Here is a 461373-nt window from a genome sequence, read left to right as displayed (position 1 = left end):
CGCCGTCCATGGGGCGGAAAAACAGATAGCGTCCAGCGCCGCCACCTGTGGCACATCCGCCAAGTGCATCCGGCGCAGAACATACAAGGGCGTCTCAACGGAGGTGGTCGCGCTCATTGGTGATTGCCATCACTTACTAGCATCAATAGATATATTGTGATTCCAAGTCGGCACGCAGCCGGCAGTAGCTGTCATGCCGCGCTGGATCAATCTTACCCGATTCAAGGGCAAGGCGCACGGCGCACCCAGGCTCGTGGACATGGGTGCAGTCGTTGAAGGCACAATTGGGGATGTATGGGCGAAATTCGGGAAAGTAAGCATCCAATTCGCCGGGTTCAACATCCCATGGAGCAAGGCTGCGCAGTCCGGGGGTATCCGCCACATAGCCGCCCCCTTCAAGGGGGAACATCTCAGCGTTGCGGGTGGTGTGTTTTCCTTTCGTCAGCCGCTCGCTCACCGCGCCGACTGCCTGCCCTAAGCCGCCTTGAATGGCGTTGAGCAAGCTGCTTTTGCCCACCCCAGAGGGTCCCGTGAACACGCTAATTTTCCCTTGCAGGCGCTTTCGCAAAGGCTCAATACCCACCCTGCTTAGGGCGCTGACATAATGAACAGGGTAGCCGATCCGCTCATAGATACCGAACAGTGACCGGGCGTGTGCCTCGCTGACGGCATCAATTTTGTTGAGAACAAGGGCAATGTCTGGAAGGGCAGCTTTTTCGGCGGCAACAAGGAAGCGATCTACCAAGCGGGTGTTTGGTTCGGGCTGCTGCGCGGCAAAAACAAAGACAGCCTGATCGGGGTTAGCGATGATGATCTGTTCGCGCTCGGTACTTTTCCCGGCATAGGCAGAGGGTTCAACACGGGAGAGAAGGCGTTCGCGGGGAAGGATGCGGGTGATCACCCCGCGTTGTTCCCCACTGAGCATATCCGTCTCGGTGAACTCAACGAGGACACGATCCCCAATGACACATAATTCGGTTTTTTTTGCTGCTTGTTTCAGCGTCCCCCGCAGATGGCACACAAGGCGAGTGCCACCCACCTGAACAGTGTAATAGCCACTGTGAGTCTTGACCACGAGTCCTGAAATATCACGCATAGGCAAGGTGTCCTTATAAGGATAGACGATCCGAGTCAACGGGCGAATGTTGCCGATAATTACTCACCTTAGGCACAGACCCTCACCCCCTACCCCCCTGGCGGGAGAGGGGGAATGCACTTTTTTGAGGGGGAAGCCCCCTCAAACTGCCCCTTTCGACGAATACGGGGTGAACAAACCCAACTGCGTAAGGTGAGTTACAGGGTAGCACCCCTTCTCATTGGAGTCAATCGCCCGCTTTCCCTTCCAACGATCTGACTCTTCACAGAGCGCCTCCCCTGTGCTACACTCACTGTTCATGGACGACGCGGGTTGGATGCGTCTGGCATTGGCGGAAGCCGCGCTTGCCTCCGAACATGGGGATGTCCCCGTCGGGGCGGTGGCGGTGCGTGAAGGGCAGGTCGTTGGGCGGGGGCATAACCGCCGCGAGATTGACCACGACCCCACCGCCCATGCCGAGATGATCGCCCTACGCCAAGCGGCAGCAGCGATCCAGCATTGGCGCTTGGACGGGGTGACGCTCTATGTGACGCTTGAACCGTGTGCGATGTGTGCTGGGGCGCTGGTTTTAGCGCGGTTGGAGCGTCTTGTTTATGGGGCAACCGACCCCAAAGCGGGCGCGTGCGGCGGCGCGTTGACGGTCTTGAATCACCAACGCTTGAACCACCGGATTGCGGTGACAGCGGGTGTCCTTGCCGATGACGGAGCAGCCCTGCTGGTGAGCTTTTTTGCTGAGCGGCGCGGGAAGAAAAAGCGTTCGTCCTGAACAACTATTGGAGGGGTGCCGGAGAGGCTGATCGGGGCGCTCTCGAAAAGCGTTATGTCTGAAAGGGCATCGTGGGTTCGAATCCCACCCCCTCCGCTACAGATGTGTCAGATGAAGTCAAGTGAATCAACGAGATAGGAAAGAGGGTTTTTCGTGGCGAACCATAAGTCAGCCATCAAACGTATTCGAATCAATGAGCGCCGCCGTTTGCGCAACCGTATCATTGTCAGCCGCACGCGGACGGAAGTTCGCAAGGCGCGGGAACTGCTTGCCGCCGCCAATCCTACGGAAGCAAAGCAAGCAACGCTGGACGCTATCCGCACGCTGGATAAGGCGGTGAGCAAAGGGGTTCTTCATAAGAACAATGCCGCACGGCGCAAGAGCCGCCTGATGAAGAAACTGAATGCCTTGAACGCGGCGAAGTAACACGCCCCGTCTAGATAATACGTAAAAATGAACGCAAAAGCACCCGCCGCAAGGCGGGTTTTTGTTGTGGGAGGAGTTGCTCCTTTGCCCTCATCCTCCGGGCGGTGTTGAGGTTGGCGGCGGGAGGATGATATTCACCCGCACGGTACAGGATGCCCGCATCGCTCCGGTGTTATCAAAAACTGCTAAGCGAAAGTCGTAATCTCCGGGCTGAAGGGAATTCAAGGGCAAAATGCCCAGTGTTCCAGTCACCGTGACCGGTGAGGTGCGTTCGCCAAGAATGGGGGCAAAGCCGCCGCCCGTCGAGGGTCCCGCCAGTTCTAGCTTGTAGAAGGCAAAGTTGGGGATGGTCGCCGTCCCCACCACCGTCACCGAGTCAAAGAGAAGCTGCCCCGGCGCAGGGATCAGCAGACGCGCTTGGTCGGTGGTGCAATCGGTGGGGGTGGGGTAGCCAGCCAGCAACGTCCCAACTGGCGTTGGCGAGGCAACGGCAGTGAGAATCAAACCGACGCTTGTCCCCACCGGAAGCGCCGCCGCCGTCTGATTCATGGAGGCAATATCTTCCCCCGTGCCGCCCGGGGTACTCGTCTCGAAGGGTCCTTCCGCCACCCCTCCGCCGCCAATCTCCCCAACAATGACACCCGAAAGAATATCTTGGCGGATGGTTGGCTCAACGACAAAATAAACGGCAACCACCGCCAGAGCGAGTTCGAGGATCAGGACGCTCCAGGTGATCGCCCGCGCTTGCTCTCCCTCCGCCAGTTCACGCTCTAGATCAAACTCGGCTATGGCAAGTTTACGGCGGGCAAGCATCAGCGCCCGCAGGCGTAAAAGCAGTGCCGCTGCGCAGATGAGCCAGATTCCCGGCGCAATTTGTTTGATCAGGTAAACAAGTGAGTTCATAGGCACGACTCTACACGAGGCACGGTTAGAAGGCAACGGGTGGCTTGTCTCATGAGGGTGTGTTTGCTCAGTTGCAAAGATAAACAGAGGAGAGGCAGCAGCTAACGGTGCAGGTTGTAGACGGGCGCCTTGAGCATGGGTTCACGACGTTGAAGCCGCCCTGAGCAGCACACCCAGCCCCACATCGGAGAGGACTCCCGCTGCGAACGCCTTTGCTCCGGTCAGGCGCAGTTGTATCCATCACCGTTGGTGCGGGATCGAGAGACGTAAATACCCCGTGCTGCGGGTTGTAGAACCACACCCGCAGGTTGATTAAGGCGAGGAGGGGCGGTTGCTCAGCGGAGAAGGCGAGGGTACGCCGATCTTTTTGCCCTCACCAGACCACAGCTACAGAATATCTGGCAATAAGCGGATCATTCGTGATGAGAATGAAGGACTCTCGCTGCACTTGTGCGATCAACAAACGATCAAACGGGTCTTTGTGGTGATCGGAGAGTAAGTCAAGCATGAGGATATGAGGCACTTCAATGGCTAAGAAAGAGAGTCCCGCCCACAGTGGCTGTGGGTCGATGGTGAATTGGGAGTAATTTACCTGAGAGGTGCGCGGCTTGTGAGCGTGCGCTAAGATATATGGGGTGCTTCGACCTGTCTGCGTGGAGAGAGACGATTCCTCGTCACCTGTGTTGACAAGTCGTTTAGCACTGCGAAATTCAAAAATGCCCAGAGGTTTTTACAAACATGGATTTTGAACTCAGTCAAGAACAACGTATGTTTCAACGTGCCGTCCGCGATTTCTGTGCGGGGGAATTGAAACCTTATGCCGCAGAGGTCGATCACAGAGGCGAAATGCGTTGGGAGGCGATCCAAAAAATGCCCGCCCTCGGTCTCACCGGGTTGTTCGTCCCCGAAGAATACGGTGGGATGGGCGGGGATACGGTCATGGCGTCCATCGCCGTAGAGGAATTGGGGCGCGTTTGCGGCTCAACGGCGCTCTCCATCTCTGCCCATAATGGCTTGTGCTGTGCGCCGTTGGTGAAGTGGGGGACGAAGGCGCAGAAGGAAAAATACCTTCCGGCGCTCACCAGTGGAAAGCACCTCGGCGCGTTGGCGCTGACCGAACCGAATGCCGGCTCTGATCTGGCGAACGCCCGCACCCACGCCGTGAAAGATGGCGATTCGTGGGTGATCAATGGGGCGAAAGCATGGATCACGAACCCGATCTTTGCGCCGGTGATCATCACCTTCACCCGCACCGACAAAGACGCCGGGACGCGAGGCTTTAGTATGCTGCTCGTTGAGCCAGGTATGGCAGGGTTGACGCTCCATACCCCGGAAAAGAAGATGGGCTTGAAGGGATCGCCCACCCAGATGCTCAGCTACGACAACGTGCGCGTCTCACACAGCGACCATCTCTTAGGCACAGAAGGGCGCGGCTTTCAACAGGTAATGGAAACGCTTGACGCTGGACGTATCAGCATTGGGGCGCTCTCTGTCGGCTTGGCACAGGGCGCGTTTGAAGAAGGCGTGAAGTACGCCAAACAGCGCCTCGCCTTTGGGCAGCCTATCGCACAGCATCAGGCGATTCAGTTCATGATTGCCGACGCCGGCTTAGAGATCGACGCAGCGCGACTCCTCGTTATGCGGGCGGCGTGGCTGAAAGATCAGGGGAAACCCTTCACCAAAGAGGCGGCAATGGCAAAGCTCTACGCCTCGGAAGTTGCCGAACGGGTCTGCTTCAACGCTATTCAGATTCACGGCAGCTATGGTTACAGCGCCGAATTCCCTGTTGAGCGTATGTACCGCGATCAACGTCTGATGAGCATTGGCGAGGGGACGAGTCAAATTCAACGAATGGTCATTGCCCGCCGTCTTTTGGCAGAGATGTAGGGATCGTGCCGCCAACCCGTCACCCGTTGATCGCCCTTCTCGCTATCGGCGTTGTCCTGCGTTTGCTGTTCGTCATGGTTATTGATCCCCGCCCTCGCTTGGAAGGTGGGGATGTCCGTTGGTATCTCGATAAGGGCTACAGCCTCGTCGCCGGAACACTCGATCACCCCGTCCAGACCGGTCCGGTGTTCCTCGTCTATGCCGGGGTGGTTCAGCACCTGTTTCGCGATCTCTTCATCGCCCTCCGCCCGCTGCAACCATTCTGGGCGCCACATCATGCGCCGCCCCTTCCGCTGACGACCACCGCCGCCCAAATGATCCGTCTCTTGAATGTGTTGTGGGGGGCGGTGTTGATCGCCGCAGTCTATCAGCTTGGGCTGCTCTATTTCACCCCACGTGTGGCAACCCTAGCGGGGCTTGTCTTAGCCCTGAGTCCGGCGTTTGTGATCGAAGCGGGCGCACCGCTGACGGAAAGCCTGTTCATGGCGCTTTTGTTTGCTGGCTTGGCGCTCCACGCCCGGCGGCAAGAGCGCCCCACGATGAGATCGCTCATCCTTTGCGGGGTGCTTTTCGGTGCGGCGGCGCTTACGCGGGTTGTCGTCCTACTCTTTCCCCTCGCCCTCATCGCCCACCTCATCCGCTTGCATGGGTGGCGGCGGGGGCTGCGCTTAGGGGCAGTCCTTGCCACTGCCTTTATGTTGACTGTCTCCCTCTGGACGGTTTACAACCTTGCCCGCTGGAATCGTTTCATCATTGGCGGTGAGGGGCTGACGGCGTTTGCCTACATCGGCGTCACGGGGATCACCGATCCGCGTTCGATTGACGCCAGCATTGGCGAGGACGCCGCAGCGGGGCAGCGCGATGCTGCCTTTGCCGCTGGTTTTTTCGATGCGATCTTGAACGATTTTCCCGGTTGGGTGCGGACGCGCCTCTCGAATCTTAGCGAGGCATACCTGCAACCACACAACACCGTTTACTATCCGGGTGAAAGCCTGAAAACGTTGGCACTTTCATGGCTGACGGCGGATCGCAGCCTCAGCGGATTGCTGCGCGTTGTGCGGGGGGATGCCTTTTTCCCCAAGTTGCTCTTGTATCTCGTTCATGGGTGGGCGTTGATCGGCGGCGCGGTGGGGATGTTCCTTACCTTGCGGCGGCGGGGGGCATTCTTCTTAGCCTTCCCTCTTTATGGGCTGATTGCTTACCTCACGGCGGTGCATGTCGTCATCTATGCCTTACCTCGTTATCTGTTCCCCCTGACCCCCGCCTTCTACCTTTTTGCAGCGGTGGCGGCGGGGAGTCTGTGGCGGGCAAAAAACCCCTCAACCAATCGCAGTTGAGGGGGAGGGTGTCCTCTACGGCTTCGGCGTCGAGGTCGGTTCGTAGGTTGGCGAGGGGAAGAAGAACATCGTCGGTGAAGGAATCGGCGTTGGCGCAACGGCATTCGTCGCCCCTGCCCATGCCCGAAAGGCTGTCTCCATATCAATGAAGTTCAACTGAGTCACTGTTTCAAGGGCATTTTTCCAGCCGCGCCCCTCGTCAATCAGCTTCCAAATCAGCTTGTGAGCGTCTACCCCATAGGTTTCCTCAACCCACAACCAAAAGGCATAGCCAATGTTATAGGCATCGAGGGCAAACCGACCTCGTGCGCTAGGACCGCCCGCTTGCAAGGACGGCAGTTCCCCTGAACGTGCCAGATCGCGCACGCGCTCTAACTTGGACGCCCCGCTCAAGAGTTCAAAGTAGGTGGCATTCCCTTCAAAGAACCAGAAATCTTGCCCTGTGCCGCCATTGGCATACTGATAGAGGTGCGCTACCTCATGAACGATAATGTCATCAGCAAGCGTTTCGGCGTCGTAGTAAGAAGGCAGCCAGACCTGCGCCGTACCACCCCAACTATCGCTCGTCTGTCCGGCGGTGACGACACCACCCACCGAAGTCCCTACCCCACGATTCCATTCCTCCCACGTGGCGTAATCAGCATAAATGATCGCGTGGGGGCGATAGCCCAGAGGCTTTGCCCACCGTTGGCGGTAGATGGGACGTGCTTTGTCCATCGCTTTCACCGCCAGTTCGCCAACTTTATCGGGGACGCCCTGCTGCCAGTAAATAACGAGGTCTTCGCTCTCCAAATGATTCCATACTCGTGTATTGTCCTCGTAGAGGGTGTCGCGGCGTTCGGTTTGATAGCTGTTGCCTTTTTCATCGGTCAGCACCCACCAATATGTCACCGCCACCCACTGCGGCACTTGCACACGGTCAGCCACTGCGATCACGCTTTTTCCGTCTGCGGCAACTTTGCCAGGGACGCGGTTGCGCAGCTTTGGCGAGTGCTGCCAAAAAACGGTTGCTCCGGTGATCCGTCCAGCGCTGCTTTCAGCGTTTAGGCTGATCGTGAACCCGCGTGGGTAGTTGCTCTCAAAAGACGGCTCCCCAATTGTCCACGTTGCCGTACCGCCGTTCCCTTCGGGGGTGGGGGGCTGTGTGGAGGTGGCGATATCCCCTTGTGCGGCATAACGGCTGCCCATCCCCGAAAGAGCTAAGGTCGCTACGAGGGCAAGGGCAAGAATGCCCGCCAAGAGAGGAATTCGTTTGTTGTGATCCATGGTCTCAACTATATCCTTGTTGTTCACTGGTCAACAGTTTGGGTAAGCATAGCACACCGTACCGTTGGTGTCAGAAAGAAGGTGATGAGAGAGCGTACAGAACGTTTGGTTTCCTCTTACGTTTCTGCTAGACTCTATATAGATTCCACTCTTGAAAACTCATGAAAGCCTTCACACAATGCCTGGTAAAGTATGGATTCGACTTTGTGCCCTTGAACAACTTCCTTCTGATAAAGCCGTGAATATTTTCGTCAATGGGCAGCGCTATGTGGTGATCCGGCAAGGCGAAAGCGCCTATATGGTACAAGGCTATTGCACCCATATGCTCTACCCGCTCAAAGATTCCAAAGTAGAAAACTGCGTTCTCACCTGCAACCTGCACGGCAGTAAATTCGATATTCGTGACGGGTCTGTACAGCATTGGCCCATGCCGATGGTCGATGATGTAAAACAAAAGAAGATGCTGCGCACCTTCGAGACGCGGGTAGAGGGTGGTGAGGTGTATGTGGCGTGGGAGACGGATGATCCATCGAAAGTTCGCGCTCGCTTTTAAGTGTGGTTGCCATGCCCGCTGACACCTTTGACTCGAATCTCGAAATTTGTTATGAAATTCTTCTCTACCTTGCGGCGCGGCTGGCGCGGCTGCGCTTTGGCGAGGTGTTTGAATATACAACAAGCGACCCCGATGCGCCGGAAAAAATTGCCGCATGGTGCGAAGTGCGCGGGTTTCCTTTGCTTCTATGCGAGTCTCTTTCCGACGGGCGCAGCCGGTTTTTGATTGAAAAAGCCTGACCCTTTATGACACCTTCACCGCCAATAAATACACCGCCTGCCCCACCAACTGTTGAGGGGGAAGGCAATAACGCCCCTGCTGAAGTCCCTTTTCGCGCCCGTTGGCTTCCCCTGCTTGGGATGCTCGTCGGTTTTTCGTTCGTTGGTATGCTGCTTATCCAGCGCATCGGCACGCCGCCCCCTAGCGTCCCACCGCCGCCCCCAACGGTGACCAGCCTCAGTTTCGTTGAACTCCCAACCCTTGGCGTTAGCCTGCTTGCCCCAGATAATTGGCAGCCGCCAGCCCTTCGCAGCGAGACGAGTTTTGTTCTCTCCCCCGATGGGGCAACAGACACAAGCACCACCGCCGGACCCTTTCTCTATGTCGTCGTAGACGCCTTAGATGTCTTTAGCCAACAGTTGACACTACGCACGGATTACGGCGAACCGGCTGCGCAGCTTGACGCCTTGATCGACGCCCTGAACCGAGACCGGGCGCGGTTTACGGCAGCAAAACCCTATCCCAATGTGGCGGGTACGGCTGCCTTTGTGGAAGGCATTGAACGCGGCAACGAACTACGCATCGTCTTAATCAAGACAGAAAGCGGGCGCTGGCTTTATGTGGGCGCGCAGGCGACACAAGCACAGTTTCCCTATTACGATGTGACTGTGTTCACTCCGGCGACAAAAGCGCTGCGCCTGACAAAGTAACTGATGGAATACCTTGCCCTCCTAGTGTTGGCGCACCCCTTGCCGCTTCGTTGGAGGATGTGCTGATGCACCTCCAACACCTTTCCCTGACCAATTTTCGGCTGTACTCGCGCCTTGAATTGACCCTTCCGACGGGTGCGATCCTTGTTTGTGGGGCGAACGCGCAAGGGAAAACCAGCCTGATCGAGTCCATTTATTACCTAGCGACAGCACGTTCGCCATGGACATCCTCAGATCGCCAACTGCTGAATTGGCGTGCCGAAAACGACCCTTTACCCCACAGCCGCATCACAGCAGATGTGTTGGGAAAGGGTAAGACAATCACGCGCATCGACATCACCATCTACCGTGATAGCACGGCAAAAGATGCTGATGGAAGCCCTCGCTTTCGGAAGGAAATCAAGGTGAACGGCGTGAAACGCCGCGTCGTTGATCTGATGGGATCCATCACTGTTGTCATGTTTCTGCCGCAAGACCTCGCCCTGATCGAAGGGTCGCCAACGGATCGCCGCCGCTATGTGAACATCACCCTTGCGCAGGTAGACTCCACCTATGCCGAGGCACTTCAAACCTTTGATAAAGCGCTCCAACAGCGCAACGCCCTCTTGCGGCGGATTGGGGAGCGCCAAGCCAGCGCCAGTGAACTTCCGTTTTGGGACGATAAATTGGTCGCGGCGGGGAGTATCATGATCAGTGGGCGACAGCGGCTGCTGCGTGAGCTTGAACTGCTTGCCCAACAGGTTCACCGCCAACTGACAGGCGGCGACGAAACACTCGAACTGATCTATCAGCCGAGTTTTCAGCCCACCGGAAAAGGCGACGGGCAGCTTTCCTTCAACGTGTTAGGGCTGGATATTCATCGCCAACTAACGCCCGCCGAGATTGCCCCCCAATACAAAGAGGCTTTGTCCAGTCTCCGCCGTGAAGAAATCCAGCGCGGCATGACCCTTGTCGGTCCACAACGGGACGAACTGCGCTTTATGGTCAATGGGCGCGATCTGGGGCTGTATGGCTCACGAGGGCAGGCACGCACGGCGGTTTTGGCGATCAAATTGGCAGAGATGGGCTGGATGGAACAGGTGACGGGAGAATGCCCCGTGCTGCTGCTGGATGAATTTATTGCCGAATTGGACGGACGCCGCCGCGCTTTCCTCTTAGAGCGAATCGACGGGGCGGGGCAGTCCATCCTGACGACGACAGAACCCGATATTTTTACAAAGGGGTTTTTGGCGAAGGCAACCGTCTGGACGGTGAACAGCGGGCAGATCGTCACACCGTGATGATCGGTGACTACCGGTTTAACCCCGCGCCCGCCCCTAAACGGGGACGGGCTAGGATGGATCACCCCGCCCTAAAGGGTTTGTCCGGGAACTAGTAGTCCGCCACAGTGATTTCTAAAAGAACCCCTTTCCCCGCACGCGGAGAAAGGGAAGAAATTCTGTGGGCGAGGGGGTGAGGGCTGTTTCTTTCTATGGGTACCTTCTTGATGGTCTACTAGGGAATGAGGAATTACCCCCACTACGATAGTTCCGCCCCAAACCACCGCGCCCATGATTCCCGCCCCAACGTGACGAGGGCAGCGGCAAGCAGCGCCTTCCCAAAATCAATAAAGACGAAGGGGATAACCCCCGCCATGAACGCCTTATCCGCCGCGCCCATAAGGGTGAACAACCCCAACCAACCAAAGGCAAAGATGACGACGACGGCGATCAGCCCAAAGCCAAGCGCATTGAAGAACCGCTGCCACCCTTTCGCCTGCCAACCAATCCCAGCGAGGAAGGCGGCGGGCATGAAGCCGATCAGGTAGCCCGCTGTGGGGCTGATCAGCGCCGCCGCGCCCAACCCGTTCGCATCCAGCGGGACTCCCCGCCAGATCAAGCCGACGTAGGCGATCACTGCCGCCGCACCCTTCACCGGACCCAAAATCATCCCCGTCAGCAAGACGGCGAGTGTTTGCATGGTGATGGGGATGGGCGTGCCGGGAATGGTTAAGCGAATTTTTGCGCTGATTGTTAATAAGGTGACAAACAAACCGATTTGCAGCCCGGTGATAACCCACCGGGGCATTGTCCGCGATTGAATTTGTGTGGTCAAAGTCCTCTTATCCTCGGAAAACGCTGGTAACACCGTTCAGAATGTCACGCACCCAATCGAGGGCAAAATTTCCCAAACGGGCAAGTTTCGTCCCTTTGATATTTGCCGGAACTACCTGCTCTTTTTTCGCCACATTCACGTTACGGTTTAAAACACTGATCCCAACGGCAAGTAACGCCGCCAAACTGACAATTGCGCCGATGATTACCCCGCCAAAGACAAGGAAGGTGATCAGCTTTTCCCCCGTCAGTTGGGTGGCGCTGGCTGCTGTGTTATAGGTCTGGGCGCGGGAGACAGGGACAATTGGGTTGAGCGCCACGAAGAAGATCGCTCCCGTAACGAGCGTGATCACGCCGAGGGTAATCACTATTGGGCGAATCATCGGCTGGACATGTGCCAAAATGTTGGGGAGCGCTTTTGTCACCTGTTCGCGCAGTTGGCGGACAGGGCGCGGTTTGGGCTGTTCCAATTCGGCAACAGCAGCGTAATAATTCGGTCCCTCATGGGCAGATGCCCCCGCGCTCACCGCACCAATCCCCCACAGGTAGCCAAAGGCAAGACCAAACCCGGCAAAGACCAAACTTGCCCCCACACTCACACCTGGCCCCCGCTGGTAAACAAGGGGAATGGCGGTGCTGATGAAACCGGGGGCGATCAACAGTGTGGCATAGCCGGGGACGATCACTGCCGCCGAGATGATCACGCCGAGGATTTTCTTCAGCACAAAGGCGTGGGCAAGGTAAATCGTTGGCACCGCCCCCACATACACGGCAAGGGTCAGCAGAATGTTCCCAAAGGGATCGCTCTGCTGCGCGATTGGAAAGTGCAGTAAGAAATAGGCGGGGACGAAAAATACCCCACCAATGAGCATCCCGCGCAGCCCCCCAAAAAGGAAGCCCTGCAACAGGAAAAACGCTGCGGCAATGGCGTAGTATTCACCTTGCGCAAAGGCACGGTAGACCATGCTGAATGCTGCGCCAAAGGCAGCCGCGCCAATGATGCTGCGCAAGAGTCCGGGTCGTAGAGAAAAGGGAAGTATCACGTCGAGAGTCCTTGTGCAAGAGGCAATGCTAAGTCACTTATGGGCAATGATACCCCTAGAAGACATAAATCACGAGGAAGAAAAATAGCCACATGGCGTCCACAAAATGCCAGAAAACAACAGCTCCTTCTGCCATGAAGTGGTTTGCGGCTGTGTAGCGCCCGCCTCCTGAACGGATAGTGACAATACCCAAAAGGGCAACCCCAACCAGCACATGAAGGGCGTGAAAGAGATTCATCGCCAGGATGATCGAACTGTACGCCCCGCTGTGGGGAATACGCGCTGTGACGATCACAATGCCGACGAAAAAGGCGACCCCCAACCCCACCGCGATCAACAGGTTTTGCCGCAGGGCGTTCTCGTCACCAGCGCGGATCGCCGCTAACCCCCGCGAGGCAAACACACCGCTGACGATCAGCGCAAGCGTGATCACAATGGGCAAGCCGATCTCCAAGCGAGGGATACCCGGTGGGGGCCAACTCGGTTGGACATTGCGCATCAGGAAGTTGGCAAAGACGAAAAAGGCAAAAACAAGCCCGTTGGTAATCCGCCAGAGCAGCAGTCCCGTGCGGGCATTGCGCAGCGCCTGTTCGCGCAGATAGATTTCTTCATACCCGACGGTGGGGCTGAATTGTGCCGACATGGAGCATCCTTTGTACCACTCACTGTCTACTTTTGTGTAGGCAGCATCCAGAAGGCTTGGCAAATACCCCCTAGATGCGCCCCGTGATCCCCCTGCGCTTAGTCCCCCGCAATAGGCGGCTCGTCGCTCCCCGCCGAAGATTTCGACGCTGCCTCCCCGTGACCATGCCCGCCCGCTGGGGCAATGGACAGCTTGCCCTCTCCGGCAAGGTAGGCGGCGGCTTCCGGCGTCCCGTACCCATATGGATCGGGGGCGGGGAAGATCACCCCCTCAAAATTCAGCTCTGGCGGTGGCGAGGAAGTCATCCATTCCAGCGTGAGCGCCCGCCAGGGGTTATTCCCGGCAGGTTTTCCGGCAATCATCGAGACGATGAGATTGATCAAGAACGGCACGACAGCAACCGCCATAATCAGCGCCCCAACGGTTGCCAGTTGGTTCAAGAGCGTGTATTTCGGATCGTAGGTGTAAATCCGGCGCGGCATCCCCTCCATCCCCAAAAAGTGCATCGGGAAAAAGGTGAGGAAGAACCCAATATAAGTCAATGCAAAGTGGAGTTTCCCCAAGCGCTCACTATACATCCGCCCAGACATTTTCGGAAACCAATGGTAAATCCCACCAAAGATTGCCAGAGCGCTTCCCCCAAAAAGGACGAAGTGGAAATGAGCAACGACGAAATAGGTATCATGGAGGTGGACATCCACCGGCACAGACCCCAAAAACACCCCGGTGATCCCGCCCATGACGAACATGGAGAGGAAGCCCAAACCAAAGAGCATGGGTGTGGTGAAGCGGATTTTCCCCCCCCACAGCGTCCCAATCCAACTAAACATTTTCACCCCAGTTGGCACGGCAATGATCATTGAGGTGATCATGAAGGGGATACGCGCCCATGGCGCCAGCGAAGTGAACATGTGGTGTCCCCAGACAAGAAAGCCCAATATGCCAATCGCCATGCTGGATACGGCGACAAAGCGATAGCCAAAGACGGATTTACGGGCATGTACCGATAAAATCTCCGAGAGGATGCCCATTGCCGGCAGCACCATGATGTAGACTGCTGGGTGGCTGTAGAACCAGAAGACGTTCTGCCATAGCAGTGGGTCGCCACCCGTCGCCGGACTGAAGAAACTTGTTCCGGCAAGACGATCAAAGAGCATCAATGTCAGCCCGCCCGCAAGGAACGGCGTTGCCCCCAGAATGATGATCGAGGTTGCCAGCATTGCCCAACAAAAGAGCGGCATTTGCCATATCGTCATTCCCGGCGGGCGCATATTCAAAATGGTGACGATGAAGTTGATCGCGCCGAGGATCGAAGATGCCCCCAAAAGATGCAGCGAAATTGCCCACAGAGTTTGCCCATCCAATGGGCTGTAAAGTGGGCCAGAGAGGGGAAAATAGCTCGTCCAACCAGCACCAGGAGGCCCCACCAGCCATCCGGCCAACATCAGCACACCTGCCGGAGGGATCAACCAGAAGGCGAAAGCATTCAGCCAAGGGAAGGCCATATCTTTTGCGCCAAGCATGAGCGGTACAAGGTAGTTGCCAAAGCCTGCCAAGATGGGGATCACGAAGAAAAAGAGCATGATCGTCCCATGCATCGTGAACAGCGTGTTGTACGCCCCGCCGTCCACCATCAGGCTGGCAGCCGGAGTGAACAACTCGATGCGGATCATCTCCGCCAACAGACCGCCGATCAGGAAAAACAGTAGACCGACGGCAATGTATTGAATCCCAATGACCTTGTGGTCGATACTCCACGTAAAGAACTTCAACGCCCCGCGTGGGCGTGCGGCGGCGCGTGGTGCCGTCCCAACCGATGTCGCCATAGGAAGACCTCTTTCTTAAACTGCCTTCGGTCTATTCTGCTTTCAGGGTCAACAGGTAGTTGATAATCGCTTCCAAGTCATCCTCGGACATGATCGTTGGGTCGCCGTAATTTTGCGGCATCAGTCCGGCGTCATAACCGCTGACAACGTAGGCGTTTGGTTTCACAAGCGAGCCGCGCAGGTAGGCAGCGGCATCCGTCCCCCCAAACAACCCTTCACTGGCGGCGGCGTGACCCTCTGCACGAGTGGCAACGCCATTCAAGGAGGGTCCAACAGCCCCCTTCAAGCCAAGCTCGCCAATGACATGGCACGTCCCACAGGGATATTTTTGTGCCACTAACTGTTTCCCTACCTCTGGGGCGCGGGGGTTGTTGGCGGTTTCTTTCGCTTGGGCATAAAGATCAGCCACGAATTTTTCATAGCTGCTTTCCTCTACAACAAAAATGCGGTTGATCTGCGACATCGCGGCATGACCAACCCCGCACAGTTCGGCGCACAGCACCCACGATTCAAGTGGTTTGATCGGCGTGAAGTACACATTCGTCGTGCGTCCGGGTACGGCGTCCTCTTTGATCCGAAATTCGGGGACGTAGAAAGCATGAATCACATCACGGGAGCTTAGCGCTGCCTGAATACGCCGCCCGACGGGGAGGTAAAGATCAGCGCTGACCATGTATTGGGCAATGCGCTCACGAAGTTCCGGTGTCACAGCGGGGTCGCTATCCGGCGGCATGTCGTAGAAGAATGTCCACTGGAACTGCTGCCCTTGCACGCGCACCGTCAGCATATCATCGGAAGGCGCTCGGGTGGCGGCAAAGACCTGATAGCTAACGATGGACAACACAAAGACGATAATTGCCGGAATCGTCGTCCAGGTGATCTCTAGCGCGGTGTTCCCATGCAGGGGGATCCCATCGGTTTCGTCACCGGCGCGGCGGCGAAACCGAAGGATCGAGTAGATGATTCCACCTTCCACGATCAAAAAGACGACGACGGCAATGGCGAGCATAAAATTGAAGAGCGCATCAACGCTGACCGATTCCGCCGAGGCTTGGACGGGAAAGACCCGCACCGTTAAGCCAACAAGGACGCCGATCACAACGAAGACCGCCCCCACCATGAGGAAGGGTATGACGCGACTAGTCTTCACAGGCAAGCACTCCGAACTTTTGAATAGAACCCGAAGCAGGGCGCATTTGTGAGAGTTTTCATTATATGAAAGCGATTATAACAAGGAGTTTCATTTTGGGGACGGGGAAAGGTGTGAGGAAGTGTCCATCGGTGAAATATGAGTAGCGGCGCAAGCATTGCGCCCTTACAGGGTGCGGGATCATAAGCGATCTCGCCTGTTGACGTGTTTGGTTCAGAACCCCTATCCCCCCCGGTTACTGCGCAGCAGTCGCCTTTCCCCGTACACAGGGAAAGGGGGAGAGAGTCCCCCTCTCTGTTTACGAGGTGGAGGGTAGGGTTTCCAAGCCCCGAAGGGGTGGCTGCTTTCAGCCCGCTGCTTTAGCGGCGGGTGTACTAGGGTTACAATGTCAACACACCCTAGTTCCCAGACAAGCCATTTTCGTGTCGAGGACAGGTAGCGTTCCTTACCATATCCCCCTTTTCAGTGGGGGTGTCCTCTGGTTACGTGTAAAGTGACTCAAACCGTTGAAAGAAATCGGGGAAGGTCTTTGCCGTACACTCTGGGTTGGCAATGGTGATTCCTTCCGCCCGCAAGCCAATGACGCTGAATGCCATCGCCATCCGATGATCGTCGTAGGTTTGCACTTCGGCAGGATGGACGACTGAGGGTTGGATAATCAACCCGTCGGAAAACTCCTCGGCATCGACGCCCAACCGCTTCAACTCGTTGACGGCAGCGTGAATACGATCCGTCTCCTTATGCCGAATATGACCAATGTTGCGGATGCGCACGGGCGAATCGGCAAAGGGGGCGATGGCGGCGAGGGTTTGTGCCGTATCGCTAATAGCGTTCATATCCACATCAACGCCGTGCAGTGTCCCCGTCCCCTGAACTTCGATGTACTCCGCCGTTTTCGTCACGGCACAGCCCATCTGTGCCAAGACATCGACAAAACCCACATCGCCTTGCAGCGAGAGCGCCGGAAGGTTCGGCACACGCACCCGCCCACCGCACAGCGCCGCCGCGGCAAAGAAATAGGTTGCATTGCTGGCGTCTGGCTCAATAATATAGCGCTGCGCTCGGTAACGCCCACCGGTACGGGTCATGAAAACGCCCTTCCCCATGCTCACCTGCACGCCGAACTGTGCCATCATACGGATGGTCATATCAATGTACGGCTCGGAGACGAGTTCCCCGGCAAGGCGAATGGTCACATCCCCCTCGGCGTAGGGCGCCGCCATAAGCAGTCCAGTCAGGTATTGGCTGCTGGCAGCCGCATCAAGGGTGGTTTCCCCGCCGCGCAAGCCCTCCCCATGAACGATCAAGGGGAAACAATCGGCGTCTGCCTCAAAACTAAAGCGCGTCCCCAAAGGGCGAAGGGCATCCAAGAGGGGGGCAATCGGGCGTTGGCGCATACGCGGCACGCCATCAAAGCGGTAATCGCCCCGCCCTAACGCCGCCGCCGCTACCATGAAACGGGCGGTTGTGCCGGAATTTCCAACAAAGCAATCTGCCGTTTTTTCGGGAAATGTCCCGCCTTCGCCGCGTACCGTCATCGTGGCATGGGCGGCATCTTCCCAAACGACAATCCCCATCCGCCGCAATGATTCAGAAAACCAGTGGGAATCCTCACTAAAGAGAGCGTTTTCAAGCACAGACTCACCGTTGGCAAGTGCCGCTAAAAGAAGCGCCCGATTGGTGATGCTTTTTGATCCCGGTACCGCAACATCGGCATCCACAGGGCGATTTAAGGGGCGGACGGTATAGGTTGTCATAGGCGTGTGTTTCCCGCTGTGCCTCGTCTGATCTCCATTGATCTCCGTCCCTGACAATACCGCGAATCAGCGGGAAAGTAAATTGATTAACTCACCTTACGCACAGACCCTCACCCCCTAACCCCCTCTCCCGCGTGGCGGGAGAGGGGGAATGCACTTTTTTGAGGGGGAAGCCCCCTCAAACTGCCCCTTTCGACGAATACAGGGTGAACAAACCCAACTGCGTAAGGTGAGTTGATTAACGCTATAATGTGTCCTTATGATGTTACGCTCACCCACCCAACGCCGCCGTGAATGGCTGATCCTTATCCTTAGTGCGGCTGTCGTTTTCCTTGCTGACCAAGCGGCGAAAGGGCTTATCCTGCGCACCTTGACGGTGGGAGAGATCATCACCCCACTGCCTTTTTTGGAGGACTTTTTCCGCCTTACCCTCAGTTATAATACAGGGGCGGCGTTCGGCTTGCTGCCGCAATTGGGCGATATATTTCTGATCATTGCTGTGGGAATGACGGTGGGGGTGATCCTCTACTATCGGCGTATTCCCCCTGGCTATTGGGCGGCGCGAATCGCCCTCGGCATGGTTTTGGGGGGGACGCTTGGCAATGCGCTGGATCGCCTCCGCTTTGGCTATGTCGTTGATTGGGTTGTCCTCCGCTTGCCCGGTGTGATCACGAATGTTTCTAATTTTGCCGATCATGCCATTGTCATTGGGATGGCGATCTTGTTCATCGTTTTGTGGCGCTATGAGGAACGCCAAAAACAGACTACCGATTCGCCAAAAAACCCATCATAGGGGTGTCTTCATGGGTTATAATTCCACCTACTTTCTTTTCCTTTCAATGGGGTCTCAGCGTGTCGGATCGCACAAACGAGGCATGGCTGGCTGATTTACGCAGCGATGGGGAGCGCCGAGAGCAGGCAATCGCTGATCTGCGCGTTCGTCTACAACGGGGCATTTACTACTACCTAAGCCATGAGCGCAGCGACCTTGCTGGGCGTGCCAGCGAAGAATTGCAGCACATGGCGGAAGATTTTGTTCAGGAAGGAACACTTCGCGTCCTTGACAACCTCGATTCCTTCCGAGGGGATAGCCAATTTACGACATGGGCGACAAAAGTTGCCGTGCGCATCGCCATCAGCGAGCTTCGGCGCAGTCGCTACCGCGATTTCAGCCTTGACGCGCTGACAGAAAATGGCGACCTCAAGGAACTGAGCCTTGCCAGCGTGAACAGCACCCCCCCTGACCGCCCTGAACAGGCGACAGAGAAGGGCGAAGTTCTGGAGCGCGTCCGAAACGCCTTCCGCGAGGTCTTAACACCGCGCCAGCGCACCGCAATGGAGGCAGTGATCATTGAGGGCATTCCATTGGAGGTCGTTGCTGAGCGGATGGGGACGAATCGCAACGCCCTCTACAAGCTGATCTTTGACGCCCGCCGAAAACTCCGCACAAGCCTGACCGATCAAGGGCTTTCGCCCGATTACATTTTGGAACTTTTTGAACAGTGACAATGACAACCAAACGCCCGTCCTTTATGGCACGCCTTCAAGCGGCGGAAGACCCACCTTTTTTTGCTCGTCCGGTGGCGCTGCTCATCCTCGCCGCCTATGGTGTCGTATGGATCGCCGCCCTCTCGGTGATCAGTGTCATCACTGGTGAAATTAACCGTGCTGTGCCAAGCCCTCGTGTCTTGGCGCTCAGCGGAATCGTGAGTGCCGCTGTGATCACCATCGGGATCGTCCAGTTTGCACGGCGGCGGATGGGCGCGGGGTGGGGAACTGCCTTACAGGTGACCCACCCCACCGGACGCAACACGCTGCTCTATATCTTCTTGATTGGGCTTGGCTTGGCGTGGTCGATTGATCTTTTAGGGGTGCTGCTGCGGTTGAAGGGTGGGCAAGTGATTCCCCCGGTGATGGACAGTCTGCGCGAGGGAAATGCTTTGGCATGGCTTGTCGCGGCGGTTTACGCGGTTTTCTTGCAACCACTTGCCGAATCCCTCGTCTTTGCCGGAATTGTTTACCCCACCACAGCGCGGGCAACAGGGGATACACGCTTTGGCATCTTCAGCACAGCCTTTTTATTTCTGGTTGTCAGCTTGATCATGAGTCCGGCGCCGGGGACGTGGTATGCCGCCGTCCAACCCTTCCTGATGATGATCGTCGTCCTCTGTTTCCGCGCTTACTACCAATCCACACGGGCGGCAGTTGTGGCGCGAGTCGCCTTTGGCGTATTTTTCATCTTAGCCGCCGCTTTCAGTGGGGGATTTGGTGGGTAAGGGTGAGGCGCGGTGCGGCACCAAACACGATGAATCACCGGACAAATCATTATGAGGATGGTATCTTTCGCCGCGATCCGCGCTTTCACAAACAGGTGACAGGCGAATCCCCCGCCCGCTTCTCAACCCTTTTAGGGGCGGTGGGGTTGATCCTCTATGGCTGTTACCTTATCACCTTTTACCGCCCCTCGGATGAGGCAGGTATTGCCAAATTCGGTGTGTGGGTGTTTTTCCTCGCGGCGATTGCCGTGTTCATCCTCGCGTGGATTCCCAGTCCGTTTTTGCGCCGCCTTCGCGATCAGGGGCGCATCCTTCCCGGTGTGATCGTTGATTGTCGGGGAATACGGACACGACGTGGGCAGGTGAGCATCCACCGGCTTACCTACCGCTTCACCACCCCTGATGGGCGCGAATATCAGCACACCCACGAGGTGGGAACGGCGGTTCTGGTGCTGGATTCGTTTCCCGATCTCGGTACACCTGTTGAAGTTGTCTATGTCGATGACGAAACCATCGTTTTGTTATAGCCAATCACTCCACCACAAAAGCTCCTACCGTCGCCGGAATCGGGGTTTCCCGCCCGATATACAGGCGAATCTCGTAATTTCCGGGGGTGAATCCCCCTTCCAACCCTACGAAATAATAGCGGCTGCTCGTCTCCGCCCCTACCCACAGCCCTTCCTCGGCGCTGAGCAAAATGCCCCCCCGCCAGAGTTCGCGCCGCCAGATCACCCCCCGCCGCATGTCCTCTGCCGAGACGAAATAATACAAGCGCCCTAACCCCGTTCGGAAGCGCGTGGTAGGGTTCAGCGGTGTGCCATCGGGGTTGATTTGGGTGGCGAAAGCGTAGAGCGTTAATTTTGCCGTTGCCGCCGGAGTGACGCTAGAAGCAAGGGTTGGTTCGCCGGCAACCGTCAGCGGGAGGAAGGTTGCCGTTGGCGTTGACGAGGGGGGGATCGTGGCGCTTGGCGTCGCCGTATTCGTGGGAAGTGCCGTTGGTGTAAAGGGTGTTGTGGCAGTAAACGTGGGTGTAAAGGTTGCCGTGAACGAAGGCGTAAAGGTTGCCGTCTGAGACGGGGTGTGCGTTGGAGTTGGGGTGCGCGTGGGACGAAGGGTATTCGTCGCCAAGAGTGAATCGGTGCGCGTTGGTGTTTTTTGGGCGGTGCTGTTCACCCCAATGGCATCCGGCTCAGCCGTTGTCGAAGCGGGCGGTGTGGGTGTCACTGTCGCCATGATTGGGCTTGGTGTCAGGGTGGGGCGGGGGGGGGATGTTGCCGAGGCGATCTCAACCAGGGGGCGGGGAGTGAGCGTTTCGGTGGGCGTGGTTGTCTCTGTCGCATTGGGAGAGGGGCTAAGCAGCGTCCCGCTGATGGGTGTTGCGCTGGGCATAACGGGCATGGGGAAAGGCGTTTCGGTGGGCGGTTCGGGCGTGGGCGTTCCCTCGCTGGTCGGTGTACTCGCCACCTCAACGGCAGCCCCCGTTGGCGTCTCTAGGGTTGGGGAAAGCGCCGTCTCATTGATCCTTTGGCGGGTGACAAGCTCAGCGCCAATGCTCACACCGCCGGCAAGGATGCCAGCAAAGAGGGCGGAACTGCCAATGAGGGCAAGGCGAAAGCCCTGCTGCCCCGCCGCCCGCCGCCGCCGCCAAAATGATTCCGTCCGGCTCAGGGTGAAAAAGCGGAACGCCAAAAGCCAGCACGCCGCACCCGCGACGAACAGGATGATCATGAACAGTGGGGCAGCCGTGCGTATGTGGACGAGGGTCTCTACCAAGAGTGATCCTTTCCCGAACCCGCCGACATTATAGCCGCCTCCCGCACTTTCCGCACAGCCGCTATAATTCATTCATGGAGAATTTATGAAGTCACTTACCTGTGATGTCTTGGTCATTGGCGGTGGGGCGACGGGTGCCGGCGTCCTTTTTGACCTTGCTGTGCGCGGGCTGAAGGTTATCCTTGCCGAACAAAACGACATTGGCACGGGGACAAGCGGGCGCTATCACGGCTTGCTGCACTCTGGGGCGCGGTATGTCGTCCGCGATCCGCTCTCGGCGCGGGAATGTATTGAAGAAAACCGCATCCTACGCAAGATTGCCCCCCATGTCTTAGAGGACACCGGAGGGTGGTTTGCCGCCTTTCCCCCTGATGATCCGGCGTATGTCCCGCTCTGGCTGCAAGGTTGTGCGGCGGTGGGCATTCCCACTGAACGGCTGACACCCGCCGAAGCGCTCCGCGCTGAACCACACCTAAATCCGGCTGTTCGTGAGGTTTACCGCGTCCCCGACGCCGCCTGTGATTCCTTTGAACTGACCCATTCCCTTGTGGAAGGGGCGGCAGCCTATAGCGGACAGACGTTGAATTATCACGTCGTCAGCGCGATTCATGTTGAGGGTGGACGGGTGCGCGGGGCAACATTGCGCCACCGCCGGACGAGAGAAGAAATCCGCGTCCATAGTGAGGTGATCGTTAATGCGGCGGGACCATGGGCGGGGGAGGTGGGCAAATTAGCCGGTGTTCAGATTGGGATGAGCCTGAGCAAGGGGATCATGATCGCCATAAACGTCCGGTGGGTCAACACGATCATCAACCGCCTGACAAAGCCCGGCGATGGCGACATTCTTGTTCCGGTGGGGACGGTGGCGGTGATCGGCACAACCTCAGTGACCGTTGAACGCCCCGACGATCTGAGCATCACCCCAAAGGAAGTCAGCGAAATGCTTGACGAGGGAGAGGTGATGATCCCCAACTTTCGGCGGGCGCGGGCGCTGCGGGCGTGGGCGGGGGTGCGCCCCCTTTATGACCCGGGCGGCACAGGGGGCGGCGAGGCGCATGACGAACACACCGCCGAGGAAGACGACGAGGGACGATTCATCACCCGCACCTTCACCACACTCGATCACAGCGCCGACGACGCAGCGGGGATGCTCTCTATCGTCGGCGGGAAGCTAACCACCTACCGCCAAATGGCAGAGAAAATCGGCGATCAGGTCTGCCAACTGTTAAACATAAAACGCCCCTGTACAACGGCGGGCATCCAACTACCGCTCCCCCGCTGGTCACGGGAACATGGCAACCGTTTCCATGCCCTAACAAACCGCCTTCAGGTCTTAGAGCGCAGCGAAACCCACAGCGGACTCATTTGCGAATGTGAACTGGTCACCCGCCCGCAGATTGAGGCGGCGATCAGCGTCTCTGGAGAAGGCGTAAGCCTTGACGATCTGCGCCGCGATCTGCGCGTGGGGATGGGTCCGTGTCAGGGGGGATTCTGTGCCTACCGAACGGCGGGCATCCTTGGTGAGATGCAGCACCTTCCCGCCCCTCAAACAGTGAGCGCCCTGCACGATTTTGTTGAAGAACGGTTTCGCGGCAACCGTCCCCTGTTATGGGGGCATCAACTCCGTCAGGCACTTCTTGATGAGATGATCTACCGCCGCGCATTGGGTCTGACCGCCAGCACTAGCGAAACACAGTCCCCACAAGAAAGCGCCACACATGGATGATGTGATCATTGTTGGGGCAGGATGGGCGGGGTTGGCAGCGGCGCTCTTTGCCCTTGAGCAAGGGAAAGCACGCGGGGCGAAAATCCGCTTAATCGCGCAAGGCATTGGTTCGCCCATTGTCACGCCCGGATGGATCAGCCTTCTGGATGCGGCGAATGGGGATGTGCGGCGCGGGTTGGTCGATCTCGTTCGCGCCCACCCCAATCATCCCTATGCTCTTGTGGGGGCAGAGGTGATCATGAAAGCGGTAGAATCGTTCCTCGCCATAAGCGCTGCGATTGGCTTGCCGTATACAGGCGAACGGGTGGGCAATCGGACGCTGCGCACAGCGCTTGGCGGGGTGGCAACTCCGGCGCTTGTCCCGCCGGGCTATGCCGCGTCTATGGGGGATACACCCCTTTTCGTTGGCTTCGCCGGCTGGCGCGATTACTATCCGGCGCTCTCTGGAAACGCCGTGTATGTGACGCTCCCCAACCAAGATCGGTTGTGGGACGCCCCGCCGACGGAGATCGCCCGTGAATTTGACGCAGCAGCTGTGCGTCAGGCAGCTGCCGAGCAGATTAAGGGGCATTTGAAAGGTATATCCGCTGTTGGCTTTCCGGCGGTTTTGGGGCTTGCCGATCCACAGGCTGCCATTGCTGATCTCACGGCGCTGTTGGGCGTCCCTGTTTTTGAAGTGCCAACCTTGCCGCCCTCTGTGCCGGGGACTCGCCTTTACAATGCGATTCGCCGTTACCTCTTGGATCACAAGGTGCGGATGCAGGTTGGGCATCCTGTTGGGCGGGGACTCATCGAACAGGGGCGCGTTGTTGGGGTGGAGGTCGAAGCGGTGGGAAAACCACAACCGTTTCGGGCGCGGGCGGTGATCCTTGCCACTGGAAACCTGTATGGCGGGGGGTTGTTCAGCGATGATCGGGGGCATATCTGGGAAGGTATTTTTAACCTTCCTGTCCAGTACCCCAAAGATCGCTCAGGGTGGTTTGCGGAGACAATGTTGGCGGCGGGCGGACACCCTATTCACCATGTGGGGATCAGGGTGGATGAGGCGATGCAGCCCCTCGATGAGGCGGGTGAACCGTTTGCCGAGGGGCTTTACGCCGCCGGGCATCTCATTGCCCACCCGTCTGGTGCGCCATCACCCTTAGAGACGAGCGAAGGGGTCGCCCTTGCCACCGCCTACAAAGCCGTTCAATCGGCGTTGGCTTAGGAGCGCTGACCCTTTCTCGTTTACGCGGCGGGGGAAGGAGATGAGCGCCGAGGGAGGCTACCCCGCAAACGCTCCATCTCCCACGCCGTGAAGGGACGCAGTACAGCAAACGCCGCGCCATAGACCGCTACCGAGACAATCCCTGCCAAGATCAACGAATGTGGGGCGATCAGCACAGCGGCGGCGATCATCATGCCCCCCGCCGCCGCCTGCCGCCACAGCAATCCCACCCAATCCACCGCCCCTGCCGCCCGCCGCAGCAGCCGCGCAAACATGACCAGCAGCACCAGTTCGGAAAAGATCGTCACAACGGCGGCGGCACGGTAGCTGTAGGTGGGGATCAAAATGAGGTTGGCGATGATGTTGAAACTGACCCCGGCAAAGAACGCCTCACGCATCTTCGTCTGTTGATCAAGGGCGATCAGGACGTAATTGGTTAGGCTGTTGATCCAGCCAATGAGCGCAAACCAGATCATCAGTTGGAGGGCGATTGCCCCGTCCGGCAAAAACTGTGTCCCGCCAAGCAGCCCAATCAGCGGGTAGGCGAGGAGTGTTGTCACCACCGCCACCGGAATCGCCACCATCAGAAGCAGCTTGACGCCGAACCCCCACGTCCGCAAGAGCGCCGCTTTATCCTCCACCGCCTGCCGCGAGAGCAGCGGCAGCAGCGCCATCGTGAACAGGGAGGGAATCACCCCAAGCGCATCGATCCACTTGTAGGCGGTGCTGTACGTTCCAACAACGCTTGCCCCTTTGAGCGCCTCCAAAAGGACAACATCGCTTTTGAAAAAAATTGTGGCGAGGAAGTGATTGAGCATCAGCGGGAAGCCCGCGCGGAGCATCCCGCCCATGAGCGCCCGATCCACGTTTGCCGTTTCCGCTGTCTCTACCGGAGGAAGCGAACGCGCCTGTGCCCCTAAAATGATCAGGGTGATCCCATTGAGGAGGATGCTCACCAGCGCCAAGCCGATCACCCCGCCGCCGCTGACGAGTGCCAGCAAGCCCACCCCTGCTTTTAGAATTGCCGTGACGCCCGCCGTGATCGCCGGAACTTCGGCGCGTTCAAAGGCGTAAAAGAGCGCCGTCAGCCCCGTGCTGATGCTGTTCGGGAGCAGCCCGACGTAAAACAGAAGGATCGCCGCAATCGCGATTCCATCCAGCGGCGGGGTGAGCGCCCCCCGAATGGCTAAAAAGCCGATCAAGAGCGGGATGCCCGCCCCCGCCAACCCCAAGCGCAAGAGGCTTGAATTGAGCAAATACCGTCCGGCACTCGCCCGATCCCGTGCTACTTCGCGAGTGAGGAGGGTGTTCAGTCCAAAATTGGTGAAAATATCGAACCAGCCAAAGATCACGATGGCGTAGTAATACGTTCCGGCGTTGGCGGGACCAAGCAGGCGAAGCATGATCAGGGCAAAGGCAAGGTCGATCCCTCGGTTGAATAGATTCAGTAGGATTGGCACGGCGGTGTTTTTGAAGATGCGCCCACCGCTGCTGAGCGCCTCCCCACCCGCCCGCAAGCGCCCCCACGCCATGATCATCCCCATCAGGATGAGTGTCATTACGGCGAGGAAGGACGTGAACGCCCCAATTTGGAAGGAGGGCGGGGAATAACGAAAACGCACCGTCCATGCGCCAGGGGGAATATCCACCCCTCGGAAGTTGCCAAACAGACGGCTTGGCGCGGGGGTGTCTGGCGAACCGTCACCATGCCTGTTGAGCGCCTCTTGTTCGGCGCTCTCTGGCGACCCTTCGGGGCGAAGATACACCCGCCAGCCAGAGGCATAGCTATCTGTCAAAAGCAAGCAGCCACCTTGCTCGCCTCCCTGAACGGTGACGATGACTTGATTGTTTTTCGCCTCGGTGAGCGCCGCCGGAACGCCCTGTATGCCCGTCTGTTCAACGAGAGATTCATCAAGCTGCCAACAGGTGCTAATCGCACCGCTGAAATTTGCCAAGCGGCTTGCCCCACCCTGAATCAGAACAGCGCGGGGAAATGTCTCTGTGTTTTCGTAGATGACCACCCCCTCATCGCGGCTGACGAGCCGATACTGGGGAAATGCGGCGAGTGGGAGTTCCCCTTCGGAGAGGAGGTAACGAACGCCCATCAAGGGCAGCCAGAAAGACTCCACCGCTTGGTGAAGGGTGTCTGGAAAAATTGGGGCGATGCGGTTGTAGAGAAGCTGCGTTTGCGGCTGGATGCGCGTCATATAGTCAACATAAGCGCGGGTGATGATGCTGTCGTAGCCGCGTATGTCTTGTAAGCCGTACCGCCAGGCAAGGTTTGCATTCAGCGTTGCTGTCTGCCCTTGAACGGCGGTGAGCCGCCATTCTTTGGGGTTTTGGCTCTGCAAAAAGGCAATGGAAGGCGGTGTGAAATCCAACCACGCTGGATCAGCCGCCGGATTGAACCCCGCCGAGGCGATCACCAGATCGGCAGCGATCAGCGTCACCGCTGCAAATGGGGCGATCTTCGGGCGGCGACGGAACAGAATCAAGACGATTCCCGCGCCAATCAGCATCAGGGCAAAAATCAACACATCGCGGAACTTCACGCTGTAAAAAATTTCTGCGGAGGGGTAGGCGTAGTCCGCGCCAGCTAACCCCTTGTAGAGCGCCTCCATAACCGTCTCCAAACGATCATAGAACAGCCGCGAGGCAACCAAGCCAGCGAGAATGACCCCACCGAGTGCGGCAGCGGCATAACCGAACCGCGCCGCCCACCGGCGCAGGCGGTCCCCATCCAGCCGCCGCAGTCCATCCACACCAAAGCCTGCTAATGCCGCCAAACAGAGCGTGAGCGGAAAAACCCACCGAAAAGGAGAATGAAGTTGATTGAACCCAGGCAGTCCATAATACAGGAGGGCATAGGTGATCGTCCCGAAGGTGAACGACCCCGCAGCGAGGGTAAGCAGGACGATCAGGCTGCGGTAGACGCCTCTCAAAGCGTCCATGTCTCCCTTACCGAGATCAGGGCGTGGCTGAGGGGCAGTTGCCCCTAACACGGCTAGGAACAGCGTCAAAATACCGACATACGCAGCGCCCTCGACATAGTTTTTCCCTCCGGGCATCATCGTATCGGTCAGGGTGGCGCCGTTGACCGTCCAGGCGACGGGGCGTGTCTCGCCCGCAAAGACATCAAAATAGGTGTGCTGCGTGGGGTTGCCAAAGAGGTTGGGCATCAGGTAGATGAGCGCATGGCGGGGGGGAAAGGCATAGCCGCGAATCTGCTCAAAGGTGCTGCGCCCCTCTCGGAAGCTGCCGCCCGCCAATTCCAAAAAGGGGAGGAACTGCACCGCGCCAATGCCAATGCCTAACCCAACAAGGGCAAGCAAGGTGATGCCCTTCTGCACCGCTTGAAGGAATGAGGTGCGGCGGCTGATCAGCAGGTGCAGCAAGCGCAAACCAGCCCAAAAGCCCATGACCAGCAGGACGTAGTAAACGAATTCGACATGCCCGGCGAGGATGGTCATCCCCAGACCCACCGCCCCACCCGCCACCCAGGGAATAACAGCGGGTTTGCCCGCGAAGGGTTCGCGGCGCAAGGTGAATTCGACCATCAACATCAGGAAGGGCAGCCACGCCGCCCCCGCAATGATCATCTGAAAGACGACGCTGATCAGGAAAAACCCGCTCAGTTGAAAGACGACTCCAGCAAAGACCGCCCCCCACCGTCCCACGCCCATGCCGCGCATGAAAAGGTACATGAACAGCCCCGCCAGCCACAGTTGGCTGACGGTAAACCAGCCATAGGCGGCGGGTAGGGGGAGGGCATAGTAAATGAGGCTGAAAGGGTAAAGCGCCGAGTGCTGCCCGGCGGCAAGGAAGGGGACACCCGTAAACAAGTAGGGATTCCACAGGGGAAGTTCCCCTCCGGCAAGGCTCTCACGGATGAACTGCTTCCAGACAATGTTTTCCAGCAGCAGATCGGAGACGAGCATATTGTGGGCAACGGGCGGGACACCAAGCGCCTCACGATAGGCGGCAAAAGGCTGAACTTGGTAGAGATTATCGGCGGGGATCAGGGTCTTTCCGCCGAGGGTGACTTGCCAGAAAAACGCCAAAGGGAGGAGGAAAAAGAACCCCGAAATGAGAACATCGGGGCGGCTGATGGTGGAGCGCAGGCGTCTGAGCAAGGTTAGCCCCCCATCGCCCGATCCGCCGGTGTCACCCGTCCATAATGCCGCCGCAGACGAAAAACCCCCACTGCTGCTTCGTACTGTACCTTGAAACCCATCTTCGACTCACCATAGCGGCGATCTTGAAAATAAATGGGGATTTCGCGGATGGTGTAGCCCAATTTCCGCGCCAAATAGGACATTTCCACCTGAAAAACGTAGCCATTTGAGCGAATCGTCGCCAAGTTCATGCCGATCAGGGTGTTGCGCCGCCATGCCCGAAAGCCCGCTGTGGCATCTTTGATGCGCGTTCCTAGAATAAAATCAACCCAAATGCGGTTTGCCCACCAACTGAGCAAGCGACGCTGGAAACTCCAGCGCTCATCAAGTTTGCCGCCCTTTGTATAACGCGAGCCGATCACCAAATCCGCCTCTGCCAGCCCCGCCAAAAGGCGCGGGACATCCTTCGGATCGTGCGAGAAATCGGCGTCCATCTGGACAATATAATCCGCCCCCTCGTTGATTGCCCAGATGAACCCTTCCGTGTACGCCGTTCCCAAGCCTTTTTTTCCTGTCCGGTGCATCACCTGGATATGCTCTGTTTGGGCGGTAAGTTCATCAGCAATGCGTCCCGTCCCATCGGGAGAATTATCATCCACAATGAGGATGGTCAGGTTGGGAATCGATAACCCTAAGAGCGCCTCGGTTAGGTTGGCAAGGTTCTCTTTTTCGTTATAGGTGGGGACGACAATGATTGTTTTGGGTGCGTCAGGCATCATGTTCACTGGTTTGGGTGGTTTGGTAAATATTCGTGAATCCTATCACGGATCGGGCGGGAGGGCTATTGAGAGTGGATAAAGGCAGCCATCCCCTGCGGCTTTTGATGGTCTCCCCTTTGCCCCACCGCACATCATTTTTATGATATCTCGCCAACGCAGCCCACCCGTAGGGGATTCGATGGCGCTGGCGATCTTGACGGCGAACGAGGCAGCAGCGCTGGATCGCACGGCATCGACAATGATCTATCTCAGCGGCGGGTCTTGCCTCCAAGATATTGCTCATACGTGGTCTCTTTCTCACCTTCCCCACAATGTGGGTAATGCCTAGCGCTGTAGCAGCTGAGGGGCGAGGGATTTTTTCTGGAAATCACGCCTACACGGGCATTTCCTCCCCACAGAGCATCATCTGCGCTAAGTCTATGAAGGCTTTCAGCGTGCGGGACTCCGATTTATCCTTGTGGATCATCATCTGCGTGTGAAGGTGAAAATCGCGCCGCGCCCAGGGTAAAACCACGAGCGTTCCGGCTGCCACCTCTGTTGCCACAACCACTTCGGGCAGCACGCTGACCCCCAAGCCGGCAATCACACACTGCTTGATGGCGTCCACTGTCATAAACTCAAATTGGGTGCGCGGGTAAACACCCACCTCTGCCAAGTCCTGTTCAAACATCGTCCGGTAGGAACACCCCTGTTCGGTGAAAAGAATCGTCTCTCCGGCGAGGTCAGCGGGGTAGACAACCGCTTGTTCTGCCAGCGGATGCCCGGCGGCGGCAATAAGGCAGATCGGCTCGTAAATCAGGGGGGTGATCACCAACGAATTCACCGGACGAAGGTGATCGAGGGCAAAAGCAATATCCAGCGCCCCATTTAAGACCTCAGAGCGCAGTTGCAGCCAGCGGAGCGGCTTGAACTGAAGGTTCACTTCCGGGTAGCGGGTGCGAAATTCCTTCAGCAGTGGGGGAATACGGTAGGTGCAAAGCGTCTCCGTTGCGCTGACAACAAGCGTCCCGCTGATGGTTTCCCCAACGTTGATCGATTCACGTGCCTCGTCAAGAAGGGCGAGAATCTTCTCGACATAAGACAAAAAACGCCGTCCAGCGTCGGTGAGGACAACCCGTTTTCCCAAGCGATCCAAAAGCGGTGTGCCTAACTCCACCTCTAGGGCTTGAATCTGCGCCGTAATGCTCGATTGGGCGTAGCTCAAATTGGCTGCCGTCTGCGTAAAGCTGAGCGTTCTAGCGAGGGTGCGAAAGGTCTGTAACTGCCGAATTTCCACGGATGGTCTCATTTGTTCATCATTTCTATCGATAGATTATATCAAATTTATTTGTTGGACTGAATGATTGTCTCATGAGATAATCTTCGTTGTCGGATGATGAGGAACACCAGACGATGAGTCAGTCAACATGGCGTTTTCAACTGCGCAACGGGGAAATTCTGAACACCCTAGACATTCCGCACAAGGCATTAACGGTACATATTCTCACTGGCGAGGCATGGGTCAGCCACAACGGACAAGATATTGTCTTGCACAGCGGGGAAAGTCTTGCTGTCAATCAGGATGAGGAAGCGGCGATCATTTCGACCCCTCATTTTGGCGATACACCCACCTTGACCACGCTCATTTTTGAGGTGGCTCGCTCCGCCTAAACGTTGGTCTGCATTGGACTGATCCACATCCAGAAAGCTGTGGCATACTGACTCCTGTTTCCCCGACGGATTCATAAGCCGTCTACCTAAATAGGAGTCACCATGCCGGAGTCACCACTCCTTCACCGCACGCCCCGCGCCGAATTTTGGGCGGGGTTTCGCGCCACCATCCCCCTTGTTATCGGGGCAATTCCCTTTGGGTTCATCTTCGGGGCAACGGCAGCGCTCAACAAAGTTTCCCCCACCGCAGCGATGGCAATGTCGCTTTTTGTCTTTGCCGGATCGTCGCAATTTATTGCCGCGCAGTTGGTGAACGGCGGGGCAACGGTGTTCGTCATTATCTTGACAACGTTCATCGTCAATGTGCGCCACGCCTTGTATTCGGCAACGCTTGCCAAGCATGTGAAGCACCTTCCCCAACGGTGGCTCTTGCCGCTTGGCTTCTGGCTGACGGACGAAACCTTTGTCACCGTGATCACCCGTTACAACGAGCCGGATGACTCCCCCAACAAGCATTGGTACTACCTCGGCTCGGCTGTCTTTATGTATACCAATTGGCAGGTGTGGACGGCTGTCGGGCTGCTCACAGTGGGGGCAGTCCCCACCGAGACTATCGCCCGACTGGGCTTAGAATTTGCCCTCGTCGCCACCTTCATTGGGATGTTGATCCCGCTGATCAAAAGCCGTCCGGCGTTCCTTGCGACGGTTTCGGCAGGGCTGGCGGCATTAGCCTTTAATAGCTTGCCCAACCGCTTGGGGTTGATCGCCGCCGCGCTGGTGGGGGTGGCGGTGGGGATGATTGCCGAGGGGCAACGCGCACCCATGAAAGGCGCAATGGAAGCAGTGGCAGTGGAGGCGGTTTCCCATGAATGAGATCAACGAGGTGGCGCTGGTGGCGGGGATGGTTGCCGTCACCTTTGTCTCGCGTTATCCGGTGCTGGCAATGGTCGGGCGGATGCCGCTCCCTATGTGGGCGCTGCGTGCCTTAAAGTTTGTCCCGCCCGCCGTTCTGACGGCGATCATCGTCCCCTTCATCACTCTGAAAAACGGGGATTTAGCGCTGCGGGTGGACAACAGCTATCTAATCGCCGGCGTGGTCGCCGCCCTGATCGCCTTTCGGACGAAAAACCTGCTGCTGACGATCATCGGCGGGATGATCACCTTGTGGGTATGGCGGCTGCTCTTGGGCGGGTTATGAAGGGAATCGCAGAGCGGCTGATCCCCTTTCATGGGTAGTCAGTGGTAAGATAGTCCTCATGTTGACCCAGTGAAGGACTCTGTGATGCGATCTCTATGCTGTCGGGGGCTTGTTTGCCTAGTTACCTTTTTCCTGATCGCCCTCCCGCTCGGCGTTCAGGCGCAGGGCGGCGTGGAGGTGACCACAGACACACTGGTGAACCTTCGGGCGGGACCCGGCACACGGCACGAGACACTAGCAAAAATACCCGCCGGAACACCCCTTCTCGCCTTTGCCCGTGACGAGAAAACGGGATGGGTGAAAGTCACCTTTGAGGATAAACAAGGGTGGTTGAGCGTCGCCTACCTCAGTTTCAAAGGGAACTTGTTCGCCCTCCCCGTTGGCGATGCCGCCCCGCCACCATCAAGCGGCGGGACGGCTGGCAATACCGGTGGCGAAAACCCCGTCGCGCCTCCCCCCGCCAACGGCGCGAATGGGCAGATTGAGTCGATGACGCTCTATGCCCAGACAGACCGCGTGGATTACTACCGGATCGTCTACTTCAGCGATGGTTTGCGCATTGCTGGATTCCTTGCCGAGCCGCGCTCACCGGGGAAGTATCCGGCGGTGATCTACAATCGCGGCGGGAATCGGGATACGGGCGCGTTGCAAGGCTATGAGTTTGCCTACTTTGCCGAGATGGGGTTTGTCGTCGCCGCCTCACAATATCGCGGCGGACCCGGCAGCGAAGGGGCTGATCAATTGGGCGGCGGCGATGTGAACGACGTGCTGAACCTGATCCCTGTCCTCACCTCCCGCCCCTACACCGACCCCGACCGCATCGGGATGTTCGGCTCCTCACGGGGGGCGCTGATGACCTACCTTGCTCTCAAAAAATTGGGCGAACACGGCAGCGGCGCAATCAAAGTTGCCGCCACCACCAGCGGGCTTGCCGATCTCTTTATGTGGGCAAAGCAAATTCCCGAACTGAACAGCGGCGCGTATCCCGATCTTGTGGGCGGCACAACGGGAAGCAACCCCGCCGCCTTCAAAGCACGCTCTGCCACCTATTGGGCGGGAAGCATCCGCGTCCCCCTTCTTCTTCAGCATGGCGACGCCGATACCGTTGTCTCGGTGGAGCAATCGAAGGCATTGGCAAAGGCGATGCAGCGGGCGGGGCGAACGGTGAAACTGATCGTACAGGCATATGGCGATCACGGGCTGTTCACCCACGATGAAGGCTACCCCGAAACGATGAAGTGGTTTCAAGCCTACTTGGGGCGCGATGGCGATAATTGGGATTACTGGTATTGGAAAGACGCCATTTACAACGCGATGGGCAAGCTGAGGACGAATTGGTGAATCAGGGCAGCCATCCCGCATCCGATATCCCTTTCCCCCTCCGGGAAGGGCGTCTTGAGGTGGCGCTGATCCTGATTGTTGGGATCAGCGGGGCAATCGTCGGGATCGCCCTTTATGGCTTGCTCTGGGAAACCCACCGCGCCTACAGCGACATTGCCACCGCCTATGCGCTGAACGCCCGCGCTGGACATGGGTTTGTCTTTAATGCGGGCGAAGTTGTTCTGCTGCTTCCGGCGCCCCTTTATCTTGCCCTGTTGGTGGTCATCCCGCCGCCGCTGCTCTTTGCGCTGAGTGCGGGGCTTGGCGGGGGGGCGGTGTTCGCCCTTGCCCGCCGCCAAACAGATCGGCTTATGGCGGGTCTTAGCGCGGCATTTTATGTAGGGGTGGTGTCCTTCGGGGCGGGTACGGCTGCTCCGGTGGGGCTTGGTGTAGCGCTATGCGCCTTCCTGCTCATGGCGCACAAACGGCACACCCCTGCCGCGCTCTGCTTTGCGCTGGCAACCCTAATCACCGTTGAGATAGGGCTTCTCGTGCTGGTGGGGATCGTTTGGGCAACCCTCGCCGGGCGGGGGGGAACCTTCATCCTTGCCTATGCCCTCCCTTTGGGGGTGGGGGGTGCCTTTCTGGTGTATGTCTATGGCGAGGGGTTGGTTGGGATTCTGATCAGCGGCATCCCCTCCGATACACTGCGGCTGATCATCGTGGTGGGCGCCGCCGCGCCAATCGTTTGGGTAGCGCGGCATCTCTCCTCCTCTCGCCGTTTTTTCGGGGTGATTCCCCCTCTTGCCTGTCTGATCGTCGTGAGTGGTGTTCTCGCTGCCGAAAAACGTTCTTCGACACCTCTGACCGCCCTTCCGCTCAACGCTGGCACGGTAGGTATCCCGCGTGCCGACGATTACGGGCAGTATGAACGCACCGCTAACCAAACCCTGATCGCCTTCGACGGACGGTTTCAGCCCGATGTGTTCTTTCTGCGCGAATTTGGGGATGATCGCTCTATCGTGATCAAGTATGCGCCGGATGTGATCGCCCTGAGCGCCGGATTTAACCCAAGCTCACGCTTTGGCACAGAAACGCTTGAGCGGCTTGGGTATGTCTCCGATGGAGCGTGGCTGCGCCGCACAAAACCGATTGGCGTGTTCAGGCTCTATGCCGCCTCCATCCTCTACACACCCGATCTCACCTTGCAGACCTACAGCCTTGACCGCGCAGAGGCGGCGGCGGGTGATATCCTCCGCATTGGGTTGGAGTGGGAGGTCAAACGCGCCGCCACGCAGCCCCTTAGCGTCACCTTGAGCGCCACCAACGAGGACGGGCAGCCCTTAACGACGATCACCGACGAGATCGCCGCCGAGATTCTACGGCGGGGGCTGCGCACGACGTATCACGCCCTCCCCCTTCCCCAGACCGCAGGGCGCGTGGTAATCACGCTCTCCCTAAAATTGAACAGCGGCACACTGACGGGCTACAGCAGCGGCAATCAATACATCGATATCACTTCGGTGGGGGATGTGCTGACGTTGGCTAGGATTGCGATCACCCCCTGACTGTGCTACAATGCCTTCCGTCTATTCATTGACCAGCGGGCGAGTGCGTTCTGCCCGCTCTGGTGACACCTTATACCCAATGGAGGAATGAACGCCATGCCCATGTCTACAAATGAAAAAAGTGACGTTTTCAAGGAATTTGGACGGCACGAAAAAGATACAGGTTCGCCGGAAGTTCAGATTGCGATGCTCACCACACGGATTCTCCAATTGACGGAGCATTTGAAGGTTCACAAGCACGACGAAACCTCACGGCGGGGTCTGCTCAAACTGGTTGGGCAGCGCCTGCGCCACCTTCGCTATCTTCACAAGACAAATCTCGCTGGCTACAAGGCACTCATTGAACGCTTGGGCTTGCGCGATTACATTGGGCGTTAGAGTCACCGCGACTCCCCCCGGCGCACCCCATACAACCCACGAATGAATACCACATCGGTGATTGCGACTCGAAAAGGGGGCAATCACCGATGTGGTCTGTCATACCGCATAGGCAAAGGTTAAGGAGCTAGGCAATATTTATGACGAACGGCGAGCAAGCACAGCAAGCACGACGCTTTACAGCCACACTCGGCAGCGAGACAATAACCATTGAGACGGGGAAGCTCGCACCCCAAGCCGGTGGCGCAGTGACAGTCCGCATGGGCGACACCGTGATCCTGGCGACAGTGGTCATGAGCCGCAATATCCGCGAGGGAATCGATTTTTTCCCCCTCACCGTTGAATATGAGGAGCGCCTCTACGCCGTCGGGCGTATTCCCGGGTCGTTTTTCCGCCGCGAGGGTCGCCCGGGCGAGCAGGCAATTCTGACCAGCCGCGTCACAGATCGCCCCCTTCGCCCTCTCTTTCCCAAAGACCTCCGCAACGATGTGCAAATTGTGATCAACGCCCTCGCCTTCGATCAAGAGCGTCCGCTGGACATGCTCTGCATTTTGGGCGCAAGCGCAGCGCTGACCATCTCCGATGTCCCCTTTGATGGCCCCGTTGGCGGGGTGCGCATCGCCCTTGTCGATGGCAAACTGATCGCTAACCCAACCTATGCCGAGATGGAAAAAAGCCTTCTCGATCTGCGCGTGGCAGGGACGAAAGATGCGATTAACATGGTGGAGTGCGGGGCGCTGGAAGTGAGCGAGGCGACCCTCGTTGATGCCCTCAAACTTGCCCAAGAATCGATGCAAGATATTTTCCGCGTTCAAGAAGAAATGCGGGCGGCAGTGGGCAAGCCAAAGGCTGATTACACCCCCGCCAAACCCAAGACCGATCTGATGGATAGAGTGCGGACACGCGCCGCCGGACAGATCGCCCAAATTATTGCTTTGCGTGGGAACACAGACGAACGCCAAGCCGAACTGTGGGACCTGCGCGACTCCCTTGTTGCCGAATACGGCAGCCCTGTTGAGGCGGCACGCGACGCAGCGGATAGCTATACCCCACAGCAGATTATGGCGGGCTTTGAGGATGTCGTCACCGAAGAAGTTCGCCGCCGCATCTTGAACGAAGGCATTCGCCCCGACGGGCGCGGACTGAAGGACATTCGCCCCCTGAGCGCAGAGGTGAGCATCCTCCCCCGTGTACATGGCTCAGGCTTGTTCCAGCGCGGGCGGACACAGGTCATGAGCGTTGTCACATTGGGCGTTCCGGCAGATAGCCAACAGTTGGATACCCTAGAGCCGGATACCTCCAAGCGGTACATGCATCATTACAACATGCCCCCCTTCGCCAGCGGGGAATCCTCCCCCCTGCGCGGACCGAAACGGCGCGAAATTGGTCACGGGGCGCTGGCGGAAACCGCTCTCCGCAACGTCATCCCCGACGAGTCTGTATTCCCCTACACGATTCGCGTCGTCAGCGAGGTGCTTTCTTCCAATGGAAGCACGAGCATGGCGAGCGTCTGCGGCAGCACATTGGCGTTGATGGATGCGGGTGTGCCGTTGAAAGCGCCCGTCGCCGGAATTGCTATGGGCTTGATCACCGACGGCGATAAATACGCTGTTCTCACCGATATTCAGGGCTTGGAAGACCACATCGGGGATATGGACTTCAAGGTTGCCGGAACACGCGACGGTGTGACGGCGCTCCAGATGGACTTGAAAATCAAGGGTGTCTCGTGGGCGGTCATGGGCGAGGCGCTGGAACAAGCGCACGCCGCACGGATGACGATCATGGATGTCATGCTGGCAACCATTCCCGAACCACGCCGCGCCCTCAGCCCAAACGCCCCCCGTTTGCTCACGGTGAAGATCGAAACGGAGAAAATTGGGGCGGTGATCGGACCCGGCGGCAAGACGGTGCGCGGGCTGCAAGAACAGCACGGCGTCACCATCGAAGTGCAGCAGGATGGAACGGTCTTTATTTCCTCGGTGAACGGGGCGGCGGCGGATAAGGTTGCTGAGATCATCACCGGTATGACCGAAGATGCGGTCATTGGGCGCATCTACACCGGCAAGGTGACGCGCATCGAACCTTACGGTGTGTTCGTGGAATTCCTCCCCGGACGCGATGGCTTGGTGCATATCAGTCAGCTTTCGGATCGGCGTATTGAGCGCATCGAAGACGAGATCAGCATGGGCGATGAATTGATGGTCATGGTCACCGATATTGCCGAGGGCAAGGTGCGCCTCAGCCGCAAAGCTGTCCTTGAAGACCTGACCCCCGAAGAAGCCCGCGAGCAAGATCGTCGTCCAAGCGGTGGTGGGCGCAGCGGTGGCGGGGATCGCGGTGGTGACCGGCGTGGCGGCGGCGGTGGTGGTGGCTATCGCGGCGGCAGCGGTGGTGGCGGTGGTGGCAATCGCAGCGGCGGCAGCGGCGGTGGTGGCAATCGCGGCGGATGGGGCAACCGAGACTAAGCCAAACTCCACTTTCCCCGCCCGTTCTCAACCAGAGCGGGCGGGGCGATGCGCAGGTCTAAACGAAACTCATGCCCACTCTCACCCTTCAGCTTCGTCCAGCACGCATCACTGATCGTCCCGACATTGAGGCGATCTCGGCGCTGACATGGGAAGGGACAGATTACCTTCCCCGCTATATTGAGGCGTGGCTTGCCGACCCAAACGGTGAGTTTTACGTTGCCGAGTCGCCAATGGGCGTCGTTGGCACGGGAAAACTGACGAAACTGGGCGCGGGCGAGTGGTGGTTAGAGGGTTTGCGCGTCCACCCCCACCACGCCGGACAAGGCATTGGACGCGCCCTGCACGAGTATGGCGTTGGGCGGGCGATGGTGCTGGCAAGCGGCGTCCTCCGTTTTTGCACAGAGTATGACAACCATGCCGTTCACAAAATGTCTATGGGGACGGGTTTCAGACAGACGGCACGCTTTTTGCGCTACACCGCTGAGCCAGATGATCGTTATAGGGGAGGTGAGGCGTTTCGCTTTCTTAAAGAAAGTGATCTCTCGAGCGTGTGGGGTTTCCTGCGCAAATCGCCCACCTTCGCCCTCGCCTCTGGGAGTACCTGTGAGATGCGCTGGCTGTGCCGCCTGATTACGGACGAACGCCTAATCTCATGGGCGGCGGCTGAGCAGATGCTTGGCTGGTATGGCGCACATGGGGAACTGGATGGGGTGATCATCGCCCTCACCGTTCCCCCCAAAACAGCCGAGGAAACGCCCACGCTCCATGTCAATTACCTTGATGCGGCGCGGGGCTGGTTAGCGCCGATGGCGGCGGCACTACGAGGGTGGGCAGCAGCGCAAGGGATAGGGGCGATTCGCCATATGCTGCCCGTTGCCCCCGAACGCTTGGTTGCCATTGAGCAAGCCGGATGGCGTCGTCCCGCCGATGGGGGTGGACGCGCCTGTTTATTTACAAAACATCTAGACACCGATCAGAACACACAAGAGGAATCGACTCATGCCACGTACAACGCTGAAGGATAAAGCCCGTAAGAACCGCATCCGGGCGCACGAATACAACAAGATGCGCCGTCAATTGATCCTCATCGAAGCGATCACCCCAGAGCAGATCAAAACGCTCCAAAAGGTGGAGTCGATCATGGAGAAGGGTGATTTTCCAACGGTGGCGCAAGTCCCCGGTTGGGAAGCGCTGCGCGAAATGGGCGTCATTCGCTTGGTAGAGGAAAAGGTGATCCTGACCTCGCTTGGCGGTGATGTGTTAGAAGCGGAAGAAGCCTAGAGGTCATTTCACCCCCCTTCGCCCCTCCCTGTAGGGACGCGCTGCGGCGCGTCCGCCCACCTCCCTTAGCTCAACGCTAAACAAGGGCAACACCCCGACAGAGAGGGCGACCTGTCTCCCCACACCCACTGTCACTCCTTCTACGCGGCAGCGCCATTTGCAAGCCAAACCGATTAACTCCCTGACTGTTAACCCTGATCTTCCTCCTGCTGTTGTGAATGCGGTTGAGCGCGTTTTGGCAAAAGAACCCGCAGAGCGCTATCCAACAGCAAGCGCCTTTGTTCATGCCTTGCGGCGGGGCTAGGGGGTGGGGTCGTTTCTGAGCGTAGGATGAGGGCAAAGCGCATTGTTTTGTGGCATACTGTTCCTACGCTGAAGTGTGTTAACGAGTGTTGCCATGAGTACATCCCGCGCCCCTCGTGATGTTCGCGTCACGCCACCACCGCCCCGCCGCCAACCTTACCAGAGCGGTGGGCTTGCCCCCTGGCTGATCCGTATTCCGCTGTTGGCGGCAACGGCACTGTTTCTGCTGCTGTTCCTCGGCATGATTTATGTCGCCTTGCTCCAAGTGCAGTATGACCGCTTGATCTATCCGGGCGTCTCTGCCTATGGCATTGACCTATCGGGAATGACCCGCGAACAGGCGATCAGTGCGCTCTCGGCACATTACACCTATGGGACAAACGCCGTGTTCACCTTCCGCGATGGTGAAAAGGCATGGCAGCGCACCGCTGAAGACCTCGGAGTGCGCTTTGACGCTGAAAAGACGGTAGACGCCGCCTACCAAATCGGGCGGGGGGCGGGGATCGTCGCCAACTTCATGGCGCAGGGCGAGGCATGGCTGAATGGGCGTGCCGTCGCCCCAATCATTGTTTTTGATGAGGCGAAAGCGGCGGCGATTCTTGAACAGATCGGAGGGGAAATTAACCGTCCGGTGTTGGACGCCACGCTGATGCTGCGGGGGACGGTGGTCACCAGCACGCCAGCACAGAATGGACGCCAGTTGGATGTGGCGGCGACGATGGTTGCCATTCGTCCGGTGGTGATGAACCTTGGCACCGGCGCGGAAGTCCCTCTTGTGATCCGCGAGAGCCAGCCGACAGTGCGCGATGTGGAGGCAGCGGCGGCTAAGCTGCGGGCGGCGGTGTCCTCACCGATCAAACTCTTTATTGAGGCGGCGACGACCAGCGACCCCGGACCGTGGCAGGCAACGCCCGATTTCATCGGTGGGCTGCTCTCCGTCACACGGGTGGAAAACGGGGATGGCACGGCACATTATGAGGTGGGGACGAACGTTGCCCCGCTGAAGGATTTTCTTGCCACACTTGCCGCTGATCTGACGGTGAATCCGGCAAATGCCCGCTTCATCTTCAATGATCAGGCGAAAGCGCTGGAGGTGATTCAGGAAAGCGTCAGCGGGCGAACGCTGAACATCAACGAGACGGCGGCGCTCTTTGAGGCGGCGATCTTCCGAGGCGAGAACCGCACTGTTCCCCTTCGCTTCGATGCGCTGATCCCGACGGCAAACAGCAAAGCAACCCCGCAAGAGCTAGGGATTACCGAACTCGTGGTGGAAGCGACCACCTTCTTCTATGGGTCTACCGATGAACGACGGACAAACATTCAGGTTGCTGCCTCGAAGTTTCATGGGTTAGTGATCAGTCCGGGCGAAGTATTCTCGTTCAATCGCTATCTGGGTGATGTTAGCCCAGAGACGGGCTATGAAACGGGGTTGGTCATCTTTGGGGATCGGACGATTCAGGGTGTTGGTGGCGGTGTTTGTCAAGTGTCGTCCACTGTTTTTCAGGCGGCGTTTTTCGGGGGCTACCCGATTGTCGAACGCTATGCACACGGCTACCGCGTCGGCTACTATGAAAGCGGGGCAGCGACGGCAAACGGGCAGAGTTTCAAGGCGGGTGTTGGCTTGGATGCGACGGTATACGCGCCGATTGTAGACCTGAAATGGAAGAACGACACACCCTACCACGTTTTGATGGAGGCGTATTTCAACCCGACGAAACAATCGCTGACGTTCAAGTTTTACAGCACGCGGATGGGGCGCACCGTTTACGTGGAGGGACCGAAACTTTCGGACACCGTTCCACACGGAAAGGCAAAATACACGGAATCAGCCAGCCTACGCCCCGGTGAGCGTCGCCAGATCGATTATGCGGTGAACGGGGTGGATGTCCGCGTGTGGCGGACGGTGAAGGAAGGCGACAGGGTGCTGGTGAATGGCGAGGAAATCTACAGCCATTACCTGCCCTGGTCGGATCAGTTTTTGGTTGCCCCTGGGTACGCGCCGAAGAATCAGTGAGGGTGAAAGGAAAAAGCGCGGGGTTGAAAGCCGCATAGAGGATGCGGCTTTTGCCTTTAAGCCCCGTAAGGGTGGTTGATCTCAGCCCGCTGCTAAAGCGGCGGGCGCTACACGGACGCCCAGGGGGGCGTCCCTACGGCGGCGTGGACGACCACGCAGGATTTAAGGGGTTACCGACAGCCGGAACAGATAGGTTGCCGTCCCGCCGCTCCAGGCGATCTCCACCGTCAGGAGGTATGTCCCTGGCAAGCTCGGCAGGACATACTGGATTTGTTCCCCAAACGCCAAGCGATCCGTTTGTTGGTTTGTCGTCCCATCGCCTGTAAATACGCTGATAAGGACTGTGCTGGGCGTCTCGGCAAAGGTAAACGTCCCCACGCTGCGGACGGGGATCACGGCACGCGGTTCACGGGCATCCAATGGACCTTCGGTGCAGGTGGTTGCGCCAGCCGCATCGATAACGCAGCCACGTACCGCCACCGGATCAAAGGTTTGGTCGCCAATTCCTAAGAGAAGGTTTGGCGCATTGGGGGTATCCGTGCCGATGGGCGGGGCAATGGTGGGAGCGCCAAAGGTTGGCTCAACGGTGGGGATGAAAATGGACGGGGTTGCCGTCATCGCAACGACAGGTGTGGCATTGGGGTCTCCCAATGGGACGATGGTCGGGATAAAGAGGGTCGGGGTGGGCGGTGGTGTTGCTGTCCCAGTCGCCATTGCGGTGGGCGGTGGGTCGAAATAATGGCGAACCTCTACCGGATCCGATATGGCTTCTCTTGCGGCATTTAAGGCGACAATTTCAATGCGATAAGCGCCAGCGCGACGCCCCAACAATGGAAAGGGAATTTCAATCCTATAATTAAAGCCGGTCATTGGGATAGTACCGTTAAAAACGGTTGTCAGATCATTCAAAAACACCTCATTAACACGGAACGCCTTGATTAAGTCGGCATTTTCGTCGATTCTCAGTGAAATTACCATGAGGTCGCCTTCTAGCCTTGGCGGCAGCGCCTCAAAACGTACCTTAGTTGGGGTGAAGGTGGGGGTTGGCGTCGCCTCAATGATGACGATCAACGGCGTCGGGGAGATGGGCAGCACCGTTGGCGGAAGGGATTCGGTGGGCGTCGCCGTCGGCGCGATGAGCGTTGAGGTTGGCTCTACGGTTGACACTGTTGTTGGCGCTGCCGTGACCTCAAGGGTAGCGCTAGGGGATACTTCAACGGTTGGCGCTGTTGTTGGCGCTGCCGTTGATTCAACGACTGCGGTTGGGGCAGTCGTAGCATCCGTCGTGGGGAGCGGCGTTGCCTCGACAGTAGCTTCCTCGGTGGGTTGAAGGGTGGCGAGGGGGATGGGTGTATCGGTTGCCCCAATGACGACAATGCTGATCGTTGGTTTGACTGTTGGTTCGGTGGTTGGTTCAGCGGTTGGTTCAGCGGTTGGTTCAGCGGTTGGAGCGAGGCTCGCCTCTGCTGTTGGTTGTGCCGTCGATTCGGCGGTGGGCGCAGTAGGCTCAGTGGTTGGGGCAGCGCTTTCGGTGGGAACAGCCGTTGAAGGTTGGGTGGCTGTCTCTGTAGCAGCCGCAGTGGCGACGGCAGTTGCCGCAGTGGTGGGCGCTTCGGTAGGTTCTGCGGTGGGGGTTTCGGTGGCGAGGGCAACCGCCTCGGAAATCGTCAGGCGAAAGGCATAGGTGACAAAATATTCGCCATCGCCCGCCGAATAGCTAGCGGTGACCGTCACGCGGACATCGCCCAAGCCCAAACCGTTCACCTTAAACTCGCCCGTCATCCCTAGTTCGCTTTCGGGGATTGTCCCATCAGTGGCGGGTCTGTCGGGAAGGGCAATCGTCAGAAAGAGCGGGGTTGGATCGGCGGGGGTGACCACAAAGGTGATCAAATCGCTCTCAGTGACGGCAATCGCCTCATCGGGCTGCGGATCATCAACAAAGGTGCAAAGCGGCGACCCATCGTCGGATTGCCAACAGGCAGAGCCAACCTCCCCTTCAAAGGACTGCTCACCATACATGACAGTGATGATAGGCGGTTCGGAAGGCAGCCCTCCTTGACCAGTCACGGTCAGAGCAACCATGCCGAGGCTAAGCGCTAAAACAACCACCATCGCGCTGGTGATGATCACACGTTTCATCACGATCTATTCCCCCTTTGGGTCGGTCTACTTACAACAGGCAACCACAACCTCAGACTGGGTAGTGTAGCATTTTATTGTGTTGCGAGGTAGTGTGGCGGCAAATCGGCGAAGAACCAACGGCACAGAGAGACACATCAGCCTTCTGTCGGACTTACGCCGTTGAATGTGTTTCCCTGTACTCATCGACGTATTCATCGAAGGGGGTAGGCTGCGAAGGCTTCCCCCTCAAAAGGGTGATTTATTCACCTCGTAACATGGTTAAAAGGCGCTCCAATTCCGGTGGGAGGGCAGCACGCACGGTCAGCACGGCGCCTGCCGGAGTGGTGAAGGTGAGCGCTTCAGCATGGAGGAAATGGCGGTGGAGCGCGATCCTCTGTTTACGCCGCCCATAGACCTTATCGCCAACAATGGGATGCCCAATAAAGGCACAGTGAACACGGATTTGGTGGGTGCGTCCCGTTTTGGGAAAGAATTCCAAAAGGGTGAATCCCTCAAAACGTTCGACAACTTGAAAACGGGAGATCGATTCCCGTCCGCCTCGGTTGGTGGGCATGACGGCAATCTGTTTGCGGTGATTCGGATCGCGCCCAAGCGGGGCGGTGATCTCCCCAGTCGTTGTGTCTGGCAGCCCTTCGACAAGGGCAAGGTAGCGTTTCTGCACCGTCCGTGCGGCGAACTGCTTCATCAAAAACAAACGGGCAGCCTCGCTGCGGGCGATCAGAATCACACCAGAGGTGTCTTTATCCAGCCGGTGGACGATTCCGGCGCGGTCTTCGCCGCCTACAAGGGCGGTTTCTGGGTAGCGGGCGAGGATGGCGTTCACCAGCGTCCCTCGCTCATGCCCAACGGCAGGGTGAACAACCATGCCAGCGGGTTTATCGACGGCGACGATCTGTTCATCTTCGTATAAAATGGTGAGCGGGATCGCCTCTGGGAGAATATGCGCGTTGGACTCTGGGGGGGCGATGATCGCCTCAAGGAGAGTCACCGTGATTGCCTCGCCGCCGTCAAGACGGTAGCTCGCCTTGACGGGTTTACCATCGACGCGCACGGCATCCTCTTTGATCAACTGCTGAACGCGCCCCCGCGAGAGCGCGTAGGTGCTGTTCAGCCAATCGGTGAGGACTTTATCCAGCCGTTCGCCGCTTGCCTCAATGCCGGGGGTAAAGGTGAGATCGTGTGTCATGCTCACGAAAGTGGACGCCGCCCCCGCAGGAGTAAGGTATCGGCAATGCCATAAACCCCCGCGCCGAACAAGCCCAAGCCCCACAACACACGCCCCTTCAGAAGGGAAACCATCCCCACGAGGAGGAACGCCCCGGACGCCGCCAGCCCAACCGTTTGGACAACCTCTGCGCCAAGACCTTCTTCGCCGGTGATGGCGGTGGCAAGCTGGTTGAGGATAACGCTCCCATCAAAAGAGGGCGTCGGGAGGGCAGAGACGAGCAAGTACAGCCCATTGGTCAGATACCACGTCCGCGCCAGAGTGCGCAAAATGGGAATGCGTTTGGCAATGCGGTAGATCAGGTTTCCCTCAAGGGTGAGCAGCGCTGAGGTAAGGATGCCCCCCGCCGCCCGCCCAACGTGCTGCACGGGGGTGACTGTCTCCTCGTAGTAGACGGTGACTTGCAAACCGAGGAAGAAATAGACTGCATTCACCGGCGCGTTCACGGCGCGGCTGCTGAAGATATGCCCAATGTTATGCAGGGTATCGCAGGCGTAGAAGGTGATAAACCAGATCATCCCAAGAAGCCAGCGCAGCGGTGCGGGTAAGCGTGGGTAGGCAATCTCTGTCAGCCGGATCATCAGGTACAACACCCCGCCAAGCAGGGGGATTTCACGAGGGCGAAGCAGAAACGGCACGCCCGCTACCTCGAAAACACGAATCGCTTGTGGCGCTAACATGGGTGGTTCGTTTTGAATTGACATACAGAGTATCCCTCTCAGGAAGGGATTATACTGTATCTCCTCTGGGAAACCGAACGCCGAGGTGTGGGCGCATCGAATGCGTATGCGCCCCGGCGAATGCCCTAAGTGTCTAACGGATAGGTTCTAATGTGCCGCCCTCCCATCAGGTCACTTCACGCCGACAAGGTAATCGGCAAGGAATGCTCCCGTGTGGCTGCAATCCGCCGCCGCCACAATATCTTCCGGCGTCCCACAAGCGATCACTTCGCCGCCGCGATCCCCGCCTTCCGGTCCCATATCGATCAGCCAATCGGCAATCTTGATGATGTCAAGGTTATGCTCAATGACCACAACGGTGTTCCCCTGATCGGTCAGCGTGTTCAAAACCTGAATCAGACGTTCTACATCGGCGGCGTGTAAGCCGACAGAGGGTTCATCCAAGACATAGAGCGTGCGCCCCGTGCCGCGTTTGCTCAGTTCGCGGCTCAGTTTGATCCGCTGCGCCTCCCCGCCAGAGAGCGTGGTTGCTGGCTGCCCAATGCGGATATAGCCCAAGCCTACCCCATCAAGCGTCTCCAAGGGGCGGCGAATGGTTTGGAAGTTCTCGAAGAACGCCAACCCCTCGGCAACCGTCATATCGAGTATCTCGGCAATGTTCTTGCCCTTGTACTTCACTTGGAGCGTCTCTTTGTTGTACCGCGCCCCATGACAGACATCACAGGGGACGAAAATATCGGGGAGAAACTGCATTTCAATTTGGAGAACACCCTGCCCTTCGCAGTTCTCGCAGCGCCCGCCCTTCACATTGAAACTAAAGCGCCCTTGTGTATAGCCGCGCACTTTGCTCTCTGGCATTTCGGCAAAGAGGGCGCGGATGTTATCGAACATTTTTGTGTAGGTGGCGGGGTTGCTGCGCGGTGTCCGCCCGATGGGGGTTTGGTCAATGTTGATGATCTTATCAATTGTCTCTAAGCCCTCAATCGAATCGTGATCGCCGGGGCGTTCCCGTGCGCCGTTCAACGTTTGGGCAAGCCGCTTGTAGAGGATTTCAATCAGCAGCGACGATTTCCCGCTGCCGCTGACGCCGGTGATGACGACGAGTTTCCCCAGCGGAATCGAAACATCCACCTGCTTCAGGTTGTTCTCTCGCGCCCCTTTGATGGTGATGTATTTTCCGCTTCCTTTGCGGCGCATGATAGGGACGTTAATCCGCCGCCGCCCAGAGAGGAACGCTCCGGTGATGCTCTCTGGATGGCTCATAATGTCCTCAAGTGTCCCCTCGGCAACAATCTGCCCGCCGTGTTCACCCGCGCCGGGACCCAGATCAAGAATCCAATCGGCGGAACGCATTGTCTCGTCGTCATGCTCAACAACGAGAAGGGTATTGCCCAAATCGCGCATCCGCTCTAAGGTTTTGATCAATCGGGCGTTGTCGCGCTGATGCAAGCCGATGGATGGCTCGTCAAGGACATACAAAACACCGGTCAGTTGGCTGCCGATCTGGGTGGCGAGGCGGATGCGCTGCGCTTCTCCACCGCTCAGGCTGCCCGACGCCCGCGACATGGAAAGGTAATCCAGTCCAACATCCTTCAGGAACGATACACGAGCGTCGATCTCTTTCAAAATCTGGTAGGCAATCGTGCGCTCTCGTTCGTTCAGAAGGGGGGGCGTGCCATTTGTCCCACGCAGCGACTCCACCCACTCTTTCAGCTTGATCACAGGCAGGTGACTGACATAATGAATACTCTGATCGGCAATCTTCACGGCGAGCGATTCCGGGCGCAGCCGCGCCCCCTCACAGGTGGGGCAAGGGCGTTCCGCCATGAGCGATTGATACTTCCAACGCATGTAATCGGAATCGGTCTGCTCATAGCGGCGCTGCACCATCGTGATGATGCCTTCCCAATTCATCGTCCATGAGCGCGGGCGTCCATCCGCGCCATTGAAGTGGATCGTGTATTTTTGTGTTCCCGTCCCGCTGAGGATAATCACCTTCTGCTCATCGCTAAGCGCCCGCCAAGGGGTATCTACGGGGATGTGATGCGCCTCACAGACGGTGAGCAGGATATTCATGCTGGCACTGTCCGTATCACGCGGGAAGGCGGTCTCGCTAATGACCCCCTCGTTGATCGTCAGATCGGGGTTGGGGATAACCAGTCCCGGATCAATCTCCAACTTGATTCCCAACCCCTGACAGGTGGGACATGCCCCGTGCGGGCTGTTGAAACTGAAGGTGCGCGGTTCAATCTCTGGGATTGAGCCATGCCCATGAACACAGGCGAGCTTTTCGCTGAGGAGCGTATCCGTCGGGTGCTTCGGATCGCTGATGTCATTGAGGATGATCAGCCCCTCGCCCATTTCCAATGCCGTTTCAACAGAATCCGTCAGACGGCTGCGGGCAGACTTGGCGTCGTCACTGTCGGGATCGTCATAGTGCTTGACAATGAGGCGATCCACAACCACTTCAATGGTGTGCATTTCATAACGGGCGAGCTTAATATCGTCCTCTAGGTCATGAACGTCCCCATCAACCCGCGCCCGCATAAACCCCCCTTTGCGGAGGTCATCAAACACTTTATCGTGCTTGCCCTTGCGATCTTTGATCACCGGAGCGAGCAGTTGCAGCCGTGTCCCCTCTGGCAGCCCTTCGATGATCTCGACCATTTGTTGGGCGCTTTGGGCAACGACGCGCTCCCCACAAACCGGACAATGAGGAATTCCCACCCGTGCATAAAGCAGCCGCATGTAGTCGTAAATTTCAGTGACCGTGCCGACGGTGGAACGGGGGTTCGCACTGACGCCTTTTTGGTCAATAGAGATCGCCGGAGAAAGCCCTTCGATCTGATCCACATCGGGTTTTTCCATCTGCCCGACGAACTGGCGGGCATAGGCAGAAAGAGATTCCACATAACGGCGCTGCCCTTCGGCAAAGATGGTGTCGAAGGCGAGGGAGGATTTCCCGCTGCCAGAAAGTCCGGTGATCACGACCAGTTTGTTGCGGGGGATGTCCACGTTAACGTTTTTTAGGTTGTGTTCGCGTGCGCCACGCACAATGATTTTATCTTGTGCCATAGGTGTTTTTGGGGTGTCCTTTGGGCGTCAATCAGGGAGGACGATAAAGAAAGATTGTACACTTGTTCGGGTTTTGTGGCAAGAGGAATGCGGGCAAGGAGTCTAACGCATGCGGTGAACTTGACTTTGCCGGGGCGTACCGATGTGTGCGCCCACCATCGTTCGATGGTCTTTCAAAAATTCCCCTGGTGGGGAACTAAGTACAAACACAATGAAAACGCGCGATAACGCATGATCCCGCCGCTAAAAGGCTTGTCCGGGAACTACGCTACGGTGTGTTGACAGTGTAATTCTCGTAGGGGCGCCAGGCATTGCGCCCATCGCCGTGCGTGAGCGCCCGCCGCCAAAGCAGCGGGCTAGGAGGTAACCACCCCTTCGGGGCTTTCCCCACCCCATAACAGCCAGAGGGAATCTCTCCCCCTTTCCCTGTGTGCGGGGAAAGGGGGCAGGGGGCGATAGGGGTTCTTTTCGAAATTTTTCTGATGGGCTACTCGTGAAAGTTCACGACAAGACTGTTATACGCCTTATAGCCTCAAAAAGCGTGTACAATAGAGAGTGTCTGTTTATGAATCTCTTAATTTAATTCATTTTAAATGCAATAACCATTCACAAGGGCGCTCATCATCAAGCGATCATTGCCCCCAAAGGAGAAGCGTTTTATGTCTCGTTTGGCAGCTCGTTTTATCCTTCTCATCAGCTTGATGAGCCTAGCCTTGTTTGGCTGCACGCCAAGCGCCGCTCCCACCCCAAGCCCTGACCCCACCGCCAAACCGCTGACCATTGCCCTCGTCATGAAAACGCTGACGAATCCCTTTTTTGTGGAGATGGAACGCGGCGCACGCCAAGCCGAAAAAGAGTTTGGCATTCGCTTGGTGGTTAAAACAGCCGCGCAGGAAACATCTATTGAACAGCAAATTAAGATTGTCGATGATCTGATTGTCGCTGGAGTCGATGCGATTGTCATTTCTCCAGGCGATTCTCAAAAATTGATCCCTGTCCTTAAGAAAGCACAAGACGCCGGCATCCTGGTGATAAACATCGATAACCAGCTTGACCCAGAAACGGCGGAGACGATTGGCTTGAAGAACGTTCCGTTCATCAGCGTGGATAATGAACAAGGGGCGTACCTCTCCGCACAAGAGTTGATCAAAGGGATTACCACCCCGACAAAGGTCGCCATTCTTGAAGGGATTCGGAGCGCCAAAAACGCCCAACAGCGGAAAGCGGGCGCCGAACGTGCTTTTAAGGAACATCCAAATATCACCATTGCTGCCTCGGAAACGGCAAATTGGAAAATCGATGAAGCCTATATGGTCATTAAGGCGATGTTTGAGAAAGACGCCGACATTGCCGCCGTATTTTGCTCGAACGATGTGATGGCTTTTGGCGTTATTGAGTACCTTCAGGAGATAAAGCGAACGGATGTTCGGGTTGTTGGTTTTGACGCTTTGGATGAGGCAAAAGCTGCCATTCGTGCCGGAACATTGATAGCGACAATTGACCAACAAGCGGCGAAACAAGGCTACATGGGCATTGAGTATGCGGTGAAGGGCTTGAAGGGAGACCCCTTATCTGGCACGATCTTGGTGGATGTTCTGGTGGTCACTGCCGAAACCCTGAAGTGATCGTGTTTCGGTAAGGAAAAGATCGCCAGAATCCCGACGGGAGGAATGATGCGCCAACCACGTCTAACACTGACCCAACGCGCTTTTTTGATGGTGATTCTGCTCAGCATTATCCCTGTCCTCTTGGTGGGTGGAATAACCTTTAGCCTTTCCTCGCAGCTTCTGGCGCGGGAGTCCAGCGCGTTTGCCGAGCGTATTCTGATTGAGGAGGAGGAAGAAATTCAGCTAAAAATCCACCAGATGGAAACGCTGATGACCGCCCTTTCTGGTTCAGAAGACATTCGCGCCCTGATCAAAAATGCCAGTTCCAGCACTTTTTCGCGCCTTTCTACAGAGGCGAACGTTGGGTATGTGCTGAACTCCTTCCTAAACATCTCCGGGTTGGTGGCGATCAATGTGTTCAGCCTTGATGGGCATCACTACCATGTGGGCGATACGCTGACCTCCCAGACCATCCGTCCCAATATACGAGACCGGCTGTACAGCGAAGCGCTCAGCAGTGATCGCCCTGTGTTGTGGACGGGTATTGAGGATAATGTCGTCGCTGATTCAACCTATCAAAAGGTGATTATGGGAGTCTCCTTGATCACCGAGATAGACGCCCAAACACTGCTCCCGACACCGCTTGGCTTCATCGCCCTTAGTTATGATCCCGCTGATCTCGCCAGCAGAAACAGCCTGTACGATGAGCGCCGCCCTACGGCAACCTTTTGGTTGATTGACGAGAAAGGGCGCTACATCTACCACCCCGATCCAAACACCCTCGGACAGCGCGTCCCGCTGGATCGTCTGCTCAAAATGAACAATAGTTCGGGCGAGGTGGAATACCCCCTTCCCGATGATCGGTTGATCTCCCGTTACCGAAAGGTGGAGCCTATTGGGTGGCTGATCGCCTATAACTTGCCGTATAGCGAGTTGGTCGCCCCCTCTCGACAGGTAGCGGAGGGGACGCTTGGGGTGATGATCGTCAGTGTGGGGGTCTTAGCCGGAGCAGCCTATTTTGTCAGCCGAACAGCGGTTGCTCCCATCCGCCAAGTCACTGCCCGCTTTCAGCAGCTTCAAGCCCATCCCGCGCAATTGCCCTCCCCACTCCCAGTGAATCGCCATGACGAGGTGGGCGATTTGGCACAGGGGTTCAACACCTTCTTAGAGACACTCAAACAGCGCCAGCAGATTGAACGAGAGCGGGAGCAGTTGATCGTGGATCTTCAGATTGCCAATGAAAAAGCAGAGCAAAGCTCGCGCTTAAAGTCGGAATTTCTCGCCACGATGTCCCACGAACTGCGCACCCCGCTGAACGCCATTGTGGGCTACACAGAAATTTTGCTGCATGGCTTCGGGGTGACCATTGAGCCAAAGGCAATCGGCATGTTAGAGCGGGTCAGCGCCAACAGCAGACGCCTTCTCGCTTTGATCAACGACTTGCTCGACCTCTCGCGGATTGAATCGGGGCGTTTTGACCTCAGTTATCGCCGTATTGTGCCAGCGGAACTGCTTGCCCGTTGGGTCAAAGAGATCAGCATTTTGGGGGAGACGAAGGGGCTTGTTTTAGAAACATGGCTTGATCCCAAACTGCCAGAGTCGCTTATTAGCGATGCGGAGGCGCTGACCAAGATTGTTGTCAATCTGCTCAGCAATGCGTTCAAATTTACCGTACGGGGTACGATATTTTTGAGTTGGGGCTTGGGGAAAACAGAGGAGGATTGGTTTATCGGCGTCCATGATACAGGAATTGGTGTTCCCCTTCACGCCCGCGAGTTCATTTTTGAAGAATTTCGCCAAGTCGATCAATCCTCCAAGCGAGAGCATGGCGGGACAGGCTTGGGCTTGGCAATTGTGAAACGGCTTGTCCTTGCCATGAAAGGACAGATTGCCTTAGAGAGCGAGATTGGGCAAGGCAGCACCTTCACTGTGACATTCCCCTACATCGGCGCTACGGATAAAGGCAGCAACCAACGTATTCCAGTTCGAGTACCTGTTGCTATCCTAAAAAAAGAGGATCACCATGACTGAAGGGGCAGTTTCGTTGCCACCCAATTTTTTAGCCGGGTGGATTGTCGTTGTCATTGACGATGAGGACGATAGTTTAGGGGTTATCCAACACCTGTTAACCTATTATGGGGCAGAAGTACACCCCGCCACGAACGGGCAAGAGGGTTTTGCCGCTGTGCTGCGGGTGCGCCCCCGTTTTGTAATCTGCGATCTCTCCATGCCCGTTATGGATGGGTGGGAATTTATGATCACCATGCAGAACACCCCACGAACGATGCACATTCCCGTGATTGCCCTCACCGCCCACGCCATGATGCGGGATCGAGAGCGGGCAATTCAGGCGGGGTTCTACAACTACCTAACCAAGCCATTCACGGTGAAAACCTTCATCCACGATTTGTTGGCAATTTTGACTACTGTCCCCGAATTAGCCGCCCTTCTTCCCGAAGGGCTGTAAGGGGCAGTTCAGAAGCGAGCAGTAGAAACGAGATATCCATGAGCAATCTTCTTCGGCGCGTGTTGGTGGTTGAAGATGATCCCGATTCGCAAGCCGTATTAGCCCATATATTAGCCCATTGGAATATCATTATTGATACCGTTTCCGACGCAGCCAACGCCCAAGCGATGTTGGCGGCGAATAGCTATCAGGCGGTGGTGATCGATCTCAAACTACCCGATAAAGATGGGTGGACGCTGCTGCGCGTGATTCGAGAAAGCCCCTTTACAGCAGACTTGTTTTGCGTAGCAATCACCGCCTATGATCGCTCCTATCTTGACGAAGATGCCTTGAATGCGGGGTTTGACGCCTACTTTGCTAAACCCGTTGATTTGGCAGGTCTGGGGCGGGTTCTTGAAGCGCGTTTAGCGCCACAGGGTGATTGACCTTAACGCCCCACTGATGCATCTTGAGCAAGCACTAGGACTTGCGCCCAACAGCATTTTCGGCTACGCTCAGGATGTGATTGTCCTCCCTATTCAACGTCATGATTCAGACGCTTTACGAGCGAATCATCAATGGGGAATCAACGCATGACAGAGCCTCCGCTGCCGCACTCCCTATCTGAACCGCTGCCCACCTCCCCCCCTTGGCGGGCAACGGGAACGCTTGCCCTTATCATCCTCGCCAGTCTCATCACGCTTGCCGCCCTTGTTTACGCTGTAGGGAATGCCCAAACGCTCACCGCTGATGCCCACCAACGGCAAGAAAACCGTGCCAAGGAACTGGCTCAGGTGTTAAGCGGGTATGCCTTACGGGCAGAGCAGTTGGCAGCTACCGTCGCCGCCCTTGTCGCGCCGCTGCGTGAAGATCGCGCCGAGGTGGAGACGATTCTAGGGCGTGTCCTTCTTTCCGCCCCGGCGGAAATCATTTATGGGATCGGGGCGTGGTATGAACCAGAGGCATTTCTCAGCGGGGAGCGCTATTTTGGTCCGTATGTGCATCAAACGAAAGGCGCGAACGAACCGATCACCCTAACCTACGAATGGACGACCCCCGCCTACAACTTTCACACCCAGCCCTGGTATGTGGCGGGGAAAGCCGGGAGCGGGAAAACCATTTTTACCACCCCTTATTTTGATACGGGGCTGATCTATATGAGCGCCACCCGCGCCTTTTTTGGGGGGGAGGGTGTGTTTCGCGGGGTGGTGACGGTGGATATGGTACTGCCCCTCGTTCGGGAGGTGATTCTGCGCCAAAACACGACAGACGGTGAAATCATCTATGTGACAACTGCCGATGGGTCAATTTTCGTCCATCCGCAGGAAGATGCCTTGCTTGCTTATGCCCGTCAAACCGGAAAAACGCCTATAAGTATTCTTGATCTCAAGGATGGGGACTACAAAGCCTATCTAAAGACACTATCTACGCCCGCCTATGACGAAGCGGAGGTGAGTGTTCCCGCTGTGAATTGGGTTCTTCATCTCGATACCAATCAAGGGCTGCTCTACGCCGAGGTCGGGCAGTTTCGTTCGGCGGTGTTCACCGCATTAGGACTGTTGTGGTTGGTGACAGGTGTGGCGGGGACGGTGATGTACCGTTCGGGGCGGCAGCTTGCCCAACAGAAGGCGGCGCAACGCCGTTTGGAATTGCTCATTGAGGCACGCCATCAGAGCGAAACAGCCCTCAAGGAGATGAATACCTTTCTGGAAGCAAGAGTGGCGGAGCGAACCGCCGAATTGAGCGCCGCCAAAAATGCTGCCGAAAAAGCCAATCAGGTGAAATCGATCTTTTTAGCAAGCATGTCTCATGAACTGCGGACACCGCTCAACGCGATACTCAACTTTGTGAAATTTGTGGGTTCGGGGATGATGGGTCCGATCAACGACAAGCAGACCAGCGCCCTGGATAAGGCGTTCAGCAGCGGTGAACACCTCTTGAGCCTGATCAACGATGTATTGGACATTTCCAAGATTGAATCCGGCGCGTTCCAGTTTTTTATCGAACCCGATGTGAACCTCCATGAGGAGCTAGGGCTTGTCGTTGCTGCTGGGGAAACCTACTTACGCGACAAGAAGAAGGACGTTCGCCTAGAGGTCGATATTCCTGAGGATTTGCCCCTCCTAACGGGTGATAAACAGCGCACGCGACAAATCCTCTATAACCTGGTGTCCAATGCCTGCAAATTCACCGAACAGGGGACGGTTAGCATCCGTGTGCAGCGCGATGGGGAGGGCGTGTTGTGCCGCGTTGCCGATACAGGGATGGGCATTGAAGACGAAGAACAAAAAACGATCTTTGAGATTTTTCGGCAAAGTCGGGCTGGCTTGAAATATGGGGGGACGGGGTTGGGGCTGCCCATTGCCAAGCGCCTTTCCGAAGGGCTAGGGGGGCGGCTTTGGGTGGAAAGCGAGATGGGCAAAGGAGCCACTTTTTACGTGTGGCTGCCCATTCAGTGTGCCGAGACAGCACGCACCCTTCAGAGCATCGGAACGGGGTAGGAAGGAACATCCAATGCCCTCAGCGATTATTTTGTATATTGAGGATGACACCCTCAGCCGAGAGGTTTTCGAGTTTTTTGTCGGCAATGTCTTAGGGTACACGCTTTACATGTTCCCAAACAGCGCCGATTTTATGGCACGTGTGCTGGCGCTGCCGATCACTCCAGATTTGATTTTACTGGATATCCACATGACTCCACTGGATGGGTTTGCCATGCTCAAACTGCTGCGGGCAAGCGAATCCTATGCCTCAGCGAGGGTGGTGGCACTCACTGCAAGTGTCATGAACGAGGAAATTGCCTTGCTAAAACAGGCGGGGTTTAATGGCTGTGTGGCAAAACCGATTGACCAGAGAACCTTCCCAGAGTTGCTCTTGCGCCTTTTGAAAGGGGAAGCGATCTGGCGTATTGTATGAAGGGGGTTCATTAGGCGGAAGCGAGTGTGTGCCATGTTGCTCCGAGACAAGCGTATTTTTATCGTGGAAGATAACCCCGAAAATCGTGTGATTGCGCAGATGCTGTTGGAGGCAAGCGGGGCGCAGGTGTTTGTTAGCCGCTCGGGGTACGATTTACTTTATCAGTTAGAGAATCTCGCCCCCATTCACCTGATCTTACTCGATCTGATCCTCCCCAACCACACCTCAGGCTATGATTTGTATGAGGCGATTCGGGCATCGCCTAACTACAGCCAAATTCCCATCCTTGCTATTTCCAGCACCGATCCCGCTGAAGGAATCGGCGAGGCGCGGCGGCGGGGCTTTAACGGCTACATCATGAAGCCGATCAATTTCTTCCGCTTTGCCGAACAGATCGCGGCGGCGCTGAACGGCAGCCCTGTTTGGGGTAATGGGTTATAGTAGGCGGCGAATACCGCTGCGACGGATTCCAAGCGGGCAAGCGGTTGGGGAAGCAGGGTGAAGGTGCGTGGCGTTCAAAAAAACAGCGGTGGTGGGCGCAAACGATGCGCCCTTGCAAAAGGTCGGCAGAGGGTTTTAAGTCCCACCACGCTCCCTAGATCAAGGTTGCCTGAACGCCTTTCCCATCTTTGATCTGCCGCGCCAACATAAGCAGATCGTGGGCGCTCTGTTTAGCGCTGACCGTCTCCGCGCCAAGCATCTCGGCAAGCTCGTTCACCCGCCCCTTGTCGTCAAGCAGCGTCACCGCCGTCACAGTACGGGTTCCCTTGACTGCCTTTGCCACCCTAAAATGGGCATCGGCAAAGCCCGCCAACTGTGCCAAGTGGGTTACGCACAAGACCTGATGTGCAGTGGAAAGTTTCCAGAGTTTTTGCCCCAACATGCTCCCCAAACGCCCGCCAATGCCCTGATCAATTTCATCGAAAATCAGCGTTGGCGTTTTGTCCTCTGTGCTAAGGACGGATTTGAGCGCCAGCATGATCCGCGCTGTCTCGCCACCAGAAGCAACCTTTGCCAGTGGGCGCAGCGGTTCACCCCGGTTGGCGGCGATCATGAATTCGACATGATCAATGCCCGTTGGGTCAAATTTCAGACGACGATCCCGAACATAACAGCCGTTGATGAGGTCTTCCTCTTGGCTGAGCGAAACGGTAAACCGCGCTCCCTCCATCTTTAAATCTTGAAGTTCATGTTCAATTTTTTGGCTCAGTTTGTTCGCCGTCACCAAACGGGCGTCGCTGAGCGAGAGGGCGGCTTTGCCAATCTTGTGCAGAAGGGCATCCTCGTTTTTACGGAGCGTTTGCAAGCGAACATCGCTGTTCGTGATCGCTTCCAGTTCCTTCGCCGCGCTCTCGGCGTGGGCAATCACCGCCTCCAACGTCCCGCCATATTTTTTCTTCAGCCGGTTGAGCAGATCAAGGCGTTCTTCCACCTCTGTGAGGCGCTGCGGGTTGCTCTCCACCCCTTCAAGGTAGAGGCGCATCGTCCGGGCAAGGTCAGCCGCCTGATCTGCCAATGTCACGGCAAGATCAGCGGCGGGTTGGAGCGTTGTATCCAACTTGACCAGTTTGAGCATGAGCGCCGAAATGTGATTCAAGACATCCACTGCGGAGGTCGGTTTAGCGCTGTCATGGTTCAAGCGGTGGGCGCTTTCAGCGGCAAGGGTGCGGATGGTTTCGGCATTGGCAAGGCGGCTTGATTCTTCCTCTAAGAGGGAGTCTTCCCCCACTTTGGGATCGACGCCTCGGATGTCCTCCACTTGAAATTTAAGCATGTCCAAGCGGCGGGCAAGGGTGGCTTCATCTTGTTCCAAGTGGGCGATCTCGGCACGCACGTCGCCTAATTCGGCAACGAGGGCGGCAAAGGCGCGGCGCTGCCCCTCTAAACTAGCGTAACCATCCAAAAGGTAGATATGAACTTTGGGACGGAGTAGGGAGAGGTGTTCGCTCTGCCCATGAATATCGACCATCCGCTGACCGATCTCGCGGTAAAAGGGCAAGCCAACCGTACTTCCGTTCAGGCGGCACAGCGTCCGCCCGTTGGCGCGGATTTCGCGGGTGAAGACGAGATCATCGCTGAACTCGATGCCTTGTTCCTCAAAGTGAGTGCGGAGGTCGTCAAGGCTGCCCGGGACAAGGCGAAATGTCCCTTCGATGACCGCCCGTTCCTGTCCAGCGCGGATCATGTCGGGGTCGGCACGCCCGCCAAGCAGCACGTCTACGGCGTCAATGATGATCGATTTTCCCGCGCCTGTTTCGCCGGTGATCACGTTGAATCCGGGTGAGAGCGTCACTTCGAGGGAATCAATGATGGCAAAATGATCAATGCGGATGTCCGTCAGCATAACCTATCCTGATTTCGTCCTACTTTACCCGTCCCACTGCCCCAACGGAAGCGATAATCGCAAACAAGCCAACGGGCAAGAGTGTATCCCGAAGGAAGATGCTCAGAAATTCGTTTTGGACTTGCTGCACCTGTCGGGCTGGCAGCCCGCTGGCACTTGCCGCTTGCGAAAAGTGAAGAAAATCGCTGATTGCCGGTACATTCGCGGCGATTGCTCCCACCAGAATTGCCCCCACAATGGCATGGGGGATGTATTTTCCGCGCCGCTTTTTCGTCACCCGCCAAACCGCCTCCCCAATGCCAATCCCTGCCGGAAAGGAGAGAATCAACACCCCGAACAAGAACAACTTCGGAAGGATAAATCCACCAAGCAGACCACCTACCAGCGCTACCGCAATCGCAAGGGCATAATCGATTGGGAGCGCCTTAAAAAAGCCCGCCTGCTGCTGATTCACGCATTGTTTGCAGCGGTAGCCAACGGGCGTGTAGACGGCGCATTTTGTACACATATAGCGCCCGCATTTATTGCATTTTAGCCCAGATTCTACCGTTGGATGAACGGCGCAATAGGTCTTTTCCTCATCGGCGTTGGTGGGTGATGGGGTGGCGGTGAATGTCATGAAGGCATGTCCTCTGCTAAGGCATCAAGGCGGGCGCGGCGCGGTTGATAGGGCTGACGGGCGCGGCGGGATGGCTCATGTGGTTCAAGCCGATCCAGCAGCGAACGGTAAAAGTAATGCCGCTCTCGCAAACGGACAAAACGAGCGCGGTGTTCGCTGCCCTGCACAACAATCGAATCGCCGGAGCGTAAGGGGTTCAGGTTTTCGCCATCGACGGTCAGCATCGCCTCGCTCATGGTCTCATCAGGGATGCGCAGTTCAACCACCGCCCCTTTCGCCAGTACCAGTGGACGATCCAAACTTAGGTGAGGGGCGACGGGAATAACCAAGATATTGGCAAGTTCCGGGGGCAAGATGGGACCGCCCACTGCTAGGGCATAGGCGGTGCTGCCTGTGGGGGTGGCAATGATTACACCGTCGGCGTTATAGGTTGTTGTCCAGCCGCCATCAATGTATGTCTCTACCAAAATTGAACGGGACGCTCCACCACGACTGACGACAACATCGTTCAGCGCGTTTTCAACAAGCAGGCGGCTGTCGTTTCGCCACGTCTCAGCACGGATCATCATCCGTGTTTCGATCCAATACATCCCGCTGAATAAGCGCTCTAACGCCTGATCCCACTCGCTCAGGCTGGACTCAGTGAGGAAGCCCAAATGCCCGGCGTTGATTCCAAATACAGGGACATCATACTGCGCCGCCAACCGCGCCGCCCGCAGCATCGAACCATCCCCACCAATGGCGATGATCAGATCGGATTCGGCAACCTGTGGACGGATTTCCGCCGCTCCCCATGTGGTATAGCACCACGCCTCTGCCCCCCGCTGGCGAACGGTCTGAGCCACTTCGGAACAGACCTCCGCTGTTATAGGGCGCAGCGGATGTCCCAATACCCCCACCCGTTTGAACATGAATTGTGATGCCTTTTCCCTTTGGGAGGGATTATACCGCCAGAAGTATAGCACGGGTGTTCTGAGGGGGCAAGAGAAGGTTCGGGTAGGCGATCTTATCTCGATAAGATTGCTTTACGCACAGACCCTCACCCCCCTCACGCTGCGCGAGGGGGTATGCACTTTTTTGAGGGGGAAGCCCCCTCAATCTGTCCCTTTCGATGAATATGGGGTGAACAAAGCCAACTGCGTAAGGTGAGTTCAATAAGATCGCCTGCTGACATCTATACTAAGTTAAAAAGCCGTGCCGCACGAGAAAGGCACGAAGGGTTGATTCGTCTGGCTCATGGAGCATCGCCCCACGATCTGTGTTCCGTAGGTGGGAGAAATCGACACCGGTAGGAGGGGTGATGGGCAGAACATCGCCCCATGCCGCAACAACCAGCGTGGGGATAGTGCGCGCCCCCAACCACGCATCAAGACGGAGGGCGACTTCCTCATCACGATCAAGTTGAAGTTGGCGATAGGGGACGTTCCAGGCGTGCAGCCAGCGGATGGTGTGGAGCAAATCGGGACAGAAGGTTGTCCGCCCATAGACGACCAAATCGTAGGGGGGACGAGGCGGAAGGGGGAGCGCGTCGCCGCCTGCCGCTAAGCGAAAGCCATCTGTTTTATCGGAATAATGCTGCGGGAAGTAGTAGCGCGTTGTCACACGGTGGGCAAATTTGCCATCCAGCCAGCTCCCTCCGCGCCGAACGCGCATCTCTGGGGCATAGCGATCTTCCCGCCCATCGTGAGCGTCATAGGGGTAAGGGCGGAAGGCAGAATTCATCCATTCGAAAACTTGCCCCAACATCTCGCCATGCCCCAAAGGGGCATCCCCCGCCGGACTAAACATCCCCACAGGGGTGGTCGTGCCAATGGTTGGATGTGTCTCGTCGCTATAGCCGCTGTTCAGTTTTGCGGCATCCCATGCGCCACCCCAGGGGTAAAACGAGCGTGTGTTTTCACCCCGCGCTGCCCATTCCCATTCGACCTCACTGGGTAAGCGCAGATTGTGTCCGGTTTGGAGCGACGCCCACCGGGCAAATGCCGTTGCCTCATACCAACTGACGCCAACCACTGGGCGATCTTCGCCAGCAAATTGAGGGGTGTTCCAATGGAGCGGCTGCGTCCGCTTTGTACGCAGCAGCCAAGCCCATCCATCAGGCGTCCAGAGGTCGGGGTTGGTATAACCGTCCTGCGCCATAAAAAGGGCATAGTGTCCGTTCGTGACGGCATAACGCATAAGGTGGAAGGGTGCGATAGTCACCTGATGAAAAGGCGCTTCTCGGCTGTAATAACTGTGCCAGTCAGGGCTATTTGCCTTCAAAAAGCGTTCAAGGGATTTTTCCTCTAGACCAATCGGAGCGCTGCCGCCGGGGACAGGTAAAAAACCAAGAGTATCCCAGAGCAAATCGACTGAGGTGAGAGGGGAGGTGAGGGTTTTCATATGGATTGACTGCTCCACAGCACAAAGAATTAAGAACGGGGATTCTGTTAACCTGTTTTATAGACGCGGTGTGATGGTTTTTGTTTTCGGCAGTTCGAGAATAAACCTAAAAACAAACACCAGCAACCTTTGGCTGCTGGTGTAAAGCTGCGGAGAGGGTGGGATTCGAACCCACGAGGGTGTTACCCCAACTCGCGTTCCAGGCGAGCGCACTAAACCACTATGCGACCTCTCCAGTGATTGTGCCATTATAGCGGAGGCACAGCATTGAGGTCAAGCCTAGCTTAGCCGATCTCAGCGGGGTGTGCGGGAACGCGCTACAATGTCTCCCCACAGAAGAAGCCACTCTTTCTATGGAGGCAACGATAGTGAGACCCTTACCGTTGATCGCTGCGCTCACCCGCCAACAGGTGCTGCGTGTTTTGATCGCCCTTTTTGTGTTCAGCGCCGCCGCGCTGCCCGCCAGCGCACAAGAGGGGGGACGCCCCAATGTGATCGCCCAGATTTTTACGGCGGATGGCAACAGCAGTATTCGCCTTTATACCCCAGAGGGAACAGAGGCGGGGGTGCTTGTGGAAAACCCCACCGTGCGCGTCATTATCTCGCCCGATTTACGTTGGCGGGTGAACGCTGGCTATGACGCTACGCGCCAAACGGAAGTCTTGGAGTTTTCCGCCCTAAATGGGACACCGATTGCCCTCCCTATCGAAACGGGGTTCAACCTCCTTGACGCCGGAATCAGCCGTGATTCCAAGTACCTTTTCTATACGATCACCAACTTAGAGCGGCGGGCGTGGGCGGTGGGCATTGTTGAATTTGAGAGCGGCAAAGCCACCCAATTCAACGCCCTTTTCGATGACTCCTCACCTGTTGGCGGGGGGCAGGTAGGAAGCGCTCTTGACTATGCCAATGGCGCGGTGCTGCTGACAGCATTTGTCCCTTACACCGATGGTAATTTCGGCGGTGTCTATCGTTTTGAGGCGCAGGCTGACCAGATCGGACTGGGGCAGCAGACGATGCCCCCGGCAGCACGGTTGTTCCCTGCGGGCGTAAACGCCAGCCTTGCCCTTTCCCCCGATGGATCACAGATCGCCTTTCTCTATGGCGATCCGGCAAACCCACCAGCGCAATACCAACCGCTTGGTCCGGGCTTCACCTTGAACACCCTAGCGGTGCTAACCCTCGCTACGGGGGAACTGCGTGTGATTGCCCAAGCGGGGGTTGGTCAGGCGTTGGAATCAATGTCGTGGACATCGGATGGGACGCAGATCATTTTCACCGGCGGCGGGTATCAAAACAGCTATTACATCGTCACCCCGACCTTGTTCACCGTGGATGTGGCGACGGGGCAGGTGAACGTCCTCACGGCGATGACGGCAGATCCCGCTGAAGTGATCGGCGGCTTGCGCGTCTGTGGCGATACATTGTTCTTTGATGCGACAAAGGCGATTGATCCGGCGACGGGCAGCGGCGGCAACGAGGCGACCTTGTTTGCTGCGCCATTGGCAGCGGCGGGGTCGCGGCAGGCAGTAGCAAAAGGGGCGTTAGTGGCAACGCTAGGCTGTGCCTCAGCGGGATAAGCCCAGTAATCTAGAACATATTTCAAAAACCCCTATCCCTTGCCCCCTTTTCATTTACGGGGAGGGGGTTTGGAATGGCTTGTCATGAGAACTTACGCCGTTGAACGTGTTTCCCCTGTATTCATCGAAAGGGGACGTTTGAGGGGGAAGCCCCCTCAAAAAATGGATTCCCCCTTCTCCCACTGGGAGAGCAGGTCTGCGCCGAAGGCGCCTCGCCGGGGGATGAGGGCGGCTGCCTAACGTCTACGAATGACAGTGTGAGCCTTTCTCTGGGGCGACCTTATCAGGTTGCCCACACACATCTTCTTGAGAAAACAATCTGGGTAAGCGTTAACACTACTCGCTTACATTTGAGCAAACTTTAACCCGTTTTTGCCTCGCCAAAATCAACCCCGACGCGGCGCACACCAGCCACCTGCGAAACAAGGGTGATAATCGCCTCGGCGGTGGCATGTTCGGGCAGTTTTCCGGTGAGCGCCACCGCTCCGAAAAGGACGCTGGCATGAACACCCGGCGGCAGCACGCCACCCACATCATAGCGCACCTGTTCATCATCAAAAAAGGCGCTGGCATCTACCTTTTGCACGCCCGTAATGCGTGGCGCATTGTCCAGCAGAACACGCCGCGCTTGGGGGTTGCGAACATTCCCTTGCACTGTGACAACGCCATTGGAGACCTGAAGGGTAAAATAAGGTTTTGAGGTTTTAAGTGGGGTGAAGGTATTGATGATTTGTTTGATATCTTCCTCAATATCCACATCCGGGCGATCTGTTGTCGGCTCCATACGAAAATGCCCTTTCAAAGCTGGTTGAAAAACTAACAGTCTATATCATCGGACTTTTCCGAATCGCTTCCATTATAATCCGATGTCGTTAAGAATGTGGTTGGTTTCAGTAGGTTTGACGAACGAGGTGCTGTGGTAAATGTTATAAGGCTACAAAAAAGATGTAAGGATGATCACAAGATTGTTCCATTTCCCTCCCCAAAACGCACTTTAGGATTGCAGCACAGCCGAAAAACCCTATTATTAAAAGATAAGAGTTACGCACTTGCCCTCATCCCCCTACCCCCTTCTCCCCTAGGGAGAAGGGGGAAAAGAGGTTTTGAGCGGGCTTCCTCCTCAATTTACCCCTTTCGATGAATACGGGGTAAACAGGTTCAACTGCGTAAGTCCTAAAAAGAACCAGACCCATTTGCCCGCTATGTTAAGGAACGGTCTATGGCAAACCGCATCCAAGCCGATTATGATTCCCTTTCCTCCATCAGGCAGATGTTTGCCCGTCACGCCGAAAAGACGAATGGCTTGCTGAATACCCTTCGCCACGTGACCGATACCTTTGCCGCGGGTGGTTGGGTGGGCAGTGGGGCAGATGCCTACCAGCGCGAGATGGCAGATCGCCTCTTTCCAGCGCTGAAAACCCTCATCGAGAGTTTGAATCATGCCGCACAGATGACGGAGAAGATTGCCAAACTATTGGGCGAGGCGGAAGCGGAAGCGGCGGCGCTCTTTGGCGGGGCAGCGGTGGGTGCGGGTTTGTTCAGCCAGTTGCAAGCGGGGGTCATGGGTGGTGGGATCAGCGATCTCATTAACAACCTCACCAAAGAGGCAGCTGCTCTTGGCACGAATACGGGGAGCCCGGTGGATGGTGTTCTCCCCACAGGGTTTGACAAAACAAAATATGGCTCGGATGTCATTTCCCTCATGAATTCGCTTGGCGAGGCGCTGGGCATGGAGACGGGCAAATTTGGGAAGTTTGCCAGCGGGTTTGGAATCTTCATGGATGCCTGGGAGCAGATGAACGCGGGGCGTGGGGTGGTCGATGCGGCTGGTGTTGCGGGGACAAAATTTGGTATTGAGTCGCTCTTGTTCAGCACACCGGTTGGGCGCGGCGTCCTCATTGTGAACGATCTGCTGCAAGTAACGGGGAAGGCTGTCATTATCTCCGACACGGCTACGATCAGCGGCAATACGGCGATTAATCCGGCACTGCGTGAGGCGTTTAGCGCCCAAGCCAAAGCAAACGCTGAAAACGTGGGCAAGATGGATGTCAAAAACGTCGTGCGCGATACAGCAGGGACAGCATGGGATTTGGGAAAATTTGCCTTTGGCGGGTTCAACCCCTTCAACACACCCGCCGATCACCTTGACAATGCCAAGCAAGTTTCAAACTCAGTGGGACAACTAGGGGAAACGGCTGGCAAATTTATTGGGGGCGTCTTGAGCTCCCCCCGTGAACTGATCGATTATCAAATTGCCCGTGATTTAGCCGCCTATGATGCTGAACTTGCCGGAAAAGGGTATTCTCCTAGTGAGCGAGCGACACAAGTAGAGTCGATGCGCTCTGCGCTTGATTGGCAGTACAACGGCTTGGTAACAGGGTATGCCTACGATGGGATGGCGGCAATAGGGGATGGGTTCGATTTCATCGGATCAGGGGTCAAAGACCTTTTGACCTGGAAATAACCATCGACCATAGACATATTGTTATAGCCATAGCCATCCCGATGCACTGCTCTAATACAAGGATGACGAAGCAATGCTTACGAGTTTAAATGAGAACCTTGTCCAGCTTGACCTTACCCGTGCGGAGGTCGTCTGGCTTTTACGGCTGCTCAATTTGCCGCCCTTACCAAGCGTAGGCACGATGTTGACCTTTGCCCAACCCGCCAACGAAACACAAGCGGGGGCGCTTTTGAACGCGATGCAATCCCTCCAAATTCGGCGGATTGCGGTGGCAAAAGGGGAAACGATTGAGATTGACCCGATAGTGGCGGGGATGTTGAGTGCCTGTGGCAATGCCCACCGCGTAATTCGCATTGGGCGTATTGCGCCGCCAGAAACCAGTGTCTATCACATTTTCGTCGCTGAAAAATTGTATGTTCTCATGGAACAACCGCTCCCTTTCACGAATAGTTTTTATGGCAGCACAGATCGCAATGAAATTGCCGCCCTTTTAGGGGAACGGCTGAAGATTCCTCCCTCAGAGGCGCTCCCCATCCCCGAACAAAACATTGATGGAGAGGAAGTAGAAAATGTGCGGACAGCCCTCCGCAAAGGGGGGCAAGAGGCGCTTGAGGCGCTGACAGCGGCGGGTTGGGAAATACCCATTGCCAATACCTTTACAGGGGCGCTTGCCCGTCCCCGCGCCTACATCGCCTGTGCCGTCTTTGATGGGGTAACACCCGAACCGAAACGGCTGAACGCCGTGGAATTGCTCGTTAGTGAGCGCGGCGTGGTCTATATGCAGGGAAATGCCCCGCTTGCTATCGGCAGCATCGATGGCTCAGCCGCCGTAGGGGCAATTTTAGGAATGGCAAGTTAAAGAGCCGGCGGCGAACCAACTCCCGCTATTTCAGCATCCTCGTTGATTGCGCTACAATCAGCCTTCTTGCCAGAAATAAGGCTGACCACTTTTGCCGCCGCCCAAGCATGGTTCAGCCTTCTTGAGCTATGTAGCAGGTCGCTTATCGTGCGTGTCGTTGCGCCTTCCGTTCCATCGCTGTGGTCGTTGAAAACGCCAGTTCCTCTACACACTCTCAGAATTTAGGTGGGACTCCCCATGCCCTGACGCCCATTTGTTATGTCGGAACATTCGCGTATACTAATCAAACAATCCTGCCTCATCCTTTGAAACCCTACCTGGAGCGGAAAACGGAATGTCATCGGAACTTCTCACGGTTCGCCTCGATAATGTCCATGCCGCCCTTGACAAAGGGCAGCCGGAAATCGCCCTTGATCTACTGAGAGAAATTCTCCAAACCGCGCAAACTGTTGAGGTCTACCGTTTGCGGCTAGATGTCCTTGTGGCGCTGATTCAAAAGGGTATTTTTGATGTCAATGCGCTGCACGAAACGTTGCAGTGGCTGAAGGAACATCACCCCGCACTTTATGGACAAGAGGCTATCCTCGCCCCCTTTGCCAAGATGATTCGCCATCATGTGGACAAGCTGTCTTTGCAGATTGAGACAGAGAATGTCGAGATGAGCGCGGAAACAATCAACACGATAGACAGCACACTTCAGCTTGCCGATCATTTCCCAGAGGTGGCTTACCTTCGCGTTATTTTCGAGGGGCAGTTATTCTTGCTTGCGCAGCGGGCGAAGGAGCTTGCCGGAAAATTCGCTACCTTGCGGCGGACGCTGGATATTCATCAAATTAACAGCAAGAACAAGAACCGCAAACGCAATTTTGAGACCCGAACGGAGGTGGCAGACCTTCTCCATAATTCAGAACAGGTCTTAGCACTCTTGCCCTCAGGCGATCCCTACCGTGCCTTTTTGTTTCGTTTGATGGGATTGCTCTGTGAGGCAAAGGAAGAGTGGATTCGACGGGCTTATGAAGCCTATCAAGAAGCCGCCGCCTGTGGGTTGGATGTAGAGGAGAACTTGAAGCGTCTGCTCCCTAAGGCATGGCACACCTATAGCAAGGACACCCTTTTCCAGATTGACACCCTGATCCAAGCGGGAAAGGCAGCGGAGGCTGCCAACATTGCCGAAGCGCTCTATGCCCTTGCGCCGCGGCCAGAAGGTTTGCTTGTCTGGGGGGATGCGTTGTTTGGCTTGGGGAACTACGCTGCGGCAGAAAAAAAATATACGAAAGCCTACCCTTATACAGCCAAAGCGTCAAACACGAAACACCTTCAAGAGATGATTGCCCTTCACCAAAAGGCAACACTGCTGGCAGCGGCAATAAAACAAGAAGGTGAAAAAGCTGACAAGGCTGGCGATCCCCACCCCCTTGCCCGACTCACCTTTGGGACGAAAGACCTTCAGCATCAAGCGTTGACGGGGCTGTACCGCACCTACCAAGCGCAGGGAAAGGTGGCTGAGGCACAAACAACGCTCAGCGCCCTTTTAAACGATCCTAAATTGCCTGAGGAGGTTAGCCCGCGGATCGTGCCTGTTGTGGAAAGGCTAGAACAAGAGGCATCGCGCAGCGAGGTTGAGGCACAGCGTGCTACCGCACTTGCCCACGCCGAGGCAAAAGCGTGGCACGCCGCCAGTGAGGGGTTTTACCGTTTAACGACGCAGCCTCTTGCCGAAGAACACGATTTTGCGTGGCTGGTCATTGCCCAATTTCACAGCGGCATGAAGATAGAGGGTATTGCTCACCTGATGGGGAAGATTACGCCCCAAACCCTGAAAAAATTTCCTGGAAAACTAACTCGCCCACTGATTGATGCCCTTGCCGCAGCGGAGCGTTGGCTGGTGGCAGATGCTTACGCGGCGGCGATCCCTGATGGGCGAGGATGGCGTGCCGCCTATGCGACGCGGCGTGCTGCCTACATTGATAGCTTGATCACAACGGCGAGTCAGGCGCTCGATCAGCACAACACGATGGAGGCGGAAACCCTTGCCAGACGCGCCCTTGAACTTGCCCCTGACCATGTGCAAGGGCGGTTGATCATCGGGCGGGTGTACGCCGGAACGAATCGCCTTGCCGACGGGCGACGCATCTTGGGGAGCATCCTTGCCGATCCGCTGTGGGGAGGAGCAGCAAGCATGGCGTTGGCAGAGATAGACCTTGCCACTGGAAAGGTGCAAGACGCCCGCGAACGCCTTGCCACTGTGCCGGAGGCAGCGGCAGGGGTCGATGTGGCGGCTATTCATGCCCTGCGCGTTGCGATTGTCAACCGCCTTCAGGAAGCCCCTTATATTCACCTTGAGCCGTTTGCGACGCGGGTTTCTCCCGACACACTGCGGCGCAAGGCAGCCACCGGCTATGCAGCGTACTTTGCGGTGAAAATCGTCAATGTGCGGGCAGCGCGTACCATCTTGCCTATTCGGGATCGCTGTGCTGAGCTTTTGACAGCGGTGAGCGTCTTCAACGGCGGCGCCGGCGCGGGCGTTGAACTTGATTTGGCCTGGCGCTACATTGGCGGTGGGGGGCGGCTGACGATTGCTCTGCTCTGTCGTGTGGATGCCCCCAATGAAAAGACGGCGCTCCACACTGCCCAAACGCTTTGGACAGTGATCAAGCCGATCCTTCCCTTGCAAGGCTTAGCCTATACCTATGAGCCGGTCTATGGGGCGGCGGAACTCGCCTACCTTCGGCAGCCCTTTCCCATTGAAAGTGCGGCGGAGATCACCCGCAAAGAAATCACCATACGGGGAAACAAGGCGGATGACGAGCTTTACCTTGTTTATCCCCTAAACAGCCATGATGACCCCCTCACACGGATGCTTTATGCCTTAAGTGAACAGCCGGAGCCAACGCTGCTGAACATTCACATCAAGCCCACCGAGGTGTTCCAGTGGGAACGCGAGATCATCACCCAGACAATACGCACACAGGGAACACCCGCCCTGGAAACCCTCCCCGATGTGATCGAAACAGGCGCTGAGGCAAAAGAGAACACACCTGATTTTCGCGCTGGTCTCATCCGCCAGTTTTATCCCTTCTTTTTAGACCGGACGCAGGCGATTGCCTTTGTTGTCCAACTTCAACTCGCCTCACAGGGGGCGCTGGATGCTGCCCTTCCGAACATCGTCAGCATGGGGTTGTTTGGCTTTGCCCGCTATGAGATTACGCCCGCACTCCATGAGGGCAATCTTGACGCCGTGCGCCGCAACCTTGGCACGATTGAAGCAGAACAGTGGGTCTACAGCGCAGCGCCGGGCGGCTTGGAACGCTGGCGGGGGTTGTTCACCCCCGATGAGACGCTCACCGCATCACGCCTTCCTCACCCCGGCGCCGGCGGGCTGCCCGGGATGCCCGTGTTGAAGATTCGCACGGTGCATCCGCCAGATTTGCTCCCCCGTGAAGGGGTTGTGATTGGTGAGAGCTTGGCAACGGAAGGTGGACGTCCTATGACTGTCCGCCTAACAGAGCAGGATCGGACACGGCACGCTTACGTTGTGGGGCGCACCGGATCGGGAAAATCTACGCTGCTGCTCAATATGGCACTGCAAGATATTGAAGCAGGGCGTGGTGTCGGCGTGATTGACCCTCACGGCGATTTGATCCGCCTCATTTTGGAACGTATCCCGGCGCACCGCCTTCACGACGTGATGATTTTTGATCCGGCGGACACCGAACGCCCCGTTGCCCTGAACATCCTTGATGTGGAGGATATGTTTGAGGGGAACATGGTCATTGCCGACTTTCTTGGCTTGATGCGGCGCATGTTTGACCCGCATGATCAGGGTATTGTTGGACCGCGCTTTGAGAACATCATCCGTAATGCGATGTTGGCGCTGCTGGAAGCCGTGCCGGGGACGACACTGATCGACGTTGTGCGGTTTTTGTCTGATAAAGACTTCCGCGAACACACGATCAAGAACGTGACGGATCCGGTTGTTCTCAATTACTGGAACAACATCGGCAAGGAATTGGATCGTTTTGGATGGGGCAGTGCGAAGGGCGAGGTCATTGACTGGCTGACGAGTAAGTTTGGGCGCTTTGTGGACGACAAAATGATGCGTAACATCATTGGGCAAAGCCAAAACACGCTTAACTTTCGGCAGATTATGGACGAGGGAAAAATCCTTCTCGTTGACCTTTCTAAGGGGCGAATGGGCTACCAAAGCAGCCAATTTTTAGGGCTTCTGCTCGTGCCGCGCTTGCTGGTAGCCGCGCTCACCCGCGCCCGCCAAGATATGAGCGTGCGCCGTCCGTTTTACCTCTACGTAGATGAATTCCAAAGTTTTGTCACACCTGCCTTCAGCGAGATGCTTTCCGAAGCACGCAAGTTCAAGGTGTCGCTGACGGTGGCGAACCAGTTCATCAGCCAATTGATGAATGAAATCCGCGAGGCAGTCTTTGGCAATGTGGGAAATTTCTTCGTCTTTCAGGTGGGCATCAAAGATGGGGCGTTCCTCGCCCCGGAGATGTATCCGGCAGAGTTGGAAGACCTTGTGAACCTGCCAAATTTTCACATGCTGGCGAAGATGCTGATCGAAGGAAACGCTACGCCGCCCTTCCCCGTGCGGACATTGCCCGACAGCCGCGCCCCCAACCCAGAGTTAGCGGCGAAAATCCGCGAATATAGCCGCCAACGCTATGGGCGAGATGCGTTCATTGTGACGCAGGAAATTCAACAGCGCTTCGCCAAAGTGTCTACGGAGGAGGGGAAATCAAAGGGCTTGTTCGATAAGTTGGTAAATGATTAGGCTCTGTTGGCAAGGTAATTCCCGTAGGGGCGCAATGCCTTGCGCCCATCGCCGTTGGTGAGCGCCCGCCGCGAAAGCAGCGGGCTGAAAGCAGCCACCCCGTAAACAGAGACGGGGACTCTCTCCACCCCCTTTCCCTGTGACCATCGTTTTGTGGGTGACTACACGGCGCATTGGCATCCCCCGTTTGCTGGTAAAATCCTTCTAATTCCCTTTGGGCGGTTGCTTCGAGCAATCCACTATGATAGGTTCTCATCGATATCACTTTATTCTTTCGTCAATTCTTTTGCCGTTGTACTTAGTCATAGCGGATCGCCATGCGCCGTAAGTTAGGGTAGGATCACACCCTTCGTAATCAATTTGCAATCAACCCTAAACCTAAAAACGGGCAGAAAATGCCCTGATAAGGTCATAAACCGTCATAAAAGGCTAAACGATGTTCTTTGAATGGCTTTCGCGTGAATTCAGCGCGATACTCAGTTGGTGGCTGCTTGTCACGCTGGCGGGTGTCGCCGTGTTTCCCTTTCTGTTTCGTTGGTTTGGGGCGCTCCCTAGTCGCGGCTACGCCCTTGCCCGCACTGCCGGTCTGCTGCTGATCGGCTTTTTCTATTGGATCGGCGGCGTCCTCGGTGTGCTGAAAAACACAGGGGGGGCGGTTGCCCTTGTGTGGGTGGGTGTTTTCAGCGCGGCGCTCTATGCCTATGCCACGCTCCGCCCCCGCCGCGATGCAGAGGATGGTGAACCACTTGGCGCATGGCTGCGGAAAAACCTCAGCCTTGTCCTGACCACCGAAGCGCTCTTTTTCGGGTTATTCTTCCTCTGGGCGGTGGTGCGGGCGCTAAATCCTGACCTGACGGGGACAGAAAAGCCGATGGAAATGGCATTTTTGAACGCCGTCCGCCGCGCCGATGCCTTTCCCCCGCCCGACCCTTGGATGTCTGGCTACGCGATCAGCTACTACCACTTTGGCTATATCCTGATGGGAACGCTGGCAAACCTGAGCGGCATAGGGAGCGGAATCGCCTTCAACCTTGCTGTTTGCCTCATTTTTGCGCTGGTTAGTCTTGGCGCGTTCGGCGTGGTCTACGATTTGGTCATGCTGCGGCGCGGCGACCCTGAGCCTATCGAGGCAGATGATCCACCGCCTGCCCGCCCGCACAAGCGTAATGCGCTTGCGGCGGGAGTCCTCGCTATCTTTTTCACGGCGATGATGGGTAACTTTGGGATGACGATGATCGAAATCCCCTTGCAGTTTGGCATTGTGGGCAACGACAACCTCCAATTTATGGACATTCTTCACCGCCCAAACACAGAGCGCTGCCCCGCCACCGGAACAACAGACGTTGATCAGTGGTGCTCTTATTGGTGGTGGGCTTATTCCCGCGTCGTCTATGACCGCAATCTTGACGGGACAGGAAACGAGATTATCACCGAGTTTCCACAGTTCAGTTTCATCCTTTCCGATTTGCATCCGCACGTCCTTTCTATGCCGTTTGTCATGCTGGTGATCGCGCTGGCGCTGAATCTCGTCATGCTCAAGCGGCGTCCAAAGGGATGGGAGATCGCCCTTTACACAATCTTTGTGGGGGGGATGGTGTTCCTCAACTCATGGGATGCCGTTTTTCTCGTCGTATTCATTGGGGTGGAGGCGCTCCGTCGGCTGATTTGGTCGGGGACGGGAAAACTAAGCGGGGATGATCTACTAGGGATTGGTTGGTTTGGGGTCAGGCTGTTCCTGCTGACGGGGGTGTTTTATGCGCCCTTCTTCCTGTTCTTCCGTTCACAGGCGGGGGGCTTTTTTCCCAACGTGATCTGGACGACTCGTGTGCAGCAGTACATCATGATGTTTGCGCCGTTCCTCCTTTTGCTCCCGGTCTATTTGCTTGTCGAGATTGGGCGGGTGCGGCGATCCTTCAATGAACGGTTCGCCATCCAAACAGCGTTTACAGGGATCATGGGCATGGCTGTAGTGGCGGTACTGCTTGGTGTCGTCGCCTATCTAAACGATGACATTCGGACATGGGTTTTCCGCATCGTTGATCAATCCGGCGGGATTGGTCAGGCATTGTCCGATGTCGCCAGCCGCCGCCTGCAAGGACTGCCCACCTTCTTGATCATTGGGACGATTTTGGTTGCGGTAGTGGGGCGCTTGTTCCCCCGCGAGCATCCTCAGGCACGGCGGATCATCACTTACAGTCCAGCGACGGGCGTTGCCTTGTTTTTGATCGGCGTTGGCGCGGCATTGACGCTCATCCCAGAATTCATCTACTTAAAAGATGGCTTTGGAACGCGCATCAACATGTTGTTTAAGTTTTACTATCAGGCATGGCTCGTGTGGAGCGTGGCTGCCGCGTATATTTGTTGGTCAGTGATCAGCGAACCCCATGTGGGAGGGCGAATCGTCCGCGTAGGTTTTGCGGGACTTTTGACATTTGTGATCGTCACCGGAGCGCTTTACCCCTACTTTGCCATTCAGACCCGCGCCCTGAAGGAAGGTGGGCATTTAGGCGGCTATGTGACGACGATGACCCTTGACGGGGCGCCGTCCCTTGCCTCGACGCCCGACGATTACGCGGTGATCCAATGCCTTGCGCAGGCGGCAACTTCTCCCAAAGATGTGGTGGCAGAGGCAACGAAGCGCGGCTTGGCATATAACAAAGAGTATGGGCGGGTGGCGGCACTCACCGGAATTCCAACCTTGCTAGGGTGGGATAACCACGAAAACCAATGGCGGGGATCAACCTTCGCCGCCGCAAACACGCTAACCTATACAGATGCTAATGGCGTTCCACAAATTGAGGATCGCTACACGGCAGTTGCCACGCTCTACAATACACCCGATGTAAAAACGGCGATGGATATTGTGAAACGCTATGGAATCACTTACATTTATGTGGGTCCGACGGAGCAGCGAGAATTCACGGCAGAGGGACTGGCGAAATTTGCCTCCCTACCACCCGTGTGTGCCAGTGGGCGGGTCGCTGTCTACAGCGCCGATGCACTGGGGGTGTTGTTGAAAACAGCGGGCAATTAGGAGTAACGTGGCTAAAACAACCGCCCTTGTGTCTCCACCCGCCGCCCACCAAGAAGGATGAAGGGGGCGGCTTGTTCAGGAGCGCGAATACCTAACTTCCGAAGGGCGCTCAGATCACGGATCGCGCCCTTTTCTCGTGCTGTAAGAATTGCCTCTGCGCCGCTCACCCCAATCCCCGGCACACGTAAGAGTGCCGCCCGATCTGCGGTCATAATCTCAACGGGGGCATGGGGAAGGTGTTCCTCTGCCCACGCCCGTTTCGGATCAACCTCCAAGCGCATGTTCCCATCCCCCTGAAAAGGAAGTTCCTCCACGTTCCAGCCGTAATCGCGCAGCAGGAAACTCGCCTGGTAGAGGCGGTGTGTGCGGAGGGGATCGGTGGGGGCGGTGGTTTCTAGCGGGGTTTGCCCCACCGGGCTAAACGCTGAGTAATAGACGCGGGTAAGGCTTGCCTGCGCGTAGAGATGATCGCTTAAGCCCAAGAGTTCGAGATCGGTATCCCCCACTGCCCCAACGACGAATTGCGTCACCGAGCGGGCAAGGCGCTGCCCAGGATGCTTGCGTCGAATGTCTTCTGCCCACAGCAGCATTTGGAGCAGTTCACGGTGAAATTCCTTCTTGGGAGCGAGGGCGCTCAGACGAGCATCCGTCGGCGCTTCAAGGTTCACCGAAATGCGATCTGCCAACTGCATTGCCTGATGAATCTGATCGTATTCCGCACCGGGCATGATCTTCAAGTGGATATAGCCCCGATAGCCATAGCGTTTGCGGAGAATGGTTGCCGCGTCGATCAGCTTGTCTTGGGTGGTGACGCTTCCTTTGATAATCCCTGAGGAGAGGAACAGTCCATCAACCTGTTTTGCCCGTTGCAGGGTATCAAACGCTGCGGCGAGTTCGTCAGGGGAGATCGTCACTCGCGTGGTGCGGCTGCGTCCGGCACGGAAGGGGCAGTAATAGCAGTTTCGCTCACACGCCGTCGTCAGCATCGTCTTGAGCATGGGCTTTGCCCCGCTTGGCGTGCTGACGTTCGAGATGCAGTCCGCCAAACTCCGCGCTTGAAATGGGGCGTCAGAGCTGCTTTTGCCAAGAGGCGCTGGCGTCCACGCGGCTTGCTTGTTGGGGGCAGCTTTTACCCCCTCTGTGCTTGGTTGGTCACCAGCGGGTTCATAGAGGGTGACATCGCCCATTTGGGTGATTTTTGTGAGGGGATCAGCGGCACTTTGGATCAACATGATCCAATTATACAGAACACAAGTACGTAAGTCAAATGTTCTAAGAGGGGCGCGTTCACCTCCGGCGGCAATGAACTTGCCGCCGGAGGTGTGGGGGAGTTATGCCCCGCCCTTTAGGTGGGCGTGAAAGAGGGCGTTGAATTCAGCAGGTTTTTCCAAATAGGGGGTATGCCCTGTCTCAGCAAGGACTGCCTCTTTGTAACGTCCGCCAGCGACGGCGTACTTTTCTAGCACGGTGCGGGTTTGGCTGACCATCGGCTGTGGGGGGTAGACCTCTGTGCCTGGATAATTGGGAATTGCCCCCAACATGCCAAGCGTCCCCATATCAAACAGGGAGTTATCAGAGACGATCTGATCATCGCTCCCGCGCACCCACAGGACAGGCGGTTTCGGGGTGATGTTGAATAAGCGGCTCACATCCCCTGTGTATTTAGGAGAAAGCGCATTGGCGGGACCCCACACACCGGGCGCAGCGAAGGGATAGTTTGGCGAGGGAATGCTGTCCCCTGGGTATTCCTGTTCGCCAACATGTTCAGCCAGCATCGAGGAGAGCAAATCTTCCTCACGCGGGGAGGCGAAGGGGGGTTTGAAGTAAAACGTGTTCATGACGATGCGCGGGGCGGTTTGGGGATTTTCTACGCCGCGATCCCCCGCCGCCATTCGTTGGGCAAAGACGGGATTCACAATCCCCCCACCCGATCCGGCAAAGTCCGGCTGACAGGGTGTCCCATCCAGCCCTTTGGTACCCCCAAAGCCATAAGGCGAGCCGGGGCAGGCGAGGGTGACGCTCAGCAGGCGGGCGGGGGCGTCCATCATCAGCCGCCAAATGACTGAGCCACCCATCGAATGACCAACAACATGCACCGCCGAGACGTTCAAATGATCCAAGAGGACGACGAGATCATCGCTGAAATCGCCCATGCCTCGCGTCGCATTGACTTTCTTCGTCCGTTCGGCGTCGCCATACCCGCGCAAATCAGGGGCGATCCCGCGAAAACCAGCGGGGAGTGCAACCATCACTTCTTCCCAAAAGGTTGCCGAGGAAGCATTGCCATGAACAAAGAGAACGGGAGTCCCGCCTTCTGCAGCGCTAAAAAGGACGCGAGTCGTCAGCCGTGCCGTTGTGATTGTTTGGGCAGTGATGCCAGAGATCGTAGGAATAGGCATAGAGAATATCCTTTTCTTAAGGGGTGCGGTTGGTCTCCAACCACGATCTTGTGATGGGTTATCCGCCGTAGAGATGCGCCAACAACTGTTTATCGACCTTGCCCGCTCCTGTTTGGGGCAGTTCATTGACAAACCGAATGGATTTGGGGACTTTATAACCCGCCAGACGTTCGCGCAAAAACTGAACCAGTTCGTCCACCGTCAGGGTGCGTCCCACTTCTAGGACAACGATTGCCCGCCCAACCTCTCCCCATGTGGGGTCTGGGATACCGATTAAGGCAGCGGCGGCAATGGCGGGATGGGCGAATAAGACGCTTTCCACCTCTGCTGGATAAATATTTTCCCCTCCGCTGATGATCATCTCTTTCAAACGCCCCACAATCGTATAGTAGCCCTCGCTATCGCACTTGGCGAGGTCGCCTGTGTGCAGCCAGCCCTCGCGGATTGCCTCAGCAGTGGCGGTGGGGTTGTTCCAATAGCCGGGCGTGACATGCGCACCGCGGATGATCAATTCACCGGGTTCATCCGCCGCACAATCTGACCCATCAGAACGGACAACACGAACATCGACGTGGATCAGCGGGCGTCCCACCGCGCCCGGTTTACGGCGGACATCCTCCGGCGGCAGCCAAAAGGTGTTCGGTCCCGCCTCGGTTAACCCATAGCCTGTTTTGAAATCGACCCCCTTTGCCCAGAAGCGCTCAAAAATGGGCATGGGGCAGGGCGCTCCCCCGCTGATCACAATCTTCAGACGGGAGAAATCAGCAGATTCCCAACGGGGGTGCTGCTGAAGCGCCAAAAACATGGTTGGGACGCCAAAAAAAACGGTGACGCCACCTGTTTCGATCAGATCAAAAATCTGGTTAGAGTCAAAGCGCTGGCAGAGGATGCTTTTTCCGCCAACATGGATCAGCGGCAAGGTAAAGACGTTCAACGCCCCTGTATGGAACAGCGGCGTGCTGATGATTCCGACATCGTTGGCATCCAACCCCCAACTGGTGACAGTATTCACGCTGTTCCATGTCATGTTTCCATGAGTCAACAGTGCCCCTTTGGGCAGTCCCGTCGTGCCGCCCGTGTAGCAGATAACCCATGTGTCATCGAGCGTCAGGGAGGGGCGATCCGGGGCGGTGGTGGGAAACGAGAGGCGTTTCTCGAAGGGCAGGGTGCGGTGATAGGGTGGATCAAAGGCGACGTATTCGCGCACGGTGGTCAGGGTGGGGCGAAGCGTTTCGATTTGCGCGGCGAATTCGCCTGAATACAGGATCACCGTTGGGGACGCATCTTTCAGCAAATGGTCTACTTCGGGAAGGGCAAGCCGCCAGTTCACATTTTGGAGGATTGCCCCTAATTTTCCGCAGGCGTGCCAGACCTCAAGGTATTCCGTCCGGTTTGTAGCATAGACGGCGACGCGATCCCCCTTGCGCACGCCCAGATCGCTGAGGAAATGGGCGGTTTGGTTCGTCACGGCGTTCCATGCAGAGTAGGTAAGATCACGCCCTATGAGCGTATCCTGAAGGGCGATCCGGTTTGGTGTTAGCGCGGCACGACGCTCCAACCAATCGGTAACATAGTGTGATGATTGCGGTGATGGTTGCAGCATCGTTATCCCCATCGAATGGCTAAAGCGCTCCATGTATAGCCGACACCCGCCCCCGCGAGGACGACGAGATCGCCCGGGCGAATCGTCCCCGCCTGCAAGCCTAACTGGAGCGCCAAAACTTGATCAGCACTTTGGACATGCCCATAGTCTTGAAGGTAGACAGATTGAGCGGGGGTTAGCCCCACCGCCGCCAGAATTTCCTCGTAAAAAGATCGTTTCATGTGGGTAATGCCTAAAAAGGCAATGTCCCCTAGACCCGCTCCGGCGCGAGAGGTGGCTTCCTCAATGACCCGCACAAAATTCCGCAGGGAGGTTTCGCCTAAGCGCTCGGTCATGTACTCTGGTTGGATGACATCGAGTTTTCCGCGCAGATCGGCGCTGACCTCTGGACGCTCTCCGGCAACCTCGCGGCTCTGGCTCAGGATGACCGCTTCGGCAAGGCTGCCATCGGTGAAGGCAGACATGCCAACAATATGATTGCGGGGGTAATCCCGCGCCAAGACCATTGCCCCTGCCCCCGCCCCAAAGTTCGTCATAAATCGTGTGCGTGGGTTGGATAGATTGACCAAATCGTGTTCGCGGCTGGCGGCAACCAACACAGCACACGCTAGGCTTGGGTTGGCGATCATCAGCCCTTGCGCCGCGCCAACGGCAATGGCTGCCCCTGCACAGAGGGCGTACACCTCAAAGGCGAAGGCATTCACCGCACCAAGATTGCCTTGAATCTTGGCAGCGGCGTTCCAGACAAGATGATCTTTATGTTCGCTCCCATGCGAAATAACCGCCCCTACCGCACTTGGGGGGATGCCGGCGTCTTCTAGCGCCCGCTGTGCTGCTATGGTCGCCATATGGCTAATGGTGTCTGTCTCGCCGGCAATATGGCGCTGGACAATGCCCATTTTTTGCTGGAGGATGCTTTCGGGAATCCCCGTCCGTTCAACGATCTCCGCCGCTGTTTCAATGTGCGGCGGGAAATACGTCCCAATACCAGCGATTCCGATGGTGGGTAAGCTCATAAGCGCTCTTTACGTTTAACAACCCGAAAACTATACCACCGGTCAGGGGAGGGTCAAACCCATTGCCTCGGCAAGAGGGCGATTCACCTCGACCTTTTTTCCATAGCGCGTCACCAAGCCGAAACTTCTATCGTATTCCCACATCGTCCAGCCAATGCCCTGCCCTTCCAATGCCTTCACCACGGCGCCGTGCCAGTTAGCGCGGTCTTGTGGCGGGGCATATTCGCTGTACACGCCAAACTCGGTACAGATGACGCGCACCCCGTACTTTTTTGCCCAGGCGCCCGCCTCGGCTAAGCGTTTGGTAATCCGTTCCGGCGTCCAGTTTTCTTCGGCGTAGGCTTGTGCCGCCCGCAGCGCGTCGGGGTCGTTGCGCTTCCGGTTGTAGAGGCGCGTCATGGCGGTTTCGTTGGGCGGGAAAGGGACTTCCCGCAAACGGGTGACTGGATTCTCACCGATCCATGTTGCGCCCTGATGGGTGAAGGCGAAGGGGTCGTAAAAATGGAATTCGTAGATCACGTTTGGATCAGCCAGTGGGGTGAGCCGCAGCAAGGTTTCCAATGATGACCACAGCGCTCCGGTGGCGATTAGGGTATGGTCAGGAGCGCCCTCGCGCAGCGTAGCGACGATCTCTGGCTGCATTGCCGCCCAACGGGAGGGATCTTGCTGAAAGGTAGGCTCGTTCATCGCCGCCAGAAAGAGCCGCTCAGGATCAAAGCGGCTGAGGTGCTTGGCAAAGGACAGCCAAAAGCGTTTGAATGTTGCCAGAAATTTGGGATCATTTTCCAACGCACCAGAATACTGCCCTGCTTGTGGCGTGGGGACAGCGTGCAGATCGATGATCACCGCCAGATCAGCGGCGAAAAGGCGTTCAATGGCGCGGTCAAGGGCGGCGAGGTGGTCGGCGTGCAGCAAATCAACGGCAGACTCATCGGCAATGAACGACCAATCAATAGGCAGCCGAACATGAGTCAACCCCATCGCCCGCAGCGCAGCGAATTCTTCATCGGTAAAGCGTGTTTCAAGCTGCTTTGCCTCAGCTGGTCCCATCCAGAACCAAAAGGGGAGGTTGACACCCTTGGCTAAACGGGCAAAGCGGGCATCGCTGACTCCCCCGCCTCCTCCTTGTGCGGCACTTCTGGGAGCGCTCTCAAAACTACCCAAAAGAAACGCACAGAAAATACATGCGGCAACCCACCGCAGGGAACGTAGAGACATGATCAAGACTCCTTTGCGGGATAGGTTTACCCCAAACTTCTTTAATGCAGGCGCCGAATGACGAGAATTGTTTCATCGTCATACGAGCCGCGTGCGCCGGAAAAGGTGGTGATCGCCGCCACAATCCGATCGATAATCACGGTGGCGCTTTTCCCTTCCGCCCTTTCCAGAAGCGCCTTCAAACGGTCTTCCCCGAACAGATCATCGTGAGGATCGGTTGCCTCGGTAATGCCATCCGTATAGAGTACCAGTACATCGCCAGCATGTATGTCTATTTGGCAAGGTTGGAAGGGGGCATCCTCGAACATGCCGGCAATCACACCCGGCACTTTGACATAAGCCGTTTCCCCACTGGCGCGGCGGATGAGCGGCGGGTTATGTCCGGCGGAGGCGCAGGCAAACGTGCCGTTGCTAAAATCCAGAAAGCCAACCAAGATGGAGAGGAACATCTGCGAATCACGGTTCATTGCCGCCAACGCCCGATTTAAGTTTCGCATCACCTCCACCGGCGGGAGATCAAGGGCAGTCACAAAGCGGAGCATCGCCGCTGAGACGCCCATAAACAGCGCTGCCGGAATACCTTTTCCCGATACATCCCCAATAGCCACCGACCAGCGCCCATCCTCTAAAGGTTGAAAATCGTAGAAGTCCCCCGCGACACGCCGCGCTGGACGCCAAAAAGCGGCGATCTCCCAATTGGGATGCTGCGGGATGACGGCTGGCAAAAGACTCTCTTGAATTCGCTTGGCAGCGGTCAGTTCTTGGTTTAGCAGTTCTTGCTGAAGCTCTTGGCGGTGAAGGCGGGCATTCTCGATGCTGATTGCCACCTGAGCAGACATTGCCAAAAGCAGGCGTTCATCCCGCGAAGAAAAGGGCCCGCCGCGTTTGTTTAGACATTGAACAACGCCGATGATCGTCCCAGAGGGGTTGCGCAGCGGCATCGTGAGCATGGTACGTGTGGTGAACCCTGTTTGTTTGTCGATGCTTCGCATAAAACGCGAATCGCTGTAAGCATCCTTGATATTGACGCTCTCGCCCGTCTTGGCAACAAACCCGGCAATGCCCTCGCCTATCTTGATGCGAATCTCGGAGATGATATTGGAATCCTCTAGCAAGATTTTGGAATAGAGTTCGCCATGCTCAGCGTCAATGAGGTAAAGTGTCCCTCGTTCAGCATCAATGGCATCAACCAATTGATCAATGATCAATTTGAGCAGATCATCAAGGGTGATGTTGGTTGCCATCGCTTGGCTGATGATCTGAAGTGCCTGAAGTTCGCGCTGAGGGGCAAGCCGCTCACGAGGGGTGGCGGCGGGGGTTTGGGTAATCCGTTTCATAATCTGAAACTGCGTGTTGCCGGCAGGGGATACCCCATGTTCAAAGTTGTCGGTTAATTCTTGGATCAACCGCAGGCGCATCCCTTCCGCCAAACTATCACTCGGATGAGGCTCTTGGGTAGTACGCCTTGCCCCATCATGGGTTAACCGGACAAAAATCATGTCCTCTTGTAAGAGCGCATTGATCACGATCATGCTTGGTGGGGCAAGGCGTTCGAGAAGGGTTGCGGCTGTTTCTTCGGCGGCAATTTCAAGATCAGACCGCGCAGCTTCGGTCAACCGCAACTGGTGGGCAACGCCATTAATAAAATAGGCAATTTGCTTCAGGCTCTCGTGTGCTGCCAGAAGGCGTATTTCCCCCAAGAACATGGTGTGTTCCTTTGATTGCTGTTGTGTCGGTGATAGGTGTGTCAATGATGCTGCGGCTCCTGTCGCGGTCCGATTTGCTGCTCAAAATCGGTGATCAGACGGGCGGCGCTCAGACCGAGGGCAATTGCCGCCGTGATCAACGCCACCCGAACAGCACTCTCTAAGCCAGAAAGTACGTTCCCTTGCGAAAAATGAAACAAGACCTGATAAGCGGGGACGCCGGGAATCAGAGGGATGATTCCCGTCACCGTAAAGATAAGGCGCGGCAGCCACAGCCGATAGGCAGCGAGATAACCCACCAACCCAATACACAGCGCAGCAAAAAAAGTAGCCACCTCTGGCGATGCCCCCAAGATTGTGAAGGCTGTCCGAATGCCGATGGCTGCCCCGCCTAAGGCAGCCACAATCCAAATCGCTTTGCGGGGGGTATTGAACAAAACCGCGAAGCCAAAGGTGGCAACCACGCCAAAAATCATCCGCAGGAAAATATCGGCAATGCCCATCGTCAAAACGTCTCCAGTGTTCCTGTTGGGGTAGGTGGGGGAGGGGAGAGACGAGCGGCATCCTCGCAGAGGATGATCCCAACCAAGAGGTTGTTTTCGTTCGTGATCTCTGCGTAATAGAGGGAGTACCCATCAGGACGAAGGGCAGCGGCAATCTTCTGCACTTCGCTAGGGCGCTGGCTTATTCCGAAGCGGTACGCATTTGCCCCCATCACAACGCGAGGAAGACGCTCCGCTGACCACCAACCAAAGGCGTTATCGGTCAGCACGACGAGCGAATCATCGGCAAGCCGCGCCGCTACACTTGGCGCATACAGGGAGCTATCGAACATGAGGGGGGGCATGGTCACAAGGGCATCTCCATCAGAGGTGTATTCCCCTAAATAGGCATAGGCAGAGGATAGAGTAACCCCAAAGCCGCTGAAGGGAATGGAGAGCCGCTTGAGATCGCCGGTGGGGGCGATGTTATGAATGACGCCCACCCGCATCTGTTCGGTGCTGGCAAAGGGGCGGTTGTAGAGCGTGTTTCCCGCCTCGTCCAGGCGGGTGAGGTAGGTTGCTTGGGGTGGGTCGCGCTGTTCCCACGCCACAAAGAGCGTCCCATCGGCAGCTACGGTGAAGGTTTGAAGCCTTGCGCGGTCTTGTTCCCAAAAAACGCGCTGGAAATTCCCATCCTTGTCATAGAGCGTGAGTACGGCACGGTTGCGCTGCCCAACAAGGATACCCCCGCTGCGGTGTACACCGAGGGCATAGGGCTGCACCGCCGGAAAGCGGAGCGCCGTTGTTAAGTCTGGGTTCAGAATGAACACGGTGTTTCGCCCATCGCCCAAGACAAGTTGCCCCTCGTCATTAACGCCGATAGCGCCAATGCCCACCCCATCCATCTGCACCGTCATGAGGCGCGTCGTCGGGATGGTCATCGTATATTGGATTGGCGTTGGCGAAGGAACGGTCAACAAGGTGGCAAGCATTTCCCGCCGTGCCGTTGCCGTTGCCGCACCGGAATCGGTTTGCGCGGCGGGATAAGAGGTGATCCCGAACATTGCCGCGATCAGGATCGCCCCCACCAAAAGAGATGAGCCGACACGACCTCTGCGCATTAGGACAGCATCACAAAGTAGGAATCACAGGCACGATCAATGAGTTCGGGCGATAGCTGTGGCGGGCGGTTGAGATAGCGAGCGATATCGAGCAGTTGATCGAGAATATCGCGGGGATGCACCGCCCGAAACTTTCGCTCTTTTTCCAAATACCACTTTTGGATCAGGTAGCGCAAGCCGCCTTCATCATAGGGGACGCGCTTTGCCTCGCACGCTCGCTTAAAAATCTCCACAAAATCTTGGGGAGAGGGATCGCCCACCTCAATCTTGTGACGGATACGGCGCAAAAACGCCTCATCCACGAGATCGGAAGGGTCGATGTTTGTGGAAAAGACAATCAAAACATTGAAGGGCATTTCGATCTTGCGTCCAGTGGCAAGGGTGAGATAATCGACGCCTTTTTCGAGGGGGACAATCCAGCGATTGAGGAGATCACGGGGGCGTGCTTGCTGCCGCCCAAAGTCGTCAATCAAAAATAACCCGCCGTTCGATTTCACCTGAAAGGGCGCTTCGTAAAATTTGTTAATTGGGTCGTAGATCAAGTCCAAGCCAGACATGGTGAGTTCACCGCCGACGATGATCATCGGGCGGCGGATGCGCACCCAACGAGGGTCGCGCTTGATACCCACCGGACGCCCACCGGCACCGGTTTCTGCCTCGGCGGTTTCTAGGACATCGTGATTCACATTATCAAAGACGCGGACAACCTGCCCATCAACATCAAAGGCATAGGGAATCCACAAATCTGCCCCTAAGACAATGCGCCCCACCGCCTCGGAAATGGTCGTCTTGCCGTTGCCGGGTGGACCCCACAGAAACATAGACTTGCCAGAGTTAAACGCCGCGCCGACCTTTTCGTACATCCGCTCCGAAATGACCAAATGCTTCAGCGCTTGCTTCATCACATCGGGGGTCGCCATCATGCGGGTGCGGTTTTGTGCTTTCATCGCCTCCACATATTGTTCATAGGTGACGGGACATTCGCCAGCGTACCGGCTGCGCTCTAGAACCTCGCGGGCTTTATCCGTGCCTAAACCGGATATTTTGTACTGCGAGCCGCCTTCGCCAAAGCCGCTTTGCCCCATCACCTCTACATACTTGCTGCGCTTGAGAAACTCCATCACCTGATCAACAACGCCCACGAAGGGCAGCTTGATCAGATCGGCAACGCGCTGCCCAGTGAGCAAGCCGCTGAAATAGAGCAATTTAATGACCAAATCAGAGATGGTGATCAGGTTGAGACCGGTATCTTCAATCGAGCGAACAGGTGGCGGCTGCCAAGCGGCTTGCTGGCGCGGGGCAGACCCTGGCGCACCTTGCATCGGTGGGGCAGATGGGCGGTTAGGTGTCGTCATAAATGAACGCTCCTTCATTAAGGCGCTTAAGGTGCTGAGGATTTCTTCCCGGCGCTCACGCGCCCCAATGTCTCTAGGGCAAGGGCGGGGCGATTGGTGATAATCGCATCGACCCCTAAATCACGTAATTCGAGAATGCGTTTAGGTGCATCCACCGTCCAAACATGGACGCGCAGGCGGCGCTCACGCGCCCATGCCATAAACTTTGGGGTGACAAGCCGCTGGTCAGGGTGACGGGCATCGTGAGGGACAACCTGCATCATCAATTTCAACAGCGGGGCGAGTGGTGTATCGTCTGGGGCATAGAGGTAGCCGAGGGGCATCAGGGGCATCAGCGTATGAAAGCGACGTAAGGCAAAGGGATTGAAGGAAGACACGATAATTTTCTTGTTCCCGTGACGATGAAGCACGTTTGCCACCGCCGCCGGAAGTCCGTCATCGCGCCACCCTTGCGCCTTCAACTCAACATTGATCACCATCTCTGTACCACAGGCGTCCAGTGCTTCTTCTAAGGTGGGAATCGTCTCCCCTTTGAACTGATGGTCGTAATGACTGCCGGCGTCCAGTTCTTTCAGCGTCTTTAGGCTGAAATCACGCACATAGCCATTGCCGCTGGTCGTTTTATCCAGGGTGAAATCGTGAATCACGACAGGGACACCATCTGCGGACAGCATCGTATCCAGTTCAACCCCATCTGCCCCTTGTTCACGCGCCAAAAGAAAGGCGGCTATCGTGTTTTCGGGCGCGTCGTGGCTTGCCCCACGATGCGCCAACACAAGGGGGGTATGGGCATAAAAACGCCCTAATCGATCTGCTGACCTCGCCACCATAAGCCACCCCAAACGCCCCAACACCTTACGGGATGATCAACGCCTGACCGACATAAATGTAATTCAGATTCAGAAGCCCATTTGCCTTCGCGATGGCATACACATCGCGGCGATAGCGGGCGGCAATGCCAAACAAGTTATCTCCGGGTTGGACAATATAGACACGTCCGGCGGGGCGGCTTGGCTGCGCCGGTGGACGGGGCGAAATCGTCGTATTCACACGGGGAATAACAAGATGCTGCCCCACATAAATGTAATTGGCATTGGCGATGCCGTTTGCTGCCATAATCAAGCCAATGGTCGTCTTGTACTTTTCGGCAATTGCCGCCAAGTTGTCCCCCCGACGAACGGTATAGCCCACATAGCGGGTGACGGTTGTCACTGTTGTCCCTGCCGGGAAACTTGGCACATAAGGCTGCGGCTGTGGGTAGGAGGGATAGGGCTGATAGATGGGCTGCTGTGGCTGTGGCGCACGTATCGCGGCGGGGAGCGTTAAGACCTGCCCAACAAAAACCCTGTTCACGTCATAGACGCCGTTGATCGTTGCCAGATCAGAGAGGCTGACGCCAAAGCGATCCGCAATACTAAAGAGCGTATCGCCGGGTTGGACAACGTAATAATTCCCCCCCCCTTGCGCACGGACAGAAAAGCCCTCGACAGCGAAGCTGATCACGAATGCCGCAAATAGGACGGCGAAAAGAACAACACGGCGCGGCTTGGATGAAAGGCGCATGACAACCCCCTTCGGCGGAAGAACGCATTTAGGGGAATTATACTCACAAACATCCGACTTGCGGCAAGTGTGAGAATGTGCGGGAAAAAAGGGGAAGGGGAAGGCTATCCATGAGGATAGCCTTGTGATCAGGCGTTAATCGCCAACGGCGACAGCGGGAACAACGGGAACAGGCGTTTCTTCAACGCTTTCTCTCTCGCCCACTCCTACCACTGGTGGCGCTTTGTGGGCAGCCGCATCTTGTTCAATGCGCATGATTGCTGGCACAAAGAAGGCGAGGACAGACATCAGAATCACGCCCGTACCAGCAACGACATACCAATTTTGAATGCCGATGAGATCAGCCACAGGACCGGCAACCATGAGGCTGAGCAGCGATGCGCCCGTCGCAATTGCCCCGATGAGGGATTGGATGCGTCCTTGCATATCCAAGCGAACGGCGGTTTGGAAGATGGCAAACATCGTCCCATTGGTAATGGGCAGGGAAAATCCCGCCACCCCCATACCGAGAAGCGCCATAGCAAAGGCATTTGCCGGCGCGAAGCCTATAAGCAGCGTGCCGCTGCCAATTCCAATCACGCTGACTAAGACGGTAATAATTTTCCGCTTGAAGCCACCCCACACCCCAAGAAACACCCCACCAACAATCATCCCCACCCCCACCAGCGATTCCATCAGGGCAAAGGAATCAGCGCCCAACTGAAAATGCTTTTGAACCAGCAGGGGGGTCAGCGAAAAAGCCGGATTCAACAGGGCATTTAAGCCAGAGGCAATCAGAATCAGGTAGAACATCCCCCGCCACGCCACGAGATAGCGCAGCCCGGCGCGAAACTCTTGCCCAACGGTGGTTTTTTCAGCGGCGGCGGCATGGCGCGGTGGCTGCGGAATGGCGATGAACAACAGCGGAACAACGGCGATCCCTGCGGTCACAATATCAATGCCTAACACAAGGGGAATAGACAAGCGGCTGATCAGCAGCGCCCCAACGGGCGGGGCGACGATTGCCATCAACCCCTGCAACATCTGATTTAGCCCGCTGATTCGCGCAATGTGCTGCTCTGGGACAAGCAGAGGGGTGGAGGCGCTCATCGCCGGGAAGTGAAACGCCCCTGCGCCGGAGCGAATGAGCATGATCACATAGACATGCCAGACCTGCACGGTTTCTGTGGCAAAGAGCAGCAGCAGCACAGCCGTTGCCGCCGCCACCGCCGAATCGGCAGCAATCATCACCGTGCGGCGCTTCCAGCGATCTACGAGCGTCCCCGCCAGCGGACCTAAGATCACTTGCGGCAGCATTGCCACAAGGGTTGCCGTCGCCAAGACAGTGGCTGAGCCGGTTTGTTGTGTGAGCCACCACACCAACGCAAACTGCACAAGGCTGCTTCCCAAGAGGGAAAAGGCTTGCCCTGTCCAGATGGTAAAAAAGCGCGGCATCCAGCCTTTGCCAATTGTCGGATGTTGACCTGTCATATCACCCTCACTTCATAAAATTGATTCGGTTATGCCAACTATACGTTGATAGTGAAGATAAGTTTCAATATTTTCAACAACCAAATTGATTATGTAAAGTATACGATTAAAAAATCAAAAGGCAAGAGGGGGTTCGGCTTGGGAATGCTTTTTGAAAAGGGTGGGATGTTTCTGGCTTATACGTTTCCCTGTGCTGTGGGGTTGCCCTATCATGCTATCATGCGCTGTGTTGGGCTTGCCTGCGGTACACTATTCAGATTGCCTTTTAGGAAACAAGAGAAAGGCTCACTGTGAGCGAATCAGCCGTACATTTCGAGGGGAAACGAGTGGGGTTCATTGGCAGCGGCGTCATGGCGGAAGCGATGATCGGTGGACTGCTCTCGAAACAGATTGTCACGCCGGCACAGATCATCGGTTCTGACCCGCTGGATGCCCGCCGCCGTGACCTTGAACACCGTCACGGGATTCACATGGTTGGCGAGAACGCCGAGGTTGCCGCCAACGCCGATGTGCTAATCCTGAGCATCAAGCCGCAAGTGATTGACAAGGTGTTGGCTGATATTCGCCCCGTCGGAAAACGCCCTTCGCTTGTTCTGAGCATTATTGCGGGGGTGCAGATCGCCCATATCCGCGATGGCATGGGCAACCCGAACGTGGTGCGTTCCATGCCCAACACCCCCGCCCGTATTGGCGAGGGCATTACCGTCTGGGCGTCCTCCGCCGATGTGGATGAAGCCGGACGTGACCAAACACGGGCGATCCTTGCTTCGTTGGGGCAAGAGGTGTATGTTGAAGATGAGCATTACCTTGATATGGCAACCGCGCTCAGCGGGACAGGTCCGGCGTATGTTTTCCTGTTTATGGAGGCGATGATCGATGCCGGAGTCCATATGGGCTTTTCGCGGCGCGTTGCCGAACAGCTTGTCCTTCAAACGATGCGCGGGAGTGTCGAATATGCCATTCAGACGAAGGAACATCCCGCCGCCCTGCGTAACCAAGTGACGAGTCCCGGCGGCACATCGGCAGAGGCAATCTATCACTTGGAAAAAGGGGGGTTGCGCACCGTCCTCTCGCGGGCGGTATGGGCGGCATACCAGCGCAGTTCGGCGCTTGGCGGCAAGAAAAAAGAGGGGAAAGACGCCCCACACGATGATGTCAACCGCATCAAGTAATCTATAGAGTCTATATGGAATAAGGCGCTGGTTTATGGCAACCCTCCCCCAGTTTATTGATGATCTTCCCGATTTTCCTGAGGAAGTCATTGAACAAGAGGCGTTCCAACGTCGGCGGTTGTTCACCGCTACAGTGGATACATACCTGATCCTGACCGTCGGAATCTTGGTCGCTATTGGCTTGATGATGGTCTGGAGTACAACGTTTTACTGGTCAAACCCGCAGTCAGCAATGTTTCTCCAACAATTGCGGAACGCCGGTTTGGGGATTGTCATTATGTTCATCCTCGCCGTGATTGATTACCGTCTTTGGCGGCGGCTGGCAATCCCCATGATGTCCGTCACGATCTTGCTCTTGTTGGGGCTGATTGTTTTGCCGGGTGTGCAACTTGTCTATGGCGCACGGCGTGCTTATTTTAACGGTGCCGTGCAGCCAGCGGAAATCGCCGTCCTCGTTGTCACCATTTATATGGGTGCCTGGCTGACGGCGAAACAGGCAAAACTGAAACATCTGACCTATGGGCTGCTGCCCTTTGCCTTGTTGGTAGGGACGGTGGCTGGTTTGATTTTGCTTCAGCCGGATATTTCGACGGCAATCATGGTGTTGGCGGTTGCTTCGATTATGTTCTTTCTTGCCGGCGCAGAGTGGACGCAGATTGGGATCGCCAGCCTTGCCTTTATTGTGATCGGTGCGGTATCGATCACCCAGTTTGATTATGCCCGCGCCCGCGTTGAAAATTATTTCGAGATGCTGCGTGACCCGCTGGAGGCAAACGATCAAGCCCAAGCTGCCATCATCGGCTTCTTGAATGGGGGCATTGGCGGTGTTGGCTTGGGCGAGAGTCGCCAGAAGTTTGAGCAACTGCCAACGCCGCACACCGACTCCATCTTTGCCGTGATTGGCGAGGAACTCGGACTAGCCGGATGTGCGCTCGTCGTGGGGCTTTATGTGACGCTCATGGTGCGCGGCTTTCGCATTGCCAAAAATGCTCCAGATATGTTTGGGGCGCTGCTGGCGGCGGGGATTACCATCTCCATTGTTTTGGAGGCATTGTTCAATATTGCAGTGATGGCGTCCGTCGTCCCCTTCACGGGTGTGCCGCTGCCCTTCATCAGCTTTGGCGGTTCGTCCTTGGTTTCGGGCTTGGCAAGCGTAGGGATTCTCGTCAGCATTTCGCGGGCGACGGCGCGGAAGTCCATTCCCACCCGCCGCGTGAACGAAACGCTCTCCTTGCCCGGGATGCGGGCGTCCATTTCGCGGGTGCGGCAAAAACCAACCGAAGGGGAGTGATGAGGCACGCTCACCGTCACAAGCGGGGCGCATAGGCTGCGCCCCTCCCGAAAACGGCGCCGTCCTATTCAATCGTCTGGACGGCTAAATCCTCACCGGCGCGGATTTCCTTCTCGTAACGATGCCATTCATGGTGGGACGCCATTCCCACATTCGTATACACCCGCGTGGCGTCCGTCAGGCTAGAGGCATCCACCCCCAAGCCAGCACGCTTTTTACCCCGCGCTTGCAGCGCCAAGAAGGACGCCCGCAGCAACGCTGAGGCAACGCCTTTTTTCCGCCAGGGACGGCGCACCCCCACCAGATCGATCCAGCCCATGTCCAAATCGTCGGGAATCTCGTTGAGGCACAGAGAATAGCCGGCAATCTGATTCCCTTCGACGGCGAGGAAATAGATCGCCGGATCAACCTTCTCGCCCTTATAGAAGTGATGCTCAAACTGCTCGTAGGGCATCGGTTGGTAGCCCCAGTGGTCTTGAAAGGCTTCACTATGGGCATCGAACAGGGGGCGATCATCCTCGCCTGGGCGGAACGCCCGAATCGTGATCCCCTCTGGGACGACAGGGGCTGGAATGACCTGATTAAGCTCGATCCGCATTTGCAGGTAGCGCCGTACAAGCGTGTAGCCGTTATCTTGGAGCAGCTTGGCGCTTCCTAAGCAGCGGTTATCGACTGAGCTTGAAAAGGCAATGCGGGCATGGGGCGGCGCTTTCGGAATGGATTGATGGGCGCGTTCTTCCAGAATCTGTAGCAAGCGCGTCCCAACGCCTTGTCCCCAAAAGTCGGGGTGAACACGCCCAAAGTGGTACACACGGGTGAGCGGCTCACGCTTATCAAAAACATCCCCATAAGCGACAACACGCCCTTCGGCAGTGGCAAGGATGAATGTATCCGTGGTCAAATTCGTCATTGGGTCTTCCCATTCGCGCTTCGCGTCCTCGGCGCTGGTGATTGGGTCGCCGCCATCAGCGGTTTGGGCTGCGTTCAGCACATCGACAATGGCTTCAACGTCGTCCATCGTTGCCGGACGAACATGGAGCGAGACCGTTTCTTGTGTCGTCATTGGTCTTTCCTGACCCCTTAAAAGGTCTAAATAAGCGTCAACATAGTGTACAGGAAAATTGAAAGCGAGGGAAGGGGTATCTCTCTTGCGTTGAGTCTCCTTCTAGACAACAGAGAACTTTTGTGCTATTCTGAGAGAGCGCATGGAAGGGTATCCCACCCAAAGGAGCTTATCCGCCAATGACAACCTCACTTCCTACAACACGTCAACGCATCCTCGATGCGTTTCAGGAGCATGACGAAAGCCCAGACCTACAGCGTGCGCTTACACAAATTATGGAGGAAGACCCTGAAGGGTTTCAGGCTGAAGCGGCGGACTGGGCGTTGAGGCTTTGTGAAAGAGATTTCGCGTTTTTTAATTCATTCGTTCTCGGGGCGATTCGTATTGACTCAACCTCAAAAGGTACTGTTAAGGAACTCCTTCGCTGGGCAGAAGAAACCAAGATGAGGCATCATTTTTTCTCACAATTGTATGCCCAAGTATACGAACGTGATCCGCATGGTTTTGATACAGATGTGGCAAACCTTATAGAGCAAACCACAGACGATACTACCCTTTTGGCAAATCTAACCCTCCGCCTCGCCAATTTCAATTTTCATCTTAGCGATGACCATACCACCGCCCTCTATACCCGCAACCCGACGCTGTTTAGCAAATTGATCCTGTCTCAGATTAGTCGTTCTCATAATACTGCCCATATAAAGGATGGATCGTTTCCTTACCCAAATTTGTATGCCGCCGCTGAAAAACAAGGGGATGAACACCTGCAACAAGCGTTGTTCAAGACCTATGCCTCCCAAACGGAATGGGATGCAAAAGCAAACGATCTTATAAAGAAGAACGCTGATGACACCCTTGCCTCAAAACTTACGGCGTGGCGACCACCACATTTTCCAGCGCTTGCTGAGGGGATTGTTAAGCAGTTGCAGGGGCTAGGACATCATCTGAAGGAATGGGCGGAGAAAAATACACTTTCTGGCGCGAAAGAATTTGCCCACAAACGGATTGCTCAGGCACTTACGGCAAAGGAAAATCCGGCTGAGGTGATGGACGCCATTCAAAATAGGCTAGGGTGGCAAATGACACAATATACAGCAGCGGCATGGTTAGGCTATCTTTATGACCATGCCCCTGCCCTCCTGATGACCTATTTTCCTTTTTATGATTATTATTTTAGCCTCTTACATCAGCCGCACATTGCCGAATTAATGTCCCTACGGCAAACCCTTCTTGAGCGCTGCAAAGCAGATGGAAAGGATAATCTGTGGAACAAACTCTTTCGGCACAGCCATACAAAGAAAGAATGGGGGGCAGAAATAGACGAACTCATTGCCCGTAAGCCCGCCGAAGCCGAACTTGAAAGCGAATTAGCTCGCTTAGAAATTCCCTACACCAAACTCTCTGACGCTCAAGCTGTGGCACTCTATAGGCTGAATCGAGAGGTAGCCCTTGATTTCATCTCGCGGCATATAGATCGCGGGGGCAAAGCGGCAACCTACCCAAAACTTCTTGCGATGATTGAAAAGACAGAGGATGATCCGTTGATGGTTCAGCGCATCTTTCGGCAAGCGGCAAATCACAGCCTTTGGGAAGCGCAGATGGAGCGCATTCTAGCCGAGGATATTCCGCCTGATCAGATCGTAACGGTTCTAAACGAGTGGCATTCTAAAGACTATCAAAAAGCGAATCCAGCCATCATGCGCCGTTTTTTGGAAAAATATGGGGAAGCCGTTCTCCCCTATCTGGAGCGGGTGATGAACACGGTCACGGCGGGCCGCCTCCGCGCCCTGCTTGACCTCCCCATTGAACGCGGCGAACTGCTGCGAGAACTCTCGGCAATGGCACGCCGGCAGCCAACAGAATTCGCCGCGCTAGGGCGTCTTTGGGTGCCTGCCTTGATGGAACGGGGGTTAGAATTCTTCGACTCATTCATTGCCCGCTACATCGGGCGAGATGAATACGTAATCCGTGATCTCCTTCCGCGCTTGGAAAAAGAAGGGCGTGATGCCCTCTTTACTCGCCTCTATGGACAGATCACGACACAACCCGCTTGGGTTGCCGATCTTCGGAAACACCTCGCGGACACCAGCGACAATGATACCCTTGCCCGCGCCCTCACCTTGCGCACTATGACGTGGTTTGTCCTTCCCGATGATCTGGCAGTAATCATTTACCAGCGGGATCGGCTGCATTTGGGTGAGTTTATCCGCGCTCATCTTCCCACTGGGCGCAATTGGTGGCGACGAGAACAAAACAAACCCTACCCCAAACTTCTGGCTGAGGCGGAAAAACACGCCGATCAGCCCATGATTGATGCGATCAACAAGGCGCTCATCGCTATCCAAAAAATCACCTGGGGTGGGCAGGTACATGGTCTGCTACAGCAGACCATACCGCCCGATCAAATCGGCGCCGCGCTAGAACGCATCCATCCTGAAGAAGAATGGAATGTTCAACATAGAGAGGCGCTGCTCACAGTGGTTAAGCGCTATGGCAAGGCAGCAATGCCCTATTTGATTAACCATGCGGCGTTTTCGCTCCCCGTTAAGGGACTCGATGATGCCGTCAAGCGCCTCGGTGATGACACCCTTCTTTGGCAATACCGTATGGCAACACAGTCACCTCTCTACGCTTCCGAATGGAATCAGGCGCTCGCCCATGCTGCTGATGACAACCGGCAGCGGTTTTTGGAACGTCTTGCCCTTCTGACACCTTCTGCCCACACATTTAGACAGTGGACGCTTACCGCCAAGACAGCCAATACCCTGTATAAACGCTATCCCGTAGAGACTCGCTCTTTCTTAGAAACCTTTCTAATCCAACCCGATGAGGCGATTTATACCCTTGCCGACGAACGGCGTGATGAAGTCTTTTTGAACTACTTAACCTACCGATTTATCATCCTCGCTGGTGGTTGGGTCAGGAGTTCCAATCCCTATGCCAATCGTAACCGCCCACCAAACGCCGCCGAACGGCTAAACGCCCTCACGACGCTTATCACGGCGCGGTTTGAGCGCCTGTACAGCGAGTCGCCAGAAACCTTCGCCCGCCATACGGCTGATGTGTTCGGGCGATTTCGCCAGATGGACATCAACGATTGGAATGAGGAGACACTGCGGACAAACAACCCCCTCTTTCAGTACCTTGCCACCGCCCATGATAATGCCCTGTTAAACTCTGGCGCCGCGATCCGCGATTTGCTCGAATCGCCTAGTGTCTACATCCAGATGATCGCCTTCACCAGCTTGGGCAAAGGTGGGCAGGAGGCGGCAGAGCGCGTCATCGAAAATCTCCCCACCTTGCGCGGGTTCCTTATGACCCGCGCCCGACGGACGACAAAACGCATGGTCTTGGCGTGTTTGGAGGCAGCTGCACAGGAGGGGGAGCGCTACACCGCGCCCATTATGCGGGCGTTGGAAGACCCCATGGACATGCGCGGGCGACGGTCTATTTACCAAGAGACAATGCTTGCCTATGCCAAGATACAGCGTATGATGGCGACACAGGATTAGGAGGTTTCCCAATGGAATACACACTCGCTTACGACCATCGCACGAGTCTGATCACCGATGCCAACACCTCCGCCCTTGATTTTGCCGTAAACATGCGGCGTTTGCCGGTCAGCTTTCGCGCTACTCTGCACGATCCGGCGACGCTCCGCCGGCTGATGATCGCCATGCACGAGGTGATCATCAGCGATGCCCGTATAGAGCGTTCCAGTTTCCTGCTTGATCCGGTGATTACCGTCCACCCCGACGAGATGTTTTTCGAGGCGTTCAGCACCGATGGATCAGTCTATGTGAGGCTTTCCGCCGCTACAGAGGCGTTCAACCTGCTCAGCGAGACAACCTACGGGACGACGAACATCGATTTCACCTTTGCCCTGCGCGATGCCCTGCAAAACTTGCGCTCCAGCCGCCAAACGGAATTCGCCGTTGGCGCGGCGGGCTTCGCCGTTCAGACACAGGTTGGCTCTGTGGAAAAGGCGCACTACGAACACAAGGTTGATCTGCCCGATGCGTGGGTGAAAGGCTTTTTGCAAGTTCAGAGCGCCCTCGCCATGCATCCCTTCACCTTCCATACCCGCCCTGTAGACTTACTCAACGCGATTCATTTCCTGCAAGAAAACAAAGCACGCCGCCCCCCTACGGCAATGCGTATTGAATTTGCCACCGACCAACCTGTGAATCTCGTCCTTGAGCCATGGGAGAAGCGCTTTGTCATGATGGGGTCAGAGTACAAAGGCTATCCGCGTGTGGTGCGCCTTTGGGGGCGAAAACGCTTGGAACTCTTGCTGCCGATTCTCCCCTACGCCGACAAAGTGACGATTGGCGTCTTGGGGCGGGGGCTGCCCCATTTCTACATCTGCCATGTGGGGGCATACAAGTTCCTCTTGATGCTCTCCGGGTGGGTGCGCAACGATTGGACGGAGCAAAGCGCCCTTGATTTGCTTGCCCCACAGACCCCGATCAGTGCGGAAGAAGTTGCCAGCGTCTACAATCTGCTCACCAGCCGCTATGCCCTCTCCCGCGAGGATGTGGAAGCGCACACCCTGCTTGAGTCAGCCCAAGCAGAGACAGCACTTTTTGCCCTCTGTCGGGAAGGTAAGGCAATGTACGATCCAACGACGCGCCGCTACCGCTCCCGCGAATTGTTTGCCGAGCCGCTGAATCCAGAGACAATCCTCGCCCCCGATCCGCGCATTACAGCCGCACGGAAGGCAATCAATGCAGGGCGTGTCCACCTTGAGAATGTCATCCCCAACCCGGATCGTCCTCGTGAAATCAAAGGCTATGCCACCGTTGAGAATCAGGATAGTACATCCTACAACGTGGAGTTCGCTGTTGATCTAGAAGGGCGGCTGCGGTTTGCTACCTGTGAATGTGCCTTTTTTAGGGAAAACCTTCTCTCACGCGGTCCGTGCGAACACATCATGGCGGGGCGGTTGGCGGCGGTAGAGGGAATCTCTGCGCTGGAAACGACGATGAAGGCGGCAAAGGGCGACCCTTCACCGCGTGGATAACCTCACCTCCTAGCACTCCTTTTCCCTGTTTGTGGGGCAGAGGGGGCTAGTCGTTCGTCAGGAAAATTTCTAAAAGAACCCCTTCCCCCACACCTCACCTCTCCGTAAGGGCGACCCCATGTGGGTCGCCCGCCGCTAAAGCAGCGGGCTGAAAGCAGCCACCCCTTCGGGGCTTAGAAGGCAAAAGATATCCTTCATCCTTCATCCTTACTCCTATGATATACCTGTTCACCCCCCTAATTAAACCCTTCACAAACCTTTGACATTTACTAATATCTTTCGTGATCGTTCACGAAAGATACCGATGTCACCAAAACGAATCGCCGTCATTGGCGCGGGGGTGGGAGGCTTGACCGCCGCCGCGCTGTTGGCAAAACAAGGCTTCAACGTCACTGTCCTAGAGGCACATGTTTACGCCGGTGGCTGTGCTGGCACATTTTTCCACAAAGGCTATCGCTTTGATGCCGGGGCAACCGCTGCTGGCGGCTTTCAACCTGACAGACCACACGCTATTGCAGGCGATCTGTTAGGAATTGATTGGATAGTGCGGCGGCTTGATCCGGCTTGGGTTGTCCATATTGGGGAGACAGCCATAGCCCGTTGGAGTGAGGAAGCGGCATGGCGGGAAGAACGGGCGGCAAAACTCCCCTCACTGCGCCACTTTTGGGGTATTCAAGAACAGGCGGCACAAGCCGCTTGAAAGTTTGCTGCCCGCGTGCCGGATTACCCGTCGCGCTCCCTTGTAGGGCGGGAGTTACAGTGGGGGCGCTGCGCGTTGCTATGGCGATGGGGCGATCAAATAGACCCTTAACCTAACCTTAACAATTTTTTGAACTGTGGTATCCTTGACCACTAAAATCAGGATCGCCCGTTTATGACACAGACTGGACGTAGTTCCCCGACAGATTCAGCCACCCTACACCCTAATGATTCGATGGCAGGGGGCGGGCGGTATGTCCTCGCCCTGCATTTTGCCAAGCTCATAAAAGAAGCGCCGCACATGGTGAAGGACGACGACAGCATCGACTCCGTTCACGATATGCGCGTGGCAACCCGCCGCTTGCGGAGCATGTTTGCGCTGTTCAAGCCCTATTTTCCGAAGGAATCTGTCCGCCCTTTAAATCGGACACTGCGGGAGATTGCCTCAGCGCTTGGTGTTGTGCGCGATTTAGATGTCTTTCGCCTGATGCTGCAAGCCTATGCGCAAACCCGCCCCCCCGCTGAAACCGCCGCGCTGCGGGCAATGCTAACCTACTTTGATGAGCAGCGCAGCGCTGCCCTTGTCCCCCTTCACCAGACCCTTGATAGCGCCTATTTTGAGGCGTTTCAGGATCGATTTAAGGCATTTTTGGAGGAAGTTCCTCCCCCGAAAACGACATATTTACTGTCTCCCAAACCGTCTCGCATCTGTGATGTCGTGCCGATCTTGATTTACGAGCAGAGCGCCGCCGTTCGTGCCTATGAGGAACACCTTGAACGGCTCACCTTAGATGGGCTGCACGCGCTGCGCATTGAGGTAAAACGCCTGCGCTATAGCTTAGAGGCGTTCGCCCCCGTCCTCGGTGAAGAAGCAAGCATCGTTATTAAGGCGACGAAAGTGTTTCAAGACTCCGTCGGAGAATTGCAAGATACACGGGTGGCAGTGGACTACGCCAACGGCTACCTAGAGAGCGCCTTCAGCGAGGAGACCATCTTTAGCGCAGAGGCAAGCGTAGTGCGAACATTCCTCACTTTCTGTTACGAGGAGATGAGCCGCCTGCGCCAGGCTGTTCCGAGCGTGTGGGCAGAATTCAACGCCCCATCAGTTCGGCGGGCGATGGCGCTGGCGGTTGGGGCGCTGTAGCACGGAAAGAGGGAGGGAAATCCCCTCCCCTTTTGCCCTCGCAGGGTCTAAGAAGGAAGGACACATCAGACCGAAACGGGCAGCCCCGTGCGAAGGGATTCCTTTGCCGCAATGCCGATGCGCATACTCCGAATCCCTTCGGCAAGATCGATCTGGGAGGGTTCCCGCCCTTCGATACAGGCAAAAAAGTGGCGCAACTCACCGAGGAACATCTGATTGCGGTCAAACTGGGGAAAGCGAAACACCTCTTGATTGCGGGTGACGAGATCATCAAAAATGACCTCTCCGGCGTAGTAGTCATAGCGCACCTTACCCGCATCGCCAATGACCTCGCACACGCGCTGCGGCGGACGCTGAACATAATCAAGATGAATGTGTACGGGAAGTGTTTTCCCTTGCCAGTCACACTCTAGCAAAACATCCACCGAGTCTTCAACATCCACCTCCAAACGACTGAGGTGTCCGCCGAGGGCAAAGGCACGGCGCGGCAAGCCGAAAAACCACAGGGCATAATCGAGTTCGTGCGTTTGGATGCTCAGCGAACCGCCACCCAAATCGGCGCGGGCGGGATGGGTTGTTCGGTAGTCCTCGTAAGGATGCCAGTCGGGAAGGTGTTCGCCGTTCACAATGTGGGCGCTGATGATCTGCCCCAAGCGTCCCTGGTCAATCAGCCGTTTGATCGTCGCCAAACCTGGGTGAAAGCGGAATTGATAGGCGACGAAGGTCGTCAGGCGCTTCGCTTCGACAACCCGCACAAGGTCTGCCATCCCCGCCATACTGTGAGAGACGGGTTTTTCAATAAAGAGGTGACACCCCGCCTCGGCTGCTGCCAATGCGGTGGGGAGGTGAAGGCTGTTTGGGTTCGTGATGAAGGCAGCGTCCGGTTTCAGGGCAAGAGCATCGTCTAGGCGGTCAACGCTGGTGAGGTTATAGGTGGTCTCCAGTACGGCGCCGGGGCGAACGGTCATATCGGGGTTGAGGACGGGGCTGGCATTGCGTCCGCGATAGGCGATCACCTCGACGGAATCGCCGTAAAGCGCCCGTAGATTGCGTAAGTGGCGCTGCCCAATCGAGCCGAGTCCGCAAAAGAGGACTTTCCGTGTGTTCATGGTGTGATATTCCTTTGGTGGGGAGTTGTTATCCTTGCCATGCTGCGCTAGTCCCTCCCCAACTTATAGCGGGGCATTGGGAGGATCAATCTCAGTGGTTTGACATTGAGGGAAAGAGTTTACTCTTTGCGGGGCGTTTTGGGGGTGAATGGGGGAAAGTTCTTTATATTTTGCAGTACCCTCACTGGTTGGGCGGCAACCAGCCTTCTTACAAGAAGGGCGGGCGTCGTTCGTTTACCCCTTGATCACCACCCCCTAGCCCATCGGTAAGTGTATCGTGATAAGCGGGGCTGTCAACCACTAAGGGGTCAATCTCCTTGAAAAATGCTGTAGGGGTGATGCACTTGCCCTCATCCCCCTCCCCCCCCAACGACGATCATCTATTCAGGGCTGGGGTGGGCGTCATATGCCTCCAAGCGCTCGTATTCCGGCGTGACAATCCGCACAATCTTGAACCCACAGCTTTCGGCAAGGCGGGTTACCCTAAGCTTGGAAGGAAGGGGGGCTTGCGCCCCCCCCTTCTTACTATTCTTACGGTTTCTGTGGTGAGATTTGCTCAATCGTCACATTACGGAATTCTGCTGTCACCGATGTTCCTTCGACCAGAGAGGTGGCCGCCAACCCAACCATATAGCGGTTGGGAAGGTTGATCGTCTGATTCGAGCCATACTGTGTCCAGTTTACCCCGTCTGTGGAGACGAACGCCTGCGCCCGGTTCAGGTCGTGGCGGAATTCCACCCGCACCCAATACCAGCTTGTCCCAGTCGCCACTGTCCCTTCGTTTTGATCAACAGAGCTACCATTCCATGTCTGACGACGCACCCAATTGCGTCCATGATCGCGGGTGATACCCATCGTCACCTGCGGCGATCCTTCCCATTCCTCGGAGCGCAACATCAGCCCCGCAAAGGACCACTCATGGACAGGTGATGTAGGCCACCGTACCTGTGCGGTGATGCGAACACTTCCGGTTTCTATCTTGTAGGCATACCGGAATTCGTCGTACTGAGACCCACTTGTCCAGATGTCCCAGCCGCCACCGGTGAGGGTAACTGTGCTGCCGCCACCTGTCGTTGTGCCTTCGTCATTGAAATCGTTATCGCCAATGTCCATCGAAGTCCAGTCGAGATAATCTCCTCCGCGCCACAATTCAATGCCCGCGATCATCCCCACCCCATTTGCGGTGTGTTGGTAGAAGTTGAAATTGCCCGTAGATTGCTGATGGAGTGTGTAAGGGCCGTACCGCCGCCAATTCCCAACTGTAGGACCAGGATTGGCATCGTTGACAATACGCATACTCCACATGCTCTTCCACATGATGTCATAGGGGACCGTGGTGGTCGTGCGTGTTGTCACATAGATATAAGCTGTGTAAACGCCGGCTTGAACATTGGACATCGTTACCCGCGACTCCGCCCAGTTATCGGTTGTGTTGCGGCGTCGTCCGGTGCTTAGCATTGTCGCCATATCGCCAGTTACAGGGGGGGACAAACTCGCGGTGATGTAGTTGCTTCCAGTGTTGCTGCTGCTAGTGTTCGTTCCCCACGCGTCCCATGTGTTGCCATCAATGACTACAGAGGGGGCTATGTCTGCTCCGCTGGTATCGCCAACGTTTACACCTCGATAGAAGTAGGGTTCAACATAGGCATAGCCAACGGCATCTACCGTCAAGCTGCCCTGATCGGTTACCCGGTAGACAAAGGTCGTTGCCCCCGTCCACTCTGCGGGTGGGGTGTAGCGGATCTGGTTGCCGACCACCGCCACCGTCCCCCGGAAGGGTTGAGCGATGATACTGAGCGTGTGCGTATCACCGGGGGTATCCACGATGGTTGGCACGGCGCTGTTTTGGCTGTTCGTCACCGTTTGGATGGTGATTGTTGAACTGAGCGGGGCGATATTCGCCACGTTATCACCGAGGACAAACTGGAAGTTGTCGATCAGCCAGCCCTCGTCAACAGCGGTGTTGATCTTCGAGTCCAACTCGAACTTCAGGATCACCTTGCGGTTCACCGTATGGGTGTTCCCTGTGATGGGGTCTTTCAGGACAAAGGATGTGTTGACCCAATCTTGCGTTGAGCCAGCCGACCAGCCACCGCCTTGCGGGTTGTTCATGCTCCTTTGGACGCTTGTTACCTCTGTCCAGGTGAAGCCATCATCGTAGGAATAGTAGACCTTCCCGTAGTCGGTATCGGTCAGCGACCAGCGCTCTTGATAGCCGATATTCGCCACTTTACCTGCTTGGATCGTCAGGTAGCCGTTCAAAATCAGGCTGGTGCGGTACATGTTCGGGTAGGTGTTCGTCGCCGCTGTCCCGTCCGAGGTGCGGGCGACGCTGGAGCGCTCGGCAAAGGCAAGCTCGATCTGTCCGGGACCGGAGTCTGCCAGTGTCTTGTGGTGGTACTGCAACTCAAGGGTAAACGTGCCGCTTACGGTGATCTCATAGTAGTACGTCCGCAGGCGCGAGTCGGTTACCCAGGGGTTGCTGTTCATCCCGCTGACAGTCTGGAAGGGTTTTTCCAAACTCATACTTGGACCGGTCAGATTGCCGTTCACGTAAAGCTGCGCCCCACCGGCCATCGTCAGGCGTAGACGGTAGGTGCCGCCGCCAGAGAGGACTTGGTAACTGCGCCGCCATTTCATAAGGTAGTACTCATGGTTGGCGACGCCGGATACTTGCCACTGTGTCACCGCCGGAGAGAAGGGGCGAGTGCTGGTATCCGCTTGGTAGTTGAAGTTGATTTCAGCCACCGAAGTATCCAACTCTACATTGGGCGCGTTGCCGGGGAACACAACCCCACCCGCCGTCCAAATGCCCGTATCCGAAGGGGCAATGTGCCAGTAATCGGCAACCCAGTTCGAGGTTGTCACCGTGCCGCCATAGGTCACATTCGTGGGGACGAGTGTCTCCGGGCGGTACGACCAACCGCTCCACATGGTGGGAACAGCAGTCCATGCGCCTTCGGCAACCCACTTGCTGAGGTCGTTGAATTCATCATTCATCGTCACGCCAAGGTTTGCCATGTTCGTGCGATCATAGACGGTCACATTGTCGATGTACCAACCATCCCCTGAGGTGGTTGTTGTCATCGCTTGGAAGCGGAAGCGGATGTTGATCACCTTTGTTTTATAAGCGTCAAGGTTGATCGCCACCCGGTGCCAGCCCAAGTTGGCTGGTTCGGGGTTCGTCCAGACGGGTGTTGACCACGTAGCGCCGTTGTTCTCGGAAATATCTACATGGAGTTTGTCGGCAACATCTGCCGTTTCAAACTTGGTCCAGAAGTAGAGTGTTGGCGAGACGGACCCGACCAGATCAAAGCGTGTCTTGGGTTCAAGAATGCTGATCGCCGGTTTGAGGTAGTCCGCTGGGCTGTCTGAGAAGGCAGACGTATTCCCCACACCAACACTGGGTGTTACCGTCCATGCCCCGCCAGCATACCAATCATCTTTCGGGTTCGTCCCGTCAAGGTTATAGATGATCGTGCCGTCGGTCAGTTTCCGGGCGGCTGTCCCTTCCTCTTCAACCAACAAATCATCAATGTACCAGCCGTCATAGCCCGTTGCTGCTGCCACTTGCAAGCGGAAACGCAGCTTGATCCGCTGTCCAATGAAGGATGTCAAATCAACCCGATGGCGATACCATGCCCGTTGGACAGGCTGCGCCCCTGGTTTTTGCCACAGCGGTGTCCCGCTCCAGGTCGCCCCGTTATCGGTGGAGACCTCCAACAACAAATTCGGGTCAGGCGCTTCCCAGAACGACCAGAAGGTGAGGATCGGTTTGATCGTCCCCGCAAGGTCAATCTGCGGCACAAGCTCGGCATAGCTGTTCGAGGTTGGCGCATAGTTCACGCCGACACCGGGGCTGTCGGTGAGGGCTGTCGGTCCGCTGATGGGCGGGGTGACGGTATCCGTCGTGACGCCCCAGGTGCCGGTCATTGTCCAGCGGGCAGCGCTATCAAACGGCTCGTAGAAGGGGATACCGACGAATTCTTGCGGACGGCGGCGAATCAGAATATCGTCAAGATACCAGCCATCGGCTTGGTTATTATCGGTATCGGCAGTCAGGCGGAAGCGAAGTTGGAACTTCTGCCCCTTCAACGCCGAGAGGTCAACGTAGACTTGTGTCCACGTATTGCTCGTGGGGGCTTTGGCAATCCAACTATAGGGGCTGCCTGTGGGGGACAAAGTGACCCACCCAAGCGGGTTGTTGATCTCTGATTCTAAGCGGTACTGAACAATGGCTTGGTCTGTCGCCGTGTTCAGATCGCTCTTGCTCCAGAAGGTAAGTTCAATTGGCTCAACCTCGGCAGCGTTGGGGGAGAGATCGACCAACCCATTCAAGGTCAGCGAACAATCCGACCCATTCGGGTATTCTACACCCGCGCCTGGGCTATCGTGCCAAGCGTGGGTGCCGCTTTTCTTGACGGCGGTGACCCGCTGCCAATTGCACTCGTTTAGGAAGTGATCGTTCGAGTTTGGCGAGGGACCATCGTTATCCACATTATCGCCCCAACCCAAGACATACAGGCGCGGGTTGGAATCTTCGACGCGAATATCATCGACAAACCAACCGTTGGCAACATTTCCATCGACACTGATCACCCGGAAGGCGACCTCAATCTTCTTGCCGCGGAAGTTGTTCCCCATGAAGTTCGTCAGGCTGTAGGTTTGCTGTTTCCAGTTCAGATTATCCGCATCAGCCGAGGTATGGACATCGAACCACGACCAGTTATCGGGTGCATCGTAATCGCGGACACCAATCTGAAGTTTGTCATTCGTGTTCAGGGCATAGGTTTCCCAGAACGAGAGGATCGGCTGCGTGGGCGTTGTATCGGCGCGGGTAGCGGGGATGTCGATGTAGCCGCGCAAGCGCAAACTGCACGTCGAGTCCACCCCGTAGGACGCCGAACCGGGGCTATCGTGCCACGAGGAACTAGCCGTGTGGTACGGTGCGCCAGCAGGCGCCCAACGGCAGTTGCCCTGATCGGCAAGGACATTGAAGGTGAGGATCACCGACGCATCGCCCATCGTCTCGGCAAAGTCCAGCGACATGCTGACATTACCAGCCGTGCCATTATACAGCCCTGTTACTGTTTGGGCTGTCCCGTTATCAGCGGCAATCTGGGCGATGATCGTCCCGTTGATGCGGAAGGTTGCCGCCCCGTTTGCCGTCAGACGCACTTCATAGAGGCGCGATTGCATCGGCGTGCTTGCCACCGACCAACGGACGCTGTAGGCATCAGGATTGGGCAGCAGTGCCGAGGGGACGCCCCCACCCCAATCTTCGTTCAGGGTTTGCCGCGTCGGACGCCAGAACAGTGATCCCACCGTTCCAACGGGGTTGGTGAAGTTCGTGCTGTTGTAGTACTGCACATCCCATGGACCGTGAACGACGTTCGAGAAGTTGATATGCCAATTCGTCGAACTATCGCCGCTGTCATAGAAGGGGAAGCTGTGCGACATATCGGCGGGCGTTGCCGAAGGCTGCGGCGTGGGTGTCTTGGAGGGCGGCGGCGGACCGAGCGCATCAATGCCGATGGTTACACCCGCCGAGGCGGTTAAGCCCTCCGAGTCAATAATTTGATAGGTGAAGGACACATAGCCTTCAAAGGTGGTGTTGGTGAGGACAAAGGTGAACTCGCCATTGGGCAAACAGGATACAGTTGCCACATTGGGAACAACGGGGGTGATGGCGACGACGGCGCTGCAACTGGAGAGTGTGATGGTGTCGCCGCGCAGGGTCGTATCCAATGCGGGGGCTTCGTCATTCGCCAGCAATAAGGGGAAGGGCGAACCGGTCACATTAAAGGTGAACACTGTCTTGCCTGCCGTATCGAACGTATAAGCGTCCGGGCGGGCAATGGGAGGGTTGTTTTGGTTGGGGTCTTGCCCCACCGGGGTGTTTGTTTTCACTTCAAAGGGCGCTGGCGTATAAGACGCCACAGCCGTTGCATATTGCCAGAAGGTGGCATCCCCGAACGGCTCACGCGGGGTGGTGGTCTGGTTTAGGATATTGTAAACCGTATTGCTGAAGACGTTCCCAATCGCCGGACCGGTGACGGTCAGAATGGCGACAAGGGCGAAGACAACCAGGGTCACAATCAAGACATACTCAACGAGTGCTTGTCCTGCTGCCCCCCGTGTGCCGCGCTTTTGGGCGAACTGCTTGCGGCTAAACATAAACTTCATCCTCCAAAATGGCTTTCACTCAGCCTAAAACCCACGAGAATCGCCGTTGCCATGGCAATGGGCTGCGTTTGCCTAAGACTACTACATATAGAATACACGACTCTGCGCATTTTACGGTTTAGGTTTGTGTACGATTTGTCGGAATTGTTGGACAAAATGCCTCTTGGAATAAGGGGCAGAAAAAAGTTGCACAAAAAATTAGGGAGACAATTTGGATCAAGGGATGTTGACGCCGTATGGCAATCTCGCTACAATCAGAGTTGTGCTTGAAAGGCGGAACTTCATGACGGTAAAGCGTGCGCTCATTGTTGATGACGATTATGCCAACCGCTCGATCTGGGATTTGATGCTGACCGATCACGGCTATGATGTCCTTACCGCAGCGGACCGCACCAGCGGTACGGAACAGGTCGCCTCAGATATTTCCCTATACCTCATTGATTACCACCTCCCCGACGGACGGGGAAGCGAGGTGATCGCGCTTGCCCGCAGCCAATCGCCCGAATCTGTCGTTGTCATGGTTTCCATGGACGACGACTCTGATGTGATTCGAGAGGCGATGAACGCTGGCAGTAATATCTTTATGGTGAAACCCTCTAGCCCGCTGCTTATCCGTGAACTGCTTTCGGATATTGACACGGGAAACATCAACCCGGGTGTCCGCCAATTGATCAACCGTCACGGACGGCGCAGCTACCGCGATGCGACCTAGATGCTGGGGCGCAGCCTCTCGCGCCCCGGCAAGCACAAACGCGGCAAACACCCCCTTTTAGCCCACCTCAGCGACTAGAATTGCCTTATGTAGGAGTTCTCCTTATCCCCAAATACTTTCGCTTGCGGTAAACTCTTTAGAAAGCAACACAGCCGCAGGAGGCATTTGCCACATGGTCAAGCAAGCGGAAAAACAGGTTAAGAAGAATCCATTACTGCCTATTTTTGCCCTCATCTTGGCGGGGGGGTTATTTTTCTTCGCCCTCCTCATTGCTAACGGATTGGTGCAAGGCGAAATAGGCAAAATCGCCCAACTGATGACTTTTAAGGCAAGCCCCAATCGCTGGACGGCAACCATTGGCATTGCCTTTGGGATTTGGCTGGTGTTCATTGCTATTGCCTATTTTGTGGTGGCAGTGGCAGCCGGACGCGACCCAGACGATTCCCCCAAGATTGAGGTGACACCGCTCCGCAAGGCAAAAAAGAAGCAGCGTGACTGGAAATAAGCGAAACGGCATGACCACACACCCCCCACGCCTCAACACCTTCACCGTTGGGCAGTCGATTCATCGCGTCGATGGGCGCGGGAAAGTCACTGGCGAAACCGCCTATCCTGGCGATATCGATCTGCCCGGGCAGCTTTGGGGCAAGATTCGTTTTGCAGATCGCACCCATGCCCGTATTGTGGCGGTAGATACCACCAAAGCACAGGCACAGCCGGGTGTTGTCGCCATCTTTACTGCCGCCGATGTCCCCTGCAACGAGTACGGCTTAGTCCACTACGATCAGCCTGTCTTGTGCGGCGTAGGCTCTACCAAAGCCGGGGCGGATGTCGTTCGCTGTCGTGCCGATTATGTGGCGTTCGTCGTCGCTGAGGATGAAGAAGCCGCCGCTGCCGGACGCGACCTAATCGAGATCACTTACGAAGATTTACCCATCGTCACCGACCCCGAAGCGGCTATGTTGGAGGGTGCGCCACAACTACACGCCGAGTACCCCAATAACATTCTCTGCCATTACCGGATTCGAAAAGGGGAGATGGCGGCGGGGTGGGCGGCGGCAGATGTCGTTGTGGAGGGCATGTTTCACACCGGCTGGCAAGAACATGCCTATCTTCAACCCGAAGCAGGTCTTGGCTATCTGGATGAGGAAGGGCGCGTCACCGTCGTTGTCGCCGGGCAGTGGACGCACGAGGATCAGGCACAGATTGCCCACGCGCTAGCACTTCCTCCCGAACAGGTGCGCGTCATTTATCCGGCAATCGGCGGGGCGTTCGGTGGGCGTGAAGATATGTCCGTCCAGATCATCCTTGCCCTTGCTGCGCAAAAACTACAACGCCCTGTCAAGATCATTTGGAGTCGCAGCGAGTCGATCCTTGCCCATCACAAACGCCACCCGATTACCATTTCGGCAAGGTGGGGCGCCACACGGGAGGGCAAGGTCGTTGCCGCCGAGGGGCGCGTTGTCGGTGATGGCGGCGCCTATGCCTACACGACGACGAAGGTGATGGGAAATGCCAACCTGATGGCGACGGGTCCGTACACGATCCCGAACATTCAGCTTGATACCTATGGTGTTTACACAAACAACATCCCGTCGGGGGCGTTTCGGGGGTTTGGCGGTCCGCAAGGGGCGTTTGCCGCTGAGGGGATGATGAACCGTTTGGCAGAGGCGTTGGGCATAGACCCCGTTGAGATACGCCGCCGGAATGTCCTTCGCGAAGGGGATTTGCTCTCGGTGGGGACACCACTCCCCCCCGGGGTGACGATTGCCGAGGTGGTAGAACGCTGCGCCCGTGAAGGTGGGCAGTGGGAAGAAACACCGAAGGGATTTCAGCGCAACCCTACCGCCCCGCCTAGCGCCCCTCACAAACGGCGCGGGGTGGGCTTTGCCTGTGGCTTTAAGAATGTTGGCTTCAGCTTCGGCTTTCCCGAACGGGCGTGGGCAACAATTGAACTACACGGAAAGACGGCAATTGAGAAGGTCATCGTCCGTCAATCGAGCGCTGAGGTGGGGCAGGGTGCGCATACAGTGATCGTCCAGATGGCGGCGGAGGCGGTGGGCGTTCCCCTAGAGTGGGTGCGCTTGCTAACTCATGACACGGCACACGCTGATGATGCCGGCAGCGCCTCTGCCTCGCGGATTACCTTCATGGCGGGGAACGCCATTCGCGGGGCGGCAGCCCTTGCTCTGGCAGCGTGGGCAAACGAAGAACGCCCCGCTGTGGGGACGTTCCAATACCGCCCACCGCCCACAACAAGCTATGATCCACAGACCGGGCGGGCGAACCCTAACTTTGCCTATGGTTATGTTGCCCAAGCTGTAGAACTTGAAGTAGATATGGAAACAGGGCAGATCGAGGTGATTAAGGTGACCTCTGCTCATGACGTGGGCAAAGCGGTGAACCCCGAACTTGTTCGAGGGCAGGTGGAAGGTGCGGTGGTACAGGCGCAAGGTTACGCCCTTTATGAAAACCTGATCAGCCGCGAGGGGGTAATCCAAAACCCCTTTCTCTCCACCTATCTGATCCCAACAGTGTGGGATATTCCCCATGAGGTGCAGAGCGTGATCCTCGAAATTCCCGACCCCATTGGACCATGGGGCGCACGGGGCGTCGCTGAAATGCCCTACCTCGGCATTGCGCCGGCAATCTGTGCCGCCTTGCACGAGGCAACCGGTGTTTGGATGGACGCTATTCCGCTCACCCCAGAGCGTGTGGTGAAGGCGCTAAACGAAGCGGGGGTTCGGCATGGGTTCGTATGAACACGCCGGACTGGATGGGCGCACCCGCCTGCCGCTTTTCCCCCCGTCAGATACGCTAATCCTGATTCGTGGTGCGGGCGATTTAGCTACAGGCGCCGCCTGGCGCTTAGCGCGAGCGGGTTTTCCCGTCGCCATGACAGAACTACCCGTACCCACTGCCGTGCGCTTGCCCGTCTGTTTCAGCAGTTGCATCCGCAACGAAACAGTCATTATCGAGGGGATCATGGCGCGGCGAGCATCATTGGCACATCTAGATCAGGCATGGGCATGGTTGGCAGAGGGCGTTATCCCCGTTTTTGTTGATCCAGAGGGGGCGTCCCTCTCTGCTTTGCAGCCCATTGCTGTTGTTGATGGGCGTGTTGCCAAGCACAATATCGACACGACAATCCATGATGCGCCCTTTGTCGCCGCGCTTGGTCCTGGTTTCACGGCAGGTATCGATTGCCATGCTGTAATTGAGACGAATCGTGGACACCATTTGGGGCGTGTCTATTGGACGGGGAGCGCCGAGGCAGATACAGGAGCGCCCGCCACAGTGGGCGGCATTCGCCATGATCGGGTCCTGCGTGCGCCATCAGAGGGGCATATGGTACAGTTGATGGTCATAGGCAATCGCGCCCGCCAGGGAGATCGTTTAGCGCGGGTGGGGGATGTTTCTCTTGCTGCACCCTTTGATGGGGTGGTGAGGGGCTTGATTGATGATGAGACATACGTGACAATAGGACTCAAGATCGGCGATCTTGATCCTCGCGCCCGTCGGGAATACTGCTTCACCATCTCCGACAAATCCCTCGCGGTGGGCGCAGGCGTGGTGGAGGCGATTCTCGCTGCGCCATCGGTACGCCGTATGCTTCAGGGGCATTTCGTTCAGGGGAAACCCAAAAAGGACGTGTTCGATGCGTAATGGTTGGCTGCCTAGACTGCTTGTCATCGTCTTTGCCTTGATTGTCTATCTACTGCTGCTCCCCTTGGAATTTTCCGGCGGTATCCGCTTCCCTCCCTTCATCGCCTTCGATGGCACAACCTTCATTGGGGAGGATCCAATCAATTGGCGCTATGTGCTGCTGATACCCGTCGTACTGATCATCATCTTTGTGGGGTTTGAAATCATTCGTATTTTGGAGCGAAATCCGAAAAAATAGGCGTATTCTGGAGCGGTCATGCGGCTGTCAGAGGCACTGGGCATCACACGGGGCGATGTCGTCGCCTTTACCGGAGCAGGCGGAAAGACCAGCAGCCTGCTGACGGCGGGACGTGAGTTGATCGACGCCGGGTGGCGGGTGATTGCGGCTACGACGACGCGAATTGCTGTTGACGAATTAACCAGCATCCCCGGCGCGGTGACGTTAGGGGGCGATTCCCTTCGTCCGGCGGCGGTTTCCCGCGCCCTGAACCAACACGGATTTATCTTTCTCTATCGGGATGTTCAAAATAGCAAGGTGATTGGACTTGAGCCAACAACAATCAACGAACTGATCGATGCGGTCGACTCTGATGTGATCCTCGTTGAGGCAGATGGCGCCCGGCGCTTACCCTTCAAAGCCCCCTATACACACGAACCCGTTATTCCCTCAGGGACGACTCTCCATGTGCCGGTGGTCGGTTTGAATGCCCTCGGCGTGCCGCTGGATGCCGAGCATGTCTACAACCCAGAGGCGATCATCGCCCAATACGGTTATCCGGGTGGTGAACGGGTGCGTTACCCTTGGATTGCCTCTGTGATGCGTGACCCCGAACTAGGCTTGAAGGGTGTCCCGCCAACGGCTCGTATTGTGGGCATGATCAATCGCGCCCCAACAACGGGCATTGGACGCAGCGCGGCACGGTTGATCGCCCGTCTGATCCTTCGCGAACGGCTGATCAGCGCGGTGGCGTTTGGATCGGTGCAAGACGCCGATCCTATCTTAGAAGTCCACCGGCGGGTGGGCGCGGTGGTTTTGGCGGCGGGCATGTCGCGCCGCATGAATCAACCGGAAACCTCGAAAGTCCTTCTGGCATGGGATGGGCGTCCGATTATCAAGGCGATTGTGGAGCGGCTGAACCGGATGCGCTTGGATGATATTGTCATTGTCACCGGGCATCAGGCGGGGCAAGTCCGTGCTGTTTTGGAGCGGGACTCCGCCCGCTTTGCCCACAATGCCGATTACCAAAAAGGCGATATGTTGTCCTCGTTAAAGACGGGGTTGAAAGCACTGCCACCAACGATCAGTGCGTGTTTAGTCGCCCTCGGTGACCAGCCCCAGATCGACCCACGCATCGTCTCCCGTATCCTGATCGCCTATTACGAGGGACGGGGAAAGATCATTGCCCCTAGTTACAAAGGGAGGCGCGGACATCCAATTCTGATTGATCGTTCCCTGTGGGGGGAAATTTTAAACCTTCCCAAAGAAGGCGCTCCCCGCGATGTGATCAATGCGCATGGCGAGGATACCTACTACATCGAAACAGACAATGAGAACATCCTCCGCGATATTGACACCCCCGAAGATTACCGCGAAGCCCTGCGGCGGGCGGGTTTGGGGTAAAACCAGTTCTGCTCTCAGCCCATCGTTGCCCCCAACGCCTTATCCAAAGGAATGCGGATCGCCAGTACCTGCGCCTCGGCGGTGATTGTCTCCCCCGCCAGCACAACCGTGTGGATCAGTGCCTTACGCCCTTCTACCTTTTGGACGTGCGCCTTCAAGACAATTGCCCGATCAAGCGGTGTTGGCGCACGGAAACTGACATTTAGATTTCCTGTGACATAGCTGATCGAAGGGGCTGATCCATAATCCCGCCCCTCGTGCCGATAGGTGACGGCGATTGCCGCCCAAATGGAGTGGCAGTCGCATAGTGAGGCGACTAACCCCCCATACATAACGTTATCGAACCCAGCGTTGTGGTAAGGCTGCCCTTGAAAGGTGCAAAGCGCGGCATTTTCCGTCTCCGACCAATAGCTTTTGATCTGCAACCCATGCGGATTGGCGGGTCCGCAGCCATAGCAGGTGCCGTTATGCCAAATATCTTGCAAGGGATGGTCGGTGGGTGTGTGATGATGATCATGATCCGATAAATGCGTCGTCACGGACAATTCTCCTCACTGTACCAAAGATTTACCGTTCCACTCAGGCTTTGGGAGAGCGGACGCCCCGTATAGTTCGCCCGAATGTTGATGAACACGGGGTATGCTCCCGATGTCGTTGCTCCGGCGGGGTCGGCGTAGATGGTGATCGGTTCTCCGGCGCGGGCGCGAACGGGCTGTACCTCAAGGTAAGGCGCACCCACATTGATCGGCGCCACATCGAAGATCAGGTTGGCGGGGTACCCGATGTTTTCCACTGTAAAGCGCCCGATTTCTGTCCGCGCTGGACAGCGTAGCGAAAGCGTCCCCTGCACCGGATCGCCGCGCAGTTCAATACGCGGTTGGTAATCGCTCACATAGCGGCGCATGGCGGCGAGGCGGCGGAAGGCGCTGGTGACTTCCCCATTCGGGCGCAGCAAGGCAAACCAACGCATATGGCTGCATATGGGCGTTCCCTCCTGCTGCTGCCAATTCAAGTTCCAAACAAACATCGGACCCGCCCAAGCCCAATAAAGGTGGGCATACTCAAACGCCCGCACCAGATAATCGCCCTGCTGCGCCCCGCTGACACGCATCCAGGCAAAACCCTGAAAATCGGGGTTGGAGTCTGAACAGCCAACGCCTTCCTCGCTTGGGTCGCGCAGCCAGCCGAACTCGGTGAGCCAAACTTGTTTGTAAATCCCGTATTCTTCCATTAGCGCCCGAATACGCTCTGTCCGGCGGAAAACGAGCGGTTGGCTGCCGTAGGGGTCTGCCTCTGGGGGCATATTGTAGCCGTAAGGGTGGTAGCCAAAGGCATCGAACCACTGACCCGCACCGTTCTCAAACATCTCGCGGGCAAATTCAAGGTCATCCACCGCAGCGCGATCCGCCGTCGTGATCGTTGGGGCAAGCCCCCCAGAGACGACGATCAGGCTTGGCTTGACCTGTTTGACCACCGTATAGGTGACGCGCAAGATTTGGGTGTATTGCCAAGCATTCGGCTTGCCGCTCCATTCGTGGCTTAGGTTTGGCTCGTTGTGGATTTCTACGGCGTCCACCGGCGACGTGGCGACGGCACGCATATACGCCGTCAGGTTCGCCTTGAACTGATCCCAGTTATCTTGCCAGCGCATATCGATGCGCAAGAGGATTTTCTTCCCCGGAAAGCGTCCAGCATTCGCCAATTCGTAGATTTTCACCCAATCAAAGCCAAGCTGGGTGACAAGCGCATCGGCGTTTACATTCGTGTTGGGCGCGTAATGAATGCCATAACCGAGGTGAGGGGGAATGGTGGCGGGGTCAGGGATGGGCGGCGGGTCTTGGGCGCGGACGGGCACGGCGATCAGACCGATCACCAAGATGAGGGGAACACAACAGGCAACGCGCCGCAAAAAGAGAGTCATCAGCGTCAATAATACCTACTTTTCATGTGGTGCGCTGACTTCTCACTTCTTTACCCCCCCTCAACCTTGTGGAGAGGGGGAATCACTCCTGAAGGAGCTTCTAATAGCGCCGCCGTAAAAACGCTGCTAACGCTGAATTCGTTTCTTCGATGCGCTCCCCATTCAGGCTGTAGCACTTTGCCACATCCCGCCGCCGCTCGGTAATGTACCCCGTTGCCGCCAATTGGCTAAGGTGGCGCGAGGCGCTTGACTGGCTGAGGTCAAGGCGGCTGATAATATCTTGGGCGCAGATTTCCTGTTCTTGGGTGAGCAGTTCCAAAATGCGCAGGCGTGTGTCATCGGCAAGGGCGTTGAGCCGAACCAGCAGTTCGGAGCGCCCCAATGCCGAAGGGGGCGTCAGGTTTTCTTTTGGCATTCGTGCGCCAAACAGTATCCGCACATGGGGGTCTTGCGAGGCAAAAATGACGAGAAAGGGTCCCAAATGGGGGGAGGGGATGAAGGTGATCCGCTCCACATGATTCAATTTGTCTCCCCATTTAAAGGGGACTTCCCGCCCAGTGACCACGCGGATCGCTTCTTGGGCGGTCATCCCTGTGAAATCGAGTTTTTCAAAGGCGCTAATCGTCGCTCGCAGGGAAGGCTCTACCCTCTCCCACTCAGGGCGCATCACTGTTTCCCACATCAGCGTCATGTGATCGACCATCAGTTTGTGCATCTTTTGCGGGTTGGCAAGGAGAGCGTGCAAATCCGTTTCGTAGGCAACGTCCATCTCCTCCTCTTGGTAAAAATGGCGCACCCAATCAAGATACACTGCACGATCAGCAATGAGCGCCTCGGCGGTGGGTGGGGTGGCATCAATGCCCATATCGGCAAGTTTCGCCTGATAACTAATAATTTTCGCCACCAAATCATCGCGCATGGTAACCGGGTCTAAAGTGCGCCAGTGGTCTAAAAACGCGGGAAAGTTCGGGAAGGCGCGGGGGTCTGTTTCATAAAAAAGATTCGCCAATCCCCAAAAAATTAATTTGTGGGTATATCGTTGTTCAGGGCTAAAGGCAGCGGCAGTTTTTACCACCCATTCTGAAAAACTTGCCTGATGTTCGACGCGGATCAGGCTCACCATGCTGTCAACAATATTCAGGGTGGGAGCAAGATCAAAATCGACGGTTACTACCTGCGGGGCAAGCACAATCGCAGCATCTATCCGGTCTGTCATTGGGGGTGTCCTCCTTCATGGTTTCCTAAGCGCAATGTTATCTATTATGCATTTTAATGCATAAATTGAGAAATAAGCAACCTATAGCGTAGAAACATGCACAAAAAAGGATGGAGCAGGCAGTATCTTGCCAGCGGGATTACCGCGCCCGCAGCCACTGGACAGCATAGGTTGGGAGCAGTAGAATGGCGAGGATGATCTGCGCCAAGCGCCCATAGACAAGGTGTATATAGACGAGCAGATCGCGCAGATAGATGCGCAGCGCCCAACGGCTCATCTGTTTTGCTGACGCCCCTTCGTAATGGATGATCCCCTCGCTGGTGAGGTAATGAATCTCTAAGCCAAGCGCCGTCACCCGCCGCGAAAGGTAATCATCGCTGAAATACATTTTCATTCGGGCGTCAAACCCTCCCACGCTTTGCCACACATCGCGACGGGCAATGATGCAGCTTCCCGGCAGCGATTCCACCGGACGAGAGGTTGTCCGATCCCACTCGGCATACCATAACCAGTCGTTCGCTTGTGCTAAGCGGCGGGGGAAAAGTTTTGCCAAAATGGTGTAGTTTAGGATGAGATACCAAAAGGGCGTCAGTCGGGCGCAGTTGCGCTGAAGGCGACCATCGGGGAAATGCATCGTGGTGGTCGCCGCACCAATATGAGGGTTATCCGATAAACGCTGTACCAATGTTACCAAGCTATCGCCCTGCACACGCATATCGGAATTCAAGGCAATCACATACTGCCCATGTGCCAGGCGAATGCCTTGTGTATAACCCGCTGAAAAATAGCGATTCTCGGCGTTGGCGATCACCCGCGCCTGTGGGTAGGCGTGTTGGATTGCCTCGGCGCTGCCATCGCCAGAGGCATTATCAATAACGATCACTTCAAGGGCATTGGTGGGGAGTGTCGTTTGGTAAATGGACGCCAGCATATCGAGGGTGAGCGCCCGTGTTTTGTAATTGACAATGACGACGGAAAGCAGAGGCTCAGAAGGATTCGTAGTCATAGGGTATCGTTCACCCCCCGCCCATTTTGCCATTCATGGGCGGGGAGGGACAGGGTTAGGCGTTTGCCTCACCGCGCAGATGGATGAAATTCAACTTTGAGAGTTCGCGCACTTGTTGTTCGGCACGGTATGAACTGCGCACGAGCGGTCCACTTTCCACCCACTTGAAGCCCATCTCCAAGCCGATCCGTTTGAGTTCGATGAACTCCTCCGGGGTGTAATATCGTTCAATAGGGAGGTGCTGTTTGCTTGGTTGGAGGTACTGCCCTAGTGTGAGAATATCGACGCCTTGCCCAACGAGGTCGCCCATAACCTCTACAACCTCCTCGAAGGTTTCGCCAAGACCGAGCATGATTCCACTTTTCGTCAACACCAGCGGATCAAGTTCCTTCGCGCTGCGGAGAGTCGTCATCGCCCATTCGTACTTATCTTGCGGCTGTACCTTGCGGAATAAGCGCGGGACTGTTTCCACGTTGTGGTTCAGGATTTCCGGTTGGGCATCCATGACGATCTTCAAAGCGTCCACTTTGCCTTTAAAATCGGGAATCAGCACTTCGATGCTGCACCCTTTATGAATCTCTCGGATGCGGCGAATGACGAGGGCAAAAATGGGAGCGCCACCATCAGGACGTTCGTCGCGGTTCACGCTGGTGATCACCACATGGCGTAGGTTCATCGCTTTTACCGCATCTGCCACGCGATTTGGTTCTAGCCAATCCAGCGGCGAGGGTCGCCCCGTTTTAATATCGCAGAATCCGCACGAGCGTGTACAGGTATCGCCCATCATGAGGAAGGTAGCCGTCCCCGCCCCCCAACATTCGCCAATGTTGGGACACATCGCCTCCTCACAAACGGTATGCAGCGCTTTGCCACGCATCAGCGTTCGCACCGTTTCATAGGTTTCACCGCTTGGCGCACGCACCTTGATCCAAGGTGGGCGGCGAAGGGGTTTGGGTGCGTTGGGCGTTGCATCCGTGCGATCTCGGGTGGTTTCGGTGGGGATGAGCGGGATGGAGTCAAGCGGAATCAAGGTCTCGGACACGGGTTGTCCTTTCGCTGCAAACTCTTTTGTGGGAAATTATAGCAGAGAGGGAAGGTATCTCTGTAGAAAATAGAAACTAGTGGTTCACCAGGGAAGTAACTATAGATGTAGATGGTACCTCCCTACGGGGTACGCGGAGAATGGCACGAGGGGTTCAGCCTCGCGCCGTCTCATCTCATCGGATGGGAAGCAGGTGAGACCCACCGCTACAGCACGCGCACACGCCCCGCAATGATATACTCGCCCGCCTCATCCCCCCGCAGAGGAAGGTTTCCCCCCGTTCGCCAATCAAAGACCAACACCCATACCTCATACTCGCCCGCTGGAAGGGTGGCGGGAAGGGCGAGGGCATGGTTATCGCGGTAATAGCCGCCGCGCACCCATGTCGTCATCTGCCCAAAACTCCCTAGCGGAGTCTCTGCCCGTTGCGCCCGGACGACCCCCGCGCTATCCACCAACGAGACGTTCACGCTGTAATCGAATGGCTCAACGCCCTCTGCAAAACCGTCAAAGCGCCACAACAGCGAGATCGGAAACACATCCCCCGCTGCCAAAGTCTCCCCGCGTGGGAGATCAACCCCGCTGAGGACGATCCCGCCGAAATCGGCGTTCAGCAGCCGCGCCGGATTGGGTGGCACGAAGAGCGGCGGGGCGGGAATAGGCGCATAGGCAATCACCCATGTTGGTGGGTCGCTCTCCAAGACGCGAATGGGGAAATAGTGGCGGGCAAGGTAATGTTCCGTCACGCGGTAGCGATCCGGTGTGAAAGGCGTGTTTTCGGTGATAAACCACCACTGCGCCCCGGCGCTTGCCCGTCCCGCAAGACGGGCAAAGACGATCTGGAAAAATGGCTCAGCGCGTTCTTCCATATCCTCGCTTTGAACAAACGGCGGCTCCGCGGGGTTTTGCCGTTCCCCTTGTGCATAGGGCAGGGCATAAATCGGATTCGCCCCTTTGTCGTAGTTCATCACATAGGGGCGGTAGGTGCGGTTTTCGAGGATCACCGTATCGCCTGGACGGATCGCCGCGGAAAGGGCGTGAAAGGTTGCCGCCAACTGCGGATCATCCCCCCCATAGCGGGGATCGGGATAATATGCCCGCAGGGTGAGGAACGTCAAAAGGGCAAGGCTCATCACGGCGATAAATCCCACCGCTGACCTACCCCACAGCGCGAGGATGCCAAGTCCAAGGACGACACCAACCCCCACCGTCACCGCCGGCAATGTCCCACCGATATGCGCCCACGCTGGTGCGGGGTGCGTTATAGCCGCTTCCCGCAGGGTGACGATGGGCGGGATGTATGCCAGAGTCCACACTCCCTCCCGCCAGGGTAAAATCTCGCGCCCCGTTTGGCGTGATTCTTCACTCAGTGCGCGGGAAAAGGTGGTGATCGGGTAGAGCGTCCCCAAAAGCTGCACCCCTACACTGAGCGCGATAAGACCGCCAAAGAGGATCGCCCAAGGGGACATCCGGCGCGGCTTCCTTTCTCGCTTACTGTAGGTGATGATCCACTCAATGATGGGGGCAGTCCAAAGGGTGAGAAACGGCACCGCGGGGACCAGAAACCGCGCCCCCCAACCCAACCCGCCATACCAATAGGCGCCGTGCAGCACGGCATAGCCAACGGCAAGCGGCAGCAGCGCCACCAGCGGGCTGATCGCCTCTCGCCAGCGCCGCTCACGCATCAGCAGAAACGCGCCACCAATGCCCGCCAACAGCACAGGCGAGAATGTCCACAGGCTGAACCCTGGACTGATCAGGTAGCCCGCCAACGCTTCCGGCGTGTAGCGCAGACTCTCGCCTAAGCGCCCATCGGAAAGCCGCGCCAGCAGGTCGGGCGCACGCCAAATGAGGATGAGCGCTGCTATAAGAAGGATTATCCCGCCGGCGCCTAGTACGAGAAGCGCTGTCCGTTTGGTAAGGCGGCGAACGGGGCGGAAACCCACGCCGGGCAGGGCATAAATGACCATTGCCGGCGCAAGCAGCAACCCAGCGTCTTTGCTCAGCGCTGCCCCATACAAAGCAAGGGCGAGGACAGCCCCCCAAAGAGCGCCGCGCCGCCGCCTTCCTCTCGCGATATTCTGCCGGAGGGCGAGGGCGGCATACGCGCCAGCAACGCCGCACAGGGTGAGTAGCGGCTCACGGAAAAAGAGCATGGCATAGGGGAAGGCGATTGTCCCCACCCCGTAAATCAGTGCGGTGAGAACTGCCGTCCGTTCGCCGTAGCCGAGGCGGGCGACCAGCCCATAGAGGATCGCCCCCGTTAGGGCGGTGGCAATCAGGTTCAGCAGCCATGCCGTGTGCAGAACACCGACGCCCGGAATGACTATCGCCGCCCGGATCAAGGCAGCAGCGGCATAAACCGCCAACGGCTCAACAGTGAGTGAGGGGACGGGCTGATCCCCCGCTGGTGTGCTGTAGGGGATCAGTTCGTTCGTCAGGGCGAGTTCCAGCGAACCGTTACGGGCGAAACTCCGCGCCCCATCAAAGAGCATCAGTTCATCGGTGCTGACGGGCTGCCCGTTGAAGGTCAGTAGGTAGACCGCCGCCAGAATGACAAAGACGCCGAGGGCGCGGAAAAAGGACATGGAGGGATGCGCCCTTACTCCGTGTAAAACTCAGGGCTCATCTGGTCAAGGCACGCCCCATCCGGTTCTTCCATCGGGTTGGCGATAAACGCCCGCCCGATCTCGGTGGGACATTCCGCCGTCCCGAATGCCCCATGACCCAAGCCAGGGAAGGTGAACAGATAGCTTCGAGAGAGTGTTTTCGCCGCCAATTCCCCCCATTCGGGTGGGGTGATTGGGTCAAGCTCGCCATTGAACACAAGGGTGGGAATATCGCTGACAACGGCTTCATTTTCGATGGCGTGCGCCTCCCGAACATCCCACAAGGCACACTCGGCAAAGGCTTTTTCCACTTGGGCAATGAGCGCCTCCCGAAGGGCGGCGGGCGTCTTTTCGGCGTTGGCAACCGCCACTGCTTGGTCGGCAAAGGGCGTTTCCTCGGCACATTCCACGGAAAACTGCATTCCCTCGGCGGTGTCAAGGCTAGCGAGTGTATCAGGGTCATTGGGGTCTTGCTTGCCCAAGCCTTCCCCGCCGCCCATCTCAATCAGGGCGGACAGATCGCCATCAATGGCTTGGGCAATGGCAAGGGGCAGCCCTTTGATCGCCTCGCTGTCGTACATCGCCTGAAAGATCAATTCATAGATGGACGAGGCATCGTAATCAACCTCGCTAACATTGAGCGGCGCATTGTTCAGCCCTTCCAGCCAAGTGTAATAGTTCGCCTTTAGGTCGGGGAAAGCAGCGCCGCAGTTGGCATCCGCCGCACACGCATCCAGCATACGCTCGATTGCCCGAACGCCTAACGGTCCCTCCGTCTCGGTGGAGTTGACATTGGGGGGGTACACCGCATCGAGAATCACGGCGGAAATGCCATCGGGGTAATCGCGCATCGTCGTCAGCGCCAGCTTTGTCCCATACGACACGCCGTAGAGCGCCCATACCTTGTAGCCCAATGCCTGTCGTACCGCGTCTACATCGGCAGCGTTCTCCGCACTGGTGTAGCTGGAGAGGTCAATCCCTTCGGCGATCAGGCGATCCCGACAGGCGCTCAGGGGGTCATCGCTCTCTTCGGACTCCACTTCGGGGCAGTTCAGGCTTGGTTGGCTAAGCCCTGTGCCACGCTGGTCAAAGAGGATGAAATCGTGCGTGTCCAAGAGCGGAAAGCCCGCCCAACTATCAACGTCTAGCGTCCCTGACCCGCCCGGCCCCCCCGCCAGATAGACAATGCCGGGGGCGTTCTCAATCCCGCTGCTGTTGGGGATGATCACGACATACAGCCGAATGGTATTTTTCGTCGGGTTTTCGCGGTTTTCGGGGACGGTTACATAGCCGCAGGTTGTTTCTACGTCATGGGTGATCAGCAGGCAGTCCGTCGGTTCAAAGACGGGCGCATCCTCGGCGGCTGCCGTAGGGAGGGCTATTCCCATGCTGAGCAGGGCGATACATAGTATGGTAATCCATAAAAAGCGATTAGGTACAAACAACACAGTAGGTAACATACGGGCTGGCATGATGACTATCCTTTTTGACTTCGTTCATTCTACTCTGAAATGCGGACAGCGAAGGTTTTCGCCTCCGCCGCCACAAGGCGGATCAGGCGTTCGCCTTCTTCGCTGAGTGCAGTATAAGTCAGCTTGGTCAGAGGCACGAACGGCTCTAAGGTGAGCGTCGCCTCGCCTTTTTTGACCGCCGTCGTCCAGACGCCCGCCACAAAACCATCGATCAAGAAGGTTGCCGCCACGCGCAAACCAGGCAAAAAGACCTTCTTGCGATGGACGTCGGCAATCACGCGGGTGCGCTTGGTGTGCGCCAAAAGCAGGTTGTCAAACTCTGGGAGGAAGCGCACCGGCGCCGGCGTTTCGGCGTCGGGGAGCGGCGCATCGGGAAGGTCGAGGTAGGTTATTTTGCCCTCGCCGCGATAGGTGCGCAGGTCGGCGCTGAGCGCCGCCTCCTCCGCGTTGAGCTTTGCCAAGCCCGACCACGTTTGGATATCGCTGAGGGTGGCGGGTCCGAAAGCGGCAAGGTAGCGCCGGATGAGTCCTTTCACATCCGGTTCGGTGGGGATGGGCGTCCCTAGCCACGTCTCGGCAAGGGTGAAGGCGGGGCTGCCCGGATAGCGCCATGTGCTGTTCGTTGGCACTTGGACGAGCGGAATCTGCGTCCGAATGGTGTACCGGATGATGCCCGCGTCAACATCAGGCAGGCGTTCTCCAAAGTAAGTAGTGATCTCGGCAAAGGTGCGCGGCTGATCGTTCAGGAAGGTTCGGGCGGCGGCGAGCAGGGCATCCCGATCAAAGGGGGCGCTGCCGTCCTTAATGCGCTGTTTGGCGATTGATTCTTGGGCGCTGTCCAATACAGTTTGAATCGTCCCCCGAAAGCGAAGGTAATCGGCAGCGGTGAGGAGGTGGAGCGTCGCCCGCTGGAAGGTTGCCCGCACCACGCGCCGGCTGTCAATCAGCGCATCCAGATCGGCGCGGGTGAACCCCGCCAAGCGCGACCACAAGCCAATGTACGGTGAGGCGGGGTACTGCGCCTGCAAGCCAACGAGATGCTCAATACCTTCGGAGATCGAGCGCGTCGCCCGTTCCAAAAGCATTTGACGGGCAAGGGTTGCCCGATTCAGGGCGCGGAGGGTGAGCGGATGATCAGTCATAGTCGTTCCTCAATGAGCCTCACAAGCTGATCGTACCCCGTATGGGCGCTGGTGGAGATGCCGAACCCCGCCAGCGGCGACCCACAGACACGCCCCACAAGATGGTAGGGCAAGGGTAAACGTGCCTCTCGCTGAACGAGAACGATCACCCCACGCCGAGGTTGGTAACCCCGCCCGTGCATCAGCCGCCCCGCCGATTCGTTATCGTACAGCAAGGGGTGCGGGCGCACCTCGGCAATCTGCGCCCACAGGATGCGGCTACGCCCCCCAAGCATAGGGCTGAGCGTCAACCCCTCGGCATCAACTGCCACCGCTGGAAACATGGCGGTGAGCATGATCAGCGGGAGGCTTAGCACGGCGGCGAAAAATGCCCCCCCGAAAAACAAGACACCCGCCCCACCCCAAAAAACGCCAACGAGAAGTTGCGCAATGATCGCCATACCTGCCACAATCAGCCCAAATGCCGTGAGCGCACGCGCTGCCCGCCGCAAACGGGGGCGGGGATGGGCGAAGATGTGATGGGATTCAACCATGAGCGATACCACGCACTCCGATTCAACACAGACCGATGATTTTGAACTAACCCTGACGGGCATGGCGCACGGCGGGAGCGCTGTCGGGCGGCACGAGGGGCGGGCAATCTTCGTCCCCTACGCCATTTCCGGGGAGGTGATCACCGCCCGGATCACCGAGGACAAAGGGCGCTTTGCTTTTGCCGAGGGCATCACCCTGCTTGATCCGGCGGATTCCCGCATTTACCCCGAATGTCCGCACTTTGGACCGAAACGGTGCGGCGGCTGCCAATGGCAGCACATTGATTACCCCGCCCAACTCGATTTCAAACGCCAAATTGTGATCGACCAGTTGGCACGCATTGGCGGGATTGCCGATCCGCTTGTCCATCCAGTGTTGGCAAGCCCCGACGTATGGGCATATCGCTCGCACATGACGATGCAGATTACCCCAGAGGGGCGGCTTGGCTTCGTCAGCACCGATGGTCAGACAGTGATTGGGATTGACGAATGTCACCTCATGCGCCCTGAACTGCTCGCCCTTTTTGAATCCTTTGAGGTTGACCTTGAAACAAATCCCAACCTAGATCGGGTGCGGTTTCAGGTGGGCAGCGCCCCCGACGATCTACTGATCGCCCTGACGACGACGGATGACGAAGAACCGTTCATCGCCCTTGAACTCCCCGCCACCGTCGCCTTTTTGGATGGGGACGAAATCGCCCATCCGCTGATTGGCTTGGGGCATGTTCACTACACCATCCATGACAAACACTTTCGCGTCACAGCGGGAAGTTTCTTTCAGGTGAATCTACCGCAAGCGGGGCGATTGGTCGATCTTGTCCTCGCCGCGCTTGACCTAAAAGGGACAGAGCGCGTCCTTGATCTCTACAGTGGGGTAGGCTTATTCACCGCATTTTTGGCAGAACGGGCGAGGCTGGTCACGGCAATTGAAACCTTCCCCGCCGCCGTGAACGACGCTGATCATAACCTGAGTGCCTACGAGAACGTCACCTTGATCGAAGGGGCGGTGGAAGATGTCCTCGCTGAAAGCACCGAGCGCTACGAGTGTGCCGTTGTTGACCCGCCCCGCGCCGGGATGGAAGGCGAGGCGCTTGATGCGCTGGTGGCGCGTCAGCCAAAGGTGATCGCCTATGTCTCGTGCGATATGGCAACATTGGCGCGGGATGCCAAGCGGCTGAAAGGGAAGGGCTATCGGCTGGCGGAGGTACAGCCTGTCGATATGTTCCCCCAGACCTACCATATTGAGGCGGTGGCGGTCTTTCGGCGGGAGTAGGGACGCCCACAGCGCATATCCCCCCGTATACAGACTGAGGGGGCGACAGTAGGGTGTACAGGCATTGGTTACCCTCATCCCCCTGCGATCCACGTTCGGCGTGTACCCGCTTCTTCCATATGCGGGCAAAGGGAGCAAGGGGGATGAGAGGGCTGTTGTCCTCATCGATCCGAGAGCGTCGCCCCCTAAGCCGTACACATGGGAAGGAATAGGGGGCATTATTCACAGTGTCAGCGTGCGGCGCAGCGCCTCTGGGGTCAGGTCGCTAAGCCAATGTGCCTCATCGGTGAAGGACGCGAAGGCGTCATCATTTACGGCTAACCCACAGGCTAAGCCGATGATGCGCGTCACATGCGGACGGAGCGCCGCCAGCGGGCGCTGCCAATCATCCGTCGGTTCGCCATCGCTAAAAATGTAGACGAGGGCAGGGCGGCGGGGGGCGAAATGATCCTTCAGCAGCCCCAGCGCCGCCCCCAACGCCGATGTCCCTCCCGAATCGAGATCATTGGGGGGGTGAAGGGCGTCGATGGGCGTCAGCGGGAAGGCAATCCGCGCCGTGCTGTCATAGGTGATTCCGGCGCACAGGATGGGGTGTCCACCGCGCCCGCTGAAGGTGGAACTGAGCAGGCGTACCCCTTGTTTCAGCGCTTCCAACCCTGCGCCAGTCATCGAGGCAGAGGTATCCATCAAAAGGTAGAGGTGAACAGTATTTGAAGGTGGCATCTGTGTCTGTGATTTGTTCGGGATGCTGCTCAGTGGGCGCATACGATGCGTTCCTACAGAAGACAGCGGGTAGGATTGTTTTGATAATAGCCCCTCCCTGTTCCGCAGCGCGTAACAAAGTCATGATTATTGGCATTTCTTCTTGCCAGCACCTTATCCCGAAAGAGATAAAGGTTACGCCGCTGCCCTCATCCGCTACCCGCTTTTCCCGCAAGAAGAAAGGGGCGGCAGATGAGTATCTCCGGCAGCAAGAACGCGCCTGTGGGTCGGGTGCTTGCGCTGTAGGCGAAAAACGGATCACAAATTAGAGCGCTGAAAACAGGGGGGCGCGACTAAAAACGTCAACACACTCTAGTTATTTGAAAATCTATGATATGATATGTTTATAGTAGAACATCACCTTTAAAAGGAGTAGTTATCATGTTGTATCTTCCTCGTGAAGAAGGTCAGGGTCTCGTCGAATATGCTCTCATCCTCGTCTTGGTCGCCATCGTTGTGATCATCATCTTGGCGCTGTTGGGCCCGGCGATAGCTAACGTGTTCTCGAACATCGTTAATGCTCTCTAGTCCTTCGTATCCTGCACTTATGGCGACGCCCGCTTTCGCGGGCGTTGTCATTTTGGGTATTTTTCTCCCCGACATGAGACCTCGCTGAATCCACCCTACGGTAGAACCCCACCCAGTGATAAAATCGCTTTCAGTCACACAGGGAAGGACACCTAGCATCTCATGGATATGACACCCGAATCTTCCATTCCACCTGCGTCCAAGCGCCCGCGCCTTTTGAGCAAGCGCCGTTTGCTGCGGGATGTTGTGGAGATTATCCTCTTGATCGTGATCACCTACACCCCGATTAACCTGATGACTGCGCGTGCTGTTGTAGATGGACCAAGTATGCAGCCCAATTTCTATACGGGCGATTTGGTCATTGTGAATCGGGCGGCATATTTTTTCAACAGCCCGCAGCGAGGGGATGTAATCGTCCTCCATAACCCCCGCAGCAGCAGCAGTGACGATCTGATCAAGCGTGTCATTGGCTTGCCCAGTGAAATTGTCGAAATCCGTGATGGGCGCGTCTATATCAATGGGACAATCCTTGAAGAACCCTACGTTAATAATTTTTGCCAGTGCAACGGGACGTGGATTCTGAAAGATGATGAATACTTCATCCTCGGTGACAACCGCAGCAACAGTTATGATTCTCATAATTTCGGTCCGGTGAAGCGAACGTTGATTGTTGGGCAGGCGTGGGTACGTTACTTCCCACTTCAAAAGTTCACCATCTTTCACCACCCAGGTTATGGGAACATCCCTGTGAACAAAGAGTACACGCCGATGCCTTCCCCCACCATCTTACCCCGCCCGCCGTTTGGGTCGCCCACACCCCTACCCGACGATCTACGCATCCCCGATGATTTCAACGGATGAGAGTCTCATGTCCGCTTTACCGCAGACCGTTGGCGTCCTAAGCCTCCGCCCCGCCACGCCCGGTGATGCCGAGGCACTTCAAGAAAGGTGTTGGTCGTCTTGGAGCATCCACAAGGTTGGCGAGATGCTCCAGCGTGTGGCACGCTTTTCGGGAAGGGGGCGGGGCTATGCCGTTGCTGCTTGTGTTGATGGGCATGTTGTTGGCTATGGGCAACTGCTCGGTTGGGCGCGGGTTGCCGAGATCAGCGATCTGATTGTCGCTGAAGCCTACCGTCGGCAGGGCATTGGCACGGCGATGATCCGCCACCTTCTTGCCATTGCTCAGGAGTGGGACGAGGTGATCATTGAAATCGGGGCAGTGCTGCATAACAGTGGCGCGTTAGCCCTTTACCGCCGCTTGGGGTTTGTCGATGATCGCCTTATTGACCTCGATCTAGGGCAAGGCGCAGAACCTGTGATCTATTTGCGATGGACTGCCCCTCCCCACCTCGTTTGTGATAGTTGACACAATCGCCCAACACCCCTAAAATGGACTTGTTGCGTTCTTTTCGCAACCATTTCTTGATTTTCTGCGTACAGAACACTGTCTCACCATTGCCCTGACCATACAGGAGGACGTTCCTTGATTCTCCGCCGATTTTTCACCGCCATCACTCGGCTATCGATTCGTTTCCAGTGGATTACGATAGCCTTCACTATTGCCTTTTTGGTCTTAGGGGTTTATGCCGCCGCACAGCTTAACCAAGAACTGCTGCCCAACATCGAATTCCCTCAAACCTTTATCATTACCGTACGCCCCGGCGCCAGCAGCGAAGACCTGCGCGATCTCGTCACCATCCCCTTAGAAGACGAAATCGTCAAGATTCCGCACATTTTTGCTGCCGGTTTGGAATCAACCACCGTCTCACCGATTGCTTTCATCACCGCTCAAAATGAATACACCCCTAACCAAAACGCTGTCCGCGAGGGGATTCAAGCGGCAATTGATAAGGTGGTGGCGGATGGCGTGCCGCTCGGTTTGAAAACGACAGACGATCTGACTCTTGAAATCATGACAAAGGTCGTTGGACGTGCGCCTTCCATGTTCAAACACTTTGAGAGCGCTCATTTGCTTGCCATGAACCCTGCTGTTCGCCAAGCCGGACTTGACCTGTACCTAAAGGCGGGCGGGGTAGTGGACTTTGTGACGCTGGATGCCCTTGCGGTTGAGGCGATCAGTGGTAATGTTTTGGGAAAAACAACCACCCGTGCCGCTGTTGAACTTCCCGATGCGTGGCGACTTGGGGAGAAGGACGCGCAAGGGAATTTGGTCGGCGTGCCGCGTTTGCTCACCTTTAACCTGAGCGCCCTGCCCGTCGTCACTGCCAGCGTTTCTAGCAGCACACTCTCCACCGAAGACCTCCGTACATTTGTCAACGAACAACTTGTCCCTGAACTCAAGGCAAAAGACGGAGTGGCAAATATCGGCGTCAGCGGTGGCGAGTCCATCCCTGATGAAGTGATCGCCGCTGCCATGAAAGCGATTGCTGCTGAGCGGGCAGCGGGAGAAACACCCGGAAAGACAACCCCGCCAACGCCTGTCCCCTCTGGTTCAGAGGGTGGCACGACCAGCGGCGGCACAGACCCGGCAAGAACCGCTCCCGAGCTGCCCATGAATTGGCGGCGGGTGGGCATTGGTCCGCTTTCGCTGATCAACCCGCTCCCCGTTCAATTGAAAGATAAATTCGCGACGGTGGCGAAATTTGACGACGCCAACGATCTTCTGTCCGCGACGAACGAGAAGGGTGAAACCCTTTCCGCCGCCACCCTGCTGAATCAGATCGCTGAACTGAACCCAAATTCCCCTGAACTGCTCAGCCTGCCCGTTGAGGTGTCAACCTATGTGCGGGCGGCGCAGCCCGACTTTACCAAGTCGCTTTCCCCAGAGGCATTGAAATTGGTCGGCTCGTCCATCCTGAGTCAAGGCGCATGGACTCCCCTCTTGGGGCAAGAGGCAATCAGGGCGCTGAATATCAAAACCTTCAGCGATTTCACCACAGCAGAAGGCATTGGTGGTGTTGCGTCCTTCTTGAACAAAACTTATGAGGGGTTAGGGGCATCGGAGTCATGGCGTCCCTTCTTGACGCGCCTCGGTGACAGCCTTCTGCCCGAATCGATTGCCTATATCGAAACGCTTGAGCCAACCTTTCTAAAAACACTCAATCCCGCATGGTGGGCGTTTTTCTCACGCCCCACGCTTCTGGCAACAGCCGCCAACTACCCAACTGATCAGGCAGACGCCCTGACGAAGATTGCGAAGGGCGAAACGCCCACCGCAGCCGAGGCGTTGGCTGCCTCCCAAGCGGGAAATACCCCCGTTATTGCTGATGATCCCAACGCGCCGGACATGCCGGAAAGTTGGGTCATCGCCCTGACTAGTTTCGGCTTCAAGATCAAATCAGCCAACGACCTCTTTAAGCCGCCTTTTGGCAACCCTGGCGCGTTCTTCAACCAAGCGGCTGCCTCCCCGGGTGCGGCATCGCTCATGAAGGACTTGCCCGCCGATTTGCTGCTCTATCTGAACAACCGCGACCCGAAGTTTTTCGAGACGCTCGGCACATCAACACTGGCGCTCCTTGCTCCAGAGGTTATTGAGCAGCTTCCGGCAGCAGTACGCGCCCGTGTGAACGGCGGACCGGTCTACACGGCGACGAACAACGTCACTCGCGCCAATGGGAACACCAGCCTGATCATCTCCGTGTCCAAAGAGACCGAGGCGAACACTGTGCGCGTCTTCCACGCGGCAGATGAAGTCTTCAAAAAACTCATGGCGGCGAATCCTGAGATCAAGATCACGCCGACTTTTGAACAGGCGAGTTTCATTGAAGAATCAATCAGCGGTGTCGCCCGTGAGGGTGGCTTAGGCGGGATCATGGCAGTCATTGTGATCCTGATCTTCCTGAACTTCAGCGTCCGCTCAACGATTGTGACGGCAGTCTCCATCCCAACCTCGTTGGCAATCGCCTTCATCCTCATGCGCTACTTGCCGGGGAGCGCCCATAATCTGCTCACCCAGAGTACGCTTCCAGAGGGAATTCGGACGTTCCTCTTGCGCCTGTTCCCCAACGGGATCACGCTGAACATCATGACCCTTTCGGGCTTGACGGTAGCAATTGGGCGCGTCGTGGACGACTCGATTGTCGTGTTGGAAAACATCTACCGTCAGTTGCAAAAAGGGATGGATCGCAAGGAAGCCGTGATCAAAGGGACGCGGGATGTCAGCGTGGCGATCTTCGCTGCAACCCTGACAACGATTGTCGTCTTCTTGCCTATCGGCTTGACAGGGGGCATTGTTGGAGAGTTCTTCCTCCCCTTTGGGTTGGCAGTGACCTACTCCCTTGCCGCGTCGTTCATCGTGGCGATCACCTTGATCCCCGTCCTCGCTTACCTCTTTATCCCGCCCAATAAACTTCCAGAGGAAAAAGAGGGACGGCTCGAATCGCTCTATCACGGAGTGCTGGAATGGGCGCTGAACAAGCGGGCGCTTGTCTTGGCTGTGGCGGCAGTGACCTTCGTCGTGGGTATGGCGATTTTTGCTAGCCGCCCGCAGACGTTCCTCCCCTCCTTTGGTGAGCCGCAAATCAGCATCACCATTGCCATGCCGCCCGGCACGCAAATTGCCGAGACGGATGCCCTCACCCGTGAAATGGAAGCCTTCATCGCTGAAAAAATAAACTCCGGTGGAGGCATCACCCGCTACCAAACGACGATTGGTTCGGGCGGCGGGTTTGGCGATATTGCAGCCCTTCTCGGCGGCGCATCGTCGGTGAACGGCTCAGCCGGGCAAATGGTTTTGGCAATTGAGGCGAAGGGCGAAGAACTCGACCTGTTGACGAGAGAAGTCCGCGAAAAGGCGGCGGCGATTTTCGGTGAGAAAAATGTCACCGTCTCTCGCGCCTCAATCAGCGAACAAGGCTTTGGCGGGTTCAATGTTGTCGCCAGTGGTCCCGAAGCCGATTTGAAGGCGGTCAACGAGACGATCAAGGCGACACTTGCCGCCGTGCCGGGCTTAGCCAATGTCAGCAGCACCCTCGACCTTGTGGGCGATGCCACCTCCTACCTGCGCATTGAGCGCAAGGCGGCGGCAAAATACACCGCTGAGTTGGAAGTGACCGACACGCTCGGCGTGACTGCCCTTGCCATCAAAGCGGCGAAGGACATCCCCAACCTGCCAGAGACGATCACTGTCGATCAGGGCTTCCAAAGCCGCCAACAGACGGAAGGCTTTGTCCAGACATTCTCAGCGATGGGCGTTGCCATTGCCGCCGTATATATCGTTATGGTTTTGACCTTTGGGTCGCTCATTCACCCCTTCACCATCCTGTTCACCCTGCCGTTAGCGGTGGTGGGTGCGGCGGTGGGCTTGTGGGTGACCAATCGAGTCGTCGGCATCTCGGCGCTGATCGGCTTGCTGATGCTGATCGGCATCGTCGTGACAAATGCCATCGTGATGATTGATCGCGTTCAGCAAAACCGGAAGGAAAAACACCTTCCCCTGCGCGAGGCGCTGATCGAAGGGGCGCGGACTCGTCTGCGCCCGATTCTCATGACGGCGATTGCCACCATGTTTGCCTTGCTGCCATTGGCGATTGGCTTATCGGAAGGGGCGATCATCGCTGCCGAACTGGGGACGGTGGTCATTGGTGGGTTGTTCAGTTCAACCCTACTGACCCTTGTCGTCATTCCGGTGTTGTACAGCCTGTTTAGTGGTTTCCAACAGCGGCTGTTGGGTGGTGGGAAAGAAAAACCCGCACCTGCTCCGGCTGGGGATTAACCGCGCTGGTTTTGTTGGGGCGTGCCAAACCGGTGCGCCCCACGCATTTCTGGGGGTGTTGCCCTTAGGGGCAACCCTTAGGAAAAGACATCGTTGCCAAGCAAGGTGTGTTTGTCCTCAATGCCTTGATTACAAGCTAACCCCGAATTTGTAGGTACGTTATAAATCATTCCTACAGCGTTTCAGGCAGTCACATCCGCCGCCGAAAGTTTCCCCGTGAGTGTCAGCGCCCCGCTGATGTACAAAGCGTGCCAAAGATGCAGCACCAGCAGAGTCCACACCGCCCATAGTTCGTAGTGGCGATCCTCCACATGCGCACGGACAATTCGCGCCACTGCATCGGGGTCAACCATCCCTGCCGCCCGGACATAGTCGGGCGAAAGCCAACGCTCCACGAGGGGGCGAAGGATCGTCCGCAGCCACTCAGACGCCGGTGGGAAAAAGCCAAACTTGCTGCGTGTCAGGATCGATTCTGGGACGAGATCGCGCACAGCATCTTTGAAAACGCGCTTAAAATCTCCCCCCCGCAGTTTGTAGGAGAGCGGGAGTTGGAAGGCGCCTGCCAGTAGGCGGTGGTCTTCCAGCGGGGCGCGTGCCTCTATGGACATCGCCATCGCCATTTTATCCACGCGCATATTGCTATCTTCCGCCAGCCACAGACGCAGCCCGGCATAGGCAAGGCGATCTGTAAAATAGGGCGTTTGGGGGGTATTTAGAATCGGCAGCAAGATGTCTCTCAAGGCGGTGGTTGCCCGTGCTGTAGCAGAGGGGTCACTAAGCAAGTCGGGAAAGCGTGCAGGGTCGATGTTTCGATTCCAAGCAAGAAACCGAGAGAGCGGATCACTTGCCGATGCTTTCGCCGCCACCTTGCGGAGCAACTCAAAACGCTTTGGGAGACGTTTGAAGAGCGGATTCAGAATTCGATTGCGAAGAAATGCCGGAATGCGTAGGTAGCGCCCCAAAAGCTGATCGGCACGGTAGGAGGGATAGCCGGCAAAGAGTTCATCACCCGCATCGCCTGAGAGCAGCACAGGAACGCCGCGCTGCCGTGCCAGAGCCGCCACATATGCGGTCAGGATGATCCCAGGCTGCGCCAGCGGTTCGTCCATAGCATAAACAAGGCGCGGCAAAAGCCAGGCAAGGTGATCATCTTGGCGAATCTGAATCGTCTCGTGATCGGTTTTGTAGTGTGCCGCCGCCGCTGCTGCATAGCGGGCATCGGCGTTGAATTTGGCGTCTAGTTTGGCGTTATCCGCCGCGCCCGCCAAAGCGCCATAGCCAACGGTGAAGGTTTTGACAGGCTGCCCAGTGAGCTTTGCCATGATCCCGACCACCGCCGTCGAATCGACCCCCCCACTGAGAAACGCCCCCAAAGGCACATCGGACATCAAGCGCGATTCAACAGCACGAAACAGGTCTTGGCGGAGGGCGTTCACCGCATGGGGATACGCCTGTTGAGGGGGGGGATTCAGAGTCATTGTGGGAATGAAATAGCGCCCTGTTTCAATCGTGCCTGCCTGCCAGGTCAGCCACTCGCCTGGGGCGAGCTTCTTCACCCCCTCAAACATAGTTTCTGGTGGGGGGACATACCCTAGTGCCAAGAGGACAGGAAGACTTGTGTGATTTACACGGCGAGGGAAGGTAGGCTGTTCAAGGATCGCCTTAATCTCCGAGGCAAAGAGAAAGTCCTCGCCATGTTGGGCATAATAGAGCGGCTTCTCGCCTAAGCGATCCCGCGCCAAAAGCAAGCGTCGCGCCCGCCCATCCCAAACGCCAATGGCAAACATCCCGTGCAGTTCGTCAAGGATGCGCACACCCCATTCTTCGTAACCATGAACAATCACCTCGGTATCCGTTTGGGTGGTGAAGTGATGCCCTTCTGCCACAAGGCGCTGGCGTAGCGTTTTGTGGTTATAGATTTCCCCGTTAAAAACGACAGCGACCTGACAATCCTCATTAAAAAGGACACCCGATGGAGCGCTGAGGTCAATGATTGCTAAGCGTCCAGCGCCAAAGGCGAGTTCCCTATCATGGTGGGTGCTAAAGCCGTCCGGTCCCCGATGGGCAAGGGCAGCCGCCATGCGTTCGACAAGCGCCACATCTCCCCCAGAGGGGCTGAGATGTCCAAAAATGCCGCACATGATCTAGAAATCCTCCCGCAAGCGGGCTACAATGACTTACCTGTTGTTCACAATGCACAAAATCCATGCCTGTTCTACCTGAATTGATCGTTGTTGGTGGGGGGCTGGCTGGCACAGAAGCCGCCTACCAAGCTGCCCAACGGGGCGTCCGCGTGACGCTTTACGAAATGCGTCCGGTGAAAACGACCCCCGCCCATCGCACGGGCGACCTTGCCGAACTGGTCTGTTCCAACTCACTTGGCTCTGATCTGCCGGATCGCGCCCCCGGTTTGCTGAAGAACGAACTGCGGGCGTTTGACTCGCTGCTGTTACGCTGTGCGGCGGATGCCTCTGTACCAGCGGGAGGCGCCTTAGCCGTTGACCGCGAGGTATTTGCAGCAGGTGTCCTCGCCGCACTAGAAACCCACCCGAACATCACCATTCGGCGGGAGGAAGTGCTGGCGATTCCGACGAGTCCCTGTGTGATTGCCTCTGGTCCGCTGACGGCGGAAACGCTGGCGGCGGATATTGCGCGGCTGATTGGGCAAGAATACCTGTATTTCTACGATGCACTCTCGCCCATTGTGGCATTGGAGAGTATCGACCTACGCATCGCCTTCCGCGCCAGCCGTTATGATCGGGGAAGTGCTGAGGATGGTGATTATATCAACTGTGCGCTGACAAGGGGAGAGTACGAAACGTTTGTTGATGCCCTTTTGGGGGCAGAAACCTATCCCTTGCATGATTTTGAGCGGGAAGACCCTAAATTTTTCGAGGGGTGCTTGCCTATAGAGCAAATCGCTAAGCGTGGACGCGATTCACTCGCTTTTGGTCCGATGCGCCCTGTTGGACTGTGCGATCCGCGCACGGGAAAACGCCCCTACGCCATTGTCCAATTACGGCAAGATAACCTGAGTGGATCGCTCTACAATATAGTTGGTTTCCAAACCAACCTGAAGTGGGGCGAACAAGAGCGCGTTTTCAGGCTGATCCCCGGTTTAGAAAACGCCGAGATTTTGCGTCATGGGCAGATGCATCGCAACACATTCATCAACGCACCCACCCTGCTGCGCCCGACGCTCCAATACAAGACGCGAGACGATTTGTTCTTCGCCGGACAAATTACGGGAATCGAAGGCTACGTTGGGAACATCGGCACGGGACTGTTGGCGGGGATCAATGCGGCGCGGGTGCTGCATGGCGACGCCCCACTTGTCCTGCCGCCAACGACAATGTTGGGGGCGCTTTGTCATTACGTGACGCACGCCGTCCCGGACGATTTCCAGCCGATGAAGGCGAATTATGGCATCCTACCGCCGTTGGCAAACCCGCCACGCGGCAAACGTGAACGCGCTGCCGCTTATACGGCGCGGGCAATGGACGATTTAGAGACTCTTTTGAAAGGTTTAAGGACATTTGTATGACCTCCTCAACCCCTACTCGTACCCTTCCGCCTGTTGCAGACCGGCTGCGACGTTTGCCCCCTTATGGCTTCGCTATTTTGGGGCAAAAGATTGCCGAGATGACCACCAGCGGCAAAGATGTGATCCGCGTGGACATAGGCAGCCCCGATATGCCCCCCCCACCGCATGTTATTGAGGCGCTCCGCGAGGCGGTTCAAGACCCGACAAAACATGGTTATGGCAGCTATCGGGGGCATAAGGTCTTTCGGGAAGCGGTGGCAAATTACTATCAGCGCCGCTTTGGGATCACCCTTAACGAATATACTGAGATACTGCCGCTGATCGGCTCGAAAGAGGGAATCATCAACCTGACCCTTGCCTACGTTGATCATGGCGACTATGCCATTGTCCCCGACCTGAACTACCCCGCCTACAGCATGGGGACGATCATGGCAGGGGGGGATGTTATCCTGATGCGGCTTGATCCGGCGCGGGGCTACCTCCCCGATCTGGATGCGCTACGGAGAAACCCAAACCTTTCTAAGGCAAAGGTGCTGTGGGTGAATTACCCCAACAACCCAACGGGCGCAGTTGCCGATCTCAGCGTGTATCAGGAATTAGTCGCCTTTTGCCGCGAACATCACCTCTTACTCTGTTCGGATAACCCCTATGCCGAAGTCGTCTTTGATGGCTACCGTGCAGTGAGTGCTTTACAAGCCGACCCCGACAAAAGCTGTACAGTGGAATTTATGTCGCTCTCGAAGTTTCACAACATGGCGGGGTGGCGCTTGGGCGCTTGTGTGGGGAACAAAGAAGCCATTGATGCCCTTTTGGTGATCAAAAGCAACATCGACAGCGGGCATTTCCGTCCGATTTATGATGCGGGGGCGGCGGCGCTCAACCACACCCCGGAATCGTGGGTTAACGAGCGCAATGCGATCTATCAGGCACGGCGGGATAAACTGCTTGCCGTTTGCCCAGAGATTGGGCTAGAGCCGTTCAAAACGCCAGCCTCGCTGTATGTGTGGGTGCGCGTGAAGGATGGTGACGATCAGGCATATACCAATGATGCCCTCGAAAACGCCCTCGTCTCGATCACACCTGGGACGATGTATGGCGAGGCAGGACGCGGCTACCTCCGCTTCAGTATCGGCGTTAGCGATGATCGTTTGGACGAGGCGATCAGCCGCCTAAAGGGGTGGTACAGCCGCCGTCAGGGGTAGACCCGAATGATGCACAGATAGGCGGCTCATCGTCAACCACACAGATTCACATCACTCCCTCGCCCCTCTCCCGCTACGCGCTATGCATTACCCACAAATCGGGGGGGGGTGCAAAAGATGGGGTAGGCTAGTGCAAAAAGGGCGTAGGGAAATGGGGTCAAAGGGCACCTGCCAAGCGGTTAGCGGAGCAGTTTTATGGGACGCAAAGGGGAGGGGAATCCCGGCGTCAACGTCCTCTGGCGCGGCTGGTCTCGCCTCCAAGATATTGCGTATACGTGGTCTCTTTCTCACCCTCCCCACGATGTGGGTAATGCCTAGCGCTATGCGGGAGATCGCTCTTGCTTGAGTAGTTCCGACCTTCCCCTACCGTCTTGGCACGCAACTCGGTATCTTTATAGACACTTGCCAACTTAACATCGTTTAACATCCATTACGCACGCCAAGAAGGTTACGCATTATGACCACCGAACCCCGCCCCATGCTGACCCGCAATCGCTTGCCCATCCCTCCCGCGCTGGAGGCACTTGCCGCCCGTTTAGGGGCGCTCCCCTGGTGGATAATCATCATTGGGATTGGGCTGCTGTTAGCATTTTTATCCTTTCTCAACAACGATCTTTACCGTCGGGCGCTGCGCTTCGTCACCGATGATCCGGCGATCACCACAACGCGCTATGCCGAGGTTGCCTATGACCTCAGCGACGGGCGGCGAGTGAGCGGTATTCTCATTGCCCAAGATGAGGCGATGGTTTCGGTGATGACCCAAGCCGAGGTATTGGTACGTCTACCCGGTGAAGATTACGATGCGGCGGGGCTGACCTGTGCGGCGGGCGCGGGGGATGCCTGTGGCGTGGGCGCGTCGGTCAGCGTTCTACGGACAAAAATTGAGGGCTACCTGCTCTTAGAAGATTTGGGGAAGTACCAACTGCGCCTTGCCGACGGGACGACGGTGGATGTTCGCAAGTTCACGGTGGATCAGGCGGCAATCCAGCGCACGCCGGAGAACTGCATTGCCAACCCAAACGCCACCTGTTTTGCCCAACTGCCGCTGCTCCCCGGCGCCGCTGAAAACCGCCTGAGCGGGACAGTGACCGAATCCATCGGCGGGACGCTCGTCATTCAAACCGTCCCACCGATCATCGAGACGCTACCGCGCACGGGAATTGCCCGCACGTTGCGCTATATCCCTGGACAGTGTGCCTTGAACAACCTCTCCGGCTGCAACGAGGGGATTTTCCTCACGCTTGGGGTCACGCTTGTCGCCTTCGTCTTTGCCTGTCTGCTTGGTTTGGGCGTGGGCTTGATGCGCATCTCTAAAAACCCGATTCTCTACCACTTCTCCACTGTCTATGTGGAGGTGATGCGCGGGATTCCGATGCTGGTGATCATCCTCTTAGTGGGCTTTGCCATTCGCCCCTGGCTGCGCGATGAATTTCCCCTTACGGTGGGGCGGATTCAGCTTGGGGTGGGCATTCTTGCGGCGATTTTTATTGCCCTCACCGCCTATCGCAACCTGCCGCTGTTCAAGGTCTATCCGGGCGAAATCCTGCGTCCGGCGCTGACGGCGGCGATCATTGCCGTTGTGATTATCGCCTTCTTGGGGCTGCTCGGCGGCAGCTATGTAGACCCCAATACCGGGCTAACGCGCCAAAATAGCGATTTCCCTAACGAGGTGGGCGGCGTCTTTGGCTTGGCAATTGGCTACGGGGCATTCCTTGCCGAGTTATTCCGGGCGGGGATTCAGAGCATCGGCAAGGGGCAGATGGAAGCCGCCCGCAGCTTGGGCATGACCTATGTACAGGCGATGCGCCAAGTGATCTTGCCACAGGCGTTCCGCGTCGTCTTGCCGCCGTTGGGAAACGATTTCATCGCCCTGCTGAAAGATTCCTCGCTGATCACGATTTTGGCGATTGCCGAGATGACGCAGCGGGCGCGTATCTTCGCGGCGGATACGATTCGTCCCTTCGAGGCGTACATCACGATTGCCGTGCTGTACCTTGTGATGACGGTGACGCTCTCCTTCGTAGTGCGCGTGGTGGAAAGCCGCACGGCGCTGCCGAAATAGGGCAGGCGGGGACGCTCCCAGGGAGCGTCCCCATGAGGGATTGATCCCCTCAGCCATGTGTAGGGAGGATAGGGGTTCTGAACCAAAAACGTCAACACAGTCTGGAAAAGGACACAGCGCTATGAGCGACGATCCATTTCTGTTTCGGGGAGGGCGAGCCGTCTCGTGGGCGGGGCTGCTGGAACAAATTGAGGAAGAATTCAACGCCGAGACGATAGATCGCCCTGACCTGATCCCCGATGAAGCGTCGCGCCGCACCCTGATCAGCGATATTGCCAATTACATCATGACCACCAGCGGGATCAAGCTCTCCAAAGAAGATCGTCTTGCCGTCTTGGAACAGGCGTACCGCGATCTGTTTGGCTTTGCCCCGCTCGATGGCTTGGTCAATGATTGGGGTATTACCGAGATACTCATTCAGGGCTATGATCGCCTTTCTGTGCGGACTGGAATGGGGGATATGAAACCAATGCCCACCCTCTTTCAGGACGCCTCTCAAGTGGAGCGGTTTACAGATCGGCTTTTGGCGCTGGCGGGGACATCGCTCAAACTGGCGCTGCCCTTTGTAGAGGTGGGGGTGCGCCTTGCAGATCGCCCCGCCCGCCTGACGGTAACTGGCGCCCCGATTAGCCCAATCCTGACGGTGAACATTCGCCTACACCCGCTCATCCCACATGGGCTGACCGATCTTGAGCGCTCTGGGGTAATCACCCATGAGGCAGTAGGGGTACTTCAAGCGCTTCTCGCTCAACGACGCGGGCTGATGATTGCTGGCGATGCCGCCTCTGGGAAAACAACCCTTCTCCAAGCGCTTTTGCCGCTCATTGCCGACTCCACAGGGATGGTGTGTGTGGAGCGGGCGGCAGAACTGCGCCTTTCCGATGGCGTCCGCCGCCTGACGGCAATCCCGCCGGGGCGCGAGACGCCCGGACGGGATTTCCCTGAGGTGCTGAGCGCGTCCTTAGGCGAGGCGAATCTGAAAAGGCTGATCCTAGATGAAGTTCGTTTTGATGAATCAGCGGCGCTGTGGGCGGCGCTCAGCGATCCCCAACAGCCCCATCTGATCGCCTGTTTTCAGGGGGCAACCGATCCGCTGCGGCTGCGCACGGCGTTCAACATGGCAATCCGCCGCAGCCAACAAGGAATTGAGCAAGCCTTGTTAAACGATGCCCTGCACAGTCGGCTGCCCTGTGTTGCCCTCATGGGGCGTTTGGGCGGCAGCCCCTCTGACAATAATCCCTTTAGCACGAAGGGCATGGGCGTCGTCTTGATTGGGGAATGGGTTGTTGACGGGGATTCACTACGGTTGCAGACACTCTGGAAACGGGGCGACCCACACTGAGGCGTGGTCTGACTCGCACCCGTGCTGATTTCATCATGTAGGTGAAATCAGCACGGCGAACGATAGGGGCAAAGGATGAAGGGAACGGGTTAGGTTATTCGCCACCTTTGACGATAGGAGCGCCGATCAGGTTGCCCCATTCCGTCCACGAGCCGTCGTAGTTGCGGACGTTTTCGACGCCGAGCAGATACTTCAGCACAAACCATGTGTGCGACGAACGCTCCCCAATCCGGCAGTAGGCAACAACATCCTTCTTCTCGGCGTTGACACCCTTTGCGCCATAGATTTGGCTCAGTTCTTCAACGGACTTGAACGTACCATCTTCGCGCACTGCCGTCCCCCAGGGGACACTCTTTGCGCCTGGGATGTGACCCGCCCGCTGCGCCGTTTCGGTCATACCTGGGGGGGCGATAATATCGCCCACGAATTCGGCGGGTGAGCGGACATCGATGAGGGCGAAATCGCCCTTGTTCAGGCGTGCCTTCACAAAGTCACGGTCTGCGCGAATCTCTGTATTGATGGTGCTGATTTTGTAGGCGGTTTTGAGATAAGTGGGAACATCTGTCGTCAGGGGGCGTTCTTCGGCAACGAGCTTCTTCCGCCCGCCGTCGATGAGAAGGACATTTTCATGCCCGTAATACTTCAAAATCCAGAGGGCATAGGCGGCAAACCAGTTGTTGTTATCGCCATAGAGGACAAGCGTCGTCTGGGGGGTGACACCCGCCTCGGAAAGCAACGCTTCAAGCTGCTCTTGGGGGATGATGTCACGGGCAACCTGATCTTGAAGTTGGGTCTGCCAATTGAAGGCTACCGCACCGGCGAGATGCCCCAACGCATATTGTGTTGTATCGACGTCCACCTCAATGAACCGCTTGTCGGCGTCATTGAGGTGTTCCAATGCCCATTCGGTGCTGACCAAAAGCGATGTTGACATGATTCGTGAACCTTTTTGATGTTGAACTGCACTCTGACTTCGTGTTGAATAGATGGCTAATTTAGCTAATCTGAACAGGAACTTCGACAAACGCGCCGCGATCTTCGTTCAAAAGCCACGCCCGCATCTCAGCCGCCTGTCTGCCGCGAACGGACGTGATCAGGTAGCGAAAATTGGGGAGGGCGTGCGTCCGGTCATAGTCGGAGGGGATAGCGGGGCTATCTGGGTGAGAGTGGTAATAGCCAACCACGCTTAAGCCAGCAGCATCCGCCTCATCTTCCAGCATTGCCCAATCCATGGGGGTCATGAAGTAGCGGTGATACGCTTCCTCACTGGGGGCGGTGTTCACCACCGGACGCACCTCACGGACGGTCACCGCGTTTGCCTCCAGCGTGCCAAGCAAAAAGCCCCCCCCTTCATCGGGGTAGTTCCCCTCTAACTGCGCCACGATCTCCGCCCGCAGCGCCGCACTTAATGTGAGACTCAACCACACCTCCTCGTGTGTTGGGCGCAACAAAAAAGCCGACTCGTGTTCGAGCCGGCTTTCCGCATACGCACCTTGTGGGGTTAACGCACCTGCCGTCCCGAACGCCACGTTGAATCCATACAACATGAATCCAACCAACACAGACAGTCTGTCATGGTTGGCGTTGTATTTCGCAGTGGGGAGGGACAAATTATGACCATATGAGTCATTTTACCGAAGGGGTGGGAACTGTGCAAGGGGTTGATGCAGATTGCCTACAGCATTTTTCAAGGAGATTGACCCCTTAGTGGTTGACAGCCTCGCTTATCAGGATATACTTGCCGATGGGCTAGGCGGTGGTGAGCAAGGGGTAAACGAACGACGCCCGCCCTTCTTGTAAGAAGGCTGGTTGCAGCCCAACCAGTGAGGGTACTGCACACGAATGGACGTTTTCATGACGAATCCCGATCCGACGCCCCTTGATGATGCCGCCGACGATGCCGCCGCAGAACTCCATCGGGTAACCACCAACCCTACGCTTCGCGCCGTGAACGAGAGTATGTTAGAGGGCTTGGGGCAGCTTGCCGATTATTTTGGCTATAACAAAGTGATGGGAAAAATGTATGGGGCGCTTTTGCTTAGCCCCCGCGCCATGAGCCTTGATGACATGATGGAACACCTTGATGTCTCGAAGGCGAGTGTGAGCATGAACATGCGGATGTTGGAGAATCTGGGCATTGTCCGCGAGGTGTGGGTGCGCGGGGATCGTAAAAAATATTACGAGGCAGAGTCCGATTTCTGGAAGATTTTGACAAACGTCTTAGGCAGCCGCGAGATGCGTGATGTGAACCAAGCCCTGGAGGTGATTGAGGCGAACATCGCTGATCTGCGCGAAGCCGTTCCCGCCATGACCGCCAACGAACAGCGCCTTGCCGCCCATTACACGGCACAGATTGACCAAATGGGCGACTTCTTTCGGTTTGCCAAGCTGATTCTCACGACACTCCTTGAGCGGAACAAGAAAATCAACATCAGCGACGTAAAACGGATCGACATTGGATGAGTCGTGCGCATAAGTGCTGATGCTCTGGCACAGGGGCAGGGCAGCCAGTGGCAAGGGAAACACAGCGCACAGCGAAAGGGTGTGCTGTTGTGGGTGGCACTTGCCACACTCATTATGATCGTTCTTTTTGCCCCGTTGGCTGCTCCCTATGACCCACTGGGCGAGGTGGGAGCAAGTTTAGAAGCGCCTTCCCCCGCACACCTTCTGGGAACAGACCTTGTTGGGCGCGATGTATGGTCGCGCACGCTGTATGGGGGAAGGCACACCCTCCAAATCGCCCTCATTGCCCTTGTTGCCGCAGTCCTTCCCGGTGGGGTGATCGGTCTTTTGGCGGGCTATCTGGGGTACGTTGTCGATAGCCTGTTGACGATCATCCTTGATGCCTTGCTCGCCATTCCGGGAATCGTCCTTGCCCTTGCTTGGATTGCCGTTGTGGGGCGAGGACCAGGGCAGGTGGCATTGGCGGCGGGGGCGGCGCTCTTACCCGTCTATGCGCGAGTGGTGCGGGCGGCAGCACGGGGCGTCCGTCATGCCCCCTATATCGAGGCAGCCGTAGGGCTTGGGGTGGGTTGGTGGGGGGTTTTGTGCCGCCATATCTTGCCCAATGTGCGCGGGGTGCTGCTTGCCGAGGCATTCGTTATTTTGGTGTGGGCGCTGTTGAATGCGGCAGCGTTGAACTTCCTGGGGTTGGGGGGCGATCCGGCTGCCCTCGAATGGGGGGCGATGTTGGCGGATGCCCGCAGTGTTTACCGCGCCGCCCCCTGGGTAGCAGCCGCGCCGGGTGTGGCGCTCACACTCGTCTTGATCCTTGTGGGGGGGGCAGCCGCACAAGCCCATGAAAGACAGCACTAGGTTGTGTTGACAGTGTAATCCCAGTGATCCTGTCGCTAAAGCAGCAGGCTGAAAGCACCCACCCCTTCGGGGCTTGGAAACCCTAACCTCTAACCCCGTAAACAGGGAAAGGGGAGAAATGCTGCGGGCGAGGGGGTGAGGGGGAAGCCCCCTCAAAAACGTGCATCCCCCTTCTCCCTGTGGGAGAAGGGGGATGCGAGCTACCTCATTCTATGCTTACCTTCTTGATGGACTACTAGGGAAGGGCGGCGCTGAGCGCACCCTGAAATGCGGGCTTGACTCTTGACGGGGGACGTTCTACGATCCACGTAGACTTATCAGGAAGGCGATCATTCTCTCCACATGGAAATACGTGCATACCTTCGATTGTTTCGGCGCTGGTTATGGCTCATTGCTCTAGCGGCAGTGGTGGCGGGCGCCTTTGCCTATAACCAAAGCCGGACCCAACCCCTGCGCTATCAAGCCTCCTCAATGCTCATGGTTGGGTCGTTCCTCAACATGACCGATCCGAGCATTGCCGTTATTCAGACGGGCGTTCAGCTTGCCCAAAACTACGCCGAGATTGTCAAGACCTACCCAGTCCTAAAAGGGACGGTAGACAGTTTAAACTTGCCCATGTCTCCCGAAGAAGTGCGGGGCATGTTCACCACTGGGTTGGTCTCCAACACCTCGCTGCTTGTCCTCACTGTCACGACCACCGAGCCGATTCTGGCGGCAGATGTGGCGAACACCCTTGCCGAGCAGTTGATCGCCAACAGCCCAACGAACACGACGATTGCCCAACAAGAGCAAGAACGCACTGTCCAATCGGAGATTGACACCCTGCGGACGCAGTTAGCAGACATTCGGGCAGAGTTAGCCCGAATCAACGATGGCTTGGGCGCACCGACACTCACCGCAGAAGCCCGCACCGAATTAGAGACGCGGCGCACTGCCTTGCAAGACCGCGAGCAAAAACTTCAGGCGCTGCTCAGCAACTTCTCGCAAACGCTTGCCGGACTTCGCGTCCGCAGCGATGTGAACGTTCTCTCTATTGTGGAACGGGCAACTGTGCCGCTCTCTCCCTTAGGGACAAACACCTTCACCGTCACCTTTCTGGCGGCGGTGGTCGGCGCAATCTTGGCGGCGTCAGCGGCGGTGGTCATTGAATATTTCAATGACAGTTTGCGCTCCCCCTCGGAAGTCACGCCGCTATTGGGGGTCAACCTTCTCGGCACGATTGCCCCCTTTGGTAAGCGCAATATCTATAACGACAAGCTCATTGTCTGGACGCAGCCGCGCTCTACCATTGCCGAGGCATACCGCGCCGTTCGCGTCAATTTGATGCACCAAGCCCGCGATGAAGATGGGCAAATGCGCCATGTCTATATGGTCACTAGCCCAAGCCCTTCCGAGGGCAAAAGCGTGACGACGGCAAACCTTGCCGTCACCTTCGCCAGCACGGGGATGCAAGTCCTCCTCATCGATGCCGACCTGCGCCGCCCCACGCAGCACCTCATCTTTGATTTAGCGAATAACAACTTGGGCTTGTCAAACATTTTGACCAGTTCCAGTTTGGGCAAGCTAGGGGATGGCAAGGGGAGCGAGAACCCTAACGGCGTCGGGCAAAACATGGAGATTGACCCCGAATACATTCGCGTTTTGGTCAGCAACCTTGCCCGCAAAACGCCGATCCCAGGTTTGGACCTGATCCCATCGGGACCCTCCCCCAACAATCCGGCGGAACTCCTCGGCACGGTGCAGATGCAGACGCTTGTCCGTGCGTTGACCGAGGACATTAAATATGATGTGGTCATCTTCGACACACCGCCAACCTTGACCGTCTCGGATACAAGCATCCTCGCCAACATCACCGGTGGTGAGGTGGTCGTTGTTGTTCATGCCGGACGGACGCGACGGGCAAGTGCCGCCCGTGCTGTGCAGCAGTTGCAATCGCTTGGCTCACCGGTGACGGGCGTCATTTTGAACCGTCTGCACCCGCGTGACGTTGATGCGGGCTACGGCGGGTACTACTACTACGGCTACTATGGCTACAACAGTTACGCCTATGCGCCGCGTCCGGGACAAGCGGCGCTGCCCCCACAGCCACCCGGTGAACGCCCCGTCCCGGCGCTGCCCCAAGTCGTCCGCCGTCGTGGGGGGGATGATGTCCCACCGCCAGACGCTTAACCCCGCAATCGGATGAAGAGTCTCCTCTCACCCGCCGTAACGCTCTAAAAAGCGCCGACGGCGGGGCGAGATTTGGGCAAGGTAACCCGGGCGCCAAAAAGCAGCCTGATACGCCCCCACATCGTCCATGGGAAAAAGCCTTGCCCGTAAGGGTGTTATGGGTTGCGCTATGGGACGAAGATATCCTTCCCCAAAGCTATCAGTATGGGGCAACACCCCTAGCCGTTGGGCGGCAAGGGGTGTTGGCGTACTGATCAACGCCGCTAAGGGGCGAAACGCCGCCTCCGCCGGAAGATCAACGACGCCGTGCGCCTCAAGCATCTGACGGACGAACGCCAACCCCGCCGCGTGCACTACCTCTGCCGCCGCGTGTCGTGGTGCGGACAGCGCCTTGCTGAAGATAGGCTGTGCCGCCCCTTCTCCCTCACGGTAGCCCAAAACGCTGCCATGCGGGGCATCCAACAAGAATTCGATGATCTCCACCCCTTGCCGAAGGACTGCCTGTGTACTGCTTGGCTTCCCGTCCGCGCAAAGGTAGCCGCGCACAGGAAGGTAGCGGGCGGTATCAAACGTCCCCACGTAATAGCCGCGAAGGGGAGCGGCGTTTTTCCCCATCTGCCAGCGCCAGAGTACCCCTAACGCCCCTTGCATCGACCCATGCCAGCCCACATCGACCACCCCGAGGGGATCACCTCCATCATAGAAGCCGTTTTCCTTCAAATAGCGCACGGCAAGCGGACGTTCGGCATCGGCAAGCGCACGAATCGCCGTTTCTAGGATTGTGAACAGCGCCCGCAGCCGGACATGATCTGTCGCCGTGATGCGGTGCGCATCGTCAGGGAAGCCCGCCCGCTGGATCGCCCAACGAACGGCGGGCGCTGTCGGGTCAAGCCCGATGCGTGTGAGGTACATCCGCAGAGGGACATTTCCCAACCCACCGACTAAAAAATCGAGGTCGTCGCGGCTCAAATCGTGGATCGCTGGCACATTCAGCGCCCGACGCGAGGCGTAGAGGTAGGTTGAGGGAAGATCGACGCCCGCCGCCGCCACGACAAGCTGAAATGCTTGGCGAAGGATGTACCCATCGCGGCTGAGGAAAAACAACCGCCTTACCTTATCCTCTTGAACACGGCGCAGCAGCCACACGGCAAACCCATAATAGAGCAGCCCGGCGCACCGCCAGCCCAGAGCCTCCCAAAAGGATGCTCCTTCCTCAGTAGGGGCGTAGTCCTGATGGATCAACGCCAACGCCTGTGATTCGGCGCTGCTGCGGTTCGCTTCGGGCGGGGTTGGCAGCGGTAACGGGCTGACTGTGTGAGCGCTAATTTTGGGGATTAGGTGGGCGTTCCATCCCGCCGCCCACGCTTGGTGGTGGTCGCTGTGCGGGTCGTCCCCAAGATGAAGGATCGTCCTCGGCAGGATATTGAGCGTTTGGGCGGTGTGGTGAAAAAGCGCCCCACTGTGTTTGGTTTTGCCCACCGCGCTAGAGACAATCAAGCGCTCGTAACCGTCATAGCCTGCCCGCGCCAGAAGATCGGCAATGACCGACTCTGGAAGGTACATATCGGAGAGGAAGATCACCCGTTTGCTCATCCGTTTTGCCTGTTCGTAAAAGGCAAGGATCGTCGGGTTGGGGCGGCTGAGGGCGCGTTCTGTCTCAATTTCGGCTGCCTTCAGCGTGTTGAGCGTCTGTAGCGAAAGGTGCAGAGCGTCGCCCAAAACGGCATAGATCGCATCCAAGGTGATCTCATCGGAAGCCCGCCGACGGGCTTCCGCCTCTGCCGCGATGCGTGCCGCTCGAAAGCGCGTGGGGGCTACTCCGGGGAGGTTGGCACGTTCGGCGGCAAGGGGAAACACATCCGTTGGGGAAAGTACGCGCCGCCACAGGGCGGTATCAAAGACATCCAAAGAGAGAATGCTATAGGGAGCGAGATCAGGCAGCACGCCTAGATAATCCTCAACCCTGTCCAGACAAGGATGGTGAGCATCCCAATGGCAATGCTCCCAAACAGCAGCGCCGCCCATGTTGCCCGCACAATCCCTGAAACGAGATCGAAATAGGTGAGGTCAAGGACGGCAGTCACCAGCGGGACGCCCGGCACAAGCAGCAGCACAGAGGCAATGACGGCAAAGGCGGGGACCACCGTGACGCCAAAGGCAGGGGCGAGTGGAATCAATAAATCAATGACGATCTGGGCGACGAGGGTGGCAAGGGCGGCACAGACAATCGTTGTAGGGATGGGCGTAAAGTGGAGGGAGGCCATCCAAAAGCGCCCCCGCTGAGCCACCGCCGCCCCCGCTGCCGCCGCGATAAATTCAAACGCCCCGCCGCCGATCAGAATGGCAAACGCGCCACAAGCAAGGGCAACGGCAAGGATGATTTGGCGGCGCGAAAACTGATGGGTCAGCGCTTCAATGGCATCCAGTTTGGCGCTGATCGCTGTCGTCGTGGGGTTGGGGGGCATGTTTCGGGAAAGCGATTCCAGCGCGGCAACCTTGTTCATGTCTACGGCAAGGGTCAGCACACGGCGGATCATCGTGCGGTGGTTTTCGCCGCTGTAAATGGAGGCGATGATCCCTGTCGGCGTGACATAAGGTTCAATGGCAGCCGCCCCCATGATCTCCGCAACGCGCCGCATCGTTTGTTCGGTGCGGTGGCTGGATGCCCCGTTGCCAAGCATGAGCAGCCCAAAACACATGGAGACCCGCAGCACCTCGGCAAGCTCTTGCGCGTTGAGGGGGGGCTGCGTCGCTGCTGGTGCGGTGATTGCCGATTTCGTGTCGGGCTGTGTCGCTGGCATGGCGTTAAGGGTTTACCCGCGTCTCAAAATAGCGAATCGTCCGCTCTAACCCTTCGGGAAGAAGGACGTTTGGCTCCCAACCAAGAAGGCGTCGGGCGCGGCTGATGTCTGGCTTGCGCGTTTGGGGGTCGCCTTCGATGCGCTCTTGGTGTTTGAACACGACTCCGCCGGGATTATCCGTAATCATGTTCACGACCTTAGCAAACTCTAAGATTGAGAGTTCAACCGGGTTGCCAATATTGACTGGGTACATCGATTCACCGGAGCGTTCGAGCATCAGCAAGCGGTAAATACCATCGATCAGGTCGCTGACATAGCAAAAACTGCGTGTCTGCATCCCGTCGCCATAGATGGTGAGCGGCTCTTGGCGGATAGCCTGCCCGACAAAATTGGGGACGACACGCCCATCATCAAGGCGCATCCGCTCCCCATAGGTATTGAAGATGCGCACGATACGTGTATCCACCCCATGCGTGCGGTGGTACGCCATGACCAGCGACTCGGCGTAGCGTTTTGCCTCGTCATAGCAGCCACGCGGACCGATGGTGCTGACATTGCCCCAATAATCTTCCGTTTGGGGGTGGACGAGTGGATCGCCGTAGATTTCCGAGGTGGACGCCATCAGAAACCGCGCCCCATGCTTTTTTGCCACCTCAAGCCCGTTCAGCGTCCCGTGCGAGCCTACTTTGAGGGTTTCGATGGGAAACTTCAAATAATCAATCGGGCTGGCGGGGCTGGCAAAGTTCAGGACGGCATCCAGTGTCCCCTCAATGGGAATCGACTCGGAAATATCGTGTTGAATATAGGTGAACTGGGGGTGTGCTATAAGATGCGCAATGTTATCGGTACTTCCCGTGAGAAGGTTGTCCATGGCAAGGACAGTATGCCCTTCGGCAAGAAACCGATCTGCTAGATGTGAGCCAAGAAACCCTGCCCCGCCAGTGATCAGAACACGCACCGTTGAACCTCATTCTTGTCTGGTTGTTGAACTCGTGTTGTGGGGAAAACTATACCACACGATGCGGAGGGAAGGGGAGGTAGCGCGGTGGATGCCGCTTGGGGTGCATCTGCGCATGATGCGTATGACATCGCCCAGTGTTTTGTTAAGCACATAGGGGCGTTGTCCCTGCGCTAAAAGGTTTGTCCGGGAACTAGGGTCTGTTGAGAGTGAGCGCCCGCTCCTAAAGGGGACGGGCTGAGAGTAACCACCCCTTCGGGGCTTGAAAGGCGTCCCATACCCTCGCCGCACCCTCGTAGGGACGCCCCCTGGGGCGTCCGTTTGCGCCCGACGGCAACCCACCGGGCTATGGGTAAGCACCTCGCCCTAAAGGACGGGGCTGAAAACAAGAGAAGGCGAAAAACCTGCTTTCAGCACGCGGGCTTTAGCCCCGTGCCTCCCCGCATCCTTTTTCCCCCGCACCCCCCATACATTGTGCTGCGCCCGTGCGTTGCGCCGGATCGCCCGCCCCTAAAGGGGACGACATCACAGGGCGATTTGTCTTTCCAAGCCCCGCAGGGACGATCAATCCTAGCGCGGGCGTTTTAACCCCGCGCTAGGCACGTCCGCCATAGTGCTGCTGCCGTCCGTGCGCGCTCGCCGCTAAAGCAGCGGGCTAGGAGTAACCACCCCTTCGGGGCTTGCCCCCCCATAACAGACAGAGGGACTCTCGCCTCCTTTCCCCGTAGACAGGGAAAGGGGACGGGGGGGATGGGGGTTCTGAACTAAATTCTAATCTTTCCGCGCCTTCAAGCTGTAAAGTGCCATTGCGGTGGCTTTCCCCTTTAGGGAAATCTCGCCAATGTACTCCGTCTCAAGGTGATTGGATACCTCGGCATAGACAGCAGGCGTCATGAGGATTTGGTTGCGGGCTGCTTTTCCCATCAGGCGGGCGGCGGTGTTCACGGCATCACCGAGAACGTTGAACTCGCGCCGCCCGCGTTTATCACCAATTTCGGCGGCAAAGACCGCCCCCTTTGCAATCCCAATCTGGCAGTACGCGCTGATCGGTTTGCCATCTACAATGGGTGGATTTTCGTTGATTTCCTCGATGATCGCACGGATTTTGAGCGCCCCTTTACAGGCACGCAGCGTATCATCGGTGTGGGCGCTTGGGACGCCGAAGAAAATCATAATGTCTGAGCCGGAGAGGTGGCAGGTCACCTTTTTCAAGACGCCGCCTTTTGCCTCAATTTCGGCATTGATCTGCCCAAAAACGCGGGAGAAACTGTTTGCCAGCCCTTCTTCCTCATCTGGCTGAACGTGATCCACCGATTCAGGCAAGCCAATCAGATTCACAAAGACCACCGTCGGCGTGGTGAAATCAGGGTAAATTTCGCGGTTGCCGGCTGTTTCTACAAGGAGGTTTAAGATTTGGCGCGGAAGGTAGCTGGCAAGGGGTTCGATGATGGTTAAGACGCGACTGATTTCCAAAAGGAGGGCGTCCGCGCCGCGATCTATTAAAACTGCCCGCGAAAGGCGTCTTGGCGGGGTGGCAAATTCATATTCATCCAAATCCTGAATATCATCAATAATCAGCTTATGACCGGGCTGCCCATCTTCAATATGAAAGCGATCTTTGACCCGCTCATAGGCATCGTCGGTGAGGTTGACGCGCCCTACAATGCCGGCGCCTTCGGCATGTTTTGTCTTTTGGACGTTGCCACCAAGCAGCACATGCTCCATGCGGAAGGGCGTGCCAATTTCTGCCGTAAAAAAGCGTCCAAAGTGAATCCCGATCCGCATCCCTAGCGAAAGTACGCCATTCGCCGTTTGAATGATGCCGTATTTTGCCATTGCCCGCTGCATCCGTAGGGCGGCACGCACTGCCTGCGCCGTGTCACGTCCATTACGCACCATCGGAAATTGGATCAGCATGGCATCGCCCGTAAATTCTAAGAGGTTGCCGCTTGATTTTCCGATGATGTCAATCATCGTACTGAAGTAATCGTTCAAGGTCGTTTTAAGGCTTTCCGCGCCCGTCTTTCCGAGGGAGGCATTCGCTTCCATCAGCGGCGTAAACCCGGCAAGGTCGGTGAACATAAGCGTTCCCTCTTGCCAAGCATGGTCGACTCGCCCGGGTTTGGGGGGTGTTTCTGCCACTTGGCGAGGGAGATAGTCATAAAGGATCGTTTGCAGCGTCCGCAGATGGTTAAAGACTTTCTCCACCGTTTTTGCCGCTGGATCAATCCAGACTTCGGCATAGAGCTTAGCCGGCAGCAGGCTGCGCAGCTTTGGCTCTAACTCCGACAGGGTTGGGGGGCGCACCTCATCGGATGCCGGCGCCATAAGCGGCGGCGATTCGGGTACGTTATGAGAAGGCAAAAGAGGCGTTCGGTCTGGCATGAACAGTACCCCCAACTAGCAACATTGGCGCGAGATCATCCCTTCACTGTACTCGACTTTCCCCGTCGATGCAAGGCACACACGGCTTAGAGGTGGGAAAACGCACACCATGTTAGGGTGAGTCGTTTTGCTTTTGTTTGAAAATGGTTGACAAAGGGCGATTGTTAAGGATATACTCATTTTCTGATTTGATTAGGGGGAAACGCGCCACACGGCGTTTATGGTTCTTGGCTTCAGAACGTCGCCTTCACCAAACACGCCCGAGCTTGCCTATAGCGCTATCGCTGGTGTTCACAGTTGTTCATCGCTCCGGCGTCTTGAATTTGCCTTTTAGGGACTGTCTGAACGGTCTATTTGTCTTGCCCCGCGCCTTGCCTCCACTCAAATCAAAACACTACCCAATAGGGGGATTTAGAATTCGTTATGGTTGTCACCAATCCTGTAGGGAATGCGGACTCTGAGTTTTTGGCGCTCTTGGAGGAATATTCTCAATTTGAGCAGCCAGACCGGGGCGACATGATCACCGGGACAATCCGGGCAATTGATGATATAGGGATGATCATTGATGTGCGGATGAAGCGCGATGCCGTTGTCTCGCGCAACGATCTGGACCGCTTGGAAGGAATGACCTTCGAGGTGGGGCAGGAAATTCAGGTCGTCGTGATTCATCACGAAGATCAGGATGGGAACATGGTCGTATCCGTTTCGCAGGCGCGGGCAGGCGAAGACTGGGTGCGGGCAGAGGCGCTGATGAACGCCGGGGAAATCCACGAAAGCATCGTTGCCGATGCCAACCGGGGCGGTCTGATCGTCCCCTTTGGCAACTTGCGGGGGTTTATTCCCGCCAGCCATGTTGCCGATCTGCCGCGTGGTTTGGATGATGAAAATCGCAAAGACTTCATGATGTCGTTCATTGGCAAGCCCATTATCGTCAAAATTATTGAAGTGAGCCGCAAACGCCGCCGCTTGGTGATGAGCCAGCGCGACGCCGCCCGCGAACGCCGCGACAGCAGCAAGGAATCGCTGTTGGAAAACCTTAAAGAAGGCGAAGTTCGGCGTGGGCGCGTCAGCGGGCTGCGCGATTTTGGCGCGTTCGTTGATCTGGGCGGGGCGGATGGCTTGATTCACATCAGCGAGTTGGCGTGGTGCCGCGTGAAGCACCCCCGCGAAGTGTTGAATGTGGGCGATGAGATCGATGTTTACATCCTCCGGCTGGATCAGGACACAAAACGGATTGGGCTGTCGCTGAAGCGTCTGCAACCGAACCCCTGGTCGTTGGTCGATACGCTTTACCATGTTGGGCAGGTTGTTGAAGGAACGGTCAGCCGTGTTGCCCAGTTTGGGGCGTTTGTCAGCCTAGAGCCGGGCATTGAGGCGCTGCTTCATGCCAACCAGATTACCGACCCCGCCCCCGAAGACCCCACCCTTCACCTCCGTGATGGCGAAAAGCTGTTGATGCGCGTGATCAGCATTGAAAGCCACCGTCAGCGTTTGGGCTTAAGCCTGAAAGACGTTACGGACGAGGAACGCGAACGGTGGGCGGCGGGCGGCGGTGTTGATGAACCTGAGGCAGGGCAGCAAGATATCCCCAATATAGAAACCCCAGACGAACTGTCCCCCGTTGAATCGGAGAGCGTCTGAGTCTAGCGTGACTCTCCAGAGTCCTGTAGAATAAGATTTCTGGCACATACACGGCGAAAGCGGGCGCGTGCGTCCGCTTTCACGTTTTAGGGAAACCCACTATGAGAGGGGGTGAATGCATATGGCGAAAGTCGTCCTCCGCTCGAACGAGTCGCAGGAACAACTCTTAAAGCGCTTCCGTAAATCGGTGGCGAAGAGCGGTATCCTCAGCACGGTGCGTCGCAAGCGTTGGCATGTGTCCAAAAGCGAACTGCGTCGCATCCAGAAGAAGAAGGCGATCCGTCGGGCGCGTCGTAAACAACAACGTACCTACGGGTAGGTCATCCCTCACCCCGGCGCCCGTGCCTTAAACACGGGCGCAACAGGGAACGAGGGTGGATAACCCCCCACGAGGGGATTAGGAGTGATATGATAGGAGCAGTATGCCGAAAAACGATGATAGCAAGATAGAAGTTGAAGGGACCGTCATTGAAACCCTTCCTAACGCCCACTTCAAGGTGAAGTTGGAGAACGGTCACGAACTCTTGGCGTACCTTTCGGGGAAGATGCGCAAAAATTACATCCGCATCTTGCTAGGGGATCGGGTGCGCGTCGAACTCAGTGAGTATGACGTGACACGCGGGCGGATCACCTTCCGCTTCATGCGGCGCGGTCCAAGTCAAGACGACCAGCAGCCTTAAAAGGCGGATACGCCGCGAAAATAGGGATTTTCCCACACCTTGCCCGCCGATAGCGGGTTTTTTGTGCTTATCATTCATTTTCTGAGGGAGTGCCTTTCATGAATCTCGGCTGGGCGATCCGCTTGGCGGCACGACGCTTAGCGGCGAATTGGCGAACATTGCTGACGATCATAGCTGGTGTGGTTCTGGCGGCGGGGGTGGGGGCGCTGATTCCGCTCTATTCTGCTGCTGTTGCCCAAGTGAGCATGGTTGAAGCACTGGCAAACCACCCCCTCAATGAGGTCAACATCACCGCCAGCGTCGCTCTTGTCCCCCGCAAATCCGGCTATAGCGAACGCCTTCCGGCGTATGATCAAACCTTTCGCGGTATTCTTCAGGATGCCTTCACCCCCTTTCCCGGCTGGCTCAGCCTAATTACGGCATACGCCGAAACAAGCGCCCTTGATGTGATCCCTCCCACCGAGGATGCCTCCGCTAGCCGCGCCTTCCTTGCCTATTATGAAGGCTGGACGGAGCGCGTCAGCTTGATCAGCGGGCGCTACCCCACCGAAGCACCTAACGACCCCGCTGCCGATGTGGAAATTGTGATTCCCTTCGAGGCGCACAACAATTTGAACCTCCCCCTTGAGAGCATCATTGTTTTAGATCAGGGCGGGGCGCGGGGCGGGTGGGATAGCAGCCGGAACATTCGCGCCCGCATCGTTGGCGTTGCCGAGCCGCCTCCCATCGGGCGCGATCCCTATTTCATGTCCCCCGCCCCGACGCGCTACACCTCTCTGAAGGGCGATTACGCTGCTGAATACCCCGTCCTGACAACGCGCCCCGACCTAGAGCGCGTCGCCACCCAGTTCATCCCCGATACACCGACGCGGGCGGGCTGGCGGGTTGGCTTTGACCCAACGGCGCTCTCCTTCACGGCGCTGCCCGATGCACGCCGAGCGCTTTTGGGCGTATTCAATGGCGTAAAAGGGGCGCTCAGCGCCGATGGCGAGTTTGATCTTGCCTTCCTTTACGCGACCAAGCTGATTGACTATCAGGTGACGGGTGGCGAAAGCCGCGATGTTGGGCATCTCTTGGCGTTTGAAATGGCGATTCGCTCCCTTGATGCGCCGTTTGGGCTGCTGCTATTGCAGATCGGGGCGCTTGTCTTGTTCTTTCTGATCGTCACCGCCGCGCTTGTTCGACGGGGGGAACGGCGCGAGATCGCCATGCTCCAAAGCCGGGGAGCGGCAGATCGTGGGGTGATCGTTGTGCGTGGCTTTGAGGCATTCCTGATCTGCACAGTGGGGGCAGTGGCAGCGCCCTTTTTGGCACAAGGGCTGCTGGTTGCCATCACGCCCTTTTTCGCCCGTTACCCCAATCTTCCCCTCGCCCTGACGCCCACCGTCTTCCTCTACAGCGCGGCGGCGGCGGCAGCAGCATTTCTCGCCCTGATCAGCACATTGCGCCCCGTCCTGCGCCTCCCCCTCATTGCAGCGGGCGGGGCTGCCTCGCGTAGCGGACGGCAAGCGTGGTGGCAGCGCTATTATGTCGATGTGATCGTCGCCGTTTTGGGCATGGCGGCACTCCTTCGCCTTGTTGGGCGGGAGACGCCCCTTTTTAGAACGGCGACGGGCGGCAGCGCCAGTGATCCCTTCTTGCTCCTTGCGCCTGGGTTGCTGTTCCTGGGGTTGGGGAGTATTCTGCTGCGCGTCTTTCCGATCATCGCGGCGGGTGCGGCGCGATTCTTAGCAGCCGGGCGCGGCTTGATCGGATCGTTGGCAACCTGGCAGTTGGCACGGGAGTCCCTCCATTATGGGCGGATCACCTTTCTCTTGGCGCTTGCGGTGGGCATTGGTTGGTTTGCCACCAGTTTTCGGGCGACGGTGGATCGCAGTCAGAGCGATCAGGCACGCTATCGGGTGGGGACGGATGTTCGCTTTAACGAGCGTGATGTAACGCTGAATGCTGCCCGCGCCCGCGATCTGGAGCGCTACGAGGCGCTCCCAGGGGTGGCGACGGCGGCGATCTCGTGGCGGCGGGCAAACCTGAATGTGCAGCCCAACGCGGGCGATGCGGCGCTTTTTGCCACCCTCTTTGGCGTTGACCCAGCACACTTTGGAGAGGTCATTCATTGGCGTCCCGACCTCGGCACGGTGGCGCTTCCAGAGCCGGTGGAACTACCCGAACGAGGGGTGCTGCTCCCCTTCGCACCCGCACAGTTAAGCCTTTGGGCGCGGTTTGATATGCCCTCCTTCGAGGGGCGCTTTTCCGCCGATGTGGATCGCTTGCTTAACCGCATCACCTTAAATCTGCGCTTTTTAGATGCCGCTGGTGTGTGGGTGAACATCCCGCTCACATTGGTGGAAACAGAGTATGTCAGCACGGGGGCAGTCCAACCTGGGGCGGGCGGCGGCGGTGACTTCACCACCAGTGGGTGGGTGCGCTACGTGGCAGATGTGGCGGCACTGGCACACCAACCCACCGCCCCCTTGCGCCTGATCTCCATCCATTGGACGCATCGCGGACGGAGCGCACAAGGGGAGCGCTTCCTTCGCCTGACCTTAGCCGCACTGCGCGGGCGGGAGGCAAATGGGGCATGGCAGCCGCTTGATCTGTTCCGCGATGAACGGTGGGCGTTTGCCTATGATTCCGGCGCGTTCAGCGAAGGGACAGTGGTGAACACGCGGGAAGATCGCGGCGATAGCTTGGTCGTCCAGTGGGATCAAACGGCGGCGACAGCGCGAATGGGTGTGTTATTGAATTACCTCCCCCTCCGTGAACTCCCCATGATCGCCTCGCACAGCCTTGCTGAACGGCTGCGTTTACAGCCCGGGCAGCGCTTTACCACACGCAATGTTGAAGGGGTGGCAATCACCTTCCGCTTTATAGGGGTGCAAGCGTACTACCCGGCGCTCTTTGACGCCACGTTACAAGAAGACGTTTGGCGCGAGGATGCCGAACGACAGGCGTTCCTGATCACAGATCGGGATACCTTGCTCTACACCCTTAACCGCCGCCCAAGCGCTGCCTTATATGCTGATGAGGTGTGGATCAAAACGCTGCCTGGGGTAGAGGCTGAAAGCATTCTCGATGCCGCCCGCCCTGCAGATCGGACGGCGGCGCTCTTGAATCCGGTGACACTCTCCGGGGCGCTGGTGACGCTCCAAACCGACCCACTGAGTCGGGGGCTATTGGGCTTGATGCTCCTCGCCTTTCTATTGGCGATGGCGCTCAGCATTGTGGGACTAACGACCTATACCGCCCTCACCGCCGTAAACCGAAAAAGCGAGTTCGGCATTTTACGAGCGTTGGGGCTGCCCTCGATGGGCGTGATTGGGCAGCTTGCCTTCGAGGTTGCTTTTGTCGTGGGCATGGGTGTAATCTTGGGTGCGGCACTCGGCATATTGCTAAGCGATCAAGTTGTGCCGCGTCTGGCGCTGGATGCCAGCGGGTCGCAGATCACGCCGCCCTTCATCGTGGCGGTGGAAACAGTGGCACTGGCACAGTATGGCGGCGTCTTGGCGGCGGTGATCCTCGGCGTTGTGGTCTTTAGCTTGTTCCTTGTGCGACGGCTCTCGCTGACGCAAACCCTCCGTTTGGGAGAGGATTAGGGGATGTTAACAGTGTACGCCGCTAAAGCAGTGGGCTAAGGCTGACCACCCCTTCGGGGCTTGGAAGGCACGGCATTGTGGATTCAAGCCCCAACGGGGTGATCATTCCTAGCGCGGGCGTTTTAACCCCGCGCTGCGCTGAAAGTAGCCACCCCGTACACAAGGATAGGGAGTTCTGAACCAGAAACGTCAACACAGCTTAGCCTTCCTCCACCGTCTGCCCCTCACCCTCCCTCTTAGCGGGGCAGGTGCAGCAGCCGATCATCAACGGCGCGGATGGTTCGAGCCAAGATCGCTGGCAGGGGATCATCCCCGAAATAGGCATCGGAGACGGCATCGGCAAGCGGCGCCCAATAGGCGCTCATCTCATAGCGGTTGGGCAGCGAAATCCCCTGTTCAAACTGCGCGTGGATTGCCGCAAGCAGCGGATCGTCTTTCCCCACAACCGGATTCACTGGGATAGCACCCGCTTTCGCCGCCAGCGATTGGGCGTCTTGCTCCGTAATGAAGCGGGCGAAATCGAGCGCAGCATCACCCTGCACCGCACCCAAGCGCACGTAAAGCGCTTGGGTACGCACAAAAGGACGCCATATCGCCCCCTTCACCGTTGGCAGCGCCAGCACCCCTAGCCTATCGCCTAACGCGGCAGCATAGTTCCCAAGCGTCCACGACGAATCGAGTGCAAAGGCGGTGTTGCCCGCCTTGAATCCCTCGCGCCCGCCGTTCAGGGCAATCCCCGCCGCCCCGCGCAGCGCCCGTAGGTAGCTGAGGTAATCGCGGAATGCCGTCCCCACGCTCAGTTGGTTCACCCCTGAGTCGTTGATAATGATCCCCCCAAAGGCGTTGTAGATTCCCGCTGTGGGGTAGACGCCAAGCGTCAGTGCCAGACCTATTTTCCCTCCCGCCTCATAGGTTTTGGCGGCGGCGAACAAGGCGTCATCGGTGGTGGGCAGGTCGCCGGTGACGAGGGCGCGGTTGTAGAAAAGAAGCGTCCCCTCCATCAGCAGCGGAATCCCCACCGTGCGGGCATCATAAGAGACCGTTTCCCATGCGCTAGGGATGATCTGGGCGCGGAAGTCGGGGACGATTTTAATATCCAATTGGGTGAGCAAACGGGCATGAATCAGGCGCCCGGCGAGATCAGAGGGGGCAATGAGCGCATCAGGGAGGGTCGTCTCGCTTAGGAGCAGCGCCTCCATCTGATGAAGTTGTACCGGGCGTGCCTCAATTTTCACCCGCCCTTCGCGGGCGGTCTCGTAAGCGCCGATCCATGCCCCTATGAGCGCCTCATCAGACAGGGTGTACCATACCCGCACAAGGCGTTGGGCAAAGGCGGGGCGTGCTGTGACGCCAACGGCAACCATCGTCAGGCTGATCGCGGTGAGAATCAAAAGTAAGCGGCGAGAGAAGGGTATCATAGGAAAAATTTCACAGTTCATGCCGAGATCACTCCCTCCATGATACACTTGAATCAAGCAAGGAACACGATCTTATGCCACTTGAACTACAACGCGGCGGCGAATCAGTGTTTTTCCCCGGCAAGGCGGCGGGCGGAATAGGCTGTTTGGTGGTGCATGGGATCACTGCCTCGCCCCAAGAAATCTACTGGTTGGCGGAACACCTTGCCAAAGGGGGGCATACGGTGTTTGCCCCACGCCACCCCGGACACGCCACCCATCCCCGCGATATAAAACGGATGCGCTGGCAGGATTGGTACTATGGTGTCTTGGATGGCTATCACATGCTCCGTCGCCTGTGCGATCAGGTCGTTGTCGTTGGCTTTTCGATGGGCGGCTTGTTGGCGCTGCACCTTGCCGCTGAACAAGCGCTTGCCCGTTTGGTGGTGATTGCCGCGCCACTCGTCTTGGATAGCCCCACATGGCTGCCCTTCCTTGCCCGCCCCTTTGGGCTAACACTCCTCACGTTTGACCGCGAGGCTGATCCGATGCACCACCGCATTTTGGCGATGCAGCGTGAACGGGGCGAACCAACCACCGGACGGGTTGCCTACTACCAGCACAGTGCGGCGGGCATTGTCCAACTGCTGCGCTTGGGGCAGGCGGTCTCGCCGCTGCTCGGCAGTATTCGCAGCCCCACCTTGCTGATTTACTCTGAAAAGGATGATGCCGTTCCTTTTCGGAACATGGCGCTCCTCCAAAGCAAGCTGACGGCAAGCGCGGGCGTAGAAACGCTGACCCTCCACGAAAGCAAGCATATCATCACCAGCGATATTGAATATGAGCAGGTTTATTCGGCAGTGGCGCAGTTTGTAGGGAAAGCCTCCCAACCCTAAACCACCAGAGGACGAGCAAGGGAAAGCACAACAACCATGACGATGACCATCCCCTATGGCAAAACACATCTTGATCTGGCGCTCCCACCAGACGCCGATGTGACGATTCTTCAGCCCCACGCCACGCCCCCCGCACCAGATGCGGCGGAAGCCGTCCGCGCCGCGCTGGAATCGGTGGATTGGGCGCGGCACACTGGCGCACGTTCGGCGGCAATCGCTATCAACGACAAAACCCGTCCCGTCCCGCATGATGTGCTGCTCCCGCCGCTCTTGGAGAAGCTGCACGCTATCGGCATTCCCCGCGAACGGGTGATCTTTTGCATTGCCAACGGCAGCCACCCCCCCATGACTCCCGACGAATACGGGATGATCCTTCCCGCCGCCATTCACAGCCGCTACCGCATCATCAGCCACAATGTCGATGACGAGGAGAAGATCATCCGGCTTGGTCTGACGCGCTTCGGAAGTGTCGTCTCCATCAACCGCGCCTATTTTGAGGCGAACCTAAAGATTGTGGTGGGAAATGTTGAACCGCATCAGTTCGCCGGCTTCAGCGGGGGGGTGAAATCCGCCGTGATCGGGCTTGCCGGATGGGACACAATCACGAAAAACCATCAGATGATGACTCACCCCCAAGCGGGCTTAGGTCTTTATGACGAGAATCCCGTCCGCCAAGATATTGAGGACATGGGTCGGGTGGTGGGAATTCACCTTGCCCTGAATGTTGTCATGAATGGGCAGAAAGAGATCGTGCAGGTCTTTTGCGGGACGCCGGATCGCGTCATGCGCATGGCGATTCCCCTCGTCCGGCAGGTCTACGAACTTCCCGTCTCCGCGCCCTTTGATATTGTCATTGCCAGCCCGGGCGGGCATCCCAAAGACCTGAACATCTATCAGGCGCAGAAGGCGCTTGGTCATGCTGTGAAGGTCAGCCGCGAGGGGGGGGCGGTGATCCTCGCCGCCGCCTGTACAGAGGGGTCGGGGAGCAAAAAGTACGAGGCATTCCTTGCCGCGCTTGCCCCCCAAGACCGCACCCATGAACGGGTGATCGCCACCTTCACCGCGCAAGGCTACCGTGTCGGACCACACAAGGCGTACCAGATTGCCCGTGACAGCCTGAACCGGCGGGTCATTTGGATCACCGATCTGCCCGATCCAGATTTTTACTTAATGGAGAGTACACTCACCCTTCGCGAGGCGCTGCGGCGGGTGTACCCCGATTGTGGCAAGCGGATCGCAGTGATTCCCTATGCCAATGCAACGATTCCAACCGTACAAAAATAAGCAAAGGACAATGATCATGAAGGTGTGGCTGGATACGGCAAACTTAGACGAGATTCGAGAAGGCGTATCGTGGGGGGTGGTGCGCGGGGTGACAACAAACCCCACCCACATTGCCAACGCAGGTGTCACCAATTTTCGGGATCATATTCTGCGGATCATCGATCTTGTAGAGGGACCGGTGAGCGCCGAAGTGGTCAGCACGGATTGGGAAGGGATGGTACGCGAGGCGGAACAGATCGCCCGCTGGTCGCCGCACGTCGTCGTCAAAATCCCCACAATTATTGAGGGGCTGAAGGCGATGAAGGTCGTCAAAACGTTTGCCACGATCAACGCGACGCTGATTTTTACCTCCAATCAGGCATATATGGCGGCGGCGGCGGGGGCGCATTACGTCTCGCCCTTCATCAACCGCTTGGACGTGATCAGCCAAGATGGGATGCAGTTGGTGCGCGATTGTGTCCAGATTTTCAAGAATTACGGGTGGAACACCGAGGTTGTCTCTGCCAGCATCCGCACCGTTCGGCAAGTTCAAGAGTGCTTATTGGTCGGCTCGCAGATTGTGACCATGCCGCTCAGCATCTTGCGACAGATGATGGATCACCCGCTCACCGAGATTGGGCTGAAGATGTTCCTCGATGACTGGGCAAAAGTTGCCCCCCTGTTGGCGCAAGGGGAGAACGCCTAGCACGTCCTTACACGGCGGCGCGGGGCGGAAGCTGATCAACCTTGTTGGGGTGGGGGGAAGCGGCAGGGTTCTTTTTCACATGCAGTACCCTCACTGGTTGGGCTGCAACCAGCCTTCTTACAAGAAGGGCGGGCGTCGTTCGTTTACCCTTTAGATCACCACCGCCTAGCCCATCGGTAAGTATATCGTGATAAGCGGGGCTGCCAACCACTAAGGGGCAATCTCCTTGAAAAATGGTGTAGACAAGACGGAGCGTACAAGCAGCAGAACATGGCACAATTCATCATAGAGGGGGGACACCCCCTGAACGGCGAGGTTGAGGTGGGCGGGAACAAAAACGCCGTCCTCAAGCTGATGGCAGCATGTCTGCTGACCGATGAGCCGATGACGTTGACCAACGTCCCCGCCATTGGTGATGTGCGCGTCATGCTCGATATTCTGCGCGGGTTAGGGGCAGCCGCCGATTGGACGGGCGAACGCCGACTGCTGATCCACGCCCACAACCTACACACCCACAAAGTGAATCCGGCGCTTGCGGCGAAAATGCGGGCGTCTATCGTCCTTGCCGGCGCACTTTTGGGGCGTTTGGGGGCGGTGGAACTTGCCCCGCCCGGTGGGGATATGATCGGGCGGCGGCGCTTGGATACACATGTCATTGCCCTCCAAAAACTTGGCGCGTCCATTGACGCAGGCAGCGGCTTTAGCATGAACGCCGATGGTCTGCGCGGGGCGGAAATTGTCCTTGACGAGGCAAGCGTCACCGCCACCGAAAACGCGATCATGGCGGCGGCGCTGGCACGGGGGACAAGCGTGATCCACAACGCCGCCTGCGAACCACACGTTCAAGACCTCTGCCGGATGATCGTCAAGATGGGCGGGCAGATCGACGGGATCGGCTCAAACCGGATCACCATTCAGGGTGTGGAAAAACTGGGTGGCTGCGAATTTCGCGTTGGGGCAGATTACCTTGAGGTGGGCAGCTACATCGGCGCGGCGGCGGTGACGGGCGGTGAGGTGCGCATCAAACGCGCCGACCCGCAGCACCTAACGATGATTGATCTCGTCCTGCGGCGTTTAGGCGTCAATCTCCTTGTTGAAGGGGAGGATGTCCTCATCCGGCGGGGGCAGCCACTGGCGATTCTCCCTGATTTGGGCAACCGCATCCCCACGATCAAAGCACAGCCGTGGCCCGCCTTCCCCTCCGATTTGCTCAGCGTCATGCTGCTGATTGCCACCCAATCTGCCGGCGCGGTGTTATTCCACGAATGGATGTACGATGGGCGGCTCTATTTCACGGATCGTCTCGTCAGCATGGGGGCGCGGATCGTCCTGTGCGATCCACATCGGGCGCTTGTGCAAGGACCTACCGCCCTTCGCGGCGGGCTGACGATCAGCAGTCCCGATATTCGGGCGGGGATCACTTTGCTCTTAGCGGCACTCTGTGCGCGGGGGGTGACGACGATTGGTAATGTGGAGCATATTGATCGCGGCTACGAGCATATTGAGGCAAAACTGACCCGCTTAGGGGCAGTTATTGAGCGCGTTCAGGATGAGCGGGGGTAGTAGGGACGCCCCGACCCCGCGCCGTCGCCCGCCGCTAAAGCAGCGGGCTGAACCCAGCCACCCCTACGAGGCTTGAAAGGCAACACGGTGCATCGCGCACCCTTCTTTAAGCCCCAACAGGGTGATCATGCCTAGCGCGTGGACTTTACCCCCGCACCCCCACCCGTAGTGACGCCCCCTGGGGGCGTTCGCTCACATTCGTCGCCCCCCCTCTTCCCCCATGTTCTCAATGGGCAAGCCGAAGAACCGCTCAAAGATATGCCAGCGCCACACCCACCGCTGGATGATCACCCAAATCAGGACGATTCCCCCAATTAAAAGGTAGTGCGCGGGCGGCAAGACGATCAACTCAAAGAAACGGCGCGTCGGTTCAAGGGTGGCGATCACCCCGTAGCTCAGCGCCATAATCGCGGCGAGGATCGTTGGGCGCTTATCTGGGCTGAGCGTATCCCCCCCCACGAAAAAGGGAATCGGCGGCTCAACGAAGATCAGCAGCAGCAGTCCGGTGAGGATGGTGAAGGTGGTTAGGGCGGTGCGGGCGACGAACCCCGCTTTTTCAAGGGGGACTTCTTCATTCGCGGAAAGCTGCGGAGCGGCGCTCACATAGCGTTGGAAGGTTGCCGTATCCGTCGGGCGGAGGTCAAAATTCAACTGCCCCTGATAGACGCCGAGGTAAAAGACAAGGTAGACGATCAAGCCAAAGAGTGAAACGGTGACTGCCGAGGGGATGACGAACAGCGCCACCGCTTTCGTCAGGCGGATTTTCGGCACTTCGGGACGCGCCCACGCCGCAAGGAAAAAGGTCGGGATGCCAACAGTGAGCAGTGTCAACAACGAGACATGGGTCGGAATGTAGGGAAAACCCGCCCCCACCACAGCACAAGCGAGGATCAGCAAGCTGACAAACCCCGCCCGCGAGAGGAACAAGCGCAGCACATCGTACATCCCGCTGACGATGCGCTGACCCTCCAAAAGTGCGGGCGGAAGCGCCTGAAAGGAATCGTTCAGCAAGACAATATCGGCAACGCCCCGCGTGGCGGCGCTCCCGCTTTGCATAGCGATTCCCAAATTTGCCTTTTTCAGCGAAAGGACATCGTTCACGCCGTCCCCGATCATGGCGACATAGTGCTTGCGGCTCAAAAGCGACCCCACAAGGCGCTCTTTCTGCTGCGGCGTGATCCGCCCAAAGACGGTGTTTTCCTCGGCGGCAGTGTCAAAGGCAACATCATCCATCGCCGCCAAGTCCGTCCCGCTGATCGCCTTCAGATCACCGGGAAGCCCCGCCTGTTTTGCCAGCGCCGCCACCGTTTCGGGGTTATCCCCGCTGATGATCTTCAGGCGCACGCCCGCAGCGGCAAAGCCCTTGAGCGTTTCCTGAAGGTGTGGGCGAAGTTCATCGGTAAAGGTGACGATTCCAAGAGGTGTTAGGCGTGGGGGCAGGGCAGGCAACCCCTTCTGATCGAGGAGAGTTATCGCCTCTGGCGCATGGGCAAAAGTGACCACCCGCAAACCCTCCCCCGAATAAGCGGCGATTTTTGCCTCAGTTGCCTTGAGTGCCTCCTCACCGAGGTGGATCATCGCCGGACGGAGCATTTCCCACGCGCCGAGGAAATATGCGCCCTTCAGATGCGGATGATCGGCTGACTCCCCCTGAAAGATCATCGCGCTCCACTTGAGCGCAGAGGAAAAGGGGACTTCCTCCCGCAGCGACAAGGCTGCCCCGCTGAGCGCGGCGGCGACTGCCTCACCCGTTTTGTTGTTAGCGGTGGCGCTGTGGGCAAAAGCACCGAGGATCGCCAGCAGTGACTCTTTATCGCCGTTAAGCGGTTCAACCGAGGCGTAATGAATTTTGTTCGCGGTGAGCGTCCCTGTTTTATCCATACACAGGATATTCACGTTGCTCAGCGATTCTACCGAATTTGTTTGCTGCACAAGCGCCCCCCGCCCGACGATGCGCAAAATGCCAAGCGCATAGGCGACGATGATCATCAAAAACAGCCCGTTGGGGATAATGCCCGCCGTGACCGCCGCCATCTGGACGCTGCGCACTAGGGGGACTTGGTAGAGTATGGCGGAGACGAATAGCAAAAAGCCGATAAACGCCGCCATCGCCATGAGCAAGCGGACGAAAAAATCGACATCCTTTTGGAGCGGCGTCTTTTGGATTTTAAAGGTGCGGGCGCTGGTGGCAATTTTGTAGGCGTAACTTTCTGCGCCGACCTTCTGCGCCTCGAACTGGGCGCTGCCATTCACGACGAAACTCCCCGACATCACGGCATCGCCTGCGCGTTTCCCCACAAGGTCAGATTCGCCCGTCAGAAGGGACTCATCAACATCAATCTTGCCCTCGCCAACAAGGGTGCCATCGACAACGATCTGATCGCCCGCCCGTAGGACGATCAGATCGCCAACAACGAGTTCGGAGGGGTCTACCGTCTTTTCTGCCCCATCGCGGATCACGGTGATTTGGGGGCGGGTAAGCAGGGCAATCTGGTCAAGTTGCCGTTTCGCCCGCGATTCTTGATAGACCCCGATGGAAATATTGACAACAATCAAGCCGACGCTGACGACGGCATCGGTGAAGCGCCCCAACGAAACCAGCACAGCACCGATAAAAAAGAGAATATTGTTGATGAAGGTGAAAGTATTCTGGCGGAAAATTTGGGCATAGGAACGCCCCGTCTTTAACTCAACGTTGTTGCCTTGCCCACGCTCGCGTCGGGCGAGAACTTCGCTCTCGGTTAGCCCTTGTACGGTAATCGGTGCTGTCATGGAGAATTCGCTCACTCGCTTTGCTGATGGTGATCCCCCTCAATGATAGCCTGAGATGGGAAATGCATGGGAAGGCTGAGCGCGGGTGGGGATGAGAGTAATGGCGTACCATCTACCTTTGTTCGCCTAAAGTGGGTGGATTCGCTACACTTTTCGGTAACGTCGCTTGAGAACGAAACGCTTATCAACGTATGGATCACGCACCAAGCCAAGCCCTGCCTCACCTCTTTCATATTGATGCCGAACACATCGGGATTCGGATTGTTATTCCGCTGGTGCTGGTAGGGGCGTTCATCTTACTGTTCATTGCCTTTTCTTCGGCATTCACCACCTCTGTTGAAGGCGGGTCGCTGAACTGTTTTGCCATGATCCTTGCCGCGTTTGCGGCGGTGGGCGTGGCAACGGTGGCGGATCGCCTGTTGAAACGGGTGTGGCGCAGCGGACGGGCGGTCACTCTAGATGTGGATGAACTGCGCTTTAGCGATAAGCGCAAGGGCGCAGGGGGCGATTTGCGTATTGCGCTCCACCGCCGTGTGAATCTTCTGGCATGGCGTTTCACGGTGAAACGTGGATCGGCGCGTGTCCCCCGCAACTGGATCATGTTGGGCTGTCAGATTGCCCAAGATGACACCCAACTGACGCTGTTCACCTTTGCCCCCTCTAAAGAAGCAGATGCCCCCCGTTACGCCAATTTTGTCCAACTCATCCTCCGTTCTGTCCTCGAAAAAGGCGATGTCCCGCTCCGCGAGGCGACCAAACAACGCCGCCTGCTCCGCGCTGAGGATGAACGCTGGATGATGGGCTATGAACTCCACCGCGAGGATTTCGCCACCCTGCTGGACACCCTCGCCCAACACGACCCAAGCTGGCAAGAGACACCCTAAGCCTTGTAGTAGCAGGCTAGAAACGACCTTCGAGGAGGCGCACAGATGGTACAGCCCCCCTTAACAATTGGCATTGAAGAAGAATACATGATCGTAGACGCCCAAACGCGGGCACTCTCCTCGTCTGTCACGGAGATGTTGGAGAAGGGGCGGGAACTCATTGGTGACCAACTGAAGGCAGAGTTCATGCAATCTCAAATTGAGATTGGGACACGGGTCTGCCGTGATGTTGCCGAGGCACAGGGGGAACTTATCCGGCTGCGGCGGACGGTGAACGAGATTGCCAGCCAGTATGGGAAGCGCATCGCCGCCGCCGCCACGCACCCCTTTTCCGAAGTACACGGGCAGAACATCACCCAAGCCGAGCGCTACCAAGACCTGATGAACGACCTTCAATATGTGGGGCGGCGTTTGCTCATCTTTGGGATGCACATCCATCTGGGCTTTGGCACAGACGATGCCTCCCGCGAGCTAACCATCGATATTATGAATCAACTGCGCTATTTCTTGCCCCACATCCTCGCCCTTTCCACCAGTTCTCCCTTTTGGCATGGGCGCAACACCGGGCTGAAAAGCTACCGCTGCGTGATCTTTGAAAATCTCCCCCGCACCGGTATTCCGCCCATTTTTACCAGTTATCATGAATACGATCACATGGTCGATGTCTTTGCGAAGGTCGGCTCACTCTCGAAGGGGGGCTTGAAAGACCCCTCCCGCATTTGGTGGGATGTCCGCCCCTCGCCACGTTTTGGGACGCTGGAAATTCGCGCCGCCGATGTTTGCACAACGGTGGAGGAATCGATCTGCATCGCCGCCGTCGTCCAAGCGATCACGGCGAAGCTGCTCAAACTACGGGGGGGAAACCAATCGTGGCGGCTTTACCGCACCGAGTTTATCAAAGAGAACAAGTGGCGGGCGTCGCGCTATGGCATAGAGGGGGAGTTGGTCGATTTTGGCAAGGAAGAAGCTGTTCCTGTGCCGCAGTTGTGGGAGGAAATCCTCGAACTTGTCGATGATGTCGTCGATGACCTCGGCACGCGCAGCGAGGTGGCGTATGTGCGGACAATTTTGCAAAACGGCACCAGCGCAGATCGCCAGCTTGCCACGTACTATCAGGCGTTGGACGATGGCTGCACAAATGAAGAAGCGCTCAAACTCGTCGTGGATCGTTTGGTGACGGAGACTATCCCCGACCCTGCCGAGTGACCTCTCATAGAGAATTTGGAGATGTAGGGGGATCGCTCTTTGATCCATATCAAAGACATGGCGGAGGGTTTCTGGTATCCTAAATGTCTAGAGACACAAAACGTGTAGAGACACAAAAGGATTTAAGCCATGACGAACCTCACGAATCCAAGCCGCCGCCGTTTTTTGAAAGGCGCGGCGTTGGTGGGTGCAGCGGCGGTGACCGGCGCGTCCCAACTGATTCGCTCCCCTCTGACGTCACTTACCACCCCCAAGACACTCGTCCGCGCCCAGGGGGACCACCCGCTGAACACGATGAGCGCCGATCTACCGGCAGTGAATAGCAGCATCACCCTCCATACCCCCCATGTCATTAAAGAGATCGCCCCCGGTGTGCTGACCGAACTGTGGACGTATGAAAGCAGCAGCCCCGGACCGCACTTGCATGTCAAAGAGGGTGAGGAAGTCGCCTTCACCTTGATCAACGACTCCGGCGCCATGGCGCACAGCATCGATTTTCATGCCGCGCTGCTCCCCTGGGACAAATACTATCAATCCGTGCCAGCGGGCGAGCAAGCATCCTTTACCTGGACGCCGCCCTATCCGGGCGTCTATATGTACCACTGCGGGACGCCGCCCGTCTTGATGCATTTAGGGAATGGGATGCACGGGGCGATCATCGTCCAGCCAAAAAATGGGTGGGCAGAACCCGCCCGCGAATATGTCCTTGTGCAGCACGAATATTACCTCGGTGAAGCCGACGAACAGGGCGTCCAGCGCGGCGATTTCGGCAAGATGAGCGCCGCCACGCCGGATTACGTCGTGTTCAACGGTTATGCCAACCAGTATGTGGATGCCCCGCTGGCTGCCGATCCGGGCGAGTTGATTCGCATCCATGTCTGCAACTGTGGTCCCTCCCACTGGAGCGCCTTCCATGTGATCGGGACGCTGTTTGAGGCGGCTTACGCCGATGGCAATCCGGCAAACAAACAGGTGGGGATGCAGACTGTGACCATTCCCCCGGGCGGTGGCTACACGGTGGAAATGCGCATCCCCGACGAAGGATTGTACCCCTTTGTGACCCACAGTTTCGCCTACACCGGGCTAGGAGCATTGGGCGTGATCAAAGTGGGCAACCCGCCAGCCGTTGGGGGCGCATCCCATTAGGATCAGGCGGAGATGTGAAAGGATGGGCGACCCCCCTCGTGTGGTCGCCCCTATGAAAAGGGCGGAGCGGGCGAGAAAAACCTCTCCCCCTTGTTTAGATCGCTGATGTAATTTGTGCGCTATAAATAGATGCAGATCAACAAAAGTATCTTTATTAAAATCTTGTAAAGAGAATCCCCACGACTTGCACAAAATGAAAAATTTCCGCTACAATGGGCAGGTAGTGATTTGTCAGAAAGGATTTGCCTCATGTCCAAGCGTACCTCGATGTTTGCGCTGGCGTTGGTTGCTGTAGCAATGATGGCAGCGTTGGTGCTGCCTATGTTTGGCGCATCGCCCGTTGATGCCCAATATGCCACCTCTGCCGAGCAAGCCTGTTCCGGTTCGTCGTCCTATCAGGCACGGTTCTTCACCGCTTTTGCCACGCTCTATCGCACTTCTGCTCTTGATGCGGGCGATGCGCTCTCCATCAACAACACCAGCAGCAAGGACAAGCAAAAGTTCCTTATCTGCGATGCCAGCCTGAGTGACAGCGATCCTAAGACGGTGATCGTGGCATTCATTGCCAACAAGTACTATGTGAAGGTCAATGAAGTGACCATCACCGAGCGCTACAAGAAAGACACCCAAGACTAATCCTGCGGCGATACCGTTTGGTGTCTCATAGCAAGGAAATGAAAAAGCCGACCATATGGTCGGCTTTTTCATTTCGCGGTACTATTAGGGTGCTTAGAGTGTATCCGTTCACGATCCGTTCATGATCAGATGGAATTGGATGGCGTCATGGGTGTGGCAAGCGGAACAAGCGATGTAAGCGTATTGCGCCGGGGGCGCGGCGAGTCCCGGCTCTTATACCAAGCGCGGATGGCACTTTCCACCGGGTTGATTTTCCTCGGTATTCTGATCACCATAAACTGCCTGCTGCTTGGTCTGCGTTGGTATGGACAGCCCTTTCTTGGCGTGTTTTTCTATGCCGATGGGACGATCTACGGCGCACGCCCCCTTGTTGGCGGGCAGTGGGCGGGGCAAGGGGCGGGCTTACATGCCGAGGATCAGATTGTGCGCGTTGGCACAACGGCGATCAGCGGTGAGGGGCGTGGGCAGCAGATTATGACGGTGCTTGCCCAGCAACCCTTTGATACGGTGCTTCCGGTGGAAGTCCTCCGTCCAGCCAATCGCTTTACAGCGGGGATGGCGGGCTGCACCGCGTTGCCCGAAGGTGGCGGGCGCTGCACCTTTGAGGTACGCCTGACACAGATTCCTTTTAGCGATCTGCTAGGCTATTTGCTCATGGGCATTGTTGTTGCCGTCGCTGCCCTTGCTTTGGCACTCTACACCTTTTTGTATTATCGCCAAGAAACCGCCGGACGGATCGTGATTGCCATCTGCGCCCTTGCCGCCATTATCTTTGCTGGACGCTTCGAGATCACGACCACCTACCGCTATAATGACCTGCTGCCGATTGTCTTGTGCATTGCCTCTGGTTTGTCCATTCAATTTGGTGTCCACTTTCCCTATTCCTTTGCCCTCATCCGCCGCCGCCCCGAATTTGGGACGCCTGTTTTCTTCATCCCCTTCATCTTCGTCGCCATCTATGCTGGGCTGTATCTGATCAACGCCAATACTGCCTCGCTGTTTGTTCCCGTATTCTTTCTTACTGGGGGCGGCTTCCTCGCCTGGAGCATGATCTACAAGCGGCGGCGCTCAACATCCTCTGTGGTGCGCGAACAGGCGACGATAGTCCTCATTGGGATTTTGCTGGCGCTAACGCCCCTTCCTATCTGGTGGGTGACGAATCTCATTGAGGTGGTGACGGGAATTCAAGGGATTAGTTTTTCCTCAATCTTTTTGCTACCACCTATTCTCGCCTTCCTCGGCGCGATGGTTTATGCCCTCGTTTTGCGCCGTCCGGTGAACACCGAACGGTTGATCAGCGAGGGGGTCATCGTCGGCGCGTTGGGGATCATGCTGGTGATTGGCTATACGCTGATCACAGGGGCGGCGTTCTTGTTGACGGCGGGCGTCCTCCGCCCAAATAATCCCATCCTGATCGCCATCACCTTGTTCGTGATCGCCATCTTGTTCATGCCGTTGCGCCTGCGCTTGGAACGCTTTGTACAGCAAACTTTCCTTAAGCAGCGCCGTAATTTTGACACCCAATTGGAATCGATCTCTCGCGTGCTATCGGCAACCATCCGCGAGGAGGAGGTTGTTAACCTGCTGCGTATGGAGATTAAGTACGCGCTCCAGCCTGCCTACATGTTTATCTACCTACGCAACCCGCTTTCTGGGGAGTATGAGTCTGTTTCTGAAGGTGGGGAGAGAAAATCGCCTACCCAAGTTCGTTTTAAGACGGATGGCGGTTTGGCGCGGCTGTTGAACGCGACGACAACGGTTATTGACCTTGAACGGCAGGCGATTTCTCCGGCAGAACTGAGCGGGGACAGCTCTCGGTTGGGCGTCCTCAATACGCATCTCATCGCCCGCTTGCGCAGCGGCAGCCGGTTGACGGGGTTCATCGCCCTCGGACCCCGCCAAGATGAGGGCGACTATACCCACGAGGAAGTACGTTTCCTTGAAAGCCTTGCCGACCTTTCGGCGGCGGCATTTGAACGCGCTCAGGTCATCATTGAATCACAGCGAAACGAGCGCGAATTGGAAGTCCTGGTGCAAGTGTCGCAGGCGCTCAACATCACGATGGATTTTGATACTCTGCTAGAGTTTGTCTATACGCAGGTTGATAAAATCGTCCCCGCGCCGAACTTCTACATTGCCTTGCGCAAGCCGCGCACCGAGGAAGTGGAGTACGTTTTCTACCAAGAGGGCGAGGAGCGGCTGCCCGAACGGGAAGGCGAGCGGTGGTCGATGGGGCGCGACCTAATCAGCGAGGTCATTCGCTCCAAACAACCTTTCCGCACAGAAAACTACCTACGCGAAATGCAGCGGCGAGACAGCGCCAACCGCATTGAAAACCCCAATGTGCGGGCATGGCTTGGTATTCCGCTGAACGCTGCCGAAGGGGAAACGCTTGGTTGCATTGCCATTGCCAGCACCGATCCAGCGGTGAGCTATACCGAAGAACAAACGCGCATCTTATGGTCGTTGGCAGATTTGGCGGCAACCTCCATCTACAAAACGCGCCTCTACGCCGAGACGACGGCATTGGCAGAGCGAATGAAATCGCTCAACGAGATTAGTTCGGGGCTTGCCACGCTCTTTGATGACATTGACTCCCTGTTGCAGCGCATCACCGAATCGGCGGCAAAGCTTCTAAACAGCCAAGCCAGCAGTCTGCTGACCCTTGACGAGGCAACCAACGAACTCGTCTTTCGGCACGCCTTTGGCGGCAGCGGCGAACGGCTTGTGAACAAACGTATTCCCGCCGGAAGCGGCATTGCTGGCACGGTGGTCATGACCGGACGGCACATGATTGTTGGCAACGCCACGAACGATCCGCGCTGGTTTGGCGAGGTGTCAAAAGAGGGGACAGGGCAGTTCAACACCGATTCGATCCTTGCCGTGCCGCTTAGCGCACGGAACAAAGTGATCGGCGTCTTGGAGGTGATCAACAAGGAGGATCGGACAAACTTCACCGATGATGATGTCAGTTTGCTGACAACCTTTGCCAGCCAAGCGGCAATTGTTGTGGAAAACGCCAACATCTACCGCCAGACGGACGACGCCCTAAGCGAGCGGGTCAAACAGCTTTACAATATGCAGCGGATTGACCAAGAGTTGAACCGCTCTCTTGATCTTCAGCGGGTGGTGGAACTCACCGTTGACAACGCCATTCGTGAGAGCGACGCCGACGCCGGGGCGTTGGCGCTGATCAGTGACGATGGGCGGCGCTTTGTGATCGTCGGCAGCGCTGGCTACCCTGATGATGTGCTAAAAACCGGTGATTCCTTCCCCATTCATTTTGGCGTCTTAGGGGCAACCTATGAAAATGGGCAATTAACGCTGGCGCAAGAGGAAGGCGGACGCCCCAACCCCTACCCACCCGTCTTGCCCGGTGGCAAGGTGCAGCTTTGCGTCCCGCTCATCGCGGGCGAGACGATCACCGGAGCCCTGCTGCTGGAAAGCACCATCCCCGATAGCTTCAACCTGATGACCGCCGAACACATTCAAGCCTTGGCAGAACACGCGAATACGGCGATCACGAACGCCCAACTCTTTGCCCAACTGGGCGAGGCGAACGAGAAACGTATCGAGTTCATGCGCATTGTCGCCCACGAGTTGAACAACCCGATGACCTCGATCAAGGGCTTTGCCGAGTTCCTGCTCAGCGGGCGCTTTGGGACGCTGAATGAACGCCAACAAGACTTCCTGACGACGATCAGCCGCAACACTGTGCGCGTTCAGCAGCTTGTCAGCGACCTGCGCGATTTTGCCGCCCAAGAGCGCGGCGCATTGGCGATGAAGATTGAAGCGGTGGACTTCAACGAGGTTGTCCTTGAGTCCATTCGCCCGCAGCAGCGTGCCTTTGCCGATAAGGAACAAAAGCTCGTCTTGAATATCCCTGAAGATCTGCCCAAAGTGCGGGGCGATTTCAACCGCTTGATTCAGGTCATGATCAACCTCGTCAGCAATGCGAACAAGTACACCCCGAAGGGTGGCACGGTCACTCTGACGGCAGCCCCCACCGAAAACATCTGGGATACCGATGGCGCCCCAATGGTTGTCCACTGTAGAGTGAACGATACGGGCATCGGCATGAGCGCTGAAGATTTAAAGAAACTCTTTACCCCCTATTGGCGCAGCGAGAACCCCGAAGCCCGCAAACAGCAAGGGACAGGTTTGGGCATGTCGCTGACACGCGGCTTGGTCGAAGCGCAAGGCGGCAAAATCTGGGTGGAGAGCGAGATCAGCAGCGGGACAACCTTCAATATTACCATCCCACTGGCAACCGAAGATGAAAAGGTAGGGGCATAAGCTTGCTCACCGGCTTACCCTGCGTGATTCTTTGCGGGAAGGACGCCGCACCCTAGATGGAACTGCTCTCCCTATGGCGTGTTGTTCGGCGCTGGTGGTGGCTGATCGCCCTCCCCACCCTGATTGCCTTCCTGTTGGCGCTGCCGGCTTTGCCCGCTGCGCTGCGTCCGGCTGCCTCCTACACGGTGGGGGTACGTTTCAGCGCCAGCCAGCCCCCACAGCGGGGGGCAACCTTTGAAGATCAAAGTTACATCCCCTGGCTGGCGTCCGAATACGCCGTGATCAACCTTGCGGCGTGGGTCAAGACGGATTCCTTCGCCCGTGAGGTGTGTGCTATTCTGGCGACGGGGGGAATGCTCATTGAGGCGGACGCCATTCGGGGGGCTATTGCCTCCGACGCTGTGCGCAGCATCATGGGCGTTTACTTGACGTGGACGGACGCCAAAGCGCTGGAAACGATCATGGCGGCGGCGATCCGCGCCCTGCAAACAAAAGCGAGCGCGTACTTCCCTCAACTGGCTGCTGCCGAGACGCAAATCATCCCCCTTGATGCGGTGATCGTCGTCCCCGTTGCCACGCCGCTGACCGCCCGCCTTGCCCCCTTCTTGCGCGTCCTGATCGGCTTTGTGGCGGGGGTGGGCTTAGCCTTCCTTGCCGAGTACCTCGACCCGCGTTTGCGCGGACGGCGGGAAGCGGAAACTGCGCTTGGGCTGCCCATTGTCGGAGAGATTCCCCGCGAAGGGTAGAGGTTCGTCCGGCACACCGTCCCTCACCCGCCGCGCTTTTTCAGCCGTTCGGCAAGCTGCGCCTCATAGCCTTCCGTTTTGGGTACATACCATTCCGGCGCCGCCATCCCCTCTGGGAGATAACGCTGTGCCACCCATGCTCCTTCGTAATCGTGGGGGGACTTGTAGGCGGCGGCGGGACTCGTCTGCCCCGCGTGGCGTGCTTGTGCCGCGCTACTCGTTGAATCACGGAGATGGGACGGCACGGGCGCTGAGCCAACCTGCTCCATGTGCGCCAACGCCTTGAAGATCGCCCCTGTCGTGTTGCTTTTCGGCGCGGTGGCGCAGTACAAACAGGCGTGGGCAAGGAAATAATTCCCTTCCGGCATCCCCACCCGCTCGAACGCCTCGGCAAGGGAATTCACCACGACAATGGCGTTGGGGTCTGCCAAACCAATGTCCTCGCTGCATAGAATCAGCATCCGCCGAAAGAGGAAGCGCGGGTCTTCGCCCGCATGAAGCATCTTTGCCAGCCAGTAGAGCGCCGCATCGGGGTCAGAGCCGCGCAAGGATTTGATGAAGGCGCTGATCGTGTCGTAATGTTCATCCTGATCGCGATCATAGCGGACGACCCGCCGCTGGATGCTCTCGGCGGCAATCGCCTGATCAATGTGGATCACCCCCTCGGCGTCGGGCGGCGTGGTGAGGACGGCAAGTTCAAGGGCGTTCAGGGCGCTGCGGGCGTCACCGTGCGCCACATCCACCCAGTGGGCAAGCGCGTCCGGCTGAACCTCCAAGCGCAAACCGCCAAAGCCCTTTTCAGGATCGCGGATCGCCCGCGCCAACACCGCCTGAAGGTCGGCGCTGCTGAGCGGCTCTAATTTGAACACCCGCGAACGGCTGATCAGCGGATTGACAAGGGAATAGAACGGGTTTTCCGTCGTCGCCCCCACAAGGGTGATCGTCCCCGCCTCAATATGGGGCAGCAGCGAATCCTGCTGCGCCTTGTTCCAGCGGTGAATCTCATCAATGAACAACAGCGTTCGCTGGTTGCGCGGACGGCGCCCGGCTGCTTCTACAACATCCCGCAGTTCCTTGATACCGTCCAAAACGGCGTTCAGCGTTACATAAGTCGCTTTTGTCTCGTGGGCAATGATGTTGGCAATCGTCGTCTTGCCCGTCCCCGGCGCCCCCCACAGAATGATCGAGGTCAGTTGATCCGCCTCAATCGCCCGCCGCAGCAAGCGACCCTCGCCAATGATATGCCCCTGCCCAACGTACTCGGCAAAGGTTTTCGGGCGCATCCGATCCGCCAGCGGCACACGCGGGCGTTTCGGCGTGTCCTCAGCATGGGAGAACAAATCATCGTCATAGACGGGTGGTTTCCCTCGATTGGCGGGGCTTTTGGGGGGCATGGGCGAGTCCTTTCTTGCCCTTTAACAGTCAATGAGTAACGTTCCAGTATATCCGAACATCTGTATTTGTGCCGAGATGATATAATCGTCCGTATGGACACTTCGCACGACGACGACGTTTATACGGTATCCCTTCTCAGCGCCTACCTCAAGCGCCTGTTTGAGTCCGTCCCTGCTTTGAAAAATATCTGGGTCGAAGGCGAACTTTCCAATTTTAAAAAGCATAGTTCTGGGCATGTCTATTTCACGCTGAAGGATGACTCCAGCCAGCTTGCCGGCGTCATGTTTAGGGGCGATGCCGCCAAACAAGGGACGCTCCCCAAACACGGCGATATGGTACGGGCGCACGGGCGGATTAGCATTTACGAACCGCAAGGACAGTATCAACTCTACTGTGATCGCTTTCAGCCGCTAGAAGCGGCGGGCGACCTCCATACGCAGTTCGTCGCGCTCTGGAACAAATTGGAGACGGAAGGGCTTTTCGCCCCAGAGACCAAACGCCCCATACCTGTCCTACCACGCCGGATTGGGATCGTCACCTCGCCCACCGGCGCGGCGCTCCAAGATGTGCTGAACATCCTCCGCCGCCGCTACCCGTTGGGCGAGGTCATCCTCAGCCCGACGGTGGTGCAAGGGGAGAGTGCCCCCCCGCAGATCATGGAGGCGATCCGCCGTGTGGATGGGGCGGGCGTCGATGTGATCTTGCTCGTGCGCGGCGGCGGCAGCATGGAAGATTTGTGGTGTTTCAACAACGAGGCGCTTGCCCGTCTGCTGCGAACAACCCGCGCTCCTGTTGTGACGGGTGTTGGGCATGAGATTGACCGCACGTTGGTCGATGGCACGGCGGATCGCTACGCGCCTACACCCTCGGCAGCGGCGGAACTCAGCACGCCCGATGTGGCAGTGCTGCGGGCATCGCTCGATGCGGGGCGGGCGCGGGTGCGGGCGCTTGTCGAAGGGACGCTCAGCGAACGCGAGGAACGCTTGGGCGAGGCGACGCGGCTCTTGCGGCTGCTCTCCCCCACTGGCGCGATTCGCACGCACCGTCAGCGCGTGGATGACGCCGTGACGAGGTTGGCAAAGGCGATGCGGGCTGCCCTTGAGGGGCGGCGCACCCAGTTGGGGCAAGAACGCCGTGCGTTGGAATTGGCAAACCCCGATAATTTATTGAAACGCGGTTATGCTGTCGTCCTGCGCGAGGGGCGACGGATCAGCCGCGTTGAGGACGCCCCACCGGGGACACAGATTACCCTTCACCTGAGTGATGGGCATCTGACAGCAACGGTAGAGGCGGCGAAGCACGAGGGAAAGGTATAAACGAAACATGACGACCTTAAAACAAGAACGCATGGCAGAGCGCATCCGCGAAATCCTCAGTACCCTGCTGCTCATGGAGGTGCAAGACCCCGCCATTCAGGGCATTACTGTTACCGAGGTGCGCCTTGACCGCGAACTGGAGTACGCGACAGTTTTTGTGAACGCCCTCGGTGATGAGGACAGCCGCGAGGACGTTCTCGCCGGGTTGCGCCGCGCCAACGGCTTTCTACGGCGGGAGGTGGGGAAGGCAGTTCACCTTCGGCGGACGCCTGAACTGCGTTTTGTGTGGGATGAAAGCCTTGAACGGGCGGCGGAGATTGAGCGGGTGTTAGACCAGTTGGAGATTCCGCCCGCCCCGCCGGAAGACTCGCCAATGACAACTGAGGCTGACGCGGAAAAGGATACCGACTCTGACAATGCCTGATCTCACTGTAGTTCAATCCTTAATTCAATTGGATTGGGAACGTGCCACCGCCCTTGTTCAAGAGGCAGGGCGGATACTTATTCTGACCCACATCAACCCCGATGGCGACGCCATTGGATCGGCGCGGGGGTTGGCGTTTCTCTTGGAGGGACTAGGTAAACAAGTGACGATTGCCGTGGATGGCGGGACGCCACGCGGCTTGAGTTTCCTCCCCGGCACAGAGAGCATCCTTCCCACGCTGCATGGGGTTAGCAAAGACGAGGTTGATCTGGTGATCGTCACCGATTGCTCGGACGAACGGCGCATTGGGCAAGTGGGCATTGCCGCACGGGGATGGCAAAAGCCCTGGATCAACCTCGATCACCACAAAACAAACACCCTCTTTGCTGAGGCGAATTTAGTGCATTCGGTGGCTGCCTCTGCAACGGAAATCGTCATGGATTGGGCTGCCTTCGCCGGCTGGACGGTTTCCCTTCCAGCGGCGGAGTGCTTGTTGTGTGGGTTAGTCACCGATACGCTCTGTTTCCGTACCAACAGTACCACCCCTACGACGCTCGAAAAAGCACAGCAGTTGATGAGGCACGGCGCGAGTCTTTCCAAAACCGTCCAGCAGACGGTGAATCGCCTCCCAACGGCGGTCATTCTCTTGTGGGGGAAAGTCCTCCCCCGTATGCGGGTGGAAGATGGCGTCATCTGGACGACAATCCCCCGTGCTATTGATCTGGAGACGGGCGCGAATGGGAGCGATGGGGCGCTGGCGAGTGTCCTTTTGCAAGCGGAAGATGCCTGTTTCGCCTGTGTGATCACCGAGGAAAAGAATGGGGTGTGCGATATTAGCTTGCGGGCGAAACCCGGTTATGCGGCATCGGCGGTGGCGCTGTCCTTAGGCGGGGGTGGGCATACCCTAGCGGCAGGGGCGCAGGTCAGCGGTACGCTGGAGGAGGTAGAGGCGCTCGTCATTCCCATGTTGAAGGCAGCCGCCAAGGGCGAGATACCCCACTCTTAAGCGTGACCTTCACCCCGTGCGGATAAGGTGTTGGTCAGGATAACCAGGGGCGCATCCATGCGCCCCCACCGCCCACCTCAAAACAAGACCCTTCCTCGCCTCTGTTTTGCCCAACCTCTCGGATCGGCGTACAATTGCCTCTGCGACCATCTTATTGGGATAACGCCTAAGACCATGAGCGATTCATCTTCCATGCCGATTCACATCTTAGCGACGGTGCGTTTGCCCTCGCTGGTGAAATTCCGTGAGACGCTTGCCAAAGAGCCGAAATTCCGCACGACCATCGTTACCTCGGCAGAGGCAGCGCGAACGGCATTGGCAGACCGTGAGAAAGCGCTTGATGTGTTCGTCGTTGATAACAATATTCCCAACACCGATGTTTATGAATGGATCAAGCAACTGCGCAGCACCCACCCGCGCCTGCTCATTTTGTTGGTCGATGAGGAAGCTGATTTTGGCACCCCCGGACGCGCCGACGATGTGACGACGACGCCCTTCAAAGACGATGAACTGATCAAAAAGATCAAACGGATGGCGGAAGAACGCAGCCTTGCCACGCTCCGCGCCGATTCGCTGCCGCCCATCCGCGACTTTGCTAAGGCATTGCGCAAGGCGAACAAAAGCGTAGGGAAACAACAAGCCGCCGTCTCCGCTGTCCGCGACATGGGCTATGATTACGTTGTTTTTTACACAATCACCCCAGGCGATCCGCCCGCCCTCTCCCTTGCCGCCCAAGAAGGCGATCAGCAAATCAGCAGCATGATGCCCATCCGCACCGATTACGAGAATATTTTGGGGTCGGTGGTACGCAGCGGTCAGCCCAAGATCATTAACACGGGGGATAGCCCTAGCCATTTCCTCATTGATCGGGGGCGCTTTGGGGCGGCAGTGGCAATCCCCGTCGGGACGACCCTCCGTTTTGGCGTCCTGATCGCCTTCCGCCCCGAAGCGGGGAGCATCAAGCAAGAGAGCATCGTTATGTTAGAACTGATCTGCGCCCAGTTGGCATCAGCACTGGCGAAAGAACAACGGGGAGGGTAAATGTTTGCACGCCTTGCCTTAGGACACAAATTCACCTTATTTCTCTCCGTTGTCTTTCTGGTTGGGATCGCTGCTGGCGGAATCGTCTTGTGGCGGACGCTGAACGCCAAAGCCGAGCGCGATGTCACCTCCAACAGCCTTCTTCTGATGGAGACGATGAGCGCCATTCGGAGCTACACCAGCCAGCACATTCAGCCTCTACTCAGAAGCACCCTTGAATCCAGCGAAACATTCATTGCCGAGACCGTCCCTGCCTTTTCTGCCCGCACAGTGTTTGAGAAAGTGCGCAGCGACGAGGATTACCGTGCCTACCTCTACAAAGAGGCAACCCTGAATCCGACGAACCCCCTCGATTTGGTCGATGACTTTGAACGAGGGATTGTTGAGCGCTTCCGCACGGAGGCTGACCTTCGCCAGCTTTCCGGCTTCCGTCCCATCGAAGGCGACCAGCTTTTCTACATCGCCCGCCCCCTGCGCGTCTCGGCGGAAAGCTGCCTTGTTTGTCACAGCACACCAGCGGCTGCTCCATCCAGTCTGATCCGCAGCTATGGCGATCAAAACGGCTTTGGTTGGCAGTTGAACGAGATCATCGCCGCGCAAATGATCTACGTCCCGGCGGGCGAGGTCTACGCCGCCGCCTTCCAATCATTCGTGGGGGTGATTGTCATTTTTGCCGGAGCGTTCCTTGCCGCCATTTTGGTCTTTAATTTTCTACTGCGGCGCTATGTGATCCAGCCGGTGGGCGTCTTGGGGAACATCGCCGCCAAACTCGGCGCGGATACGCTCACCGGAGAGCAGTTGCAAACGGCTGACCTTGCCTCCATCGCCAAACGGCAAGACGAACTGGGCAAACTGGCAAAGCTGTTTCGCCGCATGGCGCAAGATGTCGTCAGCCGCGAGAAGCAGTTGAAACAGCGCGTGATGGAACTGAATATTGAGATTGACGAGATCAAAAAGGCGAAACAGGTGCAGGAAGTGACCGACAGCGAGTTTTTCAAAGACTTGCAAAGCCGTGCCACCAGCCTTCGTCGCCGCCATGTAGACAAAACGACGAAAGGGACGCTGAAACCGACCATCCTTCCCTGATCTCAGCCCGCTGCTTTAGCGGCGGGGCATGGCGGACGCCCTACGGGGCGTCCCTACAGGGATGCGGACGTTAGAAATTGCAATTTCCGGCAAACGTGACCAACCCGGGCGCGGTATAAATCCACAGCAGATCGGTGCTGCCCGTCTGGTAGATCGCTTTAGAGAAGGCGAACCAGTTCCCCTGTCGCGTCAGGGGGCGAATTTTTGCCCCGCTCACAATTGGGGTGAAGATTTGCGCCGAGAAATTCGGCTGTACGTAAGCATAGATCAGTTGCAGCGCGGCGATCTCACAGCCGATAACAGGTGTTGGTGTCGGTGTACCAGCCCCACCTCCCATGCCGGGGATGATCAAGCGATTGCCCGGCTTGATCGGAATGCCCTGAGTGATCCCGTTCGCCTGTTGCAATTGGGCAAGGGTGATCCCAAAGCGGCGGGCAATCCCCCCCTGTGTATCCCCCCAGAGGACAGTGTAGACATTCCCCACCAGTGTCCCATTGGCGTATTTTTGCGCCCCGCGATCATAGATGCCTGTGTTCGGGTTCGGGCTGGGATTCGGGTTGGGGTCGGGTGGACGCGGCGTTGGCGTTGCCCCGCAAAGGTTCAAGGGGACGATGATGATCAGCCCCGGTCTAACGGCATTCGGATCAAGCATCGTGTTGATCCGCTGCAACTCCCACCATGTGGTGCAAAATTTGAGGGCAATCGAATAAAGGGTTTCCCCTGATTGGACAATGTACGTCCCATAGGTAGGCGTCTGCCCCTGAACAATTGAAAGGGGGTGGGCAAACAGGGTGAACACAAGCACCCACACAGCCACCAGCCCAATGAAAAACGAGCGTTTCATCTGCTGACCTCCTTAGTCTGGCTCTGCTGGGGCAAGAACAGCGGGACCTGTCTCTGTGCCAATTTGTGCTGTCAGCCTGCCCGTCACCCGCAGCACCGGATCGTAGCTGCCGATGAAGATTGCATAGCGCCCTTCTTTGGGAAAGGGAATCGTCACCATCGGGTTGTAATTGCGCCGACTCTCGGCATCATCGTTACAGAGGACGCGCCCATCTTCGGCAATGACGATCAACGTGCCGTCAAGGTCGCCCTCAAAAAAGACACGGAGCGGTGTCTCGCCTGTGCCTTTGTAGCTGAAGGTGATTGCCGGGGCTGCTGCTCCAAATCCTGTGCAGAAGCGGTTGTTCAGATCGAGATTGAAGTAATATACATCACCGCCGCCCTCAACATTCTCGACGCTGTAGCGGGGGGTTTCGGCGCTCAGTTCACCATCGCCCCAAACGCCCTTTTCGCCGCTGAGCAGCGTTTCCCTCGGCAGCCGATCAACCGGGGCGGCGGCGGGGTTCGGCTCACGGCGGATGAGTGCCTTAAAATCGAAGGTGGCGGGGTTCAAATCTGTCTCGGTAAGCACCAGTAACCCCGGAAACGCCTGCTGTTGATCATACAGCCCCACCCAGATTACATACCGTCCGGCGGGGGGATTTGCAAAATCGATCAGCGGATCAAGGACGAGCGGATTCACGTCATCTTGGCAGATGTATTCCCCGCCCGGTGTGTAGACCATCAGAAAGGGATTACCATCGCTGTACATGAACATCCGCAGGTGGACGGATGTACCCGGAACCCAATCGACCACATAGGTGGGGCGTGGGTAGACAAAGCCATCGCAGTTCTCGCCCAAGCCATTCACATTGATCGTCCCGCCGGCATAGACGCTGACGAAAAAGGGATCAAGCCCTTCCGCACCCGCCCCATAAAGTGTCAGCGTCCCGAAGGTCGGCGGCAGCGTGGGATCGGGCTGTGGGCTGCCTTGCGCATTGCCTGGTGTGTCGCTCATAAACAGAGGCAGTATGACCATCATGACGATAATAAGGAGCAGCATCAGCGAGCGCCCCATGCGCTGCTGAAACCGCCGGACTGAAGGGGCGACCATGATCGTTCTCATGCATCCTCCTGAGTTCCTCCCAACATGAGTGCGTTGGGGGTCTTTCCTGAGCTATGCGCCAAGTCTAACGCATCCTCACCAATACGGGACTAACAAAGAAGAGGGTGCGGTTCAGACACGGGGGCTAAAAAGCTTGTCCGAGAACTAGGTTCTGTTGACAGTGTAATTCCCGTAGGGGCGCAAGGCATTGCGCCCATCGCCGCCCGTGAGCGCCCGCCGCTAAAGCAGCGGGCTAGGAGTAACCACTCCTTCGGGGCTTGAAAACCCTAATCCCCACCTCGTAAACAAAAAGAGGGACACTCTCCCCCTTCCCTGTGTACGGGGAAAGGGGGAGAAATGCTGCGGGCGAGGGGGATGAAGGCAACGGCATAACCTCTACACCTATAATTCGGTGAAGAAGGTAGCCATAGCCATTGTTCAATCCTTTCGTCGTTGGCTTGGATTGTCCATCGGCAATACCTTCTTTTCCTTATCGGACAAGCCTTTTAGGGCGGGGTGGTTAATCCTAGCCCGATGGTTTACCGTCGTGTGGGCGGGTGCGGCGGGCGTAAACGGACGCCCCAGGGGTTGTCCCTATGGGGGGGAGCGCATGTCAAACCCCCGTGCCGCACTCGATGGGTTTCGTCTTTCCCTGATCTCAGCCCCGCCCTAAAGGACGGGGCTGAGATCAGGCGACACTCAACGCGCCACACCATGGGGGAAGGACTACACCCTTATCTGTTTTATGCGATAATGGCTATGCAAGTAATACTAGGTTGTGCATCCATTCCACCTTAGCGAGTCATTCTCTCTATGTATGTTCCATCGTTTTCCCAATCCTCCCGCCGGCTTATCATCGCCCTGTGCTTGATTCTTGCGCTGACTGCCTGTGGCGGCGGGGGGAGCGCCGCCACGCCCACCGTCGCACCCACCGCCCGTACCCTTTTGGATAAAGCCGCCATGGATATTCAGGGCGTCGCCTCGCTCCATTTTAAGCTGCAACTGAGCGGCGCACCGGGCTTCATTGACGATGCCAAACTGATCTCCTTCGTCTCTGCCGATGGCGGGTACACCGCCCCTGACAAAGTGGGGGCAAAGGTCAGCGCAGCAGTCAGCGGCATACCGGGGCAGATTGACATTGTGGCAATCGGTGACGAGCAGTATTTCAAGCATATCGTCCTGACCGGCAACCGTTGGCTGCGCCAAGATTTCTCCCCCGGGTTCAATGCCGATAAGTTGATTCGCGGCGAGGATGGCATCAAACGGGCGCTGAATTCCCTTCGTGAGGTGAAACTAGAGGGCGTGGAAGACCTTTTTGGCGTACAGGTCTACAAAGTGAGCGGGATTGCCAGCGTCTCGGAGATTATGGCGGTGACGGCGGGCTTGATTCGGGGGACGGGCGACGCGATAGCGACAATCTACATTCGCGTCGATACTGAACGGGTCGAACGGATGGTACTTATCCAACCGGAAACGGTCACTGACCAATACCCCGAACCAACCATGTGGACAATGGAGTTTTTCGATTACGACGACCCCGCCATCGTCATTGATGCCCCCGCCGTTGAAACACCCGTATCCGCTGAGACGCCCTCGCCAGCGGCAACGCCCTAGCCATTTAGGAAAGAGACAGCGCGAACGCTTATGCCCACCCCCCAAGCGAAATCTCCCGCCTCGCCCGTCGGTAAAATACGGGCGGTGATCCCAGAGAGTGCCGCCGCCGCTTTGGGCGTCCTGCCCGGCGATGAACTGCTTAGCCTGAACGGTCACCCCTGTGAGGATGTGATCGATGTCCAGTATTACGGCGCGGAGGAATGGCTAGAACTGACCATCCGGCGGGGGGAAGTGCTGCACACCCTTTCGGGGGAGCGTGCCTACAACCAACCCTTAGGGCTGGAATTTGATCACCCTACCTTTGATATTGACATTCGTCGCTGTAACAACCTCTGCGAGTTCTGTTTTGTCCTCCAAATGGGTCCGAAGATGCGCCGGACGCTTTACATCAAAGATGATGATTACCGCTATTCGTTCCTCTTTGGGCATTTTGTCACGCTGACGAATCTTTCCGCACACGATTGGGATCGCCTGATCGAACAGCACCTTAGCCCGCTCTACGTCTCCGTCCACGCCACCGATCTGACGCTCCGGCGGGAGTGCCTGGGCAACCCTACCGCCCCCGACATCCTCGCCCAACTACGGGGTTTAGCGGAACACGGCTTTGAGATTCATACGCAGCTTGTGATCATGCCCGGCGTCAACGATGGGGCGCACATGGAGCAAAGCCTCAACGACCTTTTCGCCCTGTACCCGACGGTGCGCAGCATCAGCGTTGTCCCCGTTGGCTTGACAAAGTTTCACCGCTACGGCTTAACAACCAACGAAGCCGCCCATGCCGAGGCGATCCTCGCCACCTGCGAGCGCTGGCAGAGGCGCTGTCGGGCGAAGATAGGCGTCGGGTTCGTCTACCCCACCGACGAATGGTATCTCGTTGCCGGGCGGGATGTACCGCCCCTATCAAGCTATGATGATCTCGCTCTGCACGAAAACGGCTTAGGCATGGTGCGCCAGTTCTTGGATGAATGGGCGGTGGTGCGGGCGGAGGAACTTCCCACTTTTGCTCCGCTGGTGCGCCGTCTGACGCTCGTCACGGGGACGCTTTTTGCCCCCACGCTGGAACGCGCCGCTGTCGAACTAAGCGAGGCAAGCGGGCTGACAGTGACGGTAGAAGGCGTTGTCAACACCGGGTTGGGAAAGGGCATCACTGTTGCCGGTCTGCTGATGGGCAAAGATGTGATTGCTCACCTGCTGGCGTGCAAAACGGCGGGAACGCTTGGTGAGATCGCCATCCTCCCTCGGATCATGTTCGATCACCCCGATGGGATCAGCTTGGACGATCATTCCCCGTTGGATGTGGCGAATGCGCTAGGGATTCCGGTGGCGCTGGCGGATGTCATGGGTGATGTCTTTGATGCGGCGATGGGCAAAAACGCGCTGACCTTTAGACCGGGCATTTCCCCAGACGCTATTCCCATCGTCCGCGAGGGGGGATGGGCGGTAGAGAAGTATTTGTGAGATGAGTCGGAGTGCCGGCGTTCCTACGCCCTCTTTTTTGCCGTCGCTACGATCATCGCCGCGAAGATCAGCGCACAGCCGATCACGGCGGGAAGGGTGATTCGCTCCCGCAAAAAGAGTATCCCAAAAATCGCCGCAAAGGGCGCTTCCATGGCAAAAATGATCGCCGCTTCACTGGGCGGAAGGTATTTTTGCGCCCAGACTTGGACGCCCAACGCCAGCGCCGTTGCCAAAACGCCCGTGTAGGCGGCAACCGCCAACACGTCCAGCGGCAGGTGCGTTGGGAAAGGTTCGGCAAAGGGGCGGATCAGATCGCAAAACAGCCCTTCGGCGCAGCTATTCCCCCCCACCAAAGCGAGCATGAGTCCACTCGCCACAAGGGTCACCGTCAGCGCCTGAAAGAAGGCGTTTCGCCGCGTGTCAATCACCCCCACCGGAAAGCGCTCCACGACGAGGATTTGTCCGGCAAAGCTGAGAGCGCAGGCAAGGGCAAGCCCATCCCCAAGCAGGTTGCTCCCCGGTGTGTACCCTAAGATTGCCATGCCTAGCAGCGCGAGGATGCCGCTGAAGAAGATCGGGCGCGTCAGTGGGTAGCGGTGAATCAGGAGTGCCAAGAGCGGCACGAGAATCACATACAAGCCGGTGATGAAGCCCACCCGCCCGGAATCGCTCAGGCGCAAGGCGAAGGTCTGAAAGACATACCCCCCGGCAAAGAGGATGCCCGCCCCAACGCCCCATGCCACCTCGCGGCGGGTGAGCGCCCCGCGCCCAACCGCCAGCGGCAGCAGCGCCAACGATGCGATTCCAAAGCGAACGGTCAGAAAGGCGAGGACAGGAAAAGCCGAGGTTGCCGTCTTAACGACGACGAAGGTAGACCCCCAAATGGCGGCGACGGTCAGCAAGCCGAGCGCCGCTGCCGTCTGTGTCCGGCGCGAACGAAGGACGAGTTTCGTTGTCGTGGTCACGGGCGCTGTGATTCCTTTTCGATTGCGAGAAATAGGGATTCGCACTATTTTACAATTATTGCAGTACCTTCACTGGTTGGATTGCAACCAGCCTTCTTACAAGAAGGACGGGCGTCGCACGATGCCCCCTTTACGTCCCTATTCGGCAGCGCGGCACGCCGTTTCACCCGTCAAACGGGAACGCCATGTTGATTCGCTGCGAGTGAAACACTCGCAGCTATGGACAGGCTTTGCGCCCGCTTTTTCGGCGTCTCCACCCCAGAGGAAAAACCGTACATCGTAGACCACGCACGCCAGCGGCTCCGGCGTGGTGATCTCCACCCGCCGCGAGGTGACCACCGCCAACCCCTGCGCGTCGCGCTCTTGGATCAGCCACACACGGAAGGCGTGGTGGGGGAGATCGCTGTGGGTCAGGGTAATTTCGCGCTGGAACGCCAAGGTCAGAACAAGGCAAGGGGTCAGCATGAGGGCGAACCAGGGGATCAAGAGGATGGCGCAGCCCACCCGCCCGATGCGCCGTCGCCAGCGGTTTTGTGGGCGGAGATGGGGTGGGGGTTCGGATTGCTCGTCTGCTTGGGGCGTTTCTGGTGTATTCGATAGGTTGGTGAACATTGTGTCTAGCTGCCTTTTTGGGTTTCTCTAAAGGGTGGGTCGTCTTGCTTAACATCTCACCCTGTCGGTATAATTCGGTGTCTACAAGAGGAAGCGCCCTACGATGTCGAGTACCTACCCACCTGAAGCTGTCAGCGCATGGAAAAGCGCCCGGTGGAAGGCGTTTTGGTCGCGGTTTTTCACCCTCGGACGCACCCACCCCCTGTTAAACTTCCAAGAGGTTGTGGATCGCCTTCACCTGAGGAATTCTGTCTATCGCGGCGTGCAGATCATCCCCCTAAACAAGATTGTGGGCAGTTTTGGACGCTACCATGATTTTAACCGCGCTTTTCTTCCCATGCGTGATTTCAACCGAGATCGCTGGATTCAGGTTGCCGCTTTGAATTTGGCGTTCACACGGGGGGGAGCGCCGCCCGTTGAACTCTACAAGGTGGGCGAGTGGTACTTTGTGAAAGATGGCAACCACCGAATTTCCGTCGCCCATCATTTTAAGGCGGAGACAATCGAAGCCTATGTGTGGGAGTATATAGATACCCTGCCTGTATCTTCCGACGAACTTCAAGAGATGTCTGACATAGACGCCCTTTTGGTGGCGGGGGAACGGCGTGATTTCCTCGAAACGACGCATCTTGATCGCCTTCGCCCCGATGCGCAGGTTGAATTGACACGGGCGGGCGGCTACCTCGAAATTCTTTGCCAGATCGCCGCCTATCAGGAGGCGTTGGAATGCATTGACGAGGTTGAAATCCCTTATCAGGATGCCGTTGCCGCGTGGTATGACATGCAGTACGAACCGATCCTTCAACTGATGGGGGAAACCGATATAAGCACCTTGTTTCCCTCGTATACCCCTACCGATTTTTACGTCTGGCTGATGCGCCAAGAGGAGGCGCTGAAAAAACGGTATGGCGGACGTGCCTCGTTGTTTGAACTGCTCAAGCGGGTGCGCCGCCGTCGCCAGCGACAGCGCTTGCTTTCATGGTTGGTCACCCGTTCGCGCAAGGCGTAAAGGCGTGGCGAGGGTGTCCGCTCGACTCCCAATGATTCACGAAAAGGTCACTGGCAGCCCGGTCTCGAAGGAGGCAATCGTCTGGAACACCATCGCCAATGAGCGCACATTATCATGACAAGTGGTGATCGCCGCGCTGCCATGCCGGATCGCCCCGTAAAATTCCTGAAGAAGGTAGCCCTGTCCGCTGTAAGGCAGCACCAACAAGGGGATTTCTTTCCTTTCGCTAGCGGGCTGACCTTCCTGACCTTCCCCCGTCGGACGCATGGCAATGAACACGGTGTCGTCCTCTAGCGAGAGTACCCCCCGTTCACACTCAATGCGCCAATTGCCGTTCCATGGCGTCGTTTTCACCTCGGACGCCCACGATCCGGTGTAGGAAACGATCACCCCGCCAGCAAAGGCAAAGGAGAGCGCGGCGGAATCCTCCCCGCGATTCCAGCCCCATGCCGGACGCCAACTGCGCCCATAGACAGACTGCGGCTCTTTGCCAATCAGGTAACGCATCATGTCGAAGTGGTGGATCGCCATATCAACGATCAAGGGGTAGCGCATCTCAGCGCGAAAGCCGCCGAAACGCGGACCCTTGTAATAATCCACCGTGATAAAGCCAATTGCCCCAAGCACGCCAGAATCAAGAATCTGTTTCATGGTTTGAACTTGGGCGTTGTAGCGGTAGTTCTGGGCAGTGAGGTGCAGCAGACCTGTGGCGGCGGACTGTTCGGCAATTGCCAACGCATCCGCATAGGATTCGCCGAGGGGCTTTTCCGCCAAGACGGGCAGCCCTTTGGCGAAGGCGGTGAGGGCAATGGGTTTGCGGAACTGCGGCGGGGCAACATCAATGATCGCCTCTGCCTCGACGTTTGCCAGCGCTTTGTCCAGTGAATCAAAGATGGTGGATCGATCCAAGTCATAGCGGGCGGCTTGCTGCTCAGCAATTGCCGAATTCACCTCAACAAAGCCTGAAAATACCACATTAGCTGACTGCCGCACTGTTTGCAGCCAGACATCTCCCATGTTGCCAATACCAACCTGTATCACCTTCAGAGGGGCTGCCGCCGAGGGGGGTCTTGTTTGGGACATCAGTCATTCATTCCTTTCATGGTCAGCGGGGTGTTATGCCTTTGCTGCGCTCACACCAGCGAAACAATCGTCCATAAGATGGTTAGGGCGAGATCGGGCATGTACAAGACGAGGGCAATGCCTAGCACCAAATGGGGCGCATAGGGAATGGCGCTGAAGCGCCGCCCCTTTCGTTTGCTCAACCAGCGGCGGATGATCACCGCCAGCGCCGCCATGCCAGCGCTTATCCCTGCCAGCAGAAGCGCCATGCCAAAGGCATTCGTCCCTAAAAGCAGCCCGCCCACCGCCGCCAGTTTCACATCGCCAAAGCCGAAAATCGTCCGCCCGACGGCGTTTCCGCGCCGCCCTAAGACGACCCCAAAGAGAATGCCGCCGAGATAGACAGCATAGGCGACCAACGCGGCGAGAATTCCACCCCCAAGCATCTCTTGAAAGGGCAGCCGCTGGACAAAGAGCGCCTCGATCACAGCCGCAAGCGCCCCCACCATCAGCCCCTCGTCATAGAGCCAACGCTGTTCAATATCGCTGACCACGCAGAGGACAAAAACAGCGCTGTAGAGGAGGTAAAAAGGGAAGAAAGGGCGCTCACCATAGCCCACCGCCAGCCCCCACCAGAGCGCCGCCATGCCCACTTCCACCGCAAGGCGACGCACATGGCGCGGGGGATGAAAGGGGGTTTTCCCCCGCAGAGCGCCGACAACTTCCGACCATGCATAGAGAGGGGCGGTGTGCCCGTCATCCCAACGGGGGCGGAGGTGCGGCGGGGTGGGTTTCAGCGTGCTGAAGGGGCTGTTTTTGGCGGTCTGATAGTGTCGCCGTGCCGCCAGATAATCCGCCAGCACATTGAGCAGCACGCCGAAGGCAAAACCGAGAAGGGCAAAAGGAAAACCGTGCATAGTGGCGAACCTGTGACGATACTTTAGGATAGCAGGGTACGCGGTACACCGTTGTCTGTGGAGGTAAGCATACCCTTAATCCCGCCGTTCTGCCGTCTTTGGGCAAAAAAACGAACCCATTGATTCTGGCACGCTGTGTCGGCAGGTTTAAGGGCGCAGGTGAGGAATGTCACGGAAAGGGGCGTAAGATCGCCATCCCTTCTAAATGGCGTCGTGGTATACTCGCTTCCGTTAAACAAGGATGGTACACAATGGCAACATGGCTTTTGTTTTTATTGCTCTTGCTCTTTCCGGGGTTTATGCCGGTTTTCCTCATCATTGGGCTTCTTCTTTTGGGCGTGACAAGCGGCAGCGCCATGTCTCCATTCATCTACCAATTGTTCTAACCTAACGGTGTGTCCGATCTACCTGTAATCAGGAGTTTCTTATCATGGCGATTCGTGTAGGCATTAACGGCTTTGGACGCATTGGGCGTCAGGTGTTGCGGGCAATCCGCGATAAGTATGGGAAAGAGGTGGATGTGGTTGCCTTTAACGACCTCGGTGACCTCCCCACGATGGCGCATCTGTTCCGCTACGACTCCAGCTATGGGATTTACCCAGGCAGCATCGAGGCAACCGAGAAATCACTCATTGTCGATGGTGATGAAATCCGTGCCTATGCCGAAAAAGACCCGGCGAAAATTCCATGGGGAGACATCGGCGTCGATATTGTCCTTGAAAGCACGGGCATTTTCACCGACGGCGACAAGGCAAAGGCGCACCTTGCGGGCGGGGCAAAGAAGGTGATCATCAGCGCTCCGGCAAAGGGTGAGGACATCACCATTGTCATGGGTGTGAACCATGACAAATACGACTCGGCAAAGCATCACATCGTCTCCAACGCTTCCTGTACGACAAACTGCCTTGCCCCCGCCGCCAAGATCGTGAACGACAAATACACGATCAAACGCGCCCTCATGACGACAGTTCACAGCTATACAAACGATCAGAAAATCCTTGACCTGCCTCATAAGGATTTGCGCCGCGCCCGTTCCGCCGCGCTGAGCATCATCCCCACCAGCACCGGTGCGGCAAAAGCGATCTCTCTGGTCATCCCCGAATTGAAGGGGAAATTTGATGGAATCGCCCTGCGCGTTCCGACGCCGACCGTCTCCCTTGTAGACTTTGTGGCAGAGGTGGAAAAGCCGGTGAAGAAGGACGAACTGATCGCCGCCTTCCGCGAGGCAGCGGCGGGTCCGATGAAGGGCATTCTTGCCGTTGCCGATGATCCGATGGTCTCGGTGGATTTCAAGGGCAACCCCCACTCCAGCATCGTCGATGCCGAGTTCACCCAAGTGATGAGCGAGACGATGATCAAGGTCATGACCTGGTATGACAACGAATGGGGCTATTCGGTGCGCTGCGCCGATCTGATGATTTTGATGGGGAAGATGCTCTAAGCCGCGATAGGCAGAGCGCAGCCCCAACCCTCCCACCCCCTTTCCCCCTAGTGCGGCAAAGGGGGTGGCGTTTTGAGAGTCGTTTTGCCCCTCTACCCCTGATGAAAGGTCATACCCTATGAATAAAAAAACAATTCGCGATCTTGCCCTCGGTGGAAAGCGCGTCCTTGTGCGGGTTGATTTCAACGTCCCGCTGGAAGATGGGAAGATCACCGACGATACGCGCATCACCGCTGCCCTTCCGACACTGAAGGCAATCCTGGCGCAGAATCCCCGTTCTGTCGTTCTGATGAGCCACCTCGGACGCCCGAAAGATGGCGTCCCCGATCCAAAATTCTCCATGCGTCCGGTGGCGCAGGCGCTCCAGAAATTACTTCAGCAAGCGGTGGTATTCCTTGAAGACCCCTTTGCCGAAACGAGCTACAAGCAGGCGGATAATGCCGCCGAGGGCAGCGTGATTCTGCTAGAGAACACCCGCTTTTTCCCCGGCGAAACGAAAAATGATCCTGAGTTGGCGAAGAAATTTGCCCGTTATGGGGATATCTTTGTGAACGATGCCTTTGGGTCGGCGCATCGGGCGCATAGCTCTACGGAGGCGGTGGCGAAGCTGCTCCCCGCTGTTGCCGGTCTGCTGATGGAAAAGGAACTAGATTATCTGGCAACAGCGCTGGAAAACCCGAAGCGCCCCCTTGTGGCGATCCTCGGCGGGGCGAAGGTTTCCGACAAAATCAAGGTGATCGAGGCGCTGCTGAGCAAAGCCGATCACGTCCTCATTGGGGGCGGGATGGCGAACACCTTTTTCGCTGCGCAAGGGCGGGCGATGGGAAAATCACTCGTTGAGGCAGAGGCAGTGGAGACGGCAAAGGGGCTGCTTGCCAAAGCTGGCGGAAAGCTCGTTCTGCCCGTAGACGCGGTGATCGCCGATGCCTTCAAAAACGACGCGCAGACGAAAATCGCCCCCACCAGCGCTGATGTGCCAGAGGGCTGGCAAATCCTCGATATTGGACCGAAGTCTGTCGCCAAATTCATCACCATCCTTGTCGATGCCAAGACAATTGTCTGGAACGGACCGATGGGCGTTTTCGAGATGCCGAGTTTTGCGCATGGGACGAACAGTATTGCGCAAGTCTTGGCGGGGCTGACCCCACGCGGGGCGCTGACGATCATCGGCGGGGGGGATTCGGCGGCGGCGGTCAGTCAGGCAGGGTTAGAGGACATGCTCACGCACATCTCAACGGGCGGGGGGGCAAGTTTGGAACTGCTAGAAGGGCAGGCGCTTCCGGGCGTTGTGGCGCTGAACGACAAGTAACCTACTCCCTCGCTTGCAAGAGGCGAGGGGCAGCGTGCATGGGCATTGTTGGGGCGCACTGATTTATCGTTATTGTGCGCCCTATGCCACTAAGTACCAACACAAGGAAAACGCGGAATAACGCATGATCCCGCCGCTAAAGCTCTTTAACAAATTAGTAACTCACCTTACGCACAGACCCTCACCCCCTAACCCCCTCTCTCGCGTGGCGGGAGAGGGGAATGCACTTTTTTGAGGGGGAAGCCCCCCTCAAACTGCCCCTTTCGACGAATACGGGGTGAACAAACCCAACTGCGTAAGGTGAGTTAGTAAGGCAATAAACCGACATAACGAAGCAGATCAGGCGAACCGGTTTGAACTTGGGACATAAAGTCTAGGAGACGCTGCTTGAGTTCCGACCAAGCCTCAGCTAACCGATGCAGGTGAAGCACGGTTTGGCGAAGCCGGCGCAGAGTTTTTCAAGGGGATTGAGCGAGGGGGCATAGGTGGGTAAAAAGAGCATTTGAATGGGAGATGACCTGTGGGCATGGTAGCAGCGTACAGATGCGGCAGGATGGTGAGCTAAGTGGGCGGAAAGGGCTAAGTAGGGGGGATGGTCTGTATGTAACTTAATAGGTAGCTATATGACTGGCTGCTGCTGTATCCTTCAAGTCTATCTGTCCCCTTTTACGCGCTCTGCGCTACACTCTCTTTTTATGAAAATGTCTTGTGAAAAGATATTCCCCCTTGCCAAGCCTTCGTTCCTCTGGAATACTGAGCGAATTCTGAAAAGGTTTTTAGGGGTCACAAAGGGTCAACGTGGTGACAGTCACAGGGTTGATGATGGACGAAAAATCGGCGCATGTCTTGGAACTGCCGAAAATCTTAGACCAACTCGCCGCCCATAGCAGCTTTTCTGCGGGCGCTGAACTGATCCGCGCCTTGCGCCCCTCGGCGGATATTCGGGAGGTGCGTGATTGGCAGCAGCAGACAACAGAGGCACGCACGCTCCTTGAAGCGAAATCGGACATTACGCTAGGCGGGGCGCGGGATGTCCGTGAGGCAGCCGTTCAAGCCACACGCGGGATTGTCCTTGAGCCGCAGATGCTCCTTGACATTCGCGGGACGCTCCGCCGCGCCACGACCCTAAAACGGACACTAGGGCGGCTGCGCCACCAATTTTCGGCGTTGGGGGGCATTGCCGAACGCTTGGAAGAATGCGCCGGCTTACAGGGTGAGATCAGCCGCGCCATTGATGACAACGGCAGCATCTATGACAGTGCCTCGCCCAAACTGGCGCTGATTCGTCGGGACATGCGCATCGCCTCCGAACGCCTCCAAGCGAAACTGAACAGCCTGATCACGAATTCCAATAATGCGAAATACCTTCAAGAGCAGCTTGTCACCCAACGCAACGGGCGTTATGTCGTCCCCTTGCGGGCGGAGTTTAAGGGGCGTATTCCCGGCATCGTCCATGATAGCTCCTCCAGCGGGGCAACTCTCTTTATTGAGCCGTTGGCAACGGTGGAATTAAACAACGCCGTTCGCGAACTAGAGCTTGCCGAGGAAGACGAAATTCGGCGGATTTTACGGGATATTTCGGAGATTGTGGCAGGGGAGGTGGAGTACATCATCGCCACCGTTGAAGGCTTGGCAGAACTCGACATGATCTTCGCCAAAGCCCGCTACGCGCTCAGCCTGAAAGCAACCGCCCCCCGTTTGGTAGACTTCCGCGACATCACCGAAATCACCCACGACGATAAACATCCGGGCGGCACCATCCGTCTTGAGGGGGCGCGACACCCACTCTTGAACCCCCGCACTGTCGTCCCCCTTGACCTCGCTCTTGACCCCCAAACCTATGCGCTGGTGATTACCGGACCCAACACAGGCGGAAAGACCGTCGCCCTGAAAACGACGGGGCTGCTCATCCTTATGGCACAATGTGGGCTGCACATCCCCGCCAACGACGGGGCGGAACTCTCCGTTTTTGACGCCATTTACGCCGATATTGGCGACGAACAAAGCATTGAGCAATCCCTCTCCACCTTTAGTTCGCACATGACGAATATTATCCATATTCTGAATGAGGCATCACGGCGTTCTCTGGTAATCTTGGACGAACTGGGGGCGGGAACAGACCCAGCAGAAGGGTCGGCGTTGGCGCGGGCGATCCTGATTGACCTCCTCGAACGGGGTGTGACGACGCTGGTGACGACGCATCACCCCGAACTGAAAATCTTCAGCCAATCCTACAAGGGAGTTCGCAACGCCTCTGTTGAATTTGATGTTCAAACGCTGCGTCCAACGTACCGTCTCGTTGTTGGAATACCGGGACGCTCGAATGCCCTTGCCATTGCCAAACGGATCGGCTTGCCAGAGGCAATTATTGAGCGGGCGCGGGCGATGGTAGGGACGGAAGACCTGATTGCGGACGATCTGCTGGACGAACTGCAACGCACCCGTGAGGAAACGCGCAACGCCCGCAATGCGGCTGTTGCCCAACAAGAGAAAGCTGATGGGCTTGTCCGCGAACTGCGCCAGCGGCTAGACGAGGTGGAACGCGAGCAGCGCGATACGCTTGCCACTGCCCGCCGCATTGCGGATCGGGAATTGGAGGATCTGCGCAAGGAAATTCGCGGGATGCGCCAGAAGTTGCAGACCGCCGCTCAGCCGATTGAGGCGATCAAACGCTTGGAGGAATCGGCGTTCAACCTAAAACCATCGATTGATCTTCTCCCCGCGCCAGAAACGCTTGATCTGCGCCTTCCCGAAGATGATGCGCCAAAGTACCGTCTGGGTGAGCGCGTGTGGGTGCTGCCTCTGAAGGCAGAGGGCGAGGTGACGGAAGTCACGGCGTCAGACATTGAGGTAGCAGTAGGGCGCTTGCGCGTGCGGGCAAAACTGGACGAAGTAGAGCGGCGGGGTGAGAGCGAACGGAAAGAAAAGGCGCGGGAAAACCGCTCCGAGCGCGGAGCGTCCCCCGGACTAGAGCTTGATCTACGGGGAGCACGGGTGGAAGATGCCCTAGAGAAGGTCGATGGCTACCTTGACGCCGCATACATGGCGGGCTTGCCCTTTGTGCGGATCATTCATGGGAAAGGGACGGGGGCGCTCCGCAAGGCAATTCGTGACGTACTGCATGCCCATCCGCTGGTGAGCAAATACACACGGGGAGAAGAAAAAGAAGGCGGCGATGGGGTGACGGTGGTTAATCTTGTGCCGCCCGGCTAAGGTGTGTAAAGGCAATTCGCCAAGAACAACACAAAGGGGATTACCCCTCTGAAAGGTAGATTTCCATCTCCAATTGTCCCAATGTCAGACGATCCCCTTTATGGATGAGCGTCGGCGCGTTGGGAGGCAGGCGCGTCCCATTCAAAAATGTGCCGTTCGCACTTGCCAAATCTTCCACACACAAGCCCTTCCCCGTTCGTTTTAAAAGGGCGTGCTGGCGCGAGACCCCATAGCCATAGGCTTTGTACGGCGTCAGATCGGCAAGGGGCATGGATGAGTTCTGGTTTGCTGTATAACGCCCCAAGACGACCTGATCGGGGATATACAACACAAGCGGTGTGCTTGTATTGGCGATGTACAAAGAAACAGCATTCGGATGCTGGGGCGCGGATAACGAGCCTGTGGCAATGCCGGGCGGTTGTGCGGGAAGGTCTTTTGTTTTTCCGGTGCGAATAAAGGTTGATGTTTCGGCAGGGACTCCGCTTACCAGCAAAGCAAAACACTTCGCACAGATTAACGCCCCCGGCATATTTTCATGTGCGCAGTCAGGGCATTTAAGGGACGTTTTTGCTGAGGTCATCTTCGACACCATTACACATCCTAATCTGACGAGGTGGGAAACAGTTCATAACTAGTTTACCAATCCTAACAATTAAAAGGCAAGGTTTGTGACAAAATTGGCACACACAAAATACTCATCGGGGTTTTCGGGCGTCACCTTCGACCTAAAAGGGAAGGTTGCTCTCGTTACCGGAGCGGGGGAAGGGGTGGGGCGAGCGCTGGCGCTCCGCCTTGCCGCAGCGGGTGCGGCGGTGGGCGTCAACGACATTAATCCAGATCGCGCCGATGCCCTTGCCGAGACGATCACGAACGCCGGCGGGCGGGCGCTCCCCTGGGCGGCAGATATATCAAATAAATTCCAAATGGCGGGATTTATCGAAACGATGCGCGATTCCTTTACGCACCTTCATCTATTTGTCAACGCGGCAGGTGTGCTGCGGGCATCCTCGTTTCTAAAACTGGACGATTACGATTGGCGGCGTATCCTAGAGGTCAACCTGACCGCCGCCTTTTATGGGATGCAGCTTGCCGGGCGGGTGATGGCAGAAGAAGGCGGCGGGGCAATTTTAAACCTTGCCAGCGTCTATGGGTTAGCGCGTACACGCCCCAATCAGGCGGCGTATGTCGCCAGCAAAGCCGGACTGATTGCCCTCACCCGTCAGGCAGCGGGGGAGCTTGCGCCCCTGAAGGTGAGAGTGAATGCGCTCTGTGTGGCAGAGATTGAAGAAGACGGGGCAGAAAGTACGCCCACAAACCCGATGCAACGGCTTGGGACGCCTGACGAAGCGGCAGCGATGGGGATTTTTTTGCTCTCTGAGGCGGCATCGTTCATCACCGGGCAGGCGGTCTGTGTCGATGGCGGGCTTTCGGGGGGGTAATTCCTCACCCCCTCCAACCAATTACACGGCAACGAAGGATTAATCTTCTGGGGCGTAGTTTTTCCCCGTTGAACCATCCATCTTGACCATGCGCGGCTGGAACTCGGCAAGCGTTGTTACAAGATCTGCCTGTGCCGCCATGACCTGTTCAATGTCTTTGTATGCGCCGGGGGCTTCATCCAACCCCGCCGAAAGCAGTTCGACATTCTGCCGCTTCAAGTTCCGCTTGAGGGCATCCCAATCAAAGCGCCCGAATGCCTCACGACGGCTCATTTTTCGCCCCGCTCCGTGCGCCGCGCTAAAGAGCGACTCTGCCTTCCCCCGCCCCCGCACGACATAGCCGGGGGCAATCATGCTCCCTGGAATCACGCCGAGAAAGCCCTCACCAGCGGGTGTTGCCCCTTTGCGGTGGACAATCAACGTCTGCCCTTCAATAATTTCCTTCCATGCAAAGTTATGGTGATTTTCAACCCCCCCCAACACGTCAAACCGAAGGGCATCGATAATCTGCTCATGGATGATCGCGTGGTTGGCGCTGGCATAGCGCCCGGCAAGTTCCATCGCCACCCAATATTCCTCTCCCGCGCCTGAGTTTAAATCTAGCCATGCAAGGTGTTGGTAATCCTTCGGCAGCGACGCCCATTTGTTCATGGCAATTTCGGTGTAATGGTTGGCAATCTCGAACCCCAAACGGCGGCTTCCGCTATGGCTGAGCAGGGCAAGGTACTTCCCTGTGGCGAGTTCTTGCCCTGAGGGAAGGGCAAACGGTTCGTTCACCGAGAGGCTGCCAAACTCCACAAAATGGTTTCCCGAACCGCTTGTCCCAAGCTGCTTCCAGGCGGTGTCCTTAAAGCGCCCGATAAGGGAGTGTTCGCGCCATACGGGATCGTCCATCACGGGGTGGTGACGCGGTGTGTCCCATGTCTGCCCCGTTCCAAAACAGGTGAGGGTCTCCAGCAGTTTGCGAAATTTGTCGCGTTTCTGCTCCATGATATGGGGTGTCGTGTCAAAAATCGTCAGGCGCATTCGACAGGCAATATCAACGCCCACTGCGTAGGGAATCACCGCATTGTGTGTCGCCAGCACACCGCCGACAGGCAATCCATAGCCTACGTGGGCATCGGGCATCAGCGCCCCCCGCACCGAGATGGGTAAGCGCACAGCACGTTCCATCTGGGTGATCGCCCCCGGATCGATCCCTTGTTTCCCCCAAATGGCGTAGGGGGCATAGGTTTGCAAGTTGGGTTGTGCCGAGGGCGTCATGTAATCGATCAGCAAGCGGGCTACCTCGCCATATAGGGGATCATCACCATAGGACGTGGGATCATTGAGGAGTGCCTCTAGCGTGCGCCGAATGTCCATCTCAGGAGTGCCGTCCTCTGCTGCTTTGCTCACCGCCCGCAGCGCCAGACCAATAATCTTTCCCTCTGGAAAGCCAAGCGTGAGGAGATCGTGACCATTCATGACAACACTCACTTTCGCTAAGGCATTTGCGGCGCATGAGGCTGACTGGGTTCATGTGCCTCTGGAGTTTGATGAGCTATCCTACCTGAATCCGCAGTGTTCGTGAACCCCAAACTTCTTCTCCCCTGATAGGTATGCTCACTGGAGGGTGTATACGAAAAGGAATAGGGATTATTCCCCGCAATGAGTGCTGTTCGTCTTTGGCGTTTGTAGGACTTACACAGTTGAACGTGTTTACCCTGTATTCATCGAAAGGGGACGTTTGAGAGGGCTTACCCCTCAAAAAATGGATTCCCCCTTCTCCCGGTGGGAGAGCGGGTACACGCCGAAGGCGGGTCGCAGGGGGATGAGGGCAACTGCGTAACATCTAGTTTGTTTGAACGGGCATCAGGGGATATACTTCTTCCCCGTTTGCCTGCGCACCCGCGCCACAAGAAACAATCACCAGAAAGTACAGGGTATGTCTGTTCAATTCCAAGATACAAAAATGAGCCTCTCGGCAACGCTTGAATCGATTGCCACAGAGGTTTCCGAGGGCGAAGGGGAGATCACCGTTCGGCAGCTTCTCGCCCTTGTTGGCGAACAGGGCTTGATTCTGTTCATCATGATTCTGACGATTCCCTTCCTCACGCCGCTCCCGCTCCCCGGCATCAGCACCGTCTTTGGGGCGATCATCATGCTGATCAGCGTTGGGATTATCCTGAATCGCGTCCCCTGGCTGCCCGCCTTTCTGATGAAACGGGCGGTAAAACGGGAGCAACTGATCCCTGTCTTAAAGCGCGGCGCGGCATTGATCCACCGCATTGAAGGGCTGATTCGCCCGCGCCTTTTGGGTTTGTCTGGCTCGTCGGCGGTCAATCGCCTGAATGGGTTGATGTTGTTTGCCGGTGGGGTGTTGTTGATTCTCCCTTTGCCCGTTTTGCCGCTCTCGAACTTTCTGCCCGGTTGGGGGTTACTGCTCTTGGGGGCGGGCATCCTCCAGCGCGACGGCTATTTCATTGCAGTGGGGTGGGTGCTGAACATCATCACCTTCCTTTATTTTGCCGCTGTCGCCGTGGCGGTGTTGGTGGCGGGGGGGAGCATCCTCCAATTGATCCGCGAACCTGCCGCCGCGACGATCACTCCCACGCCTGGGGTGTTCTTCGATCTCTTACGGGGACTGCTGCGCTTCTAGGGTATTTTAGCGGCGTGATGCGTTGTCCCTTTCTGCCCTTTGTTGAATCCAAAGCGATCTTGAATGTCCAAACTTCAAACCATCATTCATCAGCTTGCCGTCATGCGGCGGCGGGTTGATGTCCCTTACTATGTTCCCGGTTTGTGGGTTGATTTCACGACGACAGACGCCGTGTTGGTTGATCCTTATACATTTTACCAATCGCGCCTTCAGGCGATCCTCGACCACCCACCTACCCCCCTCCTTGAGGGATGGGGTGGGGAATGGACGCGGCGGGCGCTGGTTTACAACCTTTTTCCGCGCTATACAACAGCCTTCGATCACAACGACGATGACCAGTTGCAGCTAGGGGTGAACCCCGACGGCTGGCGGGAGACAGGGACACTTCTGAAGTGCATCGCTATCCTACCCTTTTTGAACTACATGGGCTTCAATACCGTTCATCTCTTGCCTATTACAACCATTGGGCAAGATGGACGCAAGGGCAATCTCGGCTCGCCTTACGCCATCCGTAACCCCTATGAGATCGACCCCGAACTGGTCGATCCCGCCCTTGATATGAGCGCTGATGATCTTTTTGAGGCATTTGTAGAGGCGGCACACCGCTTAGGGATGCGTGTCGTCATGGAGTTTGTCCTCCGCACCGCCTCGAAGGATTCAGATTGGGTGCGCGACCACCCCCACTGGTTCTATTGGATTCGCGCCGACATTCGGGATCGAACTGCCCATACGGGGCGCACGGATATGCTGCGCACCTTTGGACAGCCCCGCTTTACCAATGAGGCATTAGGGATCATTCATTGGAAGGTAGGGCAGGGCGATTTCAATGACCTCCCCGCCCCCGACGCGCTCTATCGCGAGATGTACACCGCTTCCCCCGCCCCAGATCGTGTCTATTTAGAGGGGGGGCGTTGGATTGGCGTTTTGGAGGATGGCACACGGGTGCGCATCCCCGGCGCATTTGCCGATTTCCCCCCCAACGACAGCCAACCCCCTTGGTCGGATGTCACCTACCTACGGCTCTACGATCATCCTGATTTCAATTACATGGCGTATAACACGCTGCGCATGTACGACACCCGCCTGACAAACAACGAACACGGTCACGATCACCGCATCCACGATCTGTGGGATGCCATTGCCGGCGTAATCCCCCACTATCAACGGCGATTCGGCATTGATGGCGTTTTGATCGATATGGGTCACGCCCTGCCCATGCCGCTTAAGGAGCGGATTGTTGCCGAGGCACGGGGCATTAATCCCGATTTTGCCTTTTGGGATGAGAACTTCACGCCAAGCGCCACCAGTCGTGCCGAAGGCTATAACGCCGTTGTGGGCTATTGGCTGTTGGGGATGCACGAAGGCTTCAGCGTGCGCAATTATGTGGAGGAAATTAGCCGAGCGGCATACCCTGTAGCGTGTTTTGCCGCCTCGGAAAATCACAATACACCGCGCAGTTTCGCCCGTTTTGGCGGGGTTGCCTATGCCCATTACACGCTGGCGCTCTCGGTGATGCTCCCCGGTGTTGTGTTCATCCTCAGCGGCTTTGAATTAGGCGAGACGTTTCCTATGAACACGGGATTGGGGTTTTCGGCGGAATACGCCGCCGCCTACCCGCCGGAAACACTCCCCTTGTTCAGCGCCCGCCGCATGGATTGGACGCGGGCGACAAACTACGTCCGCTCTATCCGTCAGGCGTTGGATATTCGCCGGCGCTATGTCGATCTGCTCAGCGATCCCGACCCAAAGACGATTCGGGTTGGGGCGAGCGAAAATCCGGCAATTCTTGTCTTTAGCCGCCAGAAAAACTACCCGGGACAGCCCATCCTCAGCGTGATCGCCAATACCGATATGGGGCATCAGCAAGGCGGGCGAGTGATCTTGCGGGGGGAAATTCAACGTGTCCCCGGATTGTGGGGCGTCCAGAACGATGTGGGGATGGACATTGCCCATGAAACCACCGTAAACGTTGGTCTTATTCCCGGCTATGTCCTGATTATCGAGAGTGGGCGGACGCTGTAGGGGCGAATGCCCAGTGATCGCACTACCGCCTTTTGGGGGCGGAGAGCGGGACAAGCTGCGACCCTAAGGTAAAGGCATTCTCTGGGATGATGGGGTTCGCCTCCATCGCTGCGATTGTATAACGGGTGTGGGTTTCATCGGGTTGGTTGCCCCACCCAATGACGAGATTGGTTGGTAAGACGACATTACTCAAGGTTTGCAAGGGTCCTTCTAAACGAATCACGTAGGTGAGTGGCGTCCCTAAAACAGCACTTCCCGACCCTTCTGCTTGTGTAGGAAAAACGAGAGGCGTCTCCACCCGTTGAAGGGTGTTATCTTCGTTGAGCGTGACGGTGACAGCGGTTTCTGGGGATTGACTAGAATAGGCACGAAAGGCACGCTCACCGGTGCTTTTGAGCGTGATGCCTTCCTCGCTGAGGGGAGTCAACAGCACCGCCCGCAGCGCCCATAAACGGCGGCTGGTGATTTCCATCAGGGGCGGCTCACTGCTGCTGGTTACCACCCCACGTCTCATCACATAACAGGCTGCGCCATCATATGATTCGGCTCGCCCGCCAAAGGGTAGAAATCCCAAAAAACGTGCCGACTCCATCCACAGCCAATGATCCACCCCCTGAAATGCCGTTTCAACAGAGACAGAAACGGGCAGCCCCCAAAGCCTCCGCTGCGTTGTTAAGAGAAGGCGGAGTCCGTCGAAAGCAAGTGGGCGCACACCATAGCGGGCGGCGAGAGCGGCTTTCAGCAGCCTGAGTGCGGCTGGATCGCCCGTTGCAAGCGTTAAAATTCCCATAGAACAATGATTCCCCAATGAACACGACAATGCCAAATGAATGGTGTCCGATTGTACCCACTTTATAGCAAGGCACACGTCTCTGGAGGAATATTTGCTATACTCATGGGGCGACGCTATCAGACACATCGTTTACGATCCATGACGCCACCGCAGAATCATCCCACATCAGATACCTCTACTAAAAATCCACGAGTTGTTCTTGGTGTGTTGATCACAGCAGCGCTCAGTGTGGTTTTTATCGGCGGACGGCGCTTGCTAACCCTGCCCCCCGCCCCACTTCCTGAGCCTGTTTCCCTAGCAGGTGAGGATCCGACAATTGTAGAAACGCCACCCGCAAAAAAATTCACCCGACAGGGAGGTATTGGGCGACGGCTGCTTCTTCCCTGCCTATTTGGGGTCATTTTCGTCCTTGCCGCCGGTGCGCCGCTGCTCTACAGCCAAACCACCATGACCCAACGGAAGTGGGGCGATCAGTGGGCGTTCTGGGTCTTTGCACAGCAAACGCGGGATACACTCTGTGTGACCTTTGCGTACTGCCAACCCACTGGGGAGGCACCCATTGGCACGGAGGGAATTTTTTTTTACCTATCCCTATCCAAGATGGGGGTGATGCCTGCCCTAATGGGTGTCGCCTTGACGGTTTTTCCCAACACAGTGGAAACAACCGAACATATCAACATGCTTTTGGCGGGCTTGGGAACGGTGCTGCTTGTTCACATGCTGCTGCGGCTGCGCTTCCCCCATTGGGTGGCGGCACTCGCCGGGGTGTTCACCGCATTTTATGTGCCAGGTATTGTGAATACACTCCCTTTTCTCCAGCAGCCCTTCATCCGCTTCATCCTGATCGCCACCCTTTGGGCGTACACATTATCGTTTCGTGCCTCTCGCTGGTGGGCAATTGTCGCTTTTACCGTACTTGGCGGAGTGAGTACGTTTTTGCTGGCATTCAGCAGCTTGACCACGCGCCCGCTGATGTGGCTTATCTCCTTAGGGATGCTGGGGCTGAGCCTAACCCTGCGCCCTGCAAAAAAGCGTTTTTCTCATACGGCTGTCGTCATAGTCTGCGTTGTCCTTCAATGCCTCGCCTTGATCGCGCTCTATCAAAATCCGATCATCAACCGCCGTATCATGGATGACAGGGATATTGCCAATTATTTGCTTTTAGGCGTATCCTTAACGCATGGCGACGAGGTAGTGACGACAGTGCGCTCCTTCGTTGATTTTTGGGCGCCAAGCGATTTCATCAACTCTCGACAAAATCGCACCGAATCATTGGTAAGAGACTTTGCCGAAAACCCCGTCGATTTTTTGCGTTGGTTCAATTTCAGCCTGTTCAACAACTGGCGCTACCCTGATACGGCTTTTTTCCAGACATTCATCCTCTCTGTCACTGACCAACATAGACAGCACACACTGTTGCTTTATGCGGGGATTCTAGGGGGTGCCTTCTGGAGTGGGCTGCCGGGCATCCGCCGCCGAACGCTCCTCTTGCTCGTGCTGATCGGGGGGTTTCTCTGTGCTGCCTACAGCGTGATCAGTGTTGAGCCGCGCCGCTTCAACATTTTTATGCCGTTTGTTGCGGCCGCGGCGGCAATCTTCCTCCACAGCCTCTCGCGTCGCACGGTGAGAGACATCCTCTCCAGTGTGGGGGTGAGCGTCATCTTTTTCGCCGTATGGTCACTTCCCTTGGGCATTATCCTCCAAATCGCCCCCCTGCGCGTGGAGACGGCACACCTGCTGATCTGTCTGCTGCGGGCGGGTGTCAGCGGGGGTGTGGCGGTGTTTTTTCTCCGGTTGTGGATAACCCACACGCCGTTCTTTCGATCCTTCTTCCCTGCCCTTGTATTGGCAGGAATCTGGCTTGCCCTCGTCCTCGGCATGATCCAAGATCAAGACTGGCGGCTGTGGGGAACAACTGTCCAAACGCCGATCCGTCAGGAAGTACGCGGGGTTCAGCCTGAAGATCACCGCTTTCCCTGGCTGTTGATCGACGCCGACTCAGCCGATTATCTGCCCTCTGTAGAAATACGCTTGAATGGGACGGTGATCAAGCCGCCCGGCACACCTCTTTTCATGTGGGAAGCGGGTCCAACAGGGCGTTGGTATCCCTACATTGACTTGTTGTTGATGAATAATTTTCCGCCGCGTCGGATGTGGTATGCCTATCCACTGCCACTTTCCCTGATCAACAGCGACCTGATGACGATTGAGCTTGATCCCGGCGATATACCATTTCCCCTTCGCGGGGATTTCCGCGATCCTGCTGATACACGGTATGCTGGTCCAAGTTTTGATCCTTGGATGAGCGGACACTCCTTTTGGCGTTGGCAGTGGAACGGAGACGATCCGCGCATCCTTCAACCCCAATCGTTAAATGGTTTCTACAAAAGCGCCTACAACGTTGGCAAGGAATGGTATTCCGCTGACCTTTCTGACGAATGGGGACGGCAGACAGGGACATACCGCATCTACATTGTCTGGGATGCCATTGGCAGCGAATCGAATGCGCTGTTTCGTTCGGGGACGGGGCTTTACCGCACACTTTACTGCCCGGATGGATCGTTCGCCCGTGTGGGGGTGAATCCTTGCTATTTGGCAAATGGAAACATTCAGTATTTCACTGATGTTGGCTACATTGGCACCTCACAGCGATCTGTATTTGACTCAATGACAAAAAAGTATGCTCTAATCGATAGTATGGAGAATGACAAAGGGCGTGTGGAAGTCCTCCAAGTCTTGAACAACGCTTTTGTCGCCAACTACTACCGCCCCTCTGGGGAACATGTCTACTCCTATGTATTTGAAGTGAATCCGCGTTAAATTTTTAAGGGAGATACCCCATGTCTAGAGTGATTCGCGCCCCACGTGGCACAGAGATTACGTGCAAGGGCTGGCAGCAAGAAGCCGCGCTGCGGATGCTGATGAACAACCTTGATCCAGACGTTGCCGAAGCCCCTGACGATTTAATCGTTTATGGTGGGCGTGGACGGGCAGCGCGGAATTGGGAATCCTTTGAGGCTATCCTTCGTATCCTACGCGAACTCGAAGATGACGAGACTCTTCTTATTCAGTCGGGAAAACCCGTCGTCGTCTTTCGCAGCCACCCCGACGCCCCCCGTGTGCTGATTGCCAACTCAAACCTCGTCCCCCATTGGGCAACTCAAGCAAATTTTGACGCCCTAGAGCGGCAGGGGCTAATCATGTATGGGCAGATGACCGCCGGATCGTGGATTTACATTGGCTCACAGGGCATTGTGCAAGGCACATACGAGACATTCGGTTCACTGGCGCAGCAGCACGGGTGGGGTGATTTGAGTCGGCGGGTTGTCCTCACCGCTGGATTAGGGGGGATGGGTGGGGCGCAGCCCCTTGCGGTGACGATGAATGGCGGCGTCGCCCTGTGTGTGGAGGTAGATCGCACTCGCGCTGAACGCCGCTTGCAAACACGCTATCTCGATGTGATCGCGGACGATTTGGAAGATGCTATGGTGCGTGTGGAGACGGCAAAAAACGCTGGTGAAGCGCTCTCCATCGCCGTGATAGGGAACGCAGCGGAACTCTATGCCCGCTTGTATGCGCTTGGCGTCCGTCCTGATGTCGTCACCGATCAAACACCCGCCCATGATCCCTTTGCCTATCTGCCCGTAGGCGTCTCCCCAGAGGATGCCCCTCGTCTGCGCGAAGCCGATCCTGAGGATTTCACCCGCCGGAGCGCGGCGGCAATGGCGGCACAATGTCAAAGTATGCTTGATTTTCAGTCGGCGGGTGCGGTTGTTTTCGATTATGGGAACAACCTTCGGCAGCGTGCCTTTGACGCCGGCGTTGCCAATGCTTTTGCCTATCCGGGTTTTGTCCCTGCTTACGTTCGCCCCTTGTTTTGCGAAGGGAAGGGTCCCTTTCGGTGGGTAGCGCTCTCTGGCGACCCCGCAGATATTCAACGCACCGATCAGGAAATTCTGCGCCTTTTTCCTGACGATGCACACCTTCGTCGCTGGATGACGCTGGCGGGGGAAAAAATTGCCTTTCAGGGCTTGCCCGCTCGCATTTGTTGGCTTGGCTATGGCGAACGGGCAAAGGCAGGACTGGCGTTTAATGAACTTGTCCGGCGGGGCGAGGTGAAAGCCCCGATTGTGATTGGACGGGATCACCTTGATTCGGGGTCAGTGGCATCCCCCAACCGCGAGACAGAGGCAATGCGCGATGGATCAGACGCGATTTCTGATTGGGCAATCTTAAATGCGCTGATCAATGCTGTTGGCGGGGCAACATGGGTGAGTTTCCATCACGGCGGCGGGGTGGGCATTGGATACAGCCAGCACGCCGGGCAGGTGATCGTTGCCGACGGAACAGACGCCGCCGCTCGCCGTTTGGAGCGCGTTCTGACGACTGATCCCGGGATGGGCGTCGTCCGCCACGCCGATGCCGGTTATCCAGAGGCGATCAGCGCGGCACAACGGCACGGGATCAAGATTCCGATGCTGGGCTAAGCAGTGGCTGCAAAGCGTTCCCGGCGCAAAAAGGTTTGTTTGGGAAGGAAAAGAAGGTATCGTCAATGTACAATCCAAGACAACACCAAAAGGATTGAACAATGGCTATGGATACCTCCTTCACCGAATTATAGGGGTAGGACTTACGCAATCGAGCCTCTCTACGGCGTATTCATCGAAAGGGGTAGATTGAGGGGGCTTCCCCCTCAAAGACGTGATGCCCCCTTCTCCCACAGGGAGAAGGAGGGTAGGGGGGATGAGGGCTGTCTCTTTCTATGGTTACCTTCTTGATGGTCTACTAGTTCTCGGACAAGCCTTTTCGCGGTGAGATCAGGCGGCGTGGTGGCGGACGCGCTGTAGCGCGTCCCTACAAGGATGCGGCAGGTGGGCATTGCGTCCCTCCCTCCCCAGAGCCAAAAACCACATGCCTTGCCTAACCTCCGCCACTAACGATACAATCGTCCTCCATTCCTGCCAGCGCTAGATACGTTAGACAATTGGAGTGTATTGATTGATGCCTCCCCCCACGCCTGATGATCTTGCCTTGCTCATCACCCTTTCCGTCCCAAACGTTGCCCCTGAGCGCCTAGAGGAACTCACTCACTCCCTGAGTGAAGAACTCCGCCTGCTGCGCAGCGCCCGTGCCGAACAAACGCGTGCCGCGCCGCCCACCATCGGGGCGATGGGCGATGGCGGGCGCGCCATTGGTTCGCTGACAGTACGTCTTGCCAGTGCCGAGGTGTCCGATCTGATCCGCGTTCTGGCGGCGTGGAAGGGCGGCGTCAAAGGCAGCACCATCACCCTCACCAAGCAAGGGGGGGAGGGCGTTTCCGCCGCCATTCCCGATGCCTTCACACCAGCCGCCGCGCAAGAGTTAGCCAAGCTGTTATTGGGAAAATGAATCTGCCAGCACAGAGTCTGCCAGTACATAGGACTTCCGCATGAACTATCGCAAGTATGCCCTTCTGATTGGCAGCCACACCTTTGAGTATGCCGATCACTTCCCCCCCTTGCGCACGCCCGCCCAAAATGTGGAAAAACTGGCAGCGCTCTTGCAAGACCCAGAGATTGGTGGCTTTGCCGAAGGCGATGTGCGGATGCTCATCAACCGCCCCTACAAAGAGGTTCGGCGGGCGATTATCAATCTGTTTAAAGACAAAACCTACGAAGATTACCTTCTGCTCTATTACTCTGGGCATGGTTTCAAACCGGGGGGGCGCTTGTTTTACGCTGTAACCGATTCTGAACCGGAGTATCCCGAAGATTCGGCAATTGCCGACGCCGAACTGAAAGAGGCAATTCGCGCCAGCAACTCGAAACGGATCGTTGTCATTTTGGACTGCTGCCACAGTGGGGCAGCCCTGAAAAGCGGCGCAATGGCGGCGGGTGATGCGGCACTTGACCTCACCGAAAATCTTGATCACATTGGCTTTGGGCGCGTCTTTATGACTGCCAGCGGCGCTACCCAACAGGCATGGGAATTCGACCAGCCCGGCGATTCCTCACCCTATTCTGTTTTCTCCCGCTTTTTGCTCGAAGGCTTGGCAGAAGGTGCGGCGGATACCGACGACGATACAAACATCTATACCCGTGAACTTTATGATTTCATCCACCACCGCATCAAGGAATCCTTCCCCGCCCTGAACATGACCCCCGGCTACAGCTTTGGCGAGGGGACAAGCGATCTGCTCATTGCCCGCAACCCACGCCCGCGCAAACTCTCCGAGGATATTCGCAAACGCCTTCGTCATGAGAGTTACAAAGAACGCCGTCGTGTCATTGTTGAACTGGAAGATGTCATTCTTGAAAATCGCACCGCCAACCCCCTGCTGGCGGAGGAGGCTGAGCGCGAATTGGCGGCGCTCTCCCAAGACGCCGATGAGCGTGTGCGCGAGACAGCACGGCGTACCCTTGAGGGCATTCGGGGGCTGAACGCCCCACCGCCCACAACGGGAACGGTTATCAAGCGGCTGTTTATTTCCTCCCCAAACGATGTCAAACCAGAGCGCGAGATCGTCAAGCGCGTTGCCACCAAATTGAACGACGATCCCGAATTTCGCGGGCGGCTCAGCCTTGAGACGGTGGCATGGGAAGATGATGAAAGCGCCAAGCGAGCGACGATCTCCGTTCAGGGCAATATAGACCGCAACCTTCCCAAACCAGAAGCGTGCGACATTGTGACCGTCATTTTTTGGTCGCGGATCGGCTCTGAACTGCCCCAAAGCGAACGCCGCCCAAACGGACCTGTCTTTCAGAGCGGCACGGTGGGCGAATACCTTGATGCCCGCGATGCCCCGCGCCAACGCCCAGACGACCCGCCCGCCCTGTTTGTCTACCGTGCCAAGCGCCAGCCGGAATTGACCCTTCACGATCCGCTCAAATTTGGCGACGAACTGAAGCAGCTTACCTACCTCAACGATTTCCTGCGTGAGGAATTCCAGCCCGGCGGGCAGTATGTTCGTTCTCTGAACGAGTACAACGATCTCCCCAACTTTGAAATCCTGATCGAAAAACACCTGCGGGCGGAACTCCGCCGACAGATGATGCCCCGTTCCCCCGACACCGAGGACGCCCCCGCCGCCGCGTCCATGTCCGCCGCACGGGTTGCCGCCCCCTCCACCCAAGACGACGCCTACACCGCCGAGGATGTGCAAACCTACCTGAATTGGGCTATTGAGCAGCACACCTCGCTGGAACTGCGCGGCTTGGGCGAGGGTGGCAGCGCTCCCACCATCCCCCTGGAAAAGGTCTTTGTCGCCCTCAAGGGCAACCGCGCCAGCGCCGCTGAATACCGCGCTAGCCAGAGCATCCTCACCGCTGATATTTTCGAGCGCGAGGACATGCGCGAGGTACTGGAGGAATTCGCCGCCCGTTCGGAGGGGTTCATCCCCATTGAACTACTGGTGAAGGAACTTCAAGATCGGGAATTGGCGGATAATCCGGCGATGCCCACCCTCCAAGAGCGAGATCGCGCTGTGGACGATGCGGAAAAGCCGATCACCTTGGGCGAGGCATTCCGGCGTGAACGCTGGTTGGTCATTCTTGGTGATCCGGGCAGCGGAAAGACAACCCTTGCCCGTTGGCTAGCGTTAAAACTGGCGCTTGGCTTGCGCGATGCCGCCAATCCCGACGAGGCTTTGATTGTCCCCGCCCACCAGATCGACCCCGACAAAGCCCCCGACGATACAGCACAGATCAGCTTGGGCGTGCTGCGTCTGCCCGTCTTGCTGCGCGTTGCCGATTATGCCGAGGCGCTGGCGCGGGCGCGGGTAGAAGGGCGTGGACTACCTATTGAATCCTTCCTCGGCGCACATAAAGGCTTTTTCCGCTGGCAGGCGCCGCCCCTTCCCGAACGGAAAATCAACCGGATGATCCGCGAGTTTATCGGGCGCGGGCAAGCAGTGATCATGCTTGATGGGATGGACGAGATCACCGAAAGCACACAACGCGACGATGTAATCCGCGCCATTGAGTCCTTCACCAGCGACCAGATCAATGCGCGGGGACGTCTGCTCCCCCCAGAGATGAAAGCGTTTGAGGCGCTCCGCCTTGCCGAACTACCACCCGCCGAACACGGCGGCAACCAGATCGTCGTCACCAGCCGCATTGCCGGCTACCACGCCGCCCCCCTGACCGGTGGCTACATGCACGTGACTATCCAGCCGATGGGCGAGAACGCCGTCCGCCACTTCTGCGATCTGTGGATGGGCGCGGCAATGCCTTTGAAATACCCCGGGCTTCCGGCTGAAGAAATTGACGCGCTGGCGGAACAGCAGGCAAGCGGCTTGAAGGCGCAGATTTTCAACCCCGCCCGCCCGCGCATCCGCGAGCTTGCTACGAATCCCCTTCTCATTACGATTTTGGCGCTGGTCTACCTCGAAGATGATCGCGGGCAGCTTCCCGCCCAACGTGCCGAGCTTTACCGCCGCGCCATCAACATCTTGGTCAATGTCTGGCGGCAAAAGCAAACCGGTTTGGGGACGGGCGAACGCTTTGGCGAAAAGCTCAGTCTAGAGCAGATTATTTATGTCCTCGCCCCCGTCGCCGCGTGGATGCATGAAACCACCTCGCGGGGGTACATCACCGCTGGTAAACTGCGCGAAATCATCCGCCCCGAACTGGCAACCATCTTCAAGAAAGATGAGGACGATCTCGCCCTTCAGCATTACGTCGATACCTTCCTGACCACCGTTCAAGAAGATGCTGGACTCCTTGCCGAGCGCGGGAAAGACCTCTACGGATTCCTCCACCTCACCTTTCAGGAATACCTCGCCGGGCGTCACCTCGTCCGGGTGGATCGCCGCCACGAGATGGCGGCGACGCAGATCATCGAAAAGCTGCCCGATCCCCGCTGGCGAGAGCCGATCCTCTTGGCGCTTGGCTATGTCAGTACCGATGAACTCCGCTGGGGTCCCGCCTCGCGGGAAAAACTGCTAGAGGCGATGCTCCAAGCCGACGATACGGATAACCTCCGTGATCTCCTCCCCCGCAGCGCCTTGCTCATCGTGAAGGCTATCGGGGAGATGGGAACCCTCCCCGCGCGGATCATTGAGGACATTACCGAACGCCTTCTCTATGCCTACGCCGATAAAGACGGCTTGGGGCAGTATGACGACCTCATGAATCAAGTCCAAAGCGCCTTCCGGCTGCTTTATGAGAACGACACCAGCCGCCCCATCTTGATCAAAGTCTTGGGGCGAAAACTCCGCCGCGACCCAAAATTGGCGCTTGCCGCTGCCGATCTCTTGCGCCGCAACCGTTGGTATGACCCTGACCTTCTCGGTGGGCTGATTGAGGCGCTCCAATATGACGATGATCGCGCCGATTTTCCCGTGACGAACACCCTCCGCGAAATGCTCAAACCACAGATGGCGGCAGGCATCAAAATTCCCAAAGCTCCCACCCGCGATGCGAAGGTGGAGAAAGACCTCACCGAGACAGAACGCAAATTAACCGCACTCGATTCCGAGCGAGAGACCCTTCTCGCACAGATTGCTAGCATGGAGGCGGATTTTGAGCGCTTGCAAGCGGATTACGAGGCAGAACAAAAACGCCGTGCCGAAGAGTCAGCAGCCCAACGGCGGCAAGCCGACCTTCTCCGTCGCCAGACCATTCCCGAACTCGTGGCGACGTTGGAGCGCATTCTTGCCTCCCCACCCCTTGACGAGGCTGCCTTTAGTGCGGCGCTGACGAAGTTGCGGGGCTACGATCCCACCTTTGGCAGCGGCGTGAAAGGTATGCCGCTTTCGGTGCTATATCCTCGCCTCCGCTCCGTTCTTGATGGGTCAACCTTAGACCGCCTTCAAAAAGACCTTGCCAATCTGGAAGCGACTTACGGGCAGTTGAGCGCCGAATATCCGGCAAAATTAGCGGCATGGGAAGTGGCACAAGCGGCGTATAAGGCGAAGCAGGCAAGCCGACCCACGCCTCCTACCGACCCCCAAAAACCGAAAAATCCGTTTGACCTTCCACCCCTCCCACCGCCCCCGCCCCCGCTCAAGCCCGTCCATCCCGATGAGCGCCTGAACGACCTTCGGGCGCAGATGGCGCGGATCGAATCCGGCGCGGATGAAGCCGACCTTCGGGCGCAGATTGCCGCCCGTTTGCAGGCGCTCATCGAGGGGTAATCTCCCACCCTCCACCCTGTAGGGGCGACCCCATGTAGTCGCCCATCCCTTCCTTCCACATCAGCCCATCACCCCCGCTCCCCAAACAGCGCCCGCCCAATGCGGATGAGCGTTGCCCCTTCTTCAATGGCAACCGGATAATCGTCGGTCATTCCCATACTCAGATCGCTCAGTGCCAGCGCCGGGAAGGACTCCGCGAGCGCATCACGCAGGCGGCGCAGCGCGGCAAAGACGGGACGAGCCGCCTCCATTTCTTCAACAATGGGGGCAATCGTCATCAGCCCGCCAATCTGAACGCCCGCTAAGGCGGCGATCTGCCTCACGGCATCCCACAGGGTGCGGCGCGTATCGGCGTCGTTCTCCCACCCTTGTGCGGGGAAACCATCTTTGCTGACTTCACCGCTCAGGTTCACCTCCAATAAGATGCGCTGCGCAGCGGGGTGCGGACGTTCGGCGGCAAAACGCCCCAAGCGCGTGGCAAGTTTGACCGAATCAACCGAATGGACGGTGTGGAAACCAGCAGCGATCACATCGGCTGCCTTCCGGCTCTGGACATGCCCAACCATGTGCCATTCAAGACGTGCCGCTGTCAGCGCCTCTACTGTGGCAATTTTCCCCGCCGCTTCTTCAACGCGGTTTTCGCCAAATGCCGTGATCCCCGCCGCCGCCGCCGCTGTGACTGCCTCTGGCGGGTGCGTTTTGCTGACAGCGATCAGCCGCACCGTCTCAGGGGTGCGCCCAGCGCGCAGACAGGTTTCCGCCATCGTCGCCCGCAGCGTAGCAGCCCGTTCGGGGATAAACTCATAAGCCATTCTCAGATTACCCTTCATCAACCCTCTAGAGCGATCACCGCACAGAAACGCCCCGTCTTGCCTCGTTCGGCACGGTGTGAATAAAACTCATCCGTGCGCGTCGCCGTGCAGAGTCCCGCCGTCTCAATCTGACAGTCGGGGACGCCCGCCGCCACCAGCAAACGGCGGTTTGCCGCCCACAGGTCAAAATAGGTGCGTCCGGCGGCGTCCCTCTGAATCACCCCATCTGTCGTCCCGAACGCCTCATCGACAGCCGCCACCACCTCTGCGCCCACCTCGTAGTGATCGACCCCGATGCTCGGTCCAATCGCGGCGCGAACATCCGCCGGATTCGTCCCATAGGCGGCGGTCATTGCCTCAAGGGTGCGTGTCGCCACCTTCCCCACCGTCCCCCGCCAGCCGGCATGGGCAATCCCAACGGCGCGGCGGACAGGATCCTGAAAGAGGATTGGTGTGCAGTCGGCAAAGCGCATCGTCAGCGGCAGCGCAGGAATGTTCGTCACCATCCCATCGGCACGTGCTAGCCAGTGACGCCCCGCCGCCCGCCCACTAACAACAACGACATCGGCACTGTGAACTTGCCACACCGTACATGCCGCCTCGCCCGCCACATCCAGGGCAGCGTAAATGCGGCGCAGATTATCGCGCAGGGCGGCAGGATCATCGCCCACCGTCCCTCCCACGTTCAGCGAATCAAAAGGGGCGGGGCTGCTCCCGCCGAGGCGCGTAAAGACCCCATGCGTAAGGGCGGAGTCGCCATGCCAGAGGTCAAATTCGTAATAGATGGGTGTGCTGTTGCGGGCGATTCGGTGCATGTTCAGAGACTCATTAGGCGCTCAATGGCGGTGCTGAGCCGCTCAGCAACATCCCGCGCCATAACCCCCACCGAAGGCGTGATTTCCGCCGCGAGGCTGCCCGCATAGCCATGCACATACGCCCCCACATAGGCTGCCTCGAAAGGGGACAACCCTTGTGCCAAAAGCCCGACGATTGCCCCCGCCAGAACATCCCCCGTTCCGGCGCGGGCGAGTGTGGCATCGGCAAAGGGGATGATCACCGCCTCTCCATCGGGATCAGCGACGACGGTGAATGCCCCTTTCAAGGCAACCACACAACCCCACTGCGCCGCTTTCTCTCGCGCCAGCGCCAGCCGCCGCCCTTGCACAAGCGCCACCCCTGAATGTTGCTCTGTATCCAGCCCCGCCAAGCGTGCCATCTCGCCCGGATGGGGGGTGAGGATCGTGCGACGGGGCAGGAGCGACCACCACTCATCCCGCGTTGCCAGAATGTTCAAGCCATCGGCATCAATGACCAACGGAGGAATGTTCGTCCCCGCGTGTTGGAAGATCGTCTCGAACAAGCCATAGGCGTTGAAGGAACGCCCCATCCCCGGACCAATGAGCGCCGCCGTGTAATCAGGAAGGTTGGTATAAGCAATGCTCGCCCCCGCATCGCTGATTGTCCGTCCCTCCTCTTTGGCGTTGGGGAGCGGCAGCCAGGTCACCTCCAACATCTGGGCGGCAAGCGCATTGACAACGGCGGGCGGCGCGGCAATGGTCACTAGCCCCGCCCCCACTTTGTACGCGCCAAGTGCCGCCAGCCCCGGCGCCCCGATGTAATTTTCCGATCCGCCGATGATCAAGACCTTGCCAAACGTCCCCTTATGGGCGCTGCGGGGACGTTTGGGCAGCTTTTCACCCATGGCTGCGGCGTTCGCCACAAAGGTGCGCTGGACGCTCCTTCTGGAAGGTTTGGGGGGAGGTTCAGCGAGGCAATGGCAAGGTGTCCAACCACCTCTGCCGCCGGAAACAGAAAATGCCCCGGTTTTGCCGCTTCAAAGGTGATCGTCTCGTCGGCGGCAAGCGGCGTTTCCGCCAGCACGCCCGTATCGGCATCCATCCCCGAAGGGACATCCACCGCGATGATGTAGGGGTGGGTGGACAAAAGGTCGTCCCCCTCAAGGGGCAATATCACGTCATGGAGCGCTGAGGCTTTCCCCGCCCGCAGCGCATCCACCGTGTGCCGCACATTTTGCAGCATCGGCACAATCTCCCCGCGCAAAGGCAAGCGCGTCCCCGTCCCCAACAGTGCATCAACGATCACATCAGCGCCCGCCACCGCCGCCCGCAGCGCCTCGCCATTCGTTCCATCAAGGGAACTACAGCCCGCCGCTTTCGCCCGCAGGGCAAGATCGCCACGCTCTGTCTCCGCCATGCGCAAAAAGGCGAGGACAATCTGCCCCTCGCGCTCTGCCGCCTTCAGCCGCTCGGCAAGCAGCCGCCCGGCGACAAGCCCATCCCCGCCGTTGTTGCCCGTCCCCACCAAAATGAGAACACGAGGGTGATCGAGATACCACACCTCCTCCAAAAGGGTCATCACCCGTCCGGCAATGGCGGTGCCGGCGGTCTCCATCATCTGAGCATAGCTGACGCCCTGTTGATCGGCGGCGGCTTCAAGGTCACGCATGTCGGCGGTGGTCAGGACGCGCTGCATCGCTCGGATTTTCCTTTATCGTTGAAAGACACCATGAGCATACCACAGGCGGCACGGATTGTGGGAGGGAACTACCTCGTGCCTCTTGATGCTTTCTTGACCTCTTTTTTCTGCATACTGACGCCATTTTGATCAGCACCTAGCGTACACTTTGGCTGAAACGACAAACCAAAATACCTTAGAATAAGCCCAAAGGTGAACCACTTAGAACCGATATCCGGTTTATGATGCGCCGATTGTTTATGGTGTCGCGGAAGTCCTTGCCGAATGCGAGGTCTAAGTATAGTACAAGCTCACCGAAAAGAGAGGATAGACACACAAAAGAATTCTATCCCCACCCCATGGCAGACGCCCTGTAGGGTGTTTGCCCACTTTGCATAAGAACAGGCAGTGATGAATGTTGGTAGGCTAGAGGCGAAGCCCAAAGCGTTTAATGTCTCTGGCAATTTCTAAGCCATTCACCAAGATAATATTATGACGCTGGCAGTATGCTCGACATTCCAAACTGAAATTGCTGGTGGTAACCAGATACCCCTTATCAATGCCATTATCTTGAAGTGATCCGTAAAATTCGCGGGCAGTCTCAACGCCGACTGTCGCCGTGTAACGTTTACATTGGGCTGCTACAGACTGTATACCGCGCTCTGTATTCTTATTGGCACGCACCATTGCCAACATGCGATAGTAGCCCGCTGAACCGGGGACGGTTTGTAAGACATGCGGATGTGCAAACACAATCACGGGTTTGATGCCGCGATGAATGATCTTGTTCCATGCCTGTTCACTAATAGTCAAATCCGTCCAAACCAAGTCTTCGCCCCGCACTTGATTGAGCATTTCAGCCACTTCTAGCAATTTCCATTCATGGAGTTTGCGGCGGAAGAATGCACTTTTGGCAAGCTGATCCAATGTCCATGCGGTACTGTTTGCTCTGTTGGGCTTTGGGGACATGGCTATCCCTTACGCCGCCAAATGTAGATGCACTTGCGCAGTTCTTCCCGCCCATGTGCACCCATTTGTTGGCTGCTGTTACCTTTTCCTGTCGGCAGCACCTAGATCGATTCCACAGTGAAGCCCGCCTGTTCCCCAAAGTCGGAGAGGATGAGATCAACGGGGATGGTCGCGCCGCCATAACGAACGTTATCGTTGACCATCACAAACGTCGCACCAGGCTTAAGCAAACGGGCGCACTCGAAAATCACAAGTGATAACTCAAAGAAGTAGTTTCGCACCATGCGTGGAATACCCGAATTATTAAGTGTCTTTGCTGTTTTCTGTTGCTCCAAATAGATCAAAATTGACTGAAGTTCCCGCTGCCCTGTAAATGCTGATGATGCCGCAGCGTACTGGTCAGTCGTGAAAACGTGCGACAATCCCCGTTTGTCTTTGTTTTCTACTGTGCAGGACACCATCGCCTGACGCAGAGCGCGAAGGCGCGTTTCATCCACACCGAGCATCGCCAGTTCAAGGGCATAGGTGCGCGTATAATCGTAGCGATTGGCATAAGGCGGCGAGGTGATTAATCCATCGAATGAGGCAGTTTTTAGGGTCGGCAGAACATCGAGACAAGAGCCTTGAATAACGTCAAGGGGACCCAATTGTTGACTGACAGGGAACAAATCCAACATACCTTGCCTCGGTTGAAGGTCGTCGCTGATTTCAGCCAACTTCACTAGAATCGCCTCATCGAAGGTGTAAATCCTCCCTTTGTTGAAAGGTTTTGCTCCCTGCCGCCGATTAGAACGGTAATCCCACCGAAGACATTGACCATCCTTGCGGGTGTAGCTGATTTCCTCCAGCACACATAGTGCGGCAAAGCGTAGTAGCCGAGCAGCAATGGATTCCTCACCCGTCACCGCTGTCATATACCGCTCTAAGGCAAGCTGTGTTTCAGAAGAGAATGCGCCTGAGGTGATCCGAAGATGTGGAAACGACCAATGCGGATGATGCCCCAACCATGGTTTTTCTGTTCGCCAGTGATCGAGAACGTCGCGCAGCTCATGCCGCCGCTCTTGTATCTGCTGACGAACTTCAATAATTTCACACCCAACCGGGAGCAGCTCTATACCAACACTTTCCAAACCGCATTCACTTGCGGTAAAGAGCGCCGTTCCTATCCCGGCAAATGGATCAAGGAGTCTGCCTTGATCCATACCCAACGTCTCGATGAGGTAATGAACGAGCGCTTCGGAGAAACCCTCTTTGTATTTGAACCAACGGTAGGCTGGCTTGGTTTTGTTCGCCTGAAAACTGACAAGCTGTCGACTTAAACGTGTATTCACACGTAGCTTGTCTGCAAAACGCTGCTCCAGTTCAGCATTTCCGGTTTGAATAACCTCTAATGCATTCAGCATATCCGCTCAATTCCCTAGTGGTACACTATGTCCGGTTTACCCCCTCAACGCGCCTTCGCTCACCGCATGAATTGTTCCAAATAGCGCTTGCTCTGCGTTAGGGAGCGTTTACGATCCGCCAGCGCCCCCTCATAGGCGCGATCTTCGACCTCTACACAGACCGCCCCCTTATAGCCCACATCGCTGAGCGCCGAGAAGAACTTTCCCCAATGAACATCGCCCAAGCCCGGGAGCTTTGGCGTTGACCACCCTAAACCCGTCACCCCACGCTCGTACAGCACATCATAGCGGACTTTCAAATCTTTGGCGTGCGCATGGACGAACCGCCCATGAAACTCATAGATCGCCCGCTCGTAATCAATGAACTGCCACACTAAGTGCGAGGGATCGAAATTCAAACCGAAATAGGGCGTCGGAAAACGGGCAAACATCCGCCGCCACACATCAGGCGAAATCGCCATGTTCTTGCCGCCCGGGAATTCATCGTTGCTAAACAGCATCGGGCAATTTTCGATGCCCACCTTCACTTGTTGACTCTCGGCAAATTCCAAAATGGGCTGCCAGACGGATTCAAAAACGGGGAAATTGTCGTCAATCGTCTTGACCTGATCGCGCCCGACGAAGGTATTCATCACCCCAACGCCAAGCAGGTTTGAGGCGGCAATCACTTTCTTGATGTGATCCACGTAGACGGTGCGTTCCTCAAGGATGGGCGTCAGTGGGTTGGGATAGTAGCCCAAGCCGGAAATGCTCACCCCATACTGCTGCGTCAGGGCATTGACGCGGGCAGCATCGGCGGCGGTGAAGTTCGTCACATCAAGGTGTGTCACCCCCGCGTAACGGCGCTCTGCCTTGCCGAGGGGCCAACACATCACCTCGACGCAATCGTAGCCGGTCTCAGCGGCAAATTTCAGAACCTCCTCAAGGGAGAGGTCGGGCAAAATCGCGGTCACAAATCCCAGTTTCATCAAAGGACTCCTTTAGGTATGCTGCCCAAAGATAAACGTTTTGATAGCGTGAGCAACGCCATCCTGATCGTTCGTCAGGGTGATGTAATTGGCAACCCGTTTCAAATGCTCATGCCCGTTTGCCATTGCCACGCCAACCCCGGCGAGTTCGAGCATCTCAATATCGTTTTCGCCGTCGCCAATTGCCAAGACGCGCTCTGGCGAGACACCCATATCCTTCAACAGCCATGCCAACCCCGCCCCCTTCGATGTCCCACGAGGGAGGACTTCCAAAAACTGAGGAAGTGAAGTTAGTACCGAGGCGCGTTCTTCGCCAAGATGGGCGAGCAGATCGCGCCGAATGTCGGGAATCCGCGCCGGATCGTCAATGATGATCAGCTTATTCACCGGATGGGCAGCGGGCAAGTCAACCAACTGATCGCCCCATTCGGTGGGCGGATGTTCGGCATAGCTTTGGAGCGTGTTCGTCAGCGCGTTACGGCGACGGGTGGCAATCATATCCCCGTTATAGAGGACGACAGTCAGATCACAGGCGACGATGAACTCAATGGCGTGTTTGGCAATTTCGGCAGCCATGTAGGTGTTGTGGCGAAGCGTGCCATCGGCGTTGTAGATGTTCAAGCCTTGCATAAACACACCCGGCGTCGTCAATTGCAGTTTGTTCAAGACAGGGAGTGTGGTGAGGCGGGGGCGTCCGGTAGCAATGACCACCTTAATCCCACGTCGAATCGCCTCTTGAAGAGCGCTCTCCGTGCGGGGGGTGATTTCATGGTGGGTGTTCAACAGTGTGCCGTCCACATCAACGGCAATCAAGTCAATTGGGGTGGAATGGTTGTAGTCGCTCATGAAGGAAGATTATAACGGTTTCTGCGTGGCTGTCGCACCTTACCCGTGAAGGTTTTCCTTAAAGGGGGCGTTTGGATCGTGTAGGAATGCCTCTCGCAAACCTACCCAAAACTCGTTATGCTCTCCGGCATAATGACGGGAAATGACCCGCCTGTTGCCCAAGCAATGCACAGAGGAGAGCGAGTTATGAGCCGGTTTCGACGGCGCATCAGCGCCCTTGTGGGAATCATCGTTTGTTTTATCCTCGCCGTTCCCGCCGCACCAGCGGGAATTGTGCGCGGGCAAGCGGGCTATCAGGGGTATGAGTTCGCCTATATTGATGGCAGCGGATCGCGTCTGACCTTCTATACGATCAACCCGATCACCGGTGTGCCAGCCCCGCGCTTTTTGCTCGATGCGCCGAACGGTTATCCCCTCGTCAGGGCGTTTCTCTCCCCAACAGGACGCTACGCCGTCCTCGGTTTTGGCAGCGCCCCACAGATTTTTGGCTTGGCGCTCTTGGATATTAAAACGGCGACCTACACGGTGATTGCCAACCCCACCCCGCTTGCCGATTACGCTGAAGTGGCGTGGTCGCCCGATGGGATGAATTTCACTTACCTCAACCGCAAACCGAACCTTTACCGCGCGCTCTACAACGCCGTCAACCTGAAGGCAACCCCTCTCCCGACGATGAACAGCCTTGTGGAGGGACGCTTTTCCCCTGATGGACGACGCTTGGCGGGGATCACCGCCCGCACGCGGGGCGATGGGCAGGTGGAATACAGCCTGACCATCTTCACCCTTGCCACCGGACGGCAAGACTACACCGCGCCAGTGACTGTCTTGTCCCCCTTCCAAGTCGATCCGATATGCGGCTTGGCGTGGTCGCCCGATGGCACGGCGCTTGCCTTTGCTACTCCTTGCGACGACAGCGCCCCTAGTGAAGTATTCGTCGTTGGACCGGGGGGGCTAAGCCAAGTGAGCAAAAATGGCGCAGCGCTCATCGTCGGGGACATTCCCGTCCGCACCGTGACCCGCAACACGCTGAACTGGTTTGAGCGGGGAACACTGTTCGTGGGCAGCTACCTAGAGGGCGTTTACAACGCCGACCCCGCCCCAAAGCCGCCCCGCGTCGCCAGCCGGACGGCTGCCCACGAAATCATCAGCGGACGCTCAATCCCCTTGATCGCCACGACGAACCCCGTAGCTGTCTTGGAATGGGCGCAAAACCCGACGACGGGGGTGGTTGCCTTCCGCGCCCGCGAGAGCAGTACCGAAGGGGCAGTGATCCGCGAATGGGTGGGCGTCGGTACTTACGATCAGGGGAAGGGGATTTTGCCCACAGGCAACTACGCGCCGGGTTGCGATTTTTTGCGCTGGTCGCCCGATGGCGGTTGGTTGGCATACCGCGAACTCTCTCAATATTGTTGGGAGCAGCGCTCCCTGACGATCATTGAGGCGAACAGCGGCGCAGCAAGTCAGGTGCAGATTGTCGCTGGGGACATGCAGTATGTCGTGTTGGTGGGGTGGGTGTTCAGCCAGTAAGCTGTTCAACGCTTATTACAGTACCCTCACTGGTTGGGCTGCAACCAGCCTTCTTACAAGAAGGGCGGGCGTCGCTCGTTTACCCCTTAGATCACCACCGCCTAGCCCATCGATAAGTATATCGTGATAAGCAGGGCTGTCAACCACTAAGGGGTCAATCTCCTTGAAAAATGCTGTAGGCACTTCCCCTTCCGCCGTCTTTCCCGCTGGCGGCACAATGTAAAACAAGGTCCGGATCAGGTAGACGAGGAACGCCAGCGGGACACTGATCCACGCGCAAAGCGCCCCCACCGCATACGGTCCCGGTTCGATCATCGCTTGCTGCCAAAAGTTCCGGCGCGGCGTCCCTTGCCCATTCTGTCTTGAGCAGGTGGCATAAAATGTAAGCATGAAGGGTGATAAAGACCTGAACGCCATGACCACGCTATAGAAACTGACAGCGCGGGGGGTGTTGGGTATTTCCCCATGAGCGCAGTACGAAAGAGGACAAAGGGCTACATCATGAGGAAGATCGTGACCACTCAGCCTGAGTCGTTCATTATTGTGGGACAATACACACTTCGCCCTCGGTACAAACCCATCATCAGCACGATCAGATTCGTCATATGGCTGCCACACCACTGACCTACCAATGGCAGCACTCGCTCAAGCAGGATACTATACAAGTGGGGAATGGCGATTGTTCACATTGGCTACTCCGGTTCGGTTTTGTTTGGTCATTTAACCTTAATCCTAGTTTCCTCCGCCTTCAATCCCTTTTCCTTCGTCCATTTGTTCAGTGTTCGGTTGCTAGAAATATGAAGAATCCAATTCTTGAACCACAAGAGGTGTGTATCCTTGCGATGGCGACAGTTCAAAATCACATTAAATCCATTAGCTACTTTGAAGGTATAGCTGAAAGTGAACTCACGTATATTGCGGAAAGGACTGCGTTGCGGACTTTTTCTGGCGGGGAAATGATCTTTCTAGAAGGCGAACCCGCCGAAGGGTTATGGATTGTTGAAAAAGGAACTATCAAAATTTTCAAGCTCAATCAGATGGGTGAAGAACATATACTGCATCTGTGCGGACCGGGTAAGACATTCAACGACATCAGTGCGCTGGATGGAGGCGATAATCCCGCCAATGCTGCTGCCTTGAGTTCAAAAGCCTTTGTATGGTTGGTGCCGTCGGGAGTCATAAAATATGTCCTGATCCAAAATCCGCAGATTGCATTCAATGTAATCAGCTTGCTGGCAGGACGTGTGCGGTCTCTAGTCGGGCAAATCGAAGATCTGGCGTTGTATTCGGTCATTGTTCGGCTCGCCCGTTTTTTACTGAAACAGGCTGAAGACCCTTCGCTCAGTGGTCCTGGTATCACTCGTACTGCTATTGCGGCACATATCAATACCACTCCCCAGACGATCAGCAATATGCTGCATTCTCTAGAAGAGGCAGGGGCAATCCAGTTTGATCGTCACCGAATTGTCATTGTAAACGAACTCATCCTTCGCTCTATTGCCATGCTCTAATCGTGTTATTTGTCACGTTTTTCCTGTGATCAATGACACCCAGCATATTCCCTTTTAAGCCAGCTTAAATACACATCGTTCCCGTTACTTTATGCTAAAGACATAAATGGATGGGAGCTTTAAGTTTCATGGATTACACAAACATGCCTCGCAGCTAAACCATCCCACATTAAGCGCTAACGGGAGGGCTATCAAATGAAATCCACGCAACTGCTGGACGATCTCGAATTTCATGATCCCGTACCCTTTGCTCAACCACTTCTGGTCGATCAAAACAGTCGTATCTTGCGCTGGATGCTTAAACCCGGACAACAGATTGAAGCCCATAAGGTGCCCGACTCGCCTTTTTACGTGATCGTCCTTAAGGGACGTGGCATGTTCGCGGGACATGATAAGCAGGAACTGGAATATGGACCTTATTCGCTGCTGATTTTCGAGCAGGGTGAAGTTCATTCAGTACGCGCCCTGGATGAAGAACTGGTCTTTGTCAGTTTTCTTAAAGGGGCAGAAACAATGCGACCTGGGCGAATAGGCGGTGAGATTGGGCGCGAGTAGTTCAAAAAAGGTGTTGCTCGCATGAATTCACAATGGATGCCTCAGATTAATTACCGAACGTGTACTGGCTGTGGCAATTGTCTTGTAAGCTGCTCTACGGAGGCATTAGGCAAGCTGGATGGTAAAGCCAAACTACTTCAGCCGGAAAATTGTACCTACTGCGCTGCCTGCGAGGCTGTTTGCCCGGTTGGCGCTATCGAACTGCCCTATTTAATCGTGAGAAATGAATATAGAGAAGATGTCCATGATGCGTAAGGAGGTTAACCCTAATTTTGTCTCAGCGGTCCTAATCGGATTTACTATTCTGATTCTGGCGATATTGCCCATACGAATTCAAATTGTCCCGAATGGGGCTTCCGCCCAGGAAGCACCCGTGACCGCGGAACCCATTACCGTTGCTCAGCCTGAAGCACGTGTAGTCGAATACACACTCAGAACAGTGATCGGACAGACACCACCGATGGCTTATATCGGAGTTGGGGGCAAGATTGATGGACAGATCAATCCCCAGCTAACCGCCAATGTAGGGGACACAGTACGTATCACCTTAATCAACGGCGATCCCGTACTTCACAATTTACGGATCGATGAGTTTGCGGCTGCTACTGCTGATCTCTTAACGCAAGATCAGCAAGAAACCATCGAATTTGTGGTCGATAGACCTGGTGAGTTCGTTTATCATTGCTCGATCCCAGGTCATCATGAGGTCGGCATGTTTGGCACGTTCACCGTCACAGGCGCGGCAACTGATGAGTATGTTAGTGCTACCCCAACTGTCGAAGCCGCCGCAGAAGCGACGGTTGCTCCGGCAGTTGCCGATGCTGTTTCAATCATCCGCAATCCCGCTGATTTACCTGCCCCTATCGGAGATCGCGCGCCAACGATAGTTCAGGTTGACCTTACTACTGTTGAAGTTGCGGGTCAACTCGCCGATGGCACAACCTATCACTATATGACCTTTAATGGTCAAGTGCCGGGACCCATGATACGCGCACGAGTAGGGGATACTGTCGAAGTAAATCTACAGAATGACCTGACCAGCACTTTACCTCACTCGATTGATCTTCATGCGGTGACGGGTCCGGGTGGTGGCGCCATCTTTACCCAGACGTTACCGGGCAAAACCACCTCGTTCACTTTCCAGGCGCTGCAACCTGGTTTGTATGTCTATCACTGTGCCACCGCGAGCATCGGTCATCATATTTCCAGCGGGATGTATGGCATGATCCTTATCGAACCGGAAGGTGGTTTACCACCAGTGGATCGTGAGTTCTACATGATGCAAGGTGAAATTTACACCGCGCAGCCCTTTGGTACACAGGGGCATCTGAGTTTTAGTCATGAGCTAATGTTAGACGAAGACCCTGAGTACCTCGTCTTCAACGGGGCGGTAGGTGCGCTGACTCTGGATGAATACGCGCTGCGTGCCAACGTTGGCGAAACAGTTCGCATCTATTTCGGTGTAGGCGGTCCTAATTTCACGTCGTCGTTCCATCTCATCGGGGAAATTTTTGATCGGGTTTACGATCAGGCATCACTCACCGCCGCACCGTTGACCGATGTTCAAACGACACTTGTGCCGCCAGGGGGCGCTGCTGTCGTCGAATTCACGCTGGATGTGCCGGGTCGTTATATTCTGGTGGACCATGCACTGGCACGCCTGGAGCGTGGGCTTGCCGGGTATCTCTACGCTGAAGGTGAAGATAATCCGGCAATCTTTCACGGCGAAGGTGCTGCCCACATGTCCGGTCATTAGTCTGTAAAACGACCGGGGTGCTGGTGGAGAGTGGTATTCCACCAGCACCCACCTCGTACACCAGCTCTGAAGTATTTGTTTGGGAAGGAATTACTGTGCCGACACTATCACGCTGGTTTATCAAAATAGGGATGCTCTACTTGGCACTTGGCTTGGCGATGGGAACGGTGATGTTAGCACAGCCAGTCATGGGCTGGGATTCCAGTCTTCAGGTACTGCGTCCGGTCTATTTGCATTTTCTGTTTATCGGGTGGGTAACACAGCTTATCATGGGTGTTGGTTACTGGATGTTTCCCAAACGATCTAAAGAAAAACCACGCGGGAGTGAACGACTCGGTTGGCTGGTACTCATTCTGCTCAATGTTGGGCTAGTATTGCGCTCGATTGGTGAGCCAGCAGTTGTGTTGTTTCCACAGGCTCGTTTAGGCTGGACACTCGCTGTCGCGTCGCTTTGTTTGCTGTTGGCTGGTTGGGGCTTCATCTTCAACACATGGGGACGAATCAAGGAGCGTTAATCATGCCAAAACTAAGCGTCTGGCTGGTTCGGTCAGCCTTAATTCACATGGGGGTTGGCTTTTTATTCGGCTCTCTCATTCTCCATCACAAAGGTATTCCGATTTACGACTGGACATGGAAACTGCTAAATCCGCACATCGAATTCATGATTTTTGGCTGGACAATACAATTTGTGATGGGCATCGCCTTCTGGATACTACCGCGCTTTAGCAGTGAACCGCGTCACGGTAAAGCCGTTTGGGGCTGGTGGAGTTTTGGGCTACTCAATGGCGGTATTCTAATGACCGCTGCCGGTGCGTGGTTCAACGACGACTTACTCTTGCTGGCAGGACGTTTAGGAATACTGACCGCGGTTGTCCTATTTATCAGGTTGATCTATCCGCGTGTTAAGCCTCTGGGCGGCAACGCGGCTTCTCAAATATCGTAAACCCTAAAATACAGGAGAACACTTATGACACAGCTTGACGTTCGTACCATTCAACCTCGTGACCGTCACCCAATAATCTTCCAAACCTTTGATAATCTGAAAGTGAACGAGTCGTTTGAACTGATCAATGATCACGATCCCAAACCTCTGTATTATCACTTCACGCATGAACGCGCTGGTTTGTTTGGGTGGGAATATCTGGAAGAAGGACCTGAAACATGGCGGGTTCGCATTACACGCACCCAAACAGGCGCCTAACCCATGATCCATTCTGTAACTACAGACTATACGGTGGTTGATAATCTGGCGGGATTGCTAGAGAACATCCAACCCGACAGCATCACCAGCCGGACATTTTATAAAAGTGATCGTTTGAAAGCTATCATGTTCGGTTTCGATACAGGGCAGGAGCTTTCCGAACACACATCGAGCCATGCGGCAATTATCCAGATTGTGCAGGGCGACGCCACCATCACGGTAGGCGATGATAAATACGAGTTGAATGCCGGGTGTTGGCTGCATATGCAGCCGCGTTTAAAGCATAGTGTTTATGCTAAAACACCGCTGACTATGCTGTTGTTGATGCTTGGCGCAGATTGAAAGTGTAGAACAATGAAGGCTGTACAGTTTCTTCCGCGTATTTTGCTACTGCTGACTGTAGCCATTACGCTGTTGGGCGGATTAGGATCGGGTCTAGCTCGACTTGGCTGGCAAATGGACTCCCTCAGCCAAAACTGGATTCTTGTACACGGTCCGCTGATGATCTGCGGCTTTTTAGGCACGCTCATTTGCCTTGAGCGTGCCGTCGTACTGGCTTCACGTTATCACTGGAGTATGTCTGTTCCTATGATAAACGCTGCCGGAGCCGCTGCTTTACTGCTTACACGGGATACGGCGTTAGCAAAGCTCTTGCTGACAGCAGGTAGTTTGGGTTTGCTGCTGCTGTTCATACTGATGCTGCGCTTGCATCCATCCCGTGATATGGTCATTATGGCTTTAGGTACAGGATGTTGGGTTGTTGGGAATGGTTTGTGGCTTGCTGGACATCCTGTTTATCAGGTGGTTCACCTGTGGACGGCTTTTCTCATTCTAACCATCGTTGGGGAGCGTTTAGAGCTTTCACGAGTGCGCCGCCTTACCCGCACCAGCGAATATCGGCTAATATTTACAGTTGCTATTTATCTGGCAGGTATCCTGCTCACAATTTTCAACCTTGATCTGGGCATCCGACTGTTAGGGTTCGGAGCAGTATTGATAGCAGGATGGTTGCTGCATTACGACATCGCACGTCGCACGATCTATCAACAAGGATTGGTACGATATATTGCTGCATGTATGCTCATCGGTTACATGTGGTTGGGTGTAGGCGGTGTGATTGGTATCTGGAAAGGGGCGCTGTATGCCGGACCAGACTACGCGACGATGCTACACGCCTTCCTGTTAGGCTTTGTCTTTTCCATGATCTTCGGACATGCCCCTATAATCCTGCCTGGTATAACCGGTTTGCGCCTAAATTATACCCCCTTGTTCTATGGACATCTTTTCCTGCTGCATACCGCACTCATTTATCGCACCTATGGCAGTCTAACGCTGGATCTCACAGCGCAGCAGTGGGGTGGATTGTTCAATGTTATCGCAGTGCTATTATTTTTGATGGTAACTATATATTCGCTTTACAAATCCAATATTGCCAAGCATATTTATCCATATCAAAAATAGACCCGTATGCTAGATCAGAAAAGCCGACGCCCTAAGAATAACCGCAATGAACAGGCGGGATGGCGCATGATCCCGCCGCTAAAGCAGGGGGCACCGTTTCGGGGCTTGGAAGCCATTTGTCGCGCCGGTTGTTCTACACTTCTTCACCCCAACGGACTTTTTTATTTGCACTTAGTTTTCTCCGCCTTTAATCCCTATTCCTTCGTTCATCTGTTCAGTGTTGAGGCGCTAGAGCGTGTTATGAACTATAGAAAAGGCGCAACCGTTTGAACAAACGGCTGTGCCATCAACATGGCAAATGCCAGAAAAGGCAAGCCTTTGAGGGTCGCTGGCAACCGTTCATAGTCCCGTGCCAAGCGACGAAAACGGCTCAACCAGGCGAAACTGCGCTCCACCACCCACCGACGCGGCACCAGCACAAAGCCGCGTTTGGCTTCTTCTAGTTTGACCGCTTCCAGTCGGATGCCGTGTTCTGCCGCCGCTTGTTCAGCCTTGTCGCCCGTGTAGCCTTGATCGACAAATGCCACCTCCACCGTTTCGCCCGTCACCTGCTGCACCTGCTGCCAGTTGTCCGACTTGAGCGCGCGATCCTGTTCATTCGCGGCGGTCACATGCAACGTCAGCAGCAGTCCCAGCGTATCGACTGCCATGTGCATTTTGCTGCCCTTGCGACGTTTCGCACCATCATAGCCTGCGCGTTCACCACTCTCCACGCTGGATTGCAGCGTCCGACTATCAAAGATGGTGGCGGTGGGTTGTTCGTTCCGTCCGGTTGTCAGACATAACAAGAGCCGCAGGTCATGCACGAGGGATTCAAAGACCCCCGCATTGAGCCAGCGCTGTGTCTGTTGGTAAATGGCATACCAGGGTGGCAAATCATTTGGCACCATCCGCCACGAAATACCACCCCGCACGACATAGCGCAGTCCATTGAACACTTCGCGTAACAGATGATCGCGTTGGGGCGCGTCTTCCGTCATCAGGGTTAGGTAGGGCGCAACAAATGCCCATTCGTCGTCACTCACGTCGGTAGGATACCCTTTTCTGTTCATCCCACCATTTTACTCAGGTGTTTTTTAAAGTGCATAACACCCTCTAGATAATTTCTCGAACACGTATTTAGGACTTACGCAGTTGAACGTGTTTGCCCTGTATTCATCGAAAGGGGAAGTTTGCGGGGGAAGCCCCCTCAGCCCTAAGACTGTAAAGAGTGTGCCTTTTATTGATATACTTCTGAAACTATTCTTCTCTAAGTAAGGCATTATCCTTCAAGATATCCCGTTTTGAAGGTGATCCCATGACCGCGCGCAGTGTCCCCACCACGATTTCTCGAAATATTCAGCCCTTAAAATGGTTGATTACACCTTCACCCACCCTGCAAGGATCGGATCGCTTGAACGCCCGCCTCCTGAGTGGGCTGCAGCTGATCATCTGTGCGGCGTTGTTTGTGGGGTCGATTGCGGCAACGCGGGCGTCGCCCGTGTTAATGCCCTTAATCGTCCTCTTTGCCATTTATCTTATTGGACGCACGCGGCATTACAAACTGGCAGAAGCGGCAACGCTGATCGTCCTCTCTCTCGCCGTGTTGACCTACTTCCAGCCTGATGAAACCTATACCCTTATTAGTATGCGTTCACTGGTTGGTTGGGTGATTCTCCCCGTGCTAATTGCCAGCATCACCAGCACGCTGCGGATGACCTTCCTTGTGGCGGTGGGCAATTTCTTCGTGCTGCTGCTCATCCCCCTCGTCAACCATTCGATCACCATTAGGATGGTCATGGCGGCGTCCGGCTTTTCTTTCACCGTTGTCCCCTTGATCTTGCTCGCATCGTGGCATCGTTCCAAACTGGAAAAAGAGCGCCAAGCGGAATTGGTGCGGGCGAATGAACGCCTACGTGCCTCTGAACTATCGCTCCAACAGACAAACCTCACCCTTGAGGCGCGGGTGAAAGAGCGCACGCTAGAGCTAGAGAAGGCGAAGGAAGAAGCCGAACGCTCTAACCAAGTGAAATCGATGTTCTTGGCGAGCATGTCCCACGAACTGCGGACGCCCTTGAATTCGATCATTAACTTTACCGAGTTCGTCACGCGGGGGGTTTTGGGTCCGATCAACGAGGCACAGTTGGAGATGCTGACGAATGTTGTCGGCAGTGGGGAACACCTTCTCGCCTTGATCAACGATGTGTTGGACGTTTCCAAGATCGAATCTGGCTCGTTAAAGCTCTTTGTCGAACACGATGTCTCTATTCCTGAAATTATTGAGACCGCGCAGAAAACAGGCGAAAGTCTGCTGAAGGATAAACCGGTGCGGGTGGTGAGCGAGGTTGCCCCCAACATCCCCATCATTTCCGGCGACAAACAGCGCCTCTTGCAGGTGATGTTGAACATTGTCTCCAACGCCTGTAAATTCACCAAAGAAGGGACGATCACGCTCCGCGCCCACCATGAGGGGGAGACGATTCATCTTTCGATCACCGATACCGGCGCGGGCATTGCCGGCGAGGACTTTGAGAAGGTATTTGAAAAGTTCTCCCAAACGGAGAGCGGCTTACGGCAAGGCGGCGGGACAGGGCTAGGAATGCCCATCTCCAAGAGCCTTGTCGAGGCACACGGTGGACGCCTGTGGCTGGAAAGCAGTGTTGGCGTTGGGTCAACCTTCCACATCACCATTCCGCTCCAACAACCAACCGCAGAAAACGTGCTGCCGGAAGGGAAAGTGCTTGCCCTATGAGCGGCTCACCAGCGGTTCTTTATGTGGAGGATGATCCCCTCAGCCGGACGATCATGAACATTCTGTTGACGAAACAAATGGGACTGACGCAGGTGGCGATCTTTGAATCCAGTGTCGATTTTGAGGGACAGCTTGCCCGCTTGCCCTTTCAACCGGACATTATCTTCTTAGACATTCACATGAAACCCGCCAGCGGCTTTGATCTGCTCAAAGTCTTGCGGGGAATGTCCGATTATGCCCGTAAACCTATCGTGGCATTGACCGCCAGTGTGATGAACGAGGAAATTGACCAACTGAAGGATGCCGGCTTTAATGGCGTGATTCCCAAGCCAATCCATCAGAACACCTTTCCAGAGTCATTCCAAAAGCTGCTCAATGGCGAGACAGTCTGGCAAATCAGCCGGAAATAGGGAGAGGGCGTATCGATGCTGGTCTTGGAAAACAAGCGGATTTTTCTGGTGGAGGATGATGTCAACAATCGTGCCATTGCCCAGTTGTTGTTAGAACAACAAGGGGCGATGGTTGCCTTTGAACGATGGGGGATTGCCACCATCCAACGCCTTCAAAAGTTCATGCCTGTGGATGCCATTCTGATGGATTTGAACCTCCCCAATGGCATTACGGGCTACGATGTCTTTACCACCATCCGCAGCCACCCCGAATTTGAGGCTATCCCGATCATTGCCGTCTCGGCAAGCAACCCAACAGAAGCCGTCCCCCGCACGAAAGCGATGGGCTTCAGCGGTTTTATTGGTAAGCCTGTGCGGTTCGATGTATTCCCTCGACAGGTTGCCGAAATCCTAGAGGGAAAACCTGTCTGGCAAGTTGTGTAAGAATTCAGCCCTGATACAGTGTAATTTTGCCCTAGTCCAGTGAAAACTAGAGGAATATGACCATGCCCCATGCACTCATCATTGACGATAATCTTGGTAACATCAACGTTTTGCAGCACATGCTGGCACAAGAAGGACTCACCAGCACCGCAATTCAAGATGCGGCAGCCGTAGAATCGAGGTTGGCAAGCCTACCGACCACTGATGTTGTCTTTATCGATCTGGAAATGCCCGACGTCAGTGGCTATGATATTTTCCACCTTTTAAAGGGGCAGCCTGCCTTCAAGCAGGCGCGTTTCATCGCCTGCACCGTCCACACGATGGAAATTCATAACGCCCGCGAGATTGGCTTCGACAGCTTTCTGGGCAAGCCGCTGAAAGGCGAGAAGTTCTCTGGGCAGCTTGCCAAAATTATGGCGGGGGGCACTGTTTGGGAAGTGCGCTGAACGACTGGACTAAAAACAGAGATCAGAGGTGAATAACAAATGCCCCAATCTACTTCTGTTGGGGCGTTTGTTCGTTTGGATTGTTCCAGCCGATGGGTGCTTAGCTGACAGGAACGCCCACGCAGCTAGACTTCACATAGGCAATAGAGCCGCTAATATAGACGGCGTTGTAGCCGCCCTCGCTGGTGGGGTCAACATACCATGTTTGCCCTTCAAGCAGCGCCTCATCAGGGACAAGCTCGCCACCCGAGGAACTGTAAATGCCCGTTGAACAGGTAATGTACCGCAGTTGGAAGCCCGACGGCACGCCTTCGGGGAGGGATTCGCAGGCTTCTTCCCGAAAGCTGAAGAAGAAATCGATGTAATCTTCAGCAATGAGGATGGTCAAGAGCGGTGTCCCTTCAGGGACTTGGTTGAAATCGTATTGAACATCCAAAAGGGGATCGCTATAGGGATCGTAGAAGACGGTACTAAAACCAAGCAGGGCAAAAGTTTCCGCATTGTACACATAGGAAACAAAATATGCTCCAAAGTTAATCCCGCTGAGGGCAACATAAGCGCTGTTGCAAGTGAGATTGACGGTGGCATTATCAAGGGCTTTGGCTGGTTGTGCCGCGCCGCTGAAGACAAGGGCAACAACAAAGAAAAAAATAATACCAACGCGCTTCATAGTGACCCCTTTCGATGTGTGAACTCACTTTCATCATAGGATGATTTAGATATCACGTCAACCGCTTTAGACCTTTCGCGGCTAATTTATAGAGCATTGGTATAGTATTTTATACAAGTCTAGACATTACGCAGTTGCCCTCATCCCCCTACCCCCTTCTCCCTCAGGGAGAAGGGGGAAAAGAGTTTTTGAAGGGGAAGCCCCCAAAAACTTCCCCTTTCGATGAATACTAGGGTAAACACGTTCAACAGCATAAGTCCTAAAGTCATTTCAAAACCCCACCCCTTGCCCCTCTCCGTAAAGGGAGAGGTTTTGTTCCCCCTCTTTCCCCGTTTGCAGGGAAAGAAGGCGGGGGATAGAGGTTTTTTTAGAAATCTTTCTGACGCGCTACTCGTTCCCGAACAAGCCCTAAAGGGCGGGGCTGAAAACAGGGAAAGACGAACAATCTGCTTTCAGCACGCGGGCTTTAGCCCCGCGCCTCCCCGCCTCCCACTCCCCGGCACCCCCGTAGGGACGCCCCAGGGCGCGTCCGCGCCCTACCCCCCCAACGTATCGGTAGTAAACCTCGACATGTTATTGACAATTGATTTACCGACCTTTTTTAGTTTTATAGTATATATATATATTAGGTATACCATGTCTACCACACGTAACACTTCGTTCTTGTGGCGCACCGGAGTATTTTCTTATGTATCCCCTGCATCGATCCATCCGTTTTGTTTTGATCATCATCGTTCTCATGCTCTTTTTGAGTGCGTCGCCGCATCAAAGAGCGCGGGCGGCAACCTATACGGTGACGAATACAAACGATTCCGGTGCGGGCAGCCTGCGGCAAGCGATTTTGGATGCGAACAGCAACGCCGGCGCCGATGTGATCGATTTCAACATTCCCGCCTGTCTGGGCGGGGTGTGTGTCATTCAGGTGACTTCTGCGCCCCTGCCGCCGATTACGGAGACGATCACCTTTGATGGGACGACGCAGCCCGGCGCCGCCTGCCCCGCCGCGCCGAAAATCGAAATTCGGGCGGTGGATGGCGTCACGGACAGCGCCTTTGGGATCGAACTCACCGAGACGGCGGACAACAGCCTTATCCGGGGGCTGTCTATCACCGGGTTTGATGTCTCCCCCGCTGCCGGAATCGCCCTCACAGGCGCAGATGACAGCCGCATCGAATGTAATTTCGTGGGACTGCTCAACAATGGATCCGCGGTGAATCCGAATTATCGCGGCATTGCGCTGATCAACGGGGCAACGAACAACATCATCGGCACAAACAGCGATGGGGTCAACGACAGCGCCGAACGCAACACCCTTTCCGGCAATCTTGACGCGGGCGTTTACATCGATGATGGCTTTGGTAGCACGACGGGCAATCGGATTCAAGGCAATTACATCGGCTTGATGGGCAGCGGCGCGGGCTATCGCGGCAATGTCTATGGCGTTTACGTCGCCACCGCGTCGGGAAATACCATTGGGTCGAATTACGACAGCCTAAATGATGCGGTTGAGGGGAACATTATTGCGGGGAATACGGGGAACGGCGTGGTGATTGCGGCTGCCGCCTCAACGGGCAACCGAATCCACCGGAACAGCATCTATGGCAATGGGGGGATGGGGATCGATCTTGCCGACAACGGCGTGACCGCCAATGATTCGATAACCCCTCCCTATGATTCTGATAGTGGCGCGAACGGACTCCAAAATTACCCGACAACGATCTATGGCTACGATATGGGGCGCACGCTCAATTTCAGCCTGCGGACAACGCCTTCCTCAACGATGCGCATTGAGGTCTTTGCCAGTGGCGCATGCGACGGGACGGGCAATGGCGAAGGACAGTTCTTTGTCACTTCGCAGATGTTCGCTATACCGGGCGGGGGCGAAATATCGGGGAGCTTTAGCGGGCTGGTTGTCCCCCTTGGAATGCCCGTCATCACCATGACGGCGACGAATACAGTGACGGGCGACACGAGCGAGTTTTCGTCCTGTGCCGATTTCACCCCGCAGACGTTTACCGTGACAAACACGAATGATTCGGGGGCGGGCAGCCTGCGCCAAGCGATCACCGATGCGAACGTCCAGCCGGGGAAGGATACGATTGCCTTCAACATTGCTGGCTGTCCGGGTGGAATTTGCACAATCACTCCCCCCACCGAACTGCCCAACCTGATCCGTCCGGTGATCATTGATGGGACGACGCAGCCGGGGGCAAGCTGCCCAAATAATTTACGCATCGTGATTCAGGGGAACGCCACGAATGATCAAGCGCTGCGCTTCTTGAGCCTTGCTAGTACAAGCGAAGTACGCGGCTTAGTGATTGGCGGCTTCACCGATAGTTCGTTTGCCCCCGGCGCACGAGGAATCTTCCTTGATAGTGCCGATAATATGAAGATTCAATGCAACTTCATTGGCACGAATGCCGCAGGGACAGCAGCGAACGGCAACCGCTACGGGATTATGTTGTTTAGTGGGGCGTCAGGAAACATCATTGGTACGGATGGGGATGGTGTAAACGACGCCAATGAGCGCAACCTCATCTCTGGGCAGGTCATCACTGGGATTTTTCTAAACAACGCAGGAAATAACCGGAACAGAATCGCGGGGAATTACATTGGGACAAACGCGGCGGGGACAGCCGCTATCCCCAACATGCATGGTATCCACATCGATCTTGGCACAGAAAACCTCGTCGGCACGAATGGGGATGGGCTGAGCGATGTTTTAGAGCGCAACCTGATTTCAGGAAACAGCGATACCGGTGTCATTGTCAATACTGCCAACCAAACCCAGCTTCGGGGAAATTACATTGGGGTGAATGTGACTGGATTGGCGGCACTGAGCAACGCCAGAGGCATTAGCGTCCAAAGCAGTTCAACGAATGTCCTCGTTGGGACAAATGCCGATGGGGTCAGTGATGCCCTTGAAGGAAACCTGATCTCGGGGAACACCATTCGCGGAATTTTTATCAATGCGTCGCCCTTCACCATAGTGGCAGGCAACATCATCGGGATGAATGCGCTGGTCACAGCGGCGATTCCCAACGCCGAGGGGATATTCATCAGTGCTACCTCAAGTGCCAGGATTGGATCGAATGGCGATAATGTGCGGGATGCTGTGGAAGGCAACATCATTGCCGGAAACAGTGCCGATGGGATAGCCATGAGCGGACTCCTAGCGAACCGGATTTCCCGCAACAGCATCTACAACAACGGTACCCTCGCCACGCACATGGGCATCGACCTTTTGGGAATCGATGGCGTGAATGCCAATGATCTGGGTGATCCCGACAGCGGACCAAACAACCTACAAAACTATCCGGTGATCACAGGTATAACAACGCTCTCGCTGGATCAGGTCACGATCAGCGCTACGTTGAACTCGCTGGCGTCTACGAGCTTCCGCATAGAGTACTTCAGCAGCGCTGCTTGTGATACCTCTGGCAATGGCGAAGGGCAGACCTTTCGCAACAGCATCGTTGTGTCAACCGATGCCACAGGGAATGTCAGTTTTAACATCCAAGTGCCGATCAACCATGACGAACCGTACTACACCTTGACGGCGATTCAGGCGAGTGGGGGTGCCTCCGTTGTGGGGAACACCTCTGAATTCTCCGCCTGCGCCACCTACATTGGGGACACCTTCACCGTTGTCAACACAAACGATTCCGGCGCGGGCAGCCTCCGTGAGGCGATTACGAATGCCAACGCAAACACGAATCACTCGCGGATTTTGTTCAATATCCCCGGCGCCACCGACCCCGGCTGCACAGGGGTGGGCGGTGTTTGCACCATTACCTTAGCGACGGCACTTCCCGCCGTCAGCCAACAGACGATCCTTGACGCGGCAAGCCAAGCGGGGGCAAGCTGCCCCGACACTCCGCGCATCGTCCTTACCAACGGGGCGGCAATCACGAACGGGCTGCGCCTGACGAGCAGCAGTTTAGGGAGCTTCATTCGCGGCTTTGTCATCGGGGGCTTCACCAACGGGATTCGCCTGGAGAACACGGGGAGCATCCATATTGCTTGCAATTTCATTGGGACAGATGCAACGGGGAATACTGCCTTACCCAACAGCGTAGGGATCGACCTCAATTTTAGCATGATCGGGACAATCATCGGCGTCGATGGCGATGGGATGAACGATCACCTTGAGCGCAATGTGATCAGTGGGAACACAACCGCTGGAATCGTGATTCCTTCTTCCATTGCCAACTTTGTGCGCGGCAACTACATTGGCGTTGGGGTCAACGGCACAAGCGATGTGGGGAATCTTGTGGGTATCTCGATCACTTCTGGACCAGGGCATCAGATCGGGACGAATGGGGATGGAATCAGCGATGCGCTGGAGCGCAATGTAATCTCCGGCAACGACGATAATGCGATCCGCCTTGCCAACACGGGCAGCATTGTGGCTGGCAATTACATCGGGCTGACCGCCAGCGGCACACTGGGATCATTCACCCAAGTCAACAACATTCTCATCACCGGAACATCGAACATCATTGGGACAAACGGCGATGGGAACGGCGACGCGGTAGAGGGGAATATCCTTGCCAACTACGCGACGGGCAATCCGGGCATTTATATTTCGACTGGGGGGAACACCAACCGGATCGCCGGAAACTGGATCGGCACAGATGCCAGCGGCACAGCGGATGGCGGGACAACCTTGGGCATTTGGATCACTGACGGCGCCGATAACAACCTTATTGGAACGAACAGCGATGGCGTCAGCGATGCCCTAGAACGGAACGTCATTGTGGGACACGAGGCGAGTTTCGGCGTTGGCGTGCGCATTTCTGGAACGGGCGTTTCAGGGAACATCGTACAAGGGAACTGGATCGGGGTGAACCCCGCCGGAACGGGGGTTATCCCCAACTATTGGGGCGTCTTTATCGGGGATGGGGCGACGAACACCCTTGTGGGGACGAACGGCGATAACATCCGCGACGATGTTGAACGCAATGTGATCTCTGGCAATGCGGGCTATGGCGTGCAGTTTCAAGATAGCGCCACCACGAACAACCGCCTTGCTGGAAACTACATCGGAACGCGCCCCGATGGGACGTTTGGAGCAGGCTTTGGGAACACCTTCATGGGGGTGGCGGTTGTTGTTAGCAGCAATGGCAATGTGATCGGGGCGAACGGCGATGCCAGTGCGGGAGAGGCGAACGAGGGGAATCGGATCGCTTTTAACGGGCAAGATGGTGTCTTTCTGGGAAGTACAACCTCCGATTCAAACCGCATCTCCCAAAACAGCATCTTCAGCAATGGGACAACCGCCGCTGATCTCGGTATTGATCTTGCCCTCAACGGTGTGACTGCCAACGACACGGGCGACCCCGACAACGGACCAAATGAGGGGCAAAACTTCCCCCTGATCAACCCCACCTTTGGCAGCGACTTCATGGGTGGGACACTGAACAGCACACCTAGCATGACTTTCCGCATCGAAGGCTATGCGAACGCCGCCTGCGATATGAGCGGGAACGGCGAAGGCGAGGTATACCTCGGCGCGTTGACCACCACCACTGATGGGAGCGGGAATGCCAACTGGTTGGGTATCCCCACCTCAAACACTCAGGGCTACCGCTACTTCACAGCGATTGCCATTGACGCCACAGGCAACACCTCAGAGTTTTCGCCCTGTGTGGGCTACCCGCTGATCGTGGACAGCACCGATCCTTCAACGATCTTCCTCGATCAGGGACATCTGCTTGCTGAGGGGGCAACCATCGGGGATCGCTTCTTGCTGCGGCTGCCAGTGCCACTCACCGGCGCGGAGACGGTGACAGTATTCGTCTCCTCCAGCAATCCGGCACGCTTGCAGTTCGTCGTCCAAACGTACCCGGTCTTTACGACGGCAAGTACGCGCAGTTACGTTTTTACCAGCGCCAATTGGAACATCCCCCGCGCCGTGAACCTTCATGCGCCAGATAATACGGGTGACCCCGCTGGCGCGGAGATGTTCTACGTCCCAGTGGCAATCATCGCTAGTAGTTCACCGAACTACTCGACAGGGGCGGGCTATCCCTCCCAACAAGTGTTTGTCTACGATCCCGGGGCGGTCATCGCGCCGAGCGGGATGCCAACGCTGAATCTGCCGACGATCTACCAACAGGGGACGTATACCCTCGCCCTCACCGCGCCGCCCGGTATGATTCTGAACAATGTCCTCCCCAATTACCCGGAGACAATCCGCTTGGAAGTGGGGGGGATCAGCGGAACAGGCGTGATCCAAATCAACCCTCTGTTGAACAGTTACACACGTTCTAATTGGGCAACTCCGCAGGGCTTCACCGTGCGCCGCGAGGCGGCTGGCACGATGACGATCACCCACCTTGTCTATTCAGACATCACTGGTCCCGCCACCTCCCGGTATGGGGGTCCGATTCCAGTGACCATTGGCAATGCCGTTGTGAACACCCCCGCCGATGTGAGCCTGACGCACGCCGTCAGCACGCGGACGGTGGCGGTGGGCGAGACGTTCACCTACAGCCTGAATCTATCGAACGGGGGGCGGGGCGATGTCGTCGGCTTGAAGGTCACTTCGCGCTTGCCAGAGGGAGTCGCCTTCCTCAGCGCAGTGAGCGCGGCGGGCGGCGTTTGCACTTATAATGAGACGACGCATAGCGTCACCTGTGACTATGGGGGGCGTTCCTTCCTACGCGGGCGGATTGACACGGTGACGATCACGGTGAGCGCTACCGCTCCGGCGGGCATGACCTTGCACGCCGTTGCCAGCAGCACGGCGCTGCCGCACGACCCCAATCCGAGCAACAACACGGGGATCGCTTCCCCTGCTGTGCGGGTCAGCGGGGCAACAGGCGACATTTACGCAGCGAACCAGAACGGATCGGGGCGCATGCGGCTGACGAACGACCCCACCGAGGATCTGCATCCGGCATGGTCGCCCGATGGGGCGCGGATCGCCTTTGTCGCTCTGCGCCATGGCAATCCTGAAATTTATGTGATGAACGCCGATGGATCGAATCAGCGGCGGGTGACGATGCACGGCGGGGCAGACCTGCATCCAGCGTGGTCGCCCGATGGAACGCGGATCGTCTTTGCCTCCACACGGGGCGGCGGCGGGCTGAGCCTCTATGTGATGAACACCGATGGCTCGAATGTCGTCGCGCTTGGCGGCGGCGCCGATGCCCAACAGCCTGCCTTCAGCCCCGATGGGAAACGAATTGTCTATGTAGCGGGGGTGAACGGCGTCCTAGATGTGTTTGTGATGAATGCCAACGGGACAGGGCTTACCCAACTGACGAAGGGCTATGCCGCACAGCATCCCACCTGGTCGCCAGACGGGGCGGGGATCGCCTTCAGCGGCGGCGCGTCGCCGGAACTCTATGTGATGACCGCCAACGGGGAGACCATCACCCGTCTGACGAACGACACCTACCGCGACGAATCGCCCACATGGGCAGCGGACGGGACGCTGATCTTCGCCAGTGATCGGGAGGGCAGACCAGGCTTGTACCGCCTGAGCCTTGCGCTCGGTGGGGGGCGGAACGTGAAAATCCTACCGATCAGCGGGACAGGGGCAAACGATAAGATGCCCGCCGCCGGACGTACAAAAATCGCCTTTGCGCAGGTGACGGGGCGCTAAAGGGCTATAGAGCAGAGGGGCGCGGGGCTAAAGATGACCGCCCCCTAACCAGCCAGCGCTTCGATAAATGCCCCCGCCGAGTGATAGCGTTCGGTGGGGTCTTTGCGCAGCGCTTGCAGCAGCGCCAGCGCCGCCTCTGGCGGAAGATCAGGGGCAAACTCACGCGGGTCTGGGGCGACACGTCCGAGGTGCGCCATGAGAACTTCCCCAACGTTCTCGCCGCTGAAAGGGACACGTCCTGTCAGCATTTGATAGGCGACGACACCGAGGGCGTAAACATCCATCAGATAGGTGGCGGTCTTGGCATCGCTGATCTGTTCGGGGGCAATGTAGCTGAGTGTTCCCAAAACGCCCGTATGGGTGTTCGCCGCTGCCCCCGCCACCATCCGCGCCAAGCCAAAATCCGTCAGAATAGCACGATAGGGAAAGGGTGAGACGCCCTGCGTGGTGGGCGAGAGCATCACGTTGGAGGGTTTCACGTCGCGGTGGATCACCCCTTGTCCGTGCGCATAATCTAGGGCGGAGGCGAGATCGCGCAGTGGAATTAAGGCTGTGGGGAGAGACATTCGCCCATTCGCGTTCAAATAGGCGTTCAGGGTGTCCCCGCTGATGAACGCCATCGCCATGTAAAATGCCCCCTCCTCTTGCCCATAATCAAAGACTTGGACAATGTTAGGGTGTTGCAGCGCGGCAATTGTCTGCGCTTCGCGCTCAAAACGACGACGAAAGTCGCTATCGGCTGCCAAGGTTGGCGAGAGCGCCTTAATTGCCGCCTCGCGCTTAAGGGTCACATGGCGGGCGCGGTAGACCTCTGCCATGCCGCCTTGACCAATTAACCCTTCCACCTCATACATCCCCAAGCGCCGCCCTGTCAGCCGCCCGCTGCCCAAATCGGGCGAATAGGCTGCCCCCCCGCCGGCGTTGATGAGCGTTGTCGAGCGCTTTCCGAGCCGTTCGCGAATGATAAATTGATTTGTCACGATGCGCTCTATGCGCCGCCGAAGGGGGGTAAAGAGCGCCGCGATCAAGAGCGTTGTCAGGGTGATCGCCAGCGGGGATTGCTGTCCTCCCGTGACCGTCTGAAAGCCCGCTTGCAAGATCAGCACCGCTGCTACATAGATCAAGCCGAGAACACCCGTCAGGGTGGTTAGGATCAGCGCCCGATTGACGATGCGTTCGACACCCATCAGTCGGTGGCGCTGGATCGCCATGCCTATCGTGACTGGAATCATCAGTCCGGGCAGGGCGATAAACAGTGGGACGCCTACCATGTTGAACAGAATACGTCCCGTCCCTTGCTGAATATTCGGGGCGAGGTACTGCGGGAGAATGTAGACAACGAAGCCAACAATCCCAATGAACAAGCCGATCAACACCCATCGAATCTGCTGTTTTTCGCGCTCATCTGCCAAGCGACGATAGCGGTAAAACTGCGATGCCAACCCGATGAGGATGATAAGCATCATAAAGAGCATTTTTAGCCGCATGAGAACGACATTCAACTTAAGCGGATCGCCAAGCTCTAGGAAAAGGGTGGTGGTGAACTCCCACACTGTCCAGAGGGTGACGACGTTCCGCGTCCAGCGAAAGACAAAGCGCCCATCGGGGAGAATGTAAAGATTGATCACCGCCAGAATCAGCCCCCCCATTTGGATAATGAGGGTGGGGAGGTTGAACATCGGAACAAGTGCAGCAAGGGAAGAAATTGAGTTATTGTAAGTGATCCCGATCCAAATCAGGGTGATCGAGGTAAAGACGGCTAAGCCGTTATCGGAGCGGCGGGCGAAGATCAACAGCCCCAAACCGACATAGCCCCCCAACAGCAGGAGGGCGAACACATCCAGCCACACAGCATAGGCAAGCGGCGGAATGTTTAGGGTGGCAAGCGCACTGTATTCGGTTTGGGTGATTAAATAGAAGGCACGGCTTGGGTAGGGCTGAATGGTGAGCAGTTCTTGAAAATGGAAGGGGATCGAAACGACGAATAAAGTCAACCCGTAGACGATAGCCGCCCCCCACAGCATCCGCGCAAGGCGGCGTGGGTAGCCAACCAACCGGTGGCGGATGCTCTCTGTAGTCAGGGTAAGGCGTTTCGTAGGAGTGCTGCCTGTTGTGTTGTTGGGGGGATGTGCCGTATCAAGCATGTTCATGATGAACTGTATCCCTTTGCCGCTGTCATGACTCCTTATGTATGATACGCTGATTTTTGGTTTGGGAGATGCATCGGCTCGGTGTCTGCCAGAGACGGGGATGATCGAGATCATCCCCGCCCCATTACACCTGCCGTTACTGCTGCAAGTAGGCGCTGGTGAGCGAATCCGTTGCCCGAAGAAGCTGCTCCGGCGTCCCCTCGAAGATCACTCTCCCGCCTTTGCTGCCGCCTTCTGGACCCATATCGATGATCCAATCGGCGTTTTTGATCACCTCTAGATTGTGTTCGATCACTACCACCGTATTGCCCGCATCAACCAACCGGTTCATGATGGCGAGCAAGTGGCTGATGTCGGACATGTGAAGCCCAGTGGTTGGCTCATCCATCACATAGATGCTGCCCTTCTTATGTAGTTCGCTGGCTAATTTGATGCGCTGACATTCTCCGCCAGAAAGCGTGCTGAGCGGCTGCCCTAAGGTCAGATAGCCAAGCCCCACATCGCTGAGGGCTTGCAGCCGCTTGACGATCTCTTTCCCCTCTTTGGAGGTAAAAACCGTCAGCGCCTCGCTCACCGACATTGCCAACACATCGCTGATCGATTTGCCGTGCAGCCTGTACGCCAATACCTCATCTTTGAAGCGTTTGCCGCCGCACACCTCGCAGGGCAGTTTCACTTCATCCAGATAGGCAAGATCGGTGTAGGTGACGCCCAACCCCTGACAGTTCTCACACGCGCCTTTGGAGTTGAAACTGAACAGGGATGGGCTGACTTTGTTGGCGGTGGCAAATGCCTTCCGCACATCATCCATGATGCCCGTGTAGGTGGCGGGGTTGGAGCGGCTGTTTGTGCCTACCGCCGATTGGTCAATGACCACTGCATCGGGGTGCTGGCGGACAAAGGTCTGGTTGATCAGCGAGCTTTTCCCTGAACCCGCCACCCCCGTCACGACAGTCAACACGCCTTTGGGGATGTCCACGCTGACATTTTGGAGGTTGTGCAGGGTAGCGTTGCGAATGGGCAGCGCCCCCTTTGCCGTGCGAACGGTGCCCTTGATGGGCATGGATTCCTTCAGATAGCGTCCGGTCAGCGTCTCGGCGTGGAGCAGATCGCTGAAACTACCTTCAAAGACAACCTCGCCGCCGCGATTCCCCGCATGGGGACCGACATCGACGACATGATCGGCAACCTTAATCACATCGCGGTCATGTTCAACGACAATGACCGTATTCCCCTTATCGCGCAGCTTTTGGAGCAGTTCGTTCAGGCGGTGGACATCACGCGGGTGCATCCCGATGCTTGGTTCGTCAAAGACATAAATCACGTCCACCAAACTGCTGCCGAGGTGCTTCACCATTTTAATCCGCTGCGATTCTCCACCAGAGAGCGTATCCGTTTCGCGGTCAAGGCTCAGGTACTCAAGCCCAATATCAATCATGTGCTGCAAGCGCTGTGTCAATGTCTCAATCATCGGTGCGGCAGTCGGGTCGTCAAAGGTGCGCAGCACCCCGACCAAATCACCCACTTCCATTTGAGAGAGAGCAGCGATGCTGTAGCCTTTGATCTTAGACGACAGCGCCGCCGGACTCAGCCGCGTCCCCTTGCAGAGCGAGCACGGACCGAAGGTCATGAACGGCTCTACCGATTTTTGCGTCCGCTCCGAGAGCGATTTCAAATCGCGGTCTATGTATTTGCGGTTGAACTGGGTGATCAATCCCTGAAAGGTGAGGTTGATCGCCTTGCCCGCGATCTGCGACTTCACTTTGTACGGCTCGCTGTAGAGCAGCCGCGCCATGTCCTCCTCGCTGTAATCTGCCAACTTTTTATCGTTGTCAAACAGCCCCAAGGTCGTCAACATGCTCCAGCCCCACGAGTTCACCGCATACTCTGGAAATAAAACCGCCCCTTCGTTGAGCGATTTTGAGCGATCCAGAAAGGCGTCCATGTCCACACCAATTTTGCGCCCAAGACCGTTGCAATTGGGACACATACCAAAGGGTGAATTGAAGGAGAAGTACAAGGCGCTGCCAATGGCGGGCTGCCCCACCCGCGAGAACAACAGGCGCAGAAACGAATAAATGTCGGTGATCGTCCCTACCGTTGAGTGCGACCCGCCCCCCAGTCGCTTTTGGTCAACGACAATCGCCATGCTCAGATTTTCAATGGCATCAGCATCGGGCTGCGCATAACGGGGGAGGAAGTTCCGTACAAAAGTGCTGAAGGTTTCGTTCAGTTGGCGGCGGGCTTCGGCGGCAATCGTATCAAAGACCAGCGAGGATTTCCCAGAGCCGGAGACGCCCGTAAAGATGGTGATGCGGTGTTTGGGTATGCGTAATGAGACGTTTTTGAGGTTGTTTTCGCGTGCGCCGCGAATGTCAATATAGCCCTGATAGTCGGGGGACATAGTGGACACAGTAGCTCTCCTCAAGTTGTTTTGCAGTTCGAGATGGAGTGGGGTGGATGCCTACGACGAAGCCTTTCCAAATGGTGGGAAGGACGAAAAAAAGACCTCTAAGGAAGCTGCCAACTGCGAGATAAGCAGAACCTAGTGGTCTTTCCCTTCAAGGATATGACGAATCGGGAAACAATGCAAGTGGCGGGTGGGGTGGAGGGTGCGCTACCTTGAAGTTCCCCTCGCTTGACAGTATATACCCATCCCCCCTACAATCTCCACATAACTCTACAAAGGCAGAACAAATCATGAACGGGGTAGCACTGGAATGCGGAAACGGCTAACGGACTATAGTGACGACCCCCTTTACAATATGAAGGCGGTGGAACAACAGACGGGGATTTCCGCCGCCACGCTCCGCGCTTGGGAACGGCGTTACACCCTTGTTGAACCAAAACGAACCGCCAGCGGCTATCGCTTGTATTCGGATCGGGATGTGGCGCTTTTGCGTTGGGTGCGCCGTCAGATGGACGAAGGGATGACCATCAGCCGCGTCGTCGCCATGTTGGAGGGCGTCCAGACGACAAGCGATGCGCTCTGGGTTGAGGCGGAGGAGGATGCCACCTTTTCCCCAACGCCAGATGCCCCAACGCCCCCCATGCGCTTCATCATGCCGCTCTATGAGGCGCTTACGGGGCTGGACAGCGAACGTGCCGATGACATTATTGAACAAGCATTTGCCATCTATACCCTGACAACAGTGTGTATGGAGATCATCGTCCCCACCCTAATTGAGATCGGGGAGGCGATGCACAATGGGCAGATCAGCATCAGCACCGAGCATTTCGCGTCCACCTACCTACGGGGGCGGTTGTACGGGTTGTTCCGCGTTTACCCCCACCATCATGATATGCCCATGATCATGGTCGGCTGCGCCCCTGGCGAACACCATGAGATCGGGGCGCTCATCTTTGCGCTTATGCTGCGCCAAAGCGGGTACAATGTGATCTACTTGGGGCAAGATGTCCCCGCCGATGATTTTGTCCAGACGGCAATTAGCGAACGCCCTGCCCTTGTATGCCTAAGCGCCAACAATGAAACCTCCGCCGCTGCCCTGCGAAATGTCCAAAGGGGGTTGGAACAAGGCGGCACTCCCGTCCCCATTTTCTGTTACGGAGGGCGGGCATTCGATTACAACAACGCCCTGCGCGATGCTATCCCAGGACACTATCTAGGGACAGACCCCCGTCAAGCCGTTTCGCTGGTGGGGACTCTTTTACGGGGTGGGCGGGTGAACGGCGCTACCGCCAATGGCGGAGAGGACCCGAAGGGAAGTCATGCTTAGCCCAATGCTTTGGCGTCAGGCGACGGTGTAGGGTGAGGATGGCATAGCGTAGAGCATATTGCAGTACCCTCACTGGTTGGGCTGCAACCAGCCTTCTTACAAGAAGGGCGGGCGTCGCTCGTTTACCTCTTAGATCACCACCGCCTAGCCCATCGATAAGTATATCGTGATAAGCAGGGCTGTCAACCACTAAGGGGTCAATCTCCTTGAAAAATGCTGTAGGGGATGCAAGGAAGATGGCGGCTGAACGGGCTAGGGGTCAAACTATCTTGTTGGGCGTGGTAGCACTAATCGCCGTGATTGTCTCGTTACTGCTCTCGGTGGCGCTGCTGCCGCCTGCCCCATCTTACCCCACGCCAACCTTCCCAAGGGGCATTGAACTTCCCGACCAACTGCCGCGTATCCCCCGTTGAGCAGCCAGCTAGTGAAGGTGGCGAACAGCGATGGACGCCCTCGGTGAGGTGAGCATTGAGAAAGTATTCCGTGCGTGGGGAACTTCATTTAGCCCTGCTGGTGATCTTAGGTGTGTGGGCGCTGTGGCTAGTGACATGGCTCTATGTGAATGTCTATCTTCCCCATTGGCAACGGGAACAAGCTTCTGCCTTACAAGAGGCGCTCTACCGCGATTGCCGCCTGAAAATGACTGTTCACCCACAGTCGATTTACCCCTCACGCCGTCCATGGTGGAACGGCGTGAACCCCCGTAACGGACTCCCCATAAACTGCGAAGCGCCCGATGAATATGGCGGTGCATGGGTGTGCAAGGAATGCAGCGGGGGCCCTTAGCCCGACGGTTAACCGTCGGGCTACCCCTTTCCCCCTAGCCCGCCTCAACTGCGCGGCGTTGCCGAGGGCGTCCGCGTGGGGCTAGGCGTCCGCGTCGGGGTGGATGTCAGGGTGGGGATTGGTGTCCGCGTTGAGGTTGGCGTCAGAGTCGGACGGGGTGTCCGCGTTGGGACAGGTGTCCGTGTGGGGATGGGCGTCCGCGTTGGGATAGGCGTCCGCGTCGGAAGGGGTGTGTTCGTTGGCGTGGGGGTGTTCGTCGGCGTCCGCGTAGGGGTGGGCGAGTTCGTCGCCGTCGAGGGTGGTAGTGCTGCCCGCACCTCTCCCAAACGATCCCGTACCTCATCAAGATAGGCGAGATTCCGCACGCTCCCCCAAAAGGCGATCCACTCATAATCCAAGAGAGCTTCTTTGGGGCGATTTAGCGCATCCAGTGTGCGAGCGCGGTAATAATAGCCCTCTGGCGATTGACGAGTCGTAAGCACTTCGTTCAGATCGTTGAGCGCGGCGGAGAAATCGCCCGCCTCGTAGCGTAGTGCGCCGCGATACAGACGAGCAATCGCCCGATCCGTCGTCGTCAGCGAGGCAAGGTAATCCTCGGTGACGGTGGCGCTTTCGGCACGGAACTGCGCAGCGTCAATCGTCTTGGCAAGGTAGGCACGGACGAGAATATCCAGCCTCTGGATGAGAAGACTGCGGTCATTGGGCGTCTGGCGGGCGAGGAACTCCACATCATCGAGGGCAGCGACATAATCATCCACCGCCAATGATGCCTCCAGATGGAGGGTGCGCCCTTCGTTCGTCTCGGTGACGGCGTTCGCTTTGTCTAGAACGGCGCGGGCTTCGGCATAGCGTCCCACGCTGGCGAGAAGGCGTCCGCGTGCCAAGAACACCTCACCAGCGATAGGCGAGGTTTCATTACCAGAAACCGCCTGCGCATAGGCATCAAGGGCAAGGTCAATATTCCCCTCACCCGCGCGTGCCACGCCAAGCTGATACCAACCCAATGGATCGCCCGGATAGTAGAGCAAGTATTCTTGCGCACCGAGGACGGCAGTGCCATAGCCCTGAATTCGGGCGTCGCGGTTTGTCTCGGCGGCGGCAAGGGCAAGGAGCGCCTCGTTGCGGGTGAGAAATGCTTCACGGTTGATCGGGTCAAGGAAAATGACCGTTTGCGTCTCGTTGAGCGCTCCGGCGGGGTTGCCCGCCGCCAATTGAACGCGGGCAAGCTCCACCCGAAGGAGGGTATTCGTCGGGTCAAGCCCAAGCGCCCTGTTCAGCGTATCCCGCGCCGCCGCAAAGTTTGTTCGGGCGCTCTGGGCGCGGGCGAAAATGACGGATGCGCCCATGAAACGTGGATCATCACGCAGGGTGGCGTTCGCGTCGGAAATCGCTCGATCCATCTCACCGAGGGCATAGTAGACCGAGGCACGTGCCGCCCGGAACGCGGGGGAATTAGGCGCTTCGTCCGCCTGAAGAAGGGTCAGCGCTCGATCCGCCTGCCCCAACCCAATGTACGCCTGTGTCATATGGTAGAGGACTTCGTAGTAATCCTCGTTTTTGGCAAGTTCGTTTTCCTTCCGCGCCCCCTCTAGCGATTCGAGGGCGGCGGCATAGTCTCCTACGCCCAAGAATTTCAGCCCATCGCTCATGTTGCGGCTGCGCGGACCATCGGGGTAGACGGCAGTGGGCGTGCGATTGAACAGGCTTCCCGCCGGATACGCGGGCGTTTCGGTGGGGGCAGATGGCACACGTGGTGTTGGCGAAGGCGTATTGGTCAGCCCGGGTGTGGCGGTGGGCGTATAGGTGGCGGTATGCGTCGGCGTGGCGGTGTTCAAAAAGGCGATGATCGCCCCCCCGCCAAGCTGGTTGATGATGAACAATGCCGCCCCGATAAGGACGAATAGCCCGACAAGTGCCACGCCCCCAACGCGCAGCCGAAGGGCGGCTTCGCTGGCTTCTCCGGCACGGCGACGCGCTTTTTTCACCCACTGCACGCCAAGATCGGCGGCGGGAATATCCCGATAGCCGCCCATGACATTATCAACGTGGGGGAGGACGCTGCTCAGCAGGCGCTCATCAGCAATGGGGATGGGTGGCTGCGGACCGCTGAGCCGTCCTGATTTGGGCTGCCCAGGCGTGGGAAAGCGCCCACTGCTGCGCGGCTGCCCCTGACGGGCGGCTTCAGCGCTGCCCCCCAATTGGCTGAGATAATTGTCCATCTCTTGCGTCTGGCGGACGGGTGCGGGCTGCCCGCCGCTGCTCGGCGGTGGGACGGCGGGCTGCTCGCTCGTCGGGCGCAGTTTTCGGATTCCTCCACTAGGGCGCTCGGTGGGGGGGGACTCACCCAAACGGCGGATTCCAGAGCCAGCAGCAGGCGGCGGAGGGGGAGGTTGGCGGGTGGCAAGGGCGCTTTCAATCTTTTGGATGCCGCGCTGGGCGTTCGCGTTGTTCGGATTGATCTCAAGGATTTTGCGCAAGCAAAAAAGGCGCTCTTGATCCGTCTCAACGACGCTCGTCAGCCACATCCATCCTTTTTCATTGGTGGGGTCAAGGCGGACAACCTCACGCAGCAATGTGCGTGCCGGTTCGGAATTTCCCGCTTTGGCGAGTTCAATCCCTTGCTGAAGCATTTCGGAAAGTTGATCGTCCGGCATATTTCCTCAGATTCAGATGTGGGTAGGCGTCTGATGAAATGACCCCTCAAATGGGGATTTGGAGGGAAGTATACCATGTCTACCTGTCTATCAGTAAATTATGGGTAGACCTTAGGGCAGCCCCCACCTCTGCGCTCTTGCGCAGCGCTGTAGGTGGCGGAAGGATAAGGGTTGTTCTAAGTACAAACAAAAACCCTTTGGGGTGGGGGCAACGGAAAAGCCCATACGGATATGCCTTTTAAACCCCGAAGGGGTGGCTGCTTTCAGTCCACTGCTTTAGCGGCGGGATCATGCGTCATCCCGCCTTTTCAATGTGGTTGTACTTAGTACTCCACCACACAAATAAGTAGAGATAGATTGACCCAACAACCCCATCCCTTCCCCCTCCCCGTGAGCGGAGAGGGGGAAGGCATTCTCCCCCTTCCCCTGTGTATGGGAAAAGGGGGCGGGGGAGATAAGGGTTCTGAACCAAAAACGTCAACACAACCTAGCCCTTCTCCTTTTTCATCGCTTGCAAAAGGGCGTACTCTGGACGTGCTTTGTAAAACGGATCAAGTGGGTAGCACCCCGATACCATCCCCTGACGCGGCGCGGTGGTGCAATCGCTGAACGTCCGACAAACCTTCTTCCGTTGGAATTCACCACGAAGGACATGGTGCGGGAAGTCGGGGTAGGAAAGCGCCATGCGCCCCAAACCAATGCTATCAACACCTCCGGCTGCCACCGCCCCCGCCCCCACCGCCGCCAACCAATCCTGCAAATAGGAATAACCCGATCCAACGAAAGTCAGCCCCGGATGTGCCGCTTTCAGTGCGGCGGTGACGCCAATCTGACGCGCCACGCCAATCAGCGGGTCTTCTGGCGGCAAATAGCCATCCGAAGGGGGAAACGCCGCCGGACGCTGGATGTGCGGGTTGTAATAGGGACTCCCCGCCGTCGTACAGATCAGCCGAACACCAAGCGATTCGCATAGATCAAGAAAGGCGTGCGTTTCGGCAAGGGCTATGCCTCCCCTCTCGTCGCCGCCAAAGGCATAACGGTAGGGTGCGCCTGTCTCTGGCGTCCCAATGCGATTTGCATCGGGCTTGTAGGGGAGCATATCAAAGGCGCTCAGGCGGACGCCGATCCGCAGTGAGGGCGCGGCGGCGCGCATCCCGCTAACAATTTCCCGCAGAAAGCGCGTCCGATTCTCGAAGCTCCCCCCATACCGTCCGGGGCGATCTATCGCGCTGAGGAATTCATGCCCCAAGTAGCCGTGACAATGTTTAATATCGACAAACTGAAAGCCGATCTGCGCGGCAAGGACGGCGGCGCGTACCATGTCCTCCACAAGGGCGGCGATTTCCTCATCGCTCAAAAGCGGAGCGTCGTCGCTGATCCCAAACTTCCCATCCAGCACGGGGTGACGATAGAGCGTGCGAGGCTCAAGGCGTTTTTTGTCGTTCGGGCGGGCAAAGCGCCCCGAATGAGTCAACTGCAAGCCAATGAGGAGTGCAGCGGGGTCGCTATGTTCATCTTCGGCGTGGGCGGTGAGCAGGCGCTGGCGCAAGTGAGCAATGCCCTCAGCAGTGGCATCGTTCAGCAAAAGTTGATTCGGATTCGCCCGCCCATCATGGCGCACCGCCACCGCCTCCCCGCCCCAGATGAGCGCCGCGCCGGAACGTCCAAAGCGCTCCCAACGGCGGAAGGTTAACTCTGTAGGGCGTCCATCCGCCGTGCCGTCCCACCCTTCCATCGGCAAAATCGCAAAACGGTTGCCAAGCGGCAGCCCATCGGCGGTGAAGGGCGTCCCAAGCGGGGTGAGATCGGCGGAAAATGGGAGCGCCACGCCGAGGGACTGGCAGTGGGCGCGGAACGCCTCAGCGGTGTGCAGTTGGGCTATGCGTGGATAGCGGGGTGGGGCGTCGCTCATGATTGATAACCCTCCAAGCGGGACAGTATATCCCGCAGTATGGGGAGATCGCTGTCGGGGCGCATGGAGGATTGTGGGTGCGTGCGATCCGCGCTGATCCACCCGCGCAGCTTGAGGAATTGTGCCGCGCTGTGCTTATAGGCGGGGACAGGTGGACGAAAAACGAAAAAGCCGAGGTATTGCAACAGATCGTTCAGTTCGTAAAAGCGGGCATCTCCCGCCGCCCACCACGCATCACGCTGAGCGAATAGATCGGGGGCGAAGGTGCTAAGCCCGAGCAGGTAATCGCTCCCGTACATCACCATATCAATGGCAAGGTCGTTCCCCGTGTAGACCTTAAAATCGGGGCGCTGGTGATCGCGCAGCGCCAGCCGCGCCCACTCCAAATCCCGCCGCAGCGAGGAATGTTTTGCCCCTTGACACTGAGGAATTGCCATAAGGCGGGCGTAGGTGTCCAGATCATAGATCGCGCCGAAGGGAGCGAACATCGTCCCCAATTCAAAGGCGATGAACGCCCCGCACGCCGCGCCAATCTGCGTGTAGGCGTCGATGATCGCCTCGGACGTGCCGCCCGTTAGCCCATAGGATTGAAGGATCACTGGCGTCCCCCCATGACGGACAATCTGAGCAGACGCCCGCGCATAGGCGGGGAGATCAAACGCCGCACCTGGGGTATCGCCCACAAACGCCCCGGCGACGAACAATCGCCCATCCATGATTTGCCCCGTGAGCGCCAACGCTCGCTCCCGTGTTTCAGGATCAAGCAGGTTGCCGAAACCGGTATCCATATTCACCGCCGGAGCAAGACCAGCAGCGGCAGTACGTTCCACATGGGCGGCAAAGCCATCCCAATCGGGGCTGCCTTCGGCGGTGAAGGGAAGAAGAATGGCGGATATACTGTGGATGGTGCGCTGCGGGCGCAAGGGAAGCGGTGGGATCATTGGGATTACCTCATCGCCTAATCGCCTGATGAGGGGAATCATACCGCTTGTCGATTATGCCCGCCCCTACTCCCCCTCACCTAGATTGGCTGAGACAAGTTAGGGGCATCCCAAGCCCCTCAGGGGCATTCCCACAGGGGGGTGTGGGCTTTGCTCTCAATCTTTGCGTTTCATTGACAAATCCTGACATCCTAACGACATTCCCCCGACATTCTTCCCCTTACCCCTATGGTATTATGGTTGCACAGGTATCACTTTTCATGAAGTTTTGGAACGTTCAAAGAAAGAGTCCCTATGCGACGATTATGGCGTAGATTCGTCGAGATGTTGGACGGACAGCCCACCCTTCAGACTCGTTCCGCCCCACGCGAAAAGCGGCGGCGCGGCGTGCGCGGGCAAAGCCTTATCGAATTGGCGCTCACCACACCGATTCTCTTTGCCATGATTGTCAGTCTTGCCGAGATCGGTTTTGTTGCCAACAACTACTTAATCATTATGGACTTGGTGCGCGAGTCTGGGCGGCGGGGCGCAACGCTGAACCCCACCCTTTGGGACGGTGCAGCCGAAACGCGCAACTATAACCGCCTTGATTGCGACCAAGACAACATTCGTTTTGACATTCTGCCAGGGGCGCAGAACCGCCAAGTTGCACGTGGCAAGACGATCCTTGATGCTTATGGCTATACGACGCGCACTCCCGATAAAGACTTCGGCTACTTTGACTGGACGATTTGTCAGGCGCTGCTGACCATGGAGCCGCTCGAATTTGAGGATATGACCAATTGGGGCGCTGGTGGCACAACCGAACCCACTCGCAATGCGACCCATTTCAGCAAAAACGATGTCGTCGTCTCCGCTATTGCCTATAGCAAAATGGATTACACGAGTATCGGTGGCTTTACCCCTAGCGGTGGCAGTCGGGGCTCTTCTGTCCCCACAAATAACCTATGGATCACCGTCACCGGGCGGTGGCCCCTTGAAAACCGCTACTGCTTCACTGCCGGATTGGGCGGCGATGTACGCGATCCCTTCGATTACAAACGCGCCGATTTCTATACCGCATGGACGGACGGCCCCCCCGCTGACGAACACGAGATCAACGGCACAGCCGGAACACCCCTTGCCCTTCTCACGGCAAGTCAGGGCATACGCGGCTTCGTCTTTACAGGCAACGTCCTCAACGATGATGGCTGTCGCGGTTCGCGCTTCACCGTCCAAGCGATTGAAGAACGCCTGAACCGCGAATTTTCCAGAGATTTGCTCACGGGGAAAGTTCGCAATGGGGGGCTGGTCTTGGTTGAATTCCACTGGCAGCACCACCCAGTCATTTTTGGACCGATCTTTCAAGGGTTCACTGGCACCGCCGTTAATGACCCAATGCTTTACATTTACGGCATTTTTCCCGCCATTGGCGCTGAGCCAACGGCAACACCCCAGTAAGGATTGAGGGAGGACAGTATCTTGACCACCCACGCTGCCTCAACGGGCATCTGGCGAGCGCTTAACAAGCGCAGCCGGAATGGGCAGGCGATTATCATCGTCGCCCTTGCCTTTATGACCCTGATCGCCTTTGTGGGGATCGCGGTAGATGTCGCCTTGCTTTTCGTCCGCTACAGCGCCTTGCGCCGTGCGGTGGACGCAGCGGCAATCGCCGCCGCCCAACAAATCCGCGAGAATACCGATTACGCCACCTTACAGGCTGTTGCTGAGCAGTTCATCAAATTGCAAGGCGGAATCAGCCCCGATACGGTGATCGTTGAAACCTGTGAGACCGAGATCATTGATATTCTGACAAACCCGCCAGTGGGGTTCACCGGGACGACGGCGGTAGACGCCCAAAACTACCTCTACCAAACGATCCCCCCCTCCGAACTCTGTCGGCGCGACCCGCAAAAACTCGTTCGGGTCTCTGCTCAGGTGAATTCACAGACAACGTTCCTCTCGCTCATCGGGTGGAACACCGTCTTGCTCACCGCCAGCGCCCTTTCCCAAACGGCAGTCTTGGATGTGGCGCTGCTCATTGATACCTCGGCGTCTATGGCGAACGATACCTTCAACAACGAGGTAGACTACACGCCTTACCCCAACCAAGAGCCGCTCAAGAACTTCCTTGACTTCACCGGCGCACTACCCACCCAACTGGGCTTGAAACCCTACACAGACCGCGCCGATATTGGCTTGGATGGTCCCCAGAACGGCACGGGCTTGAATACCGCTGGCGAGCCATCCATCCGTTATGAGTGTTGGACATCGCCGCAGGTTGCCTATGCCCCCGGACGCCGCTTTCGCAACGCGGCGAACTATGCATGGGGCGGCTGCTGCAACGACCCTACCTCACAGCGCAACGAGGACAACAACGTTGTCCCAGACCGCAAAAACCTGAATACACTGGAACTGAACACCTATTTGGGCATGACCTTCCCGCGGCGCGGCTACCTCGGTGACGTGGCTACCCCAGGGGATCCGCCTCAGTTTGAAACGCTTGCCAGTACGCCCCCTATGTGGCGTTCGCCGGCAGTGGGCTACTCGATTGATTACTACGTCTCCGATCCCGGAACGGGTGAGGAGGCGTTGATCAATAAGACGATCATCGGCAGCGGTGAGCCAGATGGCAACTACAGCGATCTGATCTGCCGTCCCTTCAAATCCGTGCGCGATGCTGCCCGCCGCTTCATCAAGCGCCTTGACTTCGTGCGCGGAGATCGTCTGTTCCTTGTCACCTTCAACGCCCAAGTGAACACCATCATCCCCGCCGGACAGTCCATTCCGGTGATCTCCAACAAAGATACGGCGATCCGCACCTTGAACGAGCGCGTCGGTGTCTCCGTCCTCCCCACAGGGACACAGCGCGAGTGCATCTCGCAGGAAACCTATCGTGGCGTAAACCTCGGCGTTGCCGTCTCCGGTGAGGATAAGAAATACCTCACCTATTGGACAGAATCGCAGTGTACGGATACGAATATGGGTGGCGGCGTTCGCGCCGGACGTGCGGCGCTGACCAACCCGAACTGGATTCGCCGTGACTCGGTGTGGGTTATGGTTATGCTCAGCGATGGCTTCCCCAACCGGACGCCTTCCTACAGCGACCTGAACGCCGAGTTCGGCATCAACGGCGCCGACCAAAACTGGCTGACCGTCCCCAGTGTCGATCAAACACCGCCGCCGGGCGTCACGCTGGATATGCTCTGCAACCCTGATCCAGACGGCAACCCAACCACGCAAGACCGCCACCCGCTCTACAACACGATGCCCCACCTGTGCCAGCCCGGTCAGGCGGGCTATCCCTATCCGGCAGGGCTGTCCTCATGGACAACCCGCGCCACCGATGGCGGTGGAAACGTTGTGCCGCAGTTCAGCTTTGGCTTCTGCCCCTGGTATACCTTTTGCAACTTTGACACCGCCTCTGGCTATGTCTCGCCCGAATGTGATGCGAATGACTCCGAGCCATGGTGGTATCAGTTCTCCGATACCTATGATCCAGGAAATCCCTTTAAGGAAGGGACGGGCAGTATTGCCAGTGCGCCCTCGTGCGTCGATTTCAACCCCGATACGCGCCACTTCTGCCGTGACGCACGCGGTGTGATCAACGACCCGGGCGCATTCTGCGACCCCCGCTATGACCCAGACGATTACTTCCGTGATCAGGTCGATTTCGCTGGATTGATCGACTACACGAAGCAGACGAAGGGCAGCTTCATCGCCATGTTCACCATCTTCTTCAACCCCAGTGGTGGGAAGTTGAACGATAAGATCATGGGCATCAAGACGCTCCGCTACATGGCGGATGCGGGCGATAACGGCGAGATCAACAACCGCCCACAGGCATGGTATCGCACCATGCATGAGAAGAAGAACACCGTTGGCGACCCGATGTACAGCCCCACAACGGGCTTTGAACCGCCCTACCAAGTAGGGTCTGGTCCCTTCGGCGGTCTCAGCGGCGGGCGCGTGCGCCCAGACGCCGACCCCTTCTTTGACACAACAACCACCGTGAACGCCGGGGAAGACCCCTGCGCCCTTTACGACTACACAAACTACTATCCAGGAACGGTGGATAACTACACGCCCGGCACGCTCGCCTACGAGACCATGGGCAAAACGGACTGCGGGCAGTTCTGGTACGCCGAGAGCATCACCAAGGTGAACGACGCTTTCACCGACATTGCCCGACGGCTTTTCACACGGCTTGCCCGCTAACATCCTATCGGTATCCTAGCCAGCCCCGCTTTTATAAAAGCGGGGCTGCTCACGCAGTCATCATTGTAGACATGTTCAGATGATTCAGAGGAGGGGGAATGTCATTCCTGAGGCTACAGAGGCAGTTAAGCACACTGCCCGCCAGTCCTCCGCCAGAACGCGCAAGGCGGGGTCAGACGCTCATTGAGTTTGCGCTCACCCTCCCAATCTTGTTGATGCTCATCTGGGGCATCATTGAGTTTGGGCGGATTTTTCAGGCTTGGGTAACCATCCAAAACGCGGCGCGTACAGCGGCGCGTTATGCCGTTACTGGGCAGTATAACCAAACCATTTTTCAAGAGACGTTCAACCCCTGGACGCCCGACTCGGCGGGCGGCTATGCCGATGGGAAAGTCCCCTCACTCCCCGTCGATTACGCGACGAACTACCCCGCCGGACAAAAACCTGGCGATGGTGTTCCCTGTAATGTGACCGACGCACGCGGTGGATTTGTCCCGACGGGCTACAACCTGAACGGGGACATCCTTCGCTTCCCCGGTCCGAACGGCGGCGGGGTCACCCTTGATGATGAGTATTACTTTGCCTCCCGTTATAACGGGATCAACTGCGATCTCAACATTGACGAACACAAATGGCTGCGGTGGGACGTGCTGCGCTTGGTCTCCATGACCGAAGAAGCGCGGCGCGGCGCGGGCGGCTTGGCACTCGCCCCCTGGATGCGTATCCCCGGTACCGGCATTAACACCGAACCCTATCGGGACGCCACAACCATCCGCGATGCCTCACACCGCCCAGGTTGGTTTCATGTCTATGTCTGTAGTTCGCGTCCCCCGCTCACCGATCAGAGCATCAACCGGCGTTACAAATACGCCCGCGATTACGTGACGAACGCTGCTAACAAAGACACCTACGCCTTTGACGCCGAAGGAATTCGCCTCTGCACAATCAACGAAAAAGTGCGGTTCGGCGGCGCGGATATGAATGCTGTCGATCCCTCCTATGCAACGGATGCGGATCGCCTCGGCGTGAATCAGTACGATGCCGGCGGTCCCGGCGACTTCGTTGAAGTTGTTGTCTACTTCAACCACCCGTTGGTCACCCCACTTGGTCTGGGGCGCAACGATGGCAGCGGACCGTATGTCCTGCTTCAGGCGCGGCGCGTTATGATCAACGAGTCCTTCCGTACCGCCCGTGTCCTTGAACTCCCCGTACAGGGCTTCGCCACCTACGCGGCGACGGTGCCCGGCGGCGGCGGCGATCCGGGACCGCGTTCCCCCACGCCCATCCCCTCCGAGACGCCGGTGCCTAGCCGCACACCGCTGCCCACCAGCACGAACCTCCCAACGAGTACGCCCTCACCGGTGTGTACGAGCATCAGTGTGGAAGGCGGCGCATCGGGCATCGTCTTGGAAGGGCAGTATGCAAAGGTCACCTTCCGTAATCTCAACTTCGCCCCAGTGTTGATCAGTCAGGTGGATGTGAACTGGTGGGTGAAATCGCCCTACACTTCCATCTATCCGGGCGAAATGCGCATTACCGGACAAGGCACGGCACACTGGACGTATGACGGGGTTTCCCCTGCGCCCACCACGCCCACCACCTTTAATAACAGTTCGGTGGGCTGGATCAATGGCATTGCCCCCACCTACCTTAACCGCGCCGTCGCTGGCGCAAACGGCGACCCAGGCGGCGTGACGACGACATGGCAAATGCGCATGGTGAATGGCCCTGCCGACCTCACCACGCACTATTCGCCTGCCTCCGTCCTCGGACGGATCACCTTCCGGCTTGATCTCGGTGGCGGTACTACCTGTGATATCACTGTTGGCGATGTACCACCCCCGCCGGAAACTCCAACGCCGGTTGTTTGTACCGATTCGTTGCTCTATTCGCTCAGCTTCGTCGCCTTCCAGTCCTTTGGCGTCGTGCGCTACCAGTTCCGTAACAACGATACGGTGCCGCGTGCGATTACCTCCTTCAACTTCAACTGGAAGTCCTACTTCTCAGGAATGAACCTTGCCCGCATTGCGGCGAAAGGAAGTTCCGCCTTCTCGCCGGATACCGTCGTCATGTGGCAGGCTTCGCCGGGCGATAGCTCGCCGCCAACCGCCTCTGACCGCACCCAAACGGAGTGGGGTTCATCGCCCATCTTCGCCCCCGGTGAAAGCGGCGCCATCTGGCTAGACTTTGACGGCACGAACGGTAACTTGCAGGCGGAAAACCCAAGCCAAGCCTTCGTCTCCGATTTCAACGGATCGTATGTCCAACTGAGCGACAGCAGCACTTGTCGGGTCAGCCTCCCCGATGCGGCAACGCCTATCGGCACGGCAACCTACACGCTGACGCCCTCACGGACGCCGACCTTGACGCCATCCTTGACGCCCTCACGGACGCTCACCCTGACTCCATCGCTAACGCGGACGCCATCCTTGACGCCCTCACGGACGCTGACGCTGACGCCATCGCTGACGCCCTCACGGACAATCACTCTGACGCCAAGTCGGACGTTCACACCAACGCAAACGCTGACGCCCTCACGGACGCCAACGATCACCCCGTCGCGGACGATCACGATCACGATCACCCCGTCCCTGACGCGGACGATCACCTTGACGCCCTCGCGGACGCTGACCCGGACGCCCTCATTGACGCCCTCGCGGACGCTGACTTTGACGCCCTCATTGACGCCCTCGCGGACGCTGACGCTGACGCCATCGCGGACGCCCTCACGGACGATCACCCTGACGCCATCGCGGACGCCATCGCGGACGCCATCGCGGACGCCATCGTTGACACCATCGCCAAGTCTGACGTCCTCACGGACGCCGACCTTGACGCCATCGTTGACGCCCTCGCGCACGCTGACGCCCTCACCAACGCTCTCGCGGACGCCCTCGCGGACGCCCTCGCTGACGCCATCGCGGACGCCCTCGCTGACGCCCTCACCGACGCCAACCGTCGCCTCGTCCCCGACGCTGCCAAACGAGGCGAACTTGGGCATCACCAAGACACCGAACCGTGCTGGATCGCCACCAGAATATGATCCTGCGGAAGCTGCCGTCTACACGATTGTGGTGACCAACGCTGGTCCTGCCGCCGTGACCGGGGCTACCGTAAGTGACCTGTTCACCGGGGGAAATGTCCCGCTGACCCAAACGTGGTCTTGCACCACGACGGGCGGCGCGACCTGCGCCAGCGGCGTGCGCACGGGCAACCTTGCCGATACGGTGAACATCCCTGTCGGTGGCACGATCACCTACACCCTGACGGTCACCTTCCGTCCGGGAGACGTGAACAAGACCTTCGCGAACACAGCAACCGTGACACCGCCAGGAGGGATCACCGATCCAAACATGGCGAACAACTCGGTGTCCAGATCGGTGAAGGTTGTTTCTAGCTGCGGTGTGGACTGCTAAACCACCGCCGTCCTAAGAGGGGCGCAGGGTGCTGAATCCCCGCTCTCCTCTCCCAAACACATCTCAAAACACGCACGCCCCGCTCACAGGTTATGATGAGCGGGGCGTGTTTATTTTCGTGGGTTTCACCCATCCTGCCGTAGGGATACTTGCCTCTGCGCTAAAGCAGGGGGCTGAAAGCAGGGAAAGCCGCTCCCTCACCCCCTTCCTCTCACTCCCCGGCACGGTAGACGTGGGCAACCCCCGCCGCCGAGAGCGCCGACCATGCCGCGTGAAGGCGTCCCTCACCGTCAAGGGCAGCGCTCACCCCCCCGATCAGATCGGCACTCTCCGACTTAAGCAGCGGTGTCGCCGTCACCGCGCCATCCGTCCCCACACTAAGGATGATCGGGATGCGCGGAAGGGCATACCGTGTCCCGCCGAGGGCGTACCCCCGCCCGCTGAACAGCGCTCCCCCTGCCAAGCGCCCTCCCGACACCCCGCCAAGACCTTCCAACGCCCACCCACTGGCGGCAATCGCTTGCACCCTCGCGCTATCTTCCAGCGGAAAGCGAACGCCCTGTATATCCCCACCTGCGCCCACCACCGCCACCACCCACAGGGCATAGACCTGATCCAAATCACTCTGCACGGCGATAGATTCCGGCGTGCTGCCAGGGGACGTTTCAAACACAGCAATGGGGTCGCTCTGCGCCAGCGCCACAGTGGGGAAAACGCCCCCCGACAAACGGACATAGCGCACCGTCCACACCGCGCCAACACCTTGTTCCAGCCAGACAAAATGGAGATTGCCACGCGAGTCAAAGGTCAGGGCGGGGAAACGCCCCGCCGCTGCGATCAGCACCGTCGGGCGCGGACGCCCTAGCCCATCAATGGTCGTTGCCAGCAAGCGAGAGCGAGAGCCGCTGCGCTCTGACCACACGACGCGCAGGCTGCCATCAGGGGCGGCGGCAGCGGCATACTCGATCACCGCGCCGGTGCTGATCGCTGTCGGACCGCGCTGGACGCTTCCCACCGCGTCCAACGTCCCCCCAACGAGCGCCCCTTCCCCATACGGACTCTGATCGATCCACAGCAGTTGCAGCCAGCCTTTATCAAGCGGGTAGGCGCTCAGGCGCTCAGGCGTAATCCCTAAGGGGAGTAAGTGTGGTGCAGTTAGCCCATCCCACAGGCGAAGATTGGGCATTGTTGGCTCACCAAACCAAAGAATCCGCATGGCGTTCCCCACCCCTAAGGAAAGGGCTGGGCTGTCCACCGGAGCGCTTGTCTCCGTTTGCCCAATCAATTGCCAACCGGGGGCAAGGGGGAGCGTCTCATTTGACGGCGCACATCCCACCAACACAATAAACAGGGCAAATACGGTAGGAAAAACAAGAGAGCGTTGTAAACGCGATAAGATTGTAATAAGTCGCCATCCTAGTATGATTATAATTGGAACAGGGTTGGCATTGTGTTTGAAACCAATCAACCTTACCATGACCCTAACACGGACGAACGGGCAGCACATCATGACTTTCACAACAGCAACTCGAAAAGTGTACACATTGGCAATCTATGTGGGCAACGAATCCTCCGCCCCAATGCGTCTGCGGGTGGATCGGGTGGCGCTCGTGGGGCGGCAAGACGCGCAAGCCGAATGTTACCCCGATCTTGATCTCGGTCCCTTTGGGGCGCGGGATGCCGGCGTTTCGCGGCGGCACGCCCAATTTGTGATCACCCAGGGGCGTTTATACCTAAGCGACCTTGGCAGCGTCAACGGGACGCGGGTGAACGGCGTCAAACTTGCCGCCAACGACCCGCAGCTTGTGCGCGATGGCGATCAGGTTGAATGTGGTAAACTGCGCATGATTGTTTACATTGTTGAGGGAGCGTGATTTCTGTCTACCCTAGTACCCGACAATCTGAATGTGCTGATCCTGACCGACCTCAGCGAGGAGGTGATCGCCCAACTGAAAGCGCTCTCGCCGCGCCTCATCGTGACGAAAAAGGTTGTTGGGGCAGCGGCGGAAATTGACTCTGAACGGTGGGCAGAGACGGATATTCTCTACACGACGACAATTCTTCCCGAACCGGAAGCCGCCCCGCGCCTGCGCTGGATTCAATCGCACTTTGCTGGCGTCGATGCGCTCATGGGGCAGCCCTTCTTCACCGCCCGCCCCGATGTGACATTGACCACCACCAGCGGGATTCATGCCTCCTCGATGGCAGAATTCACCTTCGCCCTCATCCTCGCCTTTGCTCGCAAACTGCCAACGATGGTGGCACTTCAAAAGCAAGCGGCGTGGACGGCGGATCGCTTTGAACACCTGATGCCCATCGAACTACGCGGGGCAACGCTTGGCATTTTGGGTTATGGCAGCATCGGACGGGGTATTGCCCGCCTTGCCGCCGCTTTTGGGATGAGCATCCTCGCCACGAAACGCGATGTGAAACACACCACCCCCGCAAATACCTATGAAGAACCGACCATTGGCAACGGCGATATGCCCTATGTGGATCGCCTCTATCCGCCGGAAGCGACGCGCTCGATGCTCTCCCTGTGCGATTTTATCGTTGTCGCCCTCCCCCTTACGCCAGAGACACGCGGCGTGGTGAACGCCGAGATGTTCGCCGCCATGAAGCGCAGCGCAATTTTTATCAATGTAGCACGCGGTGGCATTGTTGATGAGGCGGCGCTGATTGCGGCGCTGCAAAACGGGCAGATTGCTGGCGCGGGCTTGGATGTTTTTGCCCAAGAGCCGCTTCCCCCACGAAGCCCCCTATGGGCGATGGACAATGTGATTGTCAGCCCTCATGTGTCGGGGAATTACGCCGGTTATGGGGCAAAGGCAGGCGCTGTGTTTGTGGAGAATATGCGCCGCTACCTGAACAAAAGTGAATTGCTCAATCAGGTCGATGTGGCAAAGGGGTATTAGTGGAGGTCTTTCTTGCATCTTTCTCGCCCGTGCGTAGGGGCGCATTGTATGCACCCGCCAGCCTCTAACCTCCCCCCTACCGCGACAGAATCTCCGCCATCTCATAATAATCAAGGTTCACGGCGCGGTGCTTCGTCGTCACATCTTCCAACGGCACAGGGACGATATGCCGCCCGTCCAAGCCGACCATGACCCCGCTCTGCCCTTCCGTCATCAATTCCACCGCCTTGATTCCCATCCGCGAGGCAAGCAGACGATCAAAGGCGGTAGGGCTGCCTCCCCGCTGCGTATGCCCCAAGATTGTCAGCCGCACCTCAAAGCCGACCTTGTGTTCCTCCAAAAACTTGGAGATTTCATTGATCCCCGGCTGCGATCCTTCCGCGATCACAGCAATGGCGTGATTTTTCCCCCGCAAATAGGCATCCTCAAGCCGCTTGGCAATTTCTTCCAGACTCATCGCCTGTTCGGGGATCACCGTTAGTTCTGCCCCACCGATCATCCCACCAATCAGGGCGAGATAGCCGCAGTTGCGCCCCATGACCTCAATGAGGAATGCGCGTTCGTGGCTGGTCGCGGTGTCGCGCAGGCGGTCAATGGCATCAAGGATGGTGTTCAGCGCCGTATCGACGCCGATGCTCATGTTCGTTCCCCAAATGTCGTTATCAATGCTGCCCGGTATGCCGACGACCTTCACCCCCAAACTGTGCAGCGCCATTGCCCCGCGCAGGCTGCCATCGCCGCCAATGCAGACCAAGCCTTCAATGCCCTGTTCGTTGAGGCGGCGCAGTCCCCGCTGCTGCCCACGTGGGGTACGAAATTCGTCATTGCGGGCAGTTTGCAAAATCGTCCCCCCGCGTTGCAGAATACCGCTCACTTCGCGGTTCGTCAGGCGTTCAAAGTCACCCGCCAACAAGCCTGTATAGGCTTGGCGAATGCCAAAGACTTCCAGCCCTTTTGCTGATGCAGCACGAACAACCGCCCGAATCGCTGCATTCATCCCCGGTGCGTCGCCGCCGCTCGTCATCACCGCGATACGTTTCATTGCCGGACTCTCTGCCTCGGTTGAAAGGATTGTCGAATAGATTGCTGTGTGAATACCGTCTAGTATAGTCGTGTTAGGTGATTTCCGCGATATACGCCTACCCCCGTTACCCCTCTTGTTCAAAGCGCGTCCCCAACGCGGTGGGCGGGCGGGCGCGGAGCAGACTGCGCATCATCGGTTGTAACCGTGCCGGAAGGATGCCCACCAACCATTCGGAACGGCTCACGGCGACGAGCGTCAGGAGCATCAGCACCCAGGGAAGCGCGTTGAGCAGTTCCAACACACTCCGCCCGATTTGCCCCTGCAAGCCGGTGACAACGCCGCGCAGCGCGGCGACTAAATAGACCCCCAACGCCACCCGCAGCGGATGCCACCCCCCAAAAATGACGATGGCAAGGGCGATCCACCCATTTCCAGCGATCTGTGATTCCAACCATGTCGTCGTCACGCTTAGGGTGTACGCCGCTCCCCCTAAGCCAACGAGCAGCCCCCCAAGCGCGGCATACAGGTAGCGGGCGCGGTTTACTGCCGTTCCCCGTGCAAAAGCGGTTTCGGGACGTTCGCCCACCGCCCGCAGCGCCAACCCTGCTTTTGTGCGGTAAATCCATACCCATGCGGCAAACACCGCCAGAAAGCTGAGATAGGCAAATATATTTTGACGAAAAAATACCCCGCCAAGGAAGGGAATATCACTCAACACGGGGATTGTCAGGTAGGGGATGGATAACCCCGCCTCGCTGCGATGGCTTGCCCCGAAAAAGATCGCCATGTCTTTGCACAACAAGGCGAGGACAAACCCCACCGCCACCTGACTCTGCCGTAGTTCGATGCTGGCGAAGGCGACGATCAGCGCGGCGACCATCCCCACCATCATTCCGGCGACTGCCCCCACCACTAGGCTGTTCGTCCCCCGCGCAAAGACGAACGCCGCCAATGCCGCCAGCATGAGCGACCCATCCAGCGAGAGGTTTACGATTCCCGCCCGCTCTGAAAACGTTTCCCCCACCGCCGCCAACACAAGCGGCGCTCCGCCAGCGACAATCACCGCCAGTTGGGCAACCAAGAGCGAATCATTCATAGGGGCTTCCTCTTTGACGCCCGCCGCACCCAATAGCCATTTGCCAACAAGACGGCGAGGACGAGCGCCCCCTGAAAGGTATTCCCTAGCGCCGCGTCAATCTTGATTCCCTCGTCAAGGGCGCTGGCAAGTTTCAAACTGCCAATTGGTACAACGGCAAAGGCAAGGGCGACAAACGGCACAAAGCCCGCACGGATATTCACCAGCAAGACAATCAAGATTCCCATGAAGCCGATCCCGCCCGAAATCCCGGGCGAAAGCCGCCCCCGGACATAGATTGCTTGTACTGCCCCCGCCATCCCTGCCAGCGCCCCACAGACCATCAGGGCAAGGAAGATGTGCCGCCCCGTCCGCACACCAAGCAGTGCCGCCGAACGCGGATTTTGCCCCATCGCCCGTAGCTGCAAGCCCCAGCGCGTCCCCCGTAAGGCGAGCAGCACTGCCAGCCATACCCCCAGGGCAAGAGCAATTCCGCCGGGGCTAAGGCGCGACCCCGGCAGGGTAGGCAACAGCGCACCCGGCGCGAAATCTGCCGTCTGGGGGTATGTGCCTGACTTCCATTCACCATTCAGCAGCCAAAGCAGGACGTTGATGCTGATGAAATTGAGGGCGACCCCACCGAATATCTCATTCACGCCGCCACGCACCCGTAAAAACGCTGTCGCCGCTGCCCACAGCGCCCCCCCCACCCCCGCCAATAAAATTTCCGCTGGCACAATGAGGGGCGAGACATCCTCCGCCGCCACCGAACGGGCGAGGATCGTGGCGAAGATCGCGCCCATCGTCACCTGCCCTTCCACACCGATGTTCCACAAGCCCGCTGTGTAGGTCAGCAGCAGCCCGCTGGCACACAACAGCATCGGCACGGCAAGCATGATCACGTCGGCGCGGCTGCGGGCGCTCCCCAACGCCCCATTCAAAAAACCACTCAAGACCGCCCCAGAGTCTTTGCCAAGCGAGGCGATGATCACGACGATCAGCACCGTGACGAGGATAGCAGCCGGGATCAGCACCCGTGCCGCGCCGCCTAGTCCTTCTCGCAATGCCACAGCGATTCGGGCGATCATCCGTTGACCCGTCCCTTTTCGCCACGCTCCGAGGCTTCCGGCGCATCGGGGTTTTTCCCGCCAATCAAGTAGCCCAAACGCTGTGTTGTGATTCCCTCCCCTAGAAGGGTCGTCTCCCCGCCATAAAAGACAAGGACACGATCACTATGGGCAATAACCTCATCCAAATCGGGCGAAAGAAAGATAATTGCCGTCCCTTGCTCCCGGCGGGCAAGAAGTTGTGTCCAGACCCACGCGCTGCTCTCCACATCCAAGCCGCGTGTGGGGTCTTCCAGCAGCAAAAGGGTTAACGGTTCAGGCAGCAGCGCGATCAACGTTCGCTGCTGGTTGCCCCCCGAAAGGCTGTGGACAGGACTTTCCGGGCGTCCCTTGATGTTGTAACGGGCGATCTGCGCGGCGGCATCGGTGCGCATCGCCGCCCAATTCACCCACAGTCCAGCGGCGGGGTGCGTCAGAGCAATGTGATCGGCAATGGTCAGCCCACCCACCAACCCTTCTTCGAGGCGTCCGGCGGGGGCATAGGCAATCCCTCGACGGGCGCGATCATGGTAGCGCAGCGGGGTGATCTCCATCCCTTTCAGGGTGAAGCGCCCCCCGCTGATTCGCTCCAAACCGGCACAAGTACGCAGAAATTCGCGCTGCCCGCTGCCGTCCAAGCCTGCCAGCCCAATCACCTCTCCGGCGTGAACGCTCAGGCTCAGGTTGTGGACGGTTAAGCGGCGGGCGGGAATCGTGATTGCCGCCGCCTCAAAAACAACTCCTCCTTTCTGGGCGGGCTTTCGTTCGGGAAGGGCGGCGCCCGCCTCAAACATGAGCGCTACAAGCTCCGCCGCCCGGAAGGGCTGCTTGCATTCCCCAACCAGCCGCCCCCCACGCAGCACAAAAGCGTGGTCGCAAAGCGCCTCCACATCCTCCAGTTTATGGGAGACGAGGATCACCGTGATACCCTGATCATGTGCCAGCCGCCGCAGGGCAGCAAAAAGAGTCGCTTTTTGATCGGCGGAAATGCCCGTCGTCGGCTCGTCCAAAATCAACACCCGCGCCCCGCGCGCCAAGAGGCGGACGATCTCCAACTGCTGCCGTTCGCCTATTGTCAGCCGCTCAAGGTAGGCATCGGGATCCAGGGAAAAACCCAGTCGGGCGCAGCCCTCAGCGAGCGTTTTTCGCGCTGTCTCGCGGTTTAGGCGTACCCCCCCCGGTGTGCCGAGGATAAAGTTTTCGAGGGCGGTCAGGTTTGGCACATCCAACACATCCTGATGGAGCATCCCTACACCCGCACTAAGGGCATCGGCGGGGGAGCGAAAGCGGGCATCCTTCCCCTCTAGGCGGATCGTTCCCCCCTCTGGCGCTTGGTAGCCAGAGAGGATTTTCATCAGGGTGCTTTTCCCCGCACCGTTCTCACCGAGGACGGCGTACAAGCGCCCCCCTTGAAAGGAGAGGCTGATCCGATCATTGGCACGCACCGCGCCAAAGGTTTTTGTGATTCCTTCAAGGTCTATACGCATAGGCGTTCATTATAGCGAATCAGTAGACATACCCATTGGCAAACCGCAGCAGGGATTCCGACCCCGCCTCCCGCGTCGAGACGCGGATGATCCACCCACCGTTGAGCCAGGTGAACTCATAGTAGGTATAGTTCGCCGCAGCATACACACCATAGCCATAGGGAATCCGCCCATCGGGGTGCAAGCGAATGACCGTGTTCGCGGTGGAAGCCCCACCAGCGCGTTCGGCAAAACCTTCAAAGGCTGCCCTCAGCGTGGGCGGTGTCTCCCCCGCCAAAACCACCTCAAGGGAGATTGCCTTCCCCTCGAAATCATGATAGACCGCCGCCCCATGCCGCCCGACACCGACGGTATCAAGAGTATCGATGCGGAGCGATTGCCGCAGATAATCGCCCGCCCGTTCGCGGAGGATCAGCGCTCCGGGTGTGTCGGCATCCAACCCCTGACGGCGCATGTTGAAGCGCTCATCAATCGGTGTGTGGTTGTTCGTAAACCACAGGCTGTACACCAGTAAAACGGCGGCGAAAAGTCCCAAGCCAATGACGACAAGTTTTCCACGCATGGGGTCGTTGGTATCCTTCTCCATTCAGATCAGGCAAGATTCACTGAGCATCTATGATAACCCTCCTTCACCGGTCAATCTTCCCCCTAGTTGCAAACACCATCCTCTCATCGGATAATCAACCCACTCTAAAAATATGTAACACCTACAGCATTTTTCTTCAACGAGATTGACCCCTCAGTGGTTGACAGCCCTGTTTATCACGGTATACTTGCCAATGGGCAGGCGGTGGCGATCAAGGGAAAATGAACGATGCCCGTCCTTCTTATAAGAAGGCTGGTTACAGTCCAACCAGTGAGGGTATTGTATGTAAGCAAGTAATAATGATCATGATTATCCCTGCCCTTTTTGCTGCCCTGATTGGAATTCTGGTTGGGGCGTTCCTCAACGCCCTTGCCGATGATCTCCCCCACTCAAACCAGATTCGTCGCCCCCATTACCCCGATGGCGCACCGCGCCCTCTCCGCGCCTGGGTCGCCCTTGCCGCCTTCCTCAGCGGCGCTCAGACCTCCCCCGATGGGGCGCGGCTCTCATGGCGACAACCCCTTACCGAACTCGTCACGGCGGCGCTCTTTTTGGTCATTACCCTTGACGGGGCAAATGCCGAACAGCCCGCCCGCGCCCTTTGGTTGATGATCCTCAGCGCATTCTTGGTTTTGATCACCGTGATTGATCTTGAACACCGGATAATTCTCGTCTTGGTCATTGCCCTCGCTAGTGCCGTCGCGCTCATTGGGGCGTGGGTGCTGCTCCCCTGGGCGCGTGTCCCTTTCAACGATCATCTTCTCGGCGGGGCGCTTGGCTTTGGCGTCTTTCTTCTCCTCTATCTTGGCGGCGTGGGCTTCAGCGCGGTGATGGCAAGCGTGCGCGGCGAGCTGCTGGAGGAAGTGGCGTTTGGCTATGGGGATGTTCTCTTGGCAATGTTGAGCGGCTTCATCCTCGGTTGGCAAGCGCTCATTTTCGCCGCTACGATTGCTGTTTTTCTGGGCGGGGCAGGCGCGATTCTTTACATGGCGGCACGGCTTGTCCTTCGCGGGCGCTACGAGGCATTCACCGCCCTCCCCTATGGGCAGTACATCGTCATTGGCACACTGATCATGATGCTCTGGCGAACGCCCGTTATTCAGGTGTTGCAAGGCGGATGATTTTAGTGTATAGTTTGAATAATAATTGAACAATATATGCACAATGTTTGTGCGGTGAAAGTAGGCTGATGATGACCACCCCACGCCTGACGGTTGGCGATGCCGCTCCCGAATTGACTGTGTTAACCACTGCCGGAGAGATGGTGAATGTCTCTACCCATTGGAAAGAGGGAATCACCCTCCTCACCTTTCTGCGCCATTTTGGATGTTTGTTCTGCCGCGAATGGCTTTCCATGTTAGGGAAAGCGGAGGGTGAGATCACGGCGGCGGGTTTGCAGGTCGTTGCTATCGGTTTGGGCGAACCCAAACATGCGGAGCGCTACTGCGGGAAACTTGCCCCGCAGGCGACATGCCTGACGGATAGCACAAACGGCTCACATTTCAGCTATGGGATTGGACGGGCAACGGTGGGTGCTTTCGTGAATCCCGCCCTCATCCGCGCTGGTGTGCGTGCCACAGGGGGAAAACACTTCCCGGGCACGCCAACGGGCGATGTGGCGCTCTTACCCGCCACCTTCCTCGTAGATCGGGAGGGGATCATCCGCTATGCCTATTACAGCGAACACGCGGGCGATCACCCCGTCCTTGCCGATCTCTTGGCGGCAGGGGCGGCACTGCGGCAGCCCGCCTAAACGAACGGGGCGTATGGTATGCGCCCCACCCTATCGCCTATCACCGTCGTGATTGTTTCCCCGCCCGTTCGTTGCCGCGTTTGAAATTCCCCGTCGCCTTCGCCATGATCAATTGGGCGGCGGTGGGGTCAGCGTCCTCCATACGGGTGAGGAATTTCTTCGCCTTTTCCCCTTTGAGGGTGACCACCAGCCGACTATGCCACGAAATCAAGACGCGCCCATCTTTTAAGGTCTGGTAGCTAAACACCTCATCATCAACCGCCTTAGGGTCATCCGCCTCAGGGTGATCGGTCATGGCGTATCGTCCTTTTTGGCGAAAACATGCGTCTCGCCCGGTGTGGGGTGAACCTCTCCCTCTGCCCCGCGTGGATCAAAAGCGACACGCCGATCTGCGAGGGGGGCGATCCTCATCCCGTGCGCGGTGAGCGTCCGCACGGCAATCCCATCGCGGTAGAGGATCGTCGTTCGCAGGCGCATCCCCGTCGGCATGATCTGCAAGAAATCCGGCTCGGCATAGCGGCTCATGGCGTCCGTCACCCGTGAGGCGCAGAACATCAAAATCCCCACGCCGCCGGAAACCCCAATATGACCTGGGTCTTGCGGACCTAAGAGGTCGAAATGAAGGACGCCCTCGCGCAGTTCGCCGCGAAAGGAACGGACATGAAGGGGGCGACCCCGGAAGGTGACGTTCGTTTGGGTGTAGCGCACGCCGTCAAAGTCAATGTAGACGAGGTTATCAAAAGGGGATGCACCGGGCGCACCGCTCCATTGGTCATGGGGCAAGGGTGCGCCAGAGAGGTGATAGAGTTCGATGTGATCGTGCCAGACGCCGCGCATCATGAGTAGGCTGTGACCAACTGATCCCGGCGGGAACGCCCCTGATGCGTTCCCCATATTTGTTTCAGGCATGGTGTTTCTCATTCATTTCAACAAACACATATTGTAGGTGTAAAATAGGCACAGCACTGTACCGAATTCTCCTGATCTGCCGCCAAAGGATACCTTTTTATATGGATGCCATTATGCCTCGTGTGCGAACCGCTCAACGGAATTTGATCCTGTGGTTGGTACTGGTCTTTCCGGTTGGGATAGGCTCTCTCTTGGTGGGGGCAGCATTCATCCCCTCGGTGATGTTTGGTGATATGTTTGGCAAGCTGACGAATGGCGCGTGTTTGGCGGGGTTTGCGGTGATCATCCCCTTCTCGTTAGGGATGCGCCTGTATACCCTATATCGGGAAGCAACCCTTCCCAACCGGATTCAGCAGGCGCTTGCTGCTCGGCAAATCCTGATCACCAACCATGCCAAAGATCGGATGAGAGATCGCCAGATTAACATCGAGATGATCGCCGCCGCGCTGCTTCAGCCTGACCAAACCAAGAAAAAAGCCGATGGGAAAGTCAAATCCATTCGGACGGTGAATCGCCCATACCGAAGGTCACTCCCCCTTCATGTGGTGACGGCAAGCCCTGACCCCCGCCAATCTGCCCGCTGGTTGGTCGTTACCGCCTTTGTGCGCGGTGAGAACGATGCCGAGGAGGATGACGAGGATTAGGGATGGTGACACGGTATCTTGTAGGGGCTTAACACGAACGCGGGAAAGGTAGCTTTTTCCCTTTCAAGCCCCGCAGGGGGTTATTCTTAGTCCGCTGCTTTAGCGCGGGCGACCATTTACCCCTTCCCACCGACGATGCTGAAATCTGCCTGCATCGAATCCTTCACCACCGCCTCGGCAACCATGAGCCGCCCGCGTTCCGCCGGAAATGCCTGTACCAAGCCCATCGAGAGATCGCGCAGCCCCCGTGCAATAACTCCCGCATTGTTTGTATTCGATGTGCCACACGCCTTCAACGCGGCGACGCCCACCGCAAAGGCGTACTCACAGGCTGAACCCTTTGCCAGCCGCCACTGCTGAACGACGCGATCTTTGCCCAAGATAGGCGGTTCGCTCGTCTCCAGTTCCAGTTGGCGGCGCATCCAGAGGTGGGCATTTTCCAGATCGGCGGTCATCTCCCCAATCAACTGCTGGTGAAAGGGGCTTTCGGCAATCGGACGCCCGGTATCGGCAAAGGTAACTTTCGTCAGGTAGCTGAGCGCCTCATCATAAACCGCCTGTGCCGCCCCGACATAGATCGCCGTCGCCGCCAATTGATTTCCGACGAACGAACCGCGACTCATCTTCATCATCGTAATGAACGCGCCGGGAATCGCCAGCGCTTGATCGGCGGGGACGAACACGTTTTCCATCACAATGCCGTGATTTGCCGTCGCCCGCATCCCGATGGAATCCCATGTGGCGCGGATGATGACGCCCGCCGCCTCGCGGGGGACGAAGAACAACGCCAGTCCGTTGGCGGTGGGGTCGCCGGCTAAGCCCGCCGTGACAAGGTATTCATCGGCAACACCCGTCGCGCAGCCAAACGATTTTGTCCCATTCAACACCCACCCACCCTCGGCAGGGCTAGCCGTCGTCGTGATCGTGATCGCGCTCTTGGCGGTCTTGGTGCTTTCACTGGCGAAGTTCGCCAGCCACATCCCCCGCCTGCCCATCTTGTCTAGCAGCATCTCGGCAAAGCGGCGGACGGTTTCGCCATCCTCAGCGTTGTAGAGTCCCGCCTCCCGCGCCTTCAAGCCAAGCAGCCCCCGCGATGCGGTGCTGCAATGGAAAAAATAGGCGAGGGCGGTGGAGGGACACGCCGTTCCCATGGCATAGCACGCCGCTGCCAGATCGCGCAGCCCGCCGCCCAACCCGCCATACTGTTCGGGGACGATCAAACCGAGCAAGCCCGCCGCGCTGAGTGTGGCAATATGCGGGCGGTGAAATTCGCCTATGCGGTCTGCTTCTGGGGCGGCTTGGCGCAGGGCGGGAAGGATCGACTCCACCCGATCCAAGCGGGCGCGTTCGGCGTCGGTCAAGCCTTCTACGAGCCGCGCCCCTGTTAATGCGGGGGAATGTTCAGAACTCATTGAAAAAACCTTTCATCGATGCAGAAAAAGACCTACCTCGGCATGTGTCAAAGGATTTCTTTACGCCGTAAAGTTAACGCTGTAAAGTATATGAAAAGTTAACGGCGTAAAGTTAACGATGTAAAGAAAATAATCAAAGGAGAATTGGTGCAACCGACAGGTATCTACCAAAAAAATGATTACCCCGACACACAGGCATGGCGTGATTGGAACACGTTTGAAGCGCCTTGGGGAAATTCTGGAACCGCCAGCGGCGTTGCCAGTATTGTCTATGATCCAGCAGATCCCCATGCGTTTATCCCGCGCAAACCAATCGTTGCTTTGACAGCCATCTATCCAAGAACGTCTCTCACAAACATGATGTGGTGGATTACCTTCACCTGCAACGCTGACGGCAGCATTTCTCCGGTGAAACTGACCTATTGCCCCACCATGCCTTGTGCAGTACCCCCAAAACCATGATTCATCTTCGTCAGAAGGGAGGCACTTATACTTATGTGCCTTCTACGGTGATCGGCATCCGCGTCGGGCGGTGCATGTACTGACCGCGTGGTGAGCCGCTGATCTTCCCCTCGCTGTAAACCGGAATTCCCCGCAGGTAGGTGTATTTCACCCGTCCGGTGAGTGTCTGCCCCTCGAAGGGGGTGTAGCCCTGACCAGAAGGGGAATCGGCTGCCCGCACGGTGAAGGTTTCGGCTGGATCGAAGAGAACAATATCGGCGTCGTAGCCCGGGGCGAGGTCGCCCTTGTTCAGCAAGCCGAAACGTTGGGCGGGCGTCCAACTGACGAGTTCCGCCATACGGTTCAGGCTCAGCCCGCGCTTGATGCCTTCGCTGTGCAAACCAGAAAGAAGGTATTCCGTCCCGCCGAAGCCGGATTTCGCCAGCCAAATATCGGCTGGTGCGTCGGGGTTCGTCTTAAGTTCTGCCGAACAGCAGGCGTGATCGCTGACGACCCAATCGATCCCACCATCAAGCAGCGCCCTCCACAAAAATTCGACATCATCGCGGGGGCGGATGGGCGGGTTCACCTTCGCCTTTATGTCGGCGTTGTCGATATCTAACAGCAAATGCCCGATGGTCGTTTCCCGCCGGAATTGAATATGGGGGAACAGCGCTGCCATCATCCGCGCCGCCTCTACCGCCTTGCGTGAGCTAAGGTGCAGCAGGTTGATGTTTAAACAGTTCGTCTCGTAGGCAAGATAGGCGGCGATCCAGATCGCCAGCGCCTCCGAATGGGGCGGACGGGCGGCGCTGTAGGCGGGCAGCCCGCTCAGTTTGCCTTCCTTTTGGACGATCTGGGTGTAGGCGTTCAGAATATCGGCAACCTCGCAGTGAAGGCTGACGCTGATGTAGGGGGCAATCGCCGGATATGCCTGAATTAGCCGCCCCGCCTCGCGCAGGATAAACTCGAAATGGGCAAAATTGTAGCGTTCGTCCTCCCCAATCATGAGGAAACTTTGCTGCGCATCGGAGCGTCCGTGCAGCCCATAGCCACCGTAAAACATGAAAATCTTGAAAGATGGCACGCCTAAATGAACGGCAAGGTATTCCATCTCGCCAATGTGGTCGCGGCTGATAGGGGCGAGGTGGTAGGCGTAATCGACATAATAGCGTCCCTCGCTCATGCCCAGCACCTCTGGGTAAAAATTGGCATACAAGCCGGCTTTGTTCAGGTAATACTGACCGGTGCGGAAGTAGGTGATGGCGCTCGTGACACCGCCCATCGCCGCCGCTTTGCTCTCGGTGGTGGCGTCTTTTTCCAGCAGGGTGTAAATCCCCACATGCATGTGAGCATCGACCAAGCCGGGGAAGGCAAGCCATCCCTTTGCATCATGAACATTCCGTGCCTCGGTGGGGGTGATCTGTGGGGCAATCGTGTGAATGATCCCATTTTTGATCCCTATATCGGCGTGTTCAACGCTCGTCTGGCGCGGACGGACGACACGGGCATTTTTGATCAGCAGGTCGTAACGGTAGAGCGGCTCGGTCATGGCTACCATCCTTTTTGAGGCGACGCATGGTTACTATAACACCAACACGCAGGACACACAGACACAGACTTCACCCTGCCCGAATAACACCCGCCGCTTCCCATGCCGCAATCTGATCCGCCTCGCAGCCCGTTTCAGTGAGGATGTCCCGCGTGTGCTGCCCAACACCCGGCGGCTGAAGGCGCAGAGCGGGCATTGCCCCATCGGCGCTGACGGGAATGCCCGGCGAGAGCATAATATTCACCAACGCCCCCGCTGCGTTCAGATGCGGATCGTCTAGCAACTCTTCAGGGCGGGTGACAGGGGCAAAGAGAATTTCCGCTCGTTCGCACTTTGCCAGCAGTCCGCTTTGGTGAGGGTGCGAAACATGGCGCTGAGGTCGGCAATGACGCGCTCATAGAGTTCGTAGCGCTGGTTGTTCGTGGCAAGGGATTCATCTGCCAACAGATCGGGGCGCTCGAACACCTCACAGAATTTCTGCCAATGTTTATCACTGGTGATTCCGACGAACACGAGTTCGTCAGCGCTGGTGCGGAACGCCTCGTAGACTGCCCAACTGCGTTTGCGCCCCGGCATGGGTTTGATTGGCTCACCCATGACGGCAGAATAGACCATGTGCTGCCCCATGAGAAAAGCGGCTGTCTCGAACAAGCCTTTTGAATGACCACCCCGCGCCCCGTTTTCTCTCGTTCGCGCAGGGCGGCAAGGACGCCCAACGCACCGAACGCGCCGCCTAGTCTGTGTTCGACTCATCGCCTCTGCAATCTCTAGATCGCCTAACCCTCCCTTTCTCAATTCCTCCAGCGTCGTCTGCCGAATCATCTCTCCATACACCGCCGAATCATAAGTAGAGACGAAATCGCCCAGATGCACCTCGCCCTTTTCCATGGCTACCATGCTCCCTTCCCCATAAGCCGCTGTTGATCTCCCTCTGGCAGCCGCTCAAGATACGCTTTCCCCGTCTCAATTCGCTGCTTCGATCCTTTCGTCACGCCAATGCTCGTGCAGTGGCATTGATGATGGGACTTCACCCGTTCCCCTATCCGCAATTCCGTGCCGTGCAGCGCCAAGCACGCCATGCAAATCCGCACGTCCAACGTCCCAATCCGCACCGCATGGCTGAGGATAGGAGAATTCGCAGCTTGATGGATCGCCGTCGCGTCACGATAACTTTCCAAATAGAGCGTGCGCAAAGCGTTGTTCGCCGCCGCAGCCGTCAGCCCCGGCACGTTTCGTCGCAACATTCGCGCCGCCGCATCAAAAACAGAAGGGCGTCCGTGCCATTCGCCCTCGATGCGCGTTTGCCATTCGCTGGGGGTGGGCTGAGCCGCAGACTGGGCTTCGGCGGGAGCGGTCATGATTCCACCTCTTGGTTGATCAATATCTGACGCATTGTCTCGCCCATTGCCGAGCCCACAAGACGCTCTACTTGCACCCATACTTTGTCGATCTGCGGGTTGAAGATCGCCACCCGATTGCGTCGATCCCGCTCCGCAAGCGATTCGGGGGTCTCTCCGGCGGGAGGTGTGATCCCCCGCTCGACAAGACTGAACCAGTGATCAAGGTAGGCGCTGACGGGGGTTTGGATTGCCTCAAACGCGCTCTCGTTCGCCCGATAGACGAGCATCCAAGGGGACATGAGGGCGTATTGGGTGGGCGTCAGACGAGCGGGCTTCAGTCCCTCGATCTTCGAGGCGTCCTCGTAGATGGGGTCAAGGGGGGTGAAGGCGCTCAGGATGTATTCCACGTTTGCTCCCAGATCAAGACGCGGGATCAGATCAAGGTGGAAGGCGAAATCGGGGGCGTTCATGACGCTATCTAGCGTGAAGTGGGGGACAGCGCTCCCCGGCGCGGTGAAGGCGAAGATCATATGCGAATCCAAGCCGAATTGCGCCACCGCCATGCCGATGTAGACCATCTTGCGCACGCTGGCATCATTGCCGCGAAAAAGGCGCAGTTCACCAACGCGCCCAAAGGGGCTGCTCAAGGGAAGGTACGCCTCCTCATCGGGACGGCAGACCTCGCTGAGGGCGAACCGTTTGCGAATGCGCTCAAGGGTGTGATGGGAAAGGGTTCGCGCCGCCGTCATGCTTCCTCCGTCGCATTAATGGCGTCAATCTCAGAGAGTCCGTTTGTGGGAGCGGTGTTTAGTCCACTACCGCCGTTTCGATCTTTGCCATGTTTGGTGTTCCTCACGGGGACTTCCTTCATCACCCACGCCTTCGCCAGTTCGGGAATTTCCCGACGGGCGGGGGAGGGAATGACAACTGCCTTCACGTTAGCATACTCCGATTGAATGCGGTGGGTGTCGATTCCCCAGCCCATATCAAGGTATTTGTTGCGCAGCTTGCGATAGCTGATTTGAATCGTATCCGCCCGAACGTGCAGTTCAGCGGCAAGGTCGTAGGGCAGCAGTTCGGGGCGCTGTTCGGTGACGGTGCGGCGATCTTCGTTGAAGATTTTGATCACGCGGCGCATCGAATCTTTATCGAAGAAGTTCTTCGTGAAGAAACTGCGCAGTTGCAGCCAGATGCTCCGGGTTTTGTTGTCGTCAACGGGCAGGTGGCAGGTGTAGAGGACAAAATCGCCAAAGGGGAGGCGCACTTGCAAGCGGGTGATGTTGGGCATCCGAAAACCGCCCGTTGTGCGGACAGGGGGGCGTTCCTTGCCGCCGCGCAGCTTGCTATAAATGCCCCGCGCCGGTGGGGGATTTAGGTTGACAGTGGCATCGCCGCCAAGAATAGTTTCTTCCACCTCGTAGTTTTCCACCTCTGGTTCGTCGGGGTTGCCAAACGAGCCAGCATGGACGAACGGCGCATGGGCAATGTCCATCCCGTTTTCGACAGCGCGTGTGTAATGGACATCCCACCAGTAATCGCCCCACAGCGGCTTGTACTTGGGGTCGTCAAATTCGGGGAATTCGACCATCGGGGGGCGTTCGTTTTCGGGGAGATCACCGAGGAACGCCCAGATGAAGCCATATTTTTCGCGGGTGGGGTAGGCATCGACCCGCGCCTTTTTGGGGATAGCCACCCCTTCTAAGTTTGCCGGAATACGGACACACGCCCCATCGTCTTGATATTCCCAGCCATGGTAAGGGCAGACGATGCAATCGCCTTTTGTCCAGCCATCGCTCAGAGCGCCGCCGCGATGGACGCAGAGATCGCTCATCACGCGGGGTTCGCCCTTGCTGGTGCGGTAAATGACCAGTTCATTGCCAAGTGCCGTGACGCGGATGGGTTTTGCGGCGACTTCCCTACTCAGACATAACGCATACCAGAAATTCTTCAACATCCCTCATCTATCCCTCCGCGCTTGTAGCGCACTTCGTTGACTCACTTCGTTCGATTTCCGATAAAATCACTTTTATCACACTCTAACTTCCTTGGGGCATGATAGCAAGATGACTTTAGATGATTCATCCGTCGATTGGCGGTAAAGGCAATACATGAGCAGCGGCACATGGTAGTATGCCCTGCACATAGCTACGGAAATTGGTGGGCGAGGTTTATTCGGCATGGTCATAGGCATATTTCAACCATCCGCACAGTTCCGCATCCACCTCGGCGGCGGCAGCAACCTTCACCGTGTATTGGCACATCCCGCCAGAAGGCATCTCCGTGAGGCGATTCGTCGGTGAGACGCCCTTCATGTTTAGCCCTAAGACCACATGTGTTGTCGTTGGGTTGCCCACCATCTAGCGATCTCCGCCCCACAGCGCCCGAATGAGGCGTTCTGCCAACGGTTTGCCAAAAAGGATTTCGCCCATTGGGTTGGCGGGGTCGCGCTCGGCAATTGCCCGCCGGACGTGCAGATCGCGCCTTGCCAGTGCCGCTCGTTCGTCCTCTGGAACGGGGGGGGCGGCATCGACATAGGCGATCCACTGATCCAGCATAGCGTGCGCGGTGGTGCGAATTTTCGCCACGTTTTCCGCCCTTGGTTTGCAGAGGAAACATAGGCTGGTTGCCGATTGCGACTGCCTCATGTAGAGGCTCTTGCTGACGAAGGGTGAAAAATTAGGGTCTTTTTGGAAGTCCAGATAACGGGCGTTCAGCGGCTCGTAATAGCGATCCAAATAGTCCAGATCGCTGACAAGATCGGCACGAGGGACGAAATCCATGTAGAGAAAAATATCGGGCGACGTCCCCAACGCCATTCCCCAATGGGGGACGCGGGTCTGTGCGCCCAACCACGCCGTAAGATGCATGTTGGTGAAAGAGGCTTTTGGGTTGCCAATGTAAGAATGGATCAGCCAATCGATCTCATTCCCGCTGAAGCCGCTGAGGAAGCCTTTTGCCTCGCCCGTCAGGGAGGTGTAGGGCTGAAAATCAGCCGTACTAGGGTGCGGGTGGAGCATGAAACGGGCATCCATCTTTGCCCGCAGTTCGGCAAGAATGCCCCAAAGGTCTTCAAAGATCGCGCTGCGATCTTCGGAAGGGTGTTCGTTCACCAGTTCAAAGAGCGATTTCACAGTGGAAGGTGTCATAAACGTAGAAAAGCCTTTCAAGAATGTTCAAAAATGGTGTTTTGTAGGGGCGCATCGTATGCGTCTGACCTTACATTGGGGACGGATGATCGAGATGGTGTTCTTTCCCCGTCAGAGCGTCATAAATTGCCCAGTGGATCGCGCTATCGCCTTCGGTGATCCACGCACAACCAAAGGCGGCAGAGCGGCTCTCAGTGGGGGCGGAGGGAGGATGTTCTTGCGCCAAGACACCCCACCTCCCATCCCACCCTTTCCCTTCGGCAATGCCCACCCCGACGATCCGCGCCACGCCATAGGCTGCCAGAGGTTGCCCCGGTGAAAGACGCCGCCCGTGATCTGGCGGGTGGGGTTAGTCATAATACCGAAGGAGAGGAAGTCATAACCAAAGCGCATCCAGCGACCCACGCCGAGGATCGCCCCGTTCTCTTGGGTGATTCCTTCGCCCACGACATCGATCCCGTGATCGATACGGCGGTGGTTTTCGCCAACGACGATGTAGAGGAGGCTTTCCCCACGTGACATAAGCGCCAACGAAAGCTGTTTATTTCTATCAGGGAGCGTCATCAGGAAAAAGCGCGGCGAGAGCCCCACGCACGCCCAATAGCCGGTTGCCTCAGCAACGCTATCGGCAAGGACATCGGCATAGCCGACGTTCACGGGTCCTTCGTAAAGGCGGTGCGTTCCCTGATCGCGAATCAGGGAATGCCCTGCCGCCTTGAAGAGTCCGACAAAGGCAACATCAATGCGGGTTAGCCCTCCGCCGAGGCTTTGCACGGTGCGCATGTCCATGCCGTTTCCCACGAACCGCCCCTCGCCGTTGTAGACCTCGGCGCTGCCCACCCACCGCCCAAAGAGGTTGCTCATGGCGGCTACGGCGACTCCCCAGAGATGAAGTAGACCGTTTGGGTGGCGGTGGGCGTCCCCCGTATGACCATTGCCACATCCTCGCCTTCTTCAAGGGGTGTGAGATAGCGCCCCATCGTCGTGATTCCGGCACGGCGGACACGAAAAGGGTAAGGGGTGAGGGCAACCACATCGTTGGAGCGCGGGTGGGCATGGATGGTGACATCCTGTGTGGGGCTGAGAGGAACATTTAGAAAATCGGTTGGTTTGCGGTGAGCAGCACACTGCGTATGGACGTACAAGCCGAGGGTATCGAAAAATTGGAGCAGTTTGTAATGATAAAAAAGAAAGGTGTGTTCTGCCCACCCTGCTGTATCAGGGTTTGCCCGCAGCGCCACCTTCAAGCGGTTTTGACGGTTCACCTCGCCCTGCACCATGCCCGCTACCGCCCCTCGGTATTCGGGGGCAATCGTATCGATATAAAATTTATCGGAAAGTCCGTAGCGCCCGTGATAGAGTCCGTAGGTGTGCATACTGCTGATGACCCCGCAGAAGGGATGCCATTTCACATTGAAGTCGGGGCTTTTGCTGCCGATGGCAATGAGGCGCTGGACGGGCGTTTTTGTCAGGTTGTAGGGGAGGGCGGTTTCGGGGTCGCGCTGCGGCGCCCCGTCTACCTCGCGCCAGCCCTCGTCATGATGGGCAACGACGTAGGTGAGCAGATCAAGCGGTTCGGGGGTGGCAAAGGTCGCGTTGCCAAACTGCCCGACGAACTCCCCGCAGGCGCGGGCATGATCGACCTGCATAATGACAAAATGGGGATCACCCTCGGCAGCGCTTTGTACGATCATTCGCCAACCCTCACGAAGTCTTGAATTTGGAAGATGTGCGTCTTCCCCTCACGGATTTTATGGGTCAGGATGCGCCGGTTGTTCGCATCGAGAAAGTAGTGGTTGTTGTAAACAATCGTGCCGCTGACACCACTCCAAAAGGTGAACACATAATTGTAAGGCGTGAGCATTGCCCCTTCCAAACGGACGAGCAGGCTATCGCCTCGGCAGGTTTTGCCGCTGACGCTGATGTTGGTATGAGAGACGGTTTTTCCCACTTCATAGAGGTTATCGAAATCCTCATGGAGATGCCATGTTGTGGTGTCTGTCCAGTAAACGTCCATATGGACGGCGCTTGCCTCCAAAAAATCGCCCTCTGGGGAGAAGGTCTTGCACAGTCCTTCCCCATGTCCCACGAAACATTGATAGGGAATCATCCACGAATCGCGCTGTCTGTAACTTTTTATGGCGGTATGTCCGTCTAGGGTTTGCATGGCACTCACTGTACTTCACTCTAGCCTGATATAATATCATAATGTTATGACATTTCGCAAGAAGTTGAAGGGGAGGCGTTCGGGGGGAGACGGGCAACGACGCAGGGTCGCCCCTATAGGGTGCAGACTATAAGAGAGAGGCTCGTTTTCCCACAGTCCGCCCTTTCGCCCCTTTTTCGGCTATGCTATGATGCATTTGCCCAATATAAGCCGCCACATTAGGATGCTTCCTCCCCATGACTAATCCTACCGTTACCCCTACTGCTACCCCTACCGTAAATCCTACTGCCACGATGCAAATGCACATCCGCCGCCAAGCACGCCGCGTCGAAAATATCATGGTGGGCGAGATTGAATCCCGCGTTCGTTCCAACATGCACACCGAGATTATTGCCGCCATGCTGTTCGGGACGTTCATGGCGTGCCTCAGTTTCATCCCCGTCTTGCTACGGAAAATGGGCGCCCCACAAGATTGGATTGCCCTTTATGTTGCCCAACAGTTTTTAGGCTTCATGTTGAACCCGCTAGCGGTGATGATTCTTCCCAAACGGCGCGGCGTCATGCGGGCGTGCGTGATCATGTGGTGTGTGGGACGCGGGACGTTCGGGGTTGCCGCCTTTGTGAACGGCTATGAGGCGCTGGTGGCAATTTTGATTATCTTTTGGCTGTTCGAGGCGCTCCCCACCCCGCTTTACACGCGGATTATGCAAGCGGTCTATCCGGCATCATCGCGGGGGCGAGTCATGGGCTTGATCCGCGTGGGCATGGCGGGGATGAGCCTTGCCGCCACACCGATCATCGGGTGGGTCTTGGATAACATCGGCGGGGAGCATCTGCTGCCGATCAGCACAGCGGGGCTGAGCCTGAGCCTTGCCCCGCTTGGCGGATGGTTGGCGGCGACGACGGGACAGCGTTTAGTGCTATTTTTCGGGGCAGTATTGGCAGTGATGTCGGCGCTCATCTTTTCGCGGATGCGCCTGAACGAAACGGCGATGGACGCCTCAGAACGGGGCGCATCGGGCGTGATGGGAATGATCTTGAAGGAAGACAAACGCTTTAAGCTCTATATGCTTGGCGTGGTGTGCTTCGGATTCGGACACCTGACCGCCTTTGCCCTTTACCCACTTGTTCAAGTGGATCGGCTGAACCTGAGCTACAGCGCGGTGGGACTGTTGAACACGATCAACGCCTTGTTCTTCCTCGGCGGGTATATGGTCATGGGGCGGATGATTGACCGTCGCGGGGGCGTGTGGTCGCTGCGCCTTGTCTACGGCATTGGCTTGATCATTCCCCTGTGTTATGCCCTTGCCGTCGAAGGGTGGCATCTTGCTCCGGCGTTCGCCGCGTTGGGAATCGTCATGGCGGGGCTTGATTTGTGCCTGCTGAACACCGTCATGGAGTTGGGCGACCCGAAAAAGTTGGGGGAATACACGGCGATCCAAACCAGCCTGTTGGGAATTCGCGGGTTGATTGCGCCGTTCTTCGGCGTATTTTTGCTGAACAGCGGGTTTTCCCAAACGACGATCTTCCTGTTGGGAGCGGGGCTGATCGCCCTTGCCGTGATCATTTTGGGGTACGCGGTGAAGATGCCGCCCACGCCCTTTTTGGTTGAGGGGCAGCCATGAAACTTCGCCTGTCGCAACGGCGCTTGATCCTGATTTGCTACCCGATCTTTTTGGGGCTTGCCCCCATCTTTGGAAAAATGGCAATTCGGGCAGGGGCTGATCCGTTCACCCTTGCCGCGCTGCGCACCGTTGTGGCGGCGGGCATTTTGTGGGTTGTTTACCTGCTTTTTGCCCGAAAGTACATTTTTGTCTATCCGGCAGGGCTGTTGGGGTGCATCGTGGTGGGGACGGTGAACGGGATCGGCTCGCTATTTTATTACAACGGGCTGAGTCGTCTCGATGCTTCTGTTGCCCAACTACTGAACGCGACCTACCTGATCTTTGTGATCGTCCTTTCCTTTGCGGGCGGTCAGCGCCTTTCGGGGCGGGATGTGCTGCGGGCGAGTTTGGCGCTGCTGGCGGTGACGCTGATCACACAGGGGGTCAGTGGGCGGATCGATTGGCTGGGGACGGGCTTGATGCTTGGCAACGCGATCCTCTTTGCAGCGACGTTCGTCTTGGGGCAGCGCGTCACCTATGAAATGCCCTCCCCGACGGTGGCGCTTTACGTCCTGACGACAATGGCGGTGATCGTCGTGGCGGCACGGGTGATCTACCGCATGGAATGGATTCCGCAGCATGCCGATGCCCTTGCGCCGATCATTGCCCTCGGTATTTCGACGGCGTTGGCGCGGTTGGCGATGTTCTTTGGTCTGAAGCGCTTGGGTCCGACACAAACCGTTCTGATTGGGATTTCAGAAGCGGGGGTTACGCTGCTGTTGGCGTTCGTCCTTTTGGGAGATTCCTTGACGGGCGTGCAGTGGGTGGGGGTGGGCGTCCTCATGGCAAGTCTTTTGCTGATCCGGCGGCAAGACCTGGACAAACTAAAAACGGGGGAAATCCCGCTCTTTGTGGCGATGCAGTTAGGACGGGCAACCACCCAAAATTTCAACCGGATCGCCTTTCGGAAGGCGTTCGGGGGGAAAACACAAGTGGCAACCCTTGATGAGATCAGCGTGGAGGATATGCGGCTAATTGAGCGAATGATGAGCGCCCCGGCGCGTTACGAAAGCCCTCGCGAGATGGCGGCATTTGCCCGCCAGCAGGCAAAAGAAAAAGAACAGAAATCACGAAAAGAGAAAAAGGGTAAGCGGTGAAGGTTCTTAGAGAGAGAGTTTGCCCGCTTTGGCGGCGAGCAGCAAGCGTTGGAGCGCTGTCGCTTGAGTCCCAACGGCAAGGATGAGCATCCCCGGCAGCAGCCACCCGCTGAGCAGCATCCCGATTAGCATGAGCATCCGCACGAGGCGATCAAACAGCCCACCTTGAATCGAGCCAAGCCCCGCCGCTTCTGCCCTTGCGCGGATGTAGCTGACGGCAAAGCCCCCTATCCACGCAATGAGCGTGAGCAAAAAGCCCGCTGTCTCGCCCCGCCCGGCGAAATACCAAGTAAATGCAGCAAAGAGCAACCCATCGGCATAGCGATCCACTGTTGAATCGAGGAGCGCCCCGAAAGGTGTGACCTTGCCGGCTGCCCGCGCCACCGCCCCATCAAGGGCATCAAGCGGCGCTCCGAGGATGAGGACGACGCCCGCCAACGGTAGTGCTCCCGTCCCAATGAGCCAAGCGGCAATGAGGGCGGGAAGAAGCCCGATGAGGGTGATCGTGTTGGGGGAAATGCCCAAGCTGTCCACCGCCGCTCCGATACGGCTGAGCGCAACGGAAAACCAGCGGCGAAGGATGGGCGACGGGCTGTTGAAACTGTTCAGTCGATCAATCATGGCTGCGTCTGGGTGATCCTCGGATTGCCCATAGGCAGGTAGTCTGTCCCACCCTCAGGGGTGGGGTAGAGGCTACTCTTGCCCATCAATCGATCCATTAGCAGACGGACGAGTCTCAGGACGACCCGCTGAATGATCCAGTGCAGAACGGTGTGTATCATCGGTCAGTTCCTCCGCGTCAAAGTCGGCTTCAGGTTCATCCTCAGCGCCCTCTTGATCGATATCACTATCATCGACCATATCCCCCATATCTGCTAAAAGGGCATCGGCGTCTTCGGCAAGGACACCGCTGTCATTTGCATCTAGCGGGGTGAGGGTCGTACTCTCGGCATCCTCACCGTTCGTCCCGACAACAGCAACACTTACAACGTGATCAGAGCCAAGTTTATTGATCAGGCGGACAACACCCGATGGGCGCCTGACCAAACGAATCTCGCTGGCACGCATCCGAATGGACATTCCCTCGCGGGTGATCACGGTGATCTCATCCGTCGTAGTCAGGGTATGAACGCTGACAATGACGCCCTGTTTTTTGAGGGTCTCTGTGCCAATGGTGCGCAAGCCCATCCCATAGCGCCCCTGAAGGCGGTAATCATTCAAGGGGCTGCGCTTGCCGAAGCCTTTCCTAGTGACGATGAGCAGTTCCGTTTTGGTTTGGTCAATGACATCGACACCGGCAAGATAATCGCCCTCGTTGAGGCGAATAGCATTGACACCCGCCGCCCCCCGCCCCATGACGCGCACTTCGCGTTCATCAAAGCGAATTGCCATACCATAGGCGGTGACGACGATCAAGTGATCCTCGCCAGAGGTGCGGCGCACCCATTCGAGCCGATCATCATCATCAAGGGTGATGGCAATCAAGCCAGAGGTACGCACCGCTGAAAATTCGGAAATTTCAACACGCTTGATCTTCGCATTGCGAGTGACCATGACGAAATAGCCAGCATCGAAATTATCGACACAAGTGAGTCCGGTGATTTTTTCATCGGGGTTCAGGGCGATGAGGTTCGAGATCAACTGCCCCTTGCCCGTGCGATCTGCCTCTGGGACTTGGTAGGCACGGAGGGCATAGACCTTCCCGAAATTGGTGAAGCACAGAACATACCCGTGCGAGTTGGCGCTGAGGAGCAGTTCGACGTTATCTTCATCGCGGGTGGTTATGCCTGTCACACCGCGTCCCCCGCGTCCTTGTGTACGGTAAAGGGAGGCGGGCGAACGTTTGATGAAGCCACGCTTGGTGAGCGCAATGAGGACTTCTTCCTCACGGATGAAATCGGTCTCCTCAAACTCACCCACTGTTTCAAAGTCAAGGCGGGTGCGGCGTTCGTCGCCGTACTTTGCGGCAACCTCGGCAAGATCGGTTTGGATCAGGGCAAGGATTTTCTTAGGGTGGGCGAGAAGGTCTTCAAGGTAGCTCATCGTGGCAGCGACCTCGGTGTATTCGTTGTCAATGCGCTTGCGCTCAAGGCTGGCAATGCGCCGCAGTTGAAGTTCGAGGATCGCCTGTGCCTGAATCTCGGTGAGGTCAAAGAGGATCATCAGGTTTTCGCGGGCGGTGTCGGTATCTTCTGCCTCACGAATGGTGCGGATAATATCATCAATGTTGGCGAGTGCCTTGAGGTAGCCTTCAAGGATATGCGCCCGCGCCCGCGCTTTGGCAAGCTGAAACTCCGAGCGGCGGCGGATAACCTCGCGGCGGTGTTCAATATAAACTTGCAGCGCCCGTTTTAGGCTGAGGGTGCGCGGTTCGTTATCGACCAGCGCCAACATTTGGACGCCAAAGGTGCTTTGCAGTTGGGTGAACTTGTAGAGCTTGTTGAGCGTCTTAAGGGGTTGGGCGGCGCGTTTCAACTCAATGACGATGCGCATCCCCTTGCGGTCTGATTCATCGCGCAGATCAGAGATTTCATCGAGCTTATCCTCTTTGACAAGCTGGGCAATGCGTTCAATAATGGCGACCTTGTTCGCTTGGTAGGGGATTTCGGTGACAATGATTGCTTGACGCTCGCCATTTTTGCCAATTTCCTCTACCGAACAGGTGGCACGGACGATCAGACGCCCGCGTCCGGTGGCGTACATTTCGCGCAGTTCGTCGCTAGCAAGGATGGAAGCGCCGGTAGGAAAATCGGGACCCTTCACAAACTGCATCAGGTCATCAACGCTGACCTCATCGAAGGTATCGTAATGGTCGATGAGGTAGCTGGCGGCTTGGGCGATCTCGCGGAGGTTGTGGGGGGGGATGTTCGTTGCCATGCCCACCGCGATCCCGCTGCTGCCATTGATCAGCATATTGGGGATGCGGGCGGGGAGGACGTTTGGTTCTTGGAGCGAACCATCGAAATTATCCGACCAATCTACTGTATCTAAATTGAGGTCAGCAAGGATTTCCTCAGCAATGGCTTTCATTTTTGCTTCGGTATAGCGCATGGCGGCGGGTGCGTCGCCATCGATGCTGCCGAAGTTTCCCTGCCCATCAACCAGCATGTAGCGCATGGAAAAATCTTGCGCCAAACGCACCATGGCATCGTACACCGCCTGATCGCCGTGCGGGTGGTACTTCCCCAAGACTTCACCAACGATACGGGCGCTTTTCTTGTAAGACCCATTCGGGCGCAGCCCCATATCGTGCATGACGTAGAGAATACGACGGTGGACGGGTTTCAAGCCATCGCGGGCGTCGGGCAAAGCGCGGGCGACGATTACGCTCATGGCGTAATCAAGGTAGCTTTCGCGCATTTGCGTGTCGATGCTGACGGGGCGGATCGTACCGATATCCATGGGCGAATTTTCCTTAGGAGTAAACACTTGTTCATTATACCCTGAAAAAGAGGGTTTTCACAGGGCGAATCCTAAGTGTTTGTGAGGAAAAAGTAGGGTTATTGAGGTTTTTTAAGAGGCGGGGGTGTGAGGCGGTGGGTTGGATGCCTCCGGCGCTATAAAAGGCTTATCCGGGAACGAAGGTGTGTGGACAGTGTAACGCCAGTGATCCTGCCGCTAAAGCAGCGGGCTGAAAACAGCCACCCCTACGGAGCTTGAAAGGCAAGGCGTTTTGTATTCAAACCCCAACGGGGTGATCATTCCTAGCACGAGGGCTTTAGCCCCGCCCTGCGCCGCCTCGTCTATGGTATGCGCCCGCCGCTAAAGCAGCGGGCTGAAAGCAGCCACCCCTTCGGGGCTTGTCCCCACCCCGTAACAGACAGAGAGAATTTCTCTCCCTTTCCCTGTATACAGGAAAAGGGGGCAGGGGGAGGGATTCTCTTGGAACGTAGTACGGCGAGGGGGCTAGTTCACGCAGCGGCTTGGCACCCAGGGATCGATGCGGCTGCTCACAAAAATCTGCGTCCAACTTTCGCCGTTGGCATCCAACTTGGTTTTGGGATTGGTATAGAAGGTTTGCCCGCTTTTGACGCGGTTGTTTCCTACGGGGTTGCCGCCGGGCATGTCGAAGACGGCCATGTCGCAAGTCATGGTCAAGAGGACATAACCACTAGGAACACCCGGTCCGGCACCGGTGCCATCGAACACCATGAGGGAGTAAGGTTGACCGCCTCGGTAAAAATAATCGCCAGCGAAGAAGGTATAATCGCCTTCAACTGGGGCTGTAAACTCAAGATACGAACTCCACGCACCGTCACAGTCTTGGTCGCCGCCATCATCATCCAAAGCCACTAACGAGCCATCAGGGGCAAAAGCATACAAGAAGGGATCAAATCCTGTGGCGTTGACGCAGTTCAATGTTGCGCCAACGGTCTGACCAGCATGAAGAAAGACGATATGCGGGTTATCTACTCCGGTAACCGTTGTTCCGGTTATCTCGGCAATCGCGCCGGCTTTGGCAACCCGTCCCGGCGCGCCGACAACAAGGGTTGCCACACATGCCACGATAACCATACAAAGTACCCAACGATTTCGTGAAAACATTGCATCCTCCATAAAGTAAGCATTAATGGCTAGACGTTACGCAGTCGCCTTCATCCCCCTTCCCACTTCTCCCTGAGGGAGAAGGGGGAAACGAGTTTTTGAAGGGGAAGCCCCCTCAAACTTCCCCTTTCGATGAATACTAGGGTAAACACGCTCAACAGCATAAGTCCTAAATGGTGACAATCTACAGTATAAGGGATTTTTGAAAAACAATAGGGCAACACACGTTGAGTTAGGGATAATGGTCGCGTCTGAGGTTAAACCGCCAATAGACCCTAATGTTTGCTGAGAAACTCGCCCTCCACACACCATCTCCTATGAAGTATGATCTGTGTGGCTAGACTTCCCCTTCGGTACAGACCCCTTGCCCCCATACCCCCATTCGTGTTATAGTTCAGAACTAGCGTTCTGAAATCGGCGGTTGACAGTTTCCGGTGCGCTCTCGTAAGATCGCGCCCATAGCCTTCAAAGGTGCAAGCGAGAATTTCAATGACAATTGGTGTCGTTCGCCCGGTAAACATTGACGAACAAATGCGCGAAGCCTACCTCGATTACGCGATGAGCGTGATCGTCGCCCGCGCCTTGCCCGACGCCCGCGATGGCTTGAAGCCCGTTCAACGGCGCATCCTCTATGCCATGTCCGATATGGGCTTGCGCCCGGAGACGGCGTATAAGAAAAGCGCCCGTATCGTTGGTGAGGTGTTGGGGAAATACCATCCGCACGGCGATCAGGCGGTGTATGATGCGATGGCACGGATGGCGCAAGATTTCTCCGTCCGCTATGAATTGGTCGATGGGCAGGGGAATTTTGGCAGTATTGATGGCGATGCGCCCGCCGCCATGCGTTACACCGAAGCACGGATGACGGTTGAAGGCATTGAACTGCTGACCGATCTGGACAAAGATACGGTGCCCTACACCGATAACTTTGATGGCAGCCTTCAAGAGCCAAGCGTTTTGCCCGCCGCCTTTCCGAATATGCTGGTCAACGGCGCGTCGGGGATTGCCGTTGGGATGTCCACAAACATCCCCCCGCATAACCTCGGTGAGGTGGTGGATGCCGCCGTCTACATGCTGCGCCAATGGGATCGCCTTGAGGATGTGACCGTTCACGATCTGCTGAGCTTTATCAAGGGACCGGATTTTCCGACGGGCGGCTTGATCTTCACCGATAACACAGGGGATGCTCAAGAGTATGACAATGCCCTAACCGCCGCCTATGCCACCGGGCGGGGAAAGCTAACTGTGCGGGCGAAGGTGCATATTGAAAGTCTGGGACGCGGCAAGGCACAGATTGTCATTGGCGAGATTCCCTACCAGATCAACAAAAACAGCCTGATCGAACGGATTGCCGATCTTGTGCGGAACGAACGGATCGACGGGATCAACGATCTGCGTGACGAGAGTGACCGGCAGGGGCTGCGCATTGTCATTGAAGTACGCAGCGGCTTTGATCCGGCGGAGGTGCTGAAAGACCTGTTCAAGCTGACGCCGCTGCAAAGCACGTTCAGCGTGATCATGCTGGCGCTGGTCGATAACGAGCCACGCACGCTCTCCCTAAAACAGTCTCTGCGGGTCTACCTTGACCATCGCCTAGAGGTGATCCGGCGGCGCTCAGTCTACGATCTGAGGCGCGCCCGCGAACGCGCCCATATTTTACAAGGGCTGCTGACCGCCCTTGAGCAAATCACCCTCGTCATTCAAATCATCCGCGAGAGCGAGACGACGGACACCGCCCGCAGCGCCTTGATGAGCCGCCTGAGTCTGAGTGCGCTGCAAGCGAATGCCATCCTTGATATGCCGCTTCGCCGCCTTGCCGCTCTAGAGCGGACAAAACTTGAAGATGAATTTAAAGAAAAAATTCAGCAGATTCAATACCTAGAGGGGCTGTTGGCAAGCCCATTCGCTATGCGTAAGGTGATTGCCGACGAACTGCTGGAGATCAAGAAACGCTTCAACGATCCGCGCCGGACGGCGATCATCAGCGGCGCTCCGCGTGAGGTGAGCGCGGCAGAACTTTTGGCGCAAAACGAGAGTACATGGGTGACGCTCACCGTAGGCAACCGCATCAGCCGCACCTATCAGGACGCCCCGCCAAAGATCACCGCCCGCACGGAAGATGTGCCGCGTTTTCTGCTGCGCAGCAACACCGCCGACATTCTCTATGTGATTGCCGCCGATGGACGGGCAGCCTCTGTCCCCGTGCAGGGGCTGCCCATGTCTGACGAACCTGCCGAAGGGACTGATCTCGGCTCGCAAACGGATTTTCGCGGCGGGGAGGGCATTGCTGGCGCGATCAGCATCACCCCCTCGATGGAGGATGGTTATTTGTTCTTTGCCACCGAGGGGGGCGATGCCAAACGGATTCGGGTTGCTGATTTGCCCGGGCTGGTGGCGCGTGCCTTTCCGGTGATGAATGTGGGCGAGGATCGGATCATCGCCGCCCATTACGTGGAAGATGATGATGAGGTGATGATGATCACTGCTGAGGGGCAGGCAATCCGCTTCAAGGTGAATGAAGTGCGCCCCACCGGACTTCCGGCAGGGGGGATGCGCGGAATTCGGCTGACAAATGGGGATAGGGTTGTCAGCGCCGGAGTTGTGCGGGAAAACGCCGCCCTATGGACGATTACTGAGACGGGCATTGCCAAGAGTTCCCCACTGGCGGAATATCCGCTGCAAGGGCGGGCGGGGGCGGGCGTGACGACGATGAAACTGACGCTTGGGGATCGTCTTGCCACGTCGTCCATTGCCACTCTGAATGACCTTGTGATCATCTTGACTTTGCGTGGGCGTTTTAAGGTTGTCCGCTTTTCTGATGCGCCGCATGGGGCGCGGACGTTGAAAGGGGATTACAGCGGAATCAAACTGCTTCAACATGATCGTGTCTATGCCGTGACGCAGATCGTCCGCCGTCCAGAGGTTGCCAAACCCCCCACTGATGCCCACCTGAATGGCGCGGGGGAATAGAGGACACAGAGTGAGCGCCTACAATATACCCCTAGCAGGTGCGCCGGCGGCACGGGGTTAAAGCCCGCGTGCTGAAAGCAGAGGTTGTTTTCCCCTGATCTCAGCACACCGCTTTAGGCGACGGAATTAAGCCAAAAACCTAGCGGGCTACGGGCGGCGTCCGGGCTGCCCCCCGCCTGAGGTGGGCGCGGCGTTCAAATCCAAGCCAATATCGAACAGGGCAGTGTAGCCCTCCCCTTCGGGTACAACATTTAAGGTGAGCAGCCCCTCGGACTGCTGGAAAATGCCATCGTTGGCGTTCCGCCGCGTCCGTGCGCCGCGCCCACTGTAGATGGGGTCTTTGTAGACATCATCGGTGAAGGTGTCGTCAAAAAAGACCTGTGAGGTGAACTCGTAGCCCTGATTCGCCGTTGGGTCGGTGCGAATCTTGAAGTGGATGTGAACCGCCCGCCCATCGTACCAACCCGGGTAAATGGTGGTGAATTCCGCCTTGCCGCTGGCATCAGTCACTTGGTAGCCGCGTAGGAAGGAGAGCGCGGAGGTGTTGAAGCCCGGATCCGTGACGCCGGAATAGACCCCCTCGGCATCGCAGTGCCATATATCCACCTGAGCGCCCGCTAGGGGCGCACATTGGCTGTTTGTGACATCCAGCACTCTAAAGACAAGGCGTAGTATCTTTCCCTCTTTTACACTCCCATCGGAGGGTTCTGTCCGAATATCGGAGCGGTTCAGCACGGCGTCCACAAAGTAAGGTCCCTCGGTCAGTACGGGACGGACGATGCACGATGGCGCGGGGAGTGTCGCTGTCGCCGTCGGATTTAAGAAGGGCGTCCCCGTCCCTAGCGGGGAGGGCGTAGGGGTAGGTGTCATTGCGCTCAAGGTACGCAAGCCTGCCCCACCTAACGCGGTAGCAACACCCACGCCACCCAAAAGCGCCAACATCTCGCGGCGGGTTAAGAGGCGACCAATCGGCTTGTCGTCGTCATGCAGTTCCATAGGTTTTGTCTTTCTTCTGATTTTCGTCTGGGTACAGTTGAAAGTATAAAGGAAAGGTATTCAGAATGTGTGCAGATTGGGTGTGGGGGATGTTCAGGTTTTGCCGGTGGATGCCCTAGAGGGTGTTCCAACAAGAAAGGGAGTCCTATGTCTAACCGAAGGCTGTCCAGACGGGTACTAATCCGCCGCTTGCTACTGACGCTCGCCGTGATTGCAGTCTTGTGGGTGGGGTTTGCTTTTGTCGCCTTGCGTATGCCCATCAGCGGGGAGGTCACCTATGCCCTTGATTGGGTGTGGGGGGCGGCGCAACCACTGAGCGAAGGGGGAGAGAGCGGCTGGCGGGTGACGACCACAGCCGGCGTGGAGGTGACTGTTCGGGAGGGTTATCTGGGGAGTTACAGCCTACAACTCATCTACTGCCCGCACAAGCATTCGCCGCTTTCATGGCTTTTTGGGGAAATCATCACCGCCCGCGCCGGACATGGCGAGGGGATTGATGTGACGCGCTACCTTGCCTCCGCCATTGAACCGCTGGCACGCCCGACCCGCTTTGTCTTGGGGACGGTTTCCGGCAATGAGCCGTTGTACTGTGAGGGGCATTACCTTGCTGCCCGCCCGGATCGTGCTGCTGCCGAGGCACAGCCTACCACTAGCATGGTAGGGGTAACGCTCTGGCTGAGCGGGGAATACCGCTTGCCGGGGGCGACATCGGCAATGCCCTTCACCTTTCGGACAAGTCTAGCGAACGGGGCGATCCGCGACATTCTTGACGGGGCGGGGAACGCCGCGCCGATCCCGATGGACGGAAAAACGTATCGGGTGATTATCGAGCGACGGTTGGATCGTCTTTTCGAGGGGATTGATTTTTCAACAGCGACACCGGAATCGGGCGGTAAGGATGTTCTGTGGGCGCTGATTGCTGAGACGCGCTTTGTGCGGGAGGATTAGCCCCGCCGTTCCAGCCGCGCTCGGATGGGTTCGGCAAAGCCGAGAGTTGCCCCACTTGCTACCGGACGCGCCGTATCCATGACGACAACTCGCCAATGCCGTGCCAATGTCGCTAAAATCAACTGCGCCTCCATGAGAGCGAACCCATTTCCAATGCACACCCGTCCGCCCATTCCAAAGGGAAAGTACACCCCTTTGGGAAGGGTTTTCTCGTAATCGTTTGCCCAACGCTCCGGCTGAAAGGCATCGGGATCGGGAAACCAGCGTGGATCGCGCTGTGTGGCATAGGGGAAGGTGAAGATGATCCCCTCGCTGATACCCTCAGCAGGCTGCTCATCACGCCTCTCTAAAGTAAGGGGACTGTTCGGCTGGCGAAAGATGAACCATGAGGGGGGGTAGAGCCGCAGAACCTCTTTCACAATGCAGCTTGTATAGGGCAGGCGCGGCAGATCCGCCGCGCTCAGTGGAGCATCGCCTACCACTAAATCAACTTCGGCATGAAGGGCTTGCGCACATTCGGGGTGCTGCGCCAAAAGCACCCATGCCCATCCCAAGAGAAGCGCGGTTGTCTCGTGTCCGGCGATGTAAAAGGTGATCACTTCATCGGTGATTTGCAGGTCAGACATCCCCGCGCCGGTTTCGGGATCGCGGCTGAAGATGAGCATCGAAAGTAGGTCGGACGGGCTGTTGCCTTCACCTTGCGTCCGCCGTAAAGCAATCTGTTCGGCAACGATACGACGCAGCACCCGACTTCCGCGACGCTTACGGCGCATCATTGGGGTGGGCAGCCAATCGGGAATGGGGAGTTTCATTTGGGCGGCAAGCCCCATTCCCAGATCAATCACAGCATGGTGGATTTCCTGACCGGTCTTTCCTGAGTCCGTCGAAAAGAGGGCGGCTAGTACGATCCGTAAGGTAAGGGCGTGCATCGCCTGATCAAGGGAGATAACCGCGCCGTCTTGCCACGCGGCGGTGAAGTCAAGGCTGTGAGCAACCATCAGGTCGGCATAGCGAGCGATCTGCGTATGCTGAAAAGCCGGCTGGATGAGCTTTCGCTGCCTTCGCCAGAGATCGCCATTGCTGGTGAACAAGCCTTGTCCAAAGGACGACTTCAGGAGGCGGGCAACGAGATGGGGTTTATCGACATGCACTCCTTGTTTCACCATCACAGCATGGATGTCTTGAGGGTGGAAAAGCATTGTCAGCCGTCCAATGAAGGGGAGGCGGCGCGTCTGAAGGCGATCCCCGTAACGTTGCCGGAGTTGGCTGGCAACATCCGCCCCATAGCGGCGGAAATAGCGCTGGACGGTGAGGAAGGATATGTGTTTCATTGGCAGCTCCCAGATTGTATTAAGGTCAGCGATTGTGACTAGTAGTCCGTCAGAAAGATTTCTAAAAGAACCCCTATCCCCCGCCGCCTTTCCCCGTACACAGGGAAAGGGGAGAAATTCTGCGGGCGAGGGGGTGAGGACTGTCTTTTTCTATGGTTACCTCTTGATCGACTACTAGACGACTAACTCACCTTAGGCACAGACCCTCACCCTAACCCCTCTCCCGCCACGCGGGAGAGGGGGAATGCACTTTTTTGAGGGGGCTTCCCCCTCAAACTGCCCCTTTCGACGAATACGGGGTGAACAAACCCAACTGCGTAAGGTGAGTGACTAAGTACCCCTGGCACTAACGTGCTGCGCTGAAAACCGCCACCGCAAGGGATGGGGGTAAGCGATCAAAAAACAAGGTGCATTCCGATCCGGCGGAATTCCTCGACATAGCCGAACGCCTGAAAAGCCGCCCATGTGGGATGGTCGAGGGGGAGGTTTTCCACCTTTGTCTCTTGGAGTGGGTGTTGTTTATGCAGGTGGTACAAAAGCGCCTGATGCATCGCCTCGGAAGCGTTGGGACTCATAACAAGGTGACTCATTTGAAAGGGGAGGTGCTGATAGATAATCCAGCCAGCCTCTGTCCCATCAAGGAGGATACCTAAGCCTTGCACACTCCCCGCATTGAGAATTGAGCGCTTTTCCTCCGTCCATGCCGGTGTGTGGTCGCGGCGGCTGAGAAGGGAGGGAATCTCGTCGGAATCGGTCATGAATAGTTGAGCGTTTGTGGGGGCAAAGACCGGCAGAGGCTGCCCGGGCGGGCGGCGAATCACCAACAGATCACGCACCTTTTGGAACCCCAATTTGACAAACAATGCGTGGGCAGGGCGATTCCCTTCAATCACCTCCAATTGGACAGATGTGGCTTGAAGTGCCCGTGAGCGTGCCAATACCTGCTCCATGAGAAACTGCCCAACCCCGCTGCGGCGCGTTGTCGGGATAATGCCCAAGCGGGTGATCCACGTTCGCCCGCCGCGCACACCAAGCATGATGATTCCCGTCTCGCGCCCCTCGCTATCAAGGCTGACAAGCGACGCGCCAAGATCAATATCATAGCAGCGGATGTAGTCTGCCATGCGCCGCCCGTTCATGGGCATAGGGACAATGTAATCGACCCGGGCGGCGTTATAGATTGTCGCCAATTTATCCATACTGTAGTGGCTGGCAGGCAGGCAAAGATGACTCGATGATGTGGCAATACTCACGAGGGGGGGAGTTCCTTTTCTGCATCTGTTTGGGGGGAGATGGGCGGATGGACAAAGGATTCAACTTGGGTGGCAAAATAGCGCGAATCAATGGGTTTGACAATTACCCCTGTACAACCGTAAGCGCGTGCTAGTTGACGAGCGTTCGCCTCTGGGTAAGCGGTGAAGGCGATGAGCGGCATCGTCATAAAATTGGGTTCTTGCCGCAGCAGGGCAATGACCGTCTGCCCATCAATATCGGGCAACCCCAGATCAATGAGGAACGCATCGGGCGGCGTCTCGAAGGCGTGCATCAACCCCGCTTCGCCCGTCTCGGCAATGATGACGCGGTGTCCCGCCCGCGTCAACAGTTTTTCCACCAGTCGCCCAGTGTGGGGATCGTCTTCAATCACAAGAATGTATGCCATAGTCATTTAGTATAGGGTGATTTTGCGTCTGCCGCGATCATAGCCCAATTACAATCTGAATTCCGGCGGGTGGGTGTGAATGGACGCGACATTCCCAAAGGGAGTACACTTCCCCTTTCGAGAGACCATACCAAAAGGATTTTCACCAATGCGGGCAGTCATTATTCAGGCGCACGGTGGGGTTGATCAACTGCGTTACATAGAGGATTTTCCCACTCCCACGCCCCAAGCGGGTGAGGTGCGTGTGCGCGTGCGGGCGGCGGCGCTCAACCGCCTTGATATTTGGGTGCGCAACGGGTGGGAGGGCATCAAACTTACCCTCCCACACATCTTAGGCGCCGATGCCGCTGGCGAGATTGACGCCCTCGGTGGGGGGGTGAAGGGGATCGCCGTTGGAGATCGCGTCGTGATCAATCCGGGGATCACCCTTGAAGGCTACGATCCCCTTTGGGAAGGGCGCGAAAACCTTGCTCCAGAGTTTCGCATCCTCGGTGAGGATATGTCTGGAACGTACTGCGAGTATGTTTGCGTCCCCGCTCGAAATGTCCTTAAACTTCCCGATCATGTTGGCTATAACGAGTCAGCAGCAGCGGCACTCGTCTTTTTGACGGCGTGGCACAGCCTGATCACGCGGGGGGGACTTCGTGCGGGCGAGAGCGTCTTGATCGTTGGGGCAGGCGGTGGGGTGAACAGCGCCAGCATCCCGATTGCCAAATATGCTGGGGCAACCGTCTATGTCGTTGGCAGCAGCGCGGCAAAATTAGAGGAGGCAGCCGCCCTCGGCGCTGATCACCTCATTGACCGCAGCCTTGACCCCGATTGGGCGCGGGCGGTCTACAAACTAACGGGGCGGGCGGGCGTGGATGTCGTCGTCGATAATGTTGGCAAAGATACATACTTTCAAAGCATCCGGGCGGTGAAGCGTGGCGGGCGCATTCTGACGGTGGGAAACACCAGTGGGGCGCTCATGGAGCTTGATTTGCGCTATGTCTTTTCCAAACAGATCAGCTTGATTGGAAGCACGATGGCGCCGCGCCGTGATTTCATCACGGTGATGAACCTGATCTTTGCCGGAAAGTTGACGCCGAAAGTCGGCGCGGTCTACCCTTTAGCCGAGGCAGCCGCAGCGCACATCGCCTTAGAACGCGGGGATGTGTTTGGGAAGATCGTCCTGACAGTGTAGGAAATGTAAGGGCGCACGCGCAGATGCGCCCTTACGGAGGGTTATTCTAAGGGAATGGTCGCCCCCGCCCGCACCAAGAGAGGAATCCGCTCTAACGGCGCGTCGAGGGTGATTGTTTGCCCCCCGTTGTAGACCGTTTCGCCGTACCAATCGCGCCAATCCCCTCCCTTTGGAAGGTAGACACGCCGCGTTCGTTCGCCCGCCTCCACAACCGGAGCGACGAGCAGATCACTTCCCACCAAAAAGGCGAACGATTCAGCATGGGTTTTCGGATCATCGGGGAAATCATAGACGAGGGGACGCATGATCGGCTCACCACTTGCCGCTGCCTGAGCGACCAAGCCATACAGGTAGGGGATCAGCTTGTAGCGCAGCCCGATGTAATCACGAACAGCGGGCAACACAGAAGGATGCATCCAGGGGGCGTTTTCCCCTTCATCGCTGCGCCACGAATGGATACAAAACCGGGGCATGAACGTCCCCGCCTGCACCCACCGCAAGAACAATTCGGGGTCGGGCGGATCGCCAGCAAAGCCGCCAATATCCATCCCCACATTGGCAAAGCCGCACAACGAAAGCCCCAAACAGGTGGTGATTCCGTATTTCAGCGCCGCCCACTCCGAACGGTTATCGCCCGTCCAGGTTGCCGCGTAGCGCTGCGTCCCCGGGCTGCCCGCCCGCGTGAGAACAAAGGGCGTTTTCTCTGGGGCGTGTTCGATCTGTGCCTCGTAAGATGCCCGCGCCATGAGGAATGTTTGGATCGGTTTCAGCGCGGCAAGGGGCGTCGTCTGCCCAAAGCCGTGACAGCGAGCGTCGTCGGCGTTCAGATTGAACTCGTTGTTGTCGTTCCAGATGTGATCGACGCCCAGATCGAGAAGTTGTGCAGTGATGTTGTCCTTCCACCAGCCATAAGTGGCGGGGTTGGTAAAATCCAAATGCCCCGCCTCCCCACCCCAAAAAAGATCGCGATCAGGCTGATCATTCTCCGAGGCACGAATGAGCATCCCCTTTGCTGTTAGGCTCTCCCATGCCGGATGTGTCGTCAAAATCCCGGGTTTTACATTGGCGATAACGCCCATCCCCGCCTTATGAAAGGCGTTCGTCATGCCTTGTGGGTTGTTCACCCGCACACGATTCCAGGTAAAGACGTAGCGTTTCTCGTCTGCCGCCTTTGTATAGCCAGAAGAAAGGTGAAAGCCGCTGCATGGGATGCCGTGTTTTTGGCAAAGGGTGATGAATTCGGCAAGGGCGGTTTGAGCGTCCTCCGCCTCGGTATAGCGCATCCCTGAGCCGAGGTAACCAAGCGTCCAGCGCGGCGGGAGGGGAATTCGTCCGGTGAGTGCTGTATAGGCGCTGACGACCTTCCGCAGGCAGTCCCGCCCGCGCCCGCCGAGAATGACATAATAATCAAGGTCGCCGCCAGCAAAACGAGCGGAGCGATAATCGCTGTAATAGTTGTTGATCTCTGCGCCCATATCGAATTCGGCATCAAAGGGCGTGTCGTAGAACAAACCATAGGCAGCAATATCGTTATCCTCGGCGTTCAGTCCCCGCAGCGTGAGGTAAAAGGGGATGTGCTTATAAAGTGGGTTGGCATGTTCGGCATCGTAGGCGAAGGCGTCCGTATTGCGCAAGCGCATCCGGCGGGAATGTTTGTCCAGCGCCCCGCTCATCTCGCCAAAGCCATAATAGTGATCCTGTCGGTGGCGGGTGAGCGTGTGAACAATACCCGCTTTGCTCCGGCGGTGGGAGAGCGCCGGCACATCCGCCATAAGTTCAACGCCCGTGTGCGGCTCTGTCCACGTGATTTGGAAGGGATCGCGCTGCACGCGCACGCGAATGAGGGGCGTCTCGAACGTCCACCCCTCGGCGCTCTCGTGGATGGGAATGTTTGGGCGCGGAAAGAGATCGTCAACGGCAGACCGCGCCCACCCCTCACGAGGGGCATTCCCTTGCCCATCGACAAGCGACCACGTGCGAGACATTGCCGGATTGGGCTGCGTTCCGGCATACCAGCGAACGCGGATGAGATGGTGATCGAGGATGGTGATCTGCACGGTGCCATGTAGGGTTTTGTGTAGAATGGTCATGAACAGGCGTGTCCGTTCTTACCACTCTACCGCAGTGCGACGATAATAGGGGGTGAACCATGCCGGATCAGGGCGGTATTCGTACCGTCCATCAGGGTAAAGCCGGACGACGGCGCGGCGTGTGGCATGGCAGAAATGGTGGACAGACATGGGCAGCCCTCCGGTGTGGGCATAGGCGCATTCAATCTTCACGGCGGCAATCGCTGTGGCGCCGGGGAAGCCCATCGGACCGAAGCCTGCACGGTTGCCCAGTTCGGTCAATTCGTCTTCCAGTTCGGCAACCTTCGGATCGGGGTTGCGATCCGGCACATAGCGCAAGCACGCCGCCTCTTTTCCCAAGCGGAAACAGGTATCCTTCGTCCCCCCCAAGCCGATCCCGATCACTGAGGGCGGGCAGGCAAGCCCACGCCGGTTGAACTCGGCAACAACATCAAGGAAGAAACGCTTAATCCCTTTGATCCCGTCACTGGGAAAGAGCATTCGGTAATCGCTGCCGAACAAACCGCCCTTGTGGACGGCGATAATGTCGATCCAATCGGCGTCCGGCTCGTAGGTATAGGTTACTTCTGGGGCGTGCATCCCGATGTTGTTGTCGTGGTCGAGGCGGCTCAGTGGGTGGACGCGGTTGGGACGGAGGGGCATTGTTTTCGTCACCAGCGCCACCGCCCGCCGAAGGGCGTTTTCAAAACCGACCATGCCCCCTTCAATGCGCGGGGCGTCGTTGCCCACTTTAATGTAGTAGCGGGGCAGTCCAGTATCGCCGCACATGGGGCGTCCGGTCTTGATTGCTAATTCCGCGTTCGCCTTAATTTGCTCCAAGACCAAAAGGGAGAGGGGTTCGGTTTCTAAGGCGATTAGTTGGTCAAAGCGTGCCATCACATCGGGGGGGATCGCCATTGCTGCCCGTTTGTTTAACTCAATGGCAAGTTCTTCCACCAGCCCCAAAGGAATCGCATCGGTGACGTGGGAAGGCATCGTAGACATAAAAGACTCTCCCGACATATAAATAACAGTAGTTTAAAGAAGGATTGTACCGCTAACCGCTAGGTTCTGTTGATGATTTTGGTTCAGAACCCCTATCCTCCCCGGTTACTGCGCAGCAGTCGCCTTTCTCCGTACACGGGGAAAGGGGGAGAGATTCTTTCTGTGTTTACGGGGAGGAGGTTAGGGTTTCCAAGCCCCGAAGGGGTGGTTGCTTTCAGTCCGCTGCTTTAGGCGGGATCACTGGGATTACACTGTCAACACAACCTAATTGAAGGTCATCATCCCCCGCATTTCCATCGGCTGCCCCAAAATGGCGAGGGCGGCAATCAACATTCCCAGAAAGAGCAGCGCGTAGGGCAGCCACGCCAGCAGCCCACGCCGACCAAACAACTTCAGCGCCACCCGCCGCGAGAGCGCCATACTGACGAGGTAGCCGCCAACCAGCGCCACGCCCTGTATGACGGCGATTTGCTCAAGGCGGAATAACGCCCCCACTGCCCAATTTGGCTCACCCAAGAGCATAATTCGATGATCGACAAGAAAATTTTGAAAGACAGGGATGATCGTCTGCGCTCCAATCAGGAAGTGAAAGCCGTAATGTGCCGCCCAAACTCCCAATCCAAAGGGGATGAAGGTGGGGGCGAAGGCGGCGAAGGTATTCCGCCAGCGCCGCCCGTGAACTGCCATGCCGGAGAGCCGCAGCGCTGCCCGCGCCGCCGCAAGGCTCAACGCCGCCGGAATCACGATGTTTCCAATGGCGAACAGGATGAACAAAAGCAGCCCTTCACTCTTGATACCTGTCGCCCGCGCTATGCTTTCCATCAGGGCATACATGGGCGGGATCATCCCGAAAGCGTTCGTCAGCCCCATGAAAGAAAGCGCGACGAACAAAAAGCCCACATCCCAACGGCGGGGGTAGGCTTTCGGATCGCGCAGTTCGCGGGTGGGGCTGCGCAGCGCAAGGGCGACGTTATCGTGTGGGCAGGCGCGGACGCAATCGAGGCATAGGGTACACTCAAGATTGGTGCGCATTTGGGGAACATAGAGAAGCGTCCCGCAGCCCAACACACCAGAACGATCATGAAGGTGGGTCTGGGTTGGCACGCCATCGGTAATCGCGTCAATCAGAATCACGGGGGAGGGGGCATAGCTCCCCTTTAGACATTCTTTCCCCTCACAGGTTTGGCAGCGGGTGGGGTCTTTCGCTTTGATCTGGAAGGGCGAGATGGTGCTGTAGACAAAATTGAACGTCCCCAACGGGCAGACATACTTACAGAACGCCGATTCGGTGAAAACGACCTCCAAAACGAAGGCACTGAGGAAATAGGCAACAATTACCCATGCCGTCAGCGCCGGACTTGCCCAGAGGTCAAGCCATTCGTAGAGGAAAAACAGCCCGAAAAGCCCGCCAAAGGCAACCCATTTTGTGCGGAGCGCTTTTGGAAAGCGCCGCCCACTCTTGGAGAGTCGCCGCGCCAGTGTTCGGGGGAGCGTAAAAGGGCAGCCCATGCAAAACAGATTTCCGGCGAACAACAGGGCGAGGATAACCAGCCCTCGGTAATGCACCCATGCGCCAACGGTGGCAAGGTTTTCCCCCGCCCGCTGAGCGCCCGTGAAGCCATCATAGGCGAGCAAGAGCGCCACCACCAAAAGGGGTATTTGAAGGTACAACCGCCCGCGTTTCTGCTTGAGCAGCCGCCCAATGAGGGGCAAGTGGAGCAGGTCGAACGCGGGTGGGGGACGGTATAAAGGGGTGGGTGGGTGGGTGGTCATAGGGTCATCGCACGCCTTGCCGCAGCGGTCTGTTGCAGCAAGTATACCTCCCCTAGTGGGAAGGCGGGGTGCAGTAGGGTGCAGGGATGCACGGGGGTTGTGGCACGAAGTCACTCTTTTCGGGTAAGCCTTACAACGCAACGGTTTTGATTGGCGCACGTCCCTCAGCACCCTTAGCATCTCCCTAAACGATATGGTATAGTCGCCCCAAAGTAGTGAAGGGGTGGAGTAGGAATCGAATGACAAAAGTCCTTATCGTCGAAGACGAAGCAACCTTAGCCGAAACGCTGATGGAAAATCTGACCGACGAGGGCTATGAAGTATTCCATGCCGCCGATGGCGAGGCGGCGCTGGCGATGGTGCGTGCCAAGATGCCCGATCTGGTCGTTTTGGATGTCATGCTCCCCATTTTGGATGGGTTGAGTGTCTGCCGCATCATCCGCAAAGACGCCACGATCTCGCACATCCCGATCATCATGCTCACCGCACGGGGGGCAGAGGTGGATAAGATTGTCGGCTTGGAGAGCGGCGCCGATGATTATATTGTGAAGCCCTTCGGCTTGGGGGAATTTCTCGCCCGCGTTCGTGCCATGATACGCCGGATGCCCGGACGCCCCGCCTTGCAAAGCGAGTTGATCGCCCACGATTTGCGCATTGACCTTGCCGGACGGAAAGCCTTTCGGGGGGCGAATGTCCTTCAACTGAGCCACAAGGAATTTGATCTGCTCTCAGAATTGATGCGCAATCAGGGGGCGGTTCTCTCCCGCGATTTGATCCTGACGAAAGTCTGGGGGTACGAATTCTTTGGCGATAAGCGCACGGTGGATGTTCATATCCGCTGGCTGCGGGAAAAGATTGAGGATGATCCCTCTACCCCGCAGCGCATTGTCACCGTGCGCGGTGTGGGCTACCGTTTTGAGGGTTAGCCGCCGCCATGATTGATGCAACAGCCGTCCTCGTGATCGCCCTCGCCCTTGCGGGGGCGATTCAGTTTTTGTTTTGGCAGCGGGCGCGGCGTGGGCAGGAACGCCTTGCGGGGAGGCTTGTCACCCTTGAGCGTGAACAACGCCTTGCCAAAGCCGACGCCGAGAGCGCCCACCAAGAGACAGCGCAGATTGCCGATGCCAGTTACGATCCGATTCTGGTTGTGGATTCCGAACGGCGCATCCGGCGGCTGAATCAGGCGGCACGCGATCTGTTTGGGGTGGGGGAGGGCAGCCTCGGCACGTCGTTTATTGCCGTCACCCGCTCCCACGAGTTGGAAGGCTACTTGACGGCGGCGCTGCACGGTGAGCCGCGCCTTGACCAGCAGTTGACCCTTGACCAGTTCACCTTTCGCGCTCGAATTGTTCGTCATACCGGGAACGATGGCGCGGTGATCCGCGTCGTCGTAACCCTCAACAATGTGACCGAACTGATCCGCCTGACACGGGCGCGGCGCGATATGGTGGCGAACTTTTCCCACGATATGCGCACGCCCATCAGTTCGATTCGCCTTCTGGTGGAGATGCTTCGTCAGAATCTTGGCAAAAACCCACAAGGCGACCAAACGAAACTGGCGAAGATTGCCAGCGCTACCGACAGCCTTCAACATATGATGCAAGAATTGCTCGACCTCAGCACCATTGAATCGGGGCGGGCGATCATGCGCATGGTGGAGACAACCTTTGGCGATATTCTTAGCCGCAGCCTTGAGATGATGGAAGCCCAATTTGAAGAAAAAGGGCTGACGGTGATCAACGAAGCGGCGATGGATGTGCGCGTCCTTGCCGACCCAGATCAAGTGCGGCGCGTGATCAACAATATTTTTCATAATGCGGTGAAATTCACCCCCAAAAAAGGCGAGATAGTCATCAGCACAGCACAGACGACCTCTCATCTTGCGGTGTGCATCAAAGACAGCGGGCCGGGGATTCCCCCCTTTGAGCGGACGCGGGTCTTTGAGCGTTTCTATCAGGTTGATGGAACGCGCAGCGGCGCGGCGGACTCGCGGGGGCGGGGGACGGGGTTGGGTCTTGCCATTGGGAAACACATTATCGAGGCACACGGCGGGCGAATCTGGGTAGAGGGGGGGATTCCCTCTGGCGCGTGTTTGTTGTTCACCCTTCCCCTCGCCTGAATTCGGTATACTTTGGTGTGGTGCGCAATACAGTTGCGAGCGCAACCCCAACACCCCGCCGCTAAAGAAGCGAGCTGAGATCAGACGCCCCATTGGGGTTTTAACGACATAACGCGCCAGTCATTGCAGAAAGAGGCGTCCTGTGTCTGATCCCTCGCTTATCCTTGTGGTTGACGATAACGAGATGAATCGTGAGGTGCTGTCGCACACTTGGAGCGGCAAGGGTTCGCGGGCGTGATCAGCCGCCGCTCATAAACCCCTCTAACAGCGCTTTGACCGCCCCCCACTCGTCATTCGTAATGCTGAAGTAGACGCTGTGGCGGATGCGCCCATCGTGGCTGATCATGTGGTTGCGAAAAATCCCTTCCTGCCGCGCCCCAATGCGGAGGATCGCCGCCCGCGATTTGCTGTTCAGGGCGTCCGTTTTTAGCTCCACCCGCAAACAACCCAACGTCTCAAAGGCATGGCGGAGCATGAGGTACTTTGCCTCGGTGTTCGCCCCCGTCCGCTGTGCGGCGGGCGTCAGCCATGTTCCGCCAATTTCGAGGCGGTGGGCATCGCGGTCTATCGCCATATAGCGCGTGCTGCCGATGGGCTGATTCGTCGCTTGGGAGACGGTGACAAAAGGGAGCAGCGTTCCGGCGACTTGCCCCGCCAGCGCCGCCTCAAGATAGGTGTGCATGTCTGCCCGGCTGCGAATCATCGCCGCCATATAGCGCCAGATCGATTCGTCTAACCCAACGGCGCACAACCCCTCAAGGTGGGCGCGGGTGAGCGGTTCAAGACGGACGACGCGCCCTTCCAACTGCACGGGTTCAATGACCATCGGAGGGAAGGGTTGCGGGACGTAAGCGGGTGGCGGCAAATCGTGATCAGTGATCATCGTGAAGGTCTTTCCTTTTGTTCAACACCTTTGTATCTCTCCAAATCCTCACACCCCCCCAGATTAAGGATACCGCATGATTCCAGACGGCGGGCGACCCTCAAAAGGTGCAGTCCAGCGCGTAGAGAACAAGACGATCCTGATCGTAGAGCAGCGACATTCGCCCGCCAAAGGCGGCAAAGGTCATCCGCCAGCGATCCAGTTCGCCGTTGAGAGGGGCGGCGAAATAGGTATGCCCATTCGTCAGCGTCGTTCCGCAGGCGGCGCGGGCAAAGGCTTCCGGCGTCGGCTGCCAAATTACTTTCATTCCCACTGGTTCGCCTAAGTACCAACCGAGTTCCCACCCAAGCCAGTGATCCCAAACCACCGACTCGGCGGGCAGCCGTGTTTTGATCGCCCGCGCCAAGCCCGCCACTCCCAGATCAGCCGAGTCCTGCCGGAGGGCGACAAGCGGCAGGATCATGGCGAGGCTGACGACAAGGGCAACCCACCGCGCCCGACGGACGCCGAGCAAGAGACACATTCCCCGCGCCATGAGGATCACCATCAGCGGGACGAGCGGCACAAGGTAGCGATCATAGAGGGGGAAGGCGACCAGCCAATAGAGGAAGAACGTCCCAAGCACGCCCACCGCCGCGACTCCCTCGGCGCGAAAACGCCCCGTATGGCGCACCGCGGCAACGAGTGCCGCCGCCGAAAAGAGCAATGGGGCGGGAATCCCCCCAAAGGAATCACCCACATAGCTCCCCCAAGTGGCAAGGCGCGGGAGGACTTCCTCAGCGCGAATCCACCGCAGCGCACCGGGATTCGTCACGCCAAGCGTCCAGAAATCAATGGGGAAGGCACGCGCCGCGCTCCACACCGCCAACGCGCTGATTCCAATCCCCAAAGGACAGGCAAAGCGAAGGGCATCCCGCCACGAAAACACCTTACTGCGGATGCTGATTCCAAGCAGGGCGTAGAGCGGCAAAAACTGGATTGCGCTCTGTTTGGTGGCAAGGGCGAGGGCAGCGAACGCCCCCGCCCATGCCGCCCTTTGCCGTGCCAGCGCCATGGCGGCGCTGATCAGCCAGAGGGTGAGCAGCGGATCGTGAAAGAGGGTGGCGGCAAAGCTGACCTCGAAGGGGGCGACGGTCAGCAGCAGGAGAGCAATCGGAGCAATGTCCTTGATTGTGCCGCGCCCTCCGCTGTGCAGGAGGGCATAAAAGGCGGCAAGCGTGAGCAGCGAGACAAAGACAGTGGCAATGCGCCCGCCGAAGGGGGTTTCGCCAAAAAGGGCGAACGACCAACCGGTGAGAATAATCCCAACGGGCGGTTTATCTAGGGGAACATCGGGGAAGAGGTATTCGCCATAGCGGGCGAGGCGGCGGGCATACGTCCCATAGAGCGCCTCGTCGGGGTGAAAGGGATAGGCGGTGTTGAGTGTGTGCAGACGTACCGCCGCCCCCGCCAGAAGGATCACAACGACGGCGGCGAGAGCGCGGCGGCGCATCATATCTGGTTCACCCGCCGTTCACACGGCGCGGTTAATTTACAAAGCGGTAACGGACAAGGGTAAAGACGGCAATGGGGGCATCTGTCCATTTGATCTTTTTCCCCTCGTCCCAGGGACGCCCGTTGTACGAGATCGGCACTTCGTAAATGCGGTAGCCGCGCTTGAGGATTTTCGAGGTAATCTCTGGCTCAAATTCAAAGCGTCGGGAGCGCAACCGCATCCCCTTGACGACCTCTGCCCGCATGACCTTGTAACAGGTTTCCATATCGCTGAGAATCGTGTTGTAGAGGATGTTCGTGATCAGCGTTAGGGTGCGGTTGGCGATCATGTTCCAGAAAAACATCGTGGAGCGCGGACCGCCGAGGAAACGCGATCCATAGACGACCATCGTCTTGTTTTCTTGAAGCGGCTGGAGCAGCTTTGGGTAATCGCGGGGGTCGTATTCCAAATCGGCGTCTTGGATCAGGAAAATCTCGCCAGTGGCGGCGGCAAAGCCCGTCCGCACGGCAGCGCCCTTGCCCTGATTGTGATCGTGGAGGATCACCCGCACCAATGGATCATCGGCATAGGCGGTCAGCAGATCACGTGTGCCGTCCGTTGAGCCATCATCAACAATGATAATCTCGTGAGCAATGGCGGTGTCTTTGACTGCCTGAACGACCTCTTGGATCGTTTTTACTTCGTTGTAGCAGGGGATGATCACCGAGACTGAATAGTTCAATGCGCTGTACCTGTACCTTGTCCTGAGAATACCCGCCCCAGTATACCGAAACGATGGGGGGCTTGGCAAGGTAAGAAGGCACTGCCCCTGACAGCCTGCCCCTTTGCAAAGGTACGAGAAACACCCCTACGAAGTTACAGGCGGAGGAACAGACGATGGAATTATGTACATCCCCCCGCTGTTGGAGGCGCTAGGGCTGGCAGAATTGGAACACAACCCCAAAAGCAACCGGATGAAGGCGAAATAAGGCAGCACTCCGCTATTGCGCTTTGCCCCCTCGCCGTCTCACAGAAAGCAAGGGGTGCCGAACATCGCTGTGCGAATGATCTACCAAACACTCATCCGCTGAATCTTGCCAATGCCCCGAAAACCAAGTACCATGACGCGCTACCTTTGGCTCAGATCAGAACAGGATGGCATGTCCGAACGGGTACGCGAACGCCGCCGTTTAGAGCGGGAAAATCGACGGCAGCAATATGCCTTATACGACGATCTCGCAGGAGAAGCGCCAAGCGCCCTTGAGCTTGCCGAGGATGCCCGCTATGCTCAACGCATGAGCCTCCTCAAATTTACGCTGGTCATGTCCGGCGTGGCAATGCTGCTCTTTACAGGGTTGATTACTCTCGCCCTGATCATCCTCCCAACGTGGTTTCGCAGCTTACCCACCAGCGAACAAGTTGTTTGGATGAACCGCTTGCCCCTTTTAGAAGCCTTCAAACCGACCCGCGTTTATGGGTTGGATACGCTCCCAACGGCAAATCCGGGCAACGATGCCACCGCCATGGCGCTCTTGGGGAATCCCCCTGCGCTAGGGACGGAAGAAACGTCTCCGCCTAGCGCGGAAGCCGTTGTTCCCGCCGTCCCATCGCCTAGCCTCACGCCAAGCCTTCCCTTTGTCTCCCGTGTGACACCCATGCTGGCGACGAATACGCCGGTGATTGCCGCGATTGGGGCAACGCCAACCCCCGGCGAGGCAAATTTCCTCCCGCCGCCCACCGCCACCTTCGCGCCGACCTTGCCGCCGCTGCCGCCGCCGACGTTCATCCCTGTTCCGGCGTATTATCAGGCATCTGGCTATAAGTTCGTCAAACAAAAATGGAACACCTGCGGACCGGCAAACCTAACCCAAGCGCTCAATTACCTCGGCTGGACGGGCGGGCAAGATACGGTGATCGACTACCTGAAGCCGGATCGGGAAGATCGCAATGTGAACCCCTGGGAACTCGTTAATTTCGTCAACGAGTATCTCAACGCACAGCGCGGCACGCCATATAAAGCGTTGGTGCGCGTCGGCGGGACGCTCGACCTACTGAAACGCATCGTCGCCAATAATTTTGCCGTGATCATCGAGAAGGGCTACTCCCTGCCCGAAGAAGGGTGGCTTGGGCATTACCTCACCATTCAGGGCTATGACGACACACGGGGCGAAATGCACGGCTTGGACACCTATCTAGGGGATCGTTGGGAGAGCTACGACTCGCTGGATACGCGCTGGCAGCAATTCAACCGTGTCTTTATCGTCATTTACCCCGCAGACCGTGAACGGGAACTTGCCGATGTATTGGGCGGCTACAAGGATGTGAACTATGCCATTCAGTTCGCCCTGAGCAAGGCAAAGGAAGAAGCCTCCATCCAGACAGATAACCCCTATGCGTGGTTCAATCTGGGGTCGGCATACGTCCTACAGGGGGATTATGCCCGCGCCGCCACCGCCTTTGACCGCGCTCGAAATATCGGGACGATGCTCCCCTGGCGCTTTTTGTGGTATCAATTCACTCCCTATGAGGCGTACTATCACGCTGGCAATTATGGCGAGGTCTTGAAACTTGCCAATGCAACGCTGGCGAACTCGGCAGATTTGGAAGAATCGCTCTATTGGAAGGGGATGGCGCTTGCCGCACAGGGCGATTACACAGCGGCGAAACAAGCCTTCCAACGGGCGGTGCGCATCAACACCCGCTCCACATTGGCGGCGCAGCGCCTTGCCGAGATTGATAATGGGACGTTCCGTCCGCCGCTGTAACACCCCTTTTCCAAGTGGTGAGGGCTGCAAAGACCAACGCATAGAAACCAAAGGACGCTATGACTGACGCGCCACACGAATCACCCGCCGCCGAACCCTTACGCCCACCCACCGCCGGACGGATCGCCCGCTCTGCGGCGATGGTCATCGGTATTCTGACCTTTGGTAAGGCGTTCAGCCTGATCGAAAAATGGATTGGCTTGGATCGCTTTGGCGTCGGGCGGGAGTGGGATACCTTCACCGCTGCGAATCAGCTTCCCTCCCAGTTGTATATCCTCATTTCGGGGGGGGCGCTTGCCTACGCCTTTATCCCTATCTTCAGCGGGCTGCTGAGCAAGGGAGCGCGAGACAGCGCGTGGAAACTGACCTCGAATGTCGTCAACACCGTGTTCCTCACCGCGCTTTTCCTCAGCGTGATCGTCTTTTTTACCGCTCCCTGGCTGGTGGCGAATGTCACTGCCCCCGGCTTTGCGCAAGGGGCAGATGGGGCAGCAAAGGTGGCGCAAACGGCAAACCTGATGCGTATTCTGCTGCTCAGTCTGATTCTGTTTTCCATCAGCGGATTGGTGTCGGGCGTCTTGCACACGCATCAAACATTTCTCTATCCGGCGCTCTCGCCCATCTTTTACGATGTGGGCAATCTAATCGGCGTGGCGATCTTGGCACGCTTCATGGGCATTTACGGCGCGGCGGTGGGCGCGGTGATTGGCGCGGCGCTCCATTTGGCGATTCAAATCCCCGGACTGATCCGCATCCGCGCCCGCTGGCAACCCTATCTGAACTGGCGAAACGCCGAACTGCGGCAGGTGATCACCCTCATGATTCCTCGCGCTGTGGGGCTTTCACTGGCGAACCTAAACCTCTTGGTAGCGGGTAATATCGCCTCCCGTTTGGCGGAAGGGTCTACGGCGGCGTTTGATCGTGGCTATGCGCTGATGCAAATTCCGCAGACGATCATCGGCACGGCGATGGGGTTGGTCATCTTCCCGACACTGGCGCTGCTGAGCGCACGGGACGATCTGGACGGCAAACGGACAGCGATGAGCGGGTCGCTGCGCTTCATCCTCACCGCCGCGATTCCGGCTGCCGTCTTGCTGGCGGTGGGGGGGCGTCCTTTTGTGGCGATCTTGGAGGGCGGGGCGTTCGACAGCGCTGGTGTCAGCCGCGTCTTTTTCGTGTTGCAACTGTTTGCCTTAGGCATTGTCACCCAGAGCGCCCTAGAGATTGTCGCCCGTGCCTTCTATGCCGATAAAGATATGGTTGTGCCGCTTGCCGCGCAGCTTGTGGAGGTCGTCTGCAACATCGGCTTTGCTTTCCTCTTTGTGGCATGGTTTCAGGTTGCTGGTTTGGGCTTGGCGAACAGCCTTGCGGTAGGCATTGAACTGCTGATCTTGATCCTTGTTCTGCGGCGGCGCTGGAAAGGTATTCACGAAGGCGTCCTGCTGACGACGCTGCTCAAAACGAGCCTTGCCTCGGCGGTCATGGCGGCGGTGATGATCGCCTTTGCCCCCACGATCAACGGGATCACCCCTTTCAGCGATCCGCGCCTGTTGAACGCCTTTCATGGCGGGGTGCAGCTTGCCCTAGGGGTGATCGTCTTTGTGGGGATGGCATTCCTGTTGCGAATGCGCGAGATCGGAGAGATACGTAGGCTACTCTTTCAGCGGGCGGTCAAGCCCTAAACGTCATAAGAGATGCGGCGAGTAGGGGATATAGCACGGGTGTCCCACCTGTTTCATGTGTCTGTACATTGTCCCCGCGAAAAACTGACCATAGAAAAACGCCCCTGCGCCGCGTATAATGGCTATTCGTTTGATTTAGAAAGCGTGTGAGGGTATCCCCATGAAGGTACGTCCTTCGGTGCGGAAGATGTGCGCGAAATGCCGTTTTGTGCGGCGGCGCGGCTATCTGTATGTCATTTGCAGCGTTGACCCCAAACATAAACAACGGCAGGGGTAAGCGCCCGCAGCGTGAGTCATCACAGATCACTTCAGCGTACCGCAACCAATGAAAACGGGTCATGATGACCCGTTTTTTGTTGCCTGTAGCCTAAGGCGGGCGCGGGGTGGGCGGACGCCCAGGGGGTGTTTCTACTTGGCAAAGGCAGCGGCGATCTCAGCGCCCACGCGGGCATTATTCTCAATCAGGGCGACATTTGCCCGTAGACTCGCCGCGCCGGTGTACTCCTTGATCGCGTTCAAGACGAAAGGCGTGACACCCTTCCCGCTGATGCCTTTCTCCCGTAGATGCGCCAACGCTGCTTGGATCGCCGCCCGCGATTCCGCCGCCGGAAGTTCCGCCGTTTCTGGAACGGGAACGCCCAACAAGACGCCGCCGGACGTGCTCAGGTGCAGCCGCGCCGCGAGGATCGCCGCGACCTCTGCCGGGGATTGGGCAACCCATTCCAGCCCGACGCCGCTCCCCCGCGTGTAGAACATCGGAAATTCTGCGAAGCGGTAGCCGATCACTGGGACGCGGAGCGTCTCTAGGTATTCCAGCGTGGCGGGGATGTCCATAAACGCTTTCGTCCCCGAACAGACGGTGAGGACGGGGTATTCGGCAATTGCCAGCAAATCGGCAGAGATGTCGAAATCTTGGGCGGCGCTTGCCCCCACCCCACCGATTCCGCCCGTGACAAAAACGCTGATTCCGGCAGCGGCAGCAATGGCAAGGCTACTGCCAGCGGTCACCGCGGCGTCCGCTTTACGGGCGAGGATCATCGGAAAATCGCGCTCCACCGCCTTCAAGATCGTTTGGCTAGTGGCGAAGTATTCCAGTTCAGGGGCGCTTAAGCCAACGCGAATGACGCCGCCCAGAATGGCGAGGGTGGCGGGAACTGCTCCCGCCTCGCGGACAAGCTGTTCGCAGCGGTGGGCAACCTCAAGGTTGGTGGGGTAGGGCATTCCGTGTGCAATGATTGTGCTTTCAAGGGCGACAACCGGCATCCCCGCCGCCAGCGCCTCGCGCACTTCGGGATGGACGGTAACTGCTTCTGGACGGATGCTCATGAAAGCATCTCCATGGGCAGGTGGCGGGTGACGTTGATCCCCCGAATGATCCAATTACCCTCATGCCAATCGAAGATATGCAAGCCGGTGTTATTCGTATTTGTGGCGAGTTCGAGGGAGCGAAAGATATGGCGGATGAGCGTCCCGTTCGTCCCACCATGTGCCACGACGAGAAGGGTATCCGTGCGCGAGACATCGCCGACTAACTTTGTGAAGAAACGCCCAACGCGCTCGTGAAAGGCAGCGTAATAGGGGTCAACAGTCCGGCTGATGGTGGCGCTCTGTGGGTGATCGCGCTTTTCCAGCAGCCCCCAATCAAAGCGTTCAATCTCGACCAAATCGGCGTCGATCTCAAGCGGTTTTTCCAAATAGCAGTTGACGATTTCCGCCGTTTGGTTGGCGCGTTTCAGCGGACTGGCATAGATCAACCCAATGTCGGTGATGTGGTGTGTTTTCAGCCAAACGCCAAGTGCATGTGCTTGTGCCTCTCCCAATGGGGTTAAGGGGGTATCCTGTCCGGCATATTTGGCGGGGTCGACATTGACGAACGATTGCCCATGACGGGCGAGAATGATGCGCATATTGCAGTACCCTCGCTGGTTAGACTATAACCAGCCTTCTTACAAGACGGGCGAACGTCGTGATTTTATCCCTTAGATCACCACAGCATACCCCATTGAGGAGTATATCAGGCTGAGCAAGGCTGTCAACCAATAAGGGGCAATCTTCTTGAAAAATGCTGTAGGTTGGACTCCAAAGCGATGTTCGCTCTGGACAGTGTGCCGCCTAGTGTACCCTAAAAGAGGGCTGTTGAGAGGAGAAGTTGAGGGAAGGGACGGGCGACCACAGCGGGTCGCCCCTACGAGCGAGGGGGAAGGGGGTGAGAGACTGCCTTTTAGTGGCAGCCGCAGCCGCCGCCTGTCCCTGTTTGGGCGCTGTTTTCGCCCTTTGTCTTGAAGGATGTCCCGCAGCCACAGGTGGACACGGCATTCGGGTTATCAATGCGGAAACCGCCACCCATCAGGCTATCTACAAAATCAATCGTCGCCCCGCCAATGTACATAACGCTAGTGGGGTCAATGACAACGCGAATCCCCTCGCCCACCTCAAGAAGCGTATCGTACTCGCTAGGGCTGCCCTCAAACGCCATGCCATATTGCAAGCCGGAACAGCCCCCACCGCTGACGAACACGCGCAGCGCATGGTTGGGAATATTGCGGGCAGCAAGAAGTTCTTTGATCTTCGCTGCCGCCATGGGCGTTACGGTAAGGGGAAGGACATCCGTCTCAGCGACTTCAATCTCATCATGTTGAATCAAATCGGTCATGACTTTAGCCTCGTAGGGTCGTACACAGATGGACGATGGTACTCTCTAGATCGGAGTGTAGCACACAAGAGAATCATCGTCAATTACTCAGACAGGAGTTAGAAAAATTAGATAGACCTTACTCAGTTGCCCTCATCCCCCTGCGCCCCGCCTTCGGCGTGTACCTGCTTCTCCCACTGGAAGAGGCGGGAATCCATTTTTTTGAGGGGGAAGCCCCCTCAAACTTCCCCTTTCGATGAATACAGGGTAAACACGTTCAACTGCGTAAGTCCTATTAGAATCAGCCCGCCACCCCCCGCCACACGCCTGCCACCGCCGCTGCCGTCTGCCGCCAGTCGAAGGTTGCTGAACGTGCCAGCGCTGCGGAGCGCCAGGCAAGGTGTTCGTATTCATCAAAGAGCAGCAGTTTGAGCAGTTCGTTCAGAATATCTGGTTCTTCGGGGGGGAAAAGCGCCGCCGCCCCGTCAGTCACTTCCCGCAGGATGGGAATATCAGAGCAAATGACGGGCGTTCCACATGCCATCGCTTCAATCACGGGCAAGCCGAATCCCTCGTAGAGGGAGGGTAAGACGACCACCCGCGCCAGGGTATAGAGCGTGGGCAAATCTGACTCTGGGACGTGGTAGAGGAACTGTACCGGCGCGTGACTCGCCCGCGCTTGGGCAATCACTCCCAATTCGGCGTTCGTGTGCGGTTGTCCGGTGATCAGCAGTGACGCCCCCTCCAAGCCAGTGAATGCCTCAATGAGGGTAGGAAGGTTTTTCGGGGCGTGCCATGCCCCCACATAGAGGGCAAACCTCCCGCTCAGCGGGAGGTTATAGCGAAGCCGGACGCGCCCCAACTCCGCCGCATCGGTCACCGGACGGAAGTGCGGATCGACGCCTGCGCCCACGACATGAACACGCTCTGGGCGAACGCCAAAACGCCGGCAAATGGCTTCTTTGGTCGCCGCCATAGGGGTGATAATCGCCGCGCTCTGGCGGGCAAAAAGGGGCATTAGCTGCCGTCCGTAAAACCCCCAAAAGCGATCTGTATGGTGGGGAATATCAAAATAGGCAAGGTCGAAGAACGTTGTCACACGGGGGACAGCCGTCAGCAAAGGGACGAAAAAGTTCAACGAATGGATCACCCCTGGCTGTCGCTGACGTGTGGCGTTGATCACAGCAATCTGCGTGAGGTAGAGGTGTTGGGCAAGGTGGCGAAAGCGACTGAGCGCCGTGCGCGGCGTCCGCGTATGCGTTCGGCGAGCGTAATCGGGCGGCGAAAAAACGAGATCGAGATCGGGCGCAGCGCTTGGCAGGTGGCGGATCAGCGCCCGACTGTAGCGGCTGATTCCGGTGGTGTTACGGTAGACCTCACTGGCTTCGATCAACACACGAGTCATAAGGTGGAAATCCCTACATGGGCGAGACGTGCAGCCATGAACGCTCCCACTGCTGCCGGGCTGTACTCTGTTTCAATGAGGCGCTGCCCGCGTTCGGTTTGGGCGCGGGCGGTGCTGCGATTCATATAGAGAAAGCGCAGACACTCCGCCGCGTGATCGAGATCAGGCTCTGCCCACTGCGAGTCCCCCGGTGGGTAGAGGGTGTGCAGGTGCGGTTGGTATCGGTGATCGTCCTCATGGATCGGGCGCAGCCTATAACGGATGGGAAAGCCTGTCTCGGCGGTGAGGAAGTCCATGCTGCCGGAATAGCCTGTGCCAATAACCGGCACGCCTACACCCATCGCCTCCGCCATTCCCAAACCGAACCCCTCGGCGCGGTGAAGGGAGAGGTAGCAATCGCTGAGCGCGATCCGATCCACCACCGCTTGGTGGCTCAAGCGCCCTTCCAGTAATTTTCCGCCAACGCCGGCGACACCCTGACGCAGCGGGGCAGCCAGCCCTTTGGCGTCGTGCTGGTCGAGGTGATGGGCGCGAATCACCAGCAGCGGGGAATCGGGATCACCCTCAGCCGGGCGACCAAAAGCGCGGCGGAATGCCTCAATCACCCCAAAGGGATTTTTGCGGGCGGCGGTGGAGGCAGCGCTGAAGCTGAAAAAGACGACGAAGCGCCGTTCCGGTAAGCCGAGCGCGGCGCGGCTGATCCCGACAGTGGGACGAGCGTCTACGGGGATCGGGATACGCACCACCGGAACGTCAACGGCGGCGGCAATGACCGTCCGCGCAAAGTGGCTGATCGTCCATACTTCGTTAATGCCCGCCACCGCACAGAGCGCCCTCCACGCCGCCGGAAAGGAATCGCGCTCCCACGCCCACAGCGCAAGACGGTATGGCGCACGCCGGAGGGCAGGCGGAAGCCCCCGCAGCGTCTCGATAATCTGGGCGGGCGGGGAAGCCATGAGCATGATTTTGGGGGGTTTTCGGGGGGCGCTGGGGATGGCTGCCAATTCCGGCGAGAGCGGCTCACGGCGGGGGAGGTTATAGGTGAGCGGGTGATGTTGAAGGGGGATGTTTGCACTCAGCAGCGCCCGCCCATAGCCGCGATTCAACTCGCCCAAGCCCGATTCCGCCTGAAGATCAGCGGCAAGGACGATACCTTCCAGCAACTCAGGGTGAGCGGCGCGAACGTCCCCGCCTCCCCGCTGAGGGGCGGGGATTTCTTCCGGTTGAAAGCCCGCCAGCCCCAAACGAACCGCCACCGCCCGCCGCATCTCGCCGCCGATTAGCCAACGGGCAAGGCTCACCACACCCAACCGAACGAGGATCGGGCGAAGAAGGCGGTAAAAGCGGTGGGCGATTGGTGAACTGGGCATTCCATTGACTCCGAGCAGCCCTTCACAGGATCAAACAGGCATCACCGAGGCTGTAGAAACGATAGCCCTCGCGGATCGCCGTTTCGTAGGCATGGCGGATCGTCTCCCGTCCGGCAAAGGCGCTGACAAGCATGAGCAGCGAGGATTTCGGAAGGTGGAAATTCGTCACCAGCGCATCCACCGCCCGAAAGCGAAAGCCTGGGACGATGAACAGCGCCGTCTCGCCCTGAAAAGGGATTACCGTCTCGCCCTCCGGTGCTGCCTTTGCTGCCGCATTGTAGACGACAGCGCCCGATGTATCGGTCATGCCTATTGCCCTCAGCGCCGCCGATTCAAGAGTGCGTGTGGTCGTTGTCCCCACCGCCACAACCCGCCCTCCGGCGCGGCGCGTCGCATTGATCTGAGCGGCGGCGGTGGGGGATAGCTCGGCATATTCCTGATGCAGTCTTCGGGCGCTGATCTGTTCCTCGGTGACGGGCAGAAACGTCCCCAAGCCAACGTGCAACAGGCAGCGCACAATGCCCACCCCACTCGCTTCGATTCGCGCCAGCAGTTCGGGGGTGAAGTGCAGTCCGGCGGTGGGCGCGGCGGCAGAGCCGGACTCGCGGGCGAAGACGGTTTGGTAACGTTCTGGGTTGAGGATCGGCGTCCGAATGTAGGGAGGCAGCGGCGCTTCACCAATGGCGCTCAGGTATGGCTCAAGCGGTTCGCTAAAAGCGACGACGCGCAGGGCATCCTCACCCACTTCGGTGATGGTCGCTGTGAGGGGGGCGCCGCGAATCGTGAGGCGGACGCCGACGGTCAGCCGCTTGCCGCCGACCATTGCCCGCCAGCGGGTGGCGTCTAAGCGCCGCAGGAGCAGCAATTCCACCGCCCCACCTGTATCGGCTTTCTGCCCGTGCAGCCGCGCCGGAATCACCCGGGTTTCATTCAGGACGAGACAATCGCCGGGGCGCAGGTAGTCGGGCAGATCGCGGAAGGTGCGCTGTTCAAGCGGGACATTCCCGTCCCCTGTACGATGAATCACCAACAGCCGCGAGGAATCACGCGGCTCAACCGCGCTCTGGGCGATCTGTTCGGGGGGAAGGTAAAAATCGTACTCGTCCAAACGCGGGTCAGGCGCTGGATCGATAGGTAGGTGGGTCATTCGCGGTTGATCAGGCGCAAAATGACGTTGATCAGGATCGTCCCCACAACGCTGATCACAATCATGCTAACGATGGGGACAAAGCAAGAGACGTTTTCCGTTTGGATGCGAAGATCGCCCGGGAGGTTGAACAACTGATTCAGGATTGGGATCCGCGCCAGAAGGAGAAACACCACCCCCAACGCCAACGCCACCCCGCCGCCAATGAGGAGGATTTTTCCGATGGATTCAAGAGTCATTTGCTCACCCTTCCTTCAAGATACGCCGTCCCTCAGCCGCATCGGCGCTGATCTGGGCGATCAACCCCTCTAGATTAGGGAATTTTTGTTCGCCGCGCAGCCGTTCAACAAGCTCAAGGATTACGTGTCGCCCATAAATATCTCGATCAAAATCCAAGAGATGCGCCTCAATACGGACCCCATCCGCCGCGCCAAAGGTGGGGCGTACCCCAATGTTCGTCACCGCCTGATAGCGTTCTGCCTCGCTGTCGATCTGGGCATAGCAGGCATACACGCCGTTGGCGGGGATGACCTGTTCTTCCCACACGGCAAGATTCGCCGTTGGGAAGCCAATCGTCCGCCCGCGATGGTCACCATGGATGACCTCTCCCTGTAGGCGGTAGGGGCGTCCGAGCCACTCACCCGCCCGCTGTACATCCCCCGCAATCAGCGCTTCCCGAATGCCTTGACTACTAATGCGGCGCTGTTCCGCATCAAGGAGCATCGTCAATTCTTGAACGGCAAAGCCCTTGAGCGCCCCTTGATTCTTCAAAAATGTAAAGTTTCCCTCGCGTTGATAGCCGAGGGCAAATTCCGCCGTCACCCATAAGCCGCTCATGAGGAGGTGATCGCGCAGCAGGTCAACAAAATTGGCTGCCCGCACCGCCCGCACGGACTGATCAAAGGGGTGAGTGATCACCACATCGACGCCCAATTCCCCGAATAAGCGGGCTTTTTCCTCTGGAGCAGTGAGGTAATAACGCCCTTTCTCGTTTCTCAAAACTATATCAGGATGCGGAAAGAGGGTTAACACAACGGCGAGGCGATTCAAGCGTTTTGCCGCTGCCACAAGCTGCCCAATGAGGGCGGCATGTCCACGATGAACACCGTCAAAAACGCCGATTGTGACGAGGGATTCTTGGTTTAACTGTACGTCGTTGAGGTGGGTGTAATGTTGCATAGATCACTTTCTAACCTAAACAGTACCTAAAAAGGGGATGGCTGACAAGCGTTAAGAAGGCATCACAAATTTGATATATCGCTAGGCATCTTATAATTTGTGCTGTACAATGCGTACAAGCAAATTTCTGAAATTTGTAAAAGTCGCCAGAACAGCGACACGCCGAGACATATCTTAGCAGGTGTAAGGAGCATAGGTGCATCATGAATCACAAACGGCTCTATGTAGGCGATTTAGCAGGAAATATCACCGAGTCTGATTTACAGCAAATGTTCACTGAGGTAGGCAAGGTGGAACAAGTGACCCTTGTACGCAAAGGGACACATGGGCTGCATGGGTTCGCCTTTGTGGAAATGGTTTTCCCCGAAGATGCCCGCGCCGCTGTCCAGCGTTACAATGGCACAGCGATTGATGGCTCTCGGTTGATTGTCTACACCGTGCCGCCTAAAAGCCGTCCCCGCCCGGTGAATGGGGAGTCACAGTAAGTCGCGCTGAGTAAAAAACCATCTAACTTTCCCCCACACCAGCGTGTTCAGGAAAGACGCCCTCACCATAGCGCCCAACGCTAACCCGTTGGGCTAGGATTGACGACCCCTACGGGGCTTGGAGTGTCCCTCTTTATCACGCCCAACCGACGGAGGGAGGTCACATCTCTAACTCCAACGGAGTGATTAATCCCTAGGGCGTGGGGCTAAAGCCCACGCCTCCTCCCACGCCGTCTGCGTTTCACTTCCCTGTATGGTTTAGGGTACACTTCCCCAGAGCGTTTATCTTAGGTTTTGTCTAGTGAGGGGTTTTGCCATGACGACAATTGCTATTCCAACAATGATTTTGAAGCAGTTATACACCTACAGCAGTTTAGAAAATGGGGACGGTGGGATTCATTTTTCGATCAAGAACCGCCTCAGCGATGCCACCTTTGCCGCCCTCAAGGGGGTGAGCATTGATGGCAAAGCCGTTGATCTTGCCCATATCACTGTCATTTTGGGGGAGGGTGACACGCGCACTCCCGCCCAGATTAGCAAAGACAACCCGATTGACTTTCCACTGCGCAAGGCGCTGACCGTCTTTGCCAAAGGGGAACACCTTGCCCCCGGCAAACACACGGTGGAAGTCACTTTTGAGGCGCTCCCCTTTGGCGAACTGACCCTGACTGTTGAGGACAGCATCACCGAAAAACACGATAACCTGACGCGCCTCCCCCGCGATGCGAACGATGATTACAGCGAAGCGATCATTGCTGAGCGGATCGCCTTTGTCGAACAGTATTCAGGGGCAAAACTTGTCCATAGTTCAAAATACTCGTTTGATCCGCATGTGACGAAGGGAAATGTCGAACATTTCACCGGCGTCGCTCAGATTCCGCTTGGCTTTGCCGGCCCGCTGCGGGTGAACGGCGAACACGCACAAGGGGAGTTCCTGATCCCTCTGGCAACCTCCGAAGGGACGCTGATCGCCTCTTATAATCGCGGCATCAAAGTGCTGAATCTGAGCGGCGGCGTCATAGCGACGGTGGTTGGCGATGCGATGCAGCGGGCGCCTGTCTTTATTTTTGAGAACGCCCGTGCTGGACGGGAATTTGTCCATTGGGTGCATGAGAACATGGGAAAAATCCGCGAGGAAGCCGAGGCAACCTCCAGTGTTGCTAAGTTGCAGTATGTAGACCCTTACCTAAGCAACAAATTTGCCTACCTGCGCTTTAACTACTCCACTGGCGATGCCGCCGGACAGAACATGGTTGGGCGGGCGACCTTTGCCGCCTGTAGTTGGATTTTGGACGCTTACAAAGACTACCCAATCAAGCATTTCTATCTGGAATCAAACTTTGCCACCGATAAAAAGGCGTCCCAGATCAACGTCATGCGGACGCGGGGCAAGCGCGTGACGGCGGAAGTGACGATCAAGCGCGATACCCTTCAACAGGTGATGCGCGTCACGCCGGAGAGCCTGAACTACCACATGCAGGTATCCAATGTGGGGGCGTTTATCTCTGGGGCAAACAACAACGGGGCGCACAGCCCGAACGCGATCACAGCGATGTTCATTGCCACCGGACAAGATGTGGCAAATGTGTCTGAGTCCTCGGCGGGCATCCTCTATACGGAGGTGACGCCAGAGGGCGATCTCTACTTGTCGATCACGATTCCTTCGCTGATCATTGCCACGCACGGCGGGGGGACGAAGCTGCCCACCCAAAATGAATGCTTAGCGGTTTTGGGCTGCACCGGACGAGGCAAGGTGAACAAACTGGCGGAGATTATCGCTGGTGTCGTCTTGGCGGGTGAACTCTCCCTTGGCTCAGCAATCTCCTCCTCGGATTGGGTGTCCAGCCACGAGAAATACGGGCGAAACCGATAGCCCTTACTTACCTTCCCACAAGGCTAGGGGGAAACCCTGCCCTTCCTCCGCACCACTATAGGGACGCCCTAGAGGGCAGCCGCATCTGCCCGCCGCGAAAGCAGCGGGCTAAGCCCCTGCCACACTCCGAAGAACAGCAACCCAAACAGGCATCATTCATGGCATTGTGGTATCTGAAAGCGGCGCTGCAAGGCACATTGTCTGTGCTGCCCTTCTCCCGGACAACGAACTACCTCTTTCAGCGCTATGTCTCGAAGGGGCTGCACCCCACCCAGATAACGCTTGAAAACAAGCTCAGCACCTTTAAAACCCACTTAGAAAATTACCGCTTTGCCCTGAACGCCCCTGACGCCCGACCAGAGCGAGTCTTAGAGATTGGGACAGGGTGGCTGCCCTTTGTGCCTATCGCCTTCGCCCTTGCGGGGGTGGCGCACATCATCACCATCGATAAGGTTGGGCTGACGCGCCGTACCCTGCTGCAAGAGACGCTCGATCTGTTTCTTCACTATGCCGAACAAGGGACTCTTCAAACATGGCTGCCCCTTGCCGAAAACCGCCTATCCCTGCTTGAACAAGCACGTAAACGGATTGACACGGAGGGTATCAAAGAGGCGCTGGAGGCGCTGCACATCGAGGCGCGGGTACAGGATGTGCGGGAACTAACCACCCTCCCTCCGCCCGATTTATTCGTCTCCAACAACACCTATGAGCATATTCCGGGGGAGGTTTTGCGCAGTATCCTCAAGATGTATCGGCGGCTTGCTCATGAGCGCTCTGTGCTGAGCGATATGATTGATCTGACTGATCATTATGTCTATTTTGATAAAACGATCACGCCCTACAATTTCCTGAACTACTCCGAGCGAACATGGCGGTGGTTCAATAACCCCTTGCAATATCAAAACCGTCTACGGATCAGCGATTACCGCCAGTTTTATGAGGAAAATGGCTTTCGGATTCTGCGGGAAGAAAACAAACGGGCTGCCGAAACCCTTCCCACTGGCGTCCGGCTGGCGAAGGAATTCGCCCATTACGCACCCCAAGACCTCCTCGTTACCGAGAGTTGGGTGATCGCTGTTCCGGCAGCCCCTACCGTCTAGCCCCTGCACACCTTAGCGATCCCCCCGCCCGCGAAGGGTGATCATCACGAAGATGACCCCCGCCGCCATGAACCCCATTGTCCCCCACCCACGCTCCCCACCCACATAGAGAATCGCGCTGGTGACACTTGTGGCGGTGAAGATCACTCCCAACGAAATTTGGTGAATGGCGGATTCAATGCGTGTCACCTGCTGCCCAAAGGCATCGCTCGGCTTCACCTGGACGACCAGTTCACCCCGTTCGGCGCGATCCAGCACGGTATCCGCCAGCGCGGGGAGACGGTACGTGCGGGCAAAGAAATCGCGGATGGTCTTTAGTGCCGCGCTTGCCAAGACACCCGCCGCCCCATTCAGGACGGGCAAATTGCCCCGCCGCACCTCAGATTCTTCTGCCAAAAGGCGGGTGGCAAAGGGCTGCATCTCCCGCCAGGGGTCAAACTGCGGATCAAGCCCTGTACACATCCCGCTCAGAATCCCTATCGTGCGGCTGAGGTAGATGAAATCCTGCGGCATTTGGAAGGGCATGGACATGATTAGATCGCTGAACTCAAGGGCGACCTCGGTCACGTCTTCAAAGGGGAGCGAACTGAGTTCGTTCATGTTCAGCCCCCAGACCTTATCGAAGACGGCGCGGGTTGCCGCCTCAAGCCGCGCCCGATCTGCGCTTGGCATGAGGATGCCTAGTTTGCCGTAGCTATCGACCAGCGCTTTCGCATCTTGGGTGAGGATGGCGATCAGCGTCTCCCGCAGCCCGCCGACGATCTGTGGGGTCAGCCGCCCGGTCATGCCGAAATCAATGAAGATCAGGTAGAACTTGCGTCCGGCGGGGGTCTCATTCGGTGTGGCATGTCCATTCGGCGTGGTGAAGGCAAGCGTTTCGGGGTGACTGGCGGCGCTATTTTTGCCATTTTTACCCTGCCGTCCCTGTTGCGCAGCAAAGTAGGGAACGCCGTTGATTGTACTCGTCCCGCTCAAGCCGTCTTGTTCGTCATCGGGAAGGGGGTAGACGAACAGATTGCCCGGATGGGGATCGGCGTGAAAATACTTGTAATCGAAAATCTGCCGTAGATAGCAGTTGATCAGCCGTTGGGCAACCTCTTTGCGGCTGACTCCGGCGCGGTCTATCGCCGCATAATCGTTCAGCTTGATGCTCGTCACGTCCTCTTGGGTGAGGACATAGTGGGTAGAGTGTTCAAGGTAGACGCCCGGGACGTAAATGCCCATGTCGTTGCCAAACATAGAGTTAAACAGAAGGGCATTATCCGCCTCTTTGCGGTAATCGAGTTCTTCCCACAGAACGCGGCTAAATTCCTCCAACAGGGCGGGGACGTTCGCCCGCCGCCGGATGGGGGCATAGCGCATGGCAAGGTGCGAGACAAACTGCAAGGCGCTGAGATCGGTCTGCACAATGTCTGTGATGTGGGGGCGCTGCACCTTGACGACAACGCGATCCCCATTGTGAAGCTGCGCCCGATGAACCTGCCCGAAAGACGCCGCCGCGATGGGTTCGGGGGTGACCCACAAAAAATGATCCTCCAGCGAGCCGAGTTCGCGTGTCATGGTCGCTTGGATGTACTCGAAGGGGACAATCGGGACTTGATCTTGCAGACCGGCAAGTTCTTCGGTGATCTCAGGCGGCAGCACGTCCACACGGGTGGAGATGAACTGCCCCAGTTTGATCATCACCCCGCCCATATCAATGGCGAGACGGCGAAAGCGTTTGGCATAAAGCCGCCAGCGCCGCGAACGCCCTCGGCTGATCGGTTTTTCGCCAACGATCCGGCGGAGGAACACCTCCCAAAACAGGACGCGGAAAAAGGTCAGGCTGAAAAACGCCACCGTCCGCCGGAAACGCCCCCGCCGGATTGTCCCCCCGCGATGCCCTTCATCGGGGGCGTTTTCACGGGGGGGGAGATGGGGTGCCGTCGCAGGAAGGGGTTGTTGGGCATGTTTGGTAAGGATCGGCGCGGCAGAGTCCGCTGGCGTCTCGGCTGGCATGGGGGCAAGAACACCCTCTAGCCGCTGCCGGACGGCGCGTTTCGCGGCAGTTCCGTTCGTTTCCTTTGTCCCATTCGTTCCGTTCATCGCCACCGTGCTTGATTCCTTTTCACTTCGGCTGAACTGGCTTAGGTTCAGGCTTTTGCGATGAATTCGATGTTGAGCGCCTCGCCCTCAAAGCGTGCCGTGCCAATCTCTAACTTCCAGAGAGCGTGCGGCAAGACAATGTTTCGGCGGTAGGGTCCCACCCGCAGCGTGATCTCATCCGCCGAACGGTAGAGATCGAGATCATCGCGGTGGGCAAAGGGGAGCGGCACACGGAGCAAATAGCCCCCTTTCCCTTGCGCAATAATCTCATGGGTTGTCCCGTGAAACAAGCGTTTCGTCGGGTCTACATTGGTGTAGAGATTATCGGCAAGGTGTCTAAGTCCCTCTAAGCCGCTCACATCACGTTCCATCATGGGCGCTTTCAAGAGGGGAAGCTCTCCAAAAACCTCCTGAATCAGGGCGATGTTCTCGCGTTGGAGGTCTTTCCACTGCTGGAAATAGGGGTCGGTGACCGCCTCCGGCAGAATCTTGTTGCAGATCACGGCATCTACCGCGTAACCATAGAGATTCAGATAGGTGTATGTCCGCTGCGTCTCCTTGATCACCATTTTTTCAGGGTTCACCACCAAGCGCATACTGCTCATGGTGGGGTCGGCAAGCAGCGCCCGCACATTATCCAGTGTTTTGAACAGCGCCTCAACGGTATCAAATGCCTCTTTGTTGGGCAGTTCCGTCCGCAGCAGCGGCTTGGCAATGGGGCGCAGCACCCGCGACATGCCTCGCGTCAGTTTGATCAAGCGCTCAAACCACCAACGGCTGACATCCGGCAGACTCAGCAAGCGGAGAGTCTCGGCGGTGGGAGCGGCATCTACGATAAGCATATCGTAGAATCCCTCGCGGACGTATTTATCAATCCACAGCAGATGCGCCCCTTCTTCAAAGCCCGGGAGGATGGTCACTTCCTCAGCTACAATGTCTTCCACCCCACGCCGGCTAAAGAGGGCGATCATGTATTTTTGGAACGCGCCCCAATATTTATCCATCGAATAGCGGGCGTCTACCTCTTGCGCCCACAGATTGGGGCGAATCTCAATCGGTTCGGGACCAATCTCTCGATCCAGCGAATCGCCCAAGCTGTGCGCCGTGTCGGTGCTGATCACAATTGTTTTCAGCCCCATCTCAGCGCAATGAAGCGCCGTCGCCGCGCTGACGCTCGTCTTGCCGACGCCGCCCTTCCCCGTGTGTACAATAATACGCATGATGGTTGTTCGTCCTCACACTTCCTATGAGGTAATACGTGGGGGGGTGAGGGAAGGTTGCGTTTTTTTTGGGGGGGGGGCGGGAGGGTGCGGGGCTAAAGCCCACGCGCTATGGACAATCACCCCGTTGGGGCTTAAAGACGTGATCTTCCTCCATTAGGTGGGCGCGGCGGGCGCATTGCCTTTCAAGCCCGGTAGGGGTGGTCAACCTCAGCCCGCTGCTTTAGCGGCGGGCAACACGCGGCCCGGTAGGCGTCCCTACGGTGTACGGGCGTCATTCGCTTTATCGTGGATCAAGGTCAAACCATACTCCACGCTGTCCAGCAGCGCCCGCCACGAGGAATCTATGATGTTCGTCCCCGCCCCAACAGTACTCCAGCGGGCATGGGCGCTTTGGGTATCGATCAGCACCCGCGTCGTCGCCGCCGATCCGGTGTGGCTATCTAAAATACGCACTTTATAATCCGCCAAGGTGAACTCGCGGACATGGGGGTAAACAGGCTCTAACGCCTTGCGCAGGGCTGAATCAAGGGCGTTCACTGGACCGTTCCCCTCGGCGGCGGTATGCATGACCTGATCGCCAACGGACAGTTTCACTGTCGCCTCTGCCAGCAGACCCCGCCCGCGCCGGTTTTCGACCACAACGAGGAAATCGATCAACTCAAAGGGGGCTTTGTAATCGGCTTGCGCCCGCTTGAGCATCATGGCAACGGACGCCTCTGCCCCCTCGAACACATAGCCAAGGTTCTCCAACCGCTTGATCTCCTCCAAGACCTTTCGCGCTGCCTCGCTGGAGACATCCAGCCCCCACTGCTCCGCCTTGCTCAGGATGTTTCCCCGCCCACTGAGATCAGAGAGCAAGACGCGCATCTCGTTGCCCACCAAAACAGGATCGATATGCTGGTAGCTTTGCGCCGTGCGGCGCATGGCGGCAACGTGAATCCCGCCCTTGTGGGCAAAGGCGCTCCGTCCCACATAGGCAAGGTGGCTATCCGGCGGGAGATTGGCGATCTCGGCAACGGTACGGGCGACATGGGTGAGCGTCGTCAAGTGGGCATCGTCGGGCAGGCACGTGACGTTCATTTTGATCATCAGATCGGGGATGATGCTGCACAGGTTGGCGTTTCCACAGCGTTCGCCATAGCCGTTGATCGTCCCTTGCACCATCGTCGCCCCAGAACGGACGGCGGCAAGGGAATTGGCAACGCCCAACTCGCCGTCGTTGTGGGTGTGAATTCCGACCTTTACTCCCGGCAAGGCACGAACGATCTCGCAGAAAATCTGCTCCACTTCCCAATAGAGCGTGCCACCATTCGTATCGCAAAGGGTGATCCAATCGGCGCCGTTTTGCACCGCCGCCTTGAGCGTCGTCAGCGCGTATTCCGAATCCGCCTTGTAGCCATCGAAGAAATGTTCGGCGTCGTAGACCACCTCTTTGCCAAGCGCCTTCATATAGGCAACGGATTCCCCGATCAGGCGGTAGTTATCTTCCGGCGTCGTCCGCAGCACTTCGTAGACGTGCAGCAGCCACGATTTCCCCACAAGGGTGACGACGGGCGTTTGGGCATCGACAAGGGCGTGGATGTTCTCATCCTCGGCGGGCGTACTCCCCACACGGCAGGTTGAGCCAAAGGCGGCGATCTTCGCCGTCCGCAAGGGGAGTTCACGCACAGCGTCGAAATAGGCGGCATCTTTCGGGTTCGATCCGGGCCACCCCCCCTCAATGTAGGAGACGCCTAAATCATCCAGAATCCGCGTGATTTTCAGTTTGTCTTGAAGGGAGAGCGAAATCCCCTCCCGCTGTGTCCCATCGCGGAGCGTGGTATCGTAGATATGTACGGCTACAGACAAGGCGTATCTCCCCTCATGATCAGTACGATAGGTATTTCTTTAACGGATCGAAATACAGTAAGGCTCAATCCCCCGCCATACGGATGGTTGCCGACTCGCCCTCTGGGGTGACGCCCGCCCCGCCCGTCGCTACCAACAGGCGGTTCAGCGCGGCGAGGTACGCCTTCCCACTGGCGACGACAATATCAGGGTCAGAGCCATGCCCGCCAAAGGTCTGGTACTCGCCATCTTTCGTGCAAATGCGGACGGTCACTTCACCCTGCGCGTCGATTCCCTCGGTAATGGCGCGGACGATGAATTCCAAAAGGCGGTTCGGGGCGTTCACAATCTTGTCCATCGCGCTGTACACGGCATCCACCGGACCCGATCCGATTGCTGCCTCAATGTATTCCTTCCCGTCGGGACCTTCCAACTTGATCGTCGCCGTTGGCATCCCGATCTGCCCACAGGTCACCTGCATCCCGCGCAGTTTGAAGATTTCAACGGGGCCCTCAAGCTGATCGGACATGATCGCCTGCAAGTCGGCATCGGTGATGTGCTTTTTCTTATCGGCAACTTCCTTGAACCGTTCAAACGCCTTGCGCAGTTCGTCATCCGCCACGTCGTAGCCCAGATCGCGCAGCCGTACTTTGAAGGCGTGCCGCCCGCTGTGCTTGCCCAAGACAAGGCGACTCTCGCTGATCCCGACGCTTTCGGGGCGCATGATCTCGTAGGTTTCATGGTTTTTCAACTGCCCGTCTTGGTGAATGCCCGCCTCGTGGCTGAAGGCGTTCGCCCCGACAATCGCCTTGTTGGGCTGGACGACCATCCCTGTGTAGTTGGCAACCATGCGGCTGATGCGGCTGATCTGTTTCGTGTCGATCCCCGTGTACAGGTTGTTGTAGTAGTTCGCCCGCGTGTGGAGCGCCATGACCACTTCTTCCAACGCGGTGTTTCCAGCGCGTTCGCCAATGCCGTTGATGGTCACTTCCGCCTGCCGTGCGCCAGCGTGAATCCCTGCCAGTGTGTTTGCCGTTGCCATGCCCAAATCGTTGTGGCAATGCACCGACCAAATAACGTCAGGATTCCGCCCACCGGGGGTATTTTCGATCAGGTAGCCGATCATCCGTCCATACTCATCGGGGGTCATATAGCCCACTGTGTCAGGGACGTTGATGGTCGTTGCGCCCTCGGCAATGGCAGCCGCACAGACTTCCGCCACGTATGTCCATTCCGAGCGCCCGGCGTCCATCGTGCTGAATTCGACATCGGCGCACAGCGAACGCGCCAAATGCACCATCTCCCGCGCCCGTTCCAATGCCTCGGCACGGGTCATGTTCATCTGATATTTCAGGTGAATATCCGAGGTGGAGAGGAAGGTATGAATACGAGGGCTTGCCGCGTAACGGACGCCTTCCCAACACAGTTCAATATCCTTGCGGACGCATCGTGACAACCCGCAGATGGTCACCGTATCAACCTTCCCCACTTCGTGGGCGATACGCTGTACGGCAGCCAGATCGTCCGGGGAGGTAGCGGGGAAGCCCGCCTCAATAATATCGACGCCGAGGGCGGCTAAGGCATGGGCGATCTCCAGCTTTTCGGCGCTGTTCAAGGACGCGCCGGGGGATTGTTCCCCATCGCGCAGGGTCGTATCAAAAATGCGGACGCGGTTTGAGCGTACTACAGGGTCTACAGACATGATCTCCCCCTCACTGGGTTTAACTTGTGCACTCATGCATCTGACCCAGACCCCCTCCCCCGATGGGCAGAAGGGGCATGGGTGGACACACCCTTAAGCGTTCGGATCGTAATCCTTCAGGCGCTTCGGCTTCAGGAAGGGCATCATCTCCCGCAGCCGCGCCCCGACATCTTCTACCTGATGAGTGCGGTCTACCTGACGCAGTTCCTTGAAATGCTTCAAGCCTGTCGCGTTTTCCTCAATCCACGTCTCGGCAAACGAGCCGTTCTGAATTTCCGTCAGAACTTGTTTCATTTCCTTGCGCGTTTCGTCCGTCACCATCCGCCGTCCGGTGACATAGCCGCCATATTCCGCCGTGTCGGAAACGGAATACCACATGTAGTTCATCCCGCCCTGATAGAGCAAGTCCACAATGAGTTTCAGTTCGTGAAGGCACTCAAAGTAGGCGACTTCCGGTTGGTAGCCCGCCTCTACGAGTGTCTCGAACGCCGCCTTGACCAGCGCCGTCACGCCGCCGCAGAGGATCGTTTGCTCGCCAAACAGGTCGGTCTCGGTTTCCTCGGCAAAGGTCGTTTCCAAGACGCCCGCCCGCGTCCCGCCAATCGCTTTCGCATAGGCAAGGGCAAGCGCTTTTGTATTCCCCGATGGGTCTTGATAGACGGCGTACAGGCAGGGCGTTCCGCCCCCCTCGGTATAGGTTTCGCGGACGCGGTGTCCGGGACCCTTCGGGGCAACCATCGCCACATTGATGTTTTCTGGCGGCACAATCTGCCCAAAACGAATGTTGAACCCGTGTGCAAACATGAGCGTATCGCCCGCCTTCAGGTGGGGGGCAATATCCCGACGGTAGACTTCCGCCTGTTTCGTGTCGGGGATCAAAATCATAATTACGTTCGCCGCCTCTGCCGCAGCGGGGACGCTGAGAACGGTCAGCCCGTCTGCTTCTGCCTTCGCCCGCGATTTGCTGCCCTCGTGCAGCCCGACGACGACCTTCACACCGCTATCCCGAAGGTTCAGCGCGTGGGCATGACCCTGACTGCCATAGCCGATAACCGCGACGGTTTTATCCGCGAGCAGCCCAAGATCGGCGTCCTTATCGTAGTAAAGCGTTGCCATGATAGGGTTGTTGACTCCTTAGAAAAGCCGGTAAAGGGCGGATCAAAGCGCCGCCCGCGCAAAATACACAGGGTTATTGTAGCGGGGTAGGGTTTTAACCCCTCGAAGGATTTTTTTCAAAGCCCCTCTCCCCTCCCTATAAACGAGGAAAGAATTAGAGCAGCGGGTAGGGTTTTGACGAACCACTACCCTTCCACCGTGTCCAGAAGGGCATCTTCTGTTTCGGGGTCTACCCGTGTGACAACGTTCCCTTGCCCCATCGCCACAACGCCCGTCCGCACTACTTCCACAATCCCAAAGGGGCGTAGGGCGTCCACAAATGCCTCAACATGGGATTCTTCGGCAGAGAGTTCGTACATGGTCATGCCGTCGGTAGTATCCAGCACCCGTGCGCCGAACTGTGCGGCGACGCCCTCTGCGCCTCCCCCAGCGGAAACTTTCACTAGCGCCAGATCGCGGCTGATGAAGGGTTTTTCGGTCACATCCAGCACCTTGATCACGTTCACCAGCTTGTAGAGGTTCTTTTCCACTTGGTACGCACGGGTCACATTGCTATCCAGGACAATGGTCATGCGCGAGATGTTCGGGTCTTCCGTCCGCCCGACGGTCAGGCTGTCAATATTGAAGTTGCGCCGCCGGAACAAACTGACGACGCGATTTAAGACGCCCGGTTCGTTTTCCACAAGGGCAACTAAGGTATGTTTCATGCAGGGGTATCCTTCCCTTTGGATGTCAAAATTAGGCTGTGGTTGGGGCGCATGGTGCGTGCCCGTCGTATGTTCTAGTGATTCTCTGACCAGTCCGGTAGGTTCATCGGGCGGCGGATCATCGCATGCAAATCGGCTCCGGCAGGCACCATCGGGTAAACAATATCGGCGGATTCAACGCGGAACTCCACAAGGGTCGGACCCTTGATGCTCTGTGCCTTTGCCACCGCATCGGGAATTTCCTCGCGGTTGGTCACACGGAAGGCGGGAATCCCATAGGCGGCAGCCAACATGCAGAAATCTGGGTTGCGCAGCGGTGTTGCGTTGTAGCGTTCCTCATAGAAGAATTCTTGCCATTGGCGCACCATGCCCAAATAGCTGTTGTTGATGATGGCGATGTTCACATCAACATTTTCTTGCGCCGCCGTGCCAAGCTCGGTCAGCGTCATTTGGAAGCCGCCATCGCCCACCACCGCCCACACTGTCTCATCTGGGCAGCCCATCTTTGCGCCAATGGCGGCGGGCAAGCCAAAGCCCATCGTCCCCAACCCGCCAGAGGTGATCAGGGTGCGCGGGCGGTCATGAAGGTAATACTGTGCCTCCCACATTTGATGCTGCCCCACATCGGTGACGACAATGGCATCGCCGCGTGTAGCTGTCCACAGGTCGCGGATTGCTTGTGCCGCATAGAGTTTGTCGCTTGGCAGTACCTGATTGACAATGTCACGCTGATCGCCATCCTCTTGCCAATCCCGAATTTCCGCTAACCAGGCACGGTGTTCCAGCGTTGGGACGTGCGGCGAAAGCTGCTCAAGGACAGTGCGCAGGTCGCCGGCAATGCCCACATCAACCTTGACCGCCTTGTTCAGTTCGGAAGCGTCAATGTCGATGTGAATCTTTTGCGAGTTCGGGGAATAGGTTTTCAGGTTGCCCGTCACACGGTCATCAAAGCGCATCCCGCAGGCGATCAGTAAATCTGCCGATTGAATTGCCTGATTCACCGACGCGGCGCCGTGCATCCCCATCATTCCCAAACAGAGCGGGTGGCTTTCTGGGACAGCGCCCTTGCCCAAGAGCGTCAGCGCCACTGGAATTTGGGCGATCTCTGCCAGCGAGAGCAGCGCCCGCTCTGCACCAGACATGTTCACCCCGTGTCCGGCAAGGATAAGCGGTTTTTTCGCCGTTTTGATCAATGCGGCGGCGCGTTCCAAATCGTGCGCGGTGGCGGCTTTCGGCGGTGTATAGCCGGGCAGCTTGATCACGCCCGTTGGGTACTCAAATTCGATGCTGGCATTTTGGACATCTTTGGCAATATCGACCAACACCGGACCTGGACGCCCCGTGCGGGCGATGAAAAACGCCTTGCGCATCGTCTTTACCAAGTCCCGAATATCGGTGACGAGGAAATTATGCTTGGTGATCGGCAAGGTGACGCCCGTCACGTCCGTTTCTTGGAAAGCGTCCGTGCCGATTACGGGCGAGGGGACTTGCCCGGTGATGCACACAATGGGCGAGGAGTCCATCATGGCGGTGGCGATCCCCGTCACCATATTCGTTGCGCCCGGACCGCTGGTCGCCATTGCCACGCCAACCTTACCTGTCGCCCGTGCGTAGCCATCCGCCATGTGTGTAGCGCCTTGTTCGTGGCGCACCAAAACGTGTTTTAGCCGCTTGTCATACTTGCTGAGGGCATCATAGGTGGGCAGAATTGCCCCCCCCGGATAGCCCCAAACGAATTCGACGCCTTCCTTCAGCAAACATTCCCAGATGATTTCCGCGCCCGTGAGTTTCATGAAGACTCCCTTTGTAAATCGTGATTATGTCTGTAGGGACACCGTTTAGGGTATCCGCACTCCCACCACTGCTTATCCTTTGGCAGGTTCGCCCAGTGTGACGGGTGTCAGCCACCCGTGCCGATCCACCATATTGCCGCTAACAATGCCGAAAAATTCCTCTTGAAGCGCCTTTGTGATCGCCCCTCGCGTCCCCGACCCAATCGGCACTTTGTCTAGGGAACGGATGGGGGTGATCTCTGCCGCCGTGCCAGTGACGAACATCTCATCGGCAATGTAAAGGACATCGCGGCTCATAACCGTCTCGCGCACCTCATAACCGAGATCGCGGGCGAGTTGGATCACGCTGGAGCGCGTGACGCCAGCGAGGATGGATGTGCCGATGGGCGGGGTGTAGATGACACCATCCAAGACAACAAAGAGGTTTTCGCCCGATCCCTCGCTCATGTTGCCGTTCAGGTCAAGCTCCAACGCCTCGCCATAGCCGTTATCCTTTGCCTCCATACGGGCAAAGCTGTTGTTCACATACTGCCCGCCGATTTTTCCCATCGGAGCGCCATCCGAGGGGCTGAGCCGCCGCCACGAACTGACCATCGCCTCAATGCCGTTCTCAATCGCCCCCGCACCGAGGTACGGACCCCACGCGAAGGAAAGAATCACCACCTGTGTGGGGTTGGGACGCCCATCAAGGTCAAAACTGCCCATCCCCCGAAAGATGAGCGGGCGGATGTAACAGGCGGGCTGCCCATTAAGGGCGACCACCTCTTGAATCGCCTGCGAAAGCTCATCGGCAGTGTAGGGAACGGCAATGCGGACGATTTTGCAGCTATTCACCATCCGCTGAACATGCGGGGCAAGGCGAAAGATTGCTGTGCCTTGTTTCGTGTCGTAAGCGCGAATCCCCTCAAACACGCTAGAGCCATAGTGGAGAGCATGTACGCCGACATGAACCGTCGCATCTTCCCACCGGACAAATTTCCCGTCAAACCAAACGTAAGGACCGTGTGCAAGTGCCATAGGGCTGAAAATTCCTAATCTCTTTGGTATATGTGTTCTGTCTTGTCTGGGTCATCCTGGGGCGTCCCTAGAGACGCCCCAACTCTGGCGGCTGTGCTTCCTGAGAGTACATGCCTAACCCACCGCGATGGGATAAAAAAAGGACGCCCCCATTACCAATTAAACGCTTTGGTGAGGGCGTCCTGTGCATCCTTATCCGCTTGATTGGCGGAAGGGCGCGGCGCGTTCGTGCTGCTGCCAGCAGGGGCGGCGCTTTGCATGTCAGGGTTGGTGGGTTGGGCGGGCTGCTCCTCGGCTTGATAGAGTTCCGTCCATGGGCTGTTGTCACGCTCCATCTTGGCGAGTTTCGTTTGGGTGGGCGTTTTGTCGGGCATGATTCGCTCTCCTGCGGTCACACTAAAATTGGACGATTCAACAAAAAAGCCGCCTGTGTAGGGCGGCTTTTGAGTTTCCGGTTACGTCGCTTTTGGCTCTCAGAGACCATTCGCGGGCAACGCAGCACTACACCACCCTTGCTTCTCGTACTTAATAATAAGTACGAGGCTGGTAAGTACCACGAGAACGCTAATAATCGAGAGCAACCCAACCATCATAATCACAGCACTTCGCTTGGTGAGGTTTGTGTCCAAAAGCACAATCATCACTAAGTCTATGGGGGGTGTGCGTGGGGAGCAACATGCATGTTGCACAATTTAACCCTTTATCCTTCGTGCATCTTGCCCAATCGTACCAACGTTGGGGCGAATTGGGGTGGAGGTTCTGGTCAGGTTGATCACAGCGCAACAAGCGGGCGGACGCTGTTATTTCTTTCCCTTTTTACGTCCGCCAATGCTTGGTAAGAGTGAGCCAAACCCAAGCATCGAAAAGCGCGATTTCGCCCCTTGTTCGGTAGCTTCTGGCTCAATGTCGGTCTCCCATTTGTTCCGTTCGCGCTGGTTTGCCCACACCCGATATTTCCGTGCCGATTCATCGATCAGGTCGGCTAGGGCGTCGGAATTCTCGTGGGTGAGTGTATCGCGCAGAGCATGGAGAGCCGCACTGAGGGCATCAATCCGCCGCAGCAAATTCGCCCGATTGTCGTGCAATTCGGCGGCAAGCGTTTCGGGATCGCTGTCCAAGAGCTTGTAGGTGGCGAGGAAAAAGGCGGGGTTGCTGATCCATCCGGCGTCTGCCCACCCGTTTGCTCGTGAAAGACTCTGGAAATAAGCAACTTGGAGCAGGGCGGGCAAGCCCTCTGTACCAGCGATGATCCCATCGTGTTCGTGGGGATCGACAAAATGGATACGGATGCCGAGTAGTTCGGTCAGATCGCTGACGAGTTGGACGGCTTCTGGGGGGCAGTTGGCGGCGGGGGAGAGGATCATCAGTCCGCCGGTGAACAGATCCGCCCGCGCCCCTTCCGGTGAATCGTCTGGGTCACCAAGGTAATCGGGGTTGATCACCGGAAGGACGCCCACAAGGTAGGCCGCGGCGCTGCCATCCTCTGGGTCACGGGGGAAGTGACGGTCTGCCCACGCTTGGGGAGGAAGTTTGAGAGGGGCAGTATCAACAACCACTGCGCCGGGCTTCAGCGCCGCCCCCATCAGTTCGTAGAGTTCCTTTGCTTCCCCGTAAGGCATGGCAAGGAAAACGAGATCGGCGCGGCTGACGGCGTTCGTAATCTCTGGGACTTCCGCCTCTACTGCGCCAAGTTTGGCGGCGGCGCGAAGGCGAGCCACCTTGCGATCATAACCTGTGACAACAAACTGGTGTTTGGCATCCCCTCGCTTGCTGTAGGCTTGGAGCGCCAAGCCAAGCGACGCGCCGATTCGCCCTGTGCCGATAATCGTGATGTTTACGACAGCCATCGAAAAAGCCCCTTAGTGATCGTTCATCGTGATCGCTTGTAGGGACGCGCCGCAGCGCATCCGCCCATCTGCCTTTTAGGAGTTACGCATTTTCCGTCATCCCCCTGCGACCCGCCTTCGGCGTGTACCCGCTCTCCCTGAGGGAGAAGGGGGAAAAGAAGTCTTGAGGGGGCTTCCCCCTCAATCTACCTCTTTCGATCAATACGGGGTAAACACGTTCAACTGCGTAAATCCGCCTTTTATCAAGAGAATTTTCTAAAATCCTCTCGTCCTCTACCCCCCGTCGGGGAGCGTTGCCAAGATGCGCAGTTCCACGCCGCGTTCAACATCCTCTCGCCGCCGGATGATGTTTGCCCCCAACACTTCGAGGACGAAGGCAATCGCCCCTCCCACGATCATGCCCAGAAGTCCACCCGCCGCCACATTGACCGTCGTATTGGGGCGGAACAAACTGTAATTTGGGTAATCCAGAAGTTCAGCATCAATCCGATCTTCAAGACGGAGCGGGGCGTTTTGTTGGTTGCGCCATGCCACAAAGAGCTTTCCATAGGTGTTCGCCACACGGCTGGCAACAATGCCATCCTCTAATTCGACATCAATAGCGAGGATGAGCGTGTTCAAATCGGGGGAGACGGTGACGCGGCTTGCTAACGCGCCGGGGGTCATGTCCAAGGAGGTATCGTCGCCTGTTGTTCGGGTGTCCAGTGCCTCGATCACCTCTGCCGCCCGTGCATCAGCGCTAAGCCGCTCGCCCCAACTGGACATGAGTTGTTTCAAGGTCTGCGCCAAACCAAAATCGTTCCGTGCGGGGGCGATCAAGAGCTTTTGCGTGGCACGGTAGAGCGGCGTCTGCATTCGGCTGAAGGCATAGGCTGCGCCGGCGGTAAGCAGCCCCGCCAAAAGGATAATCCAGCCGCGCCGCACAAGGATACGCACATACTCGTTCAGGGTCATCTCAGTTCAAACGCTCCCATGTTCCAAAGCCATCCGCCGATTCATACATGACAAACGTTTTCCGATCTAAGGTTGTCAGAAAATGCTTGCCCGGTCCGATATTGTACCGCCCTTGATCGTCTAAGAAACCACCCGGACGATAGACATAGCCCGTCGTCAGGTCAAATTCGGGAGTAGTTGCCCACCCAAGCGCCTCACGCAGACCGGGTGTTTCCCGCCAGAGCTTGCCAAAGCCGCGTCGCGGTTGGTAGAGCGTGTCCGCCGGTGGGACAAGCGCTGGATCAACTTCGGGCTGCCCTTCTGCAAAGGTATCGGGGTAAGAGCGCCACTGTCCCGTGTTGCGGTTGGGGCTGTCTGGCGAGATCATCAGCACCCAGATCACCGGCGGCTGCGCAGCCGAAATCCAGAACATAAAGCCGTTCTGAAAGTCCTGTTGGGCAATGCGAATCTCTGCCCGTGTTTCCGTCGGAAAAATGCTGAGCGTGGGTTGGGGAGGGGCTTCGCTGGCGATGGGCGGCGCGGTTGGCGCTCCCCCTTCCGGCGTTGCTGTGATCACCACCGCCACATCGGTGGGGACGGGCGTTTTCGTGATCACGATCACGTTGGGGTCAGGCGTCGCCGTGATCACAACCAGAATTTGGACTTGGGGAAAGCCCTGACAGGCAGTGATCAGGAAGGCGAGAGCGATCAGCAGCGCCGCAGGGCGGAAAATAGACAGACGGAATCGGCTTCGGATACTCACGCGGGTTTACAGGCTCACTTTCTTAGACAAGCCTTCGCATTGTACCACCACAACACGGGTGGGGGGCATGAACGGCGGGTGAGCGTGGGGGGATCAGCACCTTCGCCATTTTTACACACGTTCTCTTAGATTGTTACACTGGCTTAAACAGTGATTTTGTAAAGTGATTGTGTGACATATGAACCGGATGATTGAAAGAGAATCCATGAATTACTTTAGACGAATAGGTGTCGGTGTTTTAGTGGTAGGTATTCTTTTCGTGGCGATGATTGCCAATGTGGGGGATAGGGAAGTGGTGCAGGCGCAGGGGGCAGCAAGCCCAACGCCTACTAGAACACCTACAGTAAAACCAACCAACGAAGGACTCCCCTTTCCTGTACGACCCATCACGAATGATCAGCTTGCCGAGGCACGCGCCTGTGAAGATTACCTTCTACGACGGGAGAATCGTGAGAACGTAGACGTTCCGAGCAAAACATGTGAACTGCTGGAATCGGCTGTTCGGTGGGAATCAAGGACACTGTTTAGCGAAGTGATGAAGGCAAACCCGGCTTACGCTTTTACGCGCCATGCCTTTTATACCTTTGCCGAGGAGGACATCCCGCTAGTTGACGTGCCATCAGCGGTCAACCAGCCGATCACGAAGGTAATCCTTCGCTATACATGGCAAGGGCTTGGCAACTGGTACGATTATACGATAGTGATTACAGAGGCAGATACGGATACACCCATTGTGTCGATTACAGACCGCACCACGATAGGGAAGGGGGAGCGGCTTCCGCCAACAAAGGCGGCACAGCCCCCACCCGTCATTGACCCGGCGTTGGTTCAGGCATTAGCCGGCGGGGTGACCAATCTGCTCCCTGTGCAGCAATTCACACCGTTGCAGATATGCTGCGATAATTACCCCGATTGGACGGTTGGCTTGACCTTTGCCAATGGCTTACAGCTAATGCTTACAACGGATCAATCAAACCTATTTGGGGGTGGTGGACCATGGCATATCTTTGTTGGTGAACAGCGCTATATCCAATATTCAAGCGCCTTTGCCAAACGAGTTGGGGCGATTTTTGAGGCATTGAGGCTTCCTATAACTCCCATCCGGTCACGGATGGGAGTTATGAAGTTTATTCCCAAAAAGGAACTGCCTTCTCTCTTGAATGGCTATTTCGGCTTTTGATCTCTGTTAGGGTGTGAGGGTATGGGGTGTGTGGCGGGAACACCGCCGCACGCCTTATCCCCACCTGCGGCTGATCTTGCCGCTGTCCTCTCCCCGCGCTAAGATTTCCCCTGATACGCCACCTGTACGAACCAAACGAAACCGAGGACAATGCCCACCCCAACCTACACCCGTCCGCCGGGCTTCTATGATCGCGCCGCCGCCGAAAGCGCCCAAGCCGCAGCGATCACCGCCACCCTTCACCGCGTGTTTGCCCGTTTTGGCTACCAGCAGGTGGAGACGCCGCTCGTTGAATATGCCGATCTCTTTTTGACGAAAAGCGGCGACGACGCCATGAGCCGCCTCTTCACCTTTGAGATGTACGGACGGCTGCTCTGCCTGCGTTCGGAATTCACGCCCTCTGCTGCACGGCTTTATGTGGAGCGCCACCAACACGACGCGAAACCGATCCGATGGGGATTTTCGGGGAGCGTCTTTCGCTATGAATCGCCCGGACGCGGACACAGCCGCCAATTTACGATGATCGGGGCGGAGTTGATCGGCGGAAGCGGGGCAAGCGCGGACGCCGAAGTGATCGGCATGGCGGCGGCAGGGCTGTTCGCCCTCGGTGTGCAGGCGTGGACGATTGCCATTGGGCATGTCGGGCTGATGAGCGCTCTTTTACGCCGGTTTAACCTTGAACGACGGACACAGCGCCACCTTTTGGGGCAGGCGGAAAACCTTCGCAAGCGGGGGCGGGATTATGTGGAGGGGCAGCTAGACGCCTTTTTCAGTGGGCTACCCACCGCCTTAAAAGGGGAAGGGAGCAGTTCGGAACGGGAGATTGAGCGGACGCTACAACTGCTGCTCGCCAGCGCCGATCTGGGTACGACAGGTTCGGGGCGCAGCAGCGAGGACATTGCTCGCCGCCTTTTGGCAAAACAGCGCCGTGCCGATTCCCGCGAGGATGTGCGGCGGGCGCTCGATTTTCTGGAGACGTTTGTCGCCATCGAGGGGACACCTTCCCATGCCTTGCCCGAATTGGCACGCCTTTTGCCCGACGATCCAAGCGTCCTCGCTGAGTTTGAGACGCTCCAAGCGGCGGTCAAGCTGCTGAGCGTCTACGACCTTGCCGAGGATCGCATCAGCATCCAGCCCGGGTTGGCGCGGGGGCTGAACTATTACACGGGAATCGTCTTTGAGGGGCATACGCCAGCGGAGGATAGTTCCAGCCAACTGTGTGGGGGCGGGCGCTATGACGACTACATTCGGGTGATTGGCGCGGCGCAGGATACGCCCGCTGTTGGCTTTGCCTTTGGCTTGGAGCGCATTCTTGCCGAGTTAGCACGGCAAGCGGCGGCGGATGCCCCCTTGATTCCCCCTGTACAGGCGCTTGTTGTCCCGCTGACGGCGGCGGACGAGGGCGAGGCGGCGCGGGTGGCGACGGTGCTGCGGCGCAGCAGCGCAGTCGAGTTGGTCATGCCCCCGCCGCGCACCCTGAGTGGTGTCTTGGGGCGTGCCGCCAAGCGAAACATCCCTTATGTGATCCTTGTTGGCGGAGCGGAACAAACGGCGGGGCGCATCACCCTGCGCGATATGGCACGGGGGGAACAAACGACGCTGCCCCTTGAGGACGCCGCACGGCTGATCGCCGCACACGACGCCAACACTGACACCATCGCCGAGGGGCAATCATGACCACCACAGCAAACAGCATCGCAGAGAGCGCCGCCCGCATCACCTTAGCCCTGCCAAGCAAAGGGGCGCTTGCCGACCCTACTCTCGATTTTTTGAAATCGTGCGATTTGAAGGTCTCCAAGCCGAATCCGCGCCAATATGTGGCGACTATGCCCGCCTTGCCACAGGTGGATGTCCTCTTTCAGCGCGTCACCGATATTGTCTACAAGGTACACGATGGTACGGTGGAATTGGGAATTACCGGGCTGGATGTCGTCCGCGAATATGCCGGACACGACGACGATGTGATTGTGATCCACAACGATTTAGGGTACGGCGCGTGCGATCTGGTCATTGCCGTCCCCGAAGCATGGATCGATGTGGAGACGATGACCGATATTGCCGATGTCGCCCTCGATTTCCGCGAACATCGCCGCCGGAACATCCGTGTGGCGACGAAGTTCACCCGCATGGCGCGGGAATTCCTGCGCGATCACGGTATTCATCACTTCACCCTTGTCGAGGCGGAAGGGGCGATTGAAGCCGCGCCGACGCTCGGCTATGCTGATGTGATCATCGACCTGAGCGCAACGGGGACAACACTCCGTGAAAACCATCTGAAACCTGTTGCCGATGGGACAATCCTTGAATCGACGGCGTGTGTCATCGCCAACGCCCGCCGCCTGTGCGAATCGCCGCTTGCGCTGGAAACTGCTCTGACGATGTTAGAGGTGTTCGATGCGACGCTGCACGGGGGGCAGTATTACCAACTGAGCGCGAACATGCGCGGGCAAAGCCCCGAACAGATCGCCGCCGCCGTCGCCTCAAAGCCCTTCACGCGGGGGCTTCAGGGTCCAACCGTTTCCCCGATTTATGCCAGTAAGACGGATGCTGGATCGGATCGCTGGTTCAATACGACGATCATCGTCCATCGCAAGCACATCATCGCCGCTGTTGCCCACCTGCGCAGTATAGGCGGCACGCAAACGACCGTGATTCCGGCACGCTACGTCTTTCTGGAGGAATCACCCCACAGCGCCGCCCTGCTAAACCGCTTAGGGGTGAGTCGCTGATGATCCTAACTGCGCCCCCCATGGGTTCTCACGGGCGAAGGACTGATCCTAATCTACCGTTTCCCGCGCTCCCCTCTATCCTCAGATCGCCAAACGGGGGACAACAGGGGACAATAGGGCAGTGTTTCGGAGCAATTAACGGGTTCATCTTCAAAGGAGCGCTTTTCATCATGCAAACCTACCTTCGCGGACGAGATTTGATCACCGAACAAGAATGGACAATGGACGAGCTGGACACGCTCTTTGATGTGGCGTGGGACTTGAAACGCAAGCGGGCGTTGGGCGAGCCACACGCCATTTTGCGCGATAAGGTCTTGGCGATGCTCTTTTTCTTCACCAGCACGCGCACCCGCGTGAGTTTTGAGGCGGGGATGGCGCAGCTTGGCGGACATGCGCAGTTCATCGACAGCGAGACGACCCAAATTTCGCATGGGGATACCGCCAAAGAGATCGGGCAAATTGTCGGGCGCTATTGCGACGGAATCGCCATTCGCCAGTGTGATTGGGATTTCGGAAACAAATACATTCGGGAGGTTGCCGAACACAGCCGCGTCCCCGTGCTGAACATGCAGTGTGACGTATACCACCCCTTCCAAATCCTTGCCGATGCGATGACGATCATGGAAAAATTTGGGCGGGGCAGCCTTCACGGAAAGACGATCAACGTCAGTTGGGCCTATGCCTCCAGCTATCAAAAGCCGATCTCCGTCCCCCAGAGCTTGATCCTGCTCATGACACGCTTGGGGATGAACGTCCGCCTGACCCACCCGCCAGAATATAAGCTGATGCCCGATATTGTTCAGCAGGCGCGGGATAACGCCCGGAAGAGCGGCGGCAGTCTGGATATCCTGCATAACTTTGACGATGGCTTCAAGGGGGCGGATATTGTCTACCCGAAATCGTGGGGGGCGCTGCTGACGACGACGGACAACAAAGAGAGCGCTGAGATCGGCAAAAAGTACACGGATTGGATCACCGACTCGCGGCGGATGAAACTGGCGAAGGATCACGCCGTTTACATGCACTGCCTGCCCGCAGATCGCAACATCGAAGTCACCGATGAGGTGATCGACGGGGCGCAGAGCATCGTTTACGACGAGGCGGAAAACCGCCTCCATGTGCAGAAGGCGGCGATGGCGCTGACGATGAGCTAAACTACCACAATGCGCCGCCCGAACGTTGACCCTCGCGGGCTACCAGAACAGGCGGCGCTTTCGGGGATGAGGGGCTTATTGCAGTACCCTCACTGGTTGGACTGCAACCAGCCTTCTTACAAGAAGAGCGGGCGTCGTTCGTTTACCCTTTAGATCACCACCGCCTAGCCCATCGGTAAGTATATTGTGATAAGCGGGGCTGTCAACCACTAAGGGGTCAATCTCCTTGAAAAATGCTGTAGGCATCCGCCCTCCTCATGCCCCACAATGCGGACACGGCACGCCGTGTCCCTACGAAAATCCCCTTCAAAAAGCAAAAAAATTTGATCGGGGGCTTCGCCCCCGAACCCCCTCAGAAAACAGAAAATCAGAATTCAGAACCACAGAACTACTGGGAGAAAAAGCGGGCGCAGCGGAATCCAACGAAGATGTCCTCGATGGCAGGAATGTTCCAGTTCCGATTCGCAGCGCGGGCGTAGTCCTCGTCGTTGATCCACGACCCGCCCCGCAGCACGCGAGAATTTCCGTCCTGCGACCCCTGTGGGTTGGTTTTGGTCGAGACGCCATAATAGCCCGAATCATACCAATCCGCCACCCATTCCCACATGTTCCCGCTCAAATCATATGCCCCTATCCATGATACCCCACCGGGGCGACTCCCCACCGAGGCAGGTTCATCCCCTGAATTATTGGAGTAAACCATATTGTCCGCCACAAAACTGTTCCCCCAAGGGTAGGCAAGGCTCTGGGGTCCACGGGCGGCGTATTCCCATTCCGCTTCGGTGGGCAGCCGCGCTCCGCGCAGGGTACAGAAATCCCGCGCCTCGAACCAGGTGATATTTTCGCGGGGGAGATCACTGCCCGTCCAGTTACTAGAGCGTTTCGCTTGTCCGCCTTTGCTTTTGAATTGGGCGTTGCTCACCTCATATTGGTCGATCCAAAAGGATTTCGTGAGGCACACCTCATGGATTGGCTTTTCATCCTCACTAGTAGTGCTTCCCATCATGAAACAGCCGGCCGGGACAAGCACCATCGGCACGCCGTCAAACGCCTGCTTGACAACCGTCCAATTCACCTTTGCTCCAGCGGGAATAAACGTCGGCGTGGCGGCGACGGAGGAGGCGGGCGTCTTGGAAGGAGTGAAGGTTGCCGTTGGCGTAAAGGTGCGTGTATAGGTGTTCGTCGGCGTGGGCGTAAAGGTCATCGTAAAGGTGTTCGTCGGCGTTGGCGTAAAGGTCGTCGTAAAGGTGTTCGTCGGTGTGGGCGTAAAGGTCGTCGTAAAGGTGTTCGTCGGTGTGGGCGTGTATGTCCAAAGCGCCGCCGTCTCGGTGGCGTTTGCCGCCGCAATGTATCCCTCAACTGTTCGCTGCCCCGCCGTCGCCGTTTGGATTACGTTACGGGTTGCTGCCCCCGCCGTCAGCGTGGCTGCGGCAATCTCCTCCAAGCGAAAGGTTGCTGTGTAGGTAGCAGTGGGAGCATCTGTCGCCATTGACGAGGGCGTTTCCGTTGTGGTGGCGGGGGGGGGCGTCGTCTCCGTTGGATTCATCGCCGCCGCTGAAGGGGTGGTGCTGATCGCTGTCTCTGTTCCAGTGGTGGGCGCATTTCCGCCCCTCCCGATGAGGATCATGATAACGCCAATGACGACGACGAGGGCGACCAATCCGGCAGTCAGCGGGGAGCGTCCACCGCCGCGTTGGGGTTGAGGGGCGTCTTCTGTGGGCATTGCTGTTGGTATCACAGCGGGAATCCCCCCGGCGGGTGTCCGTGCTGTGCGATCCATCTCCTGCCCAGCGTCCACTGGCATCACGCCTGTCAGCGCCGCCCGAAACGCCTCGGCAAAAGCGCCCGCGCTTTGAAAGCGATCCTCGCGTTCTTTGTTCAGCGCTTTCAGAATCACCGCCTCAATGCTTTCGGGGATGGTACCGACCATCCCTCGCAAGGAGCGGGGGCGTTCGTTCACATGGGCGTACATCATCTGGAAGGGCGTGTCGGCGTTGAACGGCATCTGCCCTGTGAGCGCCTCAAAGAGCAGCACCCCCAGCGCATAGACATCGGCACGGGCGTCCAGCGCCCTATTTTGCCACTGCTCCGGCGGCATGTAGGCGGGCGTCCCCAGCGCCGTCCCCGTGCCGGTCAGTTTCGTCCCCTCGTTCAGCAGTTTGGCAATCCCAAAATCGCTCAGGAAGGCGTTGCCTTCCTCGTCAAAGAGGACGTTTTGCGGTTTCAGGTCGCGGTGGACGATGCCCCGCTTGTGGGCGTAATCAAGCCCCCCCGCCACCTGATCCAAGAGTTTTGCGGCGGCGGTCAGGTTGAGGCGTCCTCCCTTGAGCCGATCCGCCAACGTGCCGCCGGAGAGCAGTTCCATGACCAGGTAGAGCATCTCGCCCGCCTGCCCGTAATCGAACAATTTCAAAATATGGGGGTGGCTCAGGTTGGCAATCGTCTGTGCCTCGCGCCGGAAACGGGCGAGGAATTCTTCCGGGTTTAGCGACTGGGTGAGATCGGGTTTGATCACTTTGATCGCCACATCGCGCTGAACGCTTTGCTGGCGCGCGCGGTAGACGGCTGCCATGCCTCCTTTGCCCAACACGCCGCTGATCACATAATCCCCAAGACGCTGCCCGATGAGGTCTGTCATCATGTACCACCATTGGTTAGAGAGAGGCGCTGAGGGGATTATAACCCAAATCGGGAGAGGAAATCATACCATAGGCACTATAAATTATTCTGTAGGGGCGACCCCTGGGGCGTCCGCGCCGTTTTGCCTGCCCCTAAAGCAGCAGACTAGGATTGACGCTTGAAGGCAAAGAGACTCTCCCTGGATTCGTCTTAAGCCCCAACGGGGTGGTTATGCCTAGCGCGGCGGCTTCAGCCCCGCGCCCCCCCCCGCACTCCGTAACTCCCTTCCCCTACAACATCCCTCTAATGGTTTGCCAACGCCTTTCCTACACGAGATTCTTTAGAATCAGAACAAGGAGAGGATGATTCCTATGATCAACCTAAACAATTTTACGAACAAAGCGCGGGAGGCGGCGCTTGCCGCGCAGAACCTTGCCGGCGAAAAACACCACCCAGAAATTGAGCCAGCCCACCTGCTGTTGGCGCTCCTTCAGCAGCCAGAGGGGGTCGTCCCCCAGGTCATCGCCCGCATCGGGGGACGCCCCGAACGGCTTGCCGCTGAGCTGGAGGCGCTCCTTGAGGCAAAACCCCGCGTCACGGGGGACGCCCAGACGGGTCTCTCCCGCCCGGCGGTGGAGGCGCTCAGCCGTGCCGAACGCGAGGCGGGCAAGATGAAGGATGAGTACATCAGCACTGATCACATCCTCCTTGCGCTCACCGAGGACAAGACCCTTGCCGATCTACTCAAGCGACAGGGCATCACCTATGCCGAGGTCTTGAAGGCGCTCGTCGCCATACGCGGCGGGCAGCGCGTCACCAGCCAAGACCCCGAAGCGACCTTTCAAGCGCTGGAAAAATATGGGCGCGATCTGACCGCCGCCGCCCGCACGGGGAAACTTGATCCAGTCATCGGGCGCGATGAGGAAATCCGCCGCGTTGTGCAAGTCCTCAGCCGCCGGACGAAGAACAACCCCGTCCTCATTGGCGAGGCAGGCGTTGGCAAGACGGCGATTGTCGAAGGGCTGGCGCAGCGCATTGTAAATGGCGATGTGCCAGAGGGTCTGAAGCGCAAACGGATCATTGCCCTTGATATGGGGTCGCTCGTTGCTGGCGCTAAATATCGCGGCGAATTTGAAGAACGCCTGAAGGCTGTTCTCAAAGAAGTTGCCGATGCCGCTGGCGAGATCGTCTTGTTTTTGGACGAACTTCATACGATTGTCGGGGCGGGCGCCGGCGAAGGGGCGATGGACGCCGGAAACATGCTCAAGCCCATGTTGGCGCGGGGCGAACTGCACGCCATTGGGGCGACGACTCTCGATGAATACCGCAAATACATCGAAAAAGATGCCGCGCTCGAACGGCGCTTTCAGCCTGTATTCATTGATGAACCGAACGTGGCGGACACGATCAGCATTTTGCGGGGCTTGAAAGAGCGTTATGAAGTGCATCACGGTGTGCGCATCCAAGACAGCGCCGTGATCGCAGCGGCGACGCTCTCCCACCGCTACATCGCAGATCGGCAGCTTCCCGACAAGGCAATTGACCTGATCGATGAGGCAGCGTCCCGTCTGCGTATGGAAATCGACAGCAAACCAGCCGCAGTGGAGATGATTGATCGCCAGATCATGCAGGTTGAGATTGAGCGCGAGGCGCTGCGCAAAGAACGCGATAAGGCAAGCCGAGATCGCCTTGCCAAATTGGAGAACGACCTGGCAAACCTGCGGGAGGAAAGCCGTGCCCTCAGCGCCCGCTGGACGGCGGAAAAGGATGCGATCAGCGCTATTCGGGAGGCAAAGGCAAAGTTAGATGAAAGCCGCGTCCGCTTGGAGCAAGCCGAACGCCGCGCCGACCTTGAAGCGGCGGCGCGGATGCGCTATGGCGATATTCCGGCGTTGGAAAAGCAGCTTGCCGCCAGCGAGGCGGCACTCCACGAGATGCAGCGTGGGGATGCGCTTTTGAAAGAAGAAGTGGACGCCGAAGAAATCGCCATCGTCGTTGCCAAATGGACGGGCATCCCCGTGACAAAACTGTTGGAGGGAGAGGTTGAAAAGCTGCTGCACATGGAGGAGCGCCTTCATAAGCGCGTTATCGGGCAGGACGAGGCGATTCGGGCAGTGGCAAACGCCGTTCGCCGCTCGCGGGCGGGGCTGCAAGACCCCAACCGCCCGATGGGATCGTTCCTCTTTTTGGGGCCAACGGGTGTTGGCAAGACCGAACTGGCGCGGGCGCTGGCGGAATTCCTCTTTGATGATCATGATGCCCTCGTGCGCATTGATATGAGCGAGTATCAGGAAAAGCACAACGTCAGCCGGCTGATCGGAGCGCCGCCCGGCTATGTGGGCTATGACGAGGGCGGTCAGCTTACCGAGGCAATCCGCCGCCGCCCGTATGCCGTCGTTTTGCTGGACGAGATCGAAAAGGCGCACGCCGATGTGTTCAATGTTCTCTTGCAGGTTTTGGACGATGGACGGCTGACGGACGGGCAAGGGCGCATCGTCAGCTTTAAAAACGCCGTCGTGATCATGACCAGCAACGCTGCCAGCGCTCAAATCAAGCAGATCGGCGGCGATCCGGCACGGCTGCGGGCGGCTGTCCTTGCCGAACTGGATCGCCTGTTCCGTCCAGAGTTTTTGAACCGGATTGATGAGATCGTCACCTTCCACACCCTGACCCCCGACGACATTGTTCAGATTGTGGACATCCAGATCGAGCGGCTGCGCACGCTTTTGGCAGAGCGCGGAATGGGAATCACGCTCAGCGCGGCGGCAGAACGCTACCTTGCCGAGCGTGGCTACGACGCCACCTTTGGGGCGCGTCCGCTCAAGCGCATCATTCAGCGCGAACTGCAAGACCCTCTCGCCGTGTACATCCTCGAAGGGGCGCTGCGCGAGGGCGAGATGATTTATGTTGATGTGGGGACGACAGAGGGCGGCGAAACAGCCCTCATCTTCTCGCAAAGCGAGCCTGTCAGCGCCTGAGCAGGGATGCCGCCTGGGGCGTCTAGTCTAAAGGTGATCGCCCCTTATGCTCCTTAAAAGATACATGCCGTCTCGCCCATTGTGGGCGAGGCGGCAAAGCATTCTACTCACCTCACGGTTTCGCCGTCGGAAGGGGCGGGATCGGCGTTAACTGCGGCGGGGTGAGCGTCGGGAAAGGCGTTAACCGCAGCGGGGCAAGCGTTAGGGTGGGTGTGTTCGTTGGTTGTTCGGTAAAGTTGCTCCTCGTTGGGGATGGAAAAGGCGTGATGCCGCCTTCGGCAGCCCGTTCCGGCGTCAGCGTGGGGACGGCTGTCCATGTCGGCGCTCGCTCTAGGAGGCGCTCCCGTCCCGTCAGATCATCTGGGCAGGTGGGCTGATCGTCCCGAATGGCATAGGTTTGGCGCTCCTCGGCGGTGAAATCCCGTCCCACGCTACGGCACGCCGTGCGAAGAAACTCGTGATAATCAACATCCCACCCTTCAAAAACATCCGCCATGTCGCGCTTTGTCTCCAGATAGAGTGTGCGGCTATCGGCGGAGAACGACACCTTTCCTACAACGGGGAACGCCCGCAGCACGCGCTTATCGGCAAGGCTGTACAAGGTGGAACGTTGGCGCGTATAGTCAGGGATAAGCACGGCGCGGCTGTCTGGGGTAAAGGTGATCTGCCCTAGCCCATCGGGAAAACTCCATACATGTTGCCCTGCACGCCAATCGTAAATGACAAATTTGTTTGGTTCGGTGAGCGCAATATAACGCCCATTTGGCGAAAAGGTAGGGAAATAGCCCTCGCTGGACACCTGCTGAAGGAGCGCCCCCGTTTCCAGATCGTAGAGACTCATCAGGCGGCTGAACGTATTATTGTCAAATACAGACAAGGTGACGATGATCTGCCGTTCATCGGGCGAGAGAGACCACTCGGCATACATTGGCAGAGGGATGCGCCATACTGGGGGGGCGTACCCGAACGCAGCCACCTGTGAGAGGCTCAGAGATTCCTCCGCAGGAAAGAGGATATAACGCCCATCGGCAGTGATGATGGGCAGGGTGGTTTCGTAACTATCCCAGTCTATGCCTATGATCTGCCGCGTCAGAGGTCCCAACACATCCGACAACCTAAACGATCCGCCTGTACTGCTCTGTGCGACTGTCACCACCCATCCATTCGGCAAAATCTGCCGGATGAAACCCCTCACGTGACCACCTTTTTGCCCGGCATTGGGTCCTTCCAAATACCAGATATAGCTGGTTTTCCCATCGGTGGTCACTACATAGGCGCTATCTGGAGAGAACATAATTCCCCGCGTCTCAGGGCTAAACTGCGCAACCAGACACTTACACTGAATATCCCAAATTTGGGCGGGACGCGGTGGGTCGTTATCGGAATCATGAAAAATGCCGACATAGCGCCCGTGATGGGTATAGGTCATGCCCAGTACCTTGCTCACCTGCGAAACAATGCCCGGTGCGCCTTGCACTTCCCATAGGGAAAGAGGGTTCCCTTGTAGAAAATAGCGCCCACTGCGGCTAATCACATAGGGAATCCCTCTCCTGAAGTAGGAGGGAGAATTCCACTGGGGGTATATGTTTGGGTAGTGACGTAGGCGTGCCCCCGTTTGAAAGTCAAACAACCCCAACATGCCAGAATCATAGTCGGGATCGTCGGGATGATCGGAAAAGGCTAAAAACGTTTCCCCATCCTCAAGCAAGGTGACTTGTGTAAATTGAAGAGGGTGTTTTCCTTGCTGGGTTTTCACCGGGGTCAAATCCCAATGGCGCACCCGAACCTCTCCCTGAGCGTCAGCGCTAACGATGAATTCGCCGTCCAATGAGGCGTTCACTGATAAAAAAGTGTTCGCTGAATCGCCGTCCTGATCGACCAACACATGACGGAGAAGAGTCCCACTTGCCACCTCCCAGAGGCGGATCGTTGTATCGTCGCCGTTCAGCAAATAGCGTCCATCGGCGGAGAACACAGGGGGAAAATAGCGTTGTCTGAACAGTTGATAGGAAGTTTCCAGCCGCTCACCGAGGGTTTGAAGAAGTTCCCCGCTATCGGCTGACCAAAGTGTAAGGGTGTCATCCGTCATTGCCAGCGTTTTGCCATCTGGGGAAAAGGCAAGATGGCGCGAGTTGCAATAGTCGCCTTGCTCTGACTTCCACTGACGCAGCAAACGTCCCGATTCGACATTCCACAGGCGAATGACACAGTTCTCTGAGGCACTGGCAACCACCCGTCCATCGGGGCGAAAGGCAATACTCTTGGTAAAGGCAAAGGTATCGATCTCTGTTCCATCGGGATTCGTCGTGGGGCGTTCAAAGCGCTGCACCTCCTGCCCCGTATGCAAATCGATCAAGCGTAGGGTGTTATCGAAGGAAAAATCATCCTGAAGGCGGCGGGGTTTGCCAAAGCCAAGCGTGGGCATCCCCTCATCAGGAATACGCTCTGCACCAATAGGCGCGTCGTAATCCGCGCCAACCAACACATAGCGTTCATCTGGGGAGAGAGCAAGCAGTTGACGGTATGCCCAATCCCCGTAGCCCGTCGCCATCCTGTGCGGATCAGCCAATTGTTTGAGGGGGATGGGGTAGGTGAGCGCCTCGCCCAATGTCAAATCGGCTTCCTCTGTATAGGCGCTTTGGAGGGCGCGAATACCAAGCAGCACGGCAAGCGTTTTATCCAGCCGTTCGCCATCGCGGATCACCTCGACAGCGGCGGCGGCAAGGCGGCGGCTTTCTGCCACGCCATCATGGGCGACGGTAGCATGACTCCCCGTACCCACCATCACCGCACCAAGCACCAAACATGAAAGGATAATGACCGATTGTTTTCGCATAAATGCCTCTTGAATAAAATACATCCCCTATGGGTGTGGTGTGGTGTGGTGTGGTCGTTGATGGGGGGCTTTGGGGAACACTTTCACATATGGTTGCATGGTAAACCGTACTTCCCACACAAAAGAGAGGGGCTGAAGGCGATAGGCTGCCTCGGCGTCTCTTTTCCCTGCAACATCGGGGATTAGACCAACAACGGCAGCGCCGCCTGAAACGCCTCATCAACGGTCACTCCGTCGCGCTCCCAACGGAAATCGGGCGGGGCGCCGCCCACCCCACCAGTGGGAAGAGTCATCGTTCGCCATGCCACCCGCGCCCGATCCGGCGGCACAAAGGGGGCATAACGGCGCGGGTCGGAGGGTCCAAAAATCATCAAGACCTTTCCCCCCGATGCTGCTGCCAAATGCCCAACACCGTTGTCATTCCCAACGTAAAGCGCCGCCCGCACCGCCAATGCGCCGATCTCCCGCAGAGTCAGTTGCTCGGCAAGATCAATTAGCGGGGCTTGGGCTGCTGCCCGAAACACCGCCAGCGCCTCGCGGTCACTTGCCGCGCCAATGCTCACTACGGGAATATCGCCCAAGACGCGGCTGAGCCGATCTGCCAGTGCCGCCATGTGCAGCGGTGGGTAGCGCTTGATCGTCATGGTCATGCCAGCGTTCACACCACCGCCCGGATGGACAATCACAAACCGTCCTATCTGAAGGTGATGCTCCGTCATGATTGCCTCAGCGCGGGCGTGCGCCTCTGGGGGCGGTGGACATTCGGCATAGACACCCTCCACATGAATGCCTAACGCCCGCCCGACATCAAGGTAAATGTCTGCCTCGTGGCGAATCACAGCGGGGTCAATCGGCGCACGAATCGTGTGGGCAAAGCCACGCCCCCCGCTATCCAATCCTGCGCGGACGGGTATCCCTGCCAGAAGGGGAATCAGCCCCAACAGGCGGGAGCGATCCGGCGTCACGGCGAGATCGTAAGCGCCCCGACGAACGGTGAGAACGGCACGCAGCAGCGAGAGGGGGCGGCTTGCCGGATTCGCCCGCCCACCCGTATCGTGGATCGTTTCTAAGGCGGGGTGTCCGCTCAGCGCGGCGCGGGCGCTGCCCCCACCCGCCCAATCGATCACGGCGGTGGGGTAGGCGCGGCGCAGTGCCAAAAGCAGCGGTGTGGCGAAGATCACATCACCAATACAGCACGGTTTAAGGATCACAATGCGCTGGTACATAAAAATGGTTGTCGTTGACACAAGGCAAAACATGTGTACGCCCCCATGTTACCATGATTAGGTTATAATCCATACCTTATGCGTACACTTTATATTCGCCGCCACAGTAGCCGATCTGCCCCTGACCCGCACCTGAACCAAGCGGGGGTGAGCCTTGCCCGCCGCGTGGGAGAGGGCATGGGGACGTATGCCCGTGTGATCACCAGTATGCTCCCCCGCGCCTACGAAACAGCGCTGGCGATGGGCTATGCTGTAGACGCTCAACATCCGGCGGAGGAACTGCACACGATGCCGGGGGCGATCTTCAACCAGATTGCGCCACCTTATACCATTGCCAATCATGCAGTGGTGGTGAATAGCCATCCTCCGGCAGCAGCGTTCGCCACAAAGGTCGTCGCCCTTTGGCGAGAGATTGCCCAGACCATTCCCAATGGCGCTGCGGCGCTGATCATTCTGCACGGCTCAATCATTGAATTCGGGGCAATCGCCTGTTTTCCCGACGCCGATTACAGCGCGTGGGGGGATGGCTTTTCCTATTGCGAGGGAATCTCTCTCCACCTTGAGGGGGATACATTCACAACCATCGAGATGCTGCGGGTGAGGTAACCCAGTCATGATCACGAAAACTACCACGCCAAAGGAACGCCTTGCCCTTGATCACACGGCGCGAAATCCGGGGATGCCGCTTGACCTCGGTTGGGTCAACGAGGTGCGCATCAACAAAAGCGCCGTCGAACGCCGCGCCGCCACGCTGATCACACGGCGGACAGTGAAGAAAGACTGGCAAGCGGCATGGCTGCTGCGGGCGATCACTCTCATTGACCTGACGACTTTAGCGGGCGACGACACGCCGGGGAACGTCCAGCGCTTATGTGCGAAGGCGCGGCAGCCCGTTCGGGCGGAACTGTTGACAGCGCTAGGGGCAGGGGGGTTGGGAATCAAGGTCGGCGCGGTGTGCGTCTACCATAACCTTGTCAGCACAGCGGTGGATGCCTTGCGTGGGTCGGGGATTCCCGTCGCCGCCGTCTCGACGGGCTTTCCGGCGGCGCAAACGCCGCTCCGCCTCAAGGTTGAGGAAATCAAGGAATCGGTGGCGGCAGGGGCAGCCGAAATTGATGTGGTGATCTCCCGTGCGCCCGTCTTGCGCGGGGAGTGGAGCGCTCTCTATGATGAGGTGGCAGCCTTCCGCCAAGCCTGTGGCGAAGCACATTTAAAAGTGATCCTCGCCGTTGGGGAGCTTGGCACGCTGCGCCATATTGGGCAGGCAAGCCTTGTAGCGATGATGGCGGGCGCTGATGTGATCAAGACGAGTACCGGCAAAGAGGCGGTCAACGCCCTGCTGACGAATGGCTTGGTCATGGTGCGGGCAATCCGTGATTACCACGAACGGACGGGGTACAAAATCGGTTTCAAGCCAGCGGGTGGGATTCGCGCCGCAAAAGGGGCGCTCGATTGGCTGATCTTGATGAAAGAAGAATTGGGCAATGCTTGGACACACCCAATATTGTTTCGCTTGGGGGCAAGCGCCTTGCTGACCGATATTGAGCGGCAGCTTTCCCATCACCTCACCGGGCATTACGCCGCAGATCGCTACCAACCCATGCCCTGATTCAATGCGTCATAATCACAAAGGAATATTCAAACCATATGAATCGCCGTCCGGGGTTTGTGGCACTCTCGTGCCTTTCCGTGCTGCTGCTCCTCTGTGGGGGAGTCGGCTTTGTCGGTTTTGCGCTTCTGCGGGGGACAGCCACCGATGTTGCCTCTGCCCAATCGGCTAGACGGATTGTCTACGGCTTAACCCTCCTGCCAAGCGGCTTTGATCCGCACATCAACGCCTCTGTCGAACTGACCATCCCTTTGCGTTCCATCTACGACACCCTGCTTTACCGCGACCCCTCAACGGACGAATTTGTGCCGGGTTTGGCTGAGCGCTTGGAAATTTCCGCCGATGGGCTGCGCTATACCTTCTTCTTGCGAAAGGATGTCACCTTTCACGACGGTGAACCCTTCAACACGGCTGCCGTTGCCGCCACCCTAGATCGGATCACCAACCCAGAGACGAAATCACAAAAAGCGCTGTTCATGTTGGGGTCGTACACGGGCTACGAGATCATTGATCCCTTCACAATCACCTTGATCCTCAGCCAGCCTTACGCGGCGTTCCTTGACGCCCTCTCGCAAAGCTACTTGGGCATTGCCAGCCCCAAAGCGCTCCTGGAGTATGACCGAGATCGCTACCAACTCCATCAGGTGGGGACAGGTCCGTACATGATGGTGACGTTCGTCCCAGGCGATTACATCCTCCTGCGGCGTAACCCGAATTACCATTGGGGGCCGCCCTTTTACCTGACGGCAAACCCCGCCCCCATTGAGGAAGTTGAATTCCGCTTCTTTGTTGACCCTGCCACCCGCGCCCCCGCATTGGAGACGGGTGCGGCAGAGGTGATGGGCGAGCTTGCCCCGCTGGATGCCGTCGACATAGCCCGCACCGAAGGACTCGCCCTCGTCCCCCAGCCAATACCCGGAATGCCTTTCCAGTTTTTCATGAACACAACGCGCCCTCCGCTGGATAATGTGGCGCTGCGGCGGGCGTTGATCCAAGCGACGAACCGCATAGCGATCACCGATTCGATCTTCCAGCAGTTTTCGCCCCCCGCCTATGGAGCGCTCTCGGCTACGACGCCCTTTTATGATAAAAACGCAAAGGACTACTACCCCTATGATCGGGAGGCGGCACGGAAGGCGATTCGGGCATTGGGCTACGCCGATAGCGACAACGACGGCATTTTGGAGATGAACGGCGTCAAGCTCAGCCTGATCATGGTCGTCCCCTCGTGGGGCAATGCTCCGCAGATTGCCCAAAAAATCCAGAGTGCATGGCGAGAAATTGGCATTGAGCTTGAACTGCGCCAAGTGCCGGGCTTGGCGGCGCTCCGCGAGGCACAGCGGACGAACGAGTATCACCTCTTGGCGTTCAACGATTACGGCGTCGATGCCAACCTCTTGACACTCTTTTACCGCTCCGATGCGCCGAACAACCTCTCCAAATTCGCCAACGCTGAACTTGATGGTTGGCTCAGCCGCGCCGCGCAGAGTCTTGATCCGGCGGATCGGGCGGGGTTGTACACAGCGGCGCAGCGTTTGATCATGGATCAGGCGCTGATCTTGCCCATCCGTGACACGGTGAATCTGAACGGTGTCAGCGGGCGCGTGGGCAACCTCATCTTTGATGCCTATGGGTGGTCGCCGTTGCTGTGGAATGCCACACTAGGGGACTAGGGGGTGCGGGGCGCGTTACGCCAATTCTTTGGAGGTGTAGCCCAAAATGCGGCGGGCGACGATCAACGTATTGATCTGCCCCGTCCCCTCGTAAATGTCGTTGATCTTGCCATCGCGCATCCACTTTTCAACCAGCCATTCGCGGCTGTAGCCCATTGTCCCCAAGAGTTCCACCGCCTTTTGGGTGACGATGGTCACTGCCTTGCCCGCTTTCACCTTCGCCATAGACGCTTCTAGGTTGTTTGGCTCACCGCGATCAAACAGGGCTGCCGAACGCAGGGTGAGCAGCCACGCCGCCTTTAACTGCGCCTCCATCTCTAAGACATCGCGTTCTACCGTTGTCATCAGGTGGTTGGGCTTGTTGTAATCGAGGGTGATTCCCTCTTGGGCAAGTTTTTCTTTTAGGAACTCCAATGCTGCCCGCCCCACGCCTACTGCCACCGCTCCCACAATTGGGCGGGAGGCGTCAAACGTTGCCATCGCCTCCTTGAAGCCCGCCGTCCCGCTGCGCTCTTGGATAGCTGGATCGCCAAGCAGGTTGTCATAGGGGATGCGGACGTTCTCAAGGACGATTGCCGCCGTGTCGCTGGCGCGAATGCCATGCTTGATTTCCGCTTTGGCAATCTTCACACCGGGGGTTTTCGCCTCCACGACGAAGGGTTTCATCCCCGCCCGTCCAGCGCTTTTGTCCACCGTCGCCCACACCACGAGGATACCGTCCGATTCCTCAAGGGCGAGTGTCCCATTCGTACAGAAGATTTTCCAGCCGTTCAAGACCCATTCGTTTGTTGTTGGGTCAAGGACGGCGGTTGTCTCAATGGCAGAGGTATCTGATCCAGCGGCGGGTTCGGTCATTGCCATCGCCCCCCATTTCGGCTCCCCCTCGGCAAAGCGCGTCAGAAAACGGCGCTTCTGCTCAGGGCTGCCCGCCACCTCGATCACTGCGCCGGCAAGGAAGGGCGAAGGCATCGTCATGTACTGTCCCAAATCGCCCCAAGCAAGTTGTTCAGAGATAACAACCATTTTCAGGCACGCCGTCCCCGTCTTGGTACGCTCAGAGGGAGAGGCATCCCCTATGCTGGCGCTTTTCGCACTTGCCCGCGCTTGTTGTTCTTTCAGAACACCCCACATCATCGTGATAAAGGCGGTGGGGCGTTCGTGTTCGGCTTCATCAAGCTGGCGGGAATAGGGGCGCATCGTCTGCTCGGCAATGGCGTGCAGCATGGCACGTTGGACTAGAAATCGCTCAGGGAGATCAAAGGAGATGGTCATTGGTCATATGCACCGCATCTGGAAAGGCGATAGACATCTCCTAAATGTACCGCATCGTCGCCTTGCGTGGGAGGGTAGGGGACGTGCTGTAGCAGGTCTCTAGAGCAAGGTGTTATACGGTGCGTGGCTCAGATACTTGGAGGCGTTATCAGGAAAGAGCGTCACAATCGTCGCGCTCTCGCCCCGTGCGGCGGCTTCCTCAGCAACGATCAGCGAGCCAACAACAGCCGTCGCCGCGCTAATCCCCACCAACAGCCCTTCCTCACGGGCAAGACGCAAAACCATCCCATAGGTGGCTTCCGTGCTGATCCCAATATCCCGATCTGCCAAATTTGGGTCGTAAATGCCGGGCGTGATGGCAGTGGCGATATGTTTCAAGCCCTCCAACCCGTTGAAGGGCGAATCCGGTTGCAAAGAGACAATCTGCACCGCCGGGTTGTAATCCTTCAACCGTCGCCCGGTCCCCATGAGCGTTCCTGTCGTTCCCAATCCGGCGACGAAGTGCGTCACCGTCCCGCCCGTCTGTTCCCAGATTTCGACCCCCGTCGTGGCGTAATGAGCGCCCCAATTTGCTGGATTATTGTACTGGTCGGCATAGAAGTAGGAATCAGGTTCGCGGGCGACGAGTTCACGCACGGCGCGGATCGCCCCGTCCGATCCTTCCAACGGGTCGGTCAGGACGAGTTCAACCCCGTAAGCGCGGAGGATGGCAAGCCGTTCTGGGCTGGCGTTGCCGGGGACAAAGAGCTTCACCTTGATCCCCCGCGAGGCGCCCAACATGGCATAAGCGATGCCCGTATTCCCACTTGTGCTGTCCACCAGGGTCATGCCGGGGCGAAGTTTCCCTTCCCGTTCCGCCGTGCGGATGATGTTCAGCGCGGCGCGGTCTTTCACGCTGCCGCCCGGGTTTGTCCATTCTGCCTTGGCGTAAAGCTGGACGTTTTCCGGTAGGTGCGCCGTGATCCGCCGAAGGCTGATCACGGGGGTGTTGCCAATCAGAGCTTCAATCCCCCCAACGGCGGCGGGGGCGTTTATAGGCATTCCATATGTGGCGAAAAGGGTCATTTGGTTCGTTATTCCCTCGGTGACGTTTCGTGAATTGAGCGACTTCATAAGGCTCGGTAATAGGCAAACAAAACGCGACCAACAGGCAGCAAAAAAGCGCCTTGTCCAGTAAGCGTGTAACAGCATCCGATGGGTATCTCGGTGCTGCGCTCAGGGACGGGCGCTTCTTCAGGCTGTTGGTCGCGTTATCTGCTTAACTATCTGAAGAAGAACCTAGCGTCCCTGCTCCAGACACAAGCAAGCCTCAACTCGCATATTGCAGTAGCCTCACTGGTTGAACTACAACCAGAACCTTACAAGAAGGATGGGAGAAGGTATTCTATTCCTTGATTCCCACAGCCTATCATCATCCATGAGTATAATGTGATGAATAGGTTTGTCAACCTGATATAGGTGACGGTTGTTTTCAGAGCGCAATACCGCGCACATTCTTACGCTCGCGTATCGCTTAGGAACAACTATAGCGTTATCTTTGGCGGGTGGCAAGAGAGGAACATCTAAAACATCCGTATGAAAATGGTTTCTATCCGGCGAGTGGGGATCATCGGCTTTTACCTTGCGGTGGCGGTCTTTATAACCTATCCCCTAATCACGCAGCTTGGGGTGGGCATGGCGGGAGCGGAATACGGCGACAGCGCCGAATACATCCGCCTTGCGTGGTGGGCGAAATATGCCCTCCAAAACGGATTGAATCCCTTTTATCAGAGCTTGCTCGTCTACCCCACTGGTTTTTTTAGTGCGACGCAGATTGCCCAACCGCTGATCTACCTTCCGATCACCGCCTTGAGTTTCCTTGTGGGGGAGATTGCCGCCTTCAACCTATGGATTCTGACAATGATTGTCCTCTGCGGGGTGGCGGGCTACCTGCTCTGCCACGCCGTCAGCGGCGGGCGGGTGATGCCCGCGTTGATCGGCGGGTTGATCTTCTGCGCCTTCCCCGCCGCACAAGGGCACCTAACGGCGGGGCATGTGAACCCCCTTTCAAACTACGCGCTGCCCATCGTGGCGCTGACGCTATGGCGGCTTCTTGGCGGGGCGGAACACCCCAGACGATGGACGCTTATTGGGGCATTGGCATTATGGGTCTTAGCTTTGGGCAATTTCACAGGGATCGTCTACGGGGTGATGCCGCTCGTCCTGTTTGGCGGGGCATATGGGTTGTTCTCACCCGTCTACCGTCGCACGCTCCGTCAGCCGAAGATCGCTGCCGCCCTGGGTGGGATGTTCGTCGGCGGGGCGCTGTTGATTCTCCCCTTTTACGCCCCATTGATCGGTGAGGCGCTCGCCCCCGATACGCCCGCCTACCTCCAAGAGAGTGGGCGCGTCCGATACAGCGCTGATCTACTCAGTTTTGTCTCGCCCTCGCCCTTCTCGCCCTTCACCCGCCCAATGACCCTGCCCTATGCGCAGCAAGCGATTGGCATCAACAGCACTGAGGGTGCTGCCTATGTGGGAATTCTCGGCGGCGTTTTGGCGCTGATCGGGGTTTTGGCGCGGCGTGGCGGCGGCGTGTGGTTGGCGGTACTTCTCGGCTGCATGGTTTTTTCGCTTGGGGCGGTGCTGAAGGTCGGCGATATTCCCCTGCGCACCCGCACCGATTCGCCGGAAGGGTATGCCGCTTTGCCCTACACCCTGCGCGAGGAAAGTTACATCACCCTACCTTACGCCCTTTTCCAAGACCTTCCCCTGATCGCTGTCACGCGGACGCCCGGGCGCTTCAACATGACAACAGGGCTGGCGTTAGGCGTCTTGGCGGCATTAGGGTTGGCACGGCTGCGAGAGAGGACACCCCGTAAGAGAATCCTTCTCATCCCCCTCGCCGCCCTGATCCTGATGGAGTATCAACTTTTTTTTCCCTTCCCCGTTACGCCGCCAGATATTCCCTCCTATTTTTACGATCTCGCCACCCGGAGCGATATTCGCGCTGTTCACCACCTCCCCCACGACGACCCAACGGCGCAAAAACTGGCGCTGCTCTACCAAACCGCCCACCACAAGCCGCTGTTGGCGGGCTACGTCTCCCGCAAGACGAACGCCAATGCAGGTATGCTGCGCCTGATCACGGCGGCGGTCAGCGGAGAGGCGTCACTGCTCCCCGCCGAGCAGGAAGGTCAGCCCGCCTCGCTCCCAACAGCAGTAGCAGGACTCTTGAACAGGGTAGGCGTGGATGTCCTTATTTTGCATAAACAGGTACTCCGCGCCGATCAACTGGCGGCGGCAAGGACGGTTCTCGGCACGCCCACTTATGAAGACGAGCGCTACCTGATTGTTGAACTGCCCAACACCCCGCCCCAAGAAACGGCGCTTCTGTGGACATTTCCGTCTTCGGGGGTGTGGGTTGGGGAGTCACTGAACATCCCCCTCTACACGCCGGCTGCCATTGAGGAAACCCTCATTCTCCCACTGCGCGGGTTTCTGCGCCCGCGCTCGCTAGGGATCACCCTTGACGGACAAGACGGATTTACCCGTTATGGAGGATGGATCACCTCAGCGCAAGAGGGATCGCGGGTTCGGCTTCCGCTGCGCCTTTCAGCCGGGTTTCACACACTCACCCTGAATCCCCTTGAAGGCTGTACCCTCACCTCGCTTCCGCCGAGGTGTGTTATGAGGGGCGAATCCTGTCAGGAATTAAGCACCCCGCAGTGTGTGGCACTTGAGGTGAACGCGCCACCGGAGAGCGCCTCCATTGCGCCGCTGGTCAGGCACACCGTCGCCCTTGAGGGGGGCTTGTACTTCCTTGGCTATGCCGCACCCTCAGCACTTGGCGAGGGATATTTCGAGATCGAAACACGCTGGCGGACGGATACGCCCCTCCGCGAGAATTACCACCTCTTTTTTCATCTCGTCAGCGCTGATGGCACAATGATGCTTCAGTTTGACGGGGAGCCGGGGGAGGGAACGTATCCCACCAGCCAATGGCACCCTAACGAGATATGGACAGAAGTGATTGGAGGGATGCCGCCCGCCTTTCCCGCTGGCACATACCGCCTTTATGCCGGATGGTACAGCTATCCGTCACTCACCCGTCTGATGGTGTTTGACGATGCCCGCGGTGCGGCGGATGGGTTGATCTTACTCCGTGAGTATGAGGTGCAGTGATGGCGCTCTTGGTGATGAAATTCGGCGGGTCGCTGACGGCAGACGCCCGCAAACTCGCTCGTGTTGCCGGCGTGATTGCTGCCGAGGCGCTGGCGTGGGATCAGATCGTCGTCGTCGTCTCGGCAATGGGCGGGGTGACCGACGCTTTCCGGCGGGCGGTGGAGAGCGCCGAAGCCGGACACAGCGGCGGCAGCGGCTACCGCCGCATTGTCGCCCTGATCCGGGAAAAGCACATCACCCTACTTGACACGCTGATTGCCGATTTAGGCGTTCGCCAACGTCTGATCACCCTCTTGGATCATCACCTTTACGAAGTGCTGTCCCTCTGTGATCGGATTGCCCGCGAACGAGGGGCGACAGCGCGGGATCGGGATAGGGTGATGGCAGTAGGGGAACAAGTGATGGCGGCGATCCTCACCGCTCTTGTTCGGGTGGAGGGCTTGACCGCCGTCACAGTGGATGCCGAGTCGGTTATTATCACCGATGAGGTGTACCAAAACGCCAACCCGCTGATCGATTTGATCGAAGAACGCGCCGAAGCGATCCTCCGCCCCCTTTTGGAGGCGAAAATCACGCCGATCTTGCCGGGCTTCGTCGGGGCGACGCGACGAGGGGTGATCACCACGCTAGGGCGCGGCGGGAGTGATTACACGGCGACTCTCTTGGCGGCGGCGCTGCGGGCAGATGAGGTCTGGCTGTGGACGCATGTCGATGGCATTATGTCTACTGATCCCGCTATTGTGCCGGGGGCGCGGGTGATTCCCTTGCTTTCCTATGGCGAGGTTGAAGAACTCGCTTATTTTGGGACGCGCCTGCTGCATCCCGATGCCATTGAACCGCTCGCCCCGCGTGGGATTCCGCTGCGCGTTCGCAACCCCGATAATCTTGACCACGCCGGCACGCTGATTCAAGCCGAGGCACAGGATACAGGTGTGGCGCTGAAAGCAGTGACTGCCGTTGACGGGCTGGCGATGACACTCAATGGGCAGCCGCTTGATCTCGCCGCCTTCCTTGTGCAAATTCACCATACAGTTGGGCAAGCCGCACGCGGACCGGTGATCGTTTTGCATAGCCATCACCATACCACGCTCACCTTCGTCGTCCCCACCAGCGAGGGTCCTGATGCAGCGGGGCGAGTGGCGGCGACGCTGCGAGGGGCGCTCCCCAAATGGGAGATCGCCGTTGTCAAGGTGATTGCCGCCTTTGGGTCGGGGACGGTGGGCAGTGCGCCGATCAGCGTCCCCGTCCTCTCGGCAGCGCGGGGGATGGGTGGACGGCGTTTGTTTGCCGTTGAACCCATCCACATGAAAGACGCTGTGCGCCAGCTTCACAAGCTGACCGAATCAAGTACGATCCCCATGCTGCGGCAGATTTTCCCAGAGATCAAGCGTTAGAAAAGGCATATAGGGATGTGGGGAGGGAGTGGGTGTATTCCGACCCCCTACGACGGCAGGTTGAAATGCTCATTGAGGAACACAGTCATATCAATATCGCCGGGAGATTGTCCGTATCCGGTGAGTAAAACCGCCGCCTCGCTCCGGTGCTGCGTGCCATGATTGACGAGGTGAACAAGGCAGTGCCACAACACGCGCTCACGGACGATCCCATTGGGGAGTGTGTAGCGCAGAACGCCCTTCACCTTCCCATCATCCAAGGTGTTGAGGTAAGCGCGTAGGGTATCCCGTTCTTCTTGCCAGCGTTTCTCTAAAACGCTGAGCGTCGGAAATTCGGCTTCGGTAAGCTCTAGCGCGGTGTGATCTTCTTCGGAGCGATAGACATTTGGCGGGTCGGTGAACAGCATTCGCCAAAGCTGCATCGCCGAGACAATATGGACGAGGGTCGCCCGTAGACTGCCGTAGCCCGTCCCGATGGTGGTGGGGGCGGTGTACTGCTCATGGCTGATTTTGGCGCACATTGTCAAAATACGGCGATCTGCCCAATCGTTGTAATCGTAGAGAAGATAAATGTCGTCTCGGTTCATAAGGGTGAGTGTCCTCGCCTTCTTCAGTCGTTCGCCACATCCGCCACAATCGCCGCTTGAACGGCATCCAAATGCTCTAAGCCGCTTGGGTAGCGCAAACGACACACCTTCGCCGTTTTAAGCAGCTTGGCAAAGAAATCCATCCGCCCTTTTTGCAAGCCGAGCGGCTCAACAAACCACGTCACCATCGACGCCCGCAGCCATTCCATCAGACCCGCCGCCCCCAGAATGGGCGTGATCGTGATCGCCGCATCTGCTTCGGTAGGGTCAAAACGCTCTAAAAGGTAAAGGCGCTTTACCGGGGAATGATCACCCGCCATGCGCCCCAAAATGCCCGTCCCAATGGGGACGCGCCGTTTGGGGTTATGTACGTTTACAGGGGGGAGCGCCTCATAGGTGGGGATGTACCGCGAGGCGGTGGCATCGGTCATCTTCATTTGAGGGTAGCCTGCTGGAGCGACGATCTCCCCATCTTGTTGGGCGAAGATCGTCACATCATCGGCAATGAGCGGATAACCCGCCGCAACGAAATGGGCGGTCATCGTACTCTTGCCGCCCCCGCTAACGGCGGAAAATAAAACTGCCCCTTCCGGCAAGGCAACACTCCCCGCGTGTATGGCAGGCTGCCCGCGTAGCTCAAACCACAGCGAAAGGGCATGGCTCAGGAAGCAGTCCATCACTTCATCGGCATCAGCCTGATCCGCCGGGTGGCAGTGAATTGCGTCGGGGTACAGATAGTAATCGCCCACCTCTAGAATGCGTTCGACATGGATCACGCCGTCTGGCGTCGGGACGCGGTAAATCTGATACCACGATTCGCCATCGGCGCGGCGGGCAGCCCCTCGTACAGTGGGCTGTGACCAGTTCACCCTCAAGGGGGGACGATCAATCACCCTCCACATGAGGGGAGGACTGCCGCCTTCTTCAGAAGATAAAAAGGGTAGAGAGACAATTAGTCTGAGAGCATACATAGAAAGGAGGGGTGGGACACGGTATTGAGGGTATACAAGGCGATCTCACCAAAAAAGCCCCGCAGCCTATAGGTGCTGGGGGCTGAAGGAACATCTCACCATGCCCGCTGCCCGTGTGGATGGTTGTTGACTAGGTACCAGGGTTGCAAAGACTGAAGGGAAAGATTGGTTCCAAAGGAGGGTTAAGCAAGCCTTGTGTAAGGGTTGCAAGTTCACCCCACGCTTTTAATTGTGGCGGAACATATCCCTTTTTGGGTTTGCTTTTCCTGCTTTCTTCCACTGCGATAAGACCATGTGATTGAGGATTCATAAATGAGTGTTCCATTGAGTGATCGTCCAAAACACGCTCATAAAGTAACACAGAGTCGGGAAAATGTCAATCAAAAAAAATTCATAACACCCTATGTTCAACCCGCCACTTCAGCACCGAGAACATCTTACCGGCACGCCCTAACATTCCAAACGCGCCCTTAGAGCCTATCCTTAAATTCGGTGGTGAGGGATGAGCCTACCCTCTTGACCGCTATCTACGGGCTTTTCAACAGGCGTTTTCTTCACCACCTTGTCTCTCACGGGGAGGGGAGGGGCAGCGCCCCTCCCGAAAAAGATATTATTCCCTCTCTCCCGCACAGCGGGAGAGGCGGCTAGGGGGTGAGGGGTTGCCCCTACCGTTCACCTTTTAATTTACGGATAGATACTTAGCAAAATTTCCGCAGCCAGCGTTCCATAAACATCAGCCACGTCAGTAAAAGTTGATCAGGGTGGCGGCGCTCTGTAATATAGCGATCCAACAGCCCTTGAATGGTTTGATCGTCAACTAAGGTAAGTTCGGCTAAACGCGATTGATGAAACAAGCCGCGTACCAGTTCGATCATGCCATAAAAGGTATGATCGCTGGAGGCATTCACATGGCGCTTCCCAAAATGACCGGTTACCTCCGGTGGCAAGAGGTCGCTCATGGCGCGGCGCATCACCAGCTTTTGCCGCCCAAAGAGGTGTGCCTCCTCTAGAGGGAGGGTGAGCGAAAAGTTGACCAAGCGACGGTCAAGCAAGGGCATCCGCGATTCAACACCTTCCCGCGCTAAGGTTTGCTGTGCGGCTAAGACACTTCCCCGACCTTGCAACCCATACCACACTCGGTTGTACGCATCTTGATAGGGAGAGATGCCGCGCCAACGCTTTTGCTGCCGCTCCCAATAAGCCTCTAGCCCATCTTGTTCCTTGAATCGGGGGGAAAGCCATTCTAGCTGGGTAAATTTGCGCGCATTAAAGGCGACTTCGCGTCCCTGAAGCGCCCATTTAGGCAGTAGAGGGCGAACATAATAGCGCGCAAAAAGCCGCAGCGCCGACTCGCCCTGTGCTTTAGCGATCCCCTGCAGCGGACGGAAAGAGCGAAAATCGCCGCGCAGAGCTTGGTACAAGTGAGTATAGTGCGAGCGAGCAAAGAGGTTATCCCCGCCATGTCCTGTCCATAAGAAACTGCCGCCTTCCGCTTTGATCTCCCCTGCCAAAAACAGACTCATAGGTTGAAATAGATTCAAAAAAGGAATTTCTGGCAGTATCAGAGCTTCCAGTTCCTCGAACGACGCAGCAAACGGTTCTATCGGATGGTACTGGACAGTGATCCCCAATTTTTGCGCCAGCGCCCTAACCCGAGGGCGCTCATCAAGCATACTCTCCGCATAGATGTGATGAGCGATCAGTTTGCCCTCACCCTGCGTGGTCAGTTGATGGTAGACTAAGGCGGCAATCGTCGTCGAATCCATCCCACCACTAAGCGAAATGCCATAGATGGGGCGACTGCTGCGCATCTGATCGATCATGACCTCGGTCAGCAAGCCTCGCAGTTCGGCGGCATAATCGTGGGCGGACTTCCGCTGAACAGAGTGGGGCATCTCTGGCTGCCACCCCCAACGCTGTTCCACCCCGCTGTCTGTCAGCCGCATAATCCCACTGCGCGGCAGCCATAAAATATCACGAAAGTAGCTTTCTGAACTCTCCTCATCCAGTTGAAAGGTGCCAAAAGCAGCCAGCATCAAGGCATTCGGTTGGCGGGAGATCCCTGGCAAAGTCAATAATGGGGTGACATCCGAACTAAAGGCGGCGTAATGAGGGGTATAAACGAGATGAAGCGCCTTCCCTCCAAAGGGGGAGCGCCCACAAACAAGCACTTGCGCCGACTTATCCCACACGGCAAAGACGTAATCGCCATCAAGATGGGCAAGGCACGCCTCACCCCATTGGCGGTAGGCGGCAAGGATTAAGGACGCATCGCTAAGATCGTCGTCAGCTTGGGCTGGCAGGAATCCCGTAGGGCGCAAGGTGGCGATCAGTGCGGCGCGATTGACCAAGAAGGCATCTGTCACCAAAACGAACGCCTCATCTGCCGTTATTAAGGGCTGCTGTTCGCTGAGGGCTTGGGGGGTGGTGTGATGGGCAAGGTGGGCAAAGGCAAGCTGCCCATCAGTAAAGCGGCGCACCCCATCAACAGCGCGATATGCCATTGCCCTGATCATCTCCTCTAGCAGATGATCCTCTAGGTGTTCTCCATCAAATCGAACAATTCCGCATAATCCCGCCATCGTCCCTCCTCTTGTGTCATTGTAATTCCGAGTGTTCCCGATGTTTAAGCCCCGGAGTCGGTGGGCGTATAGCCACTGGCATTTTTTCCATTTTTACATAGCGTACCGTCGGATCAATCCGTTCGCCAAACGGTTGATCGTTTAGCTCTATCCACGCATGGGCGGCAAAGGTTTCCCCCTCATAGCGCACCCCAAAACACAGGTTCGAGACGATCCCCCCTTTGGCAAGCAGGTAGCGCAGCGTCAGGGCGCGGCGAAGGCAAGTCATCGGGTAAAGGTGGTGGGCAGCCGCAGCATTCACCGCCCACAGGATCGTTTCAAGGGGCGGGGCGGGTTGCTGAGCAACCTGTATGGGGCGAATCCGTTCAGCACGCCGGAAGGATGCAGCCCTCAGCAGTAGATCAAAGCGGAGAAGAAGAACCCATGCCCAAAGAAAGAGACGTTTCTTAAGGGGTGGCTGCGAGAAGAATCGTGCTAATAATCGGGGCATGACCTGACGATTCTGACAAAACACACGGACAAAAAAAGGACGCCCTACTGTGCGTCCAAAAAACTCAACCAATCGAGAGCAACCGCCCTACCTTTATTCGGACGCGCTGCTGCGCGTCCGGTTCTGCGGAAAGGCGGTTGTCTGTGTAATCTCTAGTTCTGCCGACGCTTACGGGCGAGCATCCCGCCAGCGACAAGCGCCACACCAACAATCAGTGCGATTCCCCAAGGCAGCAGACCGTCGGGGGCAGGCGCATACCCTGTTGAAGGGAGAGTCGTCACCGGTGGCACAGGCGTGGGTGTCCGCTGCGTGCCGGGTGGCAGGCGGAAGCCAAAGTCGTAGGTCAGGATGTTTGCATTGACCACCGTGTTTGTGAACTGTCTGGGGGTCGTCGCAATAGCATCAACAAGGGTATTGGTATCGTTGGAGGAAGCAACGCGCACGGTATACGTGCCGGCATCCACGTTGAAGAAATACAGCCCGCTGGCGTCGGTAGTTGTCGTGGCGATTACCGTGCCAGTCGTCCCGATCAATTCAACGATGACGCCGGGGATACCCGGTTCGCCGGGGTCTTGGACGCCGTTCCCGTTGTAATCCCACCACACCGTATCGCCAATCAGGAACGGGCGTAGGATATTATCGCAGGCGACATCTTGGAAGCCGGGGACACTTGTCCCTTGCACGCAGGCAATCCTCACAAACAGGCGCAGGGCGTTTAGGTTGCTGAGGTCAAGTCCGCTAAGCTCCAGCCGCCACAAACCAGCCGGCAGCGATGGAGAGAAATAATCATAGGTTCCGGGTGGGTCCGCCGGATCGCTGGTGATGCGGAACTGCTCCCACTCTTGGTTTCCCGATGGATTGGGGTTGTAGAAGACTGTGCCGTTCGGATCGTAGACGGTGTATTCAATGCTTGGGGAACGCATGAAGAGCTGTGAGGTCGGCAGCGCCAATTGGTTATCGAAGTCATCTGCCGGATTCCCTGTTGCGGTAACCGGACCAGGGAAGGTTGACCCAACGGCAACCCCTTCAGGGACAGCCGCCGTTCCCACCGCCCATGGCGGAATACCAACATTCGCTGTATCAGGATCATCCGTGTCGTTATCCGAGACGGTAAACACTGGACCGGGGGTGATCGTCACTTTCCCTCGGTCAAGGTCCCCATCCCACACCACCAAGTCGAAGGTGGGGTTGAAGAAGTCAAGATAGATATCCCACACCCCCGAATAGGGGGAATTGGTGAGCAAAGGGAAATTGGGATAGAGGAAGAACAAGTCGCTTTGGTTAAAGCTCCCGCCAATGACCTGGAAGGCAGAAGGCTGAACTGCCAAATAACTATCCGTGCGGAGCTTGAACTGATTGGCGACGCCGGGCAAACTCGCGTTTGGCGAACTAATCACCAACCGATAGAAAAAGTTCCCGCTTGGGGATTGCGCCAGAGGGCTGTTGGGGATGAGAAACTCGCTCCAGTCGTCATTCAGCATCGTCTCGCTGTTGAACGTGCCGAGGAATGTTCCGCCAGTGTTATCCCCCAAGGGATCGGCATACAAATCATAATCCAAAACGAGGTTATTCCAGTTTGCTGGGTCGTAGACATCACCACTAATGTAGGTGACGCGATCCCAAAAACTTGCCTGACCAACGGTTATTGGAACGGTCGAATCACCCGGTTGCTCGCTATCGCCATCGAAAATGCCGAGTGTGAAGGAGGCAGAACCCGCAGGGGCAGCGAGTTGGATTTCAATCGATCCCCCAACGAGGGAATTCAACCCCGTTCCCACCAACACCATGAATTTCCCATCAGCGGGATCGCAGGTGGGGAAGCAGCGATAAATAGGCTGCGCTTTGGTGGGCTGTCCCACTGCCGCAAAAGGCAAGACAAATAACGCAACAAGCAGCAGCGTTGCGAGTTTTCTTAGATTCATGACGTTATGTCCTCGTGTGCGCGTTTCAGAAGATTAGCACTAGATTAATTATATCGGGTGATTCTCAGGTTGCAAGTTCCGCTACGATTTATGGACAAATCGTAGGGAAAGGGTACAAATCGACACAGTTATACCGTACTCATATACCGTACTCACACAACATCGGCAAAGGTGCGTTCCACACGACGGAAATAGGCAATCCCGCTGAGGAGGATGACAAGCGCCACGCCTGTTGAGACGAGGATCATCCCCATCGGAGGGCTGGCCATGCTCATCGTCTGCCACTGGAAGCCAACCCCCTCGGCAATATGCGTCAGCGGATTCCCCCGCTCACCGCTCAGCAGCGCCCAACGGAAGCCGTCGATCACGCCAACCATCGGGTTGATCGCATAGAGTGTCCGCCATGGCTGTGGGAGCAAGCTGGAGGAATAGGCAATGGGCGTCGCAAACATCCACAGTTGAATAATGAAGGGGACAATATAGCGCACATCGCGGTAATACACGTTCAGCGCCGAGAGCCACAACCCCACCCCCAACGCCGTGATCAACGCCAAAATGAGCAAGGCGGGTAGCCAGATCAGCGCCCCCAATGCCGGAAACAAGCCATAAAAGATCATCAAGCCGATCAACACAACGAAAGCGATCAGAAAATCAGGCAATCCGCCCAAAACACCGCTGATGGGGATGATCAGGCGCGGAAAGTAGACCTTCTTGATCAGGTTGGCACTTCCCACAAGGCTGTTAGATGCCTGTCCAAGCCCATTGGCGAAGAACGTCCAGGGGACGAGCGCCGCAAAACTGAAGATGGGGTAGGGAATTCCATCCGAGGGGACACCCGCCAAGCCGCCAAAAAACAAGCTAAAAACAACCATTGTCATGAAGGGCTGGATCACCGCCCACGTCACGCCGAGAAGGGTCTGTTTGTAGCGGACTACAACATCCCGCCACACCAAGAAGTAAAGCAGTTCGCGGTATTGCCATAGTTCGGCAAGACGCAGCGCCGCCCACCCCTTGTTCGGCTTCAAGCGGCTGGCGTTCGGCGACAAAAGGGGCGCGGTGTAGTCAATTTCGCGAGGAGTTACACTATCCAAACGATTATGTCCTTAATAACGCTAGTTGTCTACCACACAACGAAAGCCGATGAACCAGTCCGGCGCGTTGGGGTCCCGGCGAAAGCGTGTATGTCCGCTGATCCCATAATCAATGTAGCTGAGCCACCCGCCGCGATGGACGCGCTCCCCCTCTGCCTCCGCTGACTCGCGCCCATCTGCCGGATTATAGGGATAGGGGCGGTAGAGTGAACTCGTCCATTCCCAAACGTTCCCCGCCAAATCAAGCGCCCCCACCCACGATGCCCCCGCTGGTTTGCTGCCGACAGGCGCGGGCTGCAACTGGTTGTTTTTGTCAAAGACGGCACGCGAATCCTCCAGACGGTTGCCCCAGGGGTAATGCCACCCCTCCACACCACGCGCCGCGTATTCCCATTCCGCCTCGGTAGGCAGGCGCCCGCCACGTTGGGCGCAGAAGTCGCGTGCCTCATACCATGTCAGGTTTGTGCGTGGGAGGTCAGCACCGGGGAAGGGTCCCTCTGAGCCGTACTGAGCATTTGTGATCTCAAAGCGATCCAGCCAGAAAGGATGGGCAAAACAGACCTCGTGAACGGGTTGTTCGTCCCGCCGCCCATCCCCGCTGCCCATCTGGAAACAGCCAGCGGGGACGTTCACCATCTCAAAGCCCGCCACAGTCCGCACGGTGATGCGCACATCGCGGTTGCGGCTGCCCCCTGCCGGACGGGAGGTGGGGAGTGGGGCGGGGGTGGTCTGGCAGGCTGCTAGTGCCAACGCCAGAAAAACGCTATATAGAGTCCGTCTCATGAATTTAACAAGCCAGCGTTTCGCCGCCCGCGCCCCCGACCCCGACGGCGTAAACGCAGCGGACTGAAGCGCCAGCGGAGGATGTTTGCTAAGCGGTTGCGGCGCGGACGTTTGATCACGGTAACTTCGTCAATCTCGTCCTCGGCAATGCCCGCATAGCGTGCCATCCCGTGCTGAATGGCGCTGATCACGTTGGCGCGTGCGGCACGGTGTGCTTGCAAAATGGCATTTTTGATGCCCTTTGCGTTCGTCCGCCCATGCGCCACAATCACGATGCCGTTCACCCCCAAAAGTGGCGCTCCACCAATCTCAAAGGGGTCTACTTGGCGATAGAGTTTGACAAAGGCGGGTCTGGAGAGGAACGCCCCCAACATCCGAATCGGATTCAGGCTCAGTTCGCGCCGCAGAGAGCGAAACATCGTATCGCCCGCCGCCTCAAGCGATTTGAGCATGATGTTGCCGACGAACCCATCGGCAACAACAACATCTGCCGCCCCTTGCAGAACGTCCCTCGGCTCAACATTGCCCATGTAATTGATCCCCGCCTTGGGGAACAACCCGGCAGCATCGCGCACCAATTTGTTCCCCTTGCCTTCTTCCTCCCCGTTGGAGAGCAAAGCGACACGAGGGTTTGCCTGTCCGAGGACGTGCTGTGCATACAAACTACCCATCACCCCAAACTGCACCAACCATTCGGGGCGCGAATCGGCATTTGCCCCTAGATCGACAAGGACGACGGTTTTTTCGTTCTCTACGCGCATTAGGGAGGTGAGCGCCGGACGACGCACCCCCGGCAGGCGGCGCAGGGCGTGAACTGTCGCCAGAGCCAGTGCCGCGCCGGTGTTTCCTGCCGTCACAAAAGCATCTGCCTTCCCCGTGCCGACCATCTCCATCCCCACCCGCATCGAGGAGTCGGGCTTGCTGCGGGCGGCGCGGCTTGCTTTTTCCTTCATCTCAATAACTTGTGAGGCATGGACAATCTCAAGCGGGAGGTCTTGCGCCCCCCACTTGGTCAATTCTGCTCTGATAACCTTCTGATCTCCGACGAGTATCAAGGTAACGGGGTCGCTCTCCCGCCCGTTTAGCTCGTGGAAGTAGCGCCCCGCCTGTACCGCCCCCTCAATGTCTGGGAATGGGCGCTCGTCGCTGCCCATGACATCAATGACAATCCGCATGGGTGTCTGTGATCCGTGTTGGTGTAATCTGTCTATTGTAATTCGGGCGAGAAATCTGATCAATTGCCGGAATTTCTGGACTCTGTTTCAAAAACCCCATTCTTTACCAAGTGCTACGCTCTTGCGCCACGTTCCCCCATGCGGCACGGGGATGCACGAAAAAATTACGGCACAACTTAGAAAAAGGGTAGGTTTTTCCAATAGCTTGGGTTATCATTACCTTCGTTGACGCGCACCGTCACCATGCGGCGATCAGGCAGATCGTTCTCAAAAAGTAGAGGAAAGTGGGCATTGCTGCCCCGCAAGTGCCGTTTTTGTCTTGACAAACGGTGATCTATTCGTTACGCTTGTTACAGATTGCACAAATGGCTGACCAGCATCAAAAAACGCCCGCCACACCCACCGCCGCCCTCGGACTTGCCGGGGCGATGGGATGTTTTATGGCACTCTTTGCCCTCGGCTCGCTCGCCTTTGGTTTGGCGATTGATCCGCTGCTTGGCGGGCGAAAATTAGGCGTGGTGGCGGCGATCCTGCTTGGTTTACCGCTTAACTTGGGCTTGGCAATGTGGCTGACGCGCCTCTTGATCTCACGCATTCTTCCGCAAGGGAAGGGCAGCGGGGTCGGCGGGGATGAGTCTGCCAATGAACCATAAGGAGGGTGTTTTTTGAGTAGTCGGTTGTGTCTCTCCACTCTAGGCACGAGGAGGTCTCTATGAGCGCATTTTGGCGCGGTCTAAGCGCACCTGTGCGCGGTTTGATCATCTTCATCGGGCTGGTGGTGTTTATCGCTGTGGCGTGCGTCGGTCCTGCCTTTTTCTGGCTGCCGGGGGCAAATTCAGGCGTGGGGCTGCCGGTCATTACGATGCCGGCGGAAATCCTCAGCCCGCGTTGGCTCTTTGGCTTGGATTTGACGAATACCCTAACGTCCTTGATCGCAGTGGATGTCATTCTGATCGCCATTGCGTTGGTTGTTGGACGTGCGCTGCGCAGTGCGCCGGCGGATAAATTCGTCCCACGCGGCTTCACCAACTTCATCGAGATGATCGGCGAATTTCTCTACAACCAAGCCTATGGGTTGGTTGGTAAGTTCACCCGCTGGGTCTTTCCCATTGCGGCAAGCATTTTCCTGTTCTTGTTGGTTGCTAACTGGCTGAAACTGCTTCCGGGTTTCGAGAGCATCGGGATCGTCTCGTGTGCGGAATATAACGTCGCCGCCGCCGATAGCGACCCGCTTGCCACTGGGCAGAACGGCTACCCCGTTCAGGGCTTGACGGAAGATAACCCCGCCGCCCGCCCGATTATGGCGCTCCATATTGATGGGCGCGGCAAGCCGGAAGTCCCTGCCGATGGGCAGAACGAACCCTCGCAGCTTGGCTTACGAACAGGGGCAAAGGCAACCCGTGCCGATACCCTGAAGTGCGAGGAAACCTACACATGGGCAACCCCCCCTCTTGCTGCTAAAAATCAGACGCTGTTCGTTGAGGAAACGCAGGCGACCATCAACGCCTTTGCTGCCGAGACGAAACTGGAAGGGGCAGCGCTCTATGAGAAACTGCATGAAAAGAAACTCGAAGAGTATCTGAAAGAGCAAAAGACCGCTCTTGGCGCTCAGTTTGACGAGGCACAGGCAAAGAAAGACTTTGAGCATAAAAAGCCATGGCACTTCCTTGCCGAAGAAGCCGCACACGGGGCGAAAGACACCCTCGACAAACAAATTGCGCATTTCTATCACGAGTATCAAATCTACAAAGCGGGTGGCAAAGAAGCTGTTGAGGCTGCCAGCAGCGACAAACTGGTGATCATCCCCTTCTTCCGGGGCTTGACAACAGACCTCAACGTCCCCTTAGCGTTGGCGTTGATCGTCTTCTTGCTTGTTGAGTTCTGGGGCATTCGGGCGCTTGGTATCCCGTACTTCTACAAGTTTATCAACCTGCCTGCGTTGGGCAATTTGGGCAAGAAACCGCTCGGTGCCATTGACTTCATCGTCGGGATTATCGAGATTCTCTCAGAAATTTCCCGCCTTGTCTCGCTGACCTTCCGTCTTTTTGGCGCGTTGTTCGCGGGCGGCATCCTTCTGATCGTCTTCAGCTTCCTCGTGGCGTTCATCGCCCCGGTGCCGATCTACTTGCTGGAGTTGGTCATTGGTGGGATGCAGGCATATGTGTTTGCCACCTTGACGATCATCTACGCTTCGCAAGCGGTGGTGTCGCATCACGGTGACGATCACGGCGACGGGCATGGCGACGGTCACGACGACCATCACTAAGCACACACCTAACGAACTGTAATTCTAGCTATATAAAAAGCATGACGCACACAGAAAAGGACATACACTCATGGACGAAGGGTTGAAGTTTCTTGCCGCCGGTTTGGCGATTGGTATTGGGGCGCTTGGTCCCGGCATTGGCGTCGGTCTGCTGGTGAATGGGGCGCTGCAAGCCATTGGGCGTAATCCCGATGCGTCTGGCAACATCCAAACAAACATGATCCTCGGTATCGTGTTTACGGAAGCCATCGCCATTTACGCGCTGGTCGTCGCCCTGATCCTGCTCTTCGTCGCCTAGTTCAGATTAGGCTATAAGGAGGGATCATGGATCGCTTAGGCATTAATCCCGGCGTACTGCTCTCCCAGATTGTCAACTTCGCCATCGTGGCGACGTTGCTCTGGTTGTTGGTATGGAAACCGATGGTAAAAGCACTGGAAACGCGCCGTGAGCGCATCGCCAAAGGGCTGGAAGATGCCCGTAACGCCGAAAACGCGCTGGCGAACGCCGAACGTGACGCGCAAAAACTGATTGACGAACGCCGCCGTGAGGCAGCCAAGATCGTCGAAGACGCCCGCGCCGCTACCGAAGGGCAAGAAAAAAGCGCCCTCGAAGAAGCACGCCGCGAGGCAGAGAGTATCCGCGCCCGGGCGCGGCAGGAAGCAATTGAAGAACGGAACGCCATCCTTGCTGAGGTGCGTTCGCAGGTCGGGCAGATCGCTATTGCCGCTGCTGAGCGCGTCGTTGGGCAATCCATCGATCAGGGCAAGGGCAAGACCATTGTCAATGACTTCTTCACCGCCCTCCCCGCTGATGTGAAGAAATTGGGCGAGAGCATCGAAGTGACCAGCGCCCTGACGCTGACCGCCGACGAGCAAGCGAAGATCAAAAGCCAATTGAAGGCAAGCAAGGTCGATTTCAACGTCGATCCGGCAATCCTCGGCGGCGTGATCTTGCGCTCTGGTGATCAGGTTGTGGATGGCAGCGTCCGCAGCAAGCTCTCCAGCCTTGCCGCGAAGATGAACTAAGCCGGGCGCAGCGCCCGCTACGCCCCCTTTCTTCCCATGCGGGGAGGATGGGGGCGTTTTTGATTCCCCCCAGTGGGCGCGGGGCTGAAAGTCGCCCCGTCGGGGTGGTTATGCTTAGCCCGACCTTTTAACATTGGACGGATTCCACTGGGTTGCCCTAACCACGTCACCACCCATGATAAAACGAGGAATGCCATGCCAAACCGAGTTGGGGAAATTCTTCACGGGGCGCTGCGTACCCTTCGCCGCGAGGGGTTTTGGCGCTTTGCCCGCCGCAGCCTTCTATGGCTCAGCGGCGAACGGCGTCAATACCGCCCGCCTGATCCGCTCGTCCCCGATTCCTATGATGCAGCGGCACTCAGCGGCGAAGGAGCGCTGACTGCCTTAGATGCGCTGGCAGCGCGTGCCACAAATGAGGCGCTCATCCCCGCGCTACCGCCACGCCGCACCAAATACCGCCCGAAGATCAGCGTCCTCGTCCGCACCTACAACCGCCCCCACATGCTGCGCCTTGCCCTCACCAGCCTTGCCATGCAAGAGTACCGTAATTTCGAGGTCGTCGTTGTCAACGATGCTGGCGAGGATGTCGCGCCGCTGCTGCACCGCTTCGAGGCGCACTTTCCCATTCAGTACATCTGCCACCCCACGCGCCAGCAGCGCTGCGCTGCCAGCAATACCGCCCTCCGCGCCATGCGTGGCGATTACTTCGTCCATCTTGATGATGATGATATTCTCTACCCTTTTCACCTCGCCACCTTCCACAATGCCAGCCTGACGCATCCGGCGGCGCGTGTTCTCTATGGCGATTACAACCATGTTCTGCTTGGGCAGCGAGGTAGCGTGTTGATTCCCCTTCAGCGAAAGATCGTCCCCCATTGGGCGTTTGATCCCGATGCCCTGTTGTGGAGCAACTTCATCGTGATTCATGCCTCGTTTTTCCATCGGGATATTTACGAGGTGATGGGACTCTATGATGAATCACTTCCCGGCTTAGCAGACTGGGAATACCTTCTGCGTACCTCGCGCGGCTACCCCTTCCAACCGACAGGGCGGATTGTCTGCGAATACCGCATTTATGATCAGGTATCCAACATGAACCTCCGCCGCCGGATCGATGTTGTGGACGCGCTGCGTATCATTTATGAGCGCTACCCCACCGAGAACCCCGATCTTTTAGAAAAACGGCGCATCTTGCTCAGCGAGGGTGAGGCGCAGGTGGCATTTCTGAGGGAACTTGAAGGGCAGATCGGGCGTGGGGAGATCACCGAGAAGGCGGCAAACGCAGCGATGTTGCGGCGCTTGGCGGGGTTTGACGGTGTGGGTGATGACCACCTACCGTCCGCGTAGCGCCAAACGCCCTAACAACGGCAGTGCCGCATCATCGGCGGGAGGGTGGAACAGCCCCGCCCGTACATCACGGTAGTAGCGCTCCAGCGGGAGGGTGTGCGTCATGCTGACACCGCCCGCCACGCGCATTGCCCCATCGACAACGCGGATCGCCGCATTGGTGATGAACCCCTTCGCCGTGATCAGCGCCGCCCCAATCTCCTCCCGCCCCTCAGCGCTATCCCACAGCGCTGCTGTGTGGTGAAGCAGCGCCCGCGCCACGTTTAGATCAAACTCGCCCTCACCAAGCCGCCGCTGAATGCTTTCGAGGGTGGCAATCGGGCGTCCGAGGGCAGTGGGGACGCGGGTTTGGGCGTAGTCGAGCGCCACGCGCTGCGCCGCTGCCGCCACGCCGAGGTAGACGGCACACACGCAAAGGGTAAACCAGGCGTTAAACTGCGCTTTGTTCGGGTCAGCAGGCGCATCTGAACTGAGCGCCAAGAGATTTGTTTCAGGGACGAACACATCCTCCAAGATAAGGTCATGACTGCCCGTTCCGCGCATCCCTAGCGCGTCCCATGTCTCGTCCAAACGGACACCCTCCCCGGGCGGAATCAGGAAGCGCCCAATCGTCGGCTCATCCTGAAGGGCGGCGGGGACGATGAAGTAATCCAGCACGGGGGACATGGAGGCGAATGTCTTTCGCCCGCTGATGCGGTAGCCCCCCTCTTGGCGGTGTGCTGTCGTCTGCGGACGCCCCCCTCGGCTTGGGCTGCCCAACTCCGGTTCGGTGGCACACGAGTTCAGCAATACGCCCCGTTCGTTGATCTCGGCGCTGATTCGCGCCAACATCCCCGCTGACCACTCGCCCTTATCCACCGCCATCCCGATGGTTTGCAGGTGCATGGCGAATGCCAGAGCCGTGCTGCCATCGCCCATCGCCAACCGTTCAAGGACGCGCACCGCATCGCCAAGCCCGCCGCCCCACCCACCGAGGGCAAGCGGCACGGGCAGGCGCGGCAAGCCGGCTTCTCGAATGGCGGCGAAATTGGCGTGGGGGAACGTCCCCTCGGCATCGTGTTTGGCGGCAGTTATGGCAAACTTTGTCGCCAGCCCCTCGGCAAGGGCAAGCATATCAGGGCGTGTCACCGGGGTGTTTTTTCCTTAGGCTAGGTTCTGTTGACATTGTAATTCCCATAGGGGCGCAATGCATTGCGCCCCTCACCGTCCGTGAGCGCCCACTAAAGCAGCGGGCTAAGAATAACCACCCCTTCGGGGCTTAGAAAGCAAAAGGAAAGATGTCATTCGTCTTTCCCCCTTCTCCTTGCGGGGGATAGGGGTTCTTCCCACCCTACGGGCAGGTGACATTGGCGGGGGCGCTGCTCAACGCCCACATTTTGTCAAACTCGGCAATGTATGCCTGTGCCAAGCGCTTGTTGCGGATGATCAAGAGGTTTTCGTCGTTCTGCTCCGTCGCTGATTTTGTGAAGTTGAACGAGCCAGTGATCACCACTTCGTTATCAATGATGATCACCTTATGGTGCATCGTCCCCCCGCCGCCCTCCACCCGCACCGGAACTTTGGCACAGACGAGGGTGGGCATTGCCCCCTGAGAGGCGCCGCGACTCTCAATGACCCCCTGTACGGTGACACCCTTTCCCATTCGCTCAATGATCGCCCCTGACAGATCGGCATGGGTAAAGGTGAAGATCATGAAGCGAATGGAGCGCCTGCTGTTTTTGACCTCGGCAACAACCTTCTCCATCACCTTATCAACGGGCGCAAAATAGACGTTCACTGCCGTCCCGTCAATCGTCAGCGAGGGCTGCATCGCCCCGACCCGCGCTTGGCGACCAAACTTTGCCTCAACGTACATCTCGTTGAATTTTGCCTGATAGTTGGCAATGAGCGCCGGATTGCGAATTTCGAGGAGGTTGTTGTTGTTGTTATAGGTGTCATTGAACGATAGATTCCACGATCCAACGTAGAGCAAGCGCCCATCAATGATTACGATTTTGTTGTGCATCAAGCCGCTAGAGCGCCCGCCCTCCGTGAAGGCAAGTTTTGCCGCACTGAGCGCCTCTTTTGCATCGTATGCCTCAATCTTCTGGCTGGCGATGGCGCGGACGTTCAGGTTGCCATCAAGAGTGTCCAAGACCAAGCGCACGCTAACGCCACGTTTTTTCGCGGCGGCAAGGGCATCGACCACCGCCTTCAGGTTGAAATCGAAGGAGGCAATATCAATGCTTGTTTTCGCCTCGTTGAGCGCCTTGATCACGATCTGGTCGATCCCGTTTGTCCGCTCTGGGTTGATCGCTGCCGGATCGGTGAAGTAGACCTGTAACCAGCTATCCGTCCCCGTTTGCGTCCCCGTCAGCGTGGGAACGGTGGTTGGGCGCGGCGTTGCGCCGATGGTGGGGATAATCACCGTTGGGGCGGGGGTGATCGCCACCGTCGGAATGGGGGTGATCGTCGCCCCCGGCACTGTTGTGGCTTGCCCACCCCCACCACAGCCAGCGGCAAAGGCGATCAGCAGTAGGGCAATCAGCGGCGCAAGGTGACGGCGAAAAGGGCGATTGGGTTGTCTCATGATGGGCGTTCCCTCGTCTGTAGCTTATGTGGATGGAATCGTGGGTGGTCCGCTTGGTAAGGTCAAAAGATACCCTACCGGCAGCGCTCTTGCCAAACGGGAGGGGTGTTCATATCTCTCCCTGTGCCTGTTGTAGGGATCCCTTGGATGCGCCGGCGCCTTCGCCTCCCCGCCGTTGCACCTGTGTGCGCTTATATCCCCGCCCGCACCGCCGCACTGATCTGCTTGGCGACGCTCATGATTGTCAGCATCGGGTTGACGCCCGTCGCCGTTGGCAAAGCGCTGGCATCAGCAGCAAACAACCGCCGCACCTCAAAACTCTCCCCGTTAGAATCCACCGCCCCTAGTGTGGGATTCCCCCCCATCCGACAGGAGGACATCTGATGGGCGCTGCCCTGTAGAAAATCGTAACGGCGCAAGCCTATGGCGGCGAAACGTTCAGTATAGGTGGTCAGATCGTCGCCGCGTTCTCGACTCCACATCCCCGCCGCTGCGACGGGCGTCCGAATGTACCGTGCGCCCGCCTCGGCGTGAATGGCGAGGGATGCGACCAATCCGCGCAGGAGGTGCGCTCGATCATAGGCAGAAATGCGATACTCAATGCGCGGCTTGCCCTCTCGATCCAGCCTGACGCGCCCGCCGTCGCGGTCACGGGTGATCACCAAAATGTTGGCGGCGTTCGCGTATTCCAGCATCAACTGCTTGTGCTGCAAGCCATCCACCCAGGGAAAGGCGATTGCCGTCAAGCCTGGATGCGCCGGCGCAGATTCGAGGGCAACGCCATAACCCTGCCCATCTAGATTGCCAAAGGCGGGGATATAATGGCTCATCATAACCCCTTCCCACCCTCGGATCGGTTCGGCATAAAAGCCGAATGTGCCGGAGGTGGGGTGCAGGTGCAGATTCCGCCCAATGTGCGAGTTTGCCAAGCCCGAACGGAGCAAGAGCGCTGGCGTATGGAGCGCCCCACCCGCCGCCACCACCGCCTTCGCCCGAATCGTCAGGGGGACGATCTCCCCCGCGCCCGTCCGCGCCCGCCCAACAACCCCTACGGCGCAGCCGTTCTCAATCAACACACGGTCAATCTCAGCCCGGACGATGATCCGCGCCCCATGATCGTAAGCATCTTGAAGGTAGGTCGTCAGTGTCCCCCGTTTTGCCCCGTGGCGGCAGCCAAAGCCGCAAAACCCGCAGTCATAGCCGTGTTCGGCACAGCCATCCACATTGCGCGGAATGGGCACAGCCGGATGATTCCCTGCCGCGCCGCCGCGCAGCAAGACCGCATTGCGGGCGTTTGCCTCCGATTCCGCCGTTGTGACGTGAATCCGCGCCGAAACGGTATTCATCGCTGTTTGGTAGGCACTGTCCGTATAGCCTCTCACCCCGTAGCGCTGCTCCCATTCGGCAAGGACATGATCGGGCGTGCGCAGAGCCGCCGTCCAGTTGATCGTCGTGCCGCCGCCAAGCGTTGCGCCAGCAAGGACAAGCATTCCCTGATCAGCAGTGACATTGAATCCGCTGCGCTCATACATGCGCTGTTGGCTGCGCAGTTCGCGCCCATCAAAATCGCTCTCGGCATAGTAGCCGCCTTTTTCCACAACAAGGACATCAACCCCCGCCGCGCTCAACTCCCCCGCCACCACGCCGCCGCCCGCCCCGCTGCCAATGATGACGACCTCCGTCGTCAGCGTGATTGCCTCGCTAATCGTCAGCGGCGTGATCGGTTTGGGCGTTTGGGGAAGGTTGTTGGCCCCACCCGGATAGCGCATCGCCGTCCAGTTTGGGTTGCAGCCTTCGGCATCGGTCACCGTGTAAAAGAGAAACCCAAACAACCGCTGCAAGGTAGAGAACGCTTTCCGCCGTAGCGAAATTCGACTCCGCGCCCAGTCTTGAAGAAGTGCCGTGCGCTCAGCAAGGGTCATTTCCAAAAAGCCCTTGAAATGCCCCCCCCACAGCGAATTGACAAGGGGCTGATCAAGCAGACTGAGGACGATCTTTAACTGGCTGACATCCCCAGGCGCGGCAACGCTCTGGAGGACGCCAACAACCCGTTTGGCAATGTCCAGATCGCTGGCAGGGCGGGCGTAAAACCCGTGTGGGTCGTCCGCTAGAGCAAGGGCGGGGATAATCGTATCCCCAATGGCGGTGAGAAGAGCGAATTCACGTTCAGAAAACACGGGTTGGTTTTACACCTATTCTTAGAGCGTTGTGGGTTTATAGCGCCATTTGGAAGGAATGGCTAGTCGCCCTCCCCTTCCTCCCCCGATAATTCGCGGACGCTTTGCGGTCCTTGTTTGGCAGCGATATGGCAATCGACGCAGGTGGCAATGCGCAGATCTTTTGCCATGAAATAGGATGTGGCGCTCTCTGGCTGTGCCTTGTGTGGCTGGTGGCAATCTGAACACTGGATGGGAACGACCCCATCAATGGTTTTTAGGGTGAAGGGGCTTTCGCCGCTGCTGTTCACCCGTGCGCCCTCGCGCCCGCTCTCCCGCACGGCGTCGCTAATCCGCAGCGTCCCGCCGCGCTCTAGCGCCACCCGCGCCGCTGGTAGGTAGCTGTGAAAGTGGTTGTTGATCCCATCAAGGTAGAGCAGCGTCTCGCCATGACAGGTGGTGCAGGCGGCGTTCGCCAACCAGCCTGTTTTCGTTTTGTGCTTTTCAATCGTGGGATCGTCCCGTCCGGCGAAGAACACTACTGCATCATAGGCGCCTAGCGCCAGCGCCGTCACGCGGTGGCTGAGTCCGGCATCCCCCCGATGGCAGTCAATGCACTTGAACACCGTTCTGCTGGCTTGAGCAGCGCGGTAATGGGCGGTGGCGAGATCAACCGTCGTTTCGGCAGGTTGGTCAAGCGCCATATAAGCGCGGTTGAAGTAGGTCACTTCGGAGGGAGTGTGGCACGAGGCGCAGAAGGTATCTTGTTCTTCCAACGCCGTGCCAACCAGAAAGCCACCACCACCGAGGACGATCAAGACCCCCACTAGCCCGCCGAGGATAAGCCACAAGCGGCGGCGCGGGCGCTTCTGGACATGGACAGCACGTTCTTCTGGCGCGGTCATGAATTCTCCTGACTGCGAATGGACACGCGGTGAATCTTATCCGTGCCATCGGGGAATGCCCCGCCAAAGACGCCTTCAGCGACGGTCATTTGGGTGTAGCCCGTCTCGTCCGTCGCCCGTACCGAAAATTGATAAGCGCCCGGCGCGGGGATCACGTACTCAAACCACCACTGCGTCCAGGCAAGGGGGGAGTCTTCAGCCGGGGCTTTGATCGTGGCAGGCAGCCAATCCCCGCCTTCAATCTGCACCTCAACGGTGCGGATTGCCCGTTTTCCGGCGACGGCAACCCCCTGCAAGACAACCACCGTTCCGCTCTGCACAGGATCGTTATCGGTAGGTTGGCGGATGATCGATTTCGTCTTGATCGCCGCCGTCTTAGACCAGCCGCGACTCTCCCAAAACCCCTCGAATTCGTAATCAATAAATTCAATACGGGTCAACCAGCGTGGCATCTTCTGTCCGTACAGTCCGGGCATATGGATGCGCAGCGGAAAGCCGTGTACGGTTGTCAGCGGTTCGCCATTCATCTCATAGGCAAGCAGGACGTTCGGTTGGGTAATCCACTCGAGGGCAACGCTTGTCTCATAGCCATCCGCCGCATAAAAACGGGCGTGTGTGGCGTCCGCCTTCAGCCCCACTTGGCTCAGGATTTGCTCAAAGAGGACACCCTTCCACATCAGGTTGCCAATGAGCGTGCCGCCAACGGGGTTGCTGATGCACTCCAAGACGCGCATATCCTCATGGGCAGGCAGCGCCTTGATTGCCTCTAGACTATAGGTCTGCGGGGTGTTCACCAAGCCATCTACGGTGAATGTCCATGTGGCGGCATCAACCTCTGGCGTGTTATTGTAATCATACTGCGTCACGTAGAGGTTCGAGACATCGGTGAGGATGGTAGAATCGTAAGTGAGTTTGCCAAAAAGGGGATCGCGGGGGGCATTTGCCACCGGTACCGAGGTCGGCGGTGGGGCGGTGGGCGTGATTGGTTTCGGGTCGCTCCCCGGCACATAGAGCGTTGGGGCGGGTGGGGCGTTTGTTGGGCGGCAGCCCGCCGCCGCCGCCACTGCTGAGCCGGTTATGGCAATCAGAAAGCCGCGCCGCGAAATTGTTTCGTTGGGCATCCGCTACTTCCTTTGCTGAAAGACTATCCGTTCAATTGTACGGGAAAAATTGCCCGCTGCCCGTTAATGTTTGGCGAGACGCGAAGCATGGGGAATTTTTGTTTTGTAGGCACGCCCCTCAGCCCACAAACAGAGAAAGGGAGGAAGTTCCGCTCTCCATTTGTGGGGAGCGGGTTAGGGGGTATCCAAGTTCTCTAGGGGAGGTTGATTTCAGGAGATGTTTCGCCCTCCCGATTAATTCCCCAAGCCCAACAACCCCAAAAGGATGCGCCGCAGGGTGTCTTCTTGGGAAGGGGTGGGCGAAGGCGTCGGCGTTGGCTCTACAGGTTCAAAGGTGGGCAGCGGAGGCGGTTGAACTGCCACCGCCCGAAATTCGCGGAGGATCTCTCGCGTTTGGCGCAGCGCATCACGGTAACGAATGACCACTGTCACCGTCATATCGCCTTCCGCTAGTGCCATGATATCGGCGCGGATGGTTACATCTTCCCCGCTGGCTAAGGGCGTTAGCTGTTGGGTAGCGTTTCCCATCAATGTGCCATTGGTCACCCGCGTTTCGGCATCGATCATGGAGACCGTCCCACTCCCATTGTTCACAACGGTCAGCGCTACGCTGGCAGGCTCACCGACATTGACCGTCTCTAAAAGGGGCTGCTCAACGTTGATTGTCAGATCGGGAAGGGCAACAACGATGAGTCCGGCGCGAAGGGTGTCTTTCCCCTCACTGCCATCACCACGACGATAGATGAGCGTAATAGGGAGGTTGTAAATTCCGCTCGCCACTGTGCCATTGGTCATGAACATCTGCTCAATCGTCTTGCTCTCGCCCATCGGAATATCGCCCACCAAAATCGTCCCCCCGCTTCCAATGGGGGCAAACGTTTCGCTTGGCGTGGAACTTGTCCCGCCGCCTGTACCGCCGCTGCCATCGCCGCTCCCCCCCGACGAACCACCCGATTTTTCCACTGTTCCAAAGGTCAATAGGATATTCTCGGCGGAATCATTTCCGGCGTTTTGCAGCACCATCTTGAGGGTAAATTTTGCCCCCGGCGTGATCGGATCGACATCGGCGTTGTAGGATTGCAGCAGCATAAGCGCCGCTTTGACCCCCGCCGCCGCCACATTAATGGTGATTATCGCCGCATTTTCTTGCGTTTTCCCATCACTCAAGATGCTGGTCAGGGCAATGCTCTGCGGTTGTGCGCCCGGTTTCGCCGCCGTATTGACGATCATCGGGACGGAAATCTCAACAGTTTCCCCCGGCGAAATATCCCCTAGCGCGAAGGTGCTGCCCCCCAATCCCGGCAAGAGCGCGGCATTTTCCGCCTTAAAACTCAGCGCTGCGCCGCGTGCCGTCTCGCTGCCAATGTTGGCGATGACCATGAATACATCAACCGCCTGTCCGGGGGCGGGGTTTTCGGGTGTGATTGCGTAGCGGTCAAGCGCCAACTGCGTGACACCCGCTTCCTTCACCGCGACAGTGACGGTGATGGTCACCTTTGTCTCGTAGTTCTTTGGTTCGAGATCGCGGTATTTCAGGGCAATTGTAAATACGGTTGCCCCTGCCGGAGCGTCTGCGGCTGCCACCGCTTGCAATGTCACTGTGGCACTTCGCCCCACGCCAATATCCGCGACGTTTACTGCCCCTTGTCCGCCCGCCGAGGCAAATTTCCCGCCCGAATCAACCGCCGCCGTAACGCCTAGCGCCGGACGCTCCCCCCGATTGACAAGGGTGAACCGAACGGTGAATTCATCCCCGGCACGGACAACGGCGGGGATGCTGCTGAAGGAACTGACGACGAGAGACGGCTCACCCGGTTTAAGGGTTGGCTCAGGGCTGGGGGTGGGTGTTTGAGCCAGCAAGAGAAGGGGGAAGGGCGCTTGGCGAACGCCTGTTACTGGATCGTTCACCTCAATCCCATACTGTCCAGCGGGGACAGAATCATTGATCGAGGCGGTGATCGCCCCACTGTTGATGAAGCGTGTATCGACGAACCCCCATCCCACCAAGCGGACAACGCTGCCAGAGGTGAAATTTGCCCCAAAGATGGAGATAACCCCACCTTTTCCAGCAAGGAGGGTCGTCGGCTCAACACGGTTGATCTGGAGCGGACCGGGGGGGGGAGGTGGCGTGGCAGTGGGTGGATCGTCTTGGGCAGCGGCAGGCTGCTGCCCAAGCAGAAGCACGGCGGCAATAAGCCACAAGAGACCAACCAGGGTTCGTCTTAGAGTCACCTTCATCTCTTGCTGAATCAACGTTCGTCATCCTCCAAAAGGGGGTCGGGGTATGCCTCACGATCCGAGAGCCAATCCCGTTCGATCTGTCCATCGCGCAAAAACAACATGCGATCTGCCCAACGCTCTATGCTTGCATCGTGGGAGACGACGATCACGGTTTTGCCGTGTTTTGTCGCTAGGGTGCGCAGCAGCCGCATGACAATTGTCCCCGTCTTGCTGTCCAGAGCGCCCGTTGGCTCATCGCCCATGATGATCGGCGGGTTGGTAAAAAGCGCCCGCGCAATGGCAACCCGCTGCTGCTGCCCACCGGAAAGTTGGTTTGGGCGCTGATCAACCTTTTCTGCCATCCCCAAATAATCCAAGAGACGAAAGGCGCGTTCCTCCCGCCGATCCCGACTCAACCCCCCGAAAATCCCCGGTAGAGCAACATTTTCGAGGACATTCATCGTTGGCACAAGGTAGTACTGTTGAAAGATGAAGCCCATCATCCGCTGGCGGAAGTGCGCCAGTTCGTCGCCCGTTAAGCGATCCACACGCTGCCCGCCAATGACAATCTCCCCTTCGCTAACTTGATCCAACCCGCCGAGGAGGTACATCAATGTGCTTTTGCCTGACCCACTCGCACCCATAATCGCCGTGAACTGACCGCGTTCAATGGTGACATCAATCCCCTTGAGGACATGCAGATCACTCTCGCCCATGGGGAAGAATTTATGCAGACCGCGCCCGATGATGTATGACATAACGTCTGTACCGGTGGAACTACGGGAGTGCCGCAGAGATGGGCGCTTTCACCGCCCCGCTGATCACGGGGAGGGCGATCACGATAACCGCCCAGAGAAGCGTCACCACCAAAGCGGCGAATACCGATCCTTTCAGGGAGTGTCGCGCTCCAAAATAGAGCAAGAGCAGCGACCACAGCCAAAAAAGTGTCACCTGTCCAGCCGCGGCAAGGAGCAGCGCCTGCCCTGTAGGGGATGCGGTCTGGAAGCCAGCCCATTCCTGTATCAGAGTCGGAAGTCCGCCGCCGCCCACCGCCCCCCCCATCCCATAGTAAATGATCTGGAGGAGCGCCATCACGCCGAGAGGGAGGCTTGACCAGATTGCCACATGAAGGTTTAATGCCATATCCGGCGCACGCCCTTGCAAGAGCGAGACGAGGCTGAGGAGAATCGCCATTCCCCCCCACATAAGGGCGAGGCGCGTTCCGGCAAGCAGCGCCGTTGTCCAAACCGTCCCCACATCTGCAGTGGTAGGGGGCGCTGTTCCGCCCCCACCGAGGTCGCCACCCCCGCCACTGGGCGGCGGAACGCCGCCACCACCACCACCGGGTGGCGGAACGCCGCCGCCACCGCTTGGGCTGATGGGAACGCCGCCCTCTGTGGCTATCCCGCCAGCAGCACTCTCTCGTAGGCGTGCATCAAACCGCACGGCGGCAAGACCAACGAGGATCAACACAATCAAGGCGATAGTTAGCCACTGCCTTTGCGGTGCTTCGACAAGGGAACGAAAGAGGCTGATCGGCTGCGTGAGTGTCGCCCCTATATTGGCGGAAAGTCCTTTCGGGCGTGCGGCTAGGCGGCGGGGGGGTGTTTCGGTCATGTGCGGGTGTCGGGTAGTGCCTTGCTTAAGAAATGACGAATGGCGGCTGCTGTGGCTTGGGGCTGTTCCAGCATGGGCATATGTCCAGCCTGTTCAATGGTAAACAGGACAGCATCGGGCATGGCAGCTGCCATCGTTTCTGCACGGTGGAAGGGGATCAGCGCATCATGATCACCGTGCAGCACGGCAACGGGAACAGTTATATCGGGTAACAGTGAGCTGGAATCGGGGCGTGCCGCCATTCCCCGCAACATCCCCACCACGCTAATCGGGTTTGTTGCCACCATCATCGCCCGCACAGACTCAATGAATGATTCATCAGAGGGCGTTTCTGGGGCAAACATCTTGGGCATCATCGCATCGGCGGCTTCTTTCGAGCCATTCATAAAGACTTTTTCGGCAAGCGCCTCACGCCCTTTGCGCCCTTCATCAGTATCCGCCCAAGCGTGTGTGCTGACCAAGCCCATGCTTAAGAACCGTTCGGGGGCAAGCCGCCAGAGGGCAAGTGTCACATAGCCACCCATGCTGTGTCCCATGATGCTGGCTTTTTCAATGCCCAGTTTGTCTAGCAGAGCAAGGACATCCTCGGCAAGTGTTTCCATGTGATACATGCTGCGATCTGTGAAGGGGCTGCTACCAGAGCCACGCAAATCGGGGGTGATCACCCGATAGTGATCGCTGAGGGTGCGGACGGTTTCCGCCCAAATCAGATTGTTTAAAGGGAAACCATGCAGCAGCACAAGCGGCGATCCGTTTCCCTGTTCGGTATAATGCAGTGGGATGGTTGGTAGTGTTCCGGTCATGAAAATCCTTTAGGCTACGTGAGAGAAGATTCCTCACAGTATTCAGGATTATAACACCAACCACCGCCGCTCTCTATTCAGGACGCGGCGGACTGTTGCACGTTATGGGATGTTCTTGAAACCTGTGAGGCACATTCGTGAAGTTTCTACTCGCCGCATCCTTACATCACCCCCAAGAACTTGCCACCTTTCGGGCTACCCTTCCTCCTGATGCGCCCGATCCCCTCTTTCCGCCTTCACAGGGGGCTTATTTTTGGGCAAAAGCACTCCGCGCACAGGGGCATGAAGTGGCGGGCTTTATTCGGAACACCCCCGCTCTTTTTGGCGGCGGAATGCACATGGAACGCTTCAAAGGGAATCGCCTTTTCGCCCGTCTGAGCGGGACGCTGAACGCCAACGCTCCCCGCTTGAATCCCGATTATCGCCTCCGCAACCGCCGCCTGCTCGATCAGGTTGCCCGTTTTCGCCCAGAGGCATTCTTGCTCTCCGGCGGGAACACCGTCATTTACACCGAAACGTTGGCGGCGATCCGCCGTTTGGGGACGAAGATTGTCTACCTCAGCGGGGTGAGTCCGGTGGTCTTTTCCAATGCGATGGAACGCGCTGCCGCGCCGCTTTACGATCTGGTTCTGGTCAATGATTACTATCACGGGATTCAATGGCTGGAACTTGGCGCCAAGAAGATGGAGGCGCTGCCCATCTCTGCCTGTGATCCTGAGTTTCACCATCCACACCTATTGACCCCCGAAGAACAGGGGCGCTATGCCTGTGAATTAGGATTCGTGGGGACGCTTGTCCCTGATCGACTTTACGGAGATCGGGTGGAGGCGCTGAACGCCGTGCGCGATTTGGGGCTTGGCATTTGGAGTATTCACGGGATACCACAGTCGCTGCGCGATCAGTATCGGGGCGAGGCACTTGGGGAGACGATGCTGCGCGTCCTATGTGGCTCAAAAATTCAGGTGAACCCTCATGGCACGTTTATGCGTTGGGGGGGCAATTTGCGACTTTTTGAGGCAGCAGCGTGCGGCATCTTTCAAATTACGGATGATCGCCCCGGTATATCGCGCTGGTTTACACCGGGAAAACACCTCGTCATGTACCGCGATCCGGCGCATTTGCGCGAATTGGCAATGCACTACCTTGCCCACCCGACGGAACGGGAAGGTATGGCACGCGCCGCCCGCGATCACGTCCTCACTCACCATACCTATGACCAGCGAATGCAGGCGTTGGTTGGCTTGTTGGAGGGGTGAGCCTCTCTGCCGAAGGCTCGCCCTAGCGGGTCATATCCCGAATGTCGTCCACCGTCATCCAGCCCGCCCGCAGCGCCATAAGCGCCGCTTCAGAGCGCGTCTTAACCCCCAACTTGTCTATGATCCCCTTCAGCAGGCGCGGCACGCTGTCTGGGGGAATTGCCAAACGCTCGGCAATCTGATCGTTTTCCTCGAAACCGGCAGCAATAGCACGCAGCACCTGATGTTCCTCGTTTGTCAGCGGGTCAAGCCCGCCGCCCTTCAAGCCTTCGACAAGACGCTCGGCAATGCCCTTGCCCAAAACAGTGGTCCCGCTAAAAACATCCTTCACGGCGTTGACCACCTCTTGTTCGGTAGAGGTCTTTAGAATATACCCGTTTGCCCCGCTGCGCAGCGCCCGCATGACATAGGGCGTTTCGTCCCGTCCGGTGAGAATCAACACTTTTGTCCGAGGGCTGACGCGCTTCACCTCTGGCAGGGCATCCAAACCACCCATGACAGGCATATTCAAATCCAGCAGCAAGACATCCGGCTGATGCTTTTCGGCAAGTTGGATCGCCTCTCGCCCGTTGCTGCCTTCGTCCAAGACAGTAATATCGCCGGATAGTTCAAGGTAGGCAGCGAGTGGCGCACGCAAAGACGGATGATCATCCACAAGGACGGCTTTGATTTGCGGCGGACGTTCAACAAGTTTTGGCAGGCTTTCGTTGGAGACAGTAGAACGGACCGTGCCGCTCAGCCCCGCTTGAAGTGCCGCCGCCATGATTGCTGCCGAAGCAAAGCGGTTATCAGGCTGCTTTTCCAATGCCTTGAGGATGATCGTGTCCAACCACAAGGGGATGTGCGGGGCAATATTACGCGGGGGAACGGGCTGTTTGTTCACCTGTTGAATCAGAATCGCTGAAATATCCTCGGAATCAAAGGGAAGTTGACCTGTTGCCATTTCATAAAGGACAACACCAAGCGAGTAGAGGTCGGTGCGTGGGTCAAGCCGTTTGCCTTGCGCCTGTTCGGGGGAAAGGTAGGCGGGCGTCCCAATGATCGATCCCATTGCGGTGACGCGCTTCACCCCCCCATCAACGGGAATTGCCAAGCCAAAGTCCATCAGTTTGATTGATTCTTCGCCCGTCACATAAATGTTGGCGGGCTTGATGTCCCGATGAATGAATCCGGCGCGGTGGGCGTAATCAAGGGCGAGGCAGATATGATAGCCGAGGCGAGCAATCACATCTGGCTGTGCCGGGATATACTCATACAGGGGGTGACCTTGAACGAGTTCAACAACGAGGTAGTGAGAATCACGATCTCGCCCCACATCGTAAATGAGCATGATGCCCGGATGGTTCAACTGTGCCGAGGCAAGCGCTTCTTGCTCAAAACGCTGGCGAGTGCTGTTATGGACATGCGGCAGCAGCATCTTCACCGCGACAGTACGCCGCAGACGTGTATCTGTAGCGCGGTAGACTGTGGCGGTTGCCCCCTCCCCGATGACCTCCTCTAAACGATAGCGTTCGTTCAACGTATGACCGATCATCGGCGTCCTCGCAGCACTCGTGTAGAAAATAACGATGAATACAATGAATACACGGAAACTTTACCCAGAATTGAGGGAAGATGCTACCGATCACGATTTATAAATTGGATCATCGTGGTGAGGAACGTTGGCGCTACGAAGGACGGCTTTTGGCGGCGGGAGCAACATGGTGTCAGGTTGAAGCCATTTACAATGGGCATGAGAGCGACGATGGTTATGTTGTTTGGCGGCAAGGGGATCGGTTCATCGAATGGTTTTACACGGATCGCTGGTATAACGTCTTTGAGATTCACGATGTGACGCATGGGCATATCAAAGGCTGGTATTGCAACATCACTTTTCCGGCAACAATCACCCCAACGGCAGTGACATGGCGTGATTTGGCGCTTGATGTGTGGGTCAGCGCGGCGGGCGATGTGCGGCTGATTGACGAGGATGAATTTGAGGCATTGCCCCTTGAGGAGGGGGTGCGGGCAGCGGCGCGGGGCGCTGTGCGGACGATCCAAGAGCGCGTCGCCGCCGGCGACCCACCCTTTGATGTCCTCATCGGCTGATGGTCATATGAGGACGGGGGCAGCCTCTGCCCCCGTTTTTCTCTCTGTCGCTACTTGCCTTCTTCTGGTTCATCGCTTGTGGGATCATTTACGCCGAGGACGCCGCGCTGTTTCATCAGGTCTATGACCTTAATTGCCCGATTGAAGCCAATCTTCAGCCGCCGTTGGAGGATGGAGACGGAAATCTTTCGAGTATCGTTGAACAGGGTGACCGCTTGTTTGTAGTGTTCCTCAACATCGGTCAGGTCGCTCTCATCGGGCGCTTCCGGTTCGCGGATAGCGTTGAAGAACGCCTTATCGGTGGGCGTTGTCACCGGACGCGAGGAGGGGTTTCCTGATCCGAACGCGCCGCCGCCAAAGCGCGGCGCGCCGCCGCCATTCCCGCTGGTAGCGCGGTCATTCGTCTCAAAACTGGTCAGTGGGATGGAGGGTTTGACGCCTTTGAACGCCGTTGCCGCATCCCGCCAATACTTGGTGATTTGGTTGATCTCTTTGTCTGAGACATAGACGCCCTGAACACGCAGCGGGGCGGGGGCATCAGGTGCTTGGTAAAGCATATCGCCACGTCCCAAGAGTTTTTCCGCCCCCGGTTGATCCAAAATGACACGCGAATCGACGCCAGACGCCACCGCAAAGGAAATACGCGCTGGGAAGTTTGCTTTGATCAACCCCGTGACGACATCCACACTCGGACGCTGTGTGGAGAGAATCAGATGAATACCCGTCGCACGTGCCATTTGCGCCAAGCGCGTCAGCACCTTTTCTGTTTCGTCGGGGGCAAGCATCATCAGGTCTGCCAGTTCGTCAATAATCACCACAAGGTAGGGCATTTTCCGCTCGCCCGCGTCGATCTTTCCGTTGTAATCGGTGATATTTCGGGCGCTGATTGCCGAGAAGCGCTTGTAGCGATCATCCATCTCCCGCGTCACCCACTTCAGAACGCCAACGATCCGTTCTAGATCGACCACGACGGGGGAGATCAGATGGGGAATACCGTTGTAACCAGTAAGTTCAACGCGCTTGGGATCGACCATGATGAATTGCAGTTCGTCCGGCGCATTTTCGATTAGCAGACTGGCGATCACCGCATTTACGCAGACGGATTTTCCCGATCCGGTTGTTCCAGCAATCAGCATATGCGGCATTTGGGTTAGGTCAGCAACGATGGGTGTGCCATCAATGCTTTTGCCGAGGGCAATCCGCAGCCGCGAATTGATTTTGTTGAAGGCTTGCGACGCCATAATATCTCGCAAACCGACGAGCGAGGCTTCGGGGTTGGGGACTTCGATGCCGACATAGCCCTTCCCCGGCACAGGCGCTTCAATACGGATAGAGCGTGCCGCCAGCGCAAGGGCGAGGTCTGCATCCAGTTTAGCGATGGCGTTCACTTTGATCCGGGTCTTTTTTCCTTGCCGGCTGGTCAGGTAATCCGGCTCAACACCGAACTGGGTGATCACCGGACCGGGGTTCACGGCAACCACCCGCCCCGGTGCGCCAAAAGCATTCAGGGTTTCTTCGATCAATTTTGCCTGCCCGCGCAGCACTTCCTCTTGAATGCGCTGCTGTGTGCCGCTTTCCAAAAGTTCGGCATAGGTGGGGACATCCCATCCGGCGGTGCTGGTACGGCGCGTTGGGGGCGGGGCAGCCGCTGCTTGGATGGGGCTTGGGTTGGCAATCACAAGCGGTTGAAGTTTATCGCCCCCTGGGGGCAGATCATCGACCTCATCATAGAGATCATCATCAGCAGCATCCACATCGTCAAAGGGTTCGTAGGTGGTGTCCTCATCCTCATCAACGGGGAGCGGCACAACCTTTGGCGTCTCGCCCGTCGGTTTTGGTGCAGGCTTGGCAAATGGGGAAGGGATCGTTGCTGTTTGGCGTGTTGGGAAAACCCCAGGCTTTGGCGTGGGCGGTTTCATATCCGCTGGTGGTGCGTCGTCTTTTGCCGCGGAGGATTCGCCTGGCGGAACGGTGTTCATCGCGGGGGTAGATGCCTCCGCTGGCTTCCCGAATGTTCCGCTGGCAGGTTTGCTCCCGAAGGGCGCTTTTGCTCCAAAGGGGGAACTCGCTGGTGAACTGGCGGTGGCAGCCGGCTTCCCAAACGGAGCGTGCTTTTCCTCCCCTTTTCCCGCGCTCTTTTCGGCGGGTTTCACGTCAGCCTGAGTGGTGGGCGGCGCTGCGGTCTTGGGCGCATCGGCTGCGCTCTCAGTTGGCTTATTAAATGCCCCTGTTGCCGGTTTTGCCCCAAAGGGCGCTTTCGTCCCAAAGGGCGACGAGGCTGGTTTTTCCCCTGGCGTGGGGGGTGGTTTCCCCACACCCGCAAGGCGCTCGGTGGGCAACGTGGGTGGCGGCGTGGGGGTGGCTGATGCCTCTGCCTTTACTGCCGCGGAATCTTCTTTCGGGGATAGTTTTGCCTCGGCGGGCTTTCCAAACATGCCGCCCGGTCTACCAACGCTTGCTGGTGCAGGCTTTGATTCGACCTTTGCTGCCTCGTTCAGAGCGGCTGTGGTCTCCAACGCAGATTGTGTCTCAGCGCTTTTTTCCGCCTTATCGTCTGTAGTAGGGGCATTGCTGAATAGACCAGAGGGTTTCCCCCCAGTGGCAGGGGCTGCCCCGAACTTTCCGCCGAAAGCCGATTTAGGCGGTTCGTTCGCTTTTGCCTCGGCTTTCGATTCGACCACCGGAACGGTTTTTTCTACCTCAGTCGGCAGTTCCACCTTCGCCATTTCTAAAGAGGGTGTGGCTACCGTCTCATCGGTCACCGCAGTTTTTGCCTTCCCAAAGGGCGTTGATTTCGCCCCCATCGGAGCGCTCATGGGCGTGGGCTTGACCGCCGCTGGCATAGGTGGCTCAAGGTCTGGCTCTATGAGTGCGGGCTTTGAGCGTGCGCCAATAGGCGTCGGCTTGAGAGGCGGTGGCAGTGGGGGTTCGTCTGCCACAGTCGGGGCGCTTCCCGTCATGCGGACGGCAGGCGCTGTCCCTGTAGACCGGGCGGCGGTTGCTGCCGTTGCCAATGCTGGGGCAATCTTCGGGATTGCCGTTTTTCCGTCCGTGCCTTCTGTGGCTGTGCGGCGGGCGGTTGCCCCACTGCTGGGGGCGGCTGTCACCAACGATGCGGCAGCAGGAATCGCCTGCTGCTGAGTTTGCTGTGCTTGGAGTTGTGCTTGGGAAGCAACCAGCGCTTGCTGCTGTGCTTGTTGTTTGGCGGCAAGACGAACCGCCCGTTCATTTTGGCGGAGGTGTGTTTTCACCCGACGGTTCTCCACCCACACTCGCCGCCGATCTGCCATACCGCGATAGCGCCGCCGCCAGATCACCGCCGAATTCTTCACGGTGTCGGAAATTTCCTTGAAAGAGACCTCAAAGGTGACCATAAGTGATCCCACAAGGAATCCCGCCAAAACAACCCATAACCCATATTCGCTGGCGATGCGGATGAGCGCCCCATATAGGAAATGCCCCACCCATCCACCGCCTTGCATCGCATCAACAAGGGCGGTAGAGGACTGATCCAGTTCCTCCCACGAGTAGACCTCGGTGTTCAGCAAAACGACAGCATGGATAGTGATCACCACCGTTATAAAGAGGACGATCAGCCCAGTGAGTTGTTTCAGATCAAATTCGAGGAAAGGGTTGTCCTTGAAGTGGCGCACCAACAGCCACGCCCCCACCGCCATAAGTGGCAGCGGAATGACATAGCGGGCATAGCCGAACAACCCTCCGGCGATCTTTGCCAAGACATCAGGCATCGTCCCATCTTGGGGTTGAATCAACCCAAAGAAGATGATCACCGCTGTCGCCATCATGGCGTAGCCCACAGCGTCTAATTTCTGATCAAGCGATAATCCCCGTCGCCGGACAGTGACTTGTGTCCCTGTTTTGTCAAGCGGTTTCGCCTGTTTGTTGTCAAGACGTGCTTGGGGCGCGGTGGTGCTGCCTTTTGCCGTACCGATCAGCGCTTTGCGATCCGCCGCCGTCGCCGCTTCGTTGGGCTTTGCCCCGCCGCGCCGAAAACGGTTGATCAGATTGGAGAGTGCTGGCGCTTTGGGGGCAATGGAGGACGCCGCCGCCGATGATTTTCCGGTACTGCTGCTCCCGCTGCTAGAAGGGGGCAATTTTGAGGCCGTTCCGGTGGCTTTGGGGTCGTCTTTCTTGGCCGGTTCGGGCGCTTTGCCGCGATTCGTCAGGCCGCCGAAGAATCCCCCCCGTGCGGGGGATTCTTCTTTTTTCTCGGCTGGTTTTCCACCCGGTGTGGGGACGGGCGTTTTTAGCGATGGGGCGCTTGTTTTGAACCCGCTCTTCTCATCCTTTTTCTCATCTTTTTTCCCTCCCCCAAAGCGCCCGAATAAGCCGCCACCAGAAGGTTTATCATCTTTCTTGACCGGCTCGGATTTCTTCTCTTCTGGCTTGCTCCCGCCAGATGCCGAGCGGTTAAAAAAGCCCCCACCGCCAGAAGGCTTATCATCCTTCTTAAACGGCTCGGATTTCTTCTCTTCTGGTTTACTCCCGCCAGATGCCGAGCGGTTAAAAAAGCCCCCGCCGCCAGAAGGCTTATCATCCTTCTTGAACGGCTCGGATTTCTTCTCTTCTGGCTTGCTCCCGCCAGATGCCGAGCGGTTAAAAAAGCCCCCGCCGCCAGAAGGCTTATCATCCTTCTTAGCGGGTTCGGATTTCTTGTCGTCTGCTTTGTTCCCGCCAAACGGCGAACGGTTAAGCAGACCGCTGCCAGGCTTTGATTCCTCGCGTTTAGGCGGATCGTCTTTTTGACCGTAGGGGCTGCTCGGTTTGTTGAACGTCCCCGTTTGTCCGGCGGGCTTTGGTGTGTTGAACGTGCCGGATTGTGGCGGCTTGCTCGGCGTGTTGAACCCCCCTGAGGTGGGGCGCTCGGTTGGTTTTGACTCGGACTTGTTGCCTCCGCCGCCAAAAGGGGAGCTTGGCTTGTTCCCGCCAAAGGGAGAGGATGGCTTATCTTCTTGTTTTTCGGCGGGTTTTCCAAAACTCCCCGTGCTGCCGCCACCAAAGGGCTTGTTAAATGTGCCTGTGGCGGGGCGTTCTGGGGGCTTGTCGTCCTTCTTGTCTTTATCGTCGATTTTGTTCAGAAGACTCCCCTTGTTGAACGGGCTGCTGCCCGATTTCGAGGCAAAGGGGGACGAGGACGATTTTTCCTCGCCAGACTTTTCTTCTTTGTCTTTATCTTCGGGGTCTGTTTTGCGTGTCCCGAATGGGTTGCCCGACATAAGACAATTCCCTTTCCAATGTGGCGTGTCCTAACGACGTTGGGTGGGCGACGATGCACACATTGTACACCGAAACGCTCCCTTTCGGTGGGGATCGACGGATTAGACGGATGAATTGGGGTGTGCGCTGCACATAAGACCTATTGTAGCATGGCAGAGCGCCTGTGACTAGAGTGTTTTTGAAAATTTGTTCTGATCGCCATGAGCAGTTCCCTCTCTCCCAAAGCGTCCCGCCCGTGTATAATGCGCGTTCCCTGCCACACAGTAAGCACGAACTATGGATTCACTACCTGATCGTTCTCTTGAATCGTTTGCTTATGAACGCCATGCGGCGCGGCTCATCCTCGTCCTTTATGTCGGTGGTGAGCGTTCACAAGGGCTGTTTGACGGCGAAACCTATTTGTTTGATTCCTTCACACGCTTAGGACGGTTCGATTTTTGGGTGCGCGAGCCTGGGCATCTTGCCCTTGCCCTGCTGGATGCGCTGAAATACAAGCCTGCCCGTCTCAGCGACCAACAAGACGCCCTACGAAGTATCCTTGATGGTCTGCTGAGGACAGCAAACGCCGAAGTTCACCGCGTTGCCCTGCCCGGCACAGCCTACAAGCCCTGGGGGATTTCTGGGGAAATGAACCTCATCCTAAGCAACCTCGCCAGCCGTGCGGTGATCAGTGATCGCCCCTCGTTCACGAAAGGCGGATCGCACCAGATTGTCCTAGAGACGCGGGGCATCGCCCTCGCTCACCAGATTTTGGCGGAAGCGCCTAGTTTTGCTTGGTATCATCAGCAGTGTCAGATCGTGCGTGATTTTTGGCATATCTTGGATTCCTATGATTTAGCGGCAATGCCCTACCTGGGAATGTCCCCTGTAGCTGCCGCCTCCACACCCCTTATTTCGGTGATTCAAAAACGCTATGACGAACAGTTCCAACAGTTCTAACAGTTCCAACCCGAAACCAAACGGGCTGAATGGGGTGCATGGGGCAGATGCTCTCCCCGCTGTGCGCTCCCTGATGCTCACCTTTGATCGGTTGGTGGCGGAGACGGCAGGGCAGCTTGCCAAAGACCATCCCCACATCACCCCGGAGATCATTCGTGATGTGTTGCAAGATGCCGGCGTTCATGAATATTTGCGCCAAGCCGTCCCCGAACCCAAAGGGCGCTTGCTGATCGAAAAATTGCGCATCTTGGGGGAAAAACGCCGCACAGAAAGCGGCGCCACACGCAAATTTGATTACCAGCGCGATCTCAGCACGGGATTGTGGGCATGGGTGGGGCAAAATGGATCGGGAAAATCCACGATCTTGAACGCCGTTGTCTGGGCGCTCACGGGGTCAGATAGTGGCATATCAAAGCGTATCCGGGGGTGGATTACCGATGTTATTGTCTGCTTTCGGATCGGCGGGGAGCAGTTTACCAGTCGGGTAAACCGCAGCGGCGAACTGATTAGCGGAGGGGTGTTCAGCGGCTATCATGACCTTGATCAGATTGATCTTGGCTTTGCCCCGCCCGTCTTGCGCTACAAAAGCCGTGATGAAATGCGCGATGCGCTTGATTCCTTCTTCATGACCCAATTAGGGATCACCTCGCTGCGTTGGACGGCACACGGCGCGGCAAAAGACGATCCTGACCTCCACGCTCACAGCACAACATGGCGCACCTATGCCCATGCTATCCAAATTGAGGACGACTCCTACGACGATCTGATCATCGATCCGCAAAAGGGCTACGGACGCCAAGATCGCAAGATTTTGGAAATGATGTTGGGCGTTGATCATGCCCGTGCTGTCGCTGAGATTCAGGTTCAGGCGGATTTTGCACGAGAGGCGTTTGGACGCGCCCGCGCCCGTGTCAGCGGCAAACAAGCGGGGATTGCTGAGCAAATCCTTCGTTTGGAGCAAGAACGTGCCGACCTTGAAGGGGCGCTTCAGATCATGCAGCACGAGCCGACGGCGGTTGAGGATGATTCTGCCCTTGTTGCCACACGAGAGCGCCGCGCATCCATTCTTGCCGAGCAAAACCGCCTGACGGAAGAAATTGCTGCGTTGCACACCCAACGGACCGAGGCGGAACGAGACATCCTTGACGCCGAACGGGAAAAGATAGCCCTGAAGGAACAAAGCGAGGTTCGCTACCTGATCAACAGCCTCGCCATCGTCCGCTGCCCCCACTGTGAGGCGCAGGTTGATTCCCCCGAACGGTTGGCAAAGGAACGCGATGAACACGTCTGTTTTGTCTGCCACCAACCCCTTCAAGCAGCACGCACCACCGGCGATGTAAAGGTCATTTTGGCAGAGCGTGATGAGGAAATTTCGGCGCTGAAGAAAACGCTGAAACGGATTACCGAGGATATCGCCTCGCGGGAGACGCTGATCAACGCCAAGCGAGAGGAAATCGCCCGCTTGGGAAAGGCGTTGGAATCAAGCGTTGATCAGGCGCGGCGAGGATTTACCGCCTCTTACGCCAATTTGCTCGTGCGAAAGGGGCAGATTGAGGGCAGTCTCGATCAACTTCAGCGCAGCCAAGCCGATGTGGAAGCCGAACAACGCGAGGTAGAGACGGCGGCGCTGTGGCATGTCATCCTACAAACCGCCGCCGGCATCGCCGACGAATCTGTTTACTCGATGTACCAAAACGTCTACAACGCGCTGACCGCCCTCGTCGTCCAATTGGCGACAGACTTCGGCTTGCCCGATCTGGAACGGGTGATCATTGACGAAAAGCGTTATGTGCGGCTTGTTCAAGGGGGAATTCATGTCGCCCATAACGATCTTGCCCGCAGTGAACGAGTCAAATTCAAGGTTGCCTTCCATCTTGCCCTGATGCTGATTCAAGTGCGGGCAGGGTTGGGGAAACATCCGGGCTTTCTGATCATTGATACCCCCGGCACCGCCGAGGTGGATAATGCCGACCTAATCGCCATGATGCGCGATCTGGTCAACATTCATGATGAGTTTGGCGATCAGGTGCAGATTTTGTTGGCGACGGCACGCGAAGAATCCCTTCAATTCCTGCCTAATGCGATTGTCCAACGCCCAAGCGGGGAAGGGACGTTTTTCTAGGGCTTGTGAGCCGTCCCGCTCCGTGAGGGGGACGACTCACCATAAATAGCTCAGGAGTCCCCGAACCCAAAGGTCAACATGCGTTTGGGGGCAGCTTTGAAGCGGATCGCCCCGTCTTTCTCCACGCCCATCACGCCGCCCGTTGGCGTCTCGTCCATGCGCAAGACAGCGACACGCCTAAAGGGGCGGAAGGGCGTCAGCGTGACATAGGCTGGCTCTACTCCCTCGTTCACCCCGCGCACAACCCACCCTGCGCCGCCCTCGGCGGGTTTCACCGCCATGATCCGAAATTTTTCTCCCTCCACCCGCACGGCATCATTGAGAGGCGACTCTCGCCCGCTGGCGAGGACAGCGGCATAAGCGGCGATATCAAGGCGCGGCGACCTGTCTCCCACATGAGCGTGAATTACCTCTGTCCACAAGCTGCGAATCAGTGCCGTCGGACGGGGAAAAGTCATTGGTAACGCACCATAGTGGGCGAGGACAGCGGCGGGTTCAATGACCTCGCGTAAGAGGCGTTCGCCCTCAGTGAAGGTGTGAGGCTGATTTGGGATGGCGAGCGGTGCGAGCGCTTCCGACTGTGTATCTCCCTGAATGGCGCGAAGAAAGGCGGGAGCATGGCTGAGGAAACGCTCGTCAGGCTTGGTGGGTATCGTGGCGTTCAAACTATCTAAAACACCTTCTTCCCATGCCAGATCAGCCGCTAGGTGGCGGCTGGTCGCTCCCGCCGTCCACTGTTCACGCGCACCGATCAGGGCGTTGAGGGAAAGCGCCCTCGCCACGATCAGGACTGTTCCATCATCGCCTTGCTGTTGGGATAAGAGCGGGAATACAGGCGACATGGTGGCGGTGTCCGCTGATGGGGTGAGCATAAGAAGGGTAGATTGTCCAAAGCCCGCTGCAATCTGGGGGAGTTCAGACGGCAGCGCCGAGAGGATCAAGGCGGGGTGAAACCGTCCGAAGGCAGCGGCGCTTTGTCCGCCCAAAAGAAGCGTCCGAATCAGCATCTCTGGGCTGAAGGTCGCCGTTGGCATGAGCAGCACCGGATTCAGGATCAAACGCCGCTGCCGAATCGCCATCTCGATCAGGGGGAAGTGTTCGGGGCGAAGGGTAAGGTAATCTTCCAGTCGGCGTGTGCCGCCAATGAGGGTGAAGTGCGTCAGCCGCGCATCGGACTCAAGGGTCTTTAGAATGGCATCGATCACCTGAATGCGGTGGAGACGTTCAGCCGCACCATCCGCGCGGCTGAGCGCCCCTCCCTCGGTGAGGATCACATGGAGGGCATGGCTGGCGTAGCGCCTCACGCTTCGTCTTGCCCATCCCCTCGCCCATCAAGGGATTCCGGCACGGCGCGGGGCAGCTTCAATTTGAGCGCCTTCACCGTCATCTTCACCGGACGGCGGCATTTTGGGCAAGGCATTTGGTAGGTGGTGTGTCCCGCCGCCTCTGCCTCGCTGATTGCCGCTTGGATTTCTTCCGTCTTCATCTGGATCAACTGACCACAGCTTGTACAGCGTGTTGAATACATGGTCGCGTGTCCTTTGTATATTTGCACTGTGGTGATTCTACCACAGCCCTCCGAAGGCTATGACGCCAGCGCCTGACCAGCAAGGGTGAGAATTTCCACATGAACGGGAATCTTCAAGTAATCGCGGCGGAGATCATCTTCTTCAATCTTGGCGAGACGTTCTTTCAGTTTTTCCGCCGCGTGGCTGATCACGTCAGCGGCACGAGGGTCGCCGCAGCGGGTGAGCAGCTTGCCGCCTTCCAGCAGCGCCCACGCCCCCTTGTAGCCCGGACTGAACTCCATCGCCTTCAACCGTTCATAGAGTTCCGTCAGGGCGGGGCGCACCTGATCGCTCTGCTCTTGCCCCTCTAAGGCGAGAAGGCGCACCAGAAAGGCAAAATCATTCGCTCCCATGTTTCTATCTCGTTCAATGGCGCTCACCTCTTCAACGTAAGGGAACACTTCGTCATAGCGCTTAAGCGCCAACAACACGCGCCCACTCAGGGAGAGCGCCCCGGCTAGTGTGCCGCTGGCGTTCAATTCACGGGCAAGCTGGATCGCTTCTCCCAAACTGGTGAGCGCCGTTTCATAGTCCCCCTCACAGTAATCGCTATACGCCCCTTCGGCAAGGAAAAATGCCTCCAACGTCCGCTCACCAATCTCGCGGGAAATGGCGATAGCATGGTTAGCATACAGACGCCCTAGCTCATTGCGCCCCACATCGAGCATCGCCATACCGAGGTTATAGAGCGAGATCGACTCGCCACGCTTGTTCCCAATGCTCCGTTGCAGATCGGCGGCATCCAGCGAATAGCGAATTTCCTGACTTAGAAAGCCGTGTTGCGAGGACACCGTTCCGAGGTTGTTGTAGGCACGCCCCATACGAAGGCGATCCGAGGCGCGTTTTGCCAGTACCAGCGCCCCCTCAAATGCCGTTAAGCTCCGTTCAAAATCAAGGTTTGCTGTCGTCATGCCAATCCCGTTGAGGGCGTCACATTGGGTTGCCCAATCTCCGGCGGCGCGGGCGGCGCTGAGTGCCTCCTCATAAAAGGGGAGCGCCTCGCTAATCCGTTGAGCATCGTAGCGCCATGCCCCCTGATTGTTCAGGCAGTGCGCCTGTTCATTCAGCCAGTCGCGCCGCTTGGCAATGGTGTAGCCCTCTTGAAAGCAAGCGTCTGCCTCCTCATAACGCCCCCGATGGTGGTAGCTCTCACCGAGGACGATTCGGGCGGCAATCTGCAAGCCATCATCATCGGGTGCTAACTGAATCGCATCAAGGGATCGCCCCTCGGCGGTGGGGTAATCACTGACCGAACCGGCGTGCTGCGCTGCTTTCAAGGCGGTGGTAGCGCGTTCTGCATCGCCTAGATAGGCGGCTTCCCCCGCCAGATCGCGCAGTATTGCCTCAACAATCTCTATGGCGCTGCGGCGCACACTCATGTTGACGCGCTTTAGGTGGAGGTCATAGCGGATGCGGTGATCGTCTTCAGGGGTCAGGCGCAAGGCATTGCCATAGTATTTGAGGGCATCGTCATGAGCAAACTGGGTCACCGAGGTATCGCCCGCCAACGTCCAGAATTCGCGGGCGCGGATGTGTTCTCCCCCCTCTTGAAGGTGGTACGCCAGCGCCGCGTAATGGGGTGTTAGATTCACCGCGTGCGCCTTTTCCAAGCCATCAGCGGCGCGGAGATGGAGCGCCGGACGGTCTTCCGCGAGAATCGTTTCAAGGCAGACTTCCCGCAGCTTGTCATGAGCGAAGCGCCAACACCCTTCTGCCACATCAAGAACACCCGCCTCGGCACAACGGCGCAGCCATTCCTGAACATCCCAAATTTCCCATGTCGGATGCGCACAGCGCAGCGCTTCCTCGTCTATGCCTCGCCCAATCAGCGCGGCGAGGGTCAGCACGAGGCGATCCGCCTCGGCAACGCGCTCCAAGCGCCGCGCTACCACCTGACGAATCCCCCCCGCGTAAACATGCGCGGGCAAAGTCATATCACGGACGCGCTCCAACCGTCCGGCTGCTTCTGCCAGCGCCCGGACAACCTCCACAAGAAAGAAAGCGTTCCCTTCTGTCTCACGGTTCAAAAGCTCTAAAATCGCCGGCTCATGACCCGCCTCGCCTAACATGAACGCCGTCAACGTCTCGATATGCTCTGGGCTAAAGCGTTGGAGGTGAATGACCTGTGGATGTCCCCCTCGGAGTGTCTCCGGCAGCTGCGGGGTTTCATCGTTGCGGTAATTTCCGACAACGAGCAGCGACTCTTTGGCAAGGCTGCCCCCTAGCCATGTCAGCAGATCAAGGCTGCCACTGTCCGCCCATTGCAAATCCTCCAAAAGGATCACCGCCGTCCCGGGCAAGCGCCGAAAGGCTTCGGTAAGCGTGGCAAAAAGCCGCACCTGCGCCGCTTTGCCTTCAGTGTGGGGCGCAGCGGAAATTTCCCGCCCTAAAAGGGAGGGCAAATCGGGAGCAATGGCGCATAAAATTGCCACCTCAAGATCGGTCAGATCAATGTAGAGTGCCACCCGGCGGATTACCTCTCGCCACAGCCCGTAAGGGATCACCCCTTCGCTGACCGCCTGCCCGCTCATGATCAACATTCCCCGCGCTGCGGCGGTGATCCGTATCTCGTTCATCAGGCGGGATTTTCCCACGCCAGATTCGCCGCCAATCAGCCATAGACCGCCTTTGCCAGCGTGGGCGTCGTTGACCGCATTTGTCAGCGCTTGCCGTTCTTCCTCCCGCCCCACAAAGCGGGATGCCTGAAGAAAGCTCTCACGGTGGGCGGCTGTTTCTTCTGGATAGGGCAAATCTGCCGCCTCGCACAGCTCAAGGATCGCGCTCAGGGACTCGGCATAACGGTCTTGAGGCGACTTTGCCAAGAGCCGCCCAACTACCCCTCGCAAGGATGGTGTGCGCAGACGATCCTTGCTCACTGGAGGGGAATCGTCTGTGAAGGGGATAATTTCAACGCTTTTGGCGGTAAGCACTTCAACCTTCAGCGCACTATCAGGAAGGGGCGAGAGGTCAGCCCCCAAATAGAGAACCTGATCGACGAAACGGGCAGTGCTGTCAGTATCAAAGGGGAATTTCCCGGTGAGCAGTTCATAGGCGATCACGCCCACTGCGTAGAGATCAGAGGCAGCGCTTGCCACCCCGCCGCGCAGCACCTCTGGCGACATATAGGCAAGCGTCCCTGCCCCCGCCTCAATATCTGCTCGGTGCGCCGCAGTCCCAAAATCCAAGACACGCAAGCGCCCTTCGCTGACGAGGATATTCCCGGGTTTTAGGTCACGGTGGATGATTCCATGCCGATGAAGGTAGACCAACGCCCGCAGCGTATCGATCAAAAGGGCTACCTTCCCGGTGACAGGGAGATCGCGCCCATAGGCGATCAGCGTTTGTGGGGCGTCTAAAAGTTCCATCGTGAAGAAGGGAGCGCCGGCGTCGTCAAAGCCATAATCAAGAATGCTGATGATGTTAGGGTGGCGGAGCGCGGCGAGGGTCTGAAATTCGCGGACGAGGATAGCGCGAAGGTCGGTTTCGCTGGCATCGCTGCCAACCTGCCCCCCATCAGGGAGGACGCGCTTGAGCGCTACAGAGCGCCCCGTAAGACGGTCATGCGCTCGGAAAACTGTCCCCATCCCGCCTTGCCCGATGGGAGCATCAAGGCGATAGCGGCGGGCAATGAGTCCTGAGGAAGCGGCTGATACAAGTGGTGTGGTCGTCATCGGGCGGCATCTCCCACATAGTCAGTGGGGATTGTAGCATGGACACGGCGTGGTAGGATTGCTGATTCATGAGCAACCCATTATCACTCTCCCCCATCCTCGCCGCACTCATTACCAAACGGCGCACCGCTGCCGAGATTCCCCCTTCCCTTTGGGGGGCGTTGATTGCCCACGCCGAACGCGAGGGGCTGCTCCCGATGCTTGTCTGGGCGGTCAAAACGACCACCCCTGACATCCTGAAAACGCCTGAGCTCGCCGCCGCCCCCGCTGCTGCCGTGCCGCATACAATCCGTTCGCTTGCCTTGCGCCGCGCCCAACACCGCCTTGAAACCGCGCTGCGGGCGGCAGCCATTCCCACAATCTGGCTAAAAGGGGCGGCGCTTGGTCTCACAATTTACCCCGACCCTGCGTTACGCCCGATGATCGATCTCGATGTACTTGTTCCTTTTGAGGCAATCGAAGGGGCGCTCAGGGCGGCGGAAGAGGTAGGCTTTCATCTTTATGAGGGCGGGCAAGGGACATTGGGGGTCATCGATAAGGCGGCAGTGGCGGCGCTCATGCACCATTATCAACTGAGCGATGGAACACTCTCGGTAGAGATTCACTTTACGTTGGTAAATGATCCTGCCCTGCTGAGCGCGAATGGGTTGGCGTGGTTCTGGATGCAGACGGCACAGATGGGCGGCTTCACCATCTTCAACCCGGAGGCATCGCTGCTGCATTTGGCTGCCCATCTGATCCTTCATGATCGTGAACAGGGGCTTGATTTACGCCATTTGCTCGACATTCACCTGCTTGTGGAACGCGGCATCGATTGGACAGCAGCAGCGGCGGGGGCAGCCCGCTTGGAGTGGACGTATGCCCTTGAACGGGCGTTACAGCACACACAAAGGGCTTTTGGGACGATCCTTCCCGAATCGATCTTTATCACCTTGAAAAACGAGCGAACGGCGTCGGAATGGGCGCGGCAAGGCAAGCTGATCAGTGGCGTAGAGGGTGTGGAACGGACGGCGCGGCGCTTAGGAAAGCTCTCCTGGGCGGCACGTGTCGCCTTTTTGCTGCGGGTAATCATCCCCCGTCAGGGCTATATTCGAGAGCGCTATCACCTGCCGCTGTTCAAAGGGTATCCGCGCTATTGGCAACACATGGTGGGGATCGCTTGGCGCTGGCTGCGCTATCGGTTGCGGCGCGGCTAGTGCCGCCCTTCTCAAGGTATCCCACCGTCTTACTCAGCCTGCACAATCCCCCCATCCTCCGCTATAATCGGGAAGACTCGCAACTGTACCCTACTGAGATGTTTCATGAATCATCTGCGGAATTTCTGCATCATTGCCCATATCGATCACGGCAAAAGCACCCTAGCAGATCGCCTTCTCCAAATTACGGGGACGATCTCCGAACGCGAAATGCAAGCGCAAGTCCTCGACAGCATGGACTTGGAACGCGAGCGCGGGGTGACGATCAAAGCCTCGGCGGTGCGCATGAACTACACCGCCCGCAATGGGCAAGCCTATATTATGAACCTGATCGACACCCCCGGTCATGTCGATTTCACCTACGAGGTCAGCCGTGCGCTGAAATCCTGTGAGGGGGCGCTGCTGGTCGTGGACGCCAGTCAGGGCATTGAAGCGCAAACATTGGCAAATCTCTACCTTGCCCTTGACGCGGATTTAGAGATCATCCCCGTCATCAACAAGATTGACCTCCCCGCCGCCCGCCCAGATGAGATCGCCCAAGAACTGGAAGACCTGCTTGGCATTAAAAAAGAGAAGATGATCATGGTCAGCGCCAAGACGGGGCTGAACGTGGCGGAAATTCTCGAAGCCGTCGTGGAGCGCGTCCCCCCCCCAAAGGGCGATCCCGATGCGCCGCTCCAAGCGCTGATCTTTGACAGCCACTACGACAGCTACAAGGGCGTGATTGCCTATGTTCGTGTCTTTAGCGGAACCTTGAAAACCCGCCAACCGCTGCGGATGATTGCGACGGGGGTTGAGTATGAGGCGGTCGAGTTTGGCGCGTTTAGCCCCACAATGCAGCCGCTCACCCAACTGAGTGTGGGCGAAGTGGGCTATATCGCCACTGGCTTGAAAACCGTCCGCGAATGCCGTGTGGGGGATACGATCACCCTCAAAAACCAACCCGCCTCCGAAGGGCTGCCCGGCTATTCACAGGCAAAGCCGATGGTTTTTGCGGGGGTCTACCCGGTGGATGCCGAAGATTACCCCGCCCTGCGCGAAGCGTTGGATCGCCTTCAACTGAACGATGCGGCGCTCGTTTATGAACCGGAAAATTCGCAAGCCTTGAACTTTGGCTTTCGCTGTGGATTCCTCGGCTTGTTCCACATGGATATTGTCCAAGAGAGGCTGGAACGGGAATACGATCTCGATATTCTGGTCACCGCCCCCAGTGTGGAATATCAAGTGAAACTGCGCAATGGGGACGTGGTGCATGTCGATAGTCCGGCACAAATGCCCGATGAGAGCCATATCATCGAAGTGCTTGAACCTTGGATGAAAATCAATGTGTTCATGCCCGATACCTACATCGGGGTGGTGATGGAACTCGTTACGAAGCGGCGAGGGAAATACCTGAGCATGGAATACCTCGATAAATCCCGTGTGAATGTCAGCTACCTGATCCCCCTGGCAGAACTCATCGTTGATTTTTATGATCGGCTGAAATCGGGGACAAAAGGCTATGCCAGTCTGGATTACCAGTTTGAGGGCTACCATGCCGATAAACTGGTCAAGATGGACATTCTTGTCAACAGCATCCCCGTTGATGCGTTGGCGATGATCGTTCACCGTGACGACGCCCAACACAAGGGGCAGCGCTTGGTCTCCAAGTTGAAAGAACTGATCCCGCGCCAGCAGTTTGTGATTCCCTTGCAGGCGGCAATCGGGGGGAAAATCATCAGTCGTGCCGATGTGAAGGCGCAGCGCAAGGACGTTCTGGCAAAGTGCTATGGCGGCGACATCACCCGCAAGAAAAAACTCTTGGAAAAACAGAAAAAAGGGAAGCGCCGCCTGAAGATGATCGGCAGTGTGGAAGTGCCACAAGAGGCGTTCATGGCGGTGTTAAAACTGGACGAGGAAGATTAGCGATCATGGGTTATCTTCCCCGTGTGGAGATGGCACAGCGCGTCCGCTGCATCATCCTCTTTCTGTTCTATCTTTTCATCGCGGGCTGTCGCACCTCGGCACAGCCCACCCCCACCCCAAGCGTTGATCTGCGCATCACGCTACACCCTTCAGCGCTGACGGTGGGCAAGGTCGATATGGTCGTTACCGTGACGGACGCCGGCGGACTGCCCCTTGCTGAAGGCAGCGTGACGATCACCGGCGATATGAGCCACGCGGGGATGGCGAAAGAGATCGGCTTCCTCAGCGGCGGAATTAAGGGGGTTTATAACGTCCCCTTCGAGTGGACGATGGGCGGCGATTGGTTTGTCGATGTCGTCGTGAAACTCCCCGATGGGCGAACGGCGTCGGAACGATTCACCTTCACCGTGACGAATTAGAGAGAGAGAAGGGAGGAACGGGCATGTCGATCACTGTGGTTCAAGGACACTCCCTCGATTATCTCCGTTGTGAGGAGATGCCTTCTGATTTAGCGCTCACCTTCCTTGATCCGCCCTTTAATCAGGGGAAAGACTACGCCGCGCATAACGACAACCTACCTGATAAAACCTATTGGCGCTGGATGACAGAGATGTGTTCGCTTACCCACCAACACACATTGCCCGGTGGAGCAGTCTACTTTATGCAGCGGGAGAAAAATACAGAGCGCGTTTTAGCCTGTCTGCGAGAGGCGGGCTGGACACTTCAAAATCTGATCATTTGGAAGAAGAAAACATCGCCTGTCCCCTCTACAGAACGTTACGGCAAAGCCTATCAGGTCATTGCCTATGCCACAAAGGGCGTCAAAAAACGAGTCTTTCATCGCTTGCGCATCGCCCCACCGCGCCTTGCCAACGAAAAATATGAGCGCGAAACGGGCATGTACGTTACCGATGTGTGGGATGATATTCGAGAACTGACCTCAGGCTATTTTGCTGGCGATGAGGCAATCCGCCGCCCAAACGGAGAGCGTTTCCACAAACAGCAAGCGCCCCTCGCCCTCTTGGTATGCCTTATCCTGTCCTCTAGCAAGGTGGGTGATCTCGTCTTTGATCCCTTCGCTGGAACAGGGACAACCCTTATCGCGGCAAAACAGCTTGGGCGACGGGCGCTTGGCGTTGAACTTGATCCTGAAAATACTGCCCTCATCCATGAGCGGTTGAATTCCCTGCGCCCTGCCGATGCGATAAACAAACTTTACGAGAGTTACCAGCACACCGAAGGTCTCGCTGAAATCTGGGGACAGGCTTTAAAATGTTGATAAGGCTAAGTTCAGCCCTCAACTGACCGCCTTCTTCACCAGTGCGGCGATTTTTGTCTCCTCAGCGGCGTTCAACGCCTTCAGCGCGAAGGCAACCGACCACAGATCACCTTCATCGAGGTTTGCCTTGTCGCTGAAGCCGAGCGTCGCGTACCGCGTGTTGAACTTCAGGGCGCTTTGGAAGAAGCAAACAACCGCACCGTCCTTGTTAGCATAGGCGGGCATCCCATACCAGAGTTTCGAGGAGAGCGTTGGTGCGTTCGCTTTGATGATTACATGGAGGCGCTCAGCGAGAGTGCGATCTGGTTCTGGCATCTCAGCAATTTTTGCCAGCACCTCGCTTTCTGCGCCGGCTTTGCCCCCACGTGCGGGTGACTTTAGCTCCTTCGCACGCTCTTTCATCGCGGCGCGTTCTTCGGCGGTGAACCCCTTGTCCTTCTTGCTCTTTGGGGTGGTGTTCTGCGTGGCGTCGTTTTTTTTCATAAGATGTTCCCCTCTCTACCAACTCTCCAAGAACGGCACTTCCCCTTCCCCCTGCACAAGGCGGGGGTATTTTGGTTTGTGCAGACGGGCGATCTCTGGGCGTAGGTCGTGGTGATCGCTTTCCTCGAAACTGATATTTTTCCGCACGATGCGCCGGTCTGGTTTGGCGAATAAAATTACATCCGATTCAATCATCCGTCCAGGGTAAACAACCATCCCCGATCCAATGCGGCAGTTATGCCCAACGCAACTCCCTAACACGGGCTGTCCCACGCGCTCTCGCGTGCCATCCATCGCCTCCACTTCCAGCGGTTTTGGCAGCAGGTTGTAATCGGTGAAGGTTGACCCCGCGCCGATGAAACTCCCTCGCCCAATGACACACATCTGCAAACAGGTATTCTGGGCAACGATGCAGTGTTCCATCAGCACGGTGAGGTACAGCGACGCCCGGAAGGGGATGAAACAACCGTCTCCGATCACGCTCAGCATAAGCTGTGAGCCTTGATCGATGTTGACGTTATTCCCGATATAACAGTTTTGGATGACCACCCCTGCCCCAATGGTGACGTTATCCCCAATGAAAGCGGGACCCTGAATAATCGCCGTCGGGTTGATCGTGCAGTTGCGCCCCACATGGACGAGTTCCGCGCTGGAGAGAAGTTGGGTCTGCTCGATCAGCGCCCGCATCAACACCTTCAGGGTGAACAGATTGCTGTTCTTTTGCTTGTGTTCAAAACGATGTCCGATGGAAAAAATCCCCATCGGAACATTGGCGAAAAACAGGTGCAGCCAATGCTCCACGCTGATGATTGTCCGCTTCGTCATCCAATGCGTCAGATCACCCCGATTGCTCATGTAGTCGGGAACGGAATAAAATCCGACTTCTTCGGAGTCCAGCTTCATATGGAGCGGGCTAATCGGGGCGCCGGGCTGGTAGCCTCGCGGGAAATACCACAGATCAAAGAGGTAATAATCAACCTCCTCGCGGGTATGACCGCTGCGCACAATGCCATTTTCCGATTTCTTGTTCACTGCCTGAAGATTCCGCGCCAGCGGCAAGCAGTACGTGGCAAACGCTTGATCCGTCTCGGTAGAACGGATGGCAACCCGACAGGGGACAGCCGCTTTCCGCGCCGCTTCCACAAAATCGTTCACGAAATCGGCGTCAAAGTAGAGGTTATCACGGTAAACGATGATCTCCTCTGGCGTGGTGGGGAGATCGTTCATTGCCTCTATGGGGACTTCGACTTCGCAGTAGGGGGCAAGGTTATCTCGCTGTGCCAACCAAATTGGCTTGTTCAGCACGTTTAGTTCGCGGGCGGGCTGGTTGAAGGGCGCGATATGGGCGCTCTCATGAAGGACATAGCGCTTAATTTTACTCATCGTGCAACTACTCACCTTGCCGGACGGCGTTTGTTCCCGTATTGTATAGCATATCCAAGAAAGGTGAAACCATATGCTGAATGCCCAGATCAACGCCTTGCTCACCGACCTCTACCAATTGACGATGATGTCGGCATATTTCAAAACAAACCAACACCGCCGGGTCGTCGCCTTTGAGTATTTCTATCGTACTGCCCCCTTTGGTGGGTTGTACGCCGTCTCTGCTGGCTTGGATCAGGTCATTCAATACCTTCAGACGCTTCGCTTCACCGAGGCACACCTCGCCTATCTACGCCAGACGGGGTTGTTTGACGATGCCTTCCTCGCCCATCTTGCTGCGCTGCGGTTCACCGGATCGCTCTCCGCCATGCGCGAAGGGGAAGTGCTGCTCCCCGGCGTCCATGGCGTGAGTGTCATCGCTGCCCTCGAAGAAGCCCAGTTGATCGAATCCGCCCTCCTGACACTGCTGAACTTCCCCACCCTGATCGCCACCAAAGCCAGCCATGTCAAATTCAACGCTGAGGATAAACCGGTCTTAGAGTTTGGGCTGCGGCGGGCGCAGGGCGTCGATGGCGCGTTAACTGCCTCCCGCGCCGCGTACATCGGCGGGGCGGATGCCACCAGCAATGTCCTCGCTGGCATGGAATTCGGTATCCCCATTGCCGGCACACACGCCCACAGCTATGTCATGTTTTACCCCGATGAACGCGATGCCTTCCAGCATTACGCCGAAATCTTCCCCCAAAATGCCCTCTTTTTGGTCGATACCTACGACATTTACGAAGGGCTGCGCAATGCCATTCAGGTGGCGGCGGACATGCGCGAGAAAGGCTTGCAAGCACGAGGCGTGCGCATTGACTCCGGCGATCTTGTCTATTGGTCGATTATTGCCCATGTTTTGTTTGAGGCAGCGGCGATGCCTACCTTGCGCATTGTCCTCAGCAACGACCTTGACGAGCGGAAAATCGCCATGATCCACAATGAAATTCGGCGTAATGTGCGCGATGAGGGCTATTTGCGTGAAATCGCGCTCCAAGTGGGTTTTCCCATTGAAAAAATCGCTGCCGAGGCGGTCATTGATCGGCTCAGCTTCGGGGTGGGGACGGAACTCGTCACCGGCGGGGATCAGTCTGCCTTAGGCGGAGTTTACAAACTTGTGGCGGTGGCAGAGGGTGAGTCGCCCAACCAATTATGGCTCCCCCGTGTAAAACTCTCTGCTCAACCGGAAAAGGTGACGAATCCGGGTCTGAAAAAGGTCGTTCGGCTCACCCGCAGCGGCTTTCATGTTGGAGAGCTTATTTGTCTCCCAGAGGAGGTAATCGAGCCGGGGATGAAAATCTTGGGCGTGAATCCGAAAAACCCTCTCCAGCAAACGCTCTACCAGAATTTCGATACCGTCGAGACGATTCATGTCCCCATCTTCCAAAATGGGCAGTTGGTCTACACCCCGCCATCCCTGCCAGAGGTAAAGGCGTATGCCCGCCAGCGGTTGAAATCGCTGCGGTTGGAAAGCCGCCGCTTGGATAACCCCCATACCTTGAAGGTCAGTCTCACCGAGAGTTACTGGCAGTATAAGCAGATGGTCATTGAAAGCGTGCGCTAAGGCACGCGCCCTTTCACCCCCCGTGAACAACGCTCTGCGGGTTGGTGTTCGCCCCACACAAAACGACCCCGATTCGTTCATCAGATCGGGGTGTGTAATATCCCCCTAACAGTGCCGCCAATGCCGCCGCCCCACCCGGTTCCGTGACGATCCGCAGCGAATCCCAAAGGGCATACTGCGCCGCTTGAATATCGGCATCTTTGACGAGGATCACCCGATCCACATACCGTTTGGCAATGGCAAAGGGAAGATCGCCCACGCGCCGCGCCCCTAAGGAATCGCGGGCGATTCCCTCCGGCGCAATCTCCACGTCAACGGGTTCACCCGCCGCCAATGCCGCTGAAAGCGATGGGGCGCTCTCTGGCTCAACGCCGATCACGCGGGCGCGTCCGGCATACCAAGCGGCAACGCCGGCAATCAACCCCCCCCCGCCAACGGCAACAAAGACTGTCTCAAGGTTTGGCGCTTGCCCATCGAACTCCCGTCCGAGCGTTGCCGCCCCTGCCAATACATCCGACTGGTTGTAGGCATGGACGATGAGCGCCCCTGTTTGTTTGGCGCGTTCCATGCTGGCAGCAAAGGAATCGGCATAAAACGCCCCAACGACATTAACTGTTGCCCCGTACTCTTGTAGAAGGCGAATCTTTGCCGGAGGACACACCTCTGGAACAAAAATTTCGGCGGGGACACCTACCCTTCGGGCGGCATAGGCAACAGCCGCCCCATGATTTCCCCCTGAGGCAGCAATGACTCCAGCGGTGGGGATTGCTCCTGCCGCTTGCGCCATAAGGATGCGGTTGAACGCTCCCCGCGCCTTGAACGACCCCGTATGCTGTAAAAGCTCCAGCTTGAATACCGCCTCACCAAGAGTCCAGTCTCCTTTACCGGGGGCGATGACTGGAGTCTGTCGAATGTAGCCGGCGATCCGTTCGGCGGCGGCGTCAATGGCGCTGTGGGGAAGGTCAAAGATCATATCTTGCAGTACCCTCACTGGTTGGGCGGCAACCAGCCTTCTTACAAGAAGGGCGGGCATCGTTCGTTTACCCCTTGATCACCACCCCCTAGCCCATCGGCAAGTATATCGTGATAAGCGGGGCTGTCAACCACTAAGGGGTCAATCTCCTTGAAAAATGCTGTAGGGAAAAGGATCCTCGCTGCCCCGAATGGGATGTGACCTAAAGAGATGTCACCCCAAGCGGTAGGTATTGGCATAACGGACATGGTTCACCCACCCGTTCACGCTGGCGTCTAATTCGGCAAAGGGAATTGCCCCCGTCCGGTAAAGGCGGATGTTTCGCACAAAACGACGGGTGAATTTTACCGTATTTCGCGGCTTGAGCTGACGATGGGTAGGATAGACGATGAACCCCAACCATGGAATCCCATGGTTGACTTACCCTCCGCACCTCGTGCGCGAGTACGGGGCGTAACATCCGCTGATTGCAGGTGATGCCTCGATGTGTAGGGATGCCCCCTGGGGCATCCCTACAGCGCATCCCCGTAGGGGCGATCCCATAGGGTCGCCCGTCTTTCCCCCCCTCAGCCCCTTTGCGAGAGAGGTGCCAGGGGGTGAGGGCAGCGACGAAACGCCTCATTGGATTAACTGGATTTAGAACGCGCAACCTTGTGAAAAATAGTGCGTATAGAGATATATAAGGCAGTTATCGAAAAGGAATGACGCGCAATGCCCGCCAAGAAAACCCCTAAAACGCCTAGCGAACCAAAGATGGAGGGGAAAACGCCAAAGACGACGGCAGCGCGGAAGAACCCTGCAACGCAAACAGCCAAGACGGATACAAACACACTAAAACCAACAGAAAAAGGAACGAACGAGATGACAGACATGGTGAATGATCTCAAAGAGCGGGCAGAAACTATGGCGAAAAATGCCCAAGAAACGGTCAACAAAGTGAGTGCCGACGCCACCGAAACCGCCGGGAAGGTTGTTGGGGAGGTCAGTGAGGCGGCGGCAAAGGTTGCCGATCAGGTGAAGGACACGGCGACGAAAGCCGCCGATCAGGTCAAAGAGACGGCGGAGACCGTCCGCGAAAAAGTGGGCGAGGCGTTCGGCAAAGAGACCCCCATCGGCGGCTTTATGCACCACCAGCGCTTGGCACTTGATTCGCTGTGGAAGGCGTTTCAGGCATTGATCCCGGAGGATTTTAAGGCACATTCAGCCGAAGCGCGTAAGCAGTTCATCGAGGCGTTTCAAGCCCTGATCAGCGGGGCGCGTTCGGCGCTGGAAAAGATGGAGCAGGAAGACAAGGCAGCCGACGCCAACGCCGAAGATCGCCCTAGCACGACGGGCAAGAACAAGGTCAAGGTTGAGTTAGATTAACCCCCTTCTCGCCTTGCCTAAGCAGAATTCCGGCTAAGCGACACTGAGGGGCGCATCCCCCGGCGCCCCTCCCTATTTTCACCTATCTTCACATGTCCTCAAACAGGGGAAGTTTCTCGGTTTTCACGCGCTGCCGCCCCATAATGACTGGCATCTTGCCGCGCAGCGTGATCGCCGTCCGATCAATCGCCTCAATCGGTTCGGGAATCAGGTAATGCGGCGCGATCTGCTCCCAATCGGCATCACGGAGCGTCACAATCCCTTCCAGAAAATAGCTCACCCATACATCCTCAAGTTTGGAAACGGGCGCTTCCTGTGCCAACTTTCCCTCAGCGGCGCGAATGTATACATCGCTGAGTTCAAAGCCAATGAACTGCCGTCCTAAGCGTTTTGCTGCAATCGCCGTTGTTCCCGTCCCCGAAAAGGGATCCAAGACCACATCCCCTTCATGGGTAGACATCAAGACGATCCGTTCCATGAGGTGGATCGGCAGTTGGCAGGGGTGTTCATCGCGGTATTTGTTATGCTTGACGCGGTGAATGTCCGTCCACACATCGGAAAGAAGGGGGCCGAAGGGGTGCAGTCCGGCTTTTTTTCCGCCGTAGTCTTTATGCAAATAGCCGCACTTCCGACAGCGCTTGTGAGGCTGCCGAATCTCATAAAATGTCGCCTGCTGCGGGTCTTTGACGTAATACAAAATGCCGTAATGACTCGGCTGGAGCGATTTTCCCATCGGTGAGGTGGGGGCATCCCAGGCGATCCAATGCTTGAAGTGCGCCACACGATTCAAAAACCCCGCATAGTAGGTCAACCATTTGGGAATGTTGTGAACAAAGATCGATCCCGATGGTTTTGTCACGCGCACCATCTCGCCAAGCCACATCTCGCACCACGCAAGATAGTCTTGTAAGACAAGGTTATCACGGGTGCTGGTGTATTTCTTTTTCAGGTTAAAGGGCGGATCGGCAAAGGTGACATCGATACTGGCATCGGGAATTTTTCGTAGGAGGTCAAGACAATCGCCCTGTGTGATTTTGTTCAGAAATGGCTCAAGCATGACCACCACCTTTACGGATTAACAGTTCGCGGAAACGCTCCAATTCATCAGAATGAAAGGTAAACACATCGTCAAAAGCAGAAACCAACCGCGCCAGATCACCGGGGCGCACCAACCACCCAATGCCATCAACAAAACCAATGAAGGTGACCGTTGGGTAGTGCGTTTTCAGCAGGGCGCGTAGACCAATCTCGGTTTTTGATTTATCGCCTTGCCCTGAACCAGTTGTCACTAAAAATGAACTCTCAATGATGATTGTAGGTTTTTTCTTGTTAGGAATGATGAAATCGAGGGTACGTTTCTTGAACTGCTCATATTCTATAAATAAAGGCAAGTCACCCTTCTCAAAGGTTAAATGGCAGTTCGTAATGGCTATCTCAATGAGCCGTTCAGCATTGTACTGGCTCTTGCCCGCACGCGATCCTTTTTCTTTGTAGCGCACGAGGGTATCAACCAATTCTGAGGGATCAAAACTCAATTTGCGCACACTCAGTTTGCGCAGTTCAAAGGCGGGAACTTTTCCGGCTAAGAAAGGGAGTGTAGACCCCTCGAAGAACAAGTTGGTGATTCCCTAATGCCCGTGAGTGCTAGCAGCGCCCGCAGCCCATGTTCATTCTCCTCCAACAGGCGAAAAATGACTTCCCGCCGCACGCTCCCGGCGGCGGCGATCTCATTCTTCAAATTCAGGAGTGTATCGACCAACGCTGTGAGGTGCGTTTCGTAACGCTCATCAGCCTCGGCATCAGTCTGAAAATAGGTATTCCTTGTTAAAACGGTTCGCTGCTTGTCGTCGGTGGAACGCATGGTTACTCGCTATAGCCATTCCTAAACGTATCGATCAGCAGCTTCACATCATCGCCCAACGGGTAGAGGATGGGGCAGGTGCAGCCCGCCGCCACGTATTCGCGCACCTTTGCCCGACATTCTTCCGGCGTCCCGCTGGCGGTGATCAACTGGACGACATCATCGGGGACGAGCGCCATCGCCTGCTCAATCTGTTCCTCAGTGGCAGGCCAAGTCAGCACGTGCCCGATCTCGTCCAGAAGTTCCTGGCTCACCCCGCTTGCCTTCATGATGTGCGGCTGCTGCCCTAGATACTGGGTGACCAGCTTGCGGGCGTTATCCAGCGCCCGTTTGCGGTCATGATCGACACTGGCAACCACCAACTGCGGGCGATCAATGGCATCTAAACGCCGTCCGCCAACCTTCGCCCCCTGTTCCAATGCCGCCAGCGCCTCGCTGTTATAGGCGGGCGAAACGAGGTAGTTCAAGACGACCCCATCGGCAATTTCCCCGCTGAGCGCCATCATCTTCATCCCTGTTGCCCCCACGTAAATGGGGACGTTACGCGGGGTGCGCCGCCCATGCACAATATCCAGTTCAATATTTGTTACGTTGACGAACTCGCCGTGAAAGGTGACGCGCTTCATCGCCAACAGATCGCGCACGACAGTGATCACCTCGCGCATGGCAAGCAGCGGCTTCTCGCGCTTGATCCCGACGTTCGCTGCCAGCGGGTCCCACCACGCCCCAATCCCGCATAAAATCCGATCTGGGGCAAGATCATCCAGAGTCAGGTAGGTCGCCGCGATGAGCGCCGCGTTGCGCGTCCAATTGTTGATCACCCCCGACCCCACCTTGATCCGGCGGGTGGTGGCGGCAAAGGCTGCCATTGGCACAATGGCATCACGGACAAGGCGGCTCTCAGCCTGCCAGATTGCCTCAAAGTTAGCATCCTCCGCATATTGGACATAGCCTATTGCTTCGCGCAAATCATGGGCATCTTGCAGATAGAGGGCAACACGATCCGGCATAATGATCACTCCAATTCGCAACAAGAATATACGAGAAGGCTTCTTTATAGCGGTGCATTGTAGCATGGGGTCACCCCCAACGCCCACCTCGCTAGTCGGATGTGCCTTCAAATGAATTGCCACCTTGCTTTCTTAACCAAAAGGGCTGCCAATAAAGAGGGCTGAGGGGCAGCGCCCCTCAATGCAATTATCCCCCCCTCCCGCACAGCGGGCTGAGAGGGCTAGGGGGTAAGAGTACAGATAGATATTTAGCCCGAAAATTCCCTTTCAGCACAAACAACCTGCTACAATGGAGGGTTACTGGTATTGGGGCAAAAGGACTCCGCGCATGGATGCCAATCAACTCTCTCGGATGATCGAATGGCTGGATGAAGAACGCCGCCGCGATAAGGCGAAAATCGCCAAAATGGAAGAACAACTGACCGCCCAACAGGACGTGATCGAACTCATGTCGCGGCGGGTGAACACCCTAGAAACGGAAAATGTCAGCCTGCGCAGCAACGTTCTCCCCGCCGGACGCGATACGGAGATGATGGATCAGTTCCGTGACGAACTGCGCCAGGCATTAGAAGCGGCGGATGCTAAACGGATCACCGCCGAACGGGAGGCGGAACGCCGCGCCGAGATCGCCCGCGAGTCCCTCTTGCGTCCGGTGCGTGATCTCATGGAGCGCATCGACAAGATTGAGCGTCTGCAAGATGATCTTGCCGTTGCCCGCGTGGAGCGCGACAGGATGGTCGATGCGCTTGGCGGCTTGCAGCAAGGCATAGACGACCTGAACAAGCGCTTGGAAGAACCAGACCGCCGCATTGCCTTCCTAGAGGAACAGCGTCGCAATGACACCCGCCGCGCCACTGAAGTTCAAGATACGCTGAACGAATACCGCAAACAGATCGACGCGCTGCGCCCGAAATTTGATCTCATTGAGGCGCTGGCATTGAAAAATGAGCGCCTGATCCTAGACCTACAGGGTGGGGATCGGGAACGCGCCGAACGGGTGCAAACCTTCCTCGATCAGCAGGCGCTTGCCGCCCAACAGCGCGATGCCCGCGTGGAAGAAATTCGGCAGGGCTTTGCCCAATATGAGGAAGACATGCGCCGCCGCATGGAGCGCTTCGAGATGTGGGCAGAGGCATACCGCCAAATGAAGAAGATCATTGAAGACTTTGAACGGATCGCGGATCGCCTTGATAAGCGCATCAACGAGACGGCGGAGATGCAGCGCCTTGCCGAGAAAAATTTCCGCGAGGATTGGGATACATGGCAGACGGACGAGACGAACCGCTGGAAACGCTTCACCGATTCCTATACCGATCAATGGCGCATCCATGATCGGTCTTTTGAGGAACTGCGCGGACGGGTGAACGACCTGACGAATCAATTTCCGCCCATGCTCGATCACATTGATCGCCTCTGGAAATTCCAACGGGGGATGGTCGATACCTTCCGAGATCGCCTGATGACCTTGCTCTCGGAATTTGACCAACAGCCGGTGCGGACGGTGACAGGCGGCATTCGCAACACACAGCCCATGCGCCCCGTTGATGGGAAATAAGCCTGTATCCGAATGACCTGTTATCAACGGATTTTGGGACTCAGCGACCATCTATTTGAGCAATGGAGCCTGGTCTATTTACGCCCGCTGTATCAAAAAAGGGCAGTTCAAAAAGGGGCAGTTTGAGGGGGCTTCCCCCTCAAACTCCTTACTTCCCCCTTCTCCCGTTGGGAGAAGGGGGCTAGGGGGATGAGGGTTCGTGTGTAACATCTCTGAGTCATTCAGATAGACTCTAATCACGCTTAGGAAAACGGCGGGTCTGGGAGACTGTGCCTCCCTAGTTACCATGCCTTAAATAGCCTCACAGATCGCCTTAAACCATAAGTAGTGGAGACCATGATCGACGAAGCACAAGTGCTGCGCTTAACGCGCAACGAGGCGGATATGGCGTTCAAAAAGCGCGTCCGCACTATCTTTGATTGGATTGACCCCACAGATACTAAGACAATCCTTGATTGCGGCTGTGGGCGCGGCTTTTATCTGAAAATGTTTCGGGCGGTCAGCGGCTGCCGTCTCTACGGCTTGGAGTTGGAGAGCGAGATCGCCGCGAAAGGCTGGAATAACGTCCGCCATTTGCCGGGGATCACGATCACCCAAGCCAGCATTTACGAGCAGCCCTACGCCGATAACAGCTTTGATGGGGTGATCCTCTCCGAAGTCCTCGAACACATTGATGACGAAAAGGGTGGTCTGCGCGAACTGTGGCGCGTCTTGAAACCCGGCGGCATCCTCGCTGTGACTGTCCCCCACGCCAACTACCCTTTCTGGTGGGACCCGATCAACAAAACACTGGAAACCCTCTTTAACCGCCCCATCCGCAGCGGGACGTTTGCCGGTATTTGGGCGAACCACGTCCGGCTTTACACCCCAGACCATTTGCGGAATGTCGTTGCCGAGGCGGGTTTCCTTGTGGAGGAAGAACGATCCTTCACCCATCACAGCTTTCCCTTCATCCATAACCTTGTCTATGGCGTGGGGAAACCTCTTTTAGAGGCGGGCGCCCTTCCCAAAGAAATGGCGAAGGCGGCGGATCGGACGACCTTTGATGAAAATCGAGGCAGCTTGTTGAACCCGATCAACCTCGGTTTGGCGGTGTTCAATTGGTTTGACCGTCCGAACAGGATGAACGAACCGCCGGGGCGTTCTACCGTCAATCTGGCGATCAAAGGACGCAAACCCGGCTGAGTGAGGCGCAGCGTATACCCCCCCGCAACCCTGTAGGGACGCTCCACTGGGGCGTCCGCACCACCGCGTGGAAAATGCGCACAAGGGCGCTCTCCCTGAAAATCCGCTGAGACATAGAGCGCCCCGCCTATTTTACCCTCCGCCCTATGGTAAAATGATCCCTTGCCTTTCATGCCATAGGCTCAGTAGGTCTTATGCCACGCACGCGCCAACTTGCCCAAATTTGCCCTATCTGCGGGGCGAAAATAGCGCTGGAAAAACCCCGCTGCGATCAATGTGGGGCCTATTTGCGCGGCTTGCCCGAAGATACGGCGAAAATCGTCCCCCTGCGCCGCGCAGAGATGGGGAATTCCTCAAAGCCGCCGAAAAGCGCCTATGATATGGGGGATGGCGAAACCGAAGGCGATTTTGATCTCAGCGAGGCGGCGCTTCCCCGCGCTCCCTTTCCCGTCGTTTTTCTGGGGATGCTCACCTTTGGCGTCGTCGTTGGCATAAGCGCTTTCCTACTGTGGTGGTTCACCCGCTCCCAACCGACAACGGGGGTCGCCCTGCTCCCCCCTTCGCAGCTACCCGCTCCGGCGGCGGTGAGCGCCACCATCACCCTGACGCCCACCCCAAATACGCGGTTCGTCACTTTTACACCCGCCCCCGTTGCCACTTTTGAGATCGTCTCGACCTCCCCTGGTTGGGTAACGCCTACCGCTGCCGGCATGACCGTCCTTGCTGCCCCGCCAACAAACACACGGGTGGCGCTCTTGCCCACATCCCTTCTCCCGACGGGTGCATTTTTCACTGTGACACCCATCCCGCCTTCCCCGACGCTCACCCCAACGGTGGGACCTTGCCTCGAAAAGGCGCGGGCGGGCGACACCCTTTCGGCGCTGGCAATCCGCTGCGGGCATAAGCATATGGATGTGATCCCTGAGATTTTGCGTCTAAATGACATGAAAAGCGCCGCCGAACTCCAGATTGGGCAAGAGATCATCATCCCCCGCCCGACAGAGATTGGCAGCCTCACAACCGACTCCAGCGAAGACGGTCTCCCTCCCGCCGATTCAATGGGCGAGGTGCTGCCGCCGGGGGTTATGTATTACACGGTGAAAAAGGGCGAAAACGCCTTAGAGATTCTGATCAAATTGGGCATTACAATGGGAACGCTCAGCAATCTCAACCCGGAAGTCCTCTTTGCTGGTTGCGAGTTTGGGATGCCAAGCGGCGGACCGGAATGTACGGTGATTCTCTATGAGGGACAGCGGCTGCGCGTTCCCGCCCCCACGCCAACACCCACCCTCCCACCGACCCTCACCGGCAGCGAGACGCCCACTCCAACGGCAACGGCGACATTCAACGCGCCGATCAGCCAGTTCCCAAGCGAGAACATGCTCTTTGAAAAGTATGAATTTCCCACGCTGCGCTGGTCTAGCACGGGGCGCTTGGCAGCAGACGAGGCGTATCTGATCACGGTGATAAACACCACGGCGGGCATCACCTACATCATGACCACCCGCGATACATCGTTCCAACTTCCTCCAAACTGGCAGCCGCTTGATGGGCAGCGTCACCGCTTTACATGGCAAGTGGGCGTTGCCCGTGTTCAGGGGACAAACGCGATTCCCTTGCCCTACCAAACGGAGGTTCGCGCCTTCACATGGGTCAGTCGGTAAGGCGGTGGGCAATCAGCCAGATCGCGGCAAGCAGGGCGGCGCAGCACGGACTATGATCCAGCCGCCTATCAACACCTTCAGCACGGTTAGCGTATGGGGACTTATGGTAAAACGGACAATTGGTTTCGTTGTGATCGGGGTCATTGGCTTACTTCTGACGGCGTGTGGGGTGGATGCCATTCCCGCCCCAACAGTGATTCCAACGGACGTCGCCACCCAGACGGCGACGATCACCCCGCCGCCGCCCAACACCCAGACGGCGACGCTCTCCCCTGCTCCGCCAAGCGAACCTCCTCCCACAATCGCGCCGCTTATCACGGCAACGCCCCCTCCGGTAGCTGCGGTCATCAGCGGTGGCGGGGGTGGCGGTGAACCCACCGCGCCACCTGCCCCGCGCTGCTTTGTGGCGCGGGCGGGCGATACCCTAATCACCTTTGCCAGCCGCGCTGGGTATAGCGATCTCTCCGTCTTGCCCGCCATCCGCGCCCTGAATGGGTTGTGCGAGACGTGCAACGATATTGCCGTCGGGCGCGAATACTGCGTCCCCCGCCCAACAGCAACCCCCACCGCTATCGGCTACGAGGCAACCGTCGCCCTGCGCCAGACCGAACTTGCCGCGCTCCCCACACAGGGCTATTCTCTTCGCCAATACACCGTCGTTGAGAAAGACACAATCATTGGCATCCAATTGAAAACGGGGACATCCCTTGCCGATCTGTGTCGCTTGAACGAAGGATTGTTGAACTGTGCGGGCTGCAAGCTCGATAAGCCCGTAGGGGAAAATGAATGCCGCGTACTGGTCGTTGTTGGCTGGAAACTGAACTATCCCGGACCACCGCCCACCCCCACAATCACGCCAACCTTCACCGGCATGGAGACGGCAACCCCCACCCCCATTCACCCCATGCTGCGCGTGATTGCCCCCCTTCAAGAGGAGCGCAAAAGCGGTGCTGTTTCGCTGCGTTGGCTGCCCGTGCCGATTTTAGCCCCAGATGAGTTCTACTTGGTTATGTGGTCGAACGCCCAAACGGGCGACACCCGCCAAGTTGAGACGCGGGCGAACAGCCTGATCCTTCCAGCGGCGCTGCACCCTCCGCCAGGGCAAACGCACACGATCTACTGGCGGGTGAGTGTCGCCCGCAGAACGGCGGAAGGGGGCTACCTGATTCTCAGCCCAGAGGGGGTGATCTACACGTTCCTCTGGCAGGGAGAGACCCCCTAGCGGTGCGGGGGACGCCCTCTAAGGCATCCCTATGAGGGTGCGTGGCAGGGCGGCGATTGCCAAACGGTGTTAAGTTAACACCGTTTACCTTTAGGATTCTTTACACCATTAAGTTAATGGTGTAAAGCGAATAGCGTCCCCCCTCAGCGCCATGAATCAATTGTCCGCAGCGCCCACCCCTCTACCTCTGGGATAACGACCAGATGAGGAATGTCTGTCAACGTTGCTGCCATAACCAGATGAGCGCGGTACGTGTCGTTATCGGTTTGGACGCGCAAAAGGCGGGACGCAGGACCCCCCGCACGCACAGGCAGCCACAAGACAATGAAATCGTTCATGATCGAGTGCGTCACCCGCCGTTGATCCTCGCCGATAGCGCTCATCAGATAGCCTTCCGCCATAAAGACGCCATTTTTATCGGTCCCGTTCTCATCCCGCCGCGACCAAAAGGTGATTGTTGTGCCGTCCGGGGCGTAGATCGGACGCCCATTGTTGCCTACCGTCGTCAGCGCCTCGGCAGCGCCGCCCTCCGCCGCTATACGATAGACATTTCCATCTTGCGCCGAGTCCGTCCCGAAGGCGATGAACGCCCCATCAGGCGACCACGACGGGCGACGATCTGGGATCGGGCTGTTCGTCAGTTGGCGCGTCTCGCCAGTAGCAAGGGTCAGGATGTACACATCCCATTGATCGTTGGGATTCGCTGCATAGACAAGGCGCGTCCCATCGGGCGACCATGCTGGCGTTGATTCACTGAAGGGGGTTTCCGTTAGGCGCTGGACATCCGTCCCATCGGCGTTCATCACATAGAGTTCGGGGTTGCCCTCGTGCTTGGAAAGGAAGGCGAGGTGTAGCCCATCGGGGGATAGAATCGCATCGCTCTCTGACCCCCAGGTGGTCAGTTGTTGGGGAGCAGTAGCGCCCTCGCGGCGAAAGAGTGTCGTCTGGCTTGCGGCGTTGACCGCCGTATAGTAGACCTGATCGGCGGGTTCGGGGGTATATTCGGGGTAGACCCACGCCGTCACCGTCGCCGCTTCAGGGAGGTCATAGGTTAGGGTGAGCATCCCCTCGCTGAGCGTGATTTTTGTGCAGCGGCTGCACACCGGGAGAACGCTCTCAAGCGCCCCGCTGATCATACAGGTGTGTGTTCCCGTCCCGCGAGGGCTAGGAATGACGAGTTCCTCACCAACAGATGCCGTACATGACGCGGCATGAGCAGAGGGAAAGGCAGCCCCACTGACAAGCAGGGCGATCACGACGATTACAATCAGGCACAAGCGAAAACGAGTCATGGTCATAGCTTCACCACCGAAAGCGTTCCGTACAAGATAGAAAGTTCAAATAGATCGGTATAGACGAGCGCCGCCGCCCGATGATCGTCCTCCCCAACGAACACCCCAACAACGCTGACTGTCGTCTCGTTGTCATCTGGTTCATGGTAGGCATCCCATTGAAGGCTGCTCACTTCCTCGAAAAGACACTGAAAAGGTTGGTCGCCCTCATACTCGCCATCAATGGTGAGTTCGGTCCCCCACCCGCTGATAGTGACGGCGGTGATCGTCAGCGCACCGGGTTCAACCCCTAAGAGATCGAAAAATTCGTTATTTGGATCGTCCACTGCGTCGCATCCTTCATAGTGAAACCTGATTCAAACGGGAACGGCGGCGAGCCATCGGTACACTTGTGCTATACTACCATTAAATTGGTTTGAAACCACCCGTAATCTGCCCGCGAGGACACCAGAAGGGAAAACAATTGTGGCGCCAAACGTGCTGACGCTCTTTGCCGAACCGTCAGTTGTCTTGCTGTATTTTATGTCGGTGATCGTCCTAAGCTGTGCGGCGCTTTTCATGGCGCTTGGGCAGCGGATGCGCAGTACGATGGAAAAAGCGGCGGGGCGCTATGCGCTGGCGGCGGGGGGAGTAGCGGTGGCATGGCTACTGCTAATGGTAGGGGCAGTCGTCGTCTTGCTGACAAACACACCCTCCGGGGCGGTGATGCCGCCGTTGGATCGGGCGGTGGGAGCCTTGGTGGTGGCGTTGGTGGGGTGGGTGTTCCTTGTTGCCGATAGGGAATCGTTGCATGTCCCTTCGGCGCTTCCCCCAAACGCCTTGGTAGACGAGCCGGAAACGCCCACCGCCCGACACATGGGTGTCCATATTTTTACGCTCACTGTGCTGGTTGGGGTTTGTTTTGGCTACGGTCTGACGGCAGCCCAATGGTACAACCGCTACCGTGAGGGACTAGCCTTCACGCCCAGTTCGGCGGGTATTTTATGGACGGCGACGACGGCGGCGCTGGCGGGATTGTTCACGCTTGCCATTCTGTGGCGCTTTCGGAAAACGCCTGATGCGCCGCTAAAAGTCTTGTTTTTTGCGATCATCCTCGCCGGCTACCTCTATACCCTGATCAGCCTGAGCGGTGGCGTCCCCGTAAGCGGCGATGATTCCGGCGCGATCCGCCTTGCCTTCCTTGCCGCCATGCCGCTTTTGCCGGTGGCTATCTACCGCATGGTTGTGGAGCGCCTGACGATGGCAATCCACGAACGAGCGGCGGAGGCAACTGTTTCCACCCTGACGACGATCTCGAATAATCTTGTGGACACCACCCAAGAACGCGAATCGATGACGCTGCTGCGAACGATTGGCGTCATTTTGGAGCGCGAAGCGCCGGAAGACCTCCCCCGCCAAGTGGTTATCGCCGCTTGTTCGCTGTTGAAGGCGGATGTTTGCGCTTTGCTGGTGGTGGAAGAACGCGATTACGCCGATGTGATCGCTGCCTATGACGCCAGCAAAAACCGCCATATCGCGGCGATGGCGTTCAAACTGGACGAACAGCCCACCCTTCAGACGGCGCTTATAGAGCGCTCGCAGCGGATGCTCACAGCGGCGATCAGCCTAAGCGAAATTACCGATGTCTATTCCCGTTTGGATATTCAAACGATGGGTCCGGTGTACTTTCAACCACTGACCCGCGACGGGGAAATCATCGGGGCGCTGCTGGTGGCAATGCCCTATACACAGCGCGATTTACGTCAGAATGAAAAGCGCCTGCTCGATTCGCTTGCGCCGATTGCGGCGCGGATGGTCGGCATTAGCCGCGCCGCCCGCCGTGCGGTGATCGAGGCACGGCAGCCCCCAAGCGGAGAGAGCGCCCTCCCCGCCGAAGCGCCAAGCGCCGCCCGTTTGGGGATGCAGCAATCCCTAGAGAGCGCCCGCGCCCAGATCAACGCCCTAAGCGGGAAAGTCCGCGAACTGCAAATTGAACTTGATTTTGAGCGCAGCCGACTCAGTGAGATCGCCGCCAGCGACCCCGAAGGGCTGTCTATTTCGCAGCGGATGGAGCGTATCCAAGTAGAGCGCAGCACGCTTGAGGCAGAGCGTGAGCGGCTGATGCAGGCACTTCAAGAGGCGCAAACCCAGTTGGCGACGGTCAGCGGCGGGGGGGAGGAAGAACTTTACAAAACGGCGATTGAACTGCTCACCCAAGAGCGCGACGAACTCTACATGATGAAAGAGCAGCTAGAAGGCGAACTTGCCGCCGTGCGCAGCCATAACAAAGGGGAAGTTGCCGCGCCTGCTGTCTTGAAAGACATGCTCACCCGCCTTTCCGAAGAAAAATCACGCCTGACGATAGAACGCGATCACCTGCGCCGCAGTCTGATGGAGGTGAACGCACAGCTTGCGGGCTTGGGTATAGATGTCCCACAGGGTGGGCTGGTGGGGACAATCATGCAGATCAGTGAGGAACGGGGGCGCTACAAAGAGGCGGCTGAACGCGCCATTCGGGAGCGTAACCTACTGATTGGCGAGTTCAATAAGTTCAAAGATCGCATCGTGCGGGAGAAAGAGCGCGACGCCCGCATTGCCACGCTGGAAAACGCCCTGAAGCGGATGGCGCAAGATGGCGAAGTCCTCATGCGGCAGCGCGATGTGTTGAGCCATGCACCCGTCAATTGGGAGGCGGAGCGGATGGCAATGGCAGCGGAACTTGACGCGCTGAAGGCAGACCTTGACGCCGCCATTGTGGATCGCAACCGCGTTTATCACGATCTGAATCAGACGTTGACTGAAAAATCCGTCCTGATTGGGGATCGGGATCGGCTGATGGCGGCACGGCAGGCACTCCAAACCGAACGCGATCAACTGGCGGCACGCATCGAAGGCAACCGCGAACTGCTGAACCAGCTTGGGGCGGATGGCGTTGGGGCGTTGAAGAAGATGATTGACCATCTGACCGAGGAACGCAGCGAGCTTGAGCATAAGCTGCTGAACACCCAAAAGATGGTGACGGCGCTGCGGGAGAAGGTTGAACGGCAGATGAAGCATCAACCCGCCGAGGCGGGCAAGGCAGAAGGCGGGGCGCTGGACGAGGAAACCGCCGCCGTCTTGTTGAGCGTTGCCCAAGAACTGCGCACGCCGCTGAACGCGATCACCGCCTACATCGATCTGCTGCTTGGCGAGACGGTGGGCATTTTGGGCGAGCTTCAGCGGCAGTTCCTTCAGCGGGTGAAGGCGAACGGGGATCGCTTGGCGACGCTGATCGAAGATTTCGTGCGGGTTGTCGCCATTGATACTGGTCAACTGCGGCTGAAAGAAGACGCCATTGATATGAATGAAATCATTGAGGTGGCGATCACGAACACACGGACACAGTTCCGCGAGAAGGGAATCACCCTGAATCTCGATTTGGCAGAGGCAATTCCGCCGCTACGGGGGGATCGCGGGGCGCTGACACAGGTGATTGTCGAACTGCTCTCCAATGCCTACCGCGCCAGTCCGACGGATAGCGAGGTCACGGTGAAGGCAGCACTTGCACAGCAGCCGCTAGAGGGCGGACAGGGGCGAAACGGGGCGGGAGAGACAACCCCGACCCTCAGCGACGTGATCCTGATCGCCGTGCAAGATACTGGCGGCGGTGTTGCTCAGGACGATCAGGGGCGCGTGTTCAGCCGCTTCCACCGCGCCGATATGCCGCTGGTGAAAGGGTTAGGCGATACTGGCGTAGGCTTATCCGTAGCGAAAGCGCTGACAGAGGCACATCAGGGGCGGTTGTGGTTGGAGAGTAAAGCGGGGGAGAGCAGCACCTTCTTGGTGGCGCTGCCCCTCGCGGGACAGGCGGTACATGCGTCGTGACCTGAGCGGAGAAGTTCTGATCGCCCTGATTGTGATTGGCACGTTGGGGTTGGCGCTGGCGTTTGGGCTGCTGCTGACGATCAGCCAGACGGCACGCCCAACAACGACGCCCGCAATGGGTATGGCGGGGACGACGGTGAGCGCCGCAGCGGTCACTCTCGAAATGCCTACAGAGATGCCAACAAGAACACCCACTGAAATTGCCCCATCAAGGGGAACTGCCTCGCCAACGAATCCGGCGACAGCAACGGCAACCGCCACGCGCCCTTCGGCAAGCCCAACGCCACCCCCGACGGCGAGCCAGACTATTGCCCCCTCTGCGATGGGGCGTCCCTTCGCCACATTCACGGTGACGACACGCCCAACACAGGGACAGTCTCCCACCGCCAGCATTACGCGCACCTTCACGGCGACAGCGACAGCGACGGGAACGGCGCGGGTCAGTGCATCGCCAAGCCGCCAACCAAGCGCAACGGCGAGCCGTACCATCGCTGCGACACTACGCCCCTCAGACACGATAACGGCTACGCCGCCTGAGAGCCGAACCCCCACAGCGATTCCCACCGCGACGCCGACAGTGGGTATACGCTTTCCGACGGCAGTCCCGCTGACGCCCACCTTTCCGCCGTTGATCATTGCCAGCTTGCTGCCCGCCACGCCAACGCTCCCTATCGCGATGGGGGCAAACGCCACGCCTTGCCAAACGCCCCCCGGATGGGCGGCATACATTGTGCGGGCGGGGGATACCCTCTTTGGGTTGGCGGCACGGGCGGGGGTGAGCATGACGGTGCTTGTGGAAGGGAACTGCTTAGGTGATGGGCGGCTGCGTGCCGGCGCGGTGATCGCCCTGCCGCCGCGTTTTTTCCGCGTCCCAACGGCAACGCCTCTGCCGCCGATCCCCTCGCCAGAGATGGGGGGCATCCTGCCGGGGGTGAATGTCCAACACTGCACAACGGCGGGGGCGAAACTCTACAGCCCGCGTCCGGGATCAACGGTACGCGGGACGCTAATTCTTTATGGCGAGGCGATCATGCCTAATTTCGCCTTCTACAAGATCGAACTCAGCACAGAGGGGGGCGACCAACTTTGGAATGTGGGGACGAGTCCGACGCCTGTTTCGGCGGGGATTTTGGGGACGGTGGATACGAGCCTCTTTGCGCCGGGCGTTTATTGGCTTACGCTGACGGTGGTTGACCAAACCAGCAGTTATCTACCGCCCTGTATGGTGCGTGTGGCGTTGGGAGGTGGGGGGTAATGTCCTCACCTAGCATCCTCTCTCGTGAGAAGATCGCCGCATTTTGTGTAGGGATGCCCGATAGGGCGTCCGCCTGCCCTCCCGCTGAACCAATAGGCTGAGATCAGCCGTGTTTCCGGTAGGACAATAGGGCAGTCTACAACATTTTCAAAGGGTACTGCACTCGTGAATATTCTCGTCGCCTCTGGCATTTTTCACCCTGATCCGGGCGGACCCGCCACCTATCTTTACCGTCTGCTGCCGGAACTGCAACAGCGCGGACACAGCGTGCGCGTGCTAAGCTATGGAAACGCCCCAAGCAGCGGCTACCCGTACCCCGTCCAACGTATCCCCTTTGGGCGACTGCCCCTTGTGGGGACGCCGATCCGCTGGCTGCGCTATGCCCTTGCCTACCAGCGCTTGGCGCGATGGGCAGATGTGATCTACCTGAACACCTTTGGCTTGCCCCGTCTGAGTGAACCGCCCAAGCGAACGGTGATGAAGATCGTTGGGGACTATGCGTGGGAACGCTCTGTCACGCGGGGGTGGCTGCCGCCCGATGAGGATGTCGATGCCTTTCAGACGCGCGCCTACGCACCCCGTGTAGAGGCATATAAAACGCTGCGCAGCCGAGACGCGGTGGCGATGGATCGGATCATCGTGCCGAGTGCCTACTTGGGGCGGATGGTCACTGGGTGGGGGGTGGCAGCGGATAAAGTACAGGTTATTTACAATGCATTGGAGGGATCACCAGCGGCGTTGAGCGCGACGAAACGCGAGGCACGGTCAGCACTAGGGTGGTCAGGCGATGGACACTATTTGTTCACGGCGGCGCGTCTAACGGCATGGAAGGGCATTGATCACCTAATCACTGCCCTAAGCGATGTTCATAAGGTCATTTTGGTCGTCGCTGGAGAAGGACCGGACATGCCCCGCTTACGGGGATTGGTTCACCAGTGGGGGGTGAACACTCGTATTCAATTTGTTGGGGCGCTCCCCCGTGAGAAAATACCGCTCTACCTGCGGGCGGCGGATTATCTGGCACTTTATTCCGGTTATGAAGGGCTATCACACACGATTTTAGAGGCGCTTCAAATGGGGACGCCGGTGATTGCGAGTGATCGGGGTGGAAATCCAGAGATCATCCGTGATGGGGTGAACGGCTGGCTTGTGCCGCACCCGAATGGAGATGCCCTGCGGGAGACACTGGGAAAAGCCTTTCACGAAGGGCGGATTGAACGCCTTGCCGCTCGCACACAACATGGGTTGGAGCGGTTTTCGTGGGTGAAGTTAGTGGAAGAAACGGTGATGGTGTTGGAGGGGTGAGGGCGGAGAAGACTCCCTGACCGCCACCCCTTCCCCTGCGTACAGGAGAAGGGGTGGCAACCCTCACCGAGGTGGTTATCCTTTGCTCAACCGTTTCGCGCCGTAGTCCGCCTCTACTTCACCCGCCAGATACGCACGGTGCCGTCATAGCTTGCCGATGCCAACATCGTCTGATCGGGGCTGAAGGCGAGCGAACGCACCGACGCTGTATGCCCAACGAGCGTGGCTAACAAGCTGCCCGTCTTTGCCTCATAGATGCGAATCCCATCATCCAACCCAAAGGCAATGAGGGTGCTGTCCGGGCTGATAGCGAGGGTGACTCCGACGAAACGGCTGCCGCTCTTTAGGGTGATCCCTTTAGCGCCGGTTTTGGGGTCAAAAAGCTGGACATCGTAACCGCTGACAGCGGCACCAAAGCTACCATCAGGGGCAATCAGCGCAGCGGTCTGATTCTCAGAGGAGCCGCCAGCAAACACATCGGGAATTTGCTTGGTGGTGTTGAGCGCGTCGTTGCTCTCTGTATCCCAGAATCCGACACTGCGTGACGCCCCACCGAAAAGAAGGTGCTTGCTATCTGGGCTGAACGTTGCCACCAACATTTCGCGTGTGTGGGCTTGGACAGCGCTGGAAAGTGTGCGGGCTTGGACGCCCCACAGGAGAACCGCCCCATCGCTGTTAAAGCCAGAAAGGAGGACGTTTTTCCCATCCTTGCTATATTGCAGCGCTTGGATCGTGCCAATACGGGGTTCATTCGCCTCTGATTCTTGAGTCTCGCCGCCTTTGGCGGAGACAAAATAGAGGCGAATATTCGTTCCGGCAATGGCAAGTTCTTCACCATTGGGGCTGAACGATAAGCCATAGACGCCGTTCGCTTGCACTAGGGTGATTTGGGCTGCCTCGGTGAAGTCCGCCGTATTCCAAATCTGAACAATCTTATTCTGTGTGCCAGTGGCAAGGCGTGTGCCATCAGCAGAGAGGGCTAACACGCGAATGTCGTTGCCTTGTGTCTTTGCCGAACCCACTTCTTCATAGGTAGAGGTGCTAAAGGCACGCAGAAGCGGCTCGCCGCTGGCGACATAAAGCACTTTTCCATCAAGGCTAAAGACTGTCCCATAGACCGCCCCCTTCAAGACGAGTTCGGCTTTTTGGGCAAAGGATGTAGCATCGATCAAAAATACCTTTTGGTAAACGCCCACCGCCAAGAACGCCCCATCTGGACTGTAGGCAATAGTCGTCACTTCGCTCTTTGCATCGAACGTCCCCTTCACCTCGCCAGCACTTGTCCAAAATTCAACGATAGCACCCATCGCCACCGCCATTTGGGTGTTGGCGCTGTTGCCTGCAACGGTGCGCACACGGGCTTTGGTGGGGAAATAGGTGGGTTCGGTGGGGGTGTTCAGCGCCGCTGCTTCGTAGATCCATACGCCAATTGTGCTAGCAGCGAGGATTTTCTCGCCATCGGGGGTGAAGGTGGCGTGACGGACAATCCCTCGTCCTAAGCGGTGTGCCTCTGCCATGTTCGAGGCGTTAGCAACGGTGATCACCGCTCCTGACGCCGCCTGAGTGGGCATACCCACCCCATAGGGGAGGACGGCGGCGACCAAAATTAAGAGGAAAAGACGAAAGAGCGCCGAGCGTTTCACAGTAATCATGGTAGGTGAACTCCTTAGGTTATGACCAAGATAGACAAAGTATACTGGGGGGCGCCGCAAAAACGTCGCAAACTGGAGAGGCTCGCTGCAACGGTTTTATGGGTTTTTGGTGAGTAAACGTTGAAGGGAAGGGGTAGGAAAGCACAGGCGGACGTTCTCTGGAGCGCCCCTACAGAGGTGCGGGAGTGGGGTGGGCGCATGGTTATGCGCCCCCTACAACAGATTATACCCCGTAGCCCATATTGGCGAGCATATGCGTTACGCTTTGCGGCGGGGCATAGTGTTCCACCTCAAACGCCCCACTATCCTCATCAAGGATCACCTCCGAGCCTTCCGAGAGCAGGCAGTGTTTTGCCCCACCCCGCCCGCCAAGCGTTTCTTGATACGCCCCACAATCGAAAAAGCCAACGACCAACCCCCGCGCATTGGCTGGCAGCAGCAAGGGAATATCATCCATTTTCCGCGTTGGGTAGACATCATCATGATCGCAGGTTAGCCCCGCCAACCGCGCTGGAATGAACGCCCCATCCCAGTTGTTCACAGGCAGCACAGTGAATGCATCGCCCAACGCCCACGCATCGGGAAAGCTGCTCATGATGCTCCCATCGACCATGTAGTAGGGGATGCCGTCCTCACCCATCCGCGTTTTGACGATGCGAAACAGGCGGCTGGCATGATTTTGGACGAGGTAGCGCCCACACTCAAAGATCACGTCTGGCGCAGGGATGCCTTCCTCACGGCACACGGCGAGGATTGTCCCCAACGTCCGGTACAGCCAATCCTCAAAATCCATCCCAGAGGTGCGCCCCGGCAGCCCACCGCCAAAATTGAAGCGATGCAGGGTTGGAGCGTGCCGCCGCAGTGCGGCATAACGGCGGAGGCTGTTCACCAATGCCGATTGATACGGCAACCCTTTCGAGGCGGAGACCGTCTGCATGGCATGGAAGGTCGTCAGGCGGAGCGTCCCCGTCGCCGCGATGCACGTCGCCGCCGTCAGCATGTCGGGCAGGCTCAAGCCAAAGCGGTTGGCATGGTCAGAATCCGTCCGCGAACGCAACCCCACCTCAAAGGGCAAGCCGGATTCGGCAAAGGGTTCGATTTCCTCCAGATCGTCAAAAATAGGCAAGACATGGGCAAACCCCGCTGCTCGTAAGCCGATCAAGGCGTTGGCATAGACGGGAATTTTGAAGCCATTGGCAAGGATTGTCCGAGAGCGATCTAGCCAGCCTTGCGCCGCTGCGTGCTGCACAATCTGCACATCTGAGGCGGAGGAACACTCATAGGCTGCCCCCGCTTGGAGCAGCGTCTTGGCAACAGGCGCAGCGGGGTTCGCTTTGCTGGCGAAAGCCACCGTCAGGCTGCCCGGATAGTCAAGGTCGCGGGCGGCTTCGGCAAACCAATCCTGAAGGGCGTGGAGATTGTTCCGCAATGCCTCCACGCGGCGGATATAAAGGGGCGTCGTTGGTTTCACCAGTGTCCCCTGATAGGGCATCGGCGTTTCTGCTAGACGCATCAGATCAAGCCCACGATGGATCAAGCGTCCGTCGTAGACAGCAAAGCCTTCGGGAAGGGTGGGCGCAGACGCCACATCGGGCAGCGCCGGCAGTGTTTCACGGGTCGGTACAGAGATCGTTTTGAGGGTACGTGGTAAAGCGGTCATGTCCTCTTTTCGCTGGTTATGCGCTCGTCGTGAATCTGGTCAAGGTCGATACACAAACAATCACCGCCCCCTTAGGGACGGTGACGAGGCATTTCAGCGCGAGTCCCGCCCGCTAGTGGGGGAAGAAAGGCGGCTTGTTGGGGACGCAGAGCAATTCTGATAATCCCACTGTGTGCCGCAAAAGTTGGGCGCGAAGCACCATTTCTACATGGAAAAACATACAATCCGTGACTATCGGATTCAGATGAGGTGAATCATACAACACCCTTGCGGAGCGTCAATGGTGGTTACAAAAGATACACCCATTAGCGGGGGGGTGAAGGGGTCTTTTGCGTGGGTATACACCCCTAATGGGGCTATTGGCGAGACAAAAAATCACAAAAATACAACGGCGGGGTTACAACCTTGCGACCCCCCTCGCCCACTGTGGGCAAAGGGGAGATAAGGACTCGGCGGCTGTGCCTCAACGCACCGTCTGCACCTCGCGGACAGTGCGCACGCGCTGAACCACCTCTGGCAAAACAGCTAAAACATGATTAATGTCCGCGTCGGTTGTGCCACGCCCCACCGTGAGGCGCAAACCGCCCAACGCCAATGCCTCTGGGTAGCCCATTGCGGTCAGCACGTCCGAGGGCTGCGGGCTGCCTGTGTTGCAGGCAGAGCCGCTGCTGGCGGCAACCCCTGCCATATCAAGGTGCATCAGGAGCATGTTCACATCAATGGACTCAACAATAAAACTGGCGTGACACGGTAGCCGATCTGCTTTGCCCGCCCCACTGAGTCGTGCACCCGGGACCGCGGCGAGAATGCCATCAATCAGCCGATCTCGCATATGGCGGTAATGGGCGACTCGTTCATCAAGTTCGGTATAGGCAAGTTCGAGCGCCCGCGCCATGCCGATGATCAAGGGGACATTATGCGTCCCGGCACGACGGTTGTCCTCTTGTCCACCCCCTGTCTGTGCGGGGGCAAGGGCAACCCCTTCACGAACGTAAAGTAACCCGACCCCTTTTGGACCGTAAAATTTATGGGCAGACAGCGAGAGCAGATCAACGCCTAGCGCTTGCACATCGAGCGAAAGCTGCCCCGCCGCCTGCACCGCGTCGGTATGAAAAAGCGCCCCATGCGCATGGGCAATAGCGGCGAGTTCGGCAATCGGCTGGATTGTCCCCACTTCGTTGTTGGCATACATAATGCTGACGAGGGGTACTGTTTCGGGACGACACCTAACAAGGGCGTGTTCTAGCGCCTCAGCGGTGATGCGCCCTTCGGTGGTGACTGGCAACCATGTCACGGCGGCATCGGGGTGCTGCGCCGCCCATTGATCGGCGGTGTGGCTCACGGCGTGATGTTCTGTCCGCGCCGTATAGAGGTGAACCGGTTTTCCCGCCGCCGCCGCCACACCGCGCAAGGCGAGGTTATCACTCTCTGTCCCGCAGGCGGTGAAGATAAGTTCTTGCCGCTTGGCGTTTAAGAGTTTTGCCAACGTCCCCCGTGCTTTTTCAATGGCGTTCTTTGCCTTGCGTCCAAAACTATGCGAGGAGGAGGGATTGCCGTAAATCTCATTGAAATAAGGGAGCATCGCCTCCAAAACACGCGGATCGGTGGGAGTGGTGGCGCTGTGATCAAGGTAGACCGGATGTGGGGGGGTAGGAAGCATGGACATTGTAAAAAAGACCTTTCTTCAGATTTTTTGAGCGTTATCGCCATGGTAACGATGTGATTGTGATCATTTTCGTCCTAATTGGGCGTAGAATCAAGAGGAAACCAATCCAATGCCACCGCGCACCGTGTAGGAATACCCTGATGCTTTCAGTTGTAAATGGAGAGAGAATCAGGGTTGGGAAAGAAGCTCCGCCTCCCCGCTGAGGAAAAAGCGGATAGGGATTGTCTCTCCCTCAAAAACAATCCCTTCGCCCTCCAAGAGACTTCGTTGGAGTAGGTGAGTGTGATCATCCCCACGTGGACTGATCTGCCGCTTGCTGTTGACGACACGCTGCCAGGGGACGGTGGAGCGTGTGGGCAAGGCGCTGAGCGCCCATCCCACCGCCCGCGCCCCTTGCGGCGCTTGTAAGATAAGTGCCACCAGCCCATAGGTGATTACCCGTCCCGATGGGACGCGCCGCACAAGGGCATAAACGCGCTCGTTGAAGGTAGAAGTTTCTGGCATAAAATTCAGACCACCTGTTGCCTTGCAGTGAGCCTAATTAACTCACCTTACGCAGTTGGGTTTGTTCACCCCGTATTCGTCGAAAGGGGCAGTTTGAGGGGGAAGCCCCCTCAAAAAAGTGCATTCCCCCTCTCCCGCGTGGCGGGAGAGGGGGTTAGGGGGTGAGGGTCTGTGCGTAAGGTGAGTAATTAATATACCCTAAAAGGTAGACGAGATGGTTGCTAAGGTGCTTTGGGCGTGTCTAAAAGGATGGGGGTGGGAGGCGCAGCCTCCCAGAAATCTCCCTCCTTCTCCCGCCAACAGCGGGAGAAGGAGGCTAGAGGGATGAGGGCTGTCCCCCGATATTAGACACTCCCGATGCTTCCCCCAACCACCGTTTCCCGAACGACTTTGTTATCCTCTCTAGACTTATCTTTCACTATCATTAGATTTGGGATTTATGGTCGTTCATTCCGCGAGAAAACGCTATGCAACCTCAAGTGTTGATTGTTGATGATAATCCGCAGCATCGCCTCCTTTTAGGTGCGCAAGTTCGTATGCTTGGCTGCGCTGTCTTGCAGGCTACAGGCGGTTCGGAAGCGTTAGATGTGATTGAGCGGCGCACTCCCCCTGTTGATCTGGTTATTACTGATGTGTGGATGCCAGAGATGAGCGGGATTGAACTGCTAAAGGCGATTCGCACTCGCGTTCCAGAGATGCCCATTGCCCTCATCAGCGCGGCAGCAGACCTCGAAAGCAGCCTAGAGGCGATCAACGCTGGGGCGTATGCCTACTTGAAGAAACCCTTCAGCCAAAATGACGTGCGCGATCTGATTGGGCGGGGGCTGACGCGGCTCAACGAACTGCGGGCAGCGCGGATGCTCACCCAAATTGACGCTATTGGTGGGGAATCGCACGCCGTGATCAGCGATCTGCTGACTGGTCTGCGTCATGAGCTTTCAAACATCACGCAAGCCATTCGCTTGAATCTCGATTCGATGAAAGAACAAGAGCGCATCCCGAATACAATCCACGAGAATTTTAGCGATCTAGAGACCAGCCTTGACGATCTGCTCTCCGTCCTTGCACGGGTGAAGGAATTTCCGGCGGCGGGCGAGACGAACCAGCGCATTGACATGGGCGACCTCTTAGAACGGGTGGTGGAAGACATCCAGCGGCTTGCTCCCCGCGCCCGCGTCACCTTCCGCGCTCCGGCAGAGACGGTTCTTGTCACAGGGTCAGAGCGCGATCTCTATCGGGCAGTGTTTAATGTGGTGCGCAATGCGGTAGAGGCAAGCCCCAAAGTGCAGGTGAGCCTTGCCGTGAATGGGACGGTTTTGATCAGTGTTGCCGATCAGGGGCAAGGCTTCCCACGAGAGGTACTGGCGCGTCCGTTCACCCCCGGTCTGACGACGAAAGCCCCTCCCCAAAGCGGCGCACACGGCAAGGGATGGGGGTTGTTCATCACACGGACGATCTTAGCGCTGCATAAGGGAGAGATTAGTCTTGCCAACCTCCCCGAAGGGGGCGCGTTGGCAACGATCCGCCTTCCCCTTGCTGCTCGCCACATGGCGGCGGCGGGGTAAAACTGACCAGCAGCGTGATCCCCGCCGAGGGCAACCTTCCCCTCGGCATTTCTTTTGTGTTAAAATAGAACATCTGATTTGCTGTCATTATTGCCCTAGGTGAGGCGCTCGTGAGCAACCGTCGGAATGTCGTTTACCTCATCACCATCGCCGCACTGCTGGTGGTGATGATCCTCAGTTTGACCATTCCCGCCATGAGCAACACAGTGAATGTTGCCGATACCCCCGATGTAAACGGGACGGTGAACGCCCGCCTGACGGAAGCCGCCGCCCTTGCCAACGCTGAAAGGACGGCGACGGCAATCATTGGGACAGTGGTTGGGCAGGCAATCACAGCGACGGCAGAGAGCCGCGCCACGCTTGAGAAAGGAGTTGGCGTGCTGTTGAACGAGACCGCCCGCGCCGCCGGAACGCTTGAGCGTCTGGGAATTAACCTGACGTTGACCGCCATCCCAGAGCGGACGAAGGCAGAGGCAACAAACGCCGCCTACACTGCCACCGCCCAAAACGAGGGGCGGGCGACAGAGGCGATTGTGCGCCTGACATGGACAGCGCAAGCCGGCTTGGACAAAGCCGCCCAAACCGCTACCGCCGAAGGCATGGCAACAGCGGCGGTGAATGCCACAATTAGCGCCGGGGCGACGGCGTTTGCCGAGATTCAAGACAAACTGGCGAATGCGGCATCGCTGAACCCCGCCAATGCAATGGCGCTGAGCCAGATCACGACGCTACGGCACAACGGTCCGGTTGCGGCAATGGATGTTTCGCCCGATGATCTTCGGGTTGCCGCCGCCCATGAGTCGATTGTTTTGGTATGGGATATTCGCTTGGGCAGCCCCACGCTGCGGCTTGTTCACAGCGCACCCGTGACACACGTATATTACGCCCCCAATGGGGAACACCTGATCACGATTACCGACAGCGGCGTCGTCTGGCTGTGGGATGCGGTAACGGGCGAACTGGGCGAGGCGACGAAAGGGCATACGGGAACGATTTTTGATCTCGCCTTCAGCCCCGATGGGTCGCTTTTTGCCACTGCTGGCGCGGATCGCACGGTGGTATGGGATGCCCGCACAGGGAAAGCGCTGCTGCCGCTTCCCAGCGGGTGGGCATACCATGTTGAATTCAGCGCCAGCGGACGGTTTGTGATCACCGCTGGAGGGGATGGCGCGGTGCGCGTCTGGGGTGTGCCGAAGCGGTAACGGGGATTGTTCGTACAACTTTTGAGAAACCAGTTGACAAGCTATCCGTTTTGCCTCATAATCGCACCTGTGTGTGGGAAAGTTTCCTCACCCCTACAGAGTTCGTTAACTAGTGGAAGGAGGTGATCCAGTGTTTCAGGCTGACATGCCTAGCGCTCTGGGTTTCCTCCACTCAGACAACTGAGTAGACAACCCAGAGCGCGACAAAAACCCCTGCTGTAAGTGGGGGTTTTTGTTTTCTGTTGTTTGGAGGGCGCGGAGGAACCCCCTATCCGCCATCATTTTCGGGGAGTTCTGGACGGCGGGGAATCGTCTGCAAGCGTGCCGCCACCCGCTGGATAATTGCCTCGGCAACGCTTGTTTTCGTTTGTTGGGGGAGCGATACGGCGCTGCCATCAGCGCCCAAGATGGTGACGATATTGGTCTCTACCCCAAAGCCTGCCCCCGTCTGTGAGACATCGTTAGCGACGATGAAATCGGTATTTTTCTTCTCCAGTTTGGCGCGGGCGTTGCGCAGCAAATCTTGCGTTTCGGCGGCAAAACCAACTAACACGCGGGGATCGCCCGTCTCGTGGCGGCGTTTGCCAACGGTTTCCAACACATCCTCCGTCCGCGCTAGTTCCAGTGCCAGCGTTTTTGTTTTCTTTTTAATTTTTTGATCGGCAACCTCAAGGGGGCGAAAATCTGCCACTGCTGCCGCCATGATCAGGGCATCCGCCCCGTTGACGTGATCCAACACGGCGTCAAGCATCTCGGCGGCGCTTTCGACAAGGATTACCCTTGCGCCAACGGGCTGCGGCAAGCCCGTTGGGGTGGTGATGAGGGTGACGGTTGCTCCGGCATCCAGCGCCGCCTGCGCTACGGCGTACCCCTGCCGCCCGGAGGAATGGTTGGAGATGAAACGCACCGGATCGATTGCCTCCCGCGTACCGCCCGCCGTGACGACGATCCGCCGATCCGTCAGCGCCCCCCATTCGCGTCCCAAGTGGTGGCGAATGACGCCGATCAGGGTGAGAACTTCCGGCAAGCGCCCGACGCTAACCATCCCTGATGCCATTCGCCCGCTTTCCGGTTCAATGATGATCGCTCCGCGTTCGCGCAGACGGCGGAGGTTCTCTTGGGTGGCGGGGTGATGGTACATATGCCCATCCATCGCTGGGGCAATAATCAGCGGGCAAGAGACACCCAACGCGGTGATGGAGAGGAGATCATCTGCCAAGCCATTTGCCAGTTTTGCAATATGATGGGCGGTGGCGGGGGCAATCACAAAGAGATTCGCCCCTTCTGCTAAGCCAATGTGGGCAATGTGGGTGGGCAGCCCGCCGCTCGATTCCGTCGCCCATATGTCGGTATATACAGGACGTCCGGTCACCGCCTGAAAGGTGAGCGGGGTGATAAATTTTTGGGCAGACTCGGTGAGGATCACATCCAGCGTAGCGCCCGCCTGCACCAGTTTGCTGGCAAGATCAGCCGCCTTGTAGCTGGCGATGCTGCCGGTGACGCCGAGGATGATCCGTTGGTCTTCAAGAATCGTAATGCGTTCTGTCATACCCCTAATGTGACACATCTGAGGGGCATTCGGCAAATTGACGTTGGAGATTACCAGATAGGACGGCGCTCGCCCTTGCGCTGGCTTAGGACAGCGGTCAGGTTATCCTCCTGACAGACGAGGTAGGTGATCACGCCGCCGCCTTCCAATAGACGGCGTGTTTCTTCCCCGCCGCGCACATGCCCCGCCCCAAAACTGATAGGGTCGATGATAATGGCAATCACACGCACCCCCCGCCGGACGAGAAGATGCGCCTCACGTACCCATCCATCGGTGGGGTCGGCGGTGATCAGGATCAGCGTCGTCCCCCGTCCCATATGATGACCTTCCGTTGTCACCACTTGTAAGAAAGGCATGGCGGATTCCCGTGCCAGCGCAAGAGTCTCCAAAATGCGGGTGAACTGCCGCGCTCCCCGCTCTGGCTGGAAGATTTGCCGCAGCGGGCTGTAACAGCCAAAGCCAATTGCCCGTTCTTTTTCAAGGAAGTAGGACGCCAACGAGGTGGCAATAACAATACCATATTCCACGGTTGAGGGGGGGATGAATAGATCGGCACTGTGGCTGCCATCCAGCGTATAGGGGCGGGCGAAAGACGCCGCCCCCGCCAGATCAAGAAGCAGCCAAATATCGGCTAAAGGGTCAAGCTCAAATTCCTTGACCAACAGTTTCTCTTTGCGGGCGGTGCTTTTCCAATGAATCCGGTTGAAGCTATCGCCGGGGGCATACTCGCGGATTCCAGCGGCGTTTGTCGTCACATTTTGCGCCCGTTGACGGCGGGCATCTCCCCCAGAAAGAACACCGACGGGCAGGGCAAAATCATAAATAGGGACGGCGGCGGGATAGACCAACACCTTTGAAGTTGCCCCGATATGGCGGGTGACTTGGTACAAACCAAAGGGATCGCCGCTGATCAGCGTCAGCGGACCGATGGTGAACTCGCCGCGCACTTGGCAGATGGTACTTGTTGACCAGCGGTACGCCTGTCTAGGAAACAAGGTGGGTACCACGGCGCTAGGGCGGTGTCCGGGCAGGTCGGAGTGATCGCGTACTTCCAACCACAGCTTGGGCAGAATCCCAATGTTACGGGCGCTGAATACCTCGTCAAGGGTCTTGCCCACTTGGGTGCGTCGCGCCCGTGTTTGGCGGGAAAGGTTCACCGCGCTGATGGACGCCCACGCCCACAACAGAGAAAGGAGGAGGAGGACGCCAAAAAGATAGGCTAAATTAAAGAAGAAGGCGCGTCCGGTGAAAAAGCCACCAACCAACGCGCCTATGAGCAGCCCATAAATGGCATTACGTCTGTTTTGCAAGGGTGAAGGCGGTCACTCGCTGACAGGGGCGGATGCTTTTGCCTCGGTCTTTGCCTCGGCTTTCGTTTCCGCGTTGGCTGCCGGCGCTACCGTGCTGGAATCGCCCGATGAAGACGAATCGGTTTTGGGGGCGGCATCGTCGCTTTTGGCGGTGGCGGCGGGACGCCCGCTGCTTTTGCGGTTATCGGTGACGTAGAAGCCCGATCCCTTGAAGATCACGCCGGCAGTGCCAATGACCCGATGGACTTTCCCTTCACATTCGGGGCAGACCGTCAGCGGGGCATCGCTGAACCCCTGACGATGCTCGAAACGTACCCCACAGTTATCACACAGATACTCATATAACGGCATAGCGCGATTCCTCCCATGTCAAATGGACATGCATTCATGAGATCAATCATAGCAAAGCCGCGTTAGAAGTCCATAGGAGAGTGGGAAAAGTGGGGAAAACGTGGAAAAGCGGTGGGCAAGGGGGGCGGGACGACCTGAAACGCTCTAAGCAAAGATGAGGGGTGACCCATCGCTGAATCACCCCTCATCTTAATTCACAGGCGAAATCATCTCACGCGGTGAGGCGTGGGACGGTTTGGGTCAGATTACATCCCGCCGGGGGGAGGACCAGCCTCGAAGCCTTCACCGAGGAGGTCGAGCAGTTTCACCTCAAGGTCTTCCAACGCATCTGCCGCAGGGGTCTTGCCGGTCAATGCATCATGCACCGCCGTGAAGAACAACTTGGAGACTTCGTTGTACTGCGCCGCCGTCACGGTTGAGGGACGGGGGGAGGCATTCTCGAAGACGGGGACGAGCGGTTCAATCCAAGGCGTCGCCGCAAGGACATCCGCATCTTTGTAGATTTCGGGCATCGTCGGCAGGTTGTTCAACTTCAGCCAACGGTCTTTCTGCTGTTCGGGGCTGGTGAGCCACACGGCGAGTTCCGAAGCGAGTTCGGCATTGGCGCTGTAGGCGCTGACACCCAACTGCCAACCACCGAGCGCCGCGCCGCCACCGGGCAGCGGAGCTACCGCAAACATGCCCTTAATGGCAGTTTCTTGATCGCCCGCTGCGCCACCATTGCCCAACACGTAAGCATAGGGCCAGTTGCGCATGAAGGCGGCGTTCCCTGCTTGGAAGACCTTACGAGCGTCTTCTTCTTGGTAGGTCGTCACGCCCTCAGGGGAGATCGTGCCGATCCAGCTCTTGGCGCGTTCAATCGCGGCAATCGCTTTTTCATTGTTGATGGAGACGGTCTTATCGTTCTCAACGATGGAACCACCGCCGTTACCGAACACCCATTCCACCGCGTCGCAGGTCAAGCCTTCATAGGCGTTCCCTTGCCACACAAAGCCCCAGAATTCGGCGTTGCCCTTTGCCCGTTCGCCCTCTTGAATCTTGGCGGCAGCTTCTGCCAGTTCTTCCCAAGAGGTGGGGACGGCATCGTAGCCGTATTCCTTGAGCAGGTCGGTGCGGTAGTAGAGCAGACCAGCATCGGTGAACCACGGGATACCCACCAGCTTGCCGTCTACCGTGTTGTTTTCGACAATCCGGCTGTAGAACTTATCGGCAATTCCAGCCGCCTCAACCGCCGGACCCAAGTCCAGCATATGGGGGGCAAGAATCCCGGGCCAAATCACGTCGAATTGGATCAAGTCCAAGTCGGCAGATTTCGCCGCAAAAATCTGTTGCAACTGGGCGAGGTAATCGGTGGCGCTTTGCGGTCCGAGGACAACTTCGACTTCGACGTTGTTCTCTTTTGCCCAACGATCCACGATTTCCTGGTCCTGCTTCACATCGCCGACGCTGCCGAGGAAAATACGGAGCTTCGGGGTTTGCGCCTTCGTGCTGACGGCAAAACCACTAATGGCGAGGGCAAATACCACCGCCAAAGTCAAAAAACGGAGCGTGTTTTTACGCATTAGCCTAAACCTTCCACAAATCCACTGACACACAAGTTGTTGGATACTAGGAGCGGAAATTCCTAGTGCCAATCAGAGACTTTAGCAACAGGGGGTGTCTTTGTCAAGCCGACTATGACATTGGATCATAGGAATTTGATGAGGGGGGCTTAGGGAGTGATATCCGCGACCTGATCGGGGTTTTACGCCTTAGGTGGAGCGCTTATGGCAAAGCCCTATGCTCCTATCTTGTCACTTTTCCCAAACTGTGGTATGCTATGACGTAGTTTTAAGACGTGGAAAAAGTGGGCAACCCCCACTTTTTCGCTTAATTACGCCTGAACCCACTTTCTCTCAGCCCATTTGAACATTTGTTGGAGTACCCCTACCGATGGCGAAGAGTGATTTCACCCTAGCCTTCAACGAGATTACCGAAACACACCACCTCACACGTGAGGTAGTGGTGGAAGCGCTACGTCAAGCACTCATCTCTGCTTTTCGTAAACACAGCGAGATTAGCCAAGCCCAACAGGTTGAGGCAACGGTTGATCCACTCACCACGCAGTTTCAACTCTTTGTTGAAAAAGAAGTCGTTGAGAATGATTTACAGCCCAACCCTCTGACCGAAGTTCGGCTGGCAGAGGCACAGGGGCATCACCCGCAGTGTTTGGTTGGCGAAACGGTGATGATGCCTCAGGAAGCCGAGATGAAGGACTTCGGGCGCATTGCCGCGCAGACCGCCAAACAGGTGATTTTGCAAAAAATCCGCGAGGCGGAGCGCAAATCGCTCTACGAGGAATTCAAAGACCGCGAGGGCGATCTGGTCACGGCGCAAGTGCAAAGCGTGAACAATCAACAAGTGACCGTCACCATCAATGGGCGGACGGAAGCCGTGCTGCCGGCCAAAGAGCAGATTCGCGGCGAACGGATCACTACCCATCAAAAGGTGCAGGTCGTCATCCTCGAAGTACGCGATGGCTCACGCGGACCGCAAATCATTGTCTCCCGCGCTCATAAAAATCTGCTGCGGCGGTTGCTGGAATACGAAGTTCCAGAGATTTACAACAATCAGGTGGAGATCAAGAGCATTGCCCGCGAACCCGGTCATCGCTCGAAGATCGCCGTGCAAGCGCTGCAACCCGGGATAGACCCGGTGGGCGCGTGCGTGGGAATGCGCGGGGCGCGTATCCAAAATATTGTGAAGGCGCTTCACGACGAAAAGATCGACGTGATTGAATGGAATTCCGACGCGGCGGAATTCATCAAGAAGGCGCTCAGCCCCGCCCCCGTCGCGGCGGTCTACCTTGAGGAAGATATTGATCAGGGCAACACGGCAACGGTGATCGTCCCCGATAACAGCCTCTCCCTCGCCATTGGGCGGGAAGGGCAGAACGCCCGTCTTGCCGCCAAACTAACGGGCTGGCGGATCGACATCAAGAGTCTCTCCGAGGCGGCGTTAGCGGCGTATGAGGCGCTCGATACCAGCGAGGCACTGGCAGCACTCTCTCGCGATGTGGAGATGGTGGCGGAAGTGACGCGCATCATGGAGAAAAAGCGGGCAGAACGCCCCGTTCAGCCAGAGGAATATACCACCCTGACGCGCTTTGTGCAGCGTGCTGAACAAGCGATGGTCGATGCACGCGATCACATTCGGGCGGGGCGGCGCAAAGCCTTCGATAACGTCAAGGTTGCCGTTCCCAAACACGCCTTCACGATGACCTTAGAGGAATTGGAGCTTGAGAAAGACATTCTCCATGTCCTCAAAAACCGCAACATCCTGACCGTTAGCGATTTGATGGTGCGCCTTGCTGCCGAACCGGAAATCTTAAGGGCGGCGTTTGAGGCATCGAAAATCCCTGATGAACCGATGGAAGCCATTGATGCGGCAATTTCCTCCCTTGTCCTGAGCAGAACCCCTCCCACCGAGGAACTCATCGAGATTGAGGCTGTTGCTACCGAGATGGCTGCTGAACCTACCGCGCCTATCACACTGGTAGAAACAGAGGCAGCGTTGGTGGCGGAAGCGCCCACCCCCGAAGCCGAAGAAGAGGCGCCGCCTGCGTTTGTCGATGAAGAACCGGCTGCCAAGCGCTTTACCCCACCGCCGAATTCTCGTTTGGCGCGGATGTTTGGTGGGGCAGGGCAAGCCGCACAGCCACCCGCCCCCCGTAAACCAACACCACCCACCCCCCCGCCGCCTGTCGATGTTCCAGACAAAGACGCGGAAAGCCGCCGCGATAAAAAGAAAGGTGGCAAAGGTGGGAAAAAACACCGTGAACTTATCTTCGATGAGACTCGTGGGGAGGTTGTTGCCAAACGCAAACATAAAGACGGGCGCATCCGTGATGTGGCGGATGTTGACGACGAAGAATAATGGCAACCAAAACGGGTAAACCACACCCGAAACACATTCCACAGCGAATGTGTGTTGTCTGTCGGGAGAGCGCGGCAAAGCGCACTCTAACGCGGATCGTGCGGACGCCCGATGCGGGCGTCCAGATCGACCCTAGCGGCAAGCGCAACGGACGGGGCGCGTACTTGTGCGACGACCCCGCCTGTTGGAAGCGTGCCGCCGAAACCGATGTGCTGGAAAAAGCACTGCGGACAGCGCTCACCGAGGCTGATCGCCAGCGGTTGCGCCGTGTGTAGCTGTGCCGTTCCTCACACCACTCAAACGATTCATGAACAACGCCTGTCTCACGGATGGGCAGCCCCGGCTGATGCGGTGATCCTCTCACCCTAGCCGAGTGCGCCTCCGTGTGGCATTTGCATGGAGGTGCATCTATGGCTACAGAAAAACAAATCATTGTCGTCCCCAACTACCTCACCGTCAAAGATTTAGCCGCGCTCATCGAGGCGAAACCGATTGATGTGATGAAGCAACTGATCAGCAACGGGATCATGGTCACGATCAATCAGCAGATTGACTATGACACCGCTGAGATCGTCCTTGCTGAGATGGGCTTTGAAGCACAGCCCCTCGTCAGTGAGGTAGCAAGCGAAGGCGAAGAAGGGGCGCTCCCCCAATGGCGCAAACTCTACGCCGACGAAGAGATGAAAAACCTTGTCCGCCGCCCCCCAGTGATTACCATTTTGGGGCATGTCGATCACGGCAAAACCTCCCTTTTAGATGCAATCCGCAAGGCGAACGTTGCTGAGGGCGAGGCGGGGGGTATCACGCAGCACATCGGCGCCTATATGGTCAACCACAACGGACGGAAACTCACCTTCCTCGATACACCCGGTCACGCTGCGTTCACGGCGATGCGGGCGCGAGGAGCGCAAGGGGCGGATATTGCTATCCTCGTTGTCGCCGCAGATGATGGCGTCATGCCGACGACGAAAGAGGCTATCGCCCACGCCCGTGCCGCTCGCGTGCCGATTGTCGTGGCGATGAACAAGATCGATAAGCGCAACGCCAACCCCGATAAAGTGAAGCAAGAGCTTTCCGAATACGATTTAGTTGCCGATGATTGGGGTGGGAACACGATGGTTGTTCCCGTCTCCGCCCGCGACAAAATCGGCATTGACGATTTGCTGGAAGCCGTTTTGCTCACCTCTGATGAGCTGAACATCGTTGCCAACCCAAAGGGGAAAGCGGCGGGGACGGTTATTGAATCGCGCACCGAAAAGGCACGCGGTGTCTTGGCAACCCTTCTCGTCCAGAACGGCACCCTTCGCAATGGCGATATTGTCGTGGCGGGAACAGCCCTCGGACGCATCCGCGCCATGTTTGACGAGAACGGCAAACCCCTTAAAGAAGCACCGCCCTCCACACCTGTGCAGGTGATGGGCTTGTCTGAGATTCCGCCAGCAGGTGAGTTTTTCACCGTTGTCAAAACGGAAAAAGAGGCACGCGCACGCGCTCAGCAGCACACCGAAAACCACTTAAAACCCGCCGAAGAACGCCAGGCGATCACGCTGGAATCCTTCTTTTCGCTTGTCCAAGATGGCAAGACGAAAGAACTTCTGCTGATCTTGAAAGTGGACGTCCAAGGCTCGCTCGAACCGCTGGTGAACTCTCTCAAAGAGATTAAGGTAGAGCCAATCAGCCTGAAGATTCTCCATGCGGAGGCAGGGGCGATCACCGAAAACGATGTCAATCTTGCCGTTTCAACGGGGGCGATCATCCTCGGCTTTCAGGTGGAAGCGGATGGCGCTGCCCGCAAAATTGCCGACTCCAACGGGGTGGAAATCCGCACTTATAGCGTGATCTACAATCTTTTGGAAGATGTTGAAAAAGCCCTCAAAGGGATGCTCGATCCGGTTTACGAGGACAAAGTGATCGGCATTGCCGAGGTGCGTAAAGTCTTCAAAATCCCCAAGATTGGCAAGATCGCTGGCTGTTTCGTCCGCGAGGGTGAGTTGAAACGGAATGCGAAGGTGCGCGTTCGGCGCGGACGGAACATCCTTGTCCAAGATTTGGGCGTATCGTCCCTAAAGCGCGAGACGGAAGATGTCCGCGAAGTGCGTTCCGGCTTCGAGTGTGGGGTTGCTGTTGATGGTTTTGAAGATTTCAATCCGGGCGACCTGATTGAATTTCTTGTTCGGGAGCGCGTCAGCTAAGGGCGTTAGGTGAGGATTATGACACAAGCAAACGACGCGAACGATGTAGAGGCGCTTGATTTTGAAAGCGCCTACCGCGAACTTGGTGAAGTGATCACCACCTTAGAGGCAGGCGAATCGCGCTTGGATGAGTCCGTCGCGCTCTATGAACGTGGGCGTGCGCTTGCCGCCCACTGCGAGGCGCTGCTGAATGCGGCGACGCTCCGCGTGCGTATGCTAGGGGACGACTGACCAACGGAACGGCGGCAGTGCGGGCGACTCCGTGTGGTCGCCCTTACAGGGATGGTGAACGCTAGGGGTTTGATCTTTCCTGATCTCAGCCCCATGCATTAGCGCGGGACGAGGCAGACTAGTGGGCTAGGGTTGCCAGCGCCTCGGTGATCTGTCGGATATGCGCCTCGCCATGATTGGCGTAGTATTCCAAAATGACCTGTACCGAAATATCGGCTTTCTGTTCTGGATGGTATACCACGCGCTCAAATTGGTCATCGGCGAGGCACTCAAAGAGGTAGACCCAACGAGCATGAAGGGCGGTCAGCAGCGCCAGTGAATCGGTCACATCGGCGCTGGTGGCGTCGGGCAGTTCCGCCCACATATTTTGAAGGTAAGGCTTGATCGTGGGGTGGTCTTCGGCAAGGGCGAAATGGACGCGAAGGTAGGCGTTCATATGCGAATCGGCAAGGTGGTGGACGTTCTGCGCTATCGTCCATTCCCCCTCTGGGTGCGCCAAAAGCTGCTGCTCGCTCAGCCCACCCACCAGTGCGGCGATCTGTGCCGGCAAAGCGCGAATTTTGGCGATCAACGCCTTCTGTGCATCGGTTGGCATGTCGTTATGATTCTACTTTCCCACCGTCGCCAGTGCTTCGCGGATTTGCTTTAGGTGCGCCTCGCCGTGATTGGCATAAATTTCTAACCATCCGTCAATGTTCACATCCCCATTGCGCCCCGGATGAAAAACCGTCCGCGCCCACTGCGCTTCGCTCAGGCTCTCCAAAAGGCGCAGCCAACGGCGGTGGAGCGCGTGCAAAATCGCCAGCGATGCGCTGATGTCGGCGGTGGCGTAATCGGGCAGTTCTGCCCACTGCGCCTGCTTATAGATGTGGATGGTGGGGTGGTCTTCGGTCAGGGCAAGGCGGATGCGGACATAGCCGTTCATGTGGGCATCGGCAAGGTGGTGGACGTTCTGTGCCACTGTCCATTCCCCCTCTGGGTGCGCCATGCGCTCGGTTTCGCTCAGCCCCCCCACAAGGGCGGTCAGCGCGGCGGGAAAGTCCCGCAGACGGTTTAGCAACACAATGCGTTCAGCAGTCATTAACTCAGTACCTCGTCTTCGTAATTCGTGATCTCACCGAGGCGTTTCAGGGTCAGTTCGGGCAGCCCTTCGTAAGCCTGCGCCAATTTGACATCCACCTGTTTGTTCAGTTTCTCAAAGAGGGAATTTCCCTCTTTGTCACAATCGACAATCAGGGGACCGAAATTGACGACATCCATCAGCCACATCGCCTGTGCCAAGCCCAATTCCTCGCGCCAGATTACCTGCCGGACGCGCTGAATCGCCTGTCCGTACATCGCCCCCAAGCCGTAGCCCATCAGCAGCAGATAGGTTGCCCCATTGGGGACAAAACAGGCTTTGTAAATATCTGAGGCAAGACCGCTTTTGCCAATGACGACTTTCACGCCCGTCTCGTTGAGAAGCTGTGGCATAAATTTAGCAAAACGGAAGGATGCCGTCCCCGTCGTAGCGCTGATCCGGTATTCGCCTGGGGTGTCGCCAGAGGGGGGACGGACTTCCTCCACTGCCGGAGAGGAATGAAAGTTCACGTTGAACTGCGCGAGATCAACGCCCGACGGGAGCGGCTGTTTTTCTTCCAAGTGACGGCGGAAAAAGCCTTCCCGTCCGGTGAAGATCGTCCCCGTGATATAGACGACATCGCCCATCTCCAAGATGGCGGTGTCCTCAGGGCGGACGGGCGTTGTCCAATTGTGGCGACGCAATTTATCCAGTGCGGAAGGCATTGCTCAACCTCCTCCCTAGTGAATTCGCTTCATTATGCGGTTAATCACATGGCTAATCGCGCTGTGCGGTGGCAAGGTTCACCACAAAGAGGATGATCCCGCCGACAATGACTGCCAAAAGCGCAAACAAACCAATCAGCGTGAAGGTGACGATCCCGCCACCAATATCGGCTGGCTGCGCGGGTGTGGACTCCAACGAAGGGGCGGTTGGTTCGCTCGTCGGTTCACCCGTAGCCGCCTCTGTCGGGGTGATGGTCGCCTCGGCGGTTGCCTCAGTGGTTGCTTCCGTTGTGGCTTTTGCCGTCGCTTCAGTAGTTGCCGCAACCGTTGCCGCGCTTGTCGGTTCACTCGTTGGGACAGTGGTTGGGGCAGCGGTTGCCAAAGCAGTCGGTTCATTTGTCGGCACGGCGGTGGCAACGATGATCTCTGCCGTCGCTGCCGCTACCGCTGTGGTAGGCGCCGTGGTCGCGGCTGCCGTTGGCGCTTCTGTCACCGCTTCGGTGGCGGGTGCGGTGGGCGGGGCGTCGGTCACAAGACGGATGGGCGTTGCCGCCGAAATCGTTGCCGTAGCGAGGACAGCCCCCCGTGTGGGGAGTTCGAGAGGCGTTGCAACGAGCGTCACCGGAAGGGGGATGACGATCTCCGTCGTAGGTGTGATGGGCAGCGGTGTTTCACTCGCCGGGGCGCTGGTCGCCTCCGCTGTCGCCCCCTGTGGGGTGACGGGGATCGGCGTTTCGCTAGGCGGCAAGGGCGAGGGCGTTGGGCTGATGGTGATCTGCGCGACGGCAGTCAGGGTTGTTTGGGCGGTGGCTGTGCCAGCGGCACGGGCGGTGACTGTCGCCACCGAATCAACAGACGAACAACCCGCAGCGAGGCACGCTGCGAGGATAAAGGCGATGAGAATCAGCGAATGGCGCGTGGGCATGAACGCTTAACTTCCTGCGTGTGTATGAGATGAACCAAGAATTTCAACTGACGAACTTCCAAGCCGCCTAGATTGTACCCAAAAGTTGGCAGGTGGGAATGGTGGAAGGGATGAAATGAGGGTGGTAGGTTCTCAATTGCCAACACGGGGGCTACCGGAGAGGACTATCGGGGCGCCCGTACTGAAACAGCGGGCTAAAATCAGCCACCCCTACCGAACTTAAAAGCAAAGACAGGCGTCTCGGTTTAAGCCCCTTCGGTATCTTAACAAATCCTAACGCGGCGCTGGCGTGTGTTTGCCTTTCCACAAGCCGATCTGGTGATACCATGCCAGCGTGTGACGAACGCCCTCCGCGAAGGAAATAGGCTGAAACCCAAGCCCCACTCGCGCTTTTTCGCTGCTCACGTTCCAATCGTAAAAAACATAGGTGCGCAGATTGATCGGATAATACGGCTCAATGCGGGTTAGACGGCTAATTGCCTCCCATGCCCGTGCAAGAATGACCAGCGCCCCATTGGGGACGTTGATCCGCCAACGGGGAATGCCCGCTTCCTCGCTGACAATGCGGTTTACGGCTTTGTGGGTGATTGGTGGATTGCTTAGATTATAGCGCTCACCGGGGATGCCCTGTGTCAGGGCAAGGATCGCCGCCCGCGCCACATCTCCCACATAAATCGGAAAGGTCAGGTTGCGCCCACCATTGACTTGTAAGCGAATTCCTTTCAAGGGGTCTTCGATAAAGAGGCGGTTAAAAGCATAGCGGCTGTGCGGTCCGTAAAATGCCCCCGGACGCAAGACGACAGCCGCCAACCCATGATCGCGGTGGGCAGCAAGGACAGCACATTCCCCTTCATATTTGCTCACTTGGTAGGGGTCAACGGGGGCAGGTGGGTAGCTTTCATCAATCACCCTTCCCCGTTGCGGTGTGCCAATAACGACAACGGTAGAGATATGGATAAATTTCTCCACGCCCGCTGCAACTGCCGCATTTAGGACGTTTTGTGTCCCCTTGAGGTTCGTCTGGTTGAAATCGCCCGCCAACCCCCAAAAACTGAACAAGCCGGCTGCATGAATCACATAGCGACAGCCCACCACCGCCTTGTTCATGAGCGCCGCATCTTCCACCGCACCGGAGATAATCTCTACGTTGGGGAGCGCTTGAAGCCAAGCGTGATCCTGCGGGCGGCGGGTGAGGGTGCGAACGCGAAAGCCCGATTGGGCAAGCAAGGGCAGCAAACTACGCCCCAGATGCCCTGTTCCGCCTGTGACGAAAACCGTATCCGTCATGCCAATTCATAACCAACGGCACGAAGGAAGGCTTGGGCAATGACCGCCGCCCCCGCTGCGTTGGGGTGAAATTTATCGGCAGACCACACCTGCGGGACAGTGTATTTGGTAGCGTTATCCCACGCCGCCTGAAGGTTGATGAAGCGTGCCTTGAACTCGGTGGCAAGCGTTGCCACCGCCGCGCCATAACTATCCATCATCTTGCGGAGGGGATCATTTTTGTTTGGCTCGATAACGAACGGCGTCATGAGGATGAGCGTCCCCACGCCGGAATCGACGGCGCGTTTTAGAAGGCGACGGAGCGTCGTTTGATAGTCCTCAAGCGGGACAGCCGTCGCCTTATCCCCGCTGAACTGCCGCCAGACATCGTTGATCCCCACACAGACGGAGAGGTAATGGGGACGCTCTTGGATAGCGTCTGTCTCCCAGCGGCTGCTGAGATCACGGACGGTGTTTCCATTGATCCCACGATTCACCATGGCAAGGTTGAGCGTTGGATAGCGGGCGATTAGAAAATTGCGGACGGTGTTCACATAGCCACTGCCATAGGGAATTGCCACATCACGCCGTCCAGCGTCAGTAATGCTATCGCCCATAAAGAGGAGTTTCTTGTTTGGTTCAAACAGAAGGGGCATCGCTGGGAATGTCCTTATATTGTTGTAGCAGCCTTCATGATTGGACTGCCTGGGTCACAACCTGCCCCTTTGCCGCAAGGCGGGGTAACCAAGACCAACTGCCTAAGTTCTAACAATCCTACGGTTATGCGGCTTCATAGAAAACCGTGCCATCTTGCATTCTAGGCGGATGGTTGTTCAGTAGGGTCGGCAGGAGCAGCGGGAGGAGCCGGAGCAACCGAGGCGACAGATGGATCGGGCGTTTCCACCATCGGCACGGTGAAGAAAAACTCTGTCCCCTCGTCAAGCTCGCTCTGAAAGCCCATCTCCCCGCCATGTGCCTCGACAATGCGTTTGGCAATAACCAGCCCCAAGCCCGTCCCTTGTGTGTATCCCGCCGTATCCGCTGCGCGGAAAAACTTCTCAAAGAGGCGTTTTTGGTTCTCTTGGGAAATGCCGGGACCTGTATCACGCACGCCAACCCGCGCCATCTTATCCGTTGGGGTGTCTTCATTGGGGAGCGTCTCCAGGGGGATCGCCGTGATGAAAATCTCACCGCCGATACGGTTGTATTTGATAGCGTTTGTCAAAAGGTTTAAGAGGACTTGCTTCAGCTTGCCGCGATCTGCATTCAAGATTAGGTCTGTGGTCTGGCTGCGAATAACAATCTGGCGCCCTTCTGCTTGCGGGCTGACAATATCCATGCTCTCGACAAGCAGGTTTGAGACATTAAAAACCGAGGTTTCCAACCGCGCCCGCCCTGATTCCAAGCGTGCTAAATCGAGGAAATCCGTTGTCATGTGGGCAAGGCGATCTGTCTCGCTGACGATGGTCTGGATAATGTCTGTACGTCGTTTATCAGGAAGATCAGGGCGAAGAAGCAGGGTTGTGCTTGCCTTCAGCGCAGCAAGGGGTGTCCGCAGTTCGTGAACCATCTCCGAGACGAAATCGCTTTGCTGGAACAGGCGGGCATTTTCAATGGCAACTGCCGCTTGTGCCGCCAGTGTCGTTAGGGTATTCACATCATCTTCTGTCCAGTTTGACCCCTCACGCTTATTCACCGCCTGAACAACGCCAATCACCTTGTCGTAGGCGATCATTGGTACACACAGGAGGTTGCGCGTGGTGAAATCGACCAGCTTATCGACGCCTTGAAAATGGCGGGGGTCGTTTTGGGCGTCCTCAACAAGGACAGGTTCACCGGTCTTGACCACCCATCCGGCAAGGCTACCTTCAATAGGGACAACGATAGCCTCAATTGCCCCGCGTGTCATCGTCTGGTGCGAGGCGGCTTCAAAGCGCAGTTCGCCGGTCTTTTGATCCAAGAGCATGATCGAGGCAGTCTCTGTATCGCAGAGTTCGGTTGCCGCACGGATGATCCGTCCTAGCAGCGTGCTGAGATCAAGTGTGGAGTTCAATTGGCGGCTGATTTCCATCAGCCGTTCATAACGCGCCATCAACTGCAAATAGTTGCGGATCGCTACTTCGTTACTGTACAGTGGCACTGGTTGGTTCGACATCCCTAGGACTCCCGCGCCCCCTCTCTCTTCGCTTCAATTATAGCCAGCGCTGGCTAGGACTCAAACAAAGAGATTATCCCGTTAACTGATTTCAGCCAGCGTTGTCTTTTCCATAATGTCCAGAATCACGTCCCGTATGTGGGCGAGAACCTTCAGCAGGTTTTCTTCTTTTTCGACAGGCGTTGCCCGATAAAAATATTTGCTCACCGATTCCGTCGGGGCAAGCGGTCCATCCAGCAAGCGGACAATCTCGGCAAGGGTGATCTCAGTGGGCGATTTTGCCAAACGGTAGCCGCCGCGCTGCCCTTTTTGGCTAGTGAGGAAATGCCCCCGTTTTAGGGTGAGCAGAATTTGCTCTAAAAATTTGGGGGGGATGTTCTGCGCGGTGGCGATCACGTCAACGGGCGTGAAGGCGTCACTTTCTGGTGCTTTGCGGGCAAGGTAGATTAAGGCGAGAAGTGCGTATTCACTGCGCGTTGTGAGTTTCATAAGGTAGGTCTCAGGTACAAACTATACAAGAGGATTGTACCCACAAACCTAAATTCGTGGCGGATGTGGCGCGGTTGTCGTATTCGCCCATGTTAGGCGTAGACGCTCCGCTCCTCTTCTATAGGGCGAGAACGGCGGGCGACCACACGGGGTCGCCCCTACAGGATGCGGGTGAGAGCGGCGTGGTCTGGTATTGCAGTACCCTCACTGGTTGGATTGCAACCAGCCTTCCTACAAGAAAGACGGGCGTCGTTCGTTTTCCCTTGATCACCACCGCCTGCCCATCGGTAAGTATATGGGGATAAGCGGGGCTGTCAACCACTGAGGGGTCAATCTCGTTGAAAAATGCTGTAGGACTTACGCACTTGAACGTGTTTACCCTGTATTCATGGAAAGGGGAAGTTTGAGGAGGCTTCCCCCTCAAACAATGGATCCCCCCTTCTCCCGCAGGGAGAAGGGGGGTAGGAGGATGTGGGCAACTGCGTAATGTCTATTCTCTACAGAAGCGATCCGGCATCCATCGCTGCTGGAATAGGCAGCCCCATCAGCGTCAGCAGCGTCGGACTCATGTGGCACAGATTACCCTCACGAAGGGGCGGCTTGCTGCCATCGGGCGTAATCAGGATGAGTGGGACGCGGTTCATCGTATGCGCCGTGTGGGGCTGTCCCGTTTCGGGGTCAATCATCATCTCACAGTTGCCATGATCCGCCGTCACAAGGACGGTTGCCCCTACCTCGCGGAGCGCCTCTAAAAGCCGTTTCAACTGCCCATCCACCGTCTCCACCGCTTTGATCGCCGCCGCCAACACGCCTGTATGCCCAACCATATCGGGGTTGGCGTAATTCAGCAGGATAAAATCATATTTCCGGCTCAGGATCGCCTCTACCGCTTTATCGGTGAGCGCCACCGCCGACATTTCCGGCTTGTAATCATAAGTTGGCACATCCTTCGGGGAAGGCACAAGGATGCGCTCCTCGCCCGCGTAGGGTTCATCGCGCTGCCCGTTGAAAAAGAACGTCACATGGCGGTATTTTTCCGTCTCTGCCATGTGAAGCTGCGTTTTTCCCGCCTTGCTCAGAACTTCTGCCAAACAGGTTTCCTGTGCGGGGCGAATGAAGGCACGGGGAGCAGTGACATCATCCCCCCACGTCCCCATCGAAACAAAGTGCAGATCACTCACCTTTTGGCGGGGGAAGCCATCGAAGGAATCGCTCATCAGCGCGTAATAAATCTGCCGCATTCGATCCCCACGATAGTTGAAGCCGATGATCGTATCGCCGGATTCGATGCGGGCAACCGGAGCGCCCAACGCAGTGCGGATCACATAGGGGTGAAGGAATTCGTCTGTTGTCCCTTCAGCATAGGCGGCGTCTACAGCGGCAAGCGGATCGGTGGCGCTGCGCTCGGCAATCCCAGAGACAAGGGCGTTATAGGCAGCCTCTGTCCGTTCCCACCGTTTGTCACGATCCATGACATAGTAGCGCCCGATAACTGTCGCTATCGCCCCAATACCTGCCTTCTTTAGATGGTCTTGGAGGGCGCTCAGGTAGCCTTTCCCGCTGGAGGGCGGCGTATCGCGCCCATCGGTGAAGGCATGGAGGGCAAGGCGTTTCACCCCCCGCGCTTTTGCCATATCAATCAGGGCATAAATGTGCGTGTTATAGCTGTGAATACCGCCATCGCTGACCAAACCCATGAGGTGCAGCGTGCCAGACTTTGCCGCTCGATCCATCGCCTTGCTGAGGACGGGATTTTTTAGAAAGTCACCGTTCTCGATTTGGCGATCAATAAAGGTCAGGTCAGTGTAAATCATCGTCCCGGCGCCGAGGTTCAAATGCCCTACCTCGCTGCCCCCAATCTGCCCTTTGGGAAGCCCGACATTCTCGCCTGATGCGCCGAGCGTTGTGGTGCTGTACTGCCCACTTTCCCACAGGTGGTTAAAGGTGGGGACATGCCCCAATTTGACGGCATTGCCGGCTGTTTCCTCACGCAGTCCCCACCCATCCAAAATAATCAGCATGACGGTCATGTGATCGACGTTCCCCTTCTATGATGTTTCAGACTAGCCTAGTGTGACTCGAAGTGAGCATTCGGGCGACCCTCGCCGTTGTGTGATCGGACAGCTCCCCTCAACCACCGCTGACGGGCGGAAGAAGCGCCACCTGATCGCCCGATTGAAGGGGGTGAGAGAGATGAACAAGAACATCGTTCACGGCGTAGGCAACAGATACCAAACGTTCCGACAGGGTGGGATAATACGCTTTGAGCCGCTCAGCCATATCCGCTATGGTGGGGGCAGGGTCGAGTAGGGTGAAGACCAGCGTTCGGATGCCCATTTCTTGTTTCAGGACGCCGTAAAAGGTAAGGTGCAGTTCGATCATTAGCCGCCCACCTTATGCATTTCGACCTTTTGCGGACGGGGTGAGTTCTCATTGACCTCCGCCCGTATTTCGGAATAACGATCCGTGCGGCGCAGCCACGCCCCGCTGATCATCGCGCTTAGTTCCTCGTCTGCTGCGCCAGCGCGGAGCGGTGTTCGCAGGTCTATCCCCTTTGTGGCAAACAAACAGGTGTACAGCGAGCCATCGGCAGAGAGCCGCAGCCGTGTACACACCCGACAAAAGGGTTTTGTCACCGAGGCGACAATCCCGATCTCGCCGGCGCCATCACGGTAGCCAAAACGAAGGGCAACCTCGCCTGAATAATTTGCGGGGAGCGGCTCAAGTCCCATGTCTCCGCCGATGAGGGAGAGCATTTCCTCAGCAGTGACGACCTGATCGAGTGACCAACCGTTGTGGTTGCCCACATCCATGTATTCGATCAGACGCAGGATGTACCCGCGTCCCTTGCAAAACTGGGCGAGGTCGCGCAGGGTGTGATCATTCACCCCTTTTTGGATCACGGCGTTAATCTTCAGGGGGGCAAAGCCGGCACGTTCCGCCGCCGCGATTCCCTCCAAGACACGCCCCAGACTTGAACGCCCCCCGTTCATCGCCTGAAAAACCCCATCATCCATGCTGTCGAGGCTGATCGTCAGACGGTGCAGTCCGGCTGCCTTCAATGCTTCGGCTTTGGTGGGAAGAAGATAGCCGTTTGTGGTTAGGGCAAGGTCTTGAACGCCCTCTAGAGCAGCGAGATCGCGAATGAGCGCTTCAACCTTTGGGCGCATGAGCGGCTCACCGCCCGTCAGACGGAGCTTTTGCGCCCCCAACGCGATGAACAAGCGGCTTAGGCGGGTGATTTCCTCAAAAGTCAGCAGCGTTTCGGTGGGCAAAAAGCGGTAACTATCGCCAAAAACCGCCGCTGGCATACAGTACGGGCAGCGAAAATTACAGTGATCGGTCAGGGAGATACGCACATCGCGCAAGGGGCGCTGAAGACGATCCATTGGCATGAGGGAGAACCCCGCTGGTACATGAATAATCCAAGTATCTGAAAAAAACGTCGAAATAGCAAGCGAAAAGGTATTTTTCTGAGCCGATCATCATCAGAGAACCGGAGATCAGGATCGATCATGGCATCTTCCGCCCTACCGTGCCACAATTAAATAGCAATCCGAAACGAAAATTAGGAGAATTCACGAATCATGCCTACTCCGGCAGAGTATTTGGTGGCGAACCACACCACCTTCTTAGAAGACTTGAAAGCCTTTTTACGGATTCAGAGCGTTAGCACCCTGCGCGAGAAAAACCCTGAGACACGCCAAGCGGCAGCCTTTGTTGTTGACCATCTGAAGGCAGCGGGAATGACTCGTGTGGAACTCTTTGAGACGAACCGCCACCCAATTGTGTATGGCGAGTGGCTAGGCGCACCGGGCAAACCAACCGTCCTCGTCTATGGGCATTACGATGTTCAGCCCGCCGACAAAGTGAAAGATAAATGGACAACAGACCCTTTCGAGCCTGTTGTTGTCGATGGCAAACTCTATGCACGGGGCAGCACAGACGATAAAGGGCAAATCCTTGCCGATATAAAAGCGGCACAGGCGTGGATGCAGACGACGGGATCGCTCCCTGTGAACATCAAATTTCTGGTTGAAGGTGAGGAAGAAATCGGCTCGGAAAACCTTGATGCCTTCATCGAGACACACCTTGATCTCTTGCGCTGCGATGTTGCCGTCGTCTCTGATACGGCGGTGGTTGACCTGAACACCCCAAGCCTCACCTACGCCTTGCGCGGCTTGGTCTATATGGAGCTAGAGGTTTGGGGTCCGAAAGTGGATTTGCACTCTGGGCAGTGGGGGGGGAGTGTCCATAACCCCTTGCAAGCGCTCTGCGAGATCATCACCGCGCTGCATAACCCCGATGGGAGCATCAGCGTGACGGGCTTTTACGACAAAGCAAAGCCGATCAGCGCCGAAGAACGCGCCGCCATTGCCGAAGTGCCGCTCACGGAGGAATCGTGGCGTGCCTCAACGGGCGCGGCGGTGGCATGGGGTGAGCCAGCCTATACCCTTCGGGAACGGATCAGCGCACGCCCCACCCTTGAAGTTCATGGGCTAATCGGCGGCTTTACGGGGGAAGGATCAAAGACCGTCCTCCCTGCCTCGGCAAAGGCAAAGATAAGCTGCCGCCTTATTCCCGACCAAGACCCTTTCGAGATTTATGACCTGATCAAGCAGTACGTGGCGACGATTACCCCGCCGGCGGTGCGCAGCGAGGTGCGCCTTTTGAACACCGGCTACCCAGCGATGGTGCCGATTGATTCGCGGGCGGTTGCGGCGGCAAAGAATGCCTATACGCGGGGATGGGGAAAACAACCCGTCTTTGTCCGCGAGGGCGGGTCGATTCCGGTGGTGGCAACCTTCAATAAGCATCTGGGAGCGCCCGTGCTGCTGGTTGGCTATGGGCTGCCCGATGATGGCGCACACGGACCGGATGAGCATTTCTATCTGGACTGCTTCTACAAGGGGATGGCGACGATGGCGGCGCTCTTGGAGAATCTCGGTGGGATGACGCCGGATGAGGTGCGGGGCTGAGCGTGCCAACACGCTCGATCTCGTGCGTGATTCCCCCTCAGTCCGCACAAGAATGGGCGA

368 protein-coding genes, 2 tRNA genes and 1 pseudogene (1 of these 371 cut by a window edge) are annotated in these 461373 nt (G+C 57.2%); 174 read left to right on the top strand and 197 right to left on the bottom strand.

The window, feature by feature from the left end; genetic code table 11:
- Positions 1 to 117, bottom strand: partial view of a ribosomal protein S18-alanine N-acetyltransferase gene (gene rimI / locus HS103_13530; GenBank protein ID MBE7513822.1) — the 5' end (the start) only. 462 nt of this gene lie to the left of the window's left edge; the window shows 117 of its 579 coding nt (coding positions 1–117); its start codon is at positions 115 to 117; its stop codon lies off the left edge, out of view.
- A 25-nt stretch (positions 118 to 142) separates the two neighbouring features.
- Positions 143 to 1096 carry a ribosome small subunit-dependent GTPase A gene (rsgA, locus tag HS103_13525; GenBank protein ID MBE7513821.1) on the bottom strand — a complete coding sequence of 318 codons (954 nt, stop codon included), beginning with the start codon at positions 1094 to 1096 and terminating at the stop codon, positions 143 to 145.
- Between the two features lie 298 nt (positions 1097 to 1394).
- Between rsgA and tadA (HS103_13520) the strand changes: the two genes are divergently transcribed.
- From tadA (HS103_13520) to HS103_13510, 3 genes are all read left to right on the top strand, one after another.
- Positions 1395 to 1862: a tRNA adenosine(34) deaminase TadA gene (tadA, locus tag HS103_13520; GenBank protein ID MBE7513820.1), complete on the top strand. Its 468-nt coding sequence runs from the start codon at positions 1395 to 1397 to the stop codon at positions 1860 to 1862.
- A 9-nt stretch (positions 1863 to 1871) separates the two neighbouring features.
- Positions 1872 to 1958 (top strand) — tRNA-Ser (locus HS103_13515).
- A 57-nt stretch (positions 1959 to 2015) separates the two neighbouring features.
- Positions 2016 to 2288 (top strand): 30S ribosomal protein S20, encoded by a 273-nt coding sequence (locus HS103_13510; GenBank protein ID MBE7513819.1) that lies wholly within the window; start codon positions 2016 to 2018, stop codon positions 2286 to 2288.
- A 90-nt stretch (positions 2289 to 2378) separates the two neighbouring features.
- On the opposite strand, the gene HS103_13505 is transcribed toward HS103_13510, so the two are convergent.
- Positions 2379 to 3191 carry a hypothetical protein gene (locus tag HS103_13505; protein ID MBE7513818.1) on the bottom strand — a complete coding sequence of 271 codons (813 nt, stop codon included), beginning with the start codon at positions 3189 to 3191 and terminating at the stop codon, positions 2379 to 2381.
- A gap of 331 nt (positions 3192 to 3522) precedes the next feature.
- Between HS103_13505 and HS103_13500 the strand changes: the two genes are divergently transcribed.
- From HS103_13500 to HS103_13490, 3 genes are all read left to right on the top strand, one after another.
- Complete coding sequence (locus HS103_13500) at positions 3523 to 3690, top strand: hypothetical protein (protein ID MBE7513817.1); 168 nt, start codon at positions 3523 to 3525, stop codon at positions 3688 to 3690.
- A gap of 239 nt (positions 3691 to 3929) precedes the next feature.
- The gene (locus HS103_13495; GenBank protein MBE7513816.1) at positions 3930 to 5078 is read left to right on the top strand and encodes an acyl-CoA dehydrogenase family protein; all 1149 of its coding nucleotides are present in this window, start codon (positions 3930 to 3932) and stop codon (positions 5076 to 5078) included.
- Between the two features lie 5 nt (positions 5079 to 5083).
- Positions 5084 to 6415 (top strand): glycosyltransferase family 39 protein, encoded by a 1332-nt coding sequence (locus tag HS103_13490; GenBank protein ID MBE7513815.1) that lies wholly within the window; start codon positions 5084 to 5086, stop codon positions 6413 to 6415.
- A gap of 15 nt (positions 6416 to 6430) precedes the next feature.
- Here HS103_13490 and HS103_13485 read toward each other — a convergent pair whose 3' ends face one another.
- A complete protein-coding gene (locus tag HS103_13485) occupies positions 6431 to 7681 on the bottom strand; it encodes a hypothetical protein (protein MBE7513814.1) in 1251 nt (416 codons plus the stop codon).
- 178 nt (positions 7682 to 7859) lie between these two features.
- Between HS103_13485 and HS103_13480 the strand changes: the two genes are divergently transcribed.
- The 4 genes from HS103_13480 (at position 7860) to recF (ending at position 10443) form a co-directional block, all read left to right on the top strand.
- Positions 7860 to 8234: a Rieske 2Fe-2S domain-containing protein gene (locus tag HS103_13480; protein MBE7513813.1), complete on the top strand. Its 375-nt coding sequence runs from the start codon at positions 7860 to 7862 to the stop codon at positions 8232 to 8234.
- Between the two features lie 11 nt (positions 8235 to 8245).
- Positions 8246 to 8473: a sulfurtransferase TusA family protein gene (locus HS103_13475; protein ID MBE7513812.1), complete on the top strand. Its 228-nt coding sequence runs from the start codon at positions 8246 to 8248 to the stop codon at positions 8471 to 8473.
- Between the two features lie 6 nt (positions 8474 to 8479).
- Positions 8480 to 9163: a hypothetical protein gene (locus HS103_13470; GenBank protein MBE7513811.1), complete on the top strand. Its 684-nt coding sequence runs from the start codon at positions 8480 to 8482 to the stop codon at positions 9161 to 9163.
- Positions 9164 to 9228: 65 nt separating this feature from the next.
- A complete protein-coding gene (recF, locus tag HS103_13465; protein MBE7513810.1) occupies positions 9229 to 10443 on the top strand; it encodes a DNA replication/repair protein RecF in 1215 nt (404 codons plus the stop codon).
- Between the two features lie 238 nt (positions 10444 to 10681).
- On the opposite strand, the gene HS103_13460 is transcribed toward recF, so the two are convergent.
- The 6 genes from HS103_13460 to aroA form a co-directional block, all read right to left on the bottom strand.
- The gene (locus HS103_13460; protein ID MBE7513809.1) at positions 10682 to 11257 is read right to left on the bottom strand and encodes a biotin transporter BioY; all 576 of its coding nucleotides are present in this window, start codon (positions 11255 to 11257) and stop codon (positions 10682 to 10684) included.
- A 7-nt stretch (positions 11258 to 11264) separates the two neighbouring features.
- Complete coding sequence (locus tag HS103_13455) at positions 11265 to 12299, bottom strand: hypothetical protein (GenBank protein ID MBE7513808.1); 1035 nt, start codon at positions 12297 to 12299, stop codon at positions 11265 to 11267.
- A 55-nt stretch (positions 12300 to 12354) separates the two neighbouring features.
- Positions 12355 to 12942, bottom strand: a complete 588-nt coding sequence (locus HS103_13450; protein MBE7513807.1) for a heme-copper oxidase subunit III — start codon at positions 12940 to 12942, stop codon at positions 12355 to 12357.
- 98 nt (positions 12943 to 13040) lie between these two features.
- Positions 13041 to 14768, bottom strand: a complete 1728-nt coding sequence (gene ctaD / locus HS103_13445; GenBank protein MBE7513806.1) for a cytochrome c oxidase subunit I — start codon at positions 14766 to 14768, stop codon at positions 13041 to 13043.
- Between the two features lie 31 nt (positions 14769 to 14799).
- Positions 14800 to 15918, bottom strand: coding sequence for a cytochrome c oxidase subunit II (gene coxB, locus HS103_13440; protein MBE7513805.1), 1119 nt, complete (start codon positions 15916 to 15918; stop codon positions 14800 to 14802).
- Positions 15919 to 16400: 482 nt separating this feature from the next.
- Positions 16401 to 17675, bottom strand: coding sequence for a 3-phosphoshikimate 1-carboxyvinyltransferase (gene aroA, locus HS103_13435; protein MBE7513804.1), 1275 nt, complete (start codon positions 17673 to 17675; stop codon positions 16401 to 16403).
- Between the two features lie 259 nt (positions 17676 to 17934).
- On the opposite strand from aroA, the gene lspA reads away from it, so the two are divergent.
- The 4 genes from lspA to HS103_13415 are packed head-to-tail and all read left to right on the top strand — an operon-like array spanning position 17935 to position 20478.
- On the top strand, positions 17935 to 18468 hold the full coding sequence (gene lspA, locus HS103_13430) for a signal peptidase II (GenBank protein ID MBE7513803.1): 534 nt from the start codon (positions 17935 to 17937) through the stop codon (positions 18466 to 18468).
- A gap of 59 nt (positions 18469 to 18527) precedes the next feature.
- A complete protein-coding gene (locus tag HS103_13425; protein MBE7513802.1) occupies positions 18528 to 19181 on the top strand; it encodes a sigma-70 family RNA polymerase sigma factor in 654 nt (217 codons plus the stop codon).
- Between the two features lie 2 nt (positions 19182 to 19183).
- Positions 19184 to 19951, top strand: a complete 768-nt coding sequence (locus HS103_13420) for a hypothetical protein (GenBank protein ID MBE7513801.1) — start codon at positions 19184 to 19186, stop codon at positions 19949 to 19951.
- A 29-nt stretch (positions 19952 to 19980) separates the two neighbouring features.
- Positions 19981 to 20478, top strand: a complete 498-nt coding sequence (locus HS103_13415; GenBank protein ID MBE7513800.1) for a hypothetical protein — start codon at positions 19981 to 19983, stop codon at positions 20476 to 20478.
- A 4-nt stretch (positions 20479 to 20482) separates the two neighbouring features.
- On the opposite strand, the gene HS103_13410 is transcribed toward HS103_13415, so the two are convergent.
- A complete protein-coding gene (locus HS103_13410; GenBank protein ID MBE7513799.1) occupies positions 20483 to 21724 on the bottom strand; it encodes a hypothetical protein in 1242 nt (413 codons plus the stop codon).
- A gap of 85 nt (positions 21725 to 21809) precedes the next feature.
- On the opposite strand from HS103_13410, the gene glpA reads away from it, so the two are divergent.
- Both glpA and HS103_13400 read left to right on the top strand, forming a co-directional pair.
- A complete protein-coding gene (gene glpA / locus HS103_13405) occupies positions 21810 to 23450 on the top strand; it encodes an anaerobic glycerol-3-phosphate dehydrogenase subunit A (protein MBE7513798.1) in 1641 nt (546 codons plus the stop codon).
- Positions 23443 to 24657: an anaerobic glycerol-3-phosphate dehydrogenase subunit B gene (locus tag HS103_13400; GenBank protein ID MBE7513797.1), complete on the top strand. Its 1215-nt coding sequence runs from the start codon at positions 23443 to 23445 to the stop codon at positions 24655 to 24657. The genes glpA and HS103_13400 overlap by 8 nt, the downstream gene beginning before the upstream one ends.
- 20 nt (positions 24658 to 24677) lie before the next feature.
- Here the strand turns inward: HS103_13400 and HS103_13395 are convergent, their stop codons facing one another.
- Together HS103_13395 and HS103_13390 are read right to left on the bottom strand one after the other, a co-directional pair.
- Positions 24678 to 28790: an oligosaccharide flippase family protein gene (locus HS103_13395; protein ID MBE7513796.1), complete on the bottom strand. Its 4113-nt coding sequence runs from the start codon at positions 28788 to 28790 to the stop codon at positions 24678 to 24680.
- Positions 28791 to 28792: 2 nt separating this feature from the next.
- Entirely contained in the window at positions 28793 to 29551 is a 759-nt protein-coding gene (locus HS103_13390) for a polyprenol monophosphomannose synthase (protein ID MBE7513795.1), read from the bottom strand.
- A 139-nt stretch (positions 29552 to 29690) separates the two neighbouring features.
- Here HS103_13390 and HS103_13385 point away from each other — a divergent pair, with 139 nt between their 5' ends.
- Entirely contained in the window at positions 29691 to 29879 is a 189-nt protein-coding gene (locus tag HS103_13385; GenBank protein MBE7513794.1) for a hypothetical protein, read from the top strand.
- A gap of 45 nt (positions 29880 to 29924) precedes the next feature.
- Here the strand turns inward: HS103_13385 and HS103_13380 are convergent, their stop codons facing one another.
- Positions 29925 to 30839, bottom strand: coding sequence for a LysR family transcriptional regulator (locus HS103_13380; protein MBE7513793.1), 915 nt, complete (start codon positions 30837 to 30839; stop codon positions 29925 to 29927).
- A 104-nt stretch (positions 30840 to 30943) separates the two neighbouring features.
- On the opposite strand from HS103_13380, the gene HS103_13375 reads away from it, so the two are divergent.
- The 10 genes from HS103_13375 to HS103_13330 all read left to right on the top strand — a co-directional run bounded on the left by HS103_13375 (position 30944) and on the right by HS103_13330 (position 41731).
- A complete protein-coding gene (locus HS103_13375) occupies positions 30944 to 31201 on the top strand; it encodes a hypothetical protein (protein ID MBE7513792.1) in 258 nt (85 codons plus the stop codon).
- A gap of 102 nt (positions 31202 to 31303) precedes the next feature.
- Entirely contained in the window at positions 31304 to 32074 is a 771-nt protein-coding gene (locus HS103_13370; GenBank protein MBE7513791.1) for an AzlC family ABC transporter permease, read from the top strand.
- Positions 32067 to 32399, top strand: a complete 333-nt coding sequence (locus tag HS103_13365) for an AzlD domain-containing protein (GenBank protein MBE7513790.1) — start codon at positions 32067 to 32069, stop codon at positions 32397 to 32399. The genes HS103_13370 and HS103_13365 overlap by 8 nt, the downstream gene beginning before the upstream one ends.
- A gap of 84 nt (positions 32400 to 32483) precedes the next feature.
- Positions 32484 to 33740 carry a prolyl oligopeptidase family serine peptidase gene (locus tag HS103_13360; protein MBE7513789.1) on the top strand — a complete coding sequence of 419 codons (1257 nt, stop codon included), beginning with the start codon at positions 32484 to 32486 and terminating at the stop codon, positions 33738 to 33740.
- Positions 33689 to 35287: a DUF2029 domain-containing protein gene (locus HS103_13355; GenBank protein ID MBE7513788.1), complete on the top strand. Its 1599-nt coding sequence runs from the start codon at positions 33689 to 33691 to the stop codon at positions 35285 to 35287. Before HS103_13360 ends, HS103_13355 begins: the two co-directional genes overlap by 52 nt.
- Positions 35288 to 35383: 96 nt before the next feature.
- Entirely contained in the window at positions 35384 to 35665 is a 282-nt protein-coding gene (rpsO, locus tag HS103_13350; GenBank protein MBE7513787.1) for a 30S ribosomal protein S15, read from the top strand.
- Between the two features lie 140 nt (positions 35666 to 35805).
- Entirely contained in the window at positions 35806 to 38130 is a 2325-nt protein-coding gene (locus HS103_13345; protein ID MBE7513786.1) for a polyribonucleotide nucleotidyltransferase, read from the top strand.
- A gap of 71 nt (positions 38131 to 38201) precedes the next feature.
- Entirely contained in the window at positions 38202 to 39158 is a 957-nt protein-coding gene (locus HS103_13340; protein ID MBE7513785.1) for a GNAT family N-acetyltransferase, read from the top strand.
- Positions 39133 to 39414, top strand: coding sequence for a hypothetical protein (locus HS103_13335; GenBank protein MBE7513784.1), 282 nt, complete (start codon positions 39133 to 39135; stop codon positions 39412 to 39414). Before HS103_13340 ends, HS103_13335 begins: the two co-directional genes overlap by 26 nt.
- Before the next feature lie 397 nt (positions 39415 to 39811).
- On the top strand, positions 39812 to 41731 hold the full coding sequence (locus HS103_13330; protein ID MBE7513783.1) for a VanW family protein: 1920 nt from the start codon (positions 39812 to 39814) through the stop codon (positions 41729 to 41731).
- Between the two features lie 162 nt (positions 41732 to 41893).
- Here HS103_13330 and HS103_13325 read toward each other — a convergent pair whose 3' ends face one another.
- The 4 genes from HS103_13325 to uvrA all read right to left on the bottom strand — a co-directional run bounded on the left by HS103_13325 (position 41894) and on the right by uvrA (position 48853).
- Entirely contained in the window at positions 41894 to 43870 is a 1977-nt protein-coding gene (locus HS103_13325) for a hypothetical protein (protein ID MBE7513782.1), read from the bottom strand.
- Between the two features lie 241 nt (positions 43871 to 44111).
- Positions 44112 to 45065 (bottom strand): RluA family pseudouridine synthase, encoded by a 954-nt coding sequence (locus tag HS103_13320; GenBank protein MBE7513781.1) that lies wholly within the window; start codon positions 45063 to 45065, stop codon positions 44112 to 44114.
- Complete coding sequence (locus HS103_13315; GenBank protein ID MBE7513780.1) at positions 45062 to 45802, bottom strand: hypothetical protein; 741 nt, start codon at positions 45800 to 45802, stop codon at positions 45062 to 45064. Before HS103_13315 ends, HS103_13320 begins: the two co-directional genes overlap by 4 nt.
- 147 nt (positions 45803 to 45949) lie before the next feature.
- Positions 45950 to 48853: an excinuclease ABC subunit UvrA gene (uvrA, locus tag HS103_13310; GenBank protein ID MBE7513779.1), complete on the bottom strand. Its 2904-nt coding sequence runs from the start codon at positions 48851 to 48853 to the stop codon at positions 45950 to 45952.
- A 701-nt stretch (positions 48854 to 49554) separates the two neighbouring features.
- On the opposite strand from uvrA, the gene HS103_13305 reads away from it, so the two are divergent.
- The 7 genes from HS103_13305 (at position 49555) to HS103_13275 (ending at position 56263) form a co-directional block, all read left to right on the top strand.
- Positions 49555 to 50478: a substrate-binding domain-containing protein gene (locus tag HS103_13305; GenBank protein ID MBE7513778.1), complete on the top strand. Its 924-nt coding sequence runs from the start codon at positions 49555 to 49557 to the stop codon at positions 50476 to 50478.
- A 45-nt stretch (positions 50479 to 50523) separates the two neighbouring features.
- The gene (locus HS103_13300) at positions 50524 to 52491 is read left to right on the top strand and encodes a HAMP domain-containing protein (GenBank protein ID MBE7513777.1); all 1968 of its coding nucleotides are present in this window, start codon (positions 50524 to 50526) and stop codon (positions 52489 to 52491) included.
- Complete coding sequence (locus HS103_13295; GenBank protein ID MBE7513776.1) at positions 52484 to 52927, top strand: response regulator; 444 nt, start codon at positions 52484 to 52486, stop codon at positions 52925 to 52927. Before HS103_13300 ends, HS103_13295 begins: the two co-directional genes overlap by 8 nt.
- 38 nt (positions 52928 to 52965) lie before the next feature.
- Positions 52966 to 53352, top strand: coding sequence for a response regulator (locus tag HS103_13290; protein MBE7513775.1), 387 nt, complete (start codon positions 52966 to 52968; stop codon positions 53350 to 53352).
- 147 nt (positions 53353 to 53499) lie between these two features.
- Entirely contained in the window at positions 53500 to 55407 is a 1908-nt protein-coding gene (locus HS103_13285; protein MBE7513774.1) for a hypothetical protein, read from the top strand.
- A 13-nt stretch (positions 55408 to 55420) separates the two neighbouring features.
- Entirely contained in the window at positions 55421 to 55822 is a 402-nt protein-coding gene (locus HS103_13280; GenBank protein MBE7513773.1) for a response regulator, read from the top strand.
- Between the two features lie 33 nt (positions 55823 to 55855).
- Positions 55856 to 56263 carry a response regulator gene (locus HS103_13275; GenBank protein MBE7513772.1) on the top strand — a complete coding sequence of 136 codons (408 nt, stop codon included), beginning with the start codon at positions 55856 to 55858 and terminating at the stop codon, positions 56261 to 56263.
- Between the two features lie 154 nt (positions 56264 to 56417).
- Here the strand turns inward: HS103_13275 and recN are convergent, their stop codons facing one another.
- From recN to HS103_13250, 5 genes are all read right to left on the bottom strand, one after another.
- Positions 56418 to 58166 (bottom strand): DNA repair protein RecN, encoded by a 1749-nt coding sequence (gene recN, locus HS103_13270; GenBank protein ID MBE7513771.1) that lies wholly within the window; start codon positions 58164 to 58166, stop codon positions 56418 to 56420.
- A gap of 19 nt (positions 58167 to 58185) precedes the next feature.
- Positions 58186 to 58785 (bottom strand): hypothetical protein, encoded by a 600-nt coding sequence (locus HS103_13265; GenBank protein ID MBE7513770.1) that lies wholly within the window; start codon positions 58783 to 58785, stop codon positions 58186 to 58188.
- Positions 58782 to 59696, bottom strand: a complete 915-nt coding sequence (locus tag HS103_13260; GenBank protein ID MBE7513769.1) for an NAD(+)/NADH kinase — start codon at positions 59694 to 59696, stop codon at positions 58782 to 58784. Before HS103_13260 ends, HS103_13265 begins: the two co-directional genes overlap by 4 nt.
- Positions 59697 to 59964: 268 nt before the next feature.
- Positions 59965 to 61167, bottom strand: coding sequence for an SUMF1/EgtB/PvdO family nonheme iron enzyme (locus tag HS103_13255; protein ID MBE7513768.1), 1203 nt, complete (start codon positions 61165 to 61167; stop codon positions 59965 to 59967).
- Positions 61168 to 61317: 150 nt separating this feature from the next.
- A tRNA-Ser gene (locus HS103_13250) sits at positions 61318 to 61402 on the bottom strand.
- 133 nt (positions 61403 to 61535) lie between these two features.
- Between HS103_13250 and HS103_13245 the strand changes: the two genes are divergently transcribed.
- Positions 61536 to 62747 carry a hypothetical protein gene (locus HS103_13245; GenBank protein ID MBE7513767.1) on the top strand — a complete coding sequence of 404 codons (1212 nt, stop codon included), beginning with the start codon at positions 61536 to 61538 and terminating at the stop codon, positions 62745 to 62747.
- Between the two features lie 361 nt (positions 62748 to 63108).
- Here HS103_13245 and HS103_13240 read toward each other — a convergent pair whose 3' ends face one another.
- Positions 63109 to 63531, bottom strand: coding sequence for a BON domain-containing protein (locus HS103_13240; protein ID MBE7513766.1), 423 nt, complete (start codon positions 63529 to 63531; stop codon positions 63109 to 63111).
- A 435-nt stretch (positions 63532 to 63966) separates the two neighbouring features.
- On the opposite strand from HS103_13240, the gene HS103_13235 reads away from it, so the two are divergent.
- The 4 genes from HS103_13235 (at position 63967) to HS103_13220 (ending at position 73893) form a co-directional block, all read left to right on the top strand.
- On the top strand, positions 63967 to 65211 hold the full coding sequence (locus HS103_13235) for a WXG100 family type VII secretion target (GenBank protein MBE7513765.1): 1245 nt from the start codon (positions 63967 to 63969) through the stop codon (positions 65209 to 65211).
- A gap of 73 nt (positions 65212 to 65284) precedes the next feature.
- Positions 65285 to 66070 carry a hypothetical protein gene (locus tag HS103_13230; GenBank protein ID MBE7513764.1) on the top strand — a complete coding sequence of 262 codons (786 nt, stop codon included), beginning with the start codon at positions 65285 to 65287 and terminating at the stop codon, positions 66068 to 66070.
- A 334-nt stretch (positions 66071 to 66404) separates the two neighbouring features.
- Positions 66405 to 70859 carry a DUF87 domain-containing protein gene (locus tag HS103_13225; GenBank protein ID MBE7513763.1) on the top strand — a complete coding sequence of 1485 codons (4455 nt, stop codon included), beginning with the start codon at positions 66405 to 66407 and terminating at the stop codon, positions 70857 to 70859.
- A gap of 436 nt (positions 70860 to 71295) precedes the next feature.
- A complete protein-coding gene (locus HS103_13220; GenBank protein ID MBE7513762.1) occupies positions 71296 to 73893 on the top strand; it encodes a hypothetical protein in 2598 nt (865 codons plus the stop codon).
- An 11-nt stretch (positions 73894 to 73904) separates the two neighbouring features.
- On the opposite strand, the gene HS103_13215 is transcribed toward HS103_13220, so the two are convergent.
- From HS103_13215 to HS103_13160, 12 genes are all read right to left on the bottom strand, one after another.
- Positions 73905 to 75125: a radical SAM protein gene (locus HS103_13215; protein MBE7513761.1), complete on the bottom strand. Its 1221-nt coding sequence runs from the start codon at positions 75123 to 75125 to the stop codon at positions 73905 to 73907.
- A 99-nt stretch (positions 75126 to 75224) separates the two neighbouring features.
- On the bottom strand, positions 75225 to 76292 hold the full coding sequence (locus HS103_13210) for an alpha/beta hydrolase (GenBank protein ID MBE7513760.1): 1068 nt from the start codon (positions 76290 to 76292) through the stop codon (positions 75225 to 75227).
- Positions 76293 to 76350: 58 nt separating this feature from the next.
- Entirely contained in the window at positions 76351 to 77895 is a 1545-nt protein-coding gene (locus HS103_13205; protein MBE7513759.1) for a long-chain fatty acid--CoA ligase, read from the bottom strand.
- A gap of 2 nt (positions 77896 to 77897) precedes the next feature.
- Entirely contained in the window at positions 77898 to 78911 is a 1014-nt protein-coding gene (locus HS103_13200; GenBank protein MBE7513758.1) for a 3-oxoacyl-ACP synthase, read from the bottom strand.
- Between the two features lie 42 nt (positions 78912 to 78953).
- Complete coding sequence (locus HS103_13195) at positions 78954 to 80129, bottom strand: cellulase family glycosylhydrolase (GenBank protein ID MBE7513757.1); 1176 nt, start codon at positions 80127 to 80129, stop codon at positions 78954 to 78956.
- Positions 80130 to 80170: 41 nt separating this feature from the next.
- Complete coding sequence (locus HS103_13190) at positions 80171 to 81835, bottom strand: SpoIIE family protein phosphatase (protein ID MBE7513756.1); 1665 nt, start codon at positions 81833 to 81835, stop codon at positions 80171 to 80173.
- 41 nt (positions 81836 to 81876) lie between these two features.
- Entirely contained in the window at positions 81877 to 82344 is a 468-nt protein-coding gene (locus tag HS103_13185) for a threonine/serine exporter family protein (protein MBE7513755.1), read from the bottom strand.
- Positions 82341 to 83438, bottom strand: a complete 1098-nt coding sequence (locus tag HS103_13180) for a hypothetical protein (protein ID MBE7513754.1) — start codon at positions 83436 to 83438, stop codon at positions 82341 to 82343. The genes HS103_13185 and HS103_13180 overlap by 4 nt, the downstream gene beginning before the upstream one ends.
- Positions 83438 to 84793, bottom strand: coding sequence for an ATP-binding protein (locus HS103_13175; protein MBE7513753.1), 1356 nt, complete (start codon positions 84791 to 84793; stop codon positions 83438 to 83440). Before HS103_13175 ends, HS103_13180 begins: the two co-directional genes overlap by 1 nt.
- 26 nt (positions 84794 to 84819) lie before the next feature.
- Positions 84820 to 85635 carry a glycerophosphodiester phosphodiesterase gene (locus HS103_13170; protein MBE7513752.1) on the bottom strand — a complete coding sequence of 272 codons (816 nt, stop codon included), beginning with the start codon at positions 85633 to 85635 and terminating at the stop codon, positions 84820 to 84822.
- A 13-nt stretch (positions 85636 to 85648) separates the two neighbouring features.
- Positions 85649 to 86356, bottom strand: coding sequence for a LysM peptidoglycan-binding domain-containing protein (locus HS103_13165; GenBank protein MBE7513751.1), 708 nt, complete (start codon positions 86354 to 86356; stop codon positions 85649 to 85651).
- Positions 86357 to 86491: 135 nt separating this feature from the next.
- Positions 86492 to 87826, bottom strand: coding sequence for an MFS transporter (locus HS103_13160; protein ID MBE7513750.1), 1335 nt, complete (start codon positions 87824 to 87826; stop codon positions 86492 to 86494).
- Positions 87827 to 88176: 350 nt separating this feature from the next.
- Here HS103_13160 and HS103_13155 point away from each other — a divergent pair, with 350 nt between their 5' ends.
- Together HS103_13155 and HS103_13150 are read left to right on the top strand one after the other, a co-directional pair.
- On the top strand, positions 88177 to 88998 hold the full coding sequence (locus HS103_13155; GenBank protein MBE7513749.1) for a pyrroline-5-carboxylate reductase: 822 nt from the start codon (positions 88177 to 88179) through the stop codon (positions 88996 to 88998).
- A 34-nt stretch (positions 88999 to 89032) separates the two neighbouring features.
- Positions 89033 to 90289 (top strand): FtsW/RodA/SpoVE family cell cycle protein, encoded by a 1257-nt coding sequence (locus HS103_13150; GenBank protein MBE7513748.1) that lies wholly within the window; start codon positions 89033 to 89035, stop codon positions 90287 to 90289.
- Positions 90290 to 90353: 64 nt separating this feature from the next.
- Here the strand turns inward: HS103_13150 and HS103_13145 are convergent, their stop codons facing one another.
- Positions 90354 to 91352, bottom strand: coding sequence for a GNAT family N-acetyltransferase (locus HS103_13145; protein ID MBE7513747.1), 999 nt, complete (start codon positions 91350 to 91352; stop codon positions 90354 to 90356).
- A 515-nt stretch (positions 91353 to 91867) separates the two neighbouring features.
- Between HS103_13145 and HS103_13140 the strand changes: the two genes are divergently transcribed.
- From HS103_13140 to HS103_13125, 4 genes are all read left to right on the top strand, one after another.
- Positions 91868 to 94864, top strand: coding sequence for a hypothetical protein (locus HS103_13140; GenBank protein MBE7513746.1), 2997 nt, complete (start codon positions 91868 to 91870; stop codon positions 94862 to 94864).
- A gap of 11 nt (positions 94865 to 94875) precedes the next feature.
- Entirely contained in the window at positions 94876 to 96375 is a 1500-nt protein-coding gene (locus HS103_13135) for a hypothetical protein (GenBank protein ID MBE7513745.1), read from the top strand.
- A gap of 304 nt (positions 96376 to 96679) precedes the next feature.
- Positions 96680 to 97075, top strand: coding sequence for an FAD-dependent oxidoreductase (locus HS103_13130; GenBank protein MBE7513744.1), 396 nt, complete (start codon positions 96680 to 96682; stop codon positions 97073 to 97075).
- Positions 97076 to 97249: 174 nt separating this feature from the next.
- On the top strand, positions 97250 to 98218 hold the full coding sequence (locus tag HS103_13125) for a CHAD domain-containing protein (protein MBE7513743.1): 969 nt from the start codon (positions 97250 to 97252) through the stop codon (positions 98216 to 98218).
- Positions 98219 to 98283: 65 nt separating this feature from the next.
- On the opposite strand, the gene HS103_13120 is transcribed toward HS103_13125, so the two are convergent.
- Entirely contained in the window at positions 98284 to 99327 is a 1044-nt protein-coding gene (locus tag HS103_13120; GenBank protein ID MBE7513742.1) for a Gfo/Idh/MocA family oxidoreductase, read from the bottom strand.
- A gap of 531 nt (positions 99328 to 99858) precedes the next feature.
- Complete coding sequence (locus tag HS103_13115) at positions 99859 to 105504, bottom strand: hypothetical protein (protein ID MBE7513741.1); 5646 nt, start codon at positions 105502 to 105504, stop codon at positions 99859 to 99861.
- Positions 105505 to 105796: 292 nt separating this feature from the next.
- Between HS103_13115 and HS103_13110 the strand changes: the two genes are divergently transcribed.
- The 6 genes from HS103_13110 to yqeC all read left to right on the top strand — a co-directional run bounded on the left by HS103_13110 (position 105797) and on the right by yqeC (position 111512).
- On the top strand, positions 105797 to 106225 hold the full coding sequence (locus HS103_13110) for a response regulator (GenBank protein MBE7513740.1): 429 nt from the start codon (positions 105797 to 105799) through the stop codon (positions 106223 to 106225).
- Positions 106226 to 106397: 172 nt separating this feature from the next.
- Entirely contained in the window at positions 106398 to 106730 is a 333-nt protein-coding gene (locus tag HS103_13105) for a hypothetical protein (GenBank protein MBE7513739.1), read from the top strand.
- Between the two features lie 10 nt (positions 106731 to 106740).
- Positions 106741 to 108987, top strand: a complete 2247-nt coding sequence (locus tag HS103_13100; protein ID MBE7513738.1) for a xanthine dehydrogenase family protein — start codon at positions 106741 to 106743, stop codon at positions 108985 to 108987.
- Positions 108974 to 109891 (top strand): EF2563 family selenium-dependent molybdenum hydroxylase system protein, encoded by a 918-nt coding sequence (locus tag HS103_13095; protein MBE7513737.1) that lies wholly within the window; start codon positions 108974 to 108976, stop codon positions 109889 to 109891. Before HS103_13100 ends, HS103_13095 begins: the two co-directional genes overlap by 14 nt.
- Positions 109884 to 110129: a hypothetical protein gene (locus tag HS103_13090; protein ID MBE7513736.1), complete on the top strand. Its 246-nt coding sequence runs from the start codon at positions 109884 to 109886 to the stop codon at positions 110127 to 110129. Before HS103_13095 ends, HS103_13090 begins: the two co-directional genes overlap by 8 nt.
- A gap of 18 nt (positions 110130 to 110147) precedes the next feature.
- The gene (yqeC, locus tag HS103_13085; GenBank protein ID MBE7513735.1) at positions 110148 to 111512 is read left to right on the top strand and encodes a putative selenium-dependent hydroxylase accessory protein YqeC; all 1365 of its coding nucleotides are present in this window, start codon (positions 110148 to 110150) and stop codon (positions 111510 to 111512) included.
- A gap of 14 nt (positions 111513 to 111526) precedes the next feature.
- On the opposite strand, the gene HS103_13080 is transcribed toward yqeC, so the two are convergent.
- From HS103_13080 to HS103_13040, 9 genes are all read right to left on the bottom strand, one after another.
- On the bottom strand, positions 111527 to 112051 hold the full coding sequence (locus HS103_13080; GenBank protein MBE7513734.1) for a PaaI family thioesterase: 525 nt from the start codon (positions 112049 to 112051) through the stop codon (positions 111527 to 111529).
- A complete protein-coding gene (locus tag HS103_13075; GenBank protein ID MBE7513733.1) occupies positions 112048 to 113433 on the bottom strand; it encodes a hypothetical protein in 1386 nt (461 codons plus the stop codon). Before HS103_13075 ends, HS103_13080 begins: the two co-directional genes overlap by 4 nt.
- Positions 113434 to 113533: 100 nt before the next feature.
- Positions 113534 to 114649 carry a winged helix-turn-helix transcriptional regulator gene (locus HS103_13070; GenBank protein ID MBE7513732.1) on the bottom strand — a complete coding sequence of 372 codons (1116 nt, stop codon included), beginning with the start codon at positions 114647 to 114649 and terminating at the stop codon, positions 113534 to 113536.
- 139 nt (positions 114650 to 114788) lie between these two features.
- Positions 114789 to 115655, bottom strand: coding sequence for a glycosyltransferase family 2 protein (locus HS103_13065; protein MBE7513731.1), 867 nt, complete (start codon positions 115653 to 115655; stop codon positions 114789 to 114791).
- Between the two features lie 55 nt (positions 115656 to 115710).
- Positions 115711 to 116697, bottom strand: a complete 987-nt coding sequence (gene lipA / locus HS103_13060; GenBank protein MBE7513730.1) for a lipoyl synthase — start codon at positions 116695 to 116697, stop codon at positions 115711 to 115713.
- 206 nt (positions 116698 to 116903) lie between these two features.
- Positions 116904 to 119285 carry a hypothetical protein gene (locus tag HS103_13055; protein ID MBE7513729.1) on the bottom strand — a complete coding sequence of 794 codons (2382 nt, stop codon included), beginning with the start codon at positions 119283 to 119285 and terminating at the stop codon, positions 116904 to 116906.
- 14 nt (positions 119286 to 119299) lie between these two features.
- The gene (locus tag HS103_13050) at positions 119300 to 120778 is read right to left on the bottom strand and encodes an alpha/beta hydrolase (protein MBE7513728.1); all 1479 of its coding nucleotides are present in this window, start codon (positions 120776 to 120778) and stop codon (positions 119300 to 119302) included.
- 29 nt (positions 120779 to 120807) lie between these two features.
- Positions 120808 to 121920 carry a winged helix DNA-binding domain-containing protein gene (locus tag HS103_13045; GenBank protein ID MBE7513727.1) on the bottom strand — a complete coding sequence of 371 codons (1113 nt, stop codon included), beginning with the start codon at positions 121918 to 121920 and terminating at the stop codon, positions 120808 to 120810.
- A complete protein-coding gene (locus tag HS103_13040) occupies positions 121917 to 122453 on the bottom strand; it encodes a hypothetical protein (GenBank protein ID MBE7513726.1) in 537 nt (178 codons plus the stop codon). The genes HS103_13045 and HS103_13040 overlap by 4 nt, the downstream gene beginning before the upstream one ends.
- On the opposite strand from HS103_13040, the gene HS103_13035 reads away from it, so the two are divergent.
- Positions 122452 to 123726, top strand: a complete 1275-nt coding sequence (locus tag HS103_13035; GenBank protein MBE7513725.1) for a class I SAM-dependent RNA methyltransferase — start codon at positions 122452 to 122454, stop codon at positions 123724 to 123726. The two genes, HS103_13040 and HS103_13035, sit on opposite strands and share 2 nt — an antisense overlap.
- A gap of 222 nt (positions 123727 to 123948) precedes the next feature.
- Here the strand turns inward: HS103_13035 and HS103_13030 are convergent, their stop codons facing one another.
- The gene (locus HS103_13030) at positions 123949 to 124491 is read right to left on the bottom strand and encodes a VWA domain-containing protein (GenBank protein MBE7513724.1); all 543 of its coding nucleotides are present in this window, start codon (positions 124489 to 124491) and stop codon (positions 123949 to 123951) included.
- A 378-nt stretch (positions 124492 to 124869) separates the two neighbouring features.
- Here HS103_13030 and HS103_13025 point away from each other — a divergent pair, with 378 nt between their 5' ends.
- The 4 genes from HS103_13025 to HS103_13010 all read left to right on the top strand — a co-directional run bounded on the left by HS103_13025 (position 124870) and on the right by HS103_13010 (position 130690).
- Positions 124870 to 125016 (top strand): Flp family type IVb pilin, encoded by a 147-nt coding sequence (locus HS103_13025; protein ID MBE7513723.1) that lies wholly within the window; start codon positions 124870 to 124872, stop codon positions 125014 to 125016.
- Between the two features lie 162 nt (positions 125017 to 125178).
- A complete protein-coding gene (lepB, locus tag HS103_13020; protein ID MBE7513722.1) occupies positions 125179 to 125877 on the top strand; it encodes a signal peptidase I in 699 nt (232 codons plus the stop codon).
- A gap of 7 nt (positions 125878 to 125884) precedes the next feature.
- Complete coding sequence (locus tag HS103_13015) at positions 125885 to 126382, top strand: GNAT family N-acetyltransferase (GenBank protein MBE7513721.1); 498 nt, start codon at positions 125885 to 125887, stop codon at positions 126380 to 126382.
- 117 nt (positions 126383 to 126499) lie between these two features.
- The gene (locus HS103_13010; protein MBE7513720.1) at positions 126500 to 130690 is read left to right on the top strand and encodes an efflux RND transporter permease subunit; all 4191 of its coding nucleotides are present in this window, start codon (positions 126500 to 126502) and stop codon (positions 130688 to 130690) included.
- Positions 130691 to 130872: 182 nt separating this feature from the next.
- Here the strand turns inward: HS103_13010 and asnB are convergent, their stop codons facing one another.
- Positions 130873 to 132831: an asparagine synthase (glutamine-hydrolyzing) gene (asnB, locus tag HS103_13005; protein ID MBE7513719.1), complete on the bottom strand. Its 1959-nt coding sequence runs from the start codon at positions 132829 to 132831 to the stop codon at positions 130873 to 130875.
- 65 nt (positions 132832 to 132896) lie between these two features.
- Here asnB and trmFO point away from each other — a divergent pair, with 65 nt between their 5' ends.
- From trmFO to tadA (HS103_12985), 4 genes are all read left to right on the top strand, one after another.
- The gene (gene trmFO, locus HS103_13000; protein MBE7513718.1) at positions 132897 to 134234 is read left to right on the top strand and encodes a methylenetetrahydrofolate--tRNA-(uracil(54)-C(5))-methyltransferase (FADH(2)-oxidizing) TrmFO; all 1338 of its coding nucleotides are present in this window, start codon (positions 132897 to 132899) and stop codon (positions 134232 to 134234) included.
- Complete coding sequence (locus HS103_12995; protein MBE7513717.1) at positions 134231 to 135436, top strand: aminotransferase class I/II-fold pyridoxal phosphate-dependent enzyme; 1206 nt, start codon at positions 134231 to 134233, stop codon at positions 135434 to 135436. Before trmFO ends, HS103_12995 begins: the two co-directional genes overlap by 4 nt.
- A 457-nt stretch (positions 135437 to 135893) precedes the next feature.
- The gene (locus tag HS103_12990) at positions 135894 to 137498 is read left to right on the top strand and encodes an amino acid ABC transporter permease (protein MBE7513716.1); all 1605 of its coding nucleotides are present in this window, start codon (positions 135894 to 135896) and stop codon (positions 137496 to 137498) included.
- 121 nt (positions 137499 to 137619) lie between these two features.
- A complete protein-coding gene (tadA, locus tag HS103_12985) occupies positions 137620 to 138840 on the top strand; it encodes a Flp pilus assembly complex ATPase component TadA (GenBank protein ID MBE7513715.1) in 1221 nt (406 codons plus the stop codon).
- Positions 138841 to 138934: 94 nt separating this feature from the next.
- Here tadA (HS103_12985) and HS103_12980 read toward each other — a convergent pair whose 3' ends face one another.
- Both HS103_12980 and HS103_12975 read right to left on the bottom strand, forming a co-directional pair.
- Positions 138935 to 139774 carry a sulfurtransferase gene (locus tag HS103_12980; GenBank protein ID MBE7513714.1) on the bottom strand — a complete coding sequence of 280 codons (840 nt, stop codon included), beginning with the start codon at positions 139772 to 139774 and terminating at the stop codon, positions 138935 to 138937.
- Between the two features lie 61 nt (positions 139775 to 139835).
- On the bottom strand, positions 139836 to 140261 hold the full coding sequence (locus HS103_12975) for a M67 family metallopeptidase (protein ID MBE7513713.1): 426 nt from the start codon (positions 140259 to 140261) through the stop codon (positions 139836 to 139838).
- 421 nt (positions 140262 to 140682) lie between these two features.
- Here HS103_12975 and HS103_12970 point away from each other — a divergent pair, with 421 nt between their 5' ends.
- From HS103_12970 to HS103_12960, 3 genes are all read left to right on the top strand, one after another.
- The gene (locus HS103_12970) at positions 140683 to 141303 is read left to right on the top strand and encodes a hypothetical protein (GenBank protein MBE7513712.1); all 621 of its coding nucleotides are present in this window, start codon (positions 140683 to 140685) and stop codon (positions 141301 to 141303) included.
- A 3-nt stretch (positions 141304 to 141306) separates the two neighbouring features.
- Positions 141307 to 142155, top strand: coding sequence for an ABC transporter permease (locus HS103_12965; GenBank protein ID MBE7513711.1), 849 nt, complete (start codon positions 141307 to 141309; stop codon positions 142153 to 142155).
- A 342-nt stretch (positions 142156 to 142497) separates the two neighbouring features.
- Positions 142498 to 144324: an AAA family ATPase gene (locus HS103_12960; protein MBE7513710.1), complete on the top strand. Its 1827-nt coding sequence runs from the start codon at positions 142498 to 142500 to the stop codon at positions 144322 to 144324.
- Between the two features lie 27 nt (positions 144325 to 144351).
- On the opposite strand, the gene HS103_12955 is transcribed toward HS103_12960, so the two are convergent.
- The 4 genes from HS103_12955 to HS103_12940 form a co-directional block, all read right to left on the bottom strand.
- Entirely contained in the window at positions 144352 to 146268 is a 1917-nt protein-coding gene (locus HS103_12955) for an HAD-IA family hydrolase (GenBank protein ID MBE7513709.1), read from the bottom strand.
- Between the two features lie 2 nt (positions 146269 to 146270).
- Positions 146271 to 147125, bottom strand: coding sequence for a threonine/serine exporter family protein (locus HS103_12950; GenBank protein ID MBE7513708.1), 855 nt, complete (start codon positions 147123 to 147125; stop codon positions 146271 to 146273).
- Positions 147126 to 147129: 4 nt separating this feature from the next.
- Positions 147130 to 148083, bottom strand: coding sequence for an SDR family oxidoreductase (locus HS103_12945; protein MBE7513707.1), 954 nt, complete (start codon positions 148081 to 148083; stop codon positions 147130 to 147132).
- Between the two features lie 771 nt (positions 148084 to 148854).
- On the bottom strand, positions 148855 to 150411 hold the full coding sequence (locus HS103_12940) for an adenylate/guanylate cyclase domain-containing protein (GenBank protein ID MBE7513706.1): 1557 nt from the start codon (positions 150409 to 150411) through the stop codon (positions 148855 to 148857).
- A gap of 480 nt (positions 150412 to 150891) precedes the next feature.
- Here HS103_12940 and HS103_12935 point away from each other — a divergent pair, with 480 nt between their 5' ends.
- The 4 genes from HS103_12935 (at position 150892) to HS103_12920 (ending at position 156382) form a co-directional block, all read left to right on the top strand.
- Complete coding sequence (locus HS103_12935) at positions 150892 to 152109, top strand: S1 RNA-binding domain-containing protein (GenBank protein ID MBE7513705.1); 1218 nt, start codon at positions 150892 to 150894, stop codon at positions 152107 to 152109.
- A gap of 121 nt (positions 152110 to 152230) precedes the next feature.
- Complete coding sequence (locus tag HS103_12930) at positions 152231 to 152428, top strand: 30S ribosomal protein S21 (GenBank protein MBE7513704.1); 198 nt, start codon at positions 152231 to 152233, stop codon at positions 152426 to 152428.
- 103 nt (positions 152429 to 152531) lie between these two features.
- Positions 152532 to 152789, top strand: a complete 258-nt coding sequence (infA, locus tag HS103_12925; GenBank protein ID MBE7513703.1) for a translation initiation factor IF-1 — start codon at positions 152532 to 152534, stop codon at positions 152787 to 152789.
- Positions 152790 to 152887: 98 nt separating this feature from the next.
- Positions 152888 to 156382, top strand: coding sequence for an ABC transporter permease (locus tag HS103_12920; protein MBE7513702.1), 3495 nt, complete (start codon positions 152888 to 152890; stop codon positions 156380 to 156382).
- 236 nt (positions 156383 to 156618) lie between these two features.
- Here HS103_12920 and HS103_12915 read toward each other — a convergent pair whose 3' ends face one another.
- Entirely contained in the window at positions 156619 to 157800 is a 1182-nt protein-coding gene (locus tag HS103_12915) for an extracellular solute-binding protein (protein ID MBE7513701.1), read from the bottom strand.
- 74 nt (positions 157801 to 157874) lie between these two features.
- Between HS103_12915 and HS103_12910 the strand changes: the two genes are divergently transcribed.
- The 3 genes from HS103_12910 to fsa are packed head-to-tail and all read left to right on the top strand — an operon-like array spanning position 157875 to position 160644.
- Positions 157875 to 158675, top strand: coding sequence for an alpha/beta fold hydrolase (locus HS103_12910; GenBank protein MBE7513700.1), 801 nt, complete (start codon positions 157875 to 157877; stop codon positions 158673 to 158675).
- 36 nt (positions 158676 to 158711) lie between these two features.
- The gene (gene larA / locus HS103_12905) at positions 158712 to 159959 is read left to right on the top strand and encodes a nickel-dependent lactate racemase (protein MBE7513699.1); all 1248 of its coding nucleotides are present in this window, start codon (positions 158712 to 158714) and stop codon (positions 159957 to 159959) included.
- A gap of 16 nt (positions 159960 to 159975) precedes the next feature.
- Positions 159976 to 160644 carry a fructose-6-phosphate aldolase gene (gene fsa / locus HS103_12900; GenBank protein MBE7513698.1) on the top strand — a complete coding sequence of 223 codons (669 nt, stop codon included), beginning with the start codon at positions 159976 to 159978 and terminating at the stop codon, positions 160642 to 160644.
- 7 nt (positions 160645 to 160651) lie between these two features.
- Here fsa and HS103_12895 read toward each other — a convergent pair whose 3' ends face one another.
- Positions 160652 to 160855 (bottom strand): hypothetical protein, encoded by a 204-nt coding sequence (locus HS103_12895; GenBank protein MBE7513697.1) that lies wholly within the window; start codon positions 160853 to 160855, stop codon positions 160652 to 160654.
- A gap of 59 nt (positions 160856 to 160914) precedes the next feature.
- On the opposite strand from HS103_12895, the gene murA reads away from it, so the two are divergent.
- Entirely contained in the window at positions 160915 to 162207 is a 1293-nt protein-coding gene (gene murA / locus HS103_12890; protein ID MBE7513696.1) for a UDP-N-acetylglucosamine 1-carboxyvinyltransferase, read from the top strand.
- A 192-nt stretch (positions 162208 to 162399) separates the two neighbouring features.
- Here murA and HS103_12885 read toward each other — a convergent pair whose 3' ends face one another.
- Entirely contained in the window at positions 162400 to 164979 is a 2580-nt protein-coding gene (locus tag HS103_12885; GenBank protein MBE7513695.1) for an HAD-IC family P-type ATPase, read from the bottom strand.
- Positions 164980 to 165170: 191 nt separating this feature from the next.
- Here HS103_12885 and HS103_12880 point away from each other — a divergent pair, with 191 nt between their 5' ends.
- The 6 genes from HS103_12880 (at position 165171) to HS103_12855 (ending at position 173893) form a co-directional block, all read left to right on the top strand.
- Entirely contained in the window at positions 165171 to 165863 is a 693-nt protein-coding gene (locus HS103_12880; protein MBE7513694.1) for a hypothetical protein, read from the top strand.
- Between the two features lie 45 nt (positions 165864 to 165908).
- Positions 165909 to 167069 carry a carboxylate-amine ligase gene (locus HS103_12875; protein ID MBE7513693.1) on the top strand — a complete coding sequence of 387 codons (1161 nt, stop codon included), beginning with the start codon at positions 165909 to 165911 and terminating at the stop codon, positions 167067 to 167069.
- A gap of 129 nt (positions 167070 to 167198) precedes the next feature.
- The gene (locus HS103_12870; GenBank protein ID MBE7513692.1) at positions 167199 to 168215 is read left to right on the top strand and encodes a multicopper oxidase domain-containing protein; all 1017 of its coding nucleotides are present in this window, start codon (positions 167199 to 167201) and stop codon (positions 168213 to 168215) included.
- Between the two features lie 249 nt (positions 168216 to 168464).
- Positions 168465 to 168851 (top strand): hypothetical protein, encoded by a 387-nt coding sequence (locus HS103_12865; GenBank protein MBE7513691.1) that lies wholly within the window; start codon positions 168465 to 168467, stop codon positions 168849 to 168851.
- A 129-nt stretch (positions 168852 to 168980) separates the two neighbouring features.
- Positions 168981 to 173147, top strand: coding sequence for a GAF domain-containing protein (locus HS103_12860; GenBank protein MBE7513690.1), 4167 nt, complete (start codon positions 168981 to 168983; stop codon positions 173145 to 173147).
- Between the two features lie 56 nt (positions 173148 to 173203).
- A complete protein-coding gene (locus tag HS103_12855) occupies positions 173204 to 173893 on the top strand; it encodes a hypothetical protein (GenBank protein ID MBE7513689.1) in 690 nt (229 codons plus the stop codon).
- Between the two features lie 23 nt (positions 173894 to 173916).
- On the opposite strand, the gene HS103_12850 is transcribed toward HS103_12855, so the two are convergent.
- The gene (locus HS103_12850; protein ID MBE7513688.1) at positions 173917 to 175287 is read right to left on the bottom strand and encodes a replication-associated recombination protein A; all 1371 of its coding nucleotides are present in this window, start codon (positions 175285 to 175287) and stop codon (positions 173917 to 173919) included.
- Positions 175288 to 175380: 93 nt separating this feature from the next.
- On the opposite strand from HS103_12850, the gene xseA reads away from it, so the two are divergent.
- The 5 genes from xseA (at position 175381) to HS103_12825 (ending at position 180161) form a co-directional block, all read left to right on the top strand.
- Positions 175381 to 176604: an exodeoxyribonuclease VII large subunit gene (gene xseA / locus HS103_12845; protein ID MBE7513687.1), complete on the top strand. Its 1224-nt coding sequence runs from the start codon at positions 175381 to 175383 to the stop codon at positions 176602 to 176604.
- A 7-nt stretch (positions 176605 to 176611) separates the two neighbouring features.
- Positions 176612 to 177028 (top strand): 30S ribosome-binding factor RbfA, encoded by a 417-nt coding sequence (gene rbfA, locus HS103_12840; GenBank protein ID MBE7513686.1) that lies wholly within the window; start codon positions 176612 to 176614, stop codon positions 177026 to 177028.
- Complete coding sequence (locus HS103_12835; protein MBE7513685.1) at positions 177021 to 178034, top strand: bifunctional oligoribonuclease/PAP phosphatase NrnA; 1014 nt, start codon at positions 177021 to 177023, stop codon at positions 178032 to 178034. The genes rbfA and HS103_12835 overlap by 8 nt, the downstream gene beginning before the upstream one ends.
- A 174-nt stretch (positions 178035 to 178208) precedes the next feature.
- Entirely contained in the window at positions 178209 to 179075 is an 867-nt protein-coding gene (locus HS103_12830) for a hypothetical protein (protein ID MBE7513684.1), read from the top strand.
- Entirely contained in the window at positions 179076 to 180161 is a 1086-nt protein-coding gene (locus tag HS103_12825) for a DUF3365 domain-containing protein (protein MBE7513683.1), read from the top strand.
- A gap of 70 nt (positions 180162 to 180231) precedes the next feature.
- On the opposite strand, the gene HS103_12820 is transcribed toward HS103_12825, so the two are convergent.
- The gene (locus HS103_12820) at positions 180232 to 180813 is read right to left on the bottom strand and encodes a LysM peptidoglycan-binding domain-containing protein (GenBank protein MBE7513682.1); all 582 of its coding nucleotides are present in this window, start codon (positions 180811 to 180813) and stop codon (positions 180232 to 180234) included.
- Positions 180814 to 181017: 204 nt separating this feature from the next.
- Entirely contained in the window at positions 181018 to 182109 is a 1092-nt protein-coding gene (locus HS103_12815; protein MBE7513681.1) for a hypothetical protein, read from the bottom strand.
- Between the two features lie 792 nt (positions 182110 to 182901).
- On the opposite strand from HS103_12815, the gene HS103_12810 reads away from it, so the two are divergent.
- Positions 182902 to 183702: an LppX_LprAFG lipoprotein gene (locus HS103_12810; protein MBE7513680.1), complete on the top strand. Its 801-nt coding sequence runs from the start codon at positions 182902 to 182904 to the stop codon at positions 183700 to 183702.
- A 30-nt stretch (positions 183703 to 183732) separates the two neighbouring features.
- Positions 183733 to 185160, top strand: coding sequence for a DUF512 domain-containing protein (locus HS103_12805; GenBank protein ID MBE7513679.1), 1428 nt, complete (start codon positions 183733 to 183735; stop codon positions 185158 to 185160).
- 23 nt (positions 185161 to 185183) lie between these two features.
- On the opposite strand, the gene HS103_12800 is transcribed toward HS103_12805, so the two are convergent.
- Entirely contained in the window at positions 185184 to 186125 is a 942-nt protein-coding gene (locus HS103_12800; protein MBE7513678.1) for a DMT family transporter, read from the bottom strand.
- A 138-nt stretch (positions 186126 to 186263) separates the two neighbouring features.
- Complete coding sequence (locus tag HS103_12795) at positions 186264 to 186737, bottom strand: hypothetical protein (GenBank protein ID MBE7513677.1); 474 nt, start codon at positions 186735 to 186737, stop codon at positions 186264 to 186266.
- Between the two features lie 103 nt (positions 186738 to 186840).
- On the opposite strand from HS103_12795, the gene HS103_12790 reads away from it, so the two are divergent.
- Entirely contained in the window at positions 186841 to 187746 is a 906-nt protein-coding gene (locus HS103_12790) for a hypothetical protein (GenBank protein MBE7513676.1), read from the top strand.
- A gap of 36 nt (positions 187747 to 187782) precedes the next feature.
- Here the strand turns inward: HS103_12790 and HS103_12785 are convergent, their stop codons facing one another.
- Both HS103_12785 and HS103_12780 read right to left on the bottom strand, forming a co-directional pair.
- Positions 187783 to 188829: a Gfo/Idh/MocA family oxidoreductase gene (locus tag HS103_12785; protein ID MBE7513675.1), complete on the bottom strand. Its 1047-nt coding sequence runs from the start codon at positions 188827 to 188829 to the stop codon at positions 187783 to 187785.
- A gap of 50 nt (positions 188830 to 188879) precedes the next feature.
- The gene (locus HS103_12780) at positions 188880 to 189725 is read right to left on the bottom strand and encodes a prepilin peptidase (GenBank protein ID MBE7513674.1); all 846 of its coding nucleotides are present in this window, start codon (positions 189723 to 189725) and stop codon (positions 188880 to 188882) included.
- Between the two features lie 430 nt (positions 189726 to 190155).
- Between HS103_12780 and gap the strand changes: the two genes are divergently transcribed.
- The 3 genes from gap (at position 190156) to HS103_12765 (ending at position 195688) form a co-directional block, all read left to right on the top strand.
- Positions 190156 to 191166 carry a type I glyceraldehyde-3-phosphate dehydrogenase gene (gene gap / locus HS103_12775; GenBank protein MBE7513673.1) on the top strand — a complete coding sequence of 337 codons (1011 nt, stop codon included), beginning with the start codon at positions 190156 to 190158 and terminating at the stop codon, positions 191164 to 191166.
- A 118-nt stretch (positions 191167 to 191284) separates the two neighbouring features.
- Positions 191285 to 192475 (top strand): phosphoglycerate kinase, encoded by a 1191-nt coding sequence (locus tag HS103_12770; protein MBE7513672.1) that lies wholly within the window; start codon positions 191285 to 191287, stop codon positions 192473 to 192475.
- A gap of 798 nt (positions 192476 to 193273) precedes the next feature.
- Positions 193274 to 195688, top strand: a complete 2415-nt coding sequence (locus HS103_12765; protein MBE7513671.1) for an endonuclease MutS2 — start codon at positions 193274 to 193276, stop codon at positions 195686 to 195688.
- 40 nt (positions 195689 to 195728) lie between these two features.
- On the opposite strand, the gene HS103_12760 is transcribed toward HS103_12765, so the two are convergent.
- Positions 195729 to 196181 carry an FHA domain-containing protein gene (locus tag HS103_12760; protein MBE7513670.1) on the bottom strand — a complete coding sequence of 151 codons (453 nt, stop codon included), beginning with the start codon at positions 196179 to 196181 and terminating at the stop codon, positions 195729 to 195731.
- A gap of 175 nt (positions 196182 to 196356) precedes the next feature.
- On the opposite strand from HS103_12760, the gene HS103_12755 reads away from it, so the two are divergent.
- Complete coding sequence (locus tag HS103_12755) at positions 196357 to 197127, top strand: SDR family oxidoreductase (GenBank protein MBE7513669.1); 771 nt, start codon at positions 196357 to 196359, stop codon at positions 197125 to 197127.
- 39 nt (positions 197128 to 197166) lie between these two features.
- On the opposite strand, the gene HS103_12750 is transcribed toward HS103_12755, so the two are convergent.
- On the bottom strand, positions 197167 to 198591 hold the full coding sequence (locus HS103_12750; protein MBE7513668.1) for an RtcB family protein: 1425 nt from the start codon (positions 198589 to 198591) through the stop codon (positions 197167 to 197169).
- Positions 198592 to 199051: 460 nt separating this feature from the next.
- Here HS103_12750 and HS103_12745 point away from each other — a divergent pair, with 460 nt between their 5' ends.
- Positions 199052 to 199765 carry an exopolysaccharide biosynthesis protein gene (locus HS103_12745; protein ID MBE7513667.1) on the top strand — a complete coding sequence of 238 codons (714 nt, stop codon included), beginning with the start codon at positions 199052 to 199054 and terminating at the stop codon, positions 199763 to 199765.
- Positions 199766 to 199828: 63 nt separating this feature from the next.
- Positions 199829 to 201787: an alpha-amylase gene (locus tag HS103_12740; protein ID MBE7513666.1), complete on the top strand. Its 1959-nt coding sequence runs from the start codon at positions 199829 to 199831 to the stop codon at positions 201785 to 201787.
- 22 nt (positions 201788 to 201809) lie between these two features.
- Here the strand turns inward: HS103_12740 and HS103_12735 are convergent, their stop codons facing one another.
- Complete coding sequence (locus HS103_12735) at positions 201810 to 202577, bottom strand: hypothetical protein (protein MBE7513665.1); 768 nt, start codon at positions 202575 to 202577, stop codon at positions 201810 to 201812.
- A gap of 105 nt (positions 202578 to 202682) precedes the next feature.
- On the opposite strand from HS103_12735, the gene HS103_12730 reads away from it, so the two are divergent.
- From HS103_12730 to HS103_12715, 4 genes are all read left to right on the top strand, one after another.
- Positions 202683 to 205400 (top strand): hypothetical protein, encoded by a 2718-nt coding sequence (locus HS103_12730; protein MBE7513664.1) that lies wholly within the window; start codon positions 202683 to 202685, stop codon positions 205398 to 205400.
- A 20-nt stretch (positions 205401 to 205420) separates the two neighbouring features.
- Positions 205421 to 207067 carry a urocanate hydratase gene (gene hutU, locus HS103_12725; GenBank protein MBE7513663.1) on the top strand — a complete coding sequence of 549 codons (1647 nt, stop codon included), beginning with the start codon at positions 205421 to 205423 and terminating at the stop codon, positions 207065 to 207067.
- 514 nt (positions 207068 to 207581) lie between these two features.
- A complete protein-coding gene (locus HS103_12720) occupies positions 207582 to 207968 on the top strand; it encodes a hypothetical protein (protein MBE7513662.1) in 387 nt (128 codons plus the stop codon).
- A 40-nt stretch (positions 207969 to 208008) separates the two neighbouring features.
- Complete coding sequence (locus tag HS103_12715; GenBank protein ID MBE7513661.1) at positions 208009 to 212694, top strand: caspase family protein; 4686 nt, start codon at positions 208009 to 208011, stop codon at positions 212692 to 212694.
- Between the two features lie 68 nt (positions 212695 to 212762).
- Here the strand turns inward: HS103_12715 and HS103_12710 are convergent, their stop codons facing one another.
- From HS103_12710 to HS103_12675, 8 genes and pseudogenes are all read right to left on the bottom strand, one after another.
- Positions 212763 to 213506, bottom strand: a complete 744-nt coding sequence (locus tag HS103_12710; protein ID MBE7513660.1) for a YggS family pyridoxal phosphate-dependent enzyme — start codon at positions 213504 to 213506, stop codon at positions 212763 to 212765.
- A gap of 17 nt (positions 213507 to 213523) precedes the next feature.
- Positions 213524 to 214321 carry a peptidoglycan editing factor PgeF gene (gene pgeF / locus HS103_12705; GenBank protein ID MBE7513659.1) on the bottom strand — a complete coding sequence of 266 codons (798 nt, stop codon included), beginning with the start codon at positions 214319 to 214321 and terminating at the stop codon, positions 213524 to 213526.
- A gap of 2 nt (positions 214322 to 214323) precedes the next feature.
- Entirely contained in the window at positions 214324 to 215208 is an 885-nt protein-coding gene (locus HS103_12700) for an NAD(P)H-hydrate dehydratase (protein ID MBE7513658.1), read from the bottom strand.
- Positions 215145 to 215999, bottom strand: coding sequence for a hypothetical protein (locus HS103_12695; protein ID MBE7513657.1), 855 nt, complete (start codon positions 215997 to 215999; stop codon positions 215145 to 215147). Before HS103_12695 ends, HS103_12700 begins: the two co-directional genes overlap by 64 nt.
- A gap of 408 nt (positions 216000 to 216407) precedes the next feature.
- Positions 216408 to 216950: a restriction endonuclease gene (locus HS103_12690; protein ID MBE7513656.1), complete on the bottom strand. Its 543-nt coding sequence runs from the start codon at positions 216948 to 216950 to the stop codon at positions 216408 to 216410.
- 2 nt (positions 216951 to 216952) lie between these two features.
- Positions 216953 to 218353, bottom strand: a pseudogene (locus HS103_12685) (site-specific DNA-methyltransferase).
- Positions 218354 to 218412: 59 nt separating this feature from the next.
- Entirely contained in the window at positions 218413 to 219321 is a 909-nt protein-coding gene (locus tag HS103_12680) for a sugar phosphate isomerase/epimerase (GenBank protein ID MBE7513655.1), read from the bottom strand.
- A 12-nt stretch (positions 219322 to 219333) separates the two neighbouring features.
- A complete protein-coding gene (locus HS103_12675) occupies positions 219334 to 220167 on the bottom strand; it encodes an HAD family hydrolase (protein ID MBE7513654.1) in 834 nt (277 codons plus the stop codon).
- Positions 220168 to 220353: 186 nt separating this feature from the next.
- Here HS103_12675 and HS103_12670 point away from each other — a divergent pair, with 186 nt between their 5' ends.
- Complete coding sequence (locus HS103_12670; protein MBE7513653.1) at positions 220354 to 221694, top strand: PD40 domain-containing protein; 1341 nt, start codon at positions 220354 to 220356, stop codon at positions 221692 to 221694.
- A gap of 15 nt (positions 221695 to 221709) precedes the next feature.
- On the opposite strand, the gene HS103_12665 is transcribed toward HS103_12670, so the two are convergent.
- Positions 221710 to 222084, bottom strand: coding sequence for a hypothetical protein (locus tag HS103_12665; GenBank protein ID MBE7513652.1), 375 nt, complete (start codon positions 222082 to 222084; stop codon positions 221710 to 221712).
- 215 nt (positions 222085 to 222299) lie between these two features.
- Between HS103_12665 and HS103_12660 the strand changes: the two genes are divergently transcribed.
- From HS103_12660 to HS103_12620, 9 genes are all read left to right on the top strand, one after another.
- The gene (locus tag HS103_12660) at positions 222300 to 223205 is read left to right on the top strand and encodes a Crp/Fnr family transcriptional regulator (protein MBE7513651.1); all 906 of its coding nucleotides are present in this window, start codon (positions 222300 to 222302) and stop codon (positions 223203 to 223205) included.
- Positions 223206 to 223400: 195 nt separating this feature from the next.
- Positions 223401 to 223760, top strand: a complete 360-nt coding sequence (locus tag HS103_12655) for a hypothetical protein (protein ID MBE7513650.1) — start codon at positions 223401 to 223403, stop codon at positions 223758 to 223760.
- A gap of 21 nt (positions 223761 to 223781) precedes the next feature.
- Complete coding sequence (locus HS103_12650; protein ID MBE7513649.1) at positions 223782 to 224015, top strand: 4Fe-4S binding protein; 234 nt, start codon at positions 223782 to 223784, stop codon at positions 224013 to 224015.
- On the top strand, positions 223999 to 225516 hold the full coding sequence (gene nirK, locus HS103_12645; protein ID MBE7513648.1) for a nitrite reductase, copper-containing: 1518 nt from the start codon (positions 223999 to 224001) through the stop codon (positions 225514 to 225516). Before HS103_12650 ends, nirK begins: the two co-directional genes overlap by 17 nt.
- Before the next feature lie 95 nt (positions 225517 to 225611).
- On the top strand, positions 225612 to 226031 hold the full coding sequence (locus HS103_12640; GenBank protein MBE7513647.1) for a hypothetical protein: 420 nt from the start codon (positions 225612 to 225614) through the stop codon (positions 226029 to 226031).
- A gap of 2 nt (positions 226032 to 226033) precedes the next feature.
- Positions 226034 to 226459: a hypothetical protein gene (locus HS103_12635; GenBank protein MBE7513646.1), complete on the top strand. Its 426-nt coding sequence runs from the start codon at positions 226034 to 226036 to the stop codon at positions 226457 to 226459.
- Between the two features lie 24 nt (positions 226460 to 226483).
- Complete coding sequence (locus HS103_12630) at positions 226484 to 226717, top strand: DUF2249 domain-containing protein (GenBank protein ID MBE7513645.1); 234 nt, start codon at positions 226484 to 226486, stop codon at positions 226715 to 226717.
- A 3-nt stretch (positions 226718 to 226720) separates the two neighbouring features.
- Complete coding sequence (locus HS103_12625; GenBank protein MBE7513644.1) at positions 226721 to 227059, top strand: cupin domain-containing protein; 339 nt, start codon at positions 226721 to 226723, stop codon at positions 227057 to 227059.
- 12 nt (positions 227060 to 227071) lie between these two features.
- Positions 227072 to 228178 carry a hypothetical protein gene (locus HS103_12620; GenBank protein ID MBE7513643.1) on the top strand — a complete coding sequence of 369 codons (1107 nt, stop codon included), beginning with the start codon at positions 227072 to 227074 and terminating at the stop codon, positions 228176 to 228178.
- Between the two features lie 245 nt (positions 228179 to 228423).
- On the opposite strand, the gene HS103_12615 is transcribed toward HS103_12620, so the two are convergent.
- Entirely contained in the window at positions 228424 to 229230 is an 807-nt protein-coding gene (locus HS103_12615) for an IS5 family transposase (protein ID MBE7513642.1), read from the bottom strand.
- Between the two features lie 245 nt (positions 229231 to 229475).
- Here HS103_12615 and HS103_12610 point away from each other — a divergent pair, with 245 nt between their 5' ends.
- From HS103_12610 to HS103_12595, 4 genes are all read left to right on the top strand, one after another.
- Positions 229476 to 230909 carry a HAMP domain-containing histidine kinase gene (locus HS103_12610; protein MBE7513641.1) on the top strand — a complete coding sequence of 478 codons (1434 nt, stop codon included), beginning with the start codon at positions 229476 to 229478 and terminating at the stop codon, positions 230907 to 230909.
- Positions 230906 to 231319, top strand: a complete 414-nt coding sequence (locus tag HS103_12605; GenBank protein ID MBE7513640.1) for a response regulator — start codon at positions 230906 to 230908, stop codon at positions 231317 to 231319. The genes HS103_12610 and HS103_12605 overlap by 4 nt, the downstream gene beginning before the upstream one ends.
- A 15-nt stretch (positions 231320 to 231334) precedes the next feature.
- Positions 231335 to 231742, top strand: coding sequence for a response regulator (locus HS103_12600; protein MBE7513639.1), 408 nt, complete (start codon positions 231335 to 231337; stop codon positions 231740 to 231742).
- Positions 231743 to 231804: 62 nt separating this feature from the next.
- Positions 231805 to 232188, top strand: a complete 384-nt coding sequence (locus tag HS103_12595; protein ID MBE7513638.1) for a response regulator — start codon at positions 231805 to 231807, stop codon at positions 232186 to 232188.
- A gap of 100 nt (positions 232189 to 232288) precedes the next feature.
- On the opposite strand, the gene HS103_12590 is transcribed toward HS103_12595, so the two are convergent.
- Entirely contained in the window at positions 232289 to 232858 is a 570-nt protein-coding gene (locus HS103_12590) for a hypothetical protein (protein MBE7513637.1), read from the bottom strand.
- Positions 232859 to 233546: 688 nt separating this feature from the next.
- On the opposite strand from HS103_12590, the gene HS103_12585 reads away from it, so the two are divergent.
- Positions 233547 to 240473: a PD40 domain-containing protein gene (locus HS103_12585; protein MBE7513636.1), complete on the top strand. Its 6927-nt coding sequence runs from the start codon at positions 233547 to 233549 to the stop codon at positions 240471 to 240473.
- Between the two features lie 44 nt (positions 240474 to 240517).
- On the opposite strand, the gene HS103_12580 is transcribed toward HS103_12585, so the two are convergent.
- On the bottom strand, positions 240518 to 242623 hold the full coding sequence (locus tag HS103_12580; protein MBE7513635.1) for a serine/threonine protein kinase: 2106 nt from the start codon (positions 242621 to 242623) through the stop codon (positions 240518 to 240520).
- Positions 242624 to 242759: 136 nt separating this feature from the next.
- Positions 242760 to 245027, bottom strand: a complete 2268-nt coding sequence (locus tag HS103_12575) for an excinuclease ABC subunit UvrA (GenBank protein MBE7513634.1) — start codon at positions 245025 to 245027, stop codon at positions 242760 to 242762.
- A gap of 316 nt (positions 245028 to 245343) precedes the next feature.
- Between HS103_12575 and HS103_12570 the strand changes: the two genes are divergently transcribed.
- Positions 245344 to 246360, top strand: a complete 1017-nt coding sequence (locus tag HS103_12570; protein ID MBE7513633.1) for a MerR family transcriptional regulator — start codon at positions 245344 to 245346, stop codon at positions 246358 to 246360.
- On the opposite strand, the gene HS103_12565 is transcribed toward HS103_12570, so the two are convergent.
- Positions 246317 to 246550 (bottom strand): hypothetical protein, encoded by a 234-nt coding sequence (locus HS103_12565; protein MBE7513632.1) that lies wholly within the window; start codon positions 246548 to 246550, stop codon positions 246317 to 246319. The two genes, HS103_12570 and HS103_12565, sit on opposite strands and share 44 nt — an antisense overlap.
- Positions 246551 to 246596: 46 nt before the next feature.
- Between HS103_12565 and HS103_12560 the strand changes: the two genes are divergently transcribed.
- Both HS103_12560 and HS103_12555 read left to right on the top strand, forming a co-directional pair.
- Entirely contained in the window at positions 246597 to 246773 is a 177-nt protein-coding gene (locus tag HS103_12560; GenBank protein MBE7513631.1) for a hypothetical protein, read from the top strand.
- A 70-nt stretch (positions 246774 to 246843) separates the two neighbouring features.
- Positions 246844 to 247146, top strand: coding sequence for a hypothetical protein (locus HS103_12555; GenBank protein ID MBE7513630.1), 303 nt, complete (start codon positions 246844 to 246846; stop codon positions 247144 to 247146).
- A 44-nt stretch (positions 247147 to 247190) separates the two neighbouring features.
- On the opposite strand, the gene HS103_12550 is transcribed toward HS103_12555, so the two are convergent.
- From HS103_12550 to HS103_12540, 3 genes are all read right to left on the bottom strand, one after another.
- Positions 247191 to 249800: a tetratricopeptide repeat protein gene (locus tag HS103_12550; GenBank protein ID MBE7513629.1), complete on the bottom strand. Its 2610-nt coding sequence runs from the start codon at positions 249798 to 249800 to the stop codon at positions 247191 to 247193.
- 487 nt (positions 249801 to 250287) lie between these two features.
- A complete protein-coding gene (locus HS103_12545) occupies positions 250288 to 251712 on the bottom strand; it encodes an NADH:flavin oxidoreductase (protein MBE7513628.1) in 1425 nt (474 codons plus the stop codon).
- Entirely contained in the window at positions 251709 to 252653 is a 945-nt protein-coding gene (locus HS103_12540) for a dihydrodipicolinate synthase family protein (protein ID MBE7513627.1), read from the bottom strand. Before HS103_12540 ends, HS103_12545 begins: the two co-directional genes overlap by 4 nt.
- 294 nt (positions 252654 to 252947) lie before the next feature.
- On the opposite strand from HS103_12540, the gene HS103_12535 reads away from it, so the two are divergent.
- The 3 genes from HS103_12535 (at position 252948) to HS103_12525 (ending at position 260266) form a co-directional block, all read left to right on the top strand.
- Positions 252948 to 254093, top strand: coding sequence for a pilus assembly protein (locus HS103_12535; protein MBE7513626.1), 1146 nt, complete (start codon positions 252948 to 252950; stop codon positions 254091 to 254093).
- 21 nt (positions 254094 to 254114) lie between these two features.
- The gene (locus tag HS103_12530) at positions 254115 to 256850 is read left to right on the top strand and encodes a hypothetical protein (GenBank protein ID MBE7513625.1); all 2736 of its coding nucleotides are present in this window, start codon (positions 254115 to 254117) and stop codon (positions 256848 to 256850) included.
- A 98-nt stretch (positions 256851 to 256948) separates the two neighbouring features.
- The gene (locus HS103_12525; GenBank protein MBE7513624.1) at positions 256949 to 260266 is read left to right on the top strand and encodes a pilus assembly protein; all 3318 of its coding nucleotides are present in this window, start codon (positions 256949 to 256951) and stop codon (positions 260264 to 260266) included.
- Between the two features lie 211 nt (positions 260267 to 260477).
- Here the strand turns inward: HS103_12525 and HS103_12520 are convergent, their stop codons facing one another.
- Positions 260478 to 261602: a hypothetical protein gene (locus HS103_12520; GenBank protein ID MBE7513623.1), complete on the bottom strand. Its 1125-nt coding sequence runs from the start codon at positions 261600 to 261602 to the stop codon at positions 260478 to 260480.
- Between the two features lie 118 nt (positions 261603 to 261720).
- Between HS103_12520 and HS103_12515 the strand changes: the two genes are divergently transcribed.
- Complete coding sequence (locus HS103_12515) at positions 261721 to 262140, top strand: FHA domain-containing protein (GenBank protein MBE7513622.1); 420 nt, start codon at positions 261721 to 261723, stop codon at positions 262138 to 262140.
- 33 nt (positions 262141 to 262173) lie between these two features.
- Positions 262174 to 263181: a D-2-hydroxyacid dehydrogenase gene (locus HS103_12510; GenBank protein ID MBE7513621.1), complete on the top strand. Its 1008-nt coding sequence runs from the start codon at positions 262174 to 262176 to the stop codon at positions 263179 to 263181.
- A gap of 76 nt (positions 263182 to 263257) precedes the next feature.
- On the opposite strand, the gene pfkA is transcribed toward HS103_12510, so the two are convergent.
- The 5 genes from pfkA to HS103_12485 form a co-directional block, all read right to left on the bottom strand.
- A complete protein-coding gene (gene pfkA / locus HS103_12505; protein ID MBE7513620.1) occupies positions 263258 to 264223 on the bottom strand; it encodes a 6-phosphofructokinase in 966 nt (321 codons plus the stop codon).
- Between the two features lie 106 nt (positions 264224 to 264329).
- Positions 264330 to 265301 (bottom strand): ABC transporter permease, encoded by a 972-nt coding sequence (locus tag HS103_12500; protein MBE7513619.1) that lies wholly within the window; start codon positions 265299 to 265301, stop codon positions 264330 to 264332.
- Positions 265298 to 266368 carry an ABC transporter permease gene (locus tag HS103_12495; protein ID MBE7513618.1) on the bottom strand — a complete coding sequence of 357 codons (1071 nt, stop codon included), beginning with the start codon at positions 266366 to 266368 and terminating at the stop codon, positions 265298 to 265300. Before HS103_12495 ends, HS103_12500 begins: the two co-directional genes overlap by 4 nt.
- Positions 266365 to 267873, bottom strand: coding sequence for an ATP-binding cassette domain-containing protein (locus HS103_12490; GenBank protein MBE7513617.1), 1509 nt, complete (start codon positions 267871 to 267873; stop codon positions 266365 to 266367). The genes HS103_12495 and HS103_12490 overlap by 4 nt, the downstream gene beginning before the upstream one ends.
- Positions 267874 to 267892: 19 nt before the next feature.
- Positions 267893 to 268435: a hypothetical protein gene (locus HS103_12485; GenBank protein ID MBE7513616.1), complete on the bottom strand. Its 543-nt coding sequence runs from the start codon at positions 268433 to 268435 to the stop codon at positions 267893 to 267895.
- A 323-nt stretch (positions 268436 to 268758) separates the two neighbouring features.
- On the opposite strand from HS103_12485, the gene HS103_12480 reads away from it, so the two are divergent.
- Positions 268759 to 269580, top strand: coding sequence for a prepilin peptidase (locus HS103_12480; protein MBE7513615.1), 822 nt, complete (start codon positions 268759 to 268761; stop codon positions 269578 to 269580).
- A gap of 68 nt (positions 269581 to 269648) precedes the next feature.
- On the top strand, positions 269649 to 270212 hold the full coding sequence (locus HS103_12475) for an AhpC/TSA family protein (protein MBE7513614.1): 564 nt from the start codon (positions 269649 to 269651) through the stop codon (positions 270210 to 270212).
- Between the two features lie 40 nt (positions 270213 to 270252).
- Here HS103_12475 and HS103_12470 read toward each other — a convergent pair whose 3' ends face one another.
- Positions 270253 to 270507 (bottom strand): hypothetical protein, encoded by a 255-nt coding sequence (locus HS103_12470; GenBank protein ID MBE7513613.1) that lies wholly within the window; start codon positions 270505 to 270507, stop codon positions 270253 to 270255.
- Entirely contained in the window at positions 270504 to 271106 is a 603-nt protein-coding gene (locus tag HS103_12465) for a hypothetical protein (protein MBE7513612.1), read from the bottom strand. Before HS103_12465 ends, HS103_12470 begins: the two co-directional genes overlap by 4 nt.
- Before the next feature lie 116 nt (positions 271107 to 271222).
- On the opposite strand from HS103_12465, the gene HS103_12460 reads away from it, so the two are divergent.
- A complete protein-coding gene (locus HS103_12460; GenBank protein ID MBE7513611.1) occupies positions 271223 to 271765 on the top strand; it encodes a DUF4258 domain-containing protein in 543 nt (180 codons plus the stop codon).
- Between the two features lie 116 nt (positions 271766 to 271881).
- On the opposite strand, the gene HS103_12455 is transcribed toward HS103_12460, so the two are convergent.
- Positions 271882 to 273177 (bottom strand): acyl-CoA/acyl-ACP dehydrogenase, encoded by a 1296-nt coding sequence (locus HS103_12455; GenBank protein ID MBE7513610.1) that lies wholly within the window; start codon positions 273175 to 273177, stop codon positions 271882 to 271884.
- Positions 273178 to 273324: 147 nt separating this feature from the next.
- Here HS103_12455 and HS103_12450 point away from each other — a divergent pair, with 147 nt between their 5' ends.
- Positions 273325 to 273639, top strand: a complete 315-nt coding sequence (locus HS103_12450) for a hypothetical protein (GenBank protein MBE7513609.1) — start codon at positions 273325 to 273327, stop codon at positions 273637 to 273639.
- A gap of 31 nt (positions 273640 to 273670) precedes the next feature.
- Here HS103_12450 and HS103_12445 read toward each other — a convergent pair whose 3' ends face one another.
- From HS103_12445 to HS103_12395, 11 genes are all read right to left on the bottom strand, one after another.
- The gene (locus HS103_12445; protein ID MBE7513608.1) at positions 273671 to 275170 is read right to left on the bottom strand and encodes a dihydroorotase family protein; all 1500 of its coding nucleotides are present in this window, start codon (positions 275168 to 275170) and stop codon (positions 273671 to 273673) included.
- A gap of 70 nt (positions 275171 to 275240) precedes the next feature.
- Entirely contained in the window at positions 275241 to 275513 is a 273-nt protein-coding gene (locus HS103_12440) for a CoA transferase (protein MBE7513607.1), read from the bottom strand.
- On the bottom strand, positions 275447 to 276067 hold the full coding sequence (locus HS103_12435) for a CoA transferase (protein MBE7513606.1): 621 nt from the start codon (positions 276065 to 276067) through the stop codon (positions 275447 to 275449). The genes HS103_12440 and HS103_12435 overlap by 67 nt, the downstream gene beginning before the upstream one ends.
- On the bottom strand, positions 276061 to 276528 hold the full coding sequence (locus tag HS103_12430; protein MBE7513605.1) for a hypothetical protein: 468 nt from the start codon (positions 276526 to 276528) through the stop codon (positions 276061 to 276063). Before HS103_12430 ends, HS103_12435 begins: the two co-directional genes overlap by 7 nt.
- Entirely contained in the window at positions 276525 to 277259 is a 735-nt protein-coding gene (locus HS103_12425) for a hypothetical protein (GenBank protein MBE7513604.1), read from the bottom strand. Before HS103_12425 ends, HS103_12430 begins: the two co-directional genes overlap by 4 nt.
- On the bottom strand, positions 277256 to 278464 hold the full coding sequence (locus HS103_12420) for an aromatic ring-hydroxylating dioxygenase subunit alpha (GenBank protein MBE7513603.1): 1209 nt from the start codon (positions 278462 to 278464) through the stop codon (positions 277256 to 277258). The genes HS103_12425 and HS103_12420 overlap by 4 nt, the downstream gene beginning before the upstream one ends.
- 214 nt (positions 278465 to 278678) lie before the next feature.
- A complete protein-coding gene (locus HS103_12415) occupies positions 278679 to 278867 on the bottom strand; it encodes a hypothetical protein (protein MBE7513602.1) in 189 nt (62 codons plus the stop codon).
- Positions 278868 to 279623, bottom strand: a complete 756-nt coding sequence (locus HS103_12410; protein MBE7513601.1) for a red chlorophyll catabolite reductase — start codon at positions 279621 to 279623, stop codon at positions 278868 to 278870.
- Between the two features lie 144 nt (positions 279624 to 279767).
- A complete protein-coding gene (locus tag HS103_12405) occupies positions 279768 to 280520 on the bottom strand; it encodes a hypothetical protein (protein MBE7513600.1) in 753 nt (250 codons plus the stop codon).
- A gap of 5 nt (positions 280521 to 280525) precedes the next feature.
- On the bottom strand, positions 280526 to 281350 hold the full coding sequence (locus tag HS103_12400; GenBank protein MBE7513599.1) for a DUF3891 family protein: 825 nt from the start codon (positions 281348 to 281350) through the stop codon (positions 280526 to 280528).
- The gene (locus HS103_12395) at positions 281347 to 281766 is read right to left on the bottom strand and encodes a hypothetical protein (protein ID MBE7513598.1); all 420 of its coding nucleotides are present in this window, start codon (positions 281764 to 281766) and stop codon (positions 281347 to 281349) included. The genes HS103_12400 and HS103_12395 overlap by 4 nt, the downstream gene beginning before the upstream one ends.
- 293 nt (positions 281767 to 282059) lie before the next feature.
- On the opposite strand from HS103_12395, the gene HS103_12390 reads away from it, so the two are divergent.
- Together HS103_12390 and HS103_12385 are read left to right on the top strand one after the other, a co-directional pair.
- The gene (locus HS103_12390; GenBank protein MBE7513597.1) at positions 282060 to 283448 is read left to right on the top strand and encodes an MFS transporter; all 1389 of its coding nucleotides are present in this window, start codon (positions 282060 to 282062) and stop codon (positions 283446 to 283448) included.
- The gene (locus HS103_12385) at positions 283445 to 284584 is read left to right on the top strand and encodes a DMT family transporter (protein MBE7513596.1); all 1140 of its coding nucleotides are present in this window, start codon (positions 283445 to 283447) and stop codon (positions 284582 to 284584) included. The genes HS103_12390 and HS103_12385 overlap by 4 nt, the downstream gene beginning before the upstream one ends.
- Before the next feature lie 6 nt (positions 284585 to 284590).
- Here HS103_12385 and HS103_12380 read toward each other — a convergent pair whose 3' ends face one another.
- The 3 genes from HS103_12380 to HS103_12370 all read right to left on the bottom strand — a co-directional run bounded on the left by HS103_12380 (position 284591) and on the right by HS103_12370 (position 289099).
- Positions 284591 to 285205 carry a CDP-alcohol phosphatidyltransferase family protein gene (locus tag HS103_12380; GenBank protein MBE7513595.1) on the bottom strand — a complete coding sequence of 205 codons (615 nt, stop codon included), beginning with the start codon at positions 285203 to 285205 and terminating at the stop codon, positions 284591 to 284593.
- A gap of 72 nt (positions 285206 to 285277) precedes the next feature.
- Positions 285278 to 287986 carry a DNA gyrase subunit A gene (gyrA, locus tag HS103_12375; protein ID MBE7513594.1) on the bottom strand — a complete coding sequence of 903 codons (2709 nt, stop codon included), beginning with the start codon at positions 287984 to 287986 and terminating at the stop codon, positions 285278 to 285280.
- A 504-nt stretch (positions 287987 to 288490) separates the two neighbouring features.
- A complete protein-coding gene (locus HS103_12370) occupies positions 288491 to 289099 on the bottom strand; it encodes a hypothetical protein (GenBank protein MBE7513593.1) in 609 nt (202 codons plus the stop codon).
- 519 nt (positions 289100 to 289618) lie between these two features.
- On the opposite strand from HS103_12370, the gene HS103_12365 reads away from it, so the two are divergent.
- Positions 289619 to 292099 carry a DNA topoisomerase 4 subunit A gene (locus HS103_12365; GenBank protein MBE7513592.1) on the top strand — a complete coding sequence of 827 codons (2481 nt, stop codon included), beginning with the start codon at positions 289619 to 289621 and terminating at the stop codon, positions 292097 to 292099.
- Between the two features lie 147 nt (positions 292100 to 292246).
- On the opposite strand, the gene HS103_12360 is transcribed toward HS103_12365, so the two are convergent.
- Complete coding sequence (locus HS103_12360; GenBank protein MBE7513591.1) at positions 292247 to 293095, bottom strand: intradiol ring-cleavage dioxygenase; 849 nt, start codon at positions 293093 to 293095, stop codon at positions 292247 to 292249.
- Positions 293096 to 293242: 147 nt separating this feature from the next.
- Between HS103_12360 and HS103_12355 the strand changes: the two genes are divergently transcribed.
- Positions 293243 to 294043: a hypothetical protein gene (locus HS103_12355; protein ID MBE7513590.1), complete on the top strand. Its 801-nt coding sequence runs from the start codon at positions 293243 to 293245 to the stop codon at positions 294041 to 294043.
- On the opposite strand, the gene HS103_12350 is transcribed toward HS103_12355, so the two are convergent.
- From HS103_12350 to HS103_12340, 3 genes are all read right to left on the bottom strand, one after another.
- Positions 294040 to 295374 carry a cytochrome P450 gene (locus HS103_12350; protein ID MBE7513589.1) on the bottom strand — a complete coding sequence of 445 codons (1335 nt, stop codon included), beginning with the start codon at positions 295372 to 295374 and terminating at the stop codon, positions 294040 to 294042. The two genes, HS103_12355 and HS103_12350, sit on opposite strands and share 4 nt — an antisense overlap.
- A gap of 395 nt (positions 295375 to 295769) precedes the next feature.
- Positions 295770 to 296627: a GNAT family N-acetyltransferase gene (locus HS103_12345; protein MBE7513588.1), complete on the bottom strand. Its 858-nt coding sequence runs from the start codon at positions 296625 to 296627 to the stop codon at positions 295770 to 295772.
- Positions 296624 to 297034 carry a response regulator gene (locus HS103_12340; protein ID MBE7513587.1) on the bottom strand — a complete coding sequence of 137 codons (411 nt, stop codon included), beginning with the start codon at positions 297032 to 297034 and terminating at the stop codon, positions 296624 to 296626. Before HS103_12340 ends, HS103_12345 begins: the two co-directional genes overlap by 4 nt.
- A 148-nt stretch (positions 297035 to 297182) precedes the next feature.
- Here HS103_12340 and HS103_12335 point away from each other — a divergent pair, with 148 nt between their 5' ends.
- On the top strand, positions 297183 to 298217 hold the full coding sequence (locus HS103_12335; protein ID MBE7513586.1) for a zinc-binding dehydrogenase: 1035 nt from the start codon (positions 297183 to 297185) through the stop codon (positions 298215 to 298217).
- A gap of 41 nt (positions 298218 to 298258) precedes the next feature.
- Here the strand turns inward: HS103_12335 and HS103_12330 are convergent, their stop codons facing one another.
- From HS103_12330 to HS103_12320, 3 genes are all read right to left on the bottom strand, one after another.
- Complete coding sequence (locus HS103_12330) at positions 298259 to 300307, bottom strand: alpha-glucosidase (protein ID MBE7513585.1); 2049 nt, start codon at positions 300305 to 300307, stop codon at positions 298259 to 298261.
- An 18-nt stretch (positions 300308 to 300325) separates the two neighbouring features.
- Positions 300326 to 301282 carry a fumarate hydratase gene (locus HS103_12325; GenBank protein MBE7513584.1) on the bottom strand — a complete coding sequence of 319 codons (957 nt, stop codon included), beginning with the start codon at positions 301280 to 301282 and terminating at the stop codon, positions 300326 to 300328.
- A 273-nt stretch (positions 301283 to 301555) separates the two neighbouring features.
- On the bottom strand, positions 301556 to 303064 hold the full coding sequence (locus HS103_12320) for a hypothetical protein (protein ID MBE7513583.1): 1509 nt from the start codon (positions 303062 to 303064) through the stop codon (positions 301556 to 301558).
- Positions 303065 to 303303: 239 nt separating this feature from the next.
- Here HS103_12320 and HS103_12315 point away from each other — a divergent pair, with 239 nt between their 5' ends.
- Both HS103_12315 and HS103_12310 read left to right on the top strand, forming a co-directional pair.
- Positions 303304 to 303990 carry a response regulator transcription factor gene (locus HS103_12315; GenBank protein MBE7513582.1) on the top strand — a complete coding sequence of 229 codons (687 nt, stop codon included), beginning with the start codon at positions 303304 to 303306 and terminating at the stop codon, positions 303988 to 303990.
- A gap of 8 nt (positions 303991 to 303998) precedes the next feature.
- Entirely contained in the window at positions 303999 to 305183 is a 1185-nt protein-coding gene (locus HS103_12310) for a PAS domain-containing protein (GenBank protein ID MBE7513581.1), read from the top strand.
- 238 nt (positions 305184 to 305421) lie between these two features.
- On the opposite strand, the gene HS103_12305 is transcribed toward HS103_12310, so the two are convergent.
- The 3 genes from HS103_12305 to HS103_12295 form a co-directional block, all read right to left on the bottom strand.
- Complete coding sequence (locus HS103_12305; GenBank protein ID MBE7513580.1) at positions 305422 to 306009, bottom strand: GNAT family N-acetyltransferase; 588 nt, start codon at positions 306007 to 306009, stop codon at positions 305422 to 305424.
- A 157-nt stretch (positions 306010 to 306166) separates the two neighbouring features.
- Entirely contained in the window at positions 306167 to 307561 is a 1395-nt protein-coding gene (locus HS103_12300; GenBank protein MBE7513579.1) for a glycosyltransferase family 39 protein, read from the bottom strand.
- Between the two features lie 31 nt (positions 307562 to 307592).
- Entirely contained in the window at positions 307593 to 308258 is a 666-nt protein-coding gene (locus HS103_12295; protein MBE7513578.1) for a glycosyltransferase family 2 protein, read from the bottom strand.
- Between the two features lie 442 nt (positions 308259 to 308700).
- Here HS103_12295 and HS103_12290 point away from each other — a divergent pair, with 442 nt between their 5' ends.
- The 3 genes from HS103_12290 to rpmJ all read left to right on the top strand — a co-directional run bounded on the left by HS103_12290 (position 308701) and on the right by rpmJ (position 312264).
- On the top strand, positions 308701 to 310305 hold the full coding sequence (locus HS103_12290) for a tetratricopeptide repeat protein (protein ID MBE7513577.1): 1605 nt from the start codon (positions 308701 to 308703) through the stop codon (positions 310303 to 310305).
- Positions 310306 to 310364: 59 nt separating this feature from the next.
- A complete protein-coding gene (gene murJ / locus HS103_12285; protein MBE7513576.1) occupies positions 310365 to 311987 on the top strand; it encodes a murein biosynthesis integral membrane protein MurJ in 1623 nt (540 codons plus the stop codon).
- 160 nt (positions 311988 to 312147) lie between these two features.
- Positions 312148 to 312264, top strand: coding sequence for a 50S ribosomal protein L36 (gene rpmJ / locus HS103_12280; protein MBE7513575.1), 117 nt, complete (start codon positions 312148 to 312150; stop codon positions 312262 to 312264).
- Positions 312265 to 312395: 131 nt separating this feature from the next.
- Here rpmJ and HS103_12275 read toward each other — a convergent pair whose 3' ends face one another.
- The 8 genes from HS103_12275 to HS103_12240 all read right to left on the bottom strand — a co-directional run bounded on the left by HS103_12275 (position 312396) and on the right by HS103_12240 (position 319720).
- On the bottom strand, positions 312396 to 313313 hold the full coding sequence (locus HS103_12275) for a pseudouridine-5'-phosphate glycosidase (GenBank protein MBE7513574.1): 918 nt from the start codon (positions 313311 to 313313) through the stop codon (positions 312396 to 312398).
- Entirely contained in the window at positions 313310 to 313894 is a 585-nt protein-coding gene (locus tag HS103_12270) for a histidine phosphatase family protein (GenBank protein MBE7513573.1), read from the bottom strand. Before HS103_12270 ends, HS103_12275 begins: the two co-directional genes overlap by 4 nt.
- Positions 313895 to 314208: 314 nt before the next feature.
- Positions 314209 to 314640 (bottom strand): iron-sulfur cluster assembly accessory protein, encoded by a 432-nt coding sequence (locus HS103_12265; GenBank protein MBE7513572.1) that lies wholly within the window; start codon positions 314638 to 314640, stop codon positions 314209 to 314211.
- Between the two features lie 280 nt (positions 314641 to 314920).
- The gene (locus HS103_12260; GenBank protein MBE7513571.1) at positions 314921 to 316024 is read right to left on the bottom strand and encodes a glycosyltransferase family 4 protein; all 1104 of its coding nucleotides are present in this window, start codon (positions 316022 to 316024) and stop codon (positions 314921 to 314923) included.
- Positions 316021 to 317394 carry a hypothetical protein gene (locus HS103_12255; GenBank protein ID MBE7513570.1) on the bottom strand — a complete coding sequence of 458 codons (1374 nt, stop codon included), beginning with the start codon at positions 317392 to 317394 and terminating at the stop codon, positions 316021 to 316023. Before HS103_12255 ends, HS103_12260 begins: the two co-directional genes overlap by 4 nt.
- Before the next feature lie 22 nt (positions 317395 to 317416).
- On the bottom strand, positions 317417 to 318541 hold the full coding sequence (queA, locus tag HS103_12250; protein MBE7513569.1) for a tRNA preQ1(34) S-adenosylmethionine ribosyltransferase-isomerase QueA: 1125 nt from the start codon (positions 318539 to 318541) through the stop codon (positions 317417 to 317419).
- Positions 318538 to 318765: a DUF2905 domain-containing protein gene (locus HS103_12245; protein ID MBE7513568.1), complete on the bottom strand. Its 228-nt coding sequence runs from the start codon at positions 318763 to 318765 to the stop codon at positions 318538 to 318540. Before HS103_12245 ends, queA begins: the two co-directional genes overlap by 4 nt.
- A 19-nt stretch (positions 318766 to 318784) precedes the next feature.
- Complete coding sequence (locus HS103_12240) at positions 318785 to 319720, bottom strand: bifunctional riboflavin kinase/FAD synthetase (GenBank protein ID MBE7513567.1); 936 nt, start codon at positions 319718 to 319720, stop codon at positions 318785 to 318787.
- Positions 319721 to 319923: 203 nt separating this feature from the next.
- Between HS103_12240 and HS103_12235 the strand changes: the two genes are divergently transcribed.
- From HS103_12235 to HS103_12225, 3 genes are all read left to right on the top strand, one after another.
- On the top strand, positions 319924 to 320205 hold the full coding sequence (locus HS103_12235) for an RNA-binding protein (protein MBE7513566.1): 282 nt from the start codon (positions 319924 to 319926) through the stop codon (positions 320203 to 320205).
- Between the two features lie 325 nt (positions 320206 to 320530).
- Positions 320531 to 322078: a hydroxymethylglutaryl-CoA reductase gene (locus HS103_12230; GenBank protein ID MBE7513565.1), complete on the top strand. Its 1548-nt coding sequence runs from the start codon at positions 320531 to 320533 to the stop codon at positions 322076 to 322078.
- A 158-nt stretch (positions 322079 to 322236) separates the two neighbouring features.
- Positions 322237 to 323178, top strand: coding sequence for a class I SAM-dependent methyltransferase (locus tag HS103_12225; protein MBE7513564.1), 942 nt, complete (start codon positions 322237 to 322239; stop codon positions 323176 to 323178).
- Positions 323179 to 323190: 12 nt separating this feature from the next.
- On the opposite strand, the gene HS103_12220 is transcribed toward HS103_12225, so the two are convergent.
- The 12 genes from HS103_12220 to HS103_12165 form a co-directional block, all read right to left on the bottom strand.
- Positions 323191 to 325269, bottom strand: a complete 2079-nt coding sequence (locus tag HS103_12220; protein MBE7513563.1) for an AarF/ABC1/UbiB kinase family protein — start codon at positions 325267 to 325269, stop codon at positions 323191 to 323193.
- A gap of 41 nt (positions 325270 to 325310) precedes the next feature.
- Entirely contained in the window at positions 325311 to 326483 is a 1173-nt protein-coding gene (locus HS103_12215; GenBank protein MBE7513562.1) for an ArsA family ATPase, read from the bottom strand.
- A 258-nt stretch (positions 326484 to 326741) separates the two neighbouring features.
- Positions 326742 to 328334, bottom strand: coding sequence for a citramalate synthase (locus HS103_12210; GenBank protein MBE7513561.1), 1593 nt, complete (start codon positions 328332 to 328334; stop codon positions 326742 to 326744).
- A 64-nt stretch (positions 328335 to 328398) separates the two neighbouring features.
- On the bottom strand, positions 328399 to 330015 hold the full coding sequence (locus tag HS103_12205; GenBank protein MBE7513560.1) for a 2-isopropylmalate synthase: 1617 nt from the start codon (positions 330013 to 330015) through the stop codon (positions 328399 to 328401).
- Positions 330016 to 330108: 93 nt separating this feature from the next.
- Positions 330109 to 331131: a ketol-acid reductoisomerase gene (gene ilvC, locus HS103_12200; GenBank protein ID MBE7513559.1), complete on the bottom strand. Its 1023-nt coding sequence runs from the start codon at positions 331129 to 331131 to the stop codon at positions 330109 to 330111.
- 185 nt (positions 331132 to 331316) lie between these two features.
- Positions 331317 to 331838 (bottom strand): acetolactate synthase small subunit, encoded by a 522-nt coding sequence (gene ilvN, locus HS103_12195; GenBank protein ID MBE7513558.1) that lies wholly within the window; start codon positions 331836 to 331838, stop codon positions 331317 to 331319.
- 74 nt (positions 331839 to 331912) lie between these two features.
- Entirely contained in the window at positions 331913 to 333631 is a 1719-nt protein-coding gene (gene ilvB / locus HS103_12190) for a biosynthetic-type acetolactate synthase large subunit (GenBank protein MBE7513557.1), read from the bottom strand.
- Positions 333632 to 333703: 72 nt separating this feature from the next.
- Entirely contained in the window at positions 333704 to 334648 is a 945-nt protein-coding gene (locus HS103_12185) for a branched-chain amino acid transaminase (GenBank protein MBE7513556.1), read from the bottom strand.
- A 152-nt stretch (positions 334649 to 334800) separates the two neighbouring features.
- The gene (locus tag HS103_12180) at positions 334801 to 335022 is read right to left on the bottom strand and encodes a hypothetical protein (GenBank protein ID MBE7513555.1); all 222 of its coding nucleotides are present in this window, start codon (positions 335020 to 335022) and stop codon (positions 334801 to 334803) included.
- Positions 335023 to 335448: 426 nt separating this feature from the next.
- On the bottom strand, positions 335449 to 336495 hold the full coding sequence (locus tag HS103_12175) for a prephenate dehydrogenase (protein MBE7513554.1): 1047 nt from the start codon (positions 336493 to 336495) through the stop codon (positions 335449 to 335451).
- Positions 336496 to 336768: 273 nt separating this feature from the next.
- Positions 336769 to 337449, bottom strand: coding sequence for a hypothetical protein (locus tag HS103_12170; GenBank protein MBE7513553.1), 681 nt, complete (start codon positions 337447 to 337449; stop codon positions 336769 to 336771).
- 1 nt (position 337450) lies between these two features.
- Positions 337451 to 338191, bottom strand: a complete 741-nt coding sequence (locus tag HS103_12165; protein ID MBE7513552.1) for a hypothetical protein — start codon at positions 338189 to 338191, stop codon at positions 337451 to 337453.
- Between the two features lie 205 nt (positions 338192 to 338396).
- On the opposite strand from HS103_12165, the gene HS103_12160 reads away from it, so the two are divergent.
- From HS103_12160 to HS103_12145, 4 genes are all read left to right on the top strand, one after another.
- On the top strand, positions 338397 to 339371 hold the full coding sequence (locus HS103_12160) for a hypothetical protein (protein MBE7513551.1): 975 nt from the start codon (positions 338397 to 338399) through the stop codon (positions 339369 to 339371).
- A gap of 150 nt (positions 339372 to 339521) precedes the next feature.
- A complete protein-coding gene (locus tag HS103_12155; GenBank protein ID MBE7513550.1) occupies positions 339522 to 341048 on the top strand; it encodes a histidine--tRNA ligase family protein in 1527 nt (508 codons plus the stop codon).
- Positions 341045 to 342100: an ATP phosphoribosyltransferase gene (gene hisG, locus HS103_12150; protein ID MBE7513549.1), complete on the top strand. Its 1056-nt coding sequence runs from the start codon at positions 341045 to 341047 to the stop codon at positions 342098 to 342100. The genes HS103_12155 and hisG overlap by 4 nt, the downstream gene beginning before the upstream one ends.
- A gap of 170 nt (positions 342101 to 342270) precedes the next feature.
- Positions 342271 to 343254: an ornithine carbamoyltransferase gene (locus tag HS103_12145; protein ID MBE7513548.1), complete on the top strand. Its 984-nt coding sequence runs from the start codon at positions 342271 to 342273 to the stop codon at positions 343252 to 343254.
- Positions 343255 to 343329: 75 nt separating this feature from the next.
- On the opposite strand, the gene HS103_12140 is transcribed toward HS103_12145, so the two are convergent.
- Positions 343330 to 343500: a hypothetical protein gene (locus HS103_12140; GenBank protein ID MBE7513547.1), complete on the bottom strand. Its 171-nt coding sequence runs from the start codon at positions 343498 to 343500 to the stop codon at positions 343330 to 343332.
- A 142-nt stretch (positions 343501 to 343642) separates the two neighbouring features.
- Positions 343643 to 345895: an SUMF1/EgtB/PvdO family nonheme iron enzyme gene (locus HS103_12135; GenBank protein ID MBE7513546.1), complete on the bottom strand. Its 2253-nt coding sequence runs from the start codon at positions 345893 to 345895 to the stop codon at positions 343643 to 343645.
- A gap of 349 nt (positions 345896 to 346244) precedes the next feature.
- Here HS103_12135 and clpB point away from each other — a divergent pair, with 349 nt between their 5' ends.
- Entirely contained in the window at positions 346245 to 348851 is a 2607-nt protein-coding gene (gene clpB, locus HS103_12130) for an ATP-dependent chaperone ClpB (GenBank protein MBE7513545.1), read from the top strand.
- 112 nt (positions 348852 to 348963) lie between these two features.
- Here clpB and HS103_12125 read toward each other — a convergent pair whose 3' ends face one another.
- Both HS103_12125 and HS103_12120 read right to left on the bottom strand, forming a co-directional pair.
- On the bottom strand, positions 348964 to 351687 hold the full coding sequence (locus tag HS103_12125; GenBank protein MBE7513544.1) for a WD40 repeat domain-containing protein: 2724 nt from the start codon (positions 351685 to 351687) through the stop codon (positions 348964 to 348966).
- A gap of 182 nt (positions 351688 to 351869) precedes the next feature.
- Positions 351870 to 352946, bottom strand: a complete 1077-nt coding sequence (locus HS103_12120) for a glycosyltransferase family 9 protein (GenBank protein ID MBE7513543.1) — start codon at positions 352944 to 352946, stop codon at positions 351870 to 351872.
- A 45-nt stretch (positions 352947 to 352991) separates the two neighbouring features.
- Here HS103_12120 and HS103_12115 point away from each other — a divergent pair, with 45 nt between their 5' ends.
- The 3 genes from HS103_12115 to HS103_12105 are packed head-to-tail and all read left to right on the top strand — an operon-like array spanning position 352992 to position 356195.
- On the top strand, positions 352992 to 353519 hold the full coding sequence (locus HS103_12115; GenBank protein MBE7513542.1) for a phosphoglycerate mutase family protein: 528 nt from the start codon (positions 352992 to 352994) through the stop codon (positions 353517 to 353519).
- A 7-nt stretch (positions 353520 to 353526) separates the two neighbouring features.
- On the top strand, positions 353527 to 354522 hold the full coding sequence (gene deoC, locus HS103_12110) for a deoxyribose-phosphate aldolase (protein MBE7513541.1): 996 nt from the start codon (positions 353527 to 353529) through the stop codon (positions 354520 to 354522).
- Positions 354523 to 354560: 38 nt separating this feature from the next.
- Positions 354561 to 356195 (top strand): hypothetical protein, encoded by a 1635-nt coding sequence (locus HS103_12105; GenBank protein ID MBE7513540.1) that lies wholly within the window; start codon positions 354561 to 354563, stop codon positions 356193 to 356195.
- Positions 356196 to 356210: 15 nt separating this feature from the next.
- Here HS103_12105 and HS103_12100 read toward each other — a convergent pair whose 3' ends face one another.
- Together HS103_12100 and HS103_12095 are read right to left on the bottom strand one after the other, a co-directional pair.
- The gene (locus tag HS103_12100) at positions 356211 to 357467 is read right to left on the bottom strand and encodes an acyl-CoA dehydrogenase family protein (GenBank protein MBE7513539.1); all 1257 of its coding nucleotides are present in this window, start codon (positions 357465 to 357467) and stop codon (positions 356211 to 356213) included.
- Between the two features lie 99 nt (positions 357468 to 357566).
- Complete coding sequence (locus HS103_12095; protein ID MBE7513538.1) at positions 357567 to 358508, bottom strand: cysteine synthase family protein; 942 nt, start codon at positions 358506 to 358508, stop codon at positions 357567 to 357569.
- A gap of 534 nt (positions 358509 to 359042) precedes the next feature.
- On the opposite strand from HS103_12095, the gene HS103_12090 reads away from it, so the two are divergent.
- Both HS103_12090 and HS103_12085 read left to right on the top strand, forming a co-directional pair.
- Positions 359043 to 361631, top strand: coding sequence for a hypothetical protein (locus tag HS103_12090; GenBank protein MBE7513537.1), 2589 nt, complete (start codon positions 359043 to 359045; stop codon positions 361629 to 361631).
- Complete coding sequence (locus HS103_12085; GenBank protein MBE7513536.1) at positions 361631 to 363025, top strand: aspartate kinase; 1395 nt, start codon at positions 361631 to 361633, stop codon at positions 363023 to 363025. Before HS103_12090 ends, HS103_12085 begins: the two co-directional genes overlap by 1 nt.
- Positions 363026 to 363072: 47 nt before the next feature.
- On the opposite strand, the gene HS103_12080 is transcribed toward HS103_12085, so the two are convergent.
- The 9 genes from HS103_12080 to HS103_12040 form a co-directional block, all read right to left on the bottom strand.
- The gene (locus tag HS103_12080; GenBank protein ID MBE7513535.1) at positions 363073 to 363612 is read right to left on the bottom strand and encodes a DinB family protein; all 540 of its coding nucleotides are present in this window, start codon (positions 363610 to 363612) and stop codon (positions 363073 to 363075) included.
- A gap of 23 nt (positions 363613 to 363635) precedes the next feature.
- Positions 363636 to 364505, bottom strand: a complete 870-nt coding sequence (locus HS103_12075; protein ID MBE7513534.1) for a hypothetical protein — start codon at positions 364503 to 364505, stop codon at positions 363636 to 363638.
- A 776-nt stretch (positions 364506 to 365281) separates the two neighbouring features.
- Positions 365282 to 367165, bottom strand: coding sequence for an asparagine synthetase B (locus HS103_12070; protein MBE7513533.1), 1884 nt, complete (start codon positions 367163 to 367165; stop codon positions 365282 to 365284).
- A 16-nt stretch (positions 367166 to 367181) separates the two neighbouring features.
- A complete protein-coding gene (locus HS103_12065) occupies positions 367182 to 367655 on the bottom strand; it encodes a lasso peptide biosynthesis B2 protein (protein ID MBE7513532.1) in 474 nt (157 codons plus the stop codon).
- A gap of 152 nt (positions 367656 to 367807) precedes the next feature.
- Positions 367808 to 369577: a hypothetical protein gene (locus HS103_12060; GenBank protein MBE7513531.1), complete on the bottom strand. Its 1770-nt coding sequence runs from the start codon at positions 369575 to 369577 to the stop codon at positions 367808 to 367810.
- Positions 369578 to 369729: 152 nt separating this feature from the next.
- Entirely contained in the window at positions 369730 to 370668 is a 939-nt protein-coding gene (locus tag HS103_12055; GenBank protein MBE7513530.1) for an ABC transporter permease, read from the bottom strand.
- A 21-nt stretch (positions 370669 to 370689) separates the two neighbouring features.
- Positions 370690 to 371451, bottom strand: a complete 762-nt coding sequence (locus HS103_12050; protein MBE7513529.1) for an SUMF1/EgtB/PvdO family nonheme iron enzyme — start codon at positions 371449 to 371451, stop codon at positions 370690 to 370692.
- On the bottom strand, positions 371448 to 372626 hold the full coding sequence (gene plsX, locus HS103_12045) for a phosphate acyltransferase PlsX (GenBank protein ID MBE7513528.1): 1179 nt from the start codon (positions 372624 to 372626) through the stop codon (positions 371448 to 371450). Before plsX ends, HS103_12050 begins: the two co-directional genes overlap by 4 nt.
- Before the next feature lie 176 nt (positions 372627 to 372802).
- On the bottom strand, positions 372803 to 372952 hold the full coding sequence (locus tag HS103_12040; protein ID MBE7513527.1) for a hypothetical protein: 150 nt from the start codon (positions 372950 to 372952) through the stop codon (positions 372803 to 372805).
- A gap of 39 nt (positions 372953 to 372991) precedes the next feature.
- Here HS103_12040 and HS103_12035 point away from each other — a divergent pair, with 39 nt between their 5' ends.
- The 5 genes from HS103_12035 to HS103_12015 all read left to right on the top strand — a co-directional run bounded on the left by HS103_12035 (position 372992) and on the right by HS103_12015 (position 377265).
- Positions 372992 to 373279, top strand: coding sequence for a hypothetical protein (locus HS103_12035; protein ID MBE7513526.1), 288 nt, complete (start codon positions 372992 to 372994; stop codon positions 373277 to 373279).
- 59 nt (positions 373280 to 373338) lie between these two features.
- The gene (locus tag HS103_12030) at positions 373339 to 374892 is read left to right on the top strand and encodes a F0F1 ATP synthase subunit A (protein ID MBE7513525.1); all 1554 of its coding nucleotides are present in this window, start codon (positions 373339 to 373341) and stop codon (positions 374890 to 374892) included.
- Between the two features lie 70 nt (positions 374893 to 374962).
- On the top strand, positions 374963 to 375190 hold the full coding sequence (gene atpE / locus HS103_12025) for an ATP synthase F0 subunit C (protein ID MBE7513524.1): 228 nt from the start codon (positions 374963 to 374965) through the stop codon (positions 375188 to 375190).
- A gap of 26 nt (positions 375191 to 375216) precedes the next feature.
- Positions 375217 to 375918, top strand: coding sequence for a F0F1 ATP synthase subunit B (atpF, locus tag HS103_12020; protein ID MBE7513523.1), 702 nt, complete (start codon positions 375217 to 375219; stop codon positions 375916 to 375918).
- A gap of 195 nt (positions 375919 to 376113) precedes the next feature.
- A complete protein-coding gene (locus HS103_12015) occupies positions 376114 to 377265 on the top strand; it encodes a glycosyltransferase (GenBank protein MBE7513522.1) in 1152 nt (383 codons plus the stop codon).
- Here the strand turns inward: HS103_12015 and HS103_12010 are convergent.
- From HS103_12010 to HS103_11970, 9 genes are all read right to left on the bottom strand, one after another.
- The gene (locus tag HS103_12010; protein ID MBE7513521.1) at positions 377251 to 378393 is read right to left on the bottom strand and encodes an acyl-CoA/acyl-ACP dehydrogenase; all 1143 of its coding nucleotides are present in this window, start codon (positions 378391 to 378393) and stop codon (positions 377251 to 377253) included. The genes HS103_12015 and HS103_12010 overlap by 15 nt on opposite strands.
- Positions 378394 to 378595: 202 nt before the next feature.
- Positions 378596 to 379834 carry a DUF1669 domain-containing protein gene (locus tag HS103_12005; GenBank protein MBE7513520.1) on the bottom strand — a complete coding sequence of 413 codons (1239 nt, stop codon included), beginning with the start codon at positions 379832 to 379834 and terminating at the stop codon, positions 378596 to 378598.
- A 191-nt stretch (positions 379835 to 380025) separates the two neighbouring features.
- Complete coding sequence (locus HS103_12000) at positions 380026 to 382011, bottom strand: GMC family oxidoreductase N-terminal domain-containing protein (GenBank protein ID MBE7513519.1); 1986 nt, start codon at positions 382009 to 382011, stop codon at positions 380026 to 380028.
- Positions 382012 to 382073: 62 nt separating this feature from the next.
- The gene (locus tag HS103_11995; protein ID MBE7513518.1) at positions 382074 to 382895 is read right to left on the bottom strand and encodes a hypothetical protein; all 822 of its coding nucleotides are present in this window, start codon (positions 382893 to 382895) and stop codon (positions 382074 to 382076) included.
- Positions 382892 to 384016: a molybdopterin-dependent oxidoreductase gene (locus HS103_11990; GenBank protein MBE7513517.1), complete on the bottom strand. Its 1125-nt coding sequence runs from the start codon at positions 384014 to 384016 to the stop codon at positions 382892 to 382894. The genes HS103_11995 and HS103_11990 overlap by 4 nt, the downstream gene beginning before the upstream one ends.
- A 234-nt stretch (positions 384017 to 384250) precedes the next feature.
- Positions 384251 to 386269 (bottom strand): hypothetical protein, encoded by a 2019-nt coding sequence (locus HS103_11985; GenBank protein MBE7513516.1) that lies wholly within the window; start codon positions 386267 to 386269, stop codon positions 384251 to 384253.
- Complete coding sequence (locus HS103_11980; protein MBE7513515.1) at positions 386266 to 386994, bottom strand: ABC transporter ATP-binding protein; 729 nt, start codon at positions 386992 to 386994, stop codon at positions 386266 to 386268. Before HS103_11980 ends, HS103_11985 begins: the two co-directional genes overlap by 4 nt.
- A gap of 19 nt (positions 386995 to 387013) precedes the next feature.
- On the bottom strand, positions 387014 to 387853 hold the full coding sequence (locus HS103_11975; GenBank protein MBE7513514.1) for a hypothetical protein: 840 nt from the start codon (positions 387851 to 387853) through the stop codon (positions 387014 to 387016).
- The gene (locus HS103_11970; protein ID MBE7513513.1) at positions 387850 to 388656 is read right to left on the bottom strand and encodes an alpha/beta hydrolase; all 807 of its coding nucleotides are present in this window, start codon (positions 388654 to 388656) and stop codon (positions 387850 to 387852) included. The genes HS103_11975 and HS103_11970 overlap by 4 nt, the downstream gene beginning before the upstream one ends.
- A 137-nt stretch (positions 388657 to 388793) precedes the next feature.
- On the opposite strand from HS103_11970, the gene HS103_11965 reads away from it, so the two are divergent.
- Positions 388794 to 389912, top strand: a complete 1119-nt coding sequence (locus HS103_11965; protein MBE7513512.1) for a glycosyltransferase — start codon at positions 388794 to 388796, stop codon at positions 389910 to 389912.
- A 22-nt stretch (positions 389913 to 389934) separates the two neighbouring features.
- On the opposite strand, the gene HS103_11960 is transcribed toward HS103_11965, so the two are convergent.
- A complete protein-coding gene (locus HS103_11960; GenBank protein ID MBE7513511.1) occupies positions 389935 to 391446 on the bottom strand; it encodes a protein kinase in 1512 nt (503 codons plus the stop codon).
- 80 nt (positions 391447 to 391526) lie between these two features.
- Here HS103_11960 and HS103_11955 point away from each other — a divergent pair, with 80 nt between their 5' ends.
- A complete protein-coding gene (locus tag HS103_11955; protein MBE7513510.1) occupies positions 391527 to 392000 on the top strand; it encodes a DUF402 domain-containing protein in 474 nt (157 codons plus the stop codon).
- 50 nt (positions 392001 to 392050) lie between these two features.
- Here the strand turns inward: HS103_11955 and HS103_11950 are convergent, their stop codons facing one another.
- Positions 392051 to 397237 carry a DNA translocase FtsK 4TM domain-containing protein gene (locus tag HS103_11950; protein MBE7513509.1) on the bottom strand — a complete coding sequence of 1729 codons (5187 nt, stop codon included), beginning with the start codon at positions 397235 to 397237 and terminating at the stop codon, positions 392051 to 392053.
- Positions 397238 to 397514: 277 nt separating this feature from the next.
- On the opposite strand from HS103_11950, the gene HS103_11945 reads away from it, so the two are divergent.
- Positions 397515 to 398177, top strand: a complete 663-nt coding sequence (locus tag HS103_11945) for a hypothetical protein (protein MBE7513508.1) — start codon at positions 397515 to 397517, stop codon at positions 398175 to 398177.
- Positions 398152 to 400299 carry an AAA family ATPase gene (locus HS103_11940; protein MBE7513507.1) on the top strand — a complete coding sequence of 716 codons (2148 nt, stop codon included), beginning with the start codon at positions 398152 to 398154 and terminating at the stop codon, positions 400297 to 400299. Before HS103_11945 ends, HS103_11940 begins: the two co-directional genes overlap by 26 nt.
- A 50-nt stretch (positions 400300 to 400349) precedes the next feature.
- Here HS103_11940 and HS103_11935 read toward each other — a convergent pair whose 3' ends face one another.
- From HS103_11935 to HS103_11925, 3 genes are read right to left on the bottom strand one after another with little or no spacing between them, the layout of a single operon-like run.
- The gene (locus HS103_11935; protein ID MBE7513506.1) at positions 400350 to 401603 is read right to left on the bottom strand and encodes a hypothetical protein; all 1254 of its coding nucleotides are present in this window, start codon (positions 401601 to 401603) and stop codon (positions 400350 to 400352) included.
- Positions 401600 to 401827: a hypothetical protein gene (locus HS103_11930; protein ID MBE7513505.1), complete on the bottom strand. Its 228-nt coding sequence runs from the start codon at positions 401825 to 401827 to the stop codon at positions 401600 to 401602. The genes HS103_11935 and HS103_11930 overlap by 4 nt, the downstream gene beginning before the upstream one ends.
- Before the next feature lie 57 nt (positions 401828 to 401884).
- A complete protein-coding gene (locus HS103_11925; GenBank protein ID MBE7513504.1) occupies positions 401885 to 405538 on the bottom strand; it encodes an AAA family ATPase in 3654 nt (1217 codons plus the stop codon).
- Positions 405539 to 405606: 68 nt separating this feature from the next.
- Here HS103_11925 and HS103_11920 point away from each other — a divergent pair, with 68 nt between their 5' ends.
- From HS103_11920 to HS103_11905, 4 genes are all read left to right on the top strand, one after another.
- Positions 405607 to 406734, top strand: coding sequence for a nucleotidyltransferase family protein (locus HS103_11920; protein MBE7513503.1), 1128 nt, complete (start codon positions 405607 to 405609; stop codon positions 406732 to 406734).
- 105 nt (positions 406735 to 406839) lie between these two features.
- Positions 406840 to 408639 carry an elongation factor 4 gene (lepA, locus tag HS103_11915; GenBank protein ID MBE7513502.1) on the top strand — a complete coding sequence of 600 codons (1800 nt, stop codon included), beginning with the start codon at positions 406840 to 406842 and terminating at the stop codon, positions 408637 to 408639.
- Between the two features lie 5 nt (positions 408640 to 408644).
- Complete coding sequence (locus HS103_11910; protein ID MBE7513501.1) at positions 408645 to 409058, top strand: FixH family protein; 414 nt, start codon at positions 408645 to 408647, stop codon at positions 409056 to 409058.
- A gap of 23 nt (positions 409059 to 409081) precedes the next feature.
- The gene (locus HS103_11905) at positions 409082 to 409918 is read left to right on the top strand and encodes a site-specific DNA-methyltransferase (GenBank protein ID MBE7513500.1); all 837 of its coding nucleotides are present in this window, start codon (positions 409082 to 409084) and stop codon (positions 409916 to 409918) included.
- A gap of 18 nt (positions 409919 to 409936) precedes the next feature.
- Here HS103_11905 and HS103_11900 read toward each other — a convergent pair whose 3' ends face one another.
- On the bottom strand, positions 409937 to 410401 hold the full coding sequence (locus HS103_11900) for a DUF1801 domain-containing protein (GenBank protein ID MBE7513499.1): 465 nt from the start codon (positions 410399 to 410401) through the stop codon (positions 409937 to 409939).
- 15 nt (positions 410402 to 410416) lie between these two features.
- Positions 410417 to 411784, bottom strand: coding sequence for a multidrug transporter (locus HS103_11895; protein ID MBE7513498.1), 1368 nt, complete (start codon positions 411782 to 411784; stop codon positions 410417 to 410419).
- A gap of 73 nt (positions 411785 to 411857) precedes the next feature.
- Between HS103_11895 and HS103_11890 the strand changes: the two genes are divergently transcribed.
- Positions 411858 to 413387, top strand: coding sequence for a nicotinate phosphoribosyltransferase (locus tag HS103_11890; protein MBE7513497.1), 1530 nt, complete (start codon positions 411858 to 411860; stop codon positions 413385 to 413387).
- 13 nt (positions 413388 to 413400) lie between these two features.
- On the opposite strand, the gene HS103_11885 is transcribed toward HS103_11890, so the two are convergent.
- Entirely contained in the window at positions 413401 to 414360 is a 960-nt protein-coding gene (locus HS103_11885; GenBank protein MBE7513496.1) for a threonine/serine dehydratase, read from the bottom strand.
- Positions 414361 to 415071: 711 nt separating this feature from the next.
- Between HS103_11885 and HS103_11880 the strand changes: the two genes are divergently transcribed.
- Complete coding sequence (locus HS103_11880) at positions 415072 to 415725, top strand: hypothetical protein (GenBank protein MBE7513495.1); 654 nt, start codon at positions 415072 to 415074, stop codon at positions 415723 to 415725.
- 88 nt (positions 415726 to 415813) lie between these two features.
- Here the strand turns inward: HS103_11880 and HS103_11875 are convergent, their stop codons facing one another.
- The 4 genes from HS103_11875 to HS103_11860 form a co-directional block, all read right to left on the bottom strand.
- Positions 415814 to 416782 carry a site-specific DNA-methyltransferase gene (locus HS103_11875; GenBank protein MBE7513494.1) on the bottom strand — a complete coding sequence of 323 codons (969 nt, stop codon included), beginning with the start codon at positions 416780 to 416782 and terminating at the stop codon, positions 415814 to 415816.
- Positions 416775 to 417104 carry a hypothetical protein gene (locus HS103_11870; GenBank protein MBE7513493.1) on the bottom strand — a complete coding sequence of 110 codons (330 nt, stop codon included), beginning with the start codon at positions 417102 to 417104 and terminating at the stop codon, positions 416775 to 416777. Before HS103_11870 ends, HS103_11875 begins: the two co-directional genes overlap by 8 nt.
- A 203-nt stretch (positions 417105 to 417307) precedes the next feature.
- Positions 417308 to 417586 carry a hypothetical protein gene (locus tag HS103_11865; protein MBE7513492.1) on the bottom strand — a complete coding sequence of 93 codons (279 nt, stop codon included), beginning with the start codon at positions 417584 to 417586 and terminating at the stop codon, positions 417308 to 417310.
- Positions 417587 to 417588: 2 nt separating this feature from the next.
- Positions 417589 to 418596: an LLM class flavin-dependent oxidoreductase gene (locus HS103_11860; GenBank protein ID MBE7513491.1), complete on the bottom strand. Its 1008-nt coding sequence runs from the start codon at positions 418594 to 418596 to the stop codon at positions 417589 to 417591.
- Positions 418597 to 418924: 328 nt separating this feature from the next.
- On the opposite strand from HS103_11860, the gene HS103_11855 reads away from it, so the two are divergent.
- From HS103_11855 to HS103_11840, 4 genes are all read left to right on the top strand, one after another.
- A complete protein-coding gene (locus tag HS103_11855; GenBank protein ID MBE7513490.1) occupies positions 418925 to 420151 on the top strand; it encodes a hypothetical protein in 1227 nt (408 codons plus the stop codon).
- A 336-nt stretch (positions 420152 to 420487) separates the two neighbouring features.
- On the top strand, positions 420488 to 421336 hold the full coding sequence (locus HS103_11850) for a class I SAM-dependent methyltransferase (GenBank protein MBE7513489.1): 849 nt from the start codon (positions 420488 to 420490) through the stop codon (positions 421334 to 421336).
- A gap of 194 nt (positions 421337 to 421530) precedes the next feature.
- Positions 421531 to 423000 carry a LysM peptidoglycan-binding domain-containing protein gene (locus tag HS103_11845; GenBank protein ID MBE7513488.1) on the top strand — a complete coding sequence of 490 codons (1470 nt, stop codon included), beginning with the start codon at positions 421531 to 421533 and terminating at the stop codon, positions 422998 to 423000.
- Positions 423001 to 423052: 52 nt separating this feature from the next.
- Positions 423053 to 424222, top strand: a complete 1170-nt coding sequence (locus tag HS103_11840) for a hypothetical protein (GenBank protein MBE7513487.1) — start codon at positions 423053 to 423055, stop codon at positions 424220 to 424222.
- A 143-nt stretch (positions 424223 to 424365) separates the two neighbouring features.
- Here the strand turns inward: HS103_11840 and HS103_11835 are convergent, their stop codons facing one another.
- Both HS103_11835 and HS103_11830 read right to left on the bottom strand, forming a co-directional pair.
- Positions 424366 to 425520, bottom strand: coding sequence for a PD40 domain-containing protein (locus tag HS103_11835; GenBank protein ID MBE7513486.1), 1155 nt, complete (start codon positions 425518 to 425520; stop codon positions 424366 to 424368).
- A complete protein-coding gene (locus HS103_11830; GenBank protein MBE7513485.1) occupies positions 425517 to 425840 on the bottom strand; it encodes a hypothetical protein in 324 nt (107 codons plus the stop codon). The genes HS103_11835 and HS103_11830 overlap by 4 nt, the downstream gene beginning before the upstream one ends.
- 139 nt (positions 425841 to 425979) lie before the next feature.
- Here HS103_11830 and HS103_11825 point away from each other — a divergent pair, with 139 nt between their 5' ends.
- The 3 genes from HS103_11825 (at position 425980) to HS103_11815 (ending at position 431917) form a co-directional block, all read left to right on the top strand.
- Positions 425980 to 429357, top strand: coding sequence for a hypothetical protein (locus HS103_11825; GenBank protein MBE7513484.1), 3378 nt, complete (start codon positions 425980 to 425982; stop codon positions 429355 to 429357).
- Positions 429347 to 430612 (top strand): LysM peptidoglycan-binding domain-containing protein, encoded by a 1266-nt coding sequence (locus HS103_11820; protein ID MBE7513483.1) that lies wholly within the window; start codon positions 429347 to 429349, stop codon positions 430610 to 430612. Before HS103_11825 ends, HS103_11820 begins: the two co-directional genes overlap by 11 nt.
- 165 nt (positions 430613 to 430777) lie before the next feature.
- A complete protein-coding gene (locus HS103_11815; GenBank protein ID MBE7513482.1) occupies positions 430778 to 431917 on the top strand; it encodes a glycosyltransferase family 4 protein in 1140 nt (379 codons plus the stop codon).
- Positions 431918 to 432030: 113 nt separating this feature from the next.
- Here HS103_11815 and HS103_11810 read toward each other — a convergent pair whose 3' ends face one another.
- From HS103_11810 to HS103_11795, 4 genes are all read right to left on the bottom strand, one after another.
- On the bottom strand, positions 432031 to 433569 hold the full coding sequence (locus HS103_11810) for a hypothetical protein (protein MBE7513481.1): 1539 nt from the start codon (positions 433567 to 433569) through the stop codon (positions 432031 to 432033).
- Positions 433570 to 433792: 223 nt separating this feature from the next.
- Positions 433793 to 435229: a hypothetical protein gene (locus HS103_11805; protein MBE7513480.1), complete on the bottom strand. Its 1437-nt coding sequence runs from the start codon at positions 435227 to 435229 to the stop codon at positions 433793 to 433795.
- Between the two features lie 463 nt (positions 435230 to 435692).
- Complete coding sequence (locus tag HS103_11800; protein MBE7513479.1) at positions 435693 to 436889, bottom strand: cysteine desulfurase; 1197 nt, start codon at positions 436887 to 436889, stop codon at positions 435693 to 435695.
- A gap of 174 nt (positions 436890 to 437063) precedes the next feature.
- Positions 437064 to 437399 (bottom strand): MGMT family protein, encoded by a 336-nt coding sequence (locus tag HS103_11795; GenBank protein MBE7513478.1) that lies wholly within the window; start codon positions 437397 to 437399, stop codon positions 437064 to 437066.
- A gap of 467 nt (positions 437400 to 437866) precedes the next feature.
- On the opposite strand from HS103_11795, the gene HS103_11790 reads away from it, so the two are divergent.
- On the top strand, positions 437867 to 438964 hold the full coding sequence (locus tag HS103_11790) for a response regulator (GenBank protein ID MBE7513477.1): 1098 nt from the start codon (positions 437867 to 437869) through the stop codon (positions 438962 to 438964).
- Positions 438965 to 439074: 110 nt separating this feature from the next.
- Positions 439075 to 440166 carry a hypothetical protein gene (locus HS103_11785; protein MBE7513476.1) on the top strand — a complete coding sequence of 364 codons (1092 nt, stop codon included), beginning with the start codon at positions 439075 to 439077 and terminating at the stop codon, positions 440164 to 440166.
- 268 nt (positions 440167 to 440434) lie between these two features.
- Here the strand turns inward: HS103_11785 and coaBC are convergent, their stop codons facing one another.
- The 4 genes from coaBC to HS103_11765 form a co-directional block, all read right to left on the bottom strand.
- A complete protein-coding gene (gene coaBC / locus HS103_11780) occupies positions 440435 to 441715 on the bottom strand; it encodes a bifunctional phosphopantothenoylcysteine decarboxylase/phosphopantothenate--cysteine ligase CoaBC (protein ID MBE7513475.1) in 1281 nt (426 codons plus the stop codon).
- A 50-nt stretch (positions 441716 to 441765) separates the two neighbouring features.
- Complete coding sequence (locus HS103_11775) at positions 441766 to 443025, bottom strand: DUF58 domain-containing protein (protein ID MBE7513474.1); 1260 nt, start codon at positions 443023 to 443025, stop codon at positions 441766 to 441768.
- A 12-nt stretch (positions 443026 to 443037) separates the two neighbouring features.
- Positions 443038 to 443376, bottom strand: coding sequence for an FmdB family transcriptional regulator (locus tag HS103_11770; protein ID MBE7513473.1), 339 nt, complete (start codon positions 443374 to 443376; stop codon positions 443038 to 443040).
- A gap of 245 nt (positions 443377 to 443621) precedes the next feature.
- Positions 443622 to 444938 (bottom strand): ABC transporter substrate-binding protein, encoded by a 1317-nt coding sequence (locus HS103_11765; protein MBE7513472.1) that lies wholly within the window; start codon positions 444936 to 444938, stop codon positions 443622 to 443624.
- Positions 444939 to 445308: 370 nt separating this feature from the next.
- Between HS103_11765 and nusA the strand changes: the two genes are divergently transcribed.
- The 4 genes from nusA to HS103_11745 all read left to right on the top strand — a co-directional run bounded on the left by nusA (position 445309) and on the right by HS103_11745 (position 449714).
- Positions 445309 to 447291, top strand: a complete 1983-nt coding sequence (gene nusA / locus HS103_11760; protein MBE7513471.1) for a transcription termination/antitermination protein NusA — start codon at positions 445309 to 445311, stop codon at positions 447289 to 447291.
- On the top strand, positions 447291 to 447566 hold the full coding sequence (locus tag HS103_11755; GenBank protein MBE7513470.1) for a YlxR family protein: 276 nt from the start codon (positions 447291 to 447293) through the stop codon (positions 447564 to 447566). The genes nusA and HS103_11755 overlap by 1 nt, the downstream gene beginning before the upstream one ends.
- A gap of 135 nt (positions 447567 to 447701) precedes the next feature.
- Positions 447702 to 449483 carry a translation initiation factor IF-2 gene (gene infB, locus HS103_11750; GenBank protein MBE7513469.1) on the top strand — a complete coding sequence of 594 codons (1782 nt, stop codon included), beginning with the start codon at positions 447702 to 447704 and terminating at the stop codon, positions 449481 to 449483.
- 18 nt (positions 449484 to 449501) lie between these two features.
- Positions 449502 to 449714: an exodeoxyribonuclease VII small subunit gene (locus HS103_11745; GenBank protein ID MBE7513468.1), complete on the top strand. Its 213-nt coding sequence runs from the start codon at positions 449502 to 449504 to the stop codon at positions 449712 to 449714.
- Positions 449715 to 449832: 118 nt separating this feature from the next.
- Here HS103_11745 and HS103_11740 read toward each other — a convergent pair whose 3' ends face one another.
- The 12 genes from HS103_11740 to moaA all read right to left on the bottom strand — a co-directional run bounded on the left by HS103_11740 (position 449833) and on the right by moaA (position 459729).
- Positions 449833 to 450309 carry a DinB family protein gene (locus HS103_11740; GenBank protein ID MBE7513467.1) on the bottom strand — a complete coding sequence of 159 codons (477 nt, stop codon included), beginning with the start codon at positions 450307 to 450309 and terminating at the stop codon, positions 449833 to 449835.
- Between the two features lie 12 nt (positions 450310 to 450321).
- On the bottom strand, positions 450322 to 450795 hold the full coding sequence (locus HS103_11735) for a DinB family protein (GenBank protein ID MBE7513466.1): 474 nt from the start codon (positions 450793 to 450795) through the stop codon (positions 450322 to 450324).
- Positions 450795 to 451499: a fumarate hydratase C-terminal domain-containing protein gene (locus tag HS103_11730; protein MBE7513465.1), complete on the bottom strand. Its 705-nt coding sequence runs from the start codon at positions 451497 to 451499 to the stop codon at positions 450795 to 450797. Before HS103_11730 ends, HS103_11735 begins: the two co-directional genes overlap by 1 nt.
- Positions 451500 to 451551: 52 nt before the next feature.
- A complete protein-coding gene (locus HS103_11725; GenBank protein MBE7513464.1) occupies positions 451552 to 452424 on the bottom strand; it encodes a hypothetical protein in 873 nt (290 codons plus the stop codon).
- 273 nt (positions 452425 to 452697) lie between these two features.
- A complete protein-coding gene (locus HS103_11720) occupies positions 452698 to 453711 on the bottom strand; it encodes an NAD-dependent epimerase/dehydratase family protein (GenBank protein MBE7513463.1) in 1014 nt (337 codons plus the stop codon).
- Positions 453708 to 454346, bottom strand: a complete 639-nt coding sequence (locus HS103_11715) for an SGNH/GDSL hydrolase family protein (GenBank protein MBE7513462.1) — start codon at positions 454344 to 454346, stop codon at positions 453708 to 453710. The genes HS103_11720 and HS103_11715 overlap by 4 nt, the downstream gene beginning before the upstream one ends.
- A gap of 161 nt (positions 454347 to 454507) precedes the next feature.
- A complete protein-coding gene (locus HS103_11710) occupies positions 454508 to 455845 on the bottom strand; it encodes a GAF domain-containing sensor histidine kinase (GenBank protein MBE7513461.1) in 1338 nt (445 codons plus the stop codon).
- Positions 455846 to 455926: 81 nt separating this feature from the next.
- Positions 455927 to 456334, bottom strand: coding sequence for an Rrf2 family transcriptional regulator (locus HS103_11705; protein MBE7513460.1), 408 nt, complete (start codon positions 456332 to 456334; stop codon positions 455927 to 455929).
- 118 nt (positions 456335 to 456452) lie between these two features.
- Complete coding sequence (locus tag HS103_11700) at positions 456453 to 456656, bottom strand: hypothetical protein (protein ID MBE7513459.1); 204 nt, start codon at positions 456654 to 456656, stop codon at positions 456453 to 456455.
- A 175-nt stretch (positions 456657 to 456831) separates the two neighbouring features.
- Positions 456832 to 458364 carry a 2,3-bisphosphoglycerate-independent phosphoglycerate mutase gene (locus HS103_11695; protein MBE7513458.1) on the bottom strand — a complete coding sequence of 511 codons (1533 nt, stop codon included), beginning with the start codon at positions 458362 to 458364 and terminating at the stop codon, positions 456832 to 456834.
- Between the two features lie 100 nt (positions 458365 to 458464).
- Positions 458465 to 458716, bottom strand: a complete 252-nt coding sequence (locus HS103_11690; protein ID MBE7513457.1) for a MoaD/ThiS family protein — start codon at positions 458714 to 458716, stop codon at positions 458465 to 458467.
- The gene (gene moaA, locus HS103_11685; protein ID MBE7513456.1) at positions 458716 to 459729 is read right to left on the bottom strand and encodes a GTP 3',8-cyclase MoaA; all 1014 of its coding nucleotides are present in this window, start codon (positions 459727 to 459729) and stop codon (positions 458716 to 458718) included. The genes HS103_11690 and moaA overlap by 1 nt, the downstream gene beginning before the upstream one ends.
- 192 nt (positions 459730 to 459921) lie before the next feature.
- Here moaA and HS103_11680 point away from each other — a divergent pair, with 192 nt between their 5' ends.
- The gene (locus tag HS103_11680; GenBank protein ID MBE7513455.1) at positions 459922 to 461313 is read left to right on the top strand and encodes a dipeptidase; all 1392 of its coding nucleotides are present in this window, start codon (positions 459922 to 459924) and stop codon (positions 461311 to 461313) included.
- Positions 461314 to 461373 lie beyond the last annotated feature (60 nt).

It is taken from the genome of Anaerolineales bacterium, assembly GCA_015075625.1.
Taxonomy (GTDB): Bacteria; Chloroflexota; Anaerolineae; order Aggregatilineales; family UBA2796; genus UBA2796.
The sequence above is the reverse complement of the archived record's forward strand: the minus strand, read 5'-3'. Positions and strand labels throughout refer to the sequence as shown.

Bases quoted from the DNA above. Each gene is read 5' to 3' on its own strand.
- rsgA (MBE7513821.1), bottom strand. From the start codon at position 1,096: ATGCGTGATATTTCAGGACTCGTGGTCAAGACTCACAGTGGCTATTAC.
- tadA (MBE7513820.1), top strand. From the start codon at position 1,395: ATGGACGACGCGGGTTGGATGCGTCTGGCATTGGCGGAAGCCGCGCTT.
- HS103_13505 (MBE7513818.1), bottom strand. From the start codon at position 3,191: ATGAACTCACTTGTTTACCTGATCAAACAAATTGCGCCGGGAATCTGG.
- HS103_13495 (MBE7513816.1), top strand. From the start codon at position 3,930: ATGGATTTTGAACTCAGTCAAGAACAACGTATGTTTCAACGTGCCGTC.
- HS103_13485 (MBE7513814.1), bottom strand. From the start codon at position 7,681: ATGGATCACAACAAACGAATTCCTCTCTTGGCGGGCATTCTTGCCCTT.
- HS103_13480 (MBE7513813.1), top strand. From the start codon at position 7,860: ATGCCTGGTAAAGTATGGATTCGACTTTGTGCCCTTGAACAACTTCCT.
- HS103_13475 (MBE7513812.1), top strand. From the start codon at position 8,246: ATGCCCGCTGACACCTTTGACTCGAATCTCGAAATTTGTTATGAAATT.
- HS103_13470 (MBE7513811.1), top strand. From the start codon at position 8,480: ATGACACCTTCACCGCCAATAAATACACCGCCTGCCCCACCAACTGTT.
- recF (MBE7513810.1), top strand. From the start codon at position 9,229: ATGCACCTCCAACACCTTTCCCTGACCAATTTTCGGCTGTACTCGCGC.
- HS103_13450 (MBE7513807.1), bottom strand. From the start codon at position 12,942: ATGTCGGCACAATTCAGCCCCACCGTCGGGTATGAAGAAATCTATCTG.
- ctaD (MBE7513806.1), bottom strand. From the start codon at position 14,768: ATGGCGACATCGGTTGGGACGGCACCACGCGCCGCCGCACGCCCACGC.
- aroA (MBE7513804.1), bottom strand. From the start codon at position 17,675: ATGACAACCTATACCGTCCGCCCCTTAAATCGCCCTGTGGATGCCGAT.
- lspA (MBE7513803.1), top strand. From the start codon at position 17,935: ATGATGTTACGCTCACCCACCCAACGCCGCCGTGAATGGCTGATCCTT.
- HS103_13420 (MBE7513801.1), top strand. From the start codon at position 19,184: ATGACAACCAAACGCCCGTCCTTTATGGCACGCCTTCAAGCGGCGGAA.
- HS103_13415 (MBE7513800.1), top strand. From the start codon at position 19,981: ATGAATCACCGGACAAATCATTATGAGGATGGTATCTTTCGCCGCGAT.
- glpA (MBE7513798.1), top strand. From the start codon at position 21,810: ATGAAGTCACTTACCTGTGATGTCTTGGTCATTGGCGGTGGGGCGACG.
- HS103_13400 (MBE7513797.1), top strand. From the start codon at position 23,443: ATGGATGATGTGATCATTGTTGGGGCAGGATGGGCGGGGTTGGCAGCG.
- HS103_13390 (MBE7513795.1), bottom strand. From the start codon at position 29,551: ATGATGCCTGACGCACCCAAAACAATCATTGTCGTCCCCACCTATAAC.
- HS103_13385 (MBE7513794.1), top strand. From the start codon at position 29,691: ATGATATCTCGCCAACGCAGCCCACCCGTAGGGGATTCGATGGCGCTG.
- HS103_13380 (MBE7513793.1), bottom strand. From the start codon at position 30,839: ATGAGACCATCCGTGGAAATTCGGCAGTTACAGACCTTTCGCACCCTC.
- HS103_13375 (MBE7513792.1), top strand. From the start codon at position 30,944: ATGAGTCAGTCAACATGGCGTTTTCAACTGCGCAACGGGGAAATTCTG.
- HS103_13370 (MBE7513791.1), top strand. From the start codon at position 31,304: ATGCCGGAGTCACCACTCCTTCACCGCACGCCCCGCGCCGAATTTTGG.
- HS103_13365 (MBE7513790.1), top strand. From the start codon at position 32,067: ATGAATGAGATCAACGAGGTGGCGCTGGTGGCGGGGATGGTTGCCGTC.
- HS103_13360 (MBE7513789.1), top strand. From the start codon at position 32,484: ATGCGATCTCTATGCTGTCGGGGGCTTGTTTGCCTAGTTACCTTTTTC.
- rpsO (MBE7513787.1), top strand. From the start codon at position 35,384: ATGCCCATGTCTACAAATGAAAAAAGTGACGTTTTCAAGGAATTTGGA.
- HS103_13345 (MBE7513786.1), top strand. From the start codon at position 35,806: ATGACGAACGGCGAGCAAGCACAGCAAGCACGACGCTTTACAGCCACA.
- HS103_13340 (MBE7513785.1), top strand. From the start codon at position 38,202: ATGCCCACTCTCACCCTTCAGCTTCGTCCAGCACGCATCACTGATCGT.
- HS103_13335 (MBE7513784.1), top strand. From the start codon at position 39,133: ATGCCACGTACAACGCTGAAGGATAAAGCCCGTAAGAACCGCATCCGG.
- HS103_13330 (MBE7513783.1), top strand. From the start codon at position 39,812: ATGAGTACATCCCGCGCCCCTCGTGATGTTCGCGTCACGCCACCACCG.
- HS103_13325 (MBE7513782.1), bottom strand. From the start codon at position 43,870: ATGAAACGTGTGATCATCACCAGCGCGATGGTGGTTGTTTTAGCGCTT.
- HS103_13315 (MBE7513780.1), bottom strand. From the start codon at position 45,802: ATGTCAATTCAAAACGAACCACCCATGTTAGCGCCACAAGCGATTCGT.
- uvrA (MBE7513779.1), bottom strand. From the start codon at position 48,853: ATGGCACAAGATAAAATCATTGTGCGTGGCGCACGCGAACACAACCTA.
- HS103_13305 (MBE7513778.1), top strand. From the start codon at position 49,555: ATGAGCCTAGCCTTGTTTGGCTGCACGCCAAGCGCCGCTCCCACCCCA.
- HS103_13300 (MBE7513777.1), top strand. From the start codon at position 50,524: ATGATGCGCCAACCACGTCTAACACTGACCCAACGCGCTTTTTTGATG.
- HS103_13295 (MBE7513776.1), top strand. From the start codon at position 52,484: ATGACTGAAGGGGCAGTTTCGTTGCCACCCAATTTTTTAGCCGGGTGG.
- HS103_13290 (MBE7513775.1), top strand. From the start codon at position 52,966: ATGAGCAATCTTCTTCGGCGCGTGTTGGTGGTTGAAGATGATCCCGAT.
- HS103_13285 (MBE7513774.1), top strand. From the start codon at position 53,500: ATGACAGAGCCTCCGCTGCCGCACTCCCTATCTGAACCGCTGCCCACC.
- HS103_13280 (MBE7513773.1), top strand. From the start codon at position 55,421: ATGCCCTCAGCGATTATTTTGTATATTGAGGATGACACCCTCAGCCGA.
- HS103_13275 (MBE7513772.1), top strand. From the start codon at position 55,856: ATGTTGCTCCGAGACAAGCGTATTTTTATCGTGGAAGATAACCCCGAA.
- recN (MBE7513771.1), bottom strand. From the start codon at position 58,166: ATGCTGACGGACATCCGCATTGATCATTTTGCCATCATTGATTCCCTC.
- HS103_13265 (MBE7513770.1), bottom strand. From the start codon at position 58,785: ATGACATTCACCGCCACCCCATCACCCACCAACGCCGATGAGGAAAAG.
- HS103_13260 (MBE7513769.1), bottom strand. From the start codon at position 59,696: ATGTTCAAACGGGTGGGGGTATTGGGACATCCGCTGCGCCCTATAACA.
- HS103_13255 (MBE7513768.1), bottom strand. From the start codon at position 61,167: ATGAAAACCCTCACCTCCCCTCTCACCTCAGTCGATTTGCTCTGGGAT.
- HS103_13240 (MBE7513766.1), bottom strand. From the start codon at position 63,531: ATGGAGCCGACAACAGATCGCCCGGATGTGGATATTGAGGAAGATATC.
- HS103_13235 (MBE7513765.1), top strand. From the start codon at position 63,967: ATGGCAAACCGCATCCAAGCCGATTATGATTCCCTTTCCTCCATCAGG.
- HS103_13230 (MBE7513764.1), top strand. From the start codon at position 65,285: ATGCTTACGAGTTTAAATGAGAACCTTGTCCAGCTTGACCTTACCCGT.
- HS103_13225 (MBE7513763.1), top strand. From the start codon at position 66,405: ATGTCATCGGAACTTCTCACGGTTCGCCTCGATAATGTCCATGCCGCC.
- HS103_13220 (MBE7513762.1), top strand. From the start codon at position 71,296: ATGTTCTTTGAATGGCTTTCGCGTGAATTCAGCGCGATACTCAGTTGG.
- HS103_13215 (MBE7513761.1), bottom strand. From the start codon at position 75,125: ATGTTGATCCAAAGTGCCGCTGATCCCCTCACAAAAATCACCCAAATG.
- HS103_13210 (MBE7513760.1), bottom strand. From the start codon at position 76,292: ATGCCTATTCCTACGATCTCTGGCATCACTGCCCAAACAATCACAACG.
- HS103_13205 (MBE7513759.1), bottom strand. From the start codon at position 77,895: ATGCTGCAACCATCACCGCAATCATCACACTATGTTACCGATTGGTTG.
- HS103_13200 (MBE7513758.1), bottom strand. From the start codon at position 78,911: ATGAGCTTACCCACCATCGGAATCGCTGGTATTGGGACGTATTTCCCG.
- HS103_13195 (MBE7513757.1), bottom strand. From the start codon at position 80,129: ATGTCTCTACGTTCCCTGCGGTGGGTTGCCGCATGTATTTTCTGTGCG.
- HS103_13190 (MBE7513756.1), bottom strand. From the start codon at position 81,835: ATGTTCTTGGGGGAAATACGCCTTCTGGCAGCACACGAGAGCCTGAAG.
- HS103_13180 (MBE7513754.1), bottom strand. From the start codon at position 83,438: ATGCGCAGAGGTCGTGTCGGCTCATCTCTTTTGGTGGGGGCGATCCTG.
- HS103_13175 (MBE7513753.1), bottom strand. From the start codon at position 84,793: ATGACGACACCTAACCGCCCATCTGCCCCACCGATGCAAGGTGCGCCA.
- HS103_13165 (MBE7513751.1), bottom strand. From the start codon at position 86,356: ATGCGCCTTTCATCCAAGCCGCGCCGTGTTGTTCTTTTCGCCGTCCTA.
- HS103_13160 (MBE7513750.1), bottom strand. From the start codon at position 87,826: ATGACAGGTCAACATCCGACAATTGGCAAAGGCTGGATGCCGCGCTTT.
- HS103_13155 (MBE7513749.1), top strand. From the start codon at position 88,177: ATGGCGGAAGCGATGATCGGTGGACTGCTCTCGAAACAGATTGTCACG.
- HS103_13150 (MBE7513748.1), top strand. From the start codon at position 89,033: ATGGCAACCCTCCCCCAGTTTATTGATGATCTTCCCGATTTTCCTGAG.
- HS103_13145 (MBE7513747.1), bottom strand. From the start codon at position 91,352: ATGACGACACAAGAAACGGTCTCGCTCCATGTTCGTCCGGCAACGATG.
- HS103_13135 (MBE7513745.1), top strand. From the start codon at position 94,876: ATGGAATACACACTCGCTTACGACCATCGCACGAGTCTGATCACCGAT.
- HS103_13130 (MBE7513744.1), top strand. From the start codon at position 96,680: ATGTCACCAAAACGAATCGCCGTCATTGGCGCGGGGGTGGGAGGCTTG.
- HS103_13125 (MBE7513743.1), top strand. From the start codon at position 97,250: ATGACACAGACTGGACGTAGTTCCCCGACAGATTCAGCCACCCTACAC.
- HS103_13120 (MBE7513742.1), bottom strand. From the start codon at position 99,327: ATGAACACACGGAAAGTCCTCTTTTGCGGACTCGGCTCGATTGGGCAG.
- HS103_13115 (MBE7513741.1), bottom strand. From the start codon at position 105,504: ATGTTTAGCCGCAAGCAGTTCGCCCAAAAGCGCGGCACACGGGGGGCA.
- HS103_13110 (MBE7513740.1), top strand. From the start codon at position 105,797: ATGACGGTAAAGCGTGCGCTCATTGTTGATGACGATTATGCCAACCGC.
- HS103_13105 (MBE7513739.1), top strand. From the start codon at position 106,398: ATGGTCAAGCAAGCGGAAAAACAGGTTAAGAAGAATCCATTACTGCCT.
- HS103_13100 (MBE7513738.1), top strand. From the start codon at position 106,741: ATGACCACACACCCCCCACGCCTCAACACCTTCACCGTTGGGCAGTCG.
- HS103_13095 (MBE7513737.1), top strand. From the start codon at position 108,974: ATGGGTTCGTATGAACACGCCGGACTGGATGGGCGCACCCGCCTGCCG.
- HS103_13090 (MBE7513736.1), top strand. From the start codon at position 109,884: ATGCGTAATGGTTGGCTGCCTAGACTGCTTGTCATCGTCTTTGCCTTG.
- yqeC (MBE7513735.1), top strand. From the start codon at position 110,148: ATGCGGCTGTCAGAGGCACTGGGCATCACACGGGGCGATGTCGTCGCC.
- HS103_13075 (MBE7513733.1), bottom strand. From the start codon at position 113,433: ATGACTCTCTTTTTGCGGCGCGTTGCCTGTTGTGTTCCCCTCATCTTG.
- HS103_13070 (MBE7513732.1), bottom strand. From the start codon at position 114,649: ATGACAGACCGGATAGATGCTGCGATTGTGCTTGCCCCGCAGGTAGTA.
- HS103_13065 (MBE7513731.1), bottom strand. From the start codon at position 115,655: ATGACTACGAATCCTTCTGAGCCTCTGCTTTCCGTCGTCATTGTCAAT.
- HS103_13055 (MBE7513729.1), bottom strand. From the start codon at position 119,285: ATGTCCTTTTTCCGCGCCCTCGGCGTCTTTGTCATTCTGGCGGCGGTC.
- HS103_13050 (MBE7513728.1), bottom strand. From the start codon at position 120,778: ATGCCAGCCCGTATGTTACCTACTGTGTTGTTTGTACCTAATCGCTTT.
- HS103_13045 (MBE7513727.1), bottom strand. From the start codon at position 121,920: ATGACTGATCATCCGCTCACCCTCCGCGCCCTGAATCGGGCAACCCTT.
- HS103_13035 (MBE7513725.1), top strand. From the start codon at position 122,452: ATGAGCGATACCACGCACTCCGATTCAACACAGACCGATGATTTTGAA.
- HS103_13040 (MBE7513726.1), bottom strand. From the start codon at position 122,453: ATGGTTGAATCCCATCACATCTTCGCCCATCCCCGCCCCCGTTTGCGG.
- HS103_13030 (MBE7513724.1), bottom strand. From the start codon at position 124,491: ATGCGCCCACTGAGCAGCATCCCGAACAAATCACAGACACAGATGCCA.
- HS103_13025 (MBE7513723.1), top strand. From the start codon at position 124,870: ATGTTGTATCTTCCTCGTGAAGAAGGTCAGGGTCTCGTCGAATATGCT.
- lepB (MBE7513722.1), top strand. From the start codon at position 125,179: ATGGATATGACACCCGAATCTTCCATTCCACCTGCGTCCAAGCGCCCG.
- HS103_13015 (MBE7513721.1), top strand. From the start codon at position 125,885: ATGTCCGCTTTACCGCAGACCGTTGGCGTCCTAAGCCTCCGCCCCGCC.
- asnB (MBE7513719.1), bottom strand. From the start codon at position 132,831: ATGTGCGGCATTTTTGGACATCTCAGCCCCTCTGGGGGAGATGTGGCG.
- trmFO (MBE7513718.1), top strand. From the start codon at position 132,897: ATGCCTGTTCTACCTGAATTGATCGTTGTTGGTGGGGGGCTGGCTGGC.
- HS103_12995 (MBE7513717.1), top strand. From the start codon at position 134,231: ATGACCTCCTCAACCCCTACTCGTACCCTTCCGCCTGTTGCAGACCGG.
- HS103_12990 (MBE7513716.1), top strand. From the start codon at position 135,894: ATGACCACCGAACCCCGCCCCATGCTGACCCGCAATCGCTTGCCCATC.
- tadA (MBE7513715.1), top strand. From the start codon at position 137,620: ATGAGCGACGATCCATTTCTGTTTCGGGGAGGGCGAGCCGTCTCGTGG.
- HS103_12980 (MBE7513714.1), bottom strand. From the start codon at position 139,774: ATGTCAACATCGCTTTTGGTCAGCACCGAATGGGCATTGGAACACCTC.
- HS103_12970 (MBE7513712.1), top strand. From the start codon at position 140,683: ATGGACGTTTTCATGACGAATCCCGATCCGACGCCCCTTGATGATGCC.
- HS103_12960 (MBE7513710.1), top strand. From the start codon at position 142,498: ATGGAAATACGTGCATACCTTCGATTGTTTCGGCGCTGGTTATGGCTC.
- HS103_12950 (MBE7513708.1), bottom strand. From the start codon at position 147,125: ATGCCAGCGACACAGCCCGACACGAAATCGGCAATCACCGCACCAGCA.
- HS103_12940 (MBE7513706.1), bottom strand. From the start codon at position 150,411: ATGGCGCCGGCATCCGATGAGGTGCGCCCCCCAACCCTGTCGGAGTTA.
- HS103_12935 (MBE7513705.1), top strand. From the start codon at position 150,892: ATGGTTGTCACCAATCCTGTAGGGAATGCGGACTCTGAGTTTTTGGCG.
- HS103_12930 (MBE7513704.1), top strand. From the start codon at position 152,231: ATGGCGAAAGTCGTCCTCCGCTCGAACGAGTCGCAGGAACAACTCTTA.
- infA (MBE7513703.1), top strand. From the start codon at position 152,532: ATGCCGAAAAACGATGATAGCAAGATAGAAGTTGAAGGGACCGTCATT.
- HS103_12920 (MBE7513702.1), top strand. From the start codon at position 152,888: ATGAATCTCGGCTGGGCGATCCGCTTGGCGGCACGACGCTTAGCGGCG.
- HS103_12915 (MBE7513701.1), bottom strand. From the start codon at position 157,800: ATGATACCCTTCTCTCGCCGCTTACTTTTGATTCTCACCGCGATCAGC.
- HS103_12910 (MBE7513700.1), top strand. From the start codon at position 157,875: ATGCCACTTGAACTACAACGCGGCGGCGAATCAGTGTTTTTCCCCGGC.
- larA (MBE7513699.1), top strand. From the start codon at position 158,712: ATGACGATGACCATCCCCTATGGCAAAACACATCTTGATCTGGCGCTC.
- fsa (MBE7513698.1), top strand. From the start codon at position 159,976: ATGAAGGTGTGGCTGGATACGGCAAACTTAGACGAGATTCGAGAAGGC.
- murA (MBE7513696.1), top strand. From the start codon at position 160,915: ATGGCACAATTCATCATAGAGGGGGGACACCCCCTGAACGGCGAGGTT.
- HS103_12885 (MBE7513695.1), bottom strand. From the start codon at position 164,979: ATGACAGCACCGATTACCGTACAAGGGCTAACCGAGAGCGAAGTTCTC.
- HS103_12880 (MBE7513694.1), top strand. From the start codon at position 165,171: ATGGATCACGCACCAAGCCAAGCCCTGCCTCACCTCTTTCATATTGAT.
- HS103_12875 (MBE7513693.1), top strand. From the start codon at position 165,909: ATGGTACAGCCCCCCTTAACAATTGGCATTGAAGAAGAATACATGATC.
- HS103_12870 (MBE7513692.1), top strand. From the start codon at position 167,199: ATGACGAACCTCACGAATCCAAGCCGCCGCCGTTTTTTGAAAGGCGCG.
- HS103_12865 (MBE7513691.1), top strand. From the start codon at position 168,465: ATGTCCAAGCGTACCTCGATGTTTGCGCTGGCGTTGGTTGCTGTAGCA.
- HS103_12860 (MBE7513690.1), top strand. From the start codon at position 168,981: ATGGAATTGGATGGCGTCATGGGTGTGGCAAGCGGAACAAGCGATGTA.
- HS103_12855 (MBE7513689.1), top strand. From the start codon at position 173,204: ATGGAACTGCTCTCCCTATGGCGTGTTGTTCGGCGCTGGTGGTGGCTG.
- HS103_12850 (MBE7513688.1), bottom strand. From the start codon at position 175,287: ATGCCCCCCAAAAGCCCCGCCAATCGAGGGAAACCACCCGTCTATGAC.
- xseA (MBE7513687.1), top strand. From the start codon at position 175,381: ATGGACACTTCGCACGACGACGACGTTTATACGGTATCCCTTCTCAGC.
- rbfA (MBE7513686.1), top strand. From the start codon at position 176,612: ATGACGACCTTAAAACAAGAACGCATGGCAGAGCGCATCCGCGAAATC.
- HS103_12835 (MBE7513685.1), top strand. From the start codon at position 177,021: ATGCCTGATCTCACTGTAGTTCAATCCTTAATTCAATTGGATTGGGAA.
- HS103_12830 (MBE7513684.1), top strand. From the start codon at position 178,209: ATGAGCGATTCATCTTCCATGCCGATTCACATCTTAGCGACGGTGCGT.
- HS103_12825 (MBE7513683.1), top strand. From the start codon at position 179,076: ATGTTTGCACGCCTTGCCTTAGGACACAAATTCACCTTATTTCTCTCC.
- HS103_12820 (MBE7513682.1), bottom strand. From the start codon at position 180,813: ATGCTTGATCCGAATGCCGTTAGACCGGGGCTGATCATCATCGTCCCC.
- HS103_12815 (MBE7513681.1), bottom strand. From the start codon at position 182,109: ATGAGAACGATCATGGTCGCCCCTTCAGTCCGGCGGTTTCAGCAGCGC.
- HS103_12810 (MBE7513680.1), top strand. From the start codon at position 182,902: ATGTATGTTCCATCGTTTTCCCAATCCTCCCGCCGGCTTATCATCGCC.
- HS103_12805 (MBE7513679.1), top strand. From the start codon at position 183,733: ATGCCCACCCCCCAAGCGAAATCTCCCGCCTCGCCCGTCGGTAAAATA.
- HS103_12795 (MBE7513677.1), bottom strand. From the start codon at position 186,737: ATGTTCACCAACCTATCGAATACACCAGAAACGCCCCAAGCAGACGAG.
- HS103_12790 (MBE7513676.1), top strand. From the start codon at position 186,841: ATGTCGAGTACCTACCCACCTGAAGCTGTCAGCGCATGGAAAAGCGCC.
- HS103_12785 (MBE7513675.1), bottom strand. From the start codon at position 188,829: ATGTCCCAAACAAGACCCCCCTCGGCGGCAGCCCCTCTGAAGGTGATA.
- HS103_12780 (MBE7513674.1), bottom strand. From the start codon at position 189,725: ATGCACGGTTTTCCTTTTGCCCTTCTCGGTTTTGCCTTCGGCGTGCTG.
- gap (MBE7513673.1), top strand. From the start codon at position 190,156: ATGGCGATTCGTGTAGGCATTAACGGCTTTGGACGCATTGGGCGTCAG.
- HS103_12770 (MBE7513672.1), top strand. From the start codon at position 191,285: ATGAATAAAAAAACAATTCGCGATCTTGCCCTCGGTGGAAAGCGCGTC.
- HS103_12750 (MBE7513668.1), bottom strand. From the start codon at position 198,591: ATGAATGGTCACGATCTCCTCACGCTTGGCTTTCCAGAGGGAAAGATT.
- HS103_12745 (MBE7513667.1), top strand. From the start codon at position 199,052: ATGTCTGTTCAATTCCAAGATACAAAAATGAGCCTCTCGGCAACGCTT.
- HS103_12740 (MBE7513666.1), top strand. From the start codon at position 199,829: ATGTCCAAACTTCAAACCATCATTCATCAGCTTGCCGTCATGCGGCGG.
- HS103_12735 (MBE7513665.1), bottom strand. From the start codon at position 202,577: ATGGGAATTTTAACGCTTGCAACGGGCGATCCAGCCGCACTCAGGCTG.
- HS103_12730 (MBE7513664.1), top strand. From the start codon at position 202,683: ATGGGGCGACGCTATCAGACACATCGTTTACGATCCATGACGCCACCG.
- hutU (MBE7513663.1), top strand. From the start codon at position 205,421: ATGTCTAGAGTGATTCGCGCCCCACGTGGCACAGAGATTACGTGCAAG.
- HS103_12720 (MBE7513662.1), top strand. From the start codon at position 207,582: ATGCCTCCCCCCACGCCTGATGATCTTGCCTTGCTCATCACCCTTTCC.
- HS103_12715 (MBE7513661.1), top strand. From the start codon at position 208,009: ATGAACTATCGCAAGTATGCCCTTCTGATTGGCAGCCACACCTTTGAG.
- HS103_12710 (MBE7513660.1), bottom strand. From the start codon at position 213,506: ATGGCTTATGAGTTTATCCCCGAACGGGCTGCTACGCTGCGGGCGACG.
- pgeF (MBE7513659.1), bottom strand. From the start codon at position 214,321: ATGCACCGAATCGCCCGCAACAGCACACCCATCTATTACGAATTTGAC.
- HS103_12700 (MBE7513658.1), bottom strand. From the start codon at position 215,208: ATGGGTGAAAAGCTGCCCAAACGTCCCCGCAGCGCCCATAAGGGGACG.
- HS103_12695 (MBE7513657.1), bottom strand. From the start codon at position 215,999: ATGCAGCGCGTCCTGACCACCGCCGACATGCGTGACCTTGAAGCCGCC.
- HS103_12690 (MBE7513656.1), bottom strand. From the start codon at position 216,950: ATGTCCCCAAAGCCCAACAGAGCAAACAGTACCGCATGGACATTGGAT.
- HS103_12680 (MBE7513655.1), bottom strand. From the start codon at position 219,321: ATGAAACTGGGATTTGTGACCGCGATTTTGCCCGACCTCTCCCTTGAG.
- HS103_12675 (MBE7513654.1), bottom strand. From the start codon at position 220,167: ATGAGCGACTACAACCATTCCACCCCAATTGACTTGATTGCCGTTGAT.
- HS103_12670 (MBE7513653.1), top strand. From the start codon at position 220,354: ATGAGCCGGTTTCGACGGCGCATCAGCGCCCTTGTGGGAATCATCGTT.
- HS103_12665 (MBE7513652.1), bottom strand. From the start codon at position 222,084: ATGCTTACATTTTATGCCACCTGCTCAAGACAGAATGGGCAAGGGACG.
- HS103_12660 (MBE7513651.1), top strand. From the start codon at position 222,300: ATGGCTGCCACACCACTGACCTACCAATGGCAGCACTCGCTCAAGCAG.
- HS103_12655 (MBE7513650.1), top strand. From the start codon at position 223,401: ATGAAATCCACGCAACTGCTGGACGATCTCGAATTTCATGATCCCGTA.
- HS103_12650 (MBE7513649.1), top strand. From the start codon at position 223,782: ATGAATTCACAATGGATGCCTCAGATTAATTACCGAACGTGTACTGGC.
- nirK (MBE7513648.1), top strand. From the start codon at position 223,999: ATGTCCATGATGCGTAAGGAGGTTAACCCTAATTTTGTCTCAGCGGTC.
- HS103_12635 (MBE7513646.1), top strand. From the start codon at position 226,034: ATGCCAAAACTAAGCGTCTGGCTGGTTCGGTCAGCCTTAATTCACATG.
- HS103_12630 (MBE7513645.1), top strand. From the start codon at position 226,484: ATGACACAGCTTGACGTTCGTACCATTCAACCTCGTGACCGTCACCCA.
- HS103_12625 (MBE7513644.1), top strand. From the start codon at position 226,721: ATGATCCATTCTGTAACTACAGACTATACGGTGGTTGATAATCTGGCG.
- HS103_12620 (MBE7513643.1), top strand. From the start codon at position 227,072: ATGAAGGCTGTACAGTTTCTTCCGCGTATTTTGCTACTGCTGACTGTA.
- HS103_12615 (MBE7513642.1), bottom strand. From the start codon at position 229,230: ATGAACAGAAAAGGGTATCCTACCGACGTGAGTGACGACGAATGGGCA.
- HS103_12610 (MBE7513641.1), top strand. From the start codon at position 229,476: ATGACCGCGCGCAGTGTCCCCACCACGATTTCTCGAAATATTCAGCCC.
- HS103_12605 (MBE7513640.1), top strand. From the start codon at position 230,906: ATGAGCGGCTCACCAGCGGTTCTTTATGTGGAGGATGATCCCCTCAGC.
- HS103_12600 (MBE7513639.1), top strand. From the start codon at position 231,335: ATGCTGGTCTTGGAAAACAAGCGGATTTTTCTGGTGGAGGATGATGTC.
- HS103_12595 (MBE7513638.1), top strand. From the start codon at position 231,805: ATGCCCCATGCACTCATCATTGACGATAATCTTGGTAACATCAACGTT.
- HS103_12590 (MBE7513637.1), bottom strand. From the start codon at position 232,858: ATGAAGCGCGTTGGTATTATTTTTTTCTTTGTTGTTGCCCTTGTCTTC.
- HS103_12585 (MBE7513636.1), top strand. From the start codon at position 233,547: ATGTATCCCCTGCATCGATCCATCCGTTTTGTTTTGATCATCATCGTT.
- HS103_12580 (MBE7513635.1), bottom strand. From the start codon at position 242,623: ATGAACATGCTTGATACGGCACATCCCCCCAACAACACAACAGGCAGC.
- HS103_12575 (MBE7513634.1), bottom strand. From the start codon at position 245,027: ATGTCCCCCGACTATCAGGGCTATATTGACATTCGCGGCGCACGCGAA.
- HS103_12570 (MBE7513633.1), top strand. From the start codon at position 245,344: ATGCGGAAACGGCTAACGGACTATAGTGACGACCCCCTTTACAATATG.
- HS103_12560 (MBE7513631.1), top strand. From the start codon at position 246,597: ATGGCGGCTGAACGGGCTAGGGGTCAAACTATCTTGTTGGGCGTGGTA.
- HS103_12550 (MBE7513629.1), bottom strand. From the start codon at position 249,800: ATGCCGGACGATCAACTTTCCGAAATGCTTCAGCAAGGGATTGAACTC.
- HS103_12545 (MBE7513628.1), bottom strand. From the start codon at position 251,712: ATGAGCGACGCCCCACCCCGCTATCCACGCATAGCCCAACTGCACACC.
- HS103_12540 (MBE7513627.1), bottom strand. From the start codon at position 252,653: ATGATCCCACCGCTTCCCTTGCGCCCGCAGCGCACCATCCACAGTATA.
- HS103_12535 (MBE7513626.1), top strand. From the start codon at position 252,948: ATGCGACGATTATGGCGTAGATTCGTCGAGATGTTGGACGGACAGCCC.
- HS103_12525 (MBE7513624.1), top strand. From the start codon at position 256,949: ATGTCATTCCTGAGGCTACAGAGGCAGTTAAGCACACTGCCCGCCAGT.
- pfkA (MBE7513620.1), bottom strand. From the start codon at position 264,223: ATGAAACGTATCGCGGTGATGACGAGCGGCGGCGACGCACCGGGGATG.
- HS103_12500 (MBE7513619.1), bottom strand. From the start codon at position 265,301: ATGAATGATTCGCTCTTGGTTGCCCAACTGGCGGTGATTGTCGCTGGC.
- HS103_12495 (MBE7513618.1), bottom strand. From the start codon at position 266,368: ATGATCGCCCGAATCGCTGTGGCATTGCGAGAAGGACTAGGCGGCGCG.
- HS103_12490 (MBE7513617.1), bottom strand. From the start codon at position 267,873: ATGCGTATAGACCTTGAAGGAATCACAAAAACCTTTGGCGCGGTGCGT.
- HS103_12485 (MBE7513616.1), bottom strand. From the start codon at position 268,435: ATGCGTGGAAAACTTGTCGTCATTGGCTTGGGACTTTTCGCCGCCGTT.
- HS103_12480 (MBE7513615.1), top strand. From the start codon at position 268,759: ATGATCATGATTATCCCTGCCCTTTTTGCTGCCCTGATTGGAATTCTG.
- HS103_12475 (MBE7513614.1), top strand. From the start codon at position 269,649: ATGATGACCACCCCACGCCTGACGGTTGGCGATGCCGCTCCCGAATTG.
- HS103_12470 (MBE7513613.1), bottom strand. From the start codon at position 270,507: ATGACCGATCACCCTGAGGCGGATGACCCTAAGGCGGTTGATGATGAG.
- HS103_12465 (MBE7513612.1), bottom strand. From the start codon at position 271,106: ATGGGGAACGCATCAGGGGCGTTCCCGCCGGGATCAGTTGGTCACAGC.
- HS103_12460 (MBE7513611.1), top strand. From the start codon at position 271,223: ATGGATGCCATTATGCCTCGTGTGCGAACCGCTCAACGGAATTTGATC.
- HS103_12455 (MBE7513610.1), bottom strand. From the start codon at position 273,177: ATGAGTTCTGAACATTCCCCCGCATTAACAGGGGCGCGGCTCGTAGAA.
- HS103_12445 (MBE7513608.1), bottom strand. From the start codon at position 275,170: ATGACCGAGCCGCTCTACCGTTACGACCTGCTGATCAAAAATGCCCGT.
- HS103_12435 (MBE7513606.1), bottom strand. From the start codon at position 276,067: ATGGTAGCCATGGAAAAGGGCGAGGTGCATCTGGGCGATTTCGTCTCT.
- HS103_12430 (MBE7513605.1), bottom strand. From the start codon at position 276,528: ATGACCGCTCCCGCCGAAGCCCAGTCTGCGGCTCAGCCCACCCCCAGC.
- HS103_12425 (MBE7513604.1), bottom strand. From the start codon at position 277,259: ATGACGGCGGCGCGAACCCTTTCCCATCACACCCTTGAGCGCATTCGC.
- HS103_12420 (MBE7513603.1), bottom strand. From the start codon at position 278,464: ATGTTGAAGAATTTCTGGTATGCGTTATGTCTGAGTAGGGAAGTCGCC.
- HS103_12415 (MBE7513602.1), bottom strand. From the start codon at position 278,867: ATGGTGGGCAACCCAACGACAACACATGTGGTCTTAGGGCTAAACATG.
- HS103_12405 (MBE7513600.1), bottom strand. From the start codon at position 280,520: ATGAGCAACCTCTTTGGGCGGTGGGTGGGCAGCGCCGAGGTCTACAAC.
- HS103_12400 (MBE7513599.1), bottom strand. From the start codon at position 281,350: ATGATCGTACAAAGCGCTGCCGAGGGTGATCCCCATTTTGTCATTATG.
- HS103_12395 (MBE7513598.1), bottom strand. From the start codon at position 281,766: ATGATTCCCTATCAATGTTTCGTGGGACATGGGGAAGGACTGTGCAAG.
- HS103_12390 (MBE7513597.1), top strand. From the start codon at position 282,060: ATGACTAATCCTACCGTTACCCCTACTGCTACCCCTACCGTAAATCCT.
- HS103_12385 (MBE7513596.1), top strand. From the start codon at position 283,445: ATGAAACTTCGCCTGTCGCAACGGCGCTTGATCCTGATTTGCTACCCG.
- HS103_12380 (MBE7513595.1), bottom strand. From the start codon at position 285,205: ATGATTGATCGACTGAACAGTTTCAACAGCCCGTCGCCCATCCTTCGC.
- gyrA (MBE7513594.1), bottom strand. From the start codon at position 287,986: ATGGATATCGGTACGATCCGCCCCGTCAGCATCGACACGCAAATGCGC.
- HS103_12370 (MBE7513593.1), bottom strand. From the start codon at position 289,099: ATGGTTATCGTGGCATGTGTGGCAACCCTTGTTGTCGGCGCGCCGGGA.
- HS103_12365 (MBE7513592.1), top strand. From the start codon at position 289,619: ATGACAATTGGTGTCGTTCGCCCGGTAAACATTGACGAACAAATGCGC.
- HS103_12360 (MBE7513591.1), bottom strand. From the start codon at position 293,095: ATGGAACTGCATGACGACGACAAGCCGATTGGTCGCCTCTTAACCCGC.
- HS103_12355 (MBE7513590.1), top strand. From the start codon at position 293,243: ATGTCTAACCGAAGGCTGTCCAGACGGGTACTAATCCGCCGCTTGCTA.
- HS103_12350 (MBE7513589.1), bottom strand. From the start codon at position 295,374: ATGAAACACATATCCTTCCTCACCGTCCAGCGCTATTTCCGCCGCTAT.
- HS103_12340 (MBE7513587.1), bottom strand. From the start codon at position 297,034: ATGGCATACATTCTTGTGATTGAAGACGATCCCCACACTGGGCGACTG.
- HS103_12335 (MBE7513586.1), top strand. From the start codon at position 297,183: ATGCGGGCAGTCATTATTCAGGCGCACGGTGGGGTTGATCAACTGCGT.
- HS103_12330 (MBE7513585.1), bottom strand. From the start codon at position 300,307: ATGACCATTCTACACAAAACCCTACATGGCACCGTGCAGATCACCATC.
- HS103_12325 (MBE7513584.1), bottom strand. From the start codon at position 301,282: ATGCCTTCCCACGTCACCGATGCGATTCCTTTGGGGCTGGTGGAAGAA.
- HS103_12320 (MBE7513583.1), bottom strand. From the start codon at position 303,064: ATGACCACCCACCCACCCACCCCTTTATACCGTCCCCCACCCGCGTTC.
- HS103_12315 (MBE7513582.1), top strand. From the start codon at position 303,304: ATGACAAAAGTCCTTATCGTCGAAGACGAAGCAACCTTAGCCGAAACG.
- HS103_12310 (MBE7513581.1), top strand. From the start codon at position 303,999: ATGATTGATGCAACAGCCGTCCTCGTGATCGCCCTCGCCCTTGCGGGG.
- HS103_12305 (MBE7513580.1), bottom strand. From the start codon at position 306,009: ATGGTCATTGAACCCGTGCAGTTGGAAGGGCGCGTCGTCCGTCTTGAA.
- HS103_12300 (MBE7513579.1), bottom strand. From the start codon at position 307,561: ATGATGCGCCGCCGCGCTCTCGCCGCCGTCGTTGTGATCCTTCTGGCG.
- HS103_12290 (MBE7513577.1), top strand. From the start codon at position 308,701: ATGTCCGAACGGGTACGCGAACGCCGCCGTTTAGAGCGGGAAAATCGA.
- murJ (MBE7513576.1), top strand. From the start codon at position 310,365: ATGACTGACGCGCCACACGAATCACCCGCCGCCGAACCCTTACGCCCA.
- rpmJ (MBE7513575.1), top strand. From the start codon at position 312,148: ATGAAGGTACGTCCTTCGGTGCGGAAGATGTGCGCGAAATGCCGTTTT.
- HS103_12275 (MBE7513574.1), bottom strand. From the start codon at position 313,313: ATGAGCATCCGTCCAGAAGCAGTTACCGTCCATCCCGAAGTGCGCGAG.
- HS103_12270 (MBE7513573.1), bottom strand. From the start codon at position 313,894: ATGCGCATCATTCTCGCCCGTCATGGGCAATCGTTCGTCAATGTCGAC.
- HS103_12265 (MBE7513572.1), bottom strand. From the start codon at position 314,640: ATGACCGATTTGATTCAACATGATGAGATTGAAGTCGCTGAGACGGAT.
- HS103_12260 (MBE7513571.1), bottom strand. From the start codon at position 316,024: ATGACTCGTGTGTTGATCGAAGCCAGTGAGGTCTACCGTAACACCACC.
- HS103_12255 (MBE7513570.1), bottom strand. From the start codon at position 317,394: ATGCCCAGTTCACCAATCGCCCACCGCTTTTACCGCCTTCTTCGCCCG.
- queA (MBE7513569.1), bottom strand. From the start codon at position 318,541: ATGACCCACCTACCTATCGATCCAGCGCCTGACCCGCGTTTGGACGAG.
- HS103_12240 (MBE7513567.1), bottom strand. From the start codon at position 319,720: ATGCAACATTACACCCACCTCAACGACGTACAGTTAAACCAAGAATCC.
- HS103_12235 (MBE7513566.1), top strand. From the start codon at position 319,924: ATGAATCACAAACGGCTCTATGTAGGCGATTTAGCAGGAAATATCACC.
- HS103_12225 (MBE7513564.1), top strand. From the start codon at position 322,237: ATGGCATTGTGGTATCTGAAAGCGGCGCTGCAAGGCACATTGTCTGTG.
- HS103_12215 (MBE7513562.1), bottom strand. From the start codon at position 326,483: ATGCGTATTATTGTACACACGGGGAAGGGCGGCGTCGGCAAGACGAGC.
- HS103_12205 (MBE7513560.1), bottom strand. From the start codon at position 330,015: ATGTCTGTAGACCCTGTAGTACGCTCAAACCGCGTCCGCATTTTTGAT.
- ilvC (MBE7513559.1), bottom strand. From the start codon at position 331,131: ATGGCAACGCTTTACTACGATAAGGACGCCGATCTTGGGCTGCTCGCG.
- ilvN (MBE7513558.1), bottom strand. From the start codon at position 331,838: ATGAAACATACCTTAGTTGCCCTTGTGGAAAACGAACCGGGCGTCTTA.
- ilvB (MBE7513557.1), bottom strand. From the start codon at position 333,631: ATGAAACTCACGGGCGCGGAAATCATCTGGGAATGTTTGCTGAAGGAA.
- HS103_12185 (MBE7513556.1), bottom strand. From the start codon at position 334,648: ATGGCACTTGCACACGGTCCTTACGTTTGGTTTGACGGGAAATTTGTC.
- HS103_12180 (MBE7513555.1), bottom strand. From the start codon at position 335,022: ATGCCCGACAAAACGCCCACCCAAACGAAACTCGCCAAGATGGAGCGT.
- HS103_12175 (MBE7513554.1), bottom strand. From the start codon at position 336,495: ATGGCTGTCGTAAACATCACGATTATCGGCACAGGGCGAATCGGCGCG.
- HS103_12170 (MBE7513553.1), bottom strand. From the start codon at position 337,449: ATGACCCTGAACGAGTATGTGCGTATCCTTGTGCGGCGCGGCTGGATT.
- HS103_12160 (MBE7513551.1), top strand. From the start codon at position 338,397: ATGAATTACTTTAGACGAATAGGTGTCGGTGTTTTAGTGGTAGGTATT.
- HS103_12155 (MBE7513550.1), top strand. From the start codon at position 339,522: ATGCCCACCCCAACCTACACCCGTCCGCCGGGCTTCTATGATCGCGCC.
- hisG (MBE7513549.1), top strand. From the start codon at position 341,045: ATGACCACCACAGCAAACAGCATCGCAGAGAGCGCCGCCCGCATCACC.
- HS103_12145 (MBE7513548.1), top strand. From the start codon at position 342,271: ATGCAAACCTACCTTCGCGGACGAGATTTGATCACCGAACAAGAATGG.
- HS103_12140 (MBE7513547.1), bottom strand. From the start codon at position 343,500: ATGCCTACAGCATTTTTCAAGGAGATTGACCCCTTAGTGGTTGACAGC.
- HS103_12135 (MBE7513546.1), bottom strand. From the start codon at position 345,895: ATGATGACAGACCTCATCGGGCAGCGTCTTGGGGATTATGTGATCAGC.
- clpB (MBE7513545.1), top strand. From the start codon at position 346,245: ATGATCAACCTAAACAATTTTACGAACAAAGCGCGGGAGGCGGCGCTT.
- HS103_12125 (MBE7513544.1), bottom strand. From the start codon at position 351,687: ATGCGAAAACAATCGGTCATTATCCTTTCATGTTTGGTGCTTGGTGCG.
- HS103_12120 (MBE7513543.1), bottom strand. From the start codon at position 352,946: ATGTTTTGCCTTGTGTCAACGACAACCATTTTTATGTACCAGCGCATT.
- HS103_12115 (MBE7513542.1), top strand. From the start codon at position 352,992: ATGCGTACACTTTATATTCGCCGCCACAGTAGCCGATCTGCCCCTGAC.
- deoC (MBE7513541.1), top strand. From the start codon at position 353,527: ATGATCACGAAAACTACCACGCCAAAGGAACGCCTTGCCCTTGATCAC.
- HS103_12105 (MBE7513540.1), top strand. From the start codon at position 354,561: ATGAATCGCCGTCCGGGGTTTGTGGCACTCTCGTGCCTTTCCGTGCTG.
- HS103_12100 (MBE7513539.1), bottom strand. From the start codon at position 357,467: ATGACCATCTCCTTTGATCTCCCTGAGCGATTTCTAGTCCAACGTGCC.
- HS103_12095 (MBE7513538.1), bottom strand. From the start codon at position 358,508: ATGCCTATAAACGCCCCCGCCGCCGTTGGGGGGATTGAAGCTCTGATT.
- HS103_12090 (MBE7513537.1), top strand. From the start codon at position 359,043: ATGAAAATGGTTTCTATCCGGCGAGTGGGGATCATCGGCTTTTACCTT.
- HS103_12085 (MBE7513536.1), top strand. From the start codon at position 361,631: ATGGCGCTCTTGGTGATGAAATTCGGCGGGTCGCTGACGGCAGACGCC.
- HS103_12080 (MBE7513535.1), bottom strand. From the start codon at position 363,612: ATGAACCGAGACGACATTTATCTTCTCTACGATTACAACGATTGGGCA.
- HS103_12070 (MBE7513533.1), bottom strand. From the start codon at position 367,165: ATGGCGGGATTATGCGGAATTGTTCGATTTGATGGAGAACACCTAGAG.
- HS103_12065 (MBE7513532.1), bottom strand. From the start codon at position 367,655: ATGCCCCGATTATTAGCACGATTCTTCTCGCAGCCACCCCTTAAGAAA.
- HS103_12060 (MBE7513531.1), bottom strand. From the start codon at position 369,577: ATGAATCTAAGAAAACTCGCAACGCTGCTGCTTGTTGCGTTATTTGTC.
- HS103_12050 (MBE7513529.1), bottom strand. From the start codon at position 371,451: ATGAGACGGACTCTATATAGCGTTTTTCTGGCGTTGGCACTAGCAGCC.
- plsX (MBE7513528.1), bottom strand. From the start codon at position 372,626: ATGCGGATTGTCATTGATGTCATGGGCAGCGACGAGCGCCCATTCCCA.
- HS103_12035 (MBE7513526.1), top strand. From the start codon at position 372,992: ATGGCTGACCAGCATCAAAAAACGCCCGCCACACCCACCGCCGCCCTC.
- HS103_12030 (MBE7513525.1), top strand. From the start codon at position 373,339: ATGAGCGCATTTTGGCGCGGTCTAAGCGCACCTGTGCGCGGTTTGATC.
- atpE (MBE7513524.1), top strand. From the start codon at position 374,963: ATGGACGAAGGGTTGAAGTTTCTTGCCGCCGGTTTGGCGATTGGTATT.
- atpF (MBE7513523.1), top strand. From the start codon at position 375,217: ATGGATCGCTTAGGCATTAATCCCGGCGTACTGCTCTCCCAGATTGTC.
- HS103_12015 (MBE7513522.1), top strand. From the start codon at position 376,114: ATGCCAAACCGAGTTGGGGAAATTCTTCACGGGGCGCTGCGTACCCTT.
- HS103_12005 (MBE7513520.1), bottom strand. From the start codon at position 379,834: ATGAGACAACCCAATCGCCCTTTTCGCCGTCACCTTGCGCCGCTGATT.
- HS103_11995 (MBE7513518.1), bottom strand. From the start codon at position 382,895: ATGACCGCGCCAGAAGAACGTGCTGTCCATGTCCAGAAGCGCCCGCGC.
- HS103_11990 (MBE7513517.1), bottom strand. From the start codon at position 384,016: ATGCCCAACGAAACAATTTCGCGGCGCGGCTTTCTGATTGCCATAACC.
- HS103_11980 (MBE7513515.1), bottom strand. From the start codon at position 386,994: ATGTCATACATCATCGGGCGCGGTCTGCATAAATTCTTCCCCATGGGC.
- HS103_11975 (MBE7513514.1), bottom strand. From the start codon at position 387,853: ATGACCGAAACACCCCCCCGCCGCCTAGCCGCACGCCCGAAAGGACTT.
- HS103_11970 (MBE7513513.1), bottom strand. From the start codon at position 388,656: ATGACCGGAACACTACCAACCATCCCACTGCATTATACCGAACAGGGA.
- HS103_11960 (MBE7513511.1), bottom strand. From the start codon at position 391,446: ATGATCGGTCATACGTTGAACGAACGCTATCGTTTAGAGGAGGTCATC.
- HS103_11955 (MBE7513510.1), top strand. From the start codon at position 391,527: ATGCTACCGATCACGATTTATAAATTGGATCATCGTGGTGAGGAACGT.
- HS103_11950 (MBE7513509.1), bottom strand. From the start codon at position 397,237: ATGTCGGGCAACCCATTCGGGACACGCAAAACAGACCCCGAAGATAAA.
- HS103_11945 (MBE7513508.1), top strand. From the start codon at position 397,515: ATGGATTCACTACCTGATCGTTCTCTTGAATCGTTTGCTTATGAACGC.
- HS103_11940 (MBE7513507.1), top strand. From the start codon at position 398,152: ATGACGAACAGTTCCAACAGTTCTAACAGTTCCAACCCGAAACCAAAC.
- HS103_11930 (MBE7513505.1), bottom strand. From the start codon at position 401,827: ATGTATTCAACACGCTGTACAAGCTGTGGTCAGTTGATCCAGATGAAG.
- HS103_11925 (MBE7513504.1), bottom strand. From the start codon at position 405,538: ATGACGACCACACCACTTGTATCAGCCGCTTCCTCAGGACTCATTGCC.
- HS103_11920 (MBE7513503.1), top strand. From the start codon at position 405,607: ATGAGCAACCCATTATCACTCTCCCCCATCCTCGCCGCACTCATTACC.
- lepA (MBE7513502.1), top strand. From the start codon at position 406,840: ATGAATCATCTGCGGAATTTCTGCATCATTGCCCATATCGATCACGGC.
- HS103_11910 (MBE7513501.1), top strand. From the start codon at position 408,645: ATGGGTTATCTTCCCCGTGTGGAGATGGCACAGCGCGTCCGCTGCATC.
- HS103_11905 (MBE7513500.1), top strand. From the start codon at position 409,082: ATGTCGATCACTGTGGTTCAAGGACACTCCCTCGATTATCTCCGTTGT.
- HS103_11900 (MBE7513499.1), bottom strand. From the start codon at position 410,401: ATGAAAAAAAACGACGCCACGCAGAACACCACCCCAAAGAGCAAGAAG.
- HS103_11895 (MBE7513498.1), bottom strand. From the start codon at position 411,784: ATGAGTAAAATTAAGCGCTATGTCCTTCATGAGAGCGCCCATATCGCG.
- HS103_11890 (MBE7513497.1), top strand. From the start codon at position 411,858: ATGCTGAATGCCCAGATCAACGCCTTGCTCACCGACCTCTACCAATTG.
- HS103_11885 (MBE7513496.1), bottom strand. From the start codon at position 414,360: ATGATCTTTGACCTTCCCCACAGCGCCATTGACGCCGCCGCCGAACGG.
- HS103_11880 (MBE7513495.1), top strand. From the start codon at position 415,072: ATGCCCGCCAAGAAAACCCCTAAAACGCCTAGCGAACCAAAGATGGAG.
- HS103_11875 (MBE7513494.1), bottom strand. From the start codon at position 416,782: ATGCTTGAGCCATTTCTGAACAAAATCACACAGGGCGATTGTCTTGAC.
- HS103_11865 (MBE7513492.1), bottom strand. From the start codon at position 417,586: ATGCGTTCCACCGACGACAAGCAGCGAACCGTTTTAACAAGGAATACC.
- HS103_11860 (MBE7513491.1), bottom strand. From the start codon at position 418,596: ATGCCGGATCGTGTTGCCCTCTATCTGCAAGATGCCCATGATTTGCGC.
- HS103_11855 (MBE7513490.1), top strand. From the start codon at position 418,925: ATGGATGCCAATCAACTCTCTCGGATGATCGAATGGCTGGATGAAGAA.
- HS103_11850 (MBE7513489.1), top strand. From the start codon at position 420,488: ATGATCGACGAAGCACAAGTGCTGCGCTTAACGCGCAACGAGGCGGAT.
- HS103_11845 (MBE7513488.1), top strand. From the start codon at position 421,531: ATGCCACGCACGCGCCAACTTGCCCAAATTTGCCCTATCTGCGGGGCG.
- HS103_11840 (MBE7513487.1), top strand. From the start codon at position 423,053: ATGATCCAGCCGCCTATCAACACCTTCAGCACGGTTAGCGTATGGGGA.
- HS103_11835 (MBE7513486.1), bottom strand. From the start codon at position 425,520: ATGACCATGACTCGTTTTCGCTTGTGCCTGATTGTAATCGTCGTGATC.
- HS103_11820 (MBE7513483.1), top strand. From the start codon at position 429,347: ATGCGTCGTGACCTGAGCGGAGAAGTTCTGATCGCCCTGATTGTGATT.
- HS103_11810 (MBE7513481.1), bottom strand. From the start codon at position 433,569: ATGATTACTGTGAAACGCTCGGCGCTCTTTCGTCTTTTCCTCTTAATT.
- HS103_11805 (MBE7513480.1), bottom strand. From the start codon at position 435,229: ATGACCGCTTTACCACGTACCCTCAAAACGATCTCTGTACCGACCCGT.
- HS103_11800 (MBE7513479.1), bottom strand. From the start codon at position 436,889: ATGCTTCCTACCCCCCCACATCCGGTCTACCTTGATCACAGCGCCACC.
- HS103_11795 (MBE7513478.1), bottom strand. From the start codon at position 437,399: ATGCCAGAAACTTCTACCTTCAACGAGCGCGTTTATGCCCTTGTGCGG.
- HS103_11790 (MBE7513477.1), top strand. From the start codon at position 437,867: ATGCAACCTCAAGTGTTGATTGTTGATGATAATCCGCAGCATCGCCTC.
- coaBC (MBE7513475.1), bottom strand. From the start codon at position 441,715: ATGACAGAACGCATTACGATTCTTGAAGACCAACGGATCATCCTCGGC.
- HS103_11770 (MBE7513473.1), bottom strand. From the start codon at position 443,376: ATGCCGTTATATGAGTATCTGTGTGATAACTGTGGGGTACGTTTCGAG.
- HS103_11765 (MBE7513472.1), bottom strand. From the start codon at position 444,938: ATGCGTAAAAACACGCTCCGTTTTTTGACTTTGGCGGTGGTATTTGCC.
- nusA (MBE7513471.1), top strand. From the start codon at position 445,309: ATGGCGAAGAGTGATTTCACCCTAGCCTTCAACGAGATTACCGAAACA.
- HS103_11755 (MBE7513470.1), top strand. From the start codon at position 447,291: ATGGCAACCAAAACGGGTAAACCACACCCGAAACACATTCCACAGCGA.
- infB (MBE7513469.1), top strand. From the start codon at position 447,702: ATGGCTACAGAAAAACAAATCATTGTCGTCCCCAACTACCTCACCGTC.
- HS103_11745 (MBE7513468.1), top strand. From the start codon at position 449,502: ATGACACAAGCAAACGACGCGAACGATGTAGAGGCGCTTGATTTTGAA.
- HS103_11740 (MBE7513467.1), bottom strand. From the start codon at position 450,309: ATGCCAACCGATGCACAGAAGGCGTTGATCGCCAAAATTCGCGCTTTG.
- HS103_11735 (MBE7513466.1), bottom strand. From the start codon at position 450,795: ATGACTGCTGAACGCATTGTGTTGCTAAACCGTCTGCGGGACTTTCCC.
- HS103_11730 (MBE7513465.1), bottom strand. From the start codon at position 451,499: ATGCCTTCCGCACTGGATAAATTGCGTCGCCACAATTGGACAACGCCC.
- HS103_11725 (MBE7513464.1), bottom strand. From the start codon at position 452,424: ATGCCCACGCGCCATTCGCTGATTCTCATCGCCTTTATCCTCGCAGCG.
- HS103_11720 (MBE7513463.1), bottom strand. From the start codon at position 453,711: ATGACGGATACGGTTTTCGTCACAGGCGGAACAGGGCATCTGGGGCGT.
- HS103_11715 (MBE7513462.1), bottom strand. From the start codon at position 454,346: ATGCCCCTTCTGTTTGAACCAAACAAGAAACTCCTCTTTATGGGCGAT.
- HS103_11710 (MBE7513461.1), bottom strand. From the start codon at position 455,845: ATGTCGAACCAACCAGTGCCACTGTACAGTAACGAAGTAGCGATCCGC.
- HS103_11705 (MBE7513460.1), bottom strand. From the start codon at position 456,334: ATGAAACTCACAACGCGCAGTGAATACGCACTTCTCGCCTTAATCTAC.
- HS103_11695 (MBE7513458.1), bottom strand. From the start codon at position 458,364: ATGACCGTCATGCTGATTATTTTGGATGGGTGGGGACTGCGTGAGGAA.
- HS103_11690 (MBE7513457.1), bottom strand. From the start codon at position 458,716: ATGATCGAACTGCACCTTACCTTTTACGGCGTCCTGAAACAAGAAATG.
- moaA (MBE7513456.1), bottom strand. From the start codon at position 459,729: ATGCCAATGGATCGTCTTCAGCGCCCCTTGCGCGATGTGCGTATCTCC.
- HS103_11680 (MBE7513455.1), top strand. From the start codon at position 459,922: ATGCCTACTCCGGCAGAGTATTTGGTGGCGAACCACACCACCTTCTTA.